This is a genomic window from Bacterioplanoides sp. SCSIO 12839, assembly GCF_024397975.1.
Classification (GTDB): Bacteria; Pseudomonadota; Gammaproteobacteria; order Pseudomonadales; family Oceanobacteraceae; genus Bacterioplanoides.
In genome coordinates this window covers 3,254,699-3,716,071 of the sequence record NZ_CP073745.1, presented here as the reverse complement: position 1 = coordinate 3,716,071, position 461,373 = coordinate 3,254,699, and the positions used below count along the sequence as shown (strand labels likewise).

The 461,373-nt window shown below is 47.7% G+C and carries 400 protein-coding genes, 2 tRNA genes and 1 pseudogene (2 of these 403 only partly in view); 201 read left to right on the top strand and 202 right to left on the bottom strand.

The features are described from left to right. Positions 1-832, top strand: the end of a protein-coding gene (uvrD, locus tag KFF03_RS16805; protein WP_255858076.1) for a DNA helicase II. Its footprint begins 1,400 nt before the window's first position; only the last 832 of its 2,232 coding nucleotides appear in the window; its start codon lies off the left edge, out of view; its stop codon occupies positions 830-832. A gap of 292 nt (positions 833-1,124) precedes the next feature. Then, positions 1,125-2,243, top strand: coding sequence for a TRAP transporter substrate-binding protein (locus tag KFF03_RS16800; RefSeq protein ID WP_255858075.1), 1,119 nt, complete (start codon positions 1,125-1,127; stop codon positions 2,241-2,243). A 72-nt stretch (positions 2,244-2,315) separates the two neighbouring features. On the opposite strand, the gene KFF03_RS16795 is transcribed toward KFF03_RS16800, so the two are convergent. From KFF03_RS16795 to hemB, 4 genes are all read right to left on the bottom strand, one after another. Further along, positions 2,316-4,829 carry a ricin-type beta-trefoil lectin domain protein gene (locus KFF03_RS16795; protein WP_255858074.1) on the bottom strand — a complete coding sequence of 838 codons (2,514 nt, stop codon included), beginning with the start codon at positions 4,827-4,829 and terminating at the stop codon, positions 2,316-2,318. Positions 4,830-4,972: 143 nt separating this feature from the next. Then, on the bottom strand, positions 4,973-5,536 hold the full coding sequence (locus KFF03_RS16790; RefSeq protein WP_255858073.1) for a redoxin family protein: 564 nt from the start codon (positions 5,534-5,536) through the stop codon (positions 4,973-4,975). A gap of 84 nt (positions 5,537-5,620) precedes the next feature. Continuing rightward, positions 5,621-7,729 (bottom strand): polyphosphate kinase 1, encoded by a 2,109-nt coding sequence (gene ppk1 / locus KFF03_RS16785; RefSeq protein WP_255858072.1) that lies wholly within the window; start codon positions 7,727-7,729, stop codon positions 5,621-5,623. A 286-nt stretch (positions 7,730-8,015) separates the two neighbouring features. Further along, on the bottom strand, positions 8,016-9,026 hold the full coding sequence (hemB, locus tag KFF03_RS16780) for a porphobilinogen synthase (protein WP_255858071.1): 1,011 nt from the start codon (positions 9,024-9,026) through the stop codon (positions 8,016-8,018). A gap of 282 nt (positions 9,027-9,308) precedes the next feature. On the opposite strand from hemB, the gene KFF03_RS16775 reads away from it, so the two are divergent. After that, the gene (locus tag KFF03_RS16775) at positions 9,309-9,812 is read left to right on the top strand and encodes a thioesterase family protein (RefSeq protein WP_255858070.1); all 504 of its coding nucleotides are present in this window, start codon (positions 9,309-9,311) and stop codon (positions 9,810-9,812) included. 41 nt (positions 9,813-9,853) lie between these two features. Here the strand turns inward: KFF03_RS16775 and KFF03_RS16770 are convergent, their stop codons facing one another. Beyond that, the gene (locus KFF03_RS16770; RefSeq protein WP_255858069.1) at positions 9,854-10,504 is read right to left on the bottom strand and encodes a cupin domain-containing protein; all 651 of its coding nucleotides are present in this window, start codon (positions 10,502-10,504) and stop codon (positions 9,854-9,856) included. A gap of 204 nt (positions 10,505-10,708) precedes the next feature. Between KFF03_RS16770 and KFF03_RS16765 the strand changes: the two genes are divergently transcribed. Next, on the top strand, positions 10,709-11,641 hold the full coding sequence (locus KFF03_RS16765) for a diguanylate cyclase domain-containing protein (RefSeq protein ID WP_255858068.1): 933 nt from the start codon (positions 10,709-10,711) through the stop codon (positions 11,639-11,641). A gap of 85 nt (positions 11,642-11,726) precedes the next feature. Here KFF03_RS16765 and KFF03_RS16760 read toward each other — a convergent pair whose 3' ends face one another. Next, the gene (locus KFF03_RS16760; RefSeq protein WP_255858067.1) at positions 11,727-12,722 is read right to left on the bottom strand and encodes a branched-chain amino acid aminotransferase; all 996 of its coding nucleotides are present in this window, start codon (positions 12,720-12,722) and stop codon (positions 11,727-11,729) included. A gap of 414 nt (positions 12,723-13,136) precedes the next feature. On the opposite strand from KFF03_RS16760, the gene KFF03_RS17710 reads away from it, so the two are divergent. Then, entirely contained in the window at positions 13,137-13,643 is a 507-nt protein-coding gene (locus tag KFF03_RS17710; protein WP_304941514.1) for a type II secretion system protein, read from the top strand. Between the two features lie 123 nt (positions 13,644-13,766). Here the strand turns inward: KFF03_RS17710 and KFF03_RS16750 are convergent, their stop codons facing one another. From KFF03_RS16750 to radA, 4 genes are all read right to left on the bottom strand, one after another. Next, complete coding sequence (locus KFF03_RS16750; protein WP_255858066.1) at positions 13,767-15,647, bottom strand: Ig-like domain-containing protein; 1,881 nt, start codon at positions 15,645-15,647, stop codon at positions 13,767-13,769. Positions 15,648-15,887: 240 nt separating this feature from the next. Further along, positions 15,888-19,019: an efflux RND transporter permease subunit gene (locus KFF03_RS16745; RefSeq protein WP_255858065.1), complete on the bottom strand. Its 3,132-nt coding sequence runs from the start codon at positions 19,017-19,019 to the stop codon at positions 15,888-15,890. Between the two features lie 6 nt (positions 19,020-19,025). Next, a complete protein-coding gene (locus tag KFF03_RS16740; RefSeq protein ID WP_255858064.1) occupies positions 19,026-20,150 on the bottom strand; it encodes an efflux RND transporter periplasmic adaptor subunit in 1,125 nt (374 codons plus the stop codon). A 48-nt stretch (positions 20,151-20,198) separates the two neighbouring features. Beyond that, on the bottom strand, positions 20,199-21,569 hold the full coding sequence (gene radA, locus KFF03_RS16735; protein WP_255858063.1) for a DNA repair protein RadA: 1,371 nt from the start codon (positions 21,567-21,569) through the stop codon (positions 20,199-20,201). Positions 21,570-21,730: 161 nt separating this feature from the next. Here radA and KFF03_RS16730 point away from each other — a divergent pair, with 161 nt between their 5' ends. Beyond that, positions 21,731-22,387, top strand: coding sequence for a response regulator transcription factor (locus KFF03_RS16730; protein WP_255858062.1), 657 nt, complete (start codon positions 21,731-21,733; stop codon positions 22,385-22,387). Here the strand turns inward: KFF03_RS16730 and KFF03_RS16725 are convergent. The 3 genes from KFF03_RS16725 to KFF03_RS16715 form a co-directional block, all read right to left on the bottom strand. Further along, complete coding sequence (locus tag KFF03_RS16725; RefSeq protein WP_255858061.1) at positions 22,367-24,076, bottom strand: hybrid sensor histidine kinase/response regulator; 1,710 nt, start codon at positions 24,074-24,076, stop codon at positions 22,367-22,369. The genes KFF03_RS16730 and KFF03_RS16725 overlap by 21 nt on opposite strands. A gap of 180 nt (positions 24,077-24,256) precedes the next feature. Continuing rightward, positions 24,257-25,900 (bottom strand): ELWxxDGT repeat protein, encoded by a 1,644-nt coding sequence (locus KFF03_RS16720; RefSeq protein ID WP_255858060.1) that lies wholly within the window; start codon positions 25,898-25,900, stop codon positions 24,257-24,259. Between the two features lie 85 nt (positions 25,901-25,985). After that, positions 25,986-27,731: a hybrid sensor histidine kinase/response regulator gene (locus KFF03_RS16715; protein ID WP_255858059.1), complete on the bottom strand. Its 1,746-nt coding sequence runs from the start codon at positions 27,729-27,731 to the stop codon at positions 25,986-25,988. Between the two features lie 146 nt (positions 27,732-27,877). Between KFF03_RS16715 and KFF03_RS16710 the strand changes: the two genes are divergently transcribed. The 3 genes from KFF03_RS16710 to KFF03_RS17705 all read left to right on the top strand — a co-directional run bounded on the left by KFF03_RS16710 (position 27,878) and on the right by KFF03_RS17705 (position 39,658). Continuing rightward, positions 27,878-29,149 (top strand): bifunctional O-acetylhomoserine aminocarboxypropyltransferase/cysteine synthase, encoded by a 1,272-nt coding sequence (locus KFF03_RS16710; protein WP_255858058.1) that lies wholly within the window; start codon positions 27,878-27,880, stop codon positions 29,147-29,149. 241 nt (positions 29,150-29,390) lie between these two features. Continuing rightward, positions 29,391-36,062 (top strand): OmpA family protein, encoded by a 6,672-nt coding sequence (locus KFF03_RS16705; RefSeq protein WP_255858057.1) that lies wholly within the window; start codon positions 29,391-29,393, stop codon positions 36,060-36,062. 245 nt (positions 36,063-36,307) lie between these two features. Continuing rightward, on the top strand, positions 36,308-39,658 hold the full coding sequence (locus KFF03_RS17705; protein WP_304941513.1) for an OmpA family protein: 3,351 nt from the start codon (positions 36,308-36,310) through the stop codon (positions 39,656-39,658). A 168-nt stretch (positions 39,659-39,826) separates the two neighbouring features. Here KFF03_RS17705 and KFF03_RS16690 read toward each other — a convergent pair whose 3' ends face one another. The 3 genes from KFF03_RS16690 to KFF03_RS16680 form a co-directional block, all read right to left on the bottom strand. Further along, complete coding sequence (locus KFF03_RS16690; protein ID WP_255858056.1) at positions 39,827-41,107, bottom strand: ammonium transporter; 1,281 nt, start codon at positions 41,105-41,107, stop codon at positions 39,827-39,829. 68 nt (positions 41,108-41,175) lie between these two features. Then, positions 41,176-41,514, bottom strand: a complete 339-nt coding sequence (gene glnK / locus KFF03_RS16685) for a P-II family nitrogen regulator (protein ID WP_255858055.1) — start codon at positions 41,512-41,514, stop codon at positions 41,176-41,178. An 81-nt stretch (positions 41,515-41,595) separates the two neighbouring features. After that, on the bottom strand, positions 41,596-42,261 hold the full coding sequence (locus KFF03_RS16680; RefSeq protein WP_304941512.1) for a TorF family putative porin: 666 nt from the start codon (positions 42,259-42,261) through the stop codon (positions 41,596-41,598). A gap of 346 nt (positions 42,262-42,607) precedes the next feature. Between KFF03_RS16680 and KFF03_RS16675 the strand changes: the two genes are divergently transcribed. After that, positions 42,608-42,847, top strand: coding sequence for an accessory factor UbiK family protein (locus tag KFF03_RS16675; RefSeq protein ID WP_255858054.1), 240 nt, complete (start codon positions 42,608-42,610; stop codon positions 42,845-42,847). 28 nt (positions 42,848-42,875) lie between these two features. On the opposite strand, the gene urtE is transcribed toward KFF03_RS16675, so the two are convergent. The 14 genes from urtE to ppx form a co-directional block, all read right to left on the bottom strand. Beyond that, positions 42,876-43,574, bottom strand: a complete 699-nt coding sequence (gene urtE / locus KFF03_RS16670; protein WP_255858053.1) for an urea ABC transporter ATP-binding subunit UrtE — start codon at positions 43,572-43,574, stop codon at positions 42,876-42,878. 141 nt (positions 43,575-43,715) lie between these two features. After that, a complete protein-coding gene (urtD, locus tag KFF03_RS16665; RefSeq protein WP_255858052.1) occupies positions 43,716-44,480 on the bottom strand; it encodes an urea ABC transporter ATP-binding protein UrtD in 765 nt (254 codons plus the stop codon). Continuing rightward, positions 44,477-45,649, bottom strand: coding sequence for an urea ABC transporter permease subunit UrtC (gene urtC, locus KFF03_RS16660; protein WP_255858051.1), 1,173 nt, complete (start codon positions 45,647-45,649; stop codon positions 44,477-44,479). Before urtC ends, urtD begins: the two co-directional genes overlap by 4 nt. 163 nt (positions 45,650-45,812) lie before the next feature. After that, positions 45,813-47,471: an urea ABC transporter permease subunit UrtB gene (urtB, locus tag KFF03_RS16655; RefSeq protein ID WP_255858050.1), complete on the bottom strand. Its 1,659-nt coding sequence runs from the start codon at positions 47,469-47,471 to the stop codon at positions 45,813-45,815. 116 nt (positions 47,472-47,587) lie between these two features. Beyond that, positions 47,588-48,853 (bottom strand): urea ABC transporter substrate-binding protein, encoded by a 1,266-nt coding sequence (gene urtA, locus KFF03_RS16650; protein WP_255860952.1) that lies wholly within the window; start codon positions 48,851-48,853, stop codon positions 47,588-47,590. A gap of 409 nt (positions 48,854-49,262) precedes the next feature. After that, entirely contained in the window at positions 49,263-49,490 is a 228-nt protein-coding gene (locus KFF03_RS16645; RefSeq protein WP_255858049.1) for a HupE/UreJ family protein, read from the bottom strand. Positions 49,491-49,509: 19 nt separating this feature from the next. Then, on the bottom strand, positions 49,510-50,205 hold the full coding sequence (gene ureG / locus KFF03_RS16640) for an urease accessory protein UreG (RefSeq protein WP_255858048.1): 696 nt from the start codon (positions 50,203-50,205) through the stop codon (positions 49,510-49,512). A 274-nt stretch (positions 50,206-50,479) separates the two neighbouring features. After that, on the bottom strand, positions 50,480-51,160 hold the full coding sequence (locus tag KFF03_RS16635) for an urease accessory protein UreF (RefSeq protein WP_255858047.1): 681 nt from the start codon (positions 51,158-51,160) through the stop codon (positions 50,480-50,482). After that, complete coding sequence (gene ureE, locus KFF03_RS16630; protein ID WP_255858046.1) at positions 51,160-51,672, bottom strand: urease accessory protein UreE; 513 nt, start codon at positions 51,670-51,672, stop codon at positions 51,160-51,162. The genes KFF03_RS16635 and ureE overlap by 1 nt, the downstream gene beginning before the upstream one ends. A gap of 260 nt (positions 51,673-51,932) precedes the next feature. Then, positions 51,933-53,636, bottom strand: a complete 1,704-nt coding sequence (gene ureC / locus KFF03_RS16625) for an urease subunit alpha (RefSeq protein ID WP_255858045.1) — start codon at positions 53,634-53,636, stop codon at positions 51,933-51,935. Between the two features lie 161 nt (positions 53,637-53,797). Next, complete coding sequence (locus KFF03_RS16620) at positions 53,798-54,103, bottom strand: urease subunit beta (protein ID WP_255858044.1); 306 nt, start codon at positions 54,101-54,103, stop codon at positions 53,798-53,800. Between the two features lie 142 nt (positions 54,104-54,245). After that, on the bottom strand, positions 54,246-54,548 hold the full coding sequence (gene ureA / locus KFF03_RS16615) for an urease subunit gamma (RefSeq protein ID WP_255858043.1): 303 nt from the start codon (positions 54,546-54,548) through the stop codon (positions 54,246-54,248). A 181-nt stretch (positions 54,549-54,729) separates the two neighbouring features. Continuing rightward, complete coding sequence (locus KFF03_RS16610; protein ID WP_255858042.1) at positions 54,730-55,620, bottom strand: urease accessory protein UreD; 891 nt, start codon at positions 55,618-55,620, stop codon at positions 54,730-54,732. A 282-nt stretch (positions 55,621-55,902) separates the two neighbouring features. Then, complete coding sequence (ppx, locus tag KFF03_RS16605) at positions 55,903-57,444, bottom strand: exopolyphosphatase (RefSeq protein WP_255858041.1); 1,542 nt, start codon at positions 57,442-57,444, stop codon at positions 55,903-55,905. 149 nt (positions 57,445-57,593) lie between these two features. Here ppx and trxA point away from each other — a divergent pair, with 149 nt between their 5' ends. From trxA to KFF03_RS16585, 4 genes are all read left to right on the top strand, one after another. Beyond that, positions 57,594-57,920 (top strand): thioredoxin TrxA, encoded by a 327-nt coding sequence (trxA, locus tag KFF03_RS16600; protein ID WP_255858040.1) that lies wholly within the window; start codon positions 57,594-57,596, stop codon positions 57,918-57,920. Positions 57,921-58,092: 172 nt separating this feature from the next. Next, positions 58,093-59,358 (top strand): transcription termination factor Rho, encoded by a 1,266-nt coding sequence (gene rho / locus KFF03_RS16595; protein ID WP_255858039.1) that lies wholly within the window; start codon positions 58,093-58,095, stop codon positions 59,356-59,358. A gap of 186 nt (positions 59,359-59,544) precedes the next feature. Next, positions 59,545-59,901: a hypothetical protein gene (locus KFF03_RS16590; protein ID WP_255858038.1), complete on the top strand. Its 357-nt coding sequence runs from the start codon at positions 59,545-59,547 to the stop codon at positions 59,899-59,901. Between the two features lie 163 nt (positions 59,902-60,064). Further along, entirely contained in the window at positions 60,065-60,445 is a 381-nt protein-coding gene (locus tag KFF03_RS16585; protein ID WP_255858037.1) for a hypothetical protein, read from the top strand. Here KFF03_RS16585 and KFF03_RS16580 read toward each other — a convergent pair. Beyond that, complete coding sequence (locus tag KFF03_RS16580; RefSeq protein WP_255858036.1) at positions 60,442-61,524, bottom strand: two-component system response regulator; 1,083 nt, start codon at positions 61,522-61,524, stop codon at positions 60,442-60,444. The genes KFF03_RS16585 and KFF03_RS16580 overlap by 4 nt on opposite strands. Before the next feature lie 3 nt (positions 61,525-61,527). Next, positions 61,528-65,448, bottom strand: a complete 3,921-nt coding sequence (locus KFF03_RS16575) for a transporter substrate-binding domain-containing protein (RefSeq protein WP_255860951.1) — start codon at positions 65,446-65,448, stop codon at positions 61,528-61,530. Between the two features lie 275 nt (positions 65,449-65,723). On the opposite strand from KFF03_RS16575, the gene KFF03_RS16570 reads away from it, so the two are divergent. Further along, positions 65,724-66,377 (top strand): Frag1/DRAM/Sfk1 family protein, encoded by a 654-nt coding sequence (locus KFF03_RS16570; RefSeq protein ID WP_255858035.1) that lies wholly within the window; start codon positions 65,724-65,726, stop codon positions 66,375-66,377. A gap of 61 nt (positions 66,378-66,438) precedes the next feature. Here KFF03_RS16570 and KFF03_RS16565 read toward each other — a convergent pair whose 3' ends face one another. The 14 genes from KFF03_RS16565 to KFF03_RS16500 form a co-directional block, all read right to left on the bottom strand. After that, positions 66,439-67,563: an ABC transporter permease gene (locus tag KFF03_RS16565; protein WP_255858034.1), complete on the bottom strand. Its 1,125-nt coding sequence runs from the start codon at positions 67,561-67,563 to the stop codon at positions 66,439-66,441. Further along, positions 67,564-70,326, bottom strand: a complete 2,763-nt coding sequence (gene rbbA, locus KFF03_RS16560) for a ribosome-associated ATPase/putative transporter RbbA (protein ID WP_255858033.1) — start codon at positions 70,324-70,326, stop codon at positions 67,564-67,566. It lies immediately after the preceding gene. Positions 70,327-70,336: 10 nt separating this feature from the next. After that, positions 70,337-71,320 (bottom strand): HlyD family secretion protein, encoded by a 984-nt coding sequence (locus KFF03_RS16555; RefSeq protein ID WP_255858032.1) that lies wholly within the window; start codon positions 71,318-71,320, stop codon positions 70,337-70,339. Positions 71,321-71,536: 216 nt separating this feature from the next. Further along, positions 71,537-72,913 (bottom strand): lyase family protein, encoded by a 1,377-nt coding sequence (locus KFF03_RS16550; protein WP_255858031.1) that lies wholly within the window; start codon positions 72,911-72,913, stop codon positions 71,537-71,539. A gap of 41 nt (positions 72,914-72,954) precedes the next feature. Then, positions 72,955-73,317, bottom strand: a complete 363-nt coding sequence (locus KFF03_RS16545) for a hypothetical protein (protein WP_255858030.1) — start codon at positions 73,315-73,317, stop codon at positions 72,955-72,957. A 135-nt stretch (positions 73,318-73,452) separates the two neighbouring features. Continuing rightward, positions 73,453-73,884, bottom strand: a complete 432-nt coding sequence (locus KFF03_RS16540; RefSeq protein WP_255858029.1) for a hypothetical protein — start codon at positions 73,882-73,884, stop codon at positions 73,453-73,455. Between the two features lie 7 nt (positions 73,885-73,891). Beyond that, positions 73,892-75,139: a hypothetical protein gene (locus tag KFF03_RS16535; protein WP_255858028.1), complete on the bottom strand. Its 1,248-nt coding sequence runs from the start codon at positions 75,137-75,139 to the stop codon at positions 73,892-73,894. Between the two features lie 873 nt (positions 75,140-76,012). After that, on the bottom strand, positions 76,013-76,729 hold the full coding sequence (locus KFF03_RS16530; RefSeq protein WP_255858027.1) for an enoyl-CoA hydratase/isomerase family protein: 717 nt from the start codon (positions 76,727-76,729) through the stop codon (positions 76,013-76,015). Between the two features lie 22 nt (positions 76,730-76,751). Further along, a complete protein-coding gene (locus KFF03_RS16525) occupies positions 76,752-77,636 on the bottom strand; it encodes an NAD(P)-dependent oxidoreductase (RefSeq protein ID WP_255858026.1) in 885 nt (294 codons plus the stop codon). Between the two features lie 156 nt (positions 77,637-77,792). Further along, the gene (locus tag KFF03_RS16520) at positions 77,793-79,763 is read right to left on the bottom strand and encodes a biotin carboxylase N-terminal domain-containing protein (RefSeq protein WP_255858025.1); all 1,971 of its coding nucleotides are present in this window, start codon (positions 79,761-79,763) and stop codon (positions 77,793-77,795) included. After that, a complete protein-coding gene (locus tag KFF03_RS16515) occupies positions 79,756-80,577 on the bottom strand; it encodes an enoyl-CoA hydratase/isomerase family protein (protein WP_255858024.1) in 822 nt (273 codons plus the stop codon). The genes KFF03_RS16520 and KFF03_RS16515 overlap by 8 nt, the downstream gene beginning before the upstream one ends. 147 nt (positions 80,578-80,724) lie before the next feature. Continuing rightward, positions 80,725-81,882: an acyl-CoA dehydrogenase family protein gene (locus tag KFF03_RS16510; RefSeq protein WP_255858023.1), complete on the bottom strand. Its 1,158-nt coding sequence runs from the start codon at positions 81,880-81,882 to the stop codon at positions 80,725-80,727. 307 nt (positions 81,883-82,189) lie between these two features. Next, positions 82,190-83,818: an acyl-CoA carboxylase subunit beta gene (locus KFF03_RS16505; RefSeq protein ID WP_255858022.1), complete on the bottom strand. Its 1,629-nt coding sequence runs from the start codon at positions 83,816-83,818 to the stop codon at positions 82,190-82,192. A gap of 7 nt (positions 83,819-83,825) precedes the next feature. Beyond that, complete coding sequence (locus tag KFF03_RS16500; protein ID WP_255858021.1) at positions 83,826-85,691, bottom strand: acyclic terpene utilization AtuA family protein; 1,866 nt, start codon at positions 85,689-85,691, stop codon at positions 83,826-83,828. A 173-nt stretch (positions 85,692-85,864) separates the two neighbouring features. Between KFF03_RS16500 and KFF03_RS16495 the strand changes: the two genes are divergently transcribed. Further along, a complete protein-coding gene (locus tag KFF03_RS16495) occupies positions 85,865-86,464 on the top strand; it encodes a TetR/AcrR family transcriptional regulator (protein ID WP_255858020.1) in 600 nt (199 codons plus the stop codon). A 46-nt stretch (positions 86,465-86,510) separates the two neighbouring features. Beyond that, complete coding sequence (locus tag KFF03_RS16490; RefSeq protein ID WP_255858019.1) at positions 86,511-86,948, top strand: cytochrome c; 438 nt, start codon at positions 86,511-86,513, stop codon at positions 86,946-86,948. 34 nt (positions 86,949-86,982) lie between these two features. Here KFF03_RS16490 and KFF03_RS16485 read toward each other — a convergent pair whose 3' ends face one another. The 8 genes from KFF03_RS16485 to smrA form a co-directional block, all read right to left on the bottom strand. Then, the gene (locus KFF03_RS16485; RefSeq protein ID WP_255858018.1) at positions 86,983-87,561 is read right to left on the bottom strand and encodes a cytochrome b/b6 domain-containing protein; all 579 of its coding nucleotides are present in this window, start codon (positions 87,559-87,561) and stop codon (positions 86,983-86,985) included. Next, on the bottom strand, positions 87,558-88,052 hold the full coding sequence (locus KFF03_RS16480) for an NYN domain-containing protein (RefSeq protein ID WP_255858017.1): 495 nt from the start codon (positions 88,050-88,052) through the stop codon (positions 87,558-87,560). Before KFF03_RS16480 ends, KFF03_RS16485 begins: the two co-directional genes overlap by 4 nt. A gap of 144 nt (positions 88,053-88,196) precedes the next feature. Then, on the bottom strand, positions 88,197-88,706 hold the full coding sequence (locus KFF03_RS16475; RefSeq protein ID WP_255858016.1) for an RNA methyltransferase: 510 nt from the start codon (positions 88,704-88,706) through the stop codon (positions 88,197-88,199). Between the two features lie 180 nt (positions 88,707-88,886). Then, a complete protein-coding gene (locus tag KFF03_RS16470; protein ID WP_255858015.1) occupies positions 88,887-89,270 on the bottom strand; it encodes a RidA family protein in 384 nt (127 codons plus the stop codon). Positions 89,271-89,272: 2 nt separating this feature from the next. Continuing rightward, positions 89,273-91,393 (bottom strand): bifunctional GTP diphosphokinase/guanosine-3',5'-bis pyrophosphate 3'-pyrophosphohydrolase, encoded by a 2,121-nt coding sequence (gene spoT / locus KFF03_RS16465; protein ID WP_255858014.1) that lies wholly within the window; start codon positions 91,391-91,393, stop codon positions 89,273-89,275. Between the two features lie 47 nt (positions 91,394-91,440). Then, positions 91,441-91,674 carry a DNA-directed RNA polymerase subunit omega gene (gene rpoZ, locus KFF03_RS16460; protein WP_255858013.1) on the bottom strand — a complete coding sequence of 78 codons (234 nt, stop codon included), beginning with the start codon at positions 91,672-91,674 and terminating at the stop codon, positions 91,441-91,443. A 170-nt stretch (positions 91,675-91,844) separates the two neighbouring features. Then, on the bottom strand, positions 91,845-92,489 hold the full coding sequence (gene gmk, locus KFF03_RS16455; protein ID WP_255858012.1) for a guanylate kinase: 645 nt from the start codon (positions 92,487-92,489) through the stop codon (positions 91,845-91,847). 44 nt (positions 92,490-92,533) lie between these two features. Beyond that, complete coding sequence (gene smrA / locus KFF03_RS16450; protein ID WP_255858011.1) at positions 92,534-93,178, bottom strand: DNA endonuclease SmrA; 645 nt, start codon at positions 93,176-93,178, stop codon at positions 92,534-92,536. A 191-nt stretch (positions 93,179-93,369) separates the two neighbouring features. Here smrA and KFF03_RS16445 point away from each other — a divergent pair, with 191 nt between their 5' ends. Further along, on the top strand, positions 93,370-94,089 hold the full coding sequence (locus tag KFF03_RS16445; RefSeq protein ID WP_255858010.1) for a Spy/CpxP family protein refolding chaperone: 720 nt from the start codon (positions 93,370-93,372) through the stop codon (positions 94,087-94,089). An 88-nt stretch (positions 94,090-94,177) separates the two neighbouring features. On the opposite strand, the gene KFF03_RS16440 is transcribed toward KFF03_RS16445, so the two are convergent. Continuing rightward, entirely contained in the window at positions 94,178-95,407 is a 1,230-nt protein-coding gene (locus KFF03_RS16440; protein ID WP_255858009.1) for a polyhydroxyalkanoate depolymerase, read from the bottom strand. A gap of 275 nt (positions 95,408-95,682) precedes the next feature. Here KFF03_RS16440 and KFF03_RS16435 point away from each other — a divergent pair, with 275 nt between their 5' ends. Together KFF03_RS16435 and KFF03_RS16430 are read left to right on the top strand one after the other, a co-directional pair. Further along, positions 95,683-96,042: a DUF962 domain-containing protein gene (locus KFF03_RS16435; RefSeq protein WP_255858008.1), complete on the top strand. Its 360-nt coding sequence runs from the start codon at positions 95,683-95,685 to the stop codon at positions 96,040-96,042. 126 nt (positions 96,043-96,168) lie between these two features. Further along, complete coding sequence (locus tag KFF03_RS16430; RefSeq protein ID WP_255858007.1) at positions 96,169-97,797, top strand: acyl-CoA synthetase; 1,629 nt, start codon at positions 96,169-96,171, stop codon at positions 97,795-97,797. A 95-nt stretch (positions 97,798-97,892) separates the two neighbouring features. On the opposite strand, the gene KFF03_RS16425 is transcribed toward KFF03_RS16430, so the two are convergent. From KFF03_RS16425 to KFF03_RS16385, 9 genes are all read right to left on the bottom strand, one after another. Further along, on the bottom strand, positions 97,893-98,678 hold the full coding sequence (locus KFF03_RS16425) for a mechanosensitive ion channel family protein (RefSeq protein ID WP_255860950.1): 786 nt from the start codon (positions 98,676-98,678) through the stop codon (positions 97,893-97,895). A 208-nt stretch (positions 98,679-98,886) separates the two neighbouring features. Beyond that, the gene (locus KFF03_RS16420) at positions 98,887-99,723 is read right to left on the bottom strand and encodes a carbon-nitrogen hydrolase family protein (protein WP_255858006.1); all 837 of its coding nucleotides are present in this window, start codon (positions 99,721-99,723) and stop codon (positions 98,887-98,889) included. Then, positions 99,716-103,849 (bottom strand): YhdP family protein, encoded by a 4,134-nt coding sequence (locus KFF03_RS16415; protein ID WP_255858005.1) that lies wholly within the window; start codon positions 103,847-103,849, stop codon positions 99,716-99,718. Before KFF03_RS16415 ends, KFF03_RS16420 begins: the two co-directional genes overlap by 8 nt. Before the next feature lie 14 nt (positions 103,850-103,863). Further along, positions 103,864-105,342: a ribonuclease G gene (rng, locus tag KFF03_RS16410; RefSeq protein WP_255858004.1), complete on the bottom strand. Its 1,479-nt coding sequence runs from the start codon at positions 105,340-105,342 to the stop codon at positions 103,864-103,866. A 3-nt stretch (positions 105,343-105,345) separates the two neighbouring features. Further along, positions 105,346-105,936 carry a nucleoside triphosphate pyrophosphatase gene (locus KFF03_RS16405; protein WP_304941511.1) on the bottom strand — a complete coding sequence of 197 codons (591 nt, stop codon included), beginning with the start codon at positions 105,934-105,936 and terminating at the stop codon, positions 105,346-105,348. A gap of 8 nt (positions 105,937-105,944) precedes the next feature. Continuing rightward, a complete protein-coding gene (mreD, locus tag KFF03_RS16400) occupies positions 105,945-106,427 on the bottom strand; it encodes a rod shape-determining protein MreD (protein ID WP_255858003.1) in 483 nt (160 codons plus the stop codon). A gap of 3 nt (positions 106,428-106,430) precedes the next feature. Continuing rightward, positions 106,431-107,249, bottom strand: coding sequence for a rod shape-determining protein MreC (gene mreC, locus KFF03_RS16395; RefSeq protein WP_255858002.1), 819 nt, complete (start codon positions 107,247-107,249; stop codon positions 106,431-106,433). A gap of 143 nt (positions 107,250-107,392) precedes the next feature. Further along, complete coding sequence (locus KFF03_RS16390; protein ID WP_255858001.1) at positions 107,393-108,274, bottom strand: SDR family oxidoreductase; 882 nt, start codon at positions 108,272-108,274, stop codon at positions 107,393-107,395. 93 nt (positions 108,275-108,367) lie between these two features. Further along, positions 108,368-109,405: a rod shape-determining protein gene (locus tag KFF03_RS16385; protein ID WP_255858000.1), complete on the bottom strand. Its 1,038-nt coding sequence runs from the start codon at positions 109,403-109,405 to the stop codon at positions 108,368-108,370. Between the two features lie 246 nt (positions 109,406-109,651). Between KFF03_RS16385 and gatC the strand changes: the two genes are divergently transcribed. The 8 genes from gatC (at position 109,652) to KFF03_RS16345 (ending at position 117,375) form a co-directional block, all read left to right on the top strand. Beyond that, positions 109,652-109,939, top strand: a complete 288-nt coding sequence (gene gatC, locus KFF03_RS16380; RefSeq protein ID WP_255857999.1) for an Asp-tRNA(Asn)/Glu-tRNA(Gln) amidotransferase subunit GatC — start codon at positions 109,652-109,654, stop codon at positions 109,937-109,939. A 21-nt stretch (positions 109,940-109,960) separates the two neighbouring features. After that, positions 109,961-111,427 carry an Asp-tRNA(Asn)/Glu-tRNA(Gln) amidotransferase subunit GatA gene (gatA, locus tag KFF03_RS16375; protein ID WP_255857998.1) on the top strand — a complete coding sequence of 489 codons (1,467 nt, stop codon included), beginning with the start codon at positions 109,961-109,963 and terminating at the stop codon, positions 111,425-111,427. Positions 111,428-111,439: 12 nt separating this feature from the next. Beyond that, positions 111,440-112,891: an Asp-tRNA(Asn)/Glu-tRNA(Gln) amidotransferase subunit GatB gene (gene gatB, locus KFF03_RS16370; RefSeq protein WP_255857997.1), complete on the top strand. Its 1,452-nt coding sequence runs from the start codon at positions 111,440-111,442 to the stop codon at positions 112,889-112,891. A 103-nt stretch (positions 112,892-112,994) separates the two neighbouring features. Beyond that, entirely contained in the window at positions 112,995-113,321 is a 327-nt protein-coding gene (locus KFF03_RS16365; protein WP_255857996.1) for a hypothetical protein, read from the top strand. Between the two features lie 22 nt (positions 113,322-113,343). Continuing rightward, positions 113,344-113,763, top strand: a complete 420-nt coding sequence (locus KFF03_RS16360; RefSeq protein ID WP_255857995.1) for a hypothetical protein — start codon at positions 113,344-113,346, stop codon at positions 113,761-113,763. Between the two features lie 176 nt (positions 113,764-113,939). Further along, complete coding sequence (locus KFF03_RS16355) at positions 113,940-114,413, top strand: NADAR family protein (protein ID WP_255857994.1); 474 nt, start codon at positions 113,940-113,942, stop codon at positions 114,411-114,413. A 140-nt stretch (positions 114,414-114,553) separates the two neighbouring features. Continuing rightward, positions 114,554-115,252 carry a tellurite resistance TerB family protein gene (locus KFF03_RS16350; RefSeq protein WP_255857993.1) on the top strand — a complete coding sequence of 233 codons (699 nt, stop codon included), beginning with the start codon at positions 114,554-114,556 and terminating at the stop codon, positions 115,250-115,252. 164 nt (positions 115,253-115,416) lie between these two features. Further along, on the top strand, positions 115,417-117,375 hold the full coding sequence (locus tag KFF03_RS16345) for an alkyl/aryl-sulfatase (protein WP_255857992.1): 1,959 nt from the start codon (positions 115,417-115,419) through the stop codon (positions 117,373-117,375). 145 nt (positions 117,376-117,520) lie between these two features. Here the strand turns inward: KFF03_RS16345 and KFF03_RS16340 are convergent, their stop codons facing one another. The 4 genes from KFF03_RS16340 to KFF03_RS16325 all read right to left on the bottom strand — a co-directional run bounded on the left by KFF03_RS16340 (position 117,521) and on the right by KFF03_RS16325 (position 122,296). Beyond that, a complete protein-coding gene (locus KFF03_RS16340) occupies positions 117,521-118,492 on the bottom strand; it encodes a helix-turn-helix domain-containing protein (RefSeq protein ID WP_255857991.1) in 972 nt (323 codons plus the stop codon). Between the two features lie 158 nt (positions 118,493-118,650). Beyond that, entirely contained in the window at positions 118,651-119,853 is a 1,203-nt protein-coding gene (locus tag KFF03_RS16335) for a glutathione S-transferase family protein (protein WP_255857990.1), read from the bottom strand. Positions 119,854-120,064: 211 nt separating this feature from the next. Next, positions 120,065-121,705 (bottom strand): GMC family oxidoreductase, encoded by a 1,641-nt coding sequence (locus tag KFF03_RS16330; protein ID WP_255857989.1) that lies wholly within the window; start codon positions 121,703-121,705, stop codon positions 120,065-120,067. A 39-nt stretch (positions 121,706-121,744) separates the two neighbouring features. Further along, on the bottom strand, positions 121,745-122,296 hold the full coding sequence (locus KFF03_RS16325; protein ID WP_255857988.1) for a twin-arginine translocation signal domain-containing protein: 552 nt from the start codon (positions 122,294-122,296) through the stop codon (positions 121,745-121,747). Positions 122,297-122,492: 196 nt separating this feature from the next. Between KFF03_RS16325 and KFF03_RS16320 the strand changes: the two genes are divergently transcribed. Beyond that, positions 122,493-123,146: a TetR/AcrR family transcriptional regulator gene (locus tag KFF03_RS16320; protein ID WP_255857987.1), complete on the top strand. Its 654-nt coding sequence runs from the start codon at positions 122,493-122,495 to the stop codon at positions 123,144-123,146. Positions 123,147-123,164: 18 nt separating this feature from the next. Here KFF03_RS16320 and KFF03_RS16315 read toward each other — a convergent pair whose 3' ends face one another. The 3 genes from KFF03_RS16315 to KFF03_RS16305 form a co-directional block, all read right to left on the bottom strand. After that, complete coding sequence (locus KFF03_RS16315) at positions 123,165-123,542, bottom strand: glutathione S-transferase N-terminal domain-containing protein (protein ID WP_255857986.1); 378 nt, start codon at positions 123,540-123,542, stop codon at positions 123,165-123,167. Positions 123,543-123,641: 99 nt separating this feature from the next. Further along, complete coding sequence (locus KFF03_RS16310; protein WP_255857985.1) at positions 123,642-125,669, bottom strand: neutral/alkaline non-lysosomal ceramidase N-terminal domain-containing protein; 2,028 nt, start codon at positions 125,667-125,669, stop codon at positions 123,642-123,644. Positions 125,670-125,801: 132 nt separating this feature from the next. After that, positions 125,802-126,410 carry a LysE family translocator gene (locus tag KFF03_RS16305; RefSeq protein ID WP_255860948.1) on the bottom strand — a complete coding sequence of 203 codons (609 nt, stop codon included), beginning with the start codon at positions 126,408-126,410 and terminating at the stop codon, positions 125,802-125,804. A gap of 267 nt (positions 126,411-126,677) precedes the next feature. On the opposite strand from KFF03_RS16305, the gene KFF03_RS16300 reads away from it, so the two are divergent. Further along, positions 126,678-127,505: a CLCA_X family protein gene (locus KFF03_RS16300; protein WP_255857984.1), complete on the top strand. Its 828-nt coding sequence runs from the start codon at positions 126,678-126,680 to the stop codon at positions 127,503-127,505. Positions 127,506-127,530: 25 nt separating this feature from the next. Here KFF03_RS16300 and KFF03_RS16295 read toward each other — a convergent pair whose 3' ends face one another. Then, positions 127,531-128,469, bottom strand: coding sequence for a LysR family transcriptional regulator (locus KFF03_RS16295; RefSeq protein WP_255857983.1), 939 nt, complete (start codon positions 128,467-128,469; stop codon positions 127,531-127,533). A 67-nt stretch (positions 128,470-128,536) separates the two neighbouring features. Continuing rightward, positions 128,537-129,124, bottom strand: a complete 588-nt coding sequence (locus KFF03_RS16290; RefSeq protein WP_255857982.1) for a peroxiredoxin — start codon at positions 129,122-129,124, stop codon at positions 128,537-128,539. A 150-nt stretch (positions 129,125-129,274) separates the two neighbouring features. Between KFF03_RS16290 and KFF03_RS16285 the strand changes: the two genes are divergently transcribed. The 6 genes from KFF03_RS16285 (at position 129,275) to KFF03_RS16260 (ending at position 134,341) form a co-directional block, all read left to right on the top strand. Then, the gene (locus tag KFF03_RS16285; RefSeq protein ID WP_255857981.1) at positions 129,275-129,880 is read left to right on the top strand and encodes a Crp/Fnr family transcriptional regulator; all 606 of its coding nucleotides are present in this window, start codon (positions 129,275-129,277) and stop codon (positions 129,878-129,880) included. Between the two features lie 77 nt (positions 129,881-129,957). Beyond that, the gene (locus tag KFF03_RS16280; protein ID WP_255857980.1) at positions 129,958-131,703 is read left to right on the top strand and encodes an acyl-CoA dehydrogenase C-terminal domain-containing protein; all 1,746 of its coding nucleotides are present in this window, start codon (positions 129,958-129,960) and stop codon (positions 131,701-131,703) included. Positions 131,704-132,043: 340 nt separating this feature from the next. Further along, the gene (locus KFF03_RS16275; RefSeq protein WP_255857979.1) at positions 132,044-132,619 is read left to right on the top strand and encodes a GIY-YIG nuclease family protein; all 576 of its coding nucleotides are present in this window, start codon (positions 132,044-132,046) and stop codon (positions 132,617-132,619) included. A 95-nt stretch (positions 132,620-132,714) separates the two neighbouring features. Beyond that, positions 132,715-133,053 (top strand): hypothetical protein, encoded by a 339-nt coding sequence (locus tag KFF03_RS16270; RefSeq protein WP_255857978.1) that lies wholly within the window; start codon positions 132,715-132,717, stop codon positions 133,051-133,053. A 496-nt stretch (positions 133,054-133,549) separates the two neighbouring features. Continuing rightward, a complete protein-coding gene (locus KFF03_RS16265) occupies positions 133,550-133,837 on the top strand; it encodes an NTF2 fold immunity protein (protein WP_255857977.1) in 288 nt (95 codons plus the stop codon). Positions 133,838-133,921: 84 nt separating this feature from the next. Further along, positions 133,922-134,341, top strand: coding sequence for a hypothetical protein (locus KFF03_RS16260; RefSeq protein WP_255857976.1), 420 nt, complete (start codon positions 133,922-133,924; stop codon positions 134,339-134,341). Between the two features lie 321 nt (positions 134,342-134,662). Here KFF03_RS16260 and speE read toward each other — a convergent pair whose 3' ends face one another. Then, positions 134,663-135,553, bottom strand: coding sequence for a polyamine aminopropyltransferase (gene speE, locus KFF03_RS16255; RefSeq protein WP_255857975.1), 891 nt, complete (start codon positions 135,551-135,553; stop codon positions 134,663-134,665). A gap of 78 nt (positions 135,554-135,631) precedes the next feature. Between speE and speA (KFF03_RS16250) the strand changes: the two genes are divergently transcribed. The 3 genes from speA (KFF03_RS16250) to KFF03_RS16240 all read left to right on the top strand — a co-directional run bounded on the left by speA (KFF03_RS16250) (position 135,632) and on the right by KFF03_RS16240 (position 139,016). Continuing rightward, positions 135,632-137,554, top strand: coding sequence for a biosynthetic arginine decarboxylase (gene speA / locus KFF03_RS16250; protein ID WP_255857974.1), 1,923 nt, complete (start codon positions 135,632-135,634; stop codon positions 137,552-137,554). 259 nt (positions 137,555-137,813) lie between these two features. Beyond that, positions 137,814-138,095, top strand: coding sequence for a hypothetical protein (locus tag KFF03_RS16245; protein WP_255857972.1), 282 nt, complete (start codon positions 137,814-137,816; stop codon positions 138,093-138,095). A gap of 219 nt (positions 138,096-138,314) precedes the next feature. Further along, positions 138,315-139,016 carry a DUF3047 domain-containing protein gene (locus KFF03_RS16240; RefSeq protein WP_255857971.1) on the top strand — a complete coding sequence of 234 codons (702 nt, stop codon included), beginning with the start codon at positions 138,315-138,317 and terminating at the stop codon, positions 139,014-139,016. A gap of 87 nt (positions 139,017-139,103) precedes the next feature. On the opposite strand, the gene KFF03_RS16235 is transcribed toward KFF03_RS16240, so the two are convergent. From KFF03_RS16235 to KFF03_RS16185, 11 genes are all read right to left on the bottom strand, one after another. Next, positions 139,104-140,096: a metallophosphoesterase gene (locus tag KFF03_RS16235; RefSeq protein WP_255857970.1), complete on the bottom strand. Its 993-nt coding sequence runs from the start codon at positions 140,094-140,096 to the stop codon at positions 139,104-139,106. 196 nt (positions 140,097-140,292) lie between these two features. Then, on the bottom strand, positions 140,293-140,994 hold the full coding sequence (locus KFF03_RS16230; protein ID WP_255857969.1) for an HAD family hydrolase: 702 nt from the start codon (positions 140,992-140,994) through the stop codon (positions 140,293-140,295). Next, the gene (locus tag KFF03_RS16225; protein WP_255857968.1) at positions 140,994-141,665 is read right to left on the bottom strand and encodes a DUF484 family protein; all 672 of its coding nucleotides are present in this window, start codon (positions 141,663-141,665) and stop codon (positions 140,994-140,996) included. The genes KFF03_RS16230 and KFF03_RS16225 overlap by 1 nt, the downstream gene beginning before the upstream one ends. Positions 141,666-141,685: 20 nt before the next feature. Next, positions 141,686-142,522 (bottom strand): diaminopimelate epimerase, encoded by an 837-nt coding sequence (dapF, locus tag KFF03_RS16220; RefSeq protein WP_255857967.1) that lies wholly within the window; start codon positions 142,520-142,522, stop codon positions 141,686-141,688. Between the two features lie 46 nt (positions 142,523-142,568). Further along, on the bottom strand, positions 142,569-143,834 hold the full coding sequence (lysA, locus tag KFF03_RS16215) for a diaminopimelate decarboxylase (RefSeq protein ID WP_255857966.1): 1,266 nt from the start codon (positions 143,832-143,834) through the stop codon (positions 142,569-142,571). Then, positions 143,834-144,016 (bottom strand): lipoprotein, encoded by a 183-nt coding sequence (locus KFF03_RS16210; protein ID WP_255860947.1) that lies wholly within the window; start codon positions 144,014-144,016, stop codon positions 143,834-143,836. Before KFF03_RS16210 ends, lysA begins: the two co-directional genes overlap by 1 nt. 112 nt (positions 144,017-144,128) lie before the next feature. Then, a complete protein-coding gene (locus tag KFF03_RS16205; protein WP_255857965.1) occupies positions 144,129-147,071 on the bottom strand; it encodes a class I adenylate cyclase in 2,943 nt (980 codons plus the stop codon). Between the two features lie 64 nt (positions 147,072-147,135). Beyond that, positions 147,136-147,978, bottom strand: a complete 843-nt coding sequence (locus KFF03_RS16200; RefSeq protein ID WP_255857964.1) for a siderophore-interacting protein — start codon at positions 147,976-147,978, stop codon at positions 147,136-147,138. A 48-nt stretch (positions 147,979-148,026) separates the two neighbouring features. Then, the gene (locus KFF03_RS16195) at positions 148,027-148,932 is read right to left on the bottom strand and encodes a carbon-nitrogen hydrolase (RefSeq protein WP_255857963.1); all 906 of its coding nucleotides are present in this window, start codon (positions 148,930-148,932) and stop codon (positions 148,027-148,029) included. Positions 148,933-148,941: 9 nt separating this feature from the next. Then, positions 148,942-149,979 carry an agmatine/peptidylarginine deiminase gene (locus tag KFF03_RS16190; protein WP_255857962.1) on the bottom strand — a complete coding sequence of 346 codons (1,038 nt, stop codon included), beginning with the start codon at positions 149,977-149,979 and terminating at the stop codon, positions 148,942-148,944. Positions 149,980-149,993: 14 nt separating this feature from the next. Then, a complete protein-coding gene (locus tag KFF03_RS16185) occupies positions 149,994-151,250 on the bottom strand; it encodes a heparan-alpha-glucosaminide N-acetyltransferase domain-containing protein (RefSeq protein WP_255857961.1) in 1,257 nt (418 codons plus the stop codon). Between the two features lie 388 nt (positions 151,251-151,638). Between KFF03_RS16185 and speA (KFF03_RS16180) the strand changes: the two genes are divergently transcribed. The 11 genes from speA (KFF03_RS16180) to KFF03_RS16130 all read left to right on the top strand — a co-directional run bounded on the left by speA (KFF03_RS16180) (position 151,639) and on the right by KFF03_RS16130 (position 166,976). Then, positions 151,639-153,570 (top strand): biosynthetic arginine decarboxylase, encoded by a 1,932-nt coding sequence (gene speA, locus KFF03_RS16180; RefSeq protein ID WP_255857960.1) that lies wholly within the window; start codon positions 151,639-151,641, stop codon positions 153,568-153,570. 19 nt (positions 153,571-153,589) lie between these two features. Next, a complete protein-coding gene (locus KFF03_RS16175; protein ID WP_255857959.1) occupies positions 153,590-154,798 on the top strand; it encodes a saccharopine dehydrogenase family protein in 1,209 nt (402 codons plus the stop codon). 24 nt (positions 154,799-154,822) lie between these two features. Next, positions 154,823-155,614, top strand: a complete 792-nt coding sequence (locus KFF03_RS16170; RefSeq protein WP_255857958.1) for a 4'-phosphopantetheinyl transferase superfamily protein — start codon at positions 154,823-154,825, stop codon at positions 155,612-155,614. 8 nt (positions 155,615-155,622) lie between these two features. After that, a complete protein-coding gene (locus KFF03_RS16165) occupies positions 155,623-156,984 on the top strand; it encodes an MATE family efflux transporter (protein ID WP_255857957.1) in 1,362 nt (453 codons plus the stop codon). Between the two features lie 211 nt (positions 156,985-157,195). After that, positions 157,196-159,133, top strand: a complete 1,938-nt coding sequence (locus KFF03_RS16160; protein ID WP_255857956.1) for an IucA/IucC family siderophore biosynthesis protein — start codon at positions 157,196-157,198, stop codon at positions 159,131-159,133. Next, complete coding sequence (locus tag KFF03_RS16155; protein ID WP_255857955.1) at positions 159,117-161,012, top strand: IucA/IucC family siderophore biosynthesis protein; 1,896 nt, start codon at positions 159,117-159,119, stop codon at positions 161,010-161,012. Before KFF03_RS16160 ends, KFF03_RS16155 begins: the two co-directional genes overlap by 17 nt. 16 nt (positions 161,013-161,028) lie before the next feature. Next, positions 161,029-162,279 carry an AMP-binding protein gene (locus KFF03_RS16150; RefSeq protein WP_255857954.1) on the top strand — a complete coding sequence of 417 codons (1,251 nt, stop codon included), beginning with the start codon at positions 161,029-161,031 and terminating at the stop codon, positions 162,277-162,279. Positions 162,280-162,328: 49 nt separating this feature from the next. Continuing rightward, a complete protein-coding gene (locus tag KFF03_RS16145; RefSeq protein ID WP_255857953.1) occupies positions 162,329-163,624 on the top strand; it encodes a DUF6005 family protein in 1,296 nt (431 codons plus the stop codon). Beyond that, complete coding sequence (locus tag KFF03_RS16140; protein WP_255857952.1) at positions 163,621-164,490, top strand: sugar phosphate isomerase/epimerase; 870 nt, start codon at positions 163,621-163,623, stop codon at positions 164,488-164,490. The genes KFF03_RS16145 and KFF03_RS16140 overlap by 4 nt, the downstream gene beginning before the upstream one ends. 46 nt (positions 164,491-164,536) lie before the next feature. After that, positions 164,537-165,682: a carboxynorspermidine decarboxylase gene (gene nspC / locus KFF03_RS16135; protein WP_255857950.1), complete on the top strand. Its 1,146-nt coding sequence runs from the start codon at positions 164,537-164,539 to the stop codon at positions 165,680-165,682. A 31-nt stretch (positions 165,683-165,713) separates the two neighbouring features. Beyond that, positions 165,714-166,976: a saccharopine dehydrogenase family protein gene (locus tag KFF03_RS16130; protein ID WP_255857949.1), complete on the top strand. Its 1,263-nt coding sequence runs from the start codon at positions 165,714-165,716 to the stop codon at positions 166,974-166,976. An 82-nt stretch (positions 166,977-167,058) separates the two neighbouring features. Here the strand turns inward: KFF03_RS16130 and KFF03_RS16125 are convergent, their stop codons facing one another. The 10 genes from KFF03_RS16125 to gshB form a co-directional block, all read right to left on the bottom strand. After that, entirely contained in the window at positions 167,059-167,502 is a 444-nt protein-coding gene (locus tag KFF03_RS16125) for a pseudoazurin (protein ID WP_255857948.1), read from the bottom strand. Between the two features lie 97 nt (positions 167,503-167,599). Then, the gene (locus tag KFF03_RS16120) at positions 167,600-168,061 is read right to left on the bottom strand and encodes an abscisic acid-deficient protein Aba4 family protein (protein ID WP_255857947.1); all 462 of its coding nucleotides are present in this window, start codon (positions 168,059-168,061) and stop codon (positions 167,600-167,602) included. A 153-nt stretch (positions 168,062-168,214) separates the two neighbouring features. After that, entirely contained in the window at positions 168,215-168,649 is a 435-nt protein-coding gene (locus KFF03_RS16115; protein WP_255857946.1) for a hypothetical protein, read from the bottom strand. 207 nt (positions 168,650-168,856) lie between these two features. Next, a complete protein-coding gene (locus KFF03_RS16110) occupies positions 168,857-170,116 on the bottom strand; it encodes a dihydroorotase family protein (RefSeq protein WP_255857945.1) in 1,260 nt (419 codons plus the stop codon). Positions 170,117-170,118: 2 nt separating this feature from the next. After that, entirely contained in the window at positions 170,119-171,117 is a 999-nt protein-coding gene (locus tag KFF03_RS16105; protein ID WP_255857944.1) for an aspartate carbamoyltransferase catalytic subunit, read from the bottom strand. A gap of 10 nt (positions 171,118-171,127) precedes the next feature. Further along, the gene (gene pyrR, locus KFF03_RS16100) at positions 171,128-171,634 is read right to left on the bottom strand and encodes a bifunctional pyr operon transcriptional regulator/uracil phosphoribosyltransferase PyrR (protein WP_255857943.1); all 507 of its coding nucleotides are present in this window, start codon (positions 171,632-171,634) and stop codon (positions 171,128-171,130) included. A gap of 11 nt (positions 171,635-171,645) precedes the next feature. Beyond that, positions 171,646-172,098 (bottom strand): Holliday junction resolvase RuvX, encoded by a 453-nt coding sequence (gene ruvX, locus KFF03_RS16095; protein WP_255857942.1) that lies wholly within the window; start codon positions 172,096-172,098, stop codon positions 171,646-171,648. Further along, a complete protein-coding gene (locus KFF03_RS16090) occupies positions 172,098-172,655 on the bottom strand; it encodes a YqgE/AlgH family protein (RefSeq protein ID WP_255857941.1) in 558 nt (185 codons plus the stop codon). Before KFF03_RS16090 ends, ruvX begins: the two co-directional genes overlap by 1 nt. A 28-nt stretch (positions 172,656-172,683) precedes the next feature. Continuing rightward, a complete protein-coding gene (locus tag KFF03_RS16085) occupies positions 172,684-173,562 on the bottom strand; it encodes an energy transducer TonB (RefSeq protein WP_255857940.1) in 879 nt (292 codons plus the stop codon). 121 nt (positions 173,563-173,683) lie between these two features. Continuing rightward, entirely contained in the window at positions 173,684-174,628 is a 945-nt protein-coding gene (gene gshB, locus KFF03_RS16080) for a glutathione synthase (RefSeq protein WP_255857939.1), read from the bottom strand. Positions 174,629-174,853: 225 nt separating this feature from the next. Between gshB and pilG the strand changes: the two genes are divergently transcribed. The 12 genes from pilG to KFF03_RS16020 all read left to right on the top strand — a co-directional run bounded on the left by pilG (position 174,854) and on the right by KFF03_RS16020 (position 191,168). Continuing rightward, positions 174,854-175,237, top strand: coding sequence for a twitching motility response regulator PilG (pilG, locus tag KFF03_RS16075; RefSeq protein ID WP_068660884.1), 384 nt, complete (start codon positions 174,854-174,856; stop codon positions 175,235-175,237). Positions 175,238-175,269: 32 nt separating this feature from the next. After that, positions 175,270-175,635, top strand: coding sequence for a twitching motility response regulator PilH (gene pilH / locus KFF03_RS16070; RefSeq protein ID WP_255857938.1), 366 nt, complete (start codon positions 175,270-175,272; stop codon positions 175,633-175,635). 1 nt (position 175,636) lies between these two features. Beyond that, positions 175,637-176,161 carry a chemotaxis protein CheW gene (locus tag KFF03_RS16065; protein WP_255857937.1) on the top strand — a complete coding sequence of 175 codons (525 nt, stop codon included), beginning with the start codon at positions 175,637-175,639 and terminating at the stop codon, positions 176,159-176,161. Positions 176,162-176,260: 99 nt separating this feature from the next. Then, entirely contained in the window at positions 176,261-178,315 is a 2,055-nt protein-coding gene (locus tag KFF03_RS16060) for a methyl-accepting chemotaxis protein (RefSeq protein WP_255857936.1), read from the top strand. A 13-nt stretch (positions 178,316-178,328) separates the two neighbouring features. Then, a complete protein-coding gene (locus tag KFF03_RS16055) occupies positions 178,329-179,216 on the top strand; it encodes a protein-glutamate O-methyltransferase CheR (protein ID WP_255857935.1) in 888 nt (295 codons plus the stop codon). After that, positions 179,213-185,848, top strand: coding sequence for an Hpt domain-containing protein (locus KFF03_RS16050; RefSeq protein WP_255857934.1), 6,636 nt, complete (start codon positions 179,213-179,215; stop codon positions 185,846-185,848). The genes KFF03_RS16055 and KFF03_RS16050 overlap by 4 nt, the downstream gene beginning before the upstream one ends. Before the next feature lie 116 nt (positions 185,849-185,964). Next, on the top strand, positions 185,965-186,885 hold the full coding sequence (locus tag KFF03_RS16045; RefSeq protein ID WP_255857933.1) for a chemotaxis protein CheB: 921 nt from the start codon (positions 185,965-185,967) through the stop codon (positions 186,883-186,885). Beyond that, positions 186,866-187,339, top strand: a complete 474-nt coding sequence (locus KFF03_RS16040) for a chemotaxis protein CheW (protein WP_255857932.1) — start codon at positions 186,866-186,868, stop codon at positions 187,337-187,339. Before KFF03_RS16045 ends, KFF03_RS16040 begins: the two co-directional genes overlap by 20 nt. 10 nt (positions 187,340-187,349) lie before the next feature. After that, positions 187,350-188,045, top strand: coding sequence for a hypothetical protein (locus KFF03_RS16035; protein WP_255857931.1), 696 nt, complete (start codon positions 187,350-187,352; stop codon positions 188,043-188,045). 62 nt (positions 188,046-188,107) lie between these two features. Further along, on the top strand, positions 188,108-189,256 hold the full coding sequence (locus KFF03_RS16030; protein WP_255857929.1) for a hypothetical protein: 1,149 nt from the start codon (positions 188,108-188,110) through the stop codon (positions 189,254-189,256). Between the two features lie 17 nt (positions 189,257-189,273). Continuing rightward, positions 189,274-190,527 carry an O-antigen ligase gene (locus KFF03_RS16025; RefSeq protein ID WP_255857928.1) on the top strand — a complete coding sequence of 418 codons (1,254 nt, stop codon included), beginning with the start codon at positions 189,274-189,276 and terminating at the stop codon, positions 190,525-190,527. A gap of 8 nt (positions 190,528-190,535) precedes the next feature. Then, complete coding sequence (locus KFF03_RS16020; protein WP_255857927.1) at positions 190,536-191,168, top strand: bifunctional 2-polyprenyl-6-hydroxyphenol methylase/3-demethylubiquinol 3-O-methyltransferase UbiG; 633 nt, start codon at positions 190,536-190,538, stop codon at positions 191,166-191,168. Here the strand turns inward: KFF03_RS16020 and KFF03_RS16015 are convergent. The 6 genes from KFF03_RS16015 to KFF03_RS15990 form a co-directional block, all read right to left on the bottom strand. Then, entirely contained in the window at positions 191,165-192,214 is a 1,050-nt protein-coding gene (locus KFF03_RS16015) for an alpha-2,8-polysialyltransferase family protein (protein WP_255857926.1), read from the bottom strand. The genes KFF03_RS16020 and KFF03_RS16015 overlap by 4 nt on opposite strands. Beyond that, positions 192,204-192,788, bottom strand: a complete 585-nt coding sequence (locus KFF03_RS16010) for a YrbL family protein (protein WP_255857925.1) — start codon at positions 192,786-192,788, stop codon at positions 192,204-192,206. Before KFF03_RS16010 ends, KFF03_RS16015 begins: the two co-directional genes overlap by 11 nt. A 140-nt stretch (positions 192,789-192,928) precedes the next feature. Continuing rightward, on the bottom strand, positions 192,929-193,753 hold the full coding sequence (metF, locus tag KFF03_RS16005) for a methylenetetrahydrofolate reductase [NAD(P)H] (protein WP_255857924.1): 825 nt from the start codon (positions 193,751-193,753) through the stop codon (positions 192,929-192,931). A 168-nt stretch (positions 193,754-193,921) separates the two neighbouring features. Then, on the bottom strand, positions 193,922-195,319 hold the full coding sequence (ahcY, locus tag KFF03_RS16000; protein WP_255857923.1) for an adenosylhomocysteinase: 1,398 nt from the start codon (positions 195,317-195,319) through the stop codon (positions 193,922-193,924). A gap of 52 nt (positions 195,320-195,371) precedes the next feature. Beyond that, positions 195,372-196,583 (bottom strand): methionine adenosyltransferase, encoded by a 1,212-nt coding sequence (metK, locus tag KFF03_RS15995; protein WP_255857922.1) that lies wholly within the window; start codon positions 196,581-196,583, stop codon positions 195,372-195,374. Positions 196,584-196,644: 61 nt separating this feature from the next. Next, positions 196,645-197,610, bottom strand: coding sequence for a metalloregulator ArsR/SmtB family transcription factor (locus KFF03_RS15990; RefSeq protein ID WP_255857921.1), 966 nt, complete (start codon positions 197,608-197,610; stop codon positions 196,645-196,647). Between the two features lie 213 nt (positions 197,611-197,823). On the opposite strand from KFF03_RS15990, the gene KFF03_RS15985 reads away from it, so the two are divergent. Continuing rightward, a complete protein-coding gene (locus KFF03_RS15985; RefSeq protein WP_255857920.1) occupies positions 197,824-197,976 on the top strand; it encodes a hypothetical protein in 153 nt (50 codons plus the stop codon). Between the two features lie 25 nt (positions 197,977-198,001). Continuing rightward, on the top strand, positions 198,002-199,141 hold the full coding sequence (locus KFF03_RS15980; RefSeq protein WP_255857919.1) for an MBL fold metallo-hydrolase: 1,140 nt from the start codon (positions 198,002-198,004) through the stop codon (positions 199,139-199,141). Here the strand turns inward: KFF03_RS15980 and KFF03_RS15975 are convergent. From KFF03_RS15975 to KFF03_RS15940, 8 genes are all read right to left on the bottom strand, one after another. Then, positions 199,108-199,896 (bottom strand): class II glutamine amidotransferase, encoded by a 789-nt coding sequence (locus tag KFF03_RS15975; RefSeq protein ID WP_255857918.1) that lies wholly within the window; start codon positions 199,894-199,896, stop codon positions 199,108-199,110. The genes KFF03_RS15980 and KFF03_RS15975 overlap by 34 nt on opposite strands. 106 nt (positions 199,897-200,002) lie before the next feature. After that, complete coding sequence (locus KFF03_RS15970; RefSeq protein ID WP_255857917.1) at positions 200,003-200,419, bottom strand: acyl-CoA thioesterase; 417 nt, start codon at positions 200,417-200,419, stop codon at positions 200,003-200,005. 159 nt (positions 200,420-200,578) lie between these two features. After that, a complete protein-coding gene (locus KFF03_RS15965) occupies positions 200,579-201,955 on the bottom strand; it encodes a TRAP transporter large permease subunit (protein ID WP_255857916.1) in 1,377 nt (458 codons plus the stop codon). Next, complete coding sequence (locus KFF03_RS15960; protein ID WP_255857915.1) at positions 201,948-202,475, bottom strand: TRAP transporter small permease subunit; 528 nt, start codon at positions 202,473-202,475, stop codon at positions 201,948-201,950. Before KFF03_RS15960 ends, KFF03_RS15965 begins: the two co-directional genes overlap by 8 nt. Before the next feature lie 23 nt (positions 202,476-202,498). After that, entirely contained in the window at positions 202,499-202,846 is a 348-nt protein-coding gene (locus KFF03_RS15955; RefSeq protein WP_255857914.1) for a NifB/NifX family molybdenum-iron cluster-binding protein, read from the bottom strand. Positions 202,847-202,870: 24 nt separating this feature from the next. Beyond that, the gene (locus KFF03_RS15950) at positions 202,871-203,377 is read right to left on the bottom strand and encodes a phosphatidylglycerophosphatase A (RefSeq protein ID WP_255857913.1); all 507 of its coding nucleotides are present in this window, start codon (positions 203,375-203,377) and stop codon (positions 202,871-202,873) included. Positions 203,378-203,449: 72 nt separating this feature from the next. After that, positions 203,450-204,328 carry a CZB domain-containing protein gene (locus tag KFF03_RS15945; RefSeq protein ID WP_255857912.1) on the bottom strand — a complete coding sequence of 293 codons (879 nt, stop codon included), beginning with the start codon at positions 204,326-204,328 and terminating at the stop codon, positions 203,450-203,452. Between the two features lie 45 nt (positions 204,329-204,373). After that, on the bottom strand, positions 204,374-206,605 hold the full coding sequence (locus tag KFF03_RS15940; RefSeq protein WP_255857911.1) for a primosomal protein N': 2,232 nt from the start codon (positions 206,603-206,605) through the stop codon (positions 204,374-204,376). A 148-nt stretch (positions 206,606-206,753) separates the two neighbouring features. Here KFF03_RS15940 and rpmE point away from each other — a divergent pair, with 148 nt between their 5' ends. Continuing rightward, on the top strand, positions 206,754-206,963 hold the full coding sequence (gene rpmE, locus KFF03_RS15935) for a 50S ribosomal protein L31 (protein ID WP_255857910.1): 210 nt from the start codon (positions 206,754-206,756) through the stop codon (positions 206,961-206,963). A gap of 189 nt (positions 206,964-207,152) precedes the next feature. Here rpmE and tuf read toward each other — a convergent pair whose 3' ends face one another. After that, the gene (gene tuf, locus KFF03_RS15930) at positions 207,153-208,376 is read right to left on the bottom strand and encodes an elongation factor Tu (protein WP_255857909.1); all 1,224 of its coding nucleotides are present in this window, start codon (positions 208,374-208,376) and stop codon (positions 207,153-207,155) included. A 344-nt stretch (positions 208,377-208,720) separates the two neighbouring features. On the opposite strand from tuf, the gene fusA reads away from it, so the two are divergent. Continuing rightward, the gene (fusA, locus tag KFF03_RS15925) at positions 208,721-210,808 is read left to right on the top strand and encodes an elongation factor G (RefSeq protein ID WP_255857908.1); all 2,088 of its coding nucleotides are present in this window, start codon (positions 208,721-208,723) and stop codon (positions 210,806-210,808) included. Between the two features lie 101 nt (positions 210,809-210,909). On the opposite strand, the gene KFF03_RS15920 is transcribed toward fusA, so the two are convergent. Beyond that, positions 210,910-211,941, bottom strand: coding sequence for an AraC family transcriptional regulator (locus KFF03_RS15920; RefSeq protein ID WP_255860946.1), 1,032 nt, complete (start codon positions 211,939-211,941; stop codon positions 210,910-210,912). 170 nt (positions 211,942-212,111) lie between these two features. Here KFF03_RS15920 and KFF03_RS15915 point away from each other — a divergent pair, with 170 nt between their 5' ends. Then, positions 212,112-212,954, top strand: coding sequence for a metal-dependent hydrolase (locus tag KFF03_RS15915; protein WP_255857907.1), 843 nt, complete (start codon positions 212,112-212,114; stop codon positions 212,952-212,954). Positions 212,955-212,986: 32 nt separating this feature from the next. Here KFF03_RS15915 and phoR (KFF03_RS15910) read toward each other — a convergent pair whose 3' ends face one another. After that, positions 212,987-214,252, bottom strand: a complete 1,266-nt coding sequence (gene phoR / locus KFF03_RS15910; RefSeq protein WP_255857906.1) for a phosphate regulon sensor histidine kinase PhoR — start codon at positions 214,250-214,252, stop codon at positions 212,987-212,989. A gap of 40 nt (positions 214,253-214,292) precedes the next feature. Continuing rightward, complete coding sequence (gene phoB, locus KFF03_RS15905; RefSeq protein ID WP_255857905.1) at positions 214,293-214,979, bottom strand: phosphate regulon transcriptional regulator PhoB; 687 nt, start codon at positions 214,977-214,979, stop codon at positions 214,293-214,295. 173 nt (positions 214,980-215,152) lie between these two features. On the opposite strand from phoB (KFF03_RS15905), the gene KFF03_RS15900 reads away from it, so the two are divergent. Next, a tRNA-Thr gene (locus tag KFF03_RS15900) sits at positions 215,153-215,228 on the top strand. Between the two features lie 61 nt (positions 215,229-215,289). Here the strand turns inward: KFF03_RS15900 and KFF03_RS15895 are convergent. Further along, a complete protein-coding gene (locus KFF03_RS15895; RefSeq protein WP_255857904.1) occupies positions 215,290-215,775 on the bottom strand; it encodes a hypothetical protein in 486 nt (161 codons plus the stop codon). 166 nt (positions 215,776-215,941) lie between these two features. Here KFF03_RS15895 and KFF03_RS15890 point away from each other — a divergent pair, with 166 nt between their 5' ends. After that, positions 215,942-216,262 (top strand): DUF3392 family protein, encoded by a 321-nt coding sequence (locus KFF03_RS15890; RefSeq protein WP_255857903.1) that lies wholly within the window; start codon positions 215,942-215,944, stop codon positions 216,260-216,262. Between the two features lie 583 nt (positions 216,263-216,845). Then, the gene (locus KFF03_RS15885; RefSeq protein WP_255857902.1) at positions 216,846-217,628 is read left to right on the top strand and encodes a hypothetical protein; all 783 of its coding nucleotides are present in this window, start codon (positions 216,846-216,848) and stop codon (positions 217,626-217,628) included. A 47-nt stretch (positions 217,629-217,675) separates the two neighbouring features. On the opposite strand, the gene trmH is transcribed toward KFF03_RS15885, so the two are convergent. Continuing rightward, positions 217,676-218,371 carry a tRNA (guanosine(18)-2'-O)-methyltransferase TrmH gene (trmH, locus tag KFF03_RS15880; protein ID WP_255857901.1) on the bottom strand — a complete coding sequence of 232 codons (696 nt, stop codon included), beginning with the start codon at positions 218,369-218,371 and terminating at the stop codon, positions 217,676-217,678. 127 nt (positions 218,372-218,498) lie between these two features. Between trmH and cysZ the strand changes: the two genes are divergently transcribed. Together cysZ and KFF03_RS15870 are read left to right on the top strand one after the other, a co-directional pair. Then, positions 218,499-219,350: a sulfate transporter CysZ gene (gene cysZ, locus KFF03_RS15875; RefSeq protein ID WP_255857900.1), complete on the top strand. Its 852-nt coding sequence runs from the start codon at positions 218,499-218,501 to the stop codon at positions 219,348-219,350. Continuing rightward, a complete protein-coding gene (locus tag KFF03_RS15870; RefSeq protein WP_255857899.1) occupies positions 219,319-220,236 on the top strand; it encodes a response regulator in 918 nt (305 codons plus the stop codon). Before cysZ ends, KFF03_RS15870 begins: the two co-directional genes overlap by 32 nt. A 26-nt stretch (positions 220,237-220,262) precedes the next feature. Here the strand turns inward: KFF03_RS15870 and phoR (KFF03_RS15865) are convergent, their stop codons facing one another. The 4 genes from phoR (KFF03_RS15865) to KFF03_RS15850 all read right to left on the bottom strand — a co-directional run bounded on the left by phoR (KFF03_RS15865) (position 220,263) and on the right by KFF03_RS15850 (position 223,901). Then, positions 220,263-221,570 (bottom strand): phosphate regulon sensor histidine kinase PhoR, encoded by a 1,308-nt coding sequence (gene phoR, locus KFF03_RS15865; protein ID WP_255857898.1) that lies wholly within the window; start codon positions 221,568-221,570, stop codon positions 220,263-220,265. A 3-nt stretch (positions 221,571-221,573) separates the two neighbouring features. Beyond that, positions 221,574-222,272: a phosphate regulon transcriptional regulator PhoB gene (gene phoB, locus KFF03_RS15860; protein ID WP_255857896.1), complete on the bottom strand. Its 699-nt coding sequence runs from the start codon at positions 222,270-222,272 to the stop codon at positions 221,574-221,576. A gap of 134 nt (positions 222,273-222,406) precedes the next feature. Then, on the bottom strand, positions 222,407-223,318 hold the full coding sequence (ubiA, locus tag KFF03_RS15855; protein WP_255857894.1) for a 4-hydroxybenzoate octaprenyltransferase: 912 nt from the start codon (positions 223,316-223,318) through the stop codon (positions 222,407-222,409). A gap of 13 nt (positions 223,319-223,331) precedes the next feature. Continuing rightward, positions 223,332-223,901, bottom strand: coding sequence for a chorismate lyase (locus tag KFF03_RS15850; RefSeq protein ID WP_255857893.1), 570 nt, complete (start codon positions 223,899-223,901; stop codon positions 223,332-223,334). A 191-nt stretch (positions 223,902-224,092) separates the two neighbouring features. On the opposite strand from KFF03_RS15850, the gene KFF03_RS15845 reads away from it, so the two are divergent. From KFF03_RS15845 to KFF03_RS15805, 9 genes are all read left to right on the top strand, one after another. After that, positions 224,093-224,257 carry a rubredoxin gene (locus KFF03_RS15845; protein ID WP_255857892.1) on the top strand — a complete coding sequence of 55 codons (165 nt, stop codon included), beginning with the start codon at positions 224,093-224,095 and terminating at the stop codon, positions 224,255-224,257. 20 nt (positions 224,258-224,277) lie between these two features. After that, positions 224,278-225,444, top strand: coding sequence for an FAD-dependent oxidoreductase (locus KFF03_RS15840; protein ID WP_304941510.1), 1,167 nt, complete (start codon positions 224,278-224,280; stop codon positions 225,442-225,444). A 136-nt stretch (positions 225,445-225,580) separates the two neighbouring features. Continuing rightward, positions 225,581-225,853 carry an HU family DNA-binding protein gene (locus KFF03_RS15835; RefSeq protein WP_255857891.1) on the top strand — a complete coding sequence of 91 codons (273 nt, stop codon included), beginning with the start codon at positions 225,581-225,583 and terminating at the stop codon, positions 225,851-225,853. Continuing rightward, the gene (locus KFF03_RS15830) at positions 225,850-226,413 is read left to right on the top strand and encodes a DUF1415 domain-containing protein (RefSeq protein WP_370647483.1); all 564 of its coding nucleotides are present in this window, start codon (positions 225,850-225,852) and stop codon (positions 226,411-226,413) included. The genes KFF03_RS15835 and KFF03_RS15830 overlap by 4 nt, the downstream gene beginning before the upstream one ends. Positions 226,414-226,495: 82 nt before the next feature. Next, a complete protein-coding gene (locus KFF03_RS15825; RefSeq protein WP_255857890.1) occupies positions 226,496-226,870 on the top strand; it encodes a helicase in 375 nt (124 codons plus the stop codon). A gap of 250 nt (positions 226,871-227,120) precedes the next feature. Further along, the gene (locus KFF03_RS15820) at positions 227,121-228,401 is read left to right on the top strand and encodes a dicarboxylate/amino acid:cation symporter (RefSeq protein WP_255857888.1); all 1,281 of its coding nucleotides are present in this window, start codon (positions 227,121-227,123) and stop codon (positions 228,399-228,401) included. Next, complete coding sequence (locus KFF03_RS15815) at positions 228,398-229,162, top strand: hypothetical protein (protein ID WP_255857886.1); 765 nt, start codon at positions 228,398-228,400, stop codon at positions 229,160-229,162. Before KFF03_RS15820 ends, KFF03_RS15815 begins: the two co-directional genes overlap by 4 nt. Before the next feature lie 195 nt (positions 229,163-229,357). Then, on the top strand, positions 229,358-230,968 hold the full coding sequence (locus KFF03_RS15810; protein WP_255857885.1) for a phosphatidylinositol-specific phospholipase C domain-containing protein: 1,611 nt from the start codon (positions 229,358-229,360) through the stop codon (positions 230,966-230,968). 126 nt (positions 230,969-231,094) lie between these two features. Continuing rightward, a complete protein-coding gene (locus KFF03_RS15805; protein ID WP_255857884.1) occupies positions 231,095-232,117 on the top strand; it encodes an AraC family transcriptional regulator in 1,023 nt (340 codons plus the stop codon). Positions 232,118-232,164: 47 nt separating this feature from the next. Here KFF03_RS15805 and KFF03_RS15800 read toward each other — a convergent pair whose 3' ends face one another. Then, positions 232,165-234,126, bottom strand: coding sequence for an alkyl/aryl-sulfatase (locus tag KFF03_RS15800; RefSeq protein WP_255857883.1), 1,962 nt, complete (start codon positions 234,124-234,126; stop codon positions 232,165-232,167). A 117-nt stretch (positions 234,127-234,243) separates the two neighbouring features. Beyond that, on the bottom strand, positions 234,244-235,947 hold the full coding sequence (locus KFF03_RS15795) for a methyl-accepting chemotaxis protein (RefSeq protein WP_255857882.1): 1,704 nt from the start codon (positions 235,945-235,947) through the stop codon (positions 234,244-234,246). 335 nt (positions 235,948-236,282) lie between these two features. Here KFF03_RS15795 and fabV point away from each other — a divergent pair, with 335 nt between their 5' ends. The 3 genes from fabV to KFF03_RS15780 all read left to right on the top strand — a co-directional run bounded on the left by fabV (position 236,283) and on the right by KFF03_RS15780 (position 238,215). Further along, positions 236,283-237,485: an enoyl-ACP reductase FabV gene (gene fabV, locus KFF03_RS15790; RefSeq protein ID WP_255857881.1), complete on the top strand. Its 1,203-nt coding sequence runs from the start codon at positions 236,283-236,285 to the stop codon at positions 237,483-237,485. Between the two features lie 124 nt (positions 237,486-237,609). Beyond that, entirely contained in the window at positions 237,610-237,780 is a 171-nt protein-coding gene (locus tag KFF03_RS15785; RefSeq protein ID WP_255857880.1) for a DUF2986 domain-containing protein, read from the top strand. Continuing rightward, positions 237,781-238,215, top strand: coding sequence for a YqaA family protein (locus KFF03_RS15780; protein WP_255857879.1), 435 nt, complete (start codon positions 237,781-237,783; stop codon positions 238,213-238,215). Between the two features lie 7 nt (positions 238,216-238,222). On the opposite strand, the gene KFF03_RS15775 is transcribed toward KFF03_RS15780, so the two are convergent. After that, positions 238,223-238,978, bottom strand: a complete 756-nt coding sequence (locus tag KFF03_RS15775; RefSeq protein ID WP_255857878.1) for an ABC transporter substrate-binding protein — start codon at positions 238,976-238,978, stop codon at positions 238,223-238,225. A gap of 97 nt (positions 238,979-239,075) precedes the next feature. Then, the gene (locus KFF03_RS15770) at positions 239,076-240,206 is read right to left on the bottom strand and encodes a helix-turn-helix transcriptional regulator (RefSeq protein WP_255857876.1); all 1,131 of its coding nucleotides are present in this window, start codon (positions 240,204-240,206) and stop codon (positions 239,076-239,078) included. A 103-nt stretch (positions 240,207-240,309) separates the two neighbouring features. Here KFF03_RS15770 and KFF03_RS15765 point away from each other — a divergent pair, with 103 nt between their 5' ends. Further along, positions 240,310-241,680: a response regulator transcription factor gene (locus KFF03_RS15765; protein WP_255857875.1), complete on the top strand. Its 1,371-nt coding sequence runs from the start codon at positions 240,310-240,312 to the stop codon at positions 241,678-241,680. Positions 241,681-241,686: 6 nt separating this feature from the next. Here the strand turns inward: KFF03_RS15765 and KFF03_RS15760 are convergent, their stop codons facing one another. From KFF03_RS15760 to tkt, 5 genes are all read right to left on the bottom strand, one after another. Next, positions 241,687-243,666, bottom strand: coding sequence for a hypothetical protein (locus KFF03_RS15760; RefSeq protein ID WP_255857874.1), 1,980 nt, complete (start codon positions 243,664-243,666; stop codon positions 241,687-241,689). A 232-nt stretch (positions 243,667-243,898) separates the two neighbouring features. After that, positions 243,899-245,314 (bottom strand): hypothetical protein, encoded by a 1,416-nt coding sequence (locus tag KFF03_RS15755; protein ID WP_255857873.1) that lies wholly within the window; start codon positions 245,312-245,314, stop codon positions 243,899-243,901. A gap of 109 nt (positions 245,315-245,423) precedes the next feature. Further along, positions 245,424-246,815, bottom strand: coding sequence for an 8-oxoguanine deaminase (locus tag KFF03_RS15750; RefSeq protein ID WP_255857872.1), 1,392 nt, complete (start codon positions 246,813-246,815; stop codon positions 245,424-245,426). Between the two features lie 225 nt (positions 246,816-247,040). After that, the gene (locus KFF03_RS15745; RefSeq protein WP_255857871.1) at positions 247,041-250,499 is read right to left on the bottom strand and encodes a thrombospondin type 3 repeat-containing protein; all 3,459 of its coding nucleotides are present in this window, start codon (positions 250,497-250,499) and stop codon (positions 247,041-247,043) included. Positions 250,500-250,671: 172 nt separating this feature from the next. After that, positions 250,672-252,660: a transketolase gene (tkt, locus tag KFF03_RS15740; RefSeq protein ID WP_255857870.1), complete on the bottom strand. Its 1,989-nt coding sequence runs from the start codon at positions 252,658-252,660 to the stop codon at positions 250,672-250,674. A 262-nt stretch (positions 252,661-252,922) separates the two neighbouring features. Between tkt and KFF03_RS15735 the strand changes: the two genes are divergently transcribed. Beyond that, positions 252,923-253,936 carry a methyl-accepting chemotaxis protein gene (locus tag KFF03_RS15735; RefSeq protein WP_255857869.1) on the top strand — a complete coding sequence of 338 codons (1,014 nt, stop codon included), beginning with the start codon at positions 252,923-252,925 and terminating at the stop codon, positions 253,934-253,936. A gap of 25 nt (positions 253,937-253,961) precedes the next feature. Here KFF03_RS15735 and KFF03_RS15730 read toward each other — a convergent pair whose 3' ends face one another. Continuing rightward, positions 253,962-254,663: an RNA methyltransferase gene (locus tag KFF03_RS15730; RefSeq protein WP_255857868.1), complete on the bottom strand. Its 702-nt coding sequence runs from the start codon at positions 254,661-254,663 to the stop codon at positions 253,962-253,964. 180 nt (positions 254,664-254,843) lie between these two features. Here KFF03_RS15730 and KFF03_RS15725 point away from each other — a divergent pair, with 180 nt between their 5' ends. Together KFF03_RS15725 and KFF03_RS15720 are read left to right on the top strand one after the other, a co-directional pair. Then, positions 254,844-256,841: a hypothetical protein gene (locus KFF03_RS15725; RefSeq protein WP_255857867.1), complete on the top strand. Its 1,998-nt coding sequence runs from the start codon at positions 254,844-254,846 to the stop codon at positions 256,839-256,841. A 93-nt stretch (positions 256,842-256,934) separates the two neighbouring features. Then, on the top strand, positions 256,935-257,495 hold the full coding sequence (locus tag KFF03_RS15720; RefSeq protein WP_304941509.1) for a YbhB/YbcL family Raf kinase inhibitor-like protein: 561 nt from the start codon (positions 256,935-256,937) through the stop codon (positions 257,493-257,495). 39 nt (positions 257,496-257,534) lie between these two features. Here KFF03_RS15720 and queG read toward each other — a convergent pair whose 3' ends face one another. Further along, positions 257,535-258,620 carry a tRNA epoxyqueuosine(34) reductase QueG gene (queG, locus tag KFF03_RS15715; RefSeq protein ID WP_255857866.1) on the bottom strand — a complete coding sequence of 362 codons (1,086 nt, stop codon included), beginning with the start codon at positions 258,618-258,620 and terminating at the stop codon, positions 257,535-257,537. Positions 258,621-258,689: 69 nt separating this feature from the next. Here queG and KFF03_RS15710 point away from each other — a divergent pair, with 69 nt between their 5' ends. The 6 genes from KFF03_RS15710 (at position 258,690) to hfq (ending at position 265,532) form a co-directional block, all read left to right on the top strand. Then, entirely contained in the window at positions 258,690-260,225 is a 1,536-nt protein-coding gene (locus tag KFF03_RS15710) for an NAD(P)H-hydrate dehydratase (protein ID WP_255857865.1), read from the top strand. After that, positions 260,225-260,737: a tRNA (adenosine(37)-N6)-threonylcarbamoyltransferase complex ATPase subunit type 1 TsaE gene (gene tsaE / locus KFF03_RS15705; protein ID WP_255857864.1), complete on the top strand. Its 513-nt coding sequence runs from the start codon at positions 260,225-260,227 to the stop codon at positions 260,735-260,737. Before KFF03_RS15710 ends, tsaE begins: the two co-directional genes overlap by 1 nt. A gap of 48 nt (positions 260,738-260,785) precedes the next feature. Continuing rightward, positions 260,786-262,162 (top strand): N-acetylmuramoyl-L-alanine amidase, encoded by a 1,377-nt coding sequence (locus KFF03_RS15700; protein WP_255857863.1) that lies wholly within the window; start codon positions 260,786-260,788, stop codon positions 262,160-262,162. 47 nt (positions 262,163-262,209) lie between these two features. Next, positions 262,210-264,132, top strand: coding sequence for a DNA mismatch repair endonuclease MutL (mutL, locus tag KFF03_RS15695; protein WP_255857862.1), 1,923 nt, complete (start codon positions 262,210-262,212; stop codon positions 264,130-264,132). Positions 264,133-264,210: 78 nt separating this feature from the next. Continuing rightward, positions 264,211-265,176 (top strand): tRNA (adenosine(37)-N6)-dimethylallyltransferase MiaA, encoded by a 966-nt coding sequence (miaA, locus tag KFF03_RS15690; RefSeq protein ID WP_255857861.1) that lies wholly within the window; start codon positions 264,211-264,213, stop codon positions 265,174-265,176. A 107-nt stretch (positions 265,177-265,283) separates the two neighbouring features. After that, the gene (gene hfq, locus KFF03_RS15685) at positions 265,284-265,532 is read left to right on the top strand and encodes an RNA chaperone Hfq (RefSeq protein ID WP_255857860.1); all 249 of its coding nucleotides are present in this window, start codon (positions 265,284-265,286) and stop codon (positions 265,530-265,532) included. A 24-nt stretch (positions 265,533-265,556) separates the two neighbouring features. Here hfq and KFF03_RS15680 read toward each other — a convergent pair whose 3' ends face one another. Beyond that, on the bottom strand, positions 265,557-265,742 hold the full coding sequence (locus tag KFF03_RS15680; RefSeq protein WP_255857859.1) for a hypothetical protein: 186 nt from the start codon (positions 265,740-265,742) through the stop codon (positions 265,557-265,559). On the opposite strand from KFF03_RS15680, the gene hflX reads away from it, so the two are divergent. The 3 genes from hflX (at position 265,674) to hflC (ending at position 269,191) form a co-directional block, all read left to right on the top strand. After that, positions 265,674-267,002, top strand: a complete 1,329-nt coding sequence (gene hflX, locus KFF03_RS15675) for a ribosome rescue GTPase HflX (RefSeq protein ID WP_370647416.1) — start codon at positions 265,674-265,676, stop codon at positions 267,000-267,002. The genes KFF03_RS15680 and hflX overlap by 69 nt on opposite strands. 105 nt (positions 267,003-267,107) lie before the next feature. After that, entirely contained in the window at positions 267,108-268,322 is a 1,215-nt protein-coding gene (gene hflK, locus KFF03_RS15670) for an FtsH protease activity modulator HflK (protein ID WP_255857857.1), read from the top strand. Further along, the gene (gene hflC, locus KFF03_RS15665) at positions 268,322-269,191 is read left to right on the top strand and encodes a protease modulator HflC (RefSeq protein ID WP_255857856.1); all 870 of its coding nucleotides are present in this window, start codon (positions 268,322-268,324) and stop codon (positions 269,189-269,191) included. The genes hflK and hflC overlap by 1 nt, the downstream gene beginning before the upstream one ends. A 66-nt stretch (positions 269,192-269,257) precedes the next feature. Here hflC and KFF03_RS15660 read toward each other — a convergent pair whose 3' ends face one another. After that, positions 269,258-269,857 carry a DNA-3-methyladenine glycosylase I gene (locus KFF03_RS15660; protein WP_255857855.1) on the bottom strand — a complete coding sequence of 200 codons (600 nt, stop codon included), beginning with the start codon at positions 269,855-269,857 and terminating at the stop codon, positions 269,258-269,260. Positions 269,858-269,977: 120 nt separating this feature from the next. Here KFF03_RS15660 and KFF03_RS15655 point away from each other — a divergent pair, with 120 nt between their 5' ends. The 5 genes from KFF03_RS15655 (at position 269,978) to KFF03_RS15635 (ending at position 274,050) form a co-directional block, all read left to right on the top strand. Then, complete coding sequence (locus KFF03_RS15655; protein ID WP_255857854.1) at positions 269,978-270,202, top strand: addiction module protein; 225 nt, start codon at positions 269,978-269,980, stop codon at positions 270,200-270,202. Then, positions 270,199-270,495 carry a type II toxin-antitoxin system RelE/ParE family toxin gene (locus KFF03_RS15650; RefSeq protein WP_255857853.1) on the top strand — a complete coding sequence of 99 codons (297 nt, stop codon included), beginning with the start codon at positions 270,199-270,201 and terminating at the stop codon, positions 270,493-270,495. The genes KFF03_RS15655 and KFF03_RS15650 overlap by 4 nt, the downstream gene beginning before the upstream one ends. A 195-nt stretch (positions 270,496-270,690) precedes the next feature. Next, positions 270,691-271,857 carry an ATP phosphoribosyltransferase regulatory subunit gene (locus KFF03_RS15645; RefSeq protein WP_255857852.1) on the top strand — a complete coding sequence of 389 codons (1,167 nt, stop codon included), beginning with the start codon at positions 270,691-270,693 and terminating at the stop codon, positions 271,855-271,857. 75 nt (positions 271,858-271,932) lie between these two features. After that, entirely contained in the window at positions 271,933-273,225 is a 1,293-nt protein-coding gene (locus KFF03_RS15640) for an adenylosuccinate synthase (protein ID WP_255860941.1), read from the top strand. Positions 273,226-273,297: 72 nt separating this feature from the next. Continuing rightward, positions 273,298-274,050, top strand: coding sequence for a tRNA (guanosine(46)-N(7))-methyltransferase TrmB (locus tag KFF03_RS15635; RefSeq protein WP_255857851.1), 753 nt, complete (start codon positions 273,298-273,300; stop codon positions 274,048-274,050). Here the strand turns inward: KFF03_RS15635 and KFF03_RS15630 are convergent. Next, complete coding sequence (locus KFF03_RS15630) at positions 274,042-275,598, bottom strand: sensor domain-containing diguanylate cyclase (RefSeq protein WP_255857850.1); 1,557 nt, start codon at positions 275,596-275,598, stop codon at positions 274,042-274,044. The two genes, KFF03_RS15635 and KFF03_RS15630, sit on opposite strands and share 9 nt — an antisense overlap. A 257-nt stretch (positions 275,599-275,855) precedes the next feature. On the opposite strand from KFF03_RS15630, the gene KFF03_RS15625 reads away from it, so the two are divergent. From KFF03_RS15625 to KFF03_RS15605, 5 genes are all read left to right on the top strand, one after another. Then, entirely contained in the window at positions 275,856-276,347 is a 492-nt protein-coding gene (locus KFF03_RS15625; protein WP_255857849.1) for a hypothetical protein, read from the top strand. Continuing rightward, positions 276,344-277,015 (top strand): response regulator transcription factor, encoded by a 672-nt coding sequence (locus tag KFF03_RS15620; RefSeq protein ID WP_255857848.1) that lies wholly within the window; start codon positions 276,344-276,346, stop codon positions 277,013-277,015. Before KFF03_RS15625 ends, KFF03_RS15620 begins: the two co-directional genes overlap by 4 nt. A 67-nt stretch (positions 277,016-277,082) precedes the next feature. Further along, positions 277,083-278,402, top strand: coding sequence for an ATP-binding protein (locus KFF03_RS15615; RefSeq protein ID WP_255857847.1), 1,320 nt, complete (start codon positions 277,083-277,085; stop codon positions 278,400-278,402). Between the two features lie 24 nt (positions 278,403-278,426). After that, the gene (locus KFF03_RS15610) at positions 278,427-278,738 is read left to right on the top strand and encodes a Bor family protein (RefSeq protein WP_255857846.1); all 312 of its coding nucleotides are present in this window, start codon (positions 278,427-278,429) and stop codon (positions 278,736-278,738) included. Continuing rightward, entirely contained in the window at positions 278,738-279,076 is a 339-nt protein-coding gene (locus KFF03_RS15605; protein WP_255857845.1) for a hypothetical protein, read from the top strand. The genes KFF03_RS15610 and KFF03_RS15605 overlap by 1 nt, the downstream gene beginning before the upstream one ends. Position 279,077: 1 nt before the next feature. Here KFF03_RS15605 and KFF03_RS15600 read toward each other — a convergent pair whose 3' ends face one another. Beyond that, a complete protein-coding gene (locus tag KFF03_RS15600) occupies positions 279,078-279,989 on the bottom strand; it encodes a LysR family transcriptional regulator (protein WP_255857844.1) in 912 nt (303 codons plus the stop codon). 166 nt (positions 279,990-280,155) lie between these two features. Here KFF03_RS15600 and KFF03_RS15595 point away from each other — a divergent pair, with 166 nt between their 5' ends. The 4 genes from KFF03_RS15595 (at position 280,156) to KFF03_RS15580 (ending at position 283,696) form a co-directional block, all read left to right on the top strand. Continuing rightward, positions 280,156-281,124, top strand: a complete 969-nt coding sequence (locus tag KFF03_RS15595) for an NAD(P)H-dependent oxidoreductase (RefSeq protein ID WP_255857843.1) — start codon at positions 280,156-280,158, stop codon at positions 281,122-281,124. 41 nt (positions 281,125-281,165) lie between these two features. Continuing rightward, complete coding sequence (locus tag KFF03_RS15590) at positions 281,166-282,044, top strand: alpha/beta hydrolase (RefSeq protein ID WP_255857842.1); 879 nt, start codon at positions 281,166-281,168, stop codon at positions 282,042-282,044. Between the two features lie 74 nt (positions 282,045-282,118). Beyond that, positions 282,119-282,682, top strand: coding sequence for a nuclear transport factor 2 family protein (locus KFF03_RS15585; protein ID WP_255857841.1), 564 nt, complete (start codon positions 282,119-282,121; stop codon positions 282,680-282,682). A gap of 477 nt (positions 282,683-283,159) precedes the next feature. Next, complete coding sequence (locus KFF03_RS15580) at positions 283,160-283,696, top strand: nuclear transport factor 2 family protein (RefSeq protein WP_255857840.1); 537 nt, start codon at positions 283,160-283,162, stop codon at positions 283,694-283,696. Between the two features lie 38 nt (positions 283,697-283,734). Here the strand turns inward: KFF03_RS15580 and KFF03_RS15575 are convergent, their stop codons facing one another. The 3 genes from KFF03_RS15575 to KFF03_RS15565 form a co-directional block, all read right to left on the bottom strand. Beyond that, complete coding sequence (locus tag KFF03_RS15575; protein WP_255857839.1) at positions 283,735-284,205, bottom strand: phosphate-starvation-inducible PsiE family protein; 471 nt, start codon at positions 284,203-284,205, stop codon at positions 283,735-283,737. A 25-nt stretch (positions 284,206-284,230) separates the two neighbouring features. Continuing rightward, entirely contained in the window at positions 284,231-284,851 is a 621-nt protein-coding gene (locus KFF03_RS15570; RefSeq protein WP_255857838.1) for a MarC family protein, read from the bottom strand. An 89-nt stretch (positions 284,852-284,940) separates the two neighbouring features. Beyond that, a complete protein-coding gene (locus KFF03_RS15565) occupies positions 284,941-287,811 on the bottom strand; it encodes a hypothetical protein (protein WP_255857837.1) in 2,871 nt (956 codons plus the stop codon). 210 nt (positions 287,812-288,021) lie between these two features. Between KFF03_RS15565 and KFF03_RS15560 the strand changes: the two genes are divergently transcribed. Continuing rightward, on the top strand, positions 288,022-293,904 hold the full coding sequence (locus tag KFF03_RS15560) for an alpha-2-macroglobulin (RefSeq protein ID WP_255857836.1): 5,883 nt from the start codon (positions 288,022-288,024) through the stop codon (positions 293,902-293,904). 17 nt (positions 293,905-293,921) lie between these two features. Beyond that, on the top strand, positions 293,922-296,282 hold the full coding sequence (gene pbpC / locus KFF03_RS15555; RefSeq protein ID WP_255857835.1) for a penicillin-binding protein 1C: 2,361 nt from the start codon (positions 293,922-293,924) through the stop codon (positions 296,280-296,282). A gap of 29 nt (positions 296,283-296,311) precedes the next feature. On the opposite strand, the gene KFF03_RS15550 is transcribed toward pbpC, so the two are convergent. Together KFF03_RS15550 and KFF03_RS15545 are read right to left on the bottom strand one after the other, a co-directional pair. Further along, positions 296,312-297,307 carry an LLM class flavin-dependent oxidoreductase gene (locus tag KFF03_RS15550; protein WP_255857833.1) on the bottom strand — a complete coding sequence of 332 codons (996 nt, stop codon included), beginning with the start codon at positions 297,305-297,307 and terminating at the stop codon, positions 296,312-296,314. Positions 297,308-297,445: 138 nt separating this feature from the next. Continuing rightward, complete coding sequence (locus KFF03_RS15545) at positions 297,446-298,345, bottom strand: LysR family transcriptional regulator (RefSeq protein WP_255857832.1); 900 nt, start codon at positions 298,343-298,345, stop codon at positions 297,446-297,448. A gap of 101 nt (positions 298,346-298,446) precedes the next feature. Here KFF03_RS15545 and KFF03_RS15540 point away from each other — a divergent pair, with 101 nt between their 5' ends. Further along, complete coding sequence (locus tag KFF03_RS15540; RefSeq protein ID WP_255857831.1) at positions 298,447-299,298, top strand: SDR family oxidoreductase; 852 nt, start codon at positions 298,447-298,449, stop codon at positions 299,296-299,298. A gap of 155 nt (positions 299,299-299,453) precedes the next feature. On the opposite strand, the gene KFF03_RS15535 is transcribed toward KFF03_RS15540, so the two are convergent. Next, positions 299,454-300,236, bottom strand: a complete 783-nt coding sequence (locus tag KFF03_RS15535) for an ABC transporter substrate-binding protein (protein ID WP_255857829.1) — start codon at positions 300,234-300,236, stop codon at positions 299,454-299,456. Positions 300,237-300,348: 112 nt separating this feature from the next. Between KFF03_RS15535 and KFF03_RS15530 the strand changes: the two genes are divergently transcribed. Then, on the top strand, positions 300,349-300,693 hold the full coding sequence (locus KFF03_RS15530; protein ID WP_255857828.1) for a hypothetical protein: 345 nt from the start codon (positions 300,349-300,351) through the stop codon (positions 300,691-300,693). A 6-nt stretch (positions 300,694-300,699) separates the two neighbouring features. Here KFF03_RS15530 and KFF03_RS15525 read toward each other — a convergent pair whose 3' ends face one another. Together KFF03_RS15525 and KFF03_RS15520 are read right to left on the bottom strand one after the other, a co-directional pair. Next, the gene (locus KFF03_RS15525; protein ID WP_255857827.1) at positions 300,700-301,170 is read right to left on the bottom strand and encodes a DUF523 domain-containing protein; all 471 of its coding nucleotides are present in this window, start codon (positions 301,168-301,170) and stop codon (positions 300,700-300,702) included. Then, on the bottom strand, positions 301,167-301,946 hold the full coding sequence (locus KFF03_RS15520) for a methyltransferase domain-containing protein (protein ID WP_255857826.1): 780 nt from the start codon (positions 301,944-301,946) through the stop codon (positions 301,167-301,169). Before KFF03_RS15520 ends, KFF03_RS15525 begins: the two co-directional genes overlap by 4 nt. Before the next feature lie 163 nt (positions 301,947-302,109). Between KFF03_RS15520 and KFF03_RS15515 the strand changes: the two genes are divergently transcribed. The 3 genes from KFF03_RS15515 (at position 302,110) to KFF03_RS15505 (ending at position 304,680) form a co-directional block, all read left to right on the top strand. Further along, positions 302,110-302,868 carry a S9 family peptidase gene (locus KFF03_RS15515; RefSeq protein WP_255857825.1) on the top strand — a complete coding sequence of 253 codons (759 nt, stop codon included), beginning with the start codon at positions 302,110-302,112 and terminating at the stop codon, positions 302,866-302,868. 186 nt (positions 302,869-303,054) lie between these two features. Then, complete coding sequence (locus KFF03_RS15510; RefSeq protein ID WP_255857824.1) at positions 303,055-303,873, top strand: GGDEF domain-containing protein; 819 nt, start codon at positions 303,055-303,057, stop codon at positions 303,871-303,873. Then, positions 303,874-304,680: an ABC transporter substrate-binding protein gene (locus KFF03_RS15505; RefSeq protein WP_255857823.1), complete on the top strand. Its 807-nt coding sequence runs from the start codon at positions 303,874-303,876 to the stop codon at positions 304,678-304,680. Between the two features lie 15 nt (positions 304,681-304,695). Here the strand turns inward: KFF03_RS15505 and KFF03_RS15500 are convergent, their stop codons facing one another. Next, positions 304,696-305,145, bottom strand: coding sequence for a YaiI/YqxD family protein (locus KFF03_RS15500; protein ID WP_255857822.1), 450 nt, complete (start codon positions 305,143-305,145; stop codon positions 304,696-304,698). Positions 305,146-305,359: 214 nt separating this feature from the next. Here KFF03_RS15500 and KFF03_RS15495 point away from each other — a divergent pair, with 214 nt between their 5' ends. Further along, positions 305,360-306,277 (top strand): metal-dependent hydrolase, encoded by a 918-nt coding sequence (locus KFF03_RS15495; RefSeq protein WP_255857821.1) that lies wholly within the window; start codon positions 305,360-305,362, stop codon positions 306,275-306,277. A 203-nt stretch (positions 306,278-306,480) separates the two neighbouring features. On the opposite strand, the gene KFF03_RS15490 is transcribed toward KFF03_RS15495, so the two are convergent. From KFF03_RS15490 to ilvD, 5 genes are all read right to left on the bottom strand, one after another. Continuing rightward, the gene (locus KFF03_RS15490; RefSeq protein ID WP_255857820.1) at positions 306,481-308,118 is read right to left on the bottom strand and encodes an LruC domain-containing protein; all 1,638 of its coding nucleotides are present in this window, start codon (positions 308,116-308,118) and stop codon (positions 306,481-306,483) included. A gap of 7 nt (positions 308,119-308,125) precedes the next feature. Then, positions 308,126-308,647, bottom strand: coding sequence for a hypothetical protein (locus KFF03_RS15485; RefSeq protein ID WP_255857819.1), 522 nt, complete (start codon positions 308,645-308,647; stop codon positions 308,126-308,128). A gap of 169 nt (positions 308,648-308,816) precedes the next feature. After that, a complete protein-coding gene (locus KFF03_RS15480) occupies positions 308,817-309,062 on the bottom strand; it encodes a TIGR02647 family protein (protein ID WP_255857818.1) in 246 nt (81 codons plus the stop codon). A gap of 125 nt (positions 309,063-309,187) precedes the next feature. Further along, positions 309,188-310,522: a hypothetical protein gene (locus KFF03_RS15475; RefSeq protein ID WP_255857817.1), complete on the bottom strand. Its 1,335-nt coding sequence runs from the start codon at positions 310,520-310,522 to the stop codon at positions 309,188-309,190. A 117-nt stretch (positions 310,523-310,639) separates the two neighbouring features. Then, a complete protein-coding gene (gene ilvD / locus KFF03_RS15470; protein WP_255857816.1) occupies positions 310,640-312,475 on the bottom strand; it encodes a dihydroxy-acid dehydratase in 1,836 nt (611 codons plus the stop codon). A 576-nt stretch (positions 312,476-313,051) separates the two neighbouring features. Between ilvD and KFF03_RS15465 the strand changes: the two genes are divergently transcribed. Beyond that, positions 313,052-313,897, top strand: coding sequence for an HNH endonuclease (locus KFF03_RS15465; RefSeq protein WP_255857815.1), 846 nt, complete (start codon positions 313,052-313,054; stop codon positions 313,895-313,897). Here KFF03_RS15465 and KFF03_RS15460 read toward each other — a convergent pair. The 7 genes and pseudogenes from KFF03_RS15460 to KFF03_RS15435 all read right to left on the bottom strand — a co-directional run bounded on the left by KFF03_RS15460 (position 313,894) and on the right by KFF03_RS15435 (position 319,380). Continuing rightward, complete coding sequence (locus KFF03_RS15460) at positions 313,894-314,220, bottom strand: branched-chain amino acid transporter permease (RefSeq protein ID WP_255857814.1); 327 nt, start codon at positions 314,218-314,220, stop codon at positions 313,894-313,896. The two genes, KFF03_RS15465 and KFF03_RS15460, sit on opposite strands and share 4 nt — an antisense overlap. Next, positions 314,217-314,945, bottom strand: a complete 729-nt coding sequence (locus KFF03_RS15455) for an AzlC family ABC transporter permease (protein WP_255857813.1) — start codon at positions 314,943-314,945, stop codon at positions 314,217-314,219. The genes KFF03_RS15460 and KFF03_RS15455 overlap by 4 nt, the downstream gene beginning before the upstream one ends. 78 nt (positions 314,946-315,023) lie before the next feature. Continuing rightward, a complete protein-coding gene (locus KFF03_RS15450; RefSeq protein WP_370647482.1) occupies positions 315,024-315,971 on the bottom strand; it encodes a class I SAM-dependent methyltransferase in 948 nt (315 codons plus the stop codon). Between the two features lie 27 nt (positions 315,972-315,998). Further along, positions 315,999-316,196, bottom strand: a pseudogene (locus tag KFF03_RS17740) (MerR family transcriptional regulator); the annotation flags it as partial. Positions 316,197-316,301: 105 nt separating this feature from the next. Continuing rightward, the gene (locus KFF03_RS15445) at positions 316,302-317,114 is read right to left on the bottom strand and encodes a hypothetical protein (RefSeq protein WP_255857811.1); all 813 of its coding nucleotides are present in this window, start codon (positions 317,112-317,114) and stop codon (positions 316,302-316,304) included. Positions 317,115-317,118: 4 nt separating this feature from the next. Next, entirely contained in the window at positions 317,119-318,309 is a 1,191-nt protein-coding gene (locus KFF03_RS15440; RefSeq protein ID WP_255857810.1) for a methyl-accepting chemotaxis protein, read from the bottom strand. Positions 318,310-318,501: 192 nt separating this feature from the next. Continuing rightward, positions 318,502-319,380: a YicC/YloC family endoribonuclease gene (locus KFF03_RS15435; RefSeq protein ID WP_255857809.1), complete on the bottom strand. Its 879-nt coding sequence runs from the start codon at positions 319,378-319,380 to the stop codon at positions 318,502-318,504. 150 nt (positions 319,381-319,530) lie between these two features. Between KFF03_RS15435 and rph the strand changes: the two genes are divergently transcribed. Continuing rightward, positions 319,531-320,253, top strand: a complete 723-nt coding sequence (rph, locus tag KFF03_RS15430) for a ribonuclease PH (RefSeq protein WP_255857808.1) — start codon at positions 319,531-319,533, stop codon at positions 320,251-320,253. Positions 320,254-320,326: 73 nt separating this feature from the next. On the opposite strand, the gene KFF03_RS15425 is transcribed toward rph, so the two are convergent. Continuing rightward, positions 320,327-321,100, bottom strand: coding sequence for an exodeoxyribonuclease III (locus KFF03_RS15425; protein ID WP_255857807.1), 774 nt, complete (start codon positions 321,098-321,100; stop codon positions 320,327-320,329). 71 nt (positions 321,101-321,171) lie between these two features. Here KFF03_RS15425 and pyrE point away from each other — a divergent pair, with 71 nt between their 5' ends. The 7 genes from pyrE (at position 321,172) to KFF03_RS15390 (ending at position 328,563) form a co-directional block, all read left to right on the top strand. Further along, complete coding sequence (pyrE, locus tag KFF03_RS15420) at positions 321,172-321,819, top strand: orotate phosphoribosyltransferase (RefSeq protein ID WP_255857806.1); 648 nt, start codon at positions 321,172-321,174, stop codon at positions 321,817-321,819. Between the two features lies 1 nt (position 321,820). Then, a complete protein-coding gene (locus KFF03_RS15415) occupies positions 321,821-322,492 on the top strand; it encodes a hypothetical protein (RefSeq protein ID WP_255857805.1) in 672 nt (223 codons plus the stop codon). Between the two features lie 145 nt (positions 322,493-322,637). After that, entirely contained in the window at positions 322,638-324,323 is a 1,686-nt protein-coding gene (gene argS, locus KFF03_RS15410) for an arginine--tRNA ligase (protein WP_255857804.1), read from the top strand. A gap of 163 nt (positions 324,324-324,486) precedes the next feature. After that, positions 324,487-325,023 (top strand): SPOR domain-containing protein, encoded by a 537-nt coding sequence (locus tag KFF03_RS15405; protein ID WP_255857803.1) that lies wholly within the window; start codon positions 324,487-324,489, stop codon positions 325,021-325,023. Between the two features lie 74 nt (positions 325,024-325,097). Further along, positions 325,098-327,101 (top strand): ATP-dependent DNA helicase RecQ, encoded by a 2,004-nt coding sequence (locus KFF03_RS15400; protein WP_255857802.1) that lies wholly within the window; start codon positions 325,098-325,100, stop codon positions 327,099-327,101. A gap of 340 nt (positions 327,102-327,441) precedes the next feature. After that, the gene (locus KFF03_RS15395; protein WP_255857801.1) at positions 327,442-328,302 is read left to right on the top strand and encodes an alpha/beta fold hydrolase; all 861 of its coding nucleotides are present in this window, start codon (positions 327,442-327,444) and stop codon (positions 328,300-328,302) included. 123 nt (positions 328,303-328,425) lie between these two features. Continuing rightward, a complete protein-coding gene (locus tag KFF03_RS15390) occupies positions 328,426-328,563 on the top strand; it encodes a hypothetical protein (protein WP_255857800.1) in 138 nt (45 codons plus the stop codon). Between the two features lie 43 nt (positions 328,564-328,606). On the opposite strand, the gene KFF03_RS15385 is transcribed toward KFF03_RS15390, so the two are convergent. The 7 genes from KFF03_RS15385 to KFF03_RS15355 all read right to left on the bottom strand — a co-directional run bounded on the left by KFF03_RS15385 (position 328,607) and on the right by KFF03_RS15355 (position 335,125). Continuing rightward, positions 328,607-329,578: a sensor domain-containing diguanylate cyclase gene (locus KFF03_RS15385; protein ID WP_255857799.1), complete on the bottom strand. Its 972-nt coding sequence runs from the start codon at positions 329,576-329,578 to the stop codon at positions 328,607-328,609. 150 nt (positions 329,579-329,728) lie between these two features. After that, a tRNA-Phe gene (locus KFF03_RS15380) sits at positions 329,729-329,804 on the bottom strand. 85 nt (positions 329,805-329,889) lie between these two features. Beyond that, positions 329,890-330,168 (bottom strand): oxidative damage protection protein, encoded by a 279-nt coding sequence (locus KFF03_RS15375; protein ID WP_255857798.1) that lies wholly within the window; start codon positions 330,166-330,168, stop codon positions 329,890-329,892. 10 nt (positions 330,169-330,178) lie between these two features. Then, positions 330,179-331,240, bottom strand: a complete 1,062-nt coding sequence (gene mutY / locus KFF03_RS15370) for an A/G-specific adenine glycosylase (RefSeq protein ID WP_255857797.1) — start codon at positions 331,238-331,240, stop codon at positions 330,179-330,181. A 163-nt stretch (positions 331,241-331,403) separates the two neighbouring features. Then, positions 331,404-333,815: an EAL domain-containing protein gene (locus KFF03_RS15365; RefSeq protein ID WP_255857796.1), complete on the bottom strand. Its 2,412-nt coding sequence runs from the start codon at positions 333,813-333,815 to the stop codon at positions 331,404-331,406. Between the two features lie 165 nt (positions 333,816-333,980). Then, complete coding sequence (locus tag KFF03_RS15360) at positions 333,981-334,601, bottom strand: phospholipid-binding protein MlaC (protein ID WP_255857795.1); 621 nt, start codon at positions 334,599-334,601, stop codon at positions 333,981-333,983. 119 nt (positions 334,602-334,720) lie between these two features. Next, entirely contained in the window at positions 334,721-335,125 is a 405-nt protein-coding gene (locus tag KFF03_RS15355; RefSeq protein WP_255857794.1) for an acetyl-CoA sensor PanZ family protein, read from the bottom strand. A 97-nt stretch (positions 335,126-335,222) separates the two neighbouring features. On the opposite strand from KFF03_RS15355, the gene hisB reads away from it, so the two are divergent. Genes hisB through hisF form a run of 3 tightly spaced genes read left to right on the top strand, consistent with a single transcriptional unit; the run spans position 335,223 to position 337,277 of the window. Next, positions 335,223-335,831, top strand: a complete 609-nt coding sequence (gene hisB / locus KFF03_RS15350; RefSeq protein ID WP_255857793.1) for an imidazoleglycerol-phosphate dehydratase HisB — start codon at positions 335,223-335,225, stop codon at positions 335,829-335,831. A gap of 3 nt (positions 335,832-335,834) precedes the next feature. Further along, entirely contained in the window at positions 335,835-336,482 is a 648-nt protein-coding gene (gene hisH / locus KFF03_RS15345; RefSeq protein ID WP_255857792.1) for an imidazole glycerol phosphate synthase subunit HisH, read from the top strand. A 6-nt stretch (positions 336,483-336,488) separates the two neighbouring features. Further along, positions 336,489-337,277: an imidazole glycerol phosphate synthase subunit HisF gene (gene hisF, locus KFF03_RS15340; RefSeq protein WP_255857791.1), complete on the top strand. Its 789-nt coding sequence runs from the start codon at positions 336,489-336,491 to the stop codon at positions 337,275-337,277. Positions 337,278-337,327: 50 nt separating this feature from the next. Here hisF and KFF03_RS15335 read toward each other — a convergent pair whose 3' ends face one another. Both KFF03_RS15335 and serA read right to left on the bottom strand, forming a co-directional pair. Further along, entirely contained in the window at positions 337,328-338,134 is an 807-nt protein-coding gene (locus KFF03_RS15335) for a flagellin (RefSeq protein WP_255857790.1), read from the bottom strand. A 178-nt stretch (positions 338,135-338,312) separates the two neighbouring features. Continuing rightward, positions 338,313-339,542 carry a phosphoglycerate dehydrogenase gene (gene serA, locus KFF03_RS15330; RefSeq protein ID WP_255857789.1) on the bottom strand — a complete coding sequence of 410 codons (1,230 nt, stop codon included), beginning with the start codon at positions 339,540-339,542 and terminating at the stop codon, positions 338,313-338,315. Between the two features lie 282 nt (positions 339,543-339,824). Here serA and KFF03_RS15325 point away from each other — a divergent pair, with 282 nt between their 5' ends. Continuing rightward, on the top strand, positions 339,825-341,228 hold the full coding sequence (locus KFF03_RS15325) for an FAD-binding oxidoreductase (RefSeq protein WP_255857788.1): 1,404 nt from the start codon (positions 339,825-339,827) through the stop codon (positions 341,226-341,228). Positions 341,229-341,345: 117 nt separating this feature from the next. On the opposite strand, the gene KFF03_RS15320 is transcribed toward KFF03_RS15325, so the two are convergent. Beyond that, complete coding sequence (locus tag KFF03_RS15320; protein ID WP_255857787.1) at positions 341,346-343,823, bottom strand: penicillin-binding protein 1A; 2,478 nt, start codon at positions 343,821-343,823, stop codon at positions 341,346-341,348. A 234-nt stretch (positions 343,824-344,057) separates the two neighbouring features. On the opposite strand from KFF03_RS15320, the gene KFF03_RS15315 reads away from it, so the two are divergent. The 14 genes from KFF03_RS15315 (at position 344,058) to KFF03_RS15250 (ending at position 365,203) form a co-directional block, all read left to right on the top strand. Next, positions 344,058-345,119 (top strand): pilus assembly protein PilM, encoded by a 1,062-nt coding sequence (locus KFF03_RS15315; RefSeq protein ID WP_255860940.1) that lies wholly within the window; start codon positions 344,058-344,060, stop codon positions 345,117-345,119. Beyond that, on the top strand, positions 345,119-345,673 hold the full coding sequence (locus tag KFF03_RS15310; RefSeq protein WP_255857786.1) for a PilN domain-containing protein: 555 nt from the start codon (positions 345,119-345,121) through the stop codon (positions 345,671-345,673). The genes KFF03_RS15315 and KFF03_RS15310 overlap by 1 nt, the downstream gene beginning before the upstream one ends. After that, the gene (locus KFF03_RS15305; protein WP_255857785.1) at positions 345,670-346,317 is read left to right on the top strand and encodes a type 4a pilus biogenesis protein PilO; all 648 of its coding nucleotides are present in this window, start codon (positions 345,670-345,672) and stop codon (positions 346,315-346,317) included. Before KFF03_RS15310 ends, KFF03_RS15305 begins: the two co-directional genes overlap by 4 nt. 1 nt (position 346,318) lies before the next feature. Beyond that, entirely contained in the window at positions 346,319-346,858 is a 540-nt protein-coding gene (locus KFF03_RS15300; RefSeq protein WP_255857784.1) for a pilus assembly protein PilP, read from the top strand. A gap of 2 nt (positions 346,859-346,860) precedes the next feature. Further along, on the top strand, positions 346,861-348,966 hold the full coding sequence (gene pilQ / locus KFF03_RS15295) for a type IV pilus secretin PilQ (protein ID WP_255857783.1): 2,106 nt from the start codon (positions 346,861-346,863) through the stop codon (positions 348,964-348,966). Positions 348,967-348,970: 4 nt separating this feature from the next. Further along, on the top strand, positions 348,971-349,480 hold the full coding sequence (gene aroK, locus KFF03_RS15290) for a shikimate kinase AroK (protein WP_255857782.1): 510 nt from the start codon (positions 348,971-348,973) through the stop codon (positions 349,478-349,480). 15 nt (positions 349,481-349,495) lie between these two features. Further along, complete coding sequence (gene aroB, locus KFF03_RS15285; protein WP_255857781.1) at positions 349,496-350,587, top strand: 3-dehydroquinate synthase; 1,092 nt, start codon at positions 349,496-349,498, stop codon at positions 350,585-350,587. Positions 350,588-350,622: 35 nt separating this feature from the next. After that, positions 350,623-352,122, top strand: a complete 1,500-nt coding sequence (locus tag KFF03_RS15280; protein WP_255857780.1) for an SPOR domain-containing protein — start codon at positions 350,623-350,625, stop codon at positions 352,120-352,122. Positions 352,123-352,285: 163 nt separating this feature from the next. After that, complete coding sequence (gene gltB / locus KFF03_RS15275) at positions 352,286-356,734, top strand: glutamate synthase large subunit (protein ID WP_255857779.1); 4,449 nt, start codon at positions 352,286-352,288, stop codon at positions 356,732-356,734. A 48-nt stretch (positions 356,735-356,782) separates the two neighbouring features. Continuing rightward, complete coding sequence (locus KFF03_RS15270; RefSeq protein ID WP_255857778.1) at positions 356,783-358,216, top strand: FAD-dependent oxidoreductase; 1,434 nt, start codon at positions 356,783-356,785, stop codon at positions 358,214-358,216. 187 nt (positions 358,217-358,403) lie between these two features. Continuing rightward, positions 358,404-361,406 carry an Ig-like domain-containing protein gene (locus KFF03_RS15265; RefSeq protein WP_255857777.1) on the top strand — a complete coding sequence of 1,001 codons (3,003 nt, stop codon included), beginning with the start codon at positions 358,404-358,406 and terminating at the stop codon, positions 361,404-361,406. Positions 361,407-361,557: 151 nt separating this feature from the next. Next, positions 361,558-363,081, top strand: a complete 1,524-nt coding sequence (locus tag KFF03_RS15260; RefSeq protein ID WP_255857776.1) for a GGDEF domain-containing protein — start codon at positions 361,558-361,560, stop codon at positions 363,079-363,081. 230 nt (positions 363,082-363,311) lie between these two features. Beyond that, on the top strand, positions 363,312-364,187 hold the full coding sequence (locus KFF03_RS15255) for a triacylglycerol lipase (RefSeq protein WP_255857775.1): 876 nt from the start codon (positions 363,312-363,314) through the stop codon (positions 364,185-364,187). A gap of 2 nt (positions 364,188-364,189) precedes the next feature. Continuing rightward, entirely contained in the window at positions 364,190-365,203 is a 1,014-nt protein-coding gene (locus tag KFF03_RS15250) for a lipase secretion chaperone (RefSeq protein WP_255857774.1), read from the top strand. Here KFF03_RS15250 and KFF03_RS15245 read toward each other — a convergent pair. Both KFF03_RS15245 and KFF03_RS15240 read right to left on the bottom strand, forming a co-directional pair. Next, on the bottom strand, positions 365,189-367,489 hold the full coding sequence (locus KFF03_RS15245) for a bifunctional diguanylate cyclase/phosphodiesterase (protein WP_255857773.1): 2,301 nt from the start codon (positions 367,487-367,489) through the stop codon (positions 365,189-365,191). The genes KFF03_RS15250 and KFF03_RS15245 overlap by 15 nt on opposite strands. A 140-nt stretch (positions 367,490-367,629) precedes the next feature. Then, positions 367,630-368,274, bottom strand: coding sequence for an arylesterase (locus tag KFF03_RS15240; protein WP_255857772.1), 645 nt, complete (start codon positions 368,272-368,274; stop codon positions 367,630-367,632). On the opposite strand from KFF03_RS15240, the gene KFF03_RS15235 reads away from it, so the two are divergent. Genes KFF03_RS15235 through KFF03_RS15225 form a run of 3 tightly spaced genes read left to right on the top strand, consistent with a single transcriptional unit; the run spans position 368,261 to position 372,586 of the window. Next, a complete protein-coding gene (locus KFF03_RS15235) occupies positions 368,261-369,025 on the top strand; it encodes an ABC transporter ATP-binding protein (protein WP_255857771.1) in 765 nt (254 codons plus the stop codon). The two genes, KFF03_RS15240 and KFF03_RS15235, sit on opposite strands and share 14 nt — an antisense overlap. After that, positions 369,022-371,529, top strand: a complete 2,508-nt coding sequence (locus tag KFF03_RS15230; protein WP_255857770.1) for an ABC transporter permease — start codon at positions 369,022-369,024, stop codon at positions 371,527-371,529. Before KFF03_RS15235 ends, KFF03_RS15230 begins: the two co-directional genes overlap by 4 nt. A gap of 55 nt (positions 371,530-371,584) precedes the next feature. After that, positions 371,585-372,586, top strand: a complete 1,002-nt coding sequence (locus tag KFF03_RS15225) for a GTP-binding protein (protein WP_255857769.1) — start codon at positions 371,585-371,587, stop codon at positions 372,584-372,586. A gap of 99 nt (positions 372,587-372,685) precedes the next feature. Here KFF03_RS15225 and fldB read toward each other — a convergent pair whose 3' ends face one another. The 5 genes from fldB to KFF03_RS15200 all read right to left on the bottom strand — a co-directional run bounded on the left by fldB (position 372,686) and on the right by KFF03_RS15200 (position 375,065). Continuing rightward, positions 372,686-373,258 (bottom strand): flavodoxin FldB, encoded by a 573-nt coding sequence (gene fldB, locus KFF03_RS15220; protein ID WP_255857768.1) that lies wholly within the window; start codon positions 373,256-373,258, stop codon positions 372,686-372,688. Positions 373,259-373,321: 63 nt separating this feature from the next. Next, the gene (locus tag KFF03_RS15215; RefSeq protein ID WP_255857767.1) at positions 373,322-373,783 is read right to left on the bottom strand and encodes a hypothetical protein; all 462 of its coding nucleotides are present in this window, start codon (positions 373,781-373,783) and stop codon (positions 373,322-373,324) included. Positions 373,784-373,991: 208 nt separating this feature from the next. Further along, a complete protein-coding gene (locus KFF03_RS15210; protein WP_255857766.1) occupies positions 373,992-374,354 on the bottom strand; it encodes a VanZ family protein in 363 nt (120 codons plus the stop codon). Between the two features lie 2 nt (positions 374,355-374,356). Then, a complete protein-coding gene (locus KFF03_RS15205) occupies positions 374,357-374,731 on the bottom strand; it encodes a hypothetical protein (RefSeq protein ID WP_255857765.1) in 375 nt (124 codons plus the stop codon). Then, positions 374,724-375,065, bottom strand: a complete 342-nt coding sequence (locus tag KFF03_RS15200) for a hypothetical protein (protein ID WP_255857764.1) — start codon at positions 375,063-375,065, stop codon at positions 374,724-374,726. Before KFF03_RS15200 ends, KFF03_RS15205 begins: the two co-directional genes overlap by 8 nt. Before the next feature lie 148 nt (positions 375,066-375,213). Here KFF03_RS15200 and KFF03_RS15195 point away from each other — a divergent pair, with 148 nt between their 5' ends. Genes KFF03_RS15195 through KFF03_RS15170 form a run of 6 tightly spaced genes read left to right on the top strand, consistent with a single transcriptional unit; the run spans position 375,214 to position 382,336 of the window. Beyond that, a complete protein-coding gene (locus KFF03_RS15195) occupies positions 375,214-377,286 on the top strand; it encodes a TonB-dependent siderophore receptor (protein ID WP_255857763.1) in 2,073 nt (690 codons plus the stop codon). 28 nt (positions 377,287-377,314) lie between these two features. Continuing rightward, positions 377,315-378,439 (top strand): HmuY family protein, encoded by a 1,125-nt coding sequence (locus KFF03_RS15190; RefSeq protein ID WP_255857762.1) that lies wholly within the window; start codon positions 377,315-377,317, stop codon positions 378,437-378,439. A gap of 12 nt (positions 378,440-378,451) precedes the next feature. After that, positions 378,452-379,522, top strand: coding sequence for a hemin-degrading factor (locus tag KFF03_RS15185; protein ID WP_255857761.1), 1,071 nt, complete (start codon positions 378,452-378,454; stop codon positions 379,520-379,522). Then, entirely contained in the window at positions 379,515-380,393 is an 879-nt protein-coding gene (locus tag KFF03_RS15180; RefSeq protein ID WP_255857760.1) for a hemin ABC transporter substrate-binding protein, read from the top strand. Before KFF03_RS15185 ends, KFF03_RS15180 begins: the two co-directional genes overlap by 8 nt. Then, the gene (locus KFF03_RS15175) at positions 380,393-381,484 is read left to right on the top strand and encodes an iron ABC transporter permease (protein ID WP_255857759.1); all 1,092 of its coding nucleotides are present in this window, start codon (positions 380,393-380,395) and stop codon (positions 381,482-381,484) included. The genes KFF03_RS15180 and KFF03_RS15175 overlap by 1 nt, the downstream gene beginning before the upstream one ends. Positions 381,485-381,502: 18 nt before the next feature. Continuing rightward, complete coding sequence (locus tag KFF03_RS15170) at positions 381,503-382,336, top strand: heme ABC transporter ATP-binding protein (protein WP_255857758.1); 834 nt, start codon at positions 381,503-381,505, stop codon at positions 382,334-382,336. A 9-nt stretch (positions 382,337-382,345) separates the two neighbouring features. Here KFF03_RS15170 and KFF03_RS15165 read toward each other — a convergent pair whose 3' ends face one another. Continuing rightward, positions 382,346-382,768 (bottom strand): MAPEG family protein, encoded by a 423-nt coding sequence (locus KFF03_RS15165; RefSeq protein ID WP_255857757.1) that lies wholly within the window; start codon positions 382,766-382,768, stop codon positions 382,346-382,348. 148 nt (positions 382,769-382,916) lie between these two features. Between KFF03_RS15165 and dinB the strand changes: the two genes are divergently transcribed. Next, positions 382,917-383,975, top strand: coding sequence for a DNA polymerase IV (gene dinB, locus KFF03_RS15160; protein WP_255857756.1), 1,059 nt, complete (start codon positions 382,917-382,919; stop codon positions 383,973-383,975). Positions 383,976-384,002: 27 nt separating this feature from the next. Here the strand turns inward: dinB and KFF03_RS15155 are convergent, their stop codons facing one another. The 4 genes from KFF03_RS15155 to KFF03_RS15140 form a co-directional block, all read right to left on the bottom strand. Continuing rightward, a complete protein-coding gene (locus tag KFF03_RS15155; RefSeq protein ID WP_255857755.1) occupies positions 384,003-384,572 on the bottom strand; it encodes a phosphatase PAP2 family protein in 570 nt (189 codons plus the stop codon). Continuing rightward, positions 384,526-385,749, bottom strand: coding sequence for a glycosyltransferase family 1 protein (locus KFF03_RS15150; RefSeq protein WP_255857754.1), 1,224 nt, complete (start codon positions 385,747-385,749; stop codon positions 384,526-384,528). Before KFF03_RS15150 ends, KFF03_RS15155 begins: the two co-directional genes overlap by 47 nt. A gap of 161 nt (positions 385,750-385,910) precedes the next feature. Continuing rightward, positions 385,911-386,939: an AraC family transcriptional regulator gene (locus KFF03_RS15145; protein WP_255857753.1), complete on the bottom strand. Its 1,029-nt coding sequence runs from the start codon at positions 386,937-386,939 to the stop codon at positions 385,911-385,913. 113 nt (positions 386,940-387,052) lie between these two features. Beyond that, positions 387,053-387,922 (bottom strand): DUF6685 family protein, encoded by an 870-nt coding sequence (locus tag KFF03_RS15140; RefSeq protein WP_255857752.1) that lies wholly within the window; start codon positions 387,920-387,922, stop codon positions 387,053-387,055. A gap of 105 nt (positions 387,923-388,027) precedes the next feature. Between KFF03_RS15140 and KFF03_RS15135 the strand changes: the two genes are divergently transcribed. Beyond that, positions 388,028-388,480: a hypothetical protein gene (locus KFF03_RS15135; RefSeq protein ID WP_255857751.1), complete on the top strand. Its 453-nt coding sequence runs from the start codon at positions 388,028-388,030 to the stop codon at positions 388,478-388,480. Positions 388,481-388,504: 24 nt separating this feature from the next. On the opposite strand, the gene KFF03_RS15130 is transcribed toward KFF03_RS15135, so the two are convergent. Continuing rightward, the gene (locus KFF03_RS15130; protein ID WP_255857750.1) at positions 388,505-388,966 is read right to left on the bottom strand and encodes a hypothetical protein; all 462 of its coding nucleotides are present in this window, start codon (positions 388,964-388,966) and stop codon (positions 388,505-388,507) included. 372 nt (positions 388,967-389,338) lie between these two features. Between KFF03_RS15130 and KFF03_RS15125 the strand changes: the two genes are divergently transcribed. Then, positions 389,339-390,070 (top strand): TetR/AcrR family transcriptional regulator, encoded by a 732-nt coding sequence (locus KFF03_RS15125; RefSeq protein ID WP_255857749.1) that lies wholly within the window; start codon positions 389,339-389,341, stop codon positions 390,068-390,070. Between the two features lie 73 nt (positions 390,071-390,143). Here KFF03_RS15125 and KFF03_RS15120 read toward each other — a convergent pair whose 3' ends face one another. Continuing rightward, positions 390,144-390,392, bottom strand: a complete 249-nt coding sequence (locus KFF03_RS15120) for a hypothetical protein (protein ID WP_255857748.1) — start codon at positions 390,390-390,392, stop codon at positions 390,144-390,146. A 256-nt stretch (positions 390,393-390,648) separates the two neighbouring features. Beyond that, a complete protein-coding gene (locus tag KFF03_RS15115; RefSeq protein WP_255857747.1) occupies positions 390,649-391,782 on the bottom strand; it encodes an NAD(P)/FAD-dependent oxidoreductase in 1,134 nt (377 codons plus the stop codon). Positions 391,783-391,851: 69 nt separating this feature from the next. On the opposite strand from KFF03_RS15115, the gene KFF03_RS15110 reads away from it, so the two are divergent. After that, entirely contained in the window at positions 391,852-393,345 is a 1,494-nt protein-coding gene (locus tag KFF03_RS15110) for an AbgT family transporter (protein WP_255857746.1), read from the top strand. A 32-nt stretch (positions 393,346-393,377) separates the two neighbouring features. On the opposite strand, the gene KFF03_RS15105 is transcribed toward KFF03_RS15110, so the two are convergent. Then, complete coding sequence (locus KFF03_RS15105) at positions 393,378-394,442, bottom strand: putative solute-binding protein (protein WP_255857745.1); 1,065 nt, start codon at positions 394,440-394,442, stop codon at positions 393,378-393,380. 184 nt (positions 394,443-394,626) lie between these two features. On the opposite strand from KFF03_RS15105, the gene KFF03_RS15100 reads away from it, so the two are divergent. From KFF03_RS15100 to ccoM, 9 genes are all read left to right on the top strand, one after another. After that, positions 394,627-394,833, top strand: a complete 207-nt coding sequence (locus tag KFF03_RS15100) for a DUF2788 domain-containing protein (protein ID WP_255857744.1) — start codon at positions 394,627-394,629, stop codon at positions 394,831-394,833. A gap of 87 nt (positions 394,834-394,920) precedes the next feature. Beyond that, positions 394,921-395,049 (top strand): hypothetical protein, encoded by a 129-nt coding sequence (locus KFF03_RS15095; protein WP_255857743.1) that lies wholly within the window; start codon positions 394,921-394,923, stop codon positions 395,047-395,049. Next, positions 395,046-395,549 carry a hypothetical protein gene (locus KFF03_RS15090; RefSeq protein ID WP_255857742.1) on the top strand — a complete coding sequence of 168 codons (504 nt, stop codon included), beginning with the start codon at positions 395,046-395,048 and terminating at the stop codon, positions 395,547-395,549. The genes KFF03_RS15095 and KFF03_RS15090 overlap by 4 nt, the downstream gene beginning before the upstream one ends. Before the next feature lie 63 nt (positions 395,550-395,612). Beyond that, complete coding sequence (locus KFF03_RS15085; RefSeq protein ID WP_255857741.1) at positions 395,613-395,870, top strand: DUF4404 family protein; 258 nt, start codon at positions 395,613-395,615, stop codon at positions 395,868-395,870. A gap of 45 nt (positions 395,871-395,915) precedes the next feature. Next, positions 395,916-396,350: a CBS domain-containing protein gene (locus KFF03_RS15080; RefSeq protein WP_255857740.1), complete on the top strand. Its 435-nt coding sequence runs from the start codon at positions 395,916-395,918 to the stop codon at positions 396,348-396,350. Between the two features lie 281 nt (positions 396,351-396,631). Next, positions 396,632-397,333 carry a helix-turn-helix domain-containing protein gene (locus KFF03_RS15075; RefSeq protein ID WP_255857739.1) on the top strand — a complete coding sequence of 234 codons (702 nt, stop codon included), beginning with the start codon at positions 396,632-396,634 and terminating at the stop codon, positions 397,331-397,333. A 125-nt stretch (positions 397,334-397,458) separates the two neighbouring features. Then, the gene (locus tag KFF03_RS15070; protein WP_255857738.1) at positions 397,459-398,619 is read left to right on the top strand and encodes a glycosyltransferase family 1 protein; all 1,161 of its coding nucleotides are present in this window, start codon (positions 397,459-397,461) and stop codon (positions 398,617-398,619) included. A 49-nt stretch (positions 398,620-398,668) separates the two neighbouring features. Then, positions 398,669-398,974: a hypothetical protein gene (locus KFF03_RS15065; RefSeq protein WP_255857737.1), complete on the top strand. Its 306-nt coding sequence runs from the start codon at positions 398,669-398,671 to the stop codon at positions 398,972-398,974. Between the two features lie 333 nt (positions 398,975-399,307). Further along, on the top strand, positions 399,308-399,427 hold the full coding sequence (ccoM, locus tag KFF03_RS15060) for a cytochrome c oxidase subunit CcoM (protein ID WP_304941535.1): 120 nt from the start codon (positions 399,308-399,310) through the stop codon (positions 399,425-399,427). Positions 399,428-399,580: 153 nt separating this feature from the next. On the opposite strand, the gene KFF03_RS15055 is transcribed toward ccoM, so the two are convergent. The 8 genes from KFF03_RS15055 to KFF03_RS15020 are packed head-to-tail and all read right to left on the bottom strand — an operon-like array spanning position 399,581 to position 407,166. Further along, positions 399,581-400,369 (bottom strand): septal ring lytic transglycosylase RlpA family protein, encoded by a 789-nt coding sequence (locus tag KFF03_RS15055; protein WP_304941508.1) that lies wholly within the window; start codon positions 400,367-400,369, stop codon positions 399,581-399,583. A 1-nt stretch (position 400,370) separates the two neighbouring features. Continuing rightward, positions 400,371-401,354, bottom strand: coding sequence for a lytic murein transglycosylase B (mltB, locus tag KFF03_RS15050; protein ID WP_255857735.1), 984 nt, complete (start codon positions 401,352-401,354; stop codon positions 400,371-400,373). A 13-nt stretch (positions 401,355-401,367) separates the two neighbouring features. Beyond that, positions 401,368-402,513 carry a rod shape-determining protein RodA gene (rodA, locus tag KFF03_RS15045; RefSeq protein ID WP_255857734.1) on the bottom strand — a complete coding sequence of 382 codons (1,146 nt, stop codon included), beginning with the start codon at positions 402,511-402,513 and terminating at the stop codon, positions 401,368-401,370. Then, positions 402,513-404,366 (bottom strand): penicillin-binding protein 2, encoded by a 1,854-nt coding sequence (gene mrdA, locus KFF03_RS15040; protein ID WP_255857733.1) that lies wholly within the window; start codon positions 404,364-404,366, stop codon positions 402,513-402,515. The genes rodA and mrdA overlap by 1 nt, the downstream gene beginning before the upstream one ends. A 12-nt stretch (positions 404,367-404,378) precedes the next feature. Further along, positions 404,379-404,846, bottom strand: coding sequence for a 23S rRNA (pseudouridine(1915)-N(3))-methyltransferase RlmH (gene rlmH, locus KFF03_RS15035; RefSeq protein WP_255857732.1), 468 nt, complete (start codon positions 404,844-404,846; stop codon positions 404,379-404,381). A gap of 3 nt (positions 404,847-404,849) precedes the next feature. Then, positions 404,850-405,206 carry a ribosome silencing factor gene (gene rsfS, locus KFF03_RS15030; protein ID WP_255857731.1) on the bottom strand — a complete coding sequence of 119 codons (357 nt, stop codon included), beginning with the start codon at positions 405,204-405,206 and terminating at the stop codon, positions 404,850-404,852. A gap of 17 nt (positions 405,207-405,223) precedes the next feature. After that, on the bottom strand, positions 405,224-405,910 hold the full coding sequence (gene nadD, locus KFF03_RS15025; RefSeq protein ID WP_255857730.1) for a nicotinate-nucleotide adenylyltransferase: 687 nt from the start codon (positions 405,908-405,910) through the stop codon (positions 405,224-405,226). Next, positions 405,910-407,166, bottom strand: coding sequence for a glutamate-5-semialdehyde dehydrogenase (locus KFF03_RS15020; protein WP_255857729.1), 1,257 nt, complete (start codon positions 407,164-407,166; stop codon positions 405,910-405,912). Before KFF03_RS15020 ends, nadD begins: the two co-directional genes overlap by 1 nt. A gap of 140 nt (positions 407,167-407,306) precedes the next feature. Between KFF03_RS15020 and KFF03_RS15015 the strand changes: the two genes are divergently transcribed. Beyond that, positions 407,307-408,239 (top strand): diguanylate cyclase domain-containing protein, encoded by a 933-nt coding sequence (locus KFF03_RS15015; RefSeq protein ID WP_255857728.1) that lies wholly within the window; start codon positions 407,307-407,309, stop codon positions 408,237-408,239. Then, positions 408,229-409,215: a GGDEF domain-containing protein gene (locus KFF03_RS15010; protein WP_255857727.1), complete on the top strand. Its 987-nt coding sequence runs from the start codon at positions 408,229-408,231 to the stop codon at positions 409,213-409,215. The genes KFF03_RS15015 and KFF03_RS15010 overlap by 11 nt, the downstream gene beginning before the upstream one ends. A gap of 18 nt (positions 409,216-409,233) precedes the next feature. Here the strand turns inward: KFF03_RS15010 and KFF03_RS15005 are convergent, their stop codons facing one another. Then, positions 409,234-410,073, bottom strand: coding sequence for a class I SAM-dependent methyltransferase (locus KFF03_RS15005; RefSeq protein WP_255857726.1), 840 nt, complete (start codon positions 410,071-410,073; stop codon positions 409,234-409,236). A 71-nt stretch (positions 410,074-410,144) separates the two neighbouring features. Next, positions 410,145-410,381 carry a hypothetical protein gene (locus tag KFF03_RS15000; RefSeq protein WP_255857725.1) on the bottom strand — a complete coding sequence of 79 codons (237 nt, stop codon included), beginning with the start codon at positions 410,379-410,381 and terminating at the stop codon, positions 410,145-410,147. Between the two features lie 127 nt (positions 410,382-410,508). Here KFF03_RS15000 and KFF03_RS14995 point away from each other — a divergent pair, with 127 nt between their 5' ends. The 21 genes from KFF03_RS14995 (at position 410,509) to KFF03_RS14895 (ending at position 436,548) form a co-directional block, all read left to right on the top strand. Then, positions 410,509-411,549, top strand: a complete 1,041-nt coding sequence (locus KFF03_RS14995; RefSeq protein WP_255857724.1) for a DUF3549 family protein — start codon at positions 410,509-410,511, stop codon at positions 411,547-411,549. Further along, positions 411,524-412,006: a YchJ family protein gene (locus KFF03_RS14990; RefSeq protein ID WP_370647415.1), complete on the top strand. Its 483-nt coding sequence runs from the start codon at positions 411,524-411,526 to the stop codon at positions 412,004-412,006. Before KFF03_RS14995 ends, KFF03_RS14990 begins: the two co-directional genes overlap by 26 nt. 205 nt (positions 412,007-412,211) lie before the next feature. Further along, positions 412,212-413,006, top strand: a complete 795-nt coding sequence (locus tag KFF03_RS14985; RefSeq protein WP_255857722.1) for an ABC transporter permease — start codon at positions 412,212-412,214, stop codon at positions 413,004-413,006. Continuing rightward, the gene (locus tag KFF03_RS14980) at positions 413,003-413,671 is read left to right on the top strand and encodes an ABC transporter ATP-binding protein (RefSeq protein WP_255857721.1); all 669 of its coding nucleotides are present in this window, start codon (positions 413,003-413,005) and stop codon (positions 413,669-413,671) included. Before KFF03_RS14985 ends, KFF03_RS14980 begins: the two co-directional genes overlap by 4 nt. Further along, positions 413,658-414,902 (top strand): lipopolysaccharide biosynthesis protein, encoded by a 1,245-nt coding sequence (locus tag KFF03_RS14975; protein WP_255857720.1) that lies wholly within the window; start codon positions 413,658-413,660, stop codon positions 414,900-414,902. Before KFF03_RS14980 ends, KFF03_RS14975 begins: the two co-directional genes overlap by 14 nt. Positions 414,903-414,904: 2 nt before the next feature. Further along, complete coding sequence (locus KFF03_RS14970; protein ID WP_255857719.1) at positions 414,905-416,521, top strand: polysaccharide biosynthesis/export family protein; 1,617 nt, start codon at positions 414,905-414,907, stop codon at positions 416,519-416,521. 17 nt (positions 416,522-416,538) lie between these two features. Then, complete coding sequence (gene rfbA / locus KFF03_RS14965) at positions 416,539-417,573, top strand: glucose-1-phosphate thymidylyltransferase RfbA (protein WP_255857718.1); 1,035 nt, start codon at positions 416,539-416,541, stop codon at positions 417,571-417,573. After that, positions 417,570-418,121, top strand: coding sequence for a dTDP-4-dehydrorhamnose 3,5-epimerase (gene rfbC / locus KFF03_RS14960; protein WP_255857717.1), 552 nt, complete (start codon positions 417,570-417,572; stop codon positions 418,119-418,121). Before rfbA ends, rfbC begins: the two co-directional genes overlap by 4 nt. A 12-nt stretch (positions 418,122-418,133) precedes the next feature. Continuing rightward, on the top strand, positions 418,134-419,012 hold the full coding sequence (rfbD, locus tag KFF03_RS14955) for a dTDP-4-dehydrorhamnose reductase (RefSeq protein WP_255857716.1): 879 nt from the start codon (positions 418,134-418,136) through the stop codon (positions 419,010-419,012). A gap of 67 nt (positions 419,013-419,079) precedes the next feature. Next, positions 419,080-420,165, top strand: coding sequence for a dTDP-glucose 4,6-dehydratase (gene rfbB, locus KFF03_RS14950; protein ID WP_255857715.1), 1,086 nt, complete (start codon positions 419,080-419,082; stop codon positions 420,163-420,165). A gap of 106 nt (positions 420,166-420,271) precedes the next feature. Next, positions 420,272-424,060 carry a glycoside hydrolase family 99-like domain-containing protein gene (locus KFF03_RS14945; RefSeq protein WP_255857714.1) on the top strand — a complete coding sequence of 1,263 codons (3,789 nt, stop codon included), beginning with the start codon at positions 420,272-420,274 and terminating at the stop codon, positions 424,058-424,060. 5 nt (positions 424,061-424,065) lie between these two features. Then, a complete protein-coding gene (locus tag KFF03_RS14940) occupies positions 424,066-425,070 on the top strand; it encodes a hypothetical protein (protein WP_255857713.1) in 1,005 nt (334 codons plus the stop codon). A gap of 45 nt (positions 425,071-425,115) precedes the next feature. Continuing rightward, positions 425,116-426,144, top strand: coding sequence for a glycosyltransferase family 2 protein (locus tag KFF03_RS14935; protein ID WP_255857712.1), 1,029 nt, complete (start codon positions 425,116-425,118; stop codon positions 426,142-426,144). 109 nt (positions 426,145-426,253) lie between these two features. Next, complete coding sequence (gene galE / locus KFF03_RS14930; protein WP_255857711.1) at positions 426,254-427,270, top strand: UDP-glucose 4-epimerase GalE; 1,017 nt, start codon at positions 426,254-426,256, stop codon at positions 427,268-427,270. A gap of 3 nt (positions 427,271-427,273) precedes the next feature. Continuing rightward, positions 427,274-429,028, top strand: a complete 1,755-nt coding sequence (locus tag KFF03_RS14925; RefSeq protein WP_255857710.1) for an SLC13 family permease — start codon at positions 427,274-427,276, stop codon at positions 429,026-429,028. A gap of 37 nt (positions 429,029-429,065) precedes the next feature. Further along, positions 429,066-429,680, top strand: coding sequence for an adenylyl-sulfate kinase (gene cysC / locus KFF03_RS14920; RefSeq protein WP_255857709.1), 615 nt, complete (start codon positions 429,066-429,068; stop codon positions 429,678-429,680). Positions 429,681-429,701: 21 nt separating this feature from the next. Beyond that, positions 429,702-430,514: a 3'(2'),5'-bisphosphate nucleotidase CysQ gene (gene cysQ, locus KFF03_RS14915; RefSeq protein WP_255857708.1), complete on the top strand. Its 813-nt coding sequence runs from the start codon at positions 429,702-429,704 to the stop codon at positions 430,512-430,514. Positions 430,515-430,585: 71 nt separating this feature from the next. Continuing rightward, positions 430,586-432,775, top strand: coding sequence for a glycosyltransferase family 2 protein (locus tag KFF03_RS14910; protein WP_255857707.1), 2,190 nt, complete (start codon positions 430,586-430,588; stop codon positions 432,773-432,775). A 17-nt stretch (positions 432,776-432,792) separates the two neighbouring features. Continuing rightward, a complete protein-coding gene (locus tag KFF03_RS14905; protein WP_255857706.1) occupies positions 432,793-434,019 on the top strand; it encodes a hypothetical protein in 1,227 nt (408 codons plus the stop codon). Between the two features lie 152 nt (positions 434,020-434,171). After that, on the top strand, positions 434,172-435,623 hold the full coding sequence (locus KFF03_RS14900; RefSeq protein ID WP_255857705.1) for a PIG-L family deacetylase: 1,452 nt from the start codon (positions 434,172-434,174) through the stop codon (positions 435,621-435,623). A 13-nt stretch (positions 435,624-435,636) separates the two neighbouring features. Continuing rightward, positions 435,637-436,548, top strand: coding sequence for a GNAT family N-acetyltransferase (locus tag KFF03_RS14895; protein WP_255857704.1), 912 nt, complete (start codon positions 435,637-435,639; stop codon positions 436,546-436,548). Here KFF03_RS14895 and KFF03_RS14890 read toward each other — a convergent pair. Beyond that, a complete protein-coding gene (locus tag KFF03_RS14890) occupies positions 436,543-437,757 on the bottom strand; it encodes a glycosyltransferase (RefSeq protein ID WP_255857703.1) in 1,215 nt (404 codons plus the stop codon). The genes KFF03_RS14895 and KFF03_RS14890 overlap by 6 nt on opposite strands. Before the next feature lie 133 nt (positions 437,758-437,890). Here KFF03_RS14890 and KFF03_RS14885 point away from each other — a divergent pair, with 133 nt between their 5' ends. Both KFF03_RS14885 and KFF03_RS14880 read left to right on the top strand, forming a co-directional pair. Next, complete coding sequence (locus tag KFF03_RS14885; protein WP_255857702.1) at positions 437,891-439,993, top strand: capsular polysaccharide biosynthesis protein; 2,103 nt, start codon at positions 437,891-437,893, stop codon at positions 439,991-439,993. 3 nt (positions 439,994-439,996) lie between these two features. Next, positions 439,997-441,226, top strand: a complete 1,230-nt coding sequence (locus tag KFF03_RS14880) for a capsule biosynthesis protein (protein ID WP_255857701.1) — start codon at positions 439,997-439,999, stop codon at positions 441,224-441,226. Between the two features lie 4 nt (positions 441,227-441,230). Here KFF03_RS14880 and KFF03_RS14875 read toward each other — a convergent pair whose 3' ends face one another. Continuing rightward, positions 441,231-441,821 carry an acyloxyacyl hydrolase gene (locus KFF03_RS14875; RefSeq protein ID WP_255857700.1) on the bottom strand — a complete coding sequence of 197 codons (591 nt, stop codon included), beginning with the start codon at positions 441,819-441,821 and terminating at the stop codon, positions 441,231-441,233. 245 nt (positions 441,822-442,066) lie between these two features. Further along, entirely contained in the window at positions 442,067-442,342 is a 276-nt protein-coding gene (locus tag KFF03_RS14870; protein ID WP_255857699.1) for a hypothetical protein, read from the bottom strand. A 131-nt stretch (positions 442,343-442,473) separates the two neighbouring features. On the opposite strand from KFF03_RS14870, the gene KFF03_RS14865 reads away from it, so the two are divergent. Continuing rightward, positions 442,474-443,538, top strand: coding sequence for a DUF1682 domain-containing protein (locus KFF03_RS14865; RefSeq protein ID WP_255857698.1), 1,065 nt, complete (start codon positions 442,474-442,476; stop codon positions 443,536-443,538). 65 nt (positions 443,539-443,603) lie between these two features. Here KFF03_RS14865 and KFF03_RS14860 read toward each other — a convergent pair whose 3' ends face one another. After that, the gene (locus KFF03_RS14860) at positions 443,604-445,148 is read right to left on the bottom strand and encodes an alkaline phosphatase (protein WP_255857697.1); all 1,545 of its coding nucleotides are present in this window, start codon (positions 445,146-445,148) and stop codon (positions 443,604-443,606) included. Positions 445,149-445,152: 4 nt separating this feature from the next. Further along, positions 445,153-446,772: an alkaline phosphatase gene (locus tag KFF03_RS14855; protein ID WP_255857696.1), complete on the bottom strand. Its 1,620-nt coding sequence runs from the start codon at positions 446,770-446,772 to the stop codon at positions 445,153-445,155. Positions 446,773-446,907: 135 nt separating this feature from the next. Here KFF03_RS14855 and KFF03_RS14850 point away from each other — a divergent pair, with 135 nt between their 5' ends. From KFF03_RS14850 to lipB, 3 genes are all read left to right on the top strand, one after another. Continuing rightward, complete coding sequence (locus KFF03_RS14850) at positions 446,908-448,056, top strand: D-alanyl-D-alanine carboxypeptidase family protein (RefSeq protein ID WP_255857695.1); 1,149 nt, start codon at positions 446,908-446,910, stop codon at positions 448,054-448,056. Positions 448,057-448,343: 287 nt separating this feature from the next. Beyond that, positions 448,344-448,616 (top strand): YbeD family protein, encoded by a 273-nt coding sequence (locus KFF03_RS14845; protein ID WP_255857694.1) that lies wholly within the window; start codon positions 448,344-448,346, stop codon positions 448,614-448,616. Continuing rightward, the gene (gene lipB, locus KFF03_RS14840; protein ID WP_255857693.1) at positions 448,616-449,269 is read left to right on the top strand and encodes a lipoyl(octanoyl) transferase LipB; all 654 of its coding nucleotides are present in this window, start codon (positions 448,616-448,618) and stop codon (positions 449,267-449,269) included. Before KFF03_RS14845 ends, lipB begins: the two co-directional genes overlap by 1 nt. Before the next feature lie 24 nt (positions 449,270-449,293). On the opposite strand, the gene lipA is transcribed toward lipB, so the two are convergent. The 3 genes from lipA to KFF03_RS14825 all read right to left on the bottom strand — a co-directional run bounded on the left by lipA (position 449,294) and on the right by KFF03_RS14825 (position 453,559). Then, positions 449,294-450,382 carry a lipoyl synthase gene (gene lipA / locus KFF03_RS14835; RefSeq protein WP_255857692.1) on the bottom strand — a complete coding sequence of 363 codons (1,089 nt, stop codon included), beginning with the start codon at positions 450,380-450,382 and terminating at the stop codon, positions 449,294-449,296. A 151-nt stretch (positions 450,383-450,533) separates the two neighbouring features. After that, positions 450,534-452,348, bottom strand: a complete 1,815-nt coding sequence (locus KFF03_RS14830) for an alkaline phosphatase family protein (RefSeq protein WP_255857691.1) — start codon at positions 452,346-452,348, stop codon at positions 450,534-450,536. An 89-nt stretch (positions 452,349-452,437) separates the two neighbouring features. Then, positions 452,438-453,559: an AraC family transcriptional regulator gene (locus tag KFF03_RS14825; RefSeq protein WP_255857690.1), complete on the bottom strand. Its 1,122-nt coding sequence runs from the start codon at positions 453,557-453,559 to the stop codon at positions 452,438-452,440. A 261-nt stretch (positions 453,560-453,820) separates the two neighbouring features. Here KFF03_RS14825 and KFF03_RS14820 point away from each other — a divergent pair, with 261 nt between their 5' ends. The 3 genes from KFF03_RS14820 (at position 453,821) to KFF03_RS14810 (ending at position 458,421) form a co-directional block, all read left to right on the top strand. Beyond that, positions 453,821-456,760, top strand: a complete 2,940-nt coding sequence (locus tag KFF03_RS14820) for a phosphatidylinositol-specific phospholipase C domain-containing protein (RefSeq protein ID WP_255857689.1) — start codon at positions 453,821-453,823, stop codon at positions 456,758-456,760. A 151-nt stretch (positions 456,761-456,911) separates the two neighbouring features. Continuing rightward, entirely contained in the window at positions 456,912-457,349 is a 438-nt protein-coding gene (locus KFF03_RS14815) for a GFA family protein (protein WP_255857688.1), read from the top strand. A gap of 238 nt (positions 457,350-457,587) precedes the next feature. Then, positions 457,588-458,421 carry a glycerophosphodiester phosphodiesterase gene (locus KFF03_RS14810; protein ID WP_255857687.1) on the top strand — a complete coding sequence of 278 codons (834 nt, stop codon included), beginning with the start codon at positions 457,588-457,590 and terminating at the stop codon, positions 458,419-458,421. 48 nt (positions 458,422-458,469) lie between these two features. Here the strand turns inward: KFF03_RS14810 and KFF03_RS14805 are convergent, their stop codons facing one another. Both KFF03_RS14805 and KFF03_RS14800 read right to left on the bottom strand, forming a co-directional pair. Next, entirely contained in the window at positions 458,470-459,171 is a 702-nt protein-coding gene (locus KFF03_RS14805) for a hypothetical protein (protein ID WP_255857686.1), read from the bottom strand. A gap of 218 nt (positions 459,172-459,389) precedes the next feature. Further along, positions 459,390-461,009, bottom strand: coding sequence for a hypothetical protein (locus KFF03_RS14800; protein ID WP_255857685.1), 1,620 nt, complete (start codon positions 461,007-461,009; stop codon positions 459,390-459,392). 178 nt (positions 461,010-461,187) lie between these two features. On the opposite strand from KFF03_RS14800, the gene KFF03_RS14795 reads away from it, so the two are divergent. After that, positions 461,188-461,373, top strand: partial view of an RNA polymerase sigma factor gene (locus KFF03_RS14795; protein ID WP_255857684.1) — the 5' portion only. The gene runs 504 nt beyond the window's last position; only the first 186 of its 690 coding nucleotides appear in the window; it begins with the start codon at positions 461,188-461,190; its stop codon lies off the right edge, out of view.

The window sequence follows — 461,373 nt, the reverse complement described above, 5'->3', positions numbered from 1 at the left end:
AATGAGTGTTGGCATCGAAGAATTAAAATTACACGAAATTGTTGATCAGGTTATTACCCAAAGCGGTTTGATCGAACACCATAAAAAAGAGAAAGGTGAAAAAGGTCAGGCGCGCCTCGATAACCTGGAAGAGTTAATTAACGCCGCGCGTCAGTTTGAAACCGGCGATTATCTGCCATCCGATGAAACAGATGCTGATGGTGAAGAACCGACCAGCCAGTTAGATCTGGCGGTCTTCCTCGATAACGCTGCGTTGGATGCGGGTGAAGGTCAGGCGGATGAATACGAAGACGCGGTGCAATTAATGACGCTGCACTCGGCCAAAGGTCTGGAGTTCCCGCAAGTAGTATTGGCGGGCATGGAAGAAGGTTTATTCCCGCATAAAATGTCGATGGATGAAGCGGAAGGCCTGGAAGAAGAGCGTCGTCTGGCTTACGTTGGTATCACCCGGGCAATGGAGCAGTTAATTCTGACTCATGCCGAAAGCCGTCGTTTGCATGGTCAGGAAAATTTCAGTACGCCGTCGCGTTTTATTCGGGAAATTCCGCAGGAACTGATTCAGGAAGTTCGTCTGAAAAACAGTGTCAGTCGACCGCTGACGGCAAAACGCCAAGGTGGGTTTAATACACCGGCGCAACCAGATTTTATTAAACAAGAGCAGAGTGCCTCGGTACCGTACGATCTGGGTAACCGTGTTTACCATGAGATGTTTGGTGAAGGCACGGTGCTGCAGTTTGAAGGTCAGGGCCCGGGACTGCGGGTGCAGGTGTTTTTTGATGACGCCGGTCAGAAGTGGCTAGTGGCTAATTTTGCCAAGCTTGAAAAGGTTTGATCAAACTCACTAGAGAGTATGCTGGATTCGTTTTTCGAGAACAGCAACATGGATGTTGCATCCGTCCGGCAGGCACATGGATGTGCCTTCGGGACGGTGGCAGAAAAATGATCCGGCATACTACTAAGAATTTTAGGTAAGAGAGCAGTATATTTTTAGCCGCAGCGCAGAAGCCACGTCCTTGTGATCGCTGCGCTGTCGCAACATCCTATTGCTGCTATTAAAAATATACGACTCTCTTACCTTACTAATAATTAATAATATTTATAAAAACAACACAGAGGAATTAAGTGTGAAAATTAAAACCCTTGTTAAATCATTTGGCCTTGGGGCAATTGCAGCGGCAGCATTATTAATCGCCGGTTGTAATAAAGAAGCTCAAACCGAAGGTGCGCAATCATCAGCAGCTGCCCAACAGCAACAAACGTTTAAATGGAAGTTAGTCACTTCCTGGCCAAAAAACTTCCCGGGGTTAGGCACAGCTCCAGAGCGTTTTGCCAGTATGGTAAACGACATGTCCGGTGGCCGTTTAACCATTAAGGTTTATGGTGCGGGCGAACTGGTTCCTGCGTTACAGGTATTTGATGCAGTATCCCAAGGCACTGCAGAGATGGGTCATAGTGGTGCGTATTACTGGAAAGGTAAAACTCCAGCCTCACAATTTTTCACCTCGGTTCCGTTTGGTTTAACTGCACAGGAAATGCATGGCTGGATTCAATACGGTGGCGGACAACAATTGTGGGAAGAAGTGTACGCGCCTTTTAATATCTTACCGATGGCGGGTGGTAACACTGGCGTACAAATGGGTGGCTGGTTTAACAAAGAAATTAACAGCGTTGACGACCTTAAAGGTCTGAAAATGCGTATTCCTGGTATTGGTGGTGAGGTGCTGAAACGTGCCGGTGGTACTCCAGTGACGCTGCCGGGCGGTGAGATTTTCACATCACTGCAAACCGGTGCCATCGATGCCACCGAATGGGTTGGCCCTTACAATGATCTGGCATTTGGCTTGTATAAAGTGGCGAAACACTACTACTACCCGGGCTGGCATGAGCCAGGTTCTATGATGGAATTCACCATTAATAAGCCGGCGTTCGAAGAACTGCCAAAAGATCTGCAGGCCATCGTGCGTGTTGCGGCACAAGCCATTAACCAGGATATGCTGAACGAATACACCACTCGTAACCATGCGGCGCTGGTGGAATTAAAAGAAAAGCACGGTGTTGATGTTCGCCCATTCCCACAGGATGTATTGAATAAACTGAAAGTGTTGTCAGATGAAGTGGTGGCCGAAGTTGCTACCAGTGACGAGCTGACCAACAAAGTATATGAGTCGTTTAAGAACTACCGTGATCAGGTGAAGGCGTATCATGCTGTGAGTGAGCAAGCGTATATTAACGCGCGTGATTAAGTTTTTACTGCTGAACAAAAGAGAAAGCCGGATCAGTTTTGATCCGGCTTTTTTATTGGAGGCTGTTACGTATTAATTACCCATGTCATCAGGATAACCACGCGCAGTCATCGAGTTAGTAAGATACACCGGACTTTTCCCTTTATTAACGGTTTCCACTAAAGATTGTTGTAGAGTATTTAACTCTGCATCCGAGAGCCCAGCGCTGCCATCAATCACTAACGCGAAGTGATAACTCTGCGCCGTCTCACTGGTATCCACATCATCCCAAACCATAACCAGATTACCACTGCCCGGTTGTTTTTTCGGATCAGAAATAACAGCAACTTCGTTATTTTCCTGAGTGAAGGGTGCGTTTACAGTCAAATTTTTGTATACGCCATTTTCTGTGATCACAATCATGTTTGCCGAGTTGATATGACGTGGCACATAAATCTCTGTCGGAGCCGTACTGGTTCGGCCACGCCATGCCAGGAAGGCAAATTTATTATCACGGAAGAATTCACGTTGACTGAACTGGCCTTCCAGGCTGGTGCGAATGGAATGATAAGCCATCACATCATCGGCGCGATCAGGTACTAAGCCTTCGTAAGCAAAGTGCATCAGTTCGCCCTGAACGGCACGCGGATAAGCGCGTTCAATTAAATTGGCGTTGACGTTGTAGCCTTTACCAAAGTTATTAATCACCGAAAAGTCTTCACCGTTCCAGGCATCGTCTTCGGTTTTTAATTCATTTGGATTGCCGTTCTGGAATTCATAATGATTGTCATAATAAATGTCCCACTGCCATTGAGCGCCACTGACTAACGGCGTGTAAAAATCGACAAAACGATCTTTGCCACCTGATTGTGAAGTGTGAGTTCGGTCTGAGGATTCCATCGCTTGATAAGACGCGTTAACCACACGCTCAGTATCGGTATGGCCATAACCGTTAAGCCACATGCCAAACTCCGATTTAAAAACCGCTAAATCCAGAAAGCGGGCTTCGTCACGAATTAAATCCAGATTCTCAAAATGTGCGCCATTACGAGCAACGGTTAAGTTATTCACACCCATACGCGCCTGATCATAAAAGTGAGGGGTAAACACAAAGCCATCTCCCGGTTTGTAATCCAGATAACCACCGCCAGTTGCAGGCGCTACGGCACCCGTAATAGAACTCCAGAACACCATCGGCTCGGTGTAAACCGGTTTTTGGGTAACGCCTTGAGCATCTAACTCAGCACGAACACGTTGATAGAATGGCCATAAAATTAAGTTATCAAACTCGTCATAACTCATCTCTCCGATGCCACCGTCAAACGGTTCGTTAATTGGCTCAAACCCTAATACATGAGCAAACTCATCAACTGTCATATTCTGCTTTATATATTTCGCGACCTGCCCAATTTGCCAAACAAACGCCGATTGTGAATAACTCAGTCCCGCGCCGATGTTGCTGCCATTTTCGACGCTGCGCAGCACGAAGTGCTGACGTTTTTCGACAGTAGAATCATCGTATTCACATTCGCGCAGTTTTAGATTACCGCTGTCGTTAGACACACATTTATTAAAATCCAGTGCGCTGTGCAGGCGCCCTTGTTGGTCGATAATAAATTGCTGCGCTTTACTGTTATTACAGCGGTAGATCTGAATATCGGTGCCATTATCTGTACGGGCACCGGCAACATCGAGACAGATATTCGGGTTTTTAACGGAATGCAGAGTACCGTCGCTGCGGTAGTTCCATTGTTGGTGACTTTGCTGGCTGCATTGCCATGCTAATACGGTGGTTGAATTAGAAGCATCGCCGCCACGGATGTCGGCACACTGGTTACTGTCAGGCAAATACAGCTCGGCCGTTGGCAAGTCTTTGTCCATGATCCAGTGGTCGTACCAGAAAGACTTCATGCCATTACGCACAGAGCTGTTGCTTTGTTTGTGTGCGGCCCAGCTCAGCTGGCATGGTAAACCACAATCGTCGGTGCCGTTCACCGGATGTACGGCCCACTGAGGCGCACCATTACCGGTATTAGCGGAGTTTTGTGTAAAGGTATGGCGGCTGTATAAATCCGAGTGGTAATCGACCAGAACGTACATGCCGTTGTTAATCGCCTGTTTCATATAGGCAATGGCGTTGTCTAAATAGGCGTAATCAATGGTGGTTGGGCCGGTATGAATACCTTCCCAGGCAACGGTGTAACGCACCATATTGCTGCCGACCTGTTTGCCGAGCAGATTGAAGCTGGTTTTAGCGTCTTCAACATTCTGAAACGGCTGGAAACCGTATTGCGCCAGTTTCACTTTACCGGAAACATTAAATCCACGCAGGCTGACTTCACGGCCCAAACCGTCGACAAATACTTTGTCATTCTGATCCTGGAAATTCTTTTTCCGAACGGAAAGCTGTTTAACATCCGCAGATGTCGTAGGCAGTTGGTGGTTTGCCGCTTGGGTATTTTGTGGTGCGGATGTGGAGGTAGGTACAGAAGGCTCTACATCCGGTGGTGGTGTGTTGCTCATTGCCCAAAGTGTTGGCGTGACTAACAGCGGCAGCGAGAGTGCCAGTAACGTTTTTGTGGATAACGTCTGTGTGAATAGGATCATAAGATCACCGTTATTATTATTTTTGTACGAAAGTACAAAAATATAGAATGGAAACGGCTGTTTACTTATGACGACTCAGGCCATTGGCAGCGGTTGGCCTGAGTTGGTGTGTTTATGAGAGGGGTGTTTAAAGGCCGCAAGTTTTAGAGAGATTCCTGTAATAAATATTCGATGGCGCGTTCTATCTTATCAGCCTGGGCATCACCCTGATGCGTTTCGCCGATAAAGCGGTAACGGAGGTTGCCCTGCTTATCCACAAGGTAAAACGCGGGCCAGTAACGGTTATTCAGTGCTTGCCAGTAAGCAAAATCGTTATCCATCATCACCGGGTGCTGGAGCTTGTATTTTTTAATCGCTTTCTCAACTGCACCGCGATTGTGTTCATAGTCAAACTCTGGAGAATGGATGCCAATGACCTGGAAATTATCGTCAGCAAACTTTTCCTCGACCGAATGTAACCATGGAAAACTGCGGTAGCAATTCCAACAAGCTAAAGTCCAGATATCAATCAACAGGACCTTGCCTTTTAAGTCAGCGGTTTTCAGAGGGCTAGAGTTAAGCCAAGCCTGAGAATCCGACTGGGTAAATTCAGGAAGTGGCCCATGTAGCGGCTCTGCCTGGGCATGATTCATACGTCCACCAACCAGCCAGTAAGTAATAGCCAGGGTGAACACCAGTGAGGCAGAAAACCAGGAGAATTTTTTCATGATAAGGCTCGTAAAAACGATGGAATGCCTTATTGGAGCCGCCACGGCAACCGAAGTTCCCGTGGTGGTTTGATGGAGAAAGTGTCAGGCGCTGGTGGCCAGGCTTTCCAGCATCATGGCTTGTGCTTTAATCTGTTCTTCACCTTCTGCCGGTTGCTGGCGGACATAACTGCCATCGGGCTGCAGATCCCAGGCTTGGCAGTTATCCAATGTATAGGCTTCCAGCTCGCGTTTCATTCGTTCCTTCAGTTTGTTGGCCTCTACCGGGAAGCAGGTTTCTACGCGGTTTAATAAGTTACGTTCCATCAGGTCGGCACTGCCAGCGTAGATTTCATCTTTGCCATTATTCTGGAAGTAATACACCCGGGTGTGCTCCAAAAAGCGACCGATAATCGAGCGCACGGAAATATTCTCAGAGACTCCGGGAATACCTGGACGCAGACAGCACATACCACGAATAATCAGCTCAATTTTCACCCCGGCCTGAGAGGCCTTATACAAGGCACGAATTAATTTCGGCTCGGTTAAGCCATTGGCTTTCATACGAATTAATGCGGGTTTGCCTGCTTCCGCATGAGCGCGTTCACGGTCAATCAGTTCCAGCATTTTTTTGTGCAGAGTGAAGGGTGCATGGAACAGCTTTTTAATGCGTAATGCTTCGCCCATCCCGGTCAGTTGCATAAACACTTTATGCACATCTTCACCAATGGAGTCATCGCAGGTCATAAAGCTGTAGTCGGTATACACCCGAGCATTTCCAGCGTGATAGTTACCCGTGCCCATGTGCACATAACGTTTAAATTTATCGCCTTCTTTGCGCACAATCAGCATAACTTTAGCGTGGGTTTTATAGCCCACCACGCCATATACCACCACGGCTCCGGCTTCCTGTAAGCGGTTAGCCAGATATAGGTTATCTTCTTCATCAAAGCGAGCACGCAGCTCAATCACAACTGTGACCTCTTTGCCGTTACGGGCGGCATCTACCAGAGCATTGACAATTTCGGACTTAGCACCGGTACGGTACAGAGTTTGTTTGATTGCACGTACTGCCGGATCTTTTGCTGCTTCGCGCAACATATCCACAACCGGAGTAAAAGATTCAAACGGATGCAGCATTAACGCATCTTTTTCGCGGATGCTTTCAAAAATACTTTTCTTAAAGTTAATATTTTTAGGCAAACCCGGAGTGAATGGTGCGTATTGCAAATCAGGGCGGTTAATCTGAAAAATGGCCTCCATCATTCGGGATAAATTCACCGGGCCATTCACTTTAAATAAATCGTTTTCGTCCAGATTAAACTGGCTTAATAAGAAATCGACCAGTTCATCCGGGCAGTTGTCTGCCACTTCCAGGCGCATCTCTTCACCGAAATTCCGGGAATGCAGCTCGTCTTCTAAGGCGGAGGCTAAGTCGGCGGTATCGTCGTGATCAATTTCTAAGTCGGCATTACGCGTTACGCGGAACTGATAACAGCCTTTGATGGTCATACCCGGGAATAATTCATCGGCGTATTCGTGAATCACCGATGATAAGAAAATAAAGTTATCACCTTTACCTGAACCATTCGGGCAGAGTTCATCCGGTAAGCGAATAATACGCGGCAGCGAACGTGGTGCCGGAATAATTGCCAGACCAGTTTCACGGCCAAACGCGTCTTTTCCATCTAAGGCAACAATAAAGTTTAAGCTCTTATTTACCAGGCGCGGGAATGGATGTGATGGGTCAAGCCCAATTGGGCTGACCAGTGGCTGCACCGATTTTTCAAAATACGCACGAATCCATTCACGCTGTTTTTCGTTCCAGTCCGCACGGCGTAAAAAACGGATATTTTCTTGTTCTAACTCAGGCAGGAGTGTGTCGTTCAGAATGGCGTATTGGCGGGCAACGGTTTGGCTGCACAGCTCATGGATTTCATCCAGAACCTGTTGCGGATGCATGCCATCGGCACCGGCTTGCTCGCGGCGGTAAGCCAGCTGCTGAGTCAGGTTCGCAACCCGAACTTCGTAAAATTCATCCAGGTTTTTGCTGAAAATACAGAGAAAAAATAAACGATCCAATAACGGGTGGCTTTCATCCAGTGCCTGTTCTAACACCCGTAAATTAAACTGCAGATGACTCAGCTCGCGATTAATATAATATTCGCTGCTGGTTAAATCGATGGGTGTTTCCGTTACTTGTTCTTCGCTCATTTTTCTTCCTTATTAATAAGAAATCAGACAGGCTTTAAAAAGCAGCAACAGGATGTTGCGGTAGCCCGGATAGGCCATGGATGGCCGGTTCGGGGCGGCGGCTTAAAGCCTGTCTGGTTTTTTATTACTGCACTGTAGAAACATTGAGATATTGGCTTGCGGGGCGCTACAAGTTCATCCCTGAAGGCTAATCCATCACATCCCTGTGATGGGCCCCTTCATCCAATACCATCAATATTTCTCACATAATTTTTAACCAATACTATTATTGGAAAGATTTTCGCAATTACTTATCTAACCACTCCGCATATTGCTTCGCGTAATAGGTTAAGATGCCATCCGCGCCAGCACGCTTAATACTTAATAAAGACTCATGCATCACGGCGTCATCATCCAGCCAGCCATTCTGAGCAGCCGCTTTGTGCATCGCATATTCACCACTGACCTGATAAACAAAGGTTGGTGCTTTTAATTCATCTTTAATACGGCGCACAATATCCAGATACGGCATCCCCGGTTTTACCATCACCATATCGGCACCCTCAGCTAAATCGAGTGCCACTTCGTGCAGTGCTTCGTCACTGTTGGCCGGGTCCATCTGATAAGTCTTTTTATCCGCTTTACCCAGATTCGCAGCCGAACCCACCGCGTCACGGAATGGGCCGTAATAAGCCGACGCGTACTTCGCCGAGTACGCCATAATGCGGGTGTTTACAAAGGCTTCTTCTTCCAGTGCATCACGAATATCACCAATGCGGCCGTCCATCATGTCCGATGGCGCAACAATATCAGCACCAGCATCGGCATGGGACAAGGCTTGCTGTACTAAGGTATCCACCGTGCGGTCATTTAATACATAACCTTCAGCGTCGATGATGCCGTCCTGACCGTGGGTGGTGAACGGATCCAGCGCCACATCGGTCATTACGCCCATTTCCGGCACCGCGTCTTTAATCGCTCGTACTGCACGTTGAGCCAAACCATTCGGGTTAAAGGCTTCTTCTGCCAGCTCGGATTTCACATCCATTGGTGTTACCGGAAACAGTGCCACGGCCGGAACACCCAGCTTATAAAGATGGCGTACTTCATCAACCAATAGATCGATAGATAAACGCTCAATCCCCGGCATGGATGGAATGGCTTCACGTTCCTGATGGCCCTCTAACACAAACATCGGGTAAATCAGGCTATCCACCGTCAGTTGTGTTTCGCGCATCAAACGACGGGAAAAGTCGTCGCGGCGCATACGGCGCAGCCGGGTTTCTGGGAACATGCGCTGGGCATCGTTAAAAGCCATGGAGTCTCTCCGGGAAATGTACAGATAAGTACACCGATTGTAGCTCGAATCAGTGGCGGGTTAAAAAAGCTGAGTCTGACATATCGCAAACTTTCGTCAGTTGAGCGCACTTTATGGCGTCAATGTTACGCTTTTATGCACAACTAACCTTTTAACTGTGAGCATAAACGTCACTCGTCTTTATCGGTTTGGCAATTTACGGCACCAACCGCTGTGCTTAACAATGACAGTGGCCTGTAAGCAGGCCATAACAAAAAAATAAAAGAGCGCAGGTATAACAAGATGACTGATGACGCAATCGCCGAAGGTTTTAGTCAGGCCGCCGAAGGCTTTACTAAAACGGAGTTGAATCTGGCGAAGAATTTTCTCGATCAGATACCGTTTAATCAGATGCTCGGTCTGCAACCTAAGCGACTGGAAGCGGATCGGTGTGAATTTACTCTGAAAATGCGCGACGATCTGGTGGGTAACTGGTTACAAGGGATTTTACACGGTGGTGCGATTGCCACCGCACTGGATGTTACGGGTGGTGCCATGGCCATGATTGCCGCCTGGCAGCGTTTACATCGCCAGGGCGCTCCTAAAGAAGACCGGCCAAAACAGCTGTCGAAGCTGGGCACCATTGATATGCGTGTGGATTATCTGCAACCGGGCAAAGGTAAGGAGTTTACTTCCAGCGCCACTCTGCTGAGGATTGGCAACAAAGTGGCGGTAACCCGTATGGAATTCCATAACGAAGAGGGCGAGCTGATTGCTGTGGGTACTGGTACCTATCTCTGTGGTTAGGCACCTGTTTATGTGGATAACAGGTGAGTGTCACCGGGTGATTAATCCGGCAAATGCCCAACCTTTACCAGAATCAATGTATCTTGTTCCACATACGGAAAATGTTTGCTGAGATGTGGGCTGCGAATCCAGCTTCCAGCCGGGTAGCGGCCATGTTCATCAATAAACTCGCCTGAGATCACCAGGATTTCTTCACCGCCAAAATGGGTGTGTGGCTGAAAGCGTTCCCCGGCTGGCCAGAAAACCAGCGCGGTGGATTCACCCTTATGTTCGTGTAGCGGCAATACTTTTAAACCACCCATACCCGGCAGGAATTCGGCTTGTTGGGTATCAACCCGAACCTGCTGATGATCGTCTGTCTGAAACTGATGCAGTTTTACAAAAATAGTGCAGCCGTCTTTGCTGAACGGCGCATGGCTGAAACCTTCCGGGTTGCGGAGATAACTGCCCGCCGGGTAGTCACCGGTTTCATCTGAAAATACACCTTCTAAGACAAAAATTTCTTCGCCCTGTGGATGTGGGTGCTCACTGAAACTGGCCCCGGGAAGATATTTCACAATGCTGGTGGCATGACCGCGCTCGGCTTCTTCTCGCGCGAATCGTTTACGCAGCACTCCGGGCATGGGGCTTTGGGTCCATTCCATCTGGTTGCTGTTGATAACAACCCGTTGGCTGAAATCGAGATTAAGCATGATCACGCCCTGCGTTTGAAAAACATCATTATATCCTTATCTATTAATGTGCTGGTGGATCAGTGTGTTGTTGGCCATTGTACTAATGGACTCGGTGCATGATTGGCTTGATGTCGCCATACATTTTAAATGCGGCAGTAATTAACGCTGTCTGAACGGATGTTAGTTGCTTATAATTTAATCAAATCATGCACGGATGGTGATATGGGTTCAGAGTTCCACTCGCAGGTGGAGTGTTTAGCAGCGTTGCTGGATTGCGTACCGGATACGGTATGTGTGATCGACCAGGCGGGTGTGATTATTTACACCAACCGTCGTTGGTCAGAGTTTGCGCTGAAAAATGGTGTGACCAAATCAAACCCGTGGTTAGGAACCGATTATCTTGGGTATTGTAAAAAAGCGGCTGCCCAGGGAGATGATTTTGCCCATGTCGCTTACACCGGCATCACTGATGTGATTTCTGCGAATAAATCAGAATTTGCTTTTGAATATCCATGTCATAGCGATGAAGAAAAGCGCTGGTTTCGCATGTTCGTCTGTGGCTTTCAGGCAAGTGATCAAACCTATTATTTGATTTCTCATACCAATATTACCGAGCGTCGCTCAGTCGAAGAAATGCTGATTGCCCAGGCTCGGGTGGACGGTTTAACCAACATTGCTAATCGTCGCCATCTGGATCAGTTTTTATTGATGGAGTGGCGGCGCTGTTCACGGTTGAAGTCGCCACTGTCGGTGTTGCTTTTCGACATCGACTTTTTTAAGCAATACAACGATCACGAAGGACATCTCGCCGGTGACCAATGCCTGAAGCAAGTAGCGCGTACATTAAATACCCTCAGCCGTCGCCCCAGCGACTTATGTGCGCGTTTTGGCGGTGAAGAATTTGCGTTGGTGCTCGGCAATACCAATTACGAACAGGCCCATGAAATGGCAGAGCGGGCTTTGGAGGCCATCACAGCACTGCAGATTCCTCACCCGGCCTCTGGAGTATCCGAATATGTCACCGTTTCGGTTGGCCTGGCCACGGTGTTACCACAAGATGCCGTTGAAACTGACCGTTTGCTGGCCTACGCCGACCAGATGTTATACAGCGCTAAATCTGCCGGACGTAATTGTATTGCCGGGCATTTGGTCTGATTAACAGCCACAAAAAAGCCGCTTCATATTCCCCGGCCAGAGGAATATCAAAGCGGCTTTTTTATTCGGTGTTTTTTAAAAGGCCTTAAACCTTCTGCAGCCAACCAAACTTATCTTCAGCTTTGCCCCACTGAATATCATTCAGTGCCTGACGCAGCTTCTGAGTGGTTTCCCCCGGCTCACCCGACCCAACGGTGATTTCTTCACCGTTATGAATCAGAGTGCCGACGGACGTTAATACCGCCGCTGTGCCGGACAGGGCAGCTTCAGTGCCCGGCTTCTTGGCACGCTCAATCAGTTCATCAACAGTGAAGTTGCGCTCGGTGACAGTCATGCCCATATCGCGCGCCAGCGTCAGAATCGAATCACGGGTAATGCCGTGTAAGAAGCTGCTGTCTAACGCTTTGGTGATGATCTCGTTACCGTCGATCAGGATAAAGTTAGCTGCACCGGTTTCCTGTACGTCACCGTTCGGGCAGAACAGAATCTGGTCGGCATTGTGTTCCTTACGTGCTTGCAGAATCGGGCCTAAGGCGCTGGCGTAGTTACCGCCGCTTTTGATCATGCCCATGTGTGGCGCGCAACGCATACCGTCTTCTTCTAACAGCAAGCGTAATGGCTTGGCACCACTTTTGAAGTAATCGCCCACCGGTGAGATCAGCACGTACATCACGGAAGACTCCGACGGAGCAGCCGCTTTACCAATGGCTGCTTCAGTACCGATATGGGTTGGACGAATGTACATCGAACCCGGCGGTGCCGGTACTTCGTCGGCGTACAAGGCAACGATATCTTTAATCATCTGCCCCAGCTGTGCCTGATCAATTTCAGGCAAGAACAACAGCTCACTGCTTTGTGCCATACGTTTGATGTTGGCATCCATACGAAACACATTAACGCTGCCGTCTGCGTGTTTAAACGCCTTCAGGCCTTCAAAGCAGGTGCTTGAATAATGTAAGACATGAGCACCTGGATGAAATTCTAATTTGTCAGATGGAACAATGCTTGAAGCAGTCCAGGAGTTGTTTTCGAAAGTTGCCAGTGCCATTTTCGGCATGAAAACTGTTCCAAATGCGGCCATATCTCTTCTTAACCTCAGGTGTGAAAGCCCGGTGGAGGCTTCCTGACTCAATCTTATTGCTCAGCGTTGCTGATGATGCTCTGACGATGGCAAGGCTATCAAGGGTGCACGAGAAGCTGCCTTCCTGGTGATTACAACTTCTGCTTTGCTATGTGCCGCTGAGTTCGACACGAGGGGCCAGAGGGTATTCTGGTGAGGTTTGCCATCTTGTGAACGGCTCGCCTGAGTGATAGCAACAAAGCCACCGGCGCTCTGTTACAGAGAAAACGCTGGTTGTCTGAATTTGGTGCAGGATTATCCCTTATTTTCGATCGTATGGCTCGCACTTCTTTAGTGAAAGATTCGATTTAGTGCTCCACTTCTGGCGGTGCTGCTATATTTATCGATAGTGAATGTGTCGCATGGAATAAAGTCATGAGTAAACCTAAGGGTTTTACATTAATCGAGCTGGTGGTTGTTATCGTTCTTATCGGGACGCTGGCAGTGTTTGTATTGCCGCGATTTGCCAGTGTTGAGGATGATGCCAATGCGGCTTTGGTATCGGCAACAGGCGGCTCGTTCAGAAGTGCCATTGCTCTGGCTCATAGTAAATGGGTCGCGGGTGGTCATAGTGGACCTGTGGATAACCTGGACCTGTACGGTACTGGCACCAACCTGATGGATATGAACAGTGCTGGCTGGCCTGCACAAAGTTACTTTCCGTTCGAGTCCAATCCTCAGCTCAACAATGTCGCTGATTGCCAGTCGGTTTGGCGGGCGATTCTGCAAGATGGTTCACCAACGGTGGCCAGTAACACCTCAGAGGATTTTCAGGCGTCTTATAGTTCGAATACCTGCACCTATGCTCTGGTTGAAGAACCTGCGTATTCGATTTTTTATGATTCCAGAACGGGTGAAGTGACGATTGATGTAACGTTGTGAATAGTTGCTGATAGACAGGGTTTCCAACAAAAAAATGGCAGGCGATTTTATATCGCCTGCCATTTTTATTGTCGTTCGAAAATGTTAAAGCAGCCCAGCTTGGGCAGCTTTAATTAGAGTGGTTTATCTTTCACGAACACAAGCGGTTAGTGTATTGTTACTATCTGGGTCACGAAGATTGCCGTTACTGTCCGAAGACAATGATAGTACATAGGGCTGCTCACCCTCTAAGGTTGATGTCCAGTAAGGTTCTCCGGATATATTCCAATTGTCCGGATCAATTTTGTATAGCTGTTTCAGCTGTTCAAGGCTCGGTAATCTCCAGTCCTGATGACCGTTATAATTAACGAGATTACAGTAGTCACTGGCTTGATAATAATTCATTTGTGACACATGTCGTGTATCTGAACTTGAATCGGTTAGCTGGTCAAAACCTAACCATTCTGCTTGGTAGATACTGATAGGGCCAGAGAACTCAAGTTCTTGACTATTGAAGGGTATATTTAAGATTTCTCTATTGGAAAGTTGCATAACGAATGGGTCTGTCAATCCGTTATAAGAAGCTTCAATGATTGCTGATACGCTTCGGGACTTATCACCAAAATTATAAAAATTTAGTTGATCGTCTGCATTAATAGTTAGATTGGGCATGTCTTCTGAATCCGTTATCAGAATTGAATCAAAAAAGCTTCCTCCTAACCTGAATTGTATGTCCCATGTCAGTTCTTCATTTTTTTCTATATCTTGTTCAATCGAACCATCGGTATAAACCCCGACTACTTTCATATCTTTTGAATAGCCTGGAGTAATGATCTGGCTTTTGCTTCCAGCCTTAATGACGATGCTTTCAATTTCTTTTGGTTTTATGGTGATGGTTTTGCTATTACGTGCTCCAGCAAACGTTGTTAATGCCGAAATAGTAACCTGACCTTCCGATATACCTCGTACAACACCAGACGATGTAACAGTTGCAATCGCTGGGTCACTGCTTTGCCAAAATACCTGATCATTGGCCGAAACATCGTATTTTTCATCAGAGCTAAAACCGGCAATGGCTTTAAACTGAATCGATTTTCCTAATGGTTGACTATTAGGGGCTTCAATTTCAAATGACGTTAATAATGCACGTGTTACCGTAAATACAGGTTTGTTATCACTACTGATCATATCGTTGAATGTTGCGCTGATTTGTCCTTCATCAATCACAATACCTTTAAACACGCCATTACCTAGTGAGGTAACAATATTGGGGGTTTCACTTTTCCAGCTGATCTGGTTGGTAATATCTTTCTCTGTGTTGTCAGAATAATAGCCGGTAGCGGTAAATTGTTGAGTGAGGCCTTTAGGTTTGCTGATGATATCCGGACTAATAGAGAAATTAATAAGAACGGCTCTGGTAGCATTAATAGTATTACTACCCGATGATTTTACGTTGCCCAAGCTCGCAGTAACCGCTGTAACACCTTCGCTCAATGCTGTTATGACTCCTTTGTCATCAAACGAGATGATACCCTCTACAGAACTATTCCAGTTAATATCGGAATTACCCGTCAGGTCGTGAATTGATCCATCTGAATAGCCACCTTCAACCTCAAACTGACCGCTCTGTCCTAAAGGAATATTAAAGCTTCCGGGTCTTAGCGTAAGAGACGTTAATGTCGCATCTGTAATCGTTGCCGTCACTTCTTCAACAAGGCCGATATAGGTTGCTTGAATGATCGCTTGTCCTTTACTAATACCTGTTACTACTCCAGTGATTGGATCAACTGTTGCAATTTCAGGGTTCATACTTTCCCAAACCGCAGTAACATGGTTAATCGTTGAACCATCATCATAGAATAAATCGGCATTTAATGGCGTTGTTAAACCAACGGGTAAGGTGTTCACCTCAGAAGTGATTTGTAAGACTGTCGGTTTCGGTGAATCATCATCACTATCCGAGCAAGCGGTCAGCATCAATATCATGCTGAAGATCGTTAATATCGATAGGTAGCGTTTAAGCATAGGTAAACTCTCCATTTTCCTTTGAGGGTTTCCCGTAGATGGGAAAGGGGTTTTAAGCTGATGAAGAGTATAGAGAGGCGCATTTCGGGGAGTATGCAGAATCCGCAAAACAAGACGGCGAATGCCAGAATTAACAAAGTTTTATTTTTGTGTTCTTGAATGTTTGTTAATAAAAGCCATAAAAAAACGCCATCAAACCGTTGTTTGATGGCGTTCTTATTTTTCGATTAAAGCGAGAGATTATTCGCTGGTCTGAACGTCGCTGACTTTCGCGCCACCTTTCAGTTTTTCCCGCAGACTTTGCATAATCACATACAATGCGGGAATCAGCATAATGCCAATCACGGTGGCGAATAACATACCGGACAACACCACGACACCAATCGAAATTCGGCTCATGGCACCGGCGCCGCTGGCGACCACTAATGGCGCAACACCCAGAATAAAGGAGAAAGCCGTCATTAATACCGCACGGAAGCGCAGGTTAGCCGCTTCTGCCGCAGCGTCGAGAATCGACAGGCCTTCTTCATGCCGTTGCTTGGCAAACTCGACAATCAGAATAGCCGATTTACTCGCCAAGCCAATTAACATCACTAAGCCCACCTGAGCATACAGATTGTTATCAATGCCGGGAATTAAATACAGCGGTAACATCGCACCCATAATAGCAACCACCACCGATAACATTACCGCCATCGGAATGGTCCAGCTTTCGTATTGCGCCACTAAGAACAGGTAAGCAAATAATAACGACAGCGAGAAAATCACCACCACTAAACCCGAGGCTTCTTGTTCTTGTTGTGCGGTGCCCATCCATTCCAGGCCATAACCGTCCGGTAGCGTTTCTGCCGCCAGACGTTCCACTTCGGCAATGGCATCACCCGAGCTGAAACCGATTTCCGGGGTGATCACCAGCTTAGCAGTACGGTACAGGTTAAAGCGGTCCAGCTGTTGCGGGCCAAGAATCTGTTCGATATTCACCAGTGAACCGACCGGTACCATGTGTCCGGTAGTGGAGCGCACATAAATAGCGTTGATGTCCGAAATAGTATTTCGGAACTCACTCTCGGCCTGAATCATCACCCGGAAATTACGACCCAACATATTAAAGTCGTTAACGTAAACCGAGCCTAACTGGCTTTGTAAGGTGGCAAATAAATCCGACAGTGACACTTTTAGCGCCTGTACTTTCTGGCGATCAATGGTCATGTGTAGTTGCGGGTTGCTGGCGTTATAACGGGTATAAGCCTGTTTTACTATTTCGGAATTATTCAGTGCAAGAATAAACGCGCTGGAAACCTGAGCCAGTTCCTGTGGAGTACCACTGCCTAAATCCAGCAGGTTGGCTTCCAGGCCACCGGCATTACCCAAACCAGGAATGGGTGGCGGTGGGAAACCAAAGGCGTTAGCACCGGGTTCTTGTTTCAGCACTGTGTTCATTTCACCGAAGACTTTGTACCAGGGCAGATCTTCACGTTCCGACCAGTCATCCAGTACCGGCAACATAAAGGCACTGGAAGAAGAAGCGGCACCGGCCAACAGGCTGAAGCCAGAAATCAGCATGGTACGGTCGACCCCTTCCAGCTGACGCACGCTTTCATCTAATCCCAATGCCAGTTCATCAGTACGGTTTAATGAGGCACCCTGAGGCAGAGATACATCGACAAAAAACGCGCCCTGATCTTCGTAGGGAATAAAGCCGGTTGGTGTGTTGCTGAATAAAAATGCGGTCATTAATGCGATTACGCCCAGGCTGCCCAGCGCCACACTTTTACGGGTATTCAGGAATACCGCGCCTTTCATATATTTGCCGCGAATTTTATCAATCTGACGATCAAACCAGGCAAAGAAGCCTTTGCTCTCACCTTCTGGTTTTAATAACAGTGCACATAAAGCAGGAGATAACGTCAGAGCGTTAATCGAGGAGAACACCACGGCGACAGAAATGGTCACCGCAAACTGAGTGTACAGTTCACCGGTTAAACCCGGCATAAAGGCGACTGGCACAAATACCGCCAGCAAAACCAGGGTGGTGGCGACCACCGGGCCAAACACTTCGACCATGGCTTTTTCGGTGGCGGTCACCGAATCGAGATTATCTTCGGCCATATGACGTTTGACGTTTTCCACCACCACAATGGCATCGTCAACCACGATACCAATGGCAAGAATCAGGGCGAATAACGAAATGGTGTTAATCGAAAAGCCCGCTACTGATAGCGCGATAAAGGTACCAATTAACGACACCGGAATGGTGGCAGAAGGAATTAACGTCGCGCGTAAATCGCCAAGGAATAAGTAGGTGACAGCTACAACCAACACAAAGGTCATGGCCAGGGTGCTGATCACTTCAGAAATGGAAGCACGAACAAAATCGGTGGAGTCATAAAACACCTGATATTCCATATCTTCCGGGAAGAACTGATTCAGACGCTCCAGTTCGGCATACACCTGATCGGCGACATCCAGTGCGTTAGCGCCCGGGCTTTGGTACACCGCAAAGGGCACACCACTGCCGCCGTTAATGTGCATATTCACCGCGTAGCTTTGTGAGCCCAGTTCGATACGGGCCACGTCTTTCAGGTACAACAATCCACCGTCATCGCCGGAGCGAACAATAATATTGCCGAATTCCTCTGGGGTCGTTAACCGGCCCTGTGCGGTAATGGTGTATTGAAATTGCTGTTCGTCTTTTAATGGTGGTGCACCAATCTGACCTAATGCCGCCTGCACACTTTGGCTTTGAATGGCGTTGTTCACATCTTGCGGAGTCAGCCCCAGGCCGCGCAGTTGATCCGGGTCGAGCCAGACACGCATGCCGTATTCCATGCTGCCAAACTGGTTAGCACCACCCACGCCGTTAATCCGGGAAATGGCATCTTCGATATACACCGATGAGTAGTTACTCATGTACAGGTTATCGTGAGTACCGCCAGGTGACGTCAGGGCAACCACCATTAACATATTACTGGCTTGTTTCTCGGTGGTGACCCCCATACGCACCACTTCCTGTGGCAGGCTGGGTTGTGCCAGAGCCACGCGGTTTTGCACGTTAACTGCGGCCATATCCGGGTCAGTACCCACTTCAAACGTAATGGTCAGGCTGTAGCTGCCGTCATTACCACTGACGGAGTTCATATACAGCATGTCATCCACACCGTTGACCATAGCTTCAATCGGGGCGGCGACCGACTGCTCAACGGCTAATGCGTTGGCACCGGTATAGGTAGCGGTGACTTTAACCTGCGGTGGCGTAATCTCCGGGTATTGGGTTACCGGTAACGCGGTTAAGGCCAATAAACCGGCAATCATAATGACGATGGAAATAACCAGCGCAAATTTGGGGCGACGAATAAAAAACAGGGAGAACATAAATTATTACTCCGCGTCAGGAATCACGATCGTGGCGTTGACCGTTTCGCCGACCTGCACTTTCTGCAGGCCTTCCGTGATCACTTGCTCACCTTCGTTTACACCACTTTTAACCACCCACAATCCACGAATCTGTTGGCTCAGGTCGACACGGCGTTGTTCTACTTGCTGCTGATCATTAACGATCATGACAAAAAAGCCGTCTTTATCGCGTTGCACGGCCGATTGTGGAATCGCCAATACTTTCGGAATATTTTTTGGCTCAATTTGTACGCGCACATATTGGCCCGGCAGCAATAAACCCTCTGGGTTTTTGAACACCGATCGAACGGTAACGGTATCGGTTTCCGTCGATACCATTGGGTCAATAAAATCGAACTCACCGTCGTAGGGGTAGGTTTTGCCATCGGATAACGTCAGGCGGGCAATCACTTTTTCATTTTCTTCCAGCTGCATGGCGCGACGACGGATATCAACCAGCAGTTTGTCGCTCAGGGCAATTTCGACATAAATCGGATCTTGCTGAGCGACAGTGACCAACGTGCCTGAATTCGGATTCACCACGTTGCCTTCGTTAATGGTGGCTTTACCAATACGGCCGGTAATCGGGCTGTAAATATCGGTATAACCTAAGTCCAGTTCGGCCTGTCTTACTCCGGCTTTGGCTGCCATCACAGCCGCCGCCGCCTGATCTCGCGTGGCTTCAGCTGTACCTAATTCGGATTCTGAAATGGCATTGGTGACGATCAGTGTTTTATAACGTTTTAAATCGGTTTCGGCTTGTTTCAGGTTGGCTCTGGCGCTGGCAAGATCGGCCTGGCGTTGCTGTAACTGAACTTCGTAGGAGTCTTTTTCAATCTGAAATAACAGCTCGCCTTCGTTCACGGTAGAACCTTCGATAAAGGCCTGCTGCTCAAGGATGCCCGTTACCCGCGGCACAATATCAATACGGCTGGCAGCAACAACGCGCCCGGGTGTGTCGTATTGACGTGACAGAGGTTGGCTTTGAATGGTTTCAACAATGACTGCAGTATGTTGTTCCGTATTGGTTTGTTTATCTTCGGCCAGAGCTGGCAGAGAAGTAGCGCCGAGAAGAGCAGTGATTGCCAGACCGGGGAGTAGGTATTTCATACGGGGTTTCATATGGGTGCATTCCTTGTTAAATCCACACGTAGAGTATCAGATTCGTTCGATGGCTTGTTGCAGTTTTTCCACGCCGATGACTTCCATGCCTGCAATAGGCTGACGCGGCATATTGCCTTTCGGAACAATGGCGCGTTTAAAGCCGTGTTTGGCTGCTTCTTTAATGCGTTCTTGTCCGGAAGGCACCGGCCGAATTTCTCCTGATAAGCCCACCTCACCAAACACAATTAAGTCTTGTGGCAAAGGTTGGTTACGGAAGGATGACAAGGCCGCTAACAGCAACGCCAGGTCCGCAGCGGTTTCGGTGACTTTGACACCACCAACGACGTTAATATAGACATCCTGATCACCGAGGTGAATACCGCCGTGGCGGTGCATGGCGGCAAGTAATAAATTTAACCGATTCTGATCCAGGCCAACTGCCACACGTTTTGGATGACCAAAATGACTGTCGTCGACCAGCGCCTGAATTTCTACCAATAACGGTCGGGTGCCTTCCCAGATCACCATGACAACACTGCCAGCCGCCGGTTCTTCGGAACGTGATAAAAAGATGGAGCTGGGGTTTTTGACTTCTTTTAAGCCTTGTTCGAGCATGGCAAATACACCCAGCTCGTTAATAGCACCAAAGCGGTTTTTAATGCCACGCAACGTACGGAAACGGCTGTCGCCGGAGCCTTCCAGCATGATGGAGCAGTCGATCATATGTTCCAGCACCTTCGGGCCAGCAATGGTGCCGTCTTTGGTTACATGGCCCACCAGAAATAATACCGTGTTGGTTTGTTTGGCAAAACGGGTTAAATAGGCGGCACTTTCGCGTACCTGAGACACACTGCCCGGAGCCGATTCAATGCCATCCACATGCATCACCTGAATAGAATCGATCACCACAATTTTGGGCTGATGCTGCTGTAAGGTTTTGGTTAAGCGCTCGACATTGGTTTCGCTCAGCATATTCAGCTGATCCATCGGCAGGCCTAAACGTTGAGCGCGTCGTGCCACCTGCTGCAGGCTCTCTTCGCCGGTGACGTATAAGGCTGGCATTTGAGATGCCAGATGACACAATGTTTGCAGCAGTAGTGTGGACTTACCCGCCCCCGGATGACCGCCAATCAGAATGGCCGAGCCGGGCACTAACCCTCCGCCTAATACCCGGTCGAATTCCTGCATACCGCTGGAAAAACGCGGCACTTCATTGAGGTTTACTTCATTAAGGCGTTGTACCCCCTGCTCGGCAGCGGCTCCGGCGTAACCACTAAAGTTGGCCTCGCGGCTGGTGGTTTTGGCGGCTGAAACCACAAATTCCTGCAACGTATTCCAGGCGCCACAACCGGTGCACTGACCTTGCCATTTGGTGTGATCTGCACCACAGTCATTACACACATACGCTGTTTTTTTCTTTGCCATGGGAATTTCCTGAAACTTTTACGGCGGGTGGCCCTCGATAACTAACAGATTTTACAGAATTGAAAACAAATGTGGGCTGATATCAGGTTAGAATCAGCATGAATTAATTAGTGACAAGCAAAACAGTAAATGCTTATGCAGTTATTTAATGGCATCGCCTTATGAAAGTCCTTCATCTGGATGATCATGTATTATTCACCGAAGGGCTGAAAGCCGTACTCAGTCATCAGTACGGTTACGATGTGCATTGCGCCAACAATATGGAACAAGCGTTGGGCGCTCTTACGGATGAAACAGATTTCGAATTGATTCTGGTGGACCTGACCATGCCAGGTCTGGATGGTATGGCCTTTATCGAAAGCCTGCTGGAACGCAATGTGTTTATTCCTTTTGTGGTGTTATCCGCCTCTGAAGATTTATGGGCTATCCGTAAAGCGATGGAGAAAGGAGCTGCGGCTTTTATTCCGAAAGCGCACAGCAGCCAGGAAATTGTTAGCATTCTTCAGGATGTGATGGCGGGTAATATGTATTTGCCCAAAACGATTGAAGAAGGGCTGGCTTCGCTGCCGGAAAATGAACCGGGTTGTGACGTGCACAAACTGATGGCGAGTTATCGTTTGGGTAAACGTCAAATGGATGTGCTGAAGCTGATGCAGCAAGGTTATTCCACAGATGATATTGCTCAGGTACTTAACCTGAGCCGTAATACCATTAAAACCCATACAAAAACATTATTTACCTCATTTAATGTGAATAACCGGCTTGAGTGTGTGCGTTATGCCGAGCGTACCGGTTTATTAAATGGTGTTTTGAAGTAGCCGGTGGCAGGCAATACGTAGCTGAGCGGCGCGCACGGGCTTATGCAATATTAATGGCCCTTGCTGTTGCGCCGTTTGAAGCGTCACCGGGTTGGTATCACCGGTTACTAATAATGAAGGTATCGGAGAGCGCGACTGTTGATGAATGGCCGAGATGGCATCTGTTCCTTTTTTCCCATCATTCAAATGTAAATCTGAAATAATCAAATCCACCGACTGCTCGCGTGTAAATGCGATAGCCGCTTCGGGAGTTTCAAAGCTATGGGCATTCGCCCCCCATTGTGTGAGCAATTCGGTTAATGCCTGACGAATGGATTGCTCGTTATCAAGAATGACAATCTGTTTTCCCTGAAAGGCGTTATAGCCCAGAGCTTTTTTCTCTGCTGTCGAGATCAGCTGTTGATTACCCAGTGGCACGGTAATGCTGAAGCAACTGCCTTCTCCCGGTACGGATGATACTTCTACTTTCCAGTCCTGAAGTAAACATAAGCGTTGAACAATGGATAAGCCCAAACCTAAGCCATGTTTATGCGTGGTGTCGTGTTCCTGAAGTTGATGAAACTCGGTAAAAATATCTTGTAGTTGATCTTGGGGAATACCAATACCCGTATCCTGTATAGACACCGTTAACCAATCTCCATGTTGGCGGGTTGATAGCGTAATAGCGCCATGATCAGTGTAGTTCACGGCGTTGTTTAATAAGTTACTGATGACCCGATTAAATAAAACCGGATCAACGTACATCGCATCGTGTGCACAGCGGGTGTACAGGTCGATGCCTTTATGATGGCACAGGGCTTTATATTGATCGGCTAACTGTTGTAGCTGCTGATCAGAAAAAAGATGTTCCGGTTTCGGTTGAATATTTTTGGCTTCCAGACGAGAGATATCCAACAGGCTATCTAAAAAATCAGAAATATTATTAATGCTGGATTGTAATTTCCCCATGGTAGGGTCTGCCTGAAGCTGGTGGCGTTCAGATAACGCGTTAGAAAATAATTCAATGGCTTGCAGCGGCTGGCGTATATCGTGGCTGGCAACCGCAAGAAAATGTGATTTTGCCTGATTGGCTTTTTCAGCACTTTGTTGAGCTTTTTCAACCTGCAACTTGTACTGAATACCAAGAATATTCAGCTTAAAAATACGCCAGCCAGCAATAATGCAGGTGCTCCAGAAGAAAAAAACTAAAAAAATCAGGTAAGGACTTACTTGGTCTGATGCCATACGAACAATGACAGAAAAAATCGGGATGCTGATATAAGCATAAAAAGACTCAATGTAGAGCGCCATCACCGAAACCGGGGCCAAACACATTGCAATCATGATGATAATCAGCGCATTTAAATAAGCGCCATCGGTTTGCGGTAATAACACATGGGGAGACAAGGCAAGAAATGCCGCAAAGCAGCTGATGGAGAATAGCAGAGGCCATTTCCAGAAAGTGGCAGAGGTTTTATCTCTTAACAAAAAATAAGCAGCGTAAAGCAGAGTAATGAGTACGGCATTCAGTGCCATTGCGGTAAACCAAATTGATGAACCTTGGCCATTGGCATCAAAGGTATAACACAACACAAAGCAGGTAATAAATCCGCCAATAAAATGCGGAATAATTTCCAGCATAAAGGTTTTCAGGCGTTCAGACTCAACTGCTGTCAGCAGCTCAGATTTAACAACTCGTTGAATAAACACGGCAAATGAAATCAGTTAGCGGGAATAATGACGGACAACTATCTTGAGAAGCTCTGTCTTGAAAAACTCTGATAGCTGGGTGTCATGCCAAATGGAATGTTGGCAAGTTTGGCGTAGTACGGACAAAGTAAAGACAACCTCCTTTCTGCCCGAAAGCAGAAAGGGGCCGTAAGCGAATGCTTACTGTGGTGCTGCTGGTACGCCAACTAACAGGGGGTTACTGGCGGTAGCACCATCGTTGATGTCTTTTAACATCCTGGTGCCCGCAAACGTGCCATCAGTTACCCAAAGCTCCTGTCCATTGGCGGCCGTGGCTGCAGTAAAGTACAACTTGCCATCAAACTCGGTGAACTGGCCCATACTGCCATTGGTCACCTGGTCATTGATTTTTATGGTGTTGTTAGTGGTGCCGTCAGTCACCCACAGCTGTTCATCGCTCTGGACGATACCAAGACCAGGAATCGTCACATTCTCTTTGGCAATCAATACGGCTTTATTACCGAGTGTATTCATATCACGAATATCGGAAAGATTATCTTTCACTCGGGTGGTGCCGTTAAAGAAGCTGGTGGTGATCCATACATCATTATTGGCCAGAGTAAATAACAGTTTATCGCCAAATGCAGTCAGCTCAGCTGGCTTGGCTGTATTTTGGCCAAATACCGTGATAGCGCGTCTGGCAAAGTCATTTTTATCATAGAAGCCCGCGATATCACCGCCACCGAAGATGTAGCTGTATGCAACCCCTGTGTTGTTGCCGGCAAAAGAAACTAAGGTGAGTTCACCAATACCAGGGTCTGTGCCTAAACGTTGAACAGTATTCGACGTATCGATACGCAGCGCAGCGAAATTGCTACCAATGACATCATTATTTCCTATGAAGAACAGGCTGGTATCGTTGGCGACCATTTGTTGAATGCTGGCACCTACATATGGCGTGATTGTGCCAGCAGGGAGGCCAGCACTTGGTAAACGGTTTTGGTTAACACGGTGTAACGCCGTGCCTGCGGTTGTGCCATCGGTTGACCACAGCTCAAGTGTCGCTGTGTTCTCCGCGCTCGCAGCAAAATACACTTTGTTATTAAACACCACCATTTCAGTTGGGGTACCTGGATTAACACCCGTTGAACCATTGGTTACACGTACAGTACCGTCGGCGGTACCATCCGATACCCAGATTGCACGATCGGTATCATCGCTGGCAACAAACACCAGTTTATCGTCCAGAGCTGTTAATAAGGTTGGGTTGGCGTCGCCACTTGGGTGAATATCTTTCACCAAAACGGTGCCGTCTTCAGTACCGTTGGTTTTCCACAGCTCTTTACCGTTATCGGCGGTGGTTGCGACAAAGAACCACTCGTTGCCAACACGGGTAACGTGATGCGGCGAGCTGTCACCGGCCGGGTTAATATCTTTCACCAATGCTGTGCCGTTTTCGGTGCCATCGGTTGCCCAGAGTTCGGCGCCCTGGTTGACATCACCGGTTGCACTGAAGAACAGCTTTTCAGTGACAGGAGCTGGAGGGTTAGAGCCGCCGTCTGTTGGAGGAGTAGAACCGCCGTCTGTTGGAGGAGTAGAACCACCGTCTGTTGGAGGAGTCGAGCCGCCGTCTGTTGGAGGAGTCGAGCCGCCGTCTGTTGGAGGAGTAGAACCACCGTCCGTTGGAGGAGTAGAACCACCGTCCGTTGGAGGAGTAGAACCACCGTCCGTTGGAGGAGTGGAGCCCCCATCAGCAGGCGGTGTTGAACCACCACCGCCTCCACCACATGCAATGGTGATCATGGATGCGAATATCACAGAAGCTAACTTTATCTTGCCAGTCATAACATCTACCTGCGTTAACCTGATTTCTTCAGGAATCATTGAATAAGAGTTCAATCGCAGTGTATGTAAGTAGCGGGATCTGAGATCACCCCAGAGGGTGATCGTTTAACAGGCGTTGTATGGCCAGTCGTAAGCGGGCGGCCTGAACCGGTTTATGTAATACCACCAGTGAGCTTTGTTTCGCTTGGCGAATCCTTTCCGGGTCGGTGTCGCCCGTGAGCAATAAAGCCGTGATCGGGTGTTGGAAGTGATGCCGGAGTTGATTGATGGTTTGGATGCCATTTTCTTCATGGCGAAGGCGAAGGTCTGAGATGATCAAATCAGGAATATCTGAATGCGCGGAACAGTAAGATATTGCCTGCTGCAGGCTTTCACAGGCAGTGACCTTTGCTCCCCAGCTACGAAGCAACTCCGATATCGATGAGCGCACATAATTGTCATCATCAATCACAATAATAAATCGGTTATTAAAATTGTTATAGTGTGGCTGCTGGGCTTGTTCCTGGATGATTTGGCTGTCGTCGCCCAGTGGAACTTCAATCGTGAAGGTGCTGCCAATATTCACTTCAGAACTCAGCCGGATATTCCAATCTTGCAGTGTGCATAGACGCTGGACGATCGACAAACCGAGCCCCAGACCTTTTTGTTGATCCCGCTCAGGGTTATGCAGCTGGTGGAACTCACTGAAAATTGCTTGCTGCTCTTCCTCTGGAATACCAATCCCTGTATCGATAACAGACACAATAGCCAGATTGTCTTGTCGTTCAACCGTCAGTTGAATCTCACCTTTGGGTGTATATTTAACCGCATTGTTCAACAGGTTGCTGAGTACCCGGTTTAGCAGTATCGGATCAGCATAAACCGTCAGGTTCTCCAGATGACTTGTTAGTTTCAGAGCTTTTTCTTTGCAAGCGTTCTTTTGTGCGGCGAGCAGTTTCTCCAGTTGTGGTGCAAGCTTAATATGCTGAGGTTTGGGTGAGACGCTGTTGGCATCAAGGCGTGAAACATCCAATAAACTGTCCAGTAATTCAGACATGTTGTGAATACTGGCTTCCATTTTTTCGGCTGTTTGCGCCATTCCATCTTTAAATAACGATCGCTTTATATTACTGAAAAATAAACTGATGGCTTGTAATGGCTGGCGTAGATCATGGCTGGAAGCAGCGATGAATTTGGACTTTGCGAGCACCGCTGACTCTGCTTGCTGACGTGCCTGGTCCACCTCAAGGCGTAACTTAATCAGGTCAATCAACGTGATGTGGAGTCTCCAACCATAGGTTATGGCCGACAACCAGAAAAACCCCAGAAAAGAAATTAATAATATATCGTAATTAAGCTGGTATAGCCGGATAAACATCCCAGCCAATGGCAAACTGGCAAATAAAAAATAACCGGTTGGGTAATACACCATTGCTGGAGCCGGTGTAATAACAAGGGCAATGACAATAATTAATAATGCCGCAACATACACCAGATTTTCCTGATCGTAAAAGCTGGCCTCAGGCAGAAAAATAAACGGAGCCATGCACCAGGTAATCCCCCAGAGTGCTGACACCAGAATAATAACGCCTTCCCATTGACGGAAAGATAATAAATTGGGGAGTTTATAATCGATAGAATAAAAAATAATAGTGGATATTAATAGCAGTGATTGTAGTGCGAACCAATAAGTTGTGGTTTCATCTTCGAGAAAACTCCTGAAGACATAATGCACCAGGGCCCCGGTAATGATTCCACCAATCAAATGAGGTAACGCCTCGACCATAAAATTACGATGGCGTTCTCTATCAATTTGTAGTGATAAAGGGTGTTGCTTAAAAGACCTTAACATATAAATATCGTTGTTATTTTTGTGCGACTATATCAGTGTGTTTTTTATAAGCAATAGCCTTCGATTGGTCTTTTATATAAGGCTGGCTCTGATACACTCAGGGTATTCAAACAATAATATGTACACACATAATAAGGGACCATCGAATGAAAATTGAAACTCAGGCGCTTCATGCCGGTTTTAGTGAAGATCCAACCACGCGCGCTGTGGCTGTGCCGATTTACCAAACTACCTCTTACAGTTTTCGTGACACACAACACGGTGCAGACCTGTTTGACCTGAAAGAGCCGGGCAATATTTACACCCGTATCATGAACCCAACCAATGATGTGCTGGAACAGCGCATTGCCGCAATGGAAGGTGGCATTGCTGCACTGTGTATGGCGTCGGGTATGGCGGCAATTACAGCATCCATTCAGACTCTGGCTGCAGCTGGCGACAACATCGTTTCTGTTAGCCAGCTGTATGGTGGTACTTACAACCTGTTCGCACACACCTTCCCGCAGCAGGGCATCGAAGTCCGTATGGCGTCGGGTGATGATATTGCTGCGTTGGAAGCTCTGATCGACGACAACACCAAAGCACTGTTTTGTGAGTCGATTGGCAACCCAGCCGGTAACGTGGTTGACCTGAAAGCACTGTCTGACATGGCGCACAAACATGGTGTGCCTGTGATTGTGGATAACACAGTGGCGACGCCATATCTGTGTCGCCCATTTGAACATGGTGCTGATATCGTGGTGCACTCGCTGACCAAATACATCGGTGGCCACGGCACTACCGTTGGTGGCATCATCGTTGATTCCGGTAAATTCCCTTGGAAAGACAACCCACGTTTCCCGCGTTTTAACGAACCCGATCCGTCTTACCATGGTGTGGTTTACGCAGAAGCCCTGGGTGAGGCGGCCTTTATTGGTCGTGCTCGTGTGGTACCACTGCGTAACATGGGGGCAGCATTGTCACCAATGAATGCTTTCATGATTATTCAGGGCCTGGAGACGCTGGCGCTGCGTATGGATCGCCATGTTGAAAACGCACAGAAAGTTGCCGAATACCTGAGCGCGAACGAACAGGTTTCCTGGGTAAATTACGCTGGCCTTGAAAGCGACAAAAACTACGAAGTTGCACAGCGCATGGTGGGTGGTAAGCCATCAGCGATTCTGAGCTTCGGCATTAAAGGTGGCGCAGAAGCGGGTGCTAAGTTCATCGATGCGCTGCAGATGATCAAGCGTTTGGTGAATATTGGTGATGCCAAGTCTCTGGCTTGTCACCCGGCGACCACTACCCACCGTCAGCTGAATGAAGAAGAAATGAAGTCTGCTGGTGTGAGTACCGATCTGGTTCGCTTGTCGATTGGCATCGAACACGCTGACGACATCATTGCTGACGTAGAACAGGCGCTAGCTGCAGCTAAATAACCCCTTAGTTTTATAACCGTTCTCGACTTCACTGAAAATACAAGCCCTCAACCGGCAGCGGTTGGGGGCTTTTTTGTGTTAACAGGCTCTGGCCAAAGTCCGCCAGAATGTAAAAAGTGACTTCGAAATGTAAAAGATTCGTACGAAAATCATACTCGAGTGGTAATATCCCGAAACTTTGTATCTGAATAGTTAATAAGAACGGCTTAGCCGTCAAAAATATAACTTTAGGGATGGGTTTATGGGTCGAAATATTGTTTTACAGGTCGCTTTGGGGTTGTCCCTTGTTGCGCCTGTACAAGCCGCTGATAACGCTCCGGGTGGCGTTGATGGCGCAGTTTTGTGGTTGGATGCCTCTGATCCTAATGCGGATGGCTCTACATCCGGTGGAGCGTTTAGCGGGATTTCCAGTGCTAATCCCTGGAAAGATAAAACATCGAACGGGTATTTGACGGTACCGGTTGGTTCCAGCCCTGGCAACACGACCCCATGGAATAATCAGTCAGATATTGGTGATCAGCCAGCATTTTCTTTCAGAGAAGCTAATGCTGTTGCTTATCAGATCAAAAACAGCCGCGACGAAGCCTTAGATCTGCGCTCAGGTGTGGAGCCTGACGTTACTATTTTTACCGTTTACCGCACGTCCGGTGTCAGTACTTCACAGGGCAGTGCTTTATGGGGGCTGGATGACAATAACTGGGATCGAATGTTCTTCAATTCCTTTAATTTCAGCAGCAATAGAGAAAACGGCATTGTAGGTATTGGTCCTGTCTCGCAAAACATCTCGATCACCAATGCGGGTATTGCTGATGAAAACCGTCTGGTAACCGTCAGTTATCAGTTTGGTGAAAGCAATGGGTCATTTGTGAGCTTTAATGGGGTAACGGGTGGTACGGCTTTTACCCGTTTTACCGATACTACTTCGGATGATTTAGATACTGACCCTTCTAACCCTCTCGGTCAGCAGCCTGTATTTGCTATTGGTTGGGATGGTAATAATAACTATGCTCAAGCTGATATTGCTGAAATTATTGTTTTTGACAAAGCGTTAACGGCTTGTGAAGCGCACAAAGTTAATTTCTTCCTGTCTGAAAAGTATAAAAATGATTTTTGGGGCCCAATTCCGGACAGCGAACCTTGTCTGGTCGACTTATTTCAAAAAATTAAAGATTACGCCGATGGCGATGGCACCAGTCCAGCAGCACTAACCGTACAAGATTATATTAATGTTAGTGGTGACAACGTTTCTGCTGAAAATCTGGCTGCCGTTAATGCTGCCATCCTGGCTAAATCTTCTTCAGATATTAATACTGTTGCTGATGTTCAGCGCATTATTGATGAATCCATTATTCAGAATTATGCGGATACAAATGGTACCTCTAAGCCTGTGCCAACGCCTGAAATGTATGACTCCATTGGTGTGACAGGTGTAACTGATAGCAATATTAATCAAGTTAATATTGAAATTGCAGGGAAAACAAAAGAAGAGGTTGATACAACGGCAGAGGTACAGGCGATTGTTGATGCGATTGGTGCTTTTGTTATTGATATTAATCCGCTGAATCGAAACCTGGTCGAAGGTGAAGCTTTTGCCGTCACTCCAGCGCGTTCAGGTACTCCTAACGGTAATGTCCGTTGGAGCATATCAGGAATCGATGCAGCCTTATTTTCAATCGATGAGAATACCGGCCGTTTAACACTGAAAACTCCGGCTGATTTCGATACGTTAACCAATAACCCTATCCAGGTTACGATTACTGCGACGGATGATGGTGGTAATACCGACTCTAAAAACCTTGTTCTCACTATTTTAAAAGATACTGATGGCGATGGTACTGCAGATATCAATGATAACGATATTGATGGCGACGGCCTGAGCAACGTTGATGAAAATACAGTTCATGGTACCGACCCGAATAAAGCCGATACTGATGGTGATGGTGTTAATGATGCGCAGGAAATTAATACTGATGGCACTGATCCGCTGAAAAAAGACTCCGATGAAGATGGTGTTGAAGATGGCCAGGAAAAAACGGATGGCACCGACCCACTGAAAAAAGACTCCGATGAAGATGGTGTTGAAGATGGCCAGGAAAAAACAGATGGCACTGACCCTCTGAAAAAAGATACCGATGGTGACGGTATCGAAGACGGTCAGGAAAAAACCAACGGCACCGATCCACTTAAGAAAGATACCGATGGTGATGGTTCTGACGACGGCGTTGATGTATTCCCGAATGACCGCAACGAGCAGGTCGATACCGACGGCGACGGTACGGGCAACAATGCCGATACCGACGATGATAACGACGGTGTATCGGATGCGGATGAAGCCACTAACGGCACTGACCCGCTGAAGGAAGACACTGACGGCGATGGTTCCGACGACGGCGTTGATGCGTTCCCGAATGACCGCAACGAGCAGGTCGATACCGACGGCGACGGTACGGGCAATAATGCCGATACCGACGATGATAACGATGGTGTATCGGATACAGACGAGGCCACTAACGGTACTGATCCGCTGAAGAAAGATACCGATGACGATGGCGTAAACGATAACGAAGACGCTTTCCCAACGAATAAAGACGAGTCAGTTGATACCGACGGCGACGGTACTGGCAACAATGCCGATACCGACGATGATAACGATGGTGTATCGGATGCGGACGAGGCCACTAACGGCACGGACCCACTTAAGAAAGACACTGACGGCGATGGTTCTGACGACGGCGTTGATGCGTTCCCGAATGACCGCAACGAGCAGGTAGATACTGACGGCGACGGTACGGGCAACAATGCCGATACCGACGATGATAACGATGGTGTATCGGATACGGATGAAGCCACCAATGGCACTGATCCGCTGAAGAAAGACACTGATGGTGATGGCGTAAACGATAATGAAGATGCCTTCCCAACCGATAAAGATGAATCGGTTGATACCGATGGTGATGGTATTGGTAACAACGCTGACGACGACGATGATAACGACGGTGTATCGGATGCGGACGAGGCCACTAACGGCACTGATCCGCTGAAGAAAGATACCGACGATGATGGCGTAAACGATAACGAAGATGCTTTCCCAACGAATAAAGACGAATCAGTTGATACTGATGGTGATGGCACAGGCAACAATGCTGATACCGACGATGATAACGATGGTGTATCGGATGCGGATGAAGCCACTAACGGCACCGACCCACTGAAAAAAGATACTGACGGCGATGGTTCTGACGACGGCGTTGATGCGTTCCCGAATGACCGCAACGAGCAGGTCGATACCGACGGCGACGGTACGGGTAACAATGCCGATACCGACGATGATAACGACGGTGTATCGGATACAGACGAGGCCACTAACGGCACTGATCCGCTGAAGAAAGATACGGATGACGATGGCGTAAACGATAATGAAGATGCCTTCCCAACCGATAAAGATGAATCGGTTGATACCGATGGTGATGGTATTGGTAACAACGCTGACGATGACGATGATAACGACGGCGTTAAAGATGAAGATGATGCTGAGCCTACTAACTCTGACAACGATGATGATGGTGATGGTGTTTCAAATGCGGATGAAAAACGCATTGGTACCGATCCGACGAAGTCTGACTCAGATAACGACGGCATCAACGATAAAGATGAAATCGGCGATGATCTGAATAATCCTCGTAACACCGACGGTGAAGATGAAATCGATGCATTGGACAGCGACTCCGATAACGACGGTGTTAGCGATGCCGATGAAAAACGCATTGGTACCGATCCGACGAAGTCTGACTCAGATAACGACGGCATCAACGATAAAGATGAAATCGGCGATGATCTGAATAATCCTCGTAACACCGACGGTGAAGATGAAATCGATGCATTGGACAGCGACTCCGATAACGACGGTGTTAGCGATGCCGATGAAAAACGCATTGGTACGGATCCGTTAAAAGAGGACTCAGACAACGATGGCATCAACGATAAAGATGAAATCGGCGATGATCTGAATAATCCGCGTAACACCGACGGTGAAGATGAAATCGATGCATTGGACAGCGACTCTGATAACGACGGTGTTAGCGATGCCGATGAAAAACGCATTGGCACGGATCCGTTAAAAGAGGACTCAGACAACGACGGCATCAACGATAAAGATGAAATCGGCGATGATCTGAATAACCCTCGTAACACCGATGGTGAAGATGAAATCGATGCATTGGACAGCGACTCCGATAACGACGGTGTTAGCGATGCCGATGAAAAACGCATTGGTACGGATCCGTTAAAAGAGGACTCAGACAACGACGGCATCAACGATAAAGATGAAATCGGCGATGATCTGAATAATCCGCGTAACACCGACGGTGAAGATGAAATCGATGCGCTGGATAACGACTCCGATAACGATGGTGTTAATGACAAAGATGATTCTGAGCCATTAAATCCAGAAAATGATTCTGATAATGATGGTGTCCCGAATTCAGGTGATACAGCACCAGAAGACGGTACGAACGACACCGATGGCGACGGTATTTCAAACGAAGACGAAGTTGCAGCGGGCACTGATCCTGAGAAGAAGGACAGTGATGGTGACGGTGTTGATGATAATGCTGAAGTTGCTGCAGGGACTGATCCGTTAAAAGAAGACACTGATGGCGATGGCGTGAACGATAAGGACGATGTCGACCCGAATGATAAAAACAGTGACTCCGATAACGACGGTATTTCGGATGAAAAAGAAACTGAGCTGGGTCTGAACCCTCTGGATGAAGACTCTGACAGCGATGGCATCAAAGACTCTGATGAAATCACCAACAATGGTGAAGGTACTCAGCGTGATACAGACGGTGACGGTACCATCGATGCATTGGACAATGACGATGATGGTGACGGTACTCCGACTGCTGATGAATTGAGTGATAACAATGATGACGCGGATAACAATCCATTAACACCGGTCATGGATACCGATGGCGATAATATCCCAGATTATCTGGATAACAGTGATGACACGACGGATGGTACCGGTGGTGATTCGGACAACGATGGTCTGACCGATAAGCAAGAATGTGCATCTGCGCCAAACTGTGCCGATAGCGACCAAGACGGTATTCCAGACTTTATGGATGATGATTCCGATAACAACGGCATCAAAGATGAAGATGAAAATGCTCCGCTGATCGATACTGATGGTGATGGCACGGCTGATTTCGCCGATACCGACGATGACAACGACGGTACTTCGGATACGGACGAACTGAATGGCGTGACTGATCCTGGCAATGCTGTGGACTCGGATGCGGATGGTATCGATGATTACAAAGATGCCGACGATAAGGCTAATGAAGCCGGTACTTCGGATAACTCAGGTGATTCGGATAAAGACGGTATCAGTGACGAGGTCGAGCGTGGTGATGGCGAAGAGCCGCGTGACAGTGATGGCGATAATATTCCGGATTACATGGATGACGACTCGGATAACGATGGCATCAAAGATTCAGATGAAAAAGGTGATTCTGAAACACCTCGTGATACCGATGAAGACGGTACACCGGATTACCGCGATGAAGACTCCGATAATGATGGCAAGACGGATGCTGAAGAGTGCCCGGATGCGTCGGCGTGTAACGACAATAATGACGATACCACACCGGACTATCTGGATAACGACATAGACGGCTCTGCTGATCCGGATACTTCTCCAGTCGCGCCAACACCTGGGCCAACTCCAACACCTGAACCAAGCCCAGCGCCTGGTGCAGGTGATAACTCGGGTGCTCAGGAGCCTGGCAAAGTGAAAACCGGTGTTAGCGGTGCTGGTAATATGAGCGTTAACCTGCTGCTGGTTCTGGCATTGCTGGTGATCTTGGGTCGGACTCGCCGAGTACGCTCTTTTGGTTTTATGTTGATGGCAGCTCTGCCATTAACCTCTCATGCCGAATGGTGGGATGAAATGAATGTGTATGTGGGGGCTGGTGTAGGTCAAAGCACACTGGATCCTGATACATCCGATACTAATTTGGATCAGAAAGATGATCATGATACGGGCTGGAAATTAACCGCTGGCTGGGATTGGAATGATCATATTTCAATTGAAGGTTATTACGCTGAGCTGGGCGATGCGAAGTTCCGCCCGCAAGGTTCGATCAATTACCGCATGGTGGGCGGTGATGTGATTGGCCATTATTGGTTAATGGGGGAGCCGCGCCGTCAGGGCAGCATCGCTCTTTACGCCAAAGGTGGTTTGAACCATATGACCAACGATGGCAAAAACCTGGCTTATGAAAAACAGGAAGTGGCTCAATTAATGTTGGGTGCGGGGGCTGAATATTACCTGCCAAAAGCCTTTAGTCTGCGTTTGGAATTTGAGTCTTACGATAAAGATGCCTCGTTATTATCGCTTAACCTGATTAAACGTTTTGGAGCAAGCAGCCAGTATCAGCCTGCTGCAAAAGCCACTGAACCTCAACCGGTTGTTGCTGAGGTTGTGGAGCCAGCAATCGCAGAAGAGCCGGTCGTAGAAGCTTTGGTTGTTGAAGAAGCAGTAGCCGCAGAGCCATCCATTAAAGACGTGGATGTGATTGTTGCGGATATCGGCTTTGCGGTTAACTCATCAAAGCTGGCTGAAAAAGAGCAAGACTTGCTGAAACAGGTAGCAGCTGACATTCAACAAAGTGAAAACCTTCAGGTTGAAGTTCAGGCGCATACCGATGCTTCTGGTTCGGCTAAATACAACGAATGGTTATCACAGCGCCGTGCTGAATCGGTAGCCGCTTTCTTGATTGAGCAGGGTGTTAATGCTGAGCAATTAACCGCGATCGGTTATGGTGAAAGTCAGCCTCGGGCGAGCAATGAAACCGCAGAAGGCCGGGCGCAAAACCGTCGGGTTGAGTTTAAAGTGTTACAGCGCTAATCATCCAATCATCTGCAAAACCTTTAAAGCCTCCACCGGAAACGGTTGGAGGCTTTTTTGATGATGTAAAAAGTTATGACTTTAAAACGAATGGCGCTGGCGACCTAGCGCTGATGGACTAGTCTGATAATCACTTACTAACTGAATAGTTATTCAAGGGTGTGGTTATGAGAAGAATGGTCTGCCGTGCGTCAATCGCGTGCAGTTTGGCTGGTATTTTATCGATGACGGGCACGGCTTCTGTTATGGCAAGCAGTGCCCCGGCGGATATCAGTAACGGTTTATTATTATGGCTGGATGCGTCGGATCCGGAAAACGATGGCACACCTCCGACAACCTATGAAATCAGCACGTCTACTCCTTGGCAGGATAAAAGTGGGAATGGTTATGTAACGATTCCTGTGGGGAGCCAATCCTCTAACGTAACACCTTGGGTTCTGTCATCCGATATTGGGCAACAACCTGCCTTTCGTTTTTCTGCGGGCAATCAGGTGGCGTACCAAATTAAAACTCGCGGTGTGGATGGCATTGCAGGCAATGCCGATGATGCTGAATTGGATTTACGCCCCACAGCTCTTCCTGATATCACGATCTTAACGGTTTATCGCACAACGGGCCCTAGCCAAGACCAGGGCAGTGCATTATGGGGGATTGATAACCTCAACTGGGACCGTATGTTTTTTAACTCATTTGGTAGCTCAACCCCCAAAGACGGTATTGTTGGTATCGGACCTGTTGGACAGAACGTTCCCATTATTGATGCCGGTATTGCCGATACCAATCGCTTGGTGACAGTGAGTTATCAATACCAAGCAAATAATGGGTCATTTGTAAGTTTTAACGGCTCCGATAATGGTGCTTCGTTTACACCTTTTACAGATACAACTCATTTAACTGATCAACAGGCAACTTTTGCAATTGGCTGGGACGGTGATAACAACTATGCCCAAGCCGATATTGCTGAAGTGGTTGTTTATGACCGTGCATTAAATGTTTGTGAGGTTCATAAATTAAATTTGTTTTTGTCTGATAAATATCGCGATGACTTTTGGGGGCCGCTTTTAATTAATGACCCGTGTATTGCCGATTTATTAAAAGAAATTCAGGATTATGCCGACGGCGATGGTGTTAACCCCGGGCCATTAACACCTGATGATTATCGTGATGCCAGTATTCGGGATGTTGACGATGAGAATATTGATGTAGTAAATCCTGCTATTTTAGATAAAGACGGTATGGATTTGGATACCGTTGAGAAAGTTCAGAAAGTGGTTCATGAAGCTATTATCCAGGCCTATGCAGATACCAATGGAGCCTCAGAAAAACCGACCGTTGAAATGTATAACAGCCTGGGAGTTACCGGGGTCAATCAATCTAATATTGATATTTTAAATAATGAAATTGCCAGCAAAGGGAAGCTAGATGTAGATACTTTGTTGGAGTTGCAGGATATTGTGGATAACCTGGGCGCCTTTACTATTAATATTAATCCTACTAGCAGGCAACTAACCGAGCGTCAGCCATTTTCGTCATCTGCAGTAGTTGTAGGAACCCCGACAGGAAGTTTGACATGGAGCCTGAGTGGCCCGGATGCCAACTTATTTGAGATAGATAACAGCGGCAATATTACTCAGAAATCTGCGTTAGTATTTGATTCCTTACCGAATAACCCATTACGCATTACCGTATCGGCAACTGATGACAATATTACGGACTCAAAAAGTCTGATATTAACCATTCTCAAAGATACTGACAGCGACGGCATTGCCGATAATAGCGATGCTGATATCGATAATGATGGTGTTTTGAATGCTGATGATGATGAACCTTCAAACCCTCTGAATGATAGTGATAACGACGGTGTTGCTAACAATCAGGATGCTGAACCAGAAAATCCGAATAATGATTCTGATAATGATGGTCTGCCAAATAACCTTGACTCAGAACCAACGACATCCGCTGTTGATCATGATAACGATGGTATTCCCACGCTAACTGAAAATGCCTTAGGCCTTAATCCGCTCAGTGATGACTCCGATGGCGATGGGGTCAAAGATGCTTCGGAGCTTGAAAATAATGGCCAGGGTACACAGCCGGATACTGATGGTGATGGGACTATCAATGCGCTCGACAGTGATGATGACGGCGATGGTATTTTGACCTTGCGCGAAAATACCTTAGGCCTTAACCCACTCAGTGATGACTCTGACGGTGATGGGATTAAAGATGCTTCAGAGCTCAACAATAACGGTCAGGGCACCCAACCGGATACCGATGGTGATGGCATTATTAATGCCCTAGATACTGATGATGATGGCGATGGAATCTCAACAGCGATTGAAATAAGCCGAGGTACTGATCCGTTAAATCAGGATTCTGATAATGATGGCATCTCCGATGCGGGTGTTTGTTTACCGGGTGCCCCCTGTAACGATACATCTATACCAGAGCCTCAAGGCGGTGTTGAAACTGGTATCCGCGGAGCCGGTAGTCTGAATCTGCTGTTTATTCTTGTATTAGCGGCGCTGGTGCTGGGCCGCCGTTATCGTTTACTTCTGCTGGCGTTACCACTGGCAGCCAATGCGGCTGATGCCGACAAGTCAGGCTTTTATGTCGGCGCGGGTATCGGCAATAGTTGGCTGGAACCAAAAACCTCCGGTGATTTTCGGGTAAAAGATAAAACAGATACCGCGTATAAGCTGACGGCAGGTTGGGACTGGACTGAGTTCCTGTCGTTTGAGGGTTATTACGCCCGGTTGGGAGAGTCTCGTCTTAGCCCACAAGGTAAAATTGATTACCGTATGCTGGGAGCAGATGTTATTGGCCATTACTGGTTGTACGGTGTGGCGAGGGAAGAGGGGAGCCTGGCGCTTTATGGTAAAGGTGGCTTTAATCACATGACCAACGATGGCAGAGGATTAAGCTATAAAAAACAAAAAACAGCTCAATTGATGTTTGGCTTAGGTGCTGAATATTATTTGCCAAAAGCCTTTAGTGTGCGTTTGGAATGGGAATCTTACGATAAAGATGCCTCGTTATTATCGTTAAATCTGATCAAACGTTTTGGTCATCATACGGCATACAAAGCTGTAGAAACACCGGTTCCTGCTGAAGCTGAGCCAATGGTGGTGAACGCTGTTGCTGAACCTCTCCCGGTTGAAGACACCATTGCTCCGGAGGTTACAGAACCTGTTATCGTAGAAGAAGCTGTAGCAGTTGTGCCTGCTGAGGCGGTATCGGAATCCATCGCAGAGTTAGATGTTGTTATTGTTGAAATCGGTTTTGCGTTGAATTCAGCTGAGCTGACATCTCAGGATAAACAGACATTGGATGCGTTGATCAGTGATATTCAACAACACTCACAAGCGCAGCTTGAAGTGCAGGCACATACCGATAACCAAGGGTCGGAAAAATACAACCAGGCGTTATCACAACGTCGGGCTGAAGCTGTTGTTGCTTATATGGTTGAGCAGGGCATTAGCAACGAACAATTAACGGCTGTGGGTTATGGTGAAAGCCAGCCTCGTGAGAGTAATGACACAGCAGAAGGCCGGGCAAAAAATCGCCGGGTTGAGTTTAAAGTGTTGCAGCGTTAACAACGCGATTGATCGTTCAATACGATAAATACAAAAAAGCCAGTTGATCTCTCAACTGGCTTTTTTGTGCGGGGAATTTCAGCCTGGTTTAAAACGGCAAAAACCGCCCTGATAAATCAGGGCGGTTTTTAATCAGCTAAGATGCTGTTGAGTTGAGGCTGCTTCAGATTACTTAGAAGCAGTGAACTCTGGGTATGCTTCCATACCACACTCAGACAGATCCACACCTTCGTACTCTTCTTCTTCAGTAACACGCAGACCCATCACAACTTTGATGATGCTCCATACGATCAGAGAAGTTACGAATACCCATACGAAGATAGTTAACATACCGACCAGCTGACCCATGAAGGTTGCATCAGCGTCTGACAGCAGTACCGCGAAGATACCCCAGATGCCTACAACACCGTGTACAGAGATAGCACCTACCGGATCATCAATTTTCAGCTTGTCCAGAGTCAGGATAGAGAACACAACCACAATACCACCGATAGCACCAATGATGGTTGCCAGGAATGGGCTTGGATCAGCAGGCTCAGCCGTGATCGCAACCAGACCAGCCAGTGCACCGTTCAGAGCCATGGTCAGATCCGCCTTACGGAACAGAACGTAAGCAGTAATCAGAGCGGCGATCAGGCCACCAGCAGCAGCTGCGTTAGTGTTCAGGAATACGCTGGCCACTTCGTTAGCTACCGCAATGCCACCCAGTTTCAGAGTAGAACCACCGTTGAAACCGAACCAACCCATCCACAGGATGAACATACCCAGGGTTGCCAGAGGCAGGTTTGCACCAGGAATTGCACGTGCTTCACCATTCGGGCCGTATTTACCTTTACGTGGACCTAACAGTAATACACCGGCCAGAGCGGCTGCAGCACCTGCCATGTGAACAATACCGGAACCCGCGTAGTCAGAGTAGCTCAGCTCGTACAAACCAAATACTGCATCGCCATTCCAGGTCCAGCTACCTTCCATTGGGTAGATAACACCGGTCATTACTACTGCGAATGCCAGGAAAGCCCACAGCTTCATACGCTCAGCAACTGCACCAGAAACAATCGACATGGCCGTTGCTACGAATACTACCTGGAAGAAGAAGTCAGAAGCGCCAGAGTAAACAGAGTCACCACCGAAACCAGCTTCATGAGAAGCGGCCAGTACGCCTGCTACAGCTTCGTCAGTCATGCTTGCAACACTGTCAGTGCCGCTTAAGAAGAAACCGCCGCCGTACATAAACTCATAACCACATACCAGGTACATGGTGCACGAAATCGCAAACAGAGCGACGTTTTTAGTCAGAATTTCTGTGGTGTTTTTAGAGCGAACCAGGCCCGCTTCTAACATAGCGAAACCAGCCGCCATCCACATTACCAATGCGCCACACACCAGAAAATAAAAGGTGTCCATGGCGTATTGCAGTTCATAAATATGATTCAGATTTTGTTCCATGCTAAGCCCCCCGCATTAGGCTTTAGATGCTATTCGATGTTCTTAAAACAGTGCTCTCAGTGAGAGAATCAAACTGCGTCAGCGCCGGTCTCACCGGTACGGATACGAATGATTTGTTCCAGAGAAGTTACAAAAATTTTGCCGTCACCGATTTTGCCGGTGTTCGCTGCTTTAGTGATGGCTTCAATCACTTTGTCAGCCAAGTCGTCAGAGATAGCGACTTCAATTTTTACTTTAGGCAGGAAATCAACAACGTATTCCGCGCCACGATACAGTTCAGTGTGACCTTTCTGGCGGCCAAAACCTTTTACTTCAGTGACGGTGATGCCCTGAACGCCGATCTCAGACAGTGCTTCACGCACGTCGTCCAGCTTGAACGGCTTAACAACAGCAGTAATGAGTTTCATAGAAAACCCCTTAAGTTGAATGCTCGAGAAAATTCAGTGTGATCAATGGCCCATGCGGGGGCACGGGCCATTGTATGCTTTTTACAGCTCAATAGGCAGGCTATAAGACACAACTACTTTAGTATCTTCATCAACAGCACCGGCATCTTCATCAATGTCCAGAGATTGATCGACCACTTTACTCAAAGTGAAAGAGATGTTGTCGTTATAGGCATAGCTCAAGTCCAGGTGAGTGTAATCTTCATCACCGTCGTCAGCCTGACCCAGAGTTGCAGAGAAGGCACCTGCTTCTGCACCTAAAGTGAAGTAGCTGTAGTCATCGTTACCAGCCAATACATAGTAGTAAGAAGCAGATACTGGGCCGTATGCACCAGAGATGATCAGGTCTGAAGTCTCAAAGGTGTTGCCACGGCCATTAACGGCATCATCACCAGAATAAACATAAGTCCATGCGCTTACGTCATAGCTGAAGTCACCAGCTTCGCCACCGTAACCCAAGTACAGGTCGTATTCCTGGCCCAGTTCTGTATCACCAGATGAAGTCCAAACACCGGCATAAGCACCACCAGAGCTAACAGTCAGATCACCAGAAACAGCAGCAGCGCCGTTACCCAGATCCTGACCACGCCACAGGTACATATTCGCTACTGCTGCGGATGCAGATACTTCAACTTCTGCTTGTACCGCTGGTACAGCTGCTGCAGTCATTACACCAGCCAGAGCAATTGCTTGAGTTAATTTTTTCATCGTTCTTTTCCTTCGCAGTTATTTTCAAACTTTATTGATCGATGCAGATGCACCGTTTTAATTCTGTGATTAGCTATTAGCAGCGGGTGTGCCAACTTTTAAAAACCGCAGAAAAACAGACTCTTACGATCAGGTTTAGCGAATTTGCAAAGAAAAGTGATTTCATCTTGGTGCATGCACCATAATTGAGCACTAAATTGGAGCGTCTGCTTGCTGGTGTGTGCACTAAAAAAATACACGGGTCGCCGGGTGGCCTTTTAATGGGGCGGTAAGCGTTGTGTATGCTGATAAATGTGATTCACTGGTACAATATGGGTCAAAATTAAAGAATGATTGAGAATCTGACATGATTAACCCTGCCCAAATCAAACAAATGGCTGATGAGTTTCTGGAGAAGTTACCAACACCGGGCATTCCGGAAGATATGAAATTACTGATGCGAGGGCAGCTTCAGTCCATGCTGACGAATGCTAATCTGGTGACTCGCGAAGAGTTTGATGTGCAGTTAGAAGTGCTGCGCCGCACCCAGGCTCAATTGGTTGAGCTGGAGCAGCGCTTAGCTGAGTTAGAGAAGAAAGCCGATTAAAGCCTGTTTTCTGGCGGTTTGTATTAAATCAAATCGCCAGCAGTTCGCGGGCCTGTTCAGACGTTTTTAATTCATGGCCTGCGCCGGAGGCCACCACGCGGCCACGCTCCAGAATAATAAACTCATCCGCCAGCTCAGCAGCAAAGTCGAGATATTGTTCGACCAACACAATGGCCATTTCGCCACGATCCCGCAGCAGTTCAATTACCCGCTGAATATCTTTAATGATCGACGGTTGAATGCCTTCAGTCGGTTCATCCAGAATCAGCAACTTAGGGCGCAGTAATAACGCCCGGGCAATGGCCAGCTGCTGTTGCTGACCACCGGATAAGTCACCACCACGGCGCTTCAACATTTGTTGTAACACCGGAAATAGTGAAAATATTTCCGGGTCGATATGACGCTGATTGCGCGGCAACGCTGAAAACGCGGTTTGTAAGTTTTCTTCCACCGTCAGCTGAGCAAAGATATCGCGCCCCTGAGGCACGTAGGCAATGCCCTGACGCGCCCGATCTGCCGGGGATAGTCCATCAAGCTGGCCATCGATCCAGCGAATCTGACCGTTCATGGTATCCAGTTGCCCGGATAAAGCTTTCATTAAGGTGGTTTTACCGACCCCATTACGCCCTAACACACAAGTGACTTTGCCAATTTCAGCCTGCAGGCTGACATCGTATAACGCCTGACTGGCTCCGTAGGCGACGTTTAATTGGTTGACTCGTAACATAATTCTTAATCTCAATTCTGATAAAGCGTTATTGAAGCAGCTGATACGAGGCAAAAATTGATGAAAAGACGGAGTTTATAAATCATAAATGAGTATTTTGAATCAATTTTTAACAACGTAGCAGCAATGCAAATAGCTTTATTACCGACCCAGGTACTTTTCAATAACCTCGTCATTGGCCTTAACTGAGGCTAATGATCCTTCTGCGAGCACGCTACCTTCATTGAGTACCGTCACCCGACAATCCAGCGCATCAATAAAGTCCATATCGTGTTCCACCACCATCAGTGAATGGCTTTTCGCCAGCTCTTTAAACAGTTCAGCGGTTTTCATGGTTTCTTCATCGGTCATACCCGCAGCGGGTTCGTCAATTAATAACAGCTCCGGCTCCTGGCCCAACAACATGCCAATTTCTAACCATTGTTTTTGACCATGGGATAAATTGCCCGCCAGATTGTGCAATTGATCGCCCAGATCAATCATGCCCAGAATTTCATCCAGTTTGTTCTTTTGTGCTGACGATAATTTATGGCGTAATGCCTGCCAGACAGAACGACCACCTTTTAACGACATTTCCAGATTTTCAAAAATTGTTAAGCTTTCGATGACACTCGGTTTCTGGAATTTCCGACCAATACCTAAGTTCGCTACCGCGGCTTCATCGTATTGGGTCAGATCGTGATGATTGTTAAATAACAAGGTGCCTTCATCGGGTTTGGTTTTGCCGGTAATCACATCCATCATGGTGGTTTTACCGGCACCATTCGGGCCAATAATGGCGCGCATTTCTCCCGGCTCAATTAATAAAGACAATGAGTTTAAAGCTTTAAAACCATCAAAACTGACGGTAACACCATCCAGATACAAGACTGATGGATTTTCAATATGCAGAGGTGCCTGACTCATGAGTTACCTCCTTGAGGAATTACCGGAATATCATCGGCAGCGTCATCGCTTAATTGTTTTGCTGCCCGTTTTTCTTTGATTTGTTGTACTAAACCCACCACACCTTTTGGCAGATATAAGGTGGATAACACAAACAAGCCACCCAACAGGAATAACCACAACTCAGCAAATGCACCGGTAAAATAGGTTTTGGCGTAGTTCACAATAAAGGCACCAATCACAGCACCGTATAAGGTGCCACGGCCACCCACCGCTACCCAAATAATCATCTCAATGGATAAAATCGGAGCAAATTCACCTGGATTAATAATGCCCACCTGAGGAACATACAAAGCACCGGCCACACCGGCCAGCATGGCAGACACCACAAAAACAAAGAGTTTGTAGTGCTCAACCCGATAGCCAATAAAGCGGGTACGGCTTTCAGCATCGCGAATAGCAACCAGAACACGGCCCAGTTTAGAGTCAACAATAAAGCGACTGATTAAATAACCCAGAATTAACGCCAGCGCCGAAGCAATAAATAATGCCGCACGAGTCGAGTCTGATTGCAGGTCAAAGCCCAGAATATCTTTAAAGTCGGTTAAGCCATTATTGCCGCCAAAACCCATATCATTTCGGAAGAAGGCCAGCATTAAGGCATAGGTTAGAGCCTGAGTAATAATGGATAAATACACCCCGGTTACGCGGGAGCGGAAAGCCAGCGCACCAAAAACAAACGCCAGAATGCCCGGCGCAGCCAGAATCATAATGGCGGCAAACCAGAACTGATCAAAACCAAACCAGTACCAAGGCAATTCGGTCCAGTTCAAAAACACCATAAAGTCGGGAAGTTCCGGATTACCGTAAACACCACGATCACCAATCTGGCGCATCAGGTACATGCCCATGGCATAACCACCCAGGGCAAAAAAAGCGCCATGCCCCAGGCTGAGAATACCGCAGTAGCCCCAGATTAAATCCACCGCCAGCGCTAACAGGGCATAACACAGGTATTTGCCCAGTAATGTCATGGTGTAGGTGGAGATGTGAAAAATGGACCCTTCCGGAAATACCAGATTGCAGAAGGGAACAATGATCGCCAGTGCCAGAATAGCAATAACCAATCGCTGCCCGGCTTTGTCGTTAGCCAATAATGAAGTGATTGGCCCAAGTTTTATATCTTTCATAAAGATTTCCTTTATCGCCTGACTGCATTGCAGTTTTAACGCAGGACGTCGTAAATACATCCCTGTAGACTCCCTTTTTGCATCCCTGCAAAAAAGGCCTGCTTATAAAACTCCAATACAGTCAGACTGAAATATTCAACGGTGTTAACTTAAAGTGAATATATCAACCTTCAACCGCACGACCTTTCAGAGCAAACAGCCCTCGTGGTCGTTTCTGAATAAATAAAATAATAAATACCAGTACCAGAATTTTTGCTAATACTGCACCGGCCAGTGGTTCGAAGAATTTATTCGCTACACCCAAAGACATGGCAGCAACCAGAGTGCCCCATAAATTACCGACGCCACCAAATACCACCACCATAAAGGAGTCGATGATATAAGCCTGTCCCAGGTTCGGACCAACATTGGTTAACTGGCTTAATGCCACACCAGCAATGCCCGCAATACCGGAGCCTAAACCAAAGGTCAGCGCATCGACCCAACCGGTACGAATCCCCATAGAATTTGCCATCGGACGATTCATGGTCACAGCACGCATCTGTAAACCAAATAAGGTTCGTTTTAACACCAGCGCCAAAGCCGCCAGCACCAATAAGCTGAAAATAATGATGTATAAACGGTTAAAGGTAAGTTCCAATGCTGGATTGATCATAAAGGTGCCAGCCATCCAGTCCGGCGTTGTGACATCGCGGTTTAATGGGCCAAAAATAGAACGTACCGCTTGCTGTAAAATCAGGCTGATACCAAAGGTTGCCAGCAAGGTTTCTAATGGACGGCCGTATAAATGGCGAATTACCGAGCGCTCAATTAACACGCCCACTAAGCCACTCACTAAAAATGCAGCCGGAATCGCAACGACCAATGACATACCAATGGAATTCGGCATTAACTGTTGCACCACATAGGTGGTATACGCACCCAGCATAATCATTTCACCATGGGCCATATTAATCACGCCCATCACCCCAAAGGTAATGGCCAGACCAATGGCGGCCAACAGCAGTACTGCGCCCAGAGACAGGCCAAAATACAGATTTTCAGCATAGCTGTTCAGTTTTAATAACTGATCAATATTTTCGATGGTTTTAGTGGCCAGCTGATATTCATCAGCGCGGCTTTTCTGTTGCTCTTCAGAGAAGCCATCAGCAAATTTACTCAGCGCCACACGCACTTCGGAATATAACGAACGATCTAACGCGTTAATTGCTTGCAATCGGATATCGGCGTCAGCACTGTTCAGGTTCTGTAATGCCTGAGACAGCAATAAAACCTCAGAAACTTTTTGCCTTTCTTCAGCCTTAATCAGTTTTCTCAGTTCTTCAGACGCGATTGAATCCGGTGCTTTTAACAGATTTTGTGCAGCATTAAAGCGTTGCTCATCATTGCCGGATGAAATCTGAATTAACGCAATCGCCGAACGTAACTGACGGCGAATTTTATTATTTACGCCAATTTTTTTGAATTTACGTTTGCCGATATTTTCAACAGGCTGGTCACCAAAGGCCTGTTTAATGCCCTGTTCGGATTTAAAGGATTCGACCAACACCAATAACTTGTCGGATTTTCGATAATAAAGCTCTGAATCCAGCATTGCCTGGAGTAGCGTCAGTGTTTTTTCGTCAGATATCGCAGACATCTGCTCAATAATATTTGCTTTTTTCTTATAGTTGGCACTGGGTAACTGTTGTGCCAGTAGCTCAAGCTCGTTATTGCCTGATACATCGGTCGGTTCAATGCTTTCTGTTTGAGCTTGTAACGGACCTGCAATAGAGAGAAGAAGAGCCAATAACCAAATCGAGAGAGATTGAGTTACGCGCATGGGAATATCCCTTTTCGAATATAAGGTTGGACGAGTCGCCCAATAAAGATCAATAAGCGGGCAAAAAATAAGGAGCCTGACATCAGGCTCCTTATTGCACACTAATGGTGTTGCAATTATTCCGCGGCTACCGCAGCGCCACCACAGCTCTTAGTTACGGTGTTGTAGTTACCGCAGCTAACCGGTGCTGTCCAATCGGAGATCAGGTTGGCAGACTCTGGCAGGTAATCGGTCCAGGCATCACCCTTAACTACTTCGTCGGTTTTCCAAACGATATCAAATTGACCATCATCCTGAATTTCACCAATTAATACTGGCTTAGACAGATGGTGGTTTTCATTCATTTTCGCCATACCACCAGTCAGGTTAGGCACTTCAATACCGTACATGGCTGCACGCACTTTATCGACGTCTTCGCTTTTCGCCTTTTCAACCGCTTTTGCCCACATCTGGAAACCAATATAGGTCGCTTCCATTGGGTCATTGGTTACGCGATCTTCATCTTTAGTGTAAGCCTGCCACTGTTCAATGAACTTATCATTAGTATCGGATTCAGCACTCTGGAAGTAGTTCCAAGCCGCTAAGTGGCCCACTAATGGAGAGGTGTCAAAACCGGACAGTTCTTCTTCGCCCACAGAGAAAGCGACCACTGGAATATCTTCAGCGCTGATGCCCTGGTTCGCCAACTCTTTATAGAAAGGAACGTTAGCATCACCGTTTACGGTTGAAACAACTGCGGTCTTCTTACCTGCGCTACCGAACTTTTTAATGTCAGAAACGATGGTTTGCCAATCGCTGTGGCCAAATGGTGTGTAGTTGATCATGATGTCTTTTTCAGCAACACCTTTTGATTTCAGGTAGCTTTCTAAAATCTTATTGGTGGTGCGTGGATAAACGTAGTCGGTTCCAGCCAATACCCAACGTTCAACTTCACCGTCTTCCATCAAATAATCAACGGCGGGAATAGCCTGTTGGTTAGGCGCAGCACCGGTGTAGAACACATTGTAAGAAGACTCTTCACCTTCGTACTGAACCGGGTAGAACAGCAGGCCATTTAATTCTTCAACAACGGGCAAAACAGATTTACGGGAAACAGACGTCCAGCAACCAAAAATAACGTCTACTTCTTCTTTTTCTAATAATTCACGGGTTTTTTCCGCAAATAAAGGCCAGTTAGAAGCCGGGTCTACCACGACTGCTTCCAGCTTCTTACCTAACAGTCCGCCTTTTTTGTTCTGTTCTTCAACCATCATTAATACAGTATCTTTTAATGTGGTTTCGGAAATAGCCATGGTGCCTGACAGAGAGTGCAGTACACCAACTTTAATCGTATCGGCTGCATTGGCTAAACTTACCCCCGCTGCCAACGCACTGATTGCCATGACTTTGCTTGCTTTCTTCAGAACATTAAATCCAGTTTTTTTCATGATTATTCATCCTTTATACGGACTGTTTTAAATGAAGTTCTGATCTGCTACAGAGCTACGTCGATTAACGTATTGCAATATCAGACCAGTTGTTTTTAAAGCTGAATAACCTAGAGCAAGGGGTGTACCAATTTTTTAAATGCCTGTTTTTAAAGCATTGTCTGACTATTACTGGGCAATTTAGTGTTTATAACTCTGAGGTCTATGGTTCGATGCACTAAATGTGAACATTAAATTTCAATTTGATTTCGTTGTGGTGCATTTATGATCTGAAAAGGAATGACTCCGCTTCTGTACTTAGAGTTAACAGGTCCTAATAAACAAAAAAACCGGCTTGCGCCGGTTTCAATGAGATAGAGCTGTATCAGAAGTCTTTTGAATTCTCTGACTTTTTGTTTTTCAGTGTTTTATAGCCCACAACGGCAACAACCACACCAGTGATAATCATGGCCAAGTGATCTGGCTCGGTCAGCTGGTGCATCAGGTTAGCGAAAACACCACCAATGGAGTGGCTATGATCAGCATGAGCCAATGCCTGCGCCGAAGCAGCTATACCGGCAGCCGTCAGCAGTAATTTTTTAACAATATTCATCGTGTCTTCCTCTTACAATTTATTCAGATCGAGTGGAGGCAACGCTGCCATCTTTCGCTGGGTCATGGCCTGGAATCATGTTGGCTAATGCAGGCTCAATGGATTCACGCTTTTCTAACATGCCGTGGTCGATAATAAAGCGGATAATTTCACCGATACCTTTGGTGGTTTCAACATTCGCTAATACAAACGGGCGGTCTCCACGCATTTTTCGGGTATCACGATCCATAATTTCCAATGATGCGCCAACGTGTTCGGCAATATCGACTTTGTTGATGATTAATAGATCCGACTTGGTAATACCCGGGCCACCTTTGCGCGGAATTTTATCGCCAGCGCACACATCAATGACATAGATGGTTAAGTCGGATAATTCCGGGCTGAACGTCGCCGATAAGTTATCACCGCCACTTTCTACCAGCACCATTTCTAAGCCGTCGTGGGCATCTTGCAGTTGCTTAACCGCAGCCAGGTTCATCGACGCATCTTCACGAATGGCAGTGTGTGGACAGCCACCGGTTTCAACACCCAGAATGCGGTCTTCTTCTAATGCCTCTTTGCGCATCAGGAATTTGGCATCTTCTTTGGTGTAAATATCATTGGTTACCACGGCGATGTTGTAATGCTCGCGCATGGTTTGACAGATTTTTTCTAGCAGTGCAGTTTTGCCGGAACCAACCGGGCCACCTACACCAACGCGCAATACTTGTTTCATTTTTCTACCTGATTCCTTCGCTATTATCAGATGAAATATTGATGTTTTTGGCGAGAGGGGTAAATCACATGGATGTGATTTATTAGCCTTCAGGGACGAACTTGTAGCGCCCCGGTAGCCAAAATCTCAATGTTTCATTTAATACAAACCGGATTAATAAGATGGATACTTTTCCAGTCGGAGCACAAAAAGCCACGTCCCTGTGATCTTTGTGCTCTCGCAACATCCTGTTGCTGCTTTGGAAAAGCATCCATCTTCTTAATCCTCAAATTCTTTAAGACCTAAACAAACGAGAATATTGCTGCTCGTGCAGCGACGACGCTATCGCCAATCCCATTAAGCCCGTTCCTATTTGTTCATCTTCAATGTTTTGTGCGGCATCACATACCCGCGTTAATAACGGAATGATTTGCTGCAGAATTTTCTGACCATCGGTTTGCCCCATCGGCATCGCCTTACTGGCGCAGGCGATCTGGTTTTCTACCCAGCTCCAGGCAAAACCTAATAACGCCGTTGGCTCATCAATATCCGATAACACCGCCGCCAATGCGTTCATCGCAACAACCGTAGGTTGTGGGCACTGATCTAAATAACGTTGGCGTTCAGCATCTTGACCCAGATGCCACTGAGCAAAGGCACCTCCCACCTGAATATCTTCCAGATAGAGTTCTTTAGTTTCACGGAACGATATTAATGTTTCATTCCAATAATTCACGGCTTCAAAGTCACTGTTTTTCCAAGCACGATAAAGGCGCAAATACAGCGGCAAATCTAATTGCCCTAAACCAAACTCAAAACTGTGGTCAATCCACTGCTGTACGTCATCACGGTTTTTGCACCAGCCTTTATCCAAGGCGTATTCCAACCCTTGTGAATACGCAAACGCGCCCACCGGCAATGCCGGACTGGAGATATGCAATAACGCCAATAACGATGCCGCGTTTTGAGTCGTCATTAGTGGCTGTGCCCGTGACTATGTGAATGCCCGTGCGAATGACCGTCATCGCCATGATGGTGATGATGACCACCCGTACCCGGAGCATAAGCACCATTCTCTGGCTCAAAGGTTGCCAGCTCATGAGTCACATGAATGCCTAAACCGTGCAGCATGTCGTCTAATACGTAGTCTTCCTGAAAGCGTAAAAAACCTTCGCCAATTTGTAATGGCACATGGCGATTACCCAGATGGTAACAACCACGGGCAAATAACGTTGGATCTTCAACGTGTGCAGTGGATACTTTTTCGCTTTGTGCATTCACAATTAAAAAATCACCATCGGCATTGGTTAATACTGTACCGTGGCGTAGCACCTGGCCACGTTCAATCTGAATGCCCGCATCCAAACCGGATTCAGTTTTAATCTTTAAGCGACCACGCTTGCGATCATCAAACGTCAGGCACACGATTTCTGCTGACGGTATGTCCGCAGCCAATGTGCCTTCGGCTAATTGAGTAAAAATTTTCATATGTTTTCTAATTTATCAAATCATTCTGTGGAATATTGATGGTGTTGGTTGCAGGGGTCCATCACATGGATGTGATGGATTAGCCTTCAGGGACGAACTGGTAGCGCCCCGAAAACCAACATCTCAATATTGCACTTATCTTTCAGCATTATTCGATCATTTATACGCAACACGCCGTGAATCCATCCTTGGAGGCTCGTCCGCAGCATCCATGCTGCCGAAGGTTGCTTAATAAACAATCAAATAATGCTTCATAGTCTTTAAAACAAATAATAACGCTGTGCCATCGGCAGCTCTGTCGCTGGCTCACACTTCAATTCAACACCATCTGCTGTAACCACATAGGTTTGTGGATCAACTTCCAACACAGGCTGGTAGTCATTCAGCTTCATATCCGCTTTACGAATCGAACGCGTATCACGCACCGCACTTAATTGTTTTTTCAAACCTAAATAATCTAGCGTACCTTTTTCTAACGACGCTTTAGACACAAAGCTGATGCTGGTTTCATGCACTGCTTTGCCCATCGCACCAAACATCGGACGATAATGCACTGGCTGCGGCGTTGGGATGGAAGCATTTGGATCACCCATCGGTGCGCCCGCAATCATGCCGCCTTTTAAAATTAACGAAGGCTTAGTACCAAAAAACGCAGGTTTCCATAAAACCAGATCCGCTAATTTACCCACTTCAATCGACCCCACTTCGTGTGCAACACCCATGGTAATCGCTGGGTTAATGGCGTATTTAGCAATGTAACGCTTACAGCGGAAGTTATCGTTATCAGCAGAATCCTCTGGTAAGGCACCACGCTGCACTTTCATTTTATGAGCGGTTTGCCAGGTACGGGTAATCACTTCACCAACACGGCCCATCGCCTGAGAGTCAGACGAGATCATGCTGAACGCACCAAGGTCATGCAGAATATCTTCCGCCGCAATGGTTTCCCGACGAATACGGGAGTCAGCAAAGGCAACGTCTTCTGGAATATTCGGATCTAAATGGTGACACACCATCAACATGTCCAAATGTTCGTCGACGGTATTGACTGTGTAGGGGCGAGTTGGGTTGGTGGAAGACGGTAAAACATTATCCGAGCCACAGGCCTTAATAATATCCGGCGCATGGCCACCACCGGCACCTTCAGTGTGATAAGTATGAATCACACGATCTTTAAATGCCGCCAGCGTATCTTCAACAAAGCCGGATTCATTTAAAGTATCGGTATGGATCGCCACCTGCACATCGTATTCTTCCGCCACCGATAAACAGTTATCAATCGACGCCGGAGTGGTGCCCCAGTCTTCGTGCAATTTTAAGCCAATCGCACCGGCTTCAATTTGCTCGTTGAGCGGCCCCGGTAAACTGGCGTTACCTTTACCTAAGAAACCAATATTCATCGGTAAATCTTCAACCGCTTGCAACATCTTGCCAATGTGCCACGGCCCCGGAGTACAGGTGGTTGCATTAGTACCCGTCGCCGGGCCAGTACCGCCTCCCAACATAGTGGTGACACCACTCATTAAGGCTTCTTCAACTTGTTGTGGGCAAATAAAATGAATATGCGCGTCGATGCCGCCCGGAGTCACAATCTGTCCTTCACCTGCAATCACCTCAGTACCGGCACCTACTTCAATAGTGATGCCTTCCTGAGTATCCGGGTTGCCCGCCTTACCAATGGCAGTAATACGTCCGGCTTTAATCGCAATATCGGCTTTAACCACACCCCAATAATCGAGGATTAACGCGTTGGTAATAACAGTATCCGGTACGTCGGCACTGAGCGCCTGACTTTGCCCCATACCGTCACGAATGACTTTACCGCCACCAAATTTCACTTCGTCGCCGTAAACGGTGTAATCTTTTTCTGGCGAAATAAATAATTCGGTGTCACCTAAACGAACTTTGTCACCCACGGTTGGGCCGTACATATCGGCATAAGCGCGACGATCAATTTTAGCCATCTTAAATCTCCCCTATTTTTTATTTAACAGGCTAGTGAAAACGTTTGCGAGGCAGCCAGAGCAAGGCAAAAATCAGAGAGAAAGCGCAGTTTATAGTCATAAATGAGCATTTATATCTGATTTTTAACGCGGCTATGGCAACGCAGGTAGTTTTCACCCTGTTAAACTTTGCCCATCACATCGCCACGGAATCCATAAACTTCTTTTTTACCGGCGTATTCAACCAGTTCTACCGTACGCACCTGGCCGGGCTCAAAGCGCACTGCCGTGCCTGCAGCAATATTTAAACGAAAACCTTTTGTGACTTCGCGTTCAAACCGCAACGCTAAATTGGTTTCGTAGAAATGGTAATGACTGCCTACCTGAATTGGACGGTCACCGGTGTTAGCCACTTCCACTTCAACCGTTTTACGGCCCACATTGATTTCGATATCGCCATCGGCGCAGATAATTTCACCTGGAATCATATTTCTTCTCCTTTTATCTATTGAAAACGTCATTGAGGCAGTCAGAGCAAGGAAAAAATGAACGAGAAAGTGGAGCTTATGTGGTTATAAGTGAGCATTTTCGAGTTCATTTTTAACACCGCTATGACAACGCAAATAGTTTTCAAGCGATGGGGTTGTGGACGGTGACGAGCTTAGTTCCGTCGGGGAATGTTGCTTCCACCTGCACTTCCGGCAACATCTCAGCAATACCATCCATCACATCATCCCGGCTTAATACCTGACGACCCGCATTCATTAAATCGGCAACGGTTCGGCCATCGCGCGCACCTTCCATAATAAAAGCGCTGATTAAGGCAATGCTTTCCGGGTAGTTAAGTTTTACACCACGGTCTTTGCGTTTTTGCGCCAGTTCAGCCGCAACAAACAACAGTAATTTATCTTTTTCTCTGGGAGACAGTTCCACGTTTATTCTCCAGTCTTATTTCTAAATTAATTTAACTTTTTGCTGAACACTATTTGTGAGTGATTGATGGTGTTTTCTGAAGGGGTCCATCACAGGGATGTGATGGATTAGCCTTCAGGGACGAACTGGTAGCGCCCCGTAAGAAAATATCTCAATAACTCACGTTAAATTTCATAGCACTTTAAGTACGCCAGATTCTTGGAGCACAGGGTTCTTTACCCACGACATCGTTACGCAGTTGCGCCCATAACTGTTCAAAACAATGACGTACCTGTTCAGCTTTATTGCCCAGAATCCGGGCAATAAATACATCAGGCTTTTGTGTCACCGCGACCGTTAATGGTTGTTCACTATCATTGGTCGCTTCCTGCCAGGCGATAATTTTTTCACCCAGCTCATTGGTGTCTGTCATCACGGTGCGATTAATCAAAAATGTGCCAAACACATGAAAGTTCTGAAAGCCAACATGACTGGTTTGAAGCGGTGAGGGTGCTACAAACTGCAATCGATCGGAAAAAAGCGGCAGACCATCACGACGTAACATCAGGCTTTGCATTAGCTGCCCTTGCTCAAAAAACTGCTCACTTTCAAAGCGGCCGAGGCAGGTAATTTCCCAACCAACAAACAAACCATTTCCTGAGATGTCGATGGTGGTTGTGAGCTGGCCATCGGCGCCATCGAAGACGATATTTTCCTGAGGCAAATATTCGAGAACACTGCCGTCACCAATGGCAATAGAGACATGTTGGCCTTGAGGAATACCACTGATGTTGTTGTAAATCTTGCCGGCGGAGGGTGTGGTCATTAATACGTGTGCACCGTCCTGTAGCCTTAAGTCGATTGAAAGCTGGTCACCGCCAACCAAGCCACCCGGTGGATGCAATAAATAGAAATGCAAACATTCCGGACCTTCCGGAAAAAATGGACGCTGTACCCGCAGCGGGCCGAAATGTTCGGTTTTCCCTAAGCGGGTGTCGCCATACTGTGCTGAAAACTCCGCACTGAAGCGTGCCAGCCAGCGTTGTGTATCCAGCCCGGGATGTTTTTCAATAGGGTTAAGCGCTATGTTCACACCGTCCTCACATTCGATGCGTGATGCTTTTGAAAATATCACGCACCAAAATTGAGCGATTTCTCAGGATGTGCCCCAAAATGATCGCTGCAATCTGATTAATAAACGGTTTGTGAGCCTTTTTCTGGCGAAGAATACGCAAAATGCACCCAAACCGTTCAGTTTGTTAAAACTCTTAATAAGGGTTAGCAAATGCAGTGCCATTAAAAGCTGACCGAGCGGATAGCTTTGTGGTGAGGGAAGGATGGAGAGCTTAGGGCCTGTTAAGAGGCCCGGTTAATCTCAGGAAAAGCTCAGCTGCCAGTCAATGTCATTGAAATAGTCGACTTCGCTGGTTAAGTCTCTGGCGGTGAGTGGGTGTTGTTCGAGCCAGCCTTCCGGTAATTCCAGATGAATACTGTGTTCGCCCAGCTGTATTTGTGGTGTCGGAACCGGATGTGCACCACGGCTGTGATTCAGTAGTACTGCAAGCCGCAGTAATAACGATAGCTTCAGCACCGTGTCGCGCTGAGTGGCAGATAACACCGCCATCTCTTCTAACGGATAGCGGCGACGATGGCTGCGCACCAGGAATCCCAATGTGGCCTGACCCTGGCGAGTAAAACCCAATAAGTCGGAATAGCGCAGCAAATACGCGCCGTGTTTGTGGAAACCCGCATGCGCAATGCTCAGGCCTATTTCATGCAGTTGCGCCGCCCAGGCCAGCCAGTGTTTCCAGCTGCCCGACAGCTGCCAGTCTTTTTTGACCTGCTTAAACAACAACAATGCCGTGTCTTTTACCCGTTCTGCCTGAGCATCATCCACATAAAAACGCTCCATCAGAGACTGCACCACACGATTACGCACATCTTCATGGGTGGAGCGGCCGACTAGATCCCATAACGCGCCTTCACGCAGCGCACCGTCGGAGTAGGTCATAACTTCGACATCAAAGGTTTCAAAGATGGCTGTTAAAATTGCCAGGCCACCAACAAATACCTGAGCACGTTCGGGTTTTACGCCGGGCAGGTCAACGTCATCCACATGATGGAATTGCAATAACCGCTGGCGCAGCTTGCTCAGTCCATCCCGGGTCAGCCCTTCGTTACTCCAGCCGTTTTCGACAACGGCTTGTTCGGCCGCGCGAATGGTGCCGGATGAGCCAACCACATTTTTCCAGCCCAGCTTTTTATAGGCGGATTCAATATTCTGCAGTTCTTGCTTGGCCGCGTTTACGGCCTCGCGGAAGTGGCTCTCGGTGATCAGGCCATCAATAAAGAAGCGCTGGGTAAACGACACACAGCCCATGTGTAAGCTTTCCAGTGCCTTGGGCTCAAACTTGGAGCCGATAATAAACTCGGTCGAGCCGCCACCAATATCCACCACCAGGCGCTTACCCTGATCATCGGCCAGGGTGTGAGACACGCCGAGGTAAATCAGGCGCGCTTCTTCCCGGCCAGCAATGACCTCAATCGGGTAGCCGAGAATCTCTTCGGCACGCACAATAAACTCCTGGCGGTTGCGCGCTGCCCGCAGCGCATTGGTGGCCAGTACGCTGACCCGCTCTGGGTTCATGCCCTGAACCCGTTGAGCAAATTCGCGTAGGCAGTCCAGCCCGCGTTGTTGTGCCTCTTCGGATAAGTGATTCTGAGCATCCAGGCCAGCCGCTAATTGTACTTTTTGTCCACGTTTCTCCAGTGTGCGGATTTCGCCTTGAAACTCCTGGGCCACCACCATGTGAAAACTGTTGGAACCTAAATCGATTGCGGCAATCAGATCATCTGACTGCTGTGATGTGTGACCATGAGTGAAGGAATCAGAGGGCTCAAATGGGGCTTCGGACATAAAAGACTCTTGAATTTGTTTTTTCTGACACTATATAGATGGAACACAGAATACACGCCTGACGATAAATCTCGAATTGATTCCGGACAAACCGGGCGTACAATAGCCGCAGCATTTGCAAAATTTCACATATTCCATAGGGGAAACACATGAGTGACCAAATCCTGACCGTATCCGACGATTCATTTGACGCTGACGTACTGGGTTCTGACCTGCCAGTACTGGTGGATTTCTGGGCTGAGTGGTGTGGTCCTTGTAAGATGATTGCTCCGGTACTGGAAGAAATCGCTGAAGAATACGAAGGCAAGCTGAAAATCGCGAAGCTGAACATCGACCAGAACGAAGCGACGGCGCCTAAGTTTGGTATCCGTTCTATCCCAACCCTGATTCTGTTCAAAAACGGCAACGCCGAAGCGACCAAAATTGGCGCAATGAGCAAATCTGAGCTGACTGCTTTTATTGAACAATCTTTATAAGACTGTTTCCTGAAGCAATAACCGCATAAAAAAGCGCTTTATTGGCTTTTTATGCGGTTTGGCTGTAGACACCCCCCACTTTCCTGTCTATAGTCTTTCTTCATTCAACGCCGTCCTGGCGCCTCTTCTAGATTTAAAATCTTTAATTTTCTAACAACACAAACCTACCTGTATGAATCTTTCTGATCTGAAACTCAAATCCGTCCCTGAGCTGTTAAACATCGCAAAAGAAATGAACCTGGAACACGTGAGCCGAACGCGTAAACAGGACATCATCTTCGCGATTCTTAAAAACCACGCCAAAAGTGGTGAAGATATCTACGGCGAAGGTGTGCTTGAGATCCTTCAGGATGGTTTTGGTTTCTTGCGTAGCGCCAGCAGCTCGTATTTGGCCGGTCCGGATGATATCTATGTATCTCCAAGCCAGATTCGTCGCTTCAACCTGCGTAAGGGTGACAAAATTGAAGGTAAAATTCGCCCACCAAAAGACGGCGAACGTTATTTTGCGATGCTTAAAGTCGCCAAAATTAACGACGACAAACCTGAAAATGCCAAATCTAAAATCTTATTCGAGAACTTAACACCCTTGTTCCCGGATGAGCGCCTGGTACTGGAAGTGGGCACTGGCTCAACCGAAGACCTGTCTTCCCGGGTACTGGATCTGATTGCTCCGATAGGTAAAGGTCAGCGTGGCCTGATCGTAGCACCACCAAAAGCCGGTAAAACCATGCTGCTGCAAACCACAGCACAGGCCATTACCCGCAATAATCCGGAAGCTGAGCTGATCGTACTGTTGATTGACGAGCGTCCGGAAGAAGTAACCGAAATGAAGCGCTCTGTACGCGGTGAAGTGGTGGCGTCGACCTTCGATGAGCCACCATCCCGTCACGTTCAGGTCGCTGAAATGGTGATCGAAAAGGCCAAGCGTCTGGTTGAACACAAACGTGACGTTGTGATCCTGCTGGACTCCATCACTCGTCTGGCGCGTGCTTACAACACCGTAGTGCCTTCCTCCGGTAAAGTATTAACTGGTGGTGTTGACGCCAACGCACTGGAAAAACCAAAGCGCTTCTTTGGTGCTGCCCGTAACGTCGAAGAAGGTGGTTCATTAACCATTATCGCCACAGCGCTGGTGGATACCGGTTCTAAGATGGACGAAGTGATCTTCGAAGAATTTAAAGGTACCGGTAACCAGGAATTACACCTGGATCGTAAGATTGCTGAAAAACGCATCTACCCGGCGATTAACATCCGTCGCTCTGGCACCCGTCGTGAAGACATGATGTTTAAAGAAGCTGACCTGCAACGTCTGTGGATTCTGCGTAAGCTGATGAGCGAGATGGAAGACGTACAGGCGATTGAGTTTATGCTGGATAAACTGCGTCAGACTAAAACCAACGATGAGTTCTTTGACTCCATGCGTGGTGGCAAAAACTAAGTTTTTGCATTTCTGGCAGTATCATCAAAGCCCTGATATGGAGACATATCGGGGCTTTTTTGTTTTTGGTACTTTTTCCTTAATTGATGGCAGTTGGAATATTACTTTTATGTGGCTGGAGTAGTTTATAGGTTCTATGATTTTTCAATGATGAATTCAAAAAATGTTAGTTAATAAGGAAATTATGTGCGATTAATTGAGCAATATGGAGATATATCACGTGCAGAGTATGTTGCGGAAAAACTAAGAAGAAGAGGTATTCTTACGCACATTTCATCTAAAAGATCATTTAACTTGTCTAGAATGACTACAGGAGCACTAAATGTTGGGCTTTGGACTGTTCTGGATTTTCAGTATGACGATGCATGTGCAGTTCTTCGGAACTCAAAGCATGAGGTCACTTCAGGCTTGAATGAGGAAGAAATAACTCAGCTTGAATTTAAAACACAAGAATTATCAACGAGATTTTTTAATAAAATTTTAATTAAATTAGGTGTTTTAATTGTGACTTTTCTTTGTGTTTTATTATATTGCATGCTTTAGATTTACATAAAAATCCATATTTAAGATCCGATAATCTGAACACCTCAAAAAAATTAAAGGTATATTCATTGAACATGTGGCAATAAAGTCACCCTACATATTGACCCCAGCCACAATTCCTATTTAATAAACATGACTTATCATCAACCTGAAGGAAGGACCCATGAAAACCCTGTTGATCTCCTCTGCTTTAACGCTTCTGTCGGCCAATGCTCTGGCTCTGGAAAATATCACCACGACTTGTAACCACGGTACTCAAACACGTGTGATCGAAGTGGTGTACCGTGATGACAGCCAGCTGCCTTGCGAAGTGCAATACACCAAAGAAACTGGCACCGAAACTTTATGGAGCGCCCAGAACCTCGAAGGTTACTGCGAAGAAAAAGCCGCTGCGTTTGTTGAGAAGCAACAAAGCTGGGGTTGGGAATGCTCGACCGCTGGCTTACCTGCTGCTGTAGAAAGCGTTACTGAAACAGCAGTTGAAGCTGATACTGAAGCTGCAGTCGAAGCAACGACAGAAGCGCTGGCGGAAGACGGCGTTTAATTATCATCCGCAAAGCGTTTGGCAATGGCGATAAAGGTGGATTCCAGTGATTCAAAGGCATCCACCATCACCGGATCAAAATGGTTACCTTTGCCTTCACGAATAATCTCGCCTGCCGTTTCAAACGGAAACGCCTCTTTATAAACCCGGCGACTGATCAAAGCATCGTAACAATCGGCAACGGCCATCAGGCGAGCCGATAAAGGAATATGTTCGCCATAGAGCCCACTCGGGTAACCCGTGCCGTCCCAGCGTTCATGATGGTAATAAACAATATCTTTAGCCATCGCCAGAAAACTGGAATCACCGTATTCTTTTTCTGCGGTATCCAGAGCGGCCTTGCCATATTCGACGTGCTTTTTCATTTCCTCCCATTCATCGGCATCCAGTTTGCCGGGCTTTAGCAAGATTCTGTCTGGCACACCGACTTTGCCAATGTCATGTAAGGGGGCCGATTTAAATAACAGCTCAATATAGGCATCATCTAATTGCTCGGTAAATTGGCCGCTGCTGCGTAAATGTTCCGCCAGCGCTTTAACATAATGCTGCGTGCGGCGAATGTGCATGCCGGTTTCATTGTCGCGGGTTTCTGCCAGCGAGGTCATGCAATAAATCGCCATGTCCTGAGTGCGCGATAGTTCCTGCGTGCGTTCGTAAACACGCTGTTCCAGGTGGTCGTTGTATTCTTTTAACTGTTTGCGGGTTTGTTGCAGTGACAGGTGTGTTGCCACCCGCGCACACACTACGGGTGGAGAGAATGGTTTGATGATGTAATCACAGGCGCCACTGGCAAAGCCTTTTATTTCATCTTCCACCTCACTTTTTACGGTGAGAAAAATAACCGGAATATCCTGAGTTCTTGGTGTGGCTTTGATTTTTTCACAAACCTGGTAGCCGTCTTCATCCGGCATCACAATGTCCAGCAGGATTAAATCTGGTAACACGTCTGACTCAAGTAGGCGCAGTGCCTGGTCACCACTTTTAGCCAGCGTTACCTGATACTCGGGGCTGAGTAATTCAACCAGCACTTTAATGTAAAACGCCTCATCATCAACAATCAGTATGCGCTGTTTTGTCATAGGTCAGTCATCCTTTTCATCCGATAAAGCGGCGGCCACAAACTGGTGTGCCTGTTCGAAGTCAAAATCATCCAGCATTTTTGCTAAGGGTATGCTGATAGAGTCTGGCAAAGAAGGGGCAATCAGGTCAAAAGTCGTTTGGGCTGAGGCATCGCCTTGTTGCAATAACGTCGTCAATTCCGCCAATGATTGGCGGGCATCATTATTAATGGTTTGTATGGTGTCAGCTGAAGCCAATGTTGGGTTATCTGGCTGAATTAAAATGCCACTGCGTACCAGATTTTCAAATAACTCGTTAAAGCTTTCGCAAAAACGTTTCCAGGGCAGGCTGGTAATCACTGAATCCACGGATCTGCCAGGCTGTTTCAGCAATTGATTAAAAGCCTCGGCATCTTTTTCAAAATCACTGGCCCCTATATTCGCGGATACTCCCAGCAGGGTATGAACCAGGCGTTTCGATTTTTTCAGGTCGCCCGTTTTTAAGGCCTGACTGAGGTCATTCAGATCGTTGCGGTGCTTTTGATAAAAACTATTGAGCAGAGTGAAATACAGTGTTTGGTTACCACCAACCCGGCTAATGCCCCATTGAATATCAATGCCTGGAATCTGAATGTCCTGAATCTGATTATCAGTGTCGCCGGTGGCAGTATGATGTTGAGGGTCGTGCTCTGGCGCTTCGCCCTGAGGCAACCACTGACTGAGAACCTCAATGAAGTGATCCGGGTCGATGGGTTTGGCAATGTGGTCATTCATACCGGTTGCCAGACAGCGTTGTTTGTCTCCCAGCATCGTATGAGCGGTCATGGCAATAATCGGCAGACTGTTTAACTTTTCATCCTGGCGAATAATCGCAGTTGCCTGTAAGCCATCCATCACCGGCATTTGTAGGTCCATTAATACCAGGTCGTAATGTTTCTGGCGGATCGCTTCAATCGCTTCCACACCATTGGTGGCGGTGTCGGCCATAATGCCAACTGAGTGCAATAACTCCAGCGCCACCGCCTGGTTAATTTCGTGGTCTTCAACAACCAGTACGTCACCTAATAACCAGACCGGTTTGTCGGTGCGTACTTTGCCACGCTGTTCAGGGTTTACTGAAAATATTTTCATGATGCTGTCGAATAAAACGGATGCATTCACCGGCTTCATCAGCAGTGCATCCAGTTCATGATTTTCGGCACTTCGGAAAACATCCTCGCGACCATACGCAGTGATCAGAACCCGGGCAGGTGCGCGGCTTAACGACAACTGTTCAATCGACTTTAAGGTTTCAATGCCATTCAGTCCCGGCATTTGCCAATCGGCAATCACCAGGCCAAAAGGTTCGCCCTGATCGTCCATGCTTTTAACCAGAAATGCGGCATCTTCACCGCTGGCTAAGGTGGTTACCTGAAAAGAAAAGGACTCGAGCATATCCTGCAACAACTGTCGCGCAGACGGGTTGTCATCAATGGCTAAAACCCTTAATCCCTGTATGGCTTCACAGGGGACAAACTTTGATGCGTCGGATTCATTGTCTTCTGCTTCAAGCTCAATCGTGAAATAAAAACGGCTACCAACCCCCAGTTCACTTTCAACATACAGCTCACCGCCCATCAGCTGAATTAACTGGCGGGCGATGTGCAGACCCAGGCCGGTACCCCCTTGTTTTCGTGTCACGCTGCCATCGGCCTGGACAAAGGGTTCGAATAAATACGGCAGAAAATCCGGGTCGATACCAGAGCCGGTATCCTCAACACTGAACTGCAATTGAACTTTGTGATCTGGATTTGGTGTTTCGGTCATTGACGTGACTCTGACCCGCACTTCTCCCTGATCAGTGAACTTAATAGCATTCTGCGTCAGGTTAATTAAGACCTGGCCGATTCTTAACGGGTCACCCATTAAATGTTGTGGAATATGAGCATCGACATCCAATAAAATTTCGATGCCTTTCTCACTGGCTTTCAGAGATAACATATCCGCCAGTTCTGAAAACACACTGTGGATATTAAATGGCAGGTTATCAATATCAAGCCGGCCTGCTTCCACCTTAGAAAAGTCCAGAATATCGTTGATGATGCCTAATAGCGCCGTCGCTGACTTCTTGATCTTATGGGCGTAACCCACCTGATGAGGGCTGAGTTCTGAACGTAATAATAAATGGTTCATGCCAATAATAGCATTCATCGGGGTGCGGATTTCATGCGACATATTCGCCAGAAACTGACTTTTAAACTGGCTGGCATGTTCGGCTGCTTCTTTGGCCCGGGCTAAATTTTTCTGGCTTTTCTTTAATGCTTCCTGGGTTCGTTTTAATTTTCGGTTCCACAATAAAATTACAACAATCACCGGTAATAAAACGGCAAGGGTTAACAGAATGGTACGGAAAATTTCTTCTTTTGAAATGTGGTAATCAAATGCAACCTGGAACCAGTGATTTTTGATCCTTTTTTTCTGATACTCCGGGATGTTTTCAATGGCTTTGTTTAATAAAGGCAGTAGCGCCTGTTTGTCTTTGTTGACCCCGATGCTTTGATAATATTTATGGTCGATCGGCGCAGACACTTTAATATTACGAATGCCATATTTCTCTAATACCCAGGACGATGTACCCAACAAACCAACATAGGCATCGACTTCTCTGGAGCTTAGCGCGATTAGTGCATCCTGAGTGGTGGCATAACTCACCAGTTGGTAATCGTTTTGTTTTTGCAGAATATCCTCAATGGCAAAACTCGCACCGACGGCCACTTTTTTGCCGGATAAATCGGATAATGAATTCACAAAGCGCGTATCTTCATGAACCAGAATCATATAAGGGTGCACCATGTAAGGAATACTGTAGAGGGTGTACTCGGAGCGTTTGGCTGTTGGGTTAACACCGGAGATCAGGTCGATTTCGCCATTCTCAAATGCTTCCCAGGTTTCCTGCCAGCTGGCGTGTGAAACGGCTTCAAAGCGAACGCCCAGCTGTTCCTCAATCAACTGGTTGTATTCGGTGGCGAGGCCGGTTAACTGGCCCTGATCGTCGACAAATTCAAACGGTGGCCAGGCCGGGTCGACCCCGATTTTCAGCGGTGGCAGGGATTGTAATAAGCGTGTTTCCGCTTCTGTCCAGCCTTGTCGCGGTTGCTCCTCTTCTGTAATACCGCTCCAGCGTGACTGGATGCCGGACTTAACGGCACCCGGGATGGAACGCAGGGCTTTATTCAGAATGGTGACAAAAGGCTGCCAGTGTTGATCCGGATGGATAGCAAATGCCTGGTGTGCGACGTCAAACGGTGTGTGATCGGAAATATAGAGATTGCCGATATGTAATTCGTGTCGTAGCCAGTCGACCAGCACTTTTTCGGCAATATAAAAGTCGGCTTCACCGGCGGCCAGCCCCAACATCGCTTGCTTGGAATTATCAAAATATTTAATCCGGATGTCGGGGAATATGCCGCGTATTTCCTGCTCAAAGTAATACCCTTTTTCTAACGCAAGAACGCGGTTAGCAAATGCAGCGGAGTCCTGAACCGGGTCCTGCATCCGGCTGACAATCACCTTGCCGGCGCTGAATATGGTGTCGGAGAACCATAACGACTGCATTCTTTCCGGAGTGCGGACAACAGATGCAGCAATAGCAAGATCGCCGTCCTGAAGGGCATCCATCATATCGTCAAAACTGGGGTACTGCTTCAGCGCAAACTGTATTCCCAGAAAGCGTTCAATATGATCCAGATACTCCGCCAGCATACCGCTGTGTTTGCCGGAATCATTAAAAAAATCAACCGGTGGCCAGCGGCCATCGACCCCCAGCGTAATTACGGTGTTGCGACTGAGCCAGTCTTTTTCGGCCTGGGTCAGCGTCAGTGTTTGTGGGTCGGTATCAAATGAAGGGTGAAACGAGGACGTCTGATGTGCGGTTGTCACGCCGCTTAAAAATAACAGAATTATCATCACCAGGCGAAGAGCAAGCCTTGATCGGCGGAGCAGATGGTTCCCCGCTGCAGAAACTCCTGGATAAATGAGATAGCGATCCAGCATACACAAGGTTTCCCATTCTTCTGCATTCCGTACAAGTGCACCGATGTTGCCTGAATTAACAAGCACTTACCAGAGTCCGGAAGCGCTAAACACGGCAGCTGTCGGGTTTGACACAACACTGGTAACGATTGACGTTTTTTTTATTTATACTGCCGGGCACACGGTTTATAGACGATTGAGAGCGCGTTATGTCATTTGGTCAGGTCACGGCACTGCTGAGTTTTATTCTGTCGATGGGAACCATCGCAGTTACCTACTGGGTGGGCACCACCCAGGGCACGGCGGAATTGTGCAATCCGTTTTTTGATGGTTGTACCGATATCACTCACACCGGCATGAAAGGCGACGGTGGCTTTATTTTTCGTGGGGGCATGATTGCCGCCACGGTCTTTTTTGTGATTTGGTGGCAGCTGATGCGCAGCTGGCTGCAGCCCTACAGTGGTAAGGTCGCACTCAATTTTATGCAGTTTTTTGGCACCCTGGCGGCGGTTGGTTTGTTAGTGGGTACTGCTGTGTTGTTACCCGAAAAAGACGCGACTCGTTGGGGCGTTCATGTTCGTGGTGCCAACCTGTTTTTTCAGGGTATGTTGATTGCCCTGACGATTAACTTTGTGTTGATTTTTAAAGCCCGGAAACAGGGCCTGACGGTGCCATCCTATCGTGTCAAAGTGGCGTTAATGGCGGTGCTGTGGTTTATGTTTGTGGCGTTTGCCGGTGTTACTGTGGGTATTGAAATGAGCCACGGCAAACGCATTATTGAATGGTGGGCAACACTGTTTATCGGCTGTTATTTCCTGACCGCGTATTGGGATTGGAAGCAGGTTCGCATCGCGGTCAGTTAAATCAGGCATCGCGGTCAGTTAATCTGACACCGCGTTTATCCGATGTTAGCCGCCTGATGTCTCAGGCGGCGCCTTCTATTGCTTTTCTGAAACGCCGCAGTGCGATGATAAAAAACACGCCCCCACTGATGGAAAGCGTCAGTAATTGTGGCCAGACGCTGTTGACCCCCGCACCACGGTACAACACCGCTTGTGAGAAGCTGACAAAATGGCTGGACGGCGACAGCTGCATAAACCAGCGCACCAGGTCCGGCATGCTCTCCTGTGGCGTTGTACCACCGGATAACAAATACATCACCACCACCACGGGAATAATCAGCAAGCCAAACTGAGACATGGAATACGTCAGCGTACCCAGCATGATGCTGAGCGAGGTCAGGGAAAATAAATACAGCACCGCCCCGGCGGTGAATAACAACACAGACCCCTGAATCGGTACTCCCAGCCAGCCGTGCACCACCAACCACAACGACAATAACGCCACGACCAGAATCACCAGGCCATTGGCCCAGATTTTCGCCAGCATGATTTCAGCTGGGGTCACGGGCATGACTAACAGATGCTCGATGGTGCCGTGCTCCCGTTCGCGGATCAGCGCTGCGCCGGTCAGAATAATACCCAGCATGGTGATGCTGTTTACCAGCTGCATCAGGGCATTAAACCAGCGTGAGCTGGAGTTGGGATTAAACAGCTTACGCACATTCACGGTCAGCGGCAGATTGCCCGATAATGGGCGGTTCGGTGCCAGATATTTGATGACTTCGCGGTTAATGATTTGCTGAATATAAACTGCACCGTTGCCGGCTAAAGCAATGGCGGATGCATCAATGTTAACTTGTATTTCCGGGTGGTTACCCAGGCGCAGATCTTTTTCAAAGTTCGGCGGGAAAACAACCACAAACACGTATTCGCCATCTTTCAGCACCGTGTCGATGCGATCGGCTGCAATAAACCCGGCTGGCTTAAATTGTGGTGGCAAGAATGCCGAGCTGATACGACGGCTGAGGAAAGAGCGATCTTCATCGACAATCGCGATACTGGCATCTTTCACTTCAAAATTGACGCTGGTTGCAATCGAATGGATCGCAAGCGAAAAGATATACACAATCAGCAACATCAGAATGAAATCGGCTTTCAGGCTGAACAGTTCTTTAATCCCCAGGCGAGCAATATTATTCAGATTCATTTATCGCTCCTGTTTATTCAGGCCAAACCAGGCCAGGCCGGTAAAAACAACAATAAACCCGGCCAGCATCAGATGGTTAAACCACAGGTCCGTCCAGCTGAGTGATTTGGTAAAGCTACCAATGCTGATTTGCTGGAACCAGGAAGAAGGGAAGCTGATACCAATCATTTGCCCGCTGTCGCTCAGGGAGGAAACCGGTATTAATAACCCGGAAAAATTCACCGCCGGAATAATGCTCAGCACCATCGAGGCAAACATGGCGGCAATCTGAGTTTTGGTAAAGGTCGATATAACCAGGCCAAAGCTGGTGGTTGCCCAAACATACAAAATAGCCCCCAGCGCTAATGCCGATAAAGAACCTTTCACGGGTACATCAAACAGCAATACCGCCAGCGCTAATAATGAAATAAAACTGATAAACGCAATGGCGATATAGGGCGCTTGCTTACCACACAAAAACTCAAGTCGGGTCACCGGGGTGGAATAAAAATTGGCGATCGAGCCACTTTCTTTTTCGCGCACAATGCCTAATGCCGTCATCATTGCCGGAATCATCACCAGCATCAGCATGACAACCCCGGGAACAATGGCAAAGACACTTTCAAAACTTTGGTTGAAATAAAAGCGGCTCTGAATATTCAGGGGTAATAAATCCCGGTTGCCATACGGCGAGGCGGCCATTATTTTTTCCAGTTCCGTCAGTGTCAGCCCGGTGACATAACCTTCAGTGGTTTCGGCTTTAAAGGGCATGGCACCATCAATGGTGACATTAACGGTAGGGTGATCACCCTGTAAAAAGTCACGACCAAATCCGGGAGGAATTTCAACAAACAGCGTCAGTTTTCCTTGCTGAATTAAATCCAGTCCTTGTTGATAAGTGGCCAGTTCCGCTTGTTGTTGAAAATAACGTGAACCCGATAAGCTGGCGGTTAATGTGCGGCTTTCAAGTGAGTGATCATGATCCAGAACGGCGTAGGTTAATTCCTCGACATCAAAGGAAATACCATAACCAAAAGCCAGCATCAGAAATAAAGGCCCAAACAGGGAAAATGCCAGACGGATTGGATCGCGTAGGATTTCCAGTGTTTCGCGCTGGGCGTATGCCCACCAACGCCGCAGGCTCACGCCTGTGATTGCCTCTTTTACTGTACCTGCCGTGTTATCTGACGTTGTATCCGCTACTGCGGCTGGAGCGTCTTCCGAGGCTTCTGCGGTCGGCAGAGAGGCTTCTTCTGACGACCGAGAGGCTTCGGATAAATAATCAACAAATGCCCCTTCCAGCGAATCAAATCCACGCTGTTGCGCCAGCTGTTGTGGCTCACCGACTGCCAACACTTCACCGGCGTGCATCAGAGACACGCGATCACAACGTTCGGCTTCATTCATAAAATGTGTCGAGATAAAAATCGTCACCCCGTCGTTGCGGGATAAATCAATCAGCTGTCGCCAGAACACATCCCGAGCGACCGGGTCAACGCCGGAAGTCGGCTCGTCGAGAATCAAAATCTCCGGCTTGTGTAATACCGCTACGGCCAGTTGCAGGCGCTGGCGAATGCCCAGTGGCAAGCTGGCGGGTAAGGTGTCGGCCACCTGTTCAAGATTGTACTGTGTTAATAATTCAGCGATGCGGTTGTCTGCCTGTTCGCCCTGGAGGTCGTAGAGGCTGGCATGCAACTCCAGATTTTTGCGCACGCTGATTTCGGAATACAGAGAAAAACTCTGCGACATATAACCAACTTTGCGGCGGGTGGCTAAATCCTTCGGATCGGGTTGTTGGCCAAACAGCCGGGCGTCACCGGAAGAAATTGGCAGCAAGCCGGTGAGCATTTTCATGGTGGTGGTTTTGCCACAACCATTCGAGCCAAGAAAGCCAAAAATCTCGCCTTTCTGAATGTTAAACGAGACATTGTTCACGGCGATAAAATCGCCAAAGCGGCGCGTCAGGTTGTGCGCTTCAATCGCGGCTTCGTCGCTGAATACCGTGAGTGGTTCAACCACAACCGGTTGGTGTTGTTGGCGTTTTGCCTTGGGTAAGAGTCGAATAAAAGCCTGTTCCAGATTTTCGCTGCCGGTTTGTTGCAGCAGTTGTTGCGGGCTGCCGGTGGCAATCAGATTGCCGTCGTCGAGTGCGGCGAGCCACTCAAACTGCTCGGCTTCTTCCATATAAGCGGTGGCCACAATCACGCTCATGTTTGGCCGTTGCTGACGGATGTTATCGATCAGTTGCCAGAACTGTTGGCGTGACAGTGGATCAACACCGGTGGTTGGCTCATCGAGTATCAGTAAATCCGGGTCGTGAATTAATGCACAACACAGGCTCAGCTTTTGTTTCATGCCGCCGGAGAGTTTGCCTGCCGGGCGATCGAGAAACGGGAAGAGTCCGGTTGCCCGGGTCAGATGTTCAATACGTTGTTGACGTTCTTGTTGCGACTGGCCGAATAAATTGCCAAAAAAATCCAGGTTCTCGCTCACACTTAACGTCGGGTACAGGTTACGGCCCAGGCCCTGGGGCATATAGGCCACCCGCGACAACAGCTGCTTGCGGAACGACCGGTCATGAATGTCGCCATCCAATACCTTAAGGCTCCCTTGCTGCAGTTGTTTAACACCGGTGATCAGTGCCAGCAAGGTGGATTTACCAACCCCATCCGGGCCAATGATTCCGGCCATCACACCCGCCGGAATGTTCAGTGTTTCAAGCGATAACACCGTTTGCCCATCGTATTGGTGACGAATATCACAGGCTTCGACAATAGACTTCATGCGCGGTCCTTTATTCGCTGGCCGGTAATCTCACTTGTAAGTTGTCAGGCCAGTTGGCCTGATGATCGGTGCGCACCCAGCCAATACCGCGGACGCCTGTTTTTACCACGTCCTGATACTGTTGCAGCAATGCCTCATCGATGCTGATTTTGATGCGGAAAATCAGATCGGCACGCGCCTCACGGGTTTCAACTTGTTTGGGAGTAAATTGGGCATCGGCAGCAATAAAGGTAATGTGTGCCGGAATCACGTAATCCTGTGCGACATCGAGAATAATGCGTGCCTCATCCTGCATACGCAGCTGGCCAATGGTGTGTGCGGGCAAAAACAGCTCCATATACACATCACGGGTATCGAGCAGGGTAATCACGTGGCCGCCAGCAGGAATCACCTCACCGGCGTGCACCAGTTTGTATTGCACCCGGCCATCCCTCGGCGCACGAATCATGGTGTCATCCAGCAGCGTTTCTAATTGCGCCAGGCTGGCACGGGCGGCATCAATACTGGCACGGGTTCTTTTCTCCGTGGCCATCGCCAGGCGTAACGTTGCTGCAGCGGAGTCGTGTTGAGTCTGGGCTTGTTCCAGCGTTTCTTCCGGGGCGACCTTTTGTTCATACATGGAGCGGGCGCGTTTCAGATCGGCTTTGGCCTGCTTCAGCACGATTTTACGTTGTGCGATCGCGGCTGCGGCTTCCTCCGCCGATAACTCGGCCTGAGTGATCATCGCCGCGGCTTCGGCACGTTTCGCCAGAAGTTGCTGATTATCGAGCAAAACCAGTACCTCACCGGCTTTCACCATATCGCCTTCTTTCACTAATACTTCGGCAATTCTGCCGGCTTGTTTTGAAGCGATGGTGACGTGTTCTGCTTCGATACGTCCGTTACTGAAGCTGAACCCTTGCGGGACATTGTCTGTCTTCAGCCATAACGCCCAGGCGATGGCAGCGCATAACAGCAGGGCAGCCAGAGCCCCGAAAGAGAGTAATTTTTTCATGCCGGTTCCTTGAACAATCGTGTCAGCGAGCATCCGATTATGGGTTCAGATCACGCTCATGGTGGAGATGCAGATCAATATTTCGTGGCCTGTTTGTTTCAATATCGGGACGCACTGTTTTAATGTTTATAAGATCGGATGCAGAAGAGACAGAGGGCACCACTCATCGAGTGAGTGGCGCCGGTTTGCTATGAACTCGTCATAGGCTTGTGGTGATCAGATACCGCCCTGCGTTAGTTTGGCCGGGTCCAGCAAACGTTCTAACTCTTCACGAGACAGGTCAGTATTCTCCAGCGCCACATCAATCACCGGCCGACCCTCCTTGTACGCCTGCTTGGCAATTTCAGCCGCTTTTAAGTAACCAATAATTGGGTTAAGTGCGGTGACCAGAATCGGATTGCGTGACAGCGCCTGCTTCAGGCTGTCTTCGTTTACTTTAAAGCTGGTGATGGCTTTGTCTGCCAGCAGACGGGAAACGTTAGCAATCAGCTCAATGCTTTCCAGCAGATTGCGGGCAATCAATGGCAGCATCACGTTTAATTCAAAGTTACCCGACTGGCCAGCCACTGTGATGGTGGTGTCGTTACCCATCACCTGAGCCGCAACCATCGCAGTGGCTTCCGGGATCACCGGGTTGACTTTGCCCGGCATGATGGAAGAACCCGGCTGCAGTGCTTCCAGTTCGATTTCGCTCAGGCCAGCCAGTGGGCCAGAGTTCATCCAGCGCAGGTCATTGGCAATTTTCATCAGCGAAACCGCTGTCATCTTCAGCTGACCCGATACAGAGACCGCGATGTCCTGAGTGCCGATATGGGTGAATAGGTTGGCGGCTTTAGTGAATTTCACGCCGGTCAGCTCGGTCAGTTCCTGATTAAATTTCTCAGCGAAATCTTCGTGTGCGTTAATGCCCGTCCCAACCGCCGTACCGCCTTGCGCCAGGCTTTGCAGCATCGGCAGCGTGTTTTTGATGGCTTCGATATTCTGATCGATCTGAGTTGCCCAGCTCAGCAGGCTCTGTTCCATACGTACCGGCATGGCGTCCATCAGGTGAGTACGGCCGGTTTTAATCTGATCTTTCAGCGTCGCGGCTTTGGCTTTAATGGCGTCCGCCAGGTAAGTCAGCGCCGGGATCAGCTTCTCATTAATTTCCAGCGCTGCACTGATGTGAATACTGGACGGAATAATATCGTTACTGCTCTGACCATAGTTCACGTGATCATTCGGAGAAACCAGTTCGGCCGCTGTGCGGGTGGCCAGAGTTGCCAGCACTTCGTTCGCGTTCATGTTCGAGCTGGTGCCGGAACCGGTCTGGAACACATCAACCGGGAAGTGTTTCATGTAACCTTCTTCGCCCAGTACTTCATCCACCGCTTTGCAGATGGCAGCACCGGTATCGGCGTTCAGTAGCTCCAGCTTGGTATTGGCTTGCGCCGCGGCTTTTTTAGCCAGCAGCAGGGCACGGATAAACGGCTGAGGCATGCTCTGGCCACTTACCGGGAAGTTGTTGATCGCGCGTTGGGTTTGGGCTGCGTACAGTGCATTTTCGGCGACTTCCAGTTCACCCATGCTATCGCGTTCAATACGTGTGGTCATTGTGATTCCTTAACTTGGTTCGGGGTTGTTAGTTCAGTGGCTTAATGAGCCTGGGGAAAATCAGGGCAAAAATAATGAGAGATGGTGCTGACCTCCTGGAGCAGACGATGCAGCTCCCGGGTTTGCCAGTCGTTTTTTGCCAGCCGCTGCAGGCAGCCAAGTGGCCGCACCAGGTTATCCAGGCACAATGCCCGCCAGTGGGCCGGATTCAGATCATCGGCAAAGGTATCCAGCAATAACTCAACCGATGAGCGATAGCGCTGCCACTGTTGCTCCAGGCTGGAGCTTGCACACTCGCTTTCTTCCAGATTGAACCAGGTCATCAACAGGGTTGGGTTGTCTGGCTCCTGAGCGTGGCGGATCTTCTGGCGCAGCTGTTTCGCAAAAGGGCTGGGGTTGTGCATGATGGATGCTCTTAGATACTCATTTGCAAATGATAATTGATATCATTCTGTTCTTTGAATGAGTTGTCGTCAAGTGTCTGGGGTGGGGGAAAGCTTCAATGGGTCAGAAGAGTAGGGAGCGACTTCAGTCGTTTACTAGATGCTGACCAGCTCGATAGATAATTTATGATTGGCTGATAGCATTTGAATAAACTTTGAGTCTAAGCGTGCCGATAATGACTTGATGCCGTCTTGCTCACTGATAAATACTAATTTGGTAATTTTGTTTTGAGTTTCTTGATACTCGTTATATGTGAGAACTTTAATCAGGTCTTTATAAAACTCATGGTGAGTATTCTTACCTGAAACCTTTAACTCGTAAGCGATATTTTCACCATAATCAACGATATCAATACGTTCATTGTTTTCTGGTGAAACTCTAACTTCTGGCTCTATCTTATTCTTACATACAGCTTGCTGCCATTGCGACGTTATAAGTTGGGCTGACTTTGTATGTGAAGAGACATCACCGTCTTGCAGACGGTGCTTTTTATGGATTGTGCGTAAAGACTCTATGATCATTTGCATTTAACGCTTAGCACCCAGATGAAATTTTTGTGCATCCATGGCCTAAAAGTTTGTCATTCAACCAAGTAAATGTACTTTCGTATGTATGCTCGTTAGATGACATAACCAAACAAGTGTTACTTGTGTATACAATCAAACCACCAGGTAGCTTTTGATCTTTTATTGTTTTAAAGGCTTTTAGTTTATCAAATTTACAATCCATTTCCCTTACATTTGAACCGCCAGCAAAAGGAGAAATATCTTGATCATTCGCATTAACTTTGAGGAGCAATAAGATGCTTTTTGTATTGACACATAAGCCTTCTACACAATTAACTAAATTAGACAATCCGTGTTTTACTTTGTAGTTAAGAGCGTCATCTCGATCCATGCAGTTGCTATTTGTTTCATCTTGTGCCCATTCTATGTCATTTAGTGCAATTGCCAAAAAATTCTTGGAGGTTTCTTTGTCAAAGTTTCTATTCAAATCCCCTTCAAGTTTTTTACACGCAGCGTATTTTTCTTGATTGTTTTTTGCATTCGTAAGTTCATCAAATATGTCTAGTGACGTTTGCCCAACAGATTGGTTCTGGAATGTTCTTGAGAAGTCAACTGCAACATTATTTGAAGAGGTGATTTTGAAACTTACATTTGCATTAACATCCCCATCTGAAGAAGGCTTACTCAAAATATTGCCGGTGTCATCAAAAAACAAGTTTACCTTTCCTCCATTTTTCTCTTCTTCTACACGAATTGTGTAACTGACATATACTGAGTCAGATGAAAAAACTAGGCTGCTGAGTGCTTCTAGAGCTGAATTAGCTACTTCTGATACTCCTTGTGATGTTGAGCTGCTTATATATGCAGAAGATAACGACTTTATGCTTGATACAAAAGACGAAGCTTTGCTTTTATCAATACTAAAGAACTCAGCTTTTATTAATAATTCTTCTGATGGGTTTACTAATGCTGATTTAGAAATTGAAAAATCACCAATTTTATCTCTATCAACTCTGTTATTTGTAAGCTTGAAATTTTCCAATACCTTAGGTGGAACAAGGATGATGTCTTTGTTTAGTACGGCATTCCTTTTAATAAGGGTTGTTATGAAAATTACCTGCCTATCCTGATCCCTGAATAGCTTCATAAACCAATGGTCCTTTTTAGGAAGCTTTAGTTCACCGTTTTCATATTCAATATTGTAATACTTAGATTCTTCTGCAAAACAAACGCTGCCCAAAAAGGCAAGAATCAATACTAAAATAAGTTGCTTCACTTCGAACTCTCCTTTTGACTATAACATCCGCAACTGCAGACGGCTTGGATCGCAGCGGAAAGGCGTTCCGATAAACTGCGCTTATTAAGTATTTAATTCCCGAATATTGGCATATACCAATGTTAGGAAATTGTCGATTTCTTTCTCGTTTACCAATACACAATATTCAGTAAATAGTGGCTGTTTTGAGTTGATAAAAATTGTTTCAGCATCGCACTGTGCATCTGAGCGAAATGTGACAGAACCGATAACTTGGTCACTCTTGAATTCAGCCATGGAGAATGTACTACCTTGTTTGTATTGGTGTTTCAGAAGCTCTGGAGATTTTGTTAGAACAATATCACCAAGATTCTTTGTTTGATGCCACTCGACAAAGTAAGAGACCAATCTTTCATCGTTTCTTATCGAAGCTGAATATGGCCGACAGCATTGCTCGCTCAACTTTAACTACGCAGGGCTCACATAAATACTCTCGACATAGCTTGCACTCTAAATCACTCATACAGGTACTGCAGCTTTCTTCATAAATAGCACTCGACATAGATTTACCGATGACTCTTAACAGTTTATTCGTGTGCGCGCCTGATATCTTAGCGAGGAATTTTCGAACTTTTGGCTGTAACTAACTGATTTCACTTTGAAACCTTCCTTAGCAAGATCATTCCCTTCCAGAAAATAATTCGCACACATCATTTCGAGCACGTTTATTAATACTGAAGTTATCACCAACTGATAAGGCAGACAAGCCAGAAATACCAAGATTGTTCATCATGTAAGGAGGATTGAAAGAGAGGAGTCTGATATATCAGGCAAGATACTGAATTACCTTTTGTCATTCAGTATCTGCTACTCGATATAATTATGAAAAAGAAATTACAGCAAAATATTCATTTCATTAATCATCGGCGGATTCTTTTCCTCCAAGGCATCCAGCACTGGCTGGTGGAAGCGACGTTTATGCTCAGCAAAAATCGCCCGGCTTTTATTAAAGCTGGCACCATATTCAATCGCAGCCTGTAACACGCCATCGTTGCCTTCAGCGATCCCCTGCAGGAAGTGATCATCGAGCAGTTCCTGTGCCCCCACTTTACGACCACTTAACAGCATCTCATTATAGCGGTAGGCAGGCAGTGACTTCAGCACAATATCGATCAGCGCCGGAATAAACGGAATACTCATATCCACTTCCGGGAAGCAGAAATAACCTTTGTCCGAGCGCATAAAACGGAAGTCCGCTGCACACGCCAGCACAGAGCCGTTACCAAACGTATGGCCGTTCATCGCCGCAATCACCGGCATAGGAAACTGCAGCATAAGTTTGTAGCAGTTATCCATGGTGTGTAGAAAGGTTTTCACCTCGTCGTGCTTGCCACTCTGAATCGACATCATCATCCAGGGCACATCAATACCCTGGCTCCAGCTTTTTTCATCGGAAGAAGCCAGCACTAAGGCTTTGTAGCTTTTTTCGGCTTCTACCTCTTTTAACAAGGACTCAAGCTGTTGTGCAAAAGCCAGGTTGTGACTGTTGGCACCATTGGTAAAGGTAATAACGGCAACGTTACCGTCGTTGCTTAAGTTCATCAGGCTCATAAAAACTCCTTTTTAAGACGTGTTATTCGTCTTCTAAACCAGCCAGTGGAGGCACAGTGCCACGCACGTAAGCTTCCGGTTCCTGAACAAATAAATCCGGCATTAAATCGGTTTTATCGCTTTCTGGATTAGCACGGAATTGTTCAAAATCGGTAACACCTTCATTGCGCAGGAATTCTTCATCAATCAGCAGCTGACCTGTGACTTCGCGATCCGCTTTTTGCAGCAGAGCATAAGCGGCATCGGCCATAATTTTTGGACCACGAGCACGGTCGAAAGATTGTTTGCCACCAAACGAGGTTGCATCAGTATGAATAACGGTGCGTGGCCACAGCGCATTCACGGCGATACCATAACGCTTAAATTCGTCCGACATACCCAGAGTCAGCATCGACATGCCATATTTGGTTAAGGTGTATGGCGAGTGGTTACGCAACCAGCGACGATCCAGATCCAGCGGTGGACACAGGCTTAAAATATGGCCGTGTTCGGATTTCTTCAGGTGTGGTAATGCTTTCTGACTTAACAGGAACACCGCACGGAAGTTTACCTGCATCATCAGATCGAGCTTTTTCAGTGGTGTCATTTCAACACCAGCTAAAGCAATGGCGCCGGCGTTATTAATGATCACATCGATGCCACCAAAACGTTCAACGGTTTTGGCAATCAGGTTATCGACATCTTCTTCGGAACGAACATCCACTTTAACCGCTAACGCCTGACCACCGGCTTCTTCCACTTCTTTAGCAACACTGTGGATGGTGCCTTTTAATTTGGGATGTGGCTCGTCAGACTTAGCGGCAATGACGATATTAGCGCCGTCACGGGCGCAGGTCAGTGCAATTTCACGACCAATACCACGGCTGGCGCCAGTAATAATAATGGTTTTGTTATTTAAATTAGCCATTTCTTTTCATACCCGTATATATGCGTAAATTCTGTGAGAATGAAAACCGGGTTACTTTTGAAAGCAGCGACAGGACGTCGCGTCCGCCCGGCAGGGCCATGGATGGCCCTTCGGGGCGGCGGCAAAAAGTAATCCGGTTTTTATTTAAATATTTGATTAAGCGTCAGCTTCTTCTAACTGAATTAACAGCTGACGACCTTTAACCTGATCACCTTCATTAATCAGTACTTCTTTCACTGTGCCACTAACGCCCGCTTTTAATGGATGCTCCATCTTCATCGCTTCCAATACCGCCAGGGTTTGTCCCTGCTCAACTTGCTGACCAGCTTCGACCAGTACCGCAATCATGGCGCCGTCCATTGATGCACGAACCTGATCCGAACCACCGGCCTGGGCGCTGGCAGAAATCAAGGTGACATCTCGCAGGAATAAGTTACCGCGAGTGGTATCGATCCAACATTCGTTTTCAGCAGACTGAACAAAACTGATCGTCTTCTGAATGCCGTCTAACTCATAACGCAGCTTGTTACTATCGCGGGAAATGGTACGTAGCGAAAAGCTTTCTTCTGTCGCAGCTAACTTCACATTAATTAAACCGCGATCTGCTCGGTCTTGCTGAATCTCAACTTCCACCACATCGTCGTTATGAGCAATTTTGCCGAAGCGAATGCCCAGCGCATTGTTATGGAAACCGTCTGGTGCATTCAGAATTAACGCAGCCAGCGCAATATCTTCTGGCTGTGCTTTTAACGGCTGCATGCAATCCGACGTTTCCATATGCTCGGCAATAAACGCTGTAGTGGCTTCGCCCGCAATAAACTTAGGGTGTTTCAAACAGTCGGCCAGGAAAGCACGGTTATCCTGAATACCCAATAAACTGGAATCTTCTACGAGGCGCACCAAACGACGGCGAGATTGTTCACGGTTATCACCAAAGCTGATTAATTTCGCCAGCATTGGATCGTAATGCGGCGTTACGGTTTGGCCTTGTTTGATTCCACTGTCTATGCGTAAACCATCTTCAGTATCTGCCGGATTCCACAGTAATAACTCACCGGTTTGTGGCACGAAATTATTGGCCGGATCTTCGGCGTATAAACGCACTTCCATCGCATGGCCATTTAACTGGATATCGTCCTGGGTTAAACCCAATGGTTCACCAGCGGCAACCTGCAATTGCAGTGCAACTAAATCCAGGCCGGTAATTAATTCCGTTACCGGGTGTTCTACCTGAAGGCGGGTATTCATTTCCAGGAAGTAGAAGTTCTTCTCGCTGTCGACCAGAAACTCTACGGTGCCCGCACCACGGTAATTACAGCTTTTGGCTGCGGCAACGGCGGCTTCACCCATGGTTTTACGCAGGCTTTCATCAACAAACGGAGACGGTGCTTCTTCGACCACTTTCTGGTGACGACGTTGTACCGAACAATCACGCTCACCCAGATAAATGGTATTGCCGAAGGTATCGGCAAATACCTGAATCTCGATGTGACGCGGTTGCATCACGGCTTTTTCGATAATTAATTCGCCGCTGCCAAAAGCATTTTGTGCTTCCGAACGGGCGGAGCGAATATGTTCGTCCAGCGTGTCAGCATCCGTCACTAAACGCATACCACGGCCACCACCACCGGCGCTGGCTTTTAACATAACAGGCATGCCAATTTCTAACGCCGCTTTTTTCAGTACGTCATCAGATTGATCAGCACCTTCGTAGCCAGGGATGCAAGGTACACCAGCTTCAATCATGGCGATTTTAGATTGGCGCTTGCTGCCCATTAATTCGATAGCAGCAGCGGTTGGGCCAATAAATACAATACCGGCTTTTTCTGCTGCCTGAGAAAACTCAGAGTTTTCTGATAAAAAACCGTAACCCGGGTGAATCGCATCGGCACCGGTTTTGGCCGCTGCAGCTAAAATTTTATCAGCGCATAAATAACTTTCACCAACGGCTGCCGGGCCAATACAAACGGCTTCGTCAGCTGCCTGTACATGTGGCGCTTCCCGGTCTGCTTCGGAGAATACCGCAACGGTGCGGTAGCCTTGTGCTTTAGCGGTGCGGATAACACGCGCGGCAATTTCGCCACGGTTGGCTACTAATACCTTATTAAACCCAACTTTATTAAACATCTTCAGAAGCCCAATTTGGTTTACGTTTTTCCATAAAGGCTTTGGCGCCTTCACGCCCTTCGCTAACCACGGCTGCGGCAAAATCATCAGCAGCCTGATCTAATAATTCGGTGACGGTTTTCCCGTTGTTGGTATCAACACTGTTATTCACCGCATGGAGCAAGGCTTTGGTATTGGCGGTTGCTTGTGGCGCACACTTCAGTGCCGATTGAATACCTTGTTGAATCAGCTCCTGCTGTTGTTCAGCTGAGTCTGCCAGTTGGTGAATTAAACCCAGGCTTAATGCTTCGTTTGCAGCAATTTTCTGGCCCAGCAGAGCCAAGCGACGTGCTTGAGTCATACCAATACGTTTCACCACAAACGGAGCAATCTGTGCCGGAATAATACCGAGAGAGGTTTCCGGTAATGCAAAGCGAGCGCTATTATCAGCAACGGCATAGTCGCTAACACACGCCAGACCAAAACCACCACCCATCACAGCGCCTTTTAATGAACAAATAACGACAGCCGGTAACTGATCAGCCGTTTCAATCATGTGGCCAAAAGCGCGGTTAAAGTCGCGTAGCTTTTGTGAATCACCACCGGCGTTTTGCATATCTTTAATATCGCCGCCTGCGCAGAAATGATCGCCAGCACCTTCAATTAATAACACGCGGTGGCCGCTTTCTTTTACCGCTTCCATTACGGCAACTAACTCCGTGACCATTTCCAGGCTCATGGCGTTTGCCAGTTTCGGCCGATTCAGGCGTACCGTCAGCAGTGGTTGCTGGTCGATAATTTCCAGCGTTTGATATCCAGCTTCAAAAGCACTCATTGATGATTCCTGATATTGGTATTTTCCATTTCATGGGTTGTTGTAGCAGCCCTCGGGCGCATGGATGCGCCGGACGAGCCTACAGGGATGTATTTACGGCGTGCTGCCTAAACAACCCTGAAGTGGAAAAGTGCATTTATAGGTTATTTACTTCGCGCGCTTCGGCAAAATATCCATATATTTACAAATAATGCCGAGCATAATTTCATCAGCACCACCACCAATAGAACCCAGACGGTTATCACGATAGAAGCGAGCCACCACGTTATCCCACATAAAGCCCATACCGCCCCAGTATTGCAGACAAGCATCGGATACTTCGCGCGATAAACGACCGGATTTTAATTTCGCCATCGAAGCCAGACGAGTCATATCCTCTTTATTCAGATAACCTTCACACGCCTGATACACCATGCAGCGAAGTGCTTCAATTTCGGTTTGCAGCTCGGCTAAACGGAAGTGAACCGACTGATTATTAATTAATGGCTGGCCGAACGTATGACGCTCTTTCGCGTATTCAATGGTGCTGTCGACACAAACTTCCATAGATTTAAGCGACATCGCTGCAACGTATAAACGTTCTTCCTGGAACTGCATCATCTGCATCATAAAACCTGCGCCTTCAGAGCCAATCAGGTTCTTTTGTGGCACACGTACATTATCGAAAAAGATTTGTGCAGTATCGGAAGAACGCATGCCCAGCTTGTCCAGTTTCTCGGAAAAGCTAATACCTTCCAGATCCAGAGGTACAACAATCAGAGATTTATTTTTATGAGGTTTATCTTCAGAGGTGTTGGCTAACAGGCAAACGAAATCGGCCTGGGTGGAGTTAGTAATCCACATTTTAGTGCCGTTAATAATGTAGTCGTCACCGTCTTTTACCGCGGTGGTTTTGATTGCCGCTACATCAGAACCAGCACCCGGCTCACTTACACCAATACAAGCAACCATATCACCGGCTACCGCTGGTGCCAGGAAGGTCTCTTTTACGTAGTCAGAACCAAAGCGTGCCAGTGCCGGAGTGGCCATGCAGGTTTGTACACCAATCGCCATGGGTACACCGCCACATAAGATACCGCCAAATTCTTCCGCTGCCGCCATTTCGTAAGAGAAATCTAAGCCCATGCCTCCAGCCGATTCTGGCTTGCTGATACCCAGCAGGCCCAGGTCACCCATTTTTTTGAACAGTTCTTTCGCCGGGAAAATACCTTCTTTTTCCCACTGTTCTACATGAGGATTAATTTCGTTTTCCACAAAGTTGCGGACGGTACGTTTCAGCTCTTTATGTTCTTGTGTCAGGATCATGGTTTGCTCCGTTTTAGCTGGGTACTTCTTTTATTATTTACAATTTTTAAATCTGACTCGGTGTTTATATATCTGAGTTATGGTACTGCTGTGATCGACCTTCTACGGCATGGACGCCGTAGCAGAGCGTCCATGGATGGATTCACAGCGTGTCGAGCATAGTAGTTCCATAAATCAGATTTAAACTACATCCAATACGGGTAAATAACGTCACGACTCGTCGTTAATCCTTCCCTGGAGACTCGACTATCGCATCCCTGCGATAGACGGTCGTGAGCATCATTCACCCGTATCGGATACTAAATTTTTAAAAACGCGCCACACCAAAGCTATTGGTCTGGATGCTGTTGCTAAGAGCGCGCTGCTTCTCTTTGTCACAAATATCTAACAGGTGAATCATCAGTCGACGAGTATCACGAGGATCAATTAAACCGTCGTCCCACAGACGAGCAGTACCAAACAAGGAAGTCGAACCAGCATCCAGTTTGGCCGCGGTCATTTGCTCTAACTGATCCAGTTGTTCCTGATTCGGTTTCATGCCCATTTTTAATTGTTTTTCTTCGGTCACGATACGCAGAACTTTACCGGCTTGTGCGCCACCCATTACCGCAGTCTTGCTGTTTGGCCAGGCGAAAATAAAACGAGGATCTAAACCCCGGCCACACATGGCATAGTTACCGGCACCGTAAGAGCCACCCACAACGATGGAAATTTTTGGCACAGTGGCATTGGCAACCGCCTGCAACATTTTGGAACCATGCTTAATAATACCGTTACGCTCAGATTCGGTACCGACCATAAAACCAGTGGTGTTATGCAAAAACAATAAAGCAATATTGCTCTGGTTACACAGCTGAATAAATTGTGCTGCTTTGTTCGCACCTTTTGCGGTGATTGGGCCGTTGTTACCAATAATGCCGCAGGCTTTGCCACCAATATGGGTGAAACCACACGCGGTCTGATTATCAAACTCGGGTTTAAAGTCCTGGAATTTCGAACCGTCTGCAATACGGGCAACAATTTCACGTACGTCGTACGGTGTTTTTGAATCTGATGGCACCACACCAATGAGCTCTTCTGGTGAGTACAGTGGCTCTTCAAATTGTGCTTCGTTTTGCGCCGGTAGTTGTTCGTTCCATGGAATTGATTGCATCACTTCGCGAGCAATACGAATACCATCGGCATCATCTTCCGCCAGATAGTCTGCAGTACCCGCATCCAAAGCGTGTAATTCCGCACCACCTAATTCTTCGTCGGTAGCAATCTCACCAGTGGCGGCTTTAAGCAGGGGAGGGCCAGCCAGGAACATTTTGGCTTTACCACGAACCGCAATCACGTAGTCGGATAAACCCGGTTGATAAGCGCCGCCTGCCGTAGCATTGCCATGAACAACCGTCACCTGAGGAATGCCAGCGGCACTTAAACGCGCCTGATTAGCAAATGCCTGAGCGCCCGGAACAAACACGTCTGTAGCGTAGTTCAGGTTAGCACCACCACTTTCTGCCAGCGTCACTACGGGTAATTTATTGGCGCGGGCAATTTCCTGAATACGCAGGGTTTTATCCAGACCGGCCGGAGAAATAGTACCGCCTTTAATCGCGCTGTTATTTACCTGAATCACACAACGAATACCGGCGATATGACCCAAGCCAGCAATAATGCCGCCGCCAGCAGCACTACCATCTTTATCATCGTGCATACGGAAGCCAGCAAGTGAACACAGTTCGATAAATTCTGAACCCGGATCTAACAATAAATTCAGACGTTCGCGGGGTAATAACTTGCCACGTTTACGGAATTTCTCTTTGGCTTCCTGAGCTTTTTCCAGCACTTTCTGCTCGATGCTGCGAAACTCTTCCAGTGCTGCTAACATGGCATCACGATTGGCCTGAAATTCAGCGCTGTTGCTATCAATATCTGAAGATAAATAAATCATAAAAATTTCACTTATTGATTAATTCGTTGTAAGCCGAGCTCGCTTTTTCTACGATGTCTGCTGTCACTTTCACCGGCATATCCAGCAACTGTTGTGCAGCCGCTTTACCTTGTGGATCAATACGTAAGCTTGCGATACCACCGCCACCTAACGCATTTTCCAGCAGCAGGTTATACGCATTTAAACCCGGTAGCTCGAACAGGTTTACAGCACTGTTCTGGTCATCTAATAAATGGCTTAAATATTCCGCAACAGCTTCTGGGCGTAATGCTTGTTGAATATAAGGGAGGTATTCAGCCTCACGTGCCATAACACCAATATTACAGTGATTACCTTTATCACCACTGCGGGCGACTGCCAGATAAATCAGTGGAATTTCATCGGCTAATGCAGCAATGTCTGCATTATTTTCTGGCTGAATTTTAGTAGTGAGAGGTCGAGTCGTCGCACTTTCCAGTTGGCTATCGGTATTAATAGCAACAGCCTGACTTTGTTCTGACTTCATCAGCTTGATGCTGACCGGCACCTGATCCTTTGGCCAAAGGAAGGAGAATAAACGGATGCTTGGGCTTGGCTTAGGACGACCGCCAACCAAACCAGTAATGCCCGGTGCCATACCTGTCGCCGCCTGTGCAATTTCGCGGGCGAAAACACCTAAAGCACGTTTATCATTGTGTTGTACCGAAATTTTTACGATCACTTCACGACTATTGGAGCCTGCAGAGTGAGCGCCATAAGTGCTTTCGCTGCCAAGAATTTCAATGTTTGTATCTTTCAATCCGTCAAACTTCTGCATCTTCAGCAAAAAATTAACGCGTTGAATAATCGCATCGGCAACCGCCTGACCTTTTTGTGCCGCTTCACGCCCGCCAATCATAAAAGTAGCGGTGCAGCGGAAGCCATCCATGTAAGTGGCTGATACTTTATATTGGTCGCTTGGAGTACGGCCCTTAGCGTTGCTGACTTTCACCTGATTGTTGCCAACCTGTTCCAGTGTTACCTGGCTGAAATCGCAATTAACGTCTGGTAATAAGTAACCGGCTGGGTCACCAATTTCATACAACAGTTGTTCGCCGACGGTATTCACCGTGACAATACCGCCGGTATTTTCTGGTTTCGAAACAATAAAGCTGCCGTCTTCGGAACATTCCACAATCGGGAAGCCCATATTGGCAAAACCGCCAGCTTGGGCGCTTTGTTTATCGGCCGAAATTAATTGCCAATCGGTGAAATTACCGCCGGTACATTGGGCGCCACACTCAATGATATGACCCGCCAGTGAACCCTGAGCCAATTTATCGTAATCAGTGTTTTGCCAGTTAAACTCGTGCATTAAGGGGCCGAGTGTGACGGCAGAATCGACACAACGACCGGTAATCACGATATCGGCGCCAGCGGCCAGCGCTTGGGCGATGGAAGGCGCACCTAAATAAGCGTTAACGCTCAAGCACTTGGCAGGCAGCTCAGCACCGGAAAACATCTCGGTGACTCCTGCCTCTGCGAACTGCGCCTGATTCATGGTCAGGTTATCGCCTTCAACGGCAGCGACGGTCAGGTTTAAACCCGCTTCATCGATGACCGCTTGTAGCGCCTGGGCGCAACCGGAAACGTTGATACCGCCCGCATTACTGACAACCTTCATGCCTTGATCGGCAATGGCTGGCAACAGCGGCTTCAACACCTGTACGAAGTCCGGGGCAAAACCGGCTTCCGGGTTCTTCAGGCGAGCACCGGCCATGATCGACATGGTGACCTCAGCCAGATAGTCGAACACCAGGTAATCCAGCTTGCCCTGATTCACCAGCTGGTGAGCGGCGGCGCCGGTATCGCCCCAGAAGGCTGATGCACAGCCAATTCGAATGCTTTTACTCATATCAACGCTCATGTCTGTTTTCAATCCCGGGGGGTCACGATTGGGATTTGTTTTAATAACTGGTGAAACAGATTACCAAGCAAGCGCTTGGTTTGTAAAACACTTTTGACGAGGTACACTATGGACTGTCGTAAAAAGACCCCTACAATTCATCCTTTTATGTGGAACCCCTCATGACCGTTGTGCAGAAACTTATCGAAGCAGGTCAGATTACCGACCCTAAAACGGCAAAGGGTCGGTTGCTGGTTGCTGCGGCACGTCTTTTCAAAAACAAAGGTTATGAACGTACAACGGTGCGCGATCTGGCGTCGGAAATTGGTATTCAGTCCGGCAGCCTTTTTCACCATTACAAGTCGAAAGAAGCCATTTTGCAGGCAGTGATGGAAGAAACCATCGCGCTCAATATGGCGCTGATGCGGGATGCCATCGCAGATGTGAATAACCCGCGCGATAAAGTGTTAGCGTTAATTCGTTGCGAGCTTCGGTCCATTCTGGGTGATACCGGGGAGGCGATGAGTGTGCTGGTGTATGAATGGCGTTCGTTAAAACCGGACAGTCAGAAGCATATTCTGGCGTTGCGTGATGCTTATGAACAGCTGTGGTTAGATACGCTGGAGGAAGCGCGTGAAGCAGATATGGTTCAGATTGAACCTTTTATTTTGCGTCGATTTTTAACCGGTGCATTAAGCTGGACGACCAATTGGTATAAGCCGGATGGTGAAATGACGCTTGAGCAGCTGGCGGAAGACGCATTACAGTTAGCCATTAAATAATACCTAAAAAGCTTGTTGATAAGCCTCGATGACAGAGAGAACAGCGATGAAAAAAATGATGATTGCCAGTCTGTTGGCTGCGGTGACATTCACTTCCGTTGCGGAAATTAAACCGTTTCAGGCAACCGAATATCGCCGTGGTGTTTTTAAAGCGGTGAAATGGCAATTTGGCCCGATCGCCGACATGATGAAGGGCAAAAAAGAGTTTGATGGTGCGGAGTTCAGTCAGCGTGCTGAGAATTTAGCGGCACTCAGCCGTATGCCTCTGGAAGGTTTTGTAGCGGGCAGTTATAGCCGTGGTACGCGTGCTTTACCGACGATTGAAGAAGACTGGGAAACCTTCACTGGTTTAATGGGCGACTTCCAGAAAAACACCCAGGCGTTGGCTGAAGTAGCGAAGACCGGTGATAAAGGACAAATAAAACCGGCCTTTATAGATGTGGCCAAGACCTGTAAAGCCTGCCATAAAAAATTCAAAGACTGATACGATGAAAGCACCGGAATCATACCGGTGCTTTTTATTTTCTACCGTGAAACATTGCCTGGATCAGCTTCTCTTTCTTAACCAGTTGATGAAACAAGACACCACTGATATGTAATCCAATCGCACCGAGCAGAATATTAAACAGGCTTTTGTGCCATTGTGTGATCTCAAGGCTCAGGTCATAACTGATCCATGCGACCAGCGGGCCTTCGGTAAAAATATCATCGTTGGAAAATAATCCACTGATGCCTTGCAGCAGGCATAAGCCAAGCAGTAACAGAACCATCCAGCCACCGAGTGGATTATGGCCTTTAAATGTTGGAGCGGAGCCGTTAGTTAGCTGCTGTGTGTACGAGGCCGTACGGCTGGGGGAGGCAACAAAGTTTTTAAATCGTGCGTGAAAGCTACCGATAAAACCCCAGGTGATTCTTGCTGTGATTAATACAATGATCAGATATCCACAGCGCAAGTGCCATTCCATCCAATCACCACCTTGCTCGGCACTCCACCAGGCAAAGCCAATACTGCCAATCAACAGGACATGAAACAGGCGAATAAAAAGATCCCAAACCTTTTCGGATTCATGTTTATTCTCGACATTATGGATGTTCATAATAACAGTTCTGCCTGAACCGGAACGTAATGATCGGCTGCTGAAATTAATGAGTCTGCGGTGAGTTGTTCAACCCCATAAACTTCCACGTGGGTATTAAATTTGTGCTGCATACGTTGCACCAGAATACCAAAGTCTCCATCCCCTGAAGCCAGTACAACCGTATCAGCTTCTGGTGCATATTCCATTGCATCGAGAGTGATACCGACATCCCAGTCGCCTTTAGATGTGCCATCGGCACGCTGAATATAGGGTTTGAGTTTTACCTGAAAACCAATGGCGCGCAAAATATTCTGAAACTGCTTTTGTTTTTCATCACCCCGGTCGACAGCATAAGCGATGGCTTTTACCACTTCGCGTGGCGTGCCATCTGCGTTGTGTGTTGCCATTTTCCAGAACTGGTTGTAATCGAAATTACGGCCAAAACCCTGGCGACAGGTGTAATAGATATTTTGTACATCAACCAGAAGAACAACTTTTTCGGCGGGCATAATTTTTCTCTGAATATTCCGAATGCTATCGGAATTCTTTCAGCCGCCGCGCCGAAGGGCCATCCCTGGCCCTGCCGCGCTACCGCAACATCCTGTTGCTGCTATTGAAAGAACACACGATATCATTCCATCATCTAGTGGTGTTTAACGCTTAACTTTCGCTCGGTTATTTACATCGCGGCTGGAGCGAATTAATTCATCACCGGCAAAGCTTAAATCCGATTTCGCCACCCGATCGTACAGCACAACGTTAACCGTCGCTGCCAGATTTAAACAACCAACGGTTGGTAAATAAACCACTTCATCGGCCTGATCGATAATGGCCTGGCTGATGTTTCCATCTTCCGGGCCAAAAATATAATGAGCATTTTCCGGATGGTTAAACTCTGGTAAACAGGTCGCCCCTTCCACCAGTTCAACACAAATAATTTTTGCATTCGGGTCGGCGCAGTCAATTAACGATTCAACCCCCTCAAGCAGAATTTTATTGCTCATATTTCGGGTGTCGGTGCTGAACTTAGCGGCAATATCGTAGCGTTTGCCGGTGTAATACACCTCGTCAGCACCAAAACAGCCTGCGGCACGCATTACTGAGCCAACGTTTGAAGGGCTTTTGGGGTTGGTTAAACCGATGGTGATTTTGGGTTTGCTCATAATTATTTGGGTATTTAAATAATAAAAAACCCCAGCAGTTAAAAACCCTGGGGTTCAGATTGGCAAGCAGCGGTCATGTGTTTTTCAAAAGCAGCAACATGGATGTTGCGACTGCGGGGCAGGGCCATGGATGGCCCTTCGGCGCAGCGGCTGAAAAATACATGGGTGATGCAAAGCCAGTTAACCCAGCTCTAAAATACCATCCATCTCAACGCCAGCATCTTTAGGCAGCTGCGCGACACCAATGGCGGCGCGAGCCGGATAAGGCTGTTCGAAGTATTGCGCCATTACCTGGTTAACGGTCGCGAAGTTGCTCAGGTCGGTCAGGAAGATATTCAGCTTGGCGATATCCTGCAGTGTACCGCCCGCTGCTTCACAAACAGCCGTCAGGTTTTTAAATACCTGGTGGATCTGCGCTTCGATATCACCATCAACCATTTCCATGGTGGCAGGAACCAAAGGAATCTGGCCTGACAGGTAAACCGTATTATTCACTTTGACGGCCTGAGAGTAAGTGCCAATGGCAGCCGGTGCATTTTCGGTGGCGATGATTTCGCGAGCCATGATTAATCCTTATTTTTTCTACGAACAATTTTATTTACACCGCGAATATTTCGCAGGCGACGAATTGCACGGGCCAGATGACGGCGACCCTGAACACTGATTTTTATATGAACCACACTCAGGCGTGCATCGCGTTCTTCAACATCAATTTTTTCGACATTGGCATCGGCCTGGTTTATCGCGGAGGCCAGTTCGACAACAATGCCACGACGATTTTCCAGGAAGACTTTCAGGTCAACGGTGAACTCACTGTCGATGTCTTTATCCCATGACAGGATGACGCATTTTTCCTGATTGTCGCGGAAGTCCTGAACGTTTTTACAGGTTTCGGTATGCACCACCAGACCACGTCCGGAACTGGCGTGACCCACAATCGCGTCACCGGGAATCGGGCTGCAACATTTGGCAAAGCTGACCACCAGGCCTTCGGTACCTTTAATAGCCAGTGGTGATTGCTCAAACGCATCCAGATCAATATCAGTATCTTTATTGGCAACCAATAAGCGTCGGGCAAGAATTGGTGCCATGCGGTTGCCGGAGCCAATGTCTTCGAGAATGTCGTCGAAGGTTTCCAGGCTGGTTTCTTTAAGCACCAGATCAATATGAGTCTGGTCGATATCGTCCAGCGTTTTACCCAGATCATTCAGTGCTTTGTTCAGCAATCGTTCGCCAAACGAAACCGATTCGCTGCGGCGCTGATTTTTCAGGTAGCTGCGGATATTGGAGCGGGCTTTGCCGGTAACCACAAAGTTGAGCCAAGCCGGATTCGGGCTGGTATTCGGGCCGGTAACAATCTGTACGGTCTGGCCATTCTGCAGTTGTGCACTGAGTGGTGCCAGCTGACGATTAATACGGCAGGCAATACAACGGTTACCGACATCGGTATGCACCGCGTAAGCAAAGTCAACGGCGGTTGCACCGGCCGGTAATTCGAGGATTTTCCCTTTTGGCGTGAAGACGTAAATCTCTTCCGGGAATAAATCCACTTTAACGTGTTCAACAAACTCAATTGGGCTGCCAGCACTTTTTTGCAGCTCCAGCAGATTCTGAACCCACTGACGAGCGCGTTGAGTGCCGCTGGTTTGATCACTTTCGGATTTATACAGCCAGTGGGCGGCAATACCATGGTTAGCCATGGCTTCCATTTCTTCGGTGCGGATCTGAATTTCGATCGGTACACCAGCCATGCCGATCAGTGTGGTGTGCAGTGACTGATAACCGTTGGTTTTGGGAATAGCAATGTAGTCTTTGAAGCGCCCTGGAATCGGTTTATACAGCGAGTGCATGGTGCCGAGAATGCGGTAACAGTCGTCGATGGAGCTGGTGATAATCCGGAAGCCATACACGTCCATGATGTCCGCCAGCGACTTCCGCTTTTCCTTCATCTTGTTATAGATGCTGGACAGGTGTTTCTCGCGACCAACCACCCGCGCCTGAATGTTGGCTTCGTTTAAGCGATTACGGATTGAAGCAGAAATATTATCGACCACTTCCGAACGATGGCCGCGTGCCGCCTTAACGGCTTTGGCAATCATGCCGGAACGCATCGGATAGATGGCTTCAAAGCACAGCTCTTCCATTTCGATGCGAATATCATTCAAGCCCAGACGATTGGCGATCGGGACATAAATGTCGAGGCTTTCGCGGGCAACACGACGGCGTTTTTCCGGGCGTAATGAGCCCAACGTACGCAAATTGTGTAAGCGGTCAGCCAGCTTCACCAGAATGACGCGGATGTCTTTCGCCATGGCCATGGCCATTTTCTGGAAGTTTTCAGCCTGCTGTTCTTCTTTGCTCTCGAAATGAATGTGCGTCAGCTTTGAGACGCCATCCACCAATTCGGTCACCACGCTGCCAAACTGTTGTTGCAGCGCATCTTTGGGAATGCCGGTGTCTTCAATTACGTCATGCAGCATTGCCGCCATCAGGCTTTGATGATCGAGGTGCATATCGGCAAGGACGTTGGCGACAGCCAGGGGATGAATGATGTAGGGCTCGCCACTGCGGCGGCGTTGGCCTTCGTGGGCTTGTTCGGCGTAATAATAAGCGCGACTCACCTGTTTGATCTGGCTGTTGCTCAGGTATTTGGCGAGTCGCTCTTCTAAGGCATCAAGAGTGGGCACGGGGGCACGTTACCTCTTGTGAATGGCGTTAACAGCGGGTGCTGTTATCAGTATTCTTCAGCGCGAGCAGCAGCCGCTTCCTGAGCCGCCATGCTTTCTGGAGTAACCAGATCTTCAGCAATTTCACGCAGAGCCAGTACCGTTGGCTTGTCGTTTTCTTCAGCCACCAGTGGCTCAGCACCCTGTACGGCGATCTGACGAGCGCGTTTGGTTGCCAGCATTACCAGCTCAAAACGGTTATCAACGTTGTTTAAGCAATCTTCTACGGTTACGCGTGCCATGGTATTTCCTGCAAATTAGGTGAATGACGATCAAATTTGATAGAACCGAGTATTGTAGTTAAATAGCGCCGTAAGGGAAGCCTCGCGGCGCGATATCAATGAACTTTTTCCGGTTTTAGCGTTTCTTTAATGTAATGCCGCTGACTGAGCGCCACTGAATCCGTGCCGTGTTAACTGCGTTCGGCCAACAGAGCCTTTAGTGTGTCCTGATGACGTATCTGTTGCGCTTCCAGACGGTGGCGACGGGCGACCACAACCGCGCGCAGTTCCTGCAGAGCGTTATCAAAATCATTGTTCACGATCAGGTAATCAAATTCACCGTAGTGGCTCATCTCACTTTGTGCATCACGCATACGGCGGTCGATGATTTCCTGGCTGTCCTGGCCGCGACCACTGAGGCGGTTAGCCAGCTCTTCGATAGAAGGCGGCAGGATGAAAACGCTGACAGCATCCGGCATCAGGCGACGTACCTGTTCGGCACCTTGCCAGTCAATTTCCAGAATCACATCTCGGCCAGCGGCCAGTTCACTCTCAACCCACTGTTGCGAGGTGCCGTAGAAGTTATCGAATACCTGAGCGTGTTCCAGAAAAGCATTGTCGGTGATCAGTTGCTGAAAGGTGTCAACACTGACGAAGTTATAGTCTTTGCCATTCTCTTCACCCGGACGTGGCGCGCGGGTGGTATGAGACACAGAAACACCGATATGAGAGGTGCACTCCAGCAGGGCTTTGACCAGGCTGGTTTTACCGGCACCGGAAGGCGCTGAAAAAATAAATAAGGTACCGGTGAAAGGTGTTTTGTTGGTATCTGACATGAGATGGCCGTCGTTATTCAGTTTCAAAGACTCAGTATAACCGATCATAACCGGCCTTTGCTGTAACGCTCCCGTGCTTCCTGCTTTTTGCGTTCACTTTTGCGTAACAGCACATAAAACGCACCGGAGCCGCCGTGATGTTTCTGCGCGGTATGAAACGCCTGAACATCGTCCAGATCTTCCAGCCAGTGCACCAGGTAACTTTTCAGAATACCGGGGTCTTCGATATTGCGATCACCTTTGCCGGGAAGAATCAGAATGCAGCGAATATCGTGATCCATACAATCGTGAATAAAACGAAACAGTTCAGAGCGAGCCTGTTCGACGGTGCGCCGGTGTAAATCCAGTCGCGCTTCAATCTCGTATTTGCCCAGTCGCAGCTTGCGGAACACGCCATCCTGAATACCGGGGCGCTTATAACCAAGAATATCGTGTGGCCCTATGCGTTTGACTTCGCTGGTTTGCAGGTGATTTTTATCCGCCACTTCGACCTGTTTCTCGGCTGCAAGCTTGCGTGCCGCGGCATTGGCTTTGCTCAGATCTGCTTTAGCCAGCTGTACCCTGGCTTTGGTCTGGATGGGTTTGACGCCCTGCATTTCCTGAAAAAACAGATCATCATCGCTGTTATCCGGGCTGTCATTCAGATCGCCCTGGTACGGATCATCGTTGTTCAGATCACGATTGGACATGGCTGGTATTACTCGCATTGGGTGGAACTGCCGCCATTATACCGTTGCCGACGATCAGGGTGACAAATCTTTGCGAAGGAAAACACAACTATGTAGCGATATCCGTACTATAGGTCTTGTCTTCATGCAGACATTGATGAATGTCGCCGCAACAAAACTTTGTGTGTTCTGACGAACGAGGTAACACAACGATGAAACGATTTTTCTTGCAGCCTTTAGCTAGCCTCGCGGCCGGTACTTTGTTAAGCGCTCAGGCACTGGCGTTTGATGGCTCCCAGCGTGCGATCGACTGGGAAGATGAGCTGGATCTGACTGAACAACAGGAAGATCAGATTGATGCCATCGAAGACAAATATCACAAGCAATTTCGTGAATTACGTAAAAGTCACAAGACGGATACGATTAACTCCCGCAATCATGGTAAGCCACAGCAAGCCCAGCATTTGATGAAACAAATGCGCGAAGAAATTCAGCAGGTGTTGACTAAAGAACAACGTGCCGAAGCCCGCAAGCTGGTATCCGAACGCCGTCGTGAAGCGATGGAAAAACGCTTACGTAAGATGGCGAAGAAGCTGGATATGACGGATGAGCAAAAGTCGCAGCTGAAGCAAACGCTTAATGAGCAAAGCCAGCAATATCACTGGCCAATGGATCATGCTCAGCGTCAGCAGGCTCGTGCCCATTTTGATGAGGCCATGCAGGATATCCTGACCGGAGAGCAGCAGCAGGAGTGGCAGGCGATGAAGTCTGGCTTTAAAAAGCGCTGGCACCATGAAGGTGATTTAAAACGAAATTTTAATAGTGATGACCACAACGATGATGGCTACCGAACTCAGAAAGGCCACCAAAAGAACAATCATTACAACAATGATTCACAAGGTGGCTTTCGTAAGGGCTACCAGGACTGGTAAGTTCTGATTACGTATTTCAGCACCCTGAAATGAAAAAACGCCATACCGGATGTATGGCGTTTTTTCGTTTTGCGAGTCACAGGTTGGTTTATGACTGAGCGTGTTTTGCCATAAAAGCTTTGACTTTCGGGGCAATGGTTTCGCGGAATTTGCGGCCATTAAAAATACCGTAATGACCGACCCCTTTCGCCTCATAATGTTGCTTCCGGCTTTTGGCGATGCCGCTGCAGAGATCCAATGCCGTACTGGTTTGACCGCGACCGGTAATATCATCCAGTTCACCTTCAATGGTCAGCAGCGCCATCTTTTTAATCGCTGTCAGATCCACCGGGTTACCGTCGTGTGTGATTTCACCTTTGGGTAACTGATGTTCTAAAAACACCTTACGAATCGTATCCAGATAATAATGCGCTGGCATATCCATCACGGCCAGATACTCGTTATAGAACTTACGGTGTGCTTCGGCACTGTCACCGTCACCCTTAATCAGGTCGGTGAAAAACTTAAAGTGTTTGGAAATATGGTTGTCCATGTTCATCGACATAAAGCCGGATAACTGGATAAAGCCCGGATACACCAGCTGGTCTTTGCCTTTAAAGCCAGGTGGTACTTTGCAGATCACATTGTTTTCAAACCACTCCAGATCTTTACCTGAGGCATAATCATTAACCTCGGTCGGGCTGATGCGGGTATCCACCGGGCCACCCATCAGGGTCATGCTGGAAGGCAGGTTCGGGTTATTATCGGCAGCCATTACCCCAGCGGCGACCAGTGCCGGTACACAAGGCTGGCAGACCGCCAGAACGTGTGTGTCTGGGCCGAGGTGATTGAGAAAATCGATCAGGTAGTCGACGTAGTCATCAAAGTGGAACTCGCCTTCGCTAACCGGCACATCCCGGGCATTACGCCAATCGGTGATATAAACCTCGTGGTCAGGAAGAAACTCGCGCACGGTGCCGCGCAATAAGGTGGCAAAGTGGCCGGACAAGGGGGCAACGATGAGCACCTTGGGTTGAGGCCCAAGCTTGCGGGTACGGCGGCGAAAATGCAGCAGATTACAGTAGGGCTTTTCCAGCGCGACCTTATATTCGATGCCTACTTCGCGGCCATCAATCCGGGTGGTATCCAGCTCCCATTCCGGCTCTTCGTAATAATCGGTTAAACGTTCGATCAGCTCCAGTGAAGCGCGAATGGTGCGGTAATACCAGGAATAGCTGAGCGGGTTCCAGGGTTGGTAAAAATACTGACGCGCCTGACGTGCCATCACATGAACTGGCTGCATCGCATGCATGATTTGAGCGTTGATATTATAAAGCATGGCTAATCTCCCGGTGTGCGGGCTGATGTTGTTGTTATTGAGCTTAGCGCAGTGTCAGATGCTTGCTGGCGGTTGACGCCAAATTACGACAAATGCCGCAATTGGCCCCGGTCCGTGGGAAATGCTTGTTGATGATTTAACCAACAGGCAAGACCTTAGCATGAGTCTCTTAGGGACACGAGGGCGTTAACGTCAAACAGACTGTAAATCAGACGAATTTCTGGAAAGATTGCGATATGCTAAACCCACAATAACAACAAAAATTCAGGTGCCTCATGTCACAAAGCCCGGAACCACATAGCCCGGAACAACAAAGCCTCGAGCAACCTTTTCGCAGTTTTGCTGAGTTTTATCCTTATTATCTGTCAGAGCACTCCGACCGGGTGTGCCGAAGCCTGCACTATATTGGCTCTTCGGCCGTTTTATTTTGTCTGGCCTATAGCCTGCTAAGCGGTCAATACGTGTGGTTATGGGCTTTACCTGTGTTGGGATATGGCATGGCCTGGATCGGACATTTTTTCTTCGAGCACAATAAGCCCGCTACCTTCAAATACCCTCTTTGGAGCTTTATGGGAGACTGGGTAATGCTGAAGGACTTTCTGACGGGCCAGATTGGTCATAAACTACCGAAATAATGACTATCACAATCTATTGGTAGTTTTACCTAGGTATTTCGACCTAGGTCTGATTTCCCCAAGCGCTTCCGATCTTTTTAATACGCTACTCATTACTGAATAGTTATAAAAAGCTTCGGAGCTCATATGCAACACTACAATATTTTCGAGCTGGGTCTGGAATCCAACCCGGCTAACTATACCTCTCTGAGTCCGATCAGTTATTTACAGCGCGCTGCCTTTGTCCACCCGCATCGTGTTGCTCAGATTCATCAGGACACCCGATATACCTGGGCACAAACCTATGAGCGTTGTGTACGTCTGGCGTCTGGCCTGAACACAATGGGCATTCGCCAGGGCGATACGGTTTCCTTTTTGTGTGCCAATGTTCCTGCGCTGTTTGAAGCGCATTTTGGTGTGCCGATGTGTGGTGCGGTATTAAATGCAATCAATACTCGTCTGGATGCAGAAGCCGTCGCCTTTATCCTGCAACATGCCGAAACCAAAGTGTTGTTTGTTGATAAAGAATTCTCAGATGTTGCCAGCAAAGCATTAAAAATGCTGGCCGTGAAGCCAACGGTGATTGCTGTTGATGACCCTTATTTCGATCAGGGTGAATTGTTAGGCGATTCAACCTATGAGCAGTTGCTGCAAAGCGCAGATGCGGATTATGCCTGGCAAATGCCGGCGGATGAGTGGCAGGCCATTACGCTTAACTACACATCGGGCACCACGGGTAATCCTAAGGGTGTGGTTTATCACCATCGCGGTGCTTACCTGAATGCGGCGAATAATATTGTTTCCTGGGACATGGGACAGCATCCGGTGTATCTGTGGATTTTGCCGTTATTCCACTGCAATGGCTGGTGTTTCCCATGGTCTATCGCCGCCGCCGCAGGCGTCAGTGTGTCGTTGCGTCATGTGCGTGCGGATGCCATCTATCACGAGATCAAAGAAAACAAGGTGACGCATTTCTGTGGTGCCCCGATTGTTCTGAACATGCTGAATAATGCCCCGGAAGAAATGAAGGGCGGCATTGAGCATCAGGTGAACGCCATGGTTGCCGGTGCTGCGCCGCCAGCGGCGGTGATTGAGGGCATGGAAAGCATGGGCATTAACGTGACCCACGTGTATGGCCTGACGGAAACTTATGGTCCTTGTGTGGTTTGTGCCTGGAAAGACGAATGGAATGATAAAGATCTGGCAGCCAAGGCGGCGTTGAAAGCGCGTCAGGGCGTTAAGAGCCCAATGCAGGAAGACCTGATGATTGCCGATCCGGATACGTTGGAACCTGTGGCGAAAGATGGTGAAACCATTGGTGAGATCTTTATCCGCGGTAATATCGTGATGAAAGGTTACCTGAAAAACCCATCGGCCACGGAAGAAGCATTCAGCGGTGACTGGTTCCACACCGGTGACCTGGCTGTATGGCACGAAGATGGGTACGTTGAAATTAAAGACCGCTCGAAAGATATTATTATCTCCGGTGGCGAAAATATTTCTTCGATTGAAGTTGAAGATGTACTGTACCGCCATCCGGATGTTGAAGAAGCCGCCGTGGTGGCTAAGCCGGATGATAAATGGGGTGAAACACCATGTGCCTTTATCAAACTGAAGGAAGGCTCTAAAGCAACGCCGGAAGACGTCATTGCCTTCTGTCGCGATAATATGGCGCACTTTAAAGCACCGCGTTATGTTGAGTTTGGTGATTTACCAAAGACTTCCACCGGTAAAATTCAGAAATTTATCCTGCGGGAAAAATCGAAAGAACTGTGAGTCGGTATTCACTCAGAGTCATTGAACTCTTTGAACTGAAGCATAAAAAAGCCCCGATCTGATCGGGGCTTTTTTATGGCATTAGCATGAGAGCCTCAGTCGGCTTTATGTAAATGCACATCCTGTTGAGGGTAAGGAATGCTGATGCCTTGCTGATCAAACGTCAGCTTGATGGTTTCTAGCAGATCCCAATGCACCGCCCAGTAGTCTTCACTTTTCACCCAGGGTCTGACAACAAAATTAACGCTGCTGTCGCCCAGCTCACTCACGGCAATAACTGTTTCCGGGTCTTTAAGAATGCGTTCGTCGTTGTTGACGATATCACGTAAAACATCACGTGCTTGTTTAATGTCGTCGTCATAACCGATGCCAATAACCAGATCGATGCGTCGGGTTGGCTTAGCAGAAAAATTGGTGATGACACCACCATAAATACCGGAGTTTGGCACAATGATTTCGCGGTTATCACCAGTACGGAACTGGGTGCTGAACACACTGATTTTTTCAACCACACCCGCGATACCGCCCGCTTCTACAAAGTCACCAATTTTGAACGGCTTGAATAAAATCAACATCACACCCGCAGCAAAGTTAGACAAGGAATCTTTCAGTGCCAGGCCAACGGCCAGGCCTGCAGCACCTAATAATGCCAATAACGAGGTGGTATCAATACCGAGCTGTTCTAATGAGATTAAGGCAACCACAAAAGTCAGCAGTACTGATGAGATGCTGGCAATAAATTCAATTAAAGCCTCATCCAGTTTCTGTTTGTGCATCACACTTGAGATTAATGACACCAGGCGTTTGGCTAACCAGCGCCCGGCAATATAGATTACGATCGCCAGCAATAGGTTCGTGGCAAACGGCAGCGTCATTTCCATCAGGGAATCTGGGTTCAGGTTTTGAATATAGTCTTGCACGGCTATCCTCCGGAAAAGTCAGTCCATTTGTGGTGTTACATAAACTCTGCCTGGCAAAGCTCAGGGTTTAATAAAGCAAAGTTAGTAGAAGAGTGTCGCTGAACATCCTAACCGGGGATAGAAGGGCCGTCTGGAAAATCTTGTAAAACAGCCCACCAGGATGATGTGATCATAGGCGTTGATGCTGAAACACCGGCATATTTTTACGAACCGATTGTTGTTGCTCAACATCCCGCTCCGCAATGGCTAACCCAGGTTGTTCATCGAGTTCCGTCAGAACCGTGCCCCAGGGGTCAATGATTTGTGAATGACCCCAGGTCTGACGCAGTTGTGGTTCACCGGGGGCGTCGTGCCAGCCACACTGATTGGCGGCAATCACATAACATTGTTGTTCAATTGCGCGGGCCCGTAACAGGCTTTGCCAATGAGCTTGTCCGGTTTTGTGGGTAAAAGCGGCTGGCAGGGTAAAAATGTCTGCGCCGAGTTCACGCATTTTCATAAACAGTTGTGGGAAGCGCAGGTCATAACAAATGGCTAAGCCCACTTTGCCAACCGGTGTATCAATCACCACCACCTCATCGCCCGGAGCAAAGTGATCCGATTCGCGATAGCTACCCTGTGCATCGCCCACGTCGACATCAAACAAATGAATTTTGTCATAGCGGGCCTGCAATTCCCCCTGATTATCAAACACCAGGCAAGCTGAACGCACCCGGTTATCCGGAGTTTGTCCGGGCTCAACCGGGCAAGGCATTGGAAATGCACCGGCAATCAGCCACAGGTTGAACTGTTTGCCCCAGTTGGCGATGCGCTGATACACACCCGCATTGTGCGACAGTGCCGGGTATTGCTTGCCATCAAGAGTGGCAAACATCTCAGGAATTAACACCAGATCAACCTGTTGTTGCTGGGCATCCGCCAGCAGGGTTTCAATGGCGGCGAGATTCTGTTCAACGTCATGGCTGCTGTTGATCTGCAGAGCAGCGATTTTTTTGCGGTTATTCATCGTCATCATCCAGACCAAAAATACTCAGGAAGCGTTGTTTAAAGCTGCGACTTTCTTTGCCTTCCACGTCGTTGTTAAAGCGTTGGTTAATCTGCAAGTCGGGTTCTTCCCAGGTGCCTTTTACCGTATAGCTGGCGCTGGTGAATTGCTCGAGCTCATCCCCCACCAGTTTCTCAGAAACATAAATGGCAGCGGCCACTGGTGGCGCAAAACCCGCTAATACCGCAACCACGGGTAAGGTGCCGGTAATCGGAAACGTCACCGCCAGTTGCATATCCATATCACGATCAATCAGGCTGGTGGTGCCGGACATACGGAATTTCCCACCCGGGCCATCCACCAGTAACGGCTCAGTGAGGGTGAGTTGGCCATTCACAATTTCGCCCTTGCCTTTATACACATCAAAGGCGATGCCCGATTGATAAAGGTCTGAAAAGTCCAGGCGTAAACGGCGACTGATGGAATTAAAATTTAATATCCCAAATGCTTTTAACGCACCGGCACCATCGGCAGCCAGCTGACCATCGCGTAAACGCATACTGGCAAGACCATTCAGCGTTGCCACATTAAAGTTCATCGGAGAGCCCTGCCACGACAGTTTGGCGGAAGCTTTCATATCGTTGGAGGTGACAAATGGCTCGACACGGAACTCCTGCAGGATTTTACCGGCGTCTTCACCGCGCATTTGCAGCGTATCCAGCAACGTCAGATGATGGCCATCCTGTTTCAGCCAGGCAATATCACCGGTGACGGCCATGCCTTTCATATTGCTGTCGTGCAGCTGAATGTTCATGCCATCCGCCTGAGGTTGGCTGCTGACATGCCAATACCCAAAGTTACGGCTGCCCAGATATAACTCATTTACTTTTAATGTCATGGCCGGGAAGTCAGCCGGGTTTACATCCTGGAGTGGGTCCGGGTCAATTGGCGGTTGCGGGTGATCGGATGCCTGAGCCGTATCACCAATCACCGTTTCCTCAATCGCCGCCGGATCACTCTCCTGATAGGGCAGACGAATATACTCAAGCTGCATATCAATCGGCTGGTTATCGGGTTTCATCACCACCAGGCCTTTGACCAGATCGCTGTCGAGATTAATGTCCCATTCGTTCCACTCATGGGAAGCCTGAATGTGCATCGGCCCGGTTGTCACCCCCCAGGCATCAACACCACCTAATTGAAGATCAATATGGGTGAGAGGGTTCTCAGTGTCTTTGGTTTTCCCAGATGTGCTACCAGGCTTGTTGGTAGCATGTTGCGCTGCAACCTCTTGCTCGTGTTGCTCCAGCAATTGATTCAGTTGCTGCCAGATGCCCCACCATTTTTCAGCGTTCACCTGTTGAGGAATATGACCACGCAGGCTGACACCTTTATCGCTGGGTAAAAACGGATCGCCACCGCCAATATAAACCTGGCCGCGCTCAAGTTCGCCATCGTGCAAGGCTAAGGCAGACTTCAATAAGCCGTCATAATTCAGGTTGATCCGTAAATCACTGCCGGGTTTGACTGACAATGCCAGCGAACGTTTTTGCTCGGCGGTTTTCCCCAGTGGGGTGGGTAGCTGAATTTCAGTGCCGGCTAAGTCGGTATTCAGCTTAAAGGTGGTGCCGCCGCGGGGCTTGGGCAGAATATCCAGCGATGCTTTGTAGCGCATGTCGCCATCAATCGGATCCAGCAGAAACAACGGCATCCATTGTTTGAAGGCTGCCCACTGTGCGTCACCTTTCGCGTTCAGGTGAATATCAAAGCCATTACCATTTTGCACTGACTGTATGTTGCCGGCGAATGAGCCGCCCATCACAGAGCCGCTGATGCTGTCGGATAAAATACCGATATCACTATCAAAACGCAGTGCGCCATTCAGCTGTTTCAGGTCGAGATTCACTTCGCCGATGCGCAGCGTGTTATCACGCAGAGCAACATCGAGCTTGATATCCGGCGCTGCGCCTTCCTCACTTTCTTTTTGACCTTTTTCTTGGCCTAAGGGAATTTGCATCAGCATACTGGCGGTGATGGGGCCGGTGGCCTGCCATTGATCGAAGCCGTTTTGTACCAGTTGTTGCAGCGGGGTTTCGGTGAAATAGCGTAACGCCTGATCGCTGCTGCCTGCCAGTTTGCCCGACACCTGTAAAACAGTGTTGGTTGTACCGTCTTTGGCGCTGTTCGAACGTAATTTTACCCGGGCACTGTGATCAACAAAGCTTCCGCCCAACGTTTTACCGCTGTCGACCCAGACGTCCATCGATGGTGAATCCAGTAACATACGGCCATTCAGGTCTGTGACTTCTGGCCAGTCCTGTAAATAGCGCAGCCGGGCATCAGCAACATCCATGTACAGTTGAATACTGTTGCTGTTGGACGGTGGCTGTTTTCCCAGGCGGCCATTCAGTGCAAACACGCCGTTACGGAAGTCGCCGTCGAGGATGCTGTTATCAATCCAGCTGGTAATGGATTCATCCAGTAAATCCGGCACCAACATCTGGGTCATGGCGGCAGGGGCCCGCTCAAAGGCCATTAATACCGAGGTGTTCGGCTCTACATCACTATCCGTCCGCGGCAGGCGTAAACCAACATCAATGGTCAGCCCAACATCGTTTAACCGCGCCTGCATATCTTTCAGCTGCAGACGGAAATGCTCAGGAGCAATCTGCCAGTAAAACGCCCCCTTTGAGTCCGTCAGGCGCCATGGCTCTGCGTAAATACCTTCGAGAAACAGGCCGTGTTCACCGTCGTTGATGCTGACTTTACCGGCACTGGGGGTCATCAACAGGCTGGCAGTAATATCGGACATGGCCGGAATGCCTTTGTAAGCAAGGCTACTGACCTCATCCAGGTCGGTTGCCAGTGCGAACCTCCAATCGGCTTGTGGGTTGAGTTTTTTGCCGTGCTGATCCAGCTCAGGCGCAATCAAAGACAGACGGGTATGGCGAGCGATACCGCTGGGCTCAAGATTGCGCACGTACTTCATATGACGCTCAGCCAGCAGGCCGTAATCCTGAATAAAGCCGGATAAAGCCGCCACATTTAATTCAGGAATACCCAGTTGCCAGGCGTGTTGTTGGGCTTTCCCCGTCCCCAGTGGAATACCGCTGAGGCTGAATTCTGTCAGGGGCAATGCTTGTTCAAACTGAGGTGAAACACGCATATGCCAGTCGTCGCGCTGGCGCTCCGCCCGCATCGTGATTTGGCCATTGGTAAGAGTCATTGGCTTGTTGGGCGTTGCCAGATCCAATGACATGACATCAAGGTTGCCATACAGGCTGTTGAGGCGGCCGGCACCAATGGTTCCCCAACCTTTAAAGCCAGCAATCAGCTGATTGATGTGGAAGGAATCCTCCGGGTTACCCGGAATCCAGCGACTCCAGCTTTGTGGGTCAACCGCCAGATAAAACTCGCCCTGTTGTTGGCGGATGGGCCAGATCTGGCCTTGTAAGGTGGCGCGCACGGAAATGTTCGCCATTTCTTCCAGGCCCCAGGCAACCTGACCTTCCAGAGCCCGGCTGTTGGCGCGGTTACGCCAGACCAGCTCACGAATTTCCAGTTGGTCATCAAACTCCAGACCATCATGGGTGAGTCGCCAATCCTGCAGAACAATGGCTTGCTGCAGTTCGAGAAAGGCCAGCCAGGCCGGGCGTTGAGACGTGTTATCCGCTTCAGGCTGACCGGCCGAATCAGGAGATGCGGCCGTGTCATTGGTGCTCGCTTTGTCAGGCAGTTCAATTTGCCAGCCCTCGGCAATTTGCCACTGACGTTTCTGTTGCTGGGTGATATGGCCGCTGACATCGGCAATCAGAATGCGTTTAAACACTGGTTGCTGGTGGAATAAGCTTGCACTGATATCCAGCTCGGCTTCGACTTTACCAATCTTCAGGCCGGTATCGGGGTCTCCCAGGGTGACATCGTGAATCAATACAATGGGCGACAGAATTCGCCAGTCACCTTTGAAGCGACCAATCGACACTGGCTGCTGTAACGCCTGACTGATTTGTTGCTCGATATCCGGCTGCAGACTTTCAATCAGCGGAATCAGCTGGCGCCCGAGACTGGTGTACAGCGCCAGGCTGACAACCGCGACCACTAATGTAATCCACAGCTGCGTCCAGATTTGAGAAAACCAGCGCATCATAAAACGACGTAACCTTACTGCAGAATGATGTCGTACTGGTCCTGGCTGTATAACGCCTCGACCTGTAGTTTGATGGCTTTACCAATAAAGGCTTCCAGATCGGCGAGGCCATCGGAGTCTTCATCCAATAAACGATCCACCACCTGCTGGTTGGCCAGTACCAGATAGGTGCCAGCCTGATAGGCCCGTTCTTCACGCAGAATTTCGCGGAAGATTTCATAACAAATGGTTTCGGCGGTTTTCACCGAGCCGCGGCCATCACAGGCTTTGCACGGTTCCATCAACATTTGTTCGAGGCTTTCGCGGGTACGCTTTCGCGTCATTTCCACTAACCCTAAACCGGATACGCCGCTGATTTTGGTTTTGGCGTGATCTTTTTCCAACACCTTCTCCAGCATACGCAGTACCTGGCGCTGGTGCTCCGAGTCGGCCATATCGATAAAGTCGAGAATGATGATACCGCCCAGGTTGCGCAACCGAACCTGACGACCAATGGCATTGGCCGCTTCCAGATTGGTTTTGAAAATGGTTTCTTCGAGGTTGCGACGACCCACAAAACCACCGGTATTCACGTCGATGGTGGTCATGGCTTCGGTCTGGTCGATGACCAGATAACCGCCAGACTTCAGCGGCACTTTACGTTCCAGTGCGCGCTGGATTTCGTCTTCTACACTGTTCAGCTCAAAGATGGGACGAGGGCCGGGGTAATATTCCAGTTTTTCCTCAATCTCGGGCATGTACTGTTCGGTGAAGCTTGCCATGCTTTGTGAGGTTTCACGGGAGTCGATCAGAATCTTTTCAATTTCCGGGCGAACAAAATCGCGCAGCGAACGCTGTGATAACGGCAGCTCATCATAGATCTGAGCCGGAGGGGTGAACTCTTTGATACGCTCTTCCAGTTTGCGCCATAAGCGTCGCAGGTAACGGGTATCGGCAAGAATTTCTTCTTCACCCACGCCGTCAGCCGCGGTGCGCAGAATAAAGCCGGCTTCTCCGGTGAGGCCTTCTTCTTCCATGCATTTGTTGACCAGAACCTTCAGACGTTCGCGCTCTTCATCGTCTTCGATGCGCTGTGATACACCCACGTGATCAGCCCCGGGCATGTACACCAGATAACGCGATGGAATCGCCAGCTGGGTGGTTAAACGCGCGCCTTTGGTGCCAATCGGATCTTTAGTGACCTGTACCACAAGAGACTGCCCCTGATGCACCAGCTGATTAATCGGCGGGGTATTCGCCGAATTATGGCTGCTGTGGCTATGGTCGCCATTGGCAATTTCGGCGGCATGAATAAAAGCCGCGCGTTCCAGGCCAATATCAACAAATGCAGCCTGCATGCCGGGTAATACCCGCACTACCTTGCCTTTGTAGATATTGCCAACGATGCCACGGTGATTAGCGCGCTCAATCACAATTTCCTGAAGCACACCGTTTTCCACCACCGCCACCCGGGTTTCCGTCGGGGTGACGTTCATCAGAATTTCTGCGTTCATGGATTAACCTTGCTGGTCCTCAGACCAGACCTCAATATTAAAATCGTTTAACAGAGCCGCGGTTTCCGTCAGTGGTAACCCCACCACATTGCTGTAACTGCCATGGATATGATCCACCAGTATCGCGCCTTTGCCCTGAATACCGTATGAACCGGCTTTATCCATCGGCTCTTCTGTCGCGATATACGCGTCGATCTCGGCATCCGACAGCGTTCTGAAAATCACATCGGTCGCCACGCTAATGACCTGTTGTTGCTGTTGGCTGATGACAGCAACAGCCGTGAACACCTGATGCTGATTGCCGGATAAGCGTTGCAGCATGCGTTTGGCATCGGCCGCATCTTTGGGCTTGGTCAAAATCTCGTCGTTGATTATCACGCTGGTGTCGGAACCCAGTACGACGGCTTCTTCAGAGTCATTCAGGCTTGCCAGTGCCGTTTGGGCTTTTTCCAACGCCAGACGCTCAACATACCGTTTGGCCGCTTCATCTGGCCGGGGCGTTTCATCAATATCAACCGGGGCCAGCTTAAATTGGACACCAATCTGGGTTAATAATTCTCTACGACGGGGTGAGGCAGACGCCAGATAAAACATAATGATTCCTACTGATGACTGACTTTGCGCATCGCTGTTGATACCAGCGCATAAACCCAGGGCCACATCATGGCGGATGTCAGTGCGGGCAACCAGAGATCAACCGGGCGGGTGCTGTTGGTTAAAACCGATAACACCCAATACGTCAGCATTTGTTGCAACACCACCAACAAAAACACCACCGCCATTTGTTGTATAAAATTGAACATCACAATACGTTTATACAGCACCTGTAATAAATAAATATGCAGGGCAATAATCAGAATATGCAGGCCGAGGTAACTGCCGCGCTCGGCATCCAACATCAGCCCCAGCGGAATCGCCAGCCACAGGCCAAATAAGGTCGGCGCGCGTAATACCAGAATGGTCACCGCCAGAATCACCCAGGCCGGTTGCAGCCAGGAAAGAATCTCTGGCATCGGTAAGCGTTCAAGCACAAAAGCCAGAAACAGGGTGCTGGCAAACACCAGTAATGTACGAAAATCAGGCATAACTTATTTCTCTCTCCAGAGGCTTTCCGGAGGGACCTGCCCAGAACCTTGTTGGAACACCAATAACAAATGACGGCTGCGATCCAGGTGAGCACTGGGTGTGGCGCTGACGGTAGCGAATGACTGACCCGGCACATTCTCTACCCGGGAAACCGTCGCGACCGGATAACCGCGAGGATAACGCCCGCCCAAGCCGGAGCTGACTAATAAATCGCCTTCCTGAATGTCGGCCGTGTTCGGAACATAAATCAGCTGTAGAGTATCTAGGTTGCCGGTGCCTGTTGCGATGGCACGCACACCGTTGCGATTAACCTGAACCGGAATGGCGTGGTTGGAATCGGCAATCATCAATACCCGGCTGGAGCGCGGTAATACATCAATCACCTGACCCAGCAGGCCATAAGCATCCAGTACCGGCTGGCCAATAAACACACCGTCTTCGGTGCCTTTGTCGATCATGACTTGTTGTGAGTAAGGGTCCGGGTCGACGGCAATTAACGCCGACACCAATACGCGGTCGTCGATTTGTTCGGACGCTGATAATAATTCCCGTAACTCAATATTCTCTGCTTCCAGCGACGCCAGACGTTGTGCCTTGGTTTCGAGAATCAGATTACGCGCCGACAATTTTTTATTGTCACTTAACAACTGCTGGTGGGTTGCGGCGGATTCACCAAACCAGTTGGCGACGGATGCTGGCACAGCCGCGACTTTTTGTGCAGGCAGAATCAGATAACCACTGACCTGACGCACCGGCTGCAACCAGGGTGCATGGCTATCAAGCCAGATCAGAATCATTGCCAGCAGTGCAATGCCGACCACTTTCTGTCTTTGTGCAGGAGGAACCTGAAACTGAGATTTAATAAGAGTTTCCTTATGGCGTGCCGCGGTGAAACAGGCAATGCGCCAATAACGATAAAAATAACAGAGCTAGCGGCCTACTATACCGACTCGCTTAGACACTGTTAACTCTCATTCTCACGGCGATGCATCTCTTTGAGTAAGGAAGCGTAGCCGCTGCGAAAATCAGGGTATTTAAACGAGTACCCTGAATCCAATAAGCGGCGGTTATTACAACGTTTGCTGCCCGCCATCCGACCCAGACTAAAATCCGTTAATTCGGTCTTGAGCTGTTGTGCCAACCATTCTGTGACTTGTGCTAATGGCGCGGGTTCACAATCGCTGGCCAGATACCTGTTATCGAGAGACTTCCCTTCCAGTTTTGACTGAATTAAATGAGCCAAAACTCCGGCACAATCATCGCGGTGAATACGATTGCTGTAGCTGATGGGGGCAGCGGGAGCGCCTTTGCCGGTTTTTACGGTATTGATTAAGCGATTGCGTCCCGGCCCATAAATACCCGAAAAGCGCACCACTGATGATGCAATGCCGCTGTTTTCCAGTCGTTGTTCTGCTTCCAGCATAATGGCACCACTGAAGCGTTTAGGTTCGGTGGCGGATGTTTCATCAACCCAGCTGTGGTCAGCCTGGTGATACACCCCGGTGCTGGAGGTGAAAAAGATGTGCTTGGGTGGCTGAGGCCAGTGAGCAATCGCACTTAAGGTGTTGTTTAAACCCTCGACATAAGCGCTGCGGTAACCAGCTTCATTGTGTTGGCTGGCGGCAGCGCTGTAAATCACATAGTCCGCCGGTTGTTGTTTGATGGTACCGATAAAGTTTTCGGCATCGGTAAAGTCGGCACTGATTCGGGTAAAGGTTTGGGGCAATTTGTCGCTGTTACGACGCACACCTATGATTTCGAAGTTCGGGTTTTGCTTACTCAAAAGCTGTTTGCCACATTCGCTGCCGACATCACCACAGCCAATAATTAATACCCGAATGGTCATTTGTTGTGCCTCGCTTATTGGTTGGAACGGGGGAATCAGATACAAAAAAGCGGAGCATAAAACTCCGCTTTTTTGGGGCTGAACCGGTGTCGATTAATCGATCGCGGCCATCTCTAACTGGCTTTCGCTGGCGGTTTCTAGGAACTTACCGCCACCACGGGCAACACAAGTCAGTGGATCGTCGGCGACCAGAACCGGCAGGCCGGTTTCTTCGCTCAGCAGTTTGTCGAGGTCACGTAACAGGGCACCACCACCGGTTAACACCATGCCACGCTCGGCAACGTCGGAAGCCAGCTCTGGCGGAGATTGTTCCAGTGCCCCTTTAACTGCTTGCACGATGGCTGCCAGGGATTCTTGCAGTGCTTCGAGGATTTCGTTGGAATTCAGGGTAAAGCTGCGTGGAATACCTTCGGCCAGGTTACGGCCACGTACGTCAATTTCGCGCACTTCGCCGCCTGGGTAAGCGGTACCAATTTCTTGTTTGATACGCTCTGCGGTGGCTTCACCAATCAGGCTGCCGTAGTTGCGACGAATATAAGCAACAATCGCTTCATCGAATCGATCACCACCCACTTTTACGGATTCTGCGTAAACCACGCCGCTCAGCGAGATAATGGCGATTTCTGTGGTACCACCACCGATGTCGACCACCATAGAGCCACGGGCTTCATCGACTGGCAGGCCAGCACCAATGGCCGCTGCCATTGGCTCATAAATTAAATAGGCACGGGAAGCACCGGCACCCATTACCGAATCGATAATGGCGCGACGCTCTACCTTAGTTGCCTGATACGGCACACACACCACAACACGAGGGCTAGGTGGCATAAAGCTGCTTTCGTGTACTTTTTTGATGAAGTACTGCAGCATTTTTTCGGTTACTTCAAAGTCAGCAATCACGCCGTCTTTCATCGGGCGAATGGCCTGAATGTTACCCGGAGTACGGCCCAGCATACGCTTGGCTTCGGCACCAACAGCAGCCACACTTTTGGCGTGACCCTGCATGCGAATCGCAACCACCGATGGCTCATTTAATACGATTCCCTGATCACGCATATAAATCAGCGTGTTGGCGGTTCCCAGATCGATCGACAGATCGCTGGAAAACATGCTTCTTAACTTCTTAAACATCCAGAATTTCCCTGCACTAATCCCCAACTCGGGGCGGGTAAAAAAATTGCAGTAACTCTAGCAATGGTGGGGATTTAGAGCAAGGGCGCAGAGTTATTTAGAGCAAGAGGGATTTGTGCTAGGCTTCACGGCTTTCTTTATGTCGTCCTGTGATTGATTTGAGCAGCTTGTGTATTCAGTTGATTTTGCGCAGGACAACAAAATTTCAAACCTATTGCTATCGCCTTATTTTATGGGAGTACCCGTATGGCTCTGGATCAGGATCAGATTCGCGATATCGCTGCGTTGTCGCGCTTGCAGATTGATGAAGCACAAATCAGTGATTATCAAAAAAACCTGAGCAATATTCTCGATTTGGTAGACCAGTTAGCTGCCGTCGACACCTCAGATGTTGAGCCGATGGCTCACCCACTGGATGCCGTTCAACGCCTGCGTGCAGACGTCGTGACCGAAACCAATGAACGCGAGCGCTTCCAGAAAGTCGCACCACAAGTGGCTGAAGGCCACTACATCGTCCCTAAAGTGGTTGAATGATCAGCGAAGGAATATTGAGACATGCATAACAAAACAATTGCTGAGATTTCCCGCGAGTTAGCGGCTGGTGAATATTCCAGTGTTGAAATCACTCAGGATTTATTAGGCCGTATTAAAGATAAAGACGGCGACTACAACAGCTTTATTACCATCACCGAAGAGCAGGCACTGGCACAAGCCAAAGCCGCCGACGAACGTCGCGCAGCGGGTAACGCCGAAGCCTGGACCGGTGTACCCATGGCTCATAAAGATATTTTCTGTACCGAAGGTGTGTTAACCACCTGTGCCTCGAAAATGCTGAGCAACTTTGAAGCGCCATACGATTCCACCGTGGCCGACAACTTTAATAAAGCCGGTGCGGTGTGTTTGGGTAAAACCAACATGGATGAATTCGCCATGGGTTCATCCAACGAAAGCTCGTATTACGGGGCGGTGAAAAACCCGTGGGATACTGATCGTGTTCCAGGTGGTTCTTCCGGTGGTTCGGCGGCAGCGGTTGCTGCACGTTTAGTTCCGGGTGCTACGGCAACCGATACCGGTGGTTCTATTCGTCAGCCAGCAGCGCTGTGCGGCATTACTGGTCTGAAGCCAACTTATGGCCGTGTTTCCCGTTACGGCATGATTGCGTTTGCTTCCAGTCTGGATCAGGCCGGAACCATGACCCGTACTGCCGAAGATTCCGCCATGATGATGAACGTAATGGCGAGCTACGATACAAAAGATTCGACCTGTGTTGATCATGAAATTCCGGATTACACCGCCACGCTGAATGATTCGTTAGAAGGTATGACGGTTGGTCTGCCGACTGAATATTTCCGCGATGATTTATCGCCGGAAATGCAGCAGCAGGTAATGAACGCCATTAAAGAATACGAAAACCAGGGCGTGAAGGTTAAAGAGATTTCTTTGCCAAATACCCATCTGGCGGTTCCGGCGTATTACATCGTTGCTCCGGCAGAATGTTCGGCCAACCTGTCGCGTATGGACGGCGTTCGTTTTGGTTACCGTTGTGAAGATCCAAAAGACATTAACGATCTGTACGTTCGCTCCCGTGGCGAAGGTTTTGGTGACGAAGTTAAGCGCCGCATCATGGTCGGTACTTATGCGCTGTCGGCGGGTTTCTACGACGCTTACTACAAAAAAGCACAACAGGTTCGTCGTTTAATTAAAAACGACTTCGTTGAAGCCTTTAAAGACGTCGACATGATCATGAGCCCGGTAACACCAACACCTGCATTTAAAGCCGGTGAAAAAGGTGATGATCCGGTGGCTATGTACCTGGAAGATATTTTCACCATCGCATTAAACCTGGCAGGCTTGCCTGGTATGTCGATTCCATGTGGTCAGGTGGGTGTTGAAGGTGGAAAGGATCTACCTGTTGGCTTGCAGTTAATTGGTAACTATTTCGACGAAGCCCGTCTGTTAAATGCTGGTCATAAATTCCAGCAAGCAACCGACTGGCATTTAAAAACACCGGCTGGCATTTAAGGAGCAATCATTATGGAATGGGAAGTAGTGATCGGCCTTGAGATTCACGCTCAGCTGTCGACCAAATCCAAAATTTTCTCGGGCTCCAGCACCGCTTATGGTGCCGAAGCCAATACTCAGGCTAACGCTGTTGATCTGGGTTTACCGGGTGTTTTACCGGTATTTAACGAAGAAGCACTGCGTATGGCGGTGAAATTCGGTTTAGCGATTGATGCGGAGATTGGTAAAAAATCCGTGTTCGACCGTAAAAATTATTTCTACCCGGATTCACCAAAAGGTTACCAGACCACTCAGCTGCATCATCCAATCGTAGGCATGGGCCATATCGATATTGAACTGGATGACGGCGAGACGCGTCGCATTAATGTAACCCGTGCCCACTTGGAAGAAGATGCCGGTAAATCTGTACACGAAGGTTTCGACGGATTTTCGGGTATCGATTTAAACCGTGCCGGTACGCCATTAATTGAAATTGTTTCTGAGCCGGAATTACGTTCCGCCAAAGAAGCTGCTGCGTATTTCCGTAAAATGCACAGCATCGTGACCTACTTAGGCGTGTGTGACGGTGATCTGTCCCAGGGCTCTATGCGTTGTGACTGTAACGTGTCTCTGCGTCCGAAAGGTCAGGAAGAATTCGGTACCCGTACTGAAATTAAAAACGTGAACTCTTTCCGTAACGTTGAGCGTGCGATTGAAGTTGAAATCGAACGTCAGATGGACGTACTGGAAGACGGCGGTGTGATCGTTCAGGAAACGCGTCTGTACGATGCCGATAAAAACGAAACCCGTTCTATGCGCTCGAAAGAAGTGGCGAACGACTACCGTTATTTCCCGTGCCCGGATTTATTGCCGGTTATTATCGACGATAACTACATCGAAGCGGTTCGCGAAACACTGCCGGAATTGCCGGATGCCAAGCGCGCACGCTTTGTTAAAGACCACGGCTTAAGCGCAACTGACGCGGCAGTAATTGCGTCTAACCGCGACCTGGCTCACTACTTCGAAGACGCGGCGAAAATCGCTAACGACTATAAGCTGGCAGCCAATTGGGTGCAGGCCGATGTATCGGCGGCACTGAACCGTTTAGAAATTGGTATCACTGAGCTGGCAGTTAATGCAGAACAGCTGGGTCGTATTCTGGTGCTGATTAAAGACAACACCCTGAATAACGGTGGCGCGAAAGAAGTCTTTAATGCGCTGCTTGAAGGCAAGGGCGACAACGTTGATGCGTTGGTGGATTCTCTGGGCCTGAAACAGGTGTCTGATACTGGCGCGATCGAAGCCATTGTAGAACAAGTCTTAGCGGATAACGCTAAGTTGGTTGAAACCTACCTGGCCACACCAGAAGAAAAACGCGGCAAAGCGATGGGGCCATTTATTGGTGCCACCCGTAAAGCGGCGAAAGGTGTTAACCCGCAGGTGGTGATGGAAGTTCTGAAGAAGAAACTTTCTGAGCTGGGTTAATAGCCGGTCTTTGGTGGAAATTAAAACGCCCGATTAGTGAGAACTAATTGGGCGTTTTTAGTTCTGCTGCAAGCTTCGTTTTATGGGACCCTAAGGAAGGGATATGAAACAGTTTTTGAAAGCTTATTTTTTTGTGATATTACTTGGATTTACTGTCAGGGTCATAGCAGCAGATAACATACTACTTTATCTTCCGATATCTTTCGTTATATTGACGATGGCGTATTGTTGGGTCGATTTTGAGTCCAGCCTGAAATTATTTCTTCTATCACTTGCACCCCTGATGTCTTCACTTTTGACCTGGTCATTTCTACCATTAGAGGCATTCCAAGCTTTAATACTTGTTTCTGCATTTGAATCCTTCTTTCTTGGGATGATTTGGTTGCAGCTACTTGATGTTTTAGGCCTTGTTAGATGTAAATCGGATTGAAGATAATGAATGGAGTACTTAATTGAAAAAAGAATACCCCCCTTGGATTATCTCTCCTAAAGGAAATCGCTTATCTAGTCACCGACACTCTGCTTTTTCGGATGATTTTGCGAGGTTCGAACAGTTTTACCTTGATCTAAATGAAAGTAAGAAAAGGGAGTTTACAGAAAAGTGGGTAGAACCAGCCTTGTGGTATGGTTTCTATAATCGATTAAACTCAAAGAATGATCCAAGATATTCGCCAAAGGATGACTTTCTTCAAGCAAGGTCAGCTATTCAGGCATATATAAAAGATAAGTTTTTTTTGGCTGTTGAGGCTTATGGAGAGGGTAACTTCCTGAAGGCTCGTAGCTTATTTTTAGAAGTAATTTACAGTGGATTTTCTAAGGCAGTAGTTGGAGACAAGCCTGGAGAATACCTTGATCTTTTGGAATCGAAGTAACCAGAGTACTGTTTTTAGTTAGCGCCTATTCAAATCTCAACTAAAAAAACGAAACAGATAACCACAATTGACTTCAAAGGCATTGTGTATCAATTTTAAGCGATGAAAACCCCACTCAAATCCCACATAATGCTTCTCTAAAGCCAATTAATATCGACCAAAGGAACCGAACCCTTATGGGACTGTTTCCAGAAGAAAACCTGAACTCACACTTTTTCTCGCGCCACGACGCTAACGAGTTATTGGGCAGTGCCTCGCCGCACGGTTTCTTTCTGGATGATCAGAACTGGCCCACGGTTGAACACTATTTTCAGGCGATGCAGTTTGATAACTCAGCTTTTCAGGAAAAAATCCGCAATGCTGAAACAGCCCAAGATGCGATGAAACTCACCAAGTGGCGTTTCTGGCAACGCCGTAAAGATTGGAAACAACGCCGCCAGGTGTTAATGACCCGCGCCATGTACACCAAGTGCAAAGCCTATCCTGAAGTTGCCGCAGCGTTATTAGATACCGGTGATCAAACTCTGGTGGAAAATAACAGTTACGATTATTTCTGGGGCTGTGGCAGAGATCGCCGTGGTCAGAATCAGTTTGGTAAAATTCTGATGAATATCCGGGAAAAATTACAGCAAGAAGCCAGTGAAAGCTGAGTCACGATACCTTCGTTAAATTGCTGTTAGCGAAAAATACAAATCTACACTTTTCCCGTCATTTAATAACCCAGCCTGACCCAAACTTAACTCCAACCCCGTATGCTGGTATCTGAGAAAATAAGCAAACAGGTAGAGTGATGGACGTTAAAGGTCTGGTGAATATGTTTCTGGGTTCTGCTTCAGAACTGGCGCAGCAAGGTAAGCAGGGTGCCGAAAAAGCCCTGAATATTCCCGCCGAAGGTCAGAGTCGTAGCGATACATTATCAACTCTGGGTAAAGGTGCACTGGGCGGCGGTGCTTTGGGTTTGTTATTAGGCTCCAAAAGCGGCCGTAAGCTGGGTAAAACCGCGTTGCAGGTGGGTGGCACGGCGGCATTAGCGGCGGTGGCTTATAAAACCTATCAGAAGTGGCAAAGCGATAAGGCTGACCCCGTAGGCGCTGCAGCGGATATCAATCATTCTCCTCAAGCGGCATTGGCTCCGCCTGTCGACTCACAAGAGCGCGAAAGCTTGTTGCTGTTGTCTTCCATGATTGCAGCGGCCAAAGCCGACGGACATATTGATGACGCGGAACAAGATCGAATTCAGGCTGCCGTGAAATCGATGGGAGCCTCCGCGGAAGTAAATCAGTTTGTGGAGCAGGAATTAAGTAAACCGCTGGACCCAGCCGAGGTTGCTGCTCAGGTAACAACCCCGGAAGAGGCAGCAGAAGTGTACCTCGCTTCAGCAATTATTATTGATGAACAGAACTTTATGGAAAAAGCGTATCTTCAGGAACTGGCAAAGCAATTACAGCTCGCCCCTGAATTGGTTTCTGAACTGGAAAATAAAATGTAATAATGTAACGTTTTGGATAAAATATTGTTAAATCTGACTGTCATCACAACTGCCTGATACTTCTGTCTGTTTTTTGCGGAAATTGCATATTAATCCCTTTGCAGCTTGGTAGGCTCAAACCTACAAATTTTGTGCGCCTACTTCCCCTGTAAAGGATTAAGATCATGAAGAAACAGTTAGTGGCATTGATGGCACTTTCGCTGTCGGCCAATGCACTGGCGGTGGTTGAGCCTAAACCCGCAACCAAAGCGACCATTGCTGCCAACAAGCAGGTTCTGAAACAGCTTCCTTTTAATGATAAGACTGACTTCGAAAACGCTCAGAAAGGTCTGATTGCAACACAAGATGTTGTCACCATCACCAATGCTGAGGGTGCGCCAGTCTGGGATCTGGAAAGCTACAAAAAATATATCTCTTTAGATAAAGCCTCTCCAGACAGTGTTAACCCAAGCTTGTGGCGCAACGCCCAGCTGAACATGATCAATGGTTTGTTTGAAGTCACCGACGGCATTTATCAGGTTCGTGGTTATGACTTATCCAATATTACTTTTGTGAAGGGTGATAAAGGCTGGATTGTCTTTGATCCACTGATTTCTAAAGAAGCAGCCAAAGCGGCGCTGGATTTTGTTAACAAAGAGCTGGGTGAGCGCCCGGTAACCGGCGTTATTTACAGCCACAGCCATCTGGACCACTTTGGTGGTGTGCGTGGCATCGTTGATGAAAAAGACGTACTGAGCGGTAAAGTTCCTGTGATTGCTTCGCATGAATTTACTGAGCACGCGGTATCTGAAAACGTGATTGCCGGTAATGCCATGGGCCGTCGTGCTATTTATATGTACGGCGCATTATTACCGCGTAACGAATTTGGTGGTGTTAACGGCGGTTTAGGTCAAACCACCTCGACTGGTGAAGCAACGCTGATTGCACCCACCGATTACATCGAAAAAACCGGTGAAGAGCGCACCATCGACGGCGTAAAAATGGTTTTCCAATACACGCCGGGTACTGAAGCACCCACCGAGATGAACACCTGGTTCCCAGAGAAAAAAGCATTATGGATGGCGGAAAATACCACCAACACGATGCACAATATTCTGACATTACGCGGTGCTAAAGTACGTGATCCGCTGAAGTGGGCAGAATATCTGAACGAAACCATTGAGACCTGGGGTCAGGACGCTGTGGTTAAATTCCAGAGTCACCACTGGCCGGTATGGGGACAGGAAGCGATTGTTGATTACCTGAAGAAACAACGTGATATCTACAAGTTCACTCATGACCAATCTGTTCGTTTAATGAACCAGGGTTACACGGGTGAAGAAATCTCTGAAATGATCACGCTGCCAGAGTCGTTGGAAAACAACTGGGCGACCCGTGGTTACTACGGCACCTTACGTCATAACAGCCGTGCGGTTTATCAGCGTTACATGGGTTGGTACACCGGTAACCCGTCAGATCTGAACAACTTGCCGCCAGCCGATGCTGCGAAAAAATACGTGGATTACATGGGCGGTGAACGCGCTGTTCTGAAAAAAGCGAAAAAAGATTTTGAAAAAGGTAACTACCGCTGGACTGCCGAAGTACTGAAGCATGTGGTATTTGCTAACCCTGATTCAAACAAGGGTAAGGCATTGCTGGCAGACTCTTACGAGCAGCTGGGTTACCAGGCAGAGTCTGGCCCATGGCGTTCGGTTTATCTGCAGGCCGCTTACGAGCTGCGTAACGGTGTACCACAGTCGGGTGAATTAACCACAGCCTCACCGGATATTATCAAAAATATGCCGCCACAAATGTTGTTTGATTACCTGTCAGTTCGTATTCTGCCGGAAAAAGCAGAAGGCAAAAAATTCACCATTAATATTGAGTTTACTGACCTGAAAGAAGCTTACACGCTGTCGATGGAAAACTCAGTACTGAACTACACCACTGAAGTGATCAAAGATGCGGATGTTTCTCTGAAGTTATCGAAGAAAACACTGGACGATGTTCAGCTGGGTAAAACGACTCTGGAAAAAGCAGCTGAAGATGGCAGTTTAAAAGTGAAAGGTGATGCTCAGGTATTTAAAGACTTTATGGCGATGCTGGATAACTTCAAGTTCTGGTTCAATATCGTAACGCCATAATCACTATCACAGCATCCTATTGATAACAGCACCCATAATAATCCGGCTTCGACCATCGCCGGATTATCCCTTTCCGCTCAGCTATCCTTCCCGTTAGCTGAGCGGTTTTTTTATCCCGCAAATAAAATTGTTTATCTCTGAATGATCAGGCCTGACGTAATGTCTGAGAGGGCAGCTCGTTATAGAGCATCTGATATTCCCGGGCAAAGCGCCCCAGCTCAACAAACCCCCACTTCAATGCAATATCGACGACCTTCTGGTTGGAGTCCGCTTGTGCGGCTAACAGGTCCTGATGACTGCCGTTAAGGCGTACCAAACGCAAATATTTTACCGGCGTCATGCCCAATAATTCCTGAAACCCGTATTGCAAGGAACGCTCACTCAAGCCGGATACGGCGCAGACTTCTGGTACCGTCAGCATTTTTTTGGGATTGGCCTCAATATATTCCAGGCTTTTTCGGACACCGCGTAAACGTTTAGATAATGGCTTAATTTTTTCTTGTTTATGTAGTGTTGGCCCGAGTGCATCAAATATTAATTTAAACGGCAGGTCGCTCAGGTATTTTAAAACAGCCGGATAAATCAGATAATCCGGGTTTTGTGCTACAAGATATAAGACATGCTTTAAGCCATTGCGATAGAGCGTTAATGCGTCACTATCCGTCACAACCAAGCGGCTCATGATCCAATCTTTTGGCACCTCTGTTGCCATGATTTTTTCATAATAGCTATGGAAGTATTCGGCATTGAATGCCGAAGAAACGTAATCAAGATGGTTCAGAATAGTGACATCCCATACTCCTCCGGTTGCTTGTATAAAAGGAGCTTCCGGCAATGAAAAGCCACAAAAGTTACCTTGAGTATTATTGGGCATAATTGCACCAAACGGCACAAACCGGGAGTCGGGAGCACCCTGAATACGTGTACCAACATTTAACTTTTCACTAAACAGCTGCACGCCATCCAGATTGATCTCTGTATAGCAGGCACGAAAATCACCAGCACGGATCTGGGTATATTGCCTGCCTTTTCCACTTTGAAATGCTGATAGCTGCTGCGGATCTGATGTTTCAATCGAGCGGATTCTGCTATCCAGATTGGTGCAACTGCCTTCCATGAAGGTACCTTTACAATAAACGCATGATCACTAATGAGTTATTGCGTATTTTGCATAGCAATGGGTGTTTTTACCAGCTATGTGAGAGGTATTCCTATACGAATTCAAATTGTTTGAACAGTTTTTACATTTCACAGGTGTTCATTAGTGCTTTATTACTAGGGCCTGTTAGACAGTACTTCCCGATAATTCTGACGCTTTAATGGATGTTCGATGTTAAGCGATAGTAATGCTTCACCACCAACAGTGGCTAACCACTGGCCTAACTCCGCTTTTTCTGTGTCGCTTGCAGAATGATAAACATCGCAGCAACGTTGTACTTTCCATTGAGTAAAGCTCAGTTGTTTACGCTCACCGGTTATTCCGCCGATAGTAAAGTGACTGTCACCAACAACACGTGGAACCCGGGTAGCTTCCGGGTGTTGTGTGACGTACTCATTGATGCGTTTAACAACATCTATGCAGAAAGGAAAATGCTCTGCAAAAAGCATCTCAATGATTGGCAATAAGGTCGCAGGAATCTCATCATCCGGTAAAAAACGGTATTGCACACTATCAGCGGGGGTTGCTTCGCTGCCATCGGCGTTTAATAAACGTTGCATCCACAACACCAGGTTCGGTGTCTGATCGAATAAATGTGTTGAGCCCGGATCGCGGTAAAGGTGTGCATACAACTGCCCGAAGAAGGCAAAGTCACCGACACAGGGGCGGTTGCCAAGAAAATATTTATATTGCTGAAAGTGCTCTTCCAGGCGTGCGATTAACTGCTGCGTGTAACGACGAACACCAGGCTCGGTTTTTCCGACAATGCCAAATCTGGGCAGGTAACTCATCATGGCTTTGCGAATACGATTACCAGCCATACGACGGATAAAACCTGGCATCATCGGTAAAGCGTATTGGCCAAAGGCATTCACGATGAAGTCACGGGTTGCCGGTTCGGTCCAGCGATAATGCAGAGCGGATAACACCAGCCATTCATCGGCGTGCATTTCAAGTAAACGAGCAACCAGCTGTTGTTTAGCCGTAGTGGGTTCAATGCTGTGCTGCGGAAAACGCTTTTCTAACTGATCAATAATATCAGCGGTATCCTGCAGCCATTCACCTTCGGGCGTGACAACCGTCGGCATAATGGCACGCCCGACTTTTTTCGGAATGCGAACCATCAGCTGATAAAAGTTCGGTGCCTGATCCTGATGAGGAATGCCCTTATATTTCAGGTAAGCCAGCGTTTTTTGGGAAAACGGAGAAACCGGCCAGCCGTTATGTGTGTAACTGCCCTGTGCAGCTGAGGAATTTAGTGGCGTGTTATTACCGGAGGTGTTGGTGTTGTTTTTATTAGATCGGTTGGCGGCAGTCACGGTTGTTACTCATCATGGAATATCACCCCGTTATAACAAGTTCAGAGCGCAGGTGACAGAGGGGAAAAGCGCCAGGTCACTATTTTGGGGGCACCCCATTAATATCCAAAGTATCACCCGTAGATAACTCGGGCAAGCACGAAAAAAGCCGCAGACAATCCGGGTGTCACTCCCGGTTATCTGCGGCTTTCGAAGTTCAGTCTGAGTGAGATTAAGCCTGCTTAGCAGCCTTTTCCGCTCTCATTTTTTCAACCAAGCCATTTGCTTGTTTACAGGCCAAACCATAGACCGACAGTTGTGGGTTAGCACCAATACTGGTGGGGAACGCCGAACCATCAAACACCCAGAGGTTATCCAGATAATGGTATTTGCCTTCGGAGTTCACCACGCAGGTATCCAGATCTTCACCCATACATAAACCACCCATCACATGCGCGGAACCAGCGGTAAACGCATTTAAGCGAAACTCCAGCTGGTTGATGCCTGCCTTCGCTTCTTCCCAGCTTGTGTACCACGGAGAGTCCAGATGAGATGAACGAACCGCTTTGGCCCCGGCAGCGAATTCGATTTCGGCCATGGTCAGGAAGGTGCGCTTAAACCCGTCCCATAAATAATCGTTGATCTCATAATTGACGACAGGGGAGCCATCGGATGCCAGTTCAATTTCTCCGCCCTGGCTTTCTTCGTTAAAACCATCACGCAACAAAGCAATCATGGCGTGGGTGTTAGGAAGGTCCTGCATATCTTCAAAATGGCCAGCACCATGGCCCAATAACAGAACTGCACTTAACCCTGGCTGCAGTGGTGGCACCTCCAGTTTATAACCAACAGGGCCATCAATACTTTGCCATTGAAAGTGGTCGGAATAAATCGACTGTGGGGCGCCATAATAAGGATCGATGGTTTTATCGAACTTAGCGAAGCTGAACGATGTTGGGTGCAGGAAGGTACGTTTGCCCACGCGTTTATTCGGATCAGGTACATCTGAGCGCATTAATAATGCGGGGCCGTTAATACCACCACAGGCCATAATCACGTGTGGTGCGCGAGCAACCAGCTTAGTTCCGGTTGGATTTTTATCAGCGCCCAGTGCGGTAATTTCAACGCCCGCGACTTTTGTGCCGTCGAGAATTAATTTTTCTGCTCTGGCGGAATACACCAACTCGGACTCGTGTTTTAGCGCGCCCGGAATGGTGGTTACCAACATAGATTGTTTAGCATTGGTTGGGCAACCGGTGCCGCAGTACCCCAGGTTCCAACAACCGGCGACGTTGCGTGGAATCACCTGCCAGTCGATGCCGAGCTTGGTTGCGCCTTCACTTAATACCGCATTATTTGCGTTAGGTGGAACCGGCCATTTGTTGACGTTTAAGCGGGTTTCCATACGCTCAAACCAGGGGGCCATTTCTTCTGGGCTGAAGCCTTTGGTATCGAATTTTTCACCCCAGAAGGTCAGGGTTTCATCCGGAGTGCGGAAGGATGATGTCCAGTTAATGACGGTGGTGCCGCCTACACAGCGGCCCTGCAAGATCGACATCGCGCCGTCTTTACTCATCCGGCCTGCACTTTCCTGGTACAGGTCGCGGTAGGCTTCGCGCTCATCCATTTTGAAGTCATTGGTGGAGCGTAACGGGCCTTCTTCCAGCATTAAAACGTTAAAGCCTGCTTCGGCAAGAATTTCAGCGCTGGTTCCGCCACCGGCGCCGGTGCCAATAATAATCACGTCGGCTTCCAGCAGGCTGCCGTCGGCTAAATCAGCTGCGTCATGGACTTTCCAACCATCAGCAATACCTTCCAGCATTGGGTCATTAATGCCCGCAACAACCGGAATCGGAGGGGTTCTCTCACTCATCGTTTTATCTCTCTGCACTTTTTTATTGTCGGTTGTTGCTTAGCTAACGGGAACCGGGATCTTTTTCGGCGGCCCTGGATAACCGGTAATCTGGAAGGTCTCTGGCTGTGAGTACCAACACATACCAACGATTTTGCACAAAGAGGCGTAGCCCATGTTTTTAATGCCCATCATGCTGTTTTTCCAGGCGTCGAGAAAAGACTCTATCTCTTCGGCAGAGGCCTCTTTCCAGCCGCCAGCCGGGGCGCCAACAACGAGTCGCAGCGGCGCTGAGCTCATGATGGTGAACAGCTGCTCCAGCTGAGTTTTGGCGTGACCGCCCAGGGTGTTAATCAAAGCATCGACGGCCTTGACCAGGCGTGTGTCGGCTTCTTCACGGCTTAATGATGCCGGGAAGCTTTTCGCTAATATCACCGGTGCGACGGCCAGGATGAACTCGGCATCCGCTTTAGTTAAAAAGGTTAAGCCCAGGTCGTTATCTGGTTGGCGAGAGCAGCCCGTCATTAGGGCAACGCTGGAGCCAACTGACAATGCAGCTGTGCTGGTGGCGCTGAGCTTCATAAAGCCGCGGCGCGAGACAGATGTATTCATTATTATTTTCTCGTGTTGGTACTGAACCGACAGATTCCTTGCTGGTTGCATTATTAGAGTTCTTACTCTAAAACGTCAATAGGCTAAAGTCTGTTCCCGGCAATAAAGACAGTTTGGGGATGAAATTGGCATAATTTGCCCGCTTATGGCCTGTGCGGTTAATGTCGGTTAATTGAGAAAAGAGAAACAAACCATTATGAGCACGAAACAGCGAATTCTGGATGCAGCCCTGGTGTTGTTTAATGAACAGGGAGAGCGCTCGGTGACCACCAATCACATCGCTGCGCATCTGAATATTTCGCCTGGTAACCTGTACTACCACTTCAAAAATAAGCAGGCGATTATCTTTGATCTGTTTGTTGCGTATGAAGAAATGGTGTTGCAGAACTTACAGGTGCCAGAAGATCGTGAGTTGACCGTGCTGGATAAGGTGAACTACCTGAAAGACACCTTTACCGGCTTATGGCAGTGTCGCTTTATTCACCGCGATATGGAGCATTTACTGCAGGCGGATGAGGCGTTGCACGCCCGCTATCGTGATTTTTTTCGCACCTGTCTGCAGCAGGTTGGAAAAATTTATCGTGGTTTGCGTGACGCTGGCATGATTGCCATCAGCGATGATGAAGTGGATTCACTGGCGCTGAATACCTGGATTGTGGTGACGTCCTGGTTCTCGTTCTTACGCTGCAATCTGCTCACAGACAACCAGAATGAGATTTCTCAGGAGATGTTGTGGGGAGGTATTTATCAGGTCTTTACGTTGGAGCGCCCGTATCTGACGGATGAGTTCCGGGATAAAGTCATCGAGTTGCAAACTCAGGTATCACCCAAACCGGCATGGCTGGGGTGATACCTGGCAGTACCCGAATTAGGCGCCTGCACCAAAGCGCTGTTCCAGGTATTGAATGATCTGGCCAGATTCATACATCCATACGTCTTCCTTGCCATCTTCAGAAATACGCAGGCAAGGCACCTGTATTTTACCGCCTTGTTGCTCCAGATCTTTGCGTGCCTGATTGTTGCCAGAGGCATTGCGCGTTTCGACTTTTAATCCCAGCTTGTGCATGGCACGACGGGTTTTGATGCAAAACGGACACACCGTAAACTGGTATAGCGCCATATTGTTCAGCTCGGCATCGACTTTTTGTTGCTCTTCCGGTGAACGTTTTAATCCTTTTCCTCGTGTGGCTAAGTCGACGGCGGCAATGCTGTAGCCCAGAACATTACGAATAACTTTTACTAACATAATCACCACTTCTGATAAAACTGCGTTGAAAACCCCGCGTATTGTACGCACAGAATTTCTTAAAAGAAGGGCTTTGACTCAGTCGTGTCGGGTTAGTTCTTAATGAAACGCGGCGGAATACAAAATTGCTTCATGTTCCCGGGGTTGTATCACAAAGCGATACCATACTTGCTTACCCTGAAATACCGGGTTGTACCAATAGGCACGGTAGTGAGCGTGTCCATCCTGATCATCGATCAACTGCACCGAGAGGTCATACCCCTGGTCGTTTACCGGGCGGCCTTTGTGAATCAGTGGCTGCCAGTGTTGTTGGTCATCACTGATTTCAATACTTAACAGGGGCTGATGCAGCGCGATATGGTCAGCTGTGATGTCTTGCCAGTCAAAGTGCCAATACGCTTCCTGATTCACCGCAGGCAGCTGGTATTCCGGTGTTGATAACACGCGTCGTACGCGATCTTCAGCCAGCGGTTGTTGTTCTACAAAGGTTTTCACCGGTAACTGGAACTGCCACTGTGCAGGCAGCTCCATCACTTTGTTATGGGTTAATAAATCCGCTGCCAGCGCTCCAATGTGTTGAGTAACATACGGCTGCGAATAACGGCCATAAATGGTGTGACCACCTTCATAATACTGAACCTCGTATTCTTCCGGTGTGGTGATGTAGCCGGTGTAACCATTGGCCAGACTGGTGACCATGACTTCCGGAATGGTCTGATTTTTCTCGCGGTAACTTTGCTCGACGGTGGCCTGAATACGGAAGCCGGTTTCAGCTGTTAATTCAAACGGCAGTGGCACAATGGCTAAATCACCGATCTCAATCAGCTGAAATAAAATATCCCGCGGAAAACTGTCTTTAGGCTCCAGCCAGGGTTGAATCCAGGCGCCACCAACTAATAAACGATTACCATGGCAACCTTCAGTATTAAACCAACGACTGCTGCCTTGCTTGAAGAAGGGTAGCCAGGCCAATACCGGTGACTCGTGTTCGTATGGCCCGGCTGTTAGCGTGGTTCCGGCGGCGGCTTCATCACAAATTTCAGTGCCGTTAATTTCCGGGTTGTCACGAATATCGATGTGGCGGCTGGCGATACGAATGGTACTGTCCGTTGAGAGTGAGTTTTCTAATTCTCGGAATAATTGCCAGCCTTCTTCGGCCAGCGCTGAGCCGACATTTTTCGACCAGATATAACCCGACTGATCCAACGGCATAGCCGGTGCAATATCACCATGAGTGCCTTCAAAACCACCAATAATGACGTGTTTTGCTTTTGGGTAATGTTGTTTGATCTGATGTTGTAAGTCGCCCTGGAAATACGACCATAAATCACCGTTAAACATTGGGTCCCAGCGTGGAATAGAGGTGCCATGAATGGCAAAGCTCATAAAAGCTCCCATCGGTTGATAACTGCCATCAGCGGTTAAACCATCAAGACGCAACATATATAAATACGGATTGATTTCGTGAAATACCGCCGCGTTGGTTTGTTCAACGTGTGGGTGATTTTTATTATTACTGAAAGGCTCAATCGAACGGTTGCGGGTTAATCCCCAAACGGCTTTTTTGCCACTGGCAATTTTGGCGGGTACCTGATTGTCGTAGGCGTCAAACACCGCCGCGGCTAACTGTTGCGCCAGAAATTCAAAAAATACCGGATCAAATCCGTTTTTATGAGAGGCGTGTTTATTATAAAACTCAGAGCCTAAATATTGTCCTGGGCTGGAGTGGGTGTGGGTTGCAGTAATGGTCATATTACCGGCGTGTAAGCCGGTTTTTTCATTCACCAGCTCAGCTACCCTGGCTAATAAAATACGGGAGCCTGCCATTAAATCGGTCTGAATTAACGCATACGGCTGGCCATTATTCCCCTGCATATAATAAGCGCGTGCAGAGAGGCGGGTACGGAAGCCTTCTCCGGTGGTTGACCATAGCGCATAACCGGCACGAGGAATGCCCGGCGGTGGTGTGATATCGCGTATGCCAACGCCGGCGATAAAGTGGTCGCTTTCTGCTTTGATTGAGTCTTCCGGCTGGGTATAGCTGAATGTCTGTTTCTGACTGCAGGCAACCAATAACAACAAGGTTGAAAAAATAAGGATTGATCGCAGTTTTTTTATTATTGGCATGGGAATCCTTGTGTATAACCGCCCTTTTAAAGGACGCTATTGTGCATAACACAAGGACAAACCAACAGAGTTAATTAGCGACGCTTGGGATGGAGTAGCATCGCTGAAGTGTCTTGATTCAACTGGCTGGTATTACAGTGTGACCACACGAATAGCCAGAGCGATAAAAATCACACCGCTGACCTGATTCACACGTTTTGAATGGCGTGCTAAGGCATCGGCCAGGCCCATGCGGCTTAAAACCAGTGCCACCAACACATACCAGCTGGCATCAATAATAGTGACAGTGCTGATCATAATAACCTGATCGATATGAGTCAGGTCGGTGGAAATAAATTGCGAAAATAACGCCAGAAAAAAGATCGCTAATTTCGGGTTTAATAATGAAATCATAATACCGTCACGAGCGGCTTGCAGGTAGGCGCTGTTGCCACGCGTTAACGGTTTGATGGCACTGCTGCCTGCGGTCAGTGCTTTGAATCCCAGCCAGGCCAGATAAGCGGCCCCGGCATAGGTGATGCCCTGAAAAATCGCCGGCGACTGACTAACTAATACGCCCAGCCCGGTTACCGTCAGGATGGCCCATATCGCAATACCAACAGCGTGACTGATGCCCGCAATCATGCCGTGTTTGGCATCGTTATGAATGCTTTGTTTCAGTACAACCGCCAGACTTGGGCCAGGGGAGAGTGCACCCAATACACAAATTGCCACTAAAGAAAGCCAGTTGGTTAAGGTCATATAGGTCACGTGATTACTCGGTTGGTTGAATCTTATTGAGTTTGTGTGAATTGTAGAAGTGCCGTTTGGCTTACGGAAATCAAAGCTTTGGATGGCAGGTATGAGTTTTTTGCATATATAGGGCACCTCTGAATAATTCAGTGCCCGCTTCGGCTTACTGAAACATGACAGAGGTATTAAAATGCCCGCCAGATCAACGGCCAGACTAATAGCCATATCGACGGCCAGGCCCAACCTGAATGAGCAAAACTGCATGAACCAAGCTGCATGAGAAAAACACTGAAAAACCGCGAGTTTTATCGCCGTGGGCCAGATCACCGTGCGGTGTTAGGTGGTGTGATTCCCGACTTCCTCACAATTCGTCAGCTGTTTGCTTTTCGTTCGGTGGATATTGGCCGTTGGGTGAAACCGCAGGAACAGGAGCAGGCCGCCGGGCTGTTTTATGATGCCTTATGCGACCTGTGCCAGATCCTGATGGCACAGTCGTATCCTACGTCCAAAACCTTAAAAATCCGGCGTGAACTGATTTCATTGCGCGGTACGCTCGGGCTGCAATACGGTACCGGTGGTCGTCCAGGTGTTTCGGCTCACTATTCGCCGTTGCAGCGCAACTTTGCGCTGGCGAAAAATGCCGGGCCGGGCAGCATTGCCCATGAGTGGTTTCATGCGTTTGACCACTATATGGCCGGTAAAATGTTTCAGCCGGATATGCTTCGTCCGGATCGGGATTTTGCTTCAGCGCTGTGGGTGCATGACGGCGAGATGGTTGACCATCGATTAAATCATTTATTAGCCGATTGTTATCAGGCGATTTTACTCAATGAGGCGGGTACTGAGCCTTCGTCATTATGCCGGGCTTCTGTTGCGGTTGATAAACAACAAGGCAGTTTTTATTACGGCCAGCCGGAAGAAATGTGTGCCCGCGCGTTTGAAGCTTTTGTTCAGGACGCCGCCATCAAAAACCACTTTCTGGTGAAAGGCAGTAAAGAATCGCCGGAGGCAAAAATTGGTTTGTATCCACAGGGTGAGCAGCGCCAACGAATCAATCAGGCATTTAGCCGCTATTTTTCTCAACTGTGTTGGGCACTGGCTTAGGCTCTATTCACAGGTCCTGGCACGGTCAGATATTGGGCTGCTGCGCCGCCAGCGAATTCGAAACTGAATACATCGAACGACTCATTTCATCGGCGATGCACTCGCGCAACCAAGCATGTGCCGGGTCTTTATCGTGCAATTCATGCCAGCATAAATGGTAGTGATTCTCCGGCATGGTCATATCCAGAGGGCAGTAAGATAAATGGCCTTGTTGCATTGCTGCGTGGGCAATATGTTCTGGCAGAATCATCAGGCATTCATTGCTGGCTACCACTTCAAACGCGGCAGAAAAGAACGGTACTTCAAATAAAATACGGCGACTTAATCCGGCGTTTTCTAACAATTTATCGATAAACGAATCTTTATCGCCACCACTGTTTAAACGCACAAATGGGTAATCGGCCAGCTGGGTTAACGATACCGTTTGTGATGTGTTGAGCGGGTGATCAGCCGCCATCAGGCATACCGGGTTATCCTGGCCCAGATAGATAGAATGCAGACCTTCGGGGAGTACCGATAACGTCGTTGAGGCCATATCGAGTGGCAGGTGCCCAAGCTGCGTAATGTGCTCGGGTTTCCAGACTTCATAAATCAGATCAATCCCCGGGGCTTCACGTTGTAAGCGATTAATGACTGCGGGAAAAATAAACTGAGCCACGTAATCGGTACAGGCAAACCGGAAACGACGCTGGCAACTGGCCGGGTGAAAGGTTTCCTGCTTCAGGCTGTCGACGTCCGCCAGGATGGCCTGAACTTTGGGAAATAATTGTTTGGCTTTGGCGCTGAGCAAATAATCATTTTGCTCCCGTACTAATAACGGGTCTGAAAAATAATCACGCAGCTGGCTCAGCTGACGGCTCATTGCCGACTGAGTCAGATGCAGCTGATGCGCTGCCTGGGTGACATTGCGTGCTTCCAGCAACACCACCAGAGCACGCAATAAATTAAGATTCAGACGTTCCAAAACCAGACCTTAAAAGGAGTTATTCTTTCAACGAATTGTAGCCTAACTCCTGGTTGTAACCGAATGTTTACAACTTTTCTTTAATCACCTGAATCAGCTGCTCACCAGTTGGGCGTTTTTTATAATCTTCACTGGCGTAATACCACTTTAACTCGCCACCTTTGCCAATCAGATAAACTGCTGGGTGTGGCAAGCCATCGTCACGATCAATACCGTAGGCTTTCATCGCGTTACCGCTGGCATCAGACCAGAATAAAAAGCCCTGGCCAAACTGGCGGCGGGTATTCTGGCTGGTGGCGACATCGTCCGGGCTGACGGCAATCAGTTGCACACCGTATTGTTTTAATTCCGGTAAAACGGCCTTGATAGAATCCAGCTGATCCATACAGAACGGGCACCATTCACCGCGATAAAACAACAACAAAACCGGCTGATCAGCACTGACGCTGGATAACTGCACCGGCTTGCCGTCCGAATCGTTGGCGGTGAAATCGGGCGCACTGTTGTTGACGGCTAATGCCTCGCTATCCAGATCACTGTAATGGCTGCCCTGAAGCTGTTGCTGGTCTGCTTCTGAAATCGATAGTAAACCGCAGGCTGTTAGACCGATACTGACAAGTGCCAGCAGGGTGAGAATCAGATTGAATGGTTTCACCGTATTTTCCTTGTAATAAGTTAAGCCAACTGACATAGATTGCTAAAGCGAACCAAAGTTCCTGGAAAATTCAGATGACTGATTATTTTTGTTGGTTGTGTTTTGAGTTTGATGCAGTAATCTCATCTTTTTGTTATTTCTGCAGGTGTTATGAGCGACCTATCGACTGTTTTTCGGCATTTCTCTGACGCATTATCCTCGCATTATGGCGTTGATGCTCCAACGTCGGTAATGGAACGGTTATTGCGTTTTTTCGAATTAAAAACTCTTGATGAAAAAGCCCATCTGATTGCTGCCGGAGATATCGCCAGCCAGGTATTTTTTATTCATCAGGGGTTATTCCGGGTGTATTACATCGATCACCAGGGCAATGAAGTGAATCAGCAGTTTTATCAGCCTGGTGAGGTGGTTGCACCTGTATTGTCACTGACGCACGATGAACCCAGCCCATTTTACCTGCAGGCGTTAACCCCGGGAATTATTGTCAGTGCGGATTATCCCAGCTTGTCTCAGGCCAGCGAGCATGACGCGGCCTGGCTGCAACTGGAAAACGCTATTCTGAAATCGGTGTATTTAAAAACTGCTCGTCGTGAAGCGCAGATGTTATTGGGTGGTGCAGAACAGCGTTATCGTTGGTTTTTAAAAGAAAACCCAGAGCTGGCAGATCAGTTACCCCTGTATCAGGTAGCGTCGTATCTGGGCGTGACGCCGGTGTCACTGTCGCGGTTACGGAAAAAGCTTAATCTTAGCGAATAGCTGCCACTTAACATTTGTTAAGGCGGTTTTTGTATTTCCATCACATACTCAGATTTTTATCGGCATATAGGTTGTCTATGTTTGAGTATCGTGCCCCTGTTCAGGATATGTTGTTTTTGTTGTGCCAGCAGAAAGACTTGTGTGTTGATCGACAACATAATGAGTTGCTGCTGAATGAAGCTAAAAAACTTGCTGAGCAATCCTGGCTACCTTGTAACCGCATTGGTGATCAACAAGGTTGTACGTTAAAAAGCGGCAAAGTGCAGCTGGCAGAGCTGATCAAAACCGCATTCCATCACTACGCCGACGCAGGCTGGATGGGCTTAACCATGCCGGAGCGCTGGGGTGGCCAAGACCAAAGTGAAGTTCTGGGTTCCTTCGTCGGTGAAATGTTAACCTCCTCTAATCATGCGTTATCCATGTTACCTGCGCTGACCATGTCGGCCTGTCGTGCCATTATTTCTCACGGCAGCGATAAATTACGTGATACTTATTTACCGCCGATTATTACCGGGCACTGGACGGCCACCATGTGTATGACCGAAGCACATTGTGGCAGTGATCTCGGGTTGGTGCGTAGCAAAGCCGTGCCTGATGGCGAGGCGTTTCGTATTTCTGGTAGCAAAATTTTTATTTCCTACGGCAGCCATAATGCCAGCGACAATATCATTCACCTGGTGTTGGCTCGTTTGCCAGAAGCGCCAGCAGGGATTAAAGGCTTGTCGTTATTTTTAGTGCCGGAAAAAACGGAAAATGCTGAAGGCCAGTGGCAACAAGATAACGCCGTCGTTTGTACCGGTATTGAAGAAAAAATGGGCATCCATGCCAGCCCAACTTGTTCCATCAGTTTTGAACATTCTTTGGGTTATTTAATCGGTGAAGAAAATGGCGGTATTAAAGCCATGTTCACTATGATGAACGAAATGCGCCTGGGCACCTGCTTACAGGGTGTTGGTTTGAGTGAACACAGTTATCAGAAAAGTCTGGAATACGCCAAAGATCGTTTACAGATGCGCAGTTTATCCGGGGTGAAAAATCCTGAAGGAGAAGCCGACGCCATCGTCGAGCACCCGGATGTACGACGTATGTTATTAACACAAAAATCGTTTGCTGATGGTGGTCGTGCATTGGCGAATTATTGTGCACAGTTGTTAGATCAACTGGCGGCCAATCCGGATGATAAAGACGCCGGGTTATTGCTGGAGTTATTAACCCCCATCGCCAAAGGCTTTTGTACTGAAGCTGGTTTGGAAAGTGCCAGCCATGCCATTCAGGTATATGGTGGTCATGGTTTTATCTCTGAAAATGGCGTGGAACAACTCTATCGTGATGGGCGGATTGCTACCTTGTACGAAGGCACTACCGGCATTCAGGCGCTGGATTTATTGGGCCGTAAAGTGCTGGGTAATCAGGGCGCCAGTCTGCGGTTATTCACCAAAAAAATACACTTATTATGCAAAGATAACCTGGAGCATCCACAACTAACTAAGTTTGCTCAGCGGTTGCATGGTTTTGCCAAAGAATGGCCGGGTCTGAGTATGAAAGTGGGCATGAAAGCGATGCAGAATCACGACGAAGCCGGAGCGGCCAGTTTCGATTTTCTGATGTATTCCGGTTATGTGGCGCTGGGGTATTTCCATTTGAAATCAGCAGTAGAAGCCAGTGAGTTATTGCAGGCTGGACGCTCAGAATTCAGTGATGAGTTCCTGCAGCAAAAAATTCAGTTAGCGAACTTCTATCTGCAACGAATTTTACCGCGAACGGAAGGGCATAAAGCGACTATGATGGCTGAGCTGGAAAGTCTTAATCCTGTTTGGAGCTAATTATCTAAGTTGGCTATCTTTACTGCCGCGCCGGTTATAACTGGCGATGGCGGTTTGCTTGCGTGCTTGCCCGAATTTTCTGCTAGTGATATTTTAAATACTAATAGAATCAATGAGTTGCGGATAAGGTTTACAAGATAGTAGGTGTATCGCAACCGAAATAGTGTGCGTGCACGATTTTCTGGAAGGGGTGGTCTTGCTAATGAAGGTTTTAGAGAAAATTCAGTTAGTTGCAACTGTAAGCTCGAAAAGTCCTTGCTAAGATATCAGGCACGCACACGAATAAAATGTTAGGTTTCTCAGAAGTGTAAGCACATGATTAGTATATTGAGAGGTTCGAATGGCAGGTAGAGCTTTTGGGCATGACTACAAAATGGAATGGCTTGAGAACGAAAGGCTAAGGCAAGAGAATTCTACGGAAAATTGGATCTATATTGGAGTTGATACTCAGCGCCCAAATATGGCCAAAATTGGATTAACGACAGGCTCTTTAGGAACAAGAGCAAGTGGAAGCCAAAACCCTTTCTATACGCTTCTTTGTGCTTTCAAAATTAAAGACGGGGTTCATCCTAAAAGAGTGGCTGCTATAGAGGATTCAGTAAAGGATCTTCTGAGTAAACTATATTCCTGTATACCTCATGAAACATCAGGGCGAAAATCTGAATGGTTTTACGTGAGTCCCCTTAAGATGAGAGAGCTCGTGTACGATTTTCTCTATCAGAACTTTAATTTGGAAATGCATTGCTATCATTGCAATGAACGAGATATTGGAGTTATCTACTCTTGGGAAAATTCAAAGTTGCTTCAAGGAACTTCACGTCCTCCATATCAAGCAAATGATTTAAGTGACCCTCCCGTAGATCCAAACTGCTTTATGCCAGGAGGATGCGGTGAAGACTGTGATTGCTGGGATTAATAGTGCAAATTTGTTGGCAAATTGAACCATGCAAGTTGCTGCACTCGGAAAAATTATTCGCTTCGCTCCTAATTTTCCGGTGAGCAAGGCGTTAAATGTCTATGAGAACTGAGCACGATTTAAAACTAATGCAGTACGCTCAAGGAGCACTTCTAGGTGAAGTAGCCCCTTCTTTTAGGGCGGTGTCTTTCAAGCTATCCAAGGATGGCCAAGACTTCGCTGTACGCTTTATATTCGACGGTGAGCCCAGCGAAGATGCAAGGGAAGTTGCAAACGTTGCCCTAACAAACTTACTTGCAAATTATTCACAGAATCATCGCAGCTACAAAGAGGAAATGTTGGCAGTTCCGTATCCCGAAAAAATGGAACATTTGCCTTTGTTGGTATATTTGCGCAATGAGGACGATTGGAACTCATGGTCAAAATTGTATTAAAACACTTAACAAACAAAGGCAGAATCGCTCTGCGGGCTGGGCGCGCGAACGCGCGCCGCTGCTTTGGGCGTTAAATGTCTATGAAGCCGAAGTTAGAATGCCCAGATTGTAGAGCAGACACAGTATCAAAATTAGAAAAGCTTAAGATTGCAGCTTTTGGCTCGAAAGTGCAGTGTAAAGGGTGCGGTGCTCAATTAACTGTGGGCGGGCAATGGTTAGGCCTTATTTTGGGCGCAGCATTAGGCAGCGGTCTATTCGCTATACTTGCTTATTCTGCAAGTGCTAAAAGTTGGTGGCCATTGGTAGTCGCTCTCTCAGTTGTGTTTGTTACTTCAACTCTAGTTTATTACTTTATAGCACTGCGGCGTGTCGGTACTAAAAGGTTTAATCTTGAGTAAAACATTTAACAAGTCAATCAACTCACACCTTCGGTGCCGGATAGCTTACACTGCGCTTCGCTCCGCTCCAGCTGTCGGTTATTGAGGCGTTATACGAAATGGATAAGTTAATTTTAATGATCGTATCATTCATTAGCCTGAATAGTTTTGCTGAAAGTGATACTAATGAGTGTACTAAGTCGAAGGCCTTTACGAATGGCATGCTTGCTATAAAAGAAAGTTATCCAACTTCTTGGAATAGCTCTCAGCCGTATAAAATAGAAGATCTCGATGATGATTCCTGGGTTGTTCTTGGGACTATTTCAGCAGTCATGCTAGGTGGCACACCTGAAGTGATAGTATCGAAAAAAAAGTGTGAGATAGAGAATGTCTATCATACTCAATAACTCGTATAACAAAGTCAGCCAATTCGCCAGCAAACTGGCTGTGCTCGTATCACCCGCCATTGCTGGCAGGCGTTATAACTCGTAATGAATGTTGAGCTAAAGATAAAAGATTTTGTATTTGCAATGATATATGCGTACCTATTGGTATTCGCAGTCGTCATTCCTCTGAGTGCCGGCTGGTCTGATCAGTCGGGTGTGTTCGCTGGTCTTGTTTTCGGCGTTTACGCATTAATTTTTGGCTTACCAGTGATGCTTGCCGCTGCACTTATCGGTTATCCGGTTTTCAAATACATTTTCGGCACGTTGAGCTTCAAATATTTTGTAAATGTTATGGTCTCCTGTACTGGTGTAGCTGTAATAATTGCATTGGTTTCAGCCTTAGGTTTTATAGCCGTGTTTGGCGAGCGCCATCAGGGATTTGGCGTAGCACTTATGATTATGAGCATCCCGACAATGGTGGTTGCTTTATTGTCAGGGATTATATTTTGGTTTCGTACCAAGTAAGTTATAACAAGTTGCTCAAAAATCGTTATGATCTTTCCCGATAAAACGGACACCTCAATCTTAATTAGATTTCGGTATCCGTTTTCTTGGGTAAAGATCACGCAACTATCGCAGCGCATTTTAGCTGAGCGTTATGAATACCTGGATAATATGTTTCAAAATCTGATTTTTATATCTGTCGTTTCGATAATATGAAAAACGATGATGTGGCTGGCTGAGTGAGTTTTCTATACTCTGGTGGCCAGGGAACTTTTTTAAAGGCATGATGAAAATTTCACTTCAAACCCGGGCGCTCGCCCGGGCTTAATCAACTAAAAAGAATCAGTCCTCAATTCCCAAAGACCGCTTCATAAATTCCGGTATAGCAATACCACCCGCATGAATATCAGCATTGTAATATTCAGTACGGAACTCTTTATTCACCGCATCATCAATGCGGAAGTCAGTCGCATCACCACCTTTACATGCCAGTGTGCAGCTCCACCAACCCGATGGATAAATCACCTGCGGGAACTGGAAGGTGTGAGAAGACGTCGCACCGGCAGTCGCCATATCCACATGGATATCTTTAATAATGGTGTTGCTGTGATACAGCGGCGATTCACTTTGCTGAACCACAATGCCGCCTTCACGCAGGGCTTTAAAACAATCGCGGTAAAAATCGACGGCGAATAAACCTTCCGCTGGGCCAACCGGGTCGGTGCTGTCGATAATAATGATATCCAGCGATTCTGGTGCGCAGTCTTTCACCCATTTAATGCCGTCATCAAAACGAATATCAGCGCGTGGATCAGCGTTAGATTCACACAGCTCTGGGAAATATTTCTCCGCCATGCGGGTGACCATTTCATCGATATCGATCTGGGTCACTTTTTCCACACCCGGGTGTTTCAGTACTTCGCGCAGGGTGCCGCAGTCGCCACCACCAATAATGGCTACGTGTTTTGGGTCTTTATGAGCGAACAGTGCCACGTGTGACATCATCTCGTGATACACAAAGTTCTCACGGGTAGAAACCATGGTGCAGCCGTCGATCACCATCAGCTTGCCGTAGGTTTCGGTGTCGTACATATCGATGGTCTGAAATTCACTTTGTACGCTTTCCAGCTTCTCTTTCACTTTCAGAGAGAAGGCTGATCCTTCGGAATCAAAAACTTCGGTAAACCACCCCTGGCCTTGTGGAAAAGCAGTGCTTTGATTAGATGTGCTCATAGCTGATACTCAAAGATGTCGATGTGTTTTAAAATTGGCGCAAAGATACCCTAACCGCCCGCCGTTCGGATACCCCTTATGACATTGGATTCTAGCAAAGCCAGCAGTGCTGCAGAGCATTACAACTTACCCTACTGGAGTGAGGGATATGCTCAGGTCAATGCGGCAGGTGAGTTATGTATTCATCCACAGGCTGATAACGGCAATGGCGTTAACTTAAACCAGTTAGGTGAGCAGCTAAAAAGTGCTGGCCTGCGTCTGCCGGTGCTGGTGCGTTTTCCGGGCATTCTGCATCACAGAGTACAGTCACTGGTCAGCGCGTTTCAGCAGGCCCGTGACGAGCTGGATTACAACGGCGGTTTTACGCCGGTCTACCCGATCAAGGTGAACCAGCAACAGCCGGTGGTGGAGCAACTGTTAACAGGCCAGCAGCAGGCCGGAGTTGAACGTTTGGGGCTGGAAGCGGGCAGTAAGCCAGAACTCATTGCAGTACTCGCACAGCTTGGAACCCATAAAGGTGTGGTGGTGTGCAACGGTTATAAAGACGCGCATTTTATTCGCCTGGCACTGATGGCAGAAAAGATGGGTCATCAGGTCTTTATTGTGATCGAGAAGTTATCCGAGCTGCCGTTGGTGTTGGCAGAAGCACAACGCCTCAAGGTGAAACCACGGTTGGGGATTCGTGCGCGCTTAGCCACCATCGGCAAAGGCAACTGGCAAAACACCGGCGGCGAAAAATCCAAGTTTGGTTTGTCGGCATATCAGATTCTGCAGGTGGTGGAACAGTTACGTGCGGAAGGTCAGCTCGACTGCTTACAACTGCTGCATTTTCACCTCGGTTCACAGTTGGCCAATATCCGTGATATTCAAACCGGCTTAGGGGAATGCAGCCGCATTTTTGCCGAGTTAGTAAAGCTCGGAGTACCGGTGCAATGGCTGGATGTGGGTGGTGGCTTAGGGGTGGATTACGAAGGTACGCGCTCGCGCAGTTATTGTTCGATGAACTACAGCATGGCGGAGTACGCCCGTAATGTGGTGTGTGCGTTTAAAGACATTTGTGATGAACTTGGTCTGGCCCAGCAGCCGAACATTATTACTGAATCCGGCCGAGCGATGACGGCCCATCATGCGCTGTTATTAACTGAGATTATTGATTCAGAAAGTCCGCAGGAAGGTGTGGTTAATCCTCCCGAAGGTGAGGCACCACAAGCGTTAAAAGCTCTGTACCAGATCTTCGATCAACTGTGTTATGCACAAGACAAACACGGCATCAGCCCGCGTTCGCTGGTAGAGATTTATCACGATGTGCAACATTGGGTCGGCGATGCACAATCCGGTTTTGCCTTGGGGATGTTCTCGTTATCACAACGGGCACAAATGGAAGCGCTCTACAGCCGTATCAGTCGTGAACTAAAACAGCGGTTAAATCCGGGCAATCGCAGCCATCGTGATTTATTGGATGAGTTACACGAGAAGCAGGCGGAAAAAGTGTTTGTGAACTTCTCGCTGTTCCAGTCGCTGCCGGATATCTGGGGCATTAACCAGATCTTCCCGATTTTACCGGTACGAGGTCATCACGATCCGGTACGTCACCGTGCGGTTGTGCAGGACATCACCTGTGACTCCGACGGCCGCATCGACAGCTACGTCGATGCCGACGGTATTGAAACCTGTTTGCCATTACCGAGTATCGCAAAAGGCGAACAGCTGGCGTTTTTCCTGGTGGGCGCTTATCAGGAAATCCTAGGCGATATGCACAACCTGTTTGGTGACACCGATTCAGTGGATGTGGTGTTGGATAAAAACGGTGATGTGCAGCTGCAGAATCCGATTCTGGGCGACGATATCGCCGACGTATTGGATTATGTGAACTTCTGCCCGGCGGATATTCAGCAGCGCTTACAGCAGCAGGTGGCAGCGTCGGATTTAACCGATAGTGATAAAGCGGAATTCAGCCGTGAGCTGAGCGAATCTCTGCAGGCTTACACTTACCTCTCCTGAGTCCACGTTTGTGTGTGGAGTTTGTGTGTGGGACAAATCCCACGCAGTATTTATTAAAAAATGGCCGTTCATCAGAAATTGGACGGCTGATTCTTAACACGCAGGCAGATTTCTGACGCGTGCAAATAATTCGTAACATTTTTTGTCTGTTTCTGGCGAATGCGGCTGGTTGGTCTATAAGTATTGGCATCAATTTTTTCAGGCGTGGCCTGAATCGACACACTATTTCTCAAGACCATGTCGTATAAGGAGAACAAAGATGGCTGACGAAGAATTAGAAATGCATGATGACATGCAAGCAGACAACGAAAGCGATAACAGCACTAATAACGCGGATAATGATTCAGAAGAAAATAACGAATCAAGCGACGATAATATTGTGAATACTAGTAGTGCTGCTCGTGATGAAATGCGTCAATCGATGGAAGATGATGTAGCAGCGTTTTTAGCACGCGGCGGTCAGATTCAGCAGATCGACGATAACGTCATGGCTGATCCGCCACGTAAGCCACAAACGAATTATGGCAGTCGCCCGATTTAATCACTGATTAATACAATAAACCCGGGTTCAGAAAATGCACGTTCGTATGGTTTTCCCCGGGTTTTTTAGGGTTTTATGAATGATTAAATAACTAATGATTGTTCAATAATGACCTGGCGCAACCAATCAGGCCAACAGTCAACGTAATACCAAAGATTAGCTGACATCCTTTTCAGCGAGCTGTTATGGTTGCCTCTCAACAAGCAAGGATGCTGAACGATGTACACCTACTCAAAAAAATCCCGACGCCGTATGCACGCCATTCCCGCTGCCATTGCTTTAACCTGCCTTGTAATCTTCTGGTTTCTCTCCGGTCATTCACGAGTCCAGGCTGAAGTCGTCAATACACCAGTAACCAATACACCAGCAACAACGAGCACCACGTTATTGTCGAGTGATAACACCTGGCAATGGGAGCTTGACTGTTATGACTGTGTGGTTGAGCCGCAGTACGATGTGATCCATGGCAATGTGGTGCGTTTGCAAAGCCGTCAGGAGTTAGTGCTATCCACCGAATTGGGTGACGAGTTGAACCCATCAGAGTGGGCCAATCCGGAACTGAGCTGGCGTTGGACCGTTGATCGTTATGTTGAACGTCAGCCTCTGATGCGTCTGACTCTGAAAGTCAAAGAAACTGATAGCTGGCCAAGCCGTACACTACATTATGTCTGGCACAGCGGTCTGGCGGCTGGTGAATCAGAAGTTTTATCGGATTTTGAACACTTGCTGGTGGTGAGTGGCAAAACCAGCAAAGCCGAAAGCTGGCAGGCGATTCAGCGTAATTTAAATCAGGATTGGCAGGAAATTTACGAAGAAAACTTCCCCGGTATTGAATCGCTTGAACTGGCCTTAGGCATGCCGGGAGAAAGTGGCGGCACCGGCGGTTTTATCCAACAGCTGGTGATTGCCGGAACCGATTAAACAAAATCAGATTGATAAAAAACCGACCTGCAGTGTGACTGCCGGTCGGTTTTTTATAGCTTTGTCAGGATAAATTGCCCAATGCTCTTATTTCTGGCGCTGCATGGTTCGGGTATAAGCCGCACGGTATTCACCACTCACCGGATCAACGGTGTAAGCCGTACCATGGAATTGATCGCCCTGAATTTCGATATGGAAAAAGCCCAGGATTTCATCTTCCTGCCAGTAATATTCATTCAGCTCAGTTTTGGTGACAAAGTTTTTCGTTTTGGCACCGGCACCACTGATGATATGGAAGGTTCCGGGACAGGAGTCTTTTTCTTTTAACCATTGCAGTGCATGTGTGTGGCCTACAATCATGGCATCAGCGTTACCGCAGACGTTTTTTTCTACCATTTCCTTAAAAAACTTGCCCTGGCCGATCAGGCTGTCGTAATTACCGGCATTGCCGTGTGAACCATTAGAGATATAAGGGTGGTGCCCAAAGGCAATTTTCCAAGGGGCGCTGGATGCTTTAAAGCCATCCAATAACCACTTGCCCTGCTTCTCTGAGTAATCGTCTTTGTTGTATTCATCGCTTGGGTCACCGGCAGACGCGGACGGGTTGGTGTCCATGGCATAAAAACTGACCAGCGGTGTGCCATTAGCGGGCGCATTGAACTGATAATAGCGAGCGGGCATTTGCCACTTTTCGCTTTTCCGGTCCTTGCGGTAATGGTACTCAACCTGAATTTCACCTTTGTCGTTATCGGCACCGTCACCACCAATAATCCAGCTGTTGTCGTGATTACCCAGTGCCATATAAAACGGGAAATCGAGGTTTTTATAGGGGTCTTCGAATTTCAGGTCGAATTGGATGTCATCAACACCATCAACGCCACTTTCATAAATGTTGTCACCCAAGCCAATGGCGAAATCGCACGGTTTTAATTGGCATACCGCTTCCATCGCTGCGGCGACTTTATATTGGCCATCTTTACCCGTGCCGGAGTCGCCAATGGCAATAAAGCTTACTTTTGTATCCGGTTGTGGATAAACAACGGTTTCATCAACCGGCGTAGGATCCGCAGGTTTTGACATGGCGAAACTATTAAGTGGTGTGCTAGCTAGTGCGATGCCTGAGAGTGAGAGCGCAAGCAGTGTTTTTTTCATGATGGTATCCCAAGGTGAGTTTTTAGTATTATCGTTCCACTTTGTGAAATCAGTATGACCAAAAAATGACAGGGAAAACATGGTTATTTATGCTGAGAATAGGTGGCTATTTGCGCCAGCAGCGTTATTGCAACGCGGCGACGGCGCTGACCAGTTGTGACAGATGGGTAATCTCCTGATCCGGAACACATTCCTGTTCGGCCCAGGCAGCATCGCATAAATTCACCCAGATGGTTTTTATACCCAGGCGTTTAGCGGCGACGATGTCCTGCTCCTGATGATCGCCGATATGAATACATTCTTCTGGGTTTACCCCGGCGTGTGCTAACGCTGCTTCAAACAAATCTGCCTGAGGTTTGGGAGCGCCCACTTGTTCGGCACTAAAATGAGCATCAAATAAATGATCAATGCCAATTAATTTTAAATCGGCATTGCCATTGGTGGCAGCGATTAACGAATAATCGTTCTTCAGGGTTTTGAGTGCGTCCAATGCACCATCAAATAAGGTGACTTCACTGCGGGTTTTATAAAACACATCGAAGGCTTGTTGTGCTTTTTCCCGACCTTCGTCACCACTGATGCCGGCCTGTAAAAAGACCCGGCGCAATACTTCTAGGCGCAGAGCTGAGACTTTATCGCGCAACTGGGGGAAACATTCGGCAATATCATTTTTGTATTGGCGTAATGCTTCGAGGGTATAAAACTCAGCGGCTTGTGGCACATTAGCCACAATCCAGTCATGACAGGCTTTTTCAGCTTTCACAATGACTGGGTCGGTTTCCCACAGAGTGTTGTCCAGATCCAATGTGACTAATTTGATACTCATTAAACGACCGGAATTTGCGGTAACCGTAACGCCAGAATATCTGCCACATAGTCGAGGAATAAGGTATCCATTGAGCTGCGGTAATAAGATGGGTCTTTACTGGCAACAGTTAATACGCCGTTATTGCCCGGGCCGCGAACCTGAGCGGCAGCGACTGAGCGGGCGTTGGTTGTCTGGCTGCCCAGTAATGCGGCAATATCGTCTTCGGCCAGTTGTCCACACACAGCACGATGGCCTTTAAATAAACGGTGAATACTGCGCTGACGTTCGGTAGAGCGAATGGTGATTAACGGCGCTTCTAAATTACGTTCGGTAAAGTGTAATAACGCCCAGGTATCCACACCGAAGTCGTTACGCAGAGAATCATCCAGTGCTGCCTGAACCGCCAGCCAGCTTTCGGCTTCAATCAAAGCCAGCACCAGACGGCGGCTTTTTTCAAACAGCTGATCATTGCGGCGGGCGTTTTCCAGTAGGTCGGATAACCGCTGGCGTAATTCAACATTACGTTCACGGTGAACCGATAACTGGCGCTCGACCAGGCTGGTGGCCGGGCCCGCATTATGAGGAATACGCATTTCTGCCAACAGGTCATCTTTACCGATAAAAAAATCCGGGTGATCCTGTAAAAACTGTTCAACATCGGCTTCGGTTAAACGAGGTTGCTGGCTCATAAAGATTCCTTAAACGGCACTCAGAGGTTAATCCGGCCTTCAAATACGGTGGTAGCAGGCCCGGTCATTTTGATATGAGAATCCGGCTTGCCATCCCATTCTATCAACAAATCGCCACCCGGCAGCGACACCGTTACGCCTGGCTTTAACCAGCCACGTAACTGCCCGGATACGACGGCAGCACAGGCACCGGTACCACAAGCTAGTGTCTCACCTGCTCCACGTTCAAATACCCGCAGGCGAACATGATGTTCGTCGACGATCTGCATAAAACCAATATTGGCTTTGGCCGGGAAGCTGGTGTGTGACTCCAGAATAGGCCCCCAGCTTTCGACCGGAGCGTTGTCGACATCATCAACCCGCACGACACCATGCGGGTTACCCATGGAGACCGCACCGAGAGAAATCTCGCCAATGTCACCAGCGTCGATGGTGTATTCTGGCGCAAACTCAGTAGCTTTAAATGGAATTAGCTCCGGCTCCAGAATCGGCGCACCCATATCGACGATTACCTGTTTGTCATCGGTCAGGGTCAGTTCCATTAAGCCATTGGCGGTTTCGACTTTAATGCTGCGCTTGCCGGTTAAACGCTGGTCATAGACAAAGCGGGCAAAACAACGCGCACCGTTGCCGCAGTTTTCCACTTCGCTGCCATCGGCGTTAAAAATACGGTATTTAAAATCGACATCCGGGCGACTTGGTTGCTCAACAATTAACAGCTGATCAAAGCCAATGCCAAAATTACGGTCAGACAGTTCACGCACGCGCTCAGGGCGGATAAAACCGCTCTGAGTGACCAGATCAACCACCATAAAGTCGTTGCCGAGGCCGTGCATTTTGCTGAATTTAAGCCACATAGGGAGTTGCCTGCTGCTGTTCTGGAAGTTGCGATTCTCGAATACGTTATTCTGCGATCAGTTGTTCGTGAGCAAACAACTCCTGAATAGTCTCGCGCTGGCGCACCAGATGCAGTTGCTCACCATCTACCATGACCTCCGCCGGGCGACCACGGCTGTTGTAGTTAGAGGCCATCACAAAACCATAAGCACCCGCCGACATCACGGCAACCCGATCGCCAGCTTCTAATGCCAGTTCCCGATCTTTTCCTAAGAAGTCACCGGTTTCACACACCGGGCCAACCAGATCATAGGTACGCACCGGGGCATCGGAGGTTTCTTTTAATGGCTTAATATCCTGCCAGGCACTGTATAACGACGGACGGATTAAATCGTTCATCGCGCCGTCGATAATGGCGAAGTTTTTGTGTTCGTTTAATTTCAGGAATTCTACCTGTGTAACAAACACACCGGCATTGGCAGCAACCGAACGGCCCGGCTCAAAAATTAATTTAAATTGTTTGCCAGCGTCTTCGCGCTGGCCTAAGCGCTCTTTAATCGCCGCAATGTATTCACCTGCTGACGCTGGTGTTTCATCACGGTAGGTCACGCCAAGGCCGCCACCTAGATCCAAGTGTTCAATCTTGATGCCTTGTTCGGCCAGGGTATCGACCAGTGCCAGAACACGATCCAATGCATCCATAAACGGAGAAATTTCGGTCAGCTGGCTGCCGATATGACAATCGACCCCTTTGACTTCTAAGCCCGGTAACTCATTGGCTTTGGCATAAACCCGCGGTGCTTCGTTAATATCGATGCCAAACTTGTTGTCTTTCAAACCGGTGGAAATATACGGGTGCGTTTGAGCATCTACATCCGGGTTCACACGCAAAGAAACCTGAGCGGTTTTGCCCAGTTCAGACGCCACGGTACTGAGGCGCTCCAGCTCTGCTTCAGATTCAACGTTAAAACAATACACGCCCACTTCTAAGGCACGCTGCATTTCAGCAGGTTGTTTGCCGACGCCGGAGAAGACGACTTTGCTGGCATCACCACCGGCGGCCAGAACCCGCTCCAGCTCGCCCTGGCTAACGATGTCAAAACCAGCGCCCAGTTTGGCTAACACGTTTAATACCGCCAGGTTGGAGTTGGCTTTTACCGCATAACACACCAGGTGTGGCCACTCGCCCAGTGCTTCGGTATAGGCACTGAAATGTTGTTCAAAGGCGGCGCGTGAATAGACATACAGCGGCGTACCAAACTGCTCGGCAGCGGCGCTTAGGGAAACCTGTTCGGCGTGTAACTCGCCATTTTGATAGCTGAAAACTGACATCAGGGTTGCGATTCCGTAGTTGTTCTTGCAGGTGTGGTTATGCTTGCAGGTGTGGTTGTGTTTGCAGGTGTGTCTGTACTTTCAGACGTTTTGGGCGTTGGTTCCGGGAGATACAGCGGCCCTTTCTGACCACAACCCGCTGACAGGGTTAAACCAGTCAGTAGTAATACGCTGAGCAGCATGCGTAAGCCGGATCTGAGCGCGATAAACGGGAGTGCCATTGATGATTCCACACAAGCAGAGAATAAAAGATGGCGGGCATTATACGGGGTCACGCTCTGGCTGTCAGGCGCTCTATTCAGGGGGCTGATGCACTGATGTTAGCGGCAGGAGAGGCGGTAAGGTCAGTAAGGCCTGATTCAGTAGTTTTTCGATCCGCTGTTTATGGCGCAAATGCGTAATGACCTGTTGATTGTCGCTAGGCAATGACAGGTCAGACAGATAACACGGATAGGTTTCCTGTGAATGTTCCTGCGGCTGGCGAATAGCCTGAACCTCTTCAGCAACGGCCTGATACAACTGATCGCCAAACTGCCAGACGCTGAATTCCTGGTTGTTGCAATACAGAGTGGTTTGTTGCTGTTCGTCGACCACGGCGCGTAAATCGATAGCGCTGGACTGCTCACTCAGCGGTGGCAACTTTCGCCGTACCAACTCAAGCTCCAAGCTTTGTTTTTTGTTGCGTACTTCAAATAACAGGATATTGCGCTGTTGTTTCCTCTGAGGTGGTTTTTTCTGCCCATGTAATTGGGATAACCAGCGCTGATCCAGTTGTCGTAAAAAACGAATAATGGGTAATAACCGGCGGCTGCCTTCATCATCGTTCCATTGTTGATGCAACAGTGCGCCTTTATCGTCTAATAAATAAAAGAAGAATTTATTTTTTCGACGCCAGAAAAATAATTGCCAGATCCCCGGACGGGCACGTTGATAAATTAACCGCAGTGGGCTTTGTGACAAGGCCGCATCATCAAATACACAAGGTGCATAAAACGAATTTGGGCGCTGCAGCAGACGCAATAATTCAACGGAATTTGCAGCTTTTTGCAGCTGTACGCCATCCTGTTCGTGACGCAATAAATAATATTGCTCTGATGCTTCAATTAAATAAGGCGAGCGAGGTTGCTGCAGAAAATGCTGCATAACTTTTTGCAGCAAATGTTCAACCCGTGCCTGAATACTGCTGGCCCGGCTGGCACAATGGCAATGTGTGCTAATGGGTGGCCATTGGTTCGTGGTGGTTATGTTGTTTGTGCCGGAGTTAGCGGTGTTGTTACTGGTGTTCGCGGTGTTGTTACTGGTGTTCGCGGTGTTGTTACTGGAGTTAGCGGCCTGAGCCAACGGCAAATAACGCAGAATATGTTGCAGGCAGCGCAACATTGCATCACTGCCATCAAAGCGCTCAACCGTCCATTCGCCCCAGCTATTAACGGTTAATAAATCCAGCGTGTGCACCAGATTTTCGCGGGCAGCGCTATAGCCCAACGCATCGTCACGATTGCTGAGTTTCTGCATACCACGACGGCTGAATTTATGTTGTGGGTCGACCCCGGCATTCACATACACCCGCCAGTAACGCGGTTGTGGTGGCTGCATTAAACTGTGGCTGTCTGGATGACGTGGTGCTTCTTCGCGTACCAGCTGCAGCAACTCTTTTAGTTCGTATTGGCTTAATGGATTGTGACTGGGGTAGAGCGCGATATTGGTGTGAGCGCTGAGTAAGCCATTAAACTGAGCAAAAAATAACAGCTCCATCACACTGGGGGATTGTTTTAATATCTGATCCGGATCTGGAGACTGAGGGTTAACCGCATCCCGATTGCCATCCGCCGGAATTAATTGCCACACCCGCTTGGGCGTAAGCCGAAGAATCAGCTTTTCTTGCTGCAGGGAGCGGGCAATACCCGGATTAATATTGATGATCTTACCGGGCTTGGCATCAAAAGCAGCGTAAAGACGATTCCCCAACAGACGCATATCATCGGGGCGTATATGCAATTTAGGCGCATGTTTCTGACTAAACCCCGCGAGAAAACGATAGCTGGATAACATCTCGCTGATTAGGGCATTGCGCTCTTTATAAACCTTAACCGGATTCCATTGGTCACGTTGGTCCAGCTCGATAAGATCGGCGACCAGCCAGCCCCATTGGCTGCATAAATGATTCAGTGTTTTGGCACGCCAGCTGTCACGCTGGTTGCGGGATAAATCTGACAACGGTAACTTGGCTTTGTAATAAAAAGCGCGTCGTGCCAGCTGCACACGTTGCTGATTGCCTTCCTGTTCCAGCTGTTTAATCACCCGCTCTAACATCAGCAAGTAGGCGTCACAGTTTTCGACGTCGGTAATACCCTGATGCACCAGAGCTTTTAAATCCCAGCACAGTGGCCGGATATTCGGATATTGAGTGGCGTAATGTCGGGTTAGCAGAAGTTTCAGCAGCGCTTTATAAGGATTACTCAGGCCTTTGTTGAGCTGCCACAACCCCGCACCAACAAACTCAGTGACCGGAATGGTATGAATCTGGCCAAAGTGCAGCCATTGGTCGGCCTGAACCCGGTGTTGATCGAGCAGTTGCTCCCAATATTGAGCCGACCTGCGTTCCTGTTTCTCTGGAATCAGCCACCACGAAGGTTTAGCCCCGGCGAGCCATAAGGCACTGCGATAAAACTCATCCAGCAATAACAAGTGCTGGCTGCTGCCACAATCTTCACCGTCTGCAGATTCACTTTGTCCTTCACGGAAGTCCCGCAGATTCATCGGAAAAAAGTGCAGCTCGACACTCTGGCTAGCTGCCCAGCGTTCAATCACATCACACTTCTGTTTCAGTAGCGCGAGTTGTTCAGGGTCTAAGCGCTCGTCATGACATAGCCAAACATCCAGGTCACTGCTGCGCGATTGCGCCAGAGAGCCGAGACTGCCCATCAAATACAGGCCAAGAATGTGTTTGTCGGAAAAGAAGTCACGTGGCACACCCACGCCCCGGGAAATGCTCTGCAACGCGTGCTGGTGCTGAACTTCCGGCTGAAAGTGCAGAATGCCACAAGGAACGTCGTGGTTAATAAACCCGGGTAACTGCTGGTGGTTCAGGTGAATTAACATTGGCAGGGCATCCAGCACCAGGCGCTGGCGGCTGCTCATCAAGCTACGGGTACTCTCCATTCTGGCATTGTTGAGCGCCATAAAGTCGGTGTGCCACTGATGCAGCTGTTGAGCAGAGGGAATTTCCGGAATCATACATTCAGTGTAGATGCTCTGGCCGGAAAGTTTTGTTGATGATGGGGATTAGATAGGATTACTTTTATGTAGCTGCATTTTCACTGATAGCATCCTGCTTTTTGATAATTTTATGCTTATCTTCCGTTTGACCCATTTTCCAGTAACTGCTGACGTACAGCTGATCACGGCCAACCTGTTTTTCTTGTTTAAAGTAGCTGCGTAATAAGCGCATATTGCTGAACTCACACGCCGCCCAGATTGCCACCTTGCCCGATAACCAGGGTAAGGCTTTTACTGCATCACTCAATACCGTGTTCTCGTTATCGGGATGTGAATTAACCACCCAGATAATTTCAATACCTTCTGGTTTTTTCAGGTCTTGCTGGTCTTCGTCCGCATTAATTTCAATCACGGCGTAACCACGGGCATTGTCGGGTAGTTGCTCCAGCTGACAACTGATGGCGGGTAGCGCGGTCATATCACCGGCAAATAAAAGCCAGTCAGCATCGGCTTGGGCAAACTTCACTTTACCCGGTCCATACATCAACATGTGATCGCCAGGCTGAGTGTGTGCCGCCCAACTTGAGGCTGGGCCTGACTTTGATTTAGTGCTGGAGCTTGATGTGAGAGAAGAGTCTTCACTCACTTCACCATGTAATACCAGATCAATATCCAGCGTTAAGTCCGCTTTATTAAATTTGCGTACGGTATAGGTGCGCATGATAACCGGTGCACCGGCATCAACCGCTTCGGCCGATGGTAATTCAGTCTCACCATGTGGCGGAAACAACAGTTTTACATAGCCACCTTCGCAGCCTTCAGGAAATTCAGCCAGGTCGTCACCGGTTAATGTAACGCGGCGCATATTTTTCGTAATACTCTGACTCTGGCTTACCGTTAACCGATAAGGAAGATCACTGGACATAAATTCCGGCCTCAGGTTTTTGAAGACTGTATTGGACGTTTCATGGAATCAGTCACGATAAATTTTTAATAAATCCTGGTAATGGTCGATTCGACGATCACGCATAAATGGCCAGATGCGGCGCACATTTTCACCGTGGTTCAAATCCACATCGGCGTACAGAATTTCTTCTTTATCTTCACTGGCAACGGCTAAAAATTCGCCCTGAGGTCCGGCAATAAAGCTGTGTCCCCAGAAATCGATACCTGGTCCGGCTTTATCAACCTCGCCAGCAGGGCCAGGATCGACTTCGTGACCTACCCGATTACAGCTCAGTACTGGTACACCGTTCGCCACGGCATGGGCACGCTGGCTGATTACCCAGGCATCCAGTTGGCGACGTTGTTCTGCTTCGTCATCGCGCGGGTCCCAGCCAATGGCAGTGGGGTAAATTAATACCTCGGCACCGGCAAGCGCCATTAAACGTGCAGCTTCCGGGAACCACTGGTCCCAGCATACTAATACGCCCAATTTACCAACGCTGGTCTGAACCGGCTCAAAGCCCATATCGCCCGGGGTAAAATAAAATTTCTCGTAGAAGCCTGGGTCATCCGGAATATGCATCTTGCGATATTTACCGGCGATGCTGCCATCACTGTCGAGTACGACAGCGGTGTTGTGGTACAGGCCCGCAGCGCGTTTTTCGAATAACGAAGCGACGATCACCACATCCAGAGACTTTGCTAATTCGCCGAGTGAATCGGTGGATGGGCCGGGAATGCTTTCCGCCAGGTCGAACACATCAACGTCTTCTTGCTGGCAGAAATACAGTGAACGATGTAATTCTTGCAGCACAATCAGTTTGGCACCGGCTTCAGCCGCTAGGCGAATGGCCTGAATACTGTCGGCAAAGTTTTTATTCAAATCAGCGCTTTTACTTTGCTGAATCAGTGCGGTTTTGAGTGTCTTTGTCATGAAGAAAACCTAAGCTAAAAACCCTTTGGGTAGCTGCATTGTAATGCAATGCAGGCTGCCGAATTGCTCAATCAATGGCAGGCAGTCGACGGCAATAATATCGTATTGTGGAAACGCAGTTTGTACCTGTTGTAAGGCGCGATTATCCAGTTCTGGCTGGCGATAGGTCGGTACCAGTACTGCGTCATTAATGATCAGGAAATTAGCATAAGTTGCCGGTAAGCGCTCGCCTTGTTGATTAAAGCATGCGGCTGGCATTGGCAGCGGTACCAGATTAAATGCCTTACCATCATGACGGCGCAACGAGGTTAGCTCTTGCTCCATCCGGTGTAATTCGTCGAAGTGCGCATCGTTCTGATCATGACACTGGACGTACACAATGGTGTTGTCCGGAGCAAAACGGGCAAGGGTATCGATGTGCGAATCGGTGTCATCGCCCTCAAGGCTGCCATGTTGTAACCACAAGACTTTTTCGCAGCCAAAGTGCTGGTTCAGCTGCTGCTCGATTTGCTCGCAAGTCATACCCGGATTACGGTTTGGATTTAACAGACATTGCTCGGTGGTCAGCAGATGACCCTGGCCATCCACTTCGATGCCACCACCTTCCAGTACAAACTCAACGGCCTGGTACTCAGCTTGTACCGAAGTTTGTTGTAATAAATGACGGTTGATGGCGTTATCGGCACTGGCGTCGTATTTGTTGCCCCAACCGTTAAAAATAAAATCCAGCGCTTTGTTGTTTCCCTGATCATCGACCAGAGTGATTGGCCCATGATCTCGTGCCCAGGTGTCATCACAAGGAATAATAAAAGTATGCAGGCGGCTGATATCGATATTGCTGTGTTGCAGCAGAGAGTGCACCTGATGTTTTACGGTTTCGTTGTGGCAGATAATCAGCAGCGACTGACGTTGTAATACCTGACGGGCCACTTCGATATAAACCGGTTCTACTTCGGCAAGGTAAGGAGCCCAATCGGTATCTTCATGTGGCCAGGTAAGCATAATGGCATCCTGAGGATGCCATTCGGGAGGTAAACAAAAAGTCATAAATGATATTCGATTTATTTATTCTGGCCTGGTTTGAATCTGGCCCAGCCGGTTGCCAGAAAATGCGTCAGCACATAAAGCGCCAGCAACGTAATTAAGAAACTGCTGCCACTGAGCGTGCGGAAACCAAAGTACATCAGGCCCCAACCAATCAACAGCCAGTGCACTACATAGATGGTGGTAATGTGTTTGCTCCAGCTGTACCAAAAGCTGAATATCGGGTTGTGAGGTATTTTCTCGACGATGTTCTGCAGTAAAAATATGGTTAATGCGGTAAAGCCGCTGATGGCAACCACAGCGCCCGGACCAGCGCGCATAGAATCACCAGAGTGATAATCAACGTCGGTTAAAATGATCGCAATTCCTGCTACGGTGGCTGCCAGGCTGTACCATGCTGATTTCTTCAGGAAACTATTTAAATCATCAGCTTGCTTCATCCAGTGGCCAAACGCCATGCCTGATATGGCGTAGGCTAACCAGGGGAGTTGTGGGAAAAAAGCGCCTTCGGAAATATTGCCGGCCAGCAGCTTCAATAATTCATCAATAACATAATTACCCGTTTTAGCGTCCCATGCATAAGGGGAAGCAAAGGCAATAATCAGCGCTAAGCCCAACCAATACTTCGGTTGTGGCAGGTAGTGGCGCAGCAGGCTACAGATAATAAAAGCGATACCAGCAAACTGCAGGATGTCTACAACTAAGAATTCTGTTAATGGTGTGTCGCCTCCCAGATCTTCGGCACTGACCAAACCCAGTTGCAGCGATAACCACATAGGTACAGAGCTTCGTACGAAGTTCAGTGCATAACCGGCAGCAAGTAAAATAAGTCCACGTTTAATGCCGGTGGAAAGAGATTTACCGCCAGCGATGGCGATAAAAATACCCATCAAAAAAACAAAACAACAAACGCTTCCAAGTAAAACTTCGTGGGTAAATTCAGGTTTGAAATCAAGTCCGTGTACCGCTGCAATAATTGCAGCGTAACCACCCAAAAATAACAGGATCGCACGTTTGGTATGTTGTGCTCCGGTGGCTTGGGGAGTAAGTAGGATCAGGCCCGATGTCAGATAAATACATGCAGCTATCCAGATGGTCAGCAACTCAAACGATAAGCCAACTGCTGTTTTAGTGAAATCCGGTGCGCCGTAAAAATAGAAAAAATGCACCACAAGCATAAACATCACACAAATACCGCGGTAGAAATCGAGAACTTTGATCCTGGATTTTCCGGCGTTCAGCACTTGAGCGTTTTGCGGCAGGGAAGCGTTCATGGAATATCCCATCCCTTAATTATAAAAAAAAATTAAATTGCTGGGGCCTTAGTAAGGTGCAATCAGGCAGAAAATAATTGCCTGGTGCCAATGCGCTGCTCGCCAGATTCAGGGCGTCGCAAAATTACTGTGCCAGTGACGGCCGGGGATTATTTCACAGGTGGTAATGGTTATCAATTGCAACTAAGGCATGAATACCAACATTGTCGCATCGCTGAAAATTAGCGAAGAATTTCAATCTAATAGCTAGATAATCTAAATGTAAATCATTATGATCCGCTTTTCTTAAGGGTGGTCCGATTGCACAGGATAGGCGGAATTCGATATCACCACGGAAATTACAGCAGCCTTAACGGATGACAATGCGGCGATTTTAACGGGTGTTAACGTGAAGATAGATCGGCAGGCCGGATGGACCATCGATAGTGCAAAAAGCACTTATGGTATCGAAAACTGGGGTAATGGGTATTTTGATATCAATGCAGGCGGTGAGGTTATTATTAAAAACCCGTCGTGCGATTCCTCATCAGGTTTGTCACTGCTGGAAATAATCGAAGGATTGCGCGATCGCGATCTTCATATGCCAGCCTTGCTGCGTATCGAAAATATTATTGACCATAGCATAAGTAAGCTTAATAACTCATTTAATAAAATCATCGACCGCCTTGGCTATCAGGGTCAGTACCGGGGTGTATTCCCGATAAAAGTAAATCAGCAAGCACAAATTGTTGAAGAAGTTGCGCAATTTGGTGTGCGTTACAGTCACGGTTTTGAGGTTGGCAGTAAGCCGGAAATGATTGCTGCGTTATCCACCTTGGATAACAGCAGCGATCAGATGTTAATTTGCAATGGTTATAAAGATCAGGAATTTGTCGATCTGGCTTTGCAGGCGGTTAAGCTGGGTACCCGCTGTTTTGTTGTTATTGAAGCGTTAGCTGAACTGCCGATCATTATTGAGCGCAGTAAGGCTTTGGGTATTGAGCCGTTAATTGGCGTTCGTGCAAAAATGACGTCGAAAGTTGGTGGACACTGGAATTCAACCAGTGGTGATCGCAGTGTTTTTGGTTTATCCGCCAGCCAGATTATTCAGGTAGTGGATGTCCTGAAAGACAATAACATGCTGCATTGTCTGCAGTTATTACATTGCCACCTGGGTTCGCAAATTCCGAACATCCGCGATATTCGTGGCGGTGTTAATGAGGCTTGTCGCTATTACGCTGACCTGTGTAAGGAAGGCGCTGCGATGAATTACATTGATCTGGGTGGTGGCCTGGCGGTGGATTATACCGGCGCGCACTCTCAGGAAAGCCAAAGCCGTAATTATTCTCTCGATGAATATTGTGAAGACGTGGTGGAAACCATTATGTCGACGCTGGATGCTTACGGTATTCGTCACCCTACCATTGTTACAGAATCTGGTCGCGCCACCGTCGCTTACTCATCCATTCTGCTGTTTAACATTCTTGATGTTACACGCTTTGAGCCAATCGAAATAAAAACCTCACGCGATGCCAGTCATGAACTACTCGATAATATGCGCGGAATTTTCGAGTATTTAAAACCGGCGCGATTGCAGGAGTGTTTTAACGACGCTCACTATTACCGTGATGAAATACGGGAGTTATTCAAACGTGGCCAGATTGGTCTGCGCACCCGGGCAGAAGCCGAGAACTTGTTTTTACAGGTATTGCATCAGGTTAAATCATTGTTGTCTGAGATGGATCAGATCCCGAAGGAGCTCGAAGGCTTTGATGAATCGCTGGCCGATATTTATTACGGCAACTTCAGTTTATTTCAATCATTGCCGGACAGCTGGGCAATTGATCAGATGTTTCCGGTAATGCCGGTGCATCGCTTGCAAGAAGCGCCGGATCGCCGTGCGGTATTGGCCGATATCACCTGTGATTGTGATGGCAAAATTGATCGTTTTATTGCTACCGATCGCGAATATAACCCCACGTTACCGCTGCACTCCTTACAGGACTCGCAGGAATATTACCTGGGCGTTTTTCTGGTGGGGGCGTATCAGGAAACCCTGGGTGATCTGCACAATTTATTTGGCGATACCAACGTCGCCAGCATTCGTTTACGTGATGACGGTGGTTATGAATTTGTTAAAGAAATTCATGGCGACACCATCGAAGACGTTCTGGGTTATGTCGAATATCAGCCATGGGAAATGAAACTGCGCTACCGCAATAAGCTCGAAGCTGCAGTTAATGAAGGTCGCATTACTGCTCGTGAGCGCCAGCAAATGATGAATACCTTCAATGCCAGTATGCAAGGCTACACCTATTACGAAAAAGACCATTTGCTTTAACCGTTCAGAGGATTCTATTGTGAAAAAAGTAATTATTATTGGCGCCGGTGGGGTTGGCCAGGTTGTTGCGCACAAGTGTGCTCAGCTGCCGGAAGTATTCAGTGAAATCGTTCTGGCCAGTCGTACCAAAAGCAAGTGTGACGCCATTGCCAGCCAGGTTAAAGCAAACTACAACCGCGACATCGAAACCGAACAGGTTGATGCCGACAGCGTAGCGGATCTGGTGCGTTTATTTGGCAAGCATAAGCCATTTATGGTGATTAATGTGGCTTTACCGTATCAGGATTTAACCATCATGGACGCTTGTCTGGAAATGAAGGTTCATTATCTGGATACCGCAAATTATGAACCGCTGGATACGGCAAAATTCGAATACAAATGGCAGTGGGAATATCAGGATAAGTTCAAGCAAGCAGGTCTGATGGCGCTGCTGGGTTCTGGTTTTGATCCGGGTGCCACCAACATGTTTACCGCTTATGCGGCGAAGCATTATTTCGATGAAATTAACTACCTCGATATTATTGATGTGAATGGTGGTGACCATGGCTATCCGTTTGCAACCAACTTCAACCCGGAAATTAATATTCGCGAAGTCACCGCAGAATGCCGTCACTGGGAAGCGGGTGAGTTTGTTGAAACGCCTGCTATGTCGATCAAGCAGGAATTCACCTGTCCGGATGGTGTTGGTACTTACAATATTTACCGTATGTATCACGAAGAGCTGGAGTCGTTAACCAAAAACTACCCAACTCTGAAGCGTGCTCAATTCTGGATGAGTTTTGGTGAAAGTTACCTTAAACACCTGGAGGTGTTAGGTAATGTTGGCATGACGGGCATCGAGCCGGTTAATTTTAATGGTCAGGAAATTGTACCGATTCAGTTCCTGAAGCAATTATTACCCGATCCTTCCACCCTAGGTCCACGTACCAAAGGCAAAACCTGTATCGGCTGCGTAGTGCGTGGCATTAAAGATGGTAAAGAACGTACGGTTTACGTCTACAACGTGAAAGACCATCAGGATTGTTATGGCGAAGTTCAGTCCCAGGCCATTTCTTATACCACTGGTGTTCCTGCCATGATTGGCGCAAAAATGATGGTTGAAGGTAAGTGGATGGAAGACGGTGTCTGGAATATTGAACAGCTTGATCCGGACCCATTTATGGAAGATATGAACAAGCATGGCCTGCCATGGCAGGTTATTGAAGAGCCGGGCTTTGATTTAATCTGATTGTTAATCCGGTAAAAAACTGCGTTGCCTGAACCGCTTGTTCAGCTGAATTATGCCAGCATTAATCTGCTTGAGGAGCCCGACTTCCGCAAGCAGGTCATTGCTTGGCTGAGCCCTACAGAACGGCAGCGGTTGGAACAATTCAGACAAACACAGCAAGCGGATCAGTATTTGCTGGCCCGGGCAATGCTGCGTTATCAGTTATCGCAAAAACACCCGGAAATTCTGCCGCAGCAATGGCAGTTTGAAGTGGATGCTCAGGGTAAGCCGCAGCTTGCTCCTCTGTTTTCACATTTAAATATCCACTTCAATTTGTCGCACAGCGAAGACATGGTTGCATTGGTAATCAGTGACGGGTTTGTGGTGGGGATTGATATCGAAGCCGATACCCGAGCAGCATTTAACATGGCGTTGGCAGAACATTATTTTGCTGACAGTGAAATTCACTGGTTACGATCGCTGCCGGTAGAGCAGCAACTACCAGGCATCGTGCAGTTATGGACGTTAAAAGAATCTTACCTCAAGGCAGAAGGTCTGGGGTTGAGAGTACCGTTGCGTAAACTGGTCTTTTCTTTTTCCGGAACCCATGCGCTGAGCCTGGAATTATCGTCCGATTGTGATGGTATCAAAGGCTTTAAAAAAACAGATTTTTGCGCGCTGTATCGCCCTGGTACGAACTACAGTCTGGCGCTGACCGTTAAAGCTGATTGCAGGATCAGTGAATCAGACGTGAAGGTAGAACAATGGTGTGGTTTGCGACAAGGCATTCAGCACCAGTACTGCCAATTATTAAGAACGACTTCTGTTGAGAATTAATACACCCGATGTCACACGCTACTTCAACCACTACTTCACCTGATAGCGGACCGATTGTTGCCACCTTTTTCCGCTTTGTGATTCCTTCGACTCTGAGTTTGCTGGCGATCTCTACCGCCAGTGTGGTGGATGGTTTTTTTGTGGGTAACTATCTGGGTGCAGATGCATTGGCAGCGGTGAATCTGTTGATGCCATATTTCGCCTTGCTGTTTGGTATTGCACTGATGCTGGCGGTGGGCGGTTCAGTAAAAGCCAGTATCTACATTGGTGAAAAAAAATATCAGGCGGCGTCGTCGTTATTCAGTCAGATATTTTTATCAGTGTTGGCAATAATACTGCTGGTTACACCGGTAGCGATGCTTTTCAGTGATTATTTGTTTGCGGCGTTAGGGGCAGATGCTTCGATATACCCGTTAATGCAAAGCTACTTCGAAGTTTTTTGTTTTGCCACCATCATGCAGTTGAGCTGTCTGGTGATGTATTACTTTATAAGAGCAGACAATAAACCTGAATTAGGTATGCGCGCGCTGATGCTGGGTGCGTTTATTAATGTTGCACTGGATGCAATATTTATTGGTCAGCTTGGTTGGGGTATTGAAGGTGCGGCCTGGGCGACGTTGATTGCGCAGACCATACAGTTAGCTTATATCTCGACTTACTTTTTCTCTGGCAGTAATAACCTCAGACTATTTTTTCCGGAATTTAATACGAAAGAACTCAGTTTCAGTGCATTTAATGGTTTTTCTGAGTTTATTAACGAGTTCTCGATAGGCCTGGTGATTCTGGTTTTTCATTGGGTAATCAGTCGTGAGAGTGGTGTCGAAGGCATTGCCGCATTCAGTGTGGTGAACTACCTGATTTATATCAGTCTGATGGTGTACTACGGCATCATTGATGCCATGCATGTGTTACTGGGGCAGAACTTTGGTGCCCGACGGATCGATCGGGTGAAGGGTTTTATGACCATTGCTGCTGTGGCGATCACGGTGTTGAGTGTTGCTCTGGTGATTATGTTGTTTGTGTTTGAAAGCCGCATCGTTGGCTTTTTTCTGGAGGAAGACGCACAACAAGCGCAGCAGTTGGCGCAGGACTTTCTGCATATCATCTGGCCGATTTTTCTGTTTAACGGCTTTAACGTACTGATTTGTGCTTATTTAACCTCGGCGGAGCAAGCACTGTACTCCACCATTGTTGCCACACTGCGTTCATTAATTTTACCAATTGGATTTGTGTTGTTATTCAGCCTGATGTTACCGGGGGTTGGTTTCTTGTATGCGGTGCCGGTTGCCGAAGCGTTAGCGTTTTTGTTTGCGTTTATTTTCTTTATTTATCAACGACCTGCCGTTCATGTCGGAAGAACGAATATTTAGGCAGCTCTGAATTATGCAGAGGTGCCTTGGGGTTTTTTAACACTATTCTTGTCATGGCACGCCGAGTGGTGATGGCGGTTTATGTCCTTCGTTTGCGAGAAAACTCTCAAAATCAAACAAATACAAAGAAAAAATATAATAATAATGAGAAGTAGTCGTATTTAGTGTGTATAATGCCGCCAAAATCAAGTTCGACTGAACCAGGTTTCTTATGAAATTTGCAGCAAGCACGATTGCTGAATACGCCTCTTACAATGCGTTTGTGAATGCGTATTTGCGTGAAATTGACGCCGGTGTCTGGAGCGATAATAAGCAGTTCTCACTTTCTTCTGACTTTCCTTTTGAATTAAAAGGAAGCGAAGTCGTTGAGTTGTTTTTATCCGATAGCCATCAGCGGGTTGTTATGGACGTTGCCTACAAATCGAAAGTAGGCCGACATCATTTTCACGGCGTTTATGTACGCACCGAACTTTCAGAAGGGCTGGATTCAGGAAGAGAGGGGCCAGAAGGGGCAGACTCAGAAGGTGGCTGTAGCAGCAGGCATAGTTGCTGGAAAAATGCCGATCTGATGTATCTGCTGATTGCTTTTACCAGCCAGATTTATAAACGCCAGAATGATATTTCTGTAGCAGCCATTGAAGCTGACGATTCCGTCAAATTAAATGAAATGGAATTGCTCGGCCGTTTGCTGGGAAGTTATCAGGCAATGGCACACTTCCTCGCCGAGCGCGCCGGAGACAGGGCATTGCACAGCACCGACTTTATCGATTCGGAGCAATCCATTCTGTACGGCCACTGGTTGCATCCAACACCCAAAAGTCAGCAGGGTATCGCGTTCTGGCAGCAAGACTTTTATTCACCGGAGCTGTGTGGCCACTTCAAGCTCCATTATTTTTCTGCCGACCAGTCCCTTGTGAAACAAGGGTCGTCGTTAACAGAAAAAACCAGCGACATTATTTACTCGGAAGTCGCTCGTTACGATGAACTGGCGTTGCCAACTGGTCATGTTCTGATTCCGGTGCATCCGCTACAGGCGCACAGTTTGTTAACCCAGGACTGGGTGAAAGAGCTGATGAGTCAGGGAGCGCTGCAGTACCTCGGTGAAGCTGGCGCTGAATATACCGCAACTTCATCGGTAAGAACGGTCTTCAGTGAGTCGTCGGAATGGATGATTAAATTATCAATCCCGGTAAAAATAACCAATTCATTAAGACTGAATAAACGCCGGGAACTGGAAGACGGTATGGTGGTGGAAAGTTACCTGCGCCATATTGGATTTCTGAACAATAATCCGCAATTTAAAGTTGTTGATGACCCTGCCTACATCACCATTAATCACCCCCATAATCATGAAGCCGATTCGGGTTTTGAAGTGGTGTTACGTCGGAATCTGTTTGCGCAGGATAAAGGGCGTGGTGTTTGTTCAATTCTGACATTAGTACAGGATCCGATTCCGGATGCCAACGGTTCTGACGGTGCCAGTCTGTTGCAGGATGTCATCTCTGAGTTGGCTGAGAAAGAAGGCCGCTCAGCAAAGCAGGTTGCATCGGACTGGTTTGATCGCTACTGGCACTGTGCCGTCGAGTCTATTTTGTCATTGTATGACGGTTATGGCATTGCGCTGGAAGCTCATCAGCAGAACAGCTTGCTGGATGTTTCTGAGGGGTATCCCAGCTGTTACTACTATCGCGATAATCAGGGTTTTTATTTATCAGAGCATTTTAAAGAAGAATTGGCAGGCGTGGGCGACAACCTGAGCCTGACCAATATTTTCTATGATGATGAAAAAATTTTTACCGCCATATCGTATTACGTATTCGTCAATCAACTATTTGCAGTGATCTATCGTCTCGGGGCTGATGGCCTGATCGATGAAGAAACTCTGATTGCCCGCTGTCGTCAGCATCTGTCTGACTTGCAGAAAAATATGCAGGGCGTGGGTAAACGTTTTATCGAATACATCCTCACCAGCGAGCGGCTGGATTTCAAGACCAATCTGCTGGCTCGTGTTAACAATATCGACGAGTTGCAGGAAGGCATGGAGCACGCAGTGTATTCGACCATCGAAAACCCGCTGTTCTCAACATCTGATTTTCATAAAAGTTTCGCCACAGAAAATAAGGATGGACGCAGTGCAGTCTATAGCTGATTTCGATACGCATAAAATTCTGGCCCGGGTTGCAGAGCAGTTTTGCGAGGACCATGCTCCCTATATTGAGGCCCCCGCAAAAGCAGATGCTGAAGAGCAGCGTGTGGTTCGTCAGTTTGTAGAAGCATTGCTGTATGAAGAAATTGTTAACTTTCAGGTTGATAGTCGGGCGATGCTGGCGAATGATTTCAGCCGCTTTGATGCCGTATTCGACAGTATTTATACCTTTACCTTATCCGGTACTGAATTCCGCTGCTTAGGTGCACGTCGTATTTTTGAGCGTATTCGTATTGCTGATGGTTCAATCGAAATTGCCGACAAAAATCATTATCGCGAAGTACGCATCCAGGAGTTAATCGCACATCTGGATACCGGTTCAGAGACCAAAATGCGTTTGCTCGGTGAGCTGATGCAGACAATTGCTTTATGTCGCTGGAATACCAGCCATTTAGAGCATCATCTGACGCCGCGACGTCAGCTGAATTTTGCCGAACTGGAAGCGGCGATTACCGAAGGTCATTTGTACCACCCGAGCTTTAAAGCCCGTACTGGTTTTACCTTAATGGATCATATTCAGTATGGCCCAGAGGCGGCGAATACGTTTCAGCTGAGCTGGCTGGCGATTAAATCCAGCAACGTTGAACGTAATTTCCCGGCGGACGATAACGCTTTCTGGATAAATGAGCTGGGCGAAGAAACATTTTCTGTTCTGACACAACGACTGGCTAAACAAGGGAAGAGCTGGACTGAGTTTTCGTTGGTTCCTATTCACCCGTGGCAGGTTGATGCCATTCAGGAGCGTGGCCTTGCTCAGGCTATCCGCTGTGGTGACATTATTGAATTAGGTCAGGCTGGTGATCACTATCAGGCGACACAATCATTACGCACGCTAGTGAATGTCAGTCATCCGCAAAAAGCCAACGTTAAAATTCCGCTAAATCTGGTCAGTACATCTTCACACCGGAATTTGCAGGATCATTTTGTGTGTACGGCGCCAACCATTTCAACCTGGTTGCAGGAAGTGGTCGCGAAAGATAAATACCTCGAGCAGCAGGATAATTTATTGCTGTTGAGTGAATACGCCGGATTACTTTATAAGCCGGAAGACGAAAACCAGGCGAAAGCTATGGACGGTTTGATTGGTGCCATTTTCCGCGAAAGCGTAGTGGATAAATTACAGCCCGGTGAACAGGCCATTCCTTTTACGGCTTTGATGTTGGTCGAATCCGATCAGCGTCCGTTTATTGCTGACTGGCTCGATCAGTATGGTGTTGAGGCCTGGGTGAATCGCTTGATGGAAGTCATGCTGGTTCCGATCTGGCATATGCTGGTGCATAACGGTATTGCCTTTGAAGCACATTGCCAGAATTTGATTCTGACCCATAAAGATGGTTGGCCACAACGTATTGTTCTGCGTGATTTTCATGAAGACATGGAATACGTCGAAGATTATCTGAAGTACCCGGAGCATACGCCCAAGCTAGCCGAAACCGATCCGTATTTTAATACGATTCCGTTGGATGAAGGTTTCAGTATGTCGGATATCGATGAGTTGCGTGAACTGTATATGGATACGGTTTATGTACTGAACCTGGCTGATTTATCTTTCCTGTTGGAGCGTTACCACCAATATCCGGAAGCACAGTTCTGGAATCGCGTACGCCACTACCTCGAACAATATCGCCAGTCTGGTATTACCGATTCTGCACGTATTGATCGCGTTGGAGCAAGCAGCAAAAGCATTATTGTTGAATCTCTGCTGAAGAAAAAAATACTCAATGGCGGCACGCTGGATTATTTCGAACACACGGTGAATAACCCGCTGGCAGAAGTCACCACAGAACATACGACGCAGCAACTTGAAAACCAGGTCAGCTGATTGCTGAAGAAAAATTATGATTTATTTAAACGACGATTATTTCGATAAAACCTATTTTGAACATTGCTTCAGCAATTTCAGCCAACACGATATTCTTGGTAACTGCCAGGGAAAACGTATTACGGTATGCATCAGCGATGCTGTTCTGTGGATTGCGCTGTGCCTGTATTGTCGCGATCAGGGAATTTCGGTTTTTCCATTACCAGCAGGAACACCGGAAGAGGCGTTACGCCGTCGGGCAAAACTCAGCAACAGCCATTATCAGGTTATGGCTGACAATATGGATGATCTGCTGGCCAATATCGAAACGATTGGAGATCACCCAAACGATAACGTTGCGGTATTGGTGCAGATGAGCTCCGGTACTACCGGGGAACCTAAATGCATTGACCGCAGCTGGACCAGTATTGATATCGAGCTGGAAAATTATATTCAGCATTTCTCAGATCTGGCTGATATGACGGCTGTGGTTGCCTGCCCGGTTAACCATTCTTACGGTTTGATTTGTGGCATTCTCGCCAGCATTAAACGTGGTTCTGAGCCGGTAATTATTACCAACTTTAATCCAAAATATATTATCCGTAAGGTGCAGGAAACCACGTCTCCGATTTTATATTCATCACCGGCGTTAATTACCACCATCACCATGATGGTAAAGGCCGATCAACCGATTCACGCCATCATGACTTCCGGCACCCTGATGCAGGCCAGCTGGCTGGAACAGGCCGAGAAAAAATGTGTGAACCTGTATCAGCAATATGGCTGTTCTGAAGTGGGCTGTATTGCATTGGGTGGAAACTTGCGTTCGATTCATGATCAGGGCGTACCCCTGCCACATATTCGTGTTGAATCCGGTAACTCAGAAGAAAGTCCGGAAGAAATTGTTGTCACCACAGAATCCAACAGCATTGTGGCAACCCGCGATCAGGGTTATCTCGATGCTGATAACCGTCTGCATTTCCTCTCCCGTATCGACGAAATGATTAATGTTTCCGGCCTGAATGTTTATCCCGCTGAAGTTGAAAAGGTGGTGATGGAGATGCCTGGCGTCAGCGATGCGGTGGTATTTAAAAAGAGCCATGCATTTGGTAACGATCAGGTTTGCTTGCAGTTCGTCGCAGACATTGAAGTACCCGCGGAAGATATTCGCAGCTGGTGTGCCAGATATTTAAATAAATATCAGGTCCCGATCCAGATTGCCCAGGTAGAAAAAATTGACCGGCTTCCTAACGGCAAAGTCAGTCGCAAGGCATTGGCATTAGCCTGAATACGCTGATGTATTTGAGTGAAGAACAAAGACCAGAATCGAAAAGCTTATGATGACTAAAGAACAGATTGTTGAAGCCATATTTAAAGTGTTAAGTGAAAATATGGTGCATCCGAATATGGATAAGTTTCACAGCGACGCACGCCTGTTAGAAGACCTGGCGCTGGATTCATCCATGGTGCTGCAAATGTTAATGCTGCTTGAAGTTGAGCATGATATTGCCATCGACGAAAGCGCATTGATGAATGAAGACTTTGAAACCGTTCGTGCTGTTGCCAATACCTTGTATAAGGGCCAGAACCTCCCAAAGTATGAAAAGGGTCTTGAAGTCTATGAAGACGTCAAGATCCACTGTGTCGCCAGTAATTTAGCCGAAATCGTAAAACGTTTTCCCGAGCTGGATCACCGTATTCTTTACTTTGCGGTGTCTGATGCCAACGCCTGTATCAACGATCGTTATGTGCTGACTTACCACGACGAAAATATCAATCACGATATTTTCTTTGATTGGTATGAACGTTTATACGGCATGCCAATCAGTGCCTGGTATGACAAGCAGGCCAGTAAAGAAGATAACCTGGCCAAGCTTGAAAACCTGGTAGAAAACCGCCAGCCAGGTCAACACATCATGGTTATGCTGGATATGTTCCATTTACCGGAACGTGAGAACGAATTTAATAAAGATCCGTTTCCTCATTACGTGATGCTGGGTCCAACCAATAATCCTGACCTGTGGTTTATGTACGACCCGGACTATCGCTGGGAAGGTGTTTTCAGAAAAGATCGCATTCTTAATGCTGTTTCTCAGCCAACCGTTTCTGGCGGTTATTTGTTCTCTGAGGTGGGTGCTCGTCCGACTCCGGTGGAAGAAGTAAATGCTTTTTTTGAAGCGTCGGTAGTGCGCGATGCAAACCCGGTTACCGATATGATTCGCGAGATTATTCAGGCTCATATCAATGGTGAAGATAAAAACGGTGAATCACTGCCGCTGGATAACCTGATTAAAGCGGTGGAAGAAATCCCCGTGATGTCACCGAGAAAATACGCGTATGAACATGGCTTTGCATTTTTCTGGCGCGAGCTGGGGTTACCCGAACCTGAGTTTGATGACTGGTGTGATGTGATTGATGAGTTGGCGAAAAATTACAAATTAATCCAGTTCAATGCCATGAAATTATCAGTAACAAAAAATGAAGCCTTTGGCGAAAAATTATTCCAGTTACTTGATCAGCAGGATGAGAGGGAATTCAGGCTTAAACAACGTTTAATTGAAGTGAAAGATATCTGGGCAGAGAAAGTGCTCAAGTCGTCTGACGCTCAGCAATTAGAAAGGGTTTCCCAGTGAAATATTCCGTTTGCACTATCTCCTTCCGTCACCAGTTGATCTCGTTGGAACGTATCGCTAATTGGGCTAAGTCTCATCAGTTCGATGCGATTGAATTGTGGGGAGTACACGCGAAAAACCTGCGTCAGTCTCCAGACTTTAATCTGGAATGCCTGGCAGAGCGAGGCCTGTCGGTTTCCATGGTGAGCGATTATCTGCCATTAGATGGCGACCTGCAGAGCGGTGTCGCCAGTGCCGAAACCCTGTGTACGATTACCCGCTCCTGGGGAGCGAATAAATTGCGCACCTTCTCTGGCGGCAAAGCCAGTGCAGACGTAAGCGAGGAAGAGCGTGAATCTTACACCGCCCGACTTCGCCAGTATTGCCAGGTTGCTCAGGACTATGGCATCGATCTGGTGGTCGAAACGCATCCTAATACTCTGGCCGATACGCTGGAATCGACGCTCAGGTTAATCGAAGAAGTTAATCATCCTGCGTTGCGTATTAACTTCGACGTTATTCACGTCTGGGAAATGGGCAGTGACCCGGTGTTTGCACTGGAAAAACTGGCACCACTGATTGTGCATATGCATTTTAAAAATATTACTCAGCGTCATTTATTAAATGTATTTAACCCGGGCAATGTGTATGCACCCGCCGGAAGCCGCGAGGGTATGACGTCACTGTTTACCGGTGAGTATGATTTCAAGAAGCTGCTGACCTATGTAATGACGGAATCCAGCATCCCATGGCAGAACATGGATGCTTCGTTGGAGTGGTTTGGCCCGGATGTGTTTACAACCCTGGATAAAGATCGCAAAGAGCTGGCCACTCTGGAGTCTCAATTTATCAAACAGTCGCAACCAGAAACTGTCGCTCTGGTGTAATAACCGGTGTAGTGCCTGGTGCAGTAACGCGGATTAAGGATTCAAAATGAAAGTCAGTACCCCTTATTACCTGATTGATGAAACCCGTATGTTAAAAGCGATGGAACGTATCGCTTATGTACGTGAACAAAGTGGCGCCAAAAGTGTGCTCGCACTGAAGTGTTTCTCCAGCTGGTGTGCGTTCGATTTCATGAAGCAGTATATGGCCGGAACAACCAGCAGCAGCTTATATGAGGCACGCCTGGGTTATGAAAAGTTCGGTGGTGAAACTCACGGCTACAGCGTTGCTTACAGCGACGATGAAATTGAAGAGGTTATCGAATACTGCGACAAAGTTATTTTTAACTCTCTGAATCAATTGCAGCAATTTAAAGTCAAAGCCCAGCAGAAAGGTCGTTCGATTGGTTTACGTCTGAACCCGGAAGTGGGCCACTCTGAATACGATTTAAGCGATACCGTGGCGAAATATTCACGCTTAGGTGTACGCCATGATTTGTTGCCAGAAAACATCAGCGATGTGATTGATGGCGCTATGTTTCATATGAATTGTGAAAACGCCGATTTTCATAGTCTGAATCAGCAGCTGGATAACATCGAGCAACGTTTCGCTGACATTTTACCGAAGTTGAAATGGCTGAGCCTGGGCGGTGGTGTGGCCTTTACCCGTGACGGGTATTTGCTGGATCAGTTGTGTGAACGATTAAAGCAATTGGCTGAACGTTATGACCTGCAGGTTTATCTGGAGCCGGGAGAAGCGTCCGTGACCCAGTCTACATCGCTGGTCGTTAAGGTATTAGATAAGGTCGACAATCAATTACCTACCTTAATTGTTGATGCGGGTGTCGAAACACATTTACTCGATGTACTGGTATATCAGTTTGTGCCAGCACTCGACGGCGCCGAAGAAATCGCAGAAGACGAAATACCACAAGCTCTGAAACAGGGAAAATTTGTTTATCGCGTTTGTGGTCGCACCTGCCTGGCTGGTGATGTTTTTGGAACTTATGTCTTCGATCAGGCAATTGAGATTGGTGACGAGCTCAGATTCTCAGACGTTGCCGGTTACTCCATGGTGAAGAAAAACTTCTTTAATGGCATCAAGATGCCGGCCATTTGCCATAAGAACATTAACGGTGAAATCCGTGTTATTCGCGAGTTTGATTACGAAGATTTCCGAGACTTTTTGTCTTAACCGTTTTCCTAATATTTGGGGAGGATAAGTTATGAAAAAGAACGTACTTATTATTGGTGCAGGAGCCGTTGGTGCCGTCGTTGCTCATAAATGTGCACAAAGCAGCGATGTATTTTCGTCGGTTTGCCTGGCGTCTAAAAATATTGCCAAATGTGATGCCATTATTGCTTCGGTAAACAGAAAGAATCATCACCCACATGCCGATTTTTCGTTATTCAGCCGCGAAGTGGACGCATACAAGGTGAATGACCTGGTGGAATTAATTCGCGGCACCGACACTCATATTGTTATTAATGTGTGCACTGCGTTTGTGAATATGAATATTCTGGATGCTTGTTTGGAAACCGGAGCGGCGTATATCGATACAGCAGTTCATGAAGACTACAGTGTGATGAATGCTCCTTATCCCTGGTATGCAAACTACGAGTGGAAGAAGCGCGAGTTATGCAAAGATAAAGGTGTCACCGCGATTCTCGGTAGTGGTTTTGATCCGGGCGTGGTTAATGCCTATTGTGCTTATGCCCAAAAACATGAATTTGATTCGATCGAAAGTATCGACATCATGGATGTGAACGACGGCGATCATGGTCATTTCTTCTCAACCAATTTCGACCCGGAAATTAATCTGCGCGAAATTATTGAAGATGCCAGCTGTCTCGAAGATGGCCAATGGCGCACGTATCCACACCATAGTCGTTCAATGGAATACAACTTTCCGGAAGTTGGTGAGCATAAACTGTATCTGATGGGACACGATGAAGTGCATTCTTTATCGCTGAATATCCCCGGCGTAAAAACCGTGCGTTTCTGGATGGGCTTTGGTGAGCACTATCTGAAATGCCTGGAAGTGTTCGAAAAAGTGGGTTTGCTGAACCACGAAACCGTAACCACCAGTAATGGCCAGGAAGTTGTGCCACTGCACGTATTAAAAGCCTGTCTGCCGGACCCGGCCAGCCTGGCGCCAAAATACAACGGCAAAACCTGCATTGGTACGTTAATTAAAGGCACGCGTGACGGCAAAGATAAGGAAGTATTTGTTTACAATATTTGCGATCACGAAGAGACGTATGCTGATATTGATTCGCAAGCCATTGCCTTTACTGCCGGTGTACCGCCAGTCGCTGCGGCCAAACTGATCGCCAGTGGTGAATGGGACGTAAAAACCATGGCAAATGTCGAGGAGCTGGATCCGATTCCATTCTTCGAACGTTTGGCGGAAATGGGGCTTTCTACCGAAGTGTGTGAACTCAATGAAGAAGCTGGTAACTCTGAAGGCCGGGTACTTTACGCTTGATTTACTGCTTGCTCAGGCACCCTTGATGTTTCGATTATGACATCGAAGTACAGCGCGAATTACGCTGTACTTCGGTCATTTCTTATTTCACTTGTGCCAGGTAATTATTCAACCTATCTTTATTCATAACAAAGGTAGCACTGAGTGACGTAGAAGCTGCTTTTACAGCATCCAGGTTTGTTGCATTACCTGCCTGAATCACGCCAACCATTGCCATCATGGCATGTGGCATGCATTTATAAACGTAAACGCCTTCCTTATCGATGGTCACCGTTGTTTTCTGGCTGAAAGCACCTTTCCAGCCTGCAGCGCCGTCAGGAATAAGACCAGGAACGGACTCTGAGTTATGAGCAGGATCAGTAGGCTCAAAGGTGACAGTGTCGCCAACGGCAACTTTTAAGAAGCCGGGCTCGAATACCATGGTGCCGTCTGTTCCGGCATTTTTCATTTGTACAATATGGTCGGCAGCCAGGGCATTGGCCGTGATCAGGGTAAACGCCATCGCGCATACAAAACGTAGTTTCATGACTCACTCCTTATAAATGGAAGGGTTACTATAAGAGAGTGCAAAACCGGTGTAAATGATAATCAATGTCGTTTGTGTTTTGGATCAATGTTTGACTCTACAGCGCCATTAACCACTGCTGCTCCAGTATCAGGAACAGAACAAAATACGAGGCCAATCCGGCGGGAGCCAGCATTAATGTCAGCAGGAGTACAGGGACTAACAGAAACGCTGAAATACCCTGTTGCAGTGCATGTTGGGTAATCAGGATGCCAGCCAACAAATCAAAGGCCAGGTAATGAATCCAACCTGCTAACACCGCCCTAGGTGATTTAAATAACGACATCACTCCGCTTAACGAGCGAAAATGACCGCGTGGACTTTCACCAGGCTGGTCTAAATGGCGACCAAAAAACATCAGATAGGTGTATAGAGCAGAGAGTGCAAAGATCACAACAGAAAACAATGCCTGATGAATTTCTGCACGATAATTATCCAAAAATAAACTGGTGATTAGTGCGACCCATGCAAGCAGTGTAATGACATTAGCGGCTTTAAAAATACGGGATAATGCAGGCATGAGGCTACCATTCAGTATGATTGTTTAATCACTAGTTTTACTGCAAAAAAGCGCCAACAACAGAGTGGTAAATGCCAGGTTTTGTTTATAAAAAATATATATTGTAAAAGCCAGGGAGTTAAAATATCTGGCTTTTACAACAAGGTGTAATGATTAAATATCATCACAGTCGGGTGAGAAGTCATTTAACTGTCTGGAACTTCGTGGGTAACTAACATTCTCTCTATCTGTCTTGAGCGTTATTGAGGATGAGGTCAGAGAAATAGATACGTCTATATAGTCATCATCTCGCTCTGTGATACGGAAACCATTGTTAGTTTTGGTAATCTGAGAATCCTTGATATCAATCCAATAACAGTTTCCTTCGTTATCGTAAGAGTCTCCTGCATAATCGTAGTAACTAATATATCCACTTTTATCAATGTGCATATAGAACTCATCTACTTCATTATCAGAGTGGCGTGTAGTGAGGTCGTACACTCCTTCCAGATCTGAGATATTTTCAACGGATTTGTCTGAATCGCTATCACTATCGCTGCCGCAAGCGGTCAGTAGCATTACAGTTATAAGAGATAATAATTTTTTCATGATAATTTCCATATTAACGGGAATAGTGAGGATACTTGTTTGTAAGTTAATGTCAAGTTGACTTTTATGTCATTATTTTGATTGTACAAAAAAGCCGAATCGTTTCAGGATTCGGCTTCGGCTTAAAAACAGAAAATTTAAACGCGAAAAATTAAAAACACTGTGTTTGAAGTGCTGGAGCTTTGAGGTACCTGGGTTTTAAAACAACTAGAGCACCTGAGCTCCATTCACAAATAAGGCGTTCACGACGCCCGAAAGTGCTTCATCCGCGCAAGGAATATTTTCCCCTTTGGAATACAGCTGTGATAAATCCACCGTGGCATCTACATCCACCAGAGCCGCGTTAAAATAATTTCCTTCGGCCAAACCAATACCCGCTAAATCAATTACCGTCGCTGGAATCTGGCTGGTGGCTTTAATAAACGCATTCCACTCCAGCTCGCCAGCAGCGATGAGTTTTAGTGCCAGTGGCAGGAAGCAATCAAACAGACTCATGCCTGGCTCAGCATCGGAGAATGGCGCTTTTTTCGCGGCAATTTCGTGTGGCCGGTGGTTGGATGAAATGGCCAATTCACCGTTATTCACCGCTGTTAATAACGCCTGACGATCCGCCTCGCTGCGCAAAACGGGCAACACATTAAACTGACTGTTATAACCATTCACCGCTTCATCGGTATACACCAAGTTGGCTAACGGCACGTCGGCGGTTACGTTAATGCCTCGTTCGCGTGCTTGTTGCAGCATATTGATGCTGCGGGCGCAGCTGATCTGGCTGATGTGCAGCTGTACACCGGTTTGTTCTGCCATTAATAAAATCTGGGCCAGCGCGATGGTTTCGGCGGTTTCGGCAATGCCATCCAGCCCCATACGCGTAGCCGTAGGACCAGCGTGCATACAACCATCGGCGAGGGTGGTGTCGTTGGCGCTGAGGAACAAACGAATGCCGTAAGTGGCGGCGTATTCCATCACGCGTTGTAACACATAGCTGTCTTTAATCGGTTGGCGGGCGTTGGATAATGCTGGGCAACCGGCCTCAGTCAGGCTGAACATATTGGCCAGTTGTTCGCCTTGTAATCCTTGAGTGGCGGCACCTAACGGCATTACTTCGGCATAACCGGCTTGTGCCGCTTTTTCCTGAATTAACTGAACCACGGCGCTGCTGTCGGTTACCGGTTTGGTGTCGGGCAGGGCACAAATATGGGTAAAACCGGAACGTGCGGCGGCCTTGGTTTCGGTGGCGATGGAACCCTTCTGGCTAAAGCCCGGTTCCGCCAAGTGTGCGCCTAAATCAATCAATCCGGGAATTAACAGTTTACCCGCGCCATTGATGCTGGTTTCAATTTCTCCGGCGGCGGGTTTATGACCAATAGCCTGAATTTTTCCATCGGCAATATACACGTCGGCAACGGTATCTAAATTGTTTGCCGGGTCGAGCAGGCGGGCGCCTTCAATTAAACAATAGCGCATGATTAAGCCTCCTCGTTGGTAATTAAATTGGCAGATTGTTGTTGGCCACTCATGGCCATTGCCATCACGGCCATACGTACGGCAATACCATAACTGACCTGATTTAAAATTACCGATTGATTGCCATCGGCCACCGCCGATTCAATTTCTACACCGCGATTAATTGGCCCCGGGTGCATCACAATGGCGTCGGGTTTTGCCAGTAATAATTTTTGCTCGGTTAAACCGTACAGTTTAAAAAATTCACCTTCACTGGGCAGCAGAGCATTTTGCATACGCTCTTTTTGCAGGCGCAGCATAATCACCACATCACAATCTTTTAAGCCATCTTCCATGCGATAAAACGGCTTGGCGCCAATGGCTTCGATATCATTAGGCAATAAGGTACCGGGGCCAATCACACGCACTTCAGCGGCACCGAGTGTGCGCAGAGCATGGATTTGAGAACGGGCAACCCGGGAATGCAGAATATCACCCACAATGGCGACGACTTTGCCTTCGATGCTGTCTTTATGACGACGAATGGTCAGCATATCCAGCATCGCCTGAGTCGGGTGGGCATGACGACCGTCACCAGCGTTAATAATGGCAACGTTCGGCGTTACGTGTTCGGCAATAAAATGAGCGGCACCGGAGTCGGCATGGCGTACAACAAACATATCCGAATACATGGCTTCCAAGTTCCACAGAGTATCCATCAGGGTTTCCCCTTTGGAGGTAGCTGATTTGGAAATATCCAGATTTAAAATATCCGCGGATAAACGTTTGGCAGCGAGTTCAAAGGTAGAGCGGGTACGGGTGCTGTTTTCAAAAAACAGATTCACCACGGTTTTTCCCCTTAATAACGGCACTTTTTTAACCGAGCGTTCCTGAGTGCTGATAAATGAATCGGCGGTATCGAGAATTTCGGTTAATAATGCTTTGCTTAACCCTTCGGTAGTTAAAAAATGCTTGAGGCGGCCGTCTTCTGTCAGCTGCAGCTGATGTGGTGAGTGTGTCATATTAAATTCCTCAGGCTAAAGACAGGGTCAGCGGTTGTGGGCCGGATAATTTCACCAGCTGACCATCGGATAATTCCAGCTTCTGACCACATAAATCTGGTTGGATCGGTAATTCACGGCGGCCAATGTCGAGCAGGCACACCAGCTTGATGCTGGCCGGGCGGCCATAGTCGAACAGCTCGTTCATGGCGGCACGAATGGTGCGGCCACTCATCACCACGTCATCAATCAGAATAATGTGGCGGTCTTCAATGCTATCGGGCAGCTGCGAGCCTTTGACTTGTGGATGTAAACCATGGCGGGTGAAGTCATCGCGATAAAAGCTGATATCCAGCTCACCCAGTGGTTCGTCAATGCCCAGTTGTTTTTGTAAGCGCTCTGCTACCCACACTCCGCCGGTACGAATACCAATCAGCAGTGGGTTGTCGATCTGCTGTTCGCTCAACAGTTGTTGCAGCTGTTGTCCGAGTTGTACGCAGGTTTGCTCACAATCGTGTTGCGTTAACGCCAGGCTCATAGTGGCTCCTGTTAATCTTGTTCGCGGGGATGTTCTGACATCCAGCTTTGTAAAATCAGTTCAGCGGCTAAGCCATCCACCGAGTTGGCTCCAAAGTCACGATTGCCGCCTTGTTCAATCACCATGCCTTTGGCTTCATAGCTGGTCAGGCGTTCGTCCTGAGTGTAGGCCGGGCGATGATAACGGCCTTCCAAACGACGGGCGAATTTCGCTGCGCGTGTACTCATCTCTGACGGGCTGCCATCCATATTCAGGGGCAGGCCAACCACAAAGGCATCGGGTTGCCACTCATCGATAATTTTCTGCAGGTTATCCCAGTTGGGAATGCCGTCTTTGGCTTTGATCGGATTGAGGGCGTTGGCGCCGTTGGTCAGTCGCTGACCGGTGGCGATGCCAATCCGCTGAGTCCCAAAGTCGAAGCCCATCAGGGTTTTGATTTTGTTGGTGATTGCAACGTCCGACATCAGGCGTGTCCTGCATCTGAGCTGAGAAATTCCGGGCTAATACCGAGTTGTTTTAACGCGCTGCGGTATAAGTCTTTGGCATCGGTGTCGAATAATAATTCGCTGGTGGCTTCTACCGTTAGCCAGGAGTTTTGTTTTAACTCTTCATCCAGTTGTTGCGCATCCCAACCGGCATAGCCCAATGCCATACGATAGTTTTGTGGCCCATCGCCGGCCGCAATGGCGCGCAGAATATCTTTGGAGGAAGTCAGATGGGCTTCTTCTTCGACGTTCAGGGTGGAATCCCAGTTTCCTTGTTGGCGATGCAGAATAAAACCATGTTCCATACTCACCGGGCCGCCGGCCAGGATCGAAGGGTCGATACCGGGCAGACGCTCAATTTCCAGCTGCTGACAAATATCATCGAGAGTGACTTTTAGGGGCTTGTTAAGGACTAATCCCATTGCACCTTCGTCATTGTGCTCGCACAAGTAGGTTACCGTGCCTTCAAACCAGGAATCTTCCAGTTGTGGCATGGCAATTAATAAATGATTTTTTAAGCTGTGCAGTTGTTGCATGTGGGTTGTCGTATAAACCAGGGTGACATCAGTTTACGTCGGATAAGTAACGATTACCTTTAAATTGCCAGGTACGGATAATTTCCAGACGATCGGTGTTCTTGCGCATCTCGGCCGTAAACGGAGCAAAAGGAGCAGACTGACGAACAATGCGTAGCGCGGCATCGTCCAATACTTTACGGCCTGATGACTCCAGTACGCGTAACTCATAAATAGTGCCATCCGGGTTAATGGCAACCAGCAAACGCAGGCGGCAATCGTTGAAGCAATTTTCTGCCTCGCGCGGGTAGTTACGCGCGCCATTGTCCTCGATGCGACGACGCCAGGAGTTCACATAATAGGCATCGTTCGCTTTCATGGTTGACGCTGCGGTTAAGCGTTGAATGCGAGGCTGCTTGGCGTACAGCTGGCGCTGACTATCCAGCTTGGCTTCCAGGCTGGCAATTTCCAGACTGCGTTGTAACAGAGTTTTTTGTGGCCCATCGGGTAAATCTAAAGGATTGGGTGGCAGGTCACTGGATTCGGTTGCGGTTTTACGCTTGCTGCTGCCGGTGGTGGAGACCAGGCGCTTCTTGCCTTCGGGTTGTTTCGGTGCTGTGGCTTGTTGCTCTTGTGGCGAGGTTTCGTTGACCTGATTGTCATGGAAGTTGGCTTCCATATCCGTGGTCAGCATTTTTGCTTCGTCGAGGGTGCCACTGCCCTGTTGATTCTCTTGGGCAATAAAATCGGCTTGTTCCGGGGCGGTGTCACTTTTATAGGTTGCAAGGGTGACCTCCAGTGTTTTGGACAGACTGGTGCGGTCACTGGCGCTGAAGCTGATGCCGAGAATCAGCATGGCATGAATGACCAGTGCCAGAAACAGGGCAAAAGACAAGCGGTCGGTACTGGAGACAACAGCGGCAGACATGCGCGGAGAATATCCTCAGAAAACGGAAATCAAACGCCGCCAAGTCTGCGCTTATCGATGAAATTTGTCCACTGCCGCATTGACCTCTTGTGACCGGTTCGGCAGTGGACAAAAGGCTGGGTTACAGCTTAGCCAGCAGGGTGTCGATCAGCTGGCCCGCGACATCAATGCCGGAATCACGACTGATCTCACGCACACAGGTTGGGCTGGTGACGTTAATTTCAGTGAGTGAGTTGCCGATCACGTCCAGGCCAACAAAATACAGGCCTTTCTCTTTTAAAATAGGGCCGACTTTTTCAGCAATGGCGCGGTTTTCGTCACTGAGCGGTTGTGTCACCCCGGTGCCTCCGGCCGCAATATTACCGCGGGTTTCGCCTTTGGCCGGGATGCGTGCAAGAGTATACGGCACGGGTTCACCATCAATCATCAGGATACGTTTATCACCGTCGACAATTTCCGGAATAAAACGCTGTGCCATGATTTGTTGCTGACCGTGGTTGGTCAGCGTTTCGATGATCACCGACACATTCGGATCATCTTGCTTCAGGCGAAAAATAGACGAGCCGCCCATGCCGTCTAACGGTTTAAAGATCACATCGCCGTGATCTTTGTGGAACTTTTTCAGTAGCTCTGCACTACGGCTGACCAGGGTGGGTGTCATTAAATCCGGGAACGCTGTCGCAAACACTTTTTCATTGCAGTCGCGCAGGCTTTGCGGTTTGTTGGCAATCAGTACGCCGGCTTCTTCTGCCCGCTCAAGAATATAAGTGGAATAAATGAACTCGCTATCAAACGGTGGATCCTTACGCATCAGGATGATATTCAGTTCAGAAAGTGGGCGATGTTGATATTGGCCCAATTCGTACCATTTCTCCGGATTCATCTCCACCGAGAGTGGCGCCATACGTCCCATAGCCACTCCGTTTTCGATATATAAGTCGCTTTGCTCCATGTACCACAGCTCGCAATCGCGCTCCTGTGCGGCGTTTAGCAGCGCCAGTGAGGTGTCTTTTTTAAAGGCGATTTGTGAAATCGGGTCCATGACTACGGCAAGTTTAATGCTCATATTGTCTCCGGAGTTATTCATGAGTGATGTTCGGGAACTGAAAGTGTAACTTATTGACTATTCATATGGCGCAACAGATTTTCTGCGTGCATGCTTCTATATTCATGCGAAGGCCGCTAGCCTGGGGGTCTTAAGTATGATACAAGATTGGGCAATGGCGTCTGTTATCTTCAAAAGACAGTCACTGAATAAATTACAAGAAAATGGATGGTTAAAGGCCTCCCTATGGACGATAACTTTCAGAATGTAAAAGTCATGGTCATCGACGACAGTAAAACCATTCGTCGTACGGCTGAGACGCTGCTTAAAAAAGTTGGCTGCGAAGTGATCACTGCAACAGATGGTTTTGATGCACTCGCAAAAATTGCTGACACACATCCGGATATCATTTTTGTTGATATCATGATGCCCCGCCTGGACGGATACCAGACCTGTGCCTTGATTAAAAATAATTCCAAATTCAAGTCCACTCCGGTCATTATGTTGTCCAGTAAAGATGGCTTATTTGATAAAGCCAAAGGCCGCATTGTTGGTTCAGATGAGTATCTGACCAAACCATTCAGCAAAGAAGAGCTGCTTGGTTCAATTCGCCAGTACGTGAAATCCTGAGCTCGCGAAACAGAATTTGAGAGGAAGTAGGCATGTCCCGCATTTTGGTAGTTGATGATTCTCCAACCGAAACTGAAGCATTCCGTAAAATGCTAGAGGCCAATGGCCATGAAGTGATCAGTGCTGAGAATGGTGCCGACGGTGTTGCCGTTGCCCGCCAGGAAAAGCCTGACGTTGTATTGATGGATATTGTAATGCCAGGCCTGAATGGCTTTCAGGCAACCCGTCAGTTGACCAAGGATCCGGAAACGCAACATATTCCGGTGATTATTGTGACCACCAAAGATCAGGAAACGGATCGGGTTTGGGGTAAGCGTCAGGGAGCCAGCGGTTATCTGGTTAAGCCGGTTGCAGAGGCGACTCTGTTGTCTGAAATTGCATCGGTAATGGCAGGCTGATATGCACCCGTTTGCTCAGCTACTGGATATTGCTGAACGCAGCCGCTCGAACGCTTCGGAATTGCCGCAACAGGTCGAGCTGGTACGCTACTGGCGTGGTGTTGGTTTTATGCTGGCAGGTCAGCAGTTTGCTGCTGATATGTCGGAAGTGGCTGAAATACTGCAGCCGCCGCGTTTGACCAAAGTGCCTGGTGTGCGCAGCTGGGTGTTGGGTGTCGCGAATGTTCGTGGTCGTCTGGTGCCGGTAATGGATCTTGCTGGTTTGCTGGGGCTTCCCTCAAAAGCAAACTGGCGCAGTCGCCGTGTTCTTGTGGTTGAACATGGTGACCATATGATCGGTTTGCTGGTGGATGCGGTGCTGGGGATGCAGCAATTTGCGGATGATCGTCAGGTTGAAATGCCGGATATAGCAGCGGAATTTGATAAGTTTGTAACTCGCGCCTATGAGCGGGATGGTCGTCATTGGCCGGTTTTCCAGTTGTTGGATCTGGTTCAGGCACCAGAGTTTTTACAAATAGCCGTATAAGAAATTCAAGTCGCAGGGCGGGTGATTGCTGGTCTTGCGCAACTAAATGATAAGTAGCCATCAGGCACAAAATTTACAAGTGAGTGTGGAGAGGAACGCATGAGCGGAAATACAGGAAGCGTCTTATCGACGGTCTTCAGGAATCGGGCCAACGGTATTCTGGCTGGCCTGCTGTTCTTATTCCTGGGTGTTTTTATTGCCATTACGGTATATGTGAACGCCTTGTCGAACCGGGATGACCAATATATTGAGCATTCTGGTGAGTTACGTGTTTTGTCGCAGGAATTGGCAAAGAACGCAGTAGAGGCCGCCGGCGGTAAAGAAGAAGCCTTCGGCCAGCTGAAACAAGCACGTGATAACTTCGACTTGCGCTGGGGTTATCTGACGCGTGGTAATTCAGATACTGGCCTGGAGCCGGCTGAAGTCGCCACCATGACTGACGTACAAGGGATTTGGGATTCGGTTAAAGGTAATGCTGACCAAATTATCCGTGCTCAGGATATTATTCTCTCGCTGCACGAAGTTGCGGCCACGCTTGCAGAAACCATTCCTCAGCTGCAGGTGGAATACGATGAGATTGTAGAAATTCTGCTCGATAACGATGCGCCTGCTGATCAGGTCGCCGTTGCACAGCGTCAGTCCTGGTTGGCAGAGCGTATTGTACGCTCGGTGAACAAAGTATTGGCGGGTGGTGAAGATGCGGTAATGGCCGCTGATGCCTTTGGTCGGGATGCTTCGTTATTCGGTCGTGTATTGAGCGGTATGATTCAGGGCAACGTTGCCATGAATATCTCTCAGGTTACCGATGAAGAGGCAATCTATGCCCTGGCAGAGGTTGCTGAGTTATTCGAATTCGTATCCGGCTCGGTGGATGAAATTCTTGAAACGTCTCCTGAACTGTTCCAGGTGCGTGAGGCATCCGACAGCATCTTTGGTGATTCACGTACACTGCTGGAGCAAACGTCTCAGTTAACCACCAGTATTCAGAACGATACGGGCGCCCGTGCGGTACTGCAGTTTGTAGGTTACATCTCGGTACTGCTGGCTGTGGTGATGATGATTATGTTGGGTGTGGTTTCTTACCGTGATACCCGTCGCGACCTTGATGAAACTGCGAACCAGAATGACCAGAACCAGATGGCGATTTTACGTCTGCTGGATGAAATTGCTGACCTTGCAGATGGTGACCTAACCGCCTCAGCAACGGTAACCGAAGACTTTACCGGTGCGATTGCTGACTCCATTAACTACGCAATCGACCAGATGCGCTCGTTAGTATCGGCGATTAACGAAACAGCGGTACAGGTATCGTCGGCGGCTCAGGAAACTCAGGCAACGGCAATGCACCTGGCGGAAGCTTCTGAGCACCAGGCGCAGGAAATTGCTGGAGCCTCGGCTGCGATTAACGAAATGGCAGTGTCGATTGACCAGGTATCTGCGAACGCATCGGAATCTTCCGCGGTTGCGGAGCGATCGGTTGCGATCGCGAACAAAGGTGCCGAAGTGGTACAGGCAACGATCAACGGCATGGATAACATCCGTGAGCAGATTCAGGAAACGTCTAAACGTATTAAACGTCTGGGTGAATCCTCGCAGGAGATTGGTGACATCATCTCCCTGATTACCGATATTGCTGACCAAACCAACATTCTGTCCCTTAACGCTGCTATTCAGGCATCGATGGCGGGTGACGCCGGTCGAGGCTTCGCGGTAGTTGCGGATGAGGTACAGCGTCTTGCGGAACGTTCTGCTGCGGCAACGAAGCAGATTGAGGCGCTGGTTAAAACGATTCAGAACGATACCAACGAAGCGGTTATCTCGATGGAAACCACCACCTCCGAGGTGGTACGTGGTGCTCGCCTGGCACAGGATGCGGGTGTTGCTCTGGAAGAGATTGAGAACGTATCGAAAAACCTGGCGGAATTGATTCAGAACATTTCCAACGCCGCCCGTCAGCAGGCTTCTTCTGCGGGTCATATTTCCAACACGATGAACGTTATTCAGGAAATTACCTCGCAGACTTCTGCCGGTACCACTGCGACGGCGAAGTCGATTGGTAACCTGGCGGAGATGGCTAACAAGCTGCGTGAATCGGTAGCTGGCTTCAAGCTGCCTGAGAGTGAAATCGAACTTGATGAGCAGCACGTGCTATAAGCACTGAGTACTCATGTCTTATCAGTTGCAATCAGGGATCAACTACGTGCCTAAGCTGGACGATGTTCAGTTTGGGCGCTGGCAGAATCTGTTAGAGGAGCGCACTGGAATGTGCTTGCCTTTGCAGAGACGCTCTTTTCTGCAGACCAGCCTGGGGCTGCGCATGCAGGAAATAGGCTGTGCCAGTTACGAAGAATATTACCAGCGTGTTACCGATGGCCCTTCCGGGGCAATTGAATGGAATACACTGGTTGATCGCCTGACGGTGCAGGAAACTCGTTTTTTTCGTGATCCGGATGCTTACGAGTTTGTTGATCAATACGTTCAGCAGCTTGTCACAGAACTTGCCGACGATGAGACGTTAGAGTGCTGGAGTGTTGGTTGCTCTTCAGGAGAAGAAGCTTACAGTCTGGCAATGGTGGCTGATCGTTATTTAACGCCTCTGGGTAAACGTTACGCGGTAACGGGTACCGATATTTCCACCATTGTATTGAGGAAAGCGCGCTCAGGGCGCTATCAGCCTCGTGCACTGGAATGGGTTCCTCAGGATTATCTGGCGAGCTCATTTAAAACCAGTGGTATCAATGAAATAGAGATCAGTGATCGCTTGCGTAAGCGTTGTTGCTTCAGTCAGGTCAATATTCTGAACCTGGAAGCCTGCCCACTGAACTCTCAGCACATTATTTATTGTCAGAACGTTCTTATTTATTTCAGACGCTGGCGGCGTCGGGAAATTCTGAATGTTTTAGCTGAACGGCTGGCGCCCGGCGGTATTTTGGTTATTGGTTTGGGGGAGATGGTGGATTTCAATCACCCTTTACTGGAGCCGGTTCATAACGGCCAGATATCTGCATTCGTGCGTAAGAAAACGAATTCGACAGGGGAGACCGCAAGGCGATGAGCCAGGACTACATCGCCCTTGAATGGGTAAAAGGGGAAATCGAAGAGACGCTTCAGCAAGCTCAACAAGCGCTGGAGGCTTATGTCGAAAACCCAAATGACAAGAGTCGACTGAGATTCTGTTTGAGCTATCTGCATCAAATCCGTGGCACTCTGCAAATGGTGGAGTTTTACGGCGCTGCCTTACTGGCAGAAGAAATGGAAGCGGTAGCCCGAGCCATGAATGATAGCGATGCATTAACTTCAGCTTCTCAGGCCGAAGGCTCTCCAGCGCTTGAAGTCCTGATGCAGGCTATTTTGCAGTTGCCTCACTACTTGCAGCACATCAAAGTCGGACGTCGTGATCTGCCGGTTGTTTTGCTGCCAATACTGAATGAATTGCGTTCGGTGCGTGGTGAGAGTGTTTTACCGGAAGCGGCCCTGTTTAATCCGGTGATCAAACACAACTCGATTCTCTCTTCTAAGCAAGCTGAGGTATACAACGGTAACGATTTCCGCTTGTGGGCGAAAAAAGTTCGCCAGATGCTACAGGCAGCCATGTTGCAGCTGTTACAGAACAAACAGCCTGATGTTGCCAAACAGTACTTGCGAAAAACCTTTGCCCGTCTTCATAAGGCTCTGCATACAACCCCCCAGGGAAAAATCTGGCTGCCAGCGTTAGCTTTTACTGAATGGCTGGATAAACAAGAAGCCCTAACCGATGACGCCAAAAAGGTACTTGGTCAATTAGAACGACTGTTGCGCTCGGCTATCGAAGAAGGCGCTGTAGCCGTCAACCGTGCACCTGATGAAGAGGTGTTACGTTCATTATTAATGTTTGTTGCTAACTCGGATGTTAGCGGTGATGCAATTCGTAAGGTTCGGGCAGAATATTCACTGAATAATGCTTTGGTCAGTGATGAAGATCTTGAGCAGCAGCGTAATGAGCTGGCGGGTCCGGATAAGGATACGGTTGATCAGGTCTTACATGCTTTGGTTGAAGAAATTGCCACCGTTAAGGATCGCCTGGACTTGTTGGTGCGTGGTCATGAAGATCGCACTGCCGCGTTGTCCGATGTTGCTCCATCTCTAAAACAAATTACCAATACCATGGCCGTTCTTGGCCTGGGAATGCCGCGCAAGGTATTGCAAGAACAGCAAAGTGAAGTGACTCGCCTGCTAGAAGGCGAGTTGACCGTAGAAGACCATCACTTGATGGATATTGCGGGTGCGTTGTTGTATGTCGAAGCCACTCTGACCGGAATGAAGCGTGAGGGTGACCTCAATGTTAAAGTCAGCGAAAGTTCGCTGACGGATGCGCAGAAAGCTGTGTTACGTGAAGCGCGCAATGTGCTTGAGCAGGTTAAAGATGCCATCGTTGAATACATTGCTAAGCAATGGGCGGCTGATGAGCTGGCGGATGTACCTTCATTGCTGCACAGCATCGAAGGCTCTTTGAGCATGATCCCATTGCCGCGTGTTGCTGGAATTTTGTCCCGTGCTGCGGCGTTTGTTCAGAATCAATTGATTCATGAAGAGTTAAAACCACAATGGTCGGTTCTTGATACGTTGGCAGATGTGCTGACGGGGGTTGAATACTTTATTGAGCGTTACACCGAGAAGCCGGGTAATGCCAGTGAAGAACTTCTTGCGCGGGCTGAAGAGTCGTTGCTCGAGTTGCCAGCGACTGAATCGTTAAGTGATGCCATTGATGAAATTGATCTGGCACTGGACGATTCTGCGGAAGCTGAAGTTGAGATTACCTCCTTTGACGATGCACTCGATTTGTCTTCAGTCGATGACAGTACTTCAGAGCAAGCGATAACGGAGTCGATCGATAGTGTTGAAAATTCTCAGGTTGATGAAGACGTCGATGAAGAGATTGAGCTGAGCGATGCGGATATCCCGGCGATCGAGAGCGCCGTTGAAGTCATTGCTGAATTGATGCCAGTGAAGTCATCTTCCGCAGAGCAAGTTGTTGATGATGCGCAACAGGTTGAAGAAGTTCAGCTGGTTGAAGAAGTTGCGGCAGAAATTATTGTTGAAGCGAGCAAAAATACCGTTGGCGCTGACTCAGTAACTGCAGCGGAAAGCCAGGAGCCGGCTGAAGATGACGATGATCTTATTGATGATGAGATCATCGAGATTTTCCTCGAAGAAGCCGAGGAAGTCACTGAAACACTGGATGAGTTTTGGCCACAATTTAAAACCGATCATAATGATCAGGAAGCCTTAACTACGGTTCGTCGTGCCTTCCATACACTGAAAGGCTCTGGTCGCATGGTGCAGGCTGGTGTGATTGGTGAGCTGGCCTGGTCAATTGAGAATATGTTCAATCGTGTTCTCGATGAGACGATCAGCATCAGTGATAACCTGATTGCCATCGTTGATCATGTGATCAGCTGCCTGCCAGATTTGATTGAAGACTTCCGCAGCCGTCGTGCTCCTTCTCACGATACACAGCCATTAATGGACTATGCCTTTGCATTGGCGGGCAACGAAGTGGTTGAACCTTTTGCTGCAGAGGCTACGACAAGCGGCAATGCTGCTGTGCCAGATGAGAACAGTGAGGACGATGAAGACGTTGCCTTGCTGGAAGTATTTGTTGCTGAAGCTAATTCACACCTGGTCACAGTCGAGCAGTTTATCCAGCAAAGCCGGAATGAAGAGTTCAGTAACTCCCTGAGTGATCAGTTGCAGCGCGCATTGCATACTCTGAAAGGCAGTGCCCACATGGCTGGTATTTCAGCGATTGCGGATGTGGCTGCACCGCTGGAAAAAATGATCAAAGAATTGCGGGCTTATCAGATAAAAAATGCCCCTGGTATTGTCAATCTGGTAGAGGAAGGTGATCGTCTGATTCGTGAAGGTTTGGCGAACGATTCGTTGATATCGCTTGAACATATCTCCGGAACCACGGACTTCGTTGAACGTTTGAATGCACTGGAAGGCTTGTTGTTGGAGCCATTGTTGCAAGCTCAGGAGTCCGGCAATGTTGGCCCGAGCCCTCAGACAATTGCGACCTTCCTGGCGCAAGGCATGGATTCTTTACTGGATGCCGATGGCTTGTTGCAGCAATGGCAGCAGCAAGGTGATGCCAGCATCCTCCAGCAGCTTTGCCGTGACCTCGAACAGGTTGCACGTGGCGCGGCAAAAGCCGAGTTGCCAAATATCGAAGTGCTGGCCAATGCCTTAAATGTTTTTTACGGCGATATGCTGGCACAGCAACGTCTCGCAGCAGAGAGTCCTCTGCAATTGTTGGCTGATGCTCAGGAAGCCTTGTTGGGGATGATGGATTGCCTGGCGGCAGGACAAGAAACCTCTCCGGCGACTGAGCTGATTAACCAGCTGGATGCCTGGGAATTTATTGCTACTGAGCCATCGGTTGTCGAAGTCGATGAAGCGACTGAAACCCTTGTCGATACAGAAGAGCAAGACGATAACAGTGAACTGATATTGGCTGACACTGAGCTTTCTGTTGACGAACTTTCTGCTACAGACGTTAGTGACGCGCTTGTAGCAGATGATTTGCCACCGGTCGCGGACGTTGATCTCGTTGAAGAAGATGATGAGATTCTGGAAATCTTCCTGGAAGAAGCTGAGGAAGTGTCAGAGTCGATAGAATCTGCGATGGAGCGTTGGCAACAACAGCCAGATAATTTGCTGGATGTTGCCCAGTTACAACGTGAGTTGCACACCCTGAAAGGTGGCGCTCGTATGGCAGAGCTGCAGGAAATTGCGGAACTGTGCCATGAGTTAGAAACCTTATATGAAAAAGTGAATGATGGCCGTGTTGCTGTCAGCCAGGATTTATTTACTTTATTACAGCGTGGTCACGATGCTCTGGCATCTCAGCTTGATGCGGTGAAGCAAGGACAGCCAGCAAAAAGCGAACAAGAACTGATCCACGAAGTGCTGGCATTTGCGGGCGCAGGTGGTCATTTAGCGGAATCAACCGCTGATGTCACACCGGTTGATTCTGCTGCAGACATACTTACTGAAACTGTTGCAGAAGCCCCCGAGGTGTTGGAGGTTGATCTGATTGAGCCTTCATCCGCACTGGATATTCCGGTTGTTGAAGCACTGGATGAGTCGGATCGCGAAATTCTGGAAATCTTCCTTGAAGAGGCGCAAGACCTTCAGGAGCAGCTTGATAAAACGCTACATAATTGGGAGCAGCAGCCTGATGATTTATCTCAGGCAGCTGAGGCTCAGCGGGTATTGCATACTCTGAAGGGTGGTGCCCGGTTAGCCGGTTTAACGGAAATTGGTGATCAGGCACATGACTTTGAAGCCAATATTCTTAAAGCACAGCAAGGTCAGATTGCAATCAATGATGACCTGTTTAAGCAGTACTATAAAATTCATGATTTGCTGACTCAAAAAGTTGAGGCCGTCGAGCAAAGCTTGTCCAGTGATGGTTTTGTTTCGCTGGGTGAAAAGTCGATTCTGGTCGAAGCGGACGAGTTGAATGACACTGCATCGGTGTCCACTGATATTGAATCTTCTGCTGCGGAGTCATCCGATCCTTCAACTGAAGTGATTGAACCCATTATTGGTGGTACGAATGAAGACCTGAGCGACACTCAGGGTGGCAATAATGTTGTACCTCTGCGTCCAGGTTCTACGGCGGATACACCGTTCGAGATGGCTGGAGCTGCGGATAACGCGGCCAACACAGCGGATGATGCCGTGGATGCTCCTGTTGCAGAAGCAGAGCAACCTCTACCCGTTACTAGCAAAGCTCTTTCGCCTACCGCTCAGCCTTCCCCGGGTGCGGCGCAAGCTCAGGCAACAGCACGTAAAGCGCCTCAAGAGCTGGTCAAGGTATCGGCAGATTTGTTGGATAACCTGGTAAACCTGGCGGGTGAAACCTCTATTGGTCGTGGCCGTCTTGAGCAGCAGGTTACCGATTTCTCGTACACCCTCGATGAAATGGATGTAACGCTGGATCGTTTACGTGACCAGTTACGTCGACTTGACTCTGAAACACAAGAACAGGTGCAGTTTCGTCAAGAGCGTCAGGGGCCGGATTATGATGATTTCGACCCGCTGGAAATGGATCGCTATTCAGCGATGCAGCAGCTTTCGCGAGCGCTGGTTGAGTCCGCATCGGATTTGTTAGACCTGAAAGAAACGCTTTCTGATAAGACGCGTGATGCTGAAACTTTATTGCTGCAGCAAAGTCGTGTGAACACTGAGCTGCAGGAAGGCCTGATGAAGAGTCGCATGGTTCCGTTCCAGCGGCTGGTACCACGTTTACGTCGTATTGTTCGTCAGATCAGTCTTGAGCTGGGTAAGCAGGTCGATTTAAAAGTTTTCAATGCCGATGGTGAGATGGACCGGACCATTCTGGAACGTCTGATTTCGCCGCTCGAGCATATGGTTCGTAACGCTGTAGACCACGGTATGGAAAGCGAAGCGGATCGTCTCTCTGCAGGTAAGGCAGCGGTTGGTAGTATTGAACTGGATCTCTCCCGTGATGGGGGTGATATTGTTCTGAAGCTACGTGATGATGGTAAAGGCGTTAATCTTCAGGCTGTGCGTAAAAAGGCCATTGAGCGTGGCTTAATGGAATCTGATGCCGACCTGAGTGACCAGGAAATTACTCAGTTTATTTTGCAGGCTGGTTTCTCTACGGCAGAGAAGGTGACTCAGATTTCTGGTCGTGGCGTTGGCATGGACGTTGTGACCAGTGAAATCAAACAAATGGGCGGTAGCGTTGCGATCCAATCTGAAGCGGGTCAGGGCACTGAATTCACCGTACGTTTGCCATTCACCGTATCGGTTAACCGCGCTCTGATGGTACGAGTGGGTGATGATTTATATGCCATTCCTCTGAATAACATCGAAGGTATTGTGCGTGCTTCGGCCTCTGAGCTGCAAACGTTATACGATATCCCATCGGATGAGCGTCGTTATAGTTATGCTGGTAACGATTATCGCCTTGAGTATCTTGGCAATATGCTGGATAACGAGGCTCAGCCGAAGTTTGCCGCCCAACATTTACCACTGCCCGTTTTGTTAATCCGGGGAGCGGCTCCGTTTGCGCTGCAAGTTGATTCTTTGCTGGGTTCGCGTGAAATTGTTGTAAAAACACTGGGTCCACAGTTCGCCTCCGTGATGGGGGTATCAGGTGGTACGATTCTGGGGGATGGTAGCGTGGTTATCATTCTCGATTTGCCAGCGATGATCCGTACACAAGCCAGTATCGAGTACCAGCACGCGAAAGCACTGGATGTTCAGGATGCAGAGCGTCGTCACGAGCTCGAAAGCCGTTTACCACGTATTTTGGTGGTTGATGATTCGGTGACGGTTCGTAAGGTAACGACGCGCCTGCTTGAGCGTAATGGCATGGAAGTCTTTACCGCAAAAGACGGTGTTGATGCGATGGCAACATTACAAGACCATAAACCTGACCTGATGCTGCTGGATATTGAAATGCCGCGCATGGATGGCTTTGAGGTTGCGTCGCAGGTTCGTCATGACTCTCGCCTGAAAGATATTCCAATCATCATGATTACCTCACGGACCGGTGATAAACACCGTGAGCGTGCATTATCTATTGGTGTGAATGAATACATGGGTAAACCATTCCAGGAAGATTTGCTGTTAAGTACGATGAACCAGTTATTAGGGCGTAAGGAACACTGATATGGCGTTGCCTAGAGTCGGCATTTCTTGCTGATGACCGGCTTCAGCAACACCTTCTCAAGGGCGCGCTGGTAAACTTTGGTTTTGATGTGGTGGTCAATACCGATCCTCAGCGCATGGATCTGGTGAACCTTGAAAGTATTGAGCTGGATGCCTGGGTAATCGATTTGCGTGATGACGATGATGTTCATCTTCATTGGCTTGATCGGTTGCTGGACGGTGATGTGCCGGTATTAATGGGCTTCTCCCGTGCACCCAATAAAAATTGTGCAACTTTTCCCAAGTGGGAAAAACGCTTGTACGGCAAACTGAAAGAAATGGTAGAAGTCACACCTCTGGTAACGGAAGATGCGTCTGTGCTGGGTCATCTCCCTGCAGTTTCTGGCGTCAGCCAAGTTGCTTTACCTACCGTATTTAAAGAGAAAGCTTTCAGCCATCTTCCTGCAAAACAAGTATGGGTTCTAGGTGCCTCTTTGGGTGGGCCAGAAGCGGTTAAACAGTTTTTGGATGCATTGCCTGCGGGTTTGCCTGTCGCTTTTGTTTATGCCCAACATATTGATCCCAGATTTGAAGAGACTCTGGCTAATACGATTGGCCGTCATGCCAGCTATTCGTTTAAGCAATTTGCTGATGGTGAGCCTCTGCATTGTGGAGAAGTGCTGGTTGCTCCTATCGAAAATGAATTCAGTTTTCGCCATGGTGTTGTTAGTTGTCATGGATCGCCTTGGCCTGGTCCGTACGGACCATCAATTGACCAGGTGATCATAAACGTAGATGCTGGATTTGGTGACAATGCCGGGTATATTCTGTTCAGCGGAATGGGTAATGATGGCTCAGAAGCGATAACGAACCTACCTGACACTAGGGTGAAGATATGGGTTCAGGATCTTTCCAGCTGTGCGAATTCATCCATGCCTGAAAGTGCGCTTGAGACGGGGCGGGTTAAGTTTGTGGGAACGCCACAGCAGCTGGCATTAAACTTGGTAAATCATTTGAAAAACACATGGGTAAACCCTAATGAGTCAATCACTGACTAAGACTAATACACCGGATCAGATTGACTGTTTGCTGATCCCGTTAAAAGATAAAAACCTGATCTTGCCTAATGTTGCGGTGGCAGAAATTGTGCCGTTTTCTCACTTGCTGACAACAGCATCAAATGTTGACTGGATGTTAGGACGTATTGACTGGCGTGGCGTTCCTATTCCGGTTGTGTGTTATGAGATGTTGTGTAATCAGGGAGCGCCAGCGCCAAACCCGAATGCACGTTTTGCGATCATTAATGGTGTAGGGAATTATGCTCAAATGCCCTTTTATGCCATGCTGGTTCAGGGGATTCCCCGCTTGATGCACATTAGCCAGGATGATGTTAAACCTGTTGAAGCTTTTAATATCGGAACATTTGATAAGTCCTCCGTGTCGATTGACCAAGAGGCTGCTATTATTCCGGATCTCGATTTAGTAGAACAAGAACTTATAAAACAGCTATAACGAGGCAGATATGCTGAAAAGATTGATAACCCTGTTGGTATTTTTTGCATGCTTCACAAGCAGTCACGCAAATGAGGAAGTTAGCAATCTTTTGCTGATGGAGGCTCATGCTTATCAGTTAACCGCTGATATCAGTATATTAGCTTTGCAAGAAGGTGGAGACCGCTTTCAACGTCGACTTGATCAAACCATTGACGAAGGTGGTTTAGTCGCTTCATCTCTGAAGTCGCGCTGGCCTGCGGTTGATGAGCGGTGGCATCATTCGACACGCTTTGCCAATGAACATAGGCTGGTGGCGGCTCAGAATTCAGATGTAAATTTTGCTAACGGACTTGAAGCTGTTCAAGGGCTGCTGTACAGCGCTATTGACTCAGCAAAAGCTGAATTGGCAGTGGAAGATATCACCTCTGAAAACTACGCCGTTTACGAAGCATTAATCGCACTTGAGAAAATGGTTGCTGAGTATATGTTCTTCAACGTCAATGTGTTTGGCGGATTTGGTGTGATGTCATCGGAAATGGAAGCCAATGCACTATTGTTCCGTGATGCATTAGAGCGCATTTCCGACAATGGCCAAGTAAAAAAGCAAGTTTTGCGGAAATGGAACTTCATTGAAAAGACCTTGCTGAATTATAATAACCAGTCAGCTACTTTTATTGTGATGAAAACAACTGACAAAATCAGGGAGATGTTGCCTGTGGGTTAATTTCTCCGTTTACTGCTGCGTTTAAATTACGTGAGTAGTGGGTTATAAAAACCGGATAAAGAATGAAATCAATCTACTTTTTTGCCGTTAATCGTCATCAATTCGACTATTTTCATAAGATTGCGGCGCTTATAGAAAAACGAGGTGAGGCAAACGCCAGTGTGACCCACCTAGGTAGAAATTGGAATTTCTATATATGGATATATATCAGTTCACTGTGTTCTGACGCTGTTAGAGCAGCGGCCAGGCTCAGGCTTCGCGGCTATTATCAGGAGCATGAAAAAGGCTGTCGCTTATGTTTATCGTTACGGCACCTTTGGTATATCTCTATCGCTGCTTTACGGTATTCTCAAGCTTCAGCCTTGCTCTGTAAAAATAAGCCAGACGTTGTTGTTCTCTGGAACGGCAGTAAGTGGCATCAGGGAATGATTAAGCAATTGGCTAAAACTCATGGGATGGAGACCATTTTTTTTGAAAATGGCGGTTTGCCCAATACAACTACAATTGATTGTAAAGGAGTTAATGCTGAAAATAGTGTTCCAAGGACCCCCGAATTCTATCGATCATATCAGCCGGTTAGTAACAATTCTTTTTCATTTGATACTAAACTCGAAGTGCGAGAGCAAAAAATACAGCGAGAAGAAATCAATGTGTTAGGTCGTGGACAACGTTATATTTTTGTCCCTTTTCAGGTCGATAGTGATACTCAGATTTTATTGCACTCTCCCCATATTCAAAATATGAAGGAGCTATGGCAGTTGTTGGATAATATTACCGATAATATTGAGGATGACTTGGTATTTGTTGTAAAAGAACACCCAAGCTCTATCAATGACTATACTGCTCTGCATAACAAAAATTCAAAAATTTTATTTTCAACTGAGTCGACACAGAAACTGATCGAAAATGCCGAACAGATTTGGACTATTAACTCCAGTGTAGGGCTTGAGGCTATTTTGTTAGGCAAGCCTGTTGTTGTTTTAGGTGATGCATTTTATGCGATCCCAGGTGTTGCTGAGAGCGTCCGGACAGTTGGGGATGTTGCCTGTTATTTAAATAATATACCGAGTTTTGACTCTTCTGTAAGGGATAAGTTCATTTGTTATCTACGAAGTGAATATTATATACCTGAAAGTTGGCGATCTATGGGGGATGATCATCTTAACTATTCAGTTGATTGTATTTTATTGCTTTTGAATAAGTCTTCTTAAAGATATTAGGTATAATTGTGTTTTTATCATTTTCTAGGCAGGACTATTCCCCTTTGCAAAAAGGGATTTTAGGCATGTTTATGTTTCTTATCTTAATGATGTTTGTTGCTATTCATTATGATGCGAGACCTGCACAGTCTCAATTAACTTATGGTACCTGGATTTTTCTATCTGCTTTGGTGTTTCAGCGGTTTAATTCACTGCAGGAGAGGGAAAAAGGTTTTGTTATATTTCTAATGGCTTACTGCAGTTGGTCGTTATTTGTATATGCGCTACATGGTGATTTTAGGGAACCTTATGTTCGGTCACAGTTGATATACCCTCTTGTTCTGGGTGTGGTCTTGGTTCTATCTGCTTTTTCGATAGATCGAAAATTCCTTGTGATGATTCTCTTTGTTGCATTGATTGCTTCATCCTCTGTTTTTCTGCGCGAATATTTGAATGGGGGAGTGCGAGGTGATTCTGAGCATGGGGTGCCAATAGTATACGGTAACTTATCTTTAATGAGCGGTATTATTTTATTCTGTTTGTCATTTGATAGGCAGTTAGATAATAAATATCGTGCTCTGGCTTTTTTGGGGTTTTTTCTAGGTCTCTCTGCATCTCTTTGGTCTGAATCACGAGGTGGATGGTTGCTGATACCTCTTGTGGTTGCTGCACTGCTCGTAATAAAAATTGTTTATCAAAAATCTTCTAGAATTAAATTTTTCTTGATTTTTATGCTGTTTATGTCGCTCTGTCTCGCCATTAGCGTTAGTTTTTATGATTCTCTTGATAAGAGGTTTAATGAAGCTGTCAATGATATTGAGCTTTATCTTTCAGGAGAGAACAAGAATACATCGGTAGGTCTCAGATTTGAGATGTGGAAAGTTGCTTTGTATTCCATTAAAGAATCTCCTTTGGTAGGGGTGGGGCCTTCAGGTTTTCACGATAATAGAAATATATTAAAGCAATCCGGTGCTGTTGCTGACAGGGTTCGCTACTATGAGCATGCTCATAATGACTTTTTGTGGGTGTTGTCAACAAAAGGTGTTGTTGGCATACTGTTTTATCTTTCGGTTTTTGTGTATCTTTTTCGTTGTTATTGGATTTGCTTTAAAGACCCAGGTAAAACATGGCTGGCATTGTCAGGGCTGTTTGTATGCTTGGGGTATTTGATTTTCTCTCTTTCTGATATTTTTCTATCAGTGAAAATGGGGATAGGATATTTTATTATTGTCAATGCACTAATTTTTCGAGTGCTGAACACGGAAAGAGTTGTTGAAGTATGAAATATAATATGAAATTTTCATATGCCTCTTCGAGAGATGAGCATGTGTTGTCGGTGTGTGAAGAAAAATCAGTGTTGCATATAGGTGCTTGTGATTCACCTTATACTCAGAGAAAGCTAAATGAAAACCTACTCTTGCATGTAAAGCTTTCCGGGGTTACGGAGAATTTGTTAGGTATTGATATTGATGAAAAAGCGATTGAATACTTGAATGCTGAAGGTATTAATGATGTTTGTTTCTTTGATATGAATAGGCTGGGTGATCTGGATTTTTTTCCAGATGTGATTATTCTGGGTGAGACAATTGAACATTTTGTGAATTTTGAATCAGTATTTGAGAATATTAAACGAATTATGAAGCCTCATACCAGGCTACTCATTTCAACACCGAACGCATATTATATATCAAATTTTAAGAATTCTTTATTGGGGTTTGAGAGTAATCATCCAGAACATACTGCCGCTTTCACTCCTCGCACATTGGAGTATATGCTGGAGGTAAATGGATTGAAGGTCGAAGAAAGAGTTGCTACTTTCCTTAATCGAAAAAAAGAAAGAATAAATAAAAAACTCAAGAAAAAAGCGTTGTCGCGTTTCCCTCTTCTATGTGAAACCTTACTGTATAGTTGTAAATTGACTTAAAACTGACTTATATTTTTCGCGCCAACTTTATTGAGGATGTTCGTCAAATTTTTGTCTGATCCCTTAATGTAATATACAGGCATGTCTTCTCTGAGCCAGCGTGTTATTAACATGGTCGATGACATGTCGCCAATAACCGCTGCCCGCTCTGGTAATACAGTCAGTAATGCCTCTAAAACAGCAGCGGACGGAATGATGTGTACGCCAGACTGTTTAAGGTTAAGTAGATCGTCTCCGCTATTACGAGGGTGGTATTTAGCCGCAATATGAAGCTCTTTGTTTTGTAATTCTGAAACTAGCTCCTTGATTTGATGTTCATAGCCAGTATTTTTTTCAAAGATGGATTCGTGCGGTAAGGTGAGCAGTACATCAAGGCCTTTTAGTGACTCTGAGCTGATTTGGCACTGCTGTAGAATACATTTGGAAAGTTCAATCAATTCATTACTTTTAAATTGATTGCTATCCAGGTGATTGATGACTTTGGTTTGCAGTATAGGGTGAACTAACTCTGGAAATGCTACATGGATTTCATTAATCCATTCCGAACCACCAATGGTTGCTGGGTTTTTCCACCAAGCACCATAAGTCAGTTTTTTTATTGCATTATCAATATATTTATCTGCAATACTAGATGAAGCTTTTCGTCCGGTGTAGGTAAAAACACCTTCATCCATATAATGCCCGGTGCAGCTGAGTCCCTGCTGTTGACATTGGGCCATAGCGTATTGAAATTCTATACGGCGATCGTTTCCAATAAATATGTGTTTTGGATCTAGCTCTTGGATTAGTTGCTGCAATTTTTTAAATGTTTTACGGCGCGATTTCAGTTTGTCAGCCAGCTTTTTATAACGCCCAAAATATTGATAGGTAGTTTTGAACGGGGAACTCTCCCAGTTGTTATAAGCTTCCATCACCGGAAAACCACTGTTTTCTGGTTGGTCAATAATTACAAGATGCGCATTTTCATCTTTACGCTGCAGAGCGATAGTGCTGGCGACGTATAGATGCAAAATAGTTGATACAAAGTAAATGCTGTTAATTGGCACGTAATACCTGCTTTTGTTCAGTCATCAGGCGTCGAACTTTTCGATGAAAACTAGACCAGGACTTATCGTTTGCACGTTTCACGAAATACTTGAAACGAATTGTCCAAGGGTATACACCCGGGTTGCTGACACCATCAATAATCATCAATTTAAAACCTGAGCCTGACCGTTGGTAAACAATATTTGATGGGCTGATGTCGCGTACACAGATTCGGTTATCAACCAGGTAATCATTGAGCTGTTGAATTGGTTTTTCAATATCTTTATCTGAAAGACTTCTGTTTTTAAATAACTCGGTTAGTGTTCTTGACACCTCACCGTTATCATCGGAAATCAGGTCAAACAAATAGCCAGTCCCTTCATTGGTTTCAACCTTACCCCGATAGCAGGAAAGTAGGCGGGTATCATTCCCTGACTTGCTCAAGAAACGAAAGTAACACGCTTCGCGCACCGATTGTTTGTTGTTTGTGACGGATATTTTGATGCACAAACGGGAATCATTCGGATGGCGATAACATATTCTGTCCCTGCCTTTACCGATGATCAGCTCATCGGTCAGTGTGACGCGATTCATAGATAGGTGTAATACCAGCTTCAAATACAACTGATTCTATCACGGAGCTATCAGAGAAAGGAAAGGTGATCGGAAAATGGAGAGGCGAATAAACAGCCATTAAGCGAGTGCTAATGCTTTGGCTGTTTATTCTTAGCGAATCAGATCAGATTCTTCCAAACATCCAGGTTGGGTTTGGCCTGATTCATGGTATAGAAGTGCAGGCCCGGTGCGCCGCCCTCCAGCAGACGTTTGCACATATCGGTGACCACTTCTTCGCCAAACTTTTTAATGCTGTCGCTATCGTCGCCGTAAGCTTCCAGCTGTTTGCGAATCCAGCGTGGTATCTCTGCTCCACAGGAATCACTGAAACGCGCCAGTTTACTGTAGTTAGTGATCGGCATAATGCCTGGGATAATCGGGATATCGACCCCCATTGCACGCACACGATCAACAAAGTAGAAGTAGCTGTCGGCATTAAAGAAATATTGGGTAATCGCACTGTCTGCTCCAGCTTTTACCTTGCGAACAAAGTTCTCCAGGTCAGCTTCGAAGCTATTGGCTTGCGGATGCATTTCAGGATACGCCGCCACCTCCAGAGTGAAATGATCGCCGGTTTCTTCGCGGATAAACTCCACCAGGTCATTGGCGTAGCGTAATTCGCTGCTGCTCAGACCAGCACCGGATGGCAAGTCACCACGTAATGTGACGATGCGGTTAATGCCCAGGTCTTTGTATTCTTGCAGGATTTCGCGAATTTCAGCTTTACTGCTGCCAATACACGCCAAGTGAGGGGCCGCAGCGATACCACGTTCCTGAATGGCTTTTACAATGGCGTAAGTACGGTCACGGGTTGAGCCGCCAGCACCGTAAGTCACGGAGAAAAACTCCGGGTTATACGCTGCCAGTTCATCACGAACATTCAGCAGCTTTTCAGTGCCTTCTTCCGTTTTGGTTGGGAAGAATTCAAAACTCAGGGTAGTCATTTTTGCCCCCTATTAGCATCCTGCGGAGCAGGTGATGAATGTATGTCGGCGTGCAGCGCCGGGAGTGCTGCCCGAGCTTACAGGGATGTATTCACAGCGTCCGACATATTCATTACCTGCTCAGAGCAGATGCTGAAGATTAATATTTATAAGCTTCTGGCTACTTACTTAGTACTTGTAAGCCTCTGGCTTATAGGGGCCATCCACATCAACTGCGATATAGTCGGCTTGTTCCTGAGTCAGCTTGGTGATCACACCGCCGAAGCCTTCAACCATATCTTTGGCCACTTCTTCGTCCAGCTTCTTCGGCAGAACCTTAACGTAGATACCTTCTTTTTTCTCAGCTTCGCTCAGGTCAGCAAATTTCGCTTCGTACAGGTAAATCTGAGCCAGCACCTGGTTGGCGAAAGAACCATCCATAATACGGCTTGGGTGACCGGTTGCGTTCCCCAGGTTCACCAGACGACCTTCAGACAGCAGGATCAGGTGATCATTGGTGTCTTTGTCACGGATTACTTTATGAACCTGTGGCTTAACTTCGTCCCATTCCCAGTTTTCACGCATGAAAGCTGTGTCGATTTCGTTATCGAAGTGACCGATGTTACAAACAACCGCGCCGCTCTTCAGAGCTTGCAGCATGTTCTTATCACACACGTTAACGTTACCTGTGGTGGTTACGATCAGATCGGTAGTGCCCAGCAGAGTTTTGTTAACACCGTCCAGTTCTCCGGTGTTTACACCATCGATGTATGGGGAAACCACTTCGAAGCCGTCCATGCACGCTTGCATGGCACAGATTGGATCCACTTCGGTCACTTTAACGATCATGCCTTCCTGACGCAGAGAAGCAGCAGAGCCTTTACCTACGTCGCCGTAGCCGATAACCAGTGCTTTTTTACCGGACAGCAGGTGGTCAGTACCACGCTTGATCGCATCGTTCAGAGAGTGACGGCAGCCGTATTTGTTGTCGTTCTTAGACTTAGTTACCGCATCGTTTACGTTGATGGCAGGTACTTTCAGCTCGCCTTTGTTCAGCATGTCTAACAGACGGTGAACACCGGTAGTGGTTTCTTCAGAAATACCGTGAATGCTGTCCAGCATTTGCGGGAAGTCGTTGTGAACCATTTCGGTCAGGTCACCACCGTCGTCCAGAATGATGTTGGCATCCCAAACCTGATCGCCATCTTTTTCAGACAGAATGGTTTGTTTAATACACCACAGGAATTCTTCCTCGGTTTCACCTTTCCAGGCGAATACCGGGATGCCAGCAGCAGCGATCGCCGCAGCCGCGTGATCCTGAGTAGAGAAAATGTTACAGGAAGACCAACGAACATCAGCACCCAGATCCACCAGAGTCTCAATCAGAACAGCAGTCTGAATGGTCATGTGGATACAGCCCATGATTTTTGCATCTTTCAGCGGCTGGCTGGCTTTGTATTTACGACGCATCGCCATCAGTGCTGGCATTTCGCCTTCGGCGATTTCAATTTCTTTACGGCCCCAGGCCGCGTCTTTAGCAAATTGCTCAGCGTCCTGAGCAGCAACTTTATAATCGGTAAAAGACATATTCTTTCCCTTGCACAGTGTGCTTTTAAATTTGTTTTAGAATTCTTAACGCTTAAACGCCAGCGGCTGCTTTTAGTGCATCCACTTTGTCAGTACGTTCCCAAGTGAAAGCAGTGAAGGTTTTGCTCTTCTTCTCACCCTGATCTTCGTATTCGTAGGTGTACTCAAATGGCTCACGACCAAAGTGACCATAAGCAGCCGTCAGCTGATACATAGGGTTCAGCAGTTCCAGCTGATTCTGAATCGCATAAGGACGCAGGTCGAATACTTCGCGAATTACTTTCGCTAATTCGATGTCAGAAATCTTACCGGTACCGAATGTGTTCACAGAGATCGACGTTGGCTCAGCAACACCAATGGCGTAAGAAACCTGGATTTCACATTTGTCAGCCAGTTCAGCAGCCACAATGTTTTTCGCCACATAACGACCAATATAAGCGGCAGAGCGGTCAACTTTGGATGGATCTTTACCCGAGAAAGCACCACCACCATGACGTGCCATACCACCGTAGGTATCCACAATAATCTTACGACCAGTCAGGCCGGCATCACCCACCGGGCCACCAATCACGAAGTTACCGGTTGGGTTGATGTGGTACAGCGTACCTTCGTGTAACCACTCCGCCGGCAGAACAGGCTTGATGATGTTTTCCAGAACCGCTTCACGCAGGTCTTCCAGAGAAATGCTTGGATCATGCTGAGTCGACAGAACCACGGCATCGACTTTCGGGCTGTCGCCTTCCCAGTTAATGGTTACCTGAGATTTGGCATCCGGGCGTAACCACGGCAGGGTGCCATTAGTACGTAATTCTGACTGACGCTCTACCAGACGGTGCGCGTAATAAACCGGCGCAGGCATCAGTGTTTCGGTTTCGTTAGTGGCGTAACCGAACATCAGACCCTGGTCACCGGCACCCTGATCTTCAGGCTTGGCACGGTCAACACCCTGGTTGATATCCACAGACTGTTTACCAATACCGTTTAATACAGCACAGGTCGCGCCGTCAAAACCCACATCGGAGCTGTTGTAGCCAATACCGGTAATCACATCGCGAACGATGTCCTCCAGGTCGACGTAGCAGGAGGTTGTCACTTCACCTGCAACCACGGCCATACCAGTTTTAACTAAGGTTTCTACTGCAACACGGGCATATGGATCGCGGGCAATAATGGCATCCAGCACGGCATCAGAAATCTGATCGGCGACTTTATCCGGGTGGCCTTCTGATACGGACTCAGAAGTAAAAATAGAATATTCACTCATGCTTTTTAGGCTCCGTTTTTTAAATCGTATTTGGATTGTTCGTTACTGTTGAACTGCTTCACTACGGTTTGTGAAACAAGCGGAACTGGATCTGAAACCCATTCCGCAACCCGAGAAATTGACTAGGGCCTTCGGTTAAACCCGCTTCCCTGGCCCAAGCGGTTAAATCTGCCGGGTCAAATCCCAGCCATAAATCACCACAGGATTCACGTGCCCAGGTTTGTTCGTGTGGGCACAAATCTGTGATTAACAAGCTGCCGTTTTCCGCTAATAAGCCAGCAACTTGCTCAAATATCGTTTTGGGTGCCGGCACGTGGTGCAACACCATATTGGCAACGGCAAAATGGTAACGACCTTGCTCGTCATTCAGTACCGTTGCGTCACCCAGTTTGCAGTTCACGTTCACCAGTGATTGTTGATCAACCACTTGTTGCGTTAACGCCAGCATGTCCGGCGAAATATCCAGCGCGGTCACTTGCTCAAACGTAGCTGCCAGCGTCGGAATAAAAGCGCCTTCACCCGGGCCAATCTCCAGCGCCTGAGCTGAGGGCTTCTGTCCACTTGTCACTGAGTTAAGCAACTCATTGAGCGCTTCGCCATATTGATCGTGCGAGGCAATTAAATCCTGCTGTTCTTTAAAGTCTTCTGCATGGCGGGCAAAAAACTCCGCACAGGCCTGAGCACGCTCCTGCAACACTTCAGTTACCGCTGTTTGAACCTGAGCGTGGGCTTCATCTTCACTGTTATCAATGGCCATGAAGGTCGCGTTCAGCCACTGATCAAATGGCTCATTGCTCTGAATCAGTGGGCGGCGATAAAAAATACTGTTGCCTTCACGCTGAGTGCTGGCCAAGCCAGCCTGGGCCAGAATCTTCAGGTGGTGGCTCATGCTTGACTGCTTAATATCAAACACCCGACACAACTCAAGTACACCAAAGGCACCTTGGCCCAGTAGCTTCAGAATACTCATTCGCAACGGATCTCCCGCCGCCTTGCAGGCTTTCGCCAAATCAGGCTGCTGAATCATCGTTGTTGTTGAAAATGAAGTGCTCTGAGATTGCGTCATGCTGCGCAGTGTAGAGGTGTTTTTTATCTATATCAAATTTTTTCGATATAGGTTTGTAAGGATTTGGGTTGTAGTTGTTAGGGTTTTAGCTATCGAATTATTAGGATTAATTAATTTAAATAATCATTGGTGTGGGGCTAAATTAATAATCGAAATCACACAGGAGGTCACACCATGAAATCGGTTCAGACTTATATCAACGCTCAGGCAGCAGCTCGCCATTATCAGCAAGCTGAAGAGCAACAGATTCCCCAGACTCAATGTGGGGAGTGCAACTACGACAATGATTATTACGGTGATCAGGTTTGCCTGAATAAAGCTCGGTAAAGATCGTTGTTCCCTACGGCAGCCCGTGCAACAGTACGGGCTGTTTTTTATTCTGCAATGGGAAGTAGGGGCTGTGCTGAAAATTGTTTCAGGTTTGTTATTTGCACTGATGGCAACAGGGTGTAGTGCTAATCAACACGCTGAAGTTTCTGACTCGGCGAAAGCGAATAAGCCAGCTCATCACACCAAAGATGGCTTTCGTAATCTGTATCTGCCGGGTGATTATGAACCCAGCACCCTGGCGTTTTTACAGGCTCGCTTTTTTGGTGATCAGAAATGGCCGGACGAACCACATGGTTATAAAAAGTACTGGCAAAAGACGCAGCCTGATAGCATTAATCAACCTGGCGCAGAGCCACGTGCAACCTTAATTGGCCACTCGACAGTGCTGCTGCAGCATCAAGGTATTAACATTCTTACCGATCCGGTGTTTTCTGACCGTGCTTCGCCTTTTTCGTTTGCGGGCCCCAAGCGTTACACCCAGGCATCGCTGAATCTAGATGACTTACCTGATATTGATGCCGTGGTCATTTCGCATAACCATTATGATCACCTGGATGTCGCCACCGTAAAAGCGTTGGGAAATAAAACACACTGGCTGGTACCGCTGGGGTTAAAAGACTGGTTCGCACAATTTGATATTACCAACGTCACTGAGTTGGACTGGTGGCAAGGCTACTCACTGAACGGGGTGAAGATTCAGGCGTTGCCCAGCCAGCATTGGTCTAAACGTACACTGTTTGATAGCAATAAAAGCTTGTGGGCGTCCTGGTCATTTCAATGGGATGACTTTACCGCCTGGTTTGGTGGCGATACCGGCTATAACGACATTCAGTTTAAAGAAATTGGCGAAGCGTTAGGGCAGGTCGATTTAGCCATGATTCCTATTGGTGCTTACGAACCACGTTGGTTTATGAAATATCACCATGTTAACCCGGATGATGCGGTCAAAATTTTTAAAGATATTAATGCACAATCTGCGTTTGGTATTCATTGGAATACGTTTGTGCTGACGGCGGAAGATGTGGATGCACCGCCCAAAGCACTGGAAAAAGCATTGCGGTTTTATCAGATAAACCCAGAGCGTTTCACTGCGATGAATATTGGTGCGACCTGGACGCCAATGGTTGATCAGCTGGCGGGTAACTCGACTGTCCCTGAATAATGGACTTCGCCATTTTGCCATAAACGCCATTCTCCGCGCTGATAAATATCCCAGGATTCATCACTGGTGAGTGGCTCGGTGGCAATAATGCTGACCACATCATTAGGGGTGGTTTCCGCTTCAAAGTCGACGGTTACGTCGGCGTCTGTTAGTTGAGCCGGGCCAAACGGTGCACGTCGGGTGATACTGGCCAGTTTGGTTGAACAAAATGTAAATAACCACTCGCCATTACTTAGCAGGCAATTAAAAACCCCTTGTTGAGCGTACTCTTTTGCTTTTTCAGAGAGGAGGGCGGAGATCTGTTGAGGCTCGGCGGTGCGCGATAATGACGTTCTTAAATGATTCATTAAGTCGCAAAAGATTGCTTCGCTGTCGGTATCGCCGACGGCTTCATAAAAACCTTCTGGCGCTGTAAAGTTATTCAGTTGGCCGTTATGCGCAAACACCCAATAACGCCCCCATAATTCACGGCTGAATGGGTGGGTATTAGCGAGACAATTCTTGCCTACATTGGCTTGCCGGATATGGCAGATCGCTGTTTCACTTTTGATCGGGTGAGATTGCACTACGGTGGCAATTTCTGAGGATGCACTGGCGCTTGATTCGTGAAAAGTTCTGACACCTTTGCCTTCATAGAACGCCACACCCCAGCCATCCGAATGTGGTCCGGTATCACCGCCACGACGGGTAAGGCCGGTAAAGCTGAAGCATAAATCGGTTGGGGTATTGGCACTCATGCCCAGCAGTTCGCACATAAAACATAACCATTAAATCAGAGGCGCTGATTTTAACGTAAATCGAGTAGATTCTGGATGAGTTATGTCTGTTTGCGTGGTTATTCGTATGAATTTGGTGGGCAGGTTAACGCGGCACCTTACGAATCCGGCCTTTCTCATCAATCGCTACATATACAAAGTTGGCTTCAACAACCTTACGACGATGGTTTTCTGTTGGATTCAGCGTCCAGACTTCAACGTGCATTCGCACGGATGACGTGCCTATTTCCAGAATCTGAGTGTAAATACACACAGCCGCCCCCACACGAATAGGCGACATAAACGACAGTGATTCCATTGCAATATTAGCGATGCGTCCCTGAGCAAGTCGGCTAACGACACTTTCAGCGGCATGGTCCATTTGTTGAACCACCCAGCCGCTGCTGATATCACCATGAATATTGGCTTCGGCGCGAGTTGGGATAACGCGCATCGACAGCTCACCATCCGGGGTTGGAACGTTATCTTCGTTTATTGTGGGTTCGTTCGGGCGCGATTCCATCGGCTATGACCTGATTTTGATTATTTTGCGCGAGTGTACTGTGTTTTAGGCCTGCCGCACAGGGACTGAGGTCAGGCTTTTGACAACTCTTTATCGCTATTATGGCAACAATGGAATAACAGTTGCCATTCAACCATGGATTAGCGCCAATTGAGCCGATTAACCATATATTTTCTCTGGTAACCAGGTAGCCAGCTCAGGGTAAATGGCTAACAGCACCAGTATCAGTAGCTGTATCACAATAAAAGGTGCGACCCCTTTGTAGATGGTTTTGGTTTCAATGTGAGGCGGTGCGACGCCACGCAAATAAAACAGGGCGAAGCCGAAGGGTGGCGTCAGGAAAGAGGTTTGCAGGTTAATCGCAATCATGATGCCCAGCCATACCGGGTCAATCCCCATACTCAGCAACACGGGTGCGACAATCGGAACGACCACAAAGGTGATTTCGATAAAGTCGAGAATAAACCCTAATAAAAAAATCACCGCCATCACAACCAACATGGCGCCGAAAACGCCACCTGGCATATCACTGAAGGCTGAGTGCACCAGCTCTTCACCACCGAAGCCACGAAATACCAATGAAAATAACGCCGCGCCAATAAAAATCAGGAACACCATGCTGGTGACTTGTAAGGTGCTGTCCATGACGTCTTTCAAACGCTTCAGGTCAAATTCACCGTAGCCTATGGCCAACAGGGTTGCGCCCAGGGCACCAATGCCCGCCGCTTCGGTAGGGGTTGCAACCCCTGCCAGAATGGAGCCAAGTACAACAAACACCAATGCCAGCGGAGGTACCAGGGCCACTAATAAGTCACGGAAAAAAGACCAGGACAGAGGAGGACGATCTTGCACGGCGGGGGCGGCTTCGCCTTTAAATAACGCAATCACCATCACATACAGCAGGTAAGCAGTTACCAGCAGAACCCCAGGGATTAATGCGCCTAAGAATAAGTCGGCGACAGAAATGGTATCCGGTGAAAAAATCCCCATGTTTAACTGAGCTTGTTGGTAGGCGCTGGATAACACGTCACCCAGAATAATCAGCGCGGTGGAGGGTGGAATAATTTGCCCAAGCGTACCGGTTGCACAAATTGTCCCGGTGGCTAACGATGGGCTATAGCCCTGCTTTAACATGGTCGGCAGAGAAATTAATCCCATGGTGACTACCGTGGCACCAATGATGCCTGTGCTGGCGGCCATCAACATACCCACCAGAATCACAGACAGACCGAGGCCACCCCGTAACGGGCCATACAATAATCCCATATTACGCAGCAGTTGTTCGGCAATGCGGGATTTTTCCAGCATTACTCCCATAAACACAAACAGCGGTACCGCAATTAAAATCTGGTTCGATAAGATGCCAAATAAACGATTTGGTAACGCCGCTAAAAAAGCACTATCCAGTGTGCCGGTGACAACTCCAATGCCAGCAAATAGCAGTGAGGTGCCTGCCAGAGAAAAGGCCACCGGAAATCCAGCCATCAGTACCAGGCAAACAACAATAAATAAGATCAGAGGCATCCACTCAGCCATGGTGAATCTCCGTGTCTGTCTGCTTGTTTTGGGTATCTGGCAAAAAGGTTTTGGCGAATTCTGCAATGGCCTGCAGCAGCATGGTGAGCGGCATGATCAGGATCAGCGTTTTTAATAAATAAACGAAAGGTAAACCGCCCGCTTCCTGTGATTTCTCACGGATGCTCCAGGCAATATTGACGTATTCCCAACTGCTGTAGAGCATAAACACACACACCGGCATGAGTAATAACAGAATCCCGAAGCGGTCTACGCGTTTTTGATTATCAGCCGACATGCTGCGATAAAATACATCGACCCGAACATGGCTGCCCTGTTGCCAGGTATAAGCTGCCCCCAGCATAAACAGCGATGCGTGCAGGTAAGTGACACTTTCCTGCAAAGCAATCGATGGCAGGTTAAAGACATAGCGCAAGGCGACGACAACGCAGGTCAGAACAACCATCAATAAAGCAAACCAGCGTACGGTTTTGCCCATCGTCTCAGTCAATCGATCAATCAGAAGTATTTTTTCAAGCATATGCAGGGCTGGATCGGCAGAGGTTATTTCTTCTTTTTCTTTTTAGCGTCTTTGATGGGTAAATCACCATCGAGGAAACGCTGGGCTGCTTCCGCAGCATCTTTAACATTGGTGGCAACCGCAATGACGTCACGTTGTTGTAACTGGTTGACCAGGCCCTCGCCAATGGCCGACGCAATCAGCACATCCATTTTATCAACCGGGTGTGATTTTTCCGGATCAAATCCCTGTAAAACATAGTCTTCACTGAATTCGATGTTTTCCTGCTCTAATACTTCAAAGCCATCGGTATCGAATAAAATAAAGGTGCGGCAGCGGCCAGGTTGTCCGCATACGGTTTCGCCATTTAAGCTGGCAACAGCAATTTTCATAAAATAAGTCTCAAATAATCCGTGTTATACCAACGCGGCTGTCAGCTGCAGCACCGCTAAAGCAAAAATACCGGCTAAGACATCATCAATCATGATGCCAAAACCACCGTGTACTTTTTTATCTAACCATTGAATTGGCCAGGGCTTAAGGATGTCGAAAAAGCGGAACAGAACAAAGCCGTAGATTAACCAAGCGATACCGTCAGGCAGCCACAAATAGGTAATCCACAAACCAATCCATTCATCCCAGACGATGCCACCGTGATCGTGCACGCCTAAATCACGGGAGGTGTATTCACACACCATTACGCCAAAGGCAAAGCCAGCAATCAGAACGCCGATATAGGGTAAGGTTGGTACGCCTTGTAGGAGCAATAGCCATACCGGAATGGCTGCGACAGTTCCCCAGGTGCCGGGCGCTTTTTTCGGCAAACCTGACCCTAAACCAAACGCAAACAGGTGGATTGGGTTTTTCAGGTTCAGCCCTTTCAGGTCAGGGCGAGTATTCAGATTGAGGCTTTGAAACAACACGGTATTTTCGTCAGCATAAAAAAGAGCCGCAGTGTAGCAGCTCTTAAGCAAGGATCGCGAATCTTGTGTGCGTTATCCGGCGGATGCGAATGTGGCCGGCCGTTGGTCTTGCTGTGGTTGATGCTGTTGCGGTTGATGTCGTTGCAGTTGGTGTTGAAGCTGATCCTGATTAAGCAACAACAGGTCAGGGTTCAGTTGCATCACGGTGACTTGTTCGCCATTCAGCTCCACCGCTTTCAGCCAGGCATGAGCAAAATACGGCAATAACTCATCGGAACCCGTATCTTGCTGCTCTTCTGAGCAACTGAAGACTTCGCCGATATCATCTACTTTTAAACCAATAACCTGATTTTTGCCATCCTGAATCATAATGACGGTTGGGCGCACACTGGAGCTGACCATATTGCGGGCATCGCTGAACAAGGATTGTAAGCGGATTAGGGTGGTGCGTTTATGTTCGCTCAGAATGGCCATGGCCGCATCGGTTTCGCCATCATCGCGCATGGTCAGCAGTTCATTAGCCAAGGCGTGTATACGTTGATGAGGCGCATCAAATTTTTCCAGTAGATGCGCCAAGGCTTCGTTCTCAGTGTGAAAGTCGTTATACCAGCGGCCAAAGGCACATTGGTTTGGGTCCCGGGCTTTGGTAAATTCGCTGTCATGAATCAGGCTATCTTCGAGAGCATCCAGCCAGCTGACATGATCATGTTCCCGTGCATGTAGCAGATCAACCAGTGCCTGCACTTCAGTTTGGGCGGAATCCTGACCCAATAAATTCGCCAGTGAGAGCACCACACAAGCGTTGCCATCAAACTCAACCATATCGTGTTGCTGGCCGTCGCCGAGCGCAACCCGGGTCAGTTTTAATGAATTATCCGCGGTAATAAAACGCACGCTGGCAATCGGAACGGCGTAGTGCTGTTGATCATGCTGGAAGCTGAGAAATTCCATAACGATTCACTGTCGTTGGGTAAAGATGCCATCAGTATAGACGGCTTACAGGGTGTCGAGCGGATCGATATCCAGATGCCAGCGAACCTTGTTAAAGCCTTTTTGTTGCTCCAAAAACTGCACCAGTGTGGCGGCAACCCGATGTAGGCTGGCGCGCTCTTTAGCATACAGTTGCAGCTGGTGGCGGAAGCGCCCGGCGCGACGTTCCATAATAGCCGGGAATGGCCCCAACAGATTCACGCCTTCCTGTTGCAGCTTTAAGCCCTGATGATCATGGAACTGATGATGTTGGCGTTGCAGCTCCTGAATAAAGCCACGTGCTTGCTGCAAAAATTGCTGTGCCAGATGGCGGTCTTCACACTCTGCCCGTAACAGTGCCATATAGCTGTAGGGAGGAAGCTGCTGGGCGTTGCGTTCCTGCAATATGGATAACGCTAAGGCGTGATAACCACTATCGAGCAGCAGATTCAGTTGCGGGTGATCGGCATACAGAGTCTGAATCCACACTTCGCCCGGGGATTCTGCGCGACCGGCACGTCCGGCAACTTGCAAAATCAGCTGGGCGCTGTGTTCCATACCGCGAAAATCGGCACTGAATAATCCGGCATCGCTGTCGAGGACGGTCACCATGGTCACATCCGGAAAGTGATGGCCTTTGGCTAACATTTGAGTGCCGACCAGAATGCAGGGGCCACCGTTATGAATCTCGTCGAATAAAGCATCAAAGGCTTGTTTAGTCCGCACACTGTCACGGTCTACCCGTCGAATCGGAAAGTTTGGGAAGAGCTGCTCCAGTTGTTGCTCAATTCGCTCGGTACCCTGGCCCACCGCTTCAATGTTGGGGCTGTGACACTCTGGGCAATGAGCCGGAATACCTTGTTGAAAATCACAGTGGTGACAGTGCAGGTGCGCTGGATGCTGATGCAGAGTTAAGCGTGCATCACAACGACGACACTCGGCCATCCAACCACATTGCTGGCAAGCCAGTAAGGGTGCAAAACCCCGGCGATTAATAAACACCAACACCTGTTTACCATTACGCAGGTGTTGCTGCATTTTCGCCAACACCGGCTGTGCAAAGCCGGCGGAGAGGGGCTGGTGCAAAATGCTGTGCAGCTTCATGGCGGGTGGTTTGGCGTTACCAGCTCGGCGCAATAACTTCAGGTGCAGATACTTGCCTGTCAGTGCGTTATGCAAGGTTTCCAGTGCTGGCGTTGCGGAGCCGAGTACCACGGGCACCTGAGCTTTATGCCCGCGTACCAGGGCAAAATCCCGTGCTGAATAGCGTAAGCCGTCTTGTTGTTTAAACGAGGCATCGTGTTCTTCGTCGAGAATAATCAGCCCCAAATCAGGCAGCGGGGTAAAAATTGCCGAGCGGGTGCCAATCAGAATTCGTGCGTTGCCTTCCTTACACTGCCGCCAGCCCTGCAGTCGCTCGCGATCATTTAATCCGGAATGCAGCAGCGCCACCGGCACGTTAAAGCGAGCGCGGAAGCGGCCAACGGTTTGTGGGGTTAAGCCAATTTCCGGCACCAATACCAGTACTTGTTTCTTATTGGCCAGCGCTTCGGCGATCAGTTGCAGATACACTTCGGTTTTGCCTGAGCCGGTAACACCTTCCAGCAGGCAGGGTTTAAAACTTCCCAAATGCGCACGAATGGCATCCACGGCTTTTTGTTGTTCGCTGTTTAAAGGCAATGGTTGAGAGCTTTGTTCGGCGATGGCGGGAAGCGGCAGTTGCTCGCCTTCCTGAATCAAATTGAGTTCAGTCAGGCGCTTCAGCTGCGCCAAGGTATAGCCGCGAGAGGTCAGTTCTTTATGAGGCCATTGCGATTGTTGTTGAAATAACTGCCACAGCGACTGCTGCTTTGTACCTTTGAGCTGCGCCGTTGGGGCATCCGCTTGTCGGAGCCAGACTTTTTCATCGGCTTCCGTAAGCTTGCAGCCTCGGCGTAACATGGTTGGCAGAGCCAGCTCCAGTACTTCACCTAAGCTGTGATGATAGTAACCAGACAACCATTGGCAGAGCGCCAGTGTGGATGAGTCGATCAAGGGTTGATCGTCCAGTCGCTCTAATAATGGCTTGAGTTTATCGACCGGAACGTCGGTTTGTTCTGTGGTTGTGAGCACGATGCCGGTTAAGAGCTGGCGGCCAAATTCTGCTTTGATGCGCTGCCCGGGTTGATAGATATCGCGGCTTTCACCCGGTACTGGCAGGTAGTCGAAATTGCGGCGCAGAGGCACGGGAAGGGCGATGGTGACGACAAAAAAGGGCATGAAAACGCTTGCTGCTGACGGTGGCTCTGGTATTATGCGCGTCCTTTATGCCTTCGCAAGTGCGAAGACAAATTTAACTACTTATATCAGTAGCGCGGTGCTAACAGAAGTCCTGTCAGTGGCGGCGTGAAGGTAAAGAGGCTTAATTATGCAAAACGATATTCAACCAGAATACGCAGAACTGAAAGCAACTTGCTCTTGCGGTAACGTTGTTGAAACAAAATCGACCAAGCCAGGTACTATGAACCTGGACGTATGTTCTTCTTGCCACCCGTTCTACACTGGTAAGCAGAAAGTTCTGGACACCGGTGGTCGTATCGACAAGTTCAAGAAGCGTTTTGGTGCTTTCAAGAAGTAAGCAAAACGTTAAGAAAAACCCGCCATCCGATCAGGATGGCGGGTTTTTTTATGCCTGTGTTTGCTAAAAGAAAAAGCTCGCTAAAAGTATTCACCTCAGTTTGGGGGGCGAAGCTGTACTTTCAGTTAGCCAAACTCAGGGCGAAAAAAAACCCGCCGAGGCGGGTTTTTTGAGTCAGACGTTTAAGTCTTACTCAACGATAGATGCTACAACGCCAGCACCTACAGTACGGCCGCCTTCACGGATCGCAAAACGCAGACCTTCGTCCATCGCGATCGGAGCGATCAGAGTAACTTCCAGAGTTACGTTATCGCCAGGCATTACCATTTCAACGCCTTCTGGCAATTCAACAGCGCCAGTTACGTCAGTTGTACGGAAGTAGAACTGTGGACGGTAGCCTTTGAAGAATGGCGTGTGACGACCACCTTCATCTTTACCCAGTACGTATACTTCTGAAGTGAACTTGGTGTGAGGAGTGATAGAACCTGGCTTAGCCAGTACCTGACCACGCTCAACTTCGTCACGCTTAGTACCACGCAGCAGAACACCAACGTTCTCACCTGCACGGCCTTCGTCCAGGATCTTACGGAACATTTCTACACCGGTACAGGTAGTAGTAGTGGTCTCTTTGATACCGATGATTGCAACTTCTTCACCAGTATTGATGATGCCGCGCTCAACACGACCAGTTACAACAGTACCACGACCCTGGATAGAGAATACGTCTTCGATTGGCATGATGAAGTCGCCGTCGATCGCACGCTCTGGCTCTGGGATGTATTCATCCAGAGTTTCTACCAGCTTCTTAACAGCGGTAGTACCCATTTCGTTATCGTCTTCGCCGTTCAGAGCCATCAGAGCAGAACCTGGGATGATTGGCGTGTCGTCACCTGGGAAGTCGTATTCAGACAGCAGGTCACGCAGTTCCATTTCAACCAGTTCCAGCATCTCTGCGTATTCTTCAGAGTCTGCGCCGCCGCAGTCTTCAGCCAGCAGGTCCGCTTTGTTCAGGAATACCACGATGTATGGTACGCCAACCTGACGAGACAGCAGGATGTGCTCACGAGTCTGAGGCATTGGGCCGTCAGTAGAACCACATACCAGGATAGCGCCGTCCATCTGAGCAGCACCGGTGATCATGTTCTTAACATAATCCGCGTGTCCCGGGCAGTCTACGTGTGCGTAGTGACGGCTTGGGGATTCGTATTCAACGTGAGAAGTTGAGATGGTGATACCACGCTCACGCTCTTCTGGTGCGTTATCGATACCTTCGAATGCAACCAGCTCACCGCCCCAAACTTCCGCGCATACGCGAGTCAGTGCAGCAGTCAAAGTAGTTTTACCATGGTCAACGTGACCGATGGTGCCAACGTTTACGTGCGGTTTGGAACGCTCAAACGTTTCCTTAGCCATAAGGGCAGCCCTCAAAAAACATAATTAATTGTTAACCGAAGCCCTGAGCAACGCAGTGAGCATCAACTCTCCACACAGATTTCAGGGCGAAATAAAGTGGGCAATATTAATGTTCTGGAGATGGGAGTCAATATCCGTGTTAAGGGTATTGTTCAACTGTCACGCAGCGGTAACAGAGCAGCCGCTTTATCTGGGGCTTTTTGAGCCAGCCTTTCACCCTGAATCACGGGGATAAAGGCCATGTTTTCGGGTGAATGAAAATTGCCTTACAAAGAGAGTACCTTTCGGCGAACAAACCTTGTAGAATGGCGCGCGATTTTGACCTTACCTTTTTGAGTAACGATATGACTGACTTAAGCAAATACAGAAATATCGGTATCTTCGCTCACGTTGATGCCGGTAAGACCACTACAACTGAGCGTATCCTGAAGCTCACTGGTAAGATCCACAAGACTGGTGAAGTTCACGATGGTGAATCCACCACTGACTTCATGGATCAGGAAGCTGAGCGTGGTATTACCATTCAGTCTGCAGCTGTTACCTGTGAATGGGCTGGTCACCGCCTGAACGTTATTGACACCCCTGGACACGTTGACTTCACCGTTGAAGTATACCGTTCCCTGAAAGTACTGGACGGTGGTGTTGGTGTATTCTGTGGTTCCGGTGGTGTTGAGCCTCAGTCTGAGACTAACTGGCGTTACGCGAACGAATCTGAAGTATCCCGTATCATCTTCGTTAACAAGCTGGACCGTCTGGGTGCCAACTTCTACCGCGTTGTTGATCAGGTTAAGAAAGTACTGGGCGCAAACCCACTGGTTATGGTTCTGCCAATCGGTGAAGAAGATGAGTTCGTAGGTGTTGTTGACCTGCTGAGCCGTCAAGCGTTCGTATGGGATGACACAGGTCTGCCAGAGAACTACGAAATCAAAGAAGTTCCTGAAGACATGAAGGACGACGTTGAAATGTACCGCGAGCAGCTGATTGAAACTGCTCTGGAACAAGACGAAGACCTGATGATGGCTTACCTGGAAGAAGGTGAAGAGCCGTCAATGGACGACATCAAGCGTTGCATCCGTGAAGGTACCCGTAAGCTGGACTTCTTCCCAACTTACTGTGGTTCTGCATTCAAAAACAAAGGTGTTCAGTTGGTTCTGGACGCTGTTGTTGACTACCTGCCGTCGCCAACCGAAGTTGATCCTCAGCCTCTGACTGACGAAGAAGGTAACGAAACTGGCGAACACGCTATCGTTTCTGCTGACGAGCCACTGCGTGCTCTGGCGTTTAAGATCATGGACGACCGTTTTGGCGCCCTGACCTTTATCCGTATCTACTCTGGTGTCATGAACAAGGGTGATACCGTACTGAACTCTGCGACTGGCAAAACTGAGCGTATCGGCCGTATGGTAGAAATGCAGGCAGACGACAAGTCTGAGCTGACTTCTGCACAAGCCGGTGACATCGTTGCTGTTGTTGGTATGAAGAACGTACAGACTGGTCACACTCTGTGTGATCCTAAGCACGAATGTACTCTGGAAGCCATGGTATTCCCAGAGCCAGTAATCTCTATCGCAGTTAAGCCAAAAGACAAAGGCGCTGTTGATAAGATGGGTGTTGCGATTGGTAAACTGGTTGCAGAAGATCCGTCTTTCCGCGTTGAAACTGACGAAGATTCCGGCGAAACCATCCTGAAAGGTATGGGTGAGCTGCACTTAGACATTAAAGTCGACATTCTGAAGCGTACTTACGGCGTTGAACTGGAAGTAGGTGAGCCTCAGGTATCTTACCGTGAGACCATCACTCAGCCGATCGAAGACAGCTACACGCACAAGAAGCAGTCTGGTGGTTCTGGTCAGTACGGTAAGATCGACTACACCATGAAGCCAGGTGAGCCAGGTACTGGTTTCGTATTCACCACATCTGTTGTTGGTGGTAACGTTCCTAAGGAATTCTTCCCAGCAATCGAAAAAGGCTTCAAAGCTATGATGGCTGAAGGCCCTCTGGCTGGCTTCCCGGTACTGGACGTTGAAATCGACGTACACGACGGTGGCTACCACGCGGTTGACTCCTCTGCAGTAGCATTCGAAATCGCTGCAAAAGGTGCATTCCGTCAGTCTATGCCGAAAGCAGGCGCACAGCTGCTGGAGCCAATCATGAAGGTTGACGTATTCACTCCAGAAGACAACGTGGGTGATGTGATCGGTGACCTGAACCGTCGTCGCGGCATGATCAAAGACCAGGAAGCTGGTGTAACTGGTGTTCGTATTAAAGCTGACGTACCTCTGTCCGAAATGTTCGGCTACATTGGTCACCTGCGTACCATCACCTCTGGTCGTGGTCAGTTCTCTATGGAGTTCAGCCACTACATGCCTTGCCCAATGAACATCGCAGAAACTGTGATGGCTGAGGCAAAAGCAGCTAAAGAAGCGAAGTAATTAATCGTTAATTACTGAACTTCAGAAAAACCCGGTTTAGGCCGGGTTTTTTTATGGCAGATTTTTAAAACAAAAATTAAAAAAGAGTGAAGAAAGGAAGGTTAGTTTTTCTGGCGGAACTGCGCCGGAGACTCTCCAGCCCAGTTTTTAAACGCTTTGGTGAAATTACTGGCATCGCTGTAACCCAGCTGTGCCGCAACAGCATCCAATGAGATGTCTTCTGTTAGTAGTTGCTTGGCTTGTTCAAAACGCAATTCATCTTTAATCTGCTGAAAACTCACACCTTCTGCTTTTAACTTGCGATTTAACGTCGCAGCCGACATATGAAGCTGTTCTGCCATTTTATCGATGGTCGGTAGCATAGGTAGCTGTTTCATCAATGTCTGCCTGAGGGTTTCATGCAGTGTCTTCGGTTCTTTGATCAGGTTCAGTATCTGCTCAAGCCGTTGTTCCGTCGCGAGCTCCATATCCGGGTTGAAAAAAGGCAGAGGTTTTAATAGCGCTGATACTGGCCAGATTAACTGGTTGCAGCTTGCGGAGTGAATGGTGCAGTGGGGGAGTGCGCTTTGTATTAGAGAAGTATTGTGCTGCCAGCCATTTCCGAAATTAATATAAATGTCACTGTGTGACTTCTTGCCTTCGCTGCTGACCAATGTGCGGCAAATGGTTTCAATGCTGGTCAGAAATGCCAGTATCAGAAACGGAGCGGCAAGCTCACTTTCAAACCGCGGTGAAACCGACAATACCCTATGCTCTGATGTGGGTTCGCGTTTCATAGTGAAAATCTGCGCACGGGTTTCCAGGAAACGTGTGACTTTATTGCCAGCTTGCTCCATGGTTTCACTGCATTGTGCGGCAAAGCCCAGTGTCCCATGACTGGATAGTGTCATGCGTTTGCCAAACTCAATCGCAATACCAATATCCTGAGTGAGTTGGCAAAATCGCTCAACAAAGGCAATGGCAGAGGTATGGCCCACGCGAGTATCGGGAGACAGAAAAAGCTCTTCTGTCAGTCCGGTGCCTTTGAGTAAATCGGTGGTAGTCATACCACGTTCAAACGCCAGCTCTGATAAAAGAATCAAATAGTCTGAAGAGATGTGATGGTCACCCTGACCTAATATTCTTATTGTCATGGCGAGCAAGTTAATGTGCCTGACGGGTTTGCGCAAGCAGATTCAGCATAAGGGGGAAATTGAGTCAGAATCACCATGGCCTGAAGACATTGCACCGGGAGTGATTTGATGGGCTGTGTAACACTGGCTGTCATAACAATAAAACGGCCTTCACTGTGCCTGGAGTGGCTATGACAACAAAAACACCTACCCCTGAATCGCTGGAAATAAAAGCCCGTCGCATGGCATTTGATATGAGTGAGCCTATGCGCACGTTTGCCGTTGAAGATAACTCACTGATCAGTACTTTCTTTTACGCGTTATCGGCGATGTTTCCGGAAGGCGAGCGCTTCTTTATTCATTCCGTTCGCAACTATCGTGATCAGGTGACTGACCCGGTTCTGAAAGAGCAGATCCGTGGCTTTATTGGGCAGGAAGCGCACCATGGTCACTCTCACGAAGGATTAAATGACAAGCTGGTTGGCATGGGGTTTCCCGTCGATAAAGTTGAAAGAACGATGGAAAAGCGGGTTAAGTTTCTGAAAAAACTATCGGCGCCTCGCCAGCTGGCGTTGACCGTTGCAATGGAACACTTCACCGCTACTCTGGCAGAACAAATTCTGGAAAACCCGGATTATTATGCCGATATTGATCCAACATTACGCAAAATGCTGATTTGGCATGCGGTGGAAGAAATTGAACACAAAGCCGTTGCGTTTGATGTGTATCGCCAATTTGTAGATAACGAATTTATGCGCAAGCGGGTGATGGTTCTGGCGGTGACGAGCCTGTTTGTCCGATTGGCAAAGCATCAGTTACAGCTGTTAATTGCAAAAAAACATCGACCAAGCTGGAAAGAGTGGAAGCAAGCGTTCCATTTTTTCTGGAACAAAGACCATGGCATGATGCGCAATACCATGAAAGCGCTGGTGCCGTTTTTTAAAACCGGTTTTCATCCATGGGACATCGATCAGACAGAATTGATCGATGGCTGGCAGGAGCGTTTTCCTGATGTCGCAGAGTTGCAGGTTTAGCAGGTAATCAGACAAGAGAAAAAGCGGGTTGTTTATATAACCCGCTCTGCCGGAATCACAAAGCTGAAGGTGCTGCCTTTGCCGATTTCTGATTCGACTTCCAGCAGAGTGTCATGATGCTCCAATGCATGTTTAACAATCGCCAGGCCAAGGCCGGAACCGCCAACGGTGGATTCGCGTGAATCATCAACCCGGTAAAAGCGTTCGGTCAGATGTGCAATATGCTCTGGCGGAATGCCCATGCCGTGATCGGTTACGCTCACCTCGATACCGCTATCCATTGGCTGGATACGGAATTCTACATCGCTGTTATTGCCATATTTAATGGCATTGGTAATCAGATTGCTGAGTACCGAACTCATTTCATCGCTGAAACCCTCAATTTCAATCTCCTGCTCGCACAGGAAGTGAATATCAGAATCGCCATACTCCTGCAGTTGATCGACGACAGAGTGCCCGAGGCTTCTGAGATTAAAACGTTCGCCGCTGCGTTCGCTGTTGGCGCTTTCCAGCTTTGATAACTGAATCAGATCATTCACCAGGCTTTTCATACGCTGGCCCTGACTGTTCATCTGGCCGACCGCTTTCTCAAGTGCATTCGGTAGCTCCATATCCGCCAGCATTTCGAGATAGCCGTTAATCACGGTCAATGGTGTACGCAGTTCATGAGAGACGTCCGCGATAAAGTTCTGACGCATGGTCTCAACCCGCTTGCGTTCAGTCACATCACGGATGAGCATCACTTTCTGATCAATGCCAAATTGTGTGATCTGAACCTGAAGGGAGGTTTGCTTGATATTCTGGATATCAAATTGCAGAGAGTCTGAATAATCACCACGATCAAAGTATTTAATAAAGCTGGGAGTCCGGATCAGGTTTTTAATATGCTGGCCTTCATCTTCTTTGCGTAACGATAAAAGGTAGAGCGCAGCTGCATTGAAATTGGTGATGTAGCCTTCCTGATCAATAATCACTACGCCATCCTGCAGAGATTCTATCCCCTGATTGTAGCGTCTTAGCTGTTTGGCCTGTTGTGCCAGCTTGGTCTTGAGGTTCTTTTCCCGACGAATCAGCTTATCCACACTGTAGCCGATCAAGCCACTATCCTGAGGTGCAGGGCCCTGGCGGTAGCTCCAGCGAAACAGGGCATTCATCGTACGAACGGACATAATCAGCGCGACGATCAGGCCTGCCAATAAACCGTAAAGAGGTTGATTAATGGTCCAGCCAGAGGCCAGACCCAGGGTAATAACAACACCGACTTTGGTCAGTTCACCCTGCAACGCAGATTGATGCAATGTTCGAGCCTCACGTCAGGCGATCAGGCGCCATATTGGTTTATTCATCAGGACTAAAGCGATAACCAGCACCGCGAACGGTCTGAATCAGCTTGTCCTGATCGTCTATCGATATCGCCTTCCGTAAGCGTCGGATATGAACGTCCACTGTGCGGTCTTCAACGTATACGTTGCCACCCCATACCCGATCCAGTAATTGGGCGCGCGAGTATACGCGATTCGGGTGCAGCATGAAAAACTCCAGCAACCGGAACTCAAGCGGGCCAAGCGTCACACTGGCATCGCTGATGGTGCATTGCTGGTTGCTGCGGTCCAGCTGAATTTTCCCAGCGCTCAGCTGGCCATCACCACTGGTGTTGGTTCTTCTGAGTACGGCACGAATGCGGGCAATCAGTTCGCGCGGGGAAAAAGGTTTCACCACATAATCATCGGCACCGGCATCCAGGCCTGATATCCGGTCGTCTTCATCGCCACGAGCGGTTAACAGAATCACGGGTATATCAGAGGTCCGCTCGTCACGCTTCAGCTTTTTGGTGAGTTCAATGCCTGACATCATCGGCATCATCCAATCGAGCAACACCAGGTCCGGGCGATCATTAATAATCATCTGATGCGCTAATGCGCCATTGGCAGAAAGTTTTACCTTAAAGCCGGCCAGCTCAAGGCTGGTGCTGATCATCTCAGAAATTGCGGGTTCGTCGTCTACAACCAGAATATAGCCACTCATGCGGGGTCCTAATCTTACGTGAAAACTCTGAAGTGGATTGTGACATTTTTATTAAGCGCATGCAGCGCTAATCTGAGAATAGACGATATTGAAGAAAGTTAAGATTTTCATAAACTTAGCGAAAAAAACAGTTGACGCATTGAATTCTGATCTCTAATATTCGCACCCACTTAGCCGCTATAGCTCAGTTGGTAGAGCAACTGACTTGTAATCAGTAGGTCCCGAGTTCGACTCTTGGTGGCGGCACCATATTAAAAAGCCCGTACGGTAGTACGGGCTTTTTTTATGCCTGAAATAAACCAGTAATGATTCAGAAGCGCATCGACATTTGCAGGCTGTAGCCGTCTGCCTTGGTTTGTTTGCTGAGTGAGTAGCGCCACTCACCAGCTTGAGCTTCCCCTTTGTAAATTCCCCAGGCAGCTTCGGCTGCAAATTTCATTAAATCGGCAGAAGAGTGATTGCGAACGCTGTGATAAGACACCTCTTGCCATTGTTGGGTTTGTACCCAGTGCTGGTAACTATCGTTTTCATCATTGCTGGCAAAGCAGGTTGTGATTGGGCTCATCAAGGCAAAGCAGGTGGCACAGGGTCGCAACCAACGTTGTTTGCTGAGGGTTCTTTTCAGAGTCGCAGAACTGAGAGCGCCCATCTGTAGCAGGATGTTTCCCAGCCGATCTCCCGAGTTAGCTTGCTGTTGCAATGCCTGCTGCAGCTGCGTTGGGGTGATCAGCTGCTGCTTGATCAGCAGGTCGCCTAATCGGTAGGGTGGAGGAGATGATTCATGATTGTTCCGCATTCTGATCAAACCTTCCCGTGAATAAGTACAAGCTCAGAATGGCACAGCCAGCCTGCATCTCCAGTGTATTTCTTTGCTGTTTTGTAGTCTTTCGTAAGTGACTCTCGCACTGGTTTGAAATCGTTACTAGCCTGTTTTCTTAAGCAATTGAATTGACTGAAAAATAATGGTTTTGATCGAAAAGCTGGTGGTTTTCCTGCGTCCACATACCGATGATATCGCCCTGGCACTGGTGGCGACGGCCTTAGTGATTTTTGGTGATCATATTAATTCCGGGCTACGGGTATTAGTGAAGAAGCAAGCTTTTTGGGTGCGTTTGTCGGCGTTTATTGCGTTGTGTTCGGTGGGGTATGGTGCGTTATCCGTTTGGCTAACACCGCTGATTGAAAACCTGCTTCGGAGTTTGCCTGGGTGGCAGTTTTTAACAGTGATTATGGGAAGTTTTGTTTTGGTGGCTTTGTTGGCGCAGAAACAAAAGAAGGTGTGATGGAAAACAAAAAAATCGGACAGCCCGGACGTCCTGTCCGGGCTGTCACAGCACCCTAAAACCATCCTGGTTTGCGATCATCCATGTCACCTAACCTTGGTGATTGATCATCCTTGACTGCTTCCTTAGCGATCTTTCGTCCTGGCGTCCCGGCTTATCTTCCCTGCTCGTGATCCATCACGTTCAGTTAATCCATCATCCATGGGTTTCCGTTCCGTTCTTCCGTGTTGGCAGCCTTGCCATTCCTCTTGAAGATCCTTCTTCGTGTCCTTCAGAGCATCATGCTCTATCATCCTTAAGTGATCATCCAGATCAGCTAACATCCTGTCAGCGCTGCGTCCTGCGGAATTAAAGATAGCAAACTCTGGTGGATCGAAAAGGGAAATGTCGCGCAATGCATTAGTTGTCTAAGTGGGTAATAAATGAAAAATACATTTAAAATCAATGGCTTAAATAAATTCTGCAGCAGTGTTTGGTAAATTGACGAAGGTGATTTATCGATATGTCCTACTACTTTGTGAGATATATCTCACAAGTGACATGGCTGATCTCTGCTAGGGGTTTTACCACGTAAGTATGAGTAATGATGACATTAGCTAAGAACGTTTGCTATTTGCCTCTGGATGGCGAAATTATTCCTTGCCTGAAGTGGGGCATGTTACCGCTGAGACGGCCGGACAAACCCTGGATGCAGCTACCACCGCAGCCAGCGTCAGCCCTGTCTGAAACCGATTACCTGGATCATATGCAGCGTGAATATGAGCGCCTGAACCCCGCTGTTCGGGGGTTGCTGACATTTGATCAGTTTTTGCAGCAAGCACAAAGTAAACGTCCGCAAATTGAAAAAGCGTTAACACAGCACAAGGACAGAATAAGTGCGAAACAGCAGCAAGTAGCGAGCGACTGGTACTACCAGCATTTTTATCATGACCCTGAATCGTTAGCTGCCTGGCAGCAATCGGATGCTGGTTTTCAGCGAATATGGCTGGCATTGGACCCTGATCTGTTGGCACATGAGATAACACCAGTCCAGTTCCGGAATGATGCGCCCGCCCGTTATTGTGAGCGACTCAGCAGCGCGCCTCTGAGTAGTGCGACTTCGAATAATGGTGGCTTGCAACAGTCCGCGCTGGTTGTGCCTGGCAGTGACCTGACGAAGCAGATTCAGGTTCAGGGAACACAAATGAACCTCTTAACCTTGCCGCCTAAGGCTGTCAAAGGCGCTTTATTGGGTATGCACTGTTTGCCTGAGCAAAAAGAAAAGTTTGTTCAATTCTGGAAGAGCGATATGCGCTATCAAAGAAAACCCCTGAGCCAGATGGTCTGGCCCAAAGGCGATTATCAATTCAGCTTTGAGCCGCTATAAAGAAGCCTATTTATTCTGAAGCGGAGGCTATTTTTCTGAAATTGAGGCTACTTTTTCTGAAATTGAGGTGAGTTGATCAGTGCGGAAAATGCCTGAGGATCAGCCAGCTCGCCATCTTCACGTAAGGCCGGATAAGGCAGGTTGTATTTTTTGCACAGCTTAAGCTCAATCGGACGACACCACTCAAACAGCAGGCGTTCATACAGTTCGTCATCCAAACGGCGCTCATCGTATAACCCGGCTTTCTGACGCTGGTGCTGGGCTTCGGTAAGAATGATGGCTGCCGCCACCGACACATTAAACGACTCCACCATACCCTGCATCGGAATAATCAGATGGTGATCCGCCAGCTCGGCAGCAGTATCGCTGATGCCTTCTTTTTCCGTACCCATCATTAATACCGTTGGCTGAGTAAAGTCGTAATCACGGTAGTTAATTGCTTCGTCACTCAGGTGAGCGGCACACACTTTATAACCTTGTTGCTGAAAGCCGGTAATGGCTGAGGCAATATCCGGGTGAGTGTGTTTTTCAATCCAGGAATCTGAACCCGCCAGGGCGGCTGTTTTTAACCGGAAGGTATCGTGTGGCCATACTACATGCACTTCCGGGATGCCCACGGCATCACAGGTACGGGCAATAGCGGCCAGGTTATGCGGTTTGTACACTTCATCGGTCAGTACCGTTAAATCCGGCTGGCGTTTGTCCAGGGTATCTTTGATGCGTTGCAGACGTTCAGGGGTCATGCGTGGAATGCTCCGGCTAAATCACTCAGTCAAAAATTGTAATACTGCCCGGGCTATTGCCGCACCGAGCTAGAATTTGCGGGGGGCGCATTGTATAAAAGCCGCCTGATTGATGCACGAAAAGTTGATGCAAAACGATGCAGGTAGCGATGATATGAAAGGTAATCCGATTCTGGGCTTCAGTTATGTGTGGCGCGGTTTTATGCAGTTAGGCCGCCCGGAACTGCGGCCTTATGTGGCCTGGCCAATTCTGATCAATGCCATTCTGGTATCTTTTCTGAGTTACTCTGGTATTCAGTGGCTGCATGGTTCGATTGAAGACGTGCTGGGGTATGTGCCGTCCTGGCTGGATTGGCTGTACTGGATTCTGATGCCGGTGGCGGTGATGACAGTGCTGCTGATTTTTGCCTATTTCTTCAGTGCCATTCTGGTGGTGATTGCCAGCCCTTTTAATGGCTTACTGAGTGAAAAAGTCGAACAACAGCAAGGTTCGACCATTCCGGATGAATCTATTCCGAGCATGGTGAAACGGACTTTATTGCGGGAACTCACTAAGCTGGGCTACATGTTGCCGCGTTATCTGGGGCTGATCATTATCAGCTTGATTCCGGTGGTGAATCTGGCAGCCCCGTTTTTATGGTTCTGGTTCGGCAGCTGGATTGTGGCGCTGCAATACCTGGATTATTCCTTTGATAACCATACCCGCCCCTTTGCGGAAACCCGCACCACTTTAGGCCAGCAACCTCTGACCGTACTGGGGTTTGGCGCCATCGTAGCGTTACTGATGACCATTCCTCTGGTGAACTGGTTTGTGATGCCAGCGGCGGTGATTGGTGCCACATTATTGCGACTGGAACAAATGCCATTTGTTGACCATGACATTCTTTCGGGCAAAGGCGACACGCTGAACTATGCTTTAAAGAATGATGTAACAACCCGACTGACTGATGGCAAAACTGAAAATTCTGGTGGTGGATGATGCGGCATTCATCCGTGACCTGGTAAAAAAAGCCGTAAAAGATACCTACCCTGGCTGTGAGCTGTTCGAAGCCATTGATGGGCGTAAAGCCATCAGTGTGATGAACAGCCAGGACATCGCCGTGGTGTTGTGTGACTGGGAAATGCCGGAAGTTTCCGGTATTGAAGTGTTGCAGTGGATGCGCGCTGATGAGCGTTATAAACAAGTACCGTTTATGATGATCACCAGCCGAGGCGATCGTGACCATGTTGTGAAAGCCGTGGAAGCCGGTGTCTCCGACTACATTGGCAAACCCTTCACCCGTGATAACTTTGTCGCCAAGCTCAGCAAGTTGGTGTTTAAGCATCATAAAATCCGTCCGAATGTGGCTGATAAGCAGCATGCTACGGGTTTGGGAGGGGATTCTGCCAACGTGCTTGCTGTGGCTTCTGCTAAACCCAATCCAAAAGAAGCCAAGCCAGCCGCTCAGGATATGGGGGGCGCTTCGGTTTTAATGGGCAACAGCAAGTCGGCCAAAGTGGTTGATGAAGCCGCGCCAGCGAAATCCACAACGGCTAAGAAACCCGCAGCGCGTGCCAAAGGCATCGTCAGTGTGCGCTTTGGTTCTGGTGGCTCGGCTAAGTTAGTGATTAAAGATATTAACCTGCAGGAAATGTTGGGTGTGTTCCGTCGTGAAGGCCCGTTACCGGCGTTGTTGGAGCAGGTGGTGCTGGATATCACCGATAAAGAAGGTGGCGATGTCGCCCGAATCAACGGTTATGTACGCATGATGCAGGCGCAGGAGCCGCATGTGGATGCCGAAACGATTCAGATGCTAATTCGTTACGTGGATGATGATCCGGATAAGATGGCGACCCTGTCCAAATATATTGCCAGCGTGCGTTAAAAACGACTTACGTTGCCATAACGGCGTTAAATAGTCGGCTCTGTATCCGTGAGGCAGCGCTCCGCTGGAAAGTGACAGCAGAATTCACTGCCTTGCCCCAGGGTGCTGTGAATTTCCAACTCGGCCTGGTGCCGTAATAACACGTGTTTAACAATCGCCAATCCCAGCCCGGTACCTCCGGTCTGGTTGTTACGACTTGGGTCTGCCCGATAAAAACGCTCGGTGAGTCGTGGTATATGGTGTTCATCAATGCCAGGGCCATTATCTTTCACGCATAAACGTACACCATCCGGGTGACGTGACCAGCTCACCTGAATTTCCCCTCCATCCTGAGTGTATTTCACCGCATTAAAAATCAGGTTTGAGAAGGCGCTGTGTAATTCATCGGTGTAGCCTTTTAACTGGTCATCTGACTGGACTTTCAGTGTTAGCTGGTGATGTCGATCACCACTGAGCGCACGTGCATCAGCAACAATGGTTTCAAGCATTGATCTAATGCTGACAGAATCAGGCTGGTTCTGATGGCTGGTTTCTAAACGTGACAACATCAGCAAATCGGTAATCAGACTTTCCATTCGGCGGCTTTGTTGCGCCATCTGGCTGATCATCCGGCCCCAGCGTGGCGGCAGAGAATCGGCGGCCATGTCCATCGTTTCGATATAGCCGGATACCACGGTTAACGGTGTGCGCAGCTCGTGACTGACATTGGCGACGAAATCTTTGCGCATGGCTTCCAATTGTTTCAGGCGGGTGATGTCATGCACCAGAATCAGTCGGTCCTTACGGCCAAACAGGGTGATATTAAATTGCAGCTGCAACTGAGCATTAACCGGTGATGGGATGGATAATGGCTCATCATAATTGACCGAATCAAAATACCCTTTAAACAGTGGGTTACGAATCAGATTGGTGATGGGTTGGCCGACATCCACTGGTGCTTTGAGGCCTAAAAACTCGCCGGCAGCACGATTCCACCATTCCAGATTGCCATGGCTGTCGACCATTAAAACGGCGTCCTGTAAGGCAGCGGTCGAATCCTGAATACGATTAATAATGGCCTGTAGCCGTTGCTGGTGTTTTTGGCTGCGTTGCTGCAAGCGCTGGGTTTGGTAAAAAATACTGCCCCAGATGCCGTATGTCGAAGGAAGTTGTGTGCTTTGACCTTGCTGAAGCCAGTGGTGTAGGCGGTAGAGTTGTAACCATTGCCAGAGAATATACAGACCACAGGCAAAAGCGAAAGAAAAACTGAACTCGTTGAAAAAATAGCCTGCTGCCAGTGCCGTTGCCAGCAATAGCAGCAGAGGGCGCAACTCCCTGCGCCAGGCTGGATTCATCACTTACGATGCTTTGGTTGAAAAGCGATAACCGGTGCCACGAACGGTCTGGATCAGGTGGTCGTGGGCATCACCGAGTGCTTTGCGTAAACGGCGAATATGAACATCCACGGTACGCTCTTCAACATACACGTTGCCCCCCCAAACCTGATCCAACAACTGCGCACGCGAGTAGGCGCGCTCCTGGTGGGTCATAAAAAATTGCAGCAGGCGATATTCAGTCGGACCAATATCAATCGGCGACTCATGCGACATCACCCGGTGGCAGACCGGATCCAGTACCAGGCCACCTACGGCAATCGGCTCTTCAATACCTTGTGGTGTGGCACGACGCAGTACAGCCTTCAGTCGAGCAACCAGCTCTCGCGGTGAAAACGGTTTGGTGATGTAATCATCCGCGCCTGCTTCCAGCCCCTGTACCTTGTTATCTTCTTCACCTTTGGCGGTGAGCATGATAATCGGCAGCTCGGCGGTCAGCTCTTCACGCTTCAAACGACGTGCAAACTCGACACCGCTGGTTCCCGGTAACATCCAGTCCAGCAGGATCATATCGGGTTGGCGGTCAACCACTTGTGAGTGTGCTTCCTGTGCGGTGGCCGCTTCCAGACATTCATAGCCAGCCATTTCCAGAGCGACAGCAATCATCTCGCGGATTGGGGCTTCGTCATCAACGATCAGTACGGTTTTACCTGCTTTACTCATAGTTCCAGTCACGCAAGTGTCATATTTGATAATGCGCGGTATTACACTGGGATAATGTTACAAGCATGTGACAGGTGGGTGATGCCAACCCGGCTTTTCTACAAAGTTGTCATATTACTGTCTTATTACCAGACTCACGTCAGTAAATAATGCAGCGCCAGACCTAACCAGATAATGAGTCCGAACCAATGACTCTGACGGAAAGTGGCAAAACAAATGTCGCGTTCTCGTGAGCGGATATTCCATACCTGCCAGCTGAGAAAAGCCGCACCGGCCAGTAACGCCAGGTAATACGGCCAGCTGAGTTCTAACTGGCTACCGGCCAGCAGTAAGGCAAACACGGCAATGCCTTTGAGTGTGGCTACCATCACGATGTCCATATCGCCAAATAAAACGGCCGTGGATTTCACCCCGATTTTGATGTCATCGTCACGATCGACCATGGCATAAACCGTATCGTAAGCAACCGTCCAGCTCAGGTTAGCGATATACAGCAACCACACAACAGCAGGCAGCTCGTTGCTTTGTGCGGCAAAGGCCATTGGAATCGCCCAGGAAAACGCGGCCCCTAATACCACCTGTGGCAGATGGGTATGGCGTTTCATAAAAGGATAAAGCGAGGCCAGAGCCAGGCCGCCAAATGACAGTAATACCGTGAATTGATTGGTGAATAACACCAACACAAACGCCACAATAATCAGGATGGCAAAAGTAATCAGCGCTTCTTTGGCGGTGATTTTACCGGTTGCTAATGGGCGTGTATGCGTTCGCTTTACATGCCCATCAATGTCTCGGTCGGCAAAGTCATTGATGACACAGCCCGCCGAGCGCATTAAAAAAACACCCAGAACAAAAATGCAGGTATTGGCCAAGGAAGGATGCCCTTCGCCTGCGATCCATAAGGCCCATAAGGTTGGCCACAGTAGCAGGTAAGAACCGACGGGTTTGTCGATACGGGTCAGCTGAACCCAATCAAACCAGCGTGGAAAATATCGATCTAATTGTTGTTGCAAAACGCGCTGTAGGGGCTGCAAGACAGAAGACATAACACCGTTCACATCACTGCGGAGTCAGCCCCGCCAGTTGTTGGGAAAAGGCTTCCGATACCATCAGGGGTTTATCGCCCAGGGTAAATACCGAATGCCGGCACCATTCTAGCGCTAACGGGTTTGAATTGCAGTGAGAAACCATCAGAGGCTGACGCTTCAGGTTTGGCTGGCGGAAGAGATAACTGCCCAGAGACTGCTTGCCCAGATATTGCAGGCGACGTTCCTGGCCGGTCAGCGTGGGTAGCGGGATGGCGGTACGGGCGTATACCAGTGGTTGGTTGTTCACATGCAGAATCACCTCTCTGACCCAAACCTTGCACTGATGAGCCAGGCTAAGGCGCTGCTGTTCCAGTGGCGTTGGTCGGCCGTGATACTCGCGCACGATTTCGACCCGGAAGTCTCCGAGCTGGCTGAGCCTGGCGGTCAGTGAACCATGGTCAAATAACCAATCTCGCCAATCATTCGGAAGGCTGGATGGCACAATACGATTTCGGGTCGACCAGTTGGGTGCAAGCGGATGCAGAATGTGGTGTAACGCTGAACTGTTCATCGCCGCGCAGGATGCTCGAAAGTTGCTCATTTCGCAAGGAAAAACCCCGCTGCAAGTGACAGCTCAGCGATGAAATCATTCGATTGCTGACATCTTTCAACCATCCGATGCCGGTAAATGACCGTTGCTTTTAGTCACTGGCATCAGTAGCGTTACGACTTCTCCAAAGCTGCCAGGTTCTGATGGCAGAGTGTGATTAGTAATAATAAGAGAGATTCATCATGAAAAGATGGCAATGTGTTGTTTGTGGCTGGATTTACGACGAAGCAGAAGGCGCACCGGAAGAAGGTATCCCACCAGGTACGGCCTGGGATGATGTCCCCGATGATTTTATCTGTCCGGATTGCGGTGTTGGTAAGGATGATTTTGAAATGGTCGAAATCTGAGAAGCGTTTAAGGAATTACTATGAGCAGTACCCCTGACATGACACAACCGATTGTTGTTATTGGTTCAGGCCTGGCGGGATATAACCTGGTTAAGGAATGTCGCAAGCTGAATCCGGATCAGAGCATTCTGATGATCACCGCCGATGATGGTCGTAATTATTCTAAGCCGATGTTATCAACCGGCTTTGGAAAAAATAAAACGGCAGATGAATTAGCGATGTCGACCGCCGCAGATATGGCAGAGCAGCTGAATATTGTTATTCGCACTCACACCCGGGTGACGAACATCGATGCGGCATCCAAAACCGTCTTCGTCGGTGAAGAACCCATTGCCTACAGCAAGCTGGTATTGGCATGGGGCGCTGAAGCGCTGAGCCCTCGTATTGAAGGGGATGCCGAAGACCACATCTATTCCATCAATGATTTACAGGATTATGCGCAGTTCCGCGCTGCGGCCGAGGGCAAAAAACGGGTACTGATTATGGGCGCAGGCCTGATTGGTGCTGAATTTGCCAATGATATGGTCAGTGGTGGGTTTGATGTGGATGTGGTGGCGCCGTGTGATCATATTCTGCCGTCCTTATTACCTGAAGAAGCGGCCAATGCTGTTCAGCAAGGGCTTGAAGGTTTGGGTGTTCGTTTTCACCTGGGTCCACTGGTCACTCGCATCAGCAAAGAAAATGATGCGCTGGTGGCGTACCTGAGTAATGGCCAGACCATTGAAACCGATCTGGTTGTTTCCGCCATTGGTTTGCGCCCGCGTCTGGATCTGGCGGTAAAAGCCGGTTTGCAGGTTAGCCACGGCATTGTGGTGAATCGTGAGCTGCAAACCAGCGAAGCGGACATCTATGCTTTGGGTGATTGTGCCGAAGTTGAAGGTCATGTGTTGTTGTATGTCTTGCCATTGATGGCGTCGGCCCGAGCCTTGGCGAAAACACTCACTGGCACCACCACGCCGGTCAGTTATGGTGTGATGCCGGTGACTGTCAAAACTCCGGTAGTTCCGGTAGCGGTCGCTCCAGTTGCGGCCAATAGTGACGGAAACTGGTCAATTGATGCGCAAGGAAGCGATGTTCAGGCAGAATTTCGCAATTCTGAGGGCAAATTGCTCGGGTATGCTTTGACCGGAGCCAAGGTTATGAATAAAGTAGCGCTCAACAAAGAATTGGCTCCCCTGATGCCATAGGGCAGGTTGTTAAAGCCAGTCAGAGAGTCGAGTGTGTGGTTTTATCAGCACTCTTAATTCCGTTGTTTGTTATTTACACGATATTGACCCCGGAGTTTTGCCGGGGATGTTATCCAATACAATAAGGATTTATTCCATGCGTAAACCAGAACTGGCTGCGGCCATTGCTGAACAAGCTGATCTGAGCAAAGAAAAAGCATCTGAAGTAATCAACGCGATTACTGATCAGATTGCCAAAGCACTGAGCGAAGGCGATTCCGTAAGCCTGATCGGTTTTGGTACTTTTGAAGTACGCGACCGTAAAGAGCGTCAGGGCAAAAACCCACAGACTGGTGAGCCAATCACCATTCCTGCGGCGAAAGTACCTGCATTCAAAGCCGGTAAGGCTCTGAAAGAGGCAGTACAATAAGTACTGATGCCCAGCTGCTGACTCGTGAGTGGGTAAAGCAGCTGGTGATTGGCGAAGGGCTCTGTCCCTTCGCTCACCCCGTGTTCGACACCTTGCTGATTGACGTCAGCCACAGCTCCGATCTTGAAACCGTTACCGCTGAGTTTATGCACCTGCTGCAACGGGTTGCTGAGGCGGATCCGCAACAACTTCCTACGGCATTGTTTGTAACCCCTGAGGTACTGCACGATTTTGATGAGTACTGGAATTGGGTGGGTATCTGCGACAACCTGCTGTATCAGCTGGGTTATGAAGGAATATTACAGCTGGCAACCTTCCATCCGCTGTACCTGTTTGAGGGTGAAGATGAAGCGGATATGAGCCACTTCACTAACCGCGCTCCGTATCCCACTTTGCACATTATTCGTGAAGCCGAAATGGAAGCAGTATTGGCTTCTGCGACCAAACCAGAGCGCATTCCGGAAAGAAATCGCAAACATATGCGTCGTTTAGGGCGAGAAGGGCTGTTAAAAGCTATGCCTGCTCTGGCAAAATCGCGAGTGTTTGACGACCAGCGCTGATGTCTGTTTATCCAATCCAGCGACTGGCTAACGAGCGACAACACCCAATGACGTATGACTCAAGTAATTAAGGATCATAACCATGATTAAATTCCGCTTATTATTATGGGCCCTTGGCCTGATGATGAAAAAAGGCGCTAAGAACAACCCGGATTTTCAGAAGCAACTGGAAGGCAAAGATTTTGCGTTTCAGATTCAGACACAGGATGGCGGTATTGTTCGTCATTACGTGATTAAAGATCAAAAAGTGAAATCCAAAGGCAAAGCACACGTTGAACCAGCTTTTACCATCAGCTTTAAAGATGCTGAAACCGGCCTGGGCATCATGACGGCCAAAGATAAAAATGCGTTTATGAAAGGCATTCAGGATAAAAACATTGTGATTTCCGGAGACTTCTCTCTGGTTATGTGGTTCCAGGGCATTGTTAAGTACCTGAAGCCGAAAAAGAAAAAGTAACATGCAAGTAAGCATCTTCATCGATGCATGACAGGGTGATTACAGGTGATGTTTTTGAGAGCAGCAACAGGATGTTGCGACCGCCCGGCAGACACATGGACAAAATGCAGGATGCATATTTTGCACAGCGTAGCTGCCCGAAGGGGTAGGTACATGGATGTACCTAATGAAGTGCCTTCGGGGCGGCGGTAAAAAATATCATCTGTGATCAACTCTGTATCAGAATTAAGAAAACAACAAGGAACCTGAGATGAATCTGACTAAACGAATTCTGATTGCCATGGCATTGGCGGTGGTGCTTGGCAGTATCACTCAGGTTTTGCTATCCGACGACACACTGAACAGCACACTGCGCTACCTGCTGGATGATGTGCTGGCCAACGGCCTGTTTTTTGTCATTGGCAAAATTTTTGTTGCCAGCTTAAAAGTGCTGGTGGTGCCGCTGGTTTTTGTATCTCTGGTGTGTGGTGTTTGCCACCTGAAAGACCAAAGCAGCCTCGGTTTACTCAGCCTAAAAACCATTGGCTTGTATATTATTACAACCGGCTTAGCCATTTCCCTGGCGCTATTTCTGGCGACCCTGTTTGAGCCGGGTTCGGGCGTATCATTACAAACCGAAGCCAGCTATAAGGCCCCGGCTGAAACATCGCTGAAGCAGGTGTTTATCAATATCTTCCCGACCAATCCGATTGCCGCCATGGCTGAAGGTAAAATGCTGCAGGTAATTGTGTTTGCAGTATTGATTGGTTTGGCGATTGGTCGTGCCGGTACCGCCGGTGATCGCATTGGCGCTACCTTTAATGACTGGAACGAAGTATTGATGAAGCTGGTGACTTTACTGATGTCACTGGCGCCTTATGGTGTGTTTGCGTTGTTATTCAGCCTGTTTGCCAAACAAGGTCTGGGCACCATTGGCGACTTAGCCATTTACATGCTGACAGTGGTGAGTGCTCTGGCGGTGCATGCCTTTGTAGTGTATCCGTTGATTCTGAAAACCCTGACGGGTCTGTCGCCGCTGACTTTCCTGAAAAAAATGCGTAATACCCAGTTATTTGCCTTCAGTACCGCCTCCAGTAATGCCACGTTGCCGATCACATTGCGAACCGTTGAACAACGATTGGGTGCAGACAACCGTGTTGCCTCCTTTGCCGTGCCATTAGGGGCCACCATCAATATGGACGGTACGGCGATTATGCAGGGGGTTGCGACGGTCTTTATTGCTCAGGCCTTTGCGCTGGATCTGGCTCTGACAGACTACTTGCTGGTCATTGTCACTGCGATGCTGGCGTCTATTGGTACGGCCGGTGTTCCGGGTGTGGGGCTGGTGACATTGGCTCTGGTGTTACAACAAGTGGGCCTGCCGGTGGAAGGTATTGCCCTGATTATTGGTGTCGACCGTATTCTCGATATGATTCGTACCGCGGTGAATGTCACCGGTGACGCCATGGTATCCGTGACGGTGGCACACAGTGAGGGGGCATTGGATAAAGCGGTGTTTGACGACGCGGCTGCCGGAGACGTTAAAGCATGATTCGCCTGTTCTTGATATGTGTTGGGATGGCCGTTACTTCAGCCAACCTGATGGCACAGCCGGCATTGGTTGAAGCCGCCAGTGTCAGTGCGTCGACTGCTGAAACTCCGGCTGCTGAAACCCTGGCTCGTGCCGAACGGCTGAATGAGATCATTCGCTTATCCGGACTGACAGGGCTGAGTCTGCAAGCCCGCCATTTGGCGCAACGTGAATTAAATAACCAACAAGCGGCTTTGGGCTTTCAGTATCAGGTTGCTGGCCGGGTTGCTCAGCTGTGGTCACCACAATCATTAACTGCTCGTCTTAAGCAACCGCTCGAAAGCCTGACTGAACAACAGTTGCAGCAGTTATTCTCGACGCTGAACAGCAAGGTCATGCGTCAGGCGAGAACAAAAGAAAACCAAGCGGTTGATCATCAGAATTCTCCTGAATTTCTCGCCTATGTTGAAAAGCTCAGAGCGCAGCCACCGTCGTCGGGTCGTCTGAAAACGATTGTCGATTTAGATCGCGCGATGCATTTTTCAGATCTGATATTACAGACCCGTGCGTCTGTTTATGCACAGTTGCAGCAGGTTCTGAAAGATTGGCAACCTCCTCAGGATTGGCAGCAGCTTTTGCGTGCCGAAGTGCATGAATTTTTGTTGTTCACCTATCGCCGCACCCCGAATGACGGCATTCAGACATTAACCCGGGCTTATCAACAGCCGGCCCTACAACAATGGTTGCAGGATTCTTCCGGCTTATTGAAAGAAGAAGGCTAAAAGACGAGGGCTGATAGGGCGCACCTAACGTCAGTCCTTTCAGTTAATAATTTTGCATGAATGCAGGTCGCAATCTGATCGGCCTGTATTGTCCTAACGCTCTGACGTTAACCTGTAATAAAACAAGCGTACTAATAAAAAATCTGATCATTATGAATCAGACGTGCATTGTCTTACTGTCTTCAGGAATACTTCATGAGCATCAAAACTATCCTTTACGCGGCAATGGGAATGACCGTTGCGGCAACAACGGCGGCCATGAGCTCGTCACCGGAGTCCGATCCGATTGCCGACTTCCAAAACGGCTGGGCCGGCAAAGCACTGGCGATGCAACGTCAGTTAGACCTCAATGAGCCGATGAGTCAAAGCAGTATTCTGGGGTCCCATAACACCTATAACTCTGAAGAATATCGCACCGCGCTGCGTTACATAGATCCGCAACAAAAACACTCCATTTATGATCAGCTGCGTTTAGGTGCACGCTTCCTGGAGCTGGATGCGCACTGGACGTATAAAATCGACGGTTTTGATTGGGGCAATGATATTTTGTTGTGCCATTCCGGTATTGGGCAGAACTTTGGTGATGTGCACGTTGGTTGTAGCCTGGCGGATCGCCGTTTGAGTGATGGCCTGGAAGAAGTTCGTCGCTGGCTGGATGAAAACCCGGCCGAAGTGATTATTCTGTACATCGAAGACCACGTAGACGGTGAACATACGCGTTTATGGAATACCCTGAACAGCAAGTTAGGGAATAAATTTTATGCCTCGGGTGGTTGTAAAAGTGTGCCGTCCGACCTGAGCAAAGCCGATGTGCTGATGTCCGGTAAGCAGGTTGTGTTGTGGAAAGACAAAGGTTGCTCCAGCGACAGCACCATGGCAGGTGTGGCCTTCAGTGGTTTGGGTGATATCAGCCGTATCTGGGAAGATCGCACTGGCATTGGCGCCATTGGGGCGTTTTTTAACGGTACCGCCGTGAGTCGTTTGGAAGCGGCTGACATCGAGCGCGAATTTAAAGCGGGTCGTAATCTGGTGAATCTGGATGACATTACCCATGACGATGGACGCCTGGAAGCTGCTGTCTGGTCGTGGGATCGCAATGAGCCGAATAATCAGGGTGGCGATCAGGATTGTGCCGTGCAATGGGAAAATGGCCGTTGGGATGACGACAACTGTGGCAATCAGTATCACTTTGCCTGCGAAAGCCAGGACGATGGCTCCTGGAGCCTGAGTACCACTACCGGAGCCTGGACTGAAGGCACCGCAGCCTGTGCGGCGTTGGCAGGTAACTATACTTTCTCGGTACCAACCAGTGCTGGTGATAATGAAGCCTTAAAAGCCGCTAAAGGCGGTAATACCCATGTTTGGCTGAACTATAACGATCGTTTATACGAAGGTAACTGGCAGGTGCCACAAGGGCAGGGGCTGTTCCGTGAGTTGCGTGATGCACGCAGCAACTTATGCCTGGATGTGGAATGGGGCAACGCGACAAACGGTACCAATGTGCGCCTCTGGACCTGTAATGGCGATAATGCGCAAAAATGGGTGTACGACAGCGCCAATGGTTACTTACGCAGTGCATTAGGTAAATGTCTGGATAATCGTGGTCATCAGCATGACGGTGGTGAAATTGTGATCTGGGACTGTGTTGATAGCAATAATCTGCGTTTTGATTGGGTGGGCCAGACCATTCGTAATCGTCATAACCATAACTTTGCACTGGACGCGTTTGGAACGGAATCTGGTGCTCAGGTTGGACAATGGAGCCACCACGGTGGTGCAAACCAGCGTTGGTACTGGGGTAACTAAATCTCCCTCCCGATTCTTCTGAATCATTAAAGCCTCGTGGTTTACTGTGAAAACGCATCACAGGAAACCACGGGGCTTTTCCGTTACTATCAAGAGTCACCGTTGACATTGATAAGCCATTCGCCAATGACCCTGCCGTCCTATACCACCATTTCAGCCTGGCCTCTGGCGATTGCAAAAGCATTGCAACAGCGTGGCATTGAGCCAACAGCCCTGTTACAACAGGCTGGCATCGATTATCAGGCATTGCAGCATGATCCGGATGGGCGTGTTGATATTCGCTGTATGACGCGTTTATGGCACCTGAGTGAACAGCAAACCGGTGATTCGGCTTTTGGCCTGAGTGTCGCGGCGTGTGCGATGCCAACCCATTTCCGTGCCTTGGGACTGGTGGTAATGACCTGTGATGATATGTTGCAGGCACTGCAAAAACTGGCTGAGTATTACACCCTGGTTTCTAACACTGTACGGGTACGTTTGTTGTATGAGCCGGATCGCATTGGCTTCTGTGTTGAGCCACTGGCGGAAGTTGAGGTTAGTCCTCTGGCGATCGAAGCGTTTTTTGCGGTGATCTATCACCTGGCCAATCAGCTGACGGATTCTGAGTCGCGGCAGCTGATTGTTGCGGCAGAGCTGATGCGTAGCGTCCCGGTGAATGCCCAGCCCTGGCAACAGATATTTTCTGCGGATATCAGGTTTGCTAGCACTCGCCATTGCTTGTGGTTTTCCCGTCAGCAACTGGGCCTGGCTAAAGTGATGGGCAATCGGGAGTTACGCCAGGTTAACGAATCGGTTGTTAAGCAATATCTGGCGGAATTGCAGTTGGACAGCTGGCGCAGCCGGGTGGAGCAACACCTTCTTGTGAACCTTGAACAAGGCGAACCAACACTCACTGAGGTGGCGCGGCAGTTTGAGGTCAGTGAACGTTCGTTGCGGCGTTACCTCAGTGAGGAACACACCAGCTTCCGTGAATGCCTGCAGCAGGTTCGCCAGCAATTAGCCCAACGATTATTAACTCAGGCATTGCCGGTGAACGAAGTGGCGTATCGCATTGGTTTTAGTGACAGCAGTAACTTCAGCCGGGCATTTCAGCGCTGGACCGGGTTAACCCCAGCCCAGTATCGTCAGAAGCATCATCATAGTACTTAGCACTCAAGACATATGATGCTCAGCACTCACGACTATCTATTAAGGTGCTAGGGCGTCACGATGTTAAAGTTGGCATCCGGCTGTTCAAATAAACTGAAGAAGCCAACCAGTTCCAGCAAGCTGCCATCCACCGACAAGGCATCGGAAAATAGTGTGTCTTTGAGGCCAGCATTGCCCAGCAACATATCAACAAACAACTCATGGCTGATGGTCAAACGGGCGGCAAACTCATCGTTAGCCCGCAGTGGACGATGGTGCAATACTGAGTTTTCGATCCATAAAAAATACTGCTCGTTTTTATCGCTGATATGAATCGCCATGGCGGCCTGATCGTCATCTACCTCTTCTGCTTTTAATCGTACCGACATCGAATCAAAGAAGTTACTCACGGGTGATTGCATCAGCACGTCTTTCATCTGGCGAATATCAATGCCGTTATTCGCTTTGCCATCGCGCAGCTCTTTCGCAGCGGATAAATACACATCCCGCCAGGGGCCGGATTCAGCCTGAAACCCCAGTTGTTCATAGGAGTCAGCTAATAAATTGCGTGCTGTCTGATTATCGGGCTCAGCAAAAACCAGATGATTTAATAACTCGGCGGCCCAGCGATAGTCGCCCTGATCGAACGCCGTTTGGGTTTGCTGTAATAACGTATCTGCACCACCGGCTAATGCTACATAACGGCTGGCTGTTTGGCTGGCGGGCAGCGGATCAAGGTGGGCGGGGTTGCCATCGTACCAACCCATGTAAGCCTGATACACGGCGCGGCTGTTGTGTTTCAGGCTGCCGTAATAACCACGGCTGGAAAAGGTGTTGGCTAATGATTCCGGTAACTGAATAGTTTCAGCGATTTCATCACTGACCAGGCCGTTATTCAGGTGGCGTACCGTTTGATCATGAATGTACTTATAAGTATCACGCTGCTGAGTCAGGAAGGTTTGAATCTGTTGTTGTCCCCAGATAGGCCAATGGTGGCTGCCAAAATAGATATTGGCATCAGCAAACAACTCTTTGGCCTCGTTGATATAAGCGCTCCATTTACGCGCGTCACGTACCTTGGTGCCGCGTAAGGTGTAGAGGTTGTGCATGGTGCGTGATACCAGCTCAGCGCCACAAAATGCTTTGTGCTCCGGCAGGTAAAACGTCATCTCTGCCGGGGCTTCGGATTCCGGCGTGTACTGGAATACAAACGGTACACCATCGATAGTGTGCTGACTGCCGGTTTCACTGATCAGGGTGTTAGGTTCAAGAACGCCGAAAGTACCAAATGCCGCGCCTTTCCCCAGCCCTGAGCCCACATGGCCACTGGCGTTACGTTCCAGCCCTCGGCCATACATATACGTTGCGCGGCGGCTCATGGCAGTTCCGGCAATGATGTTTTCACTGGTGGCTTCTTCGAGAAAACCGTGAGGGGCGACAATAGGAATATCATCGGCCAGATAGTCGTTCAGGCCCAGCACACCTCCAAAATGATCAATATGGCTGTGGGTAAAAATAATGGCGGAGATGGGCTTTTGTGGCAGATGTTGCATGGCAAAATCGATGGCTACTTTGGCGCTTTCTTTGGCGGTGAGTGGGTCGACCACAATCCAGCCATGCTCACCTTCGATTAATGTCATATTGGAGATATCAAAACCACGTAGCTGATAAATGCCGGGGCTGACCTCAAACAAGCCATGAATGGCATTTAACTGTGCCTGGCGCCACAAACTGGGATTGACGGTATCGGCGGCCTCACCATCGAGAAACGCATAATCGGCCATGCGCCATAACAACTCGCCACGCTCGCTGATCACCTCTAACGCATCCGGCCGGGCAATCAGTCCTTTATTGGCTTGCTCAAAGTCGGTCAGATCCTGAAAAGGTAATTGTTCAGAAACGGCACGATTAGCTTGTTGGGTGGTTGTGCTGGCTTGGCTGGATAATAAGTGATCCAAGTCCGGATCGGAGTTGCTGCAGGCAGCTAATGCGGCGGCACACAGGCCGGTTAAAACAATACGGTATGTCATTGGGTCAGTAACTCTCTGTCAGTGCTATTGGAGAGAGTTTACGGGTCGGTTGAAATGACTGTGTGGTCTGTAATGGCCAGTCAGTTGTCTTTACTGGCCATTACCTCGAGCAGGTGATTAATCGGTACGGAATTGGCCAACCTGGTCATACAGGGTATGGCTCTGGTGGCTGATGCTGTCGGCATTGCTGCTGACTTGCTGAGCGTGGGTCTGGATATTTTCCGCCTGACTCACTACTTGCTGCAGTTGTTGATTGATGCCTTCGATAATATCCATTTGCTGATGACCCGCATTGGCGATATCGGAGTTCATACGATTGATATCACCCACAGAAGCGGAGATGCTATTTAATGCCTCGCCCGCTTCACGTGCTTTGCTCACACACACGGTTGCCTGCTCTGTGCTGGATTGCATGGTGTTTACCGCCGAGATGGCACCAGACTGTAAGCGCTCAATCATGGTTTGAATTTCGGTGGTGGATTCCTGGGTTTTGGACGCCAGAGAGCGAACTTCATCGGCCACTACCGCAAAGCCACGGCCTTGTTCACCGGCACGAGCTGCCTCGATCGCAGCGTTTAATGCCAGCAAGTTGGTTTGGTCGGCAATGCCACGAATCACATCAAGAATGGTGGCAATGGTATTGGAGTCGTTTTCAACCGTGCGGATTGCCTGAGAGGCCTGCTCAATATCCTGCGACAGTTTATCAATACCTGCGATAGCACTTTGTACCACGTCCAGCCCTTGTTTAGATTTCTGATCGGCATCGGTGGTGGCTTCGGCGGCACTGGAAGCATTGCCAGCCACATCTTGTGAAATGCTGACCAGACTCGCCATGGATTCAGCAGAGCCCGACAGAATGCGTTGTTGGTCCTGGATGGCCCCCTGAGTCTGGCTGGTCATCGCGGTCATGGTATCGGAAGTACTTTTAACCCCTTCACTGGTATGACGTACTTTAACCACGAGCTGATAAATGTTTTCCGCAAAGCGGTTAAAGCCTTTCGCCAGGCTGGCAATTTCGTTATTGCCTTCGGCTTTCAAGCGGCTATTAAGGCTGCCATCACCACGGCCCAGGTCACGCATGGCATCGACCACGGTTTGCAGTGGGGTGAAAATAACATTCAGTGCCATAAAGGCGGCAATGGCCGTGGCAATCGCAACCAATAGTTGCAGGCTGGTAGCAATGCTTGCCCAACGTTGGGCGGCATCTTCAGCGGCTGTTACTTCATTGCCAGTACGCAGATCCAGTGCGGCAAAAAACTGATTCACCGGGGTCATGATTTTATTGACTTCGTTGTGATAGTTGGCGTCAAACAGGATACGTAAGGCAAATGCATTCAGGTTCTCGCCCGCTTGAGGTTGGAACGGGCCTTTCACCATCTGTTGTTGTTCAACAATGGCCATGGCCTGGCTTTCGGTGGCAATTAAAGCATCGGAGTTATTACTGGCTTGTTGTAACAGGGAAAATTCTTTTTCACTGAAACCCAGCTCCTGCATGATATCGCGTTGCTTGCGTGACTCGCCCGGGTACAAGTCTTTATTGACGCTGTTAGGGCGTGGAATTTCGCCATTACGCCATTTAACAATGTCCCAATACTGACGTCGGTAAGTATCTTCGCCGGTCGACACATAGGTTCGGGCCAAACGGGTCAGGTTCATGGATGAGTGCCGGAACTCATCCGCCAACTGGAATGACAGGTAGCGCTGCTTGGCGCTGAGTGCCAGCTCATGAGCGGAGTTAGCGGCCTGCTGGGAAGCCCAGACCGCCACTAACATGGCAACGATGATGCCGCTGAACAGGGCAATGACTTTGTTTTTTAACATAGCTGAGTCTCATGGGTTACGGCAGGTTGCGTTAACACAGGGGGAAGGGAGTTGGCTGAATAGCGGAGTCCTGAGCACTTCCCGGTGCGATACATCTGCCGTGAATTTCATTATTTGACTCAAAAAACTATAGATGGGTTTGTCGATAGGGCAAGACAAAGCTGACAATTTAGGTGGGTTTTGGACAGGCTTTTGAGTCGCAGGCACAGTTGTTTGGAGTGGGTCCTTTAAGCTTCTCGTTGGCGAACGTCTGCTATAAGCTGGGCTAATTAATGAAAAACTGTCATAGCTGGACGTTAATCTGATGCCTGGCTATCTGTATTGAAGGACATTCCATGATTATTAAGCCCAAGATTCGCGGTTTTATTTGCACCACCACTCACCCTGTGGGCTGTGAAGCCAATGTTCAGGAACAGATCAATATCACCAAAGCTCAGGGCGAGGTCAGCAATGGCCCGAAAAAGGTGCTGGTGATTGGTTCTTCCAGTGGTTATGGCCTGGCGTCTCGTATTACTGCGGCATTTGGTTCTGGCGCTGCCACTATTGGTGTGTTCTTTGAAAAACCAGCCACTGAGAAAAAAGCCGGTACTGCGGGTTGGCACAATTCCGCCGCGTTCGACAAGCTGGCGCACGAGGCGGGTTTGTACGCAAAGAGCTTAAACGGTGATGCTTTCAGTCATGAAGCCAAAGCCAAAACCATTGAGCTGATTAAGGAAGACTTAGGCCAAGTGGATATGGTGGTGTATTCCCTGGCTTCACCGGTGCGCAAGCTGCCAGACTCCGGTGAAGTGATTCGCTCGGCACTGAAACCCATGGGTGAGGTGTACAAAGCGACTGCAGTCGATACCAACAAAGACACTTTGTTTGAAGCGGAAGTTGAACCCGCTTCCGAGCAGGAAATTGCTGACACTGTGACCGTCATGGGTGGACAGGATTGGGAACTGTGGATGTCAGCCTTGTCCGAAGCAGGCGTTTTGGCAGAAGGCTGTAAAACCGTGGCTTACAGCTATATCGGTACCGAAATCACCTGGCCGATTTATTGGAACGGTGCATTAGGTGAAGCGAAAAAAGATTTGGATCGCGCCGCACATGCGATTGATGCCGAAATGAAAAAGATCGGTGGCTCTTCCAACGTCGCAGTACTGAAGAGTGTTGTGACCCAGGCCAGCTCGGCAATCCCGGTGATGCCGTTGTACATCGCCATGTCGTTTAAAAAAATGCGCGAGCTGGGCATTCACGAAGGTTGTATCGAGCAGATCAACCGCATGTTCCGCGAGCGTTTATACCGCAGTGACGGTGCAGCTCCCGAAGTCGACAACAACAACCGCCTGCGCCTGGATGACTGGGAATTACGTGAAGATGTTCAGGCCCACTGCAAGGCTTTGTGGCCAACCCTGACCGACGACAATCTGCGCGACTTAACCGATTATCAGGAATACAAAGACGAGTTCCTGAAGCTATTTGGCTTTGGTGTTGAGGGTATCGACTACGATGCGGATGTGAATCCGGTTGTGCCATTTGATGTGGTGGATATCTGAGGTAATTGATACCTGCCCACCAGGCCCTAGGCAAAAAAGCGGACTTTTTCACAGTCCGCTTTTTTGTGCTCTTAAGTCGGCGATACATGTCTTACAATGGCGGCTGTCATCGAGAGGCACCGCCATGAACCGCAAGAAAAAGATCAAAACTATCCTCACCAAAAAACTGAAGAAAACTCAGAAGCGCGAGGCTCCGAAGAACTCCAATAAGCCACGTTATATTTCTAAAGCAGAGCGGGCAGAGCTTGAAATTAGTGTTAACAGGCCAACTGAAAACCTGGAAGTTTCTGAATAAATGGAATGGCTGGAACCGGGTTATGCCGCACTGTTTTTTCTTTCTTTTATAGCGGCTTCTTTGTTACCACTGGGCTCTGAGTGGTTGTTGTTATTGATGCTGTCACAAGGGTTTTCACCCCTTTATACCATTGTGTTTGCCACGGCTGGCAATACGTTAGGCAGTTACCTGAACTATGCCCTGGGTTATTGGGCACATGAGTGGTTGCATAAGAAAAATAAGTTGCAGGGTGCCGGTTGGCAAAAAGCTGAAAGCTGGTTCCAGCGTTATGGTGTATGGAGCTTGTTGTTGGCCTGGATGCCGGTGGTGGGAGATCCGTTAACTTTGCTGGCCGGAGTATTAAAAGCGCCGTGGAAGAGAGTATGTACGCTGATTTTTATATCAAAATCAGGGCGTTATCTGGTGGTGTTTTTACTGTATTGGATGGCAAATTAAGGGCTTTCTAATAATTTTTAATGTATCTGTTAATAATTTTTTCGAATATTCCTTTCTCTTTCATTATACCAAGCTGATTCTTTATTGGGTTAATAACTGTGTCTGATGTGTTTAACGACGTTGCCAGAAACAGTTGGGGGCTCATGATGATCTTTTCTTCAATTAAGTTGTTTGTGTCTAATTCTTTTTGCTTGATGAGATACTGAGCTAAATGCATTTCGGTAAACCAGTATTTCACTAAACCATTCGTCAGCAGTTGGAAGCAGGCTTCTTCATCATTAACAATAATATAATCCGGGTGGTTATGGGTTTTTAGCCAGTGCTCCATGGGAGTGCCATAATGGGCGCAGACTTCTGCACGTATATCATTGGCTGATATTGGGTCGGGCTGCCAACGTAACATGCCAATTCGGGTTGTAATTAATGGTTTGACCCATTTGAAATGTCGCTCGCGCTCCGGAGTTCTCGCCAGACCAACCAAAAAGTGATTCTGGTGTGTTTCGATAATTTGAAAGGCGCGTTTTAACGGCACAATTTTACTGTGCGCTGAGAACCCTGAGGCGTGTGCAGCCTGTTGTGCAATTTCGATGTTTATACCGATAATTTCATCGTCTTCACGCCAGGAAAAGGGTGGAACATTGGCTCCCAGAAAAATAATATCCTTATTAAGACTCTGGCTTTCACCTTCACCCCAGCTGAAGGGTGCTAACCCAAGTAAGAGCAGGCCTGTCAATTTCAGGACGATGTGCATGACGTTAGCCAAGGGCAGCACCTGTATTCTTATATTAATGAATTAACATAAGTGTTATCTCACAGCTTCGCAACCTATTGATGATTGATCAGAAAAAGTTGCGGATGTTCTAAAGATAATCGCTGCGCATCAGGGTTGTTAACACATGAGATACCAGCTCCGCCTGACGATTGGTGGCGGTTTTTTGATAAATAGATTTGAGGTGACTGCGTATGGTGGAAAGCCCACGACAGGTTTCTTCCGCGATGTCTTCCAAAGCCATGCCTCTGCATAAATAATCACACACTTGTGACTCGGTTTTCGACAGAGCAAAAAACTTTTGAATTCTTTCCGGGCTGATTCCGTGCTCTTTATCCCAGGGGTAAATCGTCACTAATATGCCCATGTCAGATTCTTTTTCAGAGCGGATCGGCGTTAATAATAAACTGGCTCCTTCGTCATTCGCTTTAACCGATAAAACCTTACTGTCAGTGTCATTTTTATCCAGAATGGATGAGCTGTAAGCCAGGAGTCGGGCATTATTTTTGTGGTCAGAAAATTCAGCAATGCCACTGCTATTAATGGAAAGAACAGCGGAACTATCCAGCCATTGTTGTGCTTTTTTATTATAAAAGCTCAGGTACCCACCTTGTTTAATAAATAATAACGGCAAACTCAGGCTGTCGAAAATAGACTGTAATAAAGACGTACTTTTTGTCTGGTCAAACGCCATGCGTAATGCAATGGCACGCCGGAGATCACTGATTAACAGGTTGAGTCGTTGTAACTCCTGCGGTTGGAAATGACCATGATCGGCCCCTCTTCCCAGTGTCAGGGCAAAAATTGAGTGCGCATCTTTGTGAATAATTGCACAAGCACCGTCTGCAAGGCCAGCCTGCTCACACCATGCCTGCACAACAGGGTCATCAAGGTGATTATCGTTGCTGTAAAAGGCACTGCAGAATCCGTTGTGCTCCTGTTCTATGGCACGTTTTAACAGCGGATCCCTGTGGCCGAGATTGGCGATGTAATATTCAATCACATCGTGAGGCATATCCTGATACCAGCCGCCCATCACTTGCCCGGTGCTGGTGTTGCGAATCGACAGTGTGGCAGTGGCGCAGTTAAAAGCTTGCTGCAATGCTTCGAGAAAAGGGTTGAAGCCAGCGGAATGAGTGACGCTGGCATAGGCTAAATCAGAGAGTGCTTCCAGATTGACTGAGAAAGACTGTTGTTTTTTTTCCTGAACCATCAATGACATACTGCACTTCATGCTTATTGAGTAATTTTCAGTAGTGTAAGATAGTGACCTTATTCCCTCATATAGGGGAAATTGGGGGCTGGTCAGGTCGTGAGGGATTGTCGTGTTTGTCGTGCATAAGTCAGAAGGTTTTAAGCAACTGGTACAGGATACTTACCAACTGGCCCACGATGTTTCTGAACCAATGTTTAAACAAGGTGTGCTGGATCGGCTCACGCAAACCATGACGCTGGATACGGCATTCTGGATGACACGCAGCGAAGTGGATACGCCATACGCGGCTGAAGAAACATACACCTATCATCTGCCCGAGGGCGTGCAGGAAAATTACCTCAAACACCCAACCGTGCTACAACAAGCACTGGAGCTGAATCAGGTGCTGATGGCCAACCTGGGTACGACGATCGACGTTAAAGATATTATCCCTCAGGCACAGTGGCATAAATCAGATATGTATTTATTGCATTGCAAAAAATACGACATTGAACACTCTGTGATGACCTTATACCCAAGCGATCATAATCAGATGATTGCTTCCATTTCTCTCAATCGTCATGCGCGCCATCCGGCTTTTACACCGCAGGAGCGCGAACTGATACAGGCGTTTGTGCCCCATATGGTTGAGGCACAACGATTAAATACTCTGTATCACTTTCAGCGTCATCAGACAGCACATACTCTGCGTGGTGTGATTGATAAACACGGTAAAGTCATTGAGTCCGATGCCGGGTTTGATGAAGCCCTGGCCGATATTCATATCGACTTAGCGAATCTTAATCTCAGTGATATTCAGTTTAATGACCTTGATAGCCGTTATATTTGTCAGGGTTATCGCCAATCGGGTTACATTCATCTGACCATTCAGCAGAAATCCCCATGGGAAATACTCTCCCAGAGAAAGGTCGAGGTGGCGCACCTGTTAGTACAAGGAAAACCCAATAAAACCATTGCGAATGAGTTGGATATGTCGGTCGAAACCGTTAACGAACATATGGCGGATATCTTTAAACGTTTGCGGGTTCGTTCTCGTTATGAGGCGATTGCGGTATTGTCGGGCGGGAGTCATAACAGGGCGCAACCCCCATTGTTATTCGATCGTGATCATACCTTGCTGTACTGTGATAAAACGGCGGCAGCGATATTGGATAAACAACAAATTCTATTGGATAGCGTGGTTGAAAAGGCTGATCAGGGCCAACCATTTTTTGCGTTGAATGGCATTCTTTTTCAGTGTGATAAAACAGAAACATTTATTCGTATCAGTCTGGCGGATTATTCAGAAAGTCTTTCTGTATTGTCAGCCCGTGAACTGGTGATTGCTTATTTAATTGGTAATTTATTAAGTAATAATGAGATCGCCGAACAGCTGGAAATATCGGTTAAAACCGTTGAAAACCAGCTGACCAGCATTTATCGAAAACTCAAGCTGCGCAACCGGTCTGAGTTGGTTGCACAGTTGAATGGGGCCGTTTAAAAACCCTTAGTTTGTACTAAAGCGGCTATAAAATAACTTAGCGGCCGGCTCAGTTTGGATATCCTGATCTGTCTTCTTTGCGGTATACACTAAGGTCACCTCGTCGGAGTTATCGATATAAACACCCACTTTTAAAGGTGATAAATCGTTGGGGTCGATATTGTTATCGATTACTTCAACATCCAGCCAGCGGTTGCCATCGTAAATACGGCTGTACAAGGTGACAGGCTCACGATTGTTGTTTGCATCTAAAGAATAACCAAACCAGGCAATCACGGCTTTACCATTGTCATTGATATCGCCGGAAAATTTATTATAAGCAAATTCTCCCTCTGGTAGATGCTGCGTACTTGAGGCTTCAAAAACGCCAGCATCAGAAATATTGCTGCTCAGATAGGCTTGATCGTTAGTTCTATCGTAATCATTCCATAGCGTTAAACCATAATCGGCACCATCACTCAGTTGGGCTTGTAGTGTCAGAAATGGTGAATTTATTTGGCCTAATGTGTGAGCCTGTGACCAGCTGCTGCCGTTATCAAAACGAGCTTTTAAATCATTGCCTTTATTGAATACAGCTAAGCTGTGTTTAGCATCATTCAGTGCCATATCCGCTACTGAGCTGTTGCCCTGAGGGGCGGCAATGTTTATTGCTGAACCTAAGCCAGCTTGCGTGCTAAACCCTGAAACAAAGACATTTCGAGGGTTTTGGGAGTCCAGAGTTAACACCTTCCCTTCGTCGTCATTACCAAGGCCAATGGCTGCAACACGACGGCTGCTGCCGAACGAGCTGGCAGAGTTTTGTGGCTGCGAATTACATTGGTTATTGCTTTCGCAATAGTTATAGTAGTAATTACCTCCAAGATCGTTGCGACTCCAGGTCATCAGCAGGCTGTCATCACCGGCTAAAGCAATATCGAGATTTCTAACATTAGCGCAGAAATAGTTGTTATTGGGGTTGCTCAACAGCCGAGTGGTAACCGAGTTGCTATCCCAGCGGGTACCATCATATCGCAAGTAGGTTAATGCACAGTCGATGAAATTGGTGTTGGGATTGCGTGGCTGTGTTGACAGGGCCATAACGGCCTTGCCGTTGCTATTGACGTCCCAGTCAAATTGATAAACCGTGCCGAATGTTCTGATTCGAGTCTCATCGCTCCAGTTGCTGCCATCAAATTCACGACTATAAAGCCCCGAGCGGTTTTTGGTCACCATCATGGGTTTGTTGCCTGCGCCATCGAACAGTTCCAGGCTGTTGTAGTTACTGCCATCGGTTAGCGCAACCGGGGTTGACCATTGTGGGGCTGGTGCTGCTTCTGTGGTTGATGTGAAGCTGAAACGATAAACAACGGTGTCGCCATCAGAGAGGGTTGCCGTGGTTGTTACACTGGTCTCATATTGCTCTGAGGTTGTGTGTAAAAAGATAATTTCATCACCAGCGCTAACGGATGCTGTTAGTTTTAAGTCGTTTTTAGTCGGTCTTTCAATAACCTCCCGGGCGAAAGCAAAAGCAGCGCCTTCTTCAACCGCAAGAGTTAACTCACCGTCAAAGCCAGATAGAGTCACAGGAGCGAACGCAATAAAATCTTCGGTTGAGACATCGGTTAATGCCGCGATTGTGATTTCGTCAGGAGTTGTGTCTTTAACCGTTGTATCGCCGCCGTTATCAGTATCATCGCCGTTATCAGTATCATCGCCGTTATCAGTATCGCCGCCGTTATCAGTATCATCGCCGTTATCAGTATCACCGCCGTTATCAGTATCACCGCCGTTATCAGTATCGCCGCCGTTATCAGTATCACCGCCGTTATCAGTATCACCGCCGTTATCAGTATCACCGCCGTTATCGGTATCGCCAGTATCGACTGCATTGTCTGCGGGAATTGGTGCCTCTTCCGGTGAGTTTGAACTTCCATCACCGCCGCAGGCGGTAAGGGTTAATGTTGATGTGGCCAGCAATGCCAGCAATAATTTATTCGGTTCCATCATGATCTCCAGGTTTTGTTACTGCAGATTGGCAGCAAAATTACCCGGGAATTTTAGGGTGTGTCGGAAAAACGCACTCCCCCCAAATAGGGGAATTAGAGAGCGATAATAATTTTTTACATTGCTGTAAAACACATATAAAAATACCGGACTTTCTTTTCAGAAAGACCGGCACTGTTTAATTATTTATGGATAAACCTATTTGGCTCCTACGCTCTGCGTGGTAGCCAGAAAGTTAAGGATAAACCGGAGCCTGTAATTCAAGCACTTTCCCGGCTTCCGTTGCGTCATAACACCACATTTTCTGGCCGTAACCATTAGCTGGATTTGCGGTAATCGCATCACTGCAACGTTGCGCCAGCGTATCCGATGTTTTAGCCAACGTGCGTGCAGGAACCGCCACAAATGGGCGATGGCCAGCAACAGCAATACCGGGTGCATCGGAGTCAGACACCAGGTAAATCAGGTCATGATCATTGATGCCCTGTACCAGGGTCATATCTTTTACCGACATTTGTTGAGCCACACCGGCAAATACATCATTAACGGATTGCGACACAACTTTCGTGGTTGGATTCGCCGCTGCACCATTCATGTAATAAAGCGTGTTGTAGGCATCGTCATCTTGATAGGTGAAAAAGTAGATGTTATTACCATAGGCGGCCACTGCATCGATGCTATCGTTAGGACCTGCTTGATACAGATTTTGTGCTGCCGCTCTGCCTTCGCCACTGAGGAATGAAATGGCACCTTGATCAATGGTTTTGGTGGTATCAAACACTAAGCTCACCTGCACTAAACGATCACCACTAAAACCTGAGTTGCTAATTTCGCTGTAGCCCACCACATAAACCTTGGCTTCCATCGCGGTGCTGGAGCCTTGCGTGAAAAGCGCATCCAGGCTGTTACAACCACGAAGCTCGAATGTGCCATTTATGTCACTTAACCCAATTGTTTCAACATCATCGGGTGCTGAACTTTCCCAAATATGCAACTTTGTAGACTGCTCATAACCGGTAGAATTATTGCCGTCCTGGCAGGCGATGACATAGTCTTTGCCGTTGCTGCTGATAATATCGAATTCTTGATAATCCTGGCGATCACGCTCGTTGTCGATAGTACGGGTGACACTGAAATCGGTTTGTGGATAAGCCACAGACTGAAGTGTAAATAAGTCGCCGTCCTGCCCATCGACCGGCTTTGCTTTCAGCATCGAAACCACCGGGTTGTCTCCTGTGCCACCGTAGCTCAGACCTAATATCCGATCCTGGCCTGCGCTCCAGCTGGTATCCTGAAGCAGGGTTGGCGTGTTGGCATTACCACCGTTATCTGTTTCATCCGTGTTATCAGTTTCGCCACCGTTATCAGTGTCGCCGCCGTTATCAGTGTCGCCGCCGTTATCAATGTCGCCGCCGTTATCAGTGTCGCCGCCGTTATCGGTACCAGTGTCGTTATCGGTATCAGTGCCGTTATCGGTATCAGTGCCGTTATCGGTATCAGTGCCGTTATCGGTATCAGTGCCGTTATTGGTATCGCCAGCGGGTGGCGGAGTCTCTTCCGGTGAACTTGAACTTCCGCCGCCACCGCCGCATGCAGTGAGGGTTAAGCTTGAAGTGGCCAGCAATGCCAGTAAGAATTTGTTGGGTTCCATAATCATCTCCAGATTGCTTCGCTGCAGATGGCAGCAAAAATACCCGGAGAGTTTATGTTTCATCGTTACCGTGAACTTCCCCCAAATAGGGGAATTAATCAGAGCTTCCTTAATAACATTCGTTGTATAAGGTTTTTGCCGCTTGTTGATGACGTGCCATTAACTCGTTCAGATCGCCGGCCAGCCATTCTTTATTTTTCACTTTCCACTCGCCATTAATCATCACCGCATCGGCCTTTGAGGCGCCACATAACACCAGAGCAGCCAATGGATCATGAGCACCGCTGAAGCGTGACTCGTCGAGTTTGAATAAGGCCAGATCGGCTTTTTTACCAACGGCTAATTCACCAATATCTGGCCGCCGTAATACAGCGGCAGATCCGGATGTCGCCAGGGCGAGTGCATCCAGATGCGTAAATTCATCGGCCTGGTAGCGTAAACGCTGAATTAATAGTGCCTGGCGAATTTCCTGCATTAAATTACTGTGATCATTAGAGGCGCTGCCATCAACACCTAAACCGACCGGGCTACCCGCGGCTTTTAATTCATTGACCCGACAAATTCCCGAAGCCAATACCATATTTGAGGATGGACAATGGCAGATGCCGGCTTTTGCTGTTCCTAAACGGCGAATTTCGTCGTCATTAAAATGAATTCCATGCGCCAGCCAGGTGCGTTCATTTAACCAGCCAACTGATTCGAGATAATCCAGTGGCCGTAAACCAAACATCTTCAGGCAGAAATTATTTTCGTCTTCGGTTTCGGCTAAATGTGTGTGCAAACCAACCTTGTATTTTTCAGCCAATACAGCACTGGCTTTCATAATATCCTGAGTGACCGAAAACGGTGAGCAGGGCGCCAGAGCAATTTCGACCAGAGATTTTTCATCTTGCTGGTGCCAGCGTTTTACCAGGCGCTCACTGTCGTCGAGAATTTGTTGCTCGGTTTGCACGACCGTTTCCGGAGGCAAACCACCATCTTTTTGACTCAGAGTCATGGAGCCGCGGGTTAAGGTCGCGCGCATTCCTAGCTTCAACGCAACCTCGGCTTGTTGGTCAATGGCGTTCTCTAATCCTTGAGGAAATAAATAATGATGATCCGCAGCGGTGGTACAACCGGATAACATTAATTCCACCATCGCCATCTCGGCTGCTGTGGAGTGTGCTTCGGGAATCAGTCTGGCCCAAATAGGGTACAGAGTTTGTAACCACGGAAATAATTTCTTATTCAGCGCCGGAGGACAGGCCCGAGTGAGTGTCTGATAAAAATGGTGGTGGGTATTAATTAAGCCGGGCAATAACACATGCTCCCGGGCATCGAAGGTCTGATGAATATCAGATTGCGGTTGCTGGCCTTTAGCGACTAATTCAATGATGCGGTCGCCATTAATCACAATGCCGTTACTGGCGTCATCATTGTTGGCGGTAAAACAGGCCAGCGGATGTTTGATCCAGAGATTTTTCTGCGAGTGAGATAACGATTGTGATGTGCTCGTCGACATGGTTGTTCCTAAAAATAAAAGTTAAGGAATGACGAGGCTGATTCGATAAGGTTGGACAGCAGTCACGTCATTCCCGTATCAGGGAATTCAGAAGTGTCCTTATAAATACAATATAAATACGCTTCTGAAACGAGCAGTGACTTGCGTGTTAATCTGCTGAAGGGAATGCTAACAGAGTTCAGAAAATAAAAAAGCCGCCATTTAACAACAATGGCGGCTTTTTTATTAGTATGAGCGTCTTCGGAGGTTAAATAATAATCCAAACAGCATCAGAGCCCAGATTGGATTGATTGAACCGCCCGATGAGCTGCCTGAAGAGTCAGCGGATTCAATATTTTCGGTATCATCCAATGAGTTAATAGAGATAGACTGAATAATCCCTTCCCCATCGTTTACCCAGCCGTTGTACATCGGGCCAATGCCTTTCAAATATGTTCTAACAGCATCACCGTTCCGTAAGGTAATATAATCATAACCTTTTCCATTCCAGATTGTTGTGCCGATGTCGATAAGTGAAATAGTTTGTTCACCATTGGCTTCATCCTGGCCATTTCTGGTGATCGAATATTTGAACGTAAGTTTTTCGTTTAAATACATACTCTTTGGTATCTCGACCAGTCCCCGAAGGTTGTATGTAAAGTTATCCTCTGGCGTGAAAAATTCAGTTAATTCAATACCAAGGTTTGTGACGGTGAATTTTTGATAAAGTGCAGAATTTTTATCGCTCATAATATATTCGCCAGGTCTGTCACCTCGTAGAATCTGGTAACCTCCTCCATCTCTAGTTGTGGCATCAATATTACCCAGAGGGAAATATTCAAGCAGTTCAATTCGAACGCGCTCGTTTGCCTCTATTGGGTTTGTACCCGTCAAAATTTCTTCGAGGTTGGAAATACCATCCTGATCCTGATCTTGTAATGCATCGGAGCTGTCTTTTGGGTTCAGGAAGTCATAAGAGTCCTCAATTTCATTATTGATACCATCGCCATCGATATCGGTGTCGCAGGCATCCCCATACTGATCAAAATCCAGGTCTTTCTGTTCTGGGTTTGAAACTGTTGGGCAATTATCACGATATAAGGGTATACCATCAGCATCATCATCTGCGTACTGGCCTTCGCATTCATCGCCTATACCATTGTTATTGGTATCCTCTTGCCAGCTGTTGCTGATTGTTGGGCAGTTGTCGTATTGATCGGCGATGCCATCTTGGTCTGAGTCTCTGCCAAATTCGACATTATCGATCAGATGTTGAGAAGGGCCATCAGGATAGAAATATGTTGTCGATACCCGAAATTCAATAGTGTGAGTACCTGCCTCTATATTAAAGCTCTGTGACTCCCAATTGTTATCGTATGAAAAGTAGAATGAAGTTTCATGCTGATCGTCAATCCAGATACTTAATTGATAATCACTGTTAGGGAACTGATAATGCTCAAAAGACATGACGCCTTCCGAAAAATTACCCGTAATAAAGAGAGAAGAGGTTGTATCTTTGTCCAATGATGCGCTTGATGACAACCCAATCGATCCATTCTTGCCACTTGGGCTAATATTCCAGGGCTTATTGCCATTACTATAAAACATACCCATTGAACCTTCGTTAAAGTTCTCACTTATTGAAGTGATAACTTCAGGAACTGAAGAAGCATCATTCAGGTCGCTTCCTAGTTTAAATTCAATTAAGTTGCTGTAACCATCGCTGTCGTTATCCAGTAGAGCATCTGATGCATTTAGTGGGTCCATGTTGTTGGCTAACTCATAGGTATCAGGAATGCTATCGTTGTCATTGTCACTATCGCACTCATTTCCCGTACTGTCGCTATCTGTGTCAAGTTGATTGCTATTCGCAATATCCAGGCAATTATCGATCAGGTCTTTAACACCATCGCCATCCCTATCTTCATCTTCTCCAAGGCTAAATCGCTCAAATACGGGCTTGCCAGAAGTCGACGACATAATGATCAGGTCACCATTATTTTCAAATAATCGAATAGGAGCAGTCGTTGATATGGCCCTTTCGATTTCTAGCTCATAGTTATCTTTCCATACCTGATAGCTTCCACCATCCGAAGTTACAGTGATTAATGTATCACTGGCCCATACGGCATCAGAGATTGAATTGGATAGGTTATTCAGAATTTCTAACTGATCATTGGGGTTAAGAATCTGCCCGCCACCATTCAGAATAAGTTGGTTGTTACTTATCATGATTAGGGGAGGTTGTCTTGATAGGGTGTCGTAATGATATTTTGAGTCAGATTCGACTCCGAGTTTTTCATTTACAATATCAATATTATTCCAGTAGATATCGCTTGAGCTCAAATAATACATATTATTTAGCTCAGGATTCCACATATAAACAGGACTTCTTGTACGCCAGTCTTTCGAGTCAAGCAGGGTGCCTTCTTTATTAAACAAATATTGGGTATTCCATGCTCCAGATTCATCTGCTGCAAACAGGTACTGATCAAACGCCTTTAAGCCATGAACACTCTGAGGAAGTGAGGTTAATTGCTGCTCTGACGGCGAATCTGAAGAGAGATCAAAATAGGTTATTTTTCCGCTGTCATAACCTAAATAGATCCGATCATGAGCTTTGGAATAACTGATACGTTGTGGGTAATTCAGTAATGGCAATGAAGTGAGATATTTTTCATTAACCAAGTCCCAGCGAAAAACATTAAGGGTCTCTTGGTCAAGTAAAAAGACAGTATCGCCAAAGTTATGTTCAATGATTTCAGCCTCATAACTCAGGTTAGTAGGGTCAATGGCATCGCCTGGATCAGGTAAATTAAAGCTGCTGATGTCATATGATTTTGCAGTAAGGCTGCTGTTTGAAACCGATGAAAAAGTGAATACCTTGTTACTATAACTGGCTAAAAAATCGGTTTCTCCAATGTTCTGGATTCTACCTTGCTCGATAGCATTCTGATCGAATAGTATCAACTCACCTTCTCTGAGTATGATTGGGTTGTCCTGAGAAAATGTCAGTGCATCGAAAGAGCCTGATAAGCTACCTGCGTAATTCAGGTTTTCTGAAAAATATATAATTCCAGCATTGTCATATATTTTATTCTCGCTGCTATTTAGAAAAATTTTATCAGCATTTGGGTAATCGCCATGATACGGAGAGTCGTTATCTCTCTGTGTTGTGCCATCTACATTGAGTGAAACAATGTGAATGTCGGAGGGGCTAACACTTGTCGTGCGGTAGTAATAAGCATTCTGAAGCGAAGAGCCAATAAACGACTGGCCATTATAATGTGAATCTCTGTTTTCTATAAATGTCAGAGTTTGTTTATTAATCGTTGTAACATTGCTATCCGATTGAGCTGCAATGAGATAATTGTTAACTCCGGTGATGCCTGAAATTGAGCTACTTGTATTCCTTATGAAGTTATTTTCTGAACCATCATGGGAAAGCTGACGCAGTTCACGATTAAAACTCAGATAGATATGAGAATCGTCAATATAAAATGCACTAGGAACTTTACTTAGTGTGATCTCATCAAGAAAAGAGTCTGTTGTCATGTCATAACGAATAATCTTATTCGGAGCTGCGTATAGGGCATAAACAACGTTGTTATTTTCTTTGATATCTACTAAAGCAGCCTGAGTGATTACACTAAACGATAGTAAAGGCCATAATAGGATGGTTGTGATGACAGCGGAGAGCTTCATACTAACGTCCTTGTAGTCGAGGTAATTGATTGTTTACATATTTTACTTGATTTAGTGAACAAACGTAATATCTGTAAAAGTAAAGATCAGAGCCACGGTCATAAAAAAGCCGCAATCAAGTTAACGATTGCGGCTTTTATTTTTAGCGTTTGTTAAAGCTGGATGTTGAGGCTTAGCTCAGGCTATTGACCGCGTCAACAACCGCATCAGTCGTAATGCCAAACTCTTTAAACAGTTCGCCTGCTGGTGCAGATTCTCCGAAGGTGTCCATACCGATGATCTTGCCTTGCAGGCCAACAAACTTGTACCAGAAGTCTTTATGCAGGGCTTCAACCGCAACACGAGCCGTTACTGCTGCTGGTAGTACGGATTCGATATAAGCCTCGTCTTGTTTGCAGAACACTTCGGCAGACGGCATCGAAACAACACGAACTTGCTTACCAGAAAGCTGTTCAGCTGCTTCCATCGCCAGTTTCACTTCAGAACCGGTGGCGATAATGATGGCATCTGGAGTGCCTTCGCAATCACGCAGGATGTAACCACCTTTTGCGATGTTGTTTACCTGCTCAGCAGTACGTTGCTGATGCTGCAGACCCTGGCGAGAGAAGATCAGCGCACTTGGGCCGTCGGCACGTTCAACGGCAGACTTCCAGCACGTTGCTGATTCAACGGTGTCACATGGACGCCAGGTTTCCAGGTTCGGGGTGTTACGCAGGTTAGCCACTTGCTCAACCGGTTGGTGGGTCGGGCCGTCTTCACCCAGGCCGATAGAATCGTGGGTGTAAACAAAGATGGAGCGTTGCTTCATCAGTGCTGCCATACGTACGGCGTTACGGGCGTATTCCATAAACATCAGGAAGGTCGCGCCGTAAGGAACAAAACCTTTGTGCAACGCAATGCCATTCATCATGGCGCTCATGCCAAATTCACGCACGCCGTAGAACAGGTAGTTACCAGAAGCGTCGGTTTCGCTTACGCCTTGTGCGTCTTTCCACAGAGTCAGGTTAGAGCCAGCCAGGTCAGCAGAGCCGCCCAGGAATTCCGGCAGTAGTGGGCCAAATGCGTTCAGGGTGTTCTGAGAGGCTTTACGGGAAGCCACTTCTTCACCTTTCGCCTGACATTCTTCAATGTAAGCCTGAGCTTTTGCAGAGAAGTCAGCAGGTAAGTCACCGGCCATACGACGCTTATATTCCGCCGCCAGTTCCGGGTAAGCCGATTCGTAAGCTGCGAACTTGTCGTTCCAGCTTTGCTCAGCTGCGGCGCCTTTTTCTTTGGCGCTCCAGCCTTGGTAAACGTTTTCAGGGATTTCGAAAGAACCGTGGTTCCAGCCTAAACGCTCACGGGTCAGTGCAATTTCATCGTCGCCCAGTGGTGCGCCGTGGCAGTCTTCTTTGCCTTCTTTGTTCGGTGAGCCAAAACCAATGATGGTTTTGCAGCAGATCAGAGTAGGTTGCTCGGTGTTCGCACGGGCAGTTTCGATCGCTTGTTTGATCTCTTCCGGGTCGTGGCCGTTAACACGTGGAATTACCTGCCAGCCGTAAGATTCGAAACGTTTAACGGTGTCGTCGGTAAACCAGCCTTCAACTTCACCGTCAATGGAGATGCCGTTGTCGTCGTAGAACGCAACCAGTTTGCCTAAGCCCAGAGTACCCGCTAAAGAACAGGCTTCGTGGGAGATACCTTCCATCATGCAGCCATCACCCAGGAATACGTAGGTGTGGTGGTCAACGATGTCGTGGCCGTCGCGGTTGAACTGAGCCGCCAGAACTTTTTCAGCGGTCGCCATACCAACGCCGTTAGCGATGCCCTGACCCAGAGGACCCGTGGTGGTTTCGATACCTGGTGCGTAACCGTATTCCGGGTGCCCCGGAGTTTTCGAGTGCAGCTGACGGAAGTTTTTGATGTCGTCGATGCTCAGATCGTAACCGGCTAAATGCAGCAGCGAATAGATCAGCATAGAGCCGTGGCCATTCGACAGAATAAAGCGGTCGCGGTCAGCCCAATCCGGGTTTTCCGGGTTGTGCTTGAGGTAGTCGTTCCATAACACTTCGGCGATGTCGGCCATGCCCATTGGGGCACCTGGGTGGCCAGATTTAGCTTTCTGAACGGCGTCCATGCTCAATGCACGGATGGCATTGGCCAGTTCGGAACGAGAGGTCATGTACGACTCCTGAATATCACGGTAAATAATGCGTATTAGTCTGGCCGAAAAGCACGGTTCAGCCAGTGATTCAGAACAAAAAACAGCCCGTTTTTTATCCTGAGCGAAAAAAGGCGCCATTGTCGCTCAGAAAGCGATCAGCAGCAATCAGGATTTTCCGCTTTCTCGGGATACGTTAGCTATTCGAGGCTCGCTTTTTGTCAGGGCTGTCTATACTTGGCTCATGTTTGTCTGATCGCTTTGATTTATCGGGACTGGAGTTATGACCGTACAACAAGGTACTGCCCTGGCAGCTCTGTTACTGATGTTATTGGCCGAATGGCTGCTACCTGGACTATTCTGGCTGCCTTCTGTGCTTGCGGTGGTGGCCGTTGCGGTACTGTGGCAGGCCCCGGCTGATGAGCCAGATATCGATGATGGACAATTGTCGGTTGAGGATGAATATTCGGTCTGCAAACAGCGCCTGGGTGATGTTGATCAACTGGCGGCTACAGTATTGAATAACGCCACCCGTGTTAATGCGGCTTCGGGGCAGCGCATCAGTTTTGCCGAAGATATGGTGCGCCTGACGGAAGAATTATCTGCCGATGCCGGACAAATCGCACAACAAACCCAGATGTGCCATGGTGTGATGGATGAATTAGCGGCCAGTATTCGTGACAACGATCCGAAAGTGCAGCGCTTATGCCAGCAGCTGCAGCAAGCAGTGGAATGGTCCGGGCAGCAGCAAGAACGTCTGCAGAGTTTTGACCAGCAATTTCAGGATATCCATGAAATGGCGCAAACCATTCGCGGCATTTCTGAACAAACCAATTTGCTCGCTTTAAATGCAGCGATTGAAGCGGCTCGTGCAGGCGAAGCTGGCCGTGGTTTTGCGGTAGTAGCCGATGAAGTAAAAAACCTTGCGGCACATGCCGGGCAACAAGCTGAAAAGATTAATGAATTGCTGAATAGTCTGACGGGCACCGAAAAAGAGTTTTTACTAAGCTCCGAGCAATTTCGTGAACAGATGCAAAAAACCCTGATGGCAACGCATGAAGGCGAAGCAGGCAGTGAGCGCATCAGCCAGAATGCCGAAGCTGCTTTACAACAAGTAGAAGGAATGCTGGGCAACATGATTCGTCAGACCGAAGCACAAACCAATAATGCCCAAAAAATTGCCGAAGACCTTGGGCAATTGAAAGAAGATGCCATGGCCTCGCAGCAAGGGTCAGCAAAAAACATGGAGCTGGCGAAAAATATCAGCCAACAACTACAGGAACTGGCGCAATGTTAGGGCCTTTAACAGATGTCAGGCCAGTTTAGCGGTGCAGTTCATATAGTGTCATGTTAACAGCAGTGGCTAAATTTAAAGACTCAATCGCGCCATTACCAGCGATGGTATAAGGTGATACATCGAAGCCGGATAACTGATCATTCGGCACTCCTCGGGCTTCGTTGCCAAACAAATAACAATCGAACTCGCCAAAGGATGGCTCACTCAATCTGCTGCCATTCATATCTAGTGTGGCGATTCTAGGGAAGCGTTGCTGCAGCTGTTCCAGCGTTACATCCTGCTCAATGTCCACGTGAAAAATCGCCCCCATACTGGAACGTACAACTTTAGGGTTGTAAGGATCCACACAGCCCGGGCTGAGAATGCATTGATAACCACCAAACCAGCCCAGTGTGCGCAAAATAGTACCTAAGTTGCCCGGGTCCTGTACTTCGTAGAGGTAAATGGCTTTGGACGAAGCAGGTGCTTTTAGCGACTCGAAGGGCACAACGGCAACAATGCCCTGGGGTGATTTTGTATCTGAAATGGTCGCCATCTTTTTGCCGCTGATCAGCGTTTTCTGAAAGCGAGTCGGCCAATCCTGATGCTGCTCAGTCACCAGTATCTCACAGTGCTCCTGTGAGGTTTTCTCAAGCTCTAGCAGCAAATGCTCACCTTCCACCAGATAACAGCCAAACTGAGTGCGGTATTTTTTCTGGTGCAATTTTTTTATGTCGTCGAGTTTCATGGCTTACCGGATGGTTTTAGCGTAGTTCGCTATTGTAACGGATTTTTTCAGGGCGTCTTTCTTGATGTGTGTTATGACCTTGGTCTGACCATAGGAATTTCAGCTGTTATGGTGGATTTTGATATGAGAGACTCAGAAATTGTTAGTAATAGGTTTCTCATTTTTTCAGTAGAGGTATGTATGCCCGCTTTCCCAACTAAAAATAAGCTATTCACTGTTGCTATTTTATCGGCCATTGTCAGCGCTTGTGGCGGTGGCGGTGGCGGTGGCGGTGGCGGTGGCGGTGGCGATGGCGGTGGCGGTGGCGGTGGCGGTGGCGGTGGCGGTGGCCCAGAAATCACCCCTGATCCTGAACCACTGGCACCAATAACCTCTCTGGAATTATTGGATCCAACTCCTGGGGCTGAAGATCGTTTTGGTTCTCAAGTGTTGCAGTTGTCTAACGGGAATGTCGTAGTGACTGACGCGGGTGACTCCAGTGTGGCTGAGAAAAATGGTGCGGTGCATTTATACAGCCCACGTTCTGCCACTCCGATTGCCAGTGTCTATGGCGATGATGAAAACGATCAGGTTGGTCGTCGAATCGAGTTGGTTGGTGATAACTTTTATGTGATTGCGTCCCCCACTGACACGGTAAATGGTATTGCCAATGCCGGATCTGTACGCCTGATGCATGGTAGTACCGGAGAGCAGTTGGCGATTGTCACCGGAAAAACGGCTAATGCGTTTTTGGGCAGTGGCAGTATTACTCAACTCACTAATGGGCACTTCGTTGCAGCTTCTTCCAGTGCTGCTGTAGGGAGTTTATCTGGCGCAGGCTCTGTTCAGTTGCTGAATGGTGTTACTGGAGAACCGATAGGAGAGCCATTAACAGGGGCTGCTGAAAACGACAGTTTTGGTGGCGATGTTTATGCACTTCCAAACAATAATTATGTGATTGTGTCGTCCGGTGCCAGTAATGGTGAAATCGAAGATGCTGGTTCGGTTGTACTCGTAGATGGTGAAACAGGCCTGCAAATTGGAGCCACATTGTTTGGTGACCAAGAAGATGATCGAATCGGAAGAAAAGAGTTAGCCATATTAGGCAACGGGAATTATGTTGTTACCTCTCCATCTGACAGTCATGGTGATATCTCTCGTGCTGGCTCAATACGTTTGTTTAATGGCGCAACCGGGGTACAAATTGGAGCTACTGTGTACGGAGATCAAACAGACGACCTGATTGGAAATAACGGCACCTTCGCACTGGATAACGGTAATTATGTGGTGGCATCAGCCAGCGATAATGAAAAGGGTGTGTCATATGCCGGAAGTGTACGTTTGTTTGATGGTAAAACAGGTGCTGCTATTGGCTCTCCGATTGTGGGTGATGCTAATAATGATCAAATTGGTAGCGCAATCACAGTATTACCCGGCGGTAACTTTGTCATCATTTCAACATCAGACAATGAGAATGGAATCGAAGATGCTGGTTCAGTACGCCTGATCGATGGCAACACAGGTAAGCCTATTGGCCAACCGTTAGTGGGGAATGATGCCGAAGATAAACTGGGTGGCATCAAAGGCGTATACGTGCTGAATAATGGCAATTATGTAGTGGCCTCACCGAATGATGATGAAAACTCAGTCACGGACGCTGGCTCAGTTCGCCTGGTCGATGGCCGCAACGGACAACAAATAGGTGATGCCTTTATCGGCGATAATGAATCTGATCGTATTGGCTCCACCGATGTATTGGCACTTAGCAATGGTCATTACGTGGTGATTTCAGGTTCTGATATGGTGAATGGGGTAGCTGACGCTGGGTCGATACAACTATTTAACGGCGAGACGGGTGAGGCAATCGGCACTCCGAAAGCTGGTGAGTCTCAAGCTGACCAGTTAGGGCGTGGTGATATGGTTGAACTGGATACCAATCATTTTGTCGTTTTATCAACTTTTGACAATGAAAATGGAGTTGAAGATGCCGGCTCTGTTCGCCTTTATAACAGCACATCGGGTGAGCAGATTGGTGATGCCATTGCTGGGGAGACTAAATTGGATATGTTATTTGCCTATCTCGTTAAGAGCACCGACGGTGACTATTATTTGCTGGCTAAACCTGCTGCTGACAAAAGCAATTTAGAAGACTCGGGACAAGTGCGGATTGTTGCTCCTGCGTCTTCTACCCCTCAGTAAAGATGTTCGATGCGCAGTCATGGTGTAAACACTTCTGGCTGCGCGCTTAATGCGTTATGGTAAATTTTTCAGAAATGTAGCGGGAAGCACGATATGAAAAAGGCGATGAAACAACTAACCCTGATGGCATTAGCCGGACTGATTCATTCAACCGCGTATGCCGATGACTTTATTTTGAGTAGTAACGATATTCGCCACGGCGAGTTTATGGATAACGCTCAGGAATTTACCGGGTTTGGTTGTAAAGGCGGTAATCAATCGCCACAGCTGATCTGGAGCGGTGCACCCAAAGGCACGCAGGCCTTTGCGTTATTGGCCTACGACCCAGATGCACCTACCGGCAGTGGTTGGTGGCATTGGCAGTTGGTGAATATTCCAAAAAATGTCAGTGAGTTAGCCGCTGGTGCCGGAACCGAAGCTGGCAAAAATTTACCCGCTGGCAGCATGCAAATGCGCAATGATTACGGTAGTCATTCGTTTGGTGGCGCTTGCCCACCACCGGGAGATGGCGCGCACCGTTATCAATTCACTGTGTACGCACTGAAGCAGAAGTTGGAATTACCCAAAGAGGCGTCCGCTGCGTTAACCGGCTATATGGTAAATGCTAATGCGTTGGCTTCGGCCACCATTGAAGCGTTATATAAACGCGATTAATTCACTTCGGATTTAATAACGTATCTGACGTTATTAAGGCTAACCGTGCTGTTTAAGCGCCCAGTCGATATGTTCCTGGACCAATGGGCTGGTGCTGACTCGGGCACGTTTCAGAGCCTCAATCACCTCTAAACTGGTTGGCGCATTGCCTAAGGCCACAGCGATATTGCGCTGCCAGTTTTCAAATCCGGTACGGCGAATTGGCATACCTTCGGTGCGCTTCAGAAAGGTGGTTTCATCCCAGGCGAATAATTCCAGCAAGGTAGCTTTATCGAGTTGGTGGCGTGGGGTGAAATCCGCTTCCTGAGTGTGTTTACTAAAGCGATTCCATGGGCAGCCAATCTGGCAGTCATCGCAGCCGAAAATACGATTACCAATACCAGGGCGTAATGGCTCAGGAATCGGGCCGTCCAGCTCAATGGTTAAGTAAGAAATACATCGCCTTGCATCAAGAATATGTGGGCCAACAAAAGCCTGCGTCGGGCAAATATCCAGGCAGGAAGTGCAGCGACCACAGTGATCTTTTTCATAACGTGAATCGAGCGTTAACGGCAGGTCGGTGAGAATTTCCCCGAGAAAAAAATACGATCCGGCTTTACGGTTGATCAGCATGGTGTTTTTGCCAATCCAGCCTAGCCCGGCTTTGTTGGCTAAGGCACGCTCCAGCAGCGGCGCACTATCAACAAAGGCGCGGTAATTCATCTGCTGCTCGGCGTTTAACTCGGCAATGGCCTGTTGCAACTTTTTACCCAGCTGGGTCAGGCGTTTACGAATCAGTTTGTGGTAATCCCGGCCCAATGCATAACGTGAGATATAGGCGTTGTTTTTGTCCTGTAGTTGTTCGGTGATGCTGATATCGGGCGGCAGATAATCCATACGCAGGCTGATCACCCGAATGGTACCCGGTTGCAGTTCGTCCGGACGTGAGCGCATGTTGCCATGATCGGCCATGTAGCCCATATCACCGTGGTATCCTTGTTTGAGCCATTGTTGCAGGCGTTCTTCATGCTCGCTGAGCTGAATATCGGTCACGCCAATCTGCTGAAACCCCAGTTCTTTCGCCCACAGCTCAAGCTGATCACGCAGATCGGCAGCAAGGGTAAAATGGGGTAAATCTGAATTCATGAGCAGGACTTAAACGGCGCTTGTCGATATAATTCTGGCAAATTTACCACATTGAAAGGCTAAGCAGGGATGAACCGACCTTACTCAGCAAAAGATCATCTGCCCGGCGAACTCTACAGTGCGGCTCAGGTACGCGAGCTGGATGCGTTGGCGATTAGTCAGATTCAGCAACTGCAGCCTGATACCGCTGGCTTTGAGCTGATGTCGCGGGCCGGTGAAGCGGCGTTTGCCAGTATGTTGGAGCGTTGGCCGGAAGAAAGCTCAGTATGTGTACTGGCTGGCCCGGGTAATAACGGTGGTGATGCCTATGTGCTTGCGGCGCTGGCCTGTCATCATGGGCTGGATGTGGTGTTTTACACCTTGGGTGATCACACTCAATTATCGCCCGCTGCCAGTCAGGCGCGGGAAATGGCACTGCAAGCTGGAGTCGAACCACAGGCTTTTCGTGGTGAGCTGGTTTACGAAGGCCAGGTGATTATTGATGGCTTGTTAGGCACCGGGCTGAATAAGGTTGTTGACGGTGACTTTGCTACCGCGATTCAGGCGGTGAATGTTCATTTTGCCGATGTGTTGGCGCTGGATTTACCCTCTGGTTTACACGCCGACAGCGGCCGTATTCTTGGTTGTGCTATTCAGGCTGACCTGACCATTACCTTTATTGGTGTGAAACAAGGGCTGCTAACCTCCGATGGCCCGGATGTCTCCGGTGATATCGCCTTTGCTTCATTAGCGGTTGATCCGCTGTTATACCATCAGGTGCCGGCACAAAGTGAGCGTATCAGCTGGGATCGGCTGGAGCGTTTGGGTCAGCGTCTGAGTCCGCGCCGTGGTAATTCCCATAAAGGTGAATTTGGCCATGTGATGGTAGTGGGTGGTGATCACGGCATGGGTGGTGCGGTAGCCATGGCCGTAGAAGCTGCTGGCCGTTGTGGTTCGGGCCTGATTCGTTGTGCCACCCGTACCGAACATGTCGCTCCGATTTTAGTACGACGTCCGGAAGCCATGGTGAAAGCGGTGGAGTCCGGTCTTGAGTTACAGCCGCTGCTCGAACAAAGCACGGTGATTGCCTGTGGCCCGGGGTTAGGCCAAAGCAGCTGGTCAGAATTATTGCTGCAACAGGTGTTGAACGTGGAGTCGCCATTGGTGCTGGATGCTGACGGCCTGAATTTATTAGCCTCACCAGGCTGGAAGCGCAGTTTCAGTGAGCGTGATGTCGTGCTAACCCCACACCCGGGCGAAGCGGCACGATTATTAGGTAACAGTATTGAGCAGGTACAGGCGGATCGCTTCAGTGCGGTGCGTGAACTGGCTAAAACCTACGATGCCGTGGTAGTACTGAAAGGTCAGGGAACCCTGATTGCCAAGCCGGATGGTCACGTGGCGTTATGCACTGATGGCAACCCGGGCATGGCCTGTGGTGGTATGGGCGATGTGTTAACTGGTGTGATTGCCGCACTGCTGGCGCAGGGCATGTCACCCTGGCAGGCGGCTCGTTACGGCGTGTGTATTCACAGTGGTGCAGCCGACCTGGCAGCGGCCGAAAATGGTCAGCGTGGTTTGTTAGCCACCGATTTAATGAATTACCTGAGAGAGTTAATGAACTGATGACATGGTCAGATACCTTATCCTCTGAACACGCAGGAGTGATCCTTACCGGTGAACCTCAAATGCTGGCATACGCTCGTAAGATGGCAGCTTATCTGCGTGACCAACAATTACTGAGTGCTGGCCTGGTACTGTTTTTAGAGGGCACCTTAGGGGCCGGAAAAACTACTTTCTCACGCGGACTGATTCAGGGTTTAGGCCATGAAGGTGCGGTAAAAAGCCCGACTTACACGCTGGTGGAAGATTATTCACTGGCCGATGTTAAGGTGTGTCATTTCGACTTGTATCGCCTGGCCGACCCGGAAGAGCTTGAGTTTATGGGCATCCGCGACTACCTCAGTGATGGTGCACTGTGTCTGATTGAATGGGCCGATAAAGGCGCAGGGATTTTACCCGACGCCGATCTGGTGCTATCAATTGAAGACTTGGGAGAAAGTCGGGCATTAGTCTGGCAGGCACGTCGTGAACGAGCCGTTCCCTGGGCTGAGGCATTAAATGCCTTATCGGTTTGATTGCTCAAAAAGAAGATATAACAACGCTGTAACTTGCATGATGCACATATGATTTTACGACCATTTTTCTTTTTTGCTCTGGTTTTATTATCGGCTGTTTCGACAGCAGATATTAAAGATGTGCGTATCTGGCAATCTCCGGAAAATACCCGTTTGGTATTCGATCTGACGGAACCGTCGGAGCATAAAATTTTCACCCTGGATAAACCGCACCGGGTTGTGATTGATTTAATGAATGCTAAAAGTCGTATCGACGTTGCCAAAGTCGATACGGCTAATACTTCTGTCAGCGCTATTCGTTCTGGCAAACGCAATAAAAACGACTTGCGTATTGTACTGGATATTAAACAGTCCCTGAGCCATGAAAAAACCAGCGCAAAAAGCTTTCCACTAAAACCCAATAAAAAATACCCATACCATCGACTGGTGGTGGACCTGGAGCGTAAAAAATCGGTTCAATCGATCGTGGCTCCGGTGAAACAAGTCCATGAAACCGGCTCCAGCCAGCGTAATATTATTATTGCGATTGATGCTGGTCACGGTGGTGAAGATCCGGGTGCCATTGGCCCAGGGAGAATTTACGAAAAACGTGTGGTGTTGGCCATCGCCAAAGAGCTGGAAAAATTATTAAAAAAAGAGCCGGGTTTTCAACCGTTTATGGTGCGCACCGGCGATTATTATATTGGCTTAAGAGAACGAACGGCCAAAGCCCGTAAAGCCAATGCTGATTTTTTTGTGTCGATACATGCCGATGCCTTTAAACACCCGAGCGCTCATGGTTCTTCGGTCTTTGTGTTGTCAGAACGTGGCGCCACCAGTGAAGCGGCACGCTGGCTGGCGGATAAAGAAAATGAATCCGATTTAATTGGTGGTGTTAGCCTGGAAGATAAAGAAGACCACCTGGCGATGACACTACTAGACTTATCCATGACCGCTAAGCGAAATTCCAGCGTGCAGATAGGCTCGGGTATTCTGAAACAAATGGGTAAGGTGTCACGGTTACATAAGAAACAGGTCGAAGAAGCGGCATTTGTGGTCTTAAAAGCACCGGATATGCCGGCGCTGTTGGTGGAAACCGGTTTTATTTCCAATCCGGGCGAAGCGAAAAAACTATCCGGGCGGAATTATCAGAAAAAAATGGCGAATGCGATCTTTACCGGTATAAAACAGTATTTCCGTTCACACCCTCCGCGTGGCACCTTATTAGCGGCACAACTTGATGGCAAGGTTACTAAACCAGTTAAAACGACTCAGTCCAAAAACTCGCCCAAAAAACGTTCAAAAACCTATGTTGTGCGCAGTGGTGATACCTTATCTGGTATTGCTGTGAAAAATCGCGTAGCGATGGCTGATATTCGTCGTTTGAATAAATTAAAGTCCGACAATGTTTGGGTTGGACAAAAATTAAAAATTCCTGCCTCATAAACACTCAAACCTAATGACCTCTCAACTTCAATGAATATTCAAACTCAATGACTTCGCGAATCCACTTATTATCCCCCCGTTTAGCTAACCAGATTGCCGCTGGAGAGGTGGTGGAGCGCCCGGCGAATATTGTTAAAGAGCTGGTTGAGAATTCACTCGATGCCGGTGCCGACCGGATTGAAATTGATGCGGAGCAGGGTGGCGTTAAGTTATTACGCATTCGTGATAATGGCCACGGTATTGCCAAAGACGATTTGGCGCTGGCGCTGAGTCGCCATGCCACCAGTAAAATAATTACCCTGGATGATCTCGAAGCCGTTGGCAGTTTGGGTTTTCGTGGTGAAGCACTCGCCAGTATCAGCTCGGTGACGCGATTAACGCTAACCTCACGTGAGCAAAATGCAAAAGAAGCCTGGCAGGTAACCGCAGAAGGGCGCGATATGGTGGCCAGCGTGTCACCAGCTGCGCATCCAACGGGCACCACCATTGAGGTGCGGGATTTATTTTTTAATACCCCGGCGCGGCGTAAATTTTTACGCACCGAAAAAACCGAGTTTTCCCATCTGGAAGAAACGGTAAAACGTCTGGCACTCAGCCGTTACGATGTAGGATTTACCCTGCGCCATAACGGCAAAGTCATTCATGCCTTGCGCCCGGCAAGTCGCCCGATTGATCGTGAAAAACGGGTGGCGTCGTTATTAAATCCCACCTTTATGGACAGCTCGGTGCATATTGAGCGTGAAGCCGCAGGCTTAAACCTGCAAGGCTGGGTGGGGCTACCAACCTTCTCTCGTTCACAGGGGGATATGCAATATTTCTTTGTGAATGGCCGTGTGGTGCGCGATAAACTGGTGGTTCATGCCATTAAACAAGCCTATCGCGATGTGCTGTATCACGGGCGTCATCCGGCGTTTGTGTTGTATTTATGGCTCGATCCGAAGCTGGTGGATGTCAATGTTCATCCAACCAAACACGAAGTGCGTTTTCGTGATGGTCGTTTGGTGCACGACTTTTTATTCCGTACCCTGCATAAAGCATTAGCGGATGTACGCCCGGATGCTCAGCTACCTCCTGGAGGGCGATTAGAAGATGCAGGGCAACAGAGCCAGAGTTTGTCACAACAGAGTGCTCCGGCCAGCGGTGTGGAAGCTGGCGAGTTCAGTGAACAAACCCGATTAAATTGGCAGGCGGCGCCGTCTCAGGCTGGCAAGGTTTCTCCATCCGGTTATCAGACTGCTTATTCGTCTGGCAATGCCACTCAAAACACGGTTACTCAATCCGCCGTGGCAGAGCAATTACAGGCTTATCAAACCTTGGCTCAGCCTCTCGAAGGTGCGCAGCCCTTTCCAATGACACAGGCATTGACGGAAACTGACAATGAGGATGTACCGCCTCTGGGGTTTGCGATTGCGCAGCTGCATGGCATTTATATTCTTGCGCAGAATGCACAAGGCATGGTGGTGGTTGATATGCACGCGGCACACGAACGCATCACCTACGAACGCTTAAAACTGGCGGTGGATGAACAGGGGATTCACAGTCAGCCGTTGCTGGTGCCGGAAACTCTGGCGGTGAGTGAGCGTGAAGCGGATGCGGCGGAGCAATACAGTGAAGAATTCAAACGCCTTGGCGTTGAGCTGGCTCGGGTTGGCCCGGAAAGCATTTTGATTCGACAAATCCCGGTGTTGTTGCAACAGGCCAACGCCGCACAGCTGATTACCGATATGTTGTCGGATCTGATGGAGCACGGTAGCTCCGACCGTATTCTGGCCTTCCGCAATGAAGTGTTATCCACCATGGCTTGCCATGGCTCGGTACGTGCGAATCGTAAACTAACCCTGCCCGAGATGAACGCGCTGTTGCGTGATATGGAAGCCACCGAGCGCAGCGGTCAGTGTAATCATGGCCGACCAACCTGGACGCAAATGACGATGCCAGAATTAGATAAATTATTCTTGAGAGGCCGCTGACTATGTCTGTTGTACCTAATAAAGAGATGCCTACTGCGTTCATAGCGGCATGAATACTGATGGCTTGGCAGATAACCAATGAATGAAATATTAAATAAAGAACTGCCTCCGGCGATTTTTCTGATGGGGCCAACCGCTTCTGGCAAAACTGCTTTGGCTCTGGAGCTGGTGGAAAAATACCCGTGCGAAATCATCAGTGTTGACTCAGCGTTGGTGTACAAAGGCATGGATATTGGTACAGCCAAGCCGGATGCCGAGATGTTGAAGCGTGCGCCACATCGCCTGATTGACTTAATCGACCCGGCTGAAAGCTACTCCGCGGCGAATTTCCGTGAAGACGCCTTGCGTGAAATGGCCGAAATCACAGCCGCAGGCAAGGTGCCGCTGCTGGTGGGCGGCACCATGATGTATTTTAAGTTTTTACGCGATGGCGCTGCGGAGCTGCCCAAGGCGGATGAAGCAGTGCGTGAACGTTTGCTGGCAGAAGGGCTGGAACACGGCTGGCCATATATGCATCAGCGTCTGGCTGAGGTTGATCAAGAATCTGCCGCACGTCTGAAACCGATGGATTCACAGCGGATTCAGCGTGCTTTAGAAGTGTACGAGGTGTCGGGTAAAACCCTGACCCAACATTGGGCGGAGCAGGATGCCGCACCCTTACCGTATCAGGTGGTCAATCTGGCCGTTTGCCCGCCAGAACGAAAACAGCTGCATGAGCGTATTGCGATTCGTTTTCGTCAGATGCTGAATGAAGGCTTTATCGATGAAGTTCGTGGCTTATTCCAACGCGACGATTTACATCCGGAGTTACCGTCGATTCGGGCGGTGGGTTACCGTCAGGCGTGGGATTACCTCGAAGGAGAGACGACCTACGAGGAAATGGAAGAACGCGGCATTATTGCCACCCGTCAATTAGCCAAACGTCAGATCACCTGGCTGAGAAGTTGGCCCGATTTGCACTGGTTGGACACAAATGACCCAAAACTTCTGCAAAGTGCCTTGAAAATACTGCAAGCGAACGCCATATTTAGCGCATCGTCCTGAATTATCTGTTTTATACTCAATAACAGCTGATGCCAGAGCGGTATGGGGCATTTTTTTATTCGGTCGTCCCCACATTGGACGACACCTTCAATTTCAAGGAGACAACCATGTCAAAAGGGCACTCTTTACAAGACCCTTATCTGAACCAACTGCGCAAAGAGCGTATTCCGGTTTCCATCTTTCTGGTGAACGGTATTAAGTTGCAAGGTCAGATTGAATCGTTCGACCAGTTTGTAATTCTGCTGAAAAATACCGTTAGCCAAATGGTGTATAAGCACGCAATTTCCACGGTTGTACCTTCTCGTAACGTGCGTATGGCACCGGCAGACACGGGTGCTGAAGGCGGCGAAGAATAATTCTTCACTTGTATTCAGAACCCTTTAACCAGCAGCCGATGTATTTGCAGTGGCTGCTTGGTCGATTACGCCAGGCACCGTCCTGGCGTTTTTATCTTCAGATTTTGTTATCTCATTGTTTACAACCAGAGGCTGGCTGATTTGTTCTTTGAACGGCCCACGAATAACTCCGAACACCAACAGCGCGCAGAAACCGCGATCTTGGTGCACATTGATTTTCCCGAAGGCGTCAATCGCGAAGACTTAAATGAATTCCGCGAACTGGTCATTTCTGCCGGAGCTGAGCCGCTGGATCTGATCACGGCTAAGCGTTCTACGCCGGACCCAAAAACCTTTATCGGGCTGGGTAAAGTGGATGAAATCCGCGAGATGTTACAGCTCTACGATTGTCAGCTGGTGATGTTTAACCACAGCTTATCGCCCAGTCAGGAGCGTAACCTGGAAAAAGCGCTGGAGTGTCGGGTGGTGGATCGGACTGGCCTGATTCTCGATATTTTTGCTCAGCGTGCCCGCACACATGAGGGTAAGTTGCAGGTCGAACTGGCGCAGTTGCAGCATCAGTCGACACGCTTAGTACGTGGCTGGACGCACTTAGAGCGTCAACAAGGGGGGATTGGCTCCCGGGGTGCCGGTGAATCGCAGCTGGAAACCGACCGTCGTTTGGTGCGTAATCGTGTCAGCCAAATTCATAAACGCTTGGAAAAGGTGCGGGCGCAACGGGATCAGGGGCGTCGCGCACGGCAGCGTTCTTCTATTCCGACGGTGGCCATTGTCGGTTATACCAACGCTGGCAAATCCACCTTGTTTAATGCCTTAACCACCTCCGAGGTATATGCCGCCGATCAGCTGTTTGCCACACTGGACCCAACCCTGCGCCGCCATCAGGTCGATGATATTGGTGAGGTGGTGCTGGCCGATACGGTAGGATTTATCCGTCACTTACCCCACAAATTGGTGGAAGCGTTTCGTGCTACTTTGCAGGAAGCCGCCGATGCCGATTTGTTGATGCATGTGATTGATTGCGCGGCTGAAGAACGTGACTCCAATATTGAGCAGGTTGAACTGGTACTGGCAGAAATTGAAGCCGATGAAGTGCCACAATTACGGGTCTACAACAAAATTGACTTGTTGGAACATGGTGAGGCCCGTATTGATCGCGATGACCAGGGTAACCCAACCGCCGTGTGGCTGTCGGCACGAGAACGTGAAGGCTTTGAGCTGTTAAATCAGGCCATTGCTGAACTGTTGGGAGAAGACCTGTTCGCCGAAGAAATCTGTTTGAAGCCTGCCGATGCCAAACTGCGCGCTATGCTGTATGACATGGGTGCTATCCGTGAAGAGCGTTATGCCGACAATGGCGATATGTTGCTGCAAATCCGTATGCAACGTCAGGACTTTCGTCGTGCTCTGGCGCGCTCCGGGCTGGATGAGCAACGCTTTTTACCTCAAGCAAAAGAAGTATGGGAATGATTGACAGTCTTTGACTGTGGGAGACTGTCTATCCCGACTAAATTGTATATCATTGGCGAGCGCTAAATAGCGCTTGATGAATTGTCTGCCTAACTGGAGAGACTTATGGCCTGGAATGAGCCTGGCGGTAACGGCCCCAAAGATCCTTGGGGTAATAATAGCGGTAATGATCGCGGCAACAACGGTGGTAATAACCGTGGTCCAAATAACAATCGCGGTGGCAATCAGCCGCCAGATCTGGATGAAGCGATTCAGCAATTAATGAAAAAGCTGAACGGTTTTTTTGGTGGTAATGGTGGCGGCAATAACCGCAAAAACCAGAATAACGGTGCTGGTGGTATGTTTGGTATCGCTGCAGCCATTCTGGTGGTGATGCTGGGCTTTAACTCGGTTTACACCCTGGACGAACAGGAACGTGGTGTTGTACTGCGTTTAGGGGAATACCTGAAGACCGAGCAGCCGGGTTTACGCTTTAAGATTCCTCTGGTTGATAGCGTGATTCCGGTTAACACCACCAAGGTGCGGGAAGCGGAAATCAAAGAGCGTATGTTGACCGAAGACGAAAATATCGTCGAAGTAGAATTAAATGCGCAATACCGTGTGGTTGATCCGGTTTCTTTTGCCCTGCGTGTTGAAGCTCCGGAGCGTACGTTATTGTCTGCTGCTGAAAGTGCACTGCGTCATGAAGTGGGTTCCACTGCAATGGACCCGATTCTGACGACGGGTCGTGCAGAGCTGGCTGAAAAAGTTCAGCTGCGTTTACAGGATTATTTAGAGCGTTACGCGACCGGCATGGTGCTGACCAATGTGAACATCAAAGACGCGCGTCCACCGGCTCAGGTGAAAGCGGCGTTCGACGACGTGCAAAAAGCGAAACAGGATAAAGAACGTTTTATTAACGAATCCGAAGCGTATGCCAACTCGATTGTTCCGGAAGCGCGTGGTCGTGCTCAGCGCCAATTAGAAGAAGCATCGGCTTACAAAGAACGTATTATTGCTCGCGCTGAAGGTGAAGCGGCACGTTTCGACAATCTGTACAGCGAATACAAAAAAGCACCCAAAGTGACCCGTGAGCGTCTGTATATTGAGTCGGTTACGGAAGTGTATAACAACGCCAGCAAGGTGATGGTGGATGTTGATGGTGGCAACAATATGATGTACCTGCCGTTGGATCAGATCATCAAAAATATGCCAGCACAGGCCAACACTTCTGGAGGTATCTCGGATAATGATATCTCTCGCCTGACCGACCGTGTGTTAAATGAAGTACGCGCACGTCAGAATTCATCGTCATCATCTCGTCGTGGGGAGGGCCGCTAATGTCTCCGAAAGCTATGATTGCTGTCATTATTCTGGGTATTGGTGTATTGGTCGCCAGCCAGGGCCTGTATGTGGTGAATGAAACCGAACGTGCCATCAAATTGCAGTTTGGTGAAATTGTTGATGCTGATATTAAACCGGGCCTGCATTGGAAAAGCCCGTTGATTCAGAACGTAAAACGTTTTGATGCACGTGTATTAACCTTGGATACCAACCCATCACGCTTCCTGACGGCCGGTAAAAAATACGTGATCGTGGATTCTTTTGCCAAATGGCGAATTAAAGATGTGCGTGCTTACTACAAAGCAACATCTGGTGATCGCTTCCAGGCTTCTAACCTGCTAGCTAACCTGGTGAACAAAGGCCTGCGTGATGAAATTGCTGCTCGCTCTTTGCACGAAGTGGTTTCCGGTGAACGTGATGAGTTGATGACCAAGCTGACCGCTGAACTGAATACCGAAACTCAGGATGATCTGGGTATCGAAATTCTGGATGTTCGCGTAAAAGCCGTTGACCTGCCGGATGACCTGAGTAACTCGGTATACAACCGTATGTCGGCCGAGCGTGAGCGTGAAGCTCGTGAACACCGTTCTCAGGGTAAAGAGCTGGCCGAAGGTATTGAAGCGGATGCGGATCGTCAGAAGACAATCATTGAAGCCGAAGCGTATCGTGAAGCGGAGCGCACCAAAGGTGAAGGGGATGCACAGGCCGCTAAGATCTACGCCAAAGCGTATAACAAAGATCCTGAGTTTTACGCCTTTACCCGTAGCTTAAAAGCCTATGAAGAAACCTTTAAGCAGAACGATGTGATTCTGTTGAAGCCTGATAGCGACTTCTTCCGTTATATGAAGGATGCTGAAGGCAAATAAGTCGTTGCTTTAACGGCTTATAACAAAGCCCCACGCTGGCTCTGCCGCGTGGGGCTTTTTGTTGCTTTACGATACCGGGCTATCTTCCGGAATAGCCTCACAGCATGGTTTAAAGCGAAAGCACGTTTGAATATGATCATTCACGATTCCAACTGCCTGTAAAAACGCATACACCGTTGTGCTGCCCAAGAATTTAAACCCACGCTTTTTTAAATCTTTGCTGATTTGGTCAGACAATGGTGTTGAGGCAGGCACCTCACTTTCTTGCTGCCAGCCATTAACAATGGGCTGGTGATTAACAAAGCCCCACAGATAGCCTGAGAAGCTGCCAAATTCCTGCTGGACTTTTAGTATTGCAGCAGCGTTATTGATGATGGCTGTGATTTTGGCTTTATGGCGAACGATGTTTTCATCTGTTACCAGTTGGGCGATATGGTCGTCGTTATAGATTGCGACTTTGGCGATATTAAATTGCTCAAATGCGTTTCTGTATCCTTCACGCTTTTTCAAAATGGTGTGCCAACTTAGCCCAGACTGGCACAGCTCCAGCGATAACAACTCGAATAGCAAGGTGTCGTCAAACACCGGAACGCCCCATTCGGTATCGTGGTAGGCTTCCTCCAATTCGGTTTTGGTAGACCATTGGCATTTGATTACGTTATTCATCGGTCACGGCTCCTTGTGAGGGAATATAAACTGGACTACATGCTACGTTATACTTGTTTGTAGTGCACCCTGACGCTAGGGTGAAGCTCTCGGTGTGAAAATCATATTTAGGAGGAAGTTATGACTGATGCTTTAAAATCAATACTTGCTTCGATCGATGAGCTGACTATGCAGGAAAAAGCGGTCGCGGCTCATAAGTTACTGGTAGCGCTGGATGATCATGCTCAAGATCATTCTGATCAGCAATGGTACGAGTTGGCTCAACAGCGATTGCAAGAAGTTAAAGAAGGTGCGGTTGAAACAGTTGCCTGGACTGACCTTAAGTACAGGCTTGAAAAACGTTGAAACCGGTAAACTTCCACAAGGATGTAGAAGTTGAAATCACTACCGCCATTGACTGGTATGATGCTCAGTCTGAAGGGCTGGGGGAGCGGTTTCTGGCCGAGTTAAACCGGGCTGTTGTGAGTATTCAGAAAAATCCAGCGGCTTGGCCTGAAGTATCGTTCCAAATCCGGCGTTATGTGTTTGCTAACTTTCCCTTCTCATTGGTTTACTCCGACTTAGGAGATTCATTGTTAGTGCTGGCCGTGATGCACAATCGTCGTAAACCGGGCTACTGGCAATATCGCCAACAATAGAACCTCCAGTTATATCCAGCCTCGGTAATCTTACCAATTGACACAACAGCCGAAATTACACCGACAGAATCAAAGGAATTCGGTGTTAATCATGTTCTTTGCCCATCGGCTTTGATAGAATCCTGCAACCGGGCCATACACCCGGTTTTTTTATGTCTTCTATTTGTACATCTGATCAATTGATAAGGCTGAATCATGACACGCGCTGACCGTTGGCTATTGCCGGATGGTATTGATGAAGTGTTGCCGCCTCAGGCGCGACAAATCGAGGTTTTACGTCGTCATCTGCTCGATTTGCTCGATCATTGGGGTTACGACATGGTGATCCCACCAGCCTTGGAATACCTGGATTCCCTGTTAACCGGTACCGGCAAAGATCTCGATTTACGCACCTTTAAGGTAACGGATCAGTTATCGGGCCGGATGATGGGTCTGAGTGCGGATACCACGCCTCAGGTTGCCCGCATCGATGCGCACAGCCTAGCGCCAGAAGGCGTAAGCCGTTTGGCCTATTGTCGTACGGTGTTCCATGCGAAGGCGCCGTCTTTATTAGCCAGCCGCACGCCCACTCAGATTGGTGCTGAGCTGTATGGTGAAGCGGGTGTCGCGGCGGATGTCGAAATCATCAGCTTAATGGTGGCGATGATTGAAAAATCCGGCATCAACAATATTCATCTGGATCTTGGTCATGTGGGTGTTTTCCGTGCTCTGGCTGAAAAAGCCGGTATCAGTGCAGAACAACAAAATGCATTGTTTGATCTGTTGAAGCTGAAGTGTGCATCGGATCTGGATGCCTGGGCAGATCGTGAAATCAGCGATGCCAAGCTGAACGAAGCCTTTAAATTGCTGACGCGCCTGCAGGGCGATCGTAAGCTGCTGGACGAATCCATTGCGCGTCTTGCGGAGCTGGTGCCGGAAACCTCGGCTGAGTTACAGCATATTCAACGTGTTACCGACCAGCTGGCGATGCGTTTCCCGAACACGCCATTCTATTTTGATTTAACCGAACTGCGTGGTTACGACTACCACACAGGTCTGGTGTTTGCGGCGTATGTTCCGGGTTATGGTGATGCCGTGGCTCAGGGTGGCCGTTACGATGAAACCGGTGCGGTATTTGGCCGAGCGCGTCCGGCGACAGGATTCAGTGCTGACTTAAAAGTATTGGCACGTTTTGGTGCGGTGGATGCCGGAGACAAACAAACCGTTGTAGCGCCAAGTAGCGACGATCCGCAGTTATGGATCAAAATCCAGCAGTTACGCGAGCAAGGTTACCGTGTGCTGGTACAACTAAACGCAGAAACGATCCCGGCGGATCAGGCTCTGCAATGTCAGGATGGCCAGTGGCAGCTGGTTAACGCCTGAGAGAATTTCATTTTTAATTGATAACGGCCAAGTTGACTCGATCAATGAGGCCCTAACAGAGTGATTGATACCGAGATGGGCAAAAGCGTTGTTGTTCTTGGCACCCAATGGGGTGACGAAGGTAAAGGTAAAATTGTTGATCTGCTGACTGAGAAGGCCACTGCGGTTGTGCGTTTCCAGGGCGGTCATAATGCGGGTCATACCCTGGTAATTGACGGTGTTAAAACCGCATTGCACCTGATTCCGTCTGGCATTCTGCGTGATGGCGTACGCTGCATCATCGGCAATGGTGTGGTATTGGCTCCCGATGCGCTGTTAAAAGAAGTGCGCTCGCTGGAAGAACGTGGTGTTCCGGTGATGGAGCGTCTGCGTATTTCTCACGCTTGCCCACTGATTCTGCCGTATCACGTTGCTCTGGATCAGGCTCGCGAGATCAAGCGTGGCAACGCTAAGATTGGTACCACAGGCCGTGGTATTGGCCCAGCCTACGAAGATAAAGTGTCTCGTCGTGGCTTACGCGTGGGTGATATGTTCCAGCCGGAATTCGCCGACAAGCTGAAAGAAGTGATGGAATACCACAACTTCTCGCTGAAAAATTACTACGGCGTTGATGAAGTTAACTACGAAGAGACACTGGCGTCTTGCAAAGAGTGGGCTGAGCAAATCAAAGATATCGTAGTAGACGCAGTCGACATGGTTCACACCATCCGTGAAGACGGTGGCGACATCATGTTCGAAGGTGCACAAGGCACACTGCTGGATATCGACCACGGTACTTACCCGTTTGTAACCTCTTCTAACACCACGGCCGGTGGTGTGGCGACCGGTTCTGGTGTTGGCCCGCTGTATCTGGATCAGATCATGGGTATCACCAAGGCGTACACCACGCGCGTTGGTTCTGGCCCATTCCCAACCGAACTGTTCGATGAAGTGGGTGAGCACTTAGCCACCGTTGGTCATGAGAAAGGCACTACTACAGGTCGCTCTCGTCGTTGTGGCTGGTTTGATGCAGCACTGGTGAAACACTCCATCCGTGTTAATTCAGTGAACGCCATCTGCCTGACCAAGCTGGACGTACTGGACGGTTTAGAAACCGTTAAAGTGTGTGTGGGCTACCAGGACGAAAACGGTAACCGCATGAATGTACCAGCCAGTGCCGATCAATTCGAAAAAATCACTCCGATTTACGAAGAGCTGCCGGGTTGGAGCGAAAGCACGGTGGGCGCGCAGAAATTGGAAGATCTGCCAGAGAACGCGAAAGCTTATATTCGTTTTGTTGAAGAAGCGATTGGTGCACCGATTGATATTATCTCCACTGGTCCTGACCGTGTAGAGACGATTGTATTGCGTCATAGCTTTGGCCTCTGATTAAGCTCAAACGCTTAAATAAACCCGCTGCTTAAGGCGGGTTTTTTGTATCTGACTTTTAAAGAATGGTTTATGTCTGACGTCACACCCGCAAGTACAGCTCCCAGCGGTTCCCGTACTGATTCCCGCACGGTCGAAACCAACCAGCAAGGTCTGCACGAACGACTGGATGATATTGTCCGTAAGCATTTATCTGGCCCGTTCCAGAAGCCGTTTCACGATGCCACCTTGGAAACCTTTTATCGTCTGAAGGAGGCCTGGCAGGCGGATGGCCGGCCGCTGATTCTGGATTCCTGTTGTGGTGTTGGTGAGAGTACGGTGAACCTGGCGGAACGTCATCCAGATGCCTTTATTCTTGGCCTGGATAAGTCGGATATGAGGATTGAAAAACACGATAGCTATCGTCGCACGGCGGACAACTATCGGTTAGCGCGGGTGGATCTTAACGACTTCTGGCGCTTAGCCGTCGCCGATGGTTGGCAGCTAACACATCACTATATTCTGTATCCGAACCCATGGCCGAAGGCGACCCATTTTAAACGTCGCTGGCATGGTGCAGCCGTATTCCCGTATTTGTTAATGCTGGGTGGGCAATTGCAGATGCGCTCGAACTTCCCGTTGTATTTGCAGGAGTTTCAGCGGGCGTTGGAGGTGGCCGGATTGGATGGTGAGTTTTCGCCATTAATGATGGAAACCGAAGACTCGGACATCACGCCATTTGAGCGTAAATACCGTTTAAGTGGTCAGCCATTATTTCGCTTAGATGCTGACTTGAATGGTTTTACTTTGCCATGGCAGAAAGACTTGAAACTGCCATCAGCATAAGTAGGTTTCACCATCAGATGTATCACAACAGATACAGTTCCGGCCTTGTGCTTTAGAACGGTACAAATTGTTATCGGCACGGGCAAACAACGCAGATGGGTCATCACCGTCGTTCAGTTCTGATACACCAATACTGAGAGTGGGTGCTGTATTCGTCAGAGGATGGATTAACTTGGTTGCCTGTAATTGTTTTTGCACGCGTTTTGCCAGCTCGGCAGCACCTTCGGCACAGACTTCCGGGCAAATTACACAAAACTCATCACCACCCCAGCGGCCAATACTGTCGGAAGGCCTCGACTCTGACTTTAAAATATCGGCAACGGTGGCAATAATCTTGTCACCGGCCTGATGGCCAAGTTGGTCATTAATGGGTTTAAAGTGATCAATATCGATCAGCAAGAAGGCCAGGGGGTGTTGATAACGTTGGCAGCGCTCAATTTCCTGATGAAAAACCCGGTCAATGCCCAGACGGTTTTTCACGCCGGTCAGATGGTCGGATTCGGATAGTTGCTTCAGCTTCAGTTCTTCTTTACGGCAGCGAATCATGGCAATGACCTGCTGCGCTTTGCGCTCTGTCAGGGTCGCTACTTCAATATCCAGTGGCAGTTGCTCTCCGCTTTTATGCAGGCCATAAAAAATACGGCTGTCAGACGAAACTTTACTGCGGTCGCGGGCCAGGTATTGCTGACGCAGTTGGCCGTGATGTTTGGATGCTTCTTCTGGAATCAGGTCCTCTATGTTCTTGTTCAGCAATTCGGCCTGGCTGTAACCAAAAATATCGCAGGCTTGTGGATTAACCTTGATGATACGCCCGGTTTTATCGGCGACCACAAACCCTTCCGGAATCACCGAAAATAAGGTTTCCAGGTTACTTTTAGAGCGTGTGACACGAATCACCAGTACCGAGGCATACAAACAAAAAATAATCAGCAGTGGGATACCAATGCCGGATAAGAGCTGTAATCGTTGTTTGGCGATTGTTAGCAATTCAGACGTTTGTTGATTGACGTGATGGTAATCATCTTCGAGCAAGGTGTTGAGGATAATCAGAGCATTGGCCGCGGCGGTGTCGTCGACTTTCACCCGGTTGTCCAGCTCGCGGATGTCCAGGTTAATTACTTCTGTATGTTCAACGTAAGAGAGTTTTTCCTGATAGGAGCTGATCACCGCTTTCAGATCATTCAACGCGGCTTTTTCAAGTTCGTTAAGGGGTTGTTGCTGATAGCGGTGCAGCAGCTCCTGGCTGGTTACCATGGCATTATGAGCACTGCTTAGGTAATGGGATTCGCGCCGGATGACATAGTTTTTGAAGTGATGAATAAAGCCCATGTAACCAATCGATGCCCTAAGCTGGCTGATGAGCTCATACTTGGCCTGGGATTGGGCACCGTAGGTTTGCCATTCAACATTGAGCTGACTGATGGCACGGGATGTCGATAAGGTAAACGTCAGCAGGGTGGCGGTAGAAATAACAAACAGCAGCAACACCAGCTTCACCTGAGCTAAAGAGCGTCGATAGCGATGAAAAGTCTGATGAAGGAGCTTCAAGTTGGATCCGTCTTAACTGGTCAGCAGTGATTAGATTATCATTTTAGACTATCCAGAGGATTTGTTGATGGGTAAACACGACATTTATCAGTCTTTTGCTTTTTCAGTTAAGGTTCAGGCAAATCAACTAAAATACAGTGTTTACTGCGCTCGCCGCAGTTTGTAACGGCATCAGGTTTTTCATGTTTATGTACCAATACTCACAATTCAGCAGCAGGGTCAGAAGGCAAGTTGTCTTCTGGCTATGTTGTGTGTGTTTGTCAGTACCGCTTCATGCCTCTGATGACGATGGGAATACCTGGGTTGAAGAAACCATCAACCCTTCCACCGAATGGCTGGAAGAGCTTGTGACACCAGCCAGCCGCTGGATGGAGCGTCGCATACAAGGGGCTGAACAGGCACCACCGGTGATCCGAGATGCGCCACAAAACAGCCAGTTGCCGGATGGCGTGATTGCGCCGACGGAAGCCGCCAGGCTACTGACGTTGCTGTATCCGGGAGAGGTATTGTCTGTGCGGTTATTGGACACCCAACCATCCAGTTACAGTATCAAGTTATTGTTGAGCAGTGGCACGATATCTACCTTCTATCTGAATGCAACCGACGGTAGCTTGCTGGATGAGCGCCCTGCTTTTCGGGCAGCTCCAGCACCCTCAACACTTACTTCGCCCCCCTCGACTGTTTCGCCCCCGGCGCTACCCTCTTCAAGCGCCCCTGAATTGATTAACCCTGACGGAGCCTCCGAATGAAAATTCTGATTGTGGAAGATGACCAGTTGTTACAACAACAACTGGTACAACAGTTACAACAAACCGGGTTTGATTGTCAGGCGGCTGGTGATGGCATGGAGGGGTATTTCCTCGCCAGCGAGTACCCGTTTGATATGGCGGTGGTTGACCTGGGGTTACCAAAGATTGATGGCATTGAACTGATTCGGCGACTGCGTACCGATGGCTGTAGCTTCCCGGTGCTGATTCTGACAGCGCGTGACGGCTGGAAGTCACGTGTAGAAGGGCTGGATGCCGGTGCCGACGATTATATGGAAAAGCCGTTTCATATTGAGGAGTTGGCTGCGCGTTGTCGGGCATTATTACGTCGAACAACCGGCAATAATAATATCCTGCAAGACGGGCCATTAGCGCTGGATCTGACCAGTCAGCAGGTCAGCCTGGGTGGCATTCCGATGGAACTGACCGCATTTGAGTACAAAATTCTGGAATATATGATGCGTCGCTCGGGTGAAGTAATTTCGAAAAACGTATTAACCGATTATTTATACGATCAGGATTTTGAGCGTGACAGCAACGTCATCGAAGTATTAATCGGACGGCTACGAAAGAAACTCGCAGCACATGATAACTATGCCCCGATCACGACGTTGCGGGGCCGTGGTTACCAGTTTCAGAAACAGGTTTAACACACCATGAATAACTACATACCATGAGTCACACGGCACCATGCTCCACTCGTTAATCGGCCGGTTAATGACGTTTTCAATTCTGACGTTATTTGTTTTGATGACGGGGGTTGGTGTGCTGCTCGAAAGATCGTTTTATGCATCGCAACTGAATGCCATGCAGGAGCGGTTAAAACTTCATAGTTATTCAATTTTATCGGTTGCGGAATATTATCAACAGCAACTGTATTTTCCGGCTTATTTACAGGAGCAACGTTTTAATCAGGAAAAATCCGGCTTGTATGCTCAGGTTGTTGATCAAACGTTTCGCCCGGTCTGGTCGTCATTGTCTGCCAATGATATTCCGGTATTTAAAACGGCCTGGGCAGATCAGGGGCAGTGGATGTACTCCACCGTTAGCCGCGGGAATAAATACTATTTATTGGCCCGGTTTGGTGTGAGCTGGTCTGACTCCGGCAAACCCGGCCCGGTGTTTAATATTATGATTCTTGAAGATCTGGATGATCTGAGTCATCACATCCTGAGCTACCGTAAAACGCTGGTCGTATTGCTGGTTGGATTATCTGCCTTTATTTTGTTGGTTCAGTATTTAATTCTGCGCTGGGGATTATCGCCTTTGCATCGGGTAACGTCTGACCTGGAAGCGATTCAGTTGGGAGAAAAAAGTGAATTACAGGGTGAATACCTGACGGAACTCCAGCCGCTGACTTCCGGATTAAATCGGCTTATTCATTCAGAACGCAGCCAGCGTGAGCGTTACCGTAATACCATGGCGGATTTATCTCATAGCCTGAAAACGCCATTAACCGTGATGTCTGGTATTGTTTATCAGCAGCAACAGCGCGAGAAAACGGCCGAGGCGAATGAGCTGAAGTACCAAATCGAAAAAATGAACTCCACCATTGGCTACCAACTCAAGCGTGCCACCAGTGGAGCATCAGGGCTGGTGATCCAAAAAGTAACATTATTACCCGTATTGCAATCTATTTGCTCAGCGATGGATAAGGTATATGCGCATAAAGCCATGGCTATACATCTGGATCTGGATGAACAGCTCGATATCAATGCAGATGAGAATGATTTAATGGAAGTCATGGCGAATCTGATCGATAATGCCTGCAAATATGGTCGCAGTACCGTTGAGGTGTTTGCGCAACAATCATCGGACACCTTAACCATTATGGTTTCTGATGATGGCCCGGGCATTCCCACTGCTCAGAGAGACCTGGTTTTCCAGCGAGGGCAACGGCTCGATACGGCAGAACCAGGGCAGGGCTTAGGATTATCGTTAGTCAAAGAAATCCTTGATAATTATCAGGCACCGCTGACGATTACGGAGTCCTCTTCCGGAGGCGCTTGTTTTTGTATTAAATTTCCCCGCGTTTAACAACGGGTGACTGAGGTAATCTTAATGCTGCCAGAACATTGGGTTAAATTAATAATCATCGCTTTGTTAACGGTGCTGTTGAATGCCTGCTCCAGCGTCACGATGCGCCCTTATGGTGGTGAAAAAGATACCTCAAAACCAACCTACCAAAGCAGCAAAGACTATTACTGGTGGGGCTTAAAAAACGAATATGAAATTAATACCACCGATATTTGTCAGGGACGACGGGTAATGCAAATGCAGTCAGTCAGTACTTTATCTGATTGGTTATTACAAACGCTGACTCTGGGTATTTATTTCCCTCGCACAGCCAAAGTCTGGTGTGAGGAAAGCTGATGTTTAAATGTATTTTCTCGGTACTGACTGTGATGCTGTTGTTTGTTTCTGGTTGTGCATCGATGACCTTCACTCAGGAAGTCGAGCGGCCTAAAAGCAACGCCAAAATACAACATTGGCACCACACCATTATTAATGGCATGGTGGAAGTCAGTGAGCCTGCTAATCTTTATACCGATTGCCGTGGCAAACCCTGGCAAAGCGCTGAAGTCGAGTTTCGTCTGAAAAACGGACTGGTTGGCGGCGGGGTAAATGTCATTGTCGAATCGATATTATTTTCTTCTGCTTTTTTAGCTTTTTATTCTCCCTGGAATGTAGAAATTCAGTGCACGAAATAAATTAGATTCCGTGCCTCTCTTTTCCTTTTTCCACTAAAAAATCAATTAAAGCTCTGACTCTCAGAGCCTTTTGGCTGTTCTGAACAAAATACACATATAAGCCAGAGTACGGCTGCCAGTGTTTTTCTAATACCGGCTTTAAAATACCATCATCCAGTTGCTGCTGAATCATCGGAGTAATAATCCGGCCGATACCAATGCCTTTTTCGGCTGCGTCGACCATAGCGTCAGTATCGTTAACGATCAGGCCCATCGGCATTTGTACAGTAATGGTCTGGCCATTTTCCTGCAGCATTAAGGGAGCCAGTTGATTAGAGGCAATAAAGCGATATTGCACCAGTTTATGGGCCTGTAAATCGGCTGGTGACCTCGGTCTACCGTATTTCTCAAGATACGTATCCGACGCAAATAACGCTTCGTGCATCGGTGCTGTTAACTGGCGCGCCACCATACCCGGTTCCACCCGGTTGCCAAAACGAATACCGGCATCATGACCTTCTTCAAGAATATTCACTGCTTTATCTGAAACAGAAATCTCCAGCTGAATATCGGGGTAGCGCTGGCAGAACTCGGCATAGACAGGTTTCAGAAAAAACTGAAACACAAATCTTGGCAGGGTAATACTGACTCGGCCCGACGGTTGTTCGTTCATATCACGGATACTTTCAACCGCGTAATCCAGCGTGTTAATCGCGCCGCTGGTACGTTGATGCAACAGCTGCCCAGCTTCAGTTAATTCAATCCGGCGCGTGGAGCGGGTAAATAGCGGCAGGCCAACCTCAACTTCCAGCAGCTTCAGCGCCTGACTGACCGATGGGGGTGCCATCTCCAGCTTGCGCGCCGCCCCGCGAATACTGCCCTCACGAACAATGCTCTGGAAGATGCTGAGTTGATTAAAAGTGGCGCCTTTCATAACCGATTCCTGTTGCTCAAAGCCTGTAACTGGTTGATCTGAATAGAATTTAACATTGTTAGTTGATGCCTAACAATCCATTAGTTTTTATTGCTCTAAAACTTACTAAAACCCAAGCATAGACTGCAGTTATCAAATCAAAACGCAGAGACATACAGAGGTTGTTATGAGTAAGTCTAGTTCTAAGGTATTGATCATTTCAGGTCATCCAGACCTAGAGCAATCCCACACCAATAGCGTCATCCTGGAGCAGCTGCACAGTACACTGGATAACGTTGAAATTCGTCGTCTGGATGCTTTGTATCCAGACTACAACATCAATATCAAAGCCGAGCAGCAAGCATTGCTCGAAGCTCAAGTGGTGGTGCTGCAATTCCCATTCTACTGGTATTCAGTGCCTGCACTGATGAAAAAGTGGATGGACGATGTTTTTGCCTTCAACTTTGCTTTTGGTGCTGAAGGCGACAAGTTAAAAGGCAAAGACTTCTTCTTGTCATTTACTGTGGGTGGTCCACAGGATTCTTACGATCCGCTGGGCTACAACCACTTCAATATTGAACAGTTTATTCGTCCATTGCAGCAAACCGCTTATCTGGCGGGTATGAATTATCGCAAGCCGGTTTACACCCACGGCATGGTGTATATCCCGGGTGTGTATAACAAGCTGGAAGATGTTCAGGCCCGCGCTGTTGGCCACGCTAACCGTCTGATCAGTGAGATCAAAACCATTCAGGATTCTGCGGAAGAAAAAATCCGCCAGTTTGTTGCGGATTGGTTCGGCCAGTTCGACCAATTACCGGAAGGAGATGAATTTTTCACCCAGCGTTTAGCACCGGATGTGAACTGGAATATGCCTGAAGGAAAATTCAAAGGCCATCAGGGCTTTAGCGCCTGGTATGAAATAGCCCGCCGCACCTTTAAGCCGGGTTGTGATCATCAGGTCGAGCAAATCGAAGTCTCACAAACTGAAAACGGTTATCAGGCTGAATTACGTATTCGTTTATTGGCTGAGACATTCCCGGAATCGCCATTTAATGGTGAAGCCATCAACTTGCTGGTGAACGGAACCTGGCAGGTAACGTTGGACGAACACGGTGCCGTGACGATTCATGATTATCAGGTAGAGCCTGTTTAAATTTTCACGATAAAAATATATAAAAAACTCAGGAGCAAAGTATGAAAACGTTAACTCTGAAAACCTCTGTTGGTGAATTAGCTGCCAATCTGTATTTGCCGGAAGGTGAACAAAAAAATCTGCCCTTGGCGATTATTACCGGTGCCTGGACCACGGTGAAAGAACAAATGCCAACGACCTATGCACAAGCATTATCCGAGCGTGGTTTTGCTGTCTTGGTATTTGATTTTCGTGGCTGGGGAGAGTCAGCTGATGATGTGAAATACCTGGAAGATCCGGCGCGTAAAACGGCGGATATTGCCGCGGTTATTGATATGGTTACAGGCCAACAAGCCAGTGAATTTTCAGATATAGATACTTCCCGAATTTACGGCTTAGGCGTCTGTGCATCGGCAGGTTATATGCTGGATGCGGTCAATCAAAATGCCAAAGTTAAAGCGGCTGCGGTTGTTGCGCCATGGTTGCATGATCGCGAATTAGCCAATGCTATTTATGGTGGTGAAGACAATGTTAATGGCCTGATTAAAGCGGGTGAAGAAGCTGCTGCCGCAGATGACGCCGTTCTGATTGAAGCGGCCAGTACCACCAACGAAAACTCACTGATGTTCCAGGCACCTTATTACACAGAAGCTGGTCGTGGTTTGATCCCGGAATACGATAATCAATTTAACGTCGCTTCCTGGAAACCATGGTTAACCTATAACGCTTTGGCTCATGCCGGGAAACAAGATAAACCAGTGCTTATGGTCGCTTCTGAAGCGATGGCGTTACCAGCAGGTACCAAACAGTATCTGCAAACGGCGGGTGAAAATGTAAAAGCTGAATGGCTGGCGGATGTTACCCAGTTCGATTTTTATGACGTGGCTGAGCACGTGAGCAAAGCTGCCGACCTGGTTGCTCAACACTTTAACGCCAATTAAATCCTGTAGCCGATGATTGAAGCGCTTTTGCTTCAATCATCTCAGCGGAAGCAATCATCGTAAGAGAAGTCGTTATGAAAAAATTATTAATCGCATTAACCATGGGAGTGTTAGCCATGACCACTCAGGCAGAAAAACCGAATTTTGACCAAGAACAAATTAGGCTGCAATTGCAGAGCATGGGCACTCTGGCTGACCAAAATGCTTTTGAGTATCTGGGTCGTATCTTCAGCGACGAAGTGCTTGTGGATTACACCTCAGCATTTGGTGGAGAGCCTGCAACTGTGCCTCGTGTCGAACTGATGAAATCCTGGGCTGGTTTGTTACCTGGGTTCGATCTGACTCGCCATGATCTGAGCAATATGCAGGTAACGGTAAAAGGTAACAGTGCTACCGCGACTGCCGACATAACCGCGAACCATTATTTAACCGATCTGAAAACCGGTGAACATGGCTTCTGGCAAATCAGTGGAGAATATAATTATGAGCTGGAAAAGGGCGCGAATGGCTGGACCATTAAATCCCTGACCTTAGTAGCGGGTTCGGAAAAAGGCAGCCGTGATGTGTTAGGTAAGGCGGGGGAATTAGCTAAGGCTCGCTTGGATAGAAAAGAAAGTCAGAAAATTTCACTGAAATAAACGGAGAAAGAATTCACCGACTTCTTTGCTAAATTAGCGGCTGCGGGCTTTAACGCTGAAGTAATGATTCTTGCGCTAACGATACTTATGTCATTGATGCACACCGTGGCTGGAGCACCAAAGGTGATGACAATATCGATATTAACTGGGTGTTGCTGCATCAAGTCGAAGGCAGAAAAATCAAACGCGTACAGAGCTTCTCTGGGAGTCTGTATGAATCAGACGCTTTTTTTGATGCGTTTTTCACGGAATAGGCTTAGTGCAGACATTACTTCTGTGGCTAAAAACCAGTTTTATAGAGCAGCGTTATAAAGACACACTCCTGAATATTCAGTAATAACTGAAGGTTACTAAAAAGTAACCTGGGCAGTTTTCTGTGCCTAATTGTGCAGCCAGTTATGATTAATTACTATGGTATACATAAGTAACTAACTACTTAGAAAACACAGTAAAACAGAAAACTTTCAGGAGTTTATTATGTGGAAATTCATAACCTCGTTAATACTGGTTGCTACGGCTGTTACAGCTCAGGCAAAAGATACCATTCAGATTGATCTGGCTGCATTGCAGAAAGCTAACTGGACAGAGCAGGAGCAGAAGAACGCTGAAGTGATTACTGACTTTGTGCAGAACCTGATGAACAATCACAACTTCGAGTATGTCTTAGAGCACTACAATGACAGTGCTTACACACAGCATAATCGCAATCTGCCAGACAAAGTCACCGGTCTAGTGGGTTTCCTGCAGGAGTTTGTTGAAGACTACCCTGACTACAGCTACGACGTAAAACATATTTATGTGGATGGCGATTATGTGATTTTTCACTCCCATGCGACGCTAAACAAAGATGATCGCGGCAATGATGGGAAAGGCATGAATATTATTGATACCTGGCGTTTAGAGAATGGCCGTATTGTTGAACACTGGGATTCGATTCAGGCGCTGGACGGCTTCATGCGTTTTTATTCGCTGATCAGTGGCGGTGATATTCGTAATGACAACGGCGTATTCTGAATATTAACGTTCTGCCATTAGCGCCTGCCCAACAGGTGCTAATGCGAGGATTTTTTACTGACCAGCCAATAAGAGACTCCCAGTGCCAATACCACTGCAGCGATGCCCATAATGTAGTTGGGCGTGATCGTGTCAAAGTCGAGAATGATTACTTTACGGGCGATTGCCATCAGAGCTGTTGCAATCACCAGCTGTATCGGTAACACATTCGTGCCGAGGTAAAGCCGGATGTTAATAAAAATTTCGACGGCAATCAGTACCACCATAAAAGCAGCAAATACCTGAAAAATATCATTCACGCTGAGGAGTAAAAAGGGTGGTTCAACCAGACGCTGATACACCACAAATACAACATCCGCTACCCCCCAGATAATGATCAGAACCATCAGTATGGCCAGAGTTTTGATGGCGAGACGAATAATCTGATGAAGAAAACGAATTAACGGGTCGTCGTGTTCTTCGGGTAATTCTTCATGAACAATAGACACTTTTTTGTTTTTGTCTGTCATGTTTCAGTCTCCTCTTCTCTGATGTTTATGGTGTTACATTCAGGTTGAAATAGCTGGTGATGCCTTCCAGGACGTTGGTTATTGCCACGGCCGCTAATATCACTCCCATGATTCGGCTGACAACGCTGGCACCGCTGAGTCCAATGACTTTGTTTATTTTTCCGGACATGAGCATTAACAGGTAGGTAACGATGAGCACTGATAACAACACAACAAAGGTCAGTGCCTGTTCTGTCAGGGTATAGAGTGAATCTTCAGTGAGTAATACAGCGGCTAACATCGCCCCTGGGCTGGCTATAGAAGGCACGGCCAGTGGAAAAATGGCTGTTTCACGCTGATTGTTTAATAAACGTAATTCTTCATCGGGTTTGCTTTCACCAAAAATCATGGTTAATGCAAATAAAAATAATACGATACCGCCAGAAATCTGGAATGCGGATAATGGAATCGACATCGCATTCAGAATTAACTCGCCTGCAACAACAAAGAACAGTAATACGGCTGCCGCCGTCAGGGTGGCCATCAGAGCAATGCGGCGTTGCGCCTTTTCGTCAAATTGTCGGGTAACCGCAAGAAAAACGGGGACGGTGCCGATGGGGTCAACGACAGCAAAGAAAGTAATGAACGTAGCGGCGATATCGATCATAGTGAATCACAAGTTACGCAAACACTTTCAGCATATCGTAATTACATCAAACTGTCCCCGGAGGAAGTGTTGTGACAAGTCAGGATATGTCAGAACTGATAGCCAATACTGAGGTAGACCTCGTCTTTTCCTTCATCTTTGTCAAAACCGTGGGCATAGCCCAGCCTTAACGGTAATGGCATGGCGTAAAACACCACCAATTCGGTACTGAACTCAACGCCAGCAGAGGTCAGGTATTTTGCGTCTTGCTGGTCCTGCCAGGCTGCGCCCGAATCAACAAACACGTTGGCACTCATATTACCCAGACCCAGAGGGAAAATATCCCAGTTGCGTTCAATATCCCCAAGGCGGGTGCGCCACTCCAGTGTGTTCACATTTAACCGGCTGCCACTTTGTACGGTATCGCTGTAGCCACGCAGTGCCCAGCTATCACGCCCGAATAGGGTGTCGGTGGTTTGCAGGTCATTTCCGCCGAGGTCAAAACGTTTGGCGTCATCATCGCCATAAGCGTTTGAGGTATTGAAGGCTAACACACTGGTTCCCGGCAGATCGGTAAAGACACTCCAGTTCAGGTTATAACGGTTGCCATCATAATCACTACTGATCGCATCATTGGTTTCCCAGATAAAGGCGGCCTGATGGCCCCAGCTGGTTCCCGGAGAATGCAAAAATCCTTCGGCGTTAGAGAAGTCAATCCGGGCACCGACTAAGCCTTCTTGTTTTGCGTCTTCATATTGAATAAAGCGTTTATCACTGTTTTTACCAGACAGATCTTTTTCTTTATCGCTGTGTAAGCCGAGGCTGAACTGAAGCTCATTTTCGAACGCAGAAAACAGGTTGATGCGCGCAATCTCTATCACGTCAGATTCACGAACCTGAAGTCGCTCTTCATTGTTGATGTCCCGTTCGTTGTATTCGTGCTCACGTAAAAAACTGAACTGCCATTTATTATCATAAAAATATTGCAGTGAACCACTGCTGACGCCATTCGTTGTATCGTGTATTAACGATGCTTCATAGCTGTGGCGTAATAATGCATCTTTGCCGTCGATGGATGCACCAATAAAGCTGGAATTATCATCACCACCCAGAATCGGCATCCAACGTGTGGGCACCAGTGATTTCCAAGGGCTGTAGTCCTGAATGTCGCTGTGCTGAACAAACCGTGAATACGGGTCAGGATAATTATATTCGCCGCGAATATCGGTCAGAGAAAAAGACTGAATAATTTCAGCATCTTCTATAACACTGTGCTCATAGCCATCTGCCGTATAATTCTGCAGGTAAACTTTGTTGTTCACGACTTCGGGTGATAAAGCGCCGCCCATCAGGTGTGTCAGCTGCGATATTTTCTGGGTGGTTAAATCCAGCGTATAAATATTGTAGGTTGTTTCGTAGTCCGCTGCATAAATCAGCGTGTTGTTGTCAATAAACTGGGGGCCGGTTTCAATGGCTTTGCTGTTGGTGATGGCTCGCCACTGACGCTTGTTGATATCAAATAACTCCAGATTCCAGCCCTGATTTTTGCGTTTTACCGTAGCAATGATGGTGTTGCCATCGGGAGATACCGAAAATTCACCCAATACATCATCCAATGTACCTTGCCATAACGTGTTTAATGGATCGCCTTGTGCTGATAACAAGTCCAGTTGGCTCACACCATCTTTTAAACGCTTGGCCAATATTCGTGACGGCTGATTTTGTTGGACTGGCATCCAACGAATATCGCGATAGCGTTTGTTTTTGGTTAAGCGTATTTCCTGCTGGTCTTTCAGCATAAAAATATCAGCATAGGCGCGACCGTCTGCCCGGTTAACTAAGCGGGTATATAACACGTCGCCGTTAGTATTAACGTCAATATTATTGGCATCTTTAACTTCAGCCAGTTTTTCTAGCGAACCGCTTTCGTTGACTTTAACGATATGCTGTCGGTCTTCACCGTTACGGTAGAGGTAATAATAGTCTTTACCGTTACTGGCACTGGCATCAAGAGAATAGCCTTCATTACTGACAGTATTCAGGCTGGTCATCTTCTGCTGTTGAATGTCTGCAATTTGTGGTTCAAACCGTTGTTGCAGCCAGCTTCTGAATTCTTGCCAAAGACCCTGATAATTTTTACCAAAAACTTTTCTGGCATCTGGATTTAAGAAAAGAAAGTTGAATGGCACCAGGTTGCGGGAATACAGCGCTAAATACTCACGCAGTTTATCTTCACCATAAGTATCGGTTAAAAATTGGTAGTAATAATAACCATACAAATAATGTTTGCCGATCGGCCAATCGCGTAAGGTAATCGCAACCTGATTCAGGTCGTCGATGCCGTTTAAGACTTCCATGCGCATTTGCATATCATAGCCCTTGCTCTGACCACGACCCAAACCCAGTTCATGATTGGTTTCTGTATAAACCGCCAGCCCTTCGATCAGAAAGCCGGGTTGATAAGCATGAGGGAATGTCAGCGTATGACGCCCTAATATTTTACGCACCGAGCCGGGAATACCCCGTGCCATATCGATGTGAATAACATGAGTCAGTTCGTGGGTAATCAGCAGGTTCAGCCAGTCATCATAGGCTTCCAGTGTGGTACCGCCATCGGGAGGGCTGAGGAACAGGCGCATTTGATTAAAGGGTTCGACATGAGCCCAGCCATTTGACGCATCAATGTCATCAGTCAAAACAACCTGGACTTTATCTTTGGGAGTCCACCCCAGGCGTTTGGTTAAAATAGGCCACTGGGTTTCTGAAATGGTTGCGGCACGTTTGGCCATTTGTTGATGCTGTTCCAGAAAATGAAAAGCAAAGTGTTCTGTCTCCAGTGTTTTCCATTGATCACCAGGCAGAATCCAGGCAACAGCACCTTCATTATTGGCGTAAGAAATCGATGGCAATGTCACGCTCACCAACGCACTGGCCGCAATGGCGCTCGATAACAGTGTGGGAATCAATTTGGATTTAGGCATGAGAACTCACCGATCAATAACAATATATCATCAGTTTAGCGAGTCACTTGTTAACCGTAACTTAACTAACTTTGCCTCTTTTGTTCAGCTGAGATTCAGCTATGGCTTTATGATCGGTGTGTGGCTGATTTGATGTCTGATGTCATTTCACTCAACAGTTGAAGTGACTATACTCATGCCAGTTTATTGATTAATAAGGACAAGGCGGACATGACCGATAGTGCAACGGAAAAAACGGATCAGAAGCCTGGAAAGAAAGGCATACTTATTCGTTTACTACTGATGTTAACGGCGCCTGTTCGTCTGGTGTTCCGTGTCCTGTTCGGTTCTCTCAACTGGAATGCGCCAACCTGGCTGCAATGGAGCAATCAACTACGTCAGTCGAAACCACTGATTTTCTACTTTCTGCTGGTTGTTATTTTTGCCGGCTTTCAGCATCAGTATTTTTACGAGTTGTATCACAAGCTCTGGCCACAACCACTGGCCGTTGTCGCCGAGGTTGGTGCTCCCGGGCTGATGGGTCGCCACTCCGGAGCGCAGCCTGAAGCATTACGGCTGGATTTTCGTTTTGATCAACGCAGCCTGAGTCAGCGGTCGGATAAGAGCAGCCGCTACCCTTCAGCAGCACCGTTAGAAAACATTGGTGAAACAGTGACCCGTGGCATTCGTCTGTTTCCGGAAAAAGCCGGTACCTGGCACTGGGAAAATCAGAACACACTGATGTTTATCCCAAAACAGGACTGGCCTGCTGGCCAGGAATACGAAGTTACCTTAGCACCACAATTGATTCAGCCAGACCTGCAGTTGGCCAACACCGAATACCGCTTCGAAACCCGACCGTTTTCTGCCAGCATCAAGGATATGGAGCTGTATAACGACCCGCTGGATCGTTCTTTGAAAAACCTGGTCGCCACCGTGTCTTTTTCTCATCCGGTGCAACAGCAAGCACTGAATGAACTAATCAGCCTGCAGGAAAAACACGATGGTGTGACTGCCGCTCGCCGCTTTAATTTTGACGTGACCTTTAGCGATGACGGCTACGATGCCTATATCAAATCAGCGCCGATTAAATTACCGCAGCAGGAAGCGTATGTATTTTTGACCGTTAGTGATGATGTTGCTAACGCAGAAAAAACCACCACGCTGGGCAAAGACGTTAAACGTAAAATGCTGTTGCCGGATACGTCGAGCTTTATGAAAGTACGCGATGCCCGCAGCCAGATTGTGCGTAATAAAGATAATGACCCCGAACAGGTTATTACCATTTCTCTGACCGACCATGTGTCTGAAGATGAGTTTAAACAACGCCTGAATCTTTATAGGTTGCCGCGTCACCGCTCAGTGGGTTATATCCGTAAAAACGGTTACAGCAATGCCCATAAAATTCGCTATGAATTGATTCCTAATGCTGAGCCATCGTCGGATATTTATAACCTGCGTATTGATGAACCTGAGCGTAAATATCTTTACCTGCGTGTTGAAAAAGGCCTGAAATCGGTCAGTGGTTTTGCCATGACTAAAACATATGAAGAGGTGCTCAGGGCTCCGGAATATCCGAAAGAACTGGATATTGCCGGTGAAGGCAGCTTGTTGTCATTAGCCGGTGATAAAACCCTGAGTTTCAGCGCCCGTGGAATTAACGAAATCCGTGTGAATATTTATCGTTTGTTAGATGATCAGCTGAATCACTTTGTCACCCAGACTTATGGTGATCTTGATGAACTGGAGTTCAGTAACTACAACTTCAATAAATATAATCTGACCCGATCTTTCCAGAAGCGTTTGTATCTCTCCGGAAATTCAGCCAAAAAAGTTAATTATGCATCACTGTCTCTGGCGCAATATCTGAAAAGCCAGGCGGCGGGTATTTTCATTATCGAAGCCGAAGGTTATCAGAAAGGTCGTGATTACAGCGTCGTTACTGAAAAACGTATTGTGATGGTGACAGACCTCGGCATCATGTTGAAAAAAGCCGCCGACGGCCAACAGTTTGTTTATGTGCAATCGGTTAAAACAGGTAAACCTGTGGCTGGTGCCAGAGTCAAACTGCTGGGTCGTAATGGTATCCCAGTATTTTCAGCCACGACCAATGCTCAAGGTGGCGTAACGTTTGCCAGTGCTGATCGTTACCGCAATGAGCGCCAGCCGGTTGCGTATTTGGTGAGTTATGGCAACGACAGTTCCTATCTGCCATATAGTCGCCATCAGCGTCGAATTGATTTTTCCGGTTTTGATATCGACGGTGAATACGGTGGCAATAATAATGGTAAAAACCTGAAGGGTTTCCTGTTTTCTGACCGGGGCATTTATCGTCCGGGTGAAACCGTCAGCCTGGGTGTGATGGTTCGACAGGAAAATATGCAGGTAAAAACGGGTATTCCACTGGAGCTGAGTATTCATGACCCGAAAGGTAATGTGGTATTAAAAGAGAGAATGGCGGTTCCGGAAAACGGCTTGTTTGATCTGGAAATGCCAACCACCGCTGCGACGCCAACCGGTGATTATGAAGCACACTTATACCGGGTGAATAAACGGGGTTACACCTCCACGCACCTTGGCCAAACAGAATTTTCGGTAGAAGAATTTCAGCCGGACAGCATGAAGATCCGCACCGAGCTTGTGCCGGGCGTCAGTAAAGGCTGGTATAGCCTGACGCAGGCTGAAGCCGCAACGGCGACTGGTTTGAAGGCAAAAGTACAACTGAAAAATCTGTTCGGCACGCCAGCACAAAATCGCCGGGTTGAAGCGGCGATTGAACTCAAGCCCGTGACTTTCGCTTTCCGGGAATTCAGCGATTATCGTTTTACCGATCCATTGCGCCATAACAAAGCCCGTAATGGTCGACTGAATCAAACCTTACCTGGCACTCAATCCGATAATGAGGGCATGGCCGAGTTTGATATTTCACTGCAGCAATTTGATAAAGGTACTTACCGTTTAACTTTTTATGGCGAAGGTTATGAGCCTGGTGGTGGTCGCAGTGTCACTGCCCAAAGTGAAATGCTGGTCTCGCCACTAAGTCTTCTGGTCGGGCATAAAGCGGATGGTCAGTTAAAATATCTGAAAAAAGATCAGCAACGCCATGTACATTTTATTGCGTTAAATCCGCAGCTGGAAAAACAGGCCATGACAGGGCTGAAGCTGGTTCGTATTAAGAAACAACCCATTTCGTCACTGGTTCGTCAGGAAAACGGTTTATACGCCTATCAGACTGTGATCCGTGATGTTGAAATGTCATCCGATGATTTTGAGTTTGATAGCAACGGTGGCCAATACGCATTGGACACTTCTGAGCCCGGTGATTATCAGCTGTCGCTGTATTCCGCTAACGACGAATTATTATCGCGCTTTAAATACAACGTAGCAGGCAGTGCTAATTTAGCCGGTCGATTAGAGAAAAATGCCGAGCTATCGATTCGTCTGAATAAAAACGATTACAAGGCTGGAGAAGAAATCGAGGTCAATATTATTGCTCCTTATACCGGTTCTGGTCTGATCAGTATCGAAAGTAATACCGTGCACGCACAGAAGTGGTTTACTTCCACGACTAACAGCTCGGTACAAACCATACGCGTTCCACCGGGTCTGGAAGGTAATGCGTATGTGAATGTGGCTTTTGTTCGCTCTCTGGATTCACAGGAAATTTTTACCAGTCCGCTGAGTTATGCCGTTGTGCCGTTTAATATTGATCGCAGCAGCCGGGTAATGGATATCAAACTGGAAGCACCGGAGCGAGTAGAGCCGGGCCAGAAGGTGGCTATTAATTACAGCTCCGATAAACCGGGCAATATTATTGTGTTTGCGGTTGATGAAGGCATTTTGCAGGTGGCTGATTACCAGCAGCCTAAACCGCTGAATCACTTTATGAAGAAAAAAGCGTTGCAGGTCAGCAGCTTCCAGATTCTCGATATGATTTTGCCGGAATACAGCGTGTTCCGTAATCTTTCTGGTGTGGGTGGTGGTTCGCCAATGGCCGAATTATTAGGCGCTAACCTTAATCCATTTGCCCGTACACTGGATAAGCCTGCAGTGTTCTGGTCCGGAGTAATGGGGGTCGATAATAAAACCCGCAGTGCTGAATTTATTGTGCCGGATTCATTCAGTGGCAATCTGAAAATAATGGCCGTTGCAGCTAATGAATCGTCGTTGGGTATTGCCCAGCAAGATACGCTGGTGCGTGGCTCGTTTGTATTATCACCGAACGTACTCACCGTGGCTGCACCGGGGGATGAATTTGATGTCACGCTGGGAGTCGCCAATCTGGTACCGGGTGTAGCGGATAAAGGTAAGGTGCAGGTGTCGCTGCAGTTATCCGATAACCTGGCGCTGGCCGGTAATCATTCGCAAGAAACGGGTTTAACACAAAAAGCGGGGTTAACAACGGAGCTGAACATTGCCGAAGGCAACGAAGGCCGTACCGATTTTCGCATTAAAGCGCTGAATAACCCTGGCGAAGGACGACTGGTATTTACCGCTCAATACATTGATGAACAGGGAATGCCGGGCAGAAAAACCAGCCGTGTGGCAACGTTAAGTGTCAGACCGGCGCAAACCTTCCGTACCCGGGTTGCTTCCGGATTTGATGACAGTGGTAATGCCGAAGCTCAGTTACCATTTGCCCTCTACCCGGACTTTGCTTCGCAGAGCATTTCTGCGTCATCCAGCCCGATGGTTATGGCGGGAGGTCTGAGCCAGTACCTGGATAATTATCCGCATGGTTGTACCGAACAGATTGTCAGTCGGGTATTCCCATGGCTGGGTCTGGCGGCATCACAAACGGATGCGGCGATGCAACAGAAAACCCGAGATCATGTTAAGCGGGTCATTGGCACTTTATATTCACGCCAGACCAGCGAAGGCGGATTTAATATGTGGCCGGGTTATTACGGCAGCCATTTTGCCAGCCTGTACGCGACTCACTTCTTGCTGGATGCTAAAGCGTATGGTTACGCGGTGGAAAATGAACTGATCAGTTCCACTGTAGAATACCTGCGTCGTATTGCCCGGCAGCAGGCTAATGGTCGTGTGGCACAACGCCACCGCGCCATAGCAATTTATCTGTTGGCACGGGCACAGGAAATTCCAACCAATTATCTGATTGATCTGCACGACACGCTGAAATCACAGGGTGAAAGCTGGCAAAAAGATATTATGGCGATGTATATGGCGGCCACTTATCAGTTGCTGAAAAAGCACGATGAGGCGGCTGCGATGGTGGAGCAGTTTGGCTTTGATAATAAAGTGGAAGAGCCAACCGACTTCCAGTCGGACCTGACGGTTAACGCCCAATACGTGTATCTGGTATCGGCACACTTCCCGAAAATTCAGCAGCAGCTGGATGTGGAAAATACCATTATGCCGTTATTACAACCGTTGATGCGTGGTCGCTTTAATACCATCAGTGCATCGTATACCACTATGGCGTTACAGGCTTACAGTCGCCAGAATCGCGCGCGTTACGGTGATGAAACCGAAGACACGTTCCGTTTTGTGGTGAAGGATAAAGATGGTGAGGAAATTCAGCTGGATAACCTGGCGTTATCGTCGACGGTAATTTTCCCAACTGCGAATATTCCGCTGAATCAGAATACGCCAATATCTGACGAGATTTTAATTCGTGGTGATAATCCGGTGTTTTATCAGGCCAGCCAGTCTGGCTTCCCGGCGGTAATGCCGGCTGCTGAAAACAGTAATCTGGAAGTGGTGCATCAACTGTTGAATAAAGATGGTAAAGAAATTACCACGCTGAAACAGGGTGAAGAAGCTGTGGTGCGTTTGCGCATTCGCACCCTTAACGGCAGACAGGTTGATAACATTGCTGTGATTGATTTACTGCCGGGTGGTTTTGAAGTGATTCGTGAATCGGTGCCTCGTCAGAGCAATCACTGGAACAGCGATTATGTCGATGTTCGTGAAGACCGGGTGATTTTCTATGGTGGCTTCGGATCATCTGTTACCGAACTTGAGTACCGTATCAAGGCGACTGCAGCAGGTGAATTTATTGCACCGCCAGCTTATGCCGAATCTATGTACGATCCGGATATCTGGTCACAATCGGCAGCAGCAACAATCACCGTAGTAAACGATGAATAATCGGCGGGATTAAATCCGTGAAACGTTTTTTACGGGTGACGTTGGTGGGCAGTTTGTCGGTTGTCATGCTGTTATGGCTGGCGGCCGTTTTGTTGCCAAAACCGACGCTGTTTGCCTGGCAAAGCTGGTCAACGGCTTATTACGATCAAAACGATGAACTGCTACGACTGACGCTGGCAGACGATGATCGCTATCGTCTGCCGCTGACGCTGGAAGAAATCAGTCCACAGATTCGTCAGGTCACCACCCTTTATGAAGACCAGTATTTTGATCATCACTTTGGCGTTAACCTGATTGCGTTATGGCGGGCATTTATTACCACTTACGTCAGCAATGAACGACGTGTTGGTGGTTCAACCATCACCATGCAGGTTGCCCGTCATGCTTTCCGGATTGAGTCCCGCACCATCGTCGGAAAAATTCAGCAGATTTTTGCAGCCTTATGGATTGAATTACATTACAGCAAGGCTGAAATTCTTGCGGCATATCTGAATTCAGTTTCTTACGGTGGCAACATCGAAGGCATTGGTGCTGCCAGTCTGATTTATTTTCATAAACATGCACGAGATCTGAATCTGGCTGAAGCCATGGCCTTGGCGGTGGTGCCACAAAACCCGGTTAAGCGTAATCCGCAGACGATCAGCGGTTATCAGAATATGTTGTGGGCGCGCGATATTCTTTATCAGCGCTGGCTGACCGATGTGCCTGAAACAGCAGAGCAATTAGGGTTGGTAAAACTGTGGATGTCGTTACCCTTGCAGATATACCGCAGCGCCGATCTGCCGTTTCTGGCGCCACATTTTGTTCGTTATCTTAATCAGCGTTATCGCTATTTAAGCGGTAATATCAAAACCACATTAACTCTGTCGCACCAGCAATTACTGGAGAAACACATTCGTGCCTGGGTCGAATCCCGGCATGATGTGGGGATTCAAAATGCGGGTGCTGTTCTGGTGAATAACCACAACCACAATATTGAAGCCTGGGTGGGGTCGGTGGATTTTAATAATCACGACATCAGCGGTCAGGTTGATATTGTTACCGCCAAACGTTCGCCGGGTTCGACTCTGAAACCTTTTGTTTATGGCCTGGCGATGGATCAGGGAAAAATACATCCACTGACATTGCTGAAAGACGTTCCGCAGCGCTATGGCGCGTATACGCCGGAGAACTACGACAAACAGTTTGCCGGACCACTGACGGCTACCGATGCATTAATTACCAGCCGTAATGTACCGGCGGTATCGCTGGCGACGCAGCTAACCAGCCCGGGGTTTTATTCCTGGTTGCAGCAGGCCGGTATTTCACCACTCAAAGCTGAAAAACATTATGGCATGTCGCTGGTATTAGGTGGGCTGGATGTCAGCATGCTTGAGCTGGCACAGCTTTATACGATGTTGTCGTCGGCAGGAAAACTACAACCGTTAAATACCGTGTTGGATTCTGAAATGAATGCCAACGAAATGAAGTCAGTCCAGCGGCAGTTATTAACTCCGGAAAGTGCCTGGTTGGTTCTGAATATGTTGCAGCAAAACCCGGCGCCCGGACACAACCTGGCGCAACAAATGGTTGTCAGAAATCGTGCAAAAATTGGCTGGAAAACCGGTACTTCATACGCTTTTCGTGATGCCTGGGCTGCTGGAGCCAATGATGATTACACCCTGATTGTCTGGGTGGGAAATTTTGATGGAAAGGGTAACCCGAACTTTATTGGCCGCTCCGCAGCCGGACCATTATTTTTTAATATTATGCGTGCTTTATCGCCGCTTCCGGGTTCTGAAAAGCGTAATCACGGCACCGACCTGAATGTGCAGCAGGTTAATATCTGTGAACCAACAGGCAAGCTGCCGGAGAAATATTGTCCGCGGCAGAAAGCGGGCTGGTTTATTCCCGGTGTATCGCCTATTGCCACATCGGATATATTCCGGGCAATCCCTTTTGATATCCGTACGGGTAAACGTGCCTGCTATCACACCCAGGGTAAAACCCGGTTAGAGGTGTATGAATTCTGGCCGTCGGATATTCGTCAGATATTTTCCATGGCGGGGATTCAGCGACGTCAGCCTCCGGCGGCTCCGGCTGAATGTGCATTAACCTCGGCGTATAACGGTGTTGCTCCACAAATCACCTCGCCGGTGGCAGGGTTGGAATATCAGTTGCGGCTGAATAATCGTGGCGAACAGGCGATTCCTTTGCAGGTCACACTGGATGCCGATGCCTCCCACGCTTATTGGTTTGCGGATAATGAATTTATTGGCAAAAGCAGCGGTAACGAAACTTTGTTCTGGCATGCCCGTCCGGGTCAGTATCGTTTAACCGTGACGGATGATCGTGGGCTCAGTGATGAGCAAACCCTCTCGGTGCGGGCACTGCAATAGTATGCCCGCTCTGTTGTGGATGGTGGTTACTAAGCTTTCAGTTCCATCACTAACTCCAACGCTTTTAAGCGTTTGCCTTCGTCATAAATATCATTGGTAAACATCAGCTCCTGTATCGGCAGTTGTTCCACCATCACTTCCAGTTTTGATTTTACGGCCGCCGGGCCACCACTGACCGACAGTCCTAAAAAGGCTTCAACCTGCAGTTGTTCCATCGGGCTCCAGATACCTTTCATGGATTCTACCGGCGGCGGTAAATACAGCGCCTGGCCTTTCATTAACGACAACACCCGCTGCTGTGAACTGGTACCGAGGTAAGCGGCTTCATCGTCTGTTTCAGCCAACATCAGTGGCAAACATAAAATGGCGTAGGGTTTTTCCAGCTGTGCCGATGGCTGGAAATTCTGCTGATAAAGCGCCAGTGCTTCGCGCGCCAGCTTAGGAGCAAAATGCCCCGCGAATGCATAAGGTAATCCACGTTGTGCTGCCAGCTGGGCGCTGAATAAACTCGATCCCAGCAACCAGATATCCACCTGGCTGTTAGCACCGGGATACGCCTGTACGCGTTTATCGCCAGCATCCGGACCTAATAAGGTTTGCAGTTCGCTGACTTCATCGGGAAAGTTTTCCGCACGCATATCGTCGCGACGTAATGCGCGGCTGGTAATCGGGTCAGTACCTGGCGCACGGCCCAGGCCTAAATCGATCCGACCGGGGAATAAACAGTCCAGCGTACCAAACTGTTCCGCTACAACTAACGGCGGGTGATTGGGCAACATAATGCCGCCGGAACCTACACGGATATTTTCAGTTTGTGCGGCCACCTGACCAATTAATACCGAGGTGGCGCTGCTGGCGATGCCCGCCATATTGTGGTGTTCGGCTAACCAGAAACGTTCGAAGCCTAACTGGTCGGCATGTTTGGCGTAACGCAACATACGCTGCAGTGTGTCACCAACGGAACTGCCGGTTGGTACCGACGCAAGATCCAGCAGAGAAAAAGGAATATCAGACAGGGTGGCCATAACGCATTACCAGAAATTTTACCCGCTCAGAATGGCATATCCTTGCGGCGTCATCATCCCTGTTTTCTGGTAAAGATTGTTGCGCTTAATCGTGCAGTATTTTTGGGTTGTTTTACTCCGTTGTTTTATCGGAGCGTTTTATTGGGCAGAAAAGATATTCTCCTGTAATAAATAATCGATCACCGCCCGGGTGCGTTGTGGTACCTGACGCCGTGATGGATACACCAGAGAAAATACCAGTGTTTCACTGCCGATCGACGGCATCAGTTGCAGTAACTGGCCGGAGGCAATTTCTTCTCGCACAGTGGTCGGTAATAACGCACCAATGCCTAAACCGGCAACCACCATTTGTTGCATCATCAGTGGTGAATTACAGCGATAGCAATAATCCGGCTGAATATTAATGTGTTTCCCGTGTTGGCGCAGTCCAATTACATGCTGGTGGTTGAGATCAAAGCTGACCCAGCGATGCTGATCCAGCTCAGCCAGGGTTTTTGGTGAACCGTATTGATTGAGGTAGGCCGGACTGGCGAACAGCGCAAATTGTTCTTCATGCATGACCCGGGCAATCACCGAATCGTCTTTGGGTAAACCGATGCGGATTGCCAGATCAATTTGCTCACCGATTAAATCCAGTCGGCTGTCATCGAGAATCAGATCCAGCTCGATATTTGGGTAGCGCTGACGAAAGTCATCCAGCACCGGCAATATGTATTTATGGGCAATATCGTGATTCATGGTAATTGCCACCCGGCCGCTGGGCAGCTGCGGGGTGGTGATGGCCTCAATACCATTAAGAATATCCGGCAGCTGGCGTGCCTGCTCATACACCTGCTGACCTTCGCTGGTAATGGTCAGCTGACGGGTAGAGCGCTGTAATAAGCGTACACCAAGGTCCTGTTCCAGCTGTGCCACCTGCTCGCTGATACGTGAGCGGCTGCTGTTGAGCTTACGTGCTGCGGCGGCAAAACTGCCACACTCAACCACGCTGGCGAAGATGGCTAACAAGCGCAGATGGGAAAAATCAATTGTACTCAAAGTCCGAACTCCGTATTCGGTATTGATCGTCTTATGGTGACGATGAGTGTGGCGCATACTGCTTGCGAATTCCAGATAAACACACTCCGAGGAGAGTTATTATGATTGCGATTACAGGTGCCAACGGCCAACTGGGTCAATTAGTGATTAACAGCCTGCTGCAGAAAACCGCAGCCGCTGACATCGTTGCGCTGGTGCGTAACCCGGACAATGCTCAGGCATTAAAAGATCTGGGTGTGGAAGTGCGCAAAGCTGATTACAACCAGCCGGATACCTTAACCAGCGCGTTAGCGGGTGTTCACAAACTGCTGCTGATTTCCGGCAGTGAAGTGGGTCAGCGGGTGCCACAACATACCGCAGTGATTGAAGCCGCAAAAGCGGCAGGCGTAGAGCTGTTCGCTTACACCAGTATTCTTAAAGCAGATACCAACCCAATGGTTCTGGCACAGGAACATAAGGTGACTGAAGAGTTGATTCAGCAGTCCGGTTTACCGGCGGTGATTCTGCGTAATGGCTGGTACAGCGAGAATTACACCCAGAGTCTGCCGGTGGTATTAGAAACCGGTGCAGTTGCCGATGCTGCGTCTGACGGCCGTTTCTCAACCGCATCCCGTAAAGATTATGCCGAAGCCGCGGCGGTGGTATTAACCTCCAGCGAAAATCACGCGGGCAAAACCTACGAGCTGGCCGGTGATCAGAGCTTTACGCTGAGCGACTATGCCGCAGAGATTTCCCGCCAGAGCGGTAAACATATTCAATACAGCAATATGGCGCAGCAGGATTTCGCTGAGCTGTTGGTGCAGGTAGGTCTGCCAGAGGGCTTTGCCGCAGCACTGGCTGATTCCGGTGTGCAGGCGAGCAAAGGCTGGCTGGAAGATAACTCGGGTACGCTGGGGCGGTTAATTGATCGTCCTACCGAAACTCTGGCTGAAGCGGTGGCGGCAGCACTGTAATCAGATCCCCTGAGTGCTTAACAGCGCCGAGGTTAACAATCCCGATGTTAGCAATGCCGAAGTTAACTGCGACCCGGCAGCGGGATAGATCAGGCGGAAGCGTGTTTCTGCCTGATCAACTAAGAATTTAATCATTCCCAGACAAATCATCTCTTTCACGGCATAGATACAAAACTTTTATTATATTTCCGAACCAGCTGACGGTATTTTTCCGTTTGGCGGAAATCACTCATCGCTCTGGCAAATTTTTCAGCCAATTTCTGGTGCTTTTTGGCTTTTGAAAAAGCGAGGAAATTTTTTGTGGTAGTCAGTGGCACATCGAGAACAGCCAGTTCGCTGAAGTTGGGCTGTTGAATTAAATTCTGATAATCAACCGGGTTGATCAGGGCCAGATCAATGCGGCCATTCTCGAGTAATTCAGTCATGTGACGATAGTTTTTAAAAACAATTTTTTTAATGTGTTGTGCATCATCAAATTGTTGTCCATAGCTGTAGCCATGCTGTACACCAATGGCATGCCCTGCGAGGTCTGATAATTGTCCCTGGAAGGCAAAGCCAGGGGCGTGATTCGGGTGGTATACCAGGAAGTGATCCGTACAACTGAGTAAATTACGTTTCAGGAAGATTGCATAATCCGAGCGCTCGTTATTTTTGGATATATAAGAAATTGCATCCCCTTGGCCATTTTTGATCATCTGTTGAGCACGTTTCCAGGGGACACTTTCAAAGCGAACGTCAATGTCAGTCTGCTTTGCTACGGCTTCAATTAATTCGATATGAAACCCCGTCAGCTTGCCATCCACCACCATTTCATCTGGCGGATAGTTGTCATCACCCCGTAAAATCACCAGTGATTCGGTGAGGCTGGTGGCGTTTGCTGTGCCGAGCAGAAAGAGAGTAAAAAACAGGCAAACTAGTTTGCTATTATGACTTTTCATAAACTTCAGAAAACCGATGCGCTGGTTGATATGAGCAGTAAAGTTTAGCTTAATATTCGTGGGTTACGAGTTTTTAGCGCCGTGTTTGCTATATAAATGACAGGATAAAGTGATGAGTCAGGGAGTCTGGGCCTTAATTGGTGTCACGATTGGAGCGATATTAACCGGAGTATTCAGCTTCGTGATGCAGGAACGGCAGTTTCGTCACAGCCGTGATATGTTCAAGCTGCAGAATAAAAGCAAAGAAGCGGTGAAAGACATTCTTGAGGAAATGTTAAATCATCGTACCTACGCTGAGCGTTCGTTTCAGGCGTTAAAAAAGCCAATTGGCGGTTTTTCTGATGAAGAAATCCGTCAGATCCTGCACGAGCTGGAAGCTAAAAAGACCATCCGGGAAGATGGCAGTGAGTGGTGGTATCTGATCAGCCGTCAGCAAGACCGCTTCCGCAATCGTTAATTACCTTCAAGTCTTTGCCAGATAATCCAGTAAGGCCTGAAAGTTATCCGGACTGAAGCAACGAATGTTGTGATCTTCCAGCAATTGAGCGGTAACCCCAAGCCCTTCAATTAAGGTGCCGTTAAACTCCCCATTATAAATACCATCGCTGCCACAAGAAGGAGAGCGGGCGGCCAAGAGTGCGGCAATAGCGTTATGTTGTTGTGCCAATTGCAGCGTTTTTTGTGCACCTGACTGAAATTCATCCGTCACATTCTGGCCGTCATGAGTGATGACCTGACCCTGAACAATTTCAGCGGCAGGACGTGGCGTGGGCAGCCCTCCCAACATTTCCGGGCATACCGGAATAATGCGGCCCTGTTGCTGCCATTGATGAATTTGTGCCTGATAGGCGGCTACTTTCTGGTCGTTGCTTTTACCATCATAGCGAACCGGCTGACCTAACAGGCAAGCACTTATCAGGATGTCAGGCTTCATTGTTTTTGCGCCAGAAAGTGAACATAACGACCCAGGCGGCGATACGGCTCCTGTAAGCCAAATTCCAGATCCGCAAGGTTCACTTTATCCTGGCCGATCCGTTCACGGATTTTTTGATGCATGTGATCGTGCACACAACGAATGCCACGCCAGCGTTGCAAGGAAAACCCAAGTGTTTCCAGTTGTTGCTGAATGACATCCGGATCCAGCGGGTGCTGAGGTGCATTGCCGGATTCCCGCAGCCTCTGATTGCTGGACGTCGGTGCGTGCGTGCGGCCGTTCATCAGTTGCCGCCATTGGTGGCCGTGCAGATTATAAAACATCAGGGATAACCAGCCGCCGGGTTTCACCCGATCGGCCAGTTGCTGTAAGGCTTCCAGTGGTTGCTCCAGCCATTCCAGTACCGCGTGGTTCAGCACCACATCGTATTGCTGCGGAAATTCAGCCGCACAGTCCTGTAGCCCACACTGTTTGCTGATGAGCGGTAATTGTTGTGCGGCGAATTGATCGCGCGCCAATGCCAGCATCTCTTCGGAAATATCACACAAGCTGATGTGTGCCTGTTGTTGCGCTAACAGCAGGCTGAACTGTCCCTGGCCGCCGCCAATATCCAGTACCTGTGCATCATTCAGCGGGATGTTCAGGTCGCTGAAGTCCTGTTGCAACGCCGCCAGCCGTAACTGCCCTTTGGGGGTGGCGTAAATGGTTCTGCGGAAACGTTCGGCCAGATCATCAAAGTTGCGGTCGGCGGTGGAGGGCGGCTTGTGGATGCTCATAACGGTGTTCTGTTGGATGTTCGTGCAGAGTTTACCAGAGGAAACTATTTATCAGGTTAATTACTCCAATTGATTGGCGTAAGTGCAGGTTCTGCAACTAAGCTGCAACGTATAAACACGATTTGTATCAGCCCGATCAGGGCTATTTTCTGAGGAATGATCCATGGCACGGGAAAAGGTCGAATTTACCAACAACGACGGTATTAAACTGGCGGGAGCGCTGGAGCTGCCAGAAGAAACACCACACGGTTATGTGTTGTTTGCGCATTGTTTTACCTGCGGTAAAGATATTGGTGCGGCATCGCGGATTGCCCGGGAGCTGGCATCAAACGGCTATGCGACTTTGCGTTTTGATTTTACCGGGTTGGGCAATTCAGACGGTGACTTTGCCAATACCAATTTTTCCTCCAACGTTGAGGATTTATTAGCGGCAGCAGATTTTCTGCGTCAGCATTACCAGGCTCCGTTGATGTTAATTGGTCACAGCCTCGGCGGGGCTGCGGTCCTGGCAGCGGCGAAATCGGTTCCGGAAGCCAAAGCGATTGTCACCGTTGGCGCTCCGGCTGCTCCGGGTCATGTGGCTCATAATTTTCAGCAGCATGTGGATCAGATTGAGGCTGATGGTGTGGCAGAAGTGTGTTTATCCGGCCGCAGCTTCACGATTAAGAAACACTTTCTGGAAGATATTCGTGAAACTCAGTTGGCTGAGGACATTCGTGGATTGCGTAAAGCCTTATTGGTGTTCCATTCTCCAACCGATGACACCGTCAGCATTGACGAAGCGGGTAAGATCTTTGGTCAGGCACTGCATCCGAAAAGTTTTGTCTCGCTGGACGATGCCGACCATTTATTACGCAAACCGGCCGACGCACGTTATGTTGCCGAAACCATTTGTGCCTGGGTGCATCGCTACCTCGACTGAGAGGTTGCGAGCTTAGCCCTCATCTTTAACCCCTAAAGCCTAACCCCTAATTTCTAGCCCCTAATTTCTAGCCCGTAACCCGCGGATTAATAACAGAAATATAAAGAAAGTTACGAGCAAATACGCAGATAGCTGCTAGACTCAAAGCCTACTTCTGTTTTTCTGATGTAAGGGGCACATCGCTTTATGGCTGAAGCGCTGTCACAACCAGACTCTGTTAATCCTCAGTGTGAGCATCATGGGGCGTCTGCAACAGGTGGTAATCTGTGTCCGGCGGGTGATGACTGTGCGTATTACGAGGAAGTCATCAGTCTGCGTACGGAAGTAGTCACCGATCCGCTTACCGGGCTGTTTAATGTCCGCCATTTCCGCGAAGCGCTGGAGATGGAGCTGGAACGAACCGAACGCACCCTGATTTCTACTGCCGTCATGATGATCGACCTGGATCATTTTAAGCAGATTAACGATACCCACGGCCATGAAGCTGGCAATCTGGTGTTAAAACAAACGGCTCGCCTGATACGTGATACGACACGACGGCTGGACATACAGTGCCGTTATGGCGGTGAAGAGTTTGTTGTGATTCTGCCCACCACGGAGCTGATGCTGGCCGCACACGTGGCAGAACGTCTGCGTGAAAGTATTGCTTCAACACCGGTATTTCTTGATGAAGATACGGTGATTGGTGTCACGGCCAGTATTGGGCTGGCGTTACACAGTGCCGAGCAACCCACGACGGCTTCACGCCTGGTTGAGGCAGCAGACGAACAACTTTACCGGGCCAAATCAGAAGGTCGTAACCGGGTGTGTTACCCGGTATTTGAAGTCCCTGAAACCCAGGTGTCCGGTGATGAAAAACAAGCACTGGGCGCCATGTTCAGTGATGCTGATGACGAAGCACCCTCTCCGGGTACGGAAGACAATCCGGACTTTGGTTTTAACCATGATCATGATGATGAACAGGACTTTATCGATGATGATGACGGCCAGCAGTGGATACTCTAGATGTCATGGCTGTCTCGCCTGGGTCTTTTGTTACTGCTGGTGGTGTCTTTTTCGGTGTCTGCCGATTCCCTTATTTCTCAAACATTCGATAACAACGGCAGCTCTGCCAACAATCATACGCTGCGTTTGTGTACGTTAGACCACTGGCCCCCTTTTGTTGATCGCAGTGCCATGAAGGGTGGATGGGCGGTTCAGGTTGTGGATGAAACGCTGGAGCTGGCGGGTATCAATTTCCAGCGTTTTTATGTTCCCTGGGCGCGTGCCGTTGAATTAACACAAAACGGCGATTGTGATGCCATCAGTGAGCTCTATCACGATCCTCAGCGTGAACTCTGGGCAGACTTTTCTCATCGTTATGGTGAGTTATCCATGACCTTGTTTACTCATGTTGATCACAACCTGAAATTTGACTCGTTATCCGATTTAACCGCCTATCGTATTGGTTTATTACGCGGGGCAAATATCTCGCCGCAGTTTCATCGCACCGAAGGTTTACAACTGGTTCCGCTGAAAAGTGTGCAGCAAGGACTGAAACTGGTGTATCACCAGCGCATTGACGGTTTTGTGACCGGAGAAAAAGCCATTCGTTTTGCTATGTATCAGCTACAAAACCAGCTGTCGGATATTAAAACCCAGTTAAAACCGGTTGCTCCTGCTATTCATGTGAATGAGTTATTTCTTGGGTTTAATAAACTCGACCCGGAAAATACCAAGTGGCGACAACGCTTTAATCAGGCGTTAAAGCAGTTGATGGAGTCCGGGCGTTATCATCAGATTCTCGAAGAGCAGCATCTGGTTAATCGTTAACAGACTTTTGTTTATTCAGATGTGTTTTGCCAGCCAGCGATCCAGTGCGTTGGCGAACATTTGCTTATCTTTATCCGAAAACGGCGCTGGGCCACCACTTTGCACACCGCTTGAGCGTAAGGTTTCCATAAAGTCACGCATATTCAGTTTTTGCCGGATGGTTTCGGCTGAATAAGGCTCTCCACGGTTATTGACGGCATCCACCTTATTTTCCATTACCTCTGCTGCCAGAGGAATATCCTGAGTGATCACCAGGTCTCCCGGTTTTGCTTGTTGTGCAATCAGGTTGTCGGCGACATCGAACCCGGCTTCAACCTGAACATTAATCAGAAAAGCTGAGGGTGGCAGCGGGATGCGGTGGTTGGCGACAAATCGTGTCAGGGTTTCAGTGCGAACCGCGGCACGGCAGATAATTTCACGAACGGCTTTTGGTGTGGCGTCGGCATCCACCCAGATGGTTGTCATACATTATTCCGGATCAGTTTCGGGCGTTGGTGTTATTCAGGGGTAACGATATCTATAGTGGCACAGACAGGATAACCAGAGTAGTGCTAAATAGAGGTCCATGGCTGAATATAACCCCCTTTTTTTGTCTTGATAACACCTGTGATTACAACAGCCTTCACTGCATAGTGAGGTAATCCACAATAAAAATATCGATAACAGATGGGGTTATGTGATGAAACAGGTTTCTGCAGATCTTGGCGGTAAGGTTGATATCAAACCACGTCGTATGTCGTTTCCATTTGAAACGGTTAAACAACGCTTCTTCTTTAAAAATAACTCAGTGATCTCGGCGTTTGCTGCAGCACTGTCGTCGACATTTCCCCCAGGCGAATCTGAGTTCATTGCATCCGTGCGGTTATACCGTGATCGGGTAACTGACGAAAAATTAAAACAGCAGATTCGTGGTTTTATTGGTCAGGAAGGTCATCATAGCCATCAACACAAGCGTGCCAATGAAGCGTTAAAAGAGCTGGGTCTTGATGCCGTTCGATTAGAGAAACATCTTGAAAAAGACATCAAAAAGTTCACTGCCAGAAAGTATGCCACCCCAAAATTCCGTTTAGCCATGACGGTAGGAATGGAACATATTACGGCCATCATGGCGGAATTTATATTAAACAATCCGGATGTACTCGAGCCAATGGACGACACCGTTAAGGAGTTATTGTATTGGCATGCGGTTGAAGAAATCGAACATAAAGCGGTGGCGTTTGATGTGTATATGAGCATCGAGAATGATCAGAAATATCTACGAAAAATATTACGCCTGGTGACGGCATTGTTTTCAATACGCATTGCGCTCTATATGGTGGCTTTATTGTGGTGGGCGAAAAAAATGCCCAAATGGCGTGAGATTAAAGGCTTTTATCAGTTCCTGTGGGGCAAAAAAGGCGTCATCACCAATATCCGCCAGCCTTACCGCGATTATTTTAAAGAAGGTTTCCACCCGTGGGATCATGATAATCAGGCGCTGGTGGATATGTGGAAAGCAGAAATGTACCGTCCGGAGCATGATATGGGGTTAAACAAAAAAGACAATCACAGTCATGAAAAGCCGGATGCTGATCATCTTCAGGGCGCATTAGCGTGAAGGTCAGATCGTATTAGTCTGATGACTTAATAGAGTCAGGTCTTAGAAAAGTTGAGTGTGTATGACTCATTTTGCCGGAGCTTTGCTCCGGCTTTTTTTGTTTGTATGGGTTGATCTTTTCACACAAAAAACCGGTTAGCTTCTGCTCCTCAGAAGTAACCGGTTGGGCAGGGTGCTAAAAAACTTATGGACAGATCAATTTGTTATTCACCAATGTACACGCGGTTGGAATTATAATTTTTGGTATACCAATCGCTGGAGGTTAAACCGCCGCTTTCTGCCCACTGGCGATAGTCAGCATATACATTGACGATATTGTCTCCGGACGTTGGGTGCAGCCAGCTGTAAGGCATATTTAACGCCCACGGCATACTGTCTGATGTTTTATAGGTTTTACTGAAGTCATACAGATTGGAATCATCATCACCCTGGCCAAAACGGTTTTGGTCGGCACGTGATGATGGGTGATGATTGGGCAAGTGCACTTCGCGGCCACGATCAAAGGTGGCGAAAATATAAGGGTTATAAGGTGCATTGCCCATCTGGCTCCGGGTTTTCGCATCATCAAACGTGATGCTTAAACCGGCCGGAATTTCCGGGTTGAGCGGGCAATCACTGTCGGTGTTATAAAACTGGCAACCGGCTGGCGTTGGCATAATGGTCTCGGTATTACTCACCACCACAAAATTCAGGTGAGAGCTGCCGGTTTCACTGCTGATGGCTTCATCCTCGCTATGATTAACGCTCAGGCTGGCACTGTAGCCTACATCGGATGAAATGCTGTTCAGCGCTAATGCAAAACCATTGGCTCGTGATGCGCCACGCGCGGTGAAGGTGTAATCGACGTTTATGTCTTTGATACGTCCAAGGCTGTTACGTGTCTCTTTATAGCGGTATTTCACTACCAGGTCATTGAGATCGTAATCGCCTTCATTTGGCCAGTTATCTTCGAACGCTAACGTTCCCTGACCTTCTTCGCTGGGGTAAAACACATCAAAAGCGCGTTCACTGTCGTTCGGATAATCGTCGTTGGCATCCAAAACGCCATCGTTATCACTGTCCAGGTTTTCTGGTAGTTCATGAATAATACTGTGATCGATCGCTGTTGATGGCGTTGCTGAAACCATAAACATAATGTCATTGAAGTCTTGGTCGCAGCTTCGGTGGGTTCTTAATATATCTTCCAGGCCGAGCACAATATTGCCACTTTCGTCATCGTACAACATGACGGTGTGTGCTTTTAACTCATCGATATTTTCAGCGTTGAGATCTTTAATAGTATAAAAAATCCAGTCCTGACTCTGCCAGGGTTTAATACCGTGATAAGGCGTAAAGCCATTTGCAATAACAAAAAAGCCAATCTTAGTGCCGGCTTGGTGAGTACCTAAGCTGATGGTATCGCCCACACGCATGCCATTACTGTCGCCGCCGCTATAAAAATAAGAGGCATTGGGTAATAAAACAATTTCATTAATGTCATCGCGGCTGGTTGGGGTATCTCCGGTATAAGTGAAGTAGCCAAAACCATTCCGATAACCCGCACCTTCATGCAAAAAGGTGACAAACACTTCGCCGGTTTCGATCACATGGATATTGGCACCACTATCATCAGAAATATAATCTGGGTTGGTCAGAGTAATATCTCTGCCTTCAGGCAAAGCGGTTGAAATTTTATTTAATAATTCAGAAGAAACCGGAATATCGTCATCCATGGCTAATGGAATGCCGCTGTAACTGTAATTACCGTTGTAATCCCCTAATGCATAATCCCATGCCTGAGTGTTTGATGGCAGCGTACTCAGAGCGGAGAGTGCCAAACTGTATTGAATAAAACGATTCATAATGACCTCACTTAAACTCGTGGAATACGGTGGCGGAATTAATATCGAGAACGGCAACATTTTCGATGCCTAATTGTGATACCTGAACCCGGACTTTATCGAGGTGCCCTGGCAGGCGGATAGTTTGTTCAAAATAACCCTGGGCATTGGTTTGTCCACGGCTGACCACACTACTGAGTGGGGCAGGTTGTGGCACAGGGTCTTCAACCGGACTGAGTGCAAATGTAAGTGGCTCACTGATGGTGACGGCAATGTGTTTGCCCGGGTTACCGTTGTGATCCAACACCTGAATACGGAGCGTGACATCCTGGTTCATGTCGTAATCAAAATCAGCAGGCACATCCAGGCTGAGGTTGTCAGCAGGCTGGTCTGGTGTAGTGACTGGTGTCGAAGGTGTCGTTACAGGGTTCTGAGATGTATCGGCAGGGGCGGAACCACTGCCACCAGAACCGCCACCTCCGCAGCCGGTCAGGCTGATGGCGGTAAATAACAGCAGAGTATGGAAACGGATGGGGTTTGATAAGTTCACAGCGACTCTCCGGTAAGGGCGAATACTGTGACTCAGCAGGGTTTATACCAGCTTTGTAAAGTAATGATTTTTAAGAAAAAGATAGATTATAAGGCATGCTTTTTTGCGATTTGAGTTTGCATTCTGCAATGGTTCCGAAGGTGGTTGCAGAATGCAAAAGCCCAATGAATCAGGTGTTTTTGACATCCAGTGCATTCACCAGATCGTGTGCTTTTTCAGCCAACTCAACACCACGATCCGTTAAATAACCGCCATCGGTTTGTGATACCAGGCCTTTATCGAATAAACGTTTAGCCGCAGCAATCATTTCGGGTGCGGCATCATGATGAACTTTGATACCGGTCTGCATGCTGGAGTGACGATCAAATTTCACCAGCAGATTTAATTCATCGACAATTTCCGGGCGATAAGGCATAGGGGGTATTCCTTGTTTTTATTGACTCGTTTCCTACCCTACGCGTGCACTCCCCAGACCGCAATCAATAAAAAAGCCGATACTGATGCGTGTCAGTATCGGCCGCAGAATCTGATTTTGTATCATCAGGCTTCGTTGTCTGTTTGCGGCGGAGAAGCTGGTTCCTCAGTAACTGCCGGTTCTTCAGTGACGGCCGGTTCTTCAGTAACAGCTGGCTCATCGGTGACTACTGGTTCTTCAATGACAGCCGGTTCTTCAGTAACTACTGGCTCTTCAGCCACTGCAGGTTCTTCAGCGACTGCTGGCTCTTCAGTCACTGTTGGTTCTTGGGTCACTGTTGGTTCTTCGGTCACTGCTGGCTCTTCAGTTACTACCGGTTCTTCAGTCACTGTTGGTTCTTCAACAACCGTTGCAGTTGGCATTGCAACAGGAAGCGACTTTTGAGCAGGAGACGGCTTTTTTATACCATCAATATAAGCTTCCAGTTCGGCAATCTGCTTTTGATAACGCGCAGCAATACGTCTCTCCTGTTCTGCTGCGAGTTGCTTCAGTGCCAGTGTCTGATCTTCAAGCGACATATGGCGTAAATCATCCGCCTTTAATGCGCTGCCAATATTGTTTAAATGGTCTTCAAAGCCCAGTGCCGCTTCTTCTGCACGGGTTTTATTCATCTGAAATAACACCGTCACCTCCCGGCCAATATACAGCGCATGTTGTGCTGCACGCAGGGCGTCTTTTCCGGCTTTCGCGACCAGGTCGCGATCGGTATAGTTTTGACGAATCAGCTTTTCATTCTGTTCAACCAGGGTTTCGGCATAGTCGAAGGTCTTTTTAGCATTGGAGTCGGCATCTTCGTTGTCGGCTTTGTCCAGCGTGTCACGGGCTGGCTGCCAGTGTTTTTCCAGCATGGTATTCAGTTCGATGTCTTTCAGCTCGGCCAATACCGATTGAGAGGCTTTGCCAACTTGTGCGTCTTCACCAGCTTCAATTAAATGAATCAGCTCTTTGAATGCTTCAATGCCGGCTTTGTATTGCTTAGGGACGATACGCTCCGACTTAATTTCTGCCAGCACGTCTTTCTGTTGAATTAACTCAGGTAATAAGGCTTCTGTTTTTTGCTTGTTTTTTAAGCCAGCTTCCGCAAGCGCAACCACTTTGGCGCAAGCCTGAATGGACTCTTGCTGTTTGCCTTCAAGTTCCAGCGACTGGGCTGATTTTAATGTGTTGTGGATCTGCTCCATATGTAAGGGCGCATAAAAATCCAGCTCAGCTTGTTTGGCTTTTTTATAAGCCAGCTCGGCATCGTTTAAAGCTCGCTCATTATCACCAAGGAATTGTTCGACTTTTTCATTGGCGGCAGAATCAACTTCCGCCTGATTGGCAATTTGTTTGTTGGCACAGCCACTGAACAGCAGTGCGGCACTGATAACGGAAAGGAAAAGAATATTTCTGGAAAACATATCGGGCTCATTACAAATAAAAGAGCGCGATCAGAATTGAAGGGGAAGGATAAAAAATAACAATCCGGAAAACTAACCGCGCCAGATGACGCGGTTAGTTTAGGAAAGCTGCAGGAATTAATCCAGCAGGGACTTATCGCGAACGGCACCTTTATCGGCAGAAGTGGCGAATTTGGCGTATACCTTCAATGCGGTGCTTACTTTGCGTGGACGCTCTTCCGCAGGCTTCCAGCCTTTGGCATCGCGTGCGGTACGACGAGTCGCTAATTCTTCGTCACTCAGCTGTACATTGATGCTGCGGTTCGGGATATCGATGATGATGTCATCACCTTCTTCCAGCAGACCAATGGCACCACCGGAAGCCGCTTCCGGAGAGCAGTGACCAATCGACAGACCGGAAGTACCACCGGAGAAACGTCCGTCGGTTAACAGCGCACAGGCTTTGCCCAGACCTTTGGATTTCAGGTAAGAGGTTGGGTACAGCATTTCCTGCATGCCCGGGCCACCTTTCGGGCCTTCGTAACGGATGATCACGATATCGCCTTCTTTCACTTCGTCGGCCAGGATGCCAGCTACGGCGCTGTCCTGAGATTCGAAGATCTTGGCTTTACCATGGAATACCAGAATCGACTCATCCACACCGGCGGTTTTCACCACACAGCCGTCTAACGCGATGTTGCCGTACAGAACCGCCAGGCCGCCTTCTTTCGAGTAGGCGTGTTCAATCGAACGGATACAACCATTTTCACGGTCGCCATCAACCGTTGGGTAGCGGGTGCTCTGGCTGAATGCGGTTTGTGTTGGAATACCCGCAGGACCGGCGCGGAAGAACTCAATCACCTCTGGTGACGGGTTACGCATGATGTCCCACTTATCCAGCGCTTCTTTCATGGTTTTGGAGTGAACGGTTGGCAGATCGTTGTGTAATAAACCAGCGCGATCGATTTCACCCAGAATACCGAAGATGCCACCGGCGCGGTGAACGTCTTCCATGTGGTACAGCGGCGAGTTTGGCGCCACTTTACATAACTGAGGAACAACACGAGACAGGCGGTCGATGTCTTTCAGGTCGAAGTCCAGTTCCGCTTCCTGAGCGGCTGCCAATAAGTGCAGGATGGTGTTTGTAGAACCACCCATCACGATATCCAGCGTCATGGCGTTTTCGAACGCTTTGAAGCTCGCGATATTTCGTGGCAAAACGGATTCGTCGTTTTGCTCATAATAGCGCTTGGCATTTTCAACGATGCGACGACCCGCTTCTAAGAACAGGTTTTCGCGATCCGCGTGGGTCGCCAGGGTCGAACCGTTACCTGGCAGTGCCAGACCTAACGCTTCGGTTAAACAGTTCATGGAGTTAGCGGTGAACATACCGGAACAGGAACCGCAGGTAGGGCAGGCACTGCGCTCATATTCGGCCACTTTCTCGTCAGACGCGTCATCGTCTGCGGCAATCACCATGGCATCAACCAGATCCAGCTTGTGCTCAGACAGCTTGGTTTTGCCAGCTTCCATCGGGCCGCCGGAAACAAAGATCACAGGGATATTCAGGCGTAATGACGCCAGCAACATTCCCGGAGTGATTTTGTCGCAGTTAGAAATACACACAATGGCATCAGCACAATGCGCGTTCACCATGTATTCAACCGAGTCGGCAATGACTTCACGGCTTGGCAGGCTGTACAGCATGCCGTCGTGGCCCATCGCGATGCCATCATCCACCGCAATGGTATTGAATTCTTTGGCTACGCCACCGGCTTTTTCGATCTCACGGGCAACTAACTGGCCCATATCCTTCAGGTGAACGTGACCCGGAACAAACTGGGTGAAGGAGTTAGCAACGGCAATAATCGGCTTGGAAAAGTCATCATCTTTCATTCCGGTTGCACGCCACAGCGCACGGGCACCGGCCATATTACGACCGCCGGTAGAAGTCTTGGAGCGATACTCAGGCATGGGAGTCTCTCGTCATCAAATCATTAGCTAAGAATACTGGCTGGCATTGTATCAGTACGTACGTGTTGCTGTCGCCACGCGCGTACGAACCAAAAGTGTCGAAAACTGTATATCCCTCAAGTCGTTACGGGATAACCGCAACAACCTTGAAGTGGAAAACTCACAGTTATCCATGATTTCTGTGGATAAAATTGGGAATAACTTTGGGGCAAACGTCGCTAGCCCAGTCTACGAGCGCTAGCTTGTTAAATTGGTGAAAAAATAAACGTTTGTTTGAATGCCGCTAAAATTCATAAAAAGCCAGTAGTGGCAAGGGTTTTCTTCAACTTTTTCAGTGGCTTGTAGGAAGTGGCCAGAGGGTATAAGTCAAGAGGGAAAAGTACTGTGGATTTTAACAGTGTTGTGGAAAACTTTGTGGGTAAGGTGAGGGGAAGTTGGGAATATTTGTGGCGCGAGATGATTTGGATCTATGAATTTATTACTGATTCATAAGTCATTATACTACTGACTTATATATAACTAGCTGAGGGCTAGTTCGTGGCTTAGATTTATCTGGTTAAGGGAGTAGTAGATAAGATGTTTGAAGTTGGCCATGTTTATAAGAGATCCAGCGAGATCCACGACGTATATGGTGGGCAACGCCAGGGTGGAATTTCAACTCCTAAGGACCAACCCTATATTTTCATTTTTACTTCTGACGCTGGTGAAGCTCATGGGTACAAAGATGAGTTCAAATCAGATGGATTATTTTGGTATACCGGAGAAGGCCAATACGGAGATATGTCACTTTCTGGTGGAAATAAAGCGCTAATAAATCACCGCGAAAATAATAAAAATATTTACCTTTTCGAATACGTTAAGAAATCCTACGTTAGATTTGTTGGGACTGCAGAATACGTTGGTTATCACATAGATACTCGCCCTGACACAAATGGAGACCCAAGGCAGGCTTTAGTCTTTCACTTGTATATCGATTCAATTGGAAACCAGCAGGGAAAATTTGACCATGTTCAGGAAAGTTCGCCTGAATATTCAACCGGATCTATTAAATCCAGATTAAAGAAAAAATCTCTTCAAGAATTACGAGATGTTTCTATTGCCTCATTACCTCAAATGAAGGGGCAAAAGGAAACTATCAGAGCTATTTATTATCGTTCTGAAGCAATTCGATATTACGTTTTGGGTAGAGCAAAAGGCAATTGCGAAGGGTGCTCTACTTTGGCGCCTTTTAAAGCGAAATCTGGCCCTTACTTAGAGTGTCATCATATTACGAGAGTTTCTGATGGGGGGCCTGATCATCCTTTAAATGTTATTGCTCTGTGCCCGAATTGCCATCGACGCGCGCATTATTCAATAGAAGCTGAAGCTTTCAATTCTCTGCTAAGAAATAGAGCCAGAGAAATCGAGTTAGGGATGGTTTAGCCCAACCCCATCTGCACCAACACCATATAAACCGCCGTCCCGCCAACAATGCTTAACAGCGATTGGCGGAACGCCAGGTGCAACGCGGCAACCAATAATAAGCAGCCCATTTCCGGGGCAAATTCCAGCGAAATAGCCGCGTCGTTTTTAAACGAATACACCACCAATAACACCATCACCATGGCGGGTAAAAAGCGGCCTAAATGAGTCAGCAGCGGGTGGTCGGCCACTTTATACAACAGTACAAAAGGCAATACCCGGGTGAAGAAGGTGATGCCAGCTAACACAGCAATAACGCTGGTGAGATACCAGAATTCGTTCATGACTTCACCTCCGTGCGTGCAGAGCCTGAACGTGCACGCACGGCATATTGCATGATCAATACGCTGAGGCTGAGCAGAATGGCGATCAGCAGCATATGTTCGCGGCTGATGAATACCAGTGTGCCAACACCAATCACCAGTGCCACCAGAAACGGACGAATGTCTTTCAGGTGTTTAAATTGCTCAATGGTTAACACCATAAATAACGCCGGTAATACAAAGGCGATGCCGTCGGTTGAGAACGACAGCTGGCTGCCGAGCCAGGCGCCGATTGTAGAACCGAGAATCCAATAACACTGATTAATGGCGGTGATCCGAATCTGGAACTGTGCCGCATTGATGCCTTTCGGCAATACCGTTGAGGTGATTAACGAAAAGGTTTCGTCGGTTAAACCAAAAATCTGATACAGCCGACGCCAGCCGGTGTTTTTAACGTGGCTCATCACCGATAAGCCATAAAAGATATGGCGCGAGTTTAACAGCAAAATGGCGACAGCCATCTCGGTTAATGAGGCCTGATTAGCCAATAACCCCACCACCAGAAACTGAGCGGCTCCGGCAAAAATAAACACACTCATGGCGGTGGCCCACAACCAGTGGTAGCCAAGCTCACTGAATAACACACCAAAAGCCGCGCCTAACGGTAAATAACCAAACATCACCGGCAACGATGAACGCAACACCTGCGCATTTAATGGAGATAGTTGAAATAAAGACGAGGTCATGAGGGAGACTGCATTTTCTAAAAACGCATTTTAATTGACCATGCGGTCAGGCGGCAAGCAGGCTTTTATCCCGACCTGCTATTTCGCCTGAAGCACAAACATCTGGTAACCAAATTCTCCCAGGTGTTGTTCAAAGATGGCAATTTCCCGCTCAATATCGGCCAATGCAACCGAATTGGACATCTCGGGTTTTAACTCAGCGACGCGTGCCTTAACGGGAACATAATAATCACGCCAGGCTTGTTCACTGAGGGTGAAATGGTCGAGTCGAACATAACCAGCGCTTTCAATTTGGCTCAGGCGCTCATCCAGATCCTGCATGTCCGGGTATTCTGCCAGCCAGAAGTTGGTGGCTTCCGCTGATGGTTGGCGGGTGAGCCAGAGCAGATCACTGATCACCAGATATCCATTATCCTTCAACAGCGGTCGCCATTGTTGCAGCGCCTGCTCAAAACCCATGATATAGGCCGAGGCTTCACACCAGATCAGGTCAAAGGTGTTGGAAGCGAACGGTAGCTCGGTCATGCTGGCAGATACCGTCTTGATCCGGTTCGTGAGGTTATGTGTTTCTGCATAGTGTTGCAGTTCGGAAAGGGCTGCGGGTTCGTTGTCGACGGCGACGATGTCAGCCTGCGTGTGTTGCGCCAGTAAGCGCGTGGCGAATCCTTTGCCGCAACCAATATCGAGAATATGCTGGGGGTGAATCTGGAGAGAGCCTAACGCTTTTAATGTGTCCTGGTCGGAGCCTGGCCCCCAGCGCTCAACGGCAGAGAAAACGGCCATAAAGTCAGCCATGTATTGTTCGTGTTGATTCATATCTTTAGATAACCATTTCAAGTTCAGAGCTTGTTTCTCATTAAAGCCCTGGTGTTTTAACCAGTTTAAATGAGCCTCAGGTGCCAGAGTATTAAGTAATTGATGCCAATCTCGCAGAGACCCTTTCCCTAACATTGCTGCCAGTAGGCTCCTCGCTTGTTGTTTTTGTTGTAGCTCCTGATCCAGTCGTAGCAATTTTTTATTTAGCATTGCTGTATCAAGCTTTTGCTCAAGGCAAGCTTTGCATTCTTTTAACGTCAGGCCAGCTATCTGTAACTGTTTTAGTAATATCAGTGTTTGTATGTCTTGCTCGGTATACAGACGATAGCCATTTGACTGTCGCTCTCCGCGAATCAATTTGAGTTTTTCATAATAAAGTAATGTAGACCGCGAAAGCCCACTCAGTGATGCTAGCTCTGAAATAAGATATGCCACGTCATCCTCCTTTTTGAAAAACAGAGGTTAAACTGTGAAGCTATAGACAGGTCAATGCCCTTTAAAAAACTTTAACCCTTTAAATTCTTGTTGGTGTTTATTGTACTAAATGGAAATTATAGTTTTTAACTGATTCAGCCCTTCATCCATTTGTCGAAAGAAAGGCTCTATCGCCCGGGTACTCAGCTCAAAATAGTCACTGGCACTCATGTGAGTTTCGTCATTGGCGCAGGGTTGTTCGCTCAGAATTTGCTGATCAATCACGGTTAATAAACGGGCCAGTTGATCGCTTTGCGCCGGATGTTGATTAGCATACTCCTGCAGTTTGCCACGGACAAAACGCATCCGGATTTTATGCACTGTATCGGCTTTCCCTTCGGCCAGTATGCCTGAGCCTAAAACCCGGGCCTGGCCGACCAGTTCTGCGGTGCGCGGTAATTCACGCCAGAGTTTACTCAGTTCATCACTGGCCAGCTCGTTGAGCCGGGTTTGTTCGGCAATATCTTCCAGCAAATACAATAAAACGGAAATCAGTTGATTGTGTTGCGCCAGGTTGTTTTCGGCATCTAATTGCAGGTTGTTCAGGTGCAGGCGTTGCCAGTGATCCTGATACGCCAGCCAGTGCTCTTGCTGGTGGAGGTAAGGGTGATGCTGAATACCTTCAATGACTTTCAGCAGGGGATGTTCGATGGTGCTGAGTGAGTGTTTTAGTTGGTCATCCCCGCGTAATGCGCCATAACTGGCACCACGATGTTTTTGCGTCAGCATCAGCAAGGTACGCAGTTTCATCAGCAGTGCAATGCCGAGCTGCTGGCGCTGGTGTTTGTTTTGCCGCTGGTGATGAGTGAACCACCAGCCGACGGCAGCAATGCTCAGTGTCAAAGGTATTAACATCACCAGGCTGAAAAACTCATTCATATCGTTATTGCTCCCGTGAGATGTTAGCGTGTGAGGTACTGTTTTCTGACGTCAGACTGGTCAGATGAATCGCAACCCGAGCGGTTTGTAATGCCTGTTCGCTGTTTTGGTTGGCCGCCTGATGCACCTCTTCAATCCGTTGTGATACTTCGTGGCTGGCCTGGCTTTGCTGTTCGCTGCTGCTGGCGACCGAAATCATATGGTCGCTCAGGCGATGGGTTTGTTGTTGGATCGCCGTTAAAGAGTCATTGGCGCGGTTGGCCAGGGTCACACTGCGGCTGGTCATTTCGCGCATGGAGTGGATTTGTTGTTCGGCGTTGATGATGCCGCTGCTGATTTGTTCAACTTGAGTGGAGATATCATTGGCCGAATCGTGACTGCGTTGCGCCAGAGTACGGACTTCATCGGCGACAACGGCGAACCCCCGGCCGTGCTCTCCAGCACGAGCGGCTTCAATCGCAGCATTCAGCGCCAGCAAGTTAGTTTGCTCGGATATCGCCCGGATTAAATCGGTGATGCTGTGAATCTGTTTGGACTGCTCACTCAGGCTGTTCATGACTTCGGAGCTTTGTCCGGCAGCTTGTTCAATTGCGCTGATATCATCAGCCGCCGAGCTGACGGCATCCGCTCCCTGAATCGCCAGCTGGTTAGCATTGTTGGTCATGTCTGCGGCTTCACGCACCAGCGCGGCAATATTCTCAACGCCTTGGCTCATTTCTGTTAATGCCGCCGCGCCCGATTCCATCGACATCGACTGTTGTTCAGTGTTGTGTGCCAATTGATCGGCGTGATGTTGTAGCTCCCGGGCTGAAAAGGCGATTTCTTCACGGCGATCATTGTGTTGTTGCTGCGTCCGTTCGGCTTCCCGGAATAAGTGCTGCAACGTCTGAGTAATGGGCTGCAGTTGAGGGGTTTTGATCATCAGTGGTTGATGATCAAGCTGCAGTGGATCGATTTGTTGCAGGGCGGTTAGCAGAGTGTGCTGATCATGATGCATCTGCTGCAGGCTGCCGCACAACAGGTAACTCACCAGCAACAATAAGGCGACAGCCACTGCCAGAGCGGTTTGCATGATGGCCAGAATCAGAACGGCGACGAGACTGACGGCCGCTATAGCCAGCAACATCTGACAACCAAACAGGCGACTGAGCATCGCCGCCGGACGAAAGAAAACATTCAAAAAAGTATGAAGCATTGCGTGTAACCTGATTGTTTAAAAAACAGCAATGCTTTCAGTGTACAAAGGATTTGACGGGGCATTGCAACAGCCTGTAAATAACTGTTGCCGGAATATTAAAATCTAATTAAATCAATGGTTTATGATGGTCTGGTTGAGAGGCTTTAGCTGCCAATGGTGACAATTGGCAGCCGTAGTAATGCCTTATTCTCACTCGATATTCTGAACCTGTTCGCGCATCTGTTCGATCAGCACTTTTAAGTCGACTGCGTGTTGAGTAATGGTGGCGGTTAAGGACTTAGACGACAGAGTGTTCGCCTCGCGATTCAGCTCCTGCATCATAAAGTCGAGGCGGCGGCCAATTGGCTCGTTACTGCTCAGGATGCGTTTCACCTCATTGATGTGGGTGTTCAGGCGATCCAATTCTTCGGCAACGTCTGCTTTTTGCGCCAGCATGACCATTTCCTGCTCGACCCGGTCGCTGTTGAGTTCGCCGCTCAGTTCATCCAGTTTGGTTTGCAGTTGTTGGCGTTGAGCGGCCAGTGCTTGTGGCATATCCGTGGCCACTAAGCTGACGATCTCCGACATCTTCTCTAAACGAGTTGAAATCATCTCTGCCAGGTCAGCACCTTCACGGGCGCGGGTTTCTTTTAATGTTGTCAGACTGGCATCAAACGCTTCGAGTGCGGCTTGTTGCAGTGCTTTGCCATCCACTTCTTCATTATTTAATACGCCGGGCCATTGCAGAATTTGCAGCGCATCGAGGGCATTGCCCGGACCAATGACCGAATGAACCAAATCGGCCGCATGGTTCAGCTGCTCCACCAGTTCGGTATTCACCGTGAGTTTGGCGTCACCCTGTAACGGCTGAAAACGCAGTGCACATTCAACCTTGCCGCGGCCAAGTTGTTTTTTCAGGCGTTCGCGCAGATGGGGCTCCAGATCACGGAACGCATCCGGCAGGCGAAAGTGTGGCTCCAGGTATCGATGATTAACGGAGCGTAATTCCCAGGTAAAACGCCCCTGTGGGCATTCGCTGCTGCTGCGGGCAAAGGCCGTCATGCTGTAAACCGTGGCACTGTGACTCATGGATCAATCTCTGCTGTAAACACTAAACAATAGGGCGGTTATTGTACGGGCGCTTTCCAAGCCTTGCATCATCAGTCACTGCATCTGTCCATCACGGATAGGCCGACGTATACTGCGCGCCGTTTAAACGAATCTTTTGAGGATAATGCTATGAGACCCAGCGGTCGTGCACTGGATCAGTTACGTGACGTTAAAATTACCCGCAATTACACCAAACACGCCGAAGGTTCGGTGTTGGTGGAGTTTGGCGATACCAAGGTAATTTGTACCGCTTCGGCTGATACCAATGTTCCGCCATTTTTGCGCGGTAAAGGTCAGGGTTGGGTAACCGCAGAATATGGCATGCTGCCACGTTCAACCGGCTCTCGTATGATTCGTGAAGCGGCTAAAGGTAAGCAACAAGGCCGTACGGTTGAAATCTCGCGCCTGATTGGTCGTTCTCTGCGTGCCGCAGTGGACCTGGAAGCGCTCGGGGAAAACACCATCACCATCGATTGTGATGTGATTCAGGCCGATGGCGGCACTCGTACCGCATCGATTACCGGTGCTTGTGTGGCACTGGTGGACGCTATCAACCACCTGAAAGAGAAAGGCAAAGTCAAAGGTGAGCCGCTGAAGCATATGATTGCAGCGGTATCCGTGGGCATTTATGAAGGTCAGCCAGTGCTGGATCTGGACTACCCGGAAGACTCCGTCGCTGAAACTGACCTGAATGTGATCATGACGGCTTCCGGTGGTTTTGTTGAAATTCAGGGGACTGCTGAGCAAGAGCCGTTCTCTGATGAAGAGCTGGCCAGCATGTTGGCGTTGGCGAAAAAAGGCATCGCCGATCTGGCTGAAGTGCAGAACGCTGCGCTAAAAGCTGAAAGCTGAAAGCTTAAAAAACAAAGCCGCTAACAGAGCTCTGTCAGCGGCTTTTTTGTTTCTTCAGATCCGGGAACAAGCGTTAGTCTTCGTCGAATTCGTATTCGATCATGACGGCGGCGTGATCACCAAAATTCAGGTTGTTATCGATCTTGGCTTCCACCACATACTGACGAATATTCGGTGTGCAGATCTGCATATCTTTGCGCCAGCCATTCTGATTACGGCGAGCGCTGTCTTCATCCGGCCACCAGGTAAACTGATTCTCACCAAAGTTAGCCTCACGGAAGGCATCAACGTATCCCGTTGGTCCAAACATCTGATCAAACCAGGCACGTTCTTCCGGCAGGAACCCAGGCGTTTGTTGGTTAGCTTTCCAGTCGCCAAGGTCGATGGTTTTATGCGCGGCTTCAAAGTTACCGCAGAAAATAAACTCACGACGCTTGCGGCGGGTTTTGCTCAGGTGATCTAAAAACGCTTGCTGGAATGCCAGTTTATCTTCCAGTGTATTGTGCTCATCAACCGCCGGGAACAGGATTGAGCCAACACTGACGTGATCGAAATCGGCCTGAATAAAACGGCCCTGCATGTCACACTGAGGAAATGCCAGGCCGGTCATGATGGCTTTAGGCATGTGTTTCGTCAGAATCGCGACACCAGAATAATGATCCGCCTCGGCATCAAAGAAGTAGGCGTTAAAGCCATCCGGATACACGACATCGTCTGGTAATTGATATTCTTTGGCCTTCAGGTTCTGAATAGCAATGACATCCGCATCGGTTGTTTTTAGCCATTCATACAAGCCTTTTTCCACGGCTTGCGCCAGGCCATCGACGTGTAAACTGATAATCCTCATACATGGTTCCCAACTGGTGAAGCGTGTATCATACCGCATCCTATTAAAAGCAGGTATATCAAGAGTTGACTATGCAAACCTATCAGAAAGAATTTATTGAATTTGCCATTCAGCAAGGTGTTCTGAAGTTCGGCGAATTTACCCTTAAATCTGGTCGTGTCAGCCCTTATTTTTTTAATGCTGGCTTGTTTAATACCGGTGGTGCCCTGGCCAAATTAGGTCGTTTTTATGCTGCGGCGCTGGAAGCGTCCGGTCTTGAATACGACGTAGTATTTGGCCCGGCCTATAAAGGCATTCCACTGGCGACCACGTTAACCGTGGCTCTGGCAGACCAGTACAACAAAGATATGCCCTACGTTTTTAACCGCAAAGAAGCCAAAACGCATGGCGAAGGCGGTAATCTGGTAGGCTCTCCTTTAACCGGTCGTGTGTTAATCGTAGACGATGTTATTACCGCGGGTACGGCAATTCGTGAAGTCATGGCTATGATTAACGATGCAGAAGGCGCTACACCGGCTGCCGCTCTGATCGCGCTGAACCGCCAAGAGAAAGGTAATGGTGAGTTATCTGCGATTCAGGAAGTGGAGCGTGATTTTGGTATGCCGGTGATCAGCATTGTGAATCTGAACCAGGTGCTGGATTATGTGTCTGAAGATCCTGAACTGAGTCAATACGCCGACGCCATCAGTGCTTATCGGGAACAATACGGGGTTATGTAACATGAAAGGGTTTGTCTGGTGTGTAGTGTTAAGCGGCTTGCTGCTTTCCAATGTCAGTCATGCAGCCAAGTTATACCGTTTTAAAGTGGATGGTCGGGTCATCATCAAAGACCACGTTCCGGCTGAATATTCTCATATGGGATATGAAGTGTTAAACAGCTCCGGGCTGGTGGTGAAACGGGTTGCTCCGGCACCAACGGCCGAAGAGTTAGCACAACGTCGTGCCGCTGAAAAAGCCAAACAAGAGCGTTTGGCGAAAATAGCGGCAAAACGCAAACAAGATCTCGATTTATTGCGGTTGTACGCCAAACCCGAGGATGTTGAACGGGCTCGTCAGCGCAAAGCGGACGAAATTGAATCCTATGTCCAGCTACAGCGTCGCCGAATTGCTGACCTGGAAGTGAAACTGGAGCAATCTCAGGGCGATGCCGCCAATATTGAGCGCAGGGGCATAGAAGTGCCGGCAGATTTGCGTTTGGAAATTGCCCAGTTACAGAATCGTATTCGTGAAAGCCATAGCAACATCAAAAGTCGCCAGCGTGAGATGATCAATAGCACTAAAGAATTTTCGCTGCAGTACGAGCGTGTTCGTGTGTTGCAGGTCTATAAGCCTGGCACATTGGAGCAAGACGTCGACCTGGATCGCGTCGATCAGGAGCTGGGCACTTTATAGCCTGTTTATTGGCTCTTGTTGCAAATAAGCACGTAAATCAAGGCCGCAGCGGCTTCACCCGCTGCGGCCTTTTTGCGATAATCGCGCCCCCGTTTTTTAACGGTTACTTGTCTGACATTAATCATTGCCGCTGAGGCCAGAAGTTATGAAACCGCAAATTGCCGAGTTGTTATCCACCGTTGTTGCCACCCTGAAAGCTCAGGAGGTGATTCCTGCTGAGCTGGAGCCACGCATCAATGTGGAAAACACCCGTGACAAAGCGCATGGCGATTTGGCGACCAACCTGGCAATGATGCTGGCCAAACCGGCAAAGAAGAACCCTCGTGAACTGGCACAATTGATTGTTGATGCGCTGCCAGAAAGTGAGCTGGTGGAAAAAGTTGAAATCGCTGGCCCAGGTTTTATTAACTTCTATTTATCCGATGCTTCTACCAACAGCCTGATTAAGGCGGTGCTGGAGCAGAGAGAACAATACGGTCGTTCAAACGAAGGCGCTGGTCGTAAAGTTCAGGTGGAATTTGTATCGGCTAACCCAACCGGCCCGCTGCACATCGGCCATGGTCGTGGCGCGGCGGTGGGTGATTGTTTATGTCGTCTGCTGGATGCTAATGGCTGGGACGTAACCCGTGAGTTCTACTACAACGATGCTGGTGCTCAGATTAACAACCTGGCGTTATCCGTTCAGGCACGTTGTAAAGGTTTAACACCAGACGACGCCAGCTGGCCGGAAGACGGTTACCGTGGTGATTATATTAAAGATCTGGCCGACAGCTTTATGGCTGGCGATACCGTGGTATCTGAGGACCAGAGCTTTACCGGCACCAAAGATGCTGACGATGTAGAAGCGATTCGCCACTTTGCCGTAGCTTACCTGCGTCGTGAACAGGATCTGGATTTAAAAGCGTTTGCGGTCGATTTTGATGTCTACTTCCTGGAGTCGTCGCTGTATTCCGAAGGCAAGGTTGAAGAAGCGGTTCAGAAGTTGATTGCTAACGGTCACACCTACGAAGATGGCGGTGCCTTGTGGTTACGCACCACCGACTTTGGTGACGATAAAGACCGTGTGATGCGTAAAACCGATGGTGGTTATACCTACTTTGTTCCGGATGTGGCTTATCACCTGGACAAATGGCAGCGCGGCTTTGAAATGGTAATTAACGAACAAGGCGCTGACCACCACAGCACCATTACCCGTGTTCGTGCTGGCCTGCAGGGGCTGGATGCCGGTATTCCAAAAGGCTGGCCAGACTACGTTTTGCACCAGATGGTGACTGTGATGCGTGGCGGCGAAGAGGTGAAAATCTCCAAGCGTGCTGGTAGTTACGTTACGCTGCGTGACCTGATTGACGAAGTAGGCCGCGATGCCACCCGTTACTTCCTGGCAGCGCGTAAAGCCGACAGCCAGCTGACCTTTGATATCGATCTGGCACGTTCTCAATCGTCTGATAACCCGGTGTATTACATCCAGTACGCTCACGCACGTGTTTGCTCGATTTTCCGTAAACTGGAAGCTGCCGGCCAAAGTTGGACGCTGGAACAGGGCATTGAATCGCTGAGCGCATTAACGCTGGATAGCGAAAAAGACCTGATCGTTAAGTTGGGTCGTTACCCGGAAGTGGTTAAAAATGCGGCCAATAACCGTGAGCCACATCAGATTGCCAACTACCTGAAAGAACTGGCCGCTGAGTTCCATACCTATTACAACTCTGAGAAAACTCTGGTTGATGAAGATGATGTGCGTAATGCACGTCTGACGCTGGCTGAAGCGGTGCGTCAGGTGATCAGCAATGGATTAAACTTGTTAGGTGTTTCAGCACCAGAAGAGATGTAAGGTTCGCTTGCAGAGCTTAACAATACTGCGTTAAAACTGGCCTCAAAGTACTCACTTGCAACAGCAAGCTCCGTCTTTTCGGCCACTTTTGCCTTGTCTTGTTGGCGCCTGCGGCACGACCAACGCTGTAGTGGTAATAAAATAGTTAAGAACAGGAAAATGTATGTCTGACGGCGCTAGCAAAATTCCAAAGTGGGTGTGGATTACCACACCCACTTTGGCCGTTGCCTTTATTGGTTTTATCCTGTTTTTATCCACGGTTCCGGCGGGGCAGGAATTAAGTGCGGTACAGGGTGATGCCCGTAAGATGTTGCAGCAAGGCATGGATAAGGCCAAAGAAAAAGCCGCTGAAGATATTCCAAAGCCTAACTACGAGTTTTATAAGCTGCTGGAAAATCAGACTGTCGAAGTTCCCGAGGTAGAAGAGTATAAGTCGACCCCAAAAAACGCGGCGGCTAAATACGAATACCGTTTACAGGCGGGCTCTTTCCGTTCGGAATCCGATGCTGAACGTTTGCGTGGTCAGCTGATTCTACAAGGATTAGAGGCATATCGCGAAGAGCGTGAAGTCAGCGGTAATGTCTGGCACCGAATTATGGTTGGGCCGTTTAATAACCGTTCAAAAATGAATAAAGCGCAGGATATTCTGGCCGCTAATAACATCAGCCCGGTGGTGCATAAAGCTAAGCTGGAAAATTAACCCACAGGCCTTATTGAGCAAGTACCAGGCTTACGGCAAGATGCCTTAATTCTTGCCGCTATGACCTGATCCCCATGCCTGATTCTGATTCCTTTCTGCCTCAATGGCAGCGCGTACTGCAACAAACCTTTGGTTTTAATCATCTTCGTCCCGGGCAGCAGCCGGTGGTTGAGGCTCTATTGGCCGGTCGCAGTGCTGCGGCTATCTTTCCGACCGGCTCTGGCAAGTCGTTGTGTTATCAATTACCTGCCTTAATGCTGCCGCATCTCACCTTAGTCGTGTCACCGTTATTGGCGTTAATGCAGGATCAGGTAGCATTTTTACAGAGTAAAGGTATCGCTGCCGCCAGTATTGATTCCAGTCAGAGCCGGGAACAAGTGCAACAAATTCAGGCCGATGTGCGCAGTGGCAAAATCAAAATTCTTATGGTGTCAGTTGAGCGTTTAAAAAACGAACGCTTTCGGCAGTTTATTGAACAAATTCCGATTTCGTTATTGGTGGTCGACGAAGCGCACTGTATTTCAGAATGGGGCCATAATTTTCGCCCGGATTATTTAAAACTGCCGGATTATTGCGCTGATTTCAAAATTCCTCAGGTACTGCTGTTGACCGCGACGGCCACTAAAGCGGTGATTGACGATATGTGTGGTCGTTTTCAGATTCAGCCGCAGGATGTTGTCACTACGGGCTTTTATCGTCCGAATTTACGTTTATTAGTACAGCCTACGGCTGAAACCGAGCGACGACAAAAATGCTTACAATGGTTGCAGCACCTGAATAAAAAGCAGTCTGAAAAAGGTGAAAACTTTGGTGCAATTATTTATGTCACGTTGCAACAAACGGCGCATGAGGTGGCTGATTATTTAGCCCCTCATTTGCCCTTTCCTGTGAAGGCGTATCATGCTGGGTTAAGCAGTGATGAGCGTGATCAAATCCAGCAGGAATTTATGGTGGGTACAACGCCTTGTATTGTTGCCACCATTGCATTTGGCATGGGCGTGGATAAAAGTAATATTCGCCAGGTGATGCATTATGATCTGCCCAAGTCGATTGAAAATTACAGCCAGGAAATCGGCCGTGCCGGGCGAGACGGTTTGCCTTCTGATTGTGTAATGCTGGCAGATAGCTCTGGCTTTCAGGTGCTGGAAAATTTTGTTTATGGTGATACCCCGGAGTTATCCGGTATTCATATTGTGCTGGATCAGATTCGTAATAATCTGGCGACACATTTTAATGATCAGCGATGGGAAGTATTAATGACGCCATTATCGGCGTTGAGCAATATTCGCTTGTTACCCTTAAAAACTCTGTTGGTGAATTTAGAAATGCGCGGCATTTTAACCGCGCAATTCAGTTATTTTGCCGAATATAAATACAAGCTGACGATGAGTGAAAGTGAATTGTTGGCCAATTTTGATGAGGCGCGTCAGCAGTTTCTGCAGCAGGTATTTAATACCAGTCAAAAAGCCCGCAGCTGGATTACGCTGGATACCGAAGCGCTGATAAAACACACGGGTGATAGCGAATCCCGCCGTCGCGCAATTGTGGCGCTGGAATATTGCCAGGAAAAAGGCTGGCTGGAGCTACAAAGCAAACAAATGACCGATGTATATCGGGTGGATGTGGATAAGCTGAATCAGCCTGATCTGGCACAGCAGTTGGCCAGCCATTTTGCCGAAAAAGAGCGCAGTGAAATTCAGCGTATTCAAGCCATGCTGCAGCTTCTGCAACAACCAACGTGTTTAAGCCGCTCACTGGCGCATTACTTTAACGACTTCAATATGACGCAGGATTGTGGTCATTGTTCGGTGTGTATTGGTAAACACCAAGCCTGGCCGCAGCCGGAATCGCTGCCTGTGCTGCAATCCGAACAGCTGCAAGATTTATCTGTGCCGTTGCAACAGGCTATTCAGCAGCAATTTAACCAGGCAGCTTCTGTCGATCTGTTAACCCGCTACCTGGCCGGAATTACCGCTCCATGGCTAACGAAAGTAAAAGCCAGGCAGTTAGGAGCAATGGGGGTCTTGGAGCACTATCCCTATGCTCAGATCAAGAACGCGTTAACTAAAAACCAGTAACCTGATACTAATGGCTCCGGATTTCAGCCATTGCGCTGAACAGAGCCTGTCTAAGGGCCTGTTAACACTATTTAAATTTTTGCTGCTGGAAGTCAGTTTTTTTATGAGCAAGGCATGAGGAGCGTCGTTTAACGAGTTAAATCAGCAACGAATAACATAGCTCAGGGAAAAACTGACACCAGCCCTTCGGGTTATGGCTGAAATCCTTCACTCTGTGTTGCTCATCATTCATTTAACCCGTTAAACATCACTCTTCGCGTCTTGATTGAAAGATTTTCAGTCATAACAGCGTGATCGAAATAGTGTTAACAGGCCCAAGGAAAAGATACAGGAGTAAGTAATGACGGTTTTGCATTCGCAACAGACGTTGATGGTGGATACGCCGGAAGGAAAAAAGACGATGGCGTATCAGTTGTGGCAACCTCTCGATCACATTCCGAAGCGGTTGGTGATTTGTGTGCATGGTTTAACCCGTAACGGCCGTGACTTTGATTTTCTGGCCCGCGAACTGGCGCAGCAAGCGCTTGTTGTTTGCCCTGATGTGCTCGGGCGTGGTGACAGTGAACGTATGTTTGATGCCGGGTTATACGGTTATCCGCTGTACCTGCAACAGATGAATCAATTTTTGGACTTTCTGAGCGCTGAATATTCATTTCAGCAATGTGACTGGGTGGGTACCTCAATGGGTGGTTTGATCGGCATGATGCTGGCGGCTACTTCGCCTTCTTTAAATCGACTGGTGCTGAACGATGTGGGGTATTTTATTCCGCTGGCGGCGTTACAGCGCATTGGTGCTTATGTCGGCCAACTAAAAAGATTTCATTCGTTGGCGGGCGTTGAGCTGTATTTACGCGATATTGCTCGCTCGTTTGGGCCTCTGACCGATGAGCAATGGCATCACCTGGCCGCTCATGGTTGTGAACCAATTGGTTATCAGTTGATGTTGCGTTACGACCCTAAAATTGCAGCAGGTTTTGCACAGTTGGAAGCCGATGTGGATTTATCTTCGATATGGCAGCAGGTCACACAGCCTGTGCTGTTATTACGGGGGGCAGAATCCGATTTGTTATCAGCTGAAACTGCGCAACAGATGGCAACCAGGGAGGATGTTGAGCTGGTTGAATTTAGCCGTGTTGGGCATGCGCCGATGCTGATGAGCGATGAGCAAATCGCCGTGGTCCGCAATTATTTATTTCCCTGAAGGAAATATAGTCTGCGTATTAGTCGGTTAATAATTACACAACGGAAACAAAAGGCTGCAATTTCTACAAGGAAAATAAACACATTTCATCTTACGCTTGATTTGTAATATGAGGGATTGTTTGTGGAACTTGAGCGTTTTTTTCCGGAAATCGGATATACAGAAAAGCAGCCTGCTACCAAAGAAGTGGTTCATGTGCATTTATTGTGCGTGTTCGGCGCGCTGGCTGCTCTGGCTCTGGTCGCGGCCCTGATGGCCTGATTGGTGTGTCGAACTGACGCTTACTGATTTGGTGTAGTATTGATCAGGCGTCTAAGCCTCGTATTGTCTGCTTGTGCAGATACATTTGCTGATCGCCACTGTGCATAAACTCAGCCAGCGTTTTATGTTCGCCTTGGTTATACACCACAATGCCGTAGGCAACAGACAGCTCACAAGGCAAAATATGAGAAGCGTTAAGCTCACTTACAGCATGCTCTATTTTTAAGACCTTTTTCTCCGCCTGATGCTCATCAGCATTCATCATCATCACAACAAACTCGTCACCACCAATTCTTGCCAGGATATCGGTTTCACGGGTGAGTGTGCTGGCAATGTTACTGAATCGCTTTAATGCCTCATCCCCGGCTCGGTGGCCGTGGTTATCATTAATGGCTTTGAAGTTATTCAGGTCCATATACAACAGGCTACAAGGCCATTGGTAACGACGACTGTTTGCTAATGCTTTGTCGGCCATCAGTTCAAAGCCACGGCGATTCAGTACCTGAGTCAGATCATCCTGAATTGCGGCCTGGTGGGATGACAGTTCCTGAATAACAATCTTTGCCAGGTCTTTCAGTAACAATTGTTGATGTTTCGAGAAGCTTCTGGGTTGGCTATCAATTAGACACAAGGTTCCGATTTTATTACCGCTGGACATGGTCAGCTGAGCGCCAGCGTAAAAACGGATATTGGGCGGCCCCAGGACTAGCGGGTTATCAAAAAAGCGTTCATCGGAGCTGGCATCTTCAATCACAAAGACATCATCTTGCAGAATAGCGTGACCACAGCAGGAAACATCACGTTCGGTTTCGTTGACGGGCAGGCCAATGCAGGACTTAAACCATTGGCGGTTGGTATCGACCAGGCTGATCACTGCAATAGGGACCTGAAAGAGTTCTTTGGCGATGCGTGTGATGCGGTCAAAGCGTTCTTCGGCTGGAGTATCGAGAATATGAAGAGAGCGAAGTTCGGCTAATCGTTGTTCTTCGTTGTCAGGAACTGCGGGTGCTAACATTCTGTGTACTCGTAGCAGGTTATCTTAAGAGAATAGTCTGACAAGACATGTTTTGCTTTACGTCTAACGAAAAAAGGATAACCGGAAAAGCATTGATAAAAAACGGCAATAAAAAAGCCCGCATATTGCTATGCGGGCTTTAGAAATAAGTGGTGCCCGGAGGCGGAATCGAACCACCGACACGGGGATTTTCAATCCCCTGCTCTACCGACTGAGCTATCCGGGCACTTCGAGAAGCTGCTTGACGCTTGCCTCTCAAGTGGCGCGTATTAAACCGTCTTGGTGTTCAGCTGTCAACACTTGTTTGCAGATTATTTTTCTTTGTTTTCAGGAACATAGCCTTCGGCTTTGTCATAATCTTCGCCACTCAGGAATTTACTGCGCTGTTCTGTGATGTATTTGCGTGCCTGCAGGTCCATCATATTCAGGTGTTTCTCATTAATCAGGCGGGTCTGATGCTCAGTCCACTCCAGCCACGCTTGTTTCGATACATGATTGAAGACCTCTTCGCCGGCCGGGCCTGGAAAAGGTACTGCCTCCAGCCCTTCAAGTTCCTGCTGGTATTTCTTACAAAAGACGGTTCGGCTCATACGGAATCTCTCAGTGCTCAAGGGTAAGTTGGTGATGCTGATTCAACAGTTTTTTTACAGGGGCCGCCAGACCCAGCTCGCTTGGCTGAGCAGGATTGTACCAGTGACCATTATCTTCCCCTACCCAGTTCGCCGCTTTTGCTAAACAAACCCTCAGTGGCTGGATATGTAAGTGGTAATGACTGAAGGTATGGCGAAAGCTATCCCAGCTTTCGACTTTGGCATCGACGCCTAAGCGCTGTTTGACCCACACGAGAGCGGCTTCCGGGCTTTCCACTTCAGGAAAGCTCCACAATCCGCCCCAGATGCCGTTTTGCGGACGCTGCTCCAGATAGAGTGAGCCATCCGGCTGTTGCAGCATCAGCAATGCCGTGTACTTTTCCGGCTTGTCTTTTTTCGGCTTTGAATTCGGAAACTGGCTGGGGTTTCCAGTCTTATAACCTGCGCATTGTGGTTGCAGCGGACAGATGCCACAGGCCGGTTTGCTGCGTGTGCAGAGTGTGGCACCCAGATCCATCATGGTTTGAGTGTATTCCCGGTGACTATGGTCGGGGGTTAACGCTTCGGCTACCTGCCACAACTGCTTTTGTACCGTTGTCGTGCCTGGCCAGCCTTCCACGGCATAAAAGCGGGTCAGTACCCGTTTGACATTACCATCCAGAATCGGGGCGCGAATTCCCATACTGATCGATGCGATTGCCCCGGCTGTGGAACGGCCAATGCCGGGTAATTCAGACAGCTGATCAACGCTTTGTGGAAATTTTCCCTGGTATTGTTCAACGACTTTTTGGGCGCAGGCATGCAGATTACGACCGCGAGCGTAATATCCCAGGCCGGTCCAGAGGTGCAACACCTCATCTTGTTCTGCGCTGGCCAGGCTGAATACATCAGGAAAACGCTGCATAAAGCGCTCAAAGTAGGGAATAACGGTCGCTACCTGAGTTTGCTGCAACATAATTTCAGATACCCAGACACGGTAAGGGTTGATGTTTTGTTGCCAGGGAAGGTGTTTGCGGCCATGCTGCTGATACCAGGCCAGTACCACGTCGCTGAATTGAAACGGCTGAGTCATCGGGGTTTTGTATGGTTATAAAATCACGGTATTAGATAACGCAGAGTATACCTGAGTCATTCACTCAGTTTAATGACGACAGCTTATACTCTGATTAGCTGGTAGTGTTCAGATGTGTCGATATTTTTTAGATTTGGTGGTTATTTTAAATTTGGTGGTTGTATCAAATTTGATAGTTATGGGACTGTCGCTGGCGCTCAGTGGCCTGCAAAAACTGGTGAAGTTGCCCCAGTGACAAAGGACGGCTGAACAGATAGCCCTGACCTTCGTCACAGTTGTTACGGCGCAGAAAATGCAGTTGCTCCTGGGTTTCTACACCTTCCGCTACCACTTCCAGGCTGAGTTTGTGGGCCATGGCAATAACGGCCGCGGTGATGGCCATATCATTCTGATCTTCCGGAATATCCCGTACGAAAGATCGATCAACTTTGAGTACGTCGATCGGGAAACGTTTGATATAAGCCAATGAAGAATAGCCGGTTCCGAAGTCATCAATGGCAATGGAAACCCCGGTGGTCTTTATCTCCTGCATGATCTGGATGGCGGTTTCGACATCGTCCATCAGGGTGCTTTCAGTCAGCTCCAGTTCAACACATTCCGGTGGGATCTGACTGATTTCAATAACATTACGGATTTTGGCGGCCAGGTCCGGGTCAGCAAATTGTTTTGCGGACAAGTTGACCGCAACTTTGGCACTTCTGGGTAATACGTTGTCACGGATTAAAGAACCAACCTGACGACAGCTTTGTTCCAGTACCCAACTACCAATATCGAGAATCTGGCCGGTTTCTTCGGCAACCGGAATAAAGCGATCTGGAGTAATGATTCCTTTATCCGGGTGCTCCCAGCGAATGAGGGTTTCAACCCCGGTAATGGAATAATCAAACAGGCTGACTTTGGGCTGGAAAACCAGTGTGAACTGCTCGCGCTGAATGGCTTCTTTGATTTCCTTTTCTAATGCCAGGTGTTCCAGAATCGAGTGATTCATGTCTTCAGAATAAAACTGAAAGTTATTACGTCCCAGCTCTTTAGCTCGATACATGGCCAGGTCGGCATTTTTCATCAGGGTATTCACATCGGTTGAGTCTTCCGGTGTCATGGTGATACCGATACTCACCGTCGTAACAATATCCTGGCCTTTAATCCGGATAGGCTTAGCTAGAGAGTGAAGGATTTTTTCTGCAACCACGCGAACATCGGCCATCTGATGAACGTCGGTCAGTAGTATCGTGAATTCATCGCCGCCAATGCGTGAAACCGTATCGTTTTCACGCACGGTGGCGTTTAGGCGAGTGGATACCTCTTTCAGCAGGATATCACCGGCGTCATGTCCCAGCGTATCGTTAATGCGTTTGAACTGATCCATATCGAGGAACATCAACGCCATGGATGACGATGAGCGCATCACCGATTTTACCGATTTCTCCAGGCGATTTTTAAACAAACGCCGGTTAGCCAGGCCGGTTAGTGGATCATAAAACGCCAGGTTTTCCATTTTAATCTGGGCGGATTTCAGCTCTGAAATATCGGAGATCGCTCCCAGATAACCCAGCAGCTCGCCATCCCGGTCATGAAGTGCACCTGCCAACATATGAATCCAGGTGTATTCGCCATTACGGCGCGTCAGTCGAAGCTCAAGAGCAATGCTTTCCTGTTTGGAGATCAACCGATTCCAGGCATTCTGGGCAGGTACCAGATCGGCAGGGTGAACCAGCTTAAACCATTCGTGCAGGCTGGGCGTTTTGTCATCGGTTCCGTGAATATCCCGCCAGCGCTGATTGACGTATTGCAGCTGCTGTTTGGCGTCGACCTGAAAGATCCCAACGGGAGAGAGAGCAGTTAATTTACGAAAGCGCTCTTCTGAGGTTTTAAGCGAGGAGTTTTCTTCTTCAACGGTACCCAATAAGCCATTAAATAAATCAACCAGATCACCCAGCTCATCATTATTCTCTTTCACGGCGCGGATGGAATAATCCTTGTTGCGCATGATGTTTTTGAGGGTGTTGCTCAGCTCACGCATGGGCCTGGCAACAACATCCTGAAGCTGGTTCGCCAGAAACACAGCAAGCACAACGGAAACCGCGAGGATAATAATTGAGAACAACAAGAATTGATTGAAACGATTGAGTAAGTCCTGACGGCTGTTTTCCAGATAAAGCGTGCCGATATGCTCACTTTCCAGGCGAATAACAAAATACTGACTGAAGTTATTGTTTTGCTCAGACTGCAGCTGGAGCAGGCGTTTCGGGCAAGTGATATTGCTTTGTACGGATTGATACTGAGCAACCAGTTGTTGGTTCTCATCATAAATGCAACCACGCAGAATGCTGTGGTCGGCTTTTAAGGTTTTGAGGTTGGTGTGTAATAAGTCGTAGTCGCTGAAGGTAAGAGCAGTTGTTGCTCGTTTAGCAATGACTTCCCCCAGAACGGATAGTTTTTCCTGGGTGTCATGTCGACTCAGATAATATTCCAGCGACATAAAGGCAGTATTAGAGAGCAGCAGAGTAAGCCCACTGGTGATCAATGAAATGATGACCAGCTTGCGGCGAAGAGACTGTGTCTGAAGTGACTGCATTGAAGGCGTAACTCATTCCATTAGAGCTGGTGTCAAAATGTATCAAAGAAAAAAGGTGGCTTAACGATGGTTAAGCTATAACTTCTAACCTTAGCTGATTTTGACAAACAGGCAATCAATCCTTGCCTGTTTTAAGGGATGAGTCACACTAAAAAATGAGATGTATCAGCGGCTGGCCTGTTGGGTTTCAGCCTGAGACAGCTCAACCAACAAGTCAGCAATTGAGATAGTTTGTAAACGCTCGCTCAGTTGTTGACGATAAGTTTTGACCATACCCAGTCCGGCAACAACGGCATCATAAACCAGCCACTGTTGGCTTTGTTTGTTCTGATACAGTCGGAAGTCGATGGGCACAACGCTGCCGTTATTCTGAACCAGTTTGCCTTTAACCAGTGCACGATTGCCCTTTTTGTTGAACTTGGCCGCTTCAAAGGAAAACTCTTCACCATTAAACGCCTTGAATGCGCCGGTATAGGTGCGAATTTGCAGCTCGCGGAAGTTATCAATAAAGGCGGCCTGCTGCTCTTCTGTTGCACGTTTCCAGTGTTTGCCTAAAGCACCCTTGGCAATTTTCTCCTGGTCAATTGCTGGCACGATATACGTCATTACTAAACGGCGAATCTGTTCTTCTGTTCGGTCTTCTTTATCTAATTTTGTCAATTCACCAATAACGCCCTGGGTTGCGGTTTCGACAACCGCTTTCGGGTCCTGAGCAGAAGCCGCTGCTGAAAATATCAGGGCAAGGAAAATTGCAAAGGAGATCAGAGATTGAACTGCAATTCTCATAGTAACCTCACCTTAAATCTGTATGAATATGGTGAGTCAGTATGGGCAGTTCACGGCATTTGATAAAGCAAAAAAAGATAAAATAATTGTTCTTTCAGTGGAACAGTAGTGAGGGTGTATTAGTCATTGTACGTCCAGTTGTTGTTTTTATTAACAAAGCCCCGGTTGGCTACTGATGCCTGTAAGTGATCTGGAAGTGTTTGAATAATCAGCGTTTTCCCTTCTTTTGAAGCCCAGCTTTGGGCGTGGTGCAATAATTGGTGCAACACGCCACGGCGCTGAGTGATCTGGCGAACGGCAGCCTGTTCAAGCTGAACCCCCTGTTCCGTCTCGGTGGCGATCATCAGGCCAATAATTCTGTCATTAAAGCGGCCAGCCAGAATCCAGCTGCCTTTTTCCAGCTTTTGCTGCAGCTGCTCAGGGTTATCTGTTAAGCCGGTATCGGACGTTTCCTGATGAATTTTGCTGATATCCAGCCAGTCGGCATCGTTTGGTTGACGAATATGTTCTAAACGGACTGGCATAGTGGTGACCTCTGATCTGACGAGCTATCTAAAAGCAGGAGTTTTTTATCTGGCTGCTTTATAATGCGTTTTTCAAAATTTTGCGAGAGTTGAGTTCATGGCCACGACTGCAAGTTCTGGACGCAGTGCGACCGTCGAGCGTAATACGCTGGAGACGAAAATCCGTGTCAGTATCAATCTGGATGGTACCGGCAAAGCCAAATTTGATACCGGTGTGCCTTTTCTTGAGCACATGATGGATCAAATTGCCCGCCATGGTCTGATTGATCTCGATATTTACTGTGATGGTGATACCCATATCGATGATCACCACACGGTGGAGGACATTGGTATCACGCTTGGGCAAGCGTTTGCTGAAGCCATCGGTGATAAGAAAGGCATCGTCCGTTATGGCCACTCTTATGTGCCATTAGACGAAGCGCTGTCACGCGTTGTGATCGACTTCTCCGGTCGTCCGGGTCTGGATTTTAAGTGTGACTTCACTCGTGGCAACATCGGCAAATTTGATACTCAGCTGTTTTGGGAATTCTTCTACGGCTTTGTTAACCACGCCAAGGTCACGTTGCACATCGATAATCTGAAAGGGTTTAACGCGCACCACCAGGCTGAAACCATCTTTAAAGCCTTTGGTCGTGCATTGCGTATGGCGGTTGAGCAAGATCCGCGTATGGCGGGTGTGATGCCCTCGACAAAGGGAACCCTGTAACTCATGGCGGCGAGTAAAGTATGTGCTGTTATCGATTACGGCATGGGCAACCTGCACTCAGCTCATGGTGCGTTACAAAAAGTGGCTCCCGATACTCAGGTGCTTGTGACTTCCAAGCCAGAAGAAATTCTGGCAGCGGATCATGTGGTATTGCCCGGTGTGGGTGCGATTCGTGATTGCATGGGTGAAATCAAAGCTCAGGGCATTGATCAGATTGTTGCCGAAGTAAAAAAGACTAAGCCTTTGCTAGGGATTTGTGTCGGCCTGCAGGCGATGATGAATCACTCGGAAGAAAACGGTGGTGTGGATTGCCTGAATCTGTTCGACGGCGAGGTGAAATACTTCGGCGATGATCTGAAAGAAAAAGGTGAACGCCTGAAAGTCCCTCATATGGGCTGGAATCAGGTGGAAACGCTGGCTCATCCGTTATGGACAGATATTGCTGACGGCAGCCGCTTCTATTTTGTGCACTCTTATTATGTCGATGCAAACGATAAAAGTCAGGTGAAAGGCCGTGGTTTTTATGGCAAGTCGTTCGATGCGGCGCTAGGCCAAGACAACGTATTTGCGGTGCAATTTCACCCGGAAAAAAGCCATAAAAACGGGCTGCAGTTGCTGCAGAACTTTTTAAACTGGGACGGTCAGGCGTAAGAACACATGGCATTAGCAAAACGAATTATTCCTTGTCTGGATGTTGACCAGGGCCGCGTCGTAAAAGGCGTCAACTTTGTTGGCATTCGTGATGCCGGAGATCCGGTTGAAGTCGCCAAGCGTTACGATGAGCAAGGCGCCGACGAAATTACCTTTTTAGATATTACCGCGACCCATGAAGATCGTGGCACCACAGTGCAGATGGTGGAAGCCATTGCCGAGCATGTATTTATCCCGTTAACCGTGGGTGGCGGCATTCGCGAAATTGACGATATTCGCCGCATGTTAAATGCCGGAGCAGATAAGGTATCGATCAACTCAGCAGCGGTGTATAACCCAGAATTTGTGCGTGAAGCGTCTGAGAAGTTTGGTGCGCAATGTATTGTGGTCGCCATTGATGCTAAGCGTGTGGCGGGTTCTGGCGACCTGGGCGACCCAGATAATAAATGGGAAATCTTCACCCATGGTGGCCGTAAACCAACCGGAATTGATGCGGTTGAATGGGCCATTAAAATGGCTGATTACGGCGCTGGTGAAATTCTGTTAACCAGCATGGATCGTGATGGTGTTAAAACCGGTTTTGATCTGGGTGTCACCCGTGCGATCAGTGATGCGGTGAATATTCCAGTCATTGCTTCCGGTGGTGTGGGTAACTTAGAACATCTGGCAGAAGGGGTGACTTTGGGTCATGCCGATGCGGTTCTGGCAGCGAGTATTTTCCATTTTGGTGAATACACCGTGCAGGAAGCCAAGCAGCATATGGCGGATGCCGGGATTGAGATGCGCCTCGACTGAGAACATTGTTGAATTAAACAGCCCTGTTTTTACGGGGCTTTTTAATGGGGCTAAGAAAGTAACCTCAATACATTCTCGGCACTGGCGTTGGCTTGCAGTTGTGTCGCAATCTGAGCCTGTTGCTGAATCTGGCCTTTGATCAGCTCCGATACCGAAGTGGCTAGATCGGCATCTTCAATACGGCTGCGGGCAGCTTGTGAGTTTTCATTACTTTGCGTCAGGTTGTTGAGTGTGGAATCCAGACGATTGCTCACTGCGCCTAATTCGGTTTGTCGTTCTGTTATCTGGCCCTGTAACCCAGCTAGGTCGTTTAATAATTCAGCGCTGTCACCATTGGCAAAGTCTAATTCTGAAAGTGTTTGGTTAAGCTCATCGGCCAAGGTGTTCGGGCTTAATGACAGATTATCACCCGCGTCTTCACCTACCTGAAATTCAAACGCAGTAGCGTTGTTCTCCGCTTGAAATACGTTTTGGCCATTAAACTGGCTTTGTTCCGTGGTTTGCCGGATTTGCTCGGTAATTTGTTGTGCTTCTGAAGCCAAGGCTCGGCGATCTGAATCATTCAAAATACCATTGCCTTGTTGTACCGCCAGCTCCTGAAGGCGCTGGATGCCTGCGTTGATGCCCTCTAAAGCGCCCGACTCGGTTTGAATGAAAGATTGCGCGTTTACTGCATTTTGTTGCGCTTGTTGATTGCCATTAATCTGGCTGGAAAGACGGGTGGCAATAGCCAATCCTGCTGCGTCATCGGCTGCTGAATTGATACGACGGCCTGAAGCAATCTGTTGCTGAGATGATTGCACTGAGCTGTTGCGGTTAATCAGGCTGCTGGCAGCGCCAGAATTAATGGTGTTCATCAAAAGCCTCCAGCAGAGTTAGCTGAAGCTTAATAGTATGAAACAGAGAAGAGCGGGTTAAGTAACAGAATGTCAGGGGTTACAAATGACAGTTGCTGAGGCCAAAGACCAAAAAAGCCATGCAAGTGCATGGCTTTTTGATTAGCTGAAAATCAACGGATTGATCAATACCGCTTAATTAGTACAACACGCGGGCGCGGATAGTACCTTCAACCGTTTTGATTTTTTCCAGTGCCAGTTCGGAAGCATCTGCAGCAACATCAATTACCACGTAGCCAACTTCTTCAACGGTCTGCAGGTATTGGCCTGAGATGTTGATGTTGTTTTCAGCGAAAATGCTGTTGATGGCATTCATTACGCCAGGCACGTTGTTGTGGATGTGCAGAATACGGTGAACGTCTGGGTTAGATGGCAGAGCCACTTCGGGGAAGTTCACAGAAGAAGTGGTGGTGCCGTTATCGCTGTATTGAGCCAGCTTCTCACCCACTTCTTTACCGATATTCTCCTGAGCTTCCATGGTGGAACCACCAACATGTGGAGTCAGGATAACGTTATCGAACTCACGCAGTGGGGTAACGAACTCTTCGTCGTTAGAGCGTGGCTCAACCGGGAATACGTCGATGGCAGCACCCAGCAGTTTTTTGCTGCGAACGGCATCGGCCAGTGCATCGATATCAACCACGGTGCCACGGGAAGCGTTCAGCAGAATAGAACCTTGCTTCATTTGCTCGAACTGTTCTGTGCCCATCATCCACTTAGTCGCAGCGGTTTCCGGTACGTGCAGGGAAACAACGTCAGCGATGTTCAGCAGCTCGTTCAGAGAACCAACCTGAGTGGCGTTACCAATTGGCAGCTTGGTGACTACGTCGTAGAAGTACACTTCCATACCCAGGCTTTCTGCCATTACAGACAGCTGAGTACCAATGCTGCCGTAACCGACGATACCCAGCTTTTTGCCACGGATTTCGTAAGAGTTAACCGCAGACTTGCTCCAGCCACCACGATGACATTCGGCGTTTTTCGCTGGCACACCACGCATCAGCATGATGATTTCAGCAATAGACAGTTCAGCAACAGAACGAGTGTTGGAATACGGTGCGTTAAATACTGCGATACCACGCTTGGTCGCAGCTTTCAGGTCAACCTGGTTGGTGCCAATGCAGAAACAGCCAACCGCAATCAGCTTCTCAGCAGCCGCGAAGATTTCTTCGGTCAGCTGGGTGCGGGAACGAATACCAATGAAGTGGGCGTCTTTGATGCGCTCTTTCAGTTCATCGTCTGGCAGCGAGGTTTTCAGGTACTCGATATTGGTGTAACCGGCGGCGTTCAGAGTATCTAACGCGGACTGGTGAACACCTTCTAACAAGAGAAGCTTGATCTTGCTTTTGTCGAGAGACGTTTGAGTCATGGTGGTACCTATTTACAGTCAGTAATAAACGAATTCAGTCGTTTGCCTGGTGTGGGAATTCGGGTAGTGACATCACACCAGTGGCCGGAAGCAATATGCATGAAGTTGTCCAACTGGTCAGCTCTGCTTCGGGCTTCAGAGTTGAAATCACTCTGAAAAATAAGGCGCGTATGCTAGCATACGCTGCCCATAAAGTGAGCCTCAAAGTCGTTGTTGGCGGCGAAATAGTCGCGAAGATTCTTCAACTTGAGGTGAATTTGATTCATTTAGCTGGACGAAATCATGACCGCTCTGACCCAGGAAGCCCTGATAGAACAATTATCTGCCATCGTTGGTGATGACAAAGTGCGTATCGACGCCGACTCACTGGAAACCTTTGGTAAGGACTGGACCAAGATTTATCCACCAAAACCAACCGCAATTGTGTTCCCTAAAACCACGGAGCAGGTTCAGCAGGTGGTTAAGCTGGCCAATGAACATCAGCTGGCACTGGTGCCGTCCGGTGGTCGTACTGGTTTAAGTGCCGGTGCCGTGGCGGCGAACGGTGAAATCGTAGTAGCGTTCGACTACATGAATCAGATCACTGATTTTAACGCCACCGACCGCACAGTTAAGTGTGGCGCCGGTGTGATCACTGAGCAGCTGCAAACCTTCGCCGAAGACAATGAGCTGTTTTATCCGGTGGACTTTGCATCAGCAGGCTCCAGCCAGATTGGTGGCAATATCTCCACCAATGCCGGTGGCATCAAGGTAATCAAGTGGGGTATGACCCGTGATTGGGTCGCAGGCCTGACGGTCGTTACTGGTAAAGGTGACGTCCTTGAGCTGAACAAAGACCTGATGAAAAACAATACGGGTTACGACATGCGCCAGTTATTTATTGGTGGTGAAGGCACCCTGGGTTTTGTGACCGAAGCGACCATGCGTCTGACCCGTCAGCCAAAGAATCTAACGGTGCTGGTGCTGGGTATCCCTGAGCTGGATAACGTGATGAACGTGTTAAGCCAGTTCCAGTCGAGCATGGATCTGACGGCGTTTGAGTTCTTCTCCGATAAAGCCATGCAGAAGGTTCTGGCACGCGGTGATGTGCCTGCGCCGTTTGAGACCAGCACAGACTTCTATGCGCTGATTGAATTTGAATCTCTGACCGATGCCGATATGGATCAGGCGATGACCATGTTCGAACAATGTGTTGAGCAAGGTTGGGTGGTTGATGGTGTGATCAGCCAGTCGGAAACTCAGGCGGCGAATCTGTGGCGTCTGCGTGAAGATATTTCAGAAACCATTTCAGAATGGACGCCGTACAAAAACGATATCTCAGTAGTCGTATCGAAAGTGCCGCCATTCCTGCGCGACATCGACGAAGTGGTTACCCGCGAATATCCGGACTTTGAGATTATCTGGTTCGGTCATATCGGCGACGGCAATCTGCATCTGAATATTCTGAAGCCGGAAGGTCTGGCAAAAGAAGAGTTCTTCGAAAAATGTGCGAAAGTATCGACCTGGGTATTTGAAATTGTCGAAAAATATCAGGGTTCAGTCTCAGCGGAGCATGGTGTAGGTATGACCAAAAAGCCATATCTGGAATACACCCGCTCTGCCGCTGAAATGGCCTATATGAAAGCGGTTAAGCTGGCATTTGATCCAAATAATGTGATGAATCCAGGCAAGTTATTGGATGTGTGATCGCTCGGCATGACCAAAAAAGGCGTCTGATTGTTCAATCAGGCGCCTTTTTTGTTTGTGGTTGTCGTTTGGATCTGTTGTTTATTGTGGCTGCTTAGCGTTTCGTTGGTTTCGATATCAGAACAGCTGCTCTGGGGTTAACTCTTCATCACTGCTGGATTCATCAGGGCTAAACGCTGGAGAAGTTTTTACCGGCTGCTCAGGGATATTCTGCTCGCGAAAATATTCGAAAATAGCATTGTCTTGTCCTGGGGTTGCTAATAATCCGGTTTCGGCATCGATACGGACGCTGACAATACCTTCCGGTTGCTGGAATGGACGCTGTTCCACGCCGTCCAGAGCGACCTTCATGTAGTCGACCCAGATAGGCAATGCTGTATTGCTGCCATAGGCCCATTTGCCCAGAGTGCGGGGTTGATCGAAGCCAACCCAAACGGTTGTGACTAAGTCGCGGTTAAAGCCAGAAAACCAGGCGTCTTTCTGATCGTTGGTGGTGCCGGTTTTACCCGCCAGGTCATTGCGCTTCAAGGCGAGTGCTCGTTTGCCTGTACCACGGCGCACCACATCCTGCAGCATGCTGACCATCAGGAAGTGGGTTTGCGCATCCATTACTTCGGGAGCAAGATTGGTTGGCTGGATTGTCTCGGAGGTATCCAGGTTCAGTGTTAAAGAGGCCTGGAGTTGTTTCTCCAGTTCACTGATTGTTTCATCGTTTGAATCCGCTTCGTTGTTACATTCTCGGCAGGCAACTTTGGGATCTGCCTGATAAAGAATATTGCCCTGATTGTCTTCGATAGAGCTGATTAAGTAGGGTTCAACCGCAAACCCGCCATTGGCTAATGCGGCATAACCTGTCGCCAATTCCATCGGTGTGACGGCTGAGGCTCCTAATGCCAGTGATAAATCTTTATTCAACTTTTCTTCGGGAAAGCCAAATGGAGTAATGTAATTAATGGCCTTACGTGGCCCCATTTGTTTCAGGATACGAATGGATACCAGATTCTGAGATTTGTATAACGCTTCGCGCAGGCGAGTAGGGCCATAGAACTTACCGCTGTGGTTTTGTGGTCGCCAGGTGTTTTCCAGGCTGGCATCTTCAAACACAACCGGCGCATCATTGATAATGCTCGCTGGTGTGAAACCGTTGGCCAGAGCTGCACTATAGACAAACGGCTTAAACGCCGAGCCTGGTTGACGGTCTGCCTGAATTGCCCGGTTAAACTCATTGCTGGCTGCTGAGAAACCACCGACCAGTGCCTGAATCGCACCATCTTCCGGGCGAAGTGAAACCAATGAGCCTTCGGCTTCGGGCCTTTGTGCCAGCCGGAAGCCTTGTTCAGTTTGCTCCAGCCAAATGACCTGGCCTTGCTGCAGAATTTCTTTAGCTGAGCTGGGAGCTTTGCCGATGACATCCACCGTGATGTAGGGTTTGGCCCAAATCATTTGAGAGAATGGAATCCAGTGTTCGTGCTGCTGCATGAGAACCCATGCACCGGCTTCGTTGACCTGAGTAACAATCGCCGCAGTAAGCAAACCATTATCCGGATTGCGGTTAAGACGTGTTTGCCACTGTTCAAGGGTGGCAGGCCAGTCGAGATCAAACGTGTTATCGGCTTGTTGGAACCACTCAGTTAGCAGTGGTTGCTCTTCAGACACAGTTAATGAAACCGGCTCTGCAAGCTCAAGATTTTCAGTATTAACACGCCATCCATGATCACGGTCGTATTTTAATAACCCGCGCTGTAAGGCTTCATTGGCAGCTAATTGGCGTGATGCATTGATTGAGGTTGTGACCTTGTACCCGGCGGTGTAGATATCGCGGCCAAACCGTTGCAGCATATCCAGACGTACCATCTCTGCTGCATAGGGGGCGCTTACTTCAGAAATCAAACCATGATAACGCGCAGTAATAGGGGCGCTGGCAGCTAGTGTGAACTGCTCCTGAGATATTTTGTCCAGGGTGCGCATGCGTGCCAATACATAATTACGACGGCTTTTGGCCCGCTCTGGGTTGTTGATTGGATTCGCTGCCGATGGCGCTTGTGGCAGCCCGGCAATCATTGCCAGTTGTGGCAGGGTCAGCTCATTAATGGATTTACCATAATACACTTGCGCGGCCGCTTCGATGCCGTAGGCTCGTTTGCCGAGGTAGATTTTGTTGATGTATAACTCAAGAATTTCTTCTTTGGTCAGTGCTTTTTCAATTTTCAGTGCCAGCAGGATCTCAGTGAATTTTCGGGTAAACGTTTTTTCACTTGAGAGGTAATAGTTCTTCGCCACCTGCATGGTAATAGTACTACCGCCTGATTTTTTTCTTCCGGTTCGAATCAGTTCAATGACGGCCCGTGTCAGGCCTTTAAAGTCGACTCCACCATGTTCAAAGAAACCATCGTCTTCTGATGCCAGTAAGGCGTCAATGAATTCAGGCGGGACTTGGTCAAAGCGAATAGGGGTACGGCGCTTTTCGCCAAATTCACTGATCAGGCGGCCATCTTCGCTGTAAACCCTGAGCGGCGTTTGCAAATCAATTTGCCGCAATTGCTCCGCATCTGGCAGGGTGGGGGCCAGATAAAGATAAATGCCAAACGAGACCATGCCTGTTCCGGCGGCACCGGACAGAATCAGCCAAAATAAGAAAAAAAGTACAGGGTGTGACTTGTGCATAAAAAAGAATGTCAATTTCCGTGAAAAGCCAGCTATTATGCGGGCTGGAGCATTATAAGGGTTTTTTGTCCTTTTAATAGGATTGTGCTTATAATGATTTTAACTCTATAGGATCTGAGTGAGCTTGCGCGCGCAAGTTCGCGAAATTGCGGGGATTTTGTCGTGCTGGCCAGCCTGTTTAATAAGAAGAGCAAAGCACTGATCGGGGTGGATATCAGTTCCACATCAGTCAAGGTACTTGAGCTAAGTCATAATAATGGCCGATATCAGGTCGAAGCTTATGCCTCTGAACCATTACCACCAAATGCAATTGTTGAACAGGCAATCAGTAATGATGAGGCTGTTGGTGAGGCTATTCGTAAGGCTGTTGGACGTTCCCGTACATCCGCTAAGCGTGCTGCTATTGCCGTCGCGGGTTCTGCTGTTATCACTAAAACGGTTCAGATGAGTTCAAAGCTCAGTGATGATGAAATGGATCTGCAGATTCGCGCTGAAGCTGATCAATATATTCCTTACCCGCTTGAAGAAGTTGCACTGGACTGGGAAGTTCAGGGTGAGTCTGATCAGGTTCCTGACTCTGTTGATATCCTTTTAGCGGCTTGTCGTTCTGAAACTGTAGAGCGTCGCAAAGATGCGGTTGAATACGCTGATCTCGAAGCGGGCGTGGTTGACGTTGAGGCGTTTTGTACTGAACGTGCCTTTGAGTTATTACAAGGCCAGTTAGACGGTGATGATATTGAGACCGTTGCTGTACTTGATATCGGTGCCACTATGACAACCTTGAGTGTCCTGCATGAAGGAAAGTCGATTTACACGCGAGAGCAGTTGTTTGGCGGTCGTCAGCTGACAGAAGATATTATGCGGCGTTATGGCTTGTCTGAAGAAGAAGCGACACGTTCCAAGCTCGATGGTGACCTTCCTGATGACTATGAAAGTGAAGTCTTGGAGCCATTTCGCAAAGCGGTGGTTCAGCAGGTAAGCCGCTCGCTGCAATTTTTCTATTCATCAAGTCAGTTCAATGACGTTGATTTTGTCGTTCTCGCAGGTGGAACTTCTGCCATTCCTTTGTTAGCTGAAAATGTTGAAGAGGATTTAGGCGTTGCGACTTTAATTGCTAACCCCTTTATGAATATGACCTTATCGCAAAAAGTGAATGCCAGCCTTCTGGCTAACGATGCTCCTTCACTGATGATTGCTTGTGGTTTGGCAATGAGGAGTTTTGACTGATGGCTAATATTAACTTACTCCCTTGGCGTGAAGAGCGCCGAGAGCAGAGAAATAAGGACTATCATACTGCTCTGGTTGCGGTTGCTTTGTTCGCGGGTTTCTTGCTTTACCTGGTCTATGGTTATTATCAGGATGCAACAAATGCTCAGGGCATCCGTAATGCCTATCTGGAAAAAGAAGCGAAAGTGCTTGACGCTAAAATTGATGAAATTCGTACACTGCAGGATACTCGTAAGGAGCTGATTGAGCGTATGGAACTCATTCAGGCACTGCAGGGTAATCGCCCGGTTATTGTTCGGATTTTTGATGAATTAGCGCGTTCGGTTCCAGATGATTTGTACTTCACGGATTTGTCAGTCAAGGGAGAGCAAATATCACTATCAGGCGTTGCTAAGTCCAATAATCGTGTCGCTGCTGTCATGCGTAACCTCGATCGATCTGACTGGTTTACCAATCCTGTACTGTTGAAAGTACAGGCTGAATCGACCGGTGTTAACGTCTTTGAAATTACGATGGCCCGCGTTAACCCTAAGCAAGATGAGGAGGGTGAATGATGGCGGATTTGAAAAAAATTGATTGGAATGCTCTGAAAGAAAAGGTAGAGGGCATTGAGCTTGATGATATCAATAATATCCAATGGGATAACATGGGAGGGTGGCCTCTTCCTGGTAAAGTATTCTTTGCGGCCCTTGTGTTTATTGCTTTGCTGGTAGCAGGGAATATCTTCCTGATTGCAGATATGCGTACTGCTCTGTCTTCTGCAACTGCAAAAGAAGAGCAGCTCAAAAAAGATTTTGAAAAGAAAGCATTCCGAGGCGCGAATCTGGAGGCCTATAAAAATCAGATGGTTGAAATGGAAGAGAGCTTTGGTTCTCTTTTAAAGCAGCTTCCTCGGGAAACAGAAGTGCCTGGGTTGATTGATGACATCAGCTCTGCAGCTCTGGGGGCGGGCCTTACATTGAATGGTATTGATCCGCAGACCCTGACTAGCACGGAGTTTTATAATGAACTTCCAATCGAGATTGAAGTGGAAGGCGGATATCACGAAATGGGAGCCTTTGTTTCTGCCGTGGCTTCGTTGCCCAGGATTGTGACGCTTCATGATTTTAAAATCATAAAAGAAAAAGATAATAGTCGTTTAACCATGCAGATAATGGCTAAAACCTACCAATACAGCAGTGATGAGGAGGGGCGCTGATATGATGCTGCGATTTGCAGGCAGCTTGGCTGTTGTTTCATTCTTGGTTGGTTGTACTGGCTCGGGCGATGTTTCTGACTTGAAGTCTTTTGTTTCAGATACGCTTACTCAACCGCGCGGACGTATTAGCCCTATTCCTGTTTTTAAGCCCTATGAATTCTTTAATTACAGTGCTGCTGGATTGCGTTCACCTTTTGACCTTCCTGTTATCCTTGATACCGATATTGTAATACCTCAAGAGCAGGATAATGTCTCTCCGGATTTTGACCGTCCTAAAGAGCACCTTGAGCAATTCTCTTTTGGTGATTTGGGCATGGTTGGCACAATGCAGGGAGTTGATAATACATTGTGGGCCTTAGTTCGGGATGGTGATGGCGGAGTGGTAAGGATTCGTGAAGGGCAATACCTTGGGCAAAACCATGGGCGAGTTGTTTCTATACAGGAAAACCGCTTGAATGTAATAGAAATTGTTCCTGATGGATTGGGTGGTTGGTTAGAGCGACCAAGAACTTTAGCTCTGGATGGTATTGGAGAAGGCTGATTATGATGATTACAAAGGTTGCCGGTAAGACCATGAAAACTATTGCAGTAATGGCGCTGTTTTTCTCAATTGCACTCCCATCCTGGGCGGCTGAATTAAAAGATATACGCTTTGCATCTCTTCCTGGAGATGTGACAGAAATTGAGTTGGAGTTTGATGGGGCACCGCCTGAAGCTAAAGGTTACACCATTGAAAAGCCGGCTCGTATTTCCCTTGATTTGATGGGGGCGGGTAGCGCTCTTAAAGCTAAAAAACACCAAATCGGAACCGGTAATGCCCGCAGTGCCATGATTCTTCCAACTAAGGATCGAACTCGTTTGGTTGTTAATCTTGTTACCTTGGTTGACTACTCCACCCGTGTAAATGGGAATACATTAATTTTAAGTGTGGGTTCAACAGGAGCACCTGAGCGCTTTTCTGAACGAGCTGATTCTTTAGCTGTAGATTCTCCCGCATCTAAGGGTGAAATGAAGGTTGTTAATGTTGATTTTCGCCGTGGGGAGTTGGGTGATGGTCAAGTTCAGATTATGCTGAGTGACGACCGTGCCGCAGCGAATATCCGTCGCGAAGGCGGTAAAATTATTGCTGAATTAGAAAATGTAAGGCTGCCTGATGCGTTGCAGCGTCGTTTGGACGTCACTGATTTTGCAACACCTGTTCGTTATGTTGATGCCAAATACGAAGATGGTAAAACCATACTAACTATCGACCCTGTTGTTGATGATATTGAATATCTAGCTTATCAAGCTGATAACCTCCTTTCGATCAATGTATCTGAATTGCCGGAAGAAGATGTTGAGGAGCGTAAAAAACAATTTCCATTTACGGGTGAAAAGCTCTCGCTTAATTTCCAGAATATCGAAGTTCGTGCAGTTTTACAGTTAATTGCAGACTTCACTGGGTTAAACCTCGTTGCTTCCGATACGGTTCAGGGAAGCATAACTCTGCGTTTGCAAAATGTTCCATGGGATCAGGCCTTGGATTTAGTTTTGAAAACCAAAGCGTTGGGTAAGCGTCAGATGGGCTCAGTTTTATTGATTGCTCCGGCGGAAGAAATTGCTGCACGCGAAAAAATCGAACTCGAAGCAGTCAAGCAAGTTGAAGAGCTGGCACCATTAGTAACTGAGTATATGCAGCTCAATTATGCAAAGGCATCTGATCTTGCTGTGCTGCTGACTTCAGAAGAGGGCTTGTTATCCGCTCGAGGTACAGCTGTTGTTGATGAGCGTACCAACACACTTTTAATGAAAGACACAGCCAGTAATCTGGAAAGAGTCAGAGAAGCGTTAGTCTTGCTCGACGTGCCAGTTCGTCAGGTGCTGATTGAAGCTCGCATCGTGATTGCAAATACCGATGTCGGTGAGGAGATGGGTATTCAATGGGGTGGTGCTGGCTATAAGAATAACGGTAGCAACTGGCAAACTGTCGGTGGCAGCACTCAGACTGTCACTGAAGCGAATCAGATTTTATTTGATCGTGCTACAGACGGTAGCAGTGACCAAACGATTTCGTTCCCTCAGGCAAACGTAGTTGATTTTGGTATCGTTGAAAATGTAGGTGCGCCTTCATTAGCCTTGGGCTATCAAACTGCTGATTATCTATTAAACCTTGAGCTGGCAGCTATTGAAACCGAAGGTAACGGCGAGATTGTTTCTCAGCCTCGCGTTATTACCTCTGATGGTCAAAAAGCTATTATCGAGTCAGGTACTGAAATTCCGTATCGTGAAGCCAGTTCGAGTGGTGCTGTTAGTATTTCTTTCCGTTCAGCTGTTTTGAAACTTGAGGTTACACCGCAAATTACTCCGGACGATCGAATTATTATGGATCTTATCATTAATCAGGATTCAATCGGTGAAACAACGATTAACGGTCCAGCGATTGATACCAATGCGGTAGAAACACAGGTGCTGGTTGATAATGGTGAGACGGTTGTTCTGGGTGGGATTTTCCGTTCAGAAGAAATTAAAACGATCAGAAAAACTCCTTTCTTAGGTGACTTGCCTTTGATTGGTGCTTTGTTCCGGTACAACAATTTCTCTTCTGAGAAATCAGAATTGCTGGTATTTATCACTCCTCGCCTGGTAAAGGATAGCCTGACCAGCCGTTAACTCTATGAAGTTTCATTCTGTTTTTCTTGTTGGGCCGATGGGTGCTGGTAAAAGCACCATTGGCCGATTACTCTCGGCTGAGCTTCAGTGCGACTTTCATGATTCAGACAAGGTAATTGAAGAGCGTTGTGGCGCTAATATTCCCTGGATTTTTGATATGGAAGGCGAGGCTGGCTTTCGCGAGCGCGAAGAACACGCTATTGACGAGCTTACGCAGCTCGATAGTGTTGTGCTTGCGACGGGTGGTGGCGCAGTTATGCGAGAGCAAAATCGTAAACATTTAGCTGCTCGCGGTACCGTTGTATATTTGTGCACCTCTGTTGATCAGCAGCTAGCCCGCACTGCTAAAGACCGCAATCGCCCTTTATTGCAACAGGAGAATCCAGAGCAAGTATTGCGTGATTTATTTGCTGTCAGGGATCCCTTGTATCGAAGTATTGCTGATATTGTCATTGAGACTGATCAGCGCAACCCTAAGTGGGTTGTTAATGAGTTAAAAAAACGCCTGAGTTAATTGAAAGTTAAAGAAATGAATACCTTAACCGTTGATTTGGGTGATCGCAGTTACCCTATTTTTATTGGCTCTGGCCTGCTCTCTGATTCGTCTTTGTACACACCTTATATCAAAGGTAAACAGGCTCTTATTGTAACTAATACAACGGTCGCACCTTTGTATCTTGAACAAGTAAAGTCAGCATTAACAGACTTTCAGGTTGATGTGGTTGTATTGCCGGATGGTGAGCAATATAAAAACCTTGAAACCCTGAATCAGATCTTTGATACCTTGTTGGAAAAGCAACATAACAGAACAACAACTCTGATTGCATTGGGCGGAGGTGTTGTTGGTGATATGACTGGATTTGCAGCGGCTTCTTATCAACGCGGTGTTAACTTTATTCAGGTGCCAACGACACTGTTATCTCAGGTGGACTCTTCCGTTGGCGGTAAAACAGGGGTTAATCACCCACTGGGTAAAAACATGATCGGCGCGTTTCATCAGCCGCAGTGTGTGATTGCCGATACCAGGACGTTAACCACTCTGCCAGAGCGTGAACTGTCTGCTGGTGTGGCGGAAGTCATTAAGTATGGTCTTATCTGTGATTCTTCTTTCTATGGTTGGTTGCAGGAAAATACTTCCTTGTTAATGCAGTGTGATTCAAAAGCACTGGCCTATGCTATTGAGCGCTCTTGTCAGGATAAAGCCGATGTTGTGGCGCAGGATGAAACAGAGTCAGGAATTCGTGCGATTCTGAATCTGGGCCATACGTTTGGCCATGCGATTGAGGCGCACCAGGGCTATGGTAACTGGCTGCATGGAGAGGCGGTTGGAGCCGGTATGTTGATGGCGGCTGATCTTGGTTGTCGCATGGGGGATATCAGCACGCAGGAAGTATCGGAATTACGACAGTTGTTAATTGAAGCGAAGTTGCCGGTTGTTGGTCCTGTGGATATGTCAATCATTGACTATACCTCGCGTATGCAAGTCGATAAGAAGGTTTTGGATGGTCGTATTCGTCTGGTACTGTTGAAGACGATTGGAGAAGCTTATATTACTTCTGATGTGCCTTCTGACTTGCTGAATCAAACACTGAGTGCTGGAGAAATGCTTGGTCAGTTATAGTACACATCAATGGTGAGCTGTGTGTTGGGGGAATTATGGATACTGAACTAAATGTGCTGGAGTCCGAGAAGGGCCATGAACAGCTTCTTTCTTCGGAAGTATTCTCGCAACCTATGCTTAAACTTCTGCCGCAACAGCAGAAAAATCTCGAGCTTTTATCTCACCTTGCTTCTTACAGCGAACTGTTGATCGCAGTTACTGGTTTAACGGGTGTTGGTAAAACGACACTAGCAAATGCGTTGTCTGCTCATCGGGAGACGCCAGAGGATACGCTGTTTTTACAAGCGGATCTGACTACGACTTCATTAGTTGTATTGCAACAAATTGCAATGAGCTGGGATTTGCCACAGTTATCAGAAAACCTGGTTGAAGCAAAAGATGCTGTTTTAACTGCAGCTGCTGCGCGCCAGCAGGAAGGTTATTCTTTGCTGGTTATCATCGATCAGGCTGAGCAGCTGGAAGTCGATACTCTCAACGAAATTGCACACCTGGCTTTATTAGCTCCGCAAGCATTGTCATTTGCTTTGTTTGGGGCATCTGGCTACGAGACGGGTTTGCGAGAAAGTCCGACTCAGGCACCAGTGCACATTTTGCAATTAGAGCCATTGGATTACGATTCTGCTATCTCTCTGGCAGAGCAGACCTTTGATCAGGGGGCTCTGAAAGATTCACAATTGCAATTTGCCTATTCTCGCTCTGGTGGCCTGCCGGGGATGTTCCTGAAAGCACTTGAAGACCAGTTGTTGTCCGGAGAGCAGTCTGATACTTCTGTGAAAAGTAAATTCCCAGTTCTGCATATCGTAGCTGTGGCTGTAGTTGCTTCGGTTTTGGGGATGTCTTTTCTCTATCAGTCTCCCGAAGGTTCGGATGATTCTGCTCTACTTGCCCCTGAACAACTAGATTCTGCACAGCTGCCAGCTTCGAGTGGTTTAGCGGATAAATGGGCGGATGCCACAACACAACCGGAAGAACTTACCGGGTTGGATGAACCGATATTTGCCGATAACGAAAAAACGGAGCTGGCAGCGCCGCAGGTCGCGGTAATTCATGAAGTACCTGAGACACAAGTTCTAAGCTCCAATGCCAATGTTGCTGGTGATACAGATTTTAATTATCAAGCAGAGGCTGAGGTGCCGCCAAGTGCCGCTGAAGCAGCTAAGCCAGTCGTTGAGCAACCAGCAGAAACTAAATCCCTTGTATCTGAGGTGCCAGCAGCAAGCAAGGCGGTTGTTTATTCGTCTGATGAGCAAATTCTTATGAATGCTGACGGCTATGTGATTCAGTTATCCGGATTTCATAGTGAAGCCGGTGCCAAAGATTTTGTTTCGCAATGGCAGTCGAGGCTGAGTAATCAGCTGTATACTTACCGTAGCAGCTATAAGGGTAAGCCATGGCATGTTGTTGTTGCCGGGGTATACTCTGGCAGGGCTGAAGCGACGCGCGCTGTGAAATCCATGCCTAAGTCTCTGCGTGACCAGGCTCCGTGGATAAAAGATGTCCAAATGGTCAAAAAAATACTTAGTGATCGTCAGTAATTTTACCTGATCGAAACTTAGTCAATTCCCACCCAAATTTGTGGCGAGGCGCTCTGATGTGTAGAATGAGCGTCCTTTTGTCTCGATGCTGCTCATTTTTTGAGCGCTTAGGCTGTGTAAGCCCTTGATTTAAATCGTTTTTTTTACTGATGAGAGCTGTTCTATGAGAACTGGTCTGTACACCCCAGGCGACTTTAAGGACAACTGTGGTTTTGGATTGTTGGCACATTTAGAAGGCCAACCAAGCCACGAGCTGCTGACGACAGCGATCGAATCCTTAACGTGCATGACACACCGTGGCGGCATCGCTGCGGATGGTAAAACCGGTGATGGTTGTGGTTTGTTGCTGCAAAAACCGGATTCATTCCTGCGTTCGGTAACCCAGGAAGCTGGTATTACACTGCCAACCCGATATGCGGTTGGTATGCTGTTTATGGACCTGGACCAGGCCATTTTTGAGAAACAAAAAGCCGCTGTTGAACAAGCCATTAAAGATCAGGGGCTGACCGTTCTGGGTTGGCGCACGGTGCCAACCAGCAATGATTGTCTGGGCCCAATGGCGATTGATTGTTTGCCTCGGTTTGAGCAGATTTTTATTGCCCCAGCAGAAGCATTAAGTGAACAAGAGCTTGCGGTTAAGTTGTTCTACGCCCGTCGTTTTGCTGAAAAAGCATTAGCGGAATATGCCGACTTCTATATTGCCAGCCTGTCTGAAAAAGTGCTGTCGTATAAAGGTCTGATGATGCCGGTTGACCTGCCGAATTTCTATCTGGATCTGGGTGACGAGCGCCTGGAAACGGCAATTTGTGTATTCCACCAGCGTTTCTCTACCAACACCATGCCGCGCTGGCCGTTAGCTCAACCATTCCGTATGTTGGCGCACAACGGTGAAATTAACACGATTCAAGGTAACCGTAACTGGGCGAACGCCCGTGCCAGTCAGTTCAATACTGAGTTATTACCGAATCTGCAAGACCTGACACCAATCGTTAACACGACCGGTTCTGACTCCTCTTCCATGGATAACATGCTGGAACTGCTGGCGACTGGTGGTATGAACCTGTTCCGTGCTGTTCGTATGATGATTCCGCCAGCCTGGCAGAATGTCGAAACCATGGATGCCGATCTGCGCGCTTTTTACGAGTACAACTCCATGCATATGGAGCCGTGGGATGGTCCGGCTGGCCTGGTCATCACGGATGGTCGTTATGCTGTCTGTGGCCTTGACCGTAACGGCTTGCGTCCTTCGCGTTGGGTAATCACCAAGAATAACTTCATTACCGTTGCTTCTGAGATTGGTACTTATGATTACAAGCCAGAAGACGTTGTGGCTAAAGGACGTGTTGGCCCAGGTCAAATGCTGGCGATCGATACTCAGGAAGGCAAGCTGCTGCACACTGAAGATATTGATAACGCTCTGAAGCAAGCTCAGCCTTATAAAAAATGGCTGAAAGAAAATGCTGTGCGTCTGGAAAGCTCGCTGTATCTGAAGCATGCTGGCCTGGACGATATGACCGGCGATGAGCTGAACACTCACCAGAAATTGCATCTGATTACTAATGAAGAGCGTGATCAGGTTCTGCGTCCTATGGCTGAAGGTGGTCAGGAAGCAACAGGCTCTATGGGTGATGACACGCCGATGGCGGTTTTATCCCAGCGTGTGCGCCATGTTGCGGATTACTTCCGTCAACAATTTGCCCAGGTGACCAACCCACCGATTGACCCACTGCGTGAGTCTATCGTGATGTCGCTGGAAACCTGTATTGGTGGTGAGAAAAACGTTTTTGAAGAAAGTGCTGATCACGCGAATCGTATCATTCTGACCTCGCCAGTACTGTCTCCGCTGAAGTTTGTTGGTTTAACCAGCAATAACAGCGATGCATTTAAGAACATCAAGCTGAGTATGGCGTTTGATCCGGCGGTTGGCCTTAAGCAGGCAATTGTGGATCTGGCCGATAAAGCTGAGCAAGCGGTGCGTGATGGTAACGTGGTACTGATTTTGTCTGACCGCGAGGTCAATGAAAATCAAATGCTGATCCCGGCGCCGATGGCGACCGGTGCGGTTCATCACCGTCTGGCACAAACCGGTTTACGTACTAACGGTAATATCGTGGTTGAAACCGGTGCTGCACGTGACGCACACCAGTTTGCGGTACTGTTGGGCTTCGGCGCTACCGCGGTATATCCGTGGTTGGCGTACGATGTATTAACCGATTTACATCGCACCAACGAACTGTTGGGCGATCCGCTGAAGTCGCATCAGAACTTCCGTAAAGCGATCCGTAAAGGCTTGCTGAAGATCCTGTCTAAGATGGGTATCTCCACCATTGCTTCTTACCGTGGCTCTCAGCTGTTTGAAGCGGTGGGCTTGAGCAAAGAAATTGTTGATCTGTGTTTCTGCGGTGTGACCAGCCGTATTGAAGGTGCTGAGTTCAGCGACTTTGAAGATGATCTGGGCATTATCAAAAGTGTTGCCTGGAAAAAGCGTAAGAAGCTGGAGCAAGGCGGTCTGCTGAAATACGTACACGGTGGTGAATATCACGCGTACAACCCGGATGTGATCAAGAACATTCAGGAAGCGGTACAAACCAATAGTCAGGCAGCCTACGACCGTTTTGCTGAACTGGTTAACGAGCGTCCAACAGCGACTATCCGTGACTTGCTGTCTCTGCGTAAAGATGTGGCTGGCATTGATATCTCTGAGGTAGAGCCTGCTGAGAAAATTTTCCCACGTTTCGATACCGCTGCTATGTCACTGGGTGCTCTGTCTCCAGAAGCTCACGAAGCATTAGCTGAAGCGATGAACGAACTGGGTGGTCGCTCTAACTCCGGTGAAGGTGGTGAAGATCCGCTGCGTTATGGCACGGCTCGTAACTCTAAGATCAAACAAATCGCCTCTGGCCGTTTTGGTGTGACTCCGCACTATCTATCCAGCGCTGAAGTGCTGCAGATTAAAGTGGCGCAGGGCGCTAAGCCGGGTGAAGGTGGTCAGCTGCCAGGTGGTAAGGTTAACGACCTGATCGCTACGCTGCGTTATTCGGTGCCGGGTGTGACTCTGATTTCACCGCCACCGCATCACGATATTTATTCAATCGAAGATTTGGCTCAGCTGATTTACGATTTGAAGCAGGTAAATCCACAAGCATTGGTATCGGTGAAACTGGTATCTGAGCCGGGTGTTGGTACCATCGCCGCGGGTGTAGCTAAAGCCTACGCTGATCTGATTACCATTTCTGGTTATGACGGTGGTACTGCAGCTTCTCCACTGACCTCGATTAAATATGCGGGTTCTCCTTGGGAGCTTGGCTTGTCTGAAGCGCATCAGGCCCTGCGTGGTAATGATCTGCGTGGTAACGTGCGTGTGCAAACTGACGGTGGTCTGAAGTCTGGTCTGGACGTTGTGAAGGCTGCGATTCTGGGTGCAGAGTCTTTCGGTTTTGGTACCTTGCCGATGGTTGCGGTAGGTTGTAAATACCTGCGTATCTGTCACCTGAACAACTGTGCGACCGGTGTTGCGACTCAGAACGATAATCTGCGCGACAAGCACTATATTGGCACCGCTGATATGGTGAAAAACTACTTCCGCTTTGTAGCCGAAGAAATCCGCGGTTGGATGGCCTCTATTGGTGTTCGCTCACTGGAAGAACTGGTGGGTCGTACTGACTTACTGGAAGTACTGGAAGGCAGCACTCAGAAACAGCGCAATCTGGATCTGACGCCAATTCTGAGCAATGACCTGATTCCAGCGGATAAGCCGCATACCTGCCAGGTAGACCGCAACCGTCCATACGATGAAGGCCTGCTGGCTGAGCGCATGGTCGAAGAAACACTATCCGCAATCGAAACCAAAGCGGGCGGTGAATTCAGCTTCCACATCACTAACTGTGATCGTTCTGTGGGTGCTCGCCTGTCGGGTGAGATCGCTAAGCGTCACGGCAACCAGGGCATGGCGGATAAGCCAGTTCGCCTGAACCTGACCGGTATTGCTGGTCAGTCGTTTGGTGTTTGGAATGCCGGTGGCCTGGAAATGGTGCTGGAAGGCGATGCCAACGATTACGTTGGTAAAGGCATGACTGGCGGCAAGCTGGTGATTCACCCACCAAAAGGGTCTGAGTTCCGTACTAATGACACATCTATTGTAGGTAATACCTGCTTATACGGCGCAACCGGCGGTAAGCTGCTGGCAGCTGGCCGTGCGGGTGAACGTTTTGGCGTGCGTAACTCGGGTGCTCATGCGGTTGTTGAAGGCGCCGGTGACCACTGTTGTGAATACATGACTGGTGGTTTGGTGTGTGTGCTGGGTGAAACCGGCTACAACTTCGGCGCAGGTATGACCGGTGGTTTTGCTTACGTTTACGATCGCGATAACAGCTTTGTCGATAAGTACAACCACGAGCTGGTGGACATTCATCGCATCGCTAACGAAGAAACTGAAGCGCACCGCAACCATTTACGTGGCGTGATTCGTGAGTTTGTTGCAGAAACCGGCAGCGCCTGGGGTCAGGAAATTCTTGATGACTTCGATGGCTTTATCGGTAAGTTCTGGCTGGTTAAGCCAAAAGCCGCTGACTTACAACAATTGCTGAACAACACCCGTGCTCGTCCTGAATAAGCGGACACATAAGAGAGAAGCGGTCAGGACGAGAGAGAGAGGTTCAAGATGTCGCAAGGTTTAAACAACAATCGTCTGAATAATAACTTTCAGTTTGTTGAGGTGGGTCGTCAGGACCCATCCAAAAAATCGGTAGCAACGCGTAAAGCGCAGTTTGTTGAGATTTACGAGCCGTTCCAGCAGGAGCAGGTAACCGACCAGGCACACCGTTGTCTGGCATGTGGTAACCCGTACTGTGAATGGAAATGTCCGGTTCACAACTTTATTCCTAACTGGCTGAAACTGGCCAGTGAAGGCAATATTATGGAAGCGGTTGAGCTGAGCCATCAGACCAACACGTTGCCAGAAGTGTGTGGTCGTGTTTGTCCGCAAGATCGCCTGTGTGAAGGTTCCTGTACCCTGAACGATGGTTTTGGTGCGGTAACTATCGGTAATGTCGAAAAGTACATCACCGATACGGCGTTTGCTATGGGCTGGCGTCCGGACATGAGCAAGGTTGTGCCAACTGGTAAGCGTGTTGCCATTATTGGTGCAGGCCCGGCGGGCTTAGGTGCGGCTGATATTCTGGTGCGTAATGGTGTGACTCCAGTGGTCTTCGATAAGTACCCGGAAATTGGCGGTCTGCTGACCTTTGGTATTCCGGAGTTCAAACTGGAAAAGAGCGTGATGTCTAACCGTCGCGAAGTGTTTGAAGGCATGGGTGTGGAATTCCGTCTGAACACTGAAGTGGGTAAAGACGTCGACTTCCAGAGCATCATTGATGAATTCGATGCCGTATTCTTAGGCATGGGTACCTACAACTATATGAAAGGTGGCTTCCCGGGTGAAGATCTTCCGGGTGTACACGATGCATTAGATTTCCTGATTGCCAACGTTAATCGTAATCTGGGCTTTGAAAAAGACGCCGCTGACTTTATCGACATGAAAGGTAAAAAGGTTGTCGTTTTAGGTGGTGGTGACACTGCGATGGACTGTAACCGTACTTCGATCCGTCAAGGTGCCGATAAAGTGACGTGTGCTTACCGCCGTGACGAAGCGAATATGCCGGGTTCGGTACGTGAAGTTCAGAATGCCCGCGAAGAAGGCGTTAACTTTATGTTTAACCGTCAGCCTGTTGCCATTGTTGGTGATGATAAGGTTGAAGGTATTAAGGTGGTTACTACTGAGCTGGGCGAACCCGATGAAAATGGCCGCCGCCGTCCTCAAGTGGTGGAAGGTTCAGAAGAAATCATTGCCGCAGACGCCGTTCTGGTTGCCTTTGGTTTCCAGCCTAGCCCAGCACCTTGGTTCAAAGACTTCGGTATTGAACTGAACAGTTGGAAAGGGGTTGTTGCACCAGAAGAACAGGAATTTAAATTCCAAACCACGAATCCAAAAGTGTTTGCCGGTGGTGATATGGTACGTGGTTCTGATCTTGTGGTTACGGCCATCTGGGAAGGTCGTCAGGCAGCCGAAGGTATTCTGGATTACCTGGATGTATAAATAGCGAGAGGCCTGAGGAGTTATCCTTAAGCTTTGCTGAGTAGAAAAGCGCGTCGGTGTTCAGGCACTTACGCGCTTTTTTTGTTCAAGCTTGTGAACTAAATAGTATTAACAGGTTGCTGGTCAGTGCTATGCTAGCAAGTTACAAGATACTGGTCGGGATAAACCTCAGATGGAGCGATTGCGTATGTTTAAGCCCACGGCGATAGCCATTCCGTTATTAACGTTGTTCTTAGCTGCTTGCGGTGGTGGTGGTGGCGGCGATGATGTTGTCGGTAGTTCAGGGAATGGCGCTGGTAGTGATGGCGGATCAGATAATGGCGACGGTTCGAGTCCAGCAACTGTTGATCCTGACTTAGGCAGCGGTATCGGAGCTCAGTTTGTATCCGGTGCTATTAGCGCGGGATCCTTTTCGGTTGTTGCTGGCAGTAGCCTAGAAATTACTGTTAACGGTGTTGATAGCAACCAAGCCAATGCTGCTTTGAGTTCTATTTATCAGTATACCTTCACTTCACAATGCAGCTCATCAAATCAAGCATCATTTAGTATCGCCAATGCGACTTCTTCGACAGGTACTTTAACGACAACCTATCAAAACATTAATTGTGCAAACGGTGACACAATTACCGCTCGCTTATTTCAGGGAGGGGCAGATACATCGGTCGTAGATAATGCCCTGGCAACAGCAACGTTAGTTATTAATACCGCATTACCTAAATTGGGTAACGGTAGTGGAGCTGATTTTGTTGATGGCCAGATTGGAGGTTTGAATACAATATCAGGTTCAGAATCTGTCGAGTTGACTGCTACCGCCGTAAACCCATTAGACAATAATGCTGCATTGGATAGCAGTGATTATGAGGTTGAGTGGAGTTCTGATTGTAGTGCGGGTTCCTTCACTTTGGAGAAGCAGTCGCTTGAAGATGAAATCCGAACTCGCTATAGCAGTGATATTACCAATGCAGATTGTCTGAATAATGATAACGTTATCGGATTACGTTTGTATGAACGGTCAAACCCTTCAGTCACTCTTGCTAGCTCAAATAAAAACATTGCTGTTGAATTGGGTGTTGCCCCCAAAATTGGTAACGGCTCTGGATCTCCGGGTTTTAACCAAGGCAGCTTGCTTGTATCTCCGTCGACTTTATCTGCCGGTGGTACAGCAGTAGTCGAGGTTTCCGTTGTTGACGGTAATAATTCAGATGCGCTGGTTTCGAATAAAGCTTACGGTTTGGTTATTTCCAGTACCTGTTTTCAGGAATTACCACCATTAGTGACGTTTCCTGAAGAAGAAAAAATTATTTCTCAAGGTGAAGCTCGATTTGCCTATACTGCGGATGGTTGCGAAGGCAGTGACCAGATTACCGTAACTTTATACGATGTATCTGGTGGGGAGATTGATCGCTCAAGAGCATTAGCAACTGCATCGGGCAGCGTTACTGTTAACTCAGCAGAAGTTGGTGCAATTAATTTCAACGAAATTTCTGAACAGCTGCTATCCATGAGAGGGGTTGGTAATCCCGCGCTTCCAGGTCAGTCTGTTGTTAGCTTTATTGTCACTGACCGTAATGGTAATCCGATTTCTAATCAATCCGTTGATTTTGAGCTTAGTGCGACAGTCGGTGGTCTTAACTTAACGAGTAACTCCGATATCACAGACTCGGAAGGTAAGGCTGAAGCTATCGTTAATACAGGGACCGAGCATGCGATTGTTAGCGTCAAAGCAACAACAACAACGTCCACCGGAGTGGAGCTTGAGACCAACTCCTTACCTATCTCCATTACTACGGGTTATCCTGATCAGGATAGTTTTGACGTCTCAGTAAATATCTTGAATCCAGGTGCTGGTGATATTAATGGAGCGGATGTGACAGTTACTGTTTTTGCTGCTGATCAATTTAACAACCGGGTTCCTGATGGAACGGTGATTAATTTCACGGCTGAAAGCGGTTCTATTGGCTCTAGCTGCTCAATACAGGCAGGTGAGTGCACTGTGAACTGGAGTAGTAGTGGTGATCGTCCAGGACGGCATGCGGCTGCTTTGCAGAGAGTCAACGAAGTGAATGCATTTGATTCATCAACGGTATTTGGTATGACCACTATCCTGGCTTATACCCAGGGTGAAGGTAGCTTTAATGATAGTAATGGTAATGGCTTATTCGAGGTTGGTGAGCCATTTGACACATTTGCAGAAGCGTTTAGGGACGACAATACCAATGGCTCCATTGATAATGGAACTAGCGGTGCTCCTGTCGAATTTTTTGCAGATTTTAATAATAATAACGCCTACAACAATGCACCAGTGACTTATCAAGGCGTTGCTTGTGCTGCTAGTGCAAAAGCTGCTGGCCATTGTGCGAGTCAAATGAATGTTCGCGCCTCAACGCGTTTAGTTCAGTCTAATGCTATTTCTGCGCCGAGCATCCGCTACTTCGTTCGTAATAATGAAGTGGGCTATAGCCATATTGAACTGACTAATGGTGTGACATATCTGGATACAGTGACGGTCTTGTTGCAGGATTCTAACGGGAATATTCCAGCTTCTGGCACTACGGCCGCTTTTTCTGCCGATGGTTACAAGGTTAATGGTGATTCTGGAGTAGTACCTAATAGCATTGGTTATTTGAATGAAACTAATGACCCCAATGGCTTCCCTGTGAATCGTGGTGCTTTATACACCATGACGATAACTTTGGATGATCCAACTGATTTAGGTCCTCTGGAGACCGCAGTAACGTTAGGTGCTGTAAGCGTCCGGGGTTCTCTGGAGATTCGTTTGAGTCCACCAACAATTCGTTTGCTTTACCGTTCTGGTAATGCTGACGACGGTGATGGTGTGCCTGAGTTAGGTGAAGAGTTTTCTGAATACGAGGGTTCAGCACTTACGGCAGATGGCAGTGCTCCAGAGCTTTGGGCGGTAGTTGAAGATGCAACGAATACAGCCCCTGTTCTGCTTGCTTCACCTTCTGACTTTACCGCAACAGAAACAAGTGATGCTGTTGTTGCTGTTGGTACAAGAACAACAGCTGCAGCAGCTGATGGTGATTTCCCGGTTGGTGATATTCGCTCAGGTGCTTTTGTCTATCCGATTACTGTGACTAAAAACGCGGATACCAGTTTTATTCTGACCAGCACTGCAAATTATGAAGGCGGCCAAACCCGTATTGATACAGCTGTGTCTGTGCCATAACTCTTCGCGATTCATTACGTTCAAATAGATGCCAAATCACCGTCTCAGGTGGTTTGGCATTTTGCGTAATGTTGTTTCGTCCAATTTTCTGTTGTCATAAAACTCCAAAACTCAGCTACGCTTATTCCAAAGGATTGACGGTTGCTGAGTTATGTTCCACTCCAAATCTAAAAAATCACGTTTGCCCGTGTTATATGGGCTACTGACGATCATGACCTTACTGGGTCTTGTGATGTCATTGGTGCTTGCCTGGTCTTGGAATATGCAAAGCCTGAAGCATGAATTTGACTCAGAAAGTTATGTTATCAGCCAGTATGTCAGAGAAAAAATGGCTCAGAATGAAACTTTACTGGTTGGGCTGTTTACCTATTTTAAGGGTAAAGACTCGGTTGATCTGAATTCCGTCCGTAATTATGCCAGTATCATGGCACGTCGCTTTCCTCATGTTCATATGTTCCAGGTCGCGCAATTCGTAGAAGATCGCAACTGGCAGGAATATGAACAATATATGCATCAGCAGCTCAGCCATCCTTCCGTTTTAAGGTTTGTGAGCGGCGAAGGTCTGGTGCGTCAACGAATTATTGATGATGACCAGGCACTGCCTGTCATTATGATTGAGCCTGCGATTGAAGCCTCGCGTCTTGGGTTGGATCTAAAAACCATCGATTTTATTAATGATCATATTCCACAAAATGTCAGTGAAAAAATCGTCTTGACCGAGCCGTTTCAGTTACTCGACGACGAGCCGGTTATGGTGATGATGCAAACGGTTGTGCATCAGTCTGTGCCACAGTTTTTATCCTTATTAGTGGTTAAGGTCAGTGATTTATTACCTTCAATTACGGACCAGTGGCATCTCGGTGTGGATTTATACACGGTTACAGAAAACAATCGTTTCCGCTTGGTAAACAAGGTGAGCGATGTACAGCATGAGGGCGTTTTATCAATATTTCCCGAATTAAAGGCTACCCGTACGATTCAACTAAGTGATTACACGCTTGAGATTCAATTCTCAAGGCCACTAACCTGGAGCGATATAAAATGGAGCTGGCTGGTGATTGTGATTATGGGTATTGTGGTTTTCCCCACCTTATACCGACAGATGTTCCATATACACTCTCGCTTTGAAGCCAGTGAAGAGGAGCAGCGCCGTCGCCTTTATAAACAAGCGAACTATGACGGCCTGACAGGGCTGCCTAACCGTTATAGCTTCGATGAATATGCCCAGCGTTTGTTATCCACGGCTGAACGCTCCAAGGCGGATATGGCGGTATTTTACCTCGACCTTAATGGGTTCAAAGCCATTAATGACCAGTTGGGCCACGATGCAGGAGATTATGTACTTGAACAGCTTGGTTCAGGCTTGTCGCAAGCGTTACGACGTGGTGATATGGCGGCTCGTTTAGGCGGAGATGAATTTATTGTACTGGTTGACCCTATTGAAAATATGGATCAGTTACGGATGATCAAAAACCGACTTGAGCGTGTTGTGCTTGGCATCAACGGTGCGCGTTTAGAACCTCTGAGAATATCTGCCAGTATTGGTTATGCCTATACGTCAGATCATGGTTATGAGCTGACGAAACTTATGCAAATTGCTGATGCTGATATGTACGAACAAAAAAGAAAGCATCACCAGGAAATAGGATCATTAATTACCGATACTGGCGTTTAATATCTATTCAGACATATTTTGTCTGCGACCCTCTGAAAATCTTGCATAAAAAATAATCATAAGTCTGTCGATTATATATTTGTTATCTAGACTAAATCCGATATCTGCCTAAGACAGATAAAGAACTGCCTTAAAAAAATAAAAACGAAGGATAATTTCTTATGATAATGCGGACGCTTGCCACATTGCTGGCATTTATAACTCTTTGTTTCTCTGGTCATGTCTGGTCAATGTCGAAGCCACCCAGCTCCGGCTATACCGAGACGAAATACCCGATTGTGCTTACCCATGGATTATTTGGCTTTGATAATTTATTTGGCATCGATTACTGGTATAAAGTGCCTGAAACACTCCGCCAGGATGGCGCTGATGTGTATATCACGACCGTATCCAATTCTAATTCACCTGAAATCCGCGGTGAGCAGTTAATTCCTCAGATTGAGCAAATATTAGCAATCAGCGGTGCTGAAAAAGTGAATCTGATAGGTCATAGTCATGGCGGGCCAACGACGCGTTACGTGGCTTCAGTGCGACCAGATCTGGTGGCATCGGTGACAACCATTGCAGGTGTTAACCGTGGTACACCGGTGGCTGATACGTTATCAGAGTTAAGTGATGACTCAGCGGTTGTGGAAGGATTACTGGCCACGCTTGGCAATACACTGGCTCAGGTAATTGACGGTGTATCCGGTGGTGATTATCCCCAGGATATTCTGGCTTCGATGCGTTCCATGACATTTGAACAAACGGAGGCGTTTAACCAGCTGCATGGTGATGGCATTCCAACGACTGCCTGCGGTGAAGGCGCTTATGAAGTGAATGGTGTACGTTATTATTCGTGGAGCGGTGCTCAGCCTGTTACGAATGTATTAGATCCTCTGGATCTTATTACCGGCACTGCTCAACATTTCTTCCCGGCAGGTGAGGCCAATGATGGTTTGGTTGGCAGCTGTTCTTCGCGTTTAGGAATGGTAATTCGTGATGACTTCCGTATGAATCATTTGGATGAAGTGAACCTGTTGTTAGGTATTCACCATCTGACGGAAACGGATCCATTAACGGTATTCCGGACCCACGCCAATCGCTTAAAACAAGCGGGGTTATAACCATGAAGCCATTACGTATTGTTTTAAACAGCCCATTGTTAGGCCCTTTTTTATTGTTGTTTTTTGTCGTGATTTGCACCGCCTTATTAACGTTTGAAACAAAGGTGAAAAAGCAGGGCGTGTTGCAGAATAATGTCGTAGTGGCGACACCGGATCAGATTATTACTGAATCTGATCCGACTGTTTTAAGCAAACAACTATTGTCCTTAAAAACATTTCGGGGTGCTGAACGTGATGGTTTATTGCGTACGGATAATCAGGGGAATTTGATTATCGACCTGGCATTACGACAATGGCTGGATTTTCATTTAGCGGCTCAGGGAGAAGTTGAATTGGCTGACATTTTATTCGTGATACGAAGCCAAATGATACAACTACCTGAACCTGGCAGCTCTCAGGCACTGGCTTTGTTGCAGCAATACATTGGTTATTTGCAAGCATTAGAGCATTACGACCTTGAACAGCAAAAAAGGGTTGATGTTGCGGCCACTGAAGACATGGTTGAGCGTACTCGTTGGCAACAGCGGTTACGACAACAATGGTTCAGTGCACAAATAATCGATGCGTTTTTTACGGGTGATGAGCTGCTGGACAATTATATGATAGAACAAATTCTGGCCCGAAGATCCGGAGCTAGCGAGGACGAGTTACGATTACTGGAGCAACAGCTTCCTGAACCGATACGCAGGATGCGCGATCAGACCCGGAGTGTGGTTGAACTGAATCGTCATGAGCAGGCTATGATTCAACAAGGGCACAGTAGCGAAGCCATCCACCAGTTTCGTGTACAGAAGTTTGGTCATGATGCTGCAGATCGTCTGGCTGCCACAGACCAAAAACAACAGGCCTGGCATCAGCGGCTGACAAGTTACCTCAATTATATGAATTCTGAACAGTTGCAGAGTATTGACCCTGAATATCGTGAAGAATTATTAATGACTTATCGTAACCAGCACTTCTCTGCACAAGAGCAAAAAAGGTTACCGGCAGCGATTCAATTATTATCGGCTAACTGAGGTAAAACTAACCAGGTTGCCTTTCATCAGATAGCGCTGACAAAACTCTTCTTCAGGAATAGGACGACTGAAATAATACCCCTGATAGCTTTCACAGGTCATTTCCGACAGCATGGAAAGCTGTTGGTCTGTTTCCACACCTTCTGCGACCAGTTTTAATTTCAGGGTTTTTGCCATCGCAATAATGGCCCGGACAATTGCTTCGTCATCAACATCCGTCGTAATGTCATTGATAAAAGACCGGTCAATCTTTAATTTTCTTAGCGGGAATTGCTTCAGGTAACTCAAAGACGAGTACCCGGTTCCAAAATCATCCATGGCAAACTCAACGCCGAACTCATTGATTTTATGCATTAGGCGAATGTTTTCGTTGAGGTTATCCATTAATAAACTTTCAGTGATTTCCAATTCCAGTTGGGACGCAGGTAGCTGATGTTTGTCTAGCAGAAACTTAACGCGTTGGACAAACGCCTCGTCCATCTGGCAGGCCGAAACGTTCACGGAAATGATCAGGTTCAGGCCAAACTGTTGATTCCAACGGCTGAAAACCGAACAAGCTTCATTTAATGCCCAGTCACCAATGTCCCTGATCATGCCGGTTTCTTCAGCGATAGGAATAAAGTCGGCTGGTGAAATCATGCCTCTTTCAGGATGGTTCCAGCGAATCAGCGCTTCCGCACCTAATAATTGGTTATCGCTAGTGGTGACCTGAGGTTGATAATGAAGTTCAAATTGCTGCAGTTTGATGGCTTTACGTAGCTCATTTTCTAATAACAAGCGTTCTTTCGCCTGGTGATTCATTTCATCTGAGAAAAACTGATAACAATTGCCTCCCTTTTCTTTTGCTTTATACATGGCGGTATCGGCATGCTGCATCAACTCGTGTGATTCGGTGGCGTTATCGGGGTAAAGGCTGATACCGATACTGCAGGTGCTGCTGAGTTTGTAATATTCGAGCTGAAACGTTTGCGCCAGAATATCTTTGACGTGATCGGCCAGTGACATCACTTCATCGCGATCAGCCGGATTATTCATCATGATGACAAACTCATCACCACCCAACCGGGCTAATAAATGTTTTTCATTGACGGCTTTTTTTAATCGCTCCGACACTAATCTCAGCAGTCGGTCTCCAACCTGATGTCCCAGTGACTCGTTAACGGTTTTAAAACGATCCAGATCAATCAGTAATAAAGCAAAAGGCTGCTGATGTTTTGTATCCCGGTTAATATGATTAATCATTTCATCGTTAAAACAGTAACGATTAGCCAACTCTGTTAACGGGTCGCGCGTGGCCAGGTACTCTACTTGCTGTTGTGATAACTTCTGATCTGTTATATCAACCAGTAAGCCTTCGATGGTTAATGTGCCATCCTTATTGGTGCAAATATGTCCTTTGTTCATTGCCCAGCGGCTATCGTACCCTTGGATCGTCAGACGGCATACAAATTCAAACGATGATTGTTCTTTGACGTGCTTTTCAATTTGGCGGATGACATTATCTTTATCGTCTTCATGAAGAAAATCGAGCAGCGAATACGTATGTCGGGAAAAGTCTTCTTCTGGTAACGAAAAAATTTGCTCACTTCCCTGAGTAACAAACCGTAATTTGTAGCTGGGATAATCGGCCTGATAAGCACAGCCTGAGATGTTATTTAAAAACAGTGAGGTTGTATTTTCTGATTTCTTCAGTGATTTAATGAAAGCCTGCTCTTTGGTAATCAGCTTTTGTTTATTTTTTTTATCATGGTAATAACTCAGTAAAACCGCCAGGCTGGTTAATAACCATAAAATAATGCCAGACATAGCACTTTTAACTGCTCGTAGGTGCAGATCAAAGGCCGGAACCGAAGCTTCAATTTTGACTTCCGGGTTATCGCTTATCAAAATTTGTCGATAGACATCCTGACTATCCAGATTGCTGTTTTTTTCGCTGAAATGCATCTGATCGGATGGTGAGTGTTCTGATGGTAATTTTTGCAAAAAGCTTTGAATTCGCAGTGGCACCTCTTCCGATAGCAGATGACTGATGTCATTGTTTGTTTTCGGATGATCAAACGCCAGCAGCTGATCCTGTGACGAATAAACCTTTAAGCTGAGGTTCTGATAGTGATGGGTGCGAACCAGCTTTGGGAAATCATTGTGTTGCAGCTGTTCGACAGAAATATTTTTGTAATCAAGCTGATGCTTAACCGTTTGTAAGAAACTATGTTGCTGACGATATAACTCATCGCTGACCAACCGCTTAGTTTGCTGCCAGGTATTGCTTAAGTGAAGCGCCAGCACGATAACGCATAGTAGCCAGATCAGGAGATAACGATTGCGCAATCCCGTTGGCAGCCTGTTGAGAAAAAACATGTATATAAGAACCAGATAAAGAACAATACGTGTTATTCAGTATAGCGGCACAACGATGGGTTATCGGTTTACTTTGTAAGCCATTGCAAAATCCCTGGCAGAGCATTCTGCATCATTTGAGGCTGTGCCGCTGAGGTTGGGTGAATACCGTCAGCCTGCATCATTCCCGGCTCAGTCACGACTTTCTCGAGCAGGAAGGGCAGGTAAGGAATCTGGTTTTCCTCGGCTAATGTAGGAAATATCTCACGAAAAGATTGTGTGTATTTGCGGCCATAGTTGGGCGGGATCTGCATGCCGAGCAGAAATATGTCGCTGTTTGCCTCACGGGCCTGATGAATCATACGTTGCAGATTGGCCTGAATCCGTCGGATTGGCGTTCCTCTGAGGCCGTCATTACCGCCTAATTCAATGACAACCAGATGTGGTTGGTGTGATTTCAGCAGAGCAGGGAGTCTCGACACACCTCCCTGGGTGGTGTCGCCGCTGATACTGGCATTAATGATTTGGGTGTTGTGGCCCAGGCGTTGCAATTCTTTACCTAATAACGCCACCCATCCCTGTTGCAACGGGATGCCAAATCCGGCACTAATGCTGTCTCCAACGATCAGAATGGTTTTGGAGTGGGCATCATTGGCGGCGGCAATAGCCGTCACGGATAACATGCCCATGAATACGACTAACAGCAGGTTTCGTAATACGATGACAACTGACACAACACTCTCCGGTAATTCTAGACACGCTTCTCTTTCGTTTGATGACGCCTCATTGATTATTAGAGGGCTGGAAAAGCGGGTGCAGGCTGGCAATCAGGAACTGGTCATCTTGCAGGGTGTTGATATTGAGATCAAGTCGGGTGAAAGCGTTGCTGTTGTGGGTGCCTCGGGCAGTGGCAAATCGACCTTGTTAGGGCTGATGGCAGGCCTGGATCAGCCGACTTCCGGACAAATCCATTTATTAGGGCAGCGCATTGATGATATGGATGAGGATCAGCGAGCTGCCGTGCGAGCTAAGGGTGTGTCGTTTGTGTTCCAGAACTTTCAGTTGCTGCCAGGCCTGACAGCACTGGAAAACGTGATGCTGCCGTTAGAAATAATGAATGCCGCGAATGCCCGGCAGCAAGCTCAGTCCTGGTTGGCTCAGGTCGGTCTGGATCATCGCGAGCAACATTATCCGACACAGTTATCGGGTGGCGAACAGCAACGTGTTGCCATTGCCCGGGCATTTGCCGGTTCGCCCAAAATTTTATTCGCCGATGAACCAACCGGTAATCTGGATCGGGCCACTGGGCATCAGATTGAAGAATTGTTATTCCGTATGAATCAGGAGCAGGGAACCACGCTGGTTCTGGTCACCCACGATCCACAGCTGGCGGCCCGGTGTTCGCGCCAGGTGGAAATGGTAGATGGCCGCTTGCAGTCAGTAACGGAAGCTGAGGCAGTCACTGCGACAGAGGTGTTGCCATGAGTCTGATGCCGATCCGCCTTGCATTACGCTTATTGGCGCGTGAAGCCAGAAGTGGAGAACTCACCCTGATTCTGGTGGCATTATTAATTGCCGTGACTTCCACCACTGCTATTTCACTGTTCAGTGCGCGTTTGGATCTGGCCATGCAGTCGCGCTCAAACGACTTATTAGGCGCAGACCTGCGCTTAAAATCGACCAGCCTGATTAACGATGAGTGGCGCCTGCAAGCTCAACAGCAAGGTGTCAAAACGGCGCGTACACTGACGTTTCCGAGTGTGGTACTGAAAGGCGACGAGATGTCGTTGGCGGCGATCAAAGCTGTGGATGAAGGGTATCCGTTGCGTGGGCGATTATTAATCAGTGACCAGGTTTATCAACAAACCGCCTCGCATACTCTGGCAACACAAGGGCCACAACCGGGTGAGGTGTGGGTGGAGCCGCGTTTATTGGCGTTATTGCAAGCCGAGGTCGGTGACACCCTCGAACTCGGAGAGGGGGAATATCGCATCAGCGCGGTGATTCTTGAAGAAAGTGACCGCGGCGGTAATTTTTACACCTTATCACCCCGGGTGATGATTCACTGGCAGGATGTGGAAAACTCATCGTTATTAGGCCCTGGCAGCCGGTTGCAGTATCGCCTGTTGCTGAAAGGTGATGGCGAGGTGTTGCAGCAGTTGCGCAATGGCTGGCCGTTGGAAGCGAATCAGAGTTTTGAATCCTTACAAGACAGCAATCAGGCGATGTCGAATGCACTCGATCGTGCACGACGTTATTTGGGTTTAGCGGCATTATTGGCCGTTGTATTGGCCAGTGTGGCTGTTGCTATCTGTGCCCAGCGTTATGCACAGCGCCATTATGATATCAGCGCTCTGATGCGCACTTTTGGTTTACAGCAACGCCAGGTGTATCAGGTGTATGCCTGGCAGCTGGTCATTCTGGCATTGCTCGCTACGGTGGTGGGCAGCAGTCTGGCGGCGTCATTGCAGCAAGGGCTGATTCAATTATTGCAGGGAATTTTGCCAGAGCATTTACCATCGGCCCCGTTGTCAGCCTGGTTGTTGGGCGCCAGTAGTGGTGTGCTGACCTTATTTGGTTTTGCTTTACCGTATATTTTGCCGCTCTCTCGTGTTGCGCCTTTACGCGTGTTGCGCCGGGATATTACCCCCGTGCCTTTGTCCGGTTGGCTGATCACGTTATTGGCTTTGGCGGCTTTAACGCTACTGCTCTGGTTTTTCACCCAGGACCTGCCACTGACGTTGGGGATGATGATGGGAGGCGGGATTGTTGTTCTGTTGTTATTGGCTCTGCTGCACGGCGCAATTGCCTTGTTGCGTAAGCCCCTGAGTCAGACGTCGCTGCCTTTGGTATTGCGCTTTGCCTGGCAGCATCTGAGCCGTAATAGCCGCCAGACAGCCGGGCAGGTACTCGCTTTTTCACTGACGTTGCTGGTGATGGTGGTGATTGGTGTGGTGCGCAATGATTTATTGGCTGACTGGCAGGCCAGCCTACCGGACGATGCCCCCAATGTGTTTGCCATTAATATTCAACCGTATGAAAAAGATGCGTTTTACCAGCAGGTTGAGGCAGCGGGGTATCGTACCGAGCGCTTATACACCATGGTGCCCGGACGTTTGCTGAAAATTAACGATCAGGATGTACAAAATCTTGATATCGCTGCTGATCCGGCGATTAATCGCGATTTAGCTTTGACGTCCGACCGGCAATTACCAGATTCCAATCGTATTGTTGCCGGAGACTGGCAAGCGATTAACAATGCTGAAAACCAGGTTTCTGTTGAAGAAAAACTGGCGGAACGTTTAGGTGTCGGGTTAGGCGATCGGTTATTTTTCCGAGCGGGAGGCGTTGATTTTCAGGCGACCATTTCCAGTATCCGAGAGGTGGACTGGGGTTCATTATCGCCGAATTTTTATATGATGTTTTCCCCGGATGTGCTGGATCAGCTACCCGGTAGCTACTTAACCAGTTTTTATGTGCCACCAGAGCAACAGCAGCAACTCACTCAGTTAATTCGTGATTTTCCCACCGTGACTTTATTGGATATGCAGATTGTACTCGGGCAAATCCAGACATTATTAATGCAAGTGAGCCTGGCGGTTGAATTGATTCTGACCTTTGTTTTAATTGCCGCAGCTCTGGTGATGATTGCTACGCTGATTGCCAGTTTAAATGAACGCCTGCGTGAGGGAGCGATCTTGCGAACATTGGGTGCCAGTCGTGTGGTGATTCGCAAGGCTCAGACGGCCGAGTTTTCATTACTGGCGCTGACCTCCGCTTTGCTGGCTTTATTGGGGGGAGAGGTCATTGTTTTTGGTTTGTATCAATATTTGCTGAATATTCCTTATCAGGGTGTTTTTCAGGGGTTGGGCCGGGCCTGGTTATGGTTGCCACCGGCAACGGTTGTGATGTTAGTGCTGGTGGGGCGTTTTTTAATGCGGGCAGCGGTTAACGTTGCTCCGCTCACGGTATTGCGTGAGCTTGAATAACGGGTTTTTAATTAGCCCTAATAAAAACACGACATTATTTTTAAAGAGATTCAATGTGATTCGTACACATATTATTACCGGGTTTTTAGGGGTGGGAAAAACCACCGCGATTATTAATTTATTAAAACAAAAACCAGAGGCTGAAAAGTGGGCCGTGCTGGTGAATGAGTTTGGTGAAGTGGGGGTTGATGGCGCCATCCTGGAGTCTCAGGCGGGGGAATTTAACAAGGTCGTGACCAAAGAAATTCCGGGTGGCTGCCTGTGTTGTGTTTCTGGCCTGCCTTTTCAGATGGGGCTGAACCTGCTGATTGCCAAAGAAAAGCCGGATGTTTTATTAATTGAGCCAACGGGGTTAGGGCATCCGCGTAATATTCTTGAAACGCTGCGTAACGAGCATTATCAGGACGTTCTGGAAATTGGTGCCAGCGTCTGTCTGATTGATCCTCGCCACCTGAGCCAAACCCGTTATACACAACATGAAACTTTTATTGATCAGATTCAGTTAGCCGATGTGCTGGTGGCGAATAAAACGGATCTGGCCAATGACGATGACAAAGCACAGTTTGAAACCCTGGTGAAGCATTCACAGCCTGAAAAGTCAGCCGCAGTGTTGGTGACTCAGGGAGAATTGGATATTGCCTTATTACACTATCCTGCTGATCCACAACGTCTGGCAATACACCCGGAAGCGCACGCACATGCTCACAAAAAAGATGCCGGACTGGATACTCAGCAACCCTTGGCAGCCGATGAAATGTTGCGCCGATTGAGCAATCATGGACAGGGACATTTCTCATTGGGGTGGTTGATTCAGGGGCAGCAATTATTTTCTCTGGAAAATATACGTAACTGGTTGTCTGGTCTTGAGGTGGAAAGAGCCAAAGGATTAATCAACACCGATCAAGGCGCGTATGTTTTTAATCTTCGGGAAGGGGTATTAACGGAGATGCCCACGCGGGCGTTGGATGAAAGTCGCCTGGAATTAATCAGCTCAGCAGCCCTTGATGAGGACGCATTACAACAGGCATTGCTGGCTTGTTTGCAAAGCAATGAGTAAACCAAAAAAGGTTAAACGCCGAAACCCGGCTAATCAGAGCCGGGTAATACGTACTTCTTGGGCAATTGAATGCCCGCATAATTGAGCGCCCGCTTCGACTTACGCCGACAGCACCTGCAGGTTATCCAGCTCTGCATGAATTTGTTTTAACCAGCGATCGATGCGTTCGTCGGATAACTCAAATTGCTGGTCTTCATCCAATGCCAGGCCAACAAAGCTTTCGCCGTCTTCGGTTAAGGCTTTGGACTCTTCGAAATCAAATCCTTCTACTGAGAAGTGACCTATGATGGTCGCACCGCGGTCACGTACCGCATCATGCAGCAGACCCATGGCATCCAGAAAATAATTGCCATAACCAAACTGATCTCCTAAACCATACAATGCAATGATTTTGTCCTGGAAGCTCATGTCTTCAAGAATTGGCCAGAAATCTTCCCAGTCTGCCTGAATACCACCAAAATCCCAGGTTGGAATGCCCAGAATTAAAACCGGATATTGTTGAATATCTTCCACCGAGCAGCTGGCAATGTCATGGGTTTCTACAATTGCCCAATCGATGCGTTCCTGAAGTTTTTGCGCGACCTCTTCGGTATTGCCGGTGTCTGTGCCAAAAATAAGTCCAATGCGTTGCATAATTAATTCCTGAATAATCACGGGTGAAGAAGAAAGCATCCGTGCTGACCCTCAATCCCATCTGGTGTTACCGTGCTGCAAGCAGCACTGGCAGTTCGATGTTTACACCACGTAGCGGGTAATCATCGACAAATCTTTAAATAACAAACGAACTTTTTGTCGCCCGTTGGGCTGTTCGCGGTAAAAATGTTGCAGAGCAAAAAATGGCTGATACAAAAAGTCCAGGCACTGCTGGCGCCAGTTTTCATGGCAGTCGAGATTAAATGCCGTATCACGCAGGGTTTTATAAATCCGCTTCAGCCAGCTTTCTTGTAACGGACGCAGATTGCGGCTGCCGGCATGTTCTGCCAGGTCCAACCCCAGATCGATGTACTCATTCAGCCATTCCGGGTGCTGGATGGTATCGCTGTATTGTTGAATGCGTCCTTCCAGCTGCTCCAGCCTGCGAATGGCATGCTCCTGGCCAACCTGTACCACCTGAAAGCGGTTAAGCCGTGTGGTGTGAGACGGAACCTGAGTGTGCGGTAACATAACAACATTGGTGGCTTTGGCTGGCTGTGGCATAAGCATCTCCTGCAACAATAATGCTTACGTTAATGATAATGTTTCGCATTTGCAAGCTTTCAAGAGAAATAAACTGTAAATATCAGCCGGAAGAGGGAGAAGCGTGACCAGGGCCTGTTTATAAGGCGTAGTTCGTGTGTGGTTGAGGTGTCGTTTGGAAAAGTTGTAGCAGGCGTTAAGGCGTCGGCATCGCTTCAGGTAGAGGGTTTCAAGTGGAAGATTTCAGGAACAACCGACGGCTTAACATGGCTGACAAAATTCCAATTAACACACCAGCGCTATTGGCGGCCAGATCCAGCCACTCACCATAACGATTCACATAGGGTTGAATCAGTTCAATAGCACCACTCCAGCCAATGACAAGTAGCGCAAGCCATAACCAGTGTTTAGGCTTTGCCAGGGCAATCGGGAAGACTACTGCTGCATAACTAACAAAGTGATGGGTTTTGTCACTGCCGGGAACTTTAGGTAATTGATCGGCCGGATACAAAGACACCAATGTTACAAACGCCAGCAGCATCACTGATAAAACAGCCCAATAACGTTGTACAAAAAGAAGCAGAACAGACACGGTTATTTCCAGATAAATGACTTTTCTTCACCGCGGATCAGCTTGATCCAGCCCTGACCGGATTGGTCGTCACCTTCACTTTCCTGCCAGCCGGAATCACTGCAGCGAATTTCATACTGCAAAGTCGCATGTGCTGAGCGAGCGCATTCGAGATCGGTTAACCAGGGCGTTTTATTTTGTTTAATCCACAGGCTGGCAAAGTTTTTTTCAGCTTGCTCGGTAAAATAAATATCCATATCGGCGGCTTGCCAGTGCTGGGTGTCCGCGTCGCCATTTTTGACCACGACCTCTCCCAGAGTCTGCTTGAGCCAGCCGAGAACGGCCTCTGCTTCAGCTTTCATCAGGTAAATTTCAATATCGGGGAAGCGTTCAGTCATGATGTTTCTCATCTGTACGAGTTAAGCGAAAGATTCTCGAAAAACTCAAAAAAATATAACCAGTTAATGCCATTAACGCGCCGGCACTGCTTAACACTAAGCCACTGGCCGCCAGAAGCTCCTGCATAACCGAAGGTAATAATCTCTGATCGGCATAGAGCACAGACCCCAGCCCGATAAAAAATGCCGCGGCACCACTGACAAATAAGCGCAGATTGCTACGTTCATTTTCAGCGCGTTGTTGTAGCCACAAACGCCATCCGCTTGTCGTTTCTGGCTTGTCGGGGGCGGTTCCGGTTTGTTTGGGGTGACTGTCTTGGTGCTGGTCTGCCAATGATGCAGCTCCTGGTTTCCTTTGGCAGGGAGGATAGCAGGGTCTGGAAAACTCAGTAAAGCCAGCATTCGTTTGTAAAACTTATTGAGAATAAATCCTATTTGCTGTATTTCTATAAATGCAAATGAATCTCGTTAAGTTTAATCGTATGAATACGTTCACCACCCGGCTTCAGAGAGGGATTGTTATCTCTCTTGTTGTGTTTTCAGATGGCGTGTTTGCTCAAGAGGAGCCGTCAGAGCTGCCCTTTAATTTATCCGATGTGGTGGTGACAGCAGGCCGTATTGAACGACCTCTGGCTGATACGCCTGTGCGTACTCAGCTGTTAGACAAGGCAACCATTGATAAATTACATACCCGGGATTTACGTGATGCACTACGTATTATGCCGGGTGTACAACTGCGTGAAGTTCATGGAAAAACCGGCGAGCAGGTTTTTTTACAGGGATTCGACGGCAATCGTGTTCTGATTTTGGTGGATGGTTTACCCATCACCGCAACAACCGGTTCGACCGTGGATGTGTCCCAGGTTGCGTCACTGGATATTGAGCGCATTGAAATTGTTCCGGGTGCCGGTTCGTCACAATATGGCAGTGCCGCCATGGGAGGCGTGATTAATGTGATTACCCGCCGTACGGATAGCAAACAGGGTGGGAAAATACGGGCGGATGTTGGCACCTTTGGTGAGCGCGAAATCGAAGGTGATTATCATCTTGGTGAGCGCCATATTGCAGCAGACGCGTATGCGGAATTATTAGGACTCAACTGGAAACTCGGCTTTGATCAGCGCCAAGGCGATGACTTTGATCTGGATAAAGATAATTACCGCAGTAATGGTTTTGATGGTGAAAAAAGCAATTATCAGCTGGGCGTTTCTTATCTGGCTGATCATGCCGAACATCAGTTAAATCTGAAACGTTTTGTTGAAGATACCGCGTATCGCACGGAAGCAAAAGGCGGATTTGACGCGCAAAAATTTGAACAATTAGATCGCGATCATATCAGCAATCATAATCGCTGGAGCATCTCAGACGCTCATTCCGTGTCGTTGTCTTTGTTGTATGAAAGCCAGCAAGACCAGTCAGACCAGGTTAAAAATGATCCGCAAATAACCTCCGGGAATTTATATCGTGATGCCGATACGCATCAGAAAAAAGCCACCCTGCAATGGAGTTGGCTGCCTCAGGAGTGGGGATTTGGTTTGGCGTCGGTTGTTTCAGGTATTGAATGGTATCAGGAAGATTTATCGCAGGATAAGTCGGAAGTAAAGTTGTCACCGACGCCTGAGCCGGGAACCGATCAGGTTGATAGTCTGGGTAATGGAACCTACCTGCATCATACCGAAGAAGTGGAACTTGAAACCCGTAGTACCACAGAAGCCTTTATACAGAGCACAATTCCTGTAACGGCCGAGACAGAACTGGCACCTGGCATACGCTGGCAGAATGACAGCCGTTTTGGTGATCATGCCGCTCCCAGTCTGAATATTCGCCATGGCATTCATTTTGATCAGTGGAGCCTGCAGTTACGTGGCGGTGTTGCGGCGGGTTATCGCACTCCAAATCTCAAAGAAAGCTATTTTATTTTTGATCACAGCGTTAACGGTTATAAGGTTCTGGGTTCTGATGAATTAACGCCGGAAGAGTCACGCAGTGTGCAGGCGTCTGTTCAAATAACCAATCAAAAATCACTTAATATTGAGCTGTCAGCTTTTCATAATCAGATCACCGATCTGATTGAGGCGGCGGATACCGGTCGCCGCGATAATAACGGCACAGTGGCGATTTACGAATACACTAATTTTTCTGAAGCCATGACGCGTGGTTATGGCATCAGTGTGCAACACACGCCGTTGGCAAATTTTCAGCAACAAATTTCATTTAACTATCTGGATGCCCGAGATCTTGAAAAACATCAGGCGTTGCCTAATCGATCTCGTCAGAATATCAAGTTGTTATGGCTTTGGGATGTCACACATCGCTGGAATGTGACTGTATCAGGGGAATACCAAAGCCAGTTTTATACGGATGTTGAAAAGCGAAATATCAGCCCGGGCTTCCAGCGCTGGGATTTGAAATCGGATTTTAACTGGAATGAGCACATCAGTATCTATGGCGGCGTTAATAATTTGAATGACGCTGTGCGTGATACCAATGATGTATCAGACCGACGCCCCAGTCGTGGGCGATTTCCATACATAGGTTTTGCCTACTCATTTTAAAAAATTACATAAACTCAGGGGAAGTATTATGAATAAGTCCATATTATCAATGATTGTTTTATCCACCGTATTAACAGGCTGTGGATCTGATTCAGGCAGTGATAGCAATGATAATAATCAGGCTGAATTCTCAAGCTTAAAAGTTAATGCTACAAGTTATGAAAACTGGACGTACGTTAACCTGAGCCGTAACGAAGCGGTTGCACTGAGTGCAGAACAAGCAGCGACGTCTGACGATTGGCATCTGGCTTTTCAGCGCAGCAAGGTTAAATCAAATGGTGGCGCCTCGGGGGCAGGTAAAGTTCAGGTCGCTGTCGCTGATACACAGGACGAGTTTTATAACGGTGAAGAAGCCATCAGTAATATTTTCTTAAATGCTGATGCCGCCCAATATGAAGATGATCTGAAAAAATCATATGACCTGGCTTCGTTAACCTTCACTCAGGACGAAAATAAACCGGCAATTAAAGGCGAAGACTGGTACATCTATAACAGTCAAAGCCACACTTTGTCGGCCAACACAAACAATGCCTGGTTGATCCGACACGCTGATGGCAAAACCTATTCTAAGTTTTATTTTACTGCGTTGACGCCACAACCAGACCGTACGTACAGCGCTACGCTGAACTTCGAAACTCAGGCCGCAGATACCACTCAGTTTGCTGGTGGAGAACAAACGGTAACCGCCGCAATGGCTCCGGGCACCTCGGTTGTGTGTATTGATCTGGATAGCAAAGCCACGATGGATTGTACCGGAGACGCCGGTGTCTGGGATTTACGTCTGGAGGTATCTCGTTCCGGAACGGGTTTATGGACGAACGGCGGTGTTTTTGGCGAAGGTAAAGGCGCTGCTTTTGGCCCACAAACCAAAGATGCTGTTGCCGCTTATACCAGTGCTACTACCATTAGTGGTCGGGACATCAGCTCTCATTACAGCGCAGACCGTTCGGAAGGTGTATTCGATGCCCACTCCTGGTATGCCTATAACCTTTCTGGTCAGCATCAGTTACGTCCGAATTTCCGCACATTCCTGATTGATACCAATAAAGATGCCGACAGCTCCGATAAATACACCTTGCAGCTGATTAATTATTACAGCCTGGGTGAATCGGGAACGCCGGAAATTCGTTTTAAGAAAGTCTCTGCACAATAAGTGAACCTCAAAATGAATAACAATCATCAACGTGATTTAAAGCAACAGTGGCAGTCACTGTTGCAATCAGAGCCGAAATTACGCATTCGCAATGCGGCAGAGAAACTGGGTGTGAGTGAAGCCGATTTGTTAGCCACACAAATCGGTGAACAGGTAACCTTGCTTGCGGGTGACTTTAAAAAATTATTGACCGAAATTGAGTCGCTGGGAGTCGTGATGGCATTGACCCGAAACGACGCCATGGTGCATGAAAAAACCGGCCAATATAAAGACCTGTCAATCCACGGCAATATGGGGCTGGCACTGGGAGTGATCGATTTGCGATTATTTTTCAGTCGCTTTGTGCATGGATTTTATGTGCAGGAACCGCTGGAGCAAGGGGCTCGTCGCAGTATTCAGTTTTTTAATGCACAGGGTGAAGCTGTTCATAAAATTTATGCAAAAGAAGGGACTGATTTATCCGAGTTGGATGAACTGGTTCAGCGTTACCGCGCTGAACAACAACAGGCCCCGCAGATCAGCCCTGCTTCTGTTGCAGAAGATTTATTAACCTTACCTGGTGATCTGAATACCGCCGAATTCCGTCAGGGTTGGGATGAACTGAAAGATGTGCATCACTTCCAGGCGTTATTAAAAAAGCATAGTCTGGCTCGCATACCAGCCTATCAAACGATTGGTTCGGACTATGCGATTCCTCTGAACCCTTTGGCGTTTGAAAAAGCGTTAGAAAAAGCCGTCGACAAACAACAATCCATTATGGTGTTTGTTGGCAGTGACGGTGTGGTACAGATTCATACCGGCGTTATTCATAAGCTACTGCGTACTGGCTCCTGGTTTAATATTCTCGATCCGGGTTTTAACCTGCACGCCAATACGGAAATGATTGATCAGTTATGGCTTGTTCGTAAACCAACCAGCGATGGCATTATTACTTCTGTCGAAGCCTTTGATGCCGACGGAAAACAATTGGTTCTGCTGTTTGGTGAGCGTGAAAATGGTAAGCCTGAAATGCACAGCTGGCGTGAGTTATTGCAGGAACTGATTGCCGAATACTCACTGGAGCCGGAACATGTTAATGCCTAATACAAAAACGGGTTGGATAAACGCCGCTGTATGGCTGGTTCTGTTTTTATGCGCGGTCACGACTCAGGCCGAAAACTCTGCTCATCAACGTATTGTCAGTATTGATGGGGCATTAACAGAAATTGTTTATGCTCTGGACGCTGGAGATCGTTTGGTCGCGGTGGATACCACCAGTCGTTACCCCCAAGCCGCAACAACATTACCCGATGTTGGCTATATGCGTCGGTTATCGACCGAAGGAATTTTGTCCGTCAAACCGGATGTTGTTATTGCTTCTCAGGATGCCGGGCCGGCCGAGGTGTTTGAACAACTGCAGCAGGCAGGTGTTCAGGTGGTTCGGGTTGCAGCGGATTATTCATTGGAGGGTGTCATTGCAAAAGTTGATCAGGTTGCAGTGGCACTGGGTGAGCAACAAAAAGGCGAGCAGCTCAAGCGAAAAATCCGTGAGCAAACTCAGCAGGCATTGGCGGTTATTCCGGAACATGCTGCTGCTCCCAAAACGCTGTTTATTCTGGGCGCGGGTAACCGTGGCTTAATGGCGGCCGGGAAAAACACTCAGGCTCAGGCCATGTTAGATTTATTGTCCGCTGTGAATGTGATGGATTATGACAGCTACAAACCCGTCTCCGCGGAAGGCGCATTATTGGCCAATCCTGAGGTGGTTGTGGTTGCTTATACCGGCCCGGCAGATCCGCAAGCGCTACAAAATTCGCTGGTCATGACCGCAGCGGCTAAAAATAATCGTATTCATGCGATTAACACTTCTGTTGTGCTCGGCTTTGGGCCACGGTTGGGAGAAGCGGTTGCGGAATTGGTGAAGGTGTTATACCCGGATGATCAGGCTTCGCAGACACTCACCGGCACCGAATAATGCAGTCTGTGCGGCGTATTTTTGTCTGGTCAGCGCAGCAGCGGCAGGCGGTTCCACTGACGGGTCTGATGGTTATTATCTTGGTTGTGCTGCTGTTGCTGGGGCTGTTTATCACAGCGCTGTCATCCGGCCCAATTCCGGTCGCGTTTGTGCAGGTAATTCAATCTTTAATGAATGCCATCAGTGGCGCTGATATTCAGGGACAGGCGGATTGGGTAGTGCGTGAATTGCGTTTACCCCGGGCGGTAATGGCGATTCTGATTGGCGCTGGGCTGGCCGTTGCTGGCGCTGTCACTCAGGGTATTTTTCGTAATCCGTTGGCCGACCCAGGCCTGATTGGTGTATCCAGTGGTGCTGCATTAGCGGCGGTGGCTGTGATTGTGCTGAGCAACAGTTGGCTGGCCTTTTGGGTCGAGTTAACCGGAATATTTGCGTTGCCCATAGCGGCTTTTGCCGGCGCAATGGCAGTCAGCCTGGTGATTTATCGTTTGGGTACGATTAATGGCCAGACACAAATAGCCATGCTGTTGTTAGCCGGTGTGGCGATTAATGTGATTACCGGAGCCTTAACCGGCATTCTGACGTATGTGGCTGATGACCAGCAATTACGCTCCATGACGTTCTGGTCGATGGGGAGTCTGGCTTATGGCCGCTGGGCTGAAATATCGGCGTTGTTTGTTTGTGTCCTATTACCTTTATTGGCGTTACCAAAATATTCTCGTTTGCTTAATGCATTATTGATGGGCGAAGCGGTCGCTTCTCATCTGGGTTTTCATGTGCAACGTGGCAAGTTTGTTTTATTGGCAGCTGCGGCGCTGATGGTAGGGGCGGGTGTTGCTGTTGCCGGGATGATTGGTTTTATTGGTTTGGTGGTGCCTCACTTAATGCGCTTAATATTGGGGCCGGATCATCGTCAGCTATTACCAGCCAGTATGGTGTGTGGTGCTGCATTATTGTTATTAGCCGATTTAATTGCCCGTACCTGGTTAGCTCCGGCGGATATTCCCGTTGGTCTGGTGATGGCTATTATTGGTGGCCCTGTCTTTTTATTGTTATTAATGCAACAAATTAAATCGGTTCGTCATCACTGATTTGTTCGGATTATTTTTATGATTCAAGTGAATAACCTCGCTGTTTATCGTGGTAAAAAAGCGATACTTGATCAGGTGGATGCGGAAATAATTCCCGGAAAAAAACTGGCTGTGTTAGGCCCGAACGGTGCGGGTAAATCGACATTGCTGAAATGCATCAGTCAGGAAATCCATGATTACCAGGGTGATATTCTACTGGAAAAAAAAGTGTTGTCGCATTGGCCAGCTCTGGAGCGGGCTAGAAGTCTTGCGGTGATGCCTCAGAAAGTGGAATTAACCTTTCCCTTTCAGGCGTATCAGGTGGTGGCGATGGGACGTATCCCGTATGGCGATGAAGGCCAGAGCGACGATCTGATTCGGGAGGCAATGTTATGCACAGATGTCTGGCATTTACGTCAACGACCTTACCCGCTGTTATCCGGTGGCGAACAGCAACGTGTGCAGCTGGCGCGAGTGTTATTACAAATCTGGCAACAACAAGCTTCTGGCTTTGAAGCCAATATTCAGCAGCGTTATTTATTATTGGATGAGTGCACCTCGGCACTTGATCCGGCGCATCAACACGCCATTATGTCGCTGGCGAATCAGTTTGCTCAACAAGGCGTTGCGGTATTGGCTGTGATGCATGATGTGGCTTTAGCAGCCAGTTGGGCGGACGATATTTTAATTTTGAAACAAGGAAAAGTGCTGGCATCCGGTACCGCTACTTTATTGGCGCAAGCGGATATTTTGCAGCAGGCTTACGATCTGGAAGGAATTCTGGCCGGGCAATATGCCCGCCAGAATGCGGAATGGCTGGCACTTAGATCAATGCCGTCATACGGTAAACAGCAACCTGAATTGCCAGCATAAAAACAATCATTAAAGTGTTTGCAATAAAGCGATAACAGCAGTCGCGAACAATGCCATCACAGCCAGAGAACCAATCAAATACGCTCTTAATCGCATCGGGACATAATTGGAATGGGTATGAATATAGCCGTGAATATAACGGCTGATCACAAATACCCAGGACAACGCCAGTGCTATGACTCCGACGGCATCGATAGAAAACAGTAGCAATGCAAGAACATAAAACAGAACCGGTACTTCAAACTGGTTGGTTATGTTGTTCGATACTTGCACCACGTTATCCGGCCAGGCTTTGTTATTCAGGGCCACTTTCTGACGGTCAACCAAACCGGCTTTAACTGCTTTTGCCTTGCGTGCGGCCAGCAGTAAAAACATCAGTAATGTCAGAAAAACCTGTGCCAGAACCGGCCATAAAATCAGGGAAGCTTGCATGGTCGTACCTCTTAGAATTATAGAGCCTGATTTTGCAACAGATTGGTACTGGCCGCTAGTTTTCAGGGCTGATATATTGATAAAATAACACTGTATGTATTTACAGTGCTGGGCAGAGGTCAGGAGGCGGATATTAAGGGGGATGCATATGTCGCTTCAGCGCAAAGTTATTCATATCGACTGTGACTGCTTTTTTGCCGCCGTTGAAATGCGCGATCACCCGGAGTATCGCGACATCCCGATTGCCATTGGTGGGGATGCCAGCCGCCGTGGGGTTATCTCTACCTGTAATTATCCGGCGCGGGAATTTGGGGTGCGCTCGGCGATGGCAACTGCGCATGCGTTAAAGCTCTGTCCACAGTTGACGCTGGTACCCGGCAATATGAATCGTTACCGCGAAGTTTCTCAGCAGGTGATGGCGATTTTGCGTGAATATGCCTGGCAGCGTGATGACGTTACCTTGTTGCAGCAGGTATCGGTGGATGAAGCCTATCTTGAAATTGATCCACAACAGAATGCCAGTGAGATTGCGTTACAGATCCGTCAGAGGGTGCGCGAGGAAATTGGTATTACGGTATCGGCCGGTATCGCCCCGAATAAATTTCTGGCCAAAGTGGCCAGCGACTGGAACAAACCCGACGGGCAATGCGTTGTTAAGCCACACCGGGTTGATGACTTTGTTCGTTTATTGGATGTTCGGAAAATTCCCGGTATTGGCCCGGCGATGCAACGCAAGCTGGAACAGGTGGGTATTAAAACCTGTGAGGATGCTCAGCAGTGGAGCCAGGAAGCGTTGGTGCGGCAATTTGGCCGTATGGGAGCGATGTTATTTCAGCGCTGTCGTGGTCTTGATGGCCGCCAGATTCGTTTAGGACGAGAGCGTAAATCAATTGGAGTGGAGCGCACCTACGCTGAAGATTTAATGACCGAGGCTGAATGCCTGTCTCAGTTGCCGAGGTTGTGGCAATTATGGACGGAGCGGGTGGCGAAAACGGAGTTTGAAACCGAGCAGCTGGCGCCCTTTGTGAAAGTAAAGTTTGCCGACTTCACTCAAACCACCCTGGCTGATAGCCATGAAGTTGCCACGCCCGCAGGTTTCAGCCGATTGTTGAAACAAGCCATACAACGACAAGATCAGGGCATTCGGCTGCTGGGAATCGGAGGGCGCTGCCCTCAGATTAATGAACAACAATTGAGTTTGTTTTAGGACACCTCTGAATTATTCAGAGATGTTCTAAAAAACACCTGCCGGGTACAGTGCCAATGACCCTAAACTGATCAGCATGCCTAATACAGCGCCGACCAACACATCCGTTGGATAATGCATGCCTAAAATAACCCGGGAAAATGCCACCAAAATTGCAAAAGGCACAACCAGCCAGAGCAATGGCGGGAAAAAGGCGCTGAATAAAATGGCAAAGTTAACCGCATTCATGGTGTGGCCTGAAGGAAAACTGTATAAATCCAGTGGGGCGGTATGAGCCGTAATATCGTCAAAGGAAATAAACGGGCGCTGGCGCACTAAACGACTTTTTAACTGGCTGTAAATAGCGACACAAATTAATGCAGTGACGGTGATGTGGCCTAATGCATAGAGTGCATCAACACCGTAAAAAACAGGCATCAACAGCGCCAGGCTATACCAGAACACCCCGTCACCCAGACGACTGATGCCTTTAAAAAATAAACGAATGGCTGTGTAATAACCCATGCGGTTCATGCGTTGACATAAAGTCAGTTCAAACTGATCCGCTTTGTTAAACAGTAGCGCGGTTCTTGCGGCCAGCGGTTTTGTTGCAAGCATAACGTTTATCCTTGGTTTGAGCGGTTATCAGGCGCAGCTGAAATTCATCCACAATGCTGTCCCACGAAATCGTCAGAGCGGTTTCTCGCGCTTGTTCGCGCAATGTTTTTAATAAATTAGGGCTGTCGAGCAGGGTAATGGCGTTATTCATGAATTGGCTGTCATTACCATAAGGCGCTAATAAACCGTTATTGCCCGAACGAATATGCTCATGGCCTGCAGCGTAGTCGAAGCTGATCACAGCCAATCCGCTGGCCATCGCTTCCGTCACGACATTGCCAAAAGTGTCGGTCTTGCTCGGAAACAGAAATACGTCACCACTGGCATAATGCGCGGCCAGATCTTCACCCCGTTGCATACCACAACAAATCACGTCCGGGTGTTGTTCCCGGATTTTTGGCAGCTCTGGGCCGTCACCCACCAATACCAGACGAACGCGTTCATCGGAGTGTAAAAGTTGTTGATAGGTTGCCAGTGCCAGATCCATATTTTTTTCACCGGCAATGCGGCCAACATAAAGCAGCACTAAATCATCGTCGTTAACACCCCATTGTTTTCTCAACGTGGAGCTGCGTTTTTCTGGACTGAATAATTGGCTATCAACACCACGAGCCAGCACTCTGACATTGTCAAAACCATGGGCCTGTAATTCATGGCATTGGCTGTTGGTTGGAACCAGAGTTCCAGCGGTCAGGTTATGAAAATAACGCAGGTAGCGGTAAGCCGGTTTTTCCAACAGACCAAGGTGATAATGTTCGATGTATTGATGAAAATTCGTGTGAAAGCCACTTAACACCGCGACGTTCAGAGCGCTGGCTGCTTTGACTGCCGCCCAACCCATTGGACCTTCTGTGGCGACATAAATGGCCTGAGGCTGAAACTCAGTCAGCGCCTGGCGGATTTTCTGCTTGAGTGGCAAACCAAACTTCAGTTCGTTGTAACCGGGAATTGGCAAGCCCGGTAAGATCACAGTGGTTAACCCCGGCTCCTGCTGACTTTCTTGCTGGCCTTTCTGGGTACCGAGATCTTGCTTGTGCTGTCGTGGGCGAATCACCTGAACGGCTATACCGCGTGATAATAAACCACGCACCAGGTGCCCGAGAGTATTGGCGACGCCATTGATCTCAGGAGCAAAGGTTTCGGTAACCAGGGTGATGCGTGTTAAAGAAGAACTCATGGTGCCTTGTCGTGCTATTGCCGATGTTGAGCTCTACTTTGGGATCTGAATATGACACTTCTCTTTCACTGCTGTGACAGTCTGGTGAAGTCCGCTTAAATCAAAAAAAAGCCTCTGTCTTTTGTATCAGACAAAGGCTTCTGGTCACGCTGAGAGATCGTTTATGACAGCTCTTTGCGGTAATAAGAAGGGGCGCGCCCTGTCCAGCGGCGAAACGCTTTACGGAAGTTAGAAGGGTCCGAGTAGCCTACCAGAGCCGCGACTTCTTCAATGGGCAAACTGGAATTGCGCAGATATTCAATCGCCATCTCTTTGCGGATTTCATCGAGAATACGTTGATATGAAGTTCCCAGTTCCTGCAGGCTGCGGCTCAAGGTTCGGGTAGAAGTCGCGAGATGGCTGGCGACGACATCAACGGGCGGGAAGTGCCCTGGGTTTTGCAGCAAAATCCGGCGTACCTTGGCGGCGATGCCTTCTTTAGGGCCCAGGCGGCTGAGAATTTCGGCACATTGGCTTTCCGCCATATTGGCAGTCGCCTGATCGGCCATGATCAGTGGCAAATCAAGCAATGAGGAATCAACAATCAGTTCGGTGCGGGGTTGATCGAATAACACCGGGCACTGGAAATATTGCTGGTATTGATCGGCGTAATCCGGCTTTGGATGGTTCAGGTGCACTTCGATGGGCTGCATATCCGGTTGGCCGATCAGAAAACGGCCTAATGAGGCAAAATTCGCAACAAAAACGTCGCACAACATGCGATAAATGGGTTCAAAAGGAATGTGTGCGGTTAAGCGGATAGCGGTGGTGTCGTCTTGCTCAATAATTTCAAAGGTAAACGCCGGATCGATCAGGGAGTGGTACTTTACGCCGAGCTGTAATGCGCTGCGAATATCCGCACAGCTGAGGATCGCATAACCCAACATACCGTATTGGTTAATATTCAGTGCGTTGCCAAGATCAAGCCCAAGCGTTTGCCCCGGGTACAGCTTGATCAGATTGTTGACCAGAGTCAGCAGTTGTTGATAGCTCAGACGTGTCGCAGGATCGGTCAGCATCTCACCATTCAGTTGGGTGTTGTGCAATAAGTCGGACTGTTGTAATCCGTTTTCAACCCCCAGACGAACCATGGTCGCCGGCATATTTACCGGGATTAAAGGCTCGGTCAGACTCCAGGTTCCTCTGATCATGCGCTTACCGTTTATTGTTTTATTTATAACGGCACAAGCATGACAGGCTTTTTGGCTAAATCAAGCCTCCAGCAGCTATGTTCGCAGTGTCAGACTTGGTTAGGATCGAAGGCTCACTGGTTACGGAATGGGCGGTGATAACGATTCAGAAACCGGCCCAGGTCGGTGATCTGCTGATTAGAACGATTGTTTTGCAGGTTAAGCAGTATGGTGTTGAGTTTTGTATTGTTCTTCGGACAGGCCAATATCAGTAAATCACTGCGTCGCCATTCAAACTCACAAGGAAAAACCGGCAGGCTGGCCTTGTTCAATAGATCAATTACCTGATAAGCGTCGTCACGTCGCATGATGAGTAACCAGAACTTGCTGCGCAGATTATCGAGGGTTGGCATATGCAGGCTTTCAACATTAATCAGTGCGTTGATGGTGGCATCGCGCTGTTTATGTTGGCAGTGCATGATAACCGCTGCGAAGTGGTGGGCTTCTTCCTTATTAACCCAGTAATAACGTCCATCCCATTCGCGGTATACCACGCGGTGAGGGCTGTCTTCCTGCACAAAAGCAGACTTCAGGTTGCGTTCAAAGTCTTCGGCACTCTCCCAGTTGATGGCACCAAGGTTGTGCTCGGCATAGGTGACCAGGTTGGGATAGGGGTCTTCAATAGATGAATATTCCAGCCCCTGAATAGCGCTGACTGAGAGTGGCCGCTGGTAATCGTTCTCAACAATCAGCTTGCCCAATAACGTCGAGAGCTCTTGCCACTGACTATCCGCATTTTCTAATGAAGTCTGCATCGCCTGGATCACACTGTGCAGGCTGAGCCAACGATGGCTGAGAAAACTGTTGGGGTTCAGAGTCCCCATATTACCCAACGGCAACTCTTTGACTGCCTGATTGGCATACCATACCGGAAACAGCCGCTGAATCAGGCTGTTGAGCAGCGCTTCGATATCAATACCTGATGCTTCCGATGGTGATTTCATTATTCCGGCTTCCGGATTTCCCACAAAAATTAAATTGCTGTCTATGCTTAGTTTAGTAAAGCACTCAGCATTATTTGAACAAGCGCATGATTCACATGCGACTAAATGGATTATCGGCTGATCCGGCAACAACTGAAATACGAGACTCTTATGGCGAATCAATCATCTTTTTCTCCCGGTATTCCTTCTCCGTTGGAAATTCTGGCGCGTATTGATGATGCTCTGGCCCAGTCGGGTTTGGCGGATACCCAGGTTGAGCGTGAGCCATTGCCGTTATTTCATTCGCTGGTGGATGAGTGGCTGATTTGTCAGGGTATTGATGCTGACAATCTTGCCGAGCGTGAATGGACGGACGTGCTGGGTGATTTATTACGATCGATGTCAGCTTGTGAGGTGCGGGAAACGTTACGCTCAATCCAGGAAGAAACCCATCAGTTGTGCCGTGCGCATGGCAGCTTATCGGTCTGGAATCAGCGTGAGCTGGATAATCGGTTGCGTAAAATGTTGCGTGATACGGAATTTGCCGAACAGCAACACGCCAGAGTGTTTCATCCTTAAGCGGGCTGTGTCAGGCCATTATGTTCAGGCAATCTGGCGTTGAGCCAGAGAACGGGCGGATGCCAGGTTTTCAACCAGAGTCTGCATTTGATTGATTTGCTGACGCTGGCTGTAACCGACCTGATCGGTTTCAAAGCGCTGGCGACTGAAGTCCAGCAGCGCCAGAGCATTGAGACTTTCTCCTTCTGCTAATTGCCCTCTGGCATTGTGGAGAATCGCAAAACCACCAATGTCATTGCCCTGTAATAAACCAAACTGTTGCAGCTTCAGCTGTAACTGACCGACTTGCTCCTGACTGAGTTGCTCGACATCAAATTCTGCCGCAACGGCACTGATCAGGATCGCTCGTTGTGACGGGCTGTAGGCACCAGGCTCCAGAGGCTTTTCTTCTGTTGCTGATATTCCCTCAATCCCCTGAGCCTCTGAGGTTGCGTTGTTGCCCAGTGGTTGATTCTGTAAATAATTGGATAATGCGTTTAGCTGCATGATGGTTGTCCGTCAGACAGAGTTCATGATTCTTTTGCTATAGCAGGAGATGTGCCAGCTGAATGTTGGCACCTGGTATCACTGGTTTTATGGGATGTTTGAGTTATTCAATGCCTTGTTACAGGCGAACGGTTGCCACTGCCATTGCCACTTCTGTTGCCACTAAGCAGGCACTGATTGCCACTTCCCCGTTAATGTATACAGACCCAAACGAAATGCTGATGTTTATTGAGATAAGAAGCTTATTGATAGATATAGTGTCAGGAATTGCAAAACTTATGATAGTGGTACTAACGTACAGATGAATGCCGTTTTAATCTTTTGCTGTATCGGCATAATTGCATGTCCTGTAAAAACCAACGGAGACACGTTATGACGCCAGGGAGCTCAGGTTCGGGCACTGGAGAAAAGTCCTTATCCTACCAGGGACGTAAAGCCAGCCGCGCCAAAAGTGAGCATCGTCGCAGACTGATTCTTGAAGCTGCTCTGCGTATTGTCATCCGTGAAGGTGTTCGTGGCATTCGCCACCGCGCCGTTGCCAAAGAAGCAGAAGTGCCATTGGCAGCAACCACGTATTACTTTAAGGACATTCAGGAGCTGATTGTTGACACTTTCACCCTGTATACCGAAAAAGCGTTAAATGTGGTTAATCGTTTTGCTGATCAGTTTTATCAGCCATTACAACAGCTGACAGCTGCTAACCCGGATATGTTTAATACCGCGACCATCAGTGATGAGTCGATTAACAGTATGTTGGATTATCTGGTTGCACAGCTAACAGATTACGTACGCGAGCAGGTCAGCTCGGAGCGTGACATGTTGGTGGCTGAGCAAGCTTTCCGTTATGAAGCCATTGTTAATGACAGGATCCGCGAATTATCTCTGATGCACCGTCGCGCGCTGTTCGGAAAAATTGAAGAGTTTATGTCAGTGATGAAGTCGCCAGCGCCAAAAGAAGACGCTGAGCTATTATTGGGCTTGTTCCACTCAGTTGAATACACTGCGTTACTGACGTCGTTGGATGAGGTTGATTTTGACTATGTCAGCTCAACACTGAAACGTCATTTGTCACTGCTGGTGCCTGACCTGTTAAAACGCCGCTGAATGTTCAGCTGCGTTTCTTTCTATTTCATCTCTCTTGCCTGCTTTTTACCTTAAACCGCTGCTACTTTGCGGTTTACCGGGCAAAATGATATCCCGCTTGTGCCAAAAATAGCTGAGTTAATTGTAATTCACTATCGCTGAACGCTTTAACGTCGTAACAGTGCTCACACATGATGGGCATTTGCTGCTTAATCTGAGAAAGGCTGACATCCGTATCGCAACGGCACTTGTCACATGTGACGGGTATCATGACCTGATTGGATAAAATCGTGCTGACAGTTGGGGTATCCTGATCCTGTTTAGCACTCAGTGCATGGCTCATAGGTTTCCCTTTAAATTCAGAAAGTTTATTTAACAACTGTTCTTAGATTAGCAGGCGTTCGTCTGATGCTTGTGTCGTATCCCAGCCTTCTTGTGAACTTTTGTATAACCTTCTGAGTTGGTGAGTGATTAATCAGGTTACAGTGTAGTCTGGCTGTTACGAATGTGTACAGTAACGCAGATACATATTGATAAATTGTTATAAGTTTCTGATCACTATAACAATTTGCTGTTTTGGGGCACGGTTAAGCGGCTATTCAGCTAAGGATGCCCTGTACTTTTTCTGCAATGGCTAAAGAGGCCGTTAGCCCCGGACTTTCGATACCAAACAAATGAATAGCCCTGCTGTCTTTATCGTCGTGTATAACAAAGTCAGCGGTTGTCTCATGCGCCTGGTGTAGCTTTGGTCGAATACCCGCATAGTCCGGATGAAGTCGGGTTGTATCCAGTGTCGGAAAATAGGCTTGAATAGCAGCCGAAAACTTCTTATCGAGGCCCGCAGGAATCGTATAGCTCAGTGTCGATGAGTCTGCCGCAGGTTTATTCAGATATTCCGTATCCGGACCAAACTTCAGTTGCCCCCCGATATCCAGAGTGGCGTGAATGCCCAGCCCAGCCAGGTTGGCTTCTGGTAACGGGTAAATCAGATGCCGGAATGGTGATTTGCCGGCATAGCTGAAGTAATGGCCACGGCAAGGATATAGAGAAGGAATCTGTTGCTCGCTTAACCCACATTGGGCGGCAACTTTCTGGGCGTTCAGGCCGGCACTGTTAATCAGTGTTGCGGCCGTGACCTGATACATTCCATCCTGGGTGTTTAGTGCAATTTGCCAATGTTCCCGTGCTTTCGCAGTGGTGCTGAACGGTTTTGACGCGCTGCTAAAGTGGGTATGGCACATTAACAGGGCGCCGTTTTGTTCCGCTTGTTGTGCCAGTGCCTGCATGTACTGATGACTGTCGACAATCCCTGTTGAAGGCGAAAACAAGGCTTCAGCGGCCTGAACCTGTGGTTCCTGTTGTTGCAGCTGTTGTTGTGTCCACCGTTCTATGGGAATGCCCAGATGACGTGCTTTGTTTTCCAGTTCGGCCAGCTTAGGGTCGTCTTGTTGCTGCGCCACAATCAGTTTGCCAATGCGTTGATGTGGCACCTCAAACTGTTGGCAAAACGCATACAGCAGTTCTTTGCCGCGCAGGCAAAGCTGCTCTTTAAGAGAGCCCGGTGGGTAGTACAGGCCTGCATGAATCACTTCGCTGTTGCGACTGCTGGTTTCGGAGCCGAAGAGTGTGTGCCGTTCAACCAGTAAAACCCGGCCCTGCGAACTGAGTTGCCGAGCGATGGCTAAACCAATAACGCCGCCACCAATAATGCAGAAATCAAAATCGACACTCATCTTTCGTTTTATCCACTAAGTCGGTACTGTGCCTTTCTTGGTGTCGCATTGTACAGGAACCGGCAAAGAATGAATCAAACAGGCTTCTGGTTGAATTTTTCATCCGCAATTGAACGCTGGGGGAACCGTTTACCCGCCCCGGCAGTGTTGTTTATGGGGTTATGGTTGCTGGTTGTCTTGTTGTCGTCGGTCAGCAGTTGGCTGGGTTGGCAGGCATTACACCCGGTAACCGGTGAGCCGGTGTTACCCAAAGCATTAATCAGTGAAGGTGGCTTGGTTTGGGCGTTGTCATCGGCCGTCAGTAACTTCACCGGATTTGCACCGGTTGGCCCTGTTATTGTCGTAATGCTGGGGCTGGGGATTGCCGAGCGCAGCGGTTTGTTAGCCATTTGGTTGCGACATCTGATGGCCTACCTGCCCGGCGTCGGGCTGACGTTTGGCGTGGTGTTGGTGGGTATCTTATCCAGCCTGGCGTTCGATGCTGGTTATGTTGTCGTGATCCCGTTGAGTGCGGTGTTGTTCCAGCTGGCCGGACGCTCGCCCATCGCGGGTATTGCTGCTTCGTTTGCCGCGGTTTCCGGAGGTTATAGTGCCAATTTTCTGGTTGGGCCTGTGGATGCCATTTTGTCGGGTATCTCGACCGAAAGTGCACAGCTAATTCAGCCGGAAGCCAATGTGTCTTTGTTGGCTAATTATTATTTTATGGCCGCTTCCACGGTGTTTATGTCGCTGATGATTACCCTGGTATTGCACCGGTGGGTCGAGCCAGCACTCAGCCAGACTTTGTCATCATCAGATTCTGATGTTGCGCAGGAAGACGTTCCGCCGTCGCATATCGTCGCCGGAAAATATGCGGCCATTTTAGCGCTTTTGCTGGTGGGTTTAGGCCTGGCCTCTGCAATGGTTGAAGGAGGCTGGTTAGCGGGAGAGGGCGATTTTTTAAAATCACCGTTTATGCGTAACCTCAGTGTTTTAATCGGCTTGTTGTTTGCGTTATGTGGCTGGTTTTATGGCCGTTCGATTGGCCGCTATCCCACCAGTCATGCACTGGTTGAGGATCTTGAAAGCACCATCAAAACTCTGGCGCCTTATTTGGTATTAATGTTTTTTGCGGCGCAGTTTGTCAGTGCCTTTGGCTGGAGTAATCTGGGGCTGTTAGTTGCGATTAAAGGCGCGGGTGTACTGCAGTTGCTAGCCATGCCGGAGCTGGTGACGCTGTTGATGTTAATTGTACTGGTTGGTCTGATTAATTTGTTGGTAGGCAGTGCGTCAGCGAAATGGACATTGTTGGCACCGGTGTTGGTACCGATGTTAATGCTGGCGGGTATTTCGCCTGAACTGACTCAGGTGGCTTACCGTATTGGTGATTCCAGCACCAATATTATTACTCCGCTGATGCCGTATTTTCCGTTGGTGCTGGCGCTGGTGCAGAAGTACCGTGACGATGCTGGTGTTGGTACGGTACTCGCGATGATGATGCCCTTTTCACTCGTGATGTTAATCAGCTGGAGCGTCTTCCTGGGAATTTGGATGCTACTTGGTATTCCTCTGGGGCCATTATGAATGGTCGGGATAATGGCTGAATGGTTCAGCCATTATCCTTCTTTGCGTTCGGCGCATTCGTAATGTGCCGGATTGCTGCGACAACGCAGTTTAAACATCAGCTTCATCATCATGGGGTCGTACACGTTTGCTTCGGTGAGGCCGATGCGAATCTGGCGCATCATTTCTTTGTATTCAACTTCTTTATCCTGTGGTAAATCAATCCAGTAATTCGTCGGAATCTCGGCTTCGGCCAGACGAATATGCTCCAGTGCCAGATCAAATTGCTGATAGGTAAACTCGCGGCTTTTTTGCCCGAAACCCTCCGGAAAACGTTCGTGGCGGATAATCATCTGAAAGTTCATTTGTGCCATTGGAAAACGATAAATACCTCCTTTGCTGCCCAGGCCTTTGTACATTTCAAAAGGCTGATAGGCGACGGCAGGCGCATAAGCAATATCGACATCGCCGTTATTAAATCGTGGTGCAAAGGTCGCGACAGTGGAGGGTACCCGCGTGGCCCCCACATGCTCGACAACATTGACGGATGCCTGATCATAATCCAGCGTTGCGATGCGTTTGCCAGCAGCGGTTTCTACCGAGTTGATGCTCTTATCACGCACAAAAATAAAGACAGCGCCGCCCGGCATAATCGCTGCAACTTCGTAATCGCCTTGTTGCATATAACGCTGAGCTTTGGGTTTACTCAGCATGTTGAGCAATTGTTGCATCTGCTGGTAATCATCTAAGCCGCCCAGCGCTTCGATGCTGGCGGTGAAGCCATTGTAAGGTCGAACCCGGGTTCCAGTGACCCCCATGGCATCACAATGACCAGCTTGAAAGTCGGCAATGACAACGGCTTCATTGGTATAGGCTTTGAGTTGCAGATTTGCACCCCAGTTCAGAGCCTGAGTCTGATAATCCAGCATGGCCGAATAAATCGGGCCACGCGTTCCGACCGGGTCAAAGATACAGAATACCTGCTCTTGAGCTGGGGCGGAGATATTTTCTGTGGAAACGCTGTTAGTCGATATCGAAACGGTGTTAGTCGATGTTGAAACATCAGCAAAGCTGCTAACTGAGAAGAAAAGGGCCGTCAGAAAAAAACAGAGTCGCATCAGATCATCCTTCCTGGAGGGGATTGTTATTATTGGGATTGTTGGTGGTGTTATTTTTTTGAATCGCGATTTTTGTTCAAAGAATGATACGGCAGTGCCAGCCCCATAGCAAAACCGTAAAACCTGTTGTCACAGCGCTCGTGCAGGTAAACTATGAGGCTTTGAATTTACCGGGAACAGATAGATGAATGCTGAGCAGTTTGAAACCTGGGCATTGCGTATTGGCCTGACCTTATTGATCGGCTTTATGGCGTTTATTATTTATGACCTTGGACGACGCTCCAACTCCGGAAAATTTGGTATGTTCGTGCTGTTTTTAGGGTTATTTGTTGGGGTTGCGGGCTTCCTGATCAAAATTGTTCTGGAGCATTTCCTGACAGACGTGATCTGAAGTGGCGAATTTGTTGTTGTGGTAATTCGCGCCAGCGCATTTTGTTGTCTATACCTTCCTTAATCCATATCGATAAAGGAAAGTCTGATGAACAAACCGGCCGATGATTTGCCTTTTGGTAACAGAGCTGATATTGCTTTCACTGCTTTCCGGAAGAAAGCGTTTGAGTCTGCTGATCAGACCATGGAATATCAACAAAGCAAGGATGTGTTATGAGTGCTGTTATTCAACTGGCAAATTATTTACCCAGCGGTGGTGCAATGTTGTTGCCGCCTTCGGTTGTAGGCCTGCATCAGGTTTACCTCAACAACGCTCCGGACTCTTCTTCAGCATCGGGTTTGTTTGGCTATACTCCGCAGATTCAGGAGCTGATTGAAGATGTTATGCCACTGGTCAGCCACATGGCAGAGCGGCATGGTCTTGAAAACCGGCCTATCCAGTTGTTTTATGCCAACCCACGTGAAAGCCTGGTGCATAATACTCAGAAATTATTAAAGCTATTGCAGGCATTGCAAAACACTAACCATATTCTGGTGCCTGTCTCTCCGAATCACAGCATGATCTTTCACACCCTCAGGCAAGTGGTTCCTTGTGCTCAACAGATGCAACTTGAAGAGGTGAGTCTGTTTTATATTGGTGATCAGGCCAATCGCAATCCATTGCAGGCGATCAGTTCAACTTGTGATATGACCTTCTTTTTTCATGCTCAATACTGATATAGGTTAGTGTTCCTGAAGATTACGTTGCTACACTGAAACGCAAAGGTCAGGAGAAGTGATATGCCACAGGAAACCTTAAAGCAGCAACTTAAACAGCTGCACAGTATGTTACAGCAACATCCGGATCTGGATGATGAGAGTCGCCAGTTGTTGCAGTCAATCGCGGCTGATATTGCTAACCAGCCCCATGATGTTCAACCCGAGCCGGGTCTTAACAATCAGGTTCAGCAACAGGCGATTCGTTTCGAACAGGATCACCCGGCGTTGTCGGAAGTGCTGAAGCAAATTCTGGATACGCTGAGTCGTATCGGCGTGTAACTGCTGTTATCTTAATCGATACTTTATTGCTTCAGGAGAATGGACATGCGCCATATGCCAACCCTTGGTGAAATTATGACGGCCTTTCCGGTTCATGTGGACGAGGCGATGCCTTTAGCGAATGCTGCTGAGCTCATGGAGGAACATGACTGCCATCATTTACCCGTGATGTCGGGCCATAAAGTGATTGGTTTGCTCAGTAGTGAAGATATCAAGCTGGCATTACAGCCCGGGCACCAGGCTTCTGAATTAACTGAATTAACCGCCGGCGATATGTGTCACCAGCAAATCAAAGAAGTTGATCTGCACACGCGCCTCGATGTTGTGCTGGAGGGTATGGCGGAGTTAGGGATTAACGCAGTATTGGTGTTAAAGCAGGATCGTCTGGCAGGCATCCTGACCAGTCAGGATGCCTGCCGCGGATTTGCATCCTGGCTGAAAAAGGAATACCTGCCCAATGATGACCCCAGTATTGCCTGACGCTTGTTAGTACGGACACTGCTGTTACGAGCGCTATTGCTGTTGTTGCGAACGGTGGGGTGCTGATTGAGTGCACTTAATTGGTTCGTGATAAAATTATAAATGCTTAAAAATGGCGCATGACAAAGGCGCCATTTTTTATGGCGCTAAATCTGTTTGTTGGGGTAAAAGTTTATTTAATTCAATGGCTTAGGCTTTATTTTTTTGGGTTTTAAGCTGCTTGGTACAGAGTTTGCGAAACGGTTGATAACCGACGCCGCCAGATTCTAAAGGAATTGCTTATGCACTCAGTTGCCGATATCCAGGATTACCGTACTGTTAGCCACAGCGGACACTTTTCAACGGCTTTTCATGCCGATCTGTTTGACTCTCTGGCTTCCATCCTGCAAGAACGCTATCAGGATGAAGACAGCATTCAGCGTATTTTATCGCTGGCATGTGAAAATACCGGCCTGCAAAATATTTCGGTCGCGGTGCCCGACTCTCCAAGCCGTTTTAAGGCCCAATTCTGTTCAACCGGTGTCAGTAACGGCGTCTACAGTTTTGCTGTACAGCACGCATTATGCCGTCAGTTTGAATCCCGCGAATGGCTGGTTATCAAAGATGGCCGTGAGCGGGCTGATGTCTTTGTTCCGGCGCACAGCAAGCTGACAACCCAGGACCGCTGCCTGTTGATGCCTCTGGTATTACGTCAGTCGGTATTGGCCGTGCTGGTGATTGACCTGCGGAATACCAATGGAGCGTCACTGGAGTTATCGCTGTTGAGTTTCCTGGGGGCACAAATAGCTCAGATGTTAGCGACTCAGGTGGTGCCTAACTTTAAAACGCTTTATGCCCGTCCTTATCAACGTGTCACGGGCGACGAATTGAGCGATATTCGTGACGCTATCGAAAAATGTAATGGCAATAAAACCATGGCAGCAAAAGTGCTGGGCCTGACCCCAAGACAGCTACGTTATCGTCTGGCAAAACTATCTGAATAAGGTAGCTGAATGAAGTATCTGAACTAGGCATTTGAATAGCCTTATCTTAATCCTGATCATGACGTTTCATTAAACTGTCATCACCAGCGGGGCAAACTGGTTAAATACTAACCATGAGCCCCGTTATGACTCCCATCCGAATCAGCATTGTTACTGAAACGTACGTCCCTGATGTGAATGGCGTGGCCAATTCTTTGCGCCATTTAATTAGCTCGCTGGACTCAAAGCGCTATCGTGTTCAGATTATTCGTACGACCCCCAAAAAAAACTGGTTACCGGAAGAGGAAGAAATCTGGACGTCCGGAATTACTATTCCTATGTATCCGGATTTGCAAATTGGCTTGCCTGCAAAGAATAAAATTTCATCAGCGTGGCAGCAGTTTCAGCCAGACCTGATCTTTATTGCCACCGAAGGCCCGCTGGGTTATTCCGCTTTAAAAGAGGCACAACGTCGAACGCTGCCCGTGCTGAGTGCCTTTCATACTAATTTTCACCGTTACAGCAGTTATTACGGTTTTGGTTGGATTAAAAACCTCACGCTGAACTGGTTACGGCGTTTTCACAATAAAACACTGGCGACTCTGGTACCGTCACGGGAAAGTGCTGATTTTTTGCGACAGTCTGATTTTCTAAATGTTCATGTTTTACCGCATGGTGTGGATTGTGAATTGTTCCACCCCAAGCGACGCTCAATACAATTACGACAGCAGTGGGGCATCACTCCAGAACAACCCGTGGCTTTGTATGTCGGCCGTATTGCCGCCGAAAAAAATATCCCACAAGTGATCAGCAGTTTTCGTCAATGCCAGCAGCAACATCCGGATTTGCGCCTGGTGATGGTTGGGGATGGGCCGATGCGTGATGAGTTGGAACAACAAAATCCGGATATTGTTTTTGCTGGCGTAAAAACCGGAGAGGCGCTGGCAAGGCATTATGCGTCGTCAGACTGTTTTGTGTTTGCCAGCCTGACAGAGACATTTGGTTTGGTCACGCTGGAAGCCATGGCGAGTGGTTTACCGGTCGTCGCCTATGACTTGGCTGCAGCTTCTCAGTTTATTCGTAACGGAGAAAACGGTTATCTGGCTCCGGGGGAAGACACCGATAACTTTACTCAGGCATTTCAACAGCTGTTAAATCTGGACTTATCCGAAGCAGGCAAGACAGCCCGAACTCATGCCGAGCAGGCAAGTTGGAGCGCTGTTGCAGATTTGTTTGATCATCACGTGAAGCAAGCGCTTTATTGTGAGCCGGTGACAGTGTCGGCAAAGATTCAAACCATGGTATGAGGTTTGCTCTATCTGATAATAGTAAAACTATTATCATGGAGATCGGCCTGTGGAATTTAACCGCCAAAGTATCGCTACTCTGCAAAAAATCAAACGTCTTGCCAAAGAAGAGCAGGGTTGCATTATTCATTATGATTCGCCAACACTGGAGCATGATCTGCGAACGCTGGTGCAAAGTGGTGTCAGCCCGGCTCTATTAGCCCTGATCGAAGATTTTTTGCCTTCTCAGGAGCCTTCTCCGGCATTTACAACTGAGCCCAGGATGTATCGTGGAGCCGCATATGTTGTGGATGATGCTGCCCGGACGGCTAAGCGTACCCAAAAAATTTACCGTGGCCAGGTGGTCATGGCCTGACGTTTTAGTTCCTGATTGATAATTGGGTGTGCAATATGATGGTGCGATTAAAGTATGCACGCCCAATCACTGAACATGGTGTCATCAAACTACTCGTGTTTCTTTTCACCTTTTGTATGATGCTTGTTTGTATGCTCAGCAAGTAATATACCATTCCCTTTGTTTTTGTATGGCCATTTGACTTGTATCAAGCTTGTATCCGGGTCCTTGGTTACGACTAAAATCCCTTGATATGTATCAAGTTCACCTCTGCCGTCGCTGCTAAATTAATTGCATAGCAATTGAGCTGGTGTTTCCACCAGTACACAAAAATACGAGAGAGAGGTGAGCATTATGTTTATGGATGAAGTGGTATTTGCTGGTTTAGCCATTGTAGGGCTGACTTGTGCTTTTTTTGTAGGCTTTTACCTGGCCGTTAAAAATGACATCAAAAAGCACGGCACCGGCGAATAACTAACGCTTTTAAAACCGGGTGCCACGCTCGCAGTCGTGACATCTGAGGTTGTTTCCTTTTCTGCGCTGAGCATCTTGCTCTCTGAGTGAGTACCTTGCCTCTGGGCCTAACCCTTGTGGTTATGGCCCCTTTTTTATCCGCTTTTTATTTTCTCAGAGCTGGTGGCGCGCCAGCAGTAATGGCTGGTTGATGTTCATCGCCTGTAAACGTTGAAGTAATGCCTGTAATGGTTCGCCTTCTTCAACCGGGCCAATCCTGACTTTGTGCAATGTCAGCTGTTGTGAATGCCTCACGGTTGTAACACCCACCTGAGTATCACTGCCTAATTCTGTTTGTAAGCGCTGCTGTAGCTTTTTAGCCGCCGTTGGATCCGACAATGCCCCTACTTGAACCCAGCGTTCGGATTGATTCTTTGGCGGATGAATGACATCGACCTGAACGTTAGCGGTACCTTGCTTGTGGATCCCCAGCTTGACGGCAGCCGCGTATGAAAGGTCGATGATGCGACCCTCGTGAAAAGGCCCGCGGTCGTTCACCCGGACAACCACAGACTGGTTGTTATCCAGGCGGGTAACACGAACGTAGCTGGGTAAAGGCAGTGTTTTATGAGCGGCAGTGAATTGATAAACATCATAGATCTCACCATTGGAGGTCTGATGTCCATGAAATTTCATGCCATACCAGGAAGCAATACCGCGACCGCTGTAGCCGTCTGCACTGTCCATCACCTGATACTCTTTGCCCAACACGGTGTAACGCTTGGGGTTGCCCATCACACTCTTTGCTTCAATTCTGGGAGTTGGTTCTTTTAGTGCCTGAACATCGGCGATTGGTGCGGGCGTAAAATCTTGCGAGTGCTGATAGCGAGAACTGCTGCAACCAGCCAGCAGAGTGCTGGCTGCGAGAAGAACAGCGGAAAGAGAAACAACGATATGGCGCATTTTATTTCGCCAGTTCTTCGCTAAGCTGGTAAACCGCCATGGCATACATACGGCTGTGATTGTAACGGGTGATCACATAGAAGTTGTATTCCCCCAGCCAGAACTCCGCTCCGTTTTTACCTTCTAAACGCATCAGGGTGGCGGCTTTGTCGTCAGCAATCGCTTCGGTTGGTGTAACCCCCAGTGCTTTTAACTCACCGGCGGTCCACTTAGGTTTACGACGATCGTTAACGACTGGCTGATATTGATCACCAGTGACACGCACACGTTGAGTGACGGGTTCGCCATCACGCCAGCCGTGACGTTTAAAGTAGTTGGCGACGCTATGAATGGCATCCGCCGGATTGTTCCACAGGTCACGTTTGCCATCGCCATCACCATCAACGGCATAACTCAGATAACTGGTAGGAATAAACTGACCATATCCCATTGCACCAGCATAGGAACCTTTGATCACCGCCGGGTCCAGTTGCTCTTTTTCGGCTAGCGCAAAGAAGGCTTTTAATTCACGCCAGAACAATGGACGTTTGGGGTAATCAAAGGCCAGAGTGGATAACGAGTCTAGCACCCGGTAGCGGCCCTGGCGTTTGCCATAAAAGGTTTCAACACCAATGATTGCCGCAATAATTTCTTTTTTAACGCCGTATTTCTGTTCGGCTTCGGTCAGCAGATCATCGTATTGTTTCAGGAAGGCTTTACCCTGCTCAATACGTTTTGTGGTGAGGAAAATTTGTCGATACTCATGCCACTCTTTGCTTTTTTCTGCAGGGCGTTGAATGGCTTCTAATACGGAATCCAGTTTCTTTGATTGGGATAACCATTTTTTCGCTTCACTGGCTGGAATCTGATATTCCGCTTCCAGTTCTTTACTGAATTCTTCAAAGCGAGGGTGCTGGTCATAGGCTGCAAAAGCAGACGCGCCTGACAGGCTCCATAAGGTCAAAATACCTGAGGCAACTCCAGCTAAGCGTGATAAACGCATCATAAAAAATCTGTCCTTATTTTTTGCTGTGGGTATTCATCGACATCAGAATACCGAAGGCGGCTAATAAACTGACAACCGATGTGCCGCCATAACTAATCAATGGCAAGGGTACGCCGACCACTGGCAAGATGCCACTGACCATACCAATATTTACGAACACATAAATAAAAAATGTGACCGCTAAACTACCTGACAACAAACGGCCGAATAAGGTTTCACAGCGTACGGATAAAATCAGGCAACGTAAGATAATCAGAAAATACAGTGTCAGCAGCGCCAACACGCCAATAAGCCCGAGTTCTTCCGCCAGCACGGCAATAATAAAGTCAGTATGGCTCTCCGGCAGGAACTCCAGCTGCGACTGGGTGCCCTGCATAAACCCTTTGCCTTCAATGCCACCAGAACCAATGGCGGTTTTCGATTGAATGATGTTCCAGCCAGAACCGAGTGGGTCGCTCTCCGGGTTCAGAAAGGTTAAGACCCGCTGTTTCTGGTATTCGCGCATCACAAAAAACCACATCAGTGGTGCACAGGCGGCAACCAGGCCAACCATCGAAAAAATCAGCCACCACGGCATACCAGCAAAAAACAGCACCAATAACCCGGACGTACTGACCAGAATGGAAGTGCCTAAATCCGGCTGTTTCAGAATCAGCACGGTGGGTATGGCAACGATTGCCAGCGCTTTGACCAGATCAAAAAACTTAGGAGGTACCGGGCGCTTGGCCATGTACCAGGCAACCGTTAATGGCAGGGCAAGTTTTACCAGCTCAGACGGCTGAAAACGCGGTAATCCAGGCAGGTCGAGCCAGCGTTGTGCGCCCTTGGCACCAACGCCTGCAACCAATACACCGATTAAGGCAATCAGGCCCGCGGCGTAACCCCAGGGGGCCAGACGTTGATACATTCTTGGAGGAATTTGTGCCGCAATAAACAGGGCAACAAAACCAATACCATAATGAATGGCCTGACGCTTGACCATGTGCCAGTCCTGGCCGCTGGCGCTGTACAATAGCAGCAGTCCACTTCCCGTCAGTACCAGCAATAGAAGCAATAAAATCAGGTCAACGTGAATGCTGGCAAACCAGGCGCGGCTGCGGTCAAAGCCGTGCTGGCTGGTTGTTTCAGACATGGTGCGGGAAAAGTCAGTGCCAGCCATCAGCCTTCAGCGCCTCCCAGATATTCGTTGATGATGCTTTGTGCAATTGGCGCGGCAGTTTTACCGGCGGATTCACCATTTTCAACCACCACCGCGACAGCAATAGCAGGCTGTTCGATGGGGGCAAACGCGATAAATAAGGCGTGATCCCGCAAACGCTCTTTTAATGCTTCTGAGTCATACTCTTCATCCTGTTTAATACCAACCACCTGGGCGGTACCGGTTTTACCAGCAATGGGGTATTTCAGATTGGCTAATAAACGCCGTGCGGTGCCATGCGTGCCAGTGATTACCTTTTGCATGGCGGTAAACATTTTGTCCCAGTCTTGCGGGTTTTTCAGCTGAATATCCGGCGTGTCCGGGTGTGGAATCTGATCCAGTGTGTCGTTGTGAGCATAAATCAACCGCGGGGTGACCCACTTGCCACGGTTGGCCAGCACGGAGGTTGCTGTCGCCAGCTGGATTGGAGTGGCCAGCATATAACCCTGGCCAATGCCGAGGTTAACGGTATCGCCAGCGTACCAAAAGGTTTTGGCGCGTTTTTGTTTCCAGTCCCGGCTGGGCAAAATACCGCGCAGGGCATTGTTCACGTCTAGAGTGGCGTTGTTACCGAAGCCAAACTGCCCCAGAAACGGTGAGATAGCATCAACACCGGTGCGTACCGCAATTTCATAAAAGTAGGTGTCGCACGACTCCACAATGGCGTCCTGCATATCTACCATGCCATGGCCTTTACGTTTCCAGTCGCGATAAACACGCTCATCATTGGGCAATTGATACCAGCCGGGGTCGTCGATTTCTTCGCTCCAGTTGGTGGTGCCAGCGTCCAGCATGGCTAACCCTAAAAAGGGTTTTAACGTTGAGGCCGGTGGGTATTGGCCTCGACGAGTGCGGTCAAATAGCGGCAGATCTGGATTGTCACGTAATGCAGAATAATCTTTGTGCGAAATGCCGGTGACAAATAAATTCGGGTCAAAGCTGGGGTTGCTGTACAAACTGAGGATACCGCCACTGGCGACTTCGATCGCGACTAATGCACCGCGCCGCCCCTGGAGTTCTTGTTCAGCCAGTTTTTGCAGGCGGGTATCCAGGTGCAGGGTGATGTCATCACCGGGAACCGGGTCGGTTTGTTCAATAACCCGCAGGATACGTCCCCGGGCGTTGGTTTCTACCTTTTGATAACCAACCTGGCCGTGAAGGTCTTGTTCGTACTGTTTTTCTACCCCTAATTTACCGATAAAACGGGTGGCACTGTACTGGCGTTTTTTATCCGGGTCGGCATCCAGTTTTTTCTGTTCTTTCTGGTTGATACGAGCAACATAGCCCAGCACATGGGCAAAGGACTTACCCTGTGGATAATGGCGTACCAGCTGGGCTTCGACATCGACCCCTGGCAGGTAAGCGCGATTGACCAGTACCTGGGCAATTTCTTCTTCGCTGAGGCGATGACGTAGCACTACAGGTTCAAACGGGCGACGACGGAATTTCCGGCGTTTTTCAAATTGCTCAAGATGACGATCTGACACGCCAATCAGCTGGTTGAGGAAATCGAGTGTCTGCTCCATATCCGTGACCCGCTCAGGCACTAAGGTCAGGCTGTAGCTGGGGATGTTCTCAGCCAGTAAAACGCCATTACGGTCGTAAATTAAGCCCCGGTTCGGAGTAATTGGGCGTAATTGAATGCGGTTGTTTTCAGACAGGTCGCGGTATTTTTCATGCAGATCAATTTGCAGATAGGCCATGCGCCAGGCCAGCACACACAGCATGATCAGAATAATCAGTCCGAGTACGATGGCGCGGGAGCGGAATAATGATCTTTCCGCTGATTTATCCCTGAACGACTGCTCCCACATGCTTGACCTGGCCTATTTGTGATAAGGGTGGCCCTGAAGAATACTCCAGGCACGGTAAAGTTGTTCGGCCATTAATACGCGTACCAATGGGTGGGGCAAGGTGAGGTTTGATAGTGACCAGCGTTGCTTCGCCAGTGCTAACACGTCAGCCGTCATGCCATCCGGGCCGCCAATCAGCAAGGCGACATCGCCCCCTTGCATGCGCCAGTCACTCAGGTTACTGGCCAGCTGTTCCGTGCTCCAGGGTTTGCCTTTGACGTCCAGTGCAACCACGTGATCCTGAGGACGAATGGCTTTTTTCAGCGCCTCGGCCTCTTGTTGCATGGCTTTCTCTTTGGAGGTGTTTTTGGCACGGTGGCCGGGTGATATTTCTACCAGTTCGAGCGCACAATCATTGGGTAAACGTTTGGCGTATTCCTGATAGCCCTGCTCAACCCAGGCAGGCATCTTAGTGCCTACCGCCAGCAATCTTAGCTTCATGTGTTATTCGTTATCTTCTTCTGGCTCACCGCTATCTTCGGGTTCTCCCCAAAGGCGCTCCAGATCGTAGAAGTGGCGTGCCTGATCGGTCATAACGTGGACAACCACGTCACCTAAATCGATCAGAACCCAGTCAGAAGCGGCACGGCCTTCGGTACCATTCGGGCGCAGGCCAGCATGTTTGGATTTTTCTTCGACGTTACCGGCTACTGCCGCGACATGGCGGTTGGAGGTGCCGGTTGCGATGATCATCCAGTCGGTGACGGAGGTGCGGCCACGAACATCCAGTTCAGTGATGTTTTGGGCTTTCATGTCGTCCAGTGCATCCACCACCAGCGATTTAATTTGATCTGTTTGCATTGTTTATATGTCAGGCTCTATCGATAGAGTTGTTGTTGATTAAGAAAATCCAGTACCGCGTCCGGCACCAGAAAGTGAATATTGTGACCCTGCTTGATGGCGCGGCGCAAGTAAGAGGCCGATATATCAAGTTCCGGCAGGGGTTGCAGGCAAATCGTGCCGGATTCAGAGTCTAGCAACTGGCTGATGGAACGCTGCCGCAACTCCAGCTGTTGTTCCTGCCAGTGACTGGTGTTTTGCTCCGTTTCCACATCGGATGTGTCAGGGGGGCGGCTAACCACCAATAAGTTAGCTTGCTCTAATAATTCCAGTGGCTGATGCCAGTGTTCAAAGCCTTGCCAGGCATCTTGTCCCATCACCCAGGTAAAACTGACTCCGGGGTACTGTGCTTTCAGGGCGGCAACCGTAATGGCACTATAGCTGTAAGCATCGCGCAGCAGTTCAATATCGCAGGCTTCGACCCCATCCAGTTCACGACACGCCAACGACAGCATCTGTAAACGCTGCTCACCATTGGCTTGAGGTTGTGGCCGGTGTGGCGGAATACGGTTAGGAATCAGCAGAACTTTATCAAACCCTAAGTCGCGCAGCTGTGCAGCAATGCGTAAATGACCAATATGAATCGGGTCAAAGGTGCCGCCGAGCAATGCCCAACGGCCGGTGGCATCAGAGATTGGAACCGTTTCTGCGTTGGTAACAGACATTAACTGCGTACTTCACCGTTACCGAGTACAACGTATTTTTGTGACGTCAGGCCGTCGAGCCCAACCGGACCACGCGCATGAATTTTATCGGTAGAGATACCAATTTCCGCGCCTAAGCCATATTCAAAGCCATCGGCAAAACGGGTCGAGGCATTAATCATCACCGAGCTGGAGTCGACTTCGGTCAGGAAGCGACGCGCCAGGGTGTAGTTTTCACTGATAATGCTATCGGTGTGGTGAGAGCCATAGTGGTTGATGTGTTCAATCGCCTGGTCCATATCGTCGACCAGTTTGATCGATAAAATCGGGGCCAGGTATTCGGTATGCCAGTCTTCTTCTGTGGCTTCAACGGCGTCCGCCAGAATGGCGCGTGTCGCTGCACAACCACGCAGTTCAACACCAATTTCACCATAAGCACTGGCCAGTTCCGGTAACACCTCAGCAGCCACGGCAGTGTGTACCAGCAGGGTTTCCATGGTGTTGCAGGTGCCATAACGATGGGTCTTGGCATTAATCGCAATATTAATGGCTTTGGTTTTGTCAGCAAACTGATCGATGTAAACATGGCAGATGCCGTCGAGGTGTTTAATCACGGTGACTTTGGCGTCGCGGCTGATACGTTCAATCAGGCCTTTGCCGCCCCGCGGCACAATCACATCGACGTATTCTGGCATGGTGATTAATTCACCTACGGCGGCACGGTCGGTGGTTTCAACCACTTGTACGGTTTCTGCCGGCAGACCCGCTGCGGCTAAGCCTTTAGCAATACATTTCGCCAATGCCTGGTTGGCTTCGATTGCTTCAGAACCACCACGCAGGATGGCGGCGTTGCCTGATTTTAAACACAAGCTGGCGGCTTCAATGGTAACGTTCGGGCGGCTTTCATAGATGATGCCAATCACGCCAAGAGGCACGCGCATTTTACCCACCTGAATGCCGGTTGGTCGGTATTTCAGATCAGTGATTTCACCCACTGGGTCAGCCAATGCGGCGACCTGACGCAGACCTTCAATCATGGTGTCGATGGTGGCATCGGTCAGTTGCAGACGATCCAGCAGAGCAGCCTCAAGGCCGTTTTCTTCACCGCGTTTCATATCACGCTGATTGGCGGTTTTCAGCGCTTCACGTTCGTCACTGATGGCATCGGCAATGGCCAGCAGTGCAGCATTTTTGTTTTGGGTCGATGCGCGGGCAATGGCACGAGATGCCTTGCGGGCATTCTCACCCAGAGATTTCATATATTCGGTTACATCCATCGATCACACCGCTTGGCAGACTGTTTCAAAAAAGGCGCAGTATATACTAACTGGTGCTTGTACTACACTTACTGCGGTTGCACGACGACGGGCGTCGGGCGGTTATTTTCACTACTCTGCTCAGGAGCGGATCCGGTTCTATGGGAAAAACACAGTTTCACAGTGTTATGGCATCACAGGTTAAGGCGGTTTATTGCCTGTTGGCTGCTGTCGGACTGGCGGTGATCACGATATTAGACTGGTTTGAAAATAAGCTGATATTTGCCGCCGTAGCAGGAAGCTTTTCGTTACTGTTGGTGTTGTACGCGGGCTTTTTATTATTACGCCGGAAAAAACGTTCTTCCCCATACCCTGAATGGCTGTTAGTTGGCTTACTGACGTTGTTCACATTATTCGGTATGAATCAAAGTGCCCAGGTTGTGCATTGGGTTTATTTTGTTCCCGTATACACCTACTTCCTGTTTCCATTTCGTATTGCTAACTACATTACGCTGTTTTATAGCCTGATTCTGGTGATCATGGTGTTGAATCAGTTTGATAGTTATATCCGCCTGCAAATGTTGTTCACCTACGCCGCCTGTTATGCCTTTTCGGTGATGTATGCACTGATTAATGAGCGTAATAACCACGGGCTGACTGAAATTGTGAATACCGACCCTTTGACTCAGGTGTACAACGAACACCAGTTGTCCCTGGATCTGAACAAAGAAATGACCCGCGCTGATCGTCAGCGCAGTCAGCTGATGTTGCTGGCGATTGCCACACCGGTCAGCTGGCATAAGCTGAAAGTGGAAGATTATGAGCAGCGCCTGAGTTATCTGGGAAAAAAACTGCGTCATAGCTTGCGCAACTATGACTCCTGTTATCGTCTCAATACGGACGATTTTATTATCCTGATGCCACACAGCGGTAATGATGAGGCGGTTCAGCTTCAGAGTGTTATTCAGGAAGTGATGAAGAGCACCCGTTATCCTGAACTGCATGATATGCAGATGCATCAGGAGCACTACCGCCCGGACGACGATACTCACAGTTTAATTGAGCGGGTAATGGAGACACTGCATGCTGAGTAATATCCCCCAGGACCAGCTGCAGCCACGGTTACAGATTCTGGTTTATATTCTGGCAGCTCTGGCGGTCACTATTCTGATGTACGATCAGTACTATCAGGGGTTGTACCCTTTGGTGCTGAGTAATGCTATTGCCATTCCGGCCTTTTTATTCAGCGCGATTTTTATTTATATCAACCGCGACCGAGATACTTACGCCTGGGTTAATTACCCGCTGATTTTACTGCTGGTTTTACTGGCGCTGTATCAGCTGCCGCGTTACCCACAGCTGATGATTCATTATCTTTATGCTGTGCCGCTGTTCAGCTATTTTTGTTTACCCATTCTTCATGCGACGTTGTTTAACTTTCTGGTGGCGGCAGCCGTCATTGTGATTGTCTGGACCGATGCAGGCACTGCGATTGGCTTACGCACCGGAACAAACTATCTGTTGCTGGTTGTCTCAGCCTGGTGTTTTGCCTACCTGACTCAACTTAAATCGGAGTCTCTGAAGCGCATGGCACTGACGGACCCGGAAAGCAGTGCTTACAATGCCAGGCATTTTCAGAATGCGCTCGAACGTGAGATTGCCCGCAGTGAGACGACACGCCAGAGTGTTTCGCTCATTGGTCTGGTCATCGAAGATTATCAGCAGCTGATCGATTTACACGGAAAGTGGGTTATGCAACAGCTGTTACCGAACTTTGTTGGTCGAGCGCAGGAACAGATTCGCGCGGCTGATGAAGTATTTCGTCTGGAAAAAGATAAATTCGTGTTGATTCTGCCCCATTGTCCGGAAGATGGGGCGATCATTCTGATGGAACGTATCAAGCGTAATATGCAGTCGCATACCTGGAAGCCGGTCAGTGAAATTGAACTGGCAACGGCAGCCGTCAGCTGGCAGCCTGGGGAAGACAGTGGCGATCTGGAAAAGCGTCTTGAAATGAAGCTTAAAAAACAAAAGCGGGCCAGCTTACAGCTGGCAGCTTTTGATGAATAACGGACTTCTTTACAGGCTCTAGGTTGACGCCCGGATAATACGCACCAGCGTTTGGGTTTTTGCTCGCGGCATATCTAAGGTGTCGTAAAAGGAAGCCGGATCGTGCACCTCGACGTGGCTGAACCCATCTTCCTGAAATCCTTGCTGAATGGCTTCGTCACTGCGGTAATGCAGTGGCCATTGTCCTCGGGTAAAAAAGCCAACCAACTTTTGGGCGAACTGAACGTACTTATAAGACGGATGCTCAATAAAATCCGGGTACAGGTCTGTGACGTAAAATCCTTGTGGAAACTGTTTCAGGCCCTGAGCCATGTGTGACCAGACTTGTTTGATGGTGGCCAGGTCAAAATAATTCACCAGACCTTCGGTCACAATCGCTGTTTTTTTCGTCGGATCCAGTTGGCTGAGTAACGACTGAATCGACAGCTCCCCATCCTGCTCAAGAATGTTGCAAGGAAATACCTGATGTTGGGAATCAACACCGATCTTCTGCAGTAGGGTTTGTTTGCGTTGCGCCATGCCGGGTAGGTCACCCTCAATATAACGCAGTTGAGGGTATTTCTGTTTCAGCCGATATCCACGCGGTGACAAGCCACAGGCGAGTTCGAGTACCTGCTCGACCCCTTCCTCCAGAATCAGTCTTTCAATCTGATGATCAATAACGGAGTGGCGCTGTAATAAAAAAACATCGATATCCGCCCCGGCAACGTTGCGTAAAAAAGCATTGATGGGTGTTAACACTGCATTCGCAAGCCGGCCGGTGCTGGTGGCAAACTCGGTGGCCGATAAACCATGTTTAAACCAGACATAGCCGGTGTAATGGGCGCTGATGCTGATACGAGATGTATCCGTAGTCATGAGGTACTCTTTGGTGAGTTATTGTTGTTATATTGGCTAAGCATACCGGGAAGTTGGCCTGCAAACCAAGCTCACTGATTACGATAGAAATTCAGATCTTTGTTGGCTTCGTTCAGCTGATATTCGAGGTCCGCGACTTTTTGTTTAAGCTCACGTGAGGCTTCTTGTTCCTGCTGGTGTTGCTCCAGCACCTGTTGCATATCTGCTTTGGCGCCGTCTACTTGCGCCTTCCAGCGTTTACTAAGCTGCCAGCCAACAATTCCCCCGCCAATGATCATGCCTGCCAGAATGGCAAAAACCAACGTCATGAAAACTCTCCGTTTGTATCACTGAATGTATTCCCGGCCAGTGTATCAGAGTTGTCTGGCTTGTACTCAGGCCGGAGGTGTCTGATAGAATCGCGCATCTGTTTATCCGGAAATAAAAGGCAAGCGTGTGACAATTGGCCAGCTAGTAGAGAAGAGTGGAGCACAGATCCGTATTTTTGATCTTGGACGCCGCATCGAAAAAGTGTCGAAAAAAGACTTTGCTGATTTTGAACAGCTGGCAAAGCCTTATCCGGTGCCTTACCTGAAACACGCCTGGGTGGGTGTGCTCAGCTGGAACCCAAAACAAGCAGGCCAGCACAATATCTGGTTTCTGAAGTTGCCGCTGGATGAGCAAAACTTCCTTCAGCCGGGGCCACGGGATGCCTTTTTAGAGCATTGGCTGCGAGTGGTTGCCGATCCGGATAAAGAACATGGCGAAGCGCCGTGTTCATTTAAACCCGATCAGAATCGCATGGCGTATTTTCATTCCATTGCGTTAATGACGTTAGGTCAGCCAACCACTCAATATTACTCGACCAGCCGGGCTTACCTCAGTGGCGATCTGGGTTGGGATAACTGGCAACAACTTGGCTTGCAAGGGCTGGCCGAAGTGGTGGCCCGCCTGGGGCAGGACAACAATGAGGCGCTATTGTCTGGTGCTATAGGCAAGATGCCAGAGGTGCCGCGTAATGTGTTGCTGGGTTATCTTGAAAATGCTCAGCCGGGGCACGATCTGACAGTTGCTGTGAATGACTGTTTATCACAGGTAGTGGCAGCAGGGCCTGGAGCCGGTGATCTGGCGGCATTTGCCCGGGCATTGTCGCGCAGTGTGAACATCCAGCAGCGGCAGTTGTTGCTGCAGGCCATTCTGGCGCATCCGGTGAGTCGTTCGGTCGAAGTTCTGGCAGCGTTAGGAAGTCGCTGCTGGCAAGATCTGAGCGGTGAGCGATTGCTCGCTTATCTGGAAGTGCTTGCCGACAATGAAGAATCTGATAAAGGGCAGGGCGCACAGGTCTTTTGTGCGCTGGTGGCCGACCTGATGACACTGCCTGGCATGCGCGAGCAAATTTTACAGGCCTTCCGTAATCCACAGCGCAGCGACAAGCTCAGTGCCGCTATTGGTGAGCTGATGTCATTGGTAAATGCCGCCGACCATACGGTGCAATAACATGAACCCGCATGACTCTTCATCTTGCCCTTGTTGCTCTGGGGCAGGTTACGCTGATTGTTGTTTGCCTTTCCATCGGGGAAAGGCTGCTCCATCTCCCGAAGCTCTGATGCGATCACGCTACAGTGCCTTTGCGTTGGAGCTGGCTGATTATCTGAAGCAAACCTGGCATCCACAAACACGGCCACAGGACCTGACTCTGGAGCCCAATACACAATGGTTGAAGCTTGATGTATTGAACAGCACGACTACTGGTGAGCAGGGAACCGTCAGCTTTGTCGCGACCTTCAAAGAGAAAAGTGAATACCTGCAGCTGTCCGAAACATCGGATTTTGTGTTTGATGATGGGGTCTGGTACTACCTCGATGGGAATGCTCAATTTGAAACCTTTAAGCCAGGCCGTAACGACCCTTGTTTATGCGGCAGCGGCAAAAAGTTCAAAAAGTGTTGTGGATGATGGTTGGTTGTATTTTGCTCAATTGACTTTCTTTCCATTTCATAAAATCTTCTGACTTCTTGCTTGAATAACTTAAGAAACGGTCTAAAATGCGACCCTCGTCACATGATGTCACAATTTGTAACGCTTGCGATGTGTCTGAAAGGAAAAGTTAACTCCGTTAAAACGGTTTTTCACCTGTGTTTTAATGATTTACGGATTTGCTATGGAAAGCGTCGTGCTACATAAACGCTCCTCGTTTGCCATTATGACGGATGTTGTCATGGCTTTATTGGTGAGAGAGCTTAAAACTCGTTTTGGCTCCAGCCGCTTAGGTTACTTCTGGGCCTTAGCTGAGCCAATACTGCAAGCCTCTGTCATGGCTGTGATCTTTACCGTATTGCAGCGTACATCGGTAAACGGCATTGAAATTGCCCCCTTTCTTCTTGTGGCTGTTGTTCCGTTTAAGTTTTTTGCAAAATTATTGCCCCAGCTAACCGTTGCTGCGCAATCGAACCAGGCCTTATTAGCTTACCGTCAGGTTACTCCGATAGATCCGCTTCTTACGCGTTTTATCATTGAGGTAGCGACACTGATTCTTGTGTTTGTGATTATTGGTCTGATCATGTCCTGGTTGGGGTTTAACATGTGGCCACAAGATCTGCTTGCCCTGATACTGGTGTTGGGAGTCCTGGCATGGCTCGGCTTTGGCATAGGCCTGTGTTTATGTGTGGCGGTTATCTACTGGAAAGATACAACCAAACTTTTATCTTTTGTAATGGCGCCCATGTTTTTTATTTCCGGAATTTTCTTTGCCGCTACGATGATTCCTGAACCCTTTTGGAAATACTTTACCTGGAATCCGATTTTTCATGCGTTGGAATTAAGCAGAGATGCGTATTTTAAAGCGTATGAGACGCCAGTAGGTGATCTTGCCTTTATTGCCGGGTGTGCGTTGTTCTTTAACGCGCTTGGCCTGATGTTGTATCAGGTTAATAAGCATAAGTTTGTTTCATCATGATTTATTTAGAGGATGTCAGTCGGTATTTTGTTACCAAGCAAGGCCGCAGGTACGTTTTTAAAAACGTAACCGCTGCGATCCCATGTGATAAAAGTGTCGCTATTTTAGGCCCTAACGGCGCAGGAAAATCGACATTGGTCAGGATGCTCGGAGGAGCTGACAGTCCTAACAAAGGCAAAATATCCAGTGATGAAAATGTGTCCTGGCCGCTTGGGCTTCAGGGCGGGCTACAGGGCAGTATGACTGGCCGTGAAAATGTAAGGTTTGTTGCCCGTATTCATGGTGTTAAAGACACTCGCCAAATTGAACAGCAAGTAGAAGATTTTGCAGAAATTGGCAGCTACTTTGATGAACCTGTCAAAAGTTATTCGAATGGCATGCGAGCGCGTGTCGCCTTTGGCCTGACTATGGGCTTTGATTTTGATTTTGATGTACTGCTGATTGATGAGTTGACCGCTGTTGGAGATGCAAGGTTTAAGAAGAAATCTGAAGCAATATTGCAGCAGAAGTACAAAAAGACCAAGGTGTTTATGGTGAATCATTCTGTTGAGCAGCTGAAAAAATTTTGTGAAGCGGCAATCGTTATTGAGAATGCAGGTATCACATATTATGAAAATTTAGCCGACGGTTTAGAGCGTTACCGGAGTTTATATGACAATGCCTGATAATTCGCTGCCTAAGCCTGCTGAAGCTGATAGCGAGAAAACGAAGCAGGCGCTGAACCCTGCACAAAGAAAGCTGAAAAAGCTTAAAAATAAACCTGTTCAGTTTGTAAAAGACTCTAAGGCTTATACAAAGGCAAAAACAGGCTTGTATCTGACAAGAGCAAAGCTGGGCTCATTCGCATTAGTCGTTTTGCTATCTATCTTCATTGTTGTGTATTACACGCTCATTGCTTCGCCTCGTTATGTCAGTGAAACACAGTTTGTAGTCAAGCAGGCTGCGGGCAATGAAATACCGCTGCCAGGGTTGGCATCGTTGGCAGGCTCAACCTCAGGAATGAGGGATGCTTTGATTCTGAAGCGGTTTATTGAGTCTCGTGAGATGGCTGTAGCATTGGATAACAGCGTTGCATTAAAAGCGCACTATGAAAACTCTGACTGGGATACTTTAAGCCGATTACAGCATTCAAGTACTGTTGAAGACTACGTTGAGTATTACAAGCAGCATATTTTGGTTTTTTACGATGAAATGTCAGATGTGCTACGTGTAGAAGTGCAAACATTTAACCGTGAATATTCATTAATGGTTGCTCAGTCATTATTAAAAATCAGTGAAAAGTTTATTAATGATCTTGGAGCTGAAATGGTTGATCAGCAAACTACCTTTGCCAGGGAAGAAGTTGAACGTTCCTATCAACAGTTAAAGAAGCAACAGACAACATTAATTGCATTTCAGGACGAGTTTCAGCTTTATAATCCAGAGCAGCAAGGATCTGCTGTCGTTCAGGTTATTAATGAATTAGAGGCTAAAATCAGTAAAGAACAGGCTGAACTAAAATCGTTACAGGTTGTCATGAGATCAGACTCTTCTGAAGTAAGAACTAAGAAAATCAGAATTGATGCCTTGCAGCAACAGCTCGCAGAAGAAAAAGAAAGGCTGACTCAACAAGATAAACAATCATTAAATAAAATTAATGTCTCCTACCAAAAGATACAGCTTGAGACTGAGTTAGCTGCCGACATATATAAGAGTTCGTTGGCTAGCCTGGAGTCCGTCAGAATTGAAGCCTATAAAAAATTAAAGCATTTGTTGATTATCGAGTATCCGGCGCTATCTGAAGAAGACAAATACCCGAGAAGGATATACAACATTGTGACCTGGTTTGTTGTGCTTATTCTGCTTTATCTGGTGATCAGGTTGATTGTCGTCGTCATCAAAGAACATAGGGACTAATAATGACTTGGTTTAAAAATACCCTGGCATTGCTAATGCTTTGTTTATCGTCATTAGCACTTGCTATCTCAATTGAAAGTAATCCTGAGGCAGAGTCAGAAGAGATTATTCTGGATTCTGATGAGAATAACCTATACGGCAGCTGGATGTTTAACGGAGGGTTTTCCCAGGCAACGTTTTCTGGCATTAATCCGGACTACCGAATTGCACCGGGTGACACTTTGCTGATGCAAATGTGGGGTGGAGTTGAGTTTCAAAAGGATGTGGTGGTCGACCCTCGCGGTAATATTTTTCTGCCTAAGATAGGGCCGGTGAAAGTTCAGGGGGTTACCAATGCAGAACTGAACCATGTGATCACTAAGTCTATCAAAAGAGTTTATAAGTCGAATGTTGAGGCTTATGTCACGCTTGTATCAACACAAAAAGTAAAAGTTTTTTTATCTGGGCTGGTTAATAAGCCCGGGCTTTATGAAGGGCAGTCAGCGGATAGTGTTCTTAAATTTATTGATCTTGCAGGTGGTATTCGCTCTGATATCGGTGGCTATCGCCAGATTCAGCATCGAAGAGCTGGAAAAACACTTGAGCATATTGATCTGTACAAGTTTTTATCTGCGGGTGATATCCCATTTTCACAACTTCAGGATGGCGATGTAATTTTTGTTGGTCCACGTCAGGGCCTGGTTACTGTTGAAGGTGAGGTTGGCTTCTCTGGAAAATATGAGATTTCTGGCTCCTCTGAGTCTGTGACATCTATTTTAAATGCCATTGTTCCAACGGATCGTGCTACTCACTTGACAGTTATTGAGTCTGAAAATGGGGTTGTGGATGCATCGCAGTATTCACTGAATAATATCGGCACTGAGCTGGTAAAAAATGGAGCATTGCTAAAGTTGTCTGCTCAATTACGAGCGGCCAGCATCAGTGTTGAAATTCTGGGCGAGCATGATTCTGAGAATGAAATGGTAATCCCTTGGGGGACATCGCTTGCTGAAGTTATTAAAACAATTCAATACACGAGACTTGCAGATACCTCGGGTTTACAGCTTTATCGTGATTCGGTTGCAAAGCGACAAAAAGAAATGTTGGAAGCGTCCTTGTCTGCATTGGAGCAAAGTGTTCTGACTGCGCGTTCCAGCTCGAAAGAAGAAGCGCAACTGCGCGAGGCCGAAGCAAGAATCATTTTGCAATGGATTGAAAAAGCCAAGCAGGTTCAGCCACGTGGTCAGGTGCTTCTGACAGATGGATATGATGCAAGCAAAATAATTTTGCAACAAGGCGATCGTATAGTGGTTCCCGCTAAAAAGAATCTGGTTATGGTCCATGGTGAAGTTTTATTTCCAACAGCTGTTGCCTACAACGATAAAATGACGATTGGGAAGTTTATTAATAAGGCTGGAGGAATTGGCAATGGTGCTGATGACTACAGAATTTTGGTTATGCGACCAAATGGCGGTTTTGATGACCTTTCCGATGATTTGAATGACGAGGATGAGGTGAGTGCTGGTGACGAAATATTTGTGTTGCCGGAACCTGATACTAAGTCATTGCAAATAACGAAAGATATCAGCCAGGTAATCTATCAAATAGCCGTATCAGCAGCCGTTGTTGTAGCGTTATAAATATTAATTGGGAAAATATGATGGTCACTTTGAAGCAAGGGAAGAAAGCAGGAAGAAAAGGTATTATTTTAGCTGGCGGCTCAGGTACGCGGTTATATCCTTTAACGAAGTCGGTTAGTAAGCAGTTAATGCCTGTGTATGATAAACCGATGATTTATTACCCGCTGAGTACGCTAATGCTGGCTGGTATTACAGAGTTTCTTATTATCACTACGCCGCAAGATAGTGAAAATTTTAAAAATCTGCTCGGTGATGGTGCGGACTGGGGGATCAGTATTGAATATGCTGTTCAACCGTCTCCTGATGGTCTGGCTCAGGCATTTATTATTGGTGAAGAATTTATTGGTGATTCCTCGGTTGCTCTGATTCTGGGTGATAATTTGTTCTTCGGACAAAATATGTCTAAAGATATGCTTCAGGTTGCATCAAATCAGGAAACTGGCGCAACTGTCTTTGGATATCACGTTCAGGACCCTTCTGCGTACGGCGTTGTTGAGTTTGATGAAAAAGGCAAGGCAATATCCCTTGAAGAAAAACCACTTCATCCTAAGTCACATTATGCCGTTCCTGGATTGTACTTCTATGACAACCGGGTTGTAGAAATTGCTAAAAATGTTAAACCAAGCCCTCGTGGTGAGCTGGAAATTACTGACATTAATAAGGTATATCTTGATGATAATACGCTGAATGTTCAGATTCTGAGCCGGGGTACTGCATGGCTGGACACAGGAACACACGATAGCTTGCTAGATGCCAGTCACTTTATTGCAACGATTGAGAAAAGACAGGGTTTAAAAGTATGCTGCCCTGAAGAAATCGCTTTTCGTTTAGGCTTGATAAGTGCAGAGCAACTCGACGCGTTAGCTCAACCGATGAAAAAGAATGGTTATGGTCAATACCTATTAGAAGTTTTGCGTGAGCACCGGGAAATCAAAGTTGATCATGCACAATTCCTGTCGACAAAATTTGGTCGTCGGGCTGAAGACCGACTGCAAATGAATCTGATGCGAAAAGCGGCTGAAGAGGCTGAAAAAGAGGCAAATGACTCATGATGATTGTTGATACCGGAATCCCTGATGTAAAGATCATTGAGCCAAAAGTATTTGGTGATGATCGAGGCTTCTTTATGGAAACATTCCGTCAGAATGTCATGGACGAACTGACTGGTGGTAAGCCATTTGTACAAGATAATCATTCGAAGTCAAAGCAGGGAATTCTTCGAGGGTTGCATTATCAGTTGGTTAACCCACAGGGTAAGCTGGTGCGTGTTGTACAGGGTGAGGTATACGATGTCGCAGTGGATATGCGTAAAAACTCGCCAACGTTTGGTCAATGGGAAGGCGTCATACTGTCAGCCGAAAATAAAAGAATGTTTTGGGTGCCAGAAGGCTTTGCTCATGCATTTTATGTGATCAGTGAAACAGCTGAATTTGTCTACAAATGCACTGATTATTATAACCCAGAGCATGAACGTTCATTGCTGTGGAATGATCCTGATCTGAATATTCCATGGCCTTTAGTTGGTGGCAATAAGCCGCTTTTATCAGACAAAGATGCTAACGGAACACCGTTTTCTGCAGCCGATACTTTTAACAATTAATAAGTGATAGTTATGAACAAGGTAGTTTTGACCGGTTGCAATGGACAGCTTGGTTCAGAGATTCAATACCTCTCCAGAGACAAATCTGATATTGAGTTATTCAGCTACGATGTAGAATCACTCGATATCAGTGACCTGGATGCAATCCGAGCAGTACTGACTGAAGTCCGGCCTCAAGCTGTCATTAATGCTGCAGCTTATACGGCTGTAGATAAAGCAGAAGAGGATGTTGAAAAAGCCTTTCTTGTAAATAAATCAGGGCCAGAAAATCTGGCTAAAGTTTGTTCAGAACTGAATATACGCCTGATTCATATTTCAACAGACTTCGTTTTTAATGGTGAAGTAAATTCTCCGTACTCAATTGATCATAAGCCTGACCCAATTGGTGTGTATGGTAAAAGTAAGCTGGCTGGTGATAATGCCGTAAGGGACATTTTACCTGAAGGCTCAATTATTATCAGAACATCATGGGTGTACAGCTCTTTTGGTAATAACTTTGTTAAAACGATGATTCGTTTGATGCAAGAGAAAGACCAGCTAGGCATTGTTTGGGACCAAATAGGGTCGCCCACTTATGCCAGGAATCTTGCTGAGGCATGTTTAGCAATAATTGATAAACCCAGCCTGAGTGGTATTTATCATTGGAGCGATCTTGGTGTTGCCAGTTGGTACGACTTTGCCATTGCTATCCAGGATGTTGCAGTAGAGCTGGGTATTCTTAGTTCGAGTATTCCGGTCAATCCTATCTTTTCCAGTGAATATCCAACACCAGCCAAGCGACCCGCTTATAGTGTAATGGATACAAAAGCACTTCGTGACGAGCTTAATTTAGCTGGCGAACACTGGCGTTCTGCGTTGTATAACATGCAACAAGAGCTGATTAAACAATAAATAAAAAATATTTAAATTTTAATGTTATTTTTTGACTATAGATCAACGGATAGTCGTAGAGGAAGAAATGAAAAGTTTATTGGTTACCGGTGGTGCAGGGTTTATTGGCTCCAATTTTGTGTTGTATTGGCTGGAAACTCACCCAGAAGATAAGGTTGTCGTATTGGATGCGCTGACTTACGCAGGGAATCGTGAAAATTTAAAAGCCGTTGAAGATGATCCTCGGTTTTATTTCGTGCATGGTGATATTTGCGACACCGCTTTGGTGGAAATGTTATTAAAGGAGCATCATATTGATACCCTGGTTCACTTTGCGGCTGAATCACATGTTGATCGCTCAATTGATGGTCCTGATGCATTTATCGAAACCAATATTATAGGCACACACAGCCTACTGAAAGCGGCCAAAAAAGTCTGGATAGATGAGCCTAAAGCAACAACTGGTGAAATGTTGCCACATCGCTTTCATCATGTTTCAACTGACGAAGTATATGGAACGTTATCGCCAACCGACCCGGCCTTCACCGAAGAAACTCAGTACGCACCAAATAGCCCATACTCAGCCAGCAAAGCAGCGTCAGACCATCTCGTCAGGGCTTATCACCACACTTACGGTTTGGAAGTCACAACGTCAAACTGCTCAAATAACTATGGGCCTTTGCACTTCCCTGAAAAACTCATTCCTTTGGTGATTACCAATATTTTATTTGATAAATCCTTGCCAATTTATGGTGATGGTAAGCAAATTCGTGATTGGTTATATGTTACTGATCATGCACGTGGTATCGAATTGGTTATTAATAATGGCCGATTAGGTGAATGCTACAACATTGGCGGTATTAATGAATGGGCGAATATCGACATTGTTAACCTTGTCTGTCGGTTAATGGATGAATCATTTAAAAATAACCCTGAATTAGCCAAGCAATATCCACACGCAAAGGCTGCTATTTCAGGTGAATCTGCCTCTTTGATTACCTATGTAACAGATCGCGCAGGCCACGACCGCCGATATGCGATTGATCCTAAAAAGTCTAATGACGAATTAGGCTATCAGCCCGTTGAAAGTTTTGAGGCCGGGATCAGGAAAACCATTGAATGGTATCTCACGAATGAAGCATGGTGGACACCGCTTCTCGACACAAGCAAGTGATGCTCTTAATACAAGCAGTTTAGCGAAGGACGCTGCTTCTTGAGGAGGCAGTGAAGCTTAATATACAAATGTCGGCGAAGGACGCCGCTTATGGAGGAAAGCAGTGATGCTCAATGTGAAAATGGCGGCAAAGAAATTTATCAAAAAGCAGCACAGTTCAGATGAAGTACCATCAGAGATAACTCAGGCAATTGAAAAAATTGCTAACAGTGGACTGTTTGATGAAGAGTGGTATTTGCAATCTAACCCGGATGTTGCTGAAACTGGTGTTGCGCCATTAGAACACTTTTATTTCAACGGGTTTAAGGAAGGCCGTTCGCCGTCGTATCTGTTTGATACAGCGTGGTATTTGGCTACCTACCAGGATGTTGCTGATGCCCAAATGAATCCATTGGAGCATTACCTTGGCCATGGAGAGTTAGAAGGGCGGCAGCCATCTCCTTTTTTTAATCCAGAAGAATATCGTACAAACCTGGGTTTAGAAGAGTCTCAATCAGCGCTACACCATTATTACTACAATGCTAAAAGCCCGTTGGCCAGCCCGATTGATTGGTTCGATCCGTCATTCTATTTAAATGCATATCCTGATGTTGCCGAAGCTGAGCTGGATCCACTCAAGCACTTTATGCTTCAAGGTTATCTGGAAGGCAGAAACCCGCACGCCGAATTTGATAATGTCTGGTATGCAGAGACCTATCTTGATGGGGATTTATCGCGACACTCTCTCTACCACTACCTGACAGAAGGAAGTGCTCAGAATTATCAGACAAAAGCTCCGGAAGTAATCCCAGCTGCGGCAGAAGCGCAAAATACTGTGGCGCCTGTGCAATCAAATGATGAAGAATCTTATCTGAAGCCTGGTGCCGGGTTTGAAGAATTTAAATACGGTAATCGAACATTTGATCCTGAAGTAAAAGCCATTGCATATTACCTCCCACAATTTCACCCATTCAAAGAGAATAACGAATGGTGGGGAGAAGGGTTTACCGAATGGACGAATGTAACTCGCGGACAGAGTCGATTCGTGGGCCACTATCAGCCCCACTTGCCACGTGATCTCGGATTTTATGATTTAAGATTAAAAGAAACCCTTGCAGCACAAGCTGAAATGGCACGAAATGCAGGATTAGAAGGGTTTTGCTTTTACCACTATTGGTTTAATGGCAAGCGGTTAATGGATGGTCCAGCTAATATGCTGCTGGATAATAAAGACATCGAATTGCCTTTCTGTTTAATGTGGGCCAATGAAAACTGGACAAGAACCTGGGACGGTTATGAAAATGACGTTCTGATCGCGCAAGATTATCGTGACGAAGATGATGAAATTTTTGTGGCAGATATTGCCCGTCACTTCTCTGATGAACGGTATATCAAGATTGATGGTCGTCCTCTGTTTTTTATCTATCGACCAGGCATCATCCCTGATGCTAAAGAAAAAATAAAATTATGGCGCAAGCTATTTAATGAAAACCATGATTTTGATCCAATCATCTATATGGCCCAGGCGTTTGATGATATTGATCCGAGAAAATATGGCTTGGATGGTGCAATTGAATTTCCGCCACATAAGGTTGCTGCGGGTCTGGATTCCAAAGCTCAGCAGTGTGGCTTGAAAGATGAGAGCTTCACTGGTCACTATCCGTTGTACTCGGAAATGGTAGAACGAAGTATTGATGATGTTGACTTTGATTATAATGTAATCAAAGCCGTAACACCGATGTGGGATAATGAAGCCAGGAAGCCAGGTAAAGGAATGGGCTTTATTGGTTCAACACCCGAAAGGTATGAAAAATGGTTAAAGAGTGTCGTTAACTTCTCGAAAAATAACCCGATTGAAGGCAAACACCACTTCGTTGCAATTAATGCCTGGAATGAATGGGCTGAAGGGGCGCATTTAGAGCCTGACTGCCATTGGGGGAGTGCTTACTTAAATGCGACTTATCGTGCATTAAACGATGTGTCTGAAGTGAAAGGTAAATACCCGCTGGTGTTGATAGGTCATGATGCTTACAAGCATGGTGCACAGTTATTAACGCTGAATATCCTGAAAACTCTGAAGCAACAGTTTGGTGTTGATGTCAAATTGGTCATCCTGGGTGAAGGACCATTGGTTGAAGAGTATCAGAAGGTCGCAGAAACGTTTGTTTGCTATAACGACCTGAATGTATTTGAAGAGACCATTAAGACTCTCAAAGAAGAGTATGGTGTTTCAAGAGCCATTAGTAATACAACAGTATCTGGCAGGGGAGCGAAAATTCTCCATGATAATGGGTATGAATTTGTATCATTGATTCACGAATTAAAAAATCTGATTAGTGAATATCAGCTTGAAGGTGCTGCAAAAGACATTGCAGCATATTCAAAAAAGGTGATTTTTGCAGCAAAAGCAGTAGAAGACTCATTTGTTTCTGTTGTGGATGATGTGAATCATGAAAAATTAATTATTCATCCTCAGGGAATCTATCAAACTCTCAATAAAACAAGTGGTGCTCAGAAAGAGCTTAGGACCAGGCTCGGACTTTCTGATAGTGCAAAAATCATAACCAATGTTGGTTTTGCAGACCTGAGAAAAGGGTTTGATATTTTTGTTAATGTCGCAAAAGTATTGGTAGGCCAGGATTCAGATTATCACTTCCTTTGGATTGGTGATATCGAACAAAACCTGAAGCACTGGCTAAAGTCTGATATGGAAAGTTCTCTGCTCAAAGATAATTTCCACAATATCTCTTTCACCAATGAGATCTCACTGTACCTTGAAGGGTCAGATTGCTTTGCAATGACATCGCGTGAAGACCCTTTCCCATCTGTTGTGATGGAGTCATTAGCTTTAGGCATCCCTGTTGTTGGTTTTAATGGCGGTGGCGGTTTTGTTGAGCTGTTGGAAGACCCTCTGAACGGTGAAGCTGTTGCAATGGCTTCAATTGATGAAATGGCTACTGCAATTAAAAAGCAGATTAAGGGAAATACTTCAAAAAAATCAGCCAAAAGAAGTCAGGCTGCAGTTGATCGCTTTAAGTGGGATGACTATGTCTTCTCATTGTTGGAGTATCTTGATCCATCAATCAAGCGTGTTTCTGTGGTTGTTCCGAACTACAACTATCAAGATCATATTTCAGAACGCCTGCGCTCTGTGTTTGATCAGGCTTATCCTGTTTATGAAGTTGTCGTTCTTGATGATTTATCACCAGACAATAGTGTTGAAGTCATTAAGAACTATGCAGAGTCGCGCTCCAGAAAAATTGAATTAGTTGTTAATAAGAAAAATTCTGGTTCGGTTTTCAAGCAATGGAAAAAAGGTGCGGATTTAGCTCGGGGTGAATACCTGTGGATAGCAGAAGCAGACGACTCTGCCGACTCAGAATTTTTATCCAAAATATTAGCAGGCGATAATAACTTCAATCTGGCTTATACCGACTCGGTGCAAATTGACGAGAATAACAAACATCTGGCCGATGATTATCGATACTACTATGACAAAGGGTTGATCGAAAAGCTCGATCGTTCTGGAGTGTACAGTGGCCCAGAAGTTATTGAAGATTGCTTGGCCGTTAAGAACCAGTTTATGAATGTAAGCGCTATTTTGTTTAATGCAGAATCAGCGAAACAGTGTTTATCAGATCATCTTGATGAAATTTTAAACTTTAAAGTTGCTGGTGACTGGTATGTCTATGTGCAGATGCTTTCTCTGAAAGGGTCAAAGGCTAAGATTGTTGGTGAAAGCTTGAATGTGCATCGCCGTCATTCAGGTAGTGTGACGCGTCAGAACTACGATGTTCAGTTAAAGGAAATATCGAGTATCCAAGAGGATGCTTTGGAACTATGTAGGGGTTGTTCATCTATTAAAGAAATACAATCTGAGTATCTAAATGAAGTTAAGAAAGTTCTAGAAGGTTGAATTTTTTGAAAAAATTAATTATCCATATTGGGACTGAAAAAACCGGTTCTACAACTATCCAGAGTTTCTTAAATGAAAATCGTGATCTTTTGCTAAAAAGTTGCGATGCTTATTACCCTGAATTTGGAAATTCTGTGATGGGACATTTTCAACTTGTGGCTGCTTTACATCCTATGTGTAATGAAGGGCGACGAGCTGAGTTTGCTCAGCATCTTGATCTTGACCCGGATGATGTTTGGGATCGATTTTGCGAAAGTATCAATGTGGGTGATTTCAATACTGTAATTATCAGTTCTGAACACTTTAGTTCAAGAATTAATTCGGTGGGTATTGATTTTATTAAGAATAAGCTCGGTGAGAAAGCACCTGATTTTAAAGTTGAAATTGTTGTTTATCTAAGAAATCAAGTGGATATGTTTCAATCGGCTTATAGTACATACATAAAGACTGGTGGAACGAAATCCGTCTTTGAGTTGGCGGAAAGTATTGGTGGGCATGGCGCATATTATAACTTTTATAACCTAGTGAAAATGTGGTCTGATGCCTTTGGTGTCGACTCTATGGTCGTTAAGAATTTTGATTTGGTGAGGGTGGAAGGTGGTGACTTAGTGTCAGACTTTATGTCCTCTTTAAATTTAGATTTTGATGGGGTGGACTATTCTGGGGAGAAGAATGCAACTTGGAATCCTATGTTTTTAGAGTTTGTTAGAAATTTAAACTCTGGCGCCCTCTCAGGTAAGGAATACGGAAAGAGATTGGGTGTCTATGAGAAAATTCTTTCAAGTTGTGATTATTTTTCTAGATTTGACGGTTGTGCTGTATTGCCAAAAGAAGTTTCGCTCAGAATTGAGAGGTTGTTTTTAGAACATAATATTAACCTTAATCTTTTATTGAACGGTGCTCGCGAACCTTTCTTTAATGCTTGGGAATCAAAAAAGGAATCGTATGATTACGACAGCTTTGCTAGTGATTTGTCTGGTTTGGTGTGTGACTTACTGAGTAGTGAGTGATTTCTATTTTTAAAATTTATTTTTTGTAGTTTCTTGGTGTTTTGTATGAGAGTTCACGCATATTTTGTTTGTTTTAATGAAGAAGTAATTCTTCCGGCGATTCTTGATTACTACAGTGGTTTTTGTAGCAAGATATTTATCTATGATAATGGCTCGACAGATAGAAGTATTGAAATAGCAGAGTCATACCCTTGTGTAAGAGTGATTGGTTTTGATACAGGTGGGAAGAAAGATAATAAAAAACATATTCAAATAAAAACCGAAGAGTATAAAAAATACAGCCGTGAAGGTGGTCGATTTTGCGAAGAGCCTGCGGACTGGGTGATTTGTGCTGATATGGATGAAGTTATTTATGCTCCCAATCTAATTGATGTTCTAAAAAAATATGATGAAATGGGTGTAACTGTTCCATGTGTCACCGGATTCAATATGGTCGGCTCAGATGATGTTAAGCCTGATGTTAATATATTCGAGCAATATAGAAAAGGTGTAAGATCTGAGACATTTGATAAGAGGGCTATCTTCAAACCTGAATTTGATATGTCTTATACAAGGGGTTGTCATTCTTACGGGGCAGGCTTTGAGTTAATGAAAGATACATTTGGTTATGTATCCTCAAATGCTTATCCAATAGCATTACTTCACTATAAGCATATTGGAGGCTTGCTTTATGATTCAGCGGTTAAAAATGCTTCAAGATTCGACGAAAGTGATGTTAAAAAAGGAAAAAATGGCAAGTACACCGGACCAGGGTCGCATTACTTTCTATTTCAAGACTTGGGTCCGGGTGTTAATCCTCTTTTGGCGAGAGCGAAACCGGTTTTAGATGAAAATAATAATGTTCTTTTTGAATGCTTCCCTGAATCTGTTGGAGATGGTGGAGAAAAAGTAGGGGTTGGTAATAAAGTTGAAGATTTCGAAGTAGATGCTCTAAGAGATGCTGCAATATCACTGGAAAAGGTGAATTTGGATTTATCGATTGCACTTATGAAAATTGCTCATAGAGTACGTCCATGGGGTGTGGTTATTAAGAATAAATTAGAGAGATATAAATCGGAACTTGGTGTTGATTGATTGGTGATTTTAAATTTTTTGAAAGTGTATCTTTTAGTTTTCATTTAAGTTGAATTGATATGGCTAAAATATTCCAAGTTTATAGTGATTGTTATTTGGGTGAAGGTTTATGAGCATATTGGTAACGGGTGCCACCGGCTTTATTGGCAGTCACTTTTGTGTGGAAGCGCTGGCTCAAGGCTTAGACTTGGTTTTAGTCGACAATTTCGAGAATAGCTCTGAAAAGGTTCTGGATAAAATTGAGCTGCTTACAGGTGTGAAGCCGGACTTTCACCAGGTTGACCTGAGAGATACTGAAAAACTCGAATCTTTATTTAAAGACTATAGCTTTGAAAGTGTGGTTCATTTTGCCGGATACAAGGCGGTTGGTGAGTCATCAGCGGATCCGCTGATGTATTACCGCAATAATATAGTGGGTAGTTTAAACCTATTGGAAATGATGAAGAGATACGAGGTGAATAATCTGGTGTTCTCATCCTCAGCAACTGTTTATAGTGATCCTGTGTTTAACCCATATACAGAAGAGCACCGCAAGCTGCCAATCAACCCCTATGGTAATACGAAATCGATGTTTGAAGACATCATGCAGGATTATGCCGCCGCTAATCCGCACTTCTCGGCTGTGCCACTGCGTTATTTCAATCCTATCGGCGCACATCCGTCCGGAGAGATGGGGGAGGATCCGAAAGGTATTCCGAATAACCTGATGCCATTTATAACCAAGGTCGCTGTTGGGCAGTTAAAAGAACTCCAGGTGTTTGGTGATGACTACGATACCGTCGATGGAACAGGGGTTCGTGATTATATTCATGTGATGGATCTGGCCGAAGGTCATATTCGTGCTATTGCATTTGCAGAAAACAATACAGGTTATACCCCTATTAACCTTGGGGCTGGTAAAGGCTATTCGGTACTTGAAGTTATTAAAGCATTTGAGCAGCAAAACAATACCTCGGTACCTTACAAGGTTGTTGCAAGGCGCGCAGGGGATCTGGCGCAGTACTGGGCTGATGCCACTCGTGCAAAGGATTTACTCGACTGGGAAACTCAGTTAACCATAGAAGACATGGTTAAAGATTCATGGGGTTGGCAAAAGAAATACCCAAATGGCTTTAATGATTGTTAAGCCATGATTATCTTTGTTGTTTTACTCCTGATCGGCCTGCTCACAGCGCTTCTGTTTAATATTCTCTCTGTAGAAGTACTGTTTGTGTCTGTCTTAGTCGCATTGGTATTAGCTGGTGTGGCAGAGCCGGGGTTACTGTTATCTGGTTTCTCTAACCCTGCCTTGTTTACAATTGCAGCTCTTTACGTTGTTGTAGGAGGTTTAAGGGATTCTGGCGCGACTCAGTTTTTAAGGAGAATAGCACTGGGGAAGCAGCAGAAAGGCAATACTGTTTTTTATCGCATATTACCCGTCACCACGCTACTGAGTGCTGTGATGAATAACACACCGGTTGTTGCGATGTTCACCGGGTTGCTTCAATCCATCGCGAAACGGTTTCAACTTCACCTGTCGTCCATTTTGCTTCCATTGAGCTATGCATCCATTTTAGGTGGGTTGTGTACTTTGATAGGAACAAGCACCAATCTCGTTGTCGATGGTCAGGTGAAATCATTGGGCTTAACTGGCTTTGATTTATTAGATATGGCTTATGTCGGTGTGCCGGTAGCTTTGGTTGGGCTGTTCTATCTGATGGTTATTGCTCCGCGTTTTATACCCCAGCGCCAAAGTTCAACCGAGCAATTCGATAACGTTCGCGAATATCTTGTTGAAATGGTGATTGAGCCACACAGTGAGTTGGTCAAAAAATCAATTCAGGAAGCAGGCTTACGAAATTTGCCGGGTTTGTTTTTGGTCGAAGTTGAAAGAGAGGCTCAGGTATTATCTGCCGTGCGTCCGCGTACGGTGCTTGAAGCCGGCGATCGATTAGTCTTTGCAGGTACACCAGATTCAGTATTAGAGCTGCGTAACTTTCAGGGTCTGGTTTTGGCAGATGATCAACGCTTTAAGCTGGAAGGCAATCGTTCCGACCGGCGCTTGTTTGAGGCGGTCATCTCACCTTCTAACCCGATGGTAGGAAAGACTATTCGCGATATGCGCTTTCGTCACCGTTACAGCGCTGTTGTTTTGAGTATATCCCGGCATGGCCATCGCCTGTCACAAAAGTTGGGGGAGGCGGTTGTTCAACCTGGTGACACACTGTTGATTGAAGCTCAAAAAGGTTTTCTGTTGCGCTTCAGGAGCAGCAAAGACTTTTTATTGGTGAGCAAACTGGCAGACAGCGATAAAACGGATGAAAGTAAAGCAAAGCTGGCCCTTGGCATTTTTGCTTCGATGGTGGTATTGCCTCTGACTGATATTATGCCAATATTTCATAGCTCAGTTACAGCCGCTGCAGCTATGCTGGCCACTCGCTGTATTAGTTTTGAAGATGCGGGTAAGGCTATCGATTATTCTGTTTTGCTGGTAATTGCGTGTGCATTTTCAATTGGTGTCGCAGTGCAGCAGGTGGGTCTTGCAGATATTATTGCGGCCCATGTTATTCAGTACTCTGTATCACCATTTGTTGCATTAGTTTCAATTTATATCAGCTGCATGCTGCTAACAGAAATTATGACCAATAATGCTGCTGCATTAGTGATGCTACCAATTGCGGTGAGTATCGCTGAGGGCCTGCAGGTGAACTATCAGCCTTTTGCGATAGCGATTATGATTTCTGCATCAGCAAGTTTTATCACTCCAACTGGTTATCAAACCAATCTGATGGTTATGGGGCCAGGGGGATATCATTTTGGCGACTATGTAAAAGTTGGTTTTCCGTTGAGCCTGATTGTTGCCCTGGTTTCACTCTGGCTTATTCCCAATGTATGGCCCTTTTGATAATGATTAATTTTCCTTAAGGAAGAGAGAAGTATTTATGAAAGATAATATTGTTTGGCATGAGCACCCGGTTGATAAGTCGATACGCTCCTATATGAAAAAGCAAAGGCCTTGCCTTTTGTGGTTTACCGGACTGAGTGGTTCTGGCAAGTCCACCATTGCTGGTGCTGTTGAAAGTAAGCTATCAGAGCGTTTACATCATACTTATCTGATGGATGGTGATAATGTTCGGCATGGTTTATGCGGCGACCTTGGATTTACGGAAGAAGACCGAAATGAAAACATCCGTCGTGTCGGTGAAGTCGCTAATCTGATGGTGGATGCAGGTCTGATTGTACTGACCGCCTTTATATCACCCTTCAAATCAAATCGTGAAGTTGTTCGGTCAATGCTGAAAGAAGGCGAATTTATTGAAGTGCATATTGATACTCCAATTGAAGAGTGTGAGAAGAGAGACCCTAAAGGCTTGTATAAAAAAGCGCGTGCTGGAGAAATCAAAGATTTTACCGGGATAGACTCTCCATACGAGGCGCCGGAAAATGCTGAGATCACGATTGAAAATTATAATATAACTGTCGATGTAGCAGCTAACAGGGTGATTTCTTATTTAGAGAAATATGGGTACTTAAAGCCAATAGCTGCAGATTGTTGAGATAGGATAGGGAAAGCAACGATGGATGTCTTACTTAGCCAAGTGATTGATATTGCCAAGAAGGCTGGCGATGCGATCATGAAAATTTATGAAACTGATTTTGAGCAGTATGAAAAATCGGATAGCAGCCCTTTAACAGAGGCTGACCTCGCTGCGCACCATATTATTATTGATGGTTTGAAAAAAATCAGTGATTTCCCATGCCTTTCTGAAGAATCAGATCAATCTGAAGTTGAATGGGAGCAGAGAAAAAGCTGGAATGAATTTTGGATAATTGATCCTCTTGATGGCACCAAAGAGTTTATCAATCGGAATGATGAGTTTACGGTCAATATTGCATTGGTTAAAAACGGCAAGGCAGTGCTTGGCGTTGTGTATTGCCCTGCTTTACAGACACTCTATTATGCCGAGGAGTCTCTTGGCTCATTCAAAAAAGATCTTCACAGTGATGCCATTCCACTCAATGTCAGCTTGTCACCAGAAGCCGATGGGACCTGGAAAGTTGTTGGATCAAGACGACATGGTGCTGAGGCTCTGGAAGAGTTTTCAAAAGTTTTAGGCAATGTTGAGTTAGTATCCATGGGTAGCTCACTTAAACTGTGCCTGGTTGCTGAAGGTAAGGCTCATTTATACCCAAGGTTAGCACCAACCTGTGAATGGGATACTGCTGCTGCCCAGGCTGTTGTTGAGATAGCAGGCGGCCAGGTTCTCACCCCCGATATGACACCTTTGGTCTATGGGAAAAAAGCTGATTTGCTAAACCCATATTTTGTTGTTTGTGGCGCTGAGGTAGGCTCCTGGGGCTCGACATTTACAGAGCTGGCTACTGTTTAAACTTTGGTGTTCTACGGAATGTCATAATATTATACCTCGATGGAATGATTATACATCGAAAGGGATTTTACTTGATTACGTATATTAAGCATTTATACAAGCGATTATTAAGTTATGCTGCGCCAGTTAAATTGGCCTCGAAGCATAAAAACTTTAACATTGTTGATAATCATTCGGATTTCTCTGTTGGATTTGCTGCAACAAGTGATGATCCGTATCTGGTGTTTTCACGCTCATTGCCTAAGGGGTGGTATATTGTTGAAGTTCATATCTCAAGTGATTCGGAGACAGAGTCCAAATTATATTTAGGTAAGGATGGTTCTTTTGATGAAGGCAGGACTGTTTTGTTGCCAACATCACATGGAAAAACAATTAAAAGAGTATTTTATGTTGATGAGTGGCTTTCCAAGTTAAGATTTGATCCTGTTGAAGAGTCATGTGAATTCAAAATTCATACGTTTGCAGTTGTTTCGCTGCCGAATTTCAGAGCGATACAGCTAATGAAAAAGAAAGTAGCTAATTGTTCTTCTGGTCGAGGAGATGACTTAATATCAGATTATAATTCCTGTTTTAAACAAAAATTTTTAACTGAAAAAAATTATCAAGATTGGATAGATAAAAAAGAATCTTTGTTGTTTTCAGGAAAATATAAATCTGATATTAAGATATCGATAGTGATGCCGGTCTATAATTCGGATGTTGCTTTTCTGGATCAGGCTGTTATGTCTGTTTTAAATCAAAAATATAAAAACTGGGAGCTGTGTATTGCCGATGATTCATCAACATCGGCCAGTACATTGCAATACCTGAAGTTCATAGAAGATAAAGACCCAAGAATAAAAATAGTATACAGATCTGAGAATGGAAATATTTCATTAGCCAGTAACTCAGCTTTAGAGTTGGCTTCTGGTTCTTATGTGGCATTTATGGATCATGATGATCTTTTATCGGTTTGTGCACTTGGAGAAATTGCTTCTGCTATTGAGAATCAACCCTACGCACAAATTGTTTATACCGACGAAGATAAAATAGATGAACATGGACGTCGCTATGATCCTCACTTCAAAGGTGGGTTTAATCGAGAGTTATTGTTGAATCAGAATTATATCAGCCATTTAAGTTGTTACTCAAAGCTTTTGGTCGATAAGGTAGGCGGTTTCAGGAAAGGTTATGAAGGTTCTCAAGATTATGATTTCCTTCTTCGATGTTTAAAATACATTGAGAGTGAAAAGGATATTATCCATATTCCCAAAGTTCTTTATCATTGGCGTGCTATTGTTGGGTCTACAGCCAGATCCTGTTCGGAAAAGTCATATACTTCTCAAGCTGGCTTGTTGGCATTAGAAGATTTTTTATCGGAGTGTGGGGAAGGTGATATCGCCAAGTCTGGTGAAGTGCCAAATACCTACAGGATTATGCGGCCTGTTCAAAGCTCACCAGTAGTTGAAATTATTATACCAACACGTGATTCTATCGATATCCTCAAGCCTTGTGTCGATTCTATCTTAAGTAAGACAATATATAAGAACTATAAAATAACGATTGTTGATAATGACTCCAAGGATGATGATACTTTTTCTTATTTTTCTTCTTTATCTCATTTCAGTAATGTAGAGGTAATAAGAAGGCCTGGTATATTTAATTATTCAAAGATTAATAATTTTGCTGTCGATAGATCAGAGGCAGATTATGTTCTTTTACTTAATAATGATGTTGAAGTTATATCACCTGGCTGGTTGACTGAAATGGTGTCGATTGCTCAGGATCGACACGTTGGTTGTGTTGGTGCGAAGTTATACTATACCGATGGACGTATTCAGCATGCTGGCGTCACTCTTGGTATCGGGGGCGTAGCAGGACATACGCACAAATACATGCCGGGTAATGCTGCGGGATACTTCTCTCGCCTGCATCTCACACATGAAGTGTCGGCTGTTACCGCTGCATGCCTTCTAGTTAAGCGTACCAATTATATACAGGCCGGTGGTCTGGATGAGAATAATCTGAAAGTCGCCTTTAATGATGTTGATTTCTGTCTGAAGTTAAGGTCGTTAGGGCTTAAAAATATATGGACTCCACATGCAGAATTATTCCACCATGAATCTGTTTCCCGTGGACATGAAGATACACCAGAGAAAAAAGAGAGATTTGATGCTGAAGTTGAATTCATGAAAAATAAATGGGGGGAAATTTTAAAAAATGACCCTTATTATAACCCCAACCTTTCTTTGCAGTTTGAAGATTTCTCTCTGAAAATATAAGTATTGTAGTAGTTGTTATGGTTAAAAAAGCTTTGGATATTGAAAATTACAGGCTTGTTATTGATGAGCAAACAGAAAATTTTGTAAGAGGGTGGGTTGCGTCGGCTGTCGATTTATCTGAAACAGTTGTTTTGGGTGTGGCATCAGGCAAAAAATCGATAGCTGTTGTGTGCGATAAGTATCGCCCCGATGTTGTAAGGGCTGGATTACATAAAACAGGATTTTGTGGTTTTTTTATTGATTTGAAATCTCATGATATGAAAAAACCTGATATATATGTTGTAGGTTCTCATCAAGGTAATATTGGGAATCAAGCGGTTTTACCTATTGCTTTTGTACATATTCCCAAAACAGCTGGAACCAGCTTGCGAAAAGGTTTTCATGACTACTTTGATAGAAGTGTTATTTTACAAAACTATGGTGGCCAGGAGAATGAAACAACCCCTTGGTTAAAAGAGCTGTTACCATTGGATAACCCATTCTCTTTTCTTCAAAAGTTTAACGAAGCGGGTTGTCAGATTTATCTTGGTCATTTTTATCTGAAGAGCTGTATTACTGTTTTTCCTCACAGTAATTTTTTGACAATACTACGAAACCCTGTAGATCAAGTAATATCTCATTTTAACCATTTCAAACGCTGGCACGGGTATCAAGATGATATTGTTAAGTTTATAAAAAGCCCTCAGTTTAAAAATATTCAAGCATCATACCTTAAGCAATCAAGACTTAGTCTTCTCGGGTTTGTCGGTATTACCGAAAAATATAATGAGTCTGTTGATGTTATTAATAGCTTATATCATATTGGGGTATTGAAGAAAAAAGAAAATGTCAATTCTAAAAGCTATGTTGAAGTTGATGATGATATTAAAGAATTGATTGTTAATGAAAATACTAAAGATGTTTCCGTATATAATTACTGCTCAGACCTTATGGCTGAACGGACTCGGATGTCAGAAGCTGGCCATGACTGGGTGTACGGCGACATTAGTTTAGAAAAAAATAAAATCGTTGGTTGTGCTTATTATTTCCGCAGTGATCGGGAAGTCATTGTTCAGCTTAAAAAATCAGGGGAGGTTGTTGCTGAGTCAGCGAATGTTATATTTAGAGGTGACTTGTTGAAGTATCAGGTTCCTCGTGCTGGTCATATTGGTTTTGTATTTGATGTTAAGGACGACCCTAAGCTTTATACGGTTGTTGTTAAAGAATCCGGGCAGGCACTACCATTTGCTTTTGTTGTAGATTAATTATTTTTTTATCATTAAATATTTATTTAAAATTGAATGGGTGTTATCTGAATAAAGGTTAAATAGGTTTTATTTCCAGTCCTAATAAATACCGCTATCTTAAACTCTTCTGACAATATAGAATTCTCCCAAAGTGTGAAATGGATCACAAAATGCTTTCGGAAAATTATTTAGTTCCATTTTCGGCATCAATTCTGCCGAAAGGGAAGTTGATTGTCTTTGCACCCCACCCAGACGATGAAATCATTGGCCTGGGTGGTACCTTGTTACAAGCTAAAGCTCAAGGTTCTGATCTTGTTATTGTTTATTTAACGAGTGGTGATCTTGGTGGTGACTCTTCTGTAAGGAAAGATGAAGCAAGTGAGGTTTGCAGGCGGCTTGGTGCTAAGCCTATTTTTCTCGATTGGCCTGACAGGAGCATTGCGATAGACGATCATTACTCTGAAGTTATAGAGCGGATTTTTATCGCCGAAGTGCCTGATTTAGTTTTTGCCCCTTCTCCTCAGGAATATCATATTGATCATCGTGCTACTGCACACCTTGTTTCAAAAGCGATTCGTCATAAAACTTTTTCAGTACGATTGTTTCATTACGAGATTTGCAAACAGAATGAAAGTAATTTTTTGGTTGATATAACTAAAGAATTTTTTCTTAAAAAAGAACTTATGGCAGTTTATAAATCTCAAACAGTCCAGAATAATTATATGGCTGTGATGGAGTCTGTAGCTGTATCCAGGACTTATACGCTCCCGCATGACGTTGAATACGCTGAATCTTTTTTTGAGGTTAAGGCTATTAATCAGCCTCTTTCGATTGTTTACTCCTGGCGTAGTAAAGAACCGTTTGTAAATACCCGTTATCAACACTTCCCTGTTATTAGTTATCTTGTCCGTACGAAAAATCGAAAAGATTTTCTGATTCGTTGTCTGAACAGTCTAAAAAAACAGTCTTACGAAAAAATTGAGGTTGTTATTGTTAATGATGGTGGTGATGCTGTTGATGATATTGCAGAGAGTTATCGGGATGACTTTTTCCGACTTAAATGCATATCATTAAATGAATCATCAGGCCGTTCTGCGGCCGCAAATACAGCTTTGATTAATGCTACGGGTGACTATATTAATTTTCTGGATGATGATGATGAGATTCACACGAATCATACCAGAATTTTTCTTACTTACCTGCGGCGAGATGATCGTTTAGATATCCTTTATCGAGGTGTTGAAGTTGTTAGTCAGACTGGTGAAAAGCTATCAGTCTATAATGATAGATTTGATCTCGGCCGGTTGATGCATGCTAACTATATTCCGATTAATGCTGTTACTTTTTCAAGGAAATTCATTGATCTTGGCTGTCGATTTGATGAGGGTATGCAATACTTCGAAGATTGGGATTTTTGGCTACAATTATCCCGATTAGGAAATTTCAGGCATGTTCCTGAGGTGACAGCTACTTATCATATGGTTGGTGATTCAGCCGCCTCTCCTCATATGGAGGGAAAGTTGGATAAGTTATCTCATATGCAAAAAGTTAAGGATAAGTGGAGGTCTAAGTGGACTTCTGTAGAGCATGGGTTGCTTGAGCGGTATTTGATTAATAGCTGATTTGGAATAAACGATGTCTGTTGATGAGGTAGATTTTTATGTGGATCATTGTAGTCAAGAGGAATTGATTGATTTGCATCGAAAGGTCTTTCATAGTGATATGGATATTGACTTCTGGAACTGGAAGTATCCATATTATTTAAAGGCAAACTCACCTTATGCTGTTGTTGGCGGCGAGGTGATTGCTTATTACGGTGTTATTCCCCGTAACTATATCAATTCCGGAGTTGTCTATAAGGCGTTCCAAGCAGCGGATGTTATGGTCGATGAAGATTACCGGGGCAAGCTCTCCTCCGGTATGTTTATGCGTTTAATTGAAAATGGTGATGTGATCAAGCAAAAGTGCGTCTTTTATGGTTTTCCTCATAAAAGACATTATATCTTAGGTCGTAGACTGAAGATGTATGAGTTAGTTCAGGAGTTAAACGTTTTTTCTTTGAAATCTTCTGAGGTTAAAGTTGACGGTCGATTTTCCTATGCTAAATCTGAAGTGTCAGATATCTCTCTTGAAGATTATAATTTTCGTTATTCAAATTTTTCAGCCAGTGCTCCGGGCGGATTCTTAGAACGAGGTTATTCGTACTACCTTCATCGGTATGGTAATCATCCCGTTTTCGACTATAAAGCTTTTATCGATTCTGACTCTTTATTTGTAGTTAGAATTGATGGTGAATCAGTTCAAATAATGGACTATCTTGGTGATGTTGCAGTTTTCCCCGAAAAAATAAGACGCTTGTCTGGGGCTCAAGAACTACAAGGGTCGATGTTGACCGGATGGACTGCTTTGAACTCCGAGGATTTTTTGAAGTTTTCTGAAGTTCAGGTGTCACCTGCTGGTGCTTTCTTTGTTAAGTCTGAATTTGAAGGTGCTGAGATGAACTGTGATAAATTTTGGGTCAGTATGGGGGATACAGACTTTTTATAATTTTTTTATCATATCAATAAAGAAAAGCTCGGGCGTTCTTATCAGTTTTTTGATTTTTCTTGTTGTTTTTCTTGTTGTTATAGATCTTAGGTCTGATCTTTTTATTTTACCAGTATCCTTTAAGGATTCAGGCGCTAGTTTGTAAGCGTGGTTTAATTCGTTGTAGCTAATGTCTGAATTTATCAGATATATTGACGATGTAGCCTGATTTTTTAAATCTACCGATATTTTTTGGTAGTAATCTATTTCACTTATTTTATTTAGAAACTCTATCCAGCAATTCGGATCGTCTGATAGTAGTATGTTTTCGCTGGATACTCGTTTTAAATCCCCTGACTCAGAGGCTATCAGCGGTACTCCAAATGCTGCACTTTCCCAAAATTTAAGTGCACTTTTACACTGGTTGAATCGATTGTTTGTTAACGGAGCGATGGTAACCCAGCATTCAGCAATCAGGGCTGGAAGGTCTTCGTATGAAACGTAGGGAGTGGCTTTGATGTTATTATGTGTCTCTTGTGGGAGCTCTATATCACCTACGATTTCTATTTTTGCATCAGGTATTTTTTTTTGGATTTCGGCTAGTGCTTTTGTGATACTCGCCAGGTTGTTTTTGTGATGGCTGGTTCCTGGAAAATACCGTATCAGTTTGTTTTTGACTCTCAATTCCGGTGCTACGGTAGGCGTTAAATCAGCCCAGCAGCTCAATGTTTTATTATAAACTACGGTAATTACTTGATTGGGTAATATTGATAACAACTCTTTTTTGAGCTGATCTGTCGATACAATGACAGATGTGAACCGGGTAATGGCTTTAAAGTATTTCTGTGCTTCTTGTATTGCAGTCCGTTTTAGCATAGCGCCGGATAATACCGCTGGACTCTGATCTGCCAGGCTTGTGTTGAACAGTAAATCATCAAAATCTGCATATATCTGAACCTCAGCTTTCTTTAAGTGTCTGATGATTCTTTCCAGTCTCATTGAATGCTGCGGGCGGTGAAATATAACGTGCTGGTATTGTTGTGCCAGTGCTTTATCCAGCATTGATATATGCACCACATCGGCGGTAACACCTTCGTTTCTCAGGTGTTCTGCCGGAAAAAAACAGCGATAACGTGCGGAAGGGTCCCGATAATAAGCCATGCCTCTTTTGGAATGAGTCACGAAGAGGACAGATTCCTGTTTTTCGATAAAATCCAGATAGGTAGGCATTGGGGTTGATTCAGGCTTAGGTTAAGTAAGAAAAAACAGCAAATATACTATAGAATCCTGCTCTGCATGGGTAGGAGTAACTATCTTCATGTTTGCACTTTGAAATGGACGTCATCAGGTTATAGTCAGTCTCATGTCACTATCGGAACAGTACAACACCATCTGGACAGCTTCAGCAGGTATTCGGCGTTTTGCTGATTTACTGCGTTTCCTTGATGCTCGCTCGTTAAAACGCTGCCGCGCTTCGGCTTCGGTGACTCATCAGGATGTTGTTGTTGGCTGGGGAGTCAAACCCAATACCCAGGCCGCCAGAAGCTTTGCCGAGCAAAAAGGATTGTCGTACCTGGCGTTAGAGGATGGTTTTTTTTGTTATTCGGATCACTCTTCTGTCGACACAAGCAGGCTGTCTCTGATTTGTGATGCAACCGGTATTTATTACGATGCTCGCTTGCCTTCTGATTTGGAAGGGCTGTGCAATTCTGTTTCCAGCTGGATGGACGAGAGTTATCTTAAACGTGCCAGGTCTGTCCTGAATCTAATCACACAGTATGGCCTTTCAAAATATAATCAGGTGCGTCAGCGAACGCCTGAATGGCTGGAAAGAATCAGCGCCCCTTGTATTTTAGTCGTCGATCAAACCCGAGGTGATCAGTCCATTACAGGGGCTCTTGCGTCATCAGATAGTTTTGCTCATATGCTGCAGCGGGCTTTGAATGACCATCCCGAGGCACATGTCCTCATTAAAACCCATCCCGACGTGTTAAAAGGCAAGAAACAGGCTCATTATGATGCAACGGATGTAGCGCGGTGCCCTGAGCGAATTCATTTATTAACGGATGATGTTGCCTTGCCTGAACTGATGGCCAAGGTGTCGGATGTGTATACGGTTTCTTCGCAGCTGGGTTTTGAAGCCCTGTGTTATGGCAAAAAAGTGCATTGCTTTGGTATGCCTTTTTACGCCGGTTGGGGGCTGACTCAGGATAGGCTCGCGTGCTCTCGTCGTGTCTCTGATTTGTCGTTAGAACAGTTGGTCGCTGCGGCGGTATTGCGTTATCCACGATATTTGCACCCTGATACAGGCCTGTTGTGTGAAGCGGAGGCTGTTTTAAATTGGCTGGTTCTCCAGGTTGAAAAACAGTCTGATGCGGTTGATGTTTGCTTTGCTTATGGATTCTCTCTCTGGAAACGCAGTTTTATCCCTGAGTTTGTGGGCCGTTCTGCCCAAAAAATATGCTTCGTTAACGACGAGAACAAATTAAGAACCCGGCTGGCACAATCGCACGGTCGTGCTGCCGTGCTGTTTTGGGGGAGAGGTGAAAAAGAGCTGGCTGAATCACTGAGCACTCAGGCCAAAACCTGGTTTATCGAAGATGGTTTTCTTCGCTCAGTTGGGTTGGGGGCGGATTTACGGCGACCTTCTTCTTTGGTATTGGATGCGCAGGGGATGTACTATGACCCTGCCAGCGCTTCCGATATTGTCTCTTTGCTCAATCAGGTAACCAGCGATTCGTTTAGTGTTGATCGGATAAACTCTTTGCTGAAGCTGATTCAACGCGCTGGTATCAGTAAATATAACGTCGGAATTCAGGGTAATGCGCAGAGTCTGATCCCGCGGATTCAGCAAGCGTCAGCCGGCCGGGAAATTATTCTCGTCCCGGGGCAGTTTGAAGGGGATTTGTCGGTCAAAAGCAGCCTGGGTGATGTGAAAACCAATGCTGAGCTTCTGGCACGAACCCGGGCAAGGTTCCCTGACAGTTTTCTGATATTTAAAGAACATCCGGATTTGTATTCTGGTGTGCGCCCGGGTTTGCTGGGTGAAAAAGAAGCATTGAAAGACGCCGATTTTTATACTGCGGATGTCGATATCAGTGTTTTACTTGATATTGCTGATCGGGTCTCAACCCTGACGTCGCTGACAGGGTTTGAAGCGTTATTGCGTCAGAAGCAAGTGACGGTATTTGGCTCTCCTTTTTATGCCGGCTGGGGGCTGACGGATGATTTGAATGATTATCCGGAGCGGCAGCAGCAATTATCCTTGCAGGCATTGGCGTATGTTGTGCTGATTCAGTATCCGCGTTATATCAACTGGAACACTCGCTTGTTCACGACACCTGAAGTGATTGTTGAGCAGTTGATTCATGAACGTTCTGGCCATACTATGCGCGCCTTACGCAGTAACTGGGTAAGCCGTCAGGCACGGAAGCTCAGCTATTTGATAGAAGCTTACAGGAAGTAAATAGTGGCTATCTTATTACTCCAGGGCCCAATGGGGCCGTTTTTCAAACGATTGATGACATCTCTGCAACATCAAGGAACAGATGTTTATAAAATTAACTTCAATGGCGGTGATGAGTGGTATTGCTCAGGCAGGAATGTCTATCGTTTTTCAGGTTCTTCAGACCAATGGCCAGACTTTCTTGCGCAGTTTATTGCTGAGCATGCCATTTCATCGGTATTAGTGTATGGCGATTGCCGGTTGTACCATCGTCTGGCTAAAGGTGTTTGTGAACAACAGGGAGTGAACTTTTATGCCTTTGAAGAAGGTTATATACGCCCTAACCATATAACCTTTGAAAAAAACGGTGTTAATGGATATTCGAATATTGCCAAAGATGGGCTCGCGAGTTGGGAAAATACGGATATTGAGCCAGAAGAGAGAATTGGCGGGCATTTATCCAACCGGATTCGTTATTGCTCAATGTACTACAACGTTGCATTTTTTCGCCGTAAGCATTTCCCGCAATATACGCACCACCGCTCTTTTTCACCGGTGTTTGAAGCACGAAGCTGGCTGCGTGCATCGCGGCGCTATTATTGGTACAAGTTGACTGAATTCAATGTTCAGAAAACACTGGTCAAGCAATATAGTGGTCGATATTTTCTGGTGCCGCTTCAGGTTTATAACGACGCTCAAATTCACTTTCACTCTCCCTACGATAGTATTGAAGCGTTTATGGACACGCTGATGTCTTCTTTTGCCACTCATGCCGATCAAAACGATATTCTGGTGTTTAAACATCACCCGATGGATCGTGGCCATACTCAGTATGCTGATGTTATTCGTAAGATGTCCCGTCGGTACGACTTAAAGAATCGCGTTATATATTGTCATGACCAGCATTTACCAACGTTATTGGATCACGCTAAAGGGGTGTTAACCATTAACAGCACAACGGCGTTGTCTGCGTTTTACCATAAGGCATCGGTGAAGGTGCTCGGTGAGGCTTTTTATGATATCGCCGGGCTTTGTAGTCAGCAGTCGTTGGATGAGTTTTGGCGGGCGCCGGCTGAGATTGATTATGCTCTGTTTCTGAGATTAAGAAATTTCTTATCTCATCATGGCCAGGTGAATGGTAGCTACTACAAGGCTATTGATTTTTCTGTGGGGAATATTGTCGCTGAGATGACTCGTAATGGTGCCTTGCCTCCTGTCATCGAAGGCAAGGCGGTATCGGTTAACTCAGGTTGACTGGTCAGAAGTTCACGCCAATCGCCAGGTTGTGGGTCTCAAGTGCTGGGTTGGTCTCATAACGATCCCCGTTTGACATGTGTTGCCAGCTGTATTCTGCGAACGTATTTTTCTGAAACTGATAGCGAGCGCCAAACGCATAAGTCCACTGTACGGGGCCGCCGTAACGTTTGGTGTTGTTGCCGGTTTCATTGCTGAAAGTATGTTTAGTCAGCCAGTGTACTTTGCCATGAGCAGTCAGACGAAGCTTACTACCAAAACCACTGATTGGGATTGAGAGCGCAGGCCCTATGCTGTAGTTATAACCGTTTTCGTTACCCGCATTCAGCTGTGCTACAGCAACTTCTACCGCTGGAATCATCAGGCCCCAGTTATAACGGGGAAACTGCTTCTGCAGATACACTTCTTTGGTGTCTATTTCTACGTTTTGCTGTGCAGTTGGAGTACCTGTTCTTAACCCTACAGAATGATCCAGATACAAGCTGCTGAGGTACTTACTCAGCGGCAGAGGAGGCAGGTACTCTTCATAAGCAATAGTGCTTGCAGAAACGGCTAATAATGAGCTCAGTGTCAAAGCTTTAATGGTTGCGTTCATAATCTCACCTGTGAACGTGTTAACTCGATACAAGGTGAGAATAGGTGAGCAATCAGTGTTTGCTTATCGATTGTTCATATTTAAACAAAAGTCTGTACGTTGGGTTACAAAGATGAAATCTGTGTTAAAAATGAACAAAACTAGGAGGTGTGGTTGGCGTTATATTGACATGTTGCTGCTGTTTTTTTGACGGCGGAGGCGCTTTGTTTACATGATGCCTGCCGCCCTGATTCTGCATCAGTTTGTTAATGCTCTGGTCGTGTCATCCCTTTTAATAACATGCCCCATGTCATGGCTAATGCGCCAATAAGAGAGAGCAGCATCATCAGGTTTACCAATATGGTATTGCGTGCGTAAAAAGTGGAGTGTGGCTGCGGCTGATCTGAACAGGATTGATTGTCGAAGTTATACGAACCGTTTTGCTGCAGGCAGTCGGTAACTGCTGACATTTCGATGCCATAAAGCACTAACAACAGCAAACCTGGCAGAGCAAATAGTATTGAGCCATAGCGTAACCACATAAAATTTCTCCGAAAAATGGCAGTAAATGAGCAATCAAACTTGACATATCAGGGCTAATGTTTTCATCTTAGCCGTGGGGAAAACTCAAAAAACGATAATAACTGAAGCCGCCTATATTATGATACATGCTATGAAACGTATTCTGATCTTACCTGCCCTGTTGATGGCCTTCCAAAGTCAGGCTGCGACAGAGAACCTTGATGAACTTTTGACATCGATTCGCGCTGATATTCAGAACCAGCGCCTTTCAAGCCCGGCGGGCAACAATGCCCTTGAACGTATTACTTCATTCCGTGAGCAAGCTCCCTTTGATTTTCGTGTTGTCCCGCTGACTTACGAGTGGGGAGAGGCGTATGTTGCTCTGGCAAATAAAGCCATTGATGCTGGCCAGGTTGGTAAGGCGCAAGGCTACCTGGATAAAGTCTGGTATGTCGCGGCATTAACTCCAGGCCTGGAAGAAGCACAGGCAAAAGTGGATGCTGCTGCCAAAAGTGGCAAAAAAGTAGCGAAGGCACCTAAAAAAGCGGCTGGCCCGAGCAAAGAAGAGCTGGCCCGCCAGAAGAAGTTAGCCGAGGACCTGGCTAAAGAAAAAGCACGCCTGGAAGCCGAGCGCAAGCGTAAGCAAGAGCTGGCTAAAAAAGAAGCGTTGGCTGAGAAGAAGCGCATGCAGGCTGAGAAGAAGCGCAAGGAAGAGGCCGAGCGTCAGCGTCGTATTGCTGCTGCAAAAGCAGAGAAAGAAGCTGCACAGCGAGCTAAGACAGCAGCGGCAGCCGCTGCTGCTGGTTCTGCGGTCGTTGCCAAAGCGGCACCGGCTCCAACTCCTAAAGCGGCGCCTAAAAAAGCAACAGCGGCAGAACTGGGCGCGGCAACCACGTTATGGCAGTCTGCCAAAGAAGATTCAGCTTCTATCGCCAGCTATCCGGTTTCTGCCGATATGGTAGCGAATCGTGATCGTAAAATTTCAGCCGAGCTGCAGCCAGTGTGTCAGGCTATTCTGGATAATGATGCTTCTGTGGTAGTTCATACCGCCGATAAAGCCGATTACCGCTGGTTAACCGTGCGTCTGACTTTGTGTTTACGTCGCCTGGATAAGTCATTCCGCCTGCGTCATAGCTACCTGGCATCACAGGACACTCCTTCCGTCAGCTTGCACCCGTCACGTGGTGTTTCGCTGGTGCGCAAGGTTGAGCGCTAAGATAAGTCTCTTGGTTCTGTTGTGAATAAAGGCCCTGTTGATCAGCATCAACAGGGCCTTTTTGTTTATGGCTTAGATTCTTCTGCCAATAAAGCATGGCGCATCACATGGTAAACCCAATGTTGCTCCATGGTGCCGCCAAACAAATGCGCCGACGGGCCTGCTGCATACAAGGCGACGTCTTCTCCGCCATGGGTTTCACTTTCTAATGGCACTAGGGCTTGCTGTAAATAGCCCGGCTGTAGCGCCTGTTGTGGATCAACCGAAGGGCGCTTGGATGGGGCTGATTGAGGGAGCGCTTGCCATTCGACAGCCCCTGGGCCATTACGATAATTCATCGAGGTATAATAGCCTCCATCAGGTAAACGATACGGTTTTTCCTCGGGTCTGCCCTGATCATTATTACTGAATACCACTCCCAGCATTGGGTTGCCACGAGTTGGGTAGCCTGCGAGCGTAAGAGTGTGGCTATGGTCGGCGGTGACAATCAGCAACGTATTATCCAGATCGATTTGCTTCAGCAGCCAGGCAACGGTCTGATCCAGCTCTTGTGTTTCACGTAATGCCTGATAGCCGCTGCCTGCATGGTGGCCGTGGTCGATTCGTCCTGACTCAATCATTAACACATAGCCGTCAGGATTTTGCTGCAGGCGTGTCAGGGCGGCCTGTGTCATATCCAGTAATCCGGGCGTTTGTTCATCACGTTGATCCACATAAGGCAGATGTGAGTTAGCAAACAGGCCCAGCCAGTGCCCGTGTGTGAGATCGGCATCCCGCAATTGTTGCTTGCTGGATATCAGATAATGATCCGGTAGGGATTGCCATTGAGTCGTTAGGTTTTGTTGGTCTGTGCGTTTTCCGGATGGTTCGCTGGCAGGCAAAAAGTGACGTTGACCTCCGCCGAAAATTACCTCGAGTCGCTGTTCGCCTTGCTGATGGTTGATCAGTTGCTGGGCAATATCGAGGCAGCCGTTTTGTTTGGCTTCGGCGCTCAATTTGTTATCACTTTCCCAGCCACGTTCTGGAGAATGTGCGTACAAAGCCGCCGGTGTTGCGTGTGTCACACGGGCGGTAGTGACAATGCCGGTTGCTTTATTCTGACTTTCAGCCAAGTCAAACAAGGTTTTCAGGTGTTGATCCGTGCTGGATTGGCAATCGCCACGCTTGGCTGTGTGATTCACTGAGAGCACTCCGGCGCGCGTTTTTTCACCAGTAATCAGTGCGCTCATGGTGCCCGCGGAATCCGGCGTTTGCTGATCGGTATTGTAGGTTTTGATCAACGCCGAATAGGGCAGAGTTTCAAAGCTTAATGTGTATTCTTCGCCCAATAACTCTTGTTGTTGTCCGGCATAAATCCGTGCAGCAGTATGTGTAGTAATGCCCATGCCATCACCGACAATCAGAATCAGGTTTTTGGCGGCTTGGGTATTGGCTGCGGGCGCTGCATTTTGGGCGCGTTGCTTGCCTTGCTTAAACCACTGTGCCGATGTGGTGGTGTCTTTGACTGCCGGTGTCTGAGTCAGTGGCTTTTCCGTTTCAGAGTGGCATGCCGTTAACGTGGTAAGTGCCAGCAACAATACAACAGACGACTTGTTTTTAAAGTTCCTCATATTTTTAGTGCTCCTGCTGCTTGCTGAAGGCCGGGTGTAAGGCACGACGAATGCGGTGGTAAATTTCATGCTGGTCGATCAGGCCATGAAAGTACTGCGCACCTGGCCCTTTGGCGTGTAATGCAACGTCGTCGGAACCGTGGGTTTCGTAATAACTACCAGCCAGTGCGGCCTGGTAAAAGTCAGCGTCTTCCGGGTTGGCCGGAACCTCTTTAGCATCCTTCCACAACACCCGCCCAGGCTTGCGCTGGGTGTGATCGTCTTCATGCATAGGGTGAGCACCAAAACCATTGGCATAACCGAGTGTGGTGTAAGGGTGGTTATCCAATGCCAGTGTTTGGCCGTTATTGTCGACAAAACCCAGAATGGCATTACCGCGTTGAGGGTAACCGGCCATGGATAAGGTGTGGCTGTGGTCGGCAGTGACAATAATCAGAGTTTGGTTGCCACTTAATTGGTCGGCGATTTTAACCGACTCAGCCATAGCCACGGTTTCGTCCAGCGCGCGATATGCGTTGCCCAGGTGGTGTGCATGATCAATCCGCGCCCCTTCAACGATTAAGAGGTAGCCTTTCAGGTTATCTTGCTTAACTCGTCGTTGCAGATAGGTTTGTGCAGCTTGTGTCATCTGCTGTAACGGCGGGTACTGAGATTCGTTGCCGGACTTCTGGGAATCATATTGATAAGGAAGGTGACTGTTGGCAAATAAACCAAGCACCGGGCCAGCTTGCTGAGCTGACTGTGAAAATTGTGTCAGCTGTTGGTGGTTTTCCAGATAGTGGCCATTGGGAAATTGTTGTTGCCATTGTTGAATCAGATCGGCGTCGTAACGTTTACCACCGGATTTCAGAAAGTCAGGCAAGACATAAAACGGCACCGACAAATATTGGGTGAATAACCGGGTGTACCAGCTGGCTTGGGTGAAATTAGTTTTGCCACCGCCCAGCATGATATCCAGGCCTCCGTCTTTATCGTAAGCCTTGTTGATCAGCTGCCAGGCGATGTCTTTACAGCCATGTTGTTGTGCCTCAGCCGTTAAATCGCTATCGGCTTCCCAGTCTCGTTCGGGGGAATGAGCATACGCGGCAGCCGGGGTTGCGTGGGTAATACGCGCGCTGGTGACAATGCCGGTGGCATAGCCTTGCTGGCTGGCCCACTGTAGCAGGGTTTGCTGATGGTATTGCTGGGAGCCCGCACATATAGCCCGATCCTGTTCTGGCCCGATGGCAATCACGCCTGCCCGGGTTTTCACTCCGGTGGTGATGGCACTCATAGTACCGGCAGAGTCGGCGGTTTGTTGATTGGTGTTGTAGGTTTTTACCAGCGCAGAATAGGGAAAATTTTCAAAATACAGCTGATTTTCTTCGCCCGGTTCACCACGCTGCTGGCCTTCAAAAATACGGGCGGCGGTGAGCGTGGTCACACTCATGCCATCGCCCAGAAACAGGATCAGATTGCGCGCCGTTTCTGGGCTCTGTTTTTGGGCTTGCTGCTGGTTTTGCTGCTGGCGTTGTTCAAGTCGCTGTTTCAGCCATTGCTGGCCTTGTTCGAAGTCTGGCTGAGCCGCATTGGTCATGGCTGATAGCAATAATGTACTCAGAAATGTGCCGTGTAAGGCATTCATATGCAAAGTCCTGTAAACACAATTGAGTGCGAGTCTATATCCGCCATGATGCTGACTGCAAAAGATGTTGAGCGTGTTACAATGCCGCGCATCGTTTTAACCGTTTTAATATTCATTATTTATCCCAAAAATCTTATGTCTTTGTTCAGCAAAATTTCCCTGTGTTTATCCCTGGCATTTGCGTCGGTTACGCATGCTGCCGTGATTGTTCCTTCCGCTCCTCAATTGGATGCCACGGCTTACGTATTGATGGATGCCGATAGTGGCAAAATTCTGGTCGAAAAAAATGCCGATCAGAAGTTACCTCCGGCCAGTTTAACCAAGATGATGACCAGCTATGTCGCCGCTCACGAGCTGGAGCTGGGCAATGTGGCTGAAGATGTACTGGTGCCTATCAGTGTTAAAGCCTGGCGTAAAAAAGGCTCGCGGATGTTTGTACGTGAAGGCACTCAGGTACCGCTGATCGATTTATTACGCGGCATTATTATTCAATCAGGTAATGATGCTTCTGTGGCCGTCGCTGAATATTTCTCCGGCTCAGAAGAAGCGTATGCGGGTTGGATGAACCAATATGCCGAACGTTTTGGCATGGTGAATACTCAGTTTAAAAATGCCACGGGGTGGCCAGCAGAGGGTCACTTCTCCTCTGCACGGGATATGGCAACGCTGTCATTACGCATCATTAAAGACCACCCCACCTATTACCCGCTGTACGCTGAAAAATATTTTGAGTACAACAACATTCGCCAGCCTAACCGTAACAAGCTGTTGTGGCGTGACCCGAGTGTCGATGGTCTGAAAACCGGTCATACCGATGAAGCCGGCTATTGTTTAGCCGCATCGGCGTTAAAAGATGGCACACGCTTTATTGCGGTAGTAATGGGCACTCGTAGCGAAGAAGCCCGTGCGCGTGAAACCCAGAAGTTATTAGCCTATGGCTTCCGTTATTTTGAAACCCATAAATTATACAGTGCTGCAGAACAGCTACAGTCTCAGAAAGTGTGGTTGGGTGAACAGGAAGAAGTGAAGCTGGGTGTTGCGGACGAATTGTTCCTGACGTTGCCACGCGGCGCTAAAGGTGAGTTGCAGGTTGATATCCTGACGGATGAATTTATCGAAGCGCCCATCAAACAAGGCCAGGCGGTGGGTACGATTACCATCAGCATGGGTGATGAAGTTCAGTCTGAGTTGCCGCTGGTGGCACTGGAAGCGGTTGAAGAGGCCGGTTTCTTTGGCAAGCTGATTGGCAAAATTAAGCTGTTCTTTGCCAAACTATTTGCCTGATAGCAGTCTTTAAATCCTAACAATGGCTGCGTTTAGGCAGCCATTTTTTTATCTGAATGAACAGACTATTGACCCTGAATATTATTTCATCTGCCGCGCCGAAGGGCCATCCATGGCCCTACCGCGCTTGCGCGACATCCTGTCGCTGCTATGAAACAATATTCAGGATCAACGTCTAATAGCGCTTGAAATTCATCTAAGCTAAAACCATATAAGCCAGATACTCAACCAGGTTACATGTGTATTCATCCGGTTGGATAACACTGGCAAATCAAGAGAGGCGTGTTGTGAGTCAGCCAGAAGCTCCTAAAATTGAATTTCCTTGTCCGAACTATCCAATCAAAGTGGTTGGTAAAGGTGAGGAGGATTACGACCGTGTGATTTTCGACATCATCGAAGTTCACGCTCCCGGCTGTGATTTTACCCGGGTTTCTGCCCGCGACAGCAAAAATGGTCGTTTCCGTGCAGTGACGGTTTACATTACCGCGACGGGTATTGATCAGTTGCAGAAGATTCACACCGACCTCAGTGCCCATGATTACGTTCATATGGTGATCTGATGAATTCTGTTGTTGTCCGCCATTTTTCCGGCTTGCAAGACTATCAACCCATGTATCAACGCATGGTCGATTTTACCGCCGGGCGTGATCAGAACACAGAAGATGAGTTGTGGTTTTTACAGCATGAGCGGGTTTTTACCCAGGGGCAGGCGGGCAAGGCAGAGCATGTTCTGATGCCGGGGGATATTCCGGTGATTCAGAGTAACCGGGGCGGTCAGGTGACCTATCATGGCCCGGGCCAATTGATGGTTTATCTGTTGATTGATATCAAGCGCAAAGGGTTTGGGCCACGCCAACTGGTGTCCAATATCGAAGACGCGCTGGTGGCGACATTAAAAACCTTTGGTATTGACTCGGCTGCACGCGAGGATGCGCCGGGTGTTTACACGAATGGCCGTAAAATTGCCTCATTAGGCCTGAGAATCAAGCAGGGGCGTTCGTTTCATGGCCTGGCGTTAAATATTGATATGGATTTAGAGCCATTCCGCCGTATTAACCCGTGTGGTTATTCGGATATGCAGATGACCCGGGTGGTTGATGAAGTGACTGACGAACCAGCGTTTGATGCCGTGATGGCAGAGCTGCAGACACAGCTCGTGACTATCTTTGGTTACGACAGCAGTCAGCTGATTAAAGAGCCTTCAGCTAGTTGAAAAGCCGGTACAGCAGAGCGGTGATTAAACCGCTTTAATCGGGATCAGCGCCTCGGCAGCAGGCGCGCCCGGTACTGAAGGCAGCTCAATGCCCAGATTATTCTTCTCAAATACCTGATCAGCACGGTAGCTGGAACGCACCATCGGCCCGGATGCCACTTCCATAAAGCCTTTTTCTAAGCCCACATCACGGAAGTGATTAAACTGCTCCGGTGTGACATAACGATCCACTGGCAGGTGGTTTTTGGTTGGGCGTAAATATTGGCCCAGCGTCAGGATATCTACACCGATGGCGCGCAAATCATCCATGGTTTGGTAGATTTCATCATCGGTTTCCCCAATACCGACCATAAGGCTGGTTTTCACCAGTACGTTTGGGTTGTGACGCTTGGCAAAGGCTAATACGTCCAGCGTTTGCTGGTAGCCCGCGCGTGGATCGCGTACTTCGTGAGTCAGTCGTTCTACCGTTTCGACGTTTTGCGCAAACACGTCCAGCCCGGAATCGACCACCAAAGCGACGTGTTCTTCTACGCCGTTAAAGTCGGGTGTCAGCGCTTCGACTTTAACTTCCGGTGTACGTTGTTTAATTGAGCTGACACAGGCGGCGTAATGCGCTGCTCCACCATCATCCAGATCGTCACGATCAACGGATGTTAAGACGATGTAACGTAAACCCATCAGCTCAACCGATTCGGCGGTGTTGGCAGGTTCGTCTTTGTCCAGCCAGCCTTTTGGGTTGCCAGTATCCACGGCACAAAAGCGGCAGGCGCGAGTACAAACTGAACCCATTACCATGATGGTTGCTGTACCATTGGCCCAGCATTCGCCCATATTCGGGCAGTGAGATTCTTCACAAACGGTGCTGAGTTTATTGCTGCGTACGTTGGCTTTAACGGCCTCAAAACGCTGGCCTCCGGGAATCTGAGCGCGCAACCACTTAGGTTTGCGGCCAATCGGGGCTTTTTCTGCATTGCCAGACGTCGACTTAATCCCGTCTTTAATGGCATTAAAGCCATGTTCGCTGACAAATTTTTCGCCACTGCGGGTGGCTTTGGAAGCACCACTGTGCGTGGTTTGAGAGATAGATTGGCCTGAACCGGACTCGTGACCCATGAAATTCCTCTGGCTGGGCAGGTTGCCCAAATAAACGAACTGCAAAGTAAAATCATAGCATAAGTGGCACAACAATCGACTTAGCAAAAGGACGTATTGTTGAGCCACTTGAAGAAAAAAGGCCGCTTAACTTCTATGGTGGAAATACCAGTCAGGGAGTGAGAACACCTTCCCAGCTGGTGTTATTCACCTTGGCCGGATAACCCGCGTCTGCACGATCAGCATCCAGATCATAACGAATATAACGCTGACCCGTCAGGAAGATATATGCACGATCATTATTCCATTTAATCGCTGCCTGAATGTCTTTGGCATGGTCGCCCAGGCCTGGCCAGGTGTTGTTGTTAACCGGTGCAGGATAGCCTGCGTCAACCTGATCATTGTTCAGATCAAAACGCAGATACTGACCGTCACTCAGGAAGAAGTAGACTTTGTCACCATTGCCACGTAAGGCAGCGGTTATTTTGTTGGCATAATCGCCCAGGCCAGGCCATGTATTATTGTTTATTGCTTTTGGATAGCCGCTGTCAGCACGATCCAGTGTGTTGTTGTAACGAACATACTGGCCATTGGTGAAGAAGTAATAACTGCTGCCCAGCTGTTTTTCAAAGGCCGCAATCACACCTGCTCCCTGATTGCCAAATCCCGGCCAGGAATCATTATTTGTTGTTTTAGGAAAGCCGCCATCTGCTTTATCCAGCACTTTGGCGTAACGAATATAACGACTGTCATCACGGAAGAAATAAGCGCGTGTACTGTCCCAGCTAACGGCGGCCGTGATATTGGATTTATTCAGGCGAATTGCTGCCGGGGTATTATTTTTCACCAGGCTGTAATCCGTCAGGCCCTGCAGCTCTGCATCATCACTCCAGCCGGACTCAGTTGCTGCGACCTGAGTAACAAACTCCTGGTTGCGGTAAATATCAATGTTGCCATTCTCTTCAGCCAGCCAGGTGATATCGAAATCGTTACCCTGTGCTGGTAATAACTTGCGAACACCAGCTTCGCCGAGCAGTGGGGTGCCATCCAGCAGCCAGTTTTGATCAATGCTGATACCCAAATATCGCAGCGCGGTAGGAACCAGGCTGGTTTGTGCAGGATGTGCATAAAGATTGGAAAAATCCTGGTTATTAAGGCCGCTCGGTACGGTATTAAATTCACTGTTCAGTGTTTTATTTGAGGCAATAAAAATCGTTTTTTCTTCTTTGGTCTGATCTCCATGATTGCGCCCGCTAACCGGTTGGCGGCCATGGTCTGTGGTAACCAGTACCAGCCAGTCATGTGGACTTTGATCAACGGCATCTAACAGTTGCCCAACCTGATTATCGGCTGTGCGGACAGATTCACTGTACTGGCTGCCAAAACCATGGCCATGGCCTGCGCCATCCGGGTCATCAATATGCAGAAAAATAAAGTCATAGCCAGACTGAATCAGCTCAACACCTTTAGTCGTAACAGCAGCATCACTCAGGCCACTTAATGTCACATCGTTAGTGGCAACATCATTCGGAAAGTAGCGCGTATTCGGTTGTGACCAGTTCACAACGCTGGCTATTTTTGCGCTGGGTAATTCATTGCGTAAACGTTTGAAAATACTAGGAAATTGTGGGTTTGCTAAGCCGGAGCCATTGGATGTAACACCGTGTTTATTGGCCCATACACCGGTGAGGATGGTTGACCAGCCAGGACCGCTGGATGTGCCTTGCTCGCTCGGAGTACCTGTTATGCCGCCGGTATACGCTTTGCGAACGATCAGACGATCCATATTGGGGGTGGCAATTTGTTGCATTTGTTCCAGCTGCACGCCATCCAAACCAATTAACAGAACTTTTTTATCTCCGCTTTTATCGACCGGTGGCGTGACGGAGTCACCTGTGCCGGGTGCGGGAGGTTTTGAGGCAGTATAGCCGCTTAGTGGAATCAGTAGTGCTGTGAGACAAACACAAAGGCGGAATGTATTTTTCATTTTACTTTTCCTGATGAATTCTGGATTAGTCCAGATTGGGAGTGTAAAAGTAAAACAATGAAGCGGATATGACAGGTCGGTTCAGTCGGCTATTTTTTCTTCTTTCGGAATTCGTTGGGGGTATCACCTGTCCATGATTTAAAGGCACGATGAAAGGACGTGCTGTCTTTGTATTGCAGTAAAGAAGCAATTTGTTCAATGGATAAGTGATTTTCGTAAATCATCTTTTTGGCCTCAGATAATTTTACTTTTTTATCAATGTCACTGAATGTTGTTCCTTCTTCTTGTATTTTCCGTTTTAACGTTGATGGGCTGATGCTCATGTTGGCAGCAATATCCGGGAGTTTAACCGGGGTGTTTTGAGCTAATGCAAAATGCAGTTGTTTCTCTACCTGAGACGAAACGGACTCGTCAATCGTTTTATGAATCAACTCGTTAACCGTATTTCTTATCACCTCTTTGATAATCGGATCGGGAGAGTGAACCGGAAGGTTGATTACATGTTTATCGATATGGATTTCATTTTTGTTGCTGTTGAAAACAACAGGACAATTAAATAGCTGCTCGTAATAGCTGTGATCAGCATTGGCAGAGTGGGAAAAAATGACCTTTTTCAATCGAACCTGTGATTGGTTCTCAGAGGATACCAGCTGTTGGCCAATACGCAGAATCGATAAAAAATCAAACTCGGTGAAAGCACTGCAGACCCATGGATCGGTTGCCTGAATTTTTGAGGTATAACGCACTGTATCGTTTGAAATTGTTTCCAGCTGACCTTGCATACCCGTGTGCATCAGCTTTTCATAACGACGACTGCCACCGAAGGCTTCCCACAAATCAGAACAGCTCATCCAATAGGGAGCCATGACGCCATAGTCACTCAGCACGATAGGTTCTGCGCACTCAATACCAAGAGCATTGCTGTTGGTTAAGTCACGTGCTTTCAGCCAGATATACTCAATCGTGCTCACGGGTAAGCGCATGGTTTCCCCCTTCATGAAATCAATAGGGATTCCCAGGCTTTTTAAAAAGTCGGATCGTTTAAACCCATTACGCTTTAGGTGTTGAAGGATAACGTGAACATAACGCAGGGTGGCCGTTTGATCTTGCTTCATGAAGGGAACACTGATTTCAATACTGCTGACTGTTTTGATAATGCAATTGCATGCACTAATTATCAATTCCTTTGCACGATAAATACATAAAATCAACCTGGTACGTTTGTTTCGAAATGGGCCGCTTGTCTGGTCTGATCCAATTTGTCTGTTTTTGGCCTGATATGCTGGTTACCTCAGAAGAAAGGAGTGGTTGAATCCGTTTTTTGCACAGGTACGTCGGGAATTAACAACGAAGCACAATGTGCATCCTTGATCACACCAAGGCGCCAAATGTCGTGGTCTGAATGGTTAATGTGTTGCCGGCATTAGTGCTTTATCTAATAAAAATAACGACTTCTTTCACGAGGACGCGACATGAAAAAAACAATCATCGCAGCCGCTGTTGCAGGGGTGCTCTCATCGATCCCTGCGGCATACGCTCATAACGATGAAGCCTATAGTCATGACTACAAAGCGGTTGGTAATCAGCCACAGTGGATGGCTCGGGTTCCGGGTGAAAAACGGGTCAGTGAATTATCGCTGCCGGGTACTCATGACACCATGTCGATTAAATCTGGTGACATTTGGCAGAACCAGACCATGACACTGATGCAGCAGTTGAATTCTGGATTGCGTGTATTTGATATGCGTGTTCGCCATGTCAATAATCGTTACCGTATGCACCATGGCATTATTGATCAGGATACCTACTTCGACGATGTGTTGCGCGATATTAACGATTTCTTAGCCGCCAACCCGAGTGAAACAGTTTTATTCCGCCTGAAGCGAACCGATGGCTCTGGCAATAGCCGCAGCTATAACGATACGCTGGATGAGTATTTGCTGAATCAGGGAGAGCGTCATTATACGGGCCATAGCGACAATCCAACGCTGGACGAAATTCGTGGCAAGTTCGTGATTATGCAGGAATTTGGCGGTGCAGATTATGGTATCCCATACAGCAGCCTGGATATTCAGGATGATTTCTCGCTGACAACTAATTGGGATCTTTACGATAAATGGACCTCGGTAAAAAACCATATTAATAAGGCAACGAACGGTGATCGCGATACCATTTATATGAACTATTTGAGTGGTGCGAATGGCTCTTTCCCTTATTTTGTTGTGAGTGGTCACTCAAGTCCGGGTACATCAGCTCCGCGTTTGGCGACGGGCTTAACGACCCCCGGCTGGAAAAACTCTTATCCAGACTTTCCTCGTACAACCTGTTTTATCGGCATTTGTACCATTTCATTTGAAGGTACCAATACGTTAACCGCCGATTATATTGAGCAGGGTGGTTTCACCGGTATGGTAATGACGGACTTCCCGGGCGAACGTCTGATCAATAACATCATCAACCTGAATGATTTGTCTGATTATCACTTTGACGAATTTTCCTGGGGGCAGGCGACGGACGAGAGTGTAAATCTCTGCGCCAGCGGCAAATGTCTGGTTGAAGGTGATCAGTTTGCGATTGACGAGCCTGCTCCTAAAAGTTCTTTATCTGTTGTGAGCTACAACGTGCTGCGTCCTTCAGCGGAGCGCATTCAAAATCAGGTGAATTACCTGAAAGAGCAATTTGGTGAGCAAGGGCCGGACGTTATTTTATTAAGTGAAACGGTTCGTGGTGATGGTTGTGGCTCAGGCCGCAATACCGCTCGTGAATATGCCAAAGCATTTAATGCATACTATGTGAATGCCAACGAAGATGGTGATAGTGCCAGCTGCCAGACGGGCAACGCCATCGTTTCCCGCTACCCAATGGGTAATGTTTCCAAGGTACGTTTCAAGGCTCAGCACTCCAGCTTCCCGGGTACCGGCGAAACGGATACCGGCCGTTCTTTTGTGGTTGCAGACCTGAAAGTGGGTGATGATATTGTTCATGTGTATTCAACGCATTCGGCATCGCCATTCGGCATTCCCGGTGACAATGCTCGCAAAGGCCAGCATGCGGAAATGGTTTATCACGCCAAGAGCAAACCGTTTACACGTATTCTCGGTGGTGACTTAAACGCTGTTGGCCATATTTTTGCGGATCCTCTGGGGTTGCATGATATTTCTCTGAATCCGATCTTTGACGATAACTACACCGATGCCCATGATGATCTTGCGACTCACAAGCGTATTACTTCAGAAGCGGGTTTGGTTGATAACGACTGGACGTTACTACTGGACTTTATCTTCGTTAAAGGCGGTAAAGTTTTAACTGCAGATCTGTGTGGTTCAGAATGCCGTGACAGCAGTGTTTTGTCAGACCATGTACCGATCTGGGCAGATATTCAGTTTGAAGAAAGCAACCTGGCTTCTCTGAGTGGAGGTATCGATATACCGGAAGATTATCGTCTACAGGTTGAACATGCTTTAGGTTTTGACCGCATATGGACTGATGCGGGTTCCGGTGCGGATGATGATGTGTCTATCTGGCGTCCGAATGGTGTTGATGGATTTTATCGTTTGGGCGATTACGCTGTTGGCAGTCATAACAAGCCAAGTAATCCATCTGTACTGGTTGCAAAAGATGATGGCAGTGGCGCTTTAGCAAAACCTGCCGGATATTCTCGAGTATGGCGGGATGCAGGGTCGGGTGCTGATCAGGATGTTTCTTTGTGGAAACCAGTCGCACCAGCAGGCTATCAGTGTTTAGGATTTTTGGCGACGAGTGGCGCAAAACCAGACTCGAATGATATGCGCTGTGTATGGCGTGGCCTGTTGACCCTGGGCGGCAGTTTTGAAGTATGGGATGATTCTGGCTCTGGTGCCGATGCGGATGTCGGTATCTATCAGGCTTATTCTTACAGTAACGACAATGCTGTTGCGACGGGTACTTTTAATGCTACAGGTAGCCATAGTCATGCGGGAGACTTTAAGCAATATCAAACACTGAACATGAGCAAAATTCAGTTTACTGATTTCCGCGAACTTAAGGTAATGGGTAAATGCATGGACGTACCGGCGGATAAATTGGCCAATAACGAGATTCATGCAAATGCTTATGTCTGGGATTGCTGGAATCCAGCTGCATGGCAAAAATGGGGCTATGAAGAGTCGACAGGTTTTATTCGGAGTAAACACAATCGCAACATGTGCTTAGACAGCACGAATGGAAATTCTGCTGGTACGAATGTGGTGATGCATCCATGTGTTGACCATATTAACCTGAAGTGGGATTTTGTTGGCGATACGATTCGTCCACGTAAAAACCATGGCCTTGCTCTGGATCTATCTCACTCAGATACCAGTAACGGAGCAAATCTGTTGTTGTGGTATCCTACTGGCAATGCTAATCAGAGCTTCAGTTGGGGAAGTCGATAGTATCCGGCTAGGTTCGACCTCTGGAAAGGCACCTTCGGGTGCCTTTTGTGTTTTTGATACACTATGACGATATCGATACCACTAAGCATGTGACACAGTAGCAAGAGCGTATAATCAGCAATGAACGTATTTTTTAGTAAGGGTGAAAGCGATGGTTAATGTAAAACTCAACTCCAGTTGCTCATGTGGCCAGTGCCGCGTTGATGTTGGCCAGAAACCGATTGCACGCTTTTATTGCCATTGCTCAATTTGCCAGAAAATTTACCAGTCGAATTGTGCCGATGTTGCTGTTGTAACTTCGAAAAATGTGCAGGTTTTATCTGAATCAGCGATTGAATTTAAAAAGCATAAACATCTTTTTGCTTTGCAGCGGGGAACCTGTAAAACGTGTGGTGATCCGGTAGTTGCAACTCTGTTTGGACTATTATCGTTTTTACCTGTGCGTAACTTTGTTTCTGCTGAACAGTTGCCAATGTCTCAGGCCAGAATATTCTGTTGCAATAAAGATAAAGAATTACCTTGTACTGATGGTTATTTTAAAAGTCAGCTACTTGTGACTAGCCTGATTATTAAAGGCCTATTTAGCTAAGCTATGTGGGCTTTGATATTGGTTAAAAAATGCCAATATCTTATTGTGAGCTATTGTGGAAATTTTAAAGCTCATATGATGTTTAACCATTAGCTTTTCTGTGTACTCTCTGAATCCTGCTGCTTGCCTAACCCAGGCAAGCTGTGTTGTTAAATGATAAATGTAATCAACACTAAACATTAGTTTCATAAGTGTTTTTTAAAATAATAATAAACACCACAACATAAGGACTTCAACAATGATTAAAACAATAAGCCAGTTTGCTGCTGGCGCTATTCTCACGGCTGTTGCCCATACTCAGGTATTCGCAATCGAAATTCTTGCTCACCGTGGTGCTTCGGGTGAATACCCTCAAAGCACGCAGCTGGCTTTTGATAAAGCTTTAGAACAGGGGGCTGATGTGTTGGAGCTGGATGTGCATCTGTCAGGGGATAACCGCATTATTATCAACCACGATGCGGACCTGGTTCGCAACGTCGGTATTGACGATGAAATCGAAGACCTGACCCTGGCAGAAATTAAGCAGTTAGATGCTGGTCATGAGTTTACGTTGGATGACGGTGAAACTTATCCATTCCGTAATCAAGGTCTCGTATTGCTGAGCTTAAGTGAATTATTTGAGCTGTACCCACACGAGCGCTTCAATATTGAAATGAAAGCCAATGATAAAGATCTGGCAGAGAAGCTGTGGGAAGTTATTTCTGCTTATCAGTTACAAGATCGTGTCGTTGTTGCTTGTCAGAACAAAAAAGCAATGAAGCATTTCCGCAAGGTGAGTGATGGCCAGGTGAAAACCAGTGCAACCATTGGCGAACTGGTTGGTGCAAGTCTGGCCTGGAGCTCAGGTTGGGGATGGGCATACAAACCAAAGTTTGATGTTGCACAGTTGCCGTATGCGATTACAACGAAGCCATATGTGCGCTTTTTTCAGAAAAAAGGTGTGACCGTGGATGTTTGGACTGTTAATAAGCAAAGCCATATCGAACGCTCTATTGATATGGGTGTGGATGGTATTATCGGTGATTATCCTGGTCGTATTTATGATGCATTGGAAGTGGCTGGTGACCGCTAAGCATTGATGTTGAGGGGCGCTCTGAAATAACTTCCAGAGCGCTACTGATTATTCTTCTGGTCTGACGCTTAAAGAGCTGGCAACCGTTGCAATTGCATAAGCATCCATATCGGCGCCATCCGATTGCAGCGTAATACGACCGTTAACCTGAATTGCTGCAACGGTCTGACCATTCTTCTTAATGTAATAACCTAATGGCTGATCAGACGGAATAAAGCTGCCTTCCATATCATGAATCGATTCAACTTCGAAGCGTTTGCCATCCAGCGTCAGGCTACCGGAGACTTTTCCGGTTGGGCCAAAATCAATCAGGCCGGAGCTTTTCTTAAGAATAAAATTCCCGACTTTGTTTTTATCGGCAGAGGTGACTTCACACTCGTAAGGAGAATCGCCACCAAATGACAGACCACCCAGGTTGACACTGGTATTTTCGCCGGCACAGTTTAATAACCAACGTTGTTGGCTTTGGCTGTTAACGACTTCAGCTGCCATCGAACCTTCATCGTTGCTGATAAAGTCTCCGAAGTAAGAGGAACCTGAAGCTTCACGATCGTATTTGCCGTGGTACAAGCCAGCCAGGTCAAACGTACCATCCATACCCAGTCCCCAGAACTCACCATCGGTGGTTAAGGCTTGTGGCGCTTGTGTCGCCAGATCCGCAGGAACTTTAATGCTGGCCAGCTTGGCAGAGCAGGCTGTCAGTGATAATAAAACGATGGGGGCACAATATCTAAGGTGGGATAACTTCATTTAAATATCCTTTAAAATAATTTCGCTGCCGTTTTTGGCAGAACTCATGTTCTAGTGTAGAGCTAATTACTTAAGCGTAAAGGGTTGCTTTTGTTTATTTTTTTGTCGGGCAATAAAACATTCACTAATAACTTAAATGTCAAAAAACCATACGACATAAATGCCGTACGGTTTTGGTCAATGAAAGGTGGCGCGTGGGTTTATGGTAGCAGCTGGTTTTATGGCTGTGGCTGCATTACCACAAAACCATCGGCCGCATCAGTGGCTACTGTCCAGCCATCAAACTGCTGATTCGACACCGCACCACCGCGTACAGCACCAATGTGGGTTAAGTCATAACCACCGGTGTTAGTTGCTACATCCTGGTTAAAGCCATCAACACCGTCATCGCTAACAATAAAGGCAGAGTTGGTATCATCAGCGTCAACACTGCCGTCACGGTTGGTATCACCATCCAGGAAGGCATTTAATGCGCTGCTGCTGGCAACCAATCCATTGCTGATGCCGCGAATATTGTTCAGGTACCAGCTGGCGGTAAAGTTGTTGCTGCGGTCTGCTAACTCACCGGTAAACTGAATACCTCCGGCATTGCTGGCAAACGCCGTATCAGCAATGGCGAGTGCACCTGCGGCACCGTTGTAATACACCACGCCATTACCATTGCTGTTGTTGCTGGCAACACTGGCAGCAGGCAGTGCGGTTGCACCAGTACGGTTAACAATAAAGGTGCCATTCGGACCGGCTTCGTTGGCGCAGTGAATGCCATCCAGATAGTTCGGGCCTGGTACACCGGTATCAACCTGGCTTAAATCGGCCGTTGGTTCTAATTCGATACAACCATTACGGAAGTTGGCAATTAAGATATTACCCATGCGTGCCTGATTGGAGTTATCGGCAAACAAAATACCGAATTCACGAGCGCTGTCATCACCGGCAGCGGATTCGCTGCTGTTATCGCGGCCAACCAGCGTGGCATTAACGATACGTGGGTTAGACGTGCCGGAATCGGTGCGGCTGGCATAAATACCGGAGCGACCGCTTGAACCATCCGCATCACGGTTATGAATCACCATCAGGTCTTTAATCAGGCCGTTGTAATCGCGGTACCAGATACCGTCACGTTTAGCGCCGGTTGCCAGAATCCAGGACAGTCGTGCTTCACTGTTCACAATATGGAAAGCATCACGAGCGGAGTTATGCGATTGCACAAACGACAGCACTGTGTTGTCGTCAACGCCGTTTAATACGATGTTATCGCTGTAGGTAACCTGCTGGCCGTTTAAATCCAGCTGTACTTCAGCACCACCTTCGGCCACAACCACATAGTTCAGACGATTGTTGCCCTGAGCGGCATCGCTACCACGCAGGTACAAGCCGCCCCATTCACCGTAGCCATCAACACCTGTGTCATCAGAAATAAAATAGATCGGGTTAGCACGGCTGCCAACAGCCTGTAATGAAGAGCCCGGGTACACCAGCAGATAGTCGCTGTCGCCACCATAAACACGGGTGCCTGGTGCTACGGTTAAGGTCGCATCTGCGCCCTGGCTACCCACCTGTAATCCGCCGCTTAAAAACCATGAATAATTTGCGCTCAGCGTTGCGTCTTCGGTTAACACGCCGTCAATATCACAGCGATTATTGGCGCTATAAACCGGCTGCAAATTACCAACTGCCGGGCAGCTGGCCGTGGCTGGTGGATTAGTATTGTTGCCGTTATCAGCATTGTTGTTGGTCGGGCTGTTATTACTGCTACTGCTGCTACCACCACAAGCTGTTAACAACACCGAAGAGAAAATGGTGGCTGCAAGCAGCGTTTTTTTGTTATCTGAATTCATGATGCGTCTCCGCTCTAAGGTCAATGTACCCGTAAGAGCCAAGTGCTGGTGAGTGTGGTTCAAATCGCCTGATTAAAAAAAATTATCACTCTGATAGAAAATATCAGCAGAAAAAAGCCGGAGAGATTTGAACCCTTTTGTTGTCCAACCCGCTCTTACGGGTATGAACGCAATGATTATGAACCACCCTATTAACGATACTTCTGGCAAGTCACAACGTGTCTTTGGTGGCCAGGCAGCCGCTGATAAGCAAACCGCTTCTGCTAAAGAAAGCGAGCAGCGTGATCTGGCTGACCGGATTGATCGGCAAATGTTAGAGGCAATTGCTGAATCCCGTAGCCGTGTTGTGATGCAGCAGTTTTAT

What these genes read in the sequence shown, in the direction of transcription:
- KFF03_RS15755 (WP_255857873.1), bottom strand. Translation starts at nt 245,314, where the DNA reads ATGGAACCCAACAAATTCTTACTGGCATTGCTGGCCACTTCAAGCTTA.
- KFF03_RS16485 (WP_255858018.1), bottom strand. Translation starts at nt 87,561, where the DNA reads ATGAACATCCATAATGTCGAGAATAAACATGAATCCGAAAAGGTTTGG.
- urtC (WP_255858051.1), bottom strand. Translation starts at nt 45,649, where the DNA reads ATGAAAGATATAAAACTTGGGCCAATCACTTCATTATTGGCTAACGAC.
- KFF03_RS14990 (WP_370647415.1), top strand. Translation starts at nt 411,524, where the DNA reads ATGCCGCCGACCATACGGTGCAATAACATGAACCCGCATGACTCTTCA.
- KFF03_RS15810 (WP_255857885.1), top strand. Translation starts at nt 229,358, where the DNA reads ATGAGCATCAAAACTATCCTTTACGCGGCAATGGGAATGACCGTTGCG.
- KFF03_RS15815 (WP_255857886.1), top strand. Translation starts at nt 228,398, where the DNA reads ATGATTCGCCTGTTCTTGATATGTGTTGGGATGGCCGTTACTTCAGCC.
- rfbB (WP_255857715.1), top strand. Translation starts at nt 419,080, where the DNA reads ATGAAAAGTTTATTGGTTACCGGTGGTGCAGGGTTTATTGGCTCCAAT.
- ureE (WP_255858046.1), bottom strand. Translation starts at nt 51,672, where the DNA reads ATGAAAATTTTTACTCAATTAGCCGAAGGCACATTGGCTGCGGACATA.
- tkt (WP_255857870.1), bottom strand. Translation starts at nt 252,660, where the DNA reads ATGACCTCTCGTTCCGAACTGGCCAATGCCATCCGTGCATTGAGCATG.
- KFF03_RS15095 (WP_255857743.1), top strand. Translation starts at nt 394,921, where the DNA reads ATGAACAAACCGGCCGATGATTTGCCTTTTGGTAACAGAGCTGATATT.
- KFF03_RS16040 (WP_255857932.1), top strand. Translation starts at nt 186,866, where the DNA reads ATGAGTCAATCACTGACTAAGACTAATACACCGGATCAGATTGACTGT.
- radA (WP_255858063.1), bottom strand. Translation starts at nt 21,569, where the DNA reads ATGGCAAAGAAAAAAACAGCGTATGTGTGTAATGACTGTGGTGCAGAT.
- KFF03_RS16330 (WP_255857989.1), bottom strand. Translation starts at nt 121,705, where the DNA reads ATGAGTGAGAGAACCCCTCCGATTCCGGTTGTTGCGGGCATTAATGAC.
- KFF03_RS16145 (WP_255857953.1), top strand. Translation starts at nt 162,329, where the DNA reads ATGATGACTAAAGAACAGATTGTTGAAGCCATATTTAAAGTGTTAAGT.
- KFF03_RS16545 (WP_255858030.1), bottom strand. Translation starts at nt 73,317, where the DNA reads ATGCACAACCCCAGCCCTTTTGCGAAACAGCTGCGCCAGAAGATCCGC.
- ccoM (WP_304941535.1), top strand. Translation starts at nt 399,308, where the DNA reads ATGTTTATGGATGAAGTGGTATTTGCTGGTTTAGCCATTGTAGGGCTG.
- KFF03_RS16680 (WP_304941512.1), bottom strand. Translation starts at nt 42,261, where the DNA reads ATGAAAAAATTAACTCAAGCAATTGCTCTGGCTGGTGTAATGACTGCA.
- mrdA (WP_255857733.1), bottom strand. Translation starts at nt 404,366, where the DNA reads ATGTGGGAGCAGTCGTTCAGGGATAAATCAGCGGAAAGATCATTATTC.
- KFF03_RS16165 (WP_255857957.1), top strand. Translation starts at nt 155,623, where the DNA reads ATGTCACACGCTACTTCAACCACTACTTCACCTGATAGCGGACCGATT.
- nspC (WP_255857950.1), top strand. Translation starts at nt 164,537, where the DNA reads ATGAAAGTCAGTACCCCTTATTACCTGATTGATGAAACCCGTATGTTA.
- KFF03_RS16770 (WP_255858069.1), bottom strand. Translation starts at nt 10,504, where the DNA reads ATGCTTAATCTCGATTTCAGCCAACGGGTTGTTATCAACAGCAACCAG.
- KFF03_RS15595 (WP_255857843.1), top strand. Translation starts at nt 280,156, where the DNA reads ATGAGTAAGTCTAGTTCTAAGGTATTGATCATTTCAGGTCATCCAGAC.
- KFF03_RS15170 (WP_255857758.1), top strand. Translation starts at nt 381,503, where the DNA reads ATGATTCAAGTGAATAACCTCGCTGTTTATCGTGGTAAAAAAGCGATA.
- metK (WP_255857922.1), bottom strand. Translation starts at nt 196,583, where the DNA reads ATGAGTGAATATTCTATTTTTACTTCTGAGTCCGTATCAGAAGGCCAC.
- tsaE (WP_255857864.1), top strand. Translation starts at nt 260,225, where the DNA reads ATGACATGGTCAGATACCTTATCCTCTGAACACGCAGGAGTGATCCTT.
- KFF03_RS15700 (WP_255857863.1), top strand. Translation starts at nt 260,786, where the DNA reads ATGATTTTACGACCATTTTTCTTTTTTGCTCTGGTTTTATTATCGGCT.
- KFF03_RS15990 (WP_255857921.1), bottom strand. Translation starts at nt 197,610, where the DNA reads ATGATTCAGCAGCCTGATTTGGCGAAAGCCTGCAAGGCGGCGGGAGAT.
- KFF03_RS16305 (WP_255860948.1), bottom strand. Translation starts at nt 126,410, where the DNA reads ATGACCTTAACCAACTGGCTTTCTTTAGTGGCAATTTGTGTATTGGGT.
- KFF03_RS15620 (WP_255857848.1), top strand. Translation starts at nt 276,344, where the DNA reads ATGAAAATTCTGATTGTGGAAGATGACCAGTTGTTACAACAACAACTG.
- KFF03_RS16150 (WP_255857954.1), top strand. Translation starts at nt 161,029, where the DNA reads ATGATTTATTTAAACGACGATTATTTCGATAAAACCTATTTTGAACAT.
- KFF03_RS16420 (WP_255858006.1), bottom strand. Translation starts at nt 99,723, where the DNA reads ATGAATAACCGCAAAAAAATCGCTGCTCTGCAGATCAACAGCAGCCAT.
- KFF03_RS15840 (WP_304941510.1), top strand. Translation starts at nt 224,278, where the DNA reads ATGAGCAGTACCCCTGACATGACACAACCGATTGTTGTTATTGGTTCA.
- KFF03_RS16740 (WP_255858064.1), bottom strand. Translation starts at nt 20,150, where the DNA reads ATGAAATACCTACTCCCCGGTCTGGCAATCACTGCTCTTCTCGGCGCT.
- KFF03_RS15500 (WP_255857822.1), bottom strand. Translation starts at nt 305,145, where the DNA reads ATGACAACCATCTGGGTGGATGCCGACGCCACACCAAAAGCCGTTCGT.
- KFF03_RS15600 (WP_255857844.1), bottom strand. Translation starts at nt 279,989, where the DNA reads ATGAAAGGCGCCACTTTTAATCAACTCAGCATCTTCCAGAGCATTGTT.
- KFF03_RS15015 (WP_255857728.1), top strand. Translation starts at nt 407,307, where the DNA reads ATGGGAAAAACACAGTTTCACAGTGTTATGGCATCACAGGTTAAGGCG.
- KFF03_RS16525 (WP_255858026.1), bottom strand. Translation starts at nt 77,636, where the DNA reads ATGGCTAATTTAAATAACAAAACCATTATTATTACTGGCGCCAGCCGT.
- KFF03_RS16125 (WP_255857948.1), bottom strand. Translation starts at nt 167,502, where the DNA reads ATGAAACTACGTTTTGTATGCGCGATGGCGTTTACCCTGATCACGGCC.
- KFF03_RS16205 (WP_255857965.1), bottom strand. Translation starts at nt 147,071, where the DNA reads ATGATTCCGGAAATTCCCTCTGCTCAACAGCTGCATCAGTGGCACACC.
- KFF03_RS16315 (WP_255857986.1), bottom strand. Translation starts at nt 123,542, where the DNA reads ATGTTAGTAAAAGTTATTCGTAATGTTCTGGGCTACAGCATTGCCGCC.
- ilvD (WP_255857816.1), bottom strand. Translation starts at nt 312,475, where the DNA reads ATGCCTGAGTATCGCTCCAAGACTTCTACCGGCGGTCGTAATATGGCC.
- KFF03_RS15870 (WP_255857899.1), top strand. Translation starts at nt 219,319, where the DNA reads ATGGCAAAACTGAAAATTCTGGTGGTGGATGATGCGGCATTCATCCGT.
- urtE (WP_255858053.1), bottom strand. Translation starts at nt 43,574, where the DNA reads ATGTTACGAGTCAACCAATTAAACGTCGCCTACGGAGCCAGTCAGGCG.
- KFF03_RS15955 (WP_255857914.1), bottom strand. Translation starts at nt 202,846, where the DNA reads ATGAAAATTGCTGTTGCCAGCTTAAATGGCGAAACCGTATGCGGACAA.
- KFF03_RS16415 (WP_255858005.1), bottom strand. Translation starts at nt 103,849, where the DNA reads ATGATGCGCTGGTTTTCTCAAATCTGGACGCAGCTGTGGATTACATTA.
- KFF03_RS15190 (WP_255857762.1), top strand. Translation starts at nt 377,315, where the DNA reads ATGAATAAGTCCATATTATCAATGATTGTTTTATCCACCGTATTAACA.
- KFF03_RS15720 (WP_304941509.1), top strand. Translation starts at nt 256,935, where the DNA reads ATGAAAAAGGCGATGAAACAACTAACCCTGATGGCATTAGCCGGACTG.
- KFF03_RS16195 (WP_255857963.1), bottom strand. Translation starts at nt 148,932, where the DNA reads ATGACAAAGACACTCAAAACCGCACTGATTCAGCAAAGTAAAAGCGCT.
- urtB (WP_255858050.1), bottom strand. Translation starts at nt 47,471, where the DNA reads ATGCGCGTAACTCAATCTCTCTCGATTTGGTTATTGGCTCTTCTTCTC.
- rho (WP_255858039.1), top strand. Translation starts at nt 58,093, where the DNA reads ATGAATCTTTCTGATCTGAAACTCAAATCCGTCCCTGAGCTGTTAAAC.
- KFF03_RS16200 (WP_255857964.1), bottom strand. Translation starts at nt 147,978, where the DNA reads ATGTCCAGTGATCTTCCTTATCGGTTAACGGTAAGCCAGAGTCAGAGT.
- KFF03_RS15310 (WP_255857786.1), top strand. Translation starts at nt 345,119, where the DNA reads ATGGCTAATATTAACTTACTCCCTTGGCGTGAAGAGCGCCGAGAGCAG.
- KFF03_RS14945 (WP_255857714.1), top strand. Translation starts at nt 420,272, where the DNA reads ATGCTCAATGTGAAAATGGCGGCAAAGAAATTTATCAAAAAGCAGCAC.
- KFF03_RS15750 (WP_255857872.1), bottom strand. Translation starts at nt 246,815, where the DNA reads ATGTCGACGAGCACATCACAATCGTTATCTCACTCGCAGAAAAATCTC.
- KFF03_RS15155 (WP_255857755.1), bottom strand. Translation starts at nt 384,572, where the DNA reads ATGCTTGCAACAAAACCGCTGGCCGCAAGAACCGCGCTACTGTTTAAC.
- rodA (WP_255857734.1), bottom strand. Translation starts at nt 402,513, where the DNA reads ATGGCTGGCACTGACTTTTCCCGCACCATGTCTGAAACAACCAGCCAG.
- KFF03_RS15085 (WP_255857741.1), top strand. Translation starts at nt 395,613, where the DNA reads ATGCCACAGGAAACCTTAAAGCAGCAACTTAAACAGCTGCACAGTATG.
- KFF03_RS15560 (WP_255857836.1), top strand. Translation starts at nt 288,022, where the DNA reads ATGACCGATAGTGCAACGGAAAAAACGGATCAGAAGCCTGGAAAGAAA.
- KFF03_RS15205 (WP_255857765.1), bottom strand. Translation starts at nt 374,731, where the DNA reads ATGACTGAACGCTTCCCCGATATTGAAATTTACCTGATGAAAGCTGAA.
- rfbC (WP_255857717.1), top strand. Translation starts at nt 417,570, where the DNA reads ATGATGATTGTTGATACCGGAATCCCTGATGTAAAGATCATTGAGCCA.
- KFF03_RS16110 (WP_255857945.1), bottom strand. Translation starts at nt 170,116, where the DNA reads ATGCGCTATTGTTTAATTGAAGGCGCCCGCCTGCTCGACCCGGCAAAC.
- KFF03_RS14855 (WP_255857696.1), bottom strand. Translation starts at nt 446,772, where the DNA reads ATGAATGCCTTACACGGCACATTTCTGAGTACATTATTGCTATCAGCC.
- speE (WP_255857975.1), bottom strand. Translation starts at nt 135,553, where the DNA reads ATGAGCACATCTAATCAAAGCACTGCTTTTCCACAAGGCCAGGGGTGG.
- KFF03_RS16715 (WP_255858059.1), bottom strand. Translation starts at nt 27,731, where the DNA reads ATGTTAAGGTCTTTTAAGCAACACCCTTTATCACTACAAATTGATAGA.
- KFF03_RS16405 (WP_304941511.1), bottom strand. Translation starts at nt 105,936, where the DNA reads ATGTTTTATCTGGCGTCTGCCTCACCCCGTCGTAGAGAATTATTAACC.
- hisH (WP_255857792.1), top strand. Translation starts at nt 335,835, where the DNA reads ATGGCGGCGAGTAAAGTATGTGCTGTTATCGATTACGGCATGGGCAAC.
- KFF03_RS16470 (WP_255858015.1), bottom strand. Translation starts at nt 89,270, where the DNA reads ATGGCTCGCGAAATCATCGCCACCGAAAATGCACCGGCTGCCATTGGC.
- KFF03_RS15970 (WP_255857917.1), bottom strand. Translation starts at nt 200,419, where the DNA reads ATGGAATCGCGCCCGAACGAACCCACAATAAACGAAGATAACGTTCCA.
- KFF03_RS15070 (WP_255857738.1), top strand. Translation starts at nt 397,459, where the DNA reads ATGACTCCCATCCGAATCAGCATTGTTACTGAAACGTACGTCCCTGAT.
- KFF03_RS16270 (WP_255857978.1), top strand. Translation starts at nt 132,715, where the DNA reads ATGTCTATGAGAACTGAGCACGATTTAAAACTAATGCAGTACGCTCAA.
- KFF03_RS15605 (WP_255857845.1), top strand. Translation starts at nt 278,738, where the DNA reads ATGTTTAAATGTATTTTCTCGGTACTGACTGTGATGCTGTTGTTTGTT.
- trxA (WP_255858040.1), top strand. Translation starts at nt 57,594, where the DNA reads ATGAGTGACCAAATCCTGACCGTATCCGACGATTCATTTGACGCTGAC.
- KFF03_RS15165 (WP_255857757.1), bottom strand. Translation starts at nt 382,768, where the DNA reads ATGCAAGCTTCCCTGATTTTATGGCCGGTTCTGGCACAGGTTTTTCTG.
- KFF03_RS16060 (WP_255857936.1), top strand. Translation starts at nt 176,261, where the DNA reads ATGAGCGGAAATACAGGAAGCGTCTTATCGACGGTCTTCAGGAATCGG.
- KFF03_RS15135 (WP_255857751.1), top strand. Translation starts at nt 388,028, where the DNA reads ATGGATTATCGGCTGATCCGGCAACAACTGAAATACGAGACTCTTATG.
- KFF03_RS14975 (WP_255857720.1), top strand. Translation starts at nt 413,658, where the DNA reads ATGACAATGCCTGATAATTCGCTGCCTAAGCCTGCTGAAGCTGATAGC.
- KFF03_RS16520 (WP_255858025.1), bottom strand. Translation starts at nt 79,763, where the DNA reads ATGTTTAATAAAGTTGGGTTTAATAAGGTATTAGTAGCCAACCGTGGC.
- KFF03_RS16350 (WP_255857993.1), top strand. Translation starts at nt 114,554, where the DNA reads ATGGACGTTAAAGGTCTGGTGAATATGTTTCTGGGTTCTGCTTCAGAA.
- KFF03_RS16030 (WP_255857929.1), top strand. Translation starts at nt 188,108, where the DNA reads ATGAAATCAATCTACTTTTTTGCCGTTAATCGTCATCAATTCGACTAT.
- galE (WP_255857711.1), top strand. Translation starts at nt 426,254, where the DNA reads ATGAGCATATTGGTAACGGGTGCCACCGGCTTTATTGGCAGTCACTTT.
- KFF03_RS15550 (WP_255857833.1), bottom strand. Translation starts at nt 297,307, where the DNA reads ATGGCCACCCTGTCTGATATTCCTTTTTCTCTGCTGGATCTTGCGTCG.
- aroB (WP_255857781.1), top strand. Translation starts at nt 349,496, where the DNA reads ATGAATACCTTAACCGTTGATTTGGGTGATCGCAGTTACCCTATTTTT.
- KFF03_RS14860 (WP_255857697.1), bottom strand. Translation starts at nt 445,148, where the DNA reads ATGAGGAACTTTAAAAACAAGTCGTCTGTTGTATTGTTGCTGGCACTT.
- KFF03_RS15710 (WP_255857865.1), top strand. Translation starts at nt 258,690, where the DNA reads ATGAACCGACCTTACTCAGCAAAAGATCATCTGCCCGGCGAACTCTAC.
- KFF03_RS16635 (WP_255858047.1), bottom strand. Translation starts at nt 51,160, where the DNA reads ATGACGACTCAAAACGCGGCATCGTTATTGGCGTTATTGCATATCTCC.
- KFF03_RS16285 (WP_255857981.1), top strand. Translation starts at nt 129,275, where the DNA reads ATGAGCGACCTATCGACTGTTTTTCGGCATTTCTCTGACGCATTATCC.
- mutY (WP_255857797.1), bottom strand. Translation starts at nt 331,240, where the DNA reads ATGACTCAGCCGTTTCAATTCAGCGACGTGGTACTGGCCTGGTATCAG.
- KFF03_RS15535 (WP_255857829.1), bottom strand. Translation starts at nt 300,236, where the DNA reads ATGAAAAGTCATAATAGCAAACTAGTTTGCCTGTTTTTTACTCTCTTT.
- KFF03_RS16190 (WP_255857962.1), bottom strand. Translation starts at nt 149,979, where the DNA reads ATGACTTTTTGTTTACCTCCCGAATGGCATCCTCAGGATGCCATTATG.
- KFF03_RS15730 (WP_255857868.1), bottom strand. Translation starts at nt 254,663, where the DNA reads ATGAAACTCGACGACATAAAAAAATTGCACCAGAAAAAATACCGCACT.
- KFF03_RS16730 (WP_255858062.1), top strand. Translation starts at nt 21,731, where the DNA reads ATGAAAGTCCTTCATCTGGATGATCATGTATTATTCACCGAAGGGCTG.
- argS (WP_255857804.1), top strand. Translation starts at nt 322,638, where the DNA reads ATGAAACCGCAAATTGCCGAGTTGTTATCCACCGTTGTTGCCACCCTG.
- gatC (WP_255857999.1), top strand. Translation starts at nt 109,652, where the DNA reads ATGGCTCTGGATCAGGATCAGATTCGCGATATCGCTGCGTTGTCGCGC.
- KFF03_RS15945 (WP_255857912.1), bottom strand. Translation starts at nt 204,328, where the DNA reads ATGGAATTTCTCAGCTTCCAGCATGATCAACAGCACTACGCCGTTCCG.
- fusA (WP_255857908.1), top strand. Translation starts at nt 208,721, where the DNA reads ATGACTGACTTAAGCAAATACAGAAATATCGGTATCTTCGCTCACGTT.
- KFF03_RS16280 (WP_255857980.1), top strand. Translation starts at nt 129,958, where the DNA reads ATGTTTGAGTATCGTGCCCCTGTTCAGGATATGTTGTTTTTGTTGTGC.
- KFF03_RS15255 (WP_255857775.1), top strand. Translation starts at nt 363,312, where the DNA reads ATGTCGAAGCCACCCAGCTCCGGCTATACCGAGACGAAATACCCGATT.
- KFF03_RS16115 (WP_255857946.1), bottom strand. Translation starts at nt 168,649, where the DNA reads ATGAAAAAATTATTATCTCTTATAACTGTAATGCTACTGACCGCTTGC.
- KFF03_RS15780 (WP_255857879.1), top strand. Translation starts at nt 237,781, where the DNA reads ATGGAATGGCTGGAACCGGGTTATGCCGCACTGTTTTTTCTTTCTTTT.
- KFF03_RS16565 (WP_255858034.1), bottom strand. Translation starts at nt 67,563, where the DNA reads ATGAATCTGAATAATATTGCTCGCCTGGGGATTAAAGAACTGTTCAGC.
- KFF03_RS16265 (WP_255857977.1), top strand. Translation starts at nt 133,550, where the DNA reads ATGGATAAGTTAATTTTAATGATCGTATCATTCATTAGCCTGAATAGT.
- KFF03_RS15530 (WP_255857828.1), top strand. Translation starts at nt 300,349, where the DNA reads ATGAGTCAGGGAGTCTGGGCCTTAATTGGTGTCACGATTGGAGCGATA.
- hflC (WP_255857856.1), top strand. Translation starts at nt 268,322, where the DNA reads ATGTCTCCGAAAGCTATGATTGCTGTCATTATTCTGGGTATTGGTGTA.
- mutL (WP_255857862.1), top strand. Translation starts at nt 262,210, where the DNA reads ATGACTTCGCGAATCCACTTATTATCCCCCCGTTTAGCTAACCAGATT.
- KFF03_RS14980 (WP_255857721.1), top strand. Translation starts at nt 413,003, where the DNA reads ATGATTTATTTAGAGGATGTCAGTCGGTATTTTGTTACCAAGCAAGGC.
- miaA (WP_255857861.1), top strand. Translation starts at nt 264,211, where the DNA reads ATGAATGAAATATTAAATAAAGAACTGCCTCCGGCGATTTTTCTGATG.
- KFF03_RS15080 (WP_255857740.1), top strand. Translation starts at nt 395,916, where the DNA reads ATGCGCCATATGCCAACCCTTGGTGAAATTATGACGGCCTTTCCGGTT.
- KFF03_RS16065 (WP_255857937.1), top strand. Translation starts at nt 175,637, where the DNA reads ATGCACCCGTTTGCTCAGCTACTGGATATTGCTGAACGCAGCCGCTCG.
- KFF03_RS16355 (WP_255857994.1), top strand. Translation starts at nt 113,940, where the DNA reads ATGGGACTGTTTCCAGAAGAAAACCTGAACTCACACTTTTTCTCGCGC.
- KFF03_RS15540 (WP_255857831.1), top strand. Translation starts at nt 298,447, where the DNA reads ATGATTGCGATTACAGGTGCCAACGGCCAACTGGGTCAATTAGTGATT.
- KFF03_RS15525 (WP_255857827.1), bottom strand. Translation starts at nt 301,170, where the DNA reads ATGAAGCCTGACATCCTGATAAGTGCTTGCCTGTTAGGTCAGCCGGTT.
- KFF03_RS16705 (WP_255858057.1), top strand. Translation starts at nt 29,391, where the DNA reads ATGGGTCGAAATATTGTTTTACAGGTCGCTTTGGGGTTGTCCCTTGTT.
- rpmE (WP_255857910.1), top strand. Translation starts at nt 206,754, where the DNA reads ATGCAAAACGATATTCAACCAGAATACGCAGAACTGAAAGCAACTTGC.
- speA (WP_255857974.1), top strand. Translation starts at nt 135,632, where the DNA reads ATGACATTGGATTCTAGCAAAGCCAGCAGTGCTGCAGAGCATTACAAC.
- glnK (WP_255858055.1), bottom strand. Translation starts at nt 41,514, where the DNA reads ATGAAACTCATTACTGCTGTTGTTAAGCCGTTCAAGCTGGACGACGTG.
- KFF03_RS16010 (WP_255857925.1), bottom strand. Translation starts at nt 192,788, where the DNA reads ATGAATCGCGTCACACTGACCGATGAGCTGATCATCGGTAAAGGCAGG.
- KFF03_RS16500 (WP_255858021.1), bottom strand. Translation starts at nt 85,691, where the DNA reads ATGAGTAAAAGCATTCGAATTGGCTGTGCATCAGCCTTCTGGGGCGAT.
- KFF03_RS15820 (WP_255857888.1), top strand. Translation starts at nt 227,121, where the DNA reads ATGAATCTGACTAAACGAATTCTGATTGCCATGGCATTGGCGGTGGTG.
- KFF03_RS15115 (WP_255857747.1), bottom strand. Translation starts at nt 391,782, where the DNA reads ATGAGTGTCGATTTTGATTTCTGCATTATTGGTGGCGGCGTTATTGGT.
- rfbA (WP_255857718.1), top strand. Translation starts at nt 416,539, where the DNA reads ATGATGGTCACTTTGAAGCAAGGGAAGAAAGCAGGAAGAAAAGGTATT.
- KFF03_RS16105 (WP_255857944.1), bottom strand. Translation starts at nt 171,117, where the DNA reads ATGACACACTCACCACATCAGCTGCAGCTGACAGAAGACGGCCGCCTC.
- KFF03_RS15395 (WP_255857801.1), top strand. Translation starts at nt 327,442, where the DNA reads ATGACGGTTTTGCATTCGCAACAGACGTTGATGGTGGATACGCCGGAA.
- KFF03_RS16720 (WP_255858060.1), bottom strand. Translation starts at nt 25,900, where the DNA reads ATGACTGGCAAGATAAAGTTAGCTTCTGTGATATTCGCATCCATGATC.
- KFF03_RS14875 (WP_255857700.1), bottom strand. Translation starts at nt 441,821, where the DNA reads ATGAACGCAACCATTAAAGCTTTGACACTGAGCTCATTATTAGCCGTT.
- KFF03_RS15800 (WP_255857883.1), bottom strand. Translation starts at nt 234,126, where the DNA reads ATGACATACCGTATTGTTTTAACCGGCCTGTGTGCCGCCGCATTAGCT.
- KFF03_RS15645 (WP_255857852.1), top strand. Translation starts at nt 270,691, where the DNA reads ATGACACGCGCTGACCGTTGGCTATTGCCGGATGGTATTGATGAAGTG.
- gmk (WP_255858012.1), bottom strand. Translation starts at nt 92,489, where the DNA reads ATGTCAGATACCAACAAAACACCTTTCACCGGTACCTTATTTATTTTT.
- KFF03_RS15475 (WP_255857817.1), bottom strand. Translation starts at nt 310,522, where the DNA reads ATGTTTTCCAGAAATATTCTTTTCCTTTCCGTTATCAGTGCCGCACTG.
- KFF03_RS15355 (WP_255857794.1), bottom strand. Translation starts at nt 335,125, where the DNA reads ATGCCAGTCCGTTTAGAACATATTCGTCAACCAAACGATGCCGACTGG.
- KFF03_RS15230 (WP_255857770.1), top strand. Translation starts at nt 369,022, where the DNA reads ATGAGTCTGATGCCGATCCGCCTTGCATTACGCTTATTGGCGCGTGAA.
- KFF03_RS16390 (WP_255858001.1), bottom strand. Translation starts at nt 108,274, where the DNA reads ATGACCATTCGGGTATTAATTATTGGCTGTGGTGATGTCGGCAGCGAA.
- mltB (WP_255857735.1), bottom strand. Translation starts at nt 401,354, where the DNA reads ATGATGCGTTTATCACGCTTAGCTGGAGTTGCCTCAGGTATTTTGACC.
- KFF03_RS14870 (WP_255857699.1), bottom strand. Translation starts at nt 442,342, where the DNA reads ATGTGGTTACGCTATGGCTCAATACTATTTGCTCTGCCAGGTTTGCTG.
- KFF03_RS16555 (WP_255858032.1), bottom strand. Translation starts at nt 71,320, where the DNA reads ATGAAAAAATTACTCTCTTTCGGGGCTCTGGCTGCCCTGCTGTTATGC.
- rbbA (WP_255858033.1), bottom strand. Translation starts at nt 70,326, where the DNA reads ATGAAGTCTATTGTCGAAGCCTGTGATATTCGTCACCAATACGATGGG.
- KFF03_RS15445 (WP_255857811.1), bottom strand. Translation starts at nt 317,114, where the DNA reads ATGAATGAGTTTTTCAGCCTGGTGATGTTAATACCTTTGACACTGAGC.
- urtD (WP_255858052.1), bottom strand. Translation starts at nt 44,480, where the DNA reads ATGAGTCAGGCACCTCTGCATATTGAAAATCCATCAGTCTTGTATCTG.
- KFF03_RS15640 (WP_255860941.1), top strand. Translation starts at nt 271,933, where the DNA reads ATGGGCAAAAGCGTTGTTGTTCTTGGCACCCAATGGGGTGACGAAGGT.
- KFF03_RS16510 (WP_255858023.1), bottom strand. Translation starts at nt 81,882, where the DNA reads ATGATCCTGACACAAGAACATAAAGAGCTGAAACGTACCGTCCGCAAC.
- KFF03_RS16235 (WP_255857970.1), bottom strand. Translation starts at nt 140,096, where the DNA reads ATGTCAAAACCTGCGGATCCTACGCCGGTTGATGAAACCGTTGTTTAT.
- KFF03_RS15580 (WP_255857840.1), top strand. Translation starts at nt 283,160, where the DNA reads ATGTGGAAATTCATAACCTCGTTAATACTGGTTGCTACGGCTGTTACA.
- KFF03_RS16775 (WP_255858070.1), top strand. Translation starts at nt 9,309, where the DNA reads ATGACTGATGACGCAATCGCCGAAGGTTTTAGTCAGGCCGCCGAAGGC.
- KFF03_RS15320 (WP_255857787.1), bottom strand. Translation starts at nt 343,823, where the DNA reads ATGGTCTCGTTTGGCATTTATCTTTATCTGGCCCCCACCCTGCCAGAT.
- KFF03_RS15770 (WP_255857876.1), bottom strand. Translation starts at nt 240,206, where the DNA reads ATGTCATTGATGGTTCAGGAAAAAAAACAACAGTCTTTCTCAGTCAAT.
- KFF03_RS14815 (WP_255857688.1), top strand. Translation starts at nt 456,912, where the DNA reads ATGGTTAATGTAAAACTCAACTCCAGTTGCTCATGTGGCCAGTGCCGC.
- rfbD (WP_255857716.1), top strand. Translation starts at nt 418,134, where the DNA reads ATGAACAAGGTAGTTTTGACCGGTTGCAATGGACAGCTTGGTTCAGAG.
- KFF03_RS15375 (WP_255857798.1), bottom strand. Translation starts at nt 330,168, where the DNA reads ATGAGCCGAACCGTCTTTTGTAAGAAATACCAGCAGGAACTTGAAGGG.
- KFF03_RS15590 (WP_255857842.1), top strand. Translation starts at nt 281,166, where the DNA reads ATGAAAACGTTAACTCTGAAAACCTCTGTTGGTGAATTAGCTGCCAAT.
- KFF03_RS15795 (WP_255857882.1), bottom strand. Translation starts at nt 235,947, where the DNA reads ATGTTAAAAAACAAAGTCATTGCCCTGTTCAGCGGCATCATCGTTGCC.
- KFF03_RS15055 (WP_304941508.1), bottom strand. Translation starts at nt 400,369, where the DNA reads ATGCGCCATATCGTTGTTTCTCTTTCCGCTGTTCTTCTCGCAGCCAGC.
- KFF03_RS16055 (WP_255857935.1), top strand. Translation starts at nt 178,329, where the DNA reads ATGTCTTATCAGTTGCAATCAGGGATCAACTACGTGCCTAAGCTGGAC.
- KFF03_RS16750 (WP_255858066.1), bottom strand. Translation starts at nt 15,647, where the DNA reads ATGCTTAAACGCTACCTATCGATATTAACGATCTTCAGCATGATATTG.
- ureG (WP_255858048.1), bottom strand. Translation starts at nt 50,205, where the DNA reads ATGAAACAAGTATTGCGCGTTGGTGTAGGTGGCCCGGTTGGTTCCGGC.
- KFF03_RS15100 (WP_255857744.1), top strand. Translation starts at nt 394,627, where the DNA reads ATGAATGCTGAGCAGTTTGAAACCTGGGCATTGCGTATTGGCCTGACC.
- KFF03_RS16210 (WP_255860947.1), bottom strand. Translation starts at nt 144,016, where the DNA reads ATGCTGCTCAGCGTATTACTACTGACTGGTTTAACCCTGTCAGCGGGT.
- KFF03_RS15365 (WP_255857796.1), bottom strand. Translation starts at nt 333,815, where the DNA reads ATGCAGTCACTTCAGACACAGTCTCTTCGCCGCAAGCTGGTCATCATT.
- KFF03_RS15965 (WP_255857916.1), bottom strand. Translation starts at nt 201,955, where the DNA reads ATGGCTGAGTGGATGCCTCTGATCTTATTTATTGTTGTTTGCCTGGTA.
- KFF03_RS16795 (WP_255858074.1), bottom strand. Translation starts at nt 4,829, where the DNA reads ATGATCCTATTCACACAGACGTTATCCACAAAAACGTTACTGGCACTC.
- KFF03_RS15570 (WP_255857838.1), bottom strand. Translation starts at nt 284,851, where the DNA reads ATGATCGATATCGCCGCTACGTTCATTACTTTCTTTGCTGTCGTTGAC.
- phoB (WP_255857896.1), bottom strand. Translation starts at nt 222,272, where the DNA reads ATGAGTAAAGCAGGTAAAACCGTACTGATCGTTGATGACGAAGCCCCA.
- KFF03_RS16300 (WP_255857984.1), top strand. Translation starts at nt 126,678, where the DNA reads ATGAGAAAAACACTGAAAAACCGCGAGTTTTATCGCCGTGGGCCAGAT.
- KFF03_RS16445 (WP_255858010.1), top strand. Translation starts at nt 93,370, where the DNA reads ATGAAACGATTTTTCTTGCAGCCTTTAGCTAGCCTCGCGGCCGGTACT.
- rph (WP_255857808.1), top strand. Translation starts at nt 319,531, where the DNA reads ATGAGACCCAGCGGTCGTGCACTGGATCAGTTACGTGACGTTAAAATT.
- KFF03_RS16430 (WP_255858007.1), top strand. Translation starts at nt 96,169, where the DNA reads ATGCAACACTACAATATTTTCGAGCTGGGTCTGGAATCCAACCCGGCT.
- rlmH (WP_255857732.1), bottom strand. Translation starts at nt 404,846, where the DNA reads ATGAAGCTAAGATTGCTGGCGGTAGGCACTAAGATGCCTGCCTGGGTT.
- queG (WP_255857866.1), bottom strand. Translation starts at nt 258,620, where the DNA reads ATGAATTCAGATTTACCCCATTTTACCCTTGCTGCCGATCTGCGTGAT.
- KFF03_RS16120 (WP_255857947.1), bottom strand. Translation starts at nt 168,061, where the DNA reads ATGCCTGCATTATCCCGTATTTTTAAAGCCGCTAATGTCATTACACTG.
- KFF03_RS16490 (WP_255858019.1), top strand. Translation starts at nt 86,511, where the DNA reads ATGAAAAAAATGATGATTGCCAGTCTGTTGGCTGCGGTGACATTCACT.
- KFF03_RS15280 (WP_255857780.1), top strand. Translation starts at nt 350,623, where the DNA reads ATGGATACTGAACTAAATGTGCTGGAGTCCGAGAAGGGCCATGAACAG.
- KFF03_RS15920 (WP_255860946.1), bottom strand. Translation starts at nt 211,941, where the DNA reads ATGACAATAAGAATATTAGGTCAGGGTGACCATCACATCTCTTCAGAC.
- KFF03_RS14805 (WP_255857686.1), bottom strand. Translation starts at nt 459,171, where the DNA reads ATGAAGTTATCCCACCTTAGATATTGTGCCCCCATCGTTTTATTATCA.
- KFF03_RS15440 (WP_255857810.1), bottom strand. Translation starts at nt 318,309, where the DNA reads ATGCTTCATACTTTTTTGAATGTTTTCTTTCGTCCGGCGGCGATGCTC.
- KFF03_RS14865 (WP_255857698.1), top strand. Translation starts at nt 442,474, where the DNA reads ATGAAACGTATTCTGATCTTACCTGCCCTGTTGATGGCCTTCCAAAGT.
- KFF03_RS15575 (WP_255857839.1), bottom strand. Translation starts at nt 284,205, where the DNA reads ATGACAGACAAAAACAAAAAAGTGTCTATTGTTCATGAAGAATTACCC.
- KFF03_RS16760 (WP_255858067.1), bottom strand. Translation starts at nt 12,722, where the DNA reads ATGGCCGCATTTGGAACAGTTTTCATGCCGAAAATGGCACTGGCAACT.
- KFF03_RS15435 (WP_255857809.1), bottom strand. Translation starts at nt 319,380, where the DNA reads ATGAGTCACAGTGCCACGGTTTACAGCATGACGGCCTTTGCCCGCAGC.
- KFF03_RS15335 (WP_255857790.1), bottom strand. Translation starts at nt 338,134, where the DNA reads ATGAACACCATTAATTCTGGCGCTGCCAGCAGCCTGATTAACCGCAAC.
- lipA (WP_255857692.1), bottom strand. Translation starts at nt 450,382, where the DNA reads ATGGGTCACGAGTCCGGTTCAGGCCAATCTATCTCTCAAACCACGCAC.
- KFF03_RS16480 (WP_255858017.1), bottom strand. Translation starts at nt 88,052, where the DNA reads ATGCCCGCCGAAAAAGTTGTTCTTCTGGTTGATGTACAAAATATCTAT.
- rng (WP_255858004.1), bottom strand. Translation starts at nt 105,342, where the DNA reads ATGAACGCAGAAATTCTGATGAACGTCACCCCGACGGAAACCCGGGTG.
- KFF03_RS16035 (WP_255857931.1), top strand. Translation starts at nt 187,350, where the DNA reads ATGCTGAAAAGATTGATAACCCTGTTGGTATTTTTTGCATGCTTCACA.
- mreD (WP_255858003.1), bottom strand. Translation starts at nt 106,427, where the DNA reads ATGCCTGATTTTCGTACATTACTGGTGTTTGCCAGCACCCTGTTTCTG.
- KFF03_RS17705 (WP_304941513.1), top strand. Translation starts at nt 36,308, where the DNA reads ATGGCAAGCAGTGCCCCGGCGGATATCAGTAACGGTTTATTATTATGG.
- urtA (WP_255860952.1), bottom strand. Translation starts at nt 48,853, where the DNA reads ATGGCAATCAGTGCGTTGGCAGCGGGGGTAAGTTTAGCCAATGCAGCC.
- gatA (WP_255857998.1), top strand. Translation starts at nt 109,961, where the DNA reads ATGCATAACAAAACAATTGCTGAGATTTCCCGCGAGTTAGCGGCTGGT.
- KFF03_RS15805 (WP_255857884.1), top strand. Translation starts at nt 231,095, where the DNA reads ATGACCCTGCCGTCCTATACCACCATTTCAGCCTGGCCTCTGGCGATT.
- KFF03_RS16515 (WP_255858024.1), bottom strand. Translation starts at nt 80,577, where the DNA reads ATGAGTGCTTTTGAAGCTGGATATCAAACGCTGGAAATTATCGACCAG.
- KFF03_RS15265 (WP_255857777.1), top strand. Translation starts at nt 358,404, where the DNA reads ATGTTTAAGCCCACGGCGATAGCCATTCCGTTATTAACGTTGTTCTTA.
- cysQ (WP_255857708.1), top strand. Translation starts at nt 429,702, where the DNA reads ATGGATGTCTTACTTAGCCAAGTGATTGATATTGCCAAGAAGGCTGGC.
- KFF03_RS15745 (WP_255857871.1), bottom strand. Translation starts at nt 250,499, where the DNA reads ATGAAGCTCTCCGCTGTCATCACAACCATCCTATTATGGCCTTTACTA.
- KFF03_RS16320 (WP_255857987.1), top strand. Translation starts at nt 122,493, where the DNA reads ATGAGCACGAAACAGCGAATTCTGGATGCAGCCCTGGTGTTGTTTAAT.
- KFF03_RS15405 (WP_255857803.1), top strand. Translation starts at nt 324,487, where the DNA reads ATGTCTGACGGCGCTAGCAAAATTCCAAAGTGGGTGTGGATTACCACA.
- KFF03_RS15960 (WP_255857915.1), bottom strand. Translation starts at nt 202,475, where the DNA reads ATGCTTGAAAAAATACTTCTGATTGATCGATTGACTGAGACGATGGGC.
- KFF03_RS15985 (WP_255857920.1), top strand. Translation starts at nt 197,824, where the DNA reads ATGAAATCGGTTCAGACTTATATCAACGCTCAGGCAGCAGCTCGCCAT.
- KFF03_RS15655 (WP_255857854.1), top strand. Translation starts at nt 269,978, where the DNA reads ATGACTGATGCTTTAAAATCAATACTTGCTTCGATCGATGAGCTGACT.
- KFF03_RS15520 (WP_255857826.1), bottom strand. Translation starts at nt 301,946, where the DNA reads ATGAGCATCCACAAGCCGCCCTCCACCGCCGACCGCAACTTTGATGAT.
- KFF03_RS16710 (WP_255858058.1), top strand. Translation starts at nt 27,878, where the DNA reads ATGAAAATTGAAACTCAGGCGCTTCATGCCGGTTTTAGTGAAGATCCA.
- KFF03_RS16160 (WP_255857956.1), top strand. Translation starts at nt 157,196, where the DNA reads ATGAAATTTGCAGCAAGCACGATTGCTGAATACGCCTCTTACAATGCG.
- KFF03_RS16585 (WP_255858037.1), top strand. Translation starts at nt 60,065, where the DNA reads ATGAAAACCCTGTTGATCTCCTCTGCTTTAACGCTTCTGTCGGCCAAT.
- KFF03_RS16340 (WP_255857991.1), bottom strand. Translation starts at nt 118,492, where the DNA reads ATGGAAGGCAGTTGCACCAATCTGGATAGCAGAATCCGCTCGATTGAA.
- KFF03_RS15120 (WP_255857748.1), bottom strand. Translation starts at nt 390,392, where the DNA reads ATGAGCCATGCACTGAGTGCTAAACAGGATCAGGATACCCCAACTGTC.
- KFF03_RS15150 (WP_255857754.1), bottom strand. Translation starts at nt 385,749, where the DNA reads ATGAGTTCTTCTTTAACACGCATCACCCTGGTTACCGAAACCTTTGCT.
- KFF03_RS16230 (WP_255857969.1), bottom strand. Translation starts at nt 140,994, where the DNA reads ATGAGTATCAAATTAGTCACATTGGATCTGGACAACACTCTGTGGGAA.
- KFF03_RS15140 (WP_255857752.1), bottom strand. Translation starts at nt 387,922, where the DNA reads ATGAAATCACCATCGGAAGCATCAGGTATTGATATCGAAGCGCTGCTC.
- KFF03_RS16550 (WP_255858031.1), bottom strand. Translation starts at nt 72,913, where the DNA reads ATGACCACACGTATTGAACGCGATAGCATGGGTGAACTGGAAGTCGCC.
- KFF03_RS14985 (WP_255857722.1), top strand. Translation starts at nt 412,212, where the DNA reads ATGGAAAGCGTCGTGCTACATAAACGCTCCTCGTTTGCCATTATGACG.
- KFF03_RS16440 (WP_255858009.1), bottom strand. Translation starts at nt 95,407, where the DNA reads ATGCTTTATAATATCAACGCTCAAATCATGCATGCGATGCAGCCAGTT.
- KFF03_RS14830 (WP_255857691.1), bottom strand. Translation starts at nt 452,348, where the DNA reads ATGAAAAATACATTCCGCCTTTGTGTTTGTCTCACAGCACTACTGATT.
- KFF03_RS15325 (WP_255857788.1), top strand. Translation starts at nt 339,825, where the DNA reads ATGACCGCTCTGACCCAGGAAGCCCTGATAGAACAATTATCTGCCATC.
- phoB (WP_255857905.1), bottom strand. Translation starts at nt 214,979, where the DNA reads ATGAGTGGCTATATTCTGGTTGTAGACGACGAACCCGCAATTTCTGAG.
- hflK (WP_255857857.1), top strand. Translation starts at nt 267,108, where the DNA reads ATGGCCTGGAATGAGCCTGGCGGTAACGGCCCCAAAGATCCTTGGGGT.
- KFF03_RS16090 (WP_255857941.1), bottom strand. Translation starts at nt 172,655, where the DNA reads ATGCAACAACTGCACAGCTTAAAAAATCATTTATTAATTGCCATGCCA.
- KFF03_RS15660 (WP_255857855.1), bottom strand. Translation starts at nt 269,857, where the DNA reads ATGAATAACGTAATCAAATGCCAATGGTCTACCAAAACCGAATTGGAG.
- KFF03_RS15385 (WP_255857799.1), bottom strand. Translation starts at nt 329,578, where the DNA reads ATGTTAGCACCCGCAGTTCCTGACAACGAAGAACAACGATTAGCCGAA.
- KFF03_RS15305 (WP_255857785.1), top strand. Translation starts at nt 345,670, where the DNA reads ATGATGGCGGATTTGAAAAAAATTGATTGGAATGCTCTGAAAGAAAAG.
- KFF03_RS15010 (WP_255857727.1), top strand. Translation starts at nt 408,229, where the DNA reads ATGCTGAGTAATATCCCCCAGGACCAGCTGCAGCCACGGTTACAGATT.
- KFF03_RS15495 (WP_255857821.1), top strand. Translation starts at nt 305,360, where the DNA reads ATGAAACAGGTTTCTGCAGATCTTGGCGGTAAGGTTGATATCAAACCA.
- KFF03_RS15400 (WP_255857802.1), top strand. Translation starts at nt 325,098, where the DNA reads ATGCCTGATTCTGATTCCTTTCTGCCTCAATGGCAGCGCGTACTGCAA.
- ppk1 (WP_255858072.1), bottom strand. Translation starts at nt 7,729, where the DNA reads ATGAGCGAAGAACAAGTAACGGAAACACCCATCGATTTAACCAGCAGC.
- KFF03_RS15825 (WP_255857890.1), top strand. Translation starts at nt 226,496, where the DNA reads ATGATTAAATTCCGCTTATTATTATGGGCCCTTGGCCTGATGATGAAA.
- KFF03_RS16020 (WP_255857927.1), top strand. Translation starts at nt 190,536, where the DNA reads ATGAAATTTTCATATGCCTCTTCGAGAGATGAGCATGTGTTGTCGGTG.
- KFF03_RS16325 (WP_255857988.1), bottom strand. Translation starts at nt 122,296, where the DNA reads ATGAATACATCTGTCTCGCGCCGCGGCTTTATGAAGCTCAGCGCCACC.
- KFF03_RS15300 (WP_255857784.1), top strand. Translation starts at nt 346,319, where the DNA reads ATGATGCTGCGATTTGCAGGCAGCTTGGCTGTTGTTTCATTCTTGGTT.
- KFF03_RS15635 (WP_255857851.1), top strand. Translation starts at nt 273,298, where the DNA reads ATGTCTGACGTCACACCCGCAAGTACAGCTCCCAGCGGTTCCCGTACT.
- KFF03_RS15105 (WP_255857745.1), bottom strand. Translation starts at nt 394,442, where the DNA reads ATGCGACTCTGTTTTTTTCTGACGGCCCTTTTCTTCTCAGTTAGCAGC.
- KFF03_RS16240 (WP_255857971.1), top strand. Translation starts at nt 138,315, where the DNA reads ATGTACACCTACTCAAAAAAATCCCGACGCCGTATGCACGCCATTCCC.
- KFF03_RS15505 (WP_255857823.1), top strand. Translation starts at nt 303,874, where the DNA reads ATGTCATGGCTGTCTCGCCTGGGTCTTTTGTTACTGCTGGTGGTGTCT.
- KFF03_RS16245 (WP_255857972.1), top strand. Translation starts at nt 137,814, where the DNA reads ATGGCTGACGAAGAATTAGAAATGCATGATGACATGCAAGCAGACAAC.
- gshB (WP_255857939.1), bottom strand. Translation starts at nt 174,628, where the DNA reads ATGAGCATTAAACTTGCCGTAGTCATGGACCCGATTTCACAAATCGCC.
- hemB (WP_255858071.1), bottom strand. Translation starts at nt 9,026, where the DNA reads ATGGCTTTTAACGATGCCCAGCGCATGTTCCCAGAAACCCGGCTGCGC.
- KFF03_RS14970 (WP_255857719.1), top strand. Translation starts at nt 414,905, where the DNA reads ATGACTTGGTTTAAAAATACCCTGGCATTGCTAATGCTTTGTTTATCG.
- KFF03_RS16765 (WP_255858068.1), top strand. Translation starts at nt 10,709, where the DNA reads ATGGGTTCAGAGTTCCACTCGCAGGTGGAGTGTTTAGCAGCGTTGCTG.
- KFF03_RS16365 (WP_255857996.1), top strand. Translation starts at nt 112,995, where the DNA reads ATGAAACAGTTTTTGAAAGCTTATTTTTTTGTGATATTACTTGGATTT.
- tuf (WP_255857909.1), bottom strand. Translation starts at nt 208,376, where the DNA reads ATGGCTAAGGAAACGTTTGAGCGTTCCAAACCGCACGTAAACGTTGGC.
- KFF03_RS16690 (WP_255858056.1), bottom strand. Translation starts at nt 41,107, where the DNA reads ATGGAACAAAATCTGAATCATATTTATGAACTGCAATACGCCATGGAC.
- KFF03_RS15895 (WP_255857904.1), bottom strand. Translation starts at nt 215,775, where the DNA reads ATGCGGAACAATCATGAATCATCTCCTCCACCCTACCGATTAGGCGAC.
- cysC (WP_255857709.1), top strand. Translation starts at nt 429,066, where the DNA reads ATGAAAGATAATATTGTTTGGCATGAGCACCCGGTTGATAAGTCGATA.
- lysA (WP_255857966.1), bottom strand. Translation starts at nt 143,834, where the DNA reads ATGTCAGTTTTCAGCTATCAAAATGGCGAGTTACACGCCGAACAGGTT.
- KFF03_RS15940 (WP_255857911.1), bottom strand. Translation starts at nt 206,605, where the DNA reads ATGCCCTTTTTTGTCGTCACCATCGCCCTTCCCGTGCCTCTGCGCCGC.
- dapF (WP_255857967.1), bottom strand. Translation starts at nt 142,522, where the DNA reads ATGTGGCTTAAATTCAGCAAAATGCACGGCCTCGGCAACGACTTTATG.
- KFF03_RS15180 (WP_255857760.1), top strand. Translation starts at nt 379,515, where the DNA reads ATGCCTAATACAAAAACGGGTTGGATAAACGCCGCTGTATGGCTGGTT.
- KFF03_RS14890 (WP_255857703.1), bottom strand. Translation starts at nt 437,757, where the DNA reads ATGCCTACCTATCTGGATTTTATCGAAAAACAGGAATCTGTCCTCTTC.
- KFF03_RS16540 (WP_255858029.1), bottom strand. Translation starts at nt 73,884, where the DNA reads ATGCAAATGATCATAGAGTCTTTACGCACAATCCATAAAAAGCACCGT.
- hfq (WP_255857860.1), top strand. Translation starts at nt 265,284, where the DNA reads ATGTCAAAAGGGCACTCTTTACAAGACCCTTATCTGAACCAACTGCGC.
- ahcY (WP_255857923.1), bottom strand. Translation starts at nt 195,319, where the DNA reads ATGTCTTTTACCGATTATAAAGTTGCTGCTCAGGACGCTGAGCAATTT.
- KFF03_RS14900 (WP_255857705.1), top strand. Translation starts at nt 434,172, where the DNA reads ATGCTTTCGGAAAATTATTTAGTTCCATTTTCGGCATCAATTCTGCCG.
- KFF03_RS15890 (WP_255857903.1), top strand. Translation starts at nt 215,942, where the DNA reads ATGGTTTTGATCGAAAAGCTGGTGGTTTTCCTGCGTCCACATACCGAT.
- KFF03_RS15760 (WP_255857874.1), bottom strand. Translation starts at nt 243,666, where the DNA reads ATGATGGAACCGAATAAATTATTGCTGGCATTGCTGGCCACATCAACA.
- KFF03_RS15785 (WP_255857880.1), top strand. Translation starts at nt 237,610, where the DNA reads ATGAACCGCAAGAAAAAGATCAAAACTATCCTCACCAAAAAACTGAAG.
- KFF03_RS15885 (WP_255857902.1), top strand. Translation starts at nt 216,846, where the DNA reads ATGATGACATTAGCTAAGAACGTTTGCTATTTGCCTCTGGATGGCGAA.
- KFF03_RS16435 (WP_255858008.1), top strand. Translation starts at nt 95,683, where the DNA reads ATGTCACAAAGCCCGGAACCACATAGCCCGGAACAACAAAGCCTCGAG.
- fldB (WP_255857768.1), bottom strand. Translation starts at nt 373,258, where the DNA reads ATGCTTTCTTCTTCACCCGTGATTATTCAGGAATTAATTATGCAACGC.
- KFF03_RS14885 (WP_255857702.1), top strand. Translation starts at nt 437,891, where the DNA reads ATGTCACTATCGGAACAGTACAACACCATCTGGACAGCTTCAGCAGGT.
- KFF03_RS15585 (WP_255857841.1), top strand. Translation starts at nt 282,119, where the DNA reads ATGAAAAAATTATTAATCGCATTAACCATGGGAGTGTTAGCCATGACC.
- KFF03_RS15110 (WP_255857746.1), top strand. Translation starts at nt 391,852, where the DNA reads ATGAATCAAACAGGCTTCTGGTTGAATTTTTCATCCGCAATTGAACGC.
- nadD (WP_255857730.1), bottom strand. Translation starts at nt 405,910, where the DNA reads ATGTCTGTTACCAACGCAGAAACGGTTCCAATCTCTGATGCCACCGGC.
- KFF03_RS15175 (WP_255857759.1), top strand. Translation starts at nt 380,393, where the DNA reads ATGCAGTCTGTGCGGCGTATTTTTGTCTGGTCAGCGCAGCAGCGGCAG.
- KFF03_RS16185 (WP_255857961.1), bottom strand. Translation starts at nt 151,250, where the DNA reads ATGAACGCTTCCCTGCCGCAAAACGCTCAAGTGCTGAACGCCGGAAAA.
- KFF03_RS15090 (WP_255857742.1), top strand. Translation starts at nt 395,046, where the DNA reads ATGAGTGCTGTTATTCAACTGGCAAATTATTTACCCAGCGGTGGTGCA.
- KFF03_RS15125 (WP_255857749.1), top strand. Translation starts at nt 389,339, where the DNA reads ATGACGCCAGGGAGCTCAGGTTCGGGCACTGGAGAAAAGTCCTTATCC.
- KFF03_RS15850 (WP_255857893.1), bottom strand. Translation starts at nt 223,901, where the DNA reads ATGAGCAACTTTCGAGCATCCTGCGCGGCGATGAACAGTTCAGCGTTA.
- ureC (WP_255858045.1), bottom strand. Translation starts at nt 53,636, where the DNA reads ATGGCTAAAATTGATCGTCGCGCTTATGCCGATATGTACGGCCCAACC.
- KFF03_RS16225 (WP_255857968.1), bottom strand. Translation starts at nt 141,665, where the DNA reads ATGAGCCAGCAACCTCGTTTAACCGAAGCCGATGTTGAACAGTTTTTA.
- KFF03_RS15260 (WP_255857776.1), top strand. Translation starts at nt 361,558, where the DNA reads ATGTTCCACTCCAAATCTAAAAAATCACGTTTGCCCGTGTTATATGGG.
- KFF03_RS16495 (WP_255858020.1), top strand. Translation starts at nt 85,865, where the DNA reads ATGACCGTTGTGCAGAAACTTATCGAAGCAGGTCAGATTACCGACCCT.
- cysZ (WP_255857900.1), top strand. Translation starts at nt 218,499, where the DNA reads ATGCAAAACGATGCAGGTAGCGATGATATGAAAGGTAATCCGATTCTG.
- KFF03_RS16675 (WP_255858054.1), top strand. Translation starts at nt 42,608, where the DNA reads ATGATTAACCCTGCCCAAATCAAACAAATGGCTGATGAGTTTCTGGAG.
- KFF03_RS15460 (WP_255857814.1), bottom strand. Translation starts at nt 314,220, where the DNA reads ATGAACGAATTCTGGTATCTCACCAGCGTTATTGCTGTGTTAGCTGGC.
- KFF03_RS15615 (WP_255857847.1), top strand. Translation starts at nt 277,083, where the DNA reads ATGACGTTTTCAATTCTGACGTTATTTGTTTTGATGACGGGGGTTGGT.
- KFF03_RS15455 (WP_255857813.1), bottom strand. Translation starts at nt 314,945, where the DNA reads ATGACCTCGTCTTTATTTCAACTATCTCCATTAAATGCGCAGGTGTTG.
- KFF03_RS15565 (WP_255857837.1), bottom strand. Translation starts at nt 287,811, where the DNA reads ATGCCTAAATCCAAATTGATTCCCACACTGTTATCGAGCGCCATTGCG.
- KFF03_RS16345 (WP_255857992.1), top strand. Translation starts at nt 115,417, where the DNA reads ATGAAGAAACAGTTAGTGGCATTGATGGCACTTTCGCTGTCGGCCAAT.
- KFF03_RS16425 (WP_255860950.1), bottom strand. Translation starts at nt 98,678, where the DNA reads ATGGAAATGACGCTGCCGTTTGCCACGAACCTATTGCTGGCGATCGTA.
- KFF03_RS16045 (WP_255857933.1), top strand. Translation starts at nt 185,965, where the DNA reads ATGGATCTGGTGAACCTTGAAAGTATTGAGCTGGATGCCTGGGTAATC.
- KFF03_RS16570 (WP_255858035.1), top strand. Translation starts at nt 65,724, where the DNA reads ATGTCATTTGGTCAGGTCACGGCACTGCTGAGTTTTATTCTGTCGATG.
- KFF03_RS14905 (WP_255857706.1), top strand. Translation starts at nt 432,793, where the DNA reads ATGGTTAAAAAAGCTTTGGATATTGAAAATTACAGGCTTGTTATTGAT.
- KFF03_RS16620 (WP_255858044.1), bottom strand. Translation starts at nt 54,103, where the DNA reads ATGATTCCAGGTGAAATTATCTGCGCCGATGGCGATATCGAAATCAAT.
- KFF03_RS15020 (WP_255857729.1), bottom strand. Translation starts at nt 407,166, where the DNA reads ATGGATGTAACCGAATATATGAAATCTCTGGGTGAGAATGCCCGCAAG.
- pilQ (WP_255857783.1), top strand. Translation starts at nt 346,861, where the DNA reads ATGATGATTACAAAGGTTGCCGGTAAGACCATGAAAACTATTGCAGTA.
- serA (WP_255857789.1), bottom strand. Translation starts at nt 339,542, where the DNA reads ATGACTCAAACGTCTCTCGACAAAAGCAAGATCAAGCTTCTCTTGTTA.
- smrA (WP_255858011.1), bottom strand. Translation starts at nt 93,178, where the DNA reads ATGTCCAATCGTGATCTGAACAACGATGATCCGTACCAGGGCGATCTG.
- KFF03_RS15235 (WP_255857771.1), top strand. Translation starts at nt 368,261, where the DNA reads ATGACAACTGACACAACACTCTCCGGTAATTCTAGACACGCTTCTCTT.
- KFF03_RS16745 (WP_255858065.1), bottom strand. Translation starts at nt 19,019, where the DNA reads ATGTTCTCCCTGTTTTTTATTCGTCGCCCCAAATTTGCGCTGGTTATT.
- KFF03_RS16475 (WP_255858016.1), bottom strand. Translation starts at nt 88,706, where the DNA reads ATGAGCAAACCCAAAATCACCATCGGTTTAACCAACCCCAAAAGCCCT.
- KFF03_RS14800 (WP_255857685.1), bottom strand. Translation starts at nt 461,009, where the DNA reads ATGAATTCAGATAACAAAAAAACGCTGCTTGCAGCCACCATTTTCTCT.
- pilH (WP_255857938.1), top strand. Translation starts at nt 175,270, where the DNA reads ATGTCCCGCATTTTGGTAGTTGATGATTCTCCAACCGAAACTGAAGCA.
- KFF03_RS16385 (WP_255858000.1), bottom strand. Translation starts at nt 109,405, where the DNA reads ATGTTTAAGAAGTTAAGAAGCATGTTTTCCAGCGATCTGTCGATCGAT.
- pyrR (WP_255857943.1), bottom strand. Translation starts at nt 171,634, where the DNA reads ATGAGCCTGGCGTTAACGCAACACGATTGTGAGCAAACCTGCGTACAA.
- rpoZ (WP_255858013.1), bottom strand. Translation starts at nt 91,674, where the DNA reads ATGGCACGCGTAACCGTAGAAGATTGCTTAAACAACGTTGATAACCGT.
- KFF03_RS15515 (WP_255857825.1), top strand. Translation starts at nt 302,110, where the DNA reads ATGGCACGGGAAAAGGTCGAATTTACCAACAACGACGGTATTAAACTG.
- phoR (WP_255857898.1), bottom strand. Translation starts at nt 221,570, where the DNA reads ATGAATCCAGCCTGGCGCAGGGAGTTGCGCCCTCTGCTGCTATTGCTG.
- KFF03_RS14810 (WP_255857687.1), top strand. Translation starts at nt 457,588, where the DNA reads ATGATTAAAACAATAAGCCAGTTTGCTGCTGGCGCTATTCTCACGGCT.
- KFF03_RS16645 (WP_255858049.1), bottom strand. Translation starts at nt 49,490, where the DNA reads ATGAATATTGTTAAAAAATTACTGCTGACGGCTGCCGGTATAGCTGCT.
- gatB (WP_255857997.1), top strand. Translation starts at nt 111,440, where the DNA reads ATGGAATGGGAAGTAGTGATCGGCCTTGAGATTCACGCTCAGCTGTCG.
- KFF03_RS15480 (WP_255857818.1), bottom strand. Translation starts at nt 309,062, where the DNA reads ATGCCTTATCGCCCGGAAATTGTCGATGAATTAAATCTGCTGGTGAAA.
- KFF03_RS15250 (WP_255857774.1), top strand. Translation starts at nt 364,190, where the DNA reads ATGAAGCCATTACGTATTGTTTTAAACAGCCCATTGTTAGGCCCTTTT.
- KFF03_RS15195 (WP_255857763.1), top strand. Translation starts at nt 375,214, where the DNA reads ATGAATACGTTCACCACCCGGCTTCAGAGAGGGATTGTTATCTCTCTT.
- KFF03_RS15975 (WP_255857918.1), bottom strand. Translation starts at nt 199,896, where the DNA reads ATGTGCGAACTGCTGGGCATGAGTGCCAATACCCCAACCGATTTATGC.
- gltB (WP_255857779.1), top strand. Translation starts at nt 352,286, where the DNA reads ATGAGAACTGGTCTGTACACCCCAGGCGACTTTAAGGACAACTGTGGT.
- KFF03_RS15005 (WP_255857726.1), bottom strand. Translation starts at nt 410,073, where the DNA reads ATGACTACGGATACATCTCGTATCAGCATCAGCGCCCATTACACCGGC.
- KFF03_RS15610 (WP_255857846.1), top strand. Translation starts at nt 278,427, where the DNA reads ATGCTGCCAGAACATTGGGTTAAATTAATAATCATCGCTTTGTTAACG.
- KFF03_RS15075 (WP_255857739.1), top strand. Translation starts at nt 396,632, where the DNA reads ATGCACTCAGTTGCCGATATCCAGGATTACCGTACTGTTAGCCACAGC.
- ruvX (WP_255857942.1), bottom strand. Translation starts at nt 172,098, where the DNA reads ATGTCGGACGTTGCAATCACCAACAAAATCAAAACCCTGATGGGCTTC.
- KFF03_RS15215 (WP_255857767.1), bottom strand. Translation starts at nt 373,783, where the DNA reads ATGCCACAGCCAGCCAAAGCCACCAATGTTGTTATGTTACCGCACACT.
- KFF03_RS14895 (WP_255857704.1), top strand. Translation starts at nt 435,637, where the DNA reads ATGTCTGTTGATGAGGTAGATTTTTATGTGGATCATTGTAGTCAAGAG.
- KFF03_RS15130 (WP_255857750.1), bottom strand. Translation starts at nt 388,966, where the DNA reads ATGCAGCTAAACGCATTATCCAATTATTTACAGAATCAACCACTGGGC.
- KFF03_RS15510 (WP_255857824.1), top strand. Translation starts at nt 303,055, where the DNA reads ATGGCTGAAGCGCTGTCACAACCAGACTCTGTTAATCCTCAGTGTGAG.
- KFF03_RS16275 (WP_255857979.1), top strand. Translation starts at nt 132,044, where the DNA reads ATGGCAGGTAGAGCTTTTGGGCATGACTACAAAATGGAATGGCTTGAG.
- KFF03_RS16530 (WP_255858027.1), bottom strand. Translation starts at nt 76,729, where the DNA reads ATGAGCCTGATGAACTTAAGCAACGACGGTAACGTTGCCGTTATTACC.
- KFF03_RS16260 (WP_255857976.1), top strand. Translation starts at nt 133,922, where the DNA reads ATGAATGTTGAGCTAAAGATAAAAGATTTTGTATTTGCAATGATATAT.
- KFF03_RS16505 (WP_255858022.1), bottom strand. Translation starts at nt 83,818, where the DNA reads ATGATTTATTTATCTTCAGATATTGATAGCAACAGCGCTGAATTTCAG.
- hisF (WP_255857791.1), top strand. Translation starts at nt 336,489, where the DNA reads ATGGCATTAGCAAAACGAATTATTCCTTGTCTGGATGTTGACCAGGGC.
- KFF03_RS16050 (WP_255857934.1), top strand. Translation starts at nt 179,213, where the DNA reads ATGAGCCAGGACTACATCGCCCTTGAATGGGTAAAAGGGGAAATCGAA.
- dinB (WP_255857756.1), top strand. Translation starts at nt 382,917, where the DNA reads ATGTCGCTTCAGCGCAAAGTTATTCATATCGACTGTGACTGCTTTTTT.
- KFF03_RS15270 (WP_255857778.1), top strand. Translation starts at nt 356,783, where the DNA reads ATGTCGCAAGGTTTAAACAACAATCGTCTGAATAATAACTTTCAGTTT.
- fabV (WP_255857881.1), top strand. Translation starts at nt 236,283, where the DNA reads ATGATTATTAAGCCCAAGATTCGCGGTTTTATTTGCACCACCACTCAC.
- ubiA (WP_255857894.1), bottom strand. Translation starts at nt 223,318, where the DNA reads ATGTCTTCTGTCTTGCAGCCCCTACAGCGCGTTTTGCAACAACAATTA.
- KFF03_RS15490 (WP_255857820.1), bottom strand. Translation starts at nt 308,118, where the DNA reads ATGAATCGTTTTATTCAATACAGTTTGGCACTCTCCGCTCTGAGTACG.
- KFF03_RS15185 (WP_255857761.1), top strand. Translation starts at nt 378,452, where the DNA reads ATGAATAACAATCATCAACGTGATTTAAAGCAACAGTGGCAGTCACTG.
- pyrE (WP_255857806.1), top strand. Translation starts at nt 321,172, where the DNA reads ATGCAAACCTATCAGAAAGAATTTATTGAATTTGCCATTCAGCAAGGT.
- KFF03_RS15360 (WP_255857795.1), bottom strand. Translation starts at nt 334,601, where the DNA reads ATGAGAATTGCAGTTCAATCTCTGATCTCCTTTGCAATTTTCCTTGCC.
- KFF03_RS14820 (WP_255857689.1), top strand. Translation starts at nt 453,821, where the DNA reads ATGAAAAAAACAATCATCGCAGCCGCTGTTGCAGGGGTGCTCTCATCG.
- KFF03_RS16085 (WP_255857940.1), bottom strand. Translation starts at nt 173,562, where the DNA reads ATGTCTGCCGCTGTTGTCTCCAGTACCGACCGCTTGTCTTTTGCCCTG.
- aroK (WP_255857782.1), top strand. Translation starts at nt 348,971, where the DNA reads ATGAAGTTTCATTCTGTTTTTCTTGTTGGGCCGATGGGTGCTGGTAAA.
- pilG (WP_068660884.1), top strand. Translation starts at nt 174,854, where the DNA reads ATGGACGATAACTTTCAGAATGTAAAAGTCATGGTCATCGACGACAGT.
- KFF03_RS15425 (WP_255857807.1), bottom strand. Translation starts at nt 321,100, where the DNA reads ATGAGGATTATCAGTTTACACGTCGATGGCCTGGCGCAAGCCGTGGAA.
- ppx (WP_255858041.1), bottom strand. Translation starts at nt 57,444, where the DNA reads ATGTCCGAAGCCCCATTTGAGCCCTCTGATTCCTTCACTCATGGTCAC.
- KFF03_RS15845 (WP_255857892.1), top strand. Translation starts at nt 224,093, where the DNA reads ATGAAAAGATGGCAATGTGTTGTTTGTGGCTGGATTTACGACGAAGCA.
- KFF03_RS15735 (WP_255857869.1), top strand. Translation starts at nt 252,923, where the DNA reads ATGACCGTACAACAAGGTACTGCCCTGGCAGCTCTGTTACTGATGTTA.
- KFF03_RS15465 (WP_255857815.1), top strand. Translation starts at nt 313,052, where the DNA reads ATGTTTGAAGTTGGCCATGTTTATAAGAGATCCAGCGAGATCCACGAC.
- KFF03_RS15415 (WP_255857805.1), top strand. Translation starts at nt 321,821, where the DNA reads ATGAAAGGGTTTGTCTGGTGTGTAGTGTTAAGCGGCTTGCTGCTTTCC.
- KFF03_RS16580 (WP_255858036.1), bottom strand. Translation starts at nt 61,524, where the DNA reads ATGACAAAACAGCGCATACTGATTGTTGATGATGAGGCGTTTTACATT.
- KFF03_RS15915 (WP_255857907.1), top strand. Translation starts at nt 212,112, where the DNA reads ATGACAACAAAAACACCTACCCCTGAATCGCTGGAAATAAAAGCCCGT.
- KFF03_RS16575 (WP_255860951.1), bottom strand. Translation starts at nt 65,448, where the DNA reads ATGATAATTCTGTTATTTTTAAGCGGCGTGACAACCGCACATCAGACG.
- KFF03_RS15450 (WP_370647482.1), bottom strand. Translation starts at nt 315,971, where the DNA reads ATGCTAAATAAAAAATTGCTACGACTGGATCAGGAGCTACAACAAAAA.
- KFF03_RS14850 (WP_255857695.1), top strand. Translation starts at nt 446,908, where the DNA reads ATGTCTTTGTTCAGCAAAATTTCCCTGTGTTTATCCCTGGCATTTGCG.
- KFF03_RS15000 (WP_255857725.1), bottom strand. Translation starts at nt 410,381, where the DNA reads ATGACGTTGGTTTTTGCCATTCTGGCAGGCATGATCATTGGCGGGGGA.
- KFF03_RS15145 (WP_255857753.1), bottom strand. Translation starts at nt 386,939, where the DNA reads ATGATCAGAGGAACCTGGAGTCTGACCGAGCCTTTAATCCCGGTAAAT.
- KFF03_RS15835 (WP_255857891.1), top strand. Translation starts at nt 225,581, where the DNA reads ATGCGTAAACCAGAACTGGCTGCGGCCATTGCTGAACAAGCTGATCTG.
- KFF03_RS16130 (WP_255857949.1), top strand. Translation starts at nt 165,714, where the DNA reads ATGAAAAAGAACGTACTTATTATTGGTGCAGGAGCCGTTGGTGCCGTC.
- trmH (WP_255857901.1), bottom strand. Translation starts at nt 218,371, where the DNA reads ATGACCCCTGAACGTCTGCAACGCATCAAAGATACCCTGGACAAACGC.
- metF (WP_255857924.1), bottom strand. Translation starts at nt 193,753, where the DNA reads ATGACTACCCTGAGTTTTGAATTCTTCCCAACCAAAACGGAAGAAGGC.
- KFF03_RS16790 (WP_255858073.1), bottom strand. Translation starts at nt 5,536, where the DNA reads ATGAAAAAATTCTCCTGGTTTTCTGCCTCACTGGTGTTCACCCTGGCT.
- KFF03_RS17710 (WP_304941514.1), top strand. Translation starts at nt 13,137, where the DNA reads ATGAGTAAACCTAAGGGTTTTACATTAATCGAGCTGGTGGTTGTTATC.
- KFF03_RS16310 (WP_255857985.1), bottom strand. Translation starts at nt 125,669, where the DNA reads ATGCCAATAATAAAAAAACTGCGATCAATCCTTATTTTTTCAACCTTG.
- KFF03_RS15725 (WP_255857867.1), top strand. Translation starts at nt 254,844, where the DNA reads ATGCCCGCTTTCCCAACTAAAAATAAGCTATTCACTGTTGCTATTTTA.
- KFF03_RS14925 (WP_255857710.1), top strand. Translation starts at nt 427,274, where the DNA reads ATGATTATCTTTGTTGTTTTACTCCTGATCGGCCTGCTCACAGCGCTT.
- KFF03_RS14935 (WP_255857712.1), top strand. Translation starts at nt 425,116, where the DNA reads ATGAGAGTTCACGCATATTTTGTTTGTTTTAATGAAGAAGTAATTCTT.
- rsfS (WP_255857731.1), bottom strand. Translation starts at nt 405,206, where the DNA reads ATGCAAACAGATCAAATTAAATCGCTGGTGGTGGATGCACTGGACGAC.
- hisB (WP_255857793.1), top strand. Translation starts at nt 335,223, where the DNA reads ATGGCCACGACTGCAAGTTCTGGACGCAGTGCGACCGTCGAGCGTAAT.
- lipB (WP_255857693.1), top strand. Translation starts at nt 448,616, where the DNA reads ATGAATTCTGTTGTTGTCCGCCATTTTTCCGGCTTGCAAGACTATCAA.